Source organism: Staphylococcus haemolyticus (assembly GCF_006094395.1).
Lineage (GTDB): Bacteria > Bacillota > Bacilli > Staphylococcales > Staphylococcaceae > Staphylococcus > Staphylococcus haemolyticus.
Map to the genome: position 1 here is coordinate 461,374 of NZ_CP035291.1, position 461,373 is coordinate 922,746.

The 461,373-nt window shown below is 32.9% G+C and carries 444 protein-coding genes, 8 tRNA genes, 6 rRNA genes, 11 pseudogenes and 2 riboswitches (1 of these 471 only partly in view); of the genes and pseudogenes, 340 read left to right on the forward strand and 129 right to left on the reverse strand.

Annotated features, from left to right (window positions below; all coding sequences use genetic code 11):
- Positions 1 to 75, reverse strand: the 5' end (the start) of a protein-coding gene (locus tag EQ029_RS02065) for a CHAP domain-containing protein (RefSeq protein WP_011274837.1). Its footprint begins 360 nt before the window's first position; 75 of the gene's 435 nt are visible here — the first part of the coding sequence; the start codon lies at positions 73 to 75; its stop codon lies off the left edge, out of view.
- Between the two features lie 309 nt (positions 76 to 384).
- A complete protein-coding gene (locus EQ029_RS02070) occupies positions 385 to 600 on the reverse strand; it encodes a sterile alpha motif-like domain-containing protein (protein ID WP_011274838.1) in 216 nt (71 codons plus the stop codon).
- Between the two features lie 192 nt (positions 601 to 792).
- On the opposite strand from EQ029_RS02070, the gene cidR reads away from it, so the two are divergent.
- Positions 793 to 1,677, forward strand: coding sequence for a cidABC operon transcriptional activator CidR (gene cidR / locus EQ029_RS02075; RefSeq protein WP_033080099.1), 885 nt, complete (start codon positions 793 to 795; stop codon positions 1,675 to 1,677).
- Positions 1,678 to 1,723: 46 nt separating this feature from the next.
- Here cidR and EQ029_RS02080 read toward each other — a convergent pair.
- Positions 1,724 to 3,389, reverse strand: a pseudogene (locus EQ029_RS02080) (IS1182 family transposase); the annotation flags it as partial.
- A gap of 488 nt (positions 3,390 to 3,877) precedes the next feature.
- On the opposite strand from EQ029_RS02080, the gene EQ029_RS02085 reads away from it, so the two are divergent.
- From EQ029_RS02085 to ptsG, 5 genes are all read left to right on the forward strand, one after another.
- Entirely contained in the window at positions 3,878 to 4,264 is a 387-nt protein-coding gene (locus EQ029_RS02085; RefSeq protein ID WP_037559348.1) for a CidA/LrgA family protein, read from the forward strand.
- Between the two features lies 1 nt (position 4,265).
- Positions 4,266 to 4,952: an LrgB family protein gene (locus tag EQ029_RS02090; RefSeq protein WP_011274843.1), complete on the forward strand. Its 687-nt coding sequence runs from the start codon at positions 4,266 to 4,268 to the stop codon at positions 4,950 to 4,952.
- Positions 4,953 to 5,002: 50 nt separating this feature from the next.
- Positions 5,003 to 6,742, forward strand: a complete 1,740-nt coding sequence (locus EQ029_RS02095; protein ID WP_011274844.1) for a pyruvate oxidase — start codon at positions 5,003 to 5,005, stop codon at positions 6,740 to 6,742.
- A gap of 191 nt (positions 6,743 to 6,933) precedes the next feature.
- On the forward strand, positions 6,934 to 8,250 hold the full coding sequence (locus EQ029_RS02100; protein ID WP_062932003.1) for an ISL3 family transposase: 1,317 nt from the start codon (positions 6,934 to 6,936) through the stop codon (positions 8,248 to 8,250).
- A gap of 258 nt (positions 8,251 to 8,508) precedes the next feature.
- Complete coding sequence (gene ptsG / locus EQ029_RS02105) at positions 8,509 to 10,536, forward strand: glucose-specific PTS transporter subunit IIBC (RefSeq protein WP_011274846.1); 2,028 nt, start codon at positions 8,509 to 8,511, stop codon at positions 10,534 to 10,536.
- Positions 10,537 to 10,710: 174 nt separating this feature from the next.
- Here ptsG and EQ029_RS02110 read toward each other — a convergent pair whose 3' ends face one another.
- A complete protein-coding gene (locus EQ029_RS02110; RefSeq protein WP_011274847.1) occupies positions 10,711 to 11,763 on the reverse strand; it encodes a zinc-dependent alcohol dehydrogenase family protein in 1,053 nt (350 codons plus the stop codon).
- A gap of 202 nt (positions 11,764 to 11,965) precedes the next feature.
- On the opposite strand from EQ029_RS02110, the gene EQ029_RS02115 reads away from it, so the two are divergent.
- Both EQ029_RS02115 and EQ029_RS02120 read left to right on the forward strand, forming a co-directional pair.
- Positions 11,966 to 12,370, forward strand: coding sequence for an acyl-CoA thioesterase (locus tag EQ029_RS02115; protein ID WP_033079752.1), 405 nt, complete (start codon positions 11,966 to 11,968; stop codon positions 12,368 to 12,370).
- A 20-nt stretch (positions 12,371 to 12,390) separates the two neighbouring features.
- A complete protein-coding gene (locus EQ029_RS02120; RefSeq protein ID WP_011274849.1) occupies positions 12,391 to 12,723 on the forward strand; it encodes a thioredoxin family protein in 333 nt (110 codons plus the stop codon).
- Between the two features lie 111 nt (positions 12,724 to 12,834).
- On the opposite strand, the gene EQ029_RS02125 is transcribed toward EQ029_RS02120, so the two are convergent.
- Positions 12,835 to 13,791 carry an L-lactate dehydrogenase gene (locus EQ029_RS02125; RefSeq protein ID WP_011274850.1) on the reverse strand — a complete coding sequence of 319 codons (957 nt, stop codon included), beginning with the start codon at positions 13,789 to 13,791 and terminating at the stop codon, positions 12,835 to 12,837.
- A 163-nt stretch (positions 13,792 to 13,954) separates the two neighbouring features.
- Here EQ029_RS02125 and EQ029_RS02130 point away from each other — a divergent pair, with 163 nt between their 5' ends.
- Entirely contained in the window at positions 13,955 to 14,926 is a 972-nt protein-coding gene (locus tag EQ029_RS02130; RefSeq protein WP_011274851.1) for an alpha/beta hydrolase fold domain-containing protein, read from the forward strand.
- A 110-nt stretch (positions 14,927 to 15,036) separates the two neighbouring features.
- Here the strand turns inward: EQ029_RS02130 and EQ029_RS02135 are convergent.
- Positions 15,037 to 15,294 (reverse strand): annotated as a pseudogene (locus tag EQ029_RS02135) (EamA family transporter); the annotation flags it as partial.
- A 144-nt stretch (positions 15,295 to 15,438) separates the two neighbouring features.
- Here EQ029_RS02135 and EQ029_RS02140 point away from each other — a divergent pair.
- The 3 genes from EQ029_RS02140 (at position 15,439) to EQ029_RS12740 (ending at position 16,323) form a co-directional block, all read left to right on the forward strand.
- Positions 15,439 to 15,567: a hypothetical protein gene (locus EQ029_RS02140; protein WP_016930806.1), complete on the forward strand. Its 129-nt coding sequence runs from the start codon at positions 15,439 to 15,441 to the stop codon at positions 15,565 to 15,567.
- Between the two features lie 18 nt (positions 15,568 to 15,585).
- A complete protein-coding gene (locus EQ029_RS12735) occupies positions 15,586 to 15,966 on the forward strand; it encodes an AraC family ligand binding domain-containing protein (protein WP_227489801.1) in 381 nt (126 codons plus the stop codon).
- Positions 15,967 to 16,071: 105 nt separating this feature from the next.
- A complete protein-coding gene (locus tag EQ029_RS12740) occupies positions 16,072 to 16,323 on the forward strand; it encodes a helix-turn-helix transcriptional regulator (protein WP_227489799.1) in 252 nt (83 codons plus the stop codon).
- A gap of 18 nt (positions 16,324 to 16,341) precedes the next feature.
- On the opposite strand, the gene EQ029_RS02150 is transcribed toward EQ029_RS12740, so the two are convergent.
- Positions 16,342 to 16,662 (reverse strand): hypothetical protein, encoded by a 321-nt coding sequence (locus EQ029_RS02150; protein ID WP_053019915.1) that lies wholly within the window; start codon positions 16,660 to 16,662, stop codon positions 16,342 to 16,344.
- Between the two features lie 426 nt (positions 16,663 to 17,088).
- Here EQ029_RS02150 and pgsB point away from each other — a divergent pair, with 426 nt between their 5' ends.
- The 10 genes and pseudogenes from pgsB to EQ029_RS02195 form a co-directional block, all read left to right on the forward strand.
- Complete coding sequence (pgsB, locus tag EQ029_RS02155) at positions 17,089 to 18,246, forward strand: poly-gamma-glutamate synthase PgsB (RefSeq protein ID WP_016930803.1); 1,158 nt, start codon at positions 17,089 to 17,091, stop codon at positions 18,244 to 18,246.
- A gap of 1 nt (position 18,247) precedes the next feature.
- A complete protein-coding gene (pgsC, locus tag EQ029_RS02160; protein WP_011274857.1) occupies positions 18,248 to 18,700 on the forward strand; it encodes a poly-gamma-glutamate biosynthesis protein PgsC in 453 nt (150 codons plus the stop codon).
- Positions 18,701 to 18,723: 23 nt separating this feature from the next.
- A complete protein-coding gene (locus tag EQ029_RS02165; RefSeq protein WP_011274858.1) occupies positions 18,724 to 19,797 on the forward strand; it encodes a CapA family protein in 1,074 nt (357 codons plus the stop codon).
- Positions 19,787 to 19,948 (forward strand): hypothetical protein, encoded by a 162-nt coding sequence (locus EQ029_RS12530; RefSeq protein WP_161984724.1) that lies wholly within the window; start codon positions 19,787 to 19,789, stop codon positions 19,946 to 19,948. The genes EQ029_RS02165 and EQ029_RS12530 overlap by 11 nt, the downstream gene beginning before the upstream one ends.
- A gap of 1 nt (position 19,949) precedes the next feature.
- Positions 19,950 to 21,545 (forward strand): gamma-glutamyltransferase, encoded by a 1,596-nt coding sequence (locus EQ029_RS02170; RefSeq protein ID WP_011274860.1) that lies wholly within the window; start codon positions 19,950 to 19,952, stop codon positions 21,543 to 21,545.
- A gap of 256 nt (positions 21,546 to 21,801) precedes the next feature.
- Positions 21,802 to 23,289 carry a xylulokinase gene (gene xylB / locus EQ029_RS02175; RefSeq protein ID WP_057504830.1) on the forward strand — a complete coding sequence of 496 codons (1,488 nt, stop codon included), beginning with the start codon at positions 21,802 to 21,804 and terminating at the stop codon, positions 23,287 to 23,289.
- Positions 23,290 to 23,700: 411 nt separating this feature from the next.
- On the forward strand, positions 23,701 to 24,747 hold the full coding sequence (locus tag EQ029_RS02180; RefSeq protein WP_016930797.1) for a PTS sugar transporter subunit IIC: 1,047 nt from the start codon (positions 23,701 to 23,703) through the stop codon (positions 24,745 to 24,747).
- Between the two features lie 2 nt (positions 24,748 to 24,749).
- Positions 24,750 to 25,436, forward strand: coding sequence for a serine dehydratase beta chain (locus EQ029_RS02185; protein WP_011274863.1), 687 nt, complete (start codon positions 24,750 to 24,752; stop codon positions 25,434 to 25,436).
- A 13-nt stretch (positions 25,437 to 25,449) separates the two neighbouring features.
- The gene (gene sdaAA, locus EQ029_RS02190) at positions 25,450 to 26,346 is read left to right on the forward strand and encodes an L-serine ammonia-lyase, iron-sulfur-dependent, subunit alpha (RefSeq protein WP_011274864.1); all 897 of its coding nucleotides are present in this window, start codon (positions 25,450 to 25,452) and stop codon (positions 26,344 to 26,346) included.
- A gap of 310 nt (positions 26,347 to 26,656) precedes the next feature.
- A pseudogene (locus EQ029_RS02195) lies at positions 26,657 to 26,824 on the forward strand (hypothetical protein); the annotation flags it as partial.
- Between the two features lie 113 nt (positions 26,825 to 26,937).
- On the opposite strand, the gene EQ029_RS02200 reads toward EQ029_RS02195, so the two are convergent.
- Positions 26,938 to 27,432, reverse strand: coding sequence for a GNAT family N-acetyltransferase (locus tag EQ029_RS02200; RefSeq protein WP_049394709.1), 495 nt, complete (start codon positions 27,430 to 27,432; stop codon positions 26,938 to 26,940).
- 158 nt (positions 27,433 to 27,590) lie between these two features.
- Between EQ029_RS02200 and srtA the strand changes: the two genes are divergently transcribed.
- Positions 27,591 to 28,193, forward strand: coding sequence for a class A sortase SrtA (gene srtA / locus EQ029_RS02205; protein ID WP_011274868.1), 603 nt, complete (start codon positions 27,591 to 27,593; stop codon positions 28,191 to 28,193).
- 266 nt (positions 28,194 to 28,459) lie between these two features.
- Complete coding sequence (locus EQ029_RS02210; RefSeq protein WP_011274869.1) at positions 28,460 to 29,257, forward strand: Cof-type HAD-IIB family hydrolase; 798 nt, start codon at positions 28,460 to 28,462, stop codon at positions 29,255 to 29,257.
- A 60-nt stretch (positions 29,258 to 29,317) separates the two neighbouring features.
- On the opposite strand, the gene EQ029_RS02215 is transcribed toward EQ029_RS02210, so the two are convergent.
- A complete protein-coding gene (locus tag EQ029_RS02215; RefSeq protein ID WP_046309030.1) occupies positions 29,318 to 30,310 on the reverse strand; it encodes a D-lactate dehydrogenase in 993 nt (330 codons plus the stop codon).
- Between the two features lie 318 nt (positions 30,311 to 30,628).
- On the opposite strand from EQ029_RS02215, the gene EQ029_RS02220 reads away from it, so the two are divergent.
- The 3 genes from EQ029_RS02220 to EQ029_RS02230 all read left to right on the forward strand — a co-directional run bounded on the left by EQ029_RS02220 (position 30,629) and on the right by EQ029_RS02230 (position 34,170).
- Positions 30,629 to 31,285 (forward strand): NAD(P)H-dependent oxidoreductase, encoded by a 657-nt coding sequence (locus EQ029_RS02220; RefSeq protein WP_011274871.1) that lies wholly within the window; start codon positions 30,629 to 30,631, stop codon positions 31,283 to 31,285.
- A 241-nt stretch (positions 31,286 to 31,526) separates the two neighbouring features.
- Complete coding sequence (locus EQ029_RS02225; RefSeq protein WP_057504831.1) at positions 31,527 to 33,020, forward strand: aldehyde dehydrogenase family protein; 1,494 nt, start codon at positions 31,527 to 31,529, stop codon at positions 33,018 to 33,020.
- 241 nt (positions 33,021 to 33,261) lie between these two features.
- Positions 33,262 to 34,170, forward strand: coding sequence for a phosphate/phosphite/phosphonate ABC transporter substrate-binding protein (locus EQ029_RS02230; protein ID WP_011274873.1), 909 nt, complete (start codon positions 33,262 to 33,264; stop codon positions 34,168 to 34,170).
- Positions 34,171 to 34,522: 352 nt separating this feature from the next.
- On the opposite strand, the gene EQ029_RS02235 is transcribed toward EQ029_RS02230, so the two are convergent.
- Both EQ029_RS02235 and EQ029_RS02240 read right to left on the reverse strand, forming a co-directional pair.
- Complete coding sequence (locus tag EQ029_RS02235) at positions 34,523 to 35,329, reverse strand: VOC family protein (protein WP_011274874.1); 807 nt, start codon at positions 35,327 to 35,329, stop codon at positions 34,523 to 34,525.
- 239 nt (positions 35,330 to 35,568) lie between these two features.
- The gene (locus EQ029_RS02240; protein ID WP_011274875.1) at positions 35,569 to 35,850 is read right to left on the reverse strand and encodes a GNAT family N-acetyltransferase; all 282 of its coding nucleotides are present in this window, start codon (positions 35,848 to 35,850) and stop codon (positions 35,569 to 35,571) included.
- A gap of 182 nt (positions 35,851 to 36,032) precedes the next feature.
- Between EQ029_RS02240 and EQ029_RS02245 the strand changes: the two genes are divergently transcribed.
- Positions 36,033 to 36,986 carry a metal ABC transporter solute-binding protein, Zn/Mn family gene (locus EQ029_RS02245; protein WP_370739593.1) on the forward strand — a complete coding sequence of 318 codons (954 nt, stop codon included), beginning with the start codon at positions 36,033 to 36,035 and terminating at the stop codon, positions 36,984 to 36,986.
- A 50-nt stretch (positions 36,987 to 37,036) separates the two neighbouring features.
- Here EQ029_RS02245 and aldA read toward each other — a convergent pair whose 3' ends face one another.
- The gene (gene aldA, locus EQ029_RS02250) at positions 37,037 to 38,464 is read right to left on the reverse strand and encodes an aldehyde dehydrogenase (protein ID WP_057504832.1); all 1,428 of its coding nucleotides are present in this window, start codon (positions 38,462 to 38,464) and stop codon (positions 37,037 to 37,039) included.
- Between the two features lie 177 nt (positions 38,465 to 38,641).
- Here aldA and mhqR point away from each other — a divergent pair, with 177 nt between their 5' ends.
- From mhqR to mhqD, 4 genes are all read left to right on the forward strand, one after another.
- Complete coding sequence (mhqR, locus tag EQ029_RS02255; protein WP_053016121.1) at positions 38,642 to 39,076, forward strand: MarR family transcriptional regulator MhqR; 435 nt, start codon at positions 38,642 to 38,644, stop codon at positions 39,074 to 39,076.
- Positions 39,077 to 39,139: 63 nt separating this feature from the next.
- Positions 39,140 to 40,108, forward strand: a complete 969-nt coding sequence (mhqE, locus tag EQ029_RS02260; RefSeq protein WP_057504833.1) for a ring-cleaving dioxygenase MhqE — start codon at positions 39,140 to 39,142, stop codon at positions 40,106 to 40,108.
- 15 nt (positions 40,109 to 40,123) lie between these two features.
- Positions 40,124 to 41,029: a VOC family protein gene (locus EQ029_RS02265; protein ID WP_037538917.1), complete on the forward strand. Its 906-nt coding sequence runs from the start codon at positions 40,124 to 40,126 to the stop codon at positions 41,027 to 41,029.
- A gap of 15 nt (positions 41,030 to 41,044) precedes the next feature.
- Positions 41,045 to 41,638 (forward strand): methylhydroquinone degradation carboxylesterase MhqD, encoded by a 594-nt coding sequence (mhqD, locus tag EQ029_RS02270; RefSeq protein WP_053038635.1) that lies wholly within the window; start codon positions 41,045 to 41,047, stop codon positions 41,636 to 41,638.
- A gap of 60 nt (positions 41,639 to 41,698) precedes the next feature.
- Here the strand turns inward: mhqD and EQ029_RS02275 are convergent, their stop codons facing one another.
- Positions 41,699 to 42,736: a YkvI family membrane protein gene (locus EQ029_RS02275; RefSeq protein WP_370444501.1), complete on the reverse strand. Its 1,038-nt coding sequence runs from the start codon at positions 42,734 to 42,736 to the stop codon at positions 41,699 to 41,701.
- Positions 42,737 to 42,989: 253 nt separating this feature from the next.
- Here EQ029_RS02275 and EQ029_RS02280 point away from each other — a divergent pair, with 253 nt between their 5' ends.
- The gene (locus EQ029_RS02280; protein WP_053021785.1) at positions 42,990 to 44,771 is read left to right on the forward strand and encodes a cation:proton antiporter; all 1,782 of its coding nucleotides are present in this window, start codon (positions 42,990 to 42,992) and stop codon (positions 44,769 to 44,771) included.
- A 325-nt stretch (positions 44,772 to 45,096) separates the two neighbouring features.
- Here EQ029_RS02280 and EQ029_RS02285 read toward each other — a convergent pair whose 3' ends face one another.
- The 7 genes from EQ029_RS02285 to EQ029_RS02315 all read right to left on the reverse strand — a co-directional run bounded on the left by EQ029_RS02285 (position 45,097) and on the right by EQ029_RS02315 (position 51,625).
- Positions 45,097 to 47,061, reverse strand: coding sequence for a fructose-bisphosphatase class III (locus tag EQ029_RS02285; RefSeq protein WP_016930791.1), 1,965 nt, complete (start codon positions 47,059 to 47,061; stop codon positions 45,097 to 45,099).
- 186 nt (positions 47,062 to 47,247) lie between these two features.
- Positions 47,248 to 47,862: an undecaprenyl phosphate transporter UptA gene (uptA, locus tag EQ029_RS02290; RefSeq protein ID WP_046309041.1), complete on the reverse strand. Its 615-nt coding sequence runs from the start codon at positions 47,860 to 47,862 to the stop codon at positions 47,248 to 47,250.
- A gap of 113 nt (positions 47,863 to 47,975) precedes the next feature.
- The gene (locus tag EQ029_RS02295) at positions 47,976 to 48,974 is read right to left on the reverse strand and encodes a ThiF family adenylyltransferase (protein WP_053021516.1); all 999 of its coding nucleotides are present in this window, start codon (positions 48,972 to 48,974) and stop codon (positions 47,976 to 47,978) included.
- Entirely contained in the window at positions 48,974 to 49,741 is a 768-nt protein-coding gene (locus EQ029_RS02300) for a thiazole synthase (protein WP_053038633.1), read from the reverse strand. Before EQ029_RS02300 ends, EQ029_RS02295 begins: the two co-directional genes overlap by 1 nt.
- 1 nt (position 49,742) lies before the next feature.
- Positions 49,743 to 49,943, reverse strand: coding sequence for a sulfur carrier protein ThiS (gene thiS / locus EQ029_RS02305; protein ID WP_053021511.1), 201 nt, complete (start codon positions 49,941 to 49,943; stop codon positions 49,743 to 49,745).
- Positions 49,927 to 51,042: a glycine oxidase ThiO gene (gene thiO / locus EQ029_RS02310; RefSeq protein WP_053038632.1), complete on the reverse strand. Its 1,116-nt coding sequence runs from the start codon at positions 51,040 to 51,042 to the stop codon at positions 49,927 to 49,929. Before thiO ends, thiS begins: the two co-directional genes overlap by 17 nt.
- The gene (locus tag EQ029_RS02315) at positions 51,035 to 51,625 is read right to left on the reverse strand and encodes a thiamine phosphate synthase (RefSeq protein ID WP_029376626.1); all 591 of its coding nucleotides are present in this window, start codon (positions 51,623 to 51,625) and stop codon (positions 51,035 to 51,037) included. Before EQ029_RS02315 ends, thiO begins: the two co-directional genes overlap by 8 nt.
- A 63-nt stretch (positions 51,626 to 51,688) precedes the next feature.
- A riboswitch (TPP riboswitch) is annotated at positions 51,689 to 51,798 on the reverse strand.
- 339 nt (positions 51,799 to 52,137) lie between these two features.
- Here EQ029_RS02315 and EQ029_RS02320 point away from each other — a divergent pair.
- From EQ029_RS02320 to EQ029_RS02400, 17 genes are all read left to right on the forward strand, one after another.
- Positions 52,138 to 53,418 carry a pyruvate MFS transporter gene (locus EQ029_RS02320; protein ID WP_033079741.1) on the forward strand — a complete coding sequence of 427 codons (1,281 nt, stop codon included), beginning with the start codon at positions 52,138 to 52,140 and terminating at the stop codon, positions 53,416 to 53,418.
- A gap of 241 nt (positions 53,419 to 53,659) precedes the next feature.
- Positions 53,660 to 53,944, forward strand: coding sequence for a putative quinol monooxygenase (locus EQ029_RS02325; RefSeq protein ID WP_053038631.1), 285 nt, complete (start codon positions 53,660 to 53,662; stop codon positions 53,942 to 53,944).
- A 167-nt stretch (positions 53,945 to 54,111) separates the two neighbouring features.
- Positions 54,112 to 56,049: an FUSC family protein gene (locus EQ029_RS02330; protein WP_053038630.1), complete on the forward strand. Its 1,938-nt coding sequence runs from the start codon at positions 54,112 to 54,114 to the stop codon at positions 56,047 to 56,049.
- Between the two features lie 71 nt (positions 56,050 to 56,120).
- Positions 56,121 to 56,540 (forward strand): DUF2188 domain-containing protein, encoded by a 420-nt coding sequence (locus EQ029_RS02335; protein ID WP_011274894.1) that lies wholly within the window; start codon positions 56,121 to 56,123, stop codon positions 56,538 to 56,540.
- A 164-nt stretch (positions 56,541 to 56,704) separates the two neighbouring features.
- Positions 56,705 to 57,403: a GTP pyrophosphokinase gene (locus EQ029_RS02340; protein WP_037538902.1), complete on the forward strand. Its 699-nt coding sequence runs from the start codon at positions 56,705 to 56,707 to the stop codon at positions 57,401 to 57,403.
- Between the two features lie 141 nt (positions 57,404 to 57,544).
- Positions 57,545 to 58,420: an alpha/beta fold hydrolase gene (locus tag EQ029_RS02345; protein ID WP_053021507.1), complete on the forward strand. Its 876-nt coding sequence runs from the start codon at positions 57,545 to 57,547 to the stop codon at positions 58,418 to 58,420.
- 92 nt (positions 58,421 to 58,512) lie between these two features.
- Complete coding sequence (locus tag EQ029_RS02350) at positions 58,513 to 59,235, forward strand: MerR family transcriptional regulator (protein WP_057504835.1); 723 nt, start codon at positions 58,513 to 58,515, stop codon at positions 59,233 to 59,235.
- Positions 59,236 to 59,372: 137 nt separating this feature from the next.
- A complete protein-coding gene (locus tag EQ029_RS02355) occupies positions 59,373 to 60,053 on the forward strand; it encodes a GntR family transcriptional regulator (protein ID WP_011274899.1) in 681 nt (226 codons plus the stop codon).
- Between the two features lie 21 nt (positions 60,054 to 60,074).
- A complete protein-coding gene (gntK, locus tag EQ029_RS02360) occupies positions 60,075 to 61,613 on the forward strand; it encodes a gluconokinase (RefSeq protein WP_048667792.1) in 1,539 nt (512 codons plus the stop codon).
- 40 nt (positions 61,614 to 61,653) lie between these two features.
- Entirely contained in the window at positions 61,654 to 63,012 is a 1,359-nt protein-coding gene (locus EQ029_RS02365) for a gluconate:H+ symporter (protein ID WP_048667790.1), read from the forward strand.
- 136 nt (positions 63,013 to 63,148) lie between these two features.
- Positions 63,149 to 63,940, forward strand: coding sequence for a hypothetical protein (locus EQ029_RS02370; protein WP_053019282.1), 792 nt, complete (start codon positions 63,149 to 63,151; stop codon positions 63,938 to 63,940).
- Complete coding sequence (locus tag EQ029_RS02375) at positions 63,933 to 64,421, forward strand: hypothetical protein (RefSeq protein WP_053019283.1); 489 nt, start codon at positions 63,933 to 63,935, stop codon at positions 64,419 to 64,421. The genes EQ029_RS02370 and EQ029_RS02375 overlap by 8 nt, the downstream gene beginning before the upstream one ends.
- Positions 64,422 to 64,543: 122 nt before the next feature.
- Positions 64,544 to 65,410, forward strand: coding sequence for a UTP--glucose-1-phosphate uridylyltransferase GalU (galU, locus tag EQ029_RS02380; RefSeq protein WP_011274904.1), 867 nt, complete (start codon positions 64,544 to 64,546; stop codon positions 65,408 to 65,410).
- Between the two features lie 866 nt (positions 65,411 to 66,276).
- Positions 66,277 to 66,672 (forward strand): (deoxy)nucleoside triphosphate pyrophosphohydrolase, encoded by a 396-nt coding sequence (locus EQ029_RS02385; RefSeq protein ID WP_016930782.1) that lies wholly within the window; start codon positions 66,277 to 66,279, stop codon positions 66,670 to 66,672.
- On the forward strand, positions 66,672 to 69,536 hold the full coding sequence (locus EQ029_RS02390; protein WP_057504836.1) for a DEAD/DEAH box helicase: 2,865 nt from the start codon (positions 66,672 to 66,674) through the stop codon (positions 69,534 to 69,536). The genes EQ029_RS02385 and EQ029_RS02390 overlap by 1 nt, the downstream gene beginning before the upstream one ends.
- 115 nt (positions 69,537 to 69,651) lie before the next feature.
- A complete protein-coding gene (locus tag EQ029_RS02395; protein ID WP_057504837.1) occupies positions 69,652 to 70,920 on the forward strand; it encodes an MrcB family domain-containing protein in 1,269 nt (422 codons plus the stop codon).
- A 405-nt stretch (positions 70,921 to 71,325) separates the two neighbouring features.
- Positions 71,326 to 71,517, forward strand: coding sequence for a hypothetical protein (locus tag EQ029_RS02400; RefSeq protein WP_011274908.1), 192 nt, complete (start codon positions 71,326 to 71,328; stop codon positions 71,515 to 71,517).
- A 151-nt stretch (positions 71,518 to 71,668) separates the two neighbouring features.
- Here the strand turns inward: EQ029_RS02400 and EQ029_RS02405 are convergent, their stop codons facing one another.
- Positions 71,669 to 71,935 (reverse strand): DUF1413 domain-containing protein, encoded by a 267-nt coding sequence (locus tag EQ029_RS02405; RefSeq protein ID WP_037570701.1) that lies wholly within the window; start codon positions 71,933 to 71,935, stop codon positions 71,669 to 71,671.
- Positions 71,936 to 72,124: 189 nt separating this feature from the next.
- On the opposite strand from EQ029_RS02405, the gene EQ029_RS02410 reads away from it, so the two are divergent.
- Together EQ029_RS02410 and EQ029_RS02415 are read left to right on the forward strand one after the other, a co-directional pair.
- Entirely contained in the window at positions 72,125 to 72,820 is a 696-nt protein-coding gene (locus EQ029_RS02410) for an SDR family oxidoreductase (protein WP_057504838.1), read from the forward strand.
- 117 nt (positions 72,821 to 72,937) lie between these two features.
- The gene (locus tag EQ029_RS02415) at positions 72,938 to 74,170 is read left to right on the forward strand and encodes an acetylornithine deacetylase (RefSeq protein WP_033079737.1); all 1,233 of its coding nucleotides are present in this window, start codon (positions 72,938 to 72,940) and stop codon (positions 74,168 to 74,170) included.
- A gap of 56 nt (positions 74,171 to 74,226) precedes the next feature.
- On the opposite strand, the gene EQ029_RS02420 is transcribed toward EQ029_RS02415, so the two are convergent.
- From EQ029_RS02420 to EQ029_RS02430, 3 genes are all read right to left on the reverse strand, one after another.
- Positions 74,227 to 76,392 (reverse strand): RNA degradosome polyphosphate kinase, encoded by a 2,166-nt coding sequence (locus tag EQ029_RS02420; protein WP_057504839.1) that lies wholly within the window; start codon positions 76,390 to 76,392, stop codon positions 74,227 to 74,229.
- 96 nt (positions 76,393 to 76,488) lie between these two features.
- Positions 76,489 to 78,030: an exopolyphosphatase gene (ppx, locus tag EQ029_RS02425; RefSeq protein ID WP_048667778.1), complete on the reverse strand. Its 1,542-nt coding sequence runs from the start codon at positions 78,028 to 78,030 to the stop codon at positions 76,489 to 76,491.
- 212 nt (positions 78,031 to 78,242) lie between these two features.
- Positions 78,243 to 79,787, reverse strand: a complete 1,545-nt coding sequence (locus tag EQ029_RS02430) for an AbgT family transporter (RefSeq protein WP_037570689.1) — start codon at positions 79,785 to 79,787, stop codon at positions 78,243 to 78,245.
- 268 nt (positions 79,788 to 80,055) lie between these two features.
- Between EQ029_RS02430 and EQ029_RS02435 the strand changes: the two genes are divergently transcribed.
- Positions 80,056 to 80,874, forward strand: coding sequence for an SDR family oxidoreductase (locus tag EQ029_RS02435; protein ID WP_016930773.1), 819 nt, complete (start codon positions 80,056 to 80,058; stop codon positions 80,872 to 80,874).
- 192 nt (positions 80,875 to 81,066) lie between these two features.
- Here EQ029_RS02435 and EQ029_RS02440 read toward each other — a convergent pair whose 3' ends face one another.
- Positions 81,067 to 82,143 carry a M42 family metallopeptidase gene (locus tag EQ029_RS02440; RefSeq protein WP_049426135.1) on the reverse strand — a complete coding sequence of 359 codons (1,077 nt, stop codon included), beginning with the start codon at positions 82,141 to 82,143 and terminating at the stop codon, positions 81,067 to 81,069.
- Positions 82,144 to 82,310: 167 nt separating this feature from the next.
- Between EQ029_RS02440 and EQ029_RS02445 the strand changes: the two genes are divergently transcribed.
- Positions 82,311 to 82,772 carry a YehR family lipoprotein gene (locus EQ029_RS02445; RefSeq protein WP_033079732.1) on the forward strand — a complete coding sequence of 154 codons (462 nt, stop codon included), beginning with the start codon at positions 82,311 to 82,313 and terminating at the stop codon, positions 82,770 to 82,772.
- A gap of 60 nt (positions 82,773 to 82,832) precedes the next feature.
- Here the strand turns inward: EQ029_RS02445 and EQ029_RS02450 are convergent, their stop codons facing one another.
- The gene (locus EQ029_RS02450; protein ID WP_053019513.1) at positions 82,833 to 84,119 is read right to left on the reverse strand and encodes an O-acetylhomoserine aminocarboxypropyltransferase/cysteine synthase family protein; all 1,287 of its coding nucleotides are present in this window, start codon (positions 84,117 to 84,119) and stop codon (positions 82,833 to 82,835) included.
- A gap of 273 nt (positions 84,120 to 84,392) precedes the next feature.
- Entirely contained in the window at positions 84,393 to 85,970 is a 1,578-nt protein-coding gene (locus EQ029_RS02455; RefSeq protein WP_029376624.1) for an FMN-binding glutamate synthase family protein, read from the reverse strand.
- 188 nt (positions 85,971 to 86,158) lie between these two features.
- Here EQ029_RS02455 and lnsB point away from each other — a divergent pair, with 188 nt between their 5' ends.
- The 4 genes from lnsB to EQ029_RS02475 all read left to right on the forward strand — a co-directional run bounded on the left by lnsB (position 86,159) and on the right by EQ029_RS02475 (position 89,423).
- Positions 86,159 to 86,941, forward strand: coding sequence for a CPBP family lipoprotein N-acylation protein LnsB (gene lnsB / locus EQ029_RS02460; RefSeq protein ID WP_016930768.1), 783 nt, complete (start codon positions 86,159 to 86,161; stop codon positions 86,939 to 86,941).
- A 55-nt stretch (positions 86,942 to 86,996) separates the two neighbouring features.
- A complete protein-coding gene (locus EQ029_RS02465; RefSeq protein ID WP_016930767.1) occupies positions 86,997 to 87,797 on the forward strand; it encodes a CPBP family intramembrane glutamic endopeptidase in 801 nt (266 codons plus the stop codon).
- 176 nt (positions 87,798 to 87,973) lie between these two features.
- The gene (locus tag EQ029_RS02470) at positions 87,974 to 88,636 is read left to right on the forward strand and encodes an ABC transporter ATP-binding protein (protein WP_011274922.1); all 663 of its coding nucleotides are present in this window, start codon (positions 87,974 to 87,976) and stop codon (positions 88,634 to 88,636) included.
- On the forward strand, positions 88,629 to 89,423 hold the full coding sequence (locus EQ029_RS02475; RefSeq protein WP_011274923.1) for an ABC transporter permease: 795 nt from the start codon (positions 88,629 to 88,631) through the stop codon (positions 89,421 to 89,423). Before EQ029_RS02470 ends, EQ029_RS02475 begins: the two co-directional genes overlap by 8 nt.
- Positions 89,424 to 89,477: 54 nt before the next feature.
- Here EQ029_RS02475 and EQ029_RS02480 read toward each other — a convergent pair whose 3' ends face one another.
- Positions 89,478 to 90,944, reverse strand: a complete 1,467-nt coding sequence (locus tag EQ029_RS02480) for a sensor histidine kinase (protein WP_011274924.1) — start codon at positions 90,942 to 90,944, stop codon at positions 89,478 to 89,480.
- The gene (locus tag EQ029_RS02485) at positions 90,934 to 91,614 is read right to left on the reverse strand and encodes a response regulator transcription factor (RefSeq protein ID WP_011274925.1); all 681 of its coding nucleotides are present in this window, start codon (positions 91,612 to 91,614) and stop codon (positions 90,934 to 90,936) included. Before EQ029_RS02485 ends, EQ029_RS02480 begins: the two co-directional genes overlap by 11 nt.
- A gap of 151 nt (positions 91,615 to 91,765) precedes the next feature.
- On the opposite strand from EQ029_RS02485, the gene EQ029_RS02490 reads away from it, so the two are divergent.
- Positions 91,766 to 91,996, forward strand: a complete 231-nt coding sequence (locus tag EQ029_RS02490; RefSeq protein WP_049781270.1) for a hypothetical protein — start codon at positions 91,766 to 91,768, stop codon at positions 91,994 to 91,996.
- A 118-nt stretch (positions 91,997 to 92,114) separates the two neighbouring features.
- Positions 92,115 to 93,290 (forward strand): MFS transporter, encoded by a 1,176-nt coding sequence (locus EQ029_RS02495; RefSeq protein WP_016930764.1) that lies wholly within the window; start codon positions 92,115 to 92,117, stop codon positions 93,288 to 93,290.
- A gap of 175 nt (positions 93,291 to 93,465) precedes the next feature.
- On the opposite strand, the gene EQ029_RS02500 is transcribed toward EQ029_RS02495, so the two are convergent.
- The gene (locus EQ029_RS02500) at positions 93,466 to 94,815 is read right to left on the reverse strand and encodes a carboxylesterase family protein (protein ID WP_033079727.1); all 1,350 of its coding nucleotides are present in this window, start codon (positions 94,813 to 94,815) and stop codon (positions 93,466 to 93,468) included.
- Between the two features lie 128 nt (positions 94,816 to 94,943).
- Positions 94,944 to 96,608, reverse strand: coding sequence for an APC family permease (locus tag EQ029_RS02505; RefSeq protein WP_011274928.1), 1,665 nt, complete (start codon positions 96,606 to 96,608; stop codon positions 94,944 to 94,946).
- Positions 96,609 to 96,793: 185 nt separating this feature from the next.
- Here EQ029_RS02505 and EQ029_RS02510 point away from each other — a divergent pair, with 185 nt between their 5' ends.
- On the forward strand, positions 96,794 to 97,393 hold the full coding sequence (locus EQ029_RS02510) for a YdeI/OmpD-associated family protein (RefSeq protein ID WP_011274929.1): 600 nt from the start codon (positions 96,794 to 96,796) through the stop codon (positions 97,391 to 97,393).
- 95 nt (positions 97,394 to 97,488) lie between these two features.
- Here EQ029_RS02510 and EQ029_RS02515 read toward each other — a convergent pair whose 3' ends face one another.
- Positions 97,489 to 98,532, reverse strand: a complete 1,044-nt coding sequence (locus EQ029_RS02515; RefSeq protein WP_057504840.1) for a 2,3-butanediol dehydrogenase — start codon at positions 98,530 to 98,532, stop codon at positions 97,489 to 97,491.
- A gap of 431 nt (positions 98,533 to 98,963) precedes the next feature.
- Here EQ029_RS02515 and EQ029_RS02520 point away from each other — a divergent pair, with 431 nt between their 5' ends.
- The 4 genes from EQ029_RS02520 to EQ029_RS02535 are packed head-to-tail and all read left to right on the forward strand — an operon-like array spanning position 98,964 to position 102,564.
- Positions 98,964 to 100,271, forward strand: a complete 1,308-nt coding sequence (locus EQ029_RS02520; protein WP_016930761.1) for a betaine/proline/choline family ABC transporter ATP-binding protein — start codon at positions 98,964 to 98,966, stop codon at positions 100,269 to 100,271.
- Positions 100,271 to 100,906 carry an ABC transporter permease gene (locus tag EQ029_RS02525; protein WP_011274932.1) on the forward strand — a complete coding sequence of 212 codons (636 nt, stop codon included), beginning with the start codon at positions 100,271 to 100,273 and terminating at the stop codon, positions 100,904 to 100,906. Before EQ029_RS02520 ends, EQ029_RS02525 begins: the two co-directional genes overlap by 1 nt.
- A gap of 24 nt (positions 100,907 to 100,930) precedes the next feature.
- Positions 100,931 to 101,878, forward strand: coding sequence for an osmoprotectant ABC transporter substrate-binding protein (locus tag EQ029_RS02530; RefSeq protein WP_011274933.1), 948 nt, complete (start codon positions 100,931 to 100,933; stop codon positions 101,876 to 101,878).
- Entirely contained in the window at positions 101,878 to 102,564 is a 687-nt protein-coding gene (locus tag EQ029_RS02535; protein ID WP_011274934.1) for an ABC transporter permease, read from the forward strand. The genes EQ029_RS02530 and EQ029_RS02535 overlap by 1 nt, the downstream gene beginning before the upstream one ends.
- 59 nt (positions 102,565 to 102,623) lie before the next feature.
- On the opposite strand, the gene lrgB is transcribed toward EQ029_RS02535, so the two are convergent.
- Entirely contained in the window at positions 102,624 to 103,325 is a 702-nt protein-coding gene (gene lrgB, locus EQ029_RS02540; protein WP_011274935.1) for an antiholin-like protein LrgB, read from the reverse strand.
- Positions 103,325 to 103,780 (reverse strand): antiholin-like murein hydrolase modulator LrgA, encoded by a 456-nt coding sequence (gene lrgA / locus EQ029_RS02545; RefSeq protein ID WP_011274936.1) that lies wholly within the window; start codon positions 103,778 to 103,780, stop codon positions 103,325 to 103,327. Before lrgA ends, lrgB begins: the two co-directional genes overlap by 1 nt.
- Before the next feature lie 42 nt (positions 103,781 to 103,822).
- Between lrgA and EQ029_RS12535 the strand changes: the two genes are divergently transcribed.
- Entirely contained in the window at positions 103,823 to 104,017 is a 195-nt protein-coding gene (locus EQ029_RS12535; protein ID WP_136720968.1) for a hypothetical protein, read from the forward strand.
- A 35-nt stretch (positions 104,018 to 104,052) separates the two neighbouring features.
- On the opposite strand, the gene EQ029_RS02550 is transcribed toward EQ029_RS12535, so the two are convergent.
- Together EQ029_RS02550 and EQ029_RS02555 are read right to left on the reverse strand one after the other, a co-directional pair.
- Positions 104,053 to 104,823: a response regulator transcription factor LytR gene (locus EQ029_RS02550; RefSeq protein WP_011274937.1), complete on the reverse strand. Its 771-nt coding sequence runs from the start codon at positions 104,821 to 104,823 to the stop codon at positions 104,053 to 104,055.
- Positions 104,824 to 106,578 carry a sensor histidine kinase gene (locus EQ029_RS02555; RefSeq protein WP_046464668.1) on the reverse strand — a complete coding sequence of 585 codons (1,755 nt, stop codon included), beginning with the start codon at positions 106,576 to 106,578 and terminating at the stop codon, positions 104,824 to 104,826.
- A gap of 434 nt (positions 106,579 to 107,012) precedes the next feature.
- On the opposite strand from EQ029_RS02555, the gene EQ029_RS02560 reads away from it, so the two are divergent.
- The 4 genes from EQ029_RS02560 (at position 107,013) to EQ029_RS02575 (ending at position 111,188) form a co-directional block, all read left to right on the forward strand.
- Positions 107,013 to 108,407 (forward strand): MFS transporter, encoded by a 1,395-nt coding sequence (locus EQ029_RS02560; protein WP_011274939.1) that lies wholly within the window; start codon positions 107,013 to 107,015, stop codon positions 108,405 to 108,407.
- A gap of 183 nt (positions 108,408 to 108,590) precedes the next feature.
- A complete protein-coding gene (locus tag EQ029_RS02565) occupies positions 108,591 to 109,523 on the forward strand; it encodes a 2-dehydropantoate 2-reductase (RefSeq protein WP_016930758.1) in 933 nt (310 codons plus the stop codon).
- Positions 109,524 to 109,807: 284 nt separating this feature from the next.
- On the forward strand, positions 109,808 to 110,281 hold the full coding sequence (locus tag EQ029_RS02570; protein WP_016930757.1) for a DUF1440 domain-containing protein: 474 nt from the start codon (positions 109,808 to 109,810) through the stop codon (positions 110,279 to 110,281).
- 55 nt (positions 110,282 to 110,336) lie between these two features.
- Positions 110,337 to 111,188, forward strand: a complete 852-nt coding sequence (locus tag EQ029_RS02575; RefSeq protein WP_033079725.1) for an NAD-dependent epimerase/dehydratase family protein — start codon at positions 110,337 to 110,339, stop codon at positions 111,186 to 111,188.
- A gap of 86 nt (positions 111,189 to 111,274) precedes the next feature.
- On the opposite strand, the gene yidC (EQ029_RS02580) is transcribed toward EQ029_RS02575, so the two are convergent.
- Positions 111,275 to 112,108, reverse strand: a complete 834-nt coding sequence (gene yidC / locus EQ029_RS02580) for a membrane protein insertase YidC (RefSeq protein WP_011274944.1) — start codon at positions 112,106 to 112,108, stop codon at positions 111,275 to 111,277.
- A gap of 107 nt (positions 112,109 to 112,215) precedes the next feature.
- A complete protein-coding gene (locus tag EQ029_RS02585; RefSeq protein ID WP_011274945.1) occupies positions 112,216 to 113,700 on the reverse strand; it encodes a serine hydrolase domain-containing protein in 1,485 nt (494 codons plus the stop codon).
- A 278-nt stretch (positions 113,701 to 113,978) separates the two neighbouring features.
- On the opposite strand from EQ029_RS02585, the gene EQ029_RS02590 reads away from it, so the two are divergent.
- A complete protein-coding gene (locus EQ029_RS02590) occupies positions 113,979 to 115,805 on the forward strand; it encodes an APC family permease (protein ID WP_011274946.1) in 1,827 nt (608 codons plus the stop codon).
- 60 nt (positions 115,806 to 115,865) lie between these two features.
- Here the strand turns inward: EQ029_RS02590 and EQ029_RS02595 are convergent, their stop codons facing one another.
- Positions 115,866 to 118,073 carry a cation:proton antiporter domain-containing protein gene (locus tag EQ029_RS02595; RefSeq protein ID WP_103262001.1) on the reverse strand — a complete coding sequence of 736 codons (2,208 nt, stop codon included), beginning with the start codon at positions 118,071 to 118,073 and terminating at the stop codon, positions 115,866 to 115,868.
- A 341-nt stretch (positions 118,074 to 118,414) separates the two neighbouring features.
- Positions 118,415 to 119,815 (reverse strand): amino acid permease, encoded by a 1,401-nt coding sequence (locus EQ029_RS02600; protein WP_011274948.1) that lies wholly within the window; start codon positions 119,813 to 119,815, stop codon positions 118,415 to 118,417.
- Positions 119,816 to 120,126: 311 nt separating this feature from the next.
- Here EQ029_RS02600 and EQ029_RS02605 point away from each other — a divergent pair, with 311 nt between their 5' ends.
- Positions 120,127 to 120,945: a metallophosphoesterase gene (locus EQ029_RS02605; protein WP_037570669.1), complete on the forward strand. Its 819-nt coding sequence runs from the start codon at positions 120,127 to 120,129 to the stop codon at positions 120,943 to 120,945.
- A 57-nt stretch (positions 120,946 to 121,002) separates the two neighbouring features.
- Here the strand turns inward: EQ029_RS02605 and EQ029_RS02610 are convergent, their stop codons facing one another.
- Positions 121,003 to 121,626, reverse strand: coding sequence for a C39 family peptidase (locus tag EQ029_RS02610; protein ID WP_011274950.1), 624 nt, complete (start codon positions 121,624 to 121,626; stop codon positions 121,003 to 121,005).
- A 140-nt stretch (positions 121,627 to 121,766) separates the two neighbouring features.
- On the opposite strand from EQ029_RS02610, the gene EQ029_RS02615 reads away from it, so the two are divergent.
- Entirely contained in the window at positions 121,767 to 122,249 is a 483-nt protein-coding gene (locus EQ029_RS02615) for a GyrI-like domain-containing protein (protein WP_011274951.1), read from the forward strand.
- 111 nt (positions 122,250 to 122,360) lie between these two features.
- Here the strand turns inward: EQ029_RS02615 and EQ029_RS02620 are convergent, their stop codons facing one another.
- From EQ029_RS02620 to EQ029_RS02640, 5 genes are all read right to left on the reverse strand, one after another.
- Complete coding sequence (locus EQ029_RS02620; protein ID WP_029376621.1) at positions 122,361 to 123,116, reverse strand: class I SAM-dependent methyltransferase; 756 nt, start codon at positions 123,114 to 123,116, stop codon at positions 122,361 to 122,363.
- Between the two features lie 20 nt (positions 123,117 to 123,136).
- On the reverse strand, positions 123,137 to 123,805 hold the full coding sequence (gene scdA / locus EQ029_RS02625; protein ID WP_011274953.1) for an iron-sulfur cluster repair di-iron protein ScdA: 669 nt from the start codon (positions 123,803 to 123,805) through the stop codon (positions 123,137 to 123,139).
- Positions 123,806 to 124,079: 274 nt separating this feature from the next.
- Complete coding sequence (tcaB, locus tag EQ029_RS02630) at positions 124,080 to 125,279, reverse strand: putative multidrug effflux MFS transporter TcaB (protein WP_011274954.1); 1,200 nt, start codon at positions 125,277 to 125,279, stop codon at positions 124,080 to 124,082.
- Positions 125,280 to 125,439: 160 nt separating this feature from the next.
- Positions 125,440 to 126,240 carry a hypothetical protein gene (locus EQ029_RS02635; RefSeq protein WP_016930751.1) on the reverse strand — a complete coding sequence of 267 codons (801 nt, stop codon included), beginning with the start codon at positions 126,238 to 126,240 and terminating at the stop codon, positions 125,440 to 125,442.
- A gap of 17 nt (positions 126,241 to 126,257) precedes the next feature.
- Positions 126,258 to 127,403 carry a glycerate kinase gene (locus EQ029_RS02640; protein WP_103262002.1) on the reverse strand — a complete coding sequence of 382 codons (1,146 nt, stop codon included), beginning with the start codon at positions 127,401 to 127,403 and terminating at the stop codon, positions 126,258 to 126,260.
- Between the two features lie 146 nt (positions 127,404 to 127,549).
- Here EQ029_RS02640 and EQ029_RS02645 point away from each other — a divergent pair, with 146 nt between their 5' ends.
- The 3 genes and pseudogenes from EQ029_RS02645 to EQ029_RS02655 all read left to right on the forward strand — a co-directional run bounded on the left by EQ029_RS02645 (position 127,550) and on the right by EQ029_RS02655 (position 130,515).
- Positions 127,550 to 129,022 carry a hypothetical protein gene (locus tag EQ029_RS02645; RefSeq protein WP_011274957.1) on the forward strand — a complete coding sequence of 491 codons (1,473 nt, stop codon included), beginning with the start codon at positions 127,550 to 127,552 and terminating at the stop codon, positions 129,020 to 129,022.
- Between the two features lie 30 nt (positions 129,023 to 129,052).
- Positions 129,053 to 129,432, forward strand: a pseudogene (locus EQ029_RS02650) (GtrA family protein).
- Between the two features lie 216 nt (positions 129,433 to 129,648).
- A complete protein-coding gene (locus EQ029_RS02655) occupies positions 129,649 to 130,515 on the forward strand; it encodes a cation diffusion facilitator family transporter (RefSeq protein ID WP_011274959.1) in 867 nt (288 codons plus the stop codon).
- A 623-nt stretch (positions 130,516 to 131,138) separates the two neighbouring features.
- Here the strand turns inward: EQ029_RS02655 and EQ029_RS02660 are convergent.
- A complete protein-coding gene (locus EQ029_RS02660) occupies positions 131,139 to 131,717 on the reverse strand; it encodes an aggregation-promoting factor C-terminal-like domain-containing protein (protein ID WP_011274960.1) in 579 nt (192 codons plus the stop codon).
- A gap of 430 nt (positions 131,718 to 132,147) precedes the next feature.
- On the opposite strand from EQ029_RS02660, the gene EQ029_RS02665 reads away from it, so the two are divergent.
- The gene (locus EQ029_RS02665) at positions 132,148 to 132,834 is read left to right on the forward strand and encodes a 2,3-diphosphoglycerate-dependent phosphoglycerate mutase (protein WP_011274961.1); all 687 of its coding nucleotides are present in this window, start codon (positions 132,148 to 132,150) and stop codon (positions 132,832 to 132,834) included.
- A gap of 210 nt (positions 132,835 to 133,044) precedes the next feature.
- Here EQ029_RS02665 and EQ029_RS02670 read toward each other — a convergent pair whose 3' ends face one another.
- Positions 133,045 to 133,158: a putative metal homeostasis protein gene (locus EQ029_RS02670; protein WP_011274962.1), complete on the reverse strand. Its 114-nt coding sequence runs from the start codon at positions 133,156 to 133,158 to the stop codon at positions 133,045 to 133,047.
- Between the two features lie 167 nt (positions 133,159 to 133,325).
- Here EQ029_RS02670 and EQ029_RS02675 point away from each other — a divergent pair, with 167 nt between their 5' ends.
- From EQ029_RS02675 to EQ029_RS02690, 4 genes are all read left to right on the forward strand, one after another.
- Entirely contained in the window at positions 133,326 to 134,777 is a 1,452-nt protein-coding gene (locus EQ029_RS02675) for an MDR family MFS transporter (protein ID WP_033079722.1), read from the forward strand.
- Between the two features lie 252 nt (positions 134,778 to 135,029).
- The gene (locus tag EQ029_RS02680; RefSeq protein WP_011274964.1) at positions 135,030 to 135,830 is read left to right on the forward strand and encodes a transporter substrate-binding domain-containing protein; all 801 of its coding nucleotides are present in this window, start codon (positions 135,030 to 135,032) and stop codon (positions 135,828 to 135,830) included.
- Positions 135,811 to 136,530 (forward strand): amino acid ABC transporter permease, encoded by a 720-nt coding sequence (locus tag EQ029_RS02685; protein WP_029376620.1) that lies wholly within the window; start codon positions 135,811 to 135,813, stop codon positions 136,528 to 136,530. Before EQ029_RS02680 ends, EQ029_RS02685 begins: the two co-directional genes overlap by 20 nt.
- Entirely contained in the window at positions 136,527 to 137,258 is a 732-nt protein-coding gene (locus tag EQ029_RS02690) for an amino acid ABC transporter ATP-binding protein (protein ID WP_011274966.1), read from the forward strand. The genes EQ029_RS02685 and EQ029_RS02690 overlap by 4 nt, the downstream gene beginning before the upstream one ends.
- A gap of 65 nt (positions 137,259 to 137,323) precedes the next feature.
- On the opposite strand, the gene EQ029_RS02695 is transcribed toward EQ029_RS02690, so the two are convergent.
- Positions 137,324 to 138,568: an aminoacyltransferase gene (locus EQ029_RS02695; protein WP_011274967.1), complete on the reverse strand. Its 1,245-nt coding sequence runs from the start codon at positions 138,566 to 138,568 to the stop codon at positions 137,324 to 137,326.
- Positions 138,569 to 138,822: 254 nt separating this feature from the next.
- On the opposite strand from EQ029_RS02695, the gene EQ029_RS02700 reads away from it, so the two are divergent.
- The 19 genes from EQ029_RS02700 (at position 138,823) to EQ029_RS02790 (ending at position 159,204) form a co-directional block, all read left to right on the forward strand.
- Positions 138,823 to 139,182 (forward strand): DUF4467 domain-containing protein, encoded by a 360-nt coding sequence (locus EQ029_RS02700; RefSeq protein WP_057504777.1) that lies wholly within the window; start codon positions 138,823 to 138,825, stop codon positions 139,180 to 139,182.
- A 23-nt stretch (positions 139,183 to 139,205) separates the two neighbouring features.
- Positions 139,206 to 139,802 carry a thioredoxin domain-containing protein gene (locus tag EQ029_RS02705; protein WP_011274969.1) on the forward strand — a complete coding sequence of 199 codons (597 nt, stop codon included), beginning with the start codon at positions 139,206 to 139,208 and terminating at the stop codon, positions 139,800 to 139,802.
- Between the two features lie 302 nt (positions 139,803 to 140,104).
- Entirely contained in the window at positions 140,105 to 141,655 is a 1,551-nt protein-coding gene (gene adcA / locus EQ029_RS02710) for a zinc ABC transporter substrate-binding lipoprotein AdcA (RefSeq protein ID WP_053021463.1), read from the forward strand.
- A 137-nt stretch (positions 141,656 to 141,792) separates the two neighbouring features.
- Positions 141,793 to 142,308 carry a YceI family protein gene (locus EQ029_RS02715; RefSeq protein ID WP_011274971.1) on the forward strand — a complete coding sequence of 172 codons (516 nt, stop codon included), beginning with the start codon at positions 141,793 to 141,795 and terminating at the stop codon, positions 142,306 to 142,308.
- Positions 142,309 to 142,457: 149 nt separating this feature from the next.
- A complete protein-coding gene (locus EQ029_RS02720; RefSeq protein WP_011274972.1) occupies positions 142,458 to 142,937 on the forward strand; it encodes an SRPBCC family protein in 480 nt (159 codons plus the stop codon).
- Between the two features lie 60 nt (positions 142,938 to 142,997).
- Entirely contained in the window at positions 142,998 to 143,180 is a 183-nt protein-coding gene (locus EQ029_RS02725; RefSeq protein ID WP_011274973.1) for a hypothetical protein, read from the forward strand.
- A 141-nt stretch (positions 143,181 to 143,321) separates the two neighbouring features.
- Complete coding sequence (locus EQ029_RS02730) at positions 143,322 to 144,143, forward strand: formate/nitrite transporter family protein (protein ID WP_011274974.1); 822 nt, start codon at positions 143,322 to 143,324, stop codon at positions 144,141 to 144,143.
- A gap of 191 nt (positions 144,144 to 144,334) precedes the next feature.
- Complete coding sequence (locus EQ029_RS02735) at positions 144,335 to 145,051, forward strand: sirohydrochlorin chelatase (protein ID WP_029376619.1); 717 nt, start codon at positions 144,335 to 144,337, stop codon at positions 145,049 to 145,051.
- A 234-nt stretch (positions 145,052 to 145,285) separates the two neighbouring features.
- Positions 145,286 to 147,697, forward strand: coding sequence for a nitrite reductase large subunit NirB (gene nirB / locus EQ029_RS02740; RefSeq protein ID WP_053020462.1), 2,412 nt, complete (start codon positions 145,286 to 145,288; stop codon positions 147,695 to 147,697).
- Positions 147,698 to 147,700: 3 nt separating this feature from the next.
- Positions 147,701 to 148,015 carry a nitrite reductase small subunit NirD gene (gene nirD, locus EQ029_RS02745; RefSeq protein WP_011274977.1) on the forward strand — a complete coding sequence of 105 codons (315 nt, stop codon included), beginning with the start codon at positions 147,701 to 147,703 and terminating at the stop codon, positions 148,013 to 148,015.
- Positions 148,006 to 148,950 (forward strand): uroporphyrinogen-III C-methyltransferase, encoded by a 945-nt coding sequence (gene cobA, locus EQ029_RS02750; RefSeq protein WP_037558471.1) that lies wholly within the window; start codon positions 148,006 to 148,008, stop codon positions 148,948 to 148,950. The genes nirD and cobA overlap by 10 nt, the downstream gene beginning before the upstream one ends.
- 207 nt (positions 148,951 to 149,157) lie before the next feature.
- Positions 149,158 to 152,841, forward strand: coding sequence for a nitrate reductase subunit alpha (locus EQ029_RS02755; protein WP_011274979.1), 3,684 nt, complete (start codon positions 149,158 to 149,160; stop codon positions 152,839 to 152,841).
- On the forward strand, positions 152,831 to 154,384 hold the full coding sequence (narH, locus tag EQ029_RS02760) for a nitrate reductase subunit beta (protein ID WP_011274980.1): 1,554 nt from the start codon (positions 152,831 to 152,833) through the stop codon (positions 154,382 to 154,384). The genes EQ029_RS02755 and narH overlap by 11 nt, the downstream gene beginning before the upstream one ends.
- Positions 154,377 to 154,952, forward strand: a complete 576-nt coding sequence (gene narJ, locus EQ029_RS02765; protein ID WP_011274981.1) for a nitrate reductase molybdenum cofactor assembly chaperone — start codon at positions 154,377 to 154,379, stop codon at positions 154,950 to 154,952. Before narH ends, narJ begins: the two co-directional genes overlap by 8 nt.
- Entirely contained in the window at positions 154,945 to 155,628 is a 684-nt protein-coding gene (narI, locus tag EQ029_RS02770) for a respiratory nitrate reductase subunit gamma (RefSeq protein ID WP_011274982.1), read from the forward strand. Before narJ ends, narI begins: the two co-directional genes overlap by 8 nt.
- A gap of 20 nt (positions 155,629 to 155,648) precedes the next feature.
- Entirely contained in the window at positions 155,649 to 156,098 is a 450-nt protein-coding gene (gene nreA, locus EQ029_RS02775) for a nitrate respiration regulation accessory nitrate sensor NreA (RefSeq protein WP_011274983.1), read from the forward strand.
- 9 nt (positions 156,099 to 156,107) lie between these two features.
- Positions 156,108 to 157,142, forward strand: coding sequence for a nitrate respiration regulation sensor histidine kinase NreB (gene nreB, locus EQ029_RS02780; protein WP_011274984.1), 1,035 nt, complete (start codon positions 156,108 to 156,110; stop codon positions 157,140 to 157,142).
- Between the two features lie 21 nt (positions 157,143 to 157,163).
- Complete coding sequence (nreC, locus tag EQ029_RS02785; RefSeq protein WP_011274985.1) at positions 157,164 to 157,817, forward strand: nitrate respiration regulation response regulator NreC; 654 nt, start codon at positions 157,164 to 157,166, stop codon at positions 157,815 to 157,817.
- 229 nt (positions 157,818 to 158,046) lie between these two features.
- Positions 158,047 to 159,204, forward strand: a complete 1,158-nt coding sequence (locus tag EQ029_RS02790) for a nitrate/nitrite transporter (protein ID WP_011274986.1) — start codon at positions 158,047 to 158,049, stop codon at positions 159,202 to 159,204.
- Positions 159,205 to 159,282: 78 nt separating this feature from the next.
- On the opposite strand, the gene EQ029_RS02795 is transcribed toward EQ029_RS02790, so the two are convergent.
- Both EQ029_RS02795 and EQ029_RS02800 read right to left on the reverse strand, forming a co-directional pair.
- The gene (locus tag EQ029_RS02795; RefSeq protein WP_011274987.1) at positions 159,283 to 159,699 is read right to left on the reverse strand and encodes an Hsp20/alpha crystallin family protein; all 417 of its coding nucleotides are present in this window, start codon (positions 159,697 to 159,699) and stop codon (positions 159,283 to 159,285) included.
- A 220-nt stretch (positions 159,700 to 159,919) separates the two neighbouring features.
- The gene (locus EQ029_RS02800; RefSeq protein WP_011274988.1) at positions 159,920 to 160,363 is read right to left on the reverse strand and encodes a MarR family winged helix-turn-helix transcriptional regulator; all 444 of its coding nucleotides are present in this window, start codon (positions 160,361 to 160,363) and stop codon (positions 159,920 to 159,922) included.
- Between the two features lie 281 nt (positions 160,364 to 160,644).
- On the opposite strand from EQ029_RS02800, the gene EQ029_RS02805 reads away from it, so the two are divergent.
- On the forward strand, positions 160,645 to 161,004 hold the full coding sequence (locus EQ029_RS02805; RefSeq protein ID WP_011274989.1) for a DUF3139 domain-containing protein: 360 nt from the start codon (positions 160,645 to 160,647) through the stop codon (positions 161,002 to 161,004).
- Between the two features lie 207 nt (positions 161,005 to 161,211).
- On the forward strand, positions 161,212 to 162,489 hold the full coding sequence (locus EQ029_RS02810) for a cation:dicarboxylate symporter family transporter (protein WP_053026343.1): 1,278 nt from the start codon (positions 161,212 to 161,214) through the stop codon (positions 162,487 to 162,489).
- Between the two features lie 107 nt (positions 162,490 to 162,596).
- Here the strand turns inward: EQ029_RS02810 and EQ029_RS02815 are convergent, their stop codons facing one another.
- From EQ029_RS02815 to EQ029_RS02835, 5 genes are all read right to left on the reverse strand, one after another.
- Positions 162,597 to 163,913: an ISL3 family transposase gene (locus EQ029_RS02815; RefSeq protein ID WP_011275929.1), complete on the reverse strand. Its 1,317-nt coding sequence runs from the start codon at positions 163,911 to 163,913 to the stop codon at positions 162,597 to 162,599.
- Between the two features lie 220 nt (positions 163,914 to 164,133).
- Positions 164,134 to 164,487, reverse strand: coding sequence for a DUF4889 domain-containing protein (locus tag EQ029_RS02820; RefSeq protein WP_057504791.1), 354 nt, complete (start codon positions 164,485 to 164,487; stop codon positions 164,134 to 164,136).
- A 202-nt stretch (positions 164,488 to 164,689) separates the two neighbouring features.
- Complete coding sequence (locus EQ029_RS02825) at positions 164,690 to 165,112, reverse strand: pyridoxamine 5'-phosphate oxidase family protein (protein WP_011274993.1); 423 nt, start codon at positions 165,110 to 165,112, stop codon at positions 164,690 to 164,692.
- Positions 165,113 to 165,178: 66 nt separating this feature from the next.
- Positions 165,179 to 167,284, reverse strand: a complete 2,106-nt coding sequence (rsp, locus tag EQ029_RS02830; RefSeq protein WP_057504790.1) for an AraC family transcriptional regulator Rsp — start codon at positions 167,282 to 167,284, stop codon at positions 165,179 to 165,181.
- Positions 167,285 to 168,294: 1,010 nt separating this feature from the next.
- Positions 168,295 to 168,669 carry a YbgA family protein gene (locus EQ029_RS02835; RefSeq protein WP_011274995.1) on the reverse strand — a complete coding sequence of 125 codons (375 nt, stop codon included), beginning with the start codon at positions 168,667 to 168,669 and terminating at the stop codon, positions 168,295 to 168,297.
- A gap of 178 nt (positions 168,670 to 168,847) precedes the next feature.
- On the opposite strand from EQ029_RS02835, the gene EQ029_RS02840 reads away from it, so the two are divergent.
- A complete protein-coding gene (locus tag EQ029_RS02840; RefSeq protein ID WP_053036984.1) occupies positions 168,848 to 170,290 on the forward strand; it encodes a sucrose-specific PTS transporter subunit IIBC in 1,443 nt (480 codons plus the stop codon).
- Positions 170,291 to 170,349: 59 nt separating this feature from the next.
- On the opposite strand, the gene EQ029_RS02845 is transcribed toward EQ029_RS02840, so the two are convergent.
- Together EQ029_RS02845 and EQ029_RS02850 are read right to left on the reverse strand one after the other, a co-directional pair.
- Positions 170,350 to 171,291 (reverse strand): magnesium transporter CorA family protein, encoded by a 942-nt coding sequence (locus EQ029_RS02845; protein WP_011274997.1) that lies wholly within the window; start codon positions 171,289 to 171,291, stop codon positions 170,350 to 170,352.
- A 31-nt stretch (positions 171,292 to 171,322) separates the two neighbouring features.
- On the reverse strand, positions 171,323 to 171,937 hold the full coding sequence (locus EQ029_RS02850) for a TetR/AcrR family transcriptional regulator (RefSeq protein WP_011274998.1): 615 nt from the start codon (positions 171,935 to 171,937) through the stop codon (positions 171,323 to 171,325).
- Positions 171,938 to 172,102: 165 nt separating this feature from the next.
- On the opposite strand from EQ029_RS02850, the pseudogene EQ029_RS02855 reads away from it, so the two are divergent.
- The 8 genes and pseudogenes from EQ029_RS02855 to EQ029_RS02890 all read left to right on the forward strand — a co-directional run bounded on the left by EQ029_RS02855 (position 172,103) and on the right by EQ029_RS02890 (position 179,832).
- Positions 172,103 to 173,379 (forward strand): annotated as a pseudogene (locus EQ029_RS02855) (YhgE/Pip domain-containing protein).
- Between the two features lie 158 nt (positions 173,380 to 173,537).
- Complete coding sequence (locus tag EQ029_RS02860) at positions 173,538 to 173,966, forward strand: MarR family winged helix-turn-helix transcriptional regulator (protein WP_011275000.1); 429 nt, start codon at positions 173,538 to 173,540, stop codon at positions 173,964 to 173,966.
- 113 nt (positions 173,967 to 174,079) lie between these two features.
- Positions 174,080 to 175,438, forward strand: a pseudogene (locus EQ029_RS02865) (MATE family efflux transporter).
- A 245-nt stretch (positions 175,439 to 175,683) separates the two neighbouring features.
- The gene (locus EQ029_RS02870; protein ID WP_011275003.1) at positions 175,684 to 176,931 is read left to right on the forward strand and encodes a copper resistance CopC/CopD family protein; all 1,248 of its coding nucleotides are present in this window, start codon (positions 175,684 to 175,686) and stop codon (positions 176,929 to 176,931) included.
- 13 nt (positions 176,932 to 176,944) lie between these two features.
- Positions 176,945 to 177,553 (forward strand): YcnI family protein, encoded by a 609-nt coding sequence (locus EQ029_RS02875; RefSeq protein ID WP_011275004.1) that lies wholly within the window; start codon positions 176,945 to 176,947, stop codon positions 177,551 to 177,553.
- Between the two features lie 209 nt (positions 177,554 to 177,762).
- Positions 177,763 to 178,179: a DUF2871 domain-containing protein gene (locus EQ029_RS02880; protein ID WP_011275005.1), complete on the forward strand. Its 417-nt coding sequence runs from the start codon at positions 177,763 to 177,765 to the stop codon at positions 178,177 to 178,179.
- 194 nt (positions 178,180 to 178,373) lie between these two features.
- Positions 178,374 to 179,405: an NAD(P)/FAD-dependent oxidoreductase gene (locus EQ029_RS02885; RefSeq protein ID WP_011275006.1), complete on the forward strand. Its 1,032-nt coding sequence runs from the start codon at positions 178,374 to 178,376 to the stop codon at positions 179,403 to 179,405.
- A gap of 25 nt (positions 179,406 to 179,430) precedes the next feature.
- Positions 179,431 to 179,832: a GNAT family N-acetyltransferase gene (locus tag EQ029_RS02890; RefSeq protein ID WP_011275007.1), complete on the forward strand. Its 402-nt coding sequence runs from the start codon at positions 179,431 to 179,433 to the stop codon at positions 179,830 to 179,832.
- A gap of 106 nt (positions 179,833 to 179,938) precedes the next feature.
- On the opposite strand, the gene EQ029_RS02895 is transcribed toward EQ029_RS02890, so the two are convergent.
- Positions 179,939 to 180,934 (reverse strand): acrylyl-CoA reductase family protein, encoded by a 996-nt coding sequence (locus tag EQ029_RS02895; protein WP_011275008.1) that lies wholly within the window; start codon positions 180,932 to 180,934, stop codon positions 179,939 to 179,941.
- A 346-nt stretch (positions 180,935 to 181,280) separates the two neighbouring features.
- Here EQ029_RS02895 and efeO point away from each other — a divergent pair, with 346 nt between their 5' ends.
- Genes efeO through EQ029_RS02910 form a run of 3 tightly spaced genes read left to right on the forward strand, consistent with a single transcriptional unit; the run spans position 181,281 to position 185,093 of the window.
- Entirely contained in the window at positions 181,281 to 182,144 is an 864-nt protein-coding gene (gene efeO, locus EQ029_RS02900; RefSeq protein WP_011275009.1) for an iron uptake system protein EfeO, read from the forward strand.
- Complete coding sequence (gene efeB / locus EQ029_RS02905) at positions 182,141 to 183,367, forward strand: iron uptake transporter deferrochelatase/peroxidase subunit (protein ID WP_016930743.1); 1,227 nt, start codon at positions 182,141 to 182,143, stop codon at positions 183,365 to 183,367. The genes efeO and efeB overlap by 4 nt, the downstream gene beginning before the upstream one ends.
- The gene (locus EQ029_RS02910) at positions 183,348 to 185,093 is read left to right on the forward strand and encodes an FTR1 family protein (RefSeq protein ID WP_016930742.1); all 1,746 of its coding nucleotides are present in this window, start codon (positions 183,348 to 183,350) and stop codon (positions 185,091 to 185,093) included. Before efeB ends, EQ029_RS02910 begins: the two co-directional genes overlap by 20 nt.
- A 68-nt stretch (positions 185,094 to 185,161) precedes the next feature.
- On the opposite strand, the gene tatC is transcribed toward EQ029_RS02910, so the two are convergent.
- Both tatC and EQ029_RS02920 read right to left on the reverse strand, forming a co-directional pair.
- On the reverse strand, positions 185,162 to 185,908 hold the full coding sequence (tatC, locus tag EQ029_RS02915; protein ID WP_041615095.1) for a twin-arginine translocase subunit TatC: 747 nt from the start codon (positions 185,906 to 185,908) through the stop codon (positions 185,162 to 185,164).
- The gene (locus EQ029_RS02920; RefSeq protein WP_370444502.1) at positions 185,859 to 186,089 is read right to left on the reverse strand and encodes a twin-arginine translocase TatA/TatE family subunit; all 231 of its coding nucleotides are present in this window, start codon (positions 186,087 to 186,089) and stop codon (positions 185,859 to 185,861) included. Before EQ029_RS02920 ends, tatC begins: the two co-directional genes overlap by 50 nt.
- Before the next feature lie 167 nt (positions 186,090 to 186,256).
- Here EQ029_RS02920 and EQ029_RS02925 point away from each other — a divergent pair, with 167 nt between their 5' ends.
- A complete protein-coding gene (locus EQ029_RS02925; protein WP_011275014.1) occupies positions 186,257 to 186,772 on the forward strand; it encodes a GNAT family N-acetyltransferase in 516 nt (171 codons plus the stop codon).
- A 187-nt stretch (positions 186,773 to 186,959) separates the two neighbouring features.
- On the opposite strand, the gene EQ029_RS02930 is transcribed toward EQ029_RS02925, so the two are convergent.
- Positions 186,960 to 188,648 (reverse strand): CDP-glycerol glycerophosphotransferase family protein, encoded by a 1,689-nt coding sequence (locus tag EQ029_RS02930; RefSeq protein ID WP_053023657.1) that lies wholly within the window; start codon positions 188,646 to 188,648, stop codon positions 186,960 to 186,962.
- 376 nt (positions 188,649 to 189,024) lie between these two features.
- On the opposite strand from EQ029_RS02930, the gene EQ029_RS02935 reads away from it, so the two are divergent.
- Positions 189,025 to 190,626, forward strand: coding sequence for an L-lactate permease (locus EQ029_RS02935; protein WP_011275016.1), 1,602 nt, complete (start codon positions 189,025 to 189,027; stop codon positions 190,624 to 190,626).
- Positions 190,627 to 190,755: 129 nt separating this feature from the next.
- On the opposite strand, the gene EQ029_RS02940 is transcribed toward EQ029_RS02935, so the two are convergent.
- Entirely contained in the window at positions 190,756 to 191,907 is a 1,152-nt protein-coding gene (locus EQ029_RS02940) for a glycosyltransferase family 4 protein (RefSeq protein ID WP_011275017.1), read from the reverse strand.
- 309 nt (positions 191,908 to 192,216) lie between these two features.
- Between EQ029_RS02940 and mqo the strand changes: the two genes are divergently transcribed.
- On the forward strand, positions 192,217 to 193,695 hold the full coding sequence (gene mqo, locus EQ029_RS02945) for a malate dehydrogenase (quinone) (protein WP_011275018.1): 1,479 nt from the start codon (positions 192,217 to 192,219) through the stop codon (positions 193,693 to 193,695).
- 87 nt (positions 193,696 to 193,782) lie between these two features.
- Here mqo and EQ029_RS02950 read toward each other — a convergent pair whose 3' ends face one another.
- The 4 genes from EQ029_RS02950 to EQ029_RS02965 all read right to left on the reverse strand — a co-directional run bounded on the left by EQ029_RS02950 (position 193,783) and on the right by EQ029_RS02965 (position 196,833).
- Positions 193,783 to 194,235 carry a DUF3021 domain-containing protein gene (locus EQ029_RS02950; protein ID WP_011275019.1) on the reverse strand — a complete coding sequence of 151 codons (453 nt, stop codon included), beginning with the start codon at positions 194,233 to 194,235 and terminating at the stop codon, positions 193,783 to 193,785.
- Positions 194,232 to 194,672, reverse strand: a complete 441-nt coding sequence (locus tag EQ029_RS02955) for a LytTR family DNA-binding domain-containing protein (protein WP_011275020.1) — start codon at positions 194,670 to 194,672, stop codon at positions 194,232 to 194,234. Before EQ029_RS02955 ends, EQ029_RS02950 begins: the two co-directional genes overlap by 4 nt.
- 123 nt (positions 194,673 to 194,795) lie before the next feature.
- Entirely contained in the window at positions 194,796 to 196,166 is a 1,371-nt protein-coding gene (locus tag EQ029_RS02960; protein ID WP_011275021.1) for a sensor histidine kinase, read from the reverse strand.
- A complete protein-coding gene (locus tag EQ029_RS02965) occupies positions 196,159 to 196,833 on the reverse strand; it encodes a response regulator transcription factor (RefSeq protein ID WP_011275022.1) in 675 nt (224 codons plus the stop codon). Before EQ029_RS02965 ends, EQ029_RS02960 begins: the two co-directional genes overlap by 8 nt.
- Positions 196,834 to 196,968: 135 nt before the next feature.
- Between EQ029_RS02965 and EQ029_RS02970 the strand changes: the two genes are divergently transcribed.
- Both EQ029_RS02970 and EQ029_RS02975 read left to right on the forward strand, forming a co-directional pair.
- Complete coding sequence (locus tag EQ029_RS02970) at positions 196,969 to 198,024, forward strand: ABC transporter permease (RefSeq protein ID WP_011275023.1); 1,056 nt, start codon at positions 196,969 to 196,971, stop codon at positions 198,022 to 198,024.
- A complete protein-coding gene (locus EQ029_RS02975; protein WP_011275024.1) occupies positions 198,024 to 198,689 on the forward strand; it encodes an ABC transporter ATP-binding protein in 666 nt (221 codons plus the stop codon). The genes EQ029_RS02970 and EQ029_RS02975 overlap by 1 nt, the downstream gene beginning before the upstream one ends.
- A gap of 121 nt (positions 198,690 to 198,810) precedes the next feature.
- Here the strand turns inward: EQ029_RS02975 and EQ029_RS02980 are convergent, their stop codons facing one another.
- Complete coding sequence (locus EQ029_RS02980; RefSeq protein ID WP_227529234.1) at positions 198,811 to 199,455, reverse strand: YdcF family protein; 645 nt, start codon at positions 199,453 to 199,455, stop codon at positions 198,811 to 198,813.
- A 474-nt stretch (positions 199,456 to 199,929) separates the two neighbouring features.
- Here EQ029_RS02980 and tcaR point away from each other — a divergent pair, with 474 nt between their 5' ends.
- From tcaR to tcaB (EQ029_RS02995), 3 genes are all read left to right on the forward strand, one after another.
- Positions 199,930 to 200,388: a MarR family transcriptional regulator TcaR gene (gene tcaR / locus EQ029_RS02985; RefSeq protein WP_037558677.1), complete on the forward strand. Its 459-nt coding sequence runs from the start codon at positions 199,930 to 199,932 to the stop codon at positions 200,386 to 200,388.
- A gap of 110 nt (positions 200,389 to 200,498) precedes the next feature.
- On the forward strand, positions 200,499 to 201,863 hold the full coding sequence (tcaA, locus tag EQ029_RS02990; RefSeq protein ID WP_053020135.1) for a membrane-associated protein TcaA: 1,365 nt from the start codon (positions 200,499 to 200,501) through the stop codon (positions 201,861 to 201,863).
- 259 nt (positions 201,864 to 202,122) lie between these two features.
- Positions 202,123 to 203,331 (forward strand): putative multidrug effflux MFS transporter TcaB, encoded by a 1,209-nt coding sequence (gene tcaB / locus EQ029_RS02995; RefSeq protein ID WP_057504789.1) that lies wholly within the window; start codon positions 202,123 to 202,125, stop codon positions 203,329 to 203,331.
- A gap of 113 nt (positions 203,332 to 203,444) precedes the next feature.
- Here tcaB (EQ029_RS02995) and EQ029_RS03000 read toward each other — a convergent pair whose 3' ends face one another.
- Positions 203,445 to 203,996, reverse strand: coding sequence for a TetR/AcrR family transcriptional regulator (locus EQ029_RS03000; protein WP_037558672.1), 552 nt, complete (start codon positions 203,994 to 203,996; stop codon positions 203,445 to 203,447).
- 128 nt (positions 203,997 to 204,124) lie between these two features.
- Here EQ029_RS03000 and EQ029_RS03005 point away from each other — a divergent pair, with 128 nt between their 5' ends.
- Entirely contained in the window at positions 204,125 to 204,772 is a 648-nt protein-coding gene (locus EQ029_RS03005; protein ID WP_057504788.1) for an HlyD family secretion protein, read from the forward strand.
- 12 nt (positions 204,773 to 204,784) lie between these two features.
- Complete coding sequence (locus tag EQ029_RS03010) at positions 204,785 to 206,839, forward strand: DHA2 family efflux MFS transporter permease subunit (protein WP_053020177.1); 2,055 nt, start codon at positions 204,785 to 204,787, stop codon at positions 206,837 to 206,839.
- 124 nt (positions 206,840 to 206,963) lie between these two features.
- Here EQ029_RS03010 and EQ029_RS03015 read toward each other — a convergent pair whose 3' ends face one another.
- Positions 206,964 to 207,611, reverse strand: coding sequence for a hypothetical protein (locus EQ029_RS03015; protein WP_053020176.1), 648 nt, complete (start codon positions 207,609 to 207,611; stop codon positions 206,964 to 206,966).
- A 195-nt stretch (positions 207,612 to 207,806) separates the two neighbouring features.
- On the opposite strand from EQ029_RS03015, the gene EQ029_RS03020 reads away from it, so the two are divergent.
- Positions 207,807 to 208,706 carry an alpha/beta hydrolase fold domain-containing protein gene (locus tag EQ029_RS03020; protein WP_011275033.1) on the forward strand — a complete coding sequence of 300 codons (900 nt, stop codon included), beginning with the start codon at positions 207,807 to 207,809 and terminating at the stop codon, positions 208,704 to 208,706.
- A 185-nt stretch (positions 208,707 to 208,891) separates the two neighbouring features.
- Here EQ029_RS03020 and EQ029_RS03025 read toward each other — a convergent pair whose 3' ends face one another.
- Both EQ029_RS03025 and EQ029_RS03030 read right to left on the reverse strand, forming a co-directional pair.
- Positions 208,892 to 209,287, reverse strand: a complete 396-nt coding sequence (locus tag EQ029_RS03025) for a hypothetical protein (protein ID WP_011275034.1) — start codon at positions 209,285 to 209,287, stop codon at positions 208,892 to 208,894.
- 2 nt (positions 209,288 to 209,289) lie between these two features.
- A complete protein-coding gene (locus EQ029_RS03030; protein WP_011275035.1) occupies positions 209,290 to 209,766 on the reverse strand; it encodes a thioesterase family protein in 477 nt (158 codons plus the stop codon).
- A 120-nt stretch (positions 209,767 to 209,886) separates the two neighbouring features.
- Here EQ029_RS03030 and corA point away from each other — a divergent pair, with 120 nt between their 5' ends.
- Together corA and fni are read left to right on the forward strand one after the other, a co-directional pair.
- The gene (corA, locus tag EQ029_RS03035; RefSeq protein WP_011275036.1) at positions 209,887 to 210,834 is read left to right on the forward strand and encodes a magnesium/cobalt transporter CorA; all 948 of its coding nucleotides are present in this window, start codon (positions 209,887 to 209,889) and stop codon (positions 210,832 to 210,834) included.
- Positions 210,835 to 210,878: 44 nt separating this feature from the next.
- The gene (gene fni / locus EQ029_RS03040; RefSeq protein WP_016931136.1) at positions 210,879 to 211,928 is read left to right on the forward strand and encodes a type 2 isopentenyl-diphosphate Delta-isomerase; all 1,050 of its coding nucleotides are present in this window, start codon (positions 210,879 to 210,881) and stop codon (positions 211,926 to 211,928) included.
- Positions 211,929 to 212,036: 108 nt separating this feature from the next.
- Here fni and gltS read toward each other — a convergent pair whose 3' ends face one another.
- The gene (gene gltS / locus EQ029_RS03045) at positions 212,037 to 213,248 is read right to left on the reverse strand and encodes a sodium/glutamate symporter (protein WP_053030515.1); all 1,212 of its coding nucleotides are present in this window, start codon (positions 213,246 to 213,248) and stop codon (positions 212,037 to 212,039) included.
- A gap of 286 nt (positions 213,249 to 213,534) precedes the next feature.
- Positions 213,535 to 214,143 (reverse strand): DNA-3-methyladenine glycosylase, encoded by a 609-nt coding sequence (locus EQ029_RS03050; RefSeq protein WP_037558657.1) that lies wholly within the window; start codon positions 214,141 to 214,143, stop codon positions 213,535 to 213,537.
- A 213-nt stretch (positions 214,144 to 214,356) separates the two neighbouring features.
- Between EQ029_RS03050 and EQ029_RS03055 the strand changes: the two genes are divergently transcribed.
- The 4 genes from EQ029_RS03055 to EQ029_RS03070 all read left to right on the forward strand — a co-directional run bounded on the left by EQ029_RS03055 (position 214,357) and on the right by EQ029_RS03070 (position 216,866).
- Positions 214,357 to 214,554 (forward strand): helix-turn-helix transcriptional regulator, encoded by a 198-nt coding sequence (locus EQ029_RS03055; RefSeq protein ID WP_037558655.1) that lies wholly within the window; start codon positions 214,357 to 214,359, stop codon positions 214,552 to 214,554.
- On the forward strand, positions 214,547 to 215,296 hold the full coding sequence (locus tag EQ029_RS03060; protein WP_037558652.1) for a hypothetical protein: 750 nt from the start codon (positions 214,547 to 214,549) through the stop codon (positions 215,294 to 215,296). Before EQ029_RS03055 ends, EQ029_RS03060 begins: the two co-directional genes overlap by 8 nt.
- A 202-nt stretch (positions 215,297 to 215,498) precedes the next feature.
- On the forward strand, positions 215,499 to 215,825 hold the full coding sequence (locus EQ029_RS03065) for a YnfA family protein (protein WP_011275042.1): 327 nt from the start codon (positions 215,499 to 215,501) through the stop codon (positions 215,823 to 215,825).
- A gap of 30 nt (positions 215,826 to 215,855) precedes the next feature.
- The gene (locus EQ029_RS03070; RefSeq protein ID WP_037558647.1) at positions 215,856 to 216,866 is read left to right on the forward strand and encodes an aldose epimerase family protein; all 1,011 of its coding nucleotides are present in this window, start codon (positions 215,856 to 215,858) and stop codon (positions 216,864 to 216,866) included.
- Positions 216,867 to 216,934: 68 nt separating this feature from the next.
- Here the strand turns inward: EQ029_RS03070 and EQ029_RS03075 are convergent.
- A pseudogene (locus EQ029_RS03075) lies at positions 216,935 to 217,588 on the reverse strand (MOSC domain-containing protein).
- 163 nt (positions 217,589 to 217,751) lie between these two features.
- On the opposite strand from EQ029_RS03075, the gene EQ029_RS03080 reads away from it, so the two are divergent.
- A complete protein-coding gene (locus EQ029_RS03080; protein WP_037558646.1) occupies positions 217,752 to 218,444 on the forward strand; it encodes a ribose 5-phosphate isomerase A in 693 nt (230 codons plus the stop codon).
- A gap of 97 nt (positions 218,445 to 218,541) precedes the next feature.
- Here the strand turns inward: EQ029_RS03080 and sdpC are convergent, their stop codons facing one another.
- Complete coding sequence (gene sdpC / locus EQ029_RS03085; RefSeq protein ID WP_057504787.1) at positions 218,542 to 219,633, reverse strand: peptidoglycan release complex CPBP-like subunit SdpC; 1,092 nt, start codon at positions 219,631 to 219,633, stop codon at positions 218,542 to 218,544.
- 255 nt (positions 219,634 to 219,888) lie between these two features.
- Here sdpC and hutG point away from each other — a divergent pair, with 255 nt between their 5' ends.
- The 7 genes from hutG to EQ029_RS03120 all read left to right on the forward strand — a co-directional run bounded on the left by hutG (position 219,889) and on the right by EQ029_RS03120 (position 227,096).
- On the forward strand, positions 219,889 to 220,824 hold the full coding sequence (gene hutG, locus EQ029_RS03090; RefSeq protein WP_011275047.1) for a formimidoylglutamase: 936 nt from the start codon (positions 219,889 to 219,891) through the stop codon (positions 220,822 to 220,824).
- Between the two features lie 189 nt (positions 220,825 to 221,013).
- Complete coding sequence (locus EQ029_RS03095; protein WP_172458782.1) at positions 221,014 to 222,195, forward strand: SulP family inorganic anion transporter; 1,182 nt, start codon at positions 221,014 to 221,016, stop codon at positions 222,193 to 222,195.
- Entirely contained in the window at positions 222,192 to 223,325 is a 1,134-nt protein-coding gene (locus EQ029_RS03100) for an amidohydrolase (RefSeq protein ID WP_037558641.1), read from the forward strand. The genes EQ029_RS03095 and EQ029_RS03100 overlap by 4 nt, the downstream gene beginning before the upstream one ends.
- A gap of 122 nt (positions 223,326 to 223,447) precedes the next feature.
- Entirely contained in the window at positions 223,448 to 224,329 is an 882-nt protein-coding gene (locus EQ029_RS03105; RefSeq protein ID WP_016931129.1) for an SDR family oxidoreductase, read from the forward strand.
- Positions 224,330 to 224,406: 77 nt separating this feature from the next.
- Positions 224,407 to 225,018 carry a flavin reductase family protein gene (locus EQ029_RS03110; RefSeq protein WP_057504786.1) on the forward strand — a complete coding sequence of 204 codons (612 nt, stop codon included), beginning with the start codon at positions 224,407 to 224,409 and terminating at the stop codon, positions 225,016 to 225,018.
- A gap of 119 nt (positions 225,019 to 225,137) precedes the next feature.
- A complete protein-coding gene (locus EQ029_RS03115) occupies positions 225,138 to 226,433 on the forward strand; it encodes a Na+/H+ antiporter NhaC family protein (RefSeq protein WP_057504785.1) in 1,296 nt (431 codons plus the stop codon).
- Positions 226,434 to 226,577: 144 nt separating this feature from the next.
- Positions 226,578 to 227,096, forward strand: a complete 519-nt coding sequence (locus EQ029_RS03120) for an SRPBCC family protein (protein WP_011275054.1) — start codon at positions 226,578 to 226,580, stop codon at positions 227,094 to 227,096.
- Between the two features lie 190 nt (positions 227,097 to 227,286).
- Here EQ029_RS03120 and EQ029_RS03125 read toward each other — a convergent pair whose 3' ends face one another.
- The gene (locus EQ029_RS03125) at positions 227,287 to 228,048 is read right to left on the reverse strand and encodes a MurR/RpiR family transcriptional regulator (protein WP_011275055.1); all 762 of its coding nucleotides are present in this window, start codon (positions 228,046 to 228,048) and stop codon (positions 227,287 to 227,289) included.
- Between the two features lie 190 nt (positions 228,049 to 228,238).
- On the opposite strand from EQ029_RS03125, the gene EQ029_RS03130 reads away from it, so the two are divergent.
- Entirely contained in the window at positions 228,239 to 229,840 is a 1,602-nt protein-coding gene (locus EQ029_RS03130; RefSeq protein ID WP_016931125.1) for an alpha-glucoside-specific PTS transporter subunit IIBC, read from the forward strand.
- 314 nt (positions 229,841 to 230,154) lie between these two features.
- Here EQ029_RS03130 and EQ029_RS03135 read toward each other — a convergent pair whose 3' ends face one another.
- Complete coding sequence (locus EQ029_RS03135; RefSeq protein WP_057504784.1) at positions 230,155 to 230,685, reverse strand: hypothetical protein; 531 nt, start codon at positions 230,683 to 230,685, stop codon at positions 230,155 to 230,157.
- A gap of 311 nt (positions 230,686 to 230,996) precedes the next feature.
- On the opposite strand from EQ029_RS03135, the gene EQ029_RS03140 reads away from it, so the two are divergent.
- Both EQ029_RS03140 and EQ029_RS03145 read left to right on the forward strand, forming a co-directional pair.
- Positions 230,997 to 231,641, forward strand: a complete 645-nt coding sequence (locus EQ029_RS03140) for an HAD family hydrolase (RefSeq protein ID WP_011275058.1) — start codon at positions 230,997 to 230,999, stop codon at positions 231,639 to 231,641.
- A 4-nt stretch (positions 231,642 to 231,645) separates the two neighbouring features.
- Complete coding sequence (locus EQ029_RS03145; RefSeq protein ID WP_011275059.1) at positions 231,646 to 231,837, forward strand: hypothetical protein; 192 nt, start codon at positions 231,646 to 231,648, stop codon at positions 231,835 to 231,837.
- Positions 231,838 to 231,941: 104 nt separating this feature from the next.
- Here the strand turns inward: EQ029_RS03145 and EQ029_RS03150 are convergent, their stop codons facing one another.
- Both EQ029_RS03150 and EQ029_RS03155 read right to left on the reverse strand, forming a co-directional pair.
- Entirely contained in the window at positions 231,942 to 232,133 is a 192-nt protein-coding gene (locus tag EQ029_RS03150) for a hypothetical protein (RefSeq protein WP_011275061.1), read from the reverse strand.
- Entirely contained in the window at positions 232,133 to 232,483 is a 351-nt protein-coding gene (locus EQ029_RS03155) for a hypothetical protein (protein ID WP_011275062.1), read from the reverse strand. The genes EQ029_RS03150 and EQ029_RS03155 overlap by 1 nt, the downstream gene beginning before the upstream one ends.
- Positions 232,484 to 232,904: 421 nt before the next feature.
- Here EQ029_RS03155 and EQ029_RS03160 point away from each other — a divergent pair, with 421 nt between their 5' ends.
- Positions 232,905 to 234,293, forward strand: a complete 1,389-nt coding sequence (locus EQ029_RS03160) for an amino acid permease (RefSeq protein ID WP_016931124.1) — start codon at positions 232,905 to 232,907, stop codon at positions 234,291 to 234,293.
- Positions 234,294 to 234,528: 235 nt separating this feature from the next.
- Here EQ029_RS03160 and EQ029_RS03165 read toward each other — a convergent pair whose 3' ends face one another.
- The 6 genes from EQ029_RS03165 to EQ029_RS03190 all read right to left on the reverse strand — a co-directional run bounded on the left by EQ029_RS03165 (position 234,529) and on the right by EQ029_RS03190 (position 240,117).
- Positions 234,529 to 235,401: a MurR/RpiR family transcriptional regulator gene (locus EQ029_RS03165; protein ID WP_011275064.1), complete on the reverse strand. Its 873-nt coding sequence runs from the start codon at positions 235,399 to 235,401 to the stop codon at positions 234,529 to 234,531.
- Positions 235,402 to 236,835, reverse strand: a complete 1,434-nt coding sequence (locus EQ029_RS03170; protein WP_057504783.1) for a PTS transporter subunit EIIC — start codon at positions 236,833 to 236,835, stop codon at positions 235,402 to 235,404. It abuts the gene before it with no gap.
- Between the two features lie 12 nt (positions 236,836 to 236,847).
- Entirely contained in the window at positions 236,848 to 237,735 is an 888-nt protein-coding gene (gene murQ, locus EQ029_RS03175) for an N-acetylmuramic acid 6-phosphate etherase (RefSeq protein WP_057504782.1), read from the reverse strand.
- The gene (locus EQ029_RS03180; RefSeq protein ID WP_011275067.1) at positions 237,735 to 238,787 is read right to left on the reverse strand and encodes a MupG family TIM beta-alpha barrel fold protein; all 1,053 of its coding nucleotides are present in this window, start codon (positions 238,785 to 238,787) and stop codon (positions 237,735 to 237,737) included. Before EQ029_RS03180 ends, murQ begins: the two co-directional genes overlap by 1 nt.
- A gap of 211 nt (positions 238,788 to 238,998) precedes the next feature.
- Positions 238,999 to 239,349, reverse strand: coding sequence for a hypothetical protein (locus EQ029_RS03185; protein ID WP_011275068.1), 351 nt, complete (start codon positions 239,347 to 239,349; stop codon positions 238,999 to 239,001).
- Positions 239,350 to 239,418: 69 nt separating this feature from the next.
- On the reverse strand, positions 239,419 to 240,117 hold the full coding sequence (locus EQ029_RS03190; protein ID WP_029376664.1) for a helix-turn-helix transcriptional regulator: 699 nt from the start codon (positions 240,115 to 240,117) through the stop codon (positions 239,419 to 239,421).
- Between the two features lie 388 nt (positions 240,118 to 240,505).
- Here EQ029_RS03190 and EQ029_RS03195 point away from each other — a divergent pair, with 388 nt between their 5' ends.
- The 7 genes from EQ029_RS03195 to EQ029_RS03225 all read left to right on the forward strand — a co-directional run bounded on the left by EQ029_RS03195 (position 240,506) and on the right by EQ029_RS03225 (position 248,630).
- Positions 240,506 to 241,297, forward strand: coding sequence for an inositol monophosphatase family protein (locus EQ029_RS03195; protein WP_370444503.1), 792 nt, complete (start codon positions 240,506 to 240,508; stop codon positions 241,295 to 241,297).
- Positions 241,298 to 241,407: 110 nt separating this feature from the next.
- Complete coding sequence (locus EQ029_RS03200) at positions 241,408 to 242,355, forward strand: LCP family glycopolymer transferase (RefSeq protein ID WP_011275071.1); 948 nt, start codon at positions 241,408 to 241,410, stop codon at positions 242,353 to 242,355.
- A gap of 323 nt (positions 242,356 to 242,678) precedes the next feature.
- Positions 242,679 to 245,633: a formate dehydrogenase subunit alpha gene (gene fdhF / locus EQ029_RS03205; RefSeq protein ID WP_011275072.1), complete on the forward strand. Its 2,955-nt coding sequence runs from the start codon at positions 242,679 to 242,681 to the stop codon at positions 245,631 to 245,633.
- Positions 245,633 to 246,106: a helical membrane plugin domain-containing protein gene (locus EQ029_RS03210; protein ID WP_011275073.1), complete on the forward strand. Its 474-nt coding sequence runs from the start codon at positions 245,633 to 245,635 to the stop codon at positions 246,104 to 246,106. The genes fdhF and EQ029_RS03210 overlap by 1 nt, the downstream gene beginning before the upstream one ends.
- Positions 246,107 to 246,386: 280 nt before the next feature.
- Positions 246,387 to 246,605 (forward strand): hypothetical protein, encoded by a 219-nt coding sequence (locus EQ029_RS03215; protein WP_029376663.1) that lies wholly within the window; start codon positions 246,387 to 246,389, stop codon positions 246,603 to 246,605.
- Between the two features lie 25 nt (positions 246,606 to 246,630).
- Positions 246,631 to 247,410, forward strand: coding sequence for an N-acetylglucosaminidase (locus EQ029_RS03220; RefSeq protein WP_037558620.1), 780 nt, complete (start codon positions 246,631 to 246,633; stop codon positions 247,408 to 247,410).
- A gap of 95 nt (positions 247,411 to 247,505) precedes the next feature.
- Positions 247,506 to 248,630, forward strand: coding sequence for an FAD-dependent monooxygenase (locus EQ029_RS03225; RefSeq protein ID WP_057504781.1), 1,125 nt, complete (start codon positions 247,506 to 247,508; stop codon positions 248,628 to 248,630).
- 94 nt (positions 248,631 to 248,724) lie between these two features.
- Here EQ029_RS03225 and EQ029_RS03230 read toward each other — a convergent pair whose 3' ends face one another.
- From EQ029_RS03230 to EQ029_RS03250, 5 genes are all read right to left on the reverse strand, one after another.
- On the reverse strand, positions 248,725 to 249,681 hold the full coding sequence (locus tag EQ029_RS03230) for a 2-hydroxyacid dehydrogenase family protein (protein ID WP_011275076.1): 957 nt from the start codon (positions 249,679 to 249,681) through the stop codon (positions 248,725 to 248,727).
- 81 nt (positions 249,682 to 249,762) lie between these two features.
- Entirely contained in the window at positions 249,763 to 250,074 is a 312-nt protein-coding gene (locus tag EQ029_RS03235; protein ID WP_011275077.1) for a DMT family transporter, read from the reverse strand.
- A 1-nt stretch (position 250,075) separates the two neighbouring features.
- Complete coding sequence (locus tag EQ029_RS03240) at positions 250,076 to 250,405, reverse strand: DMT family transporter (RefSeq protein WP_011275078.1); 330 nt, start codon at positions 250,403 to 250,405, stop codon at positions 250,076 to 250,078.
- Positions 250,406 to 250,671: 266 nt separating this feature from the next.
- A complete protein-coding gene (locus EQ029_RS03245; protein WP_011275079.1) occupies positions 250,672 to 251,319 on the reverse strand; it encodes a CHAP domain-containing protein in 648 nt (215 codons plus the stop codon).
- A gap of 317 nt (positions 251,320 to 251,636) precedes the next feature.
- Positions 251,637 to 252,065 (reverse strand): DUF4870 domain-containing protein, encoded by a 429-nt coding sequence (locus EQ029_RS03250; protein WP_011275080.1) that lies wholly within the window; start codon positions 252,063 to 252,065, stop codon positions 251,637 to 251,639.
- Positions 252,066 to 252,476: 411 nt separating this feature from the next.
- On the opposite strand from EQ029_RS03250, the gene EQ029_RS03255 reads away from it, so the two are divergent.
- Together EQ029_RS03255 and nhaC are read left to right on the forward strand one after the other, a co-directional pair.
- The gene (locus EQ029_RS03255; RefSeq protein WP_011275081.1) at positions 252,477 to 253,547 is read left to right on the forward strand and encodes an NAD/NADP-dependent octopine/nopaline dehydrogenase family protein; all 1,071 of its coding nucleotides are present in this window, start codon (positions 252,477 to 252,479) and stop codon (positions 253,545 to 253,547) included.
- 112 nt (positions 253,548 to 253,659) lie between these two features.
- Complete coding sequence (gene nhaC / locus EQ029_RS03260; RefSeq protein WP_011275082.1) at positions 253,660 to 255,066, forward strand: Na+/H+ antiporter NhaC; 1,407 nt, start codon at positions 253,660 to 253,662, stop codon at positions 255,064 to 255,066.
- Positions 255,067 to 255,386: 320 nt separating this feature from the next.
- On the opposite strand, the gene EQ029_RS03265 is transcribed toward nhaC, so the two are convergent.
- A complete protein-coding gene (locus tag EQ029_RS03265) occupies positions 255,387 to 256,703 on the reverse strand; it encodes an ISL3-like element ISSha1 family transposase (RefSeq protein WP_138927303.1) in 1,317 nt (438 codons plus the stop codon).
- A gap of 303 nt (positions 256,704 to 257,006) precedes the next feature.
- A complete protein-coding gene (locus EQ029_RS03270) occupies positions 257,007 to 257,756 on the reverse strand; it encodes a CHAP domain-containing protein (protein WP_011275085.1) in 750 nt (249 codons plus the stop codon).
- Between the two features lie 801 nt (positions 257,757 to 258,557).
- On the opposite strand from EQ029_RS03270, the gene EQ029_RS03275 reads away from it, so the two are divergent.
- The 9 genes from EQ029_RS03275 (at position 258,558) to EQ029_RS03315 (ending at position 266,312) form a co-directional block, all read left to right on the forward strand.
- Positions 258,558 to 259,289, forward strand: a complete 732-nt coding sequence (locus EQ029_RS03275; protein WP_224743155.1) for a helix-turn-helix transcriptional regulator — start codon at positions 258,558 to 258,560, stop codon at positions 259,287 to 259,289.
- A gap of 261 nt (positions 259,290 to 259,550) precedes the next feature.
- On the forward strand, positions 259,551 to 260,279 hold the full coding sequence (locus EQ029_RS03280; RefSeq protein WP_011275087.1) for a transcriptional regulator, SarA/Rot family: 729 nt from the start codon (positions 259,551 to 259,553) through the stop codon (positions 260,277 to 260,279).
- A gap of 34 nt (positions 260,280 to 260,313) precedes the next feature.
- On the forward strand, positions 260,314 to 260,637 hold the full coding sequence (locus EQ029_RS03285) for a PH domain-containing protein (RefSeq protein WP_011275088.1): 324 nt from the start codon (positions 260,314 to 260,316) through the stop codon (positions 260,635 to 260,637).
- A gap of 486 nt (positions 260,638 to 261,123) precedes the next feature.
- Complete coding sequence (locus EQ029_RS03290) at positions 261,124 to 261,468, forward strand: transcriptional regulator, SarA/Rot family (protein WP_011275089.1); 345 nt, start codon at positions 261,124 to 261,126, stop codon at positions 261,466 to 261,468.
- Positions 261,469 to 261,628: 160 nt separating this feature from the next.
- Positions 261,629 to 262,771, forward strand: coding sequence for an acyl-CoA dehydrogenase family protein (locus EQ029_RS03295; protein WP_029376666.1), 1,143 nt, complete (start codon positions 261,629 to 261,631; stop codon positions 262,769 to 262,771).
- Positions 262,772 to 262,923: 152 nt separating this feature from the next.
- Positions 262,924 to 263,841, forward strand: a complete 918-nt coding sequence (locus EQ029_RS03300; RefSeq protein ID WP_011275091.1) for an ABC transporter substrate-binding protein — start codon at positions 262,924 to 262,926, stop codon at positions 263,839 to 263,841.
- A gap of 107 nt (positions 263,842 to 263,948) precedes the next feature.
- A complete protein-coding gene (locus EQ029_RS03305) occupies positions 263,949 to 264,896 on the forward strand; it encodes a nucleoside hydrolase (protein ID WP_011275092.1) in 948 nt (315 codons plus the stop codon).
- A 68-nt stretch (positions 264,897 to 264,964) separates the two neighbouring features.
- Positions 264,965 to 265,513: a biotin transporter BioY gene (locus EQ029_RS03310; protein WP_011275093.1), complete on the forward strand. Its 549-nt coding sequence runs from the start codon at positions 264,965 to 264,967 to the stop codon at positions 265,511 to 265,513.
- A 34-nt stretch (positions 265,514 to 265,547) separates the two neighbouring features.
- A complete protein-coding gene (locus tag EQ029_RS03315; RefSeq protein WP_011275094.1) occupies positions 265,548 to 266,312 on the forward strand; it encodes a GNAT family N-acetyltransferase in 765 nt (254 codons plus the stop codon).
- A gap of 35 nt (positions 266,313 to 266,347) precedes the next feature.
- Here EQ029_RS03315 and fdhD read toward each other — a convergent pair whose 3' ends face one another.
- Positions 266,348 to 267,142 (reverse strand): formate dehydrogenase accessory sulfurtransferase FdhD, encoded by a 795-nt coding sequence (fdhD, locus tag EQ029_RS03320; RefSeq protein WP_011275095.1) that lies wholly within the window; start codon positions 267,140 to 267,142, stop codon positions 266,348 to 266,350.
- Between the two features lie 200 nt (positions 267,143 to 267,342).
- Between fdhD and modA the strand changes: the two genes are divergently transcribed.
- From modA to EQ029_RS03345, 5 genes are all read left to right on the forward strand, one after another.
- Complete coding sequence (gene modA, locus EQ029_RS03325; RefSeq protein ID WP_016931152.1) at positions 267,343 to 268,137, forward strand: molybdate ABC transporter substrate-binding protein; 795 nt, start codon at positions 267,343 to 267,345, stop codon at positions 268,135 to 268,137.
- Between the two features lie 12 nt (positions 268,138 to 268,149).
- Positions 268,150 to 268,821 carry a molybdate ABC transporter permease subunit gene (gene modB, locus EQ029_RS03330; RefSeq protein WP_011275097.1) on the forward strand — a complete coding sequence of 224 codons (672 nt, stop codon included), beginning with the start codon at positions 268,150 to 268,152 and terminating at the stop codon, positions 268,819 to 268,821.
- Positions 268,822 to 269,427, forward strand: coding sequence for an ATP-binding cassette domain-containing protein (locus tag EQ029_RS03335; RefSeq protein ID WP_011275098.1), 606 nt, complete (start codon positions 268,822 to 268,824; stop codon positions 269,425 to 269,427).
- 210 nt (positions 269,428 to 269,637) lie between these two features.
- A complete protein-coding gene (locus EQ029_RS03340; protein ID WP_011275099.1) occupies positions 269,638 to 270,642 on the forward strand; it encodes a ThiF family adenylyltransferase in 1,005 nt (334 codons plus the stop codon).
- An 11-nt stretch (positions 270,643 to 270,653) separates the two neighbouring features.
- Complete coding sequence (locus EQ029_RS03345; protein WP_011275100.1) at positions 270,654 to 271,160, forward strand: MogA/MoaB family molybdenum cofactor biosynthesis protein; 507 nt, start codon at positions 270,654 to 270,656, stop codon at positions 271,158 to 271,160.
- A gap of 107 nt (positions 271,161 to 271,267) precedes the next feature.
- On the opposite strand, the gene moaC is transcribed toward EQ029_RS03345, so the two are convergent.
- On the reverse strand, positions 271,268 to 271,750 hold the full coding sequence (moaC, locus tag EQ029_RS03350) for a cyclic pyranopterin monophosphate synthase MoaC (RefSeq protein ID WP_011275101.1): 483 nt from the start codon (positions 271,748 to 271,750) through the stop codon (positions 271,268 to 271,270).
- Between the two features lie 62 nt (positions 271,751 to 271,812).
- Between moaC and EQ029_RS03355 the strand changes: the two genes are divergently transcribed.
- The 7 genes from EQ029_RS03355 to EQ029_RS03385 all read left to right on the forward strand — a co-directional run bounded on the left by EQ029_RS03355 (position 271,813) and on the right by EQ029_RS03385 (position 276,533).
- Positions 271,813 to 273,072 carry a molybdopterin molybdotransferase MoeA gene (locus EQ029_RS03355; RefSeq protein WP_011275102.1) on the forward strand — a complete coding sequence of 420 codons (1,260 nt, stop codon included), beginning with the start codon at positions 271,813 to 271,815 and terminating at the stop codon, positions 273,070 to 273,072.
- Positions 273,069 to 273,539, forward strand: a complete 471-nt coding sequence (mobB, locus tag EQ029_RS03360; RefSeq protein ID WP_037558600.1) for a molybdopterin-guanine dinucleotide biosynthesis protein B — start codon at positions 273,069 to 273,071, stop codon at positions 273,537 to 273,539. The genes EQ029_RS03355 and mobB overlap by 4 nt, the downstream gene beginning before the upstream one ends.
- Before the next feature lie 7 nt (positions 273,540 to 273,546).
- Entirely contained in the window at positions 273,547 to 273,996 is a 450-nt protein-coding gene (locus tag EQ029_RS03365) for a molybdenum cofactor biosynthesis protein MoaE (protein ID WP_011275104.1), read from the forward strand.
- Position 273,997: 1 nt separating this feature from the next.
- Positions 273,998 to 274,231, forward strand: coding sequence for a molybdopterin converting factor subunit 1 (gene moaD, locus EQ029_RS03370; protein ID WP_011275105.1), 234 nt, complete (start codon positions 273,998 to 274,000; stop codon positions 274,229 to 274,231).
- Positions 274,232 to 274,237: 6 nt separating this feature from the next.
- Positions 274,238 to 274,843, forward strand: coding sequence for a molybdenum cofactor guanylyltransferase MobA (gene mobA, locus EQ029_RS03375; protein ID WP_016931151.1), 606 nt, complete (start codon positions 274,238 to 274,240; stop codon positions 274,841 to 274,843).
- 13 nt (positions 274,844 to 274,856) lie between these two features.
- The gene (gene moaA / locus EQ029_RS03380) at positions 274,857 to 275,879 is read left to right on the forward strand and encodes a GTP 3',8-cyclase MoaA (RefSeq protein WP_011275107.1); all 1,023 of its coding nucleotides are present in this window, start codon (positions 274,857 to 274,859) and stop codon (positions 275,877 to 275,879) included.
- Between the two features lie 300 nt (positions 275,880 to 276,179).
- Positions 276,180 to 276,533 carry a SarA family transcriptional regulator gene (locus tag EQ029_RS03385; protein WP_011275108.1) on the forward strand — a complete coding sequence of 118 codons (354 nt, stop codon included), beginning with the start codon at positions 276,180 to 276,182 and terminating at the stop codon, positions 276,531 to 276,533.
- 186 nt (positions 276,534 to 276,719) lie between these two features.
- Here the strand turns inward: EQ029_RS03385 and EQ029_RS03390 are convergent, their stop codons facing one another.
- Complete coding sequence (locus tag EQ029_RS03390) at positions 276,720 to 277,925, reverse strand: MFS transporter (protein ID WP_011275109.1); 1,206 nt, start codon at positions 277,923 to 277,925, stop codon at positions 276,720 to 276,722.
- Positions 277,922 to 278,359, reverse strand: a complete 438-nt coding sequence (locus EQ029_RS03395) for a MarR family winged helix-turn-helix transcriptional regulator (RefSeq protein WP_011275110.1) — start codon at positions 278,357 to 278,359, stop codon at positions 277,922 to 277,924. Before EQ029_RS03395 ends, EQ029_RS03390 begins: the two co-directional genes overlap by 4 nt.
- 178 nt (positions 278,360 to 278,537) lie before the next feature.
- Here EQ029_RS03395 and EQ029_RS03400 point away from each other — a divergent pair, with 178 nt between their 5' ends.
- The 3 genes from EQ029_RS03400 (at position 278,538) to EQ029_RS03415 (ending at position 284,291) form a co-directional block, all read left to right on the forward strand.
- The gene (locus EQ029_RS03400) at positions 278,538 to 279,299 is read left to right on the forward strand and encodes a VOC family protein (RefSeq protein ID WP_016931150.1); all 762 of its coding nucleotides are present in this window, start codon (positions 278,538 to 278,540) and stop codon (positions 279,297 to 279,299) included.
- A gap of 411 nt (positions 279,300 to 279,710) precedes the next feature.
- Positions 279,711 to 280,970: a lipid II:glycine glycyltransferase FemX gene (locus EQ029_RS03410; RefSeq protein WP_016931149.1), complete on the forward strand. Its 1,260-nt coding sequence runs from the start codon at positions 279,711 to 279,713 to the stop codon at positions 280,968 to 280,970.
- Between the two features lie 138 nt (positions 280,971 to 281,108).
- Positions 281,109 to 284,291, forward strand: a complete 3,183-nt coding sequence (locus EQ029_RS03415) for an efflux RND transporter permease subunit (RefSeq protein WP_057504943.1) — start codon at positions 281,109 to 281,111, stop codon at positions 284,289 to 284,291.
- A 139-nt stretch (positions 284,292 to 284,430) separates the two neighbouring features.
- Here EQ029_RS03415 and mspA read toward each other — a convergent pair whose 3' ends face one another.
- Positions 284,431 to 284,748 (reverse strand): membrane stabilizing protein MspA, encoded by a 318-nt coding sequence (gene mspA, locus EQ029_RS03420; RefSeq protein WP_011275115.1) that lies wholly within the window; start codon positions 284,746 to 284,748, stop codon positions 284,431 to 284,433.
- Positions 284,749 to 284,893: 145 nt separating this feature from the next.
- Positions 284,894 to 285,061 carry an SE1832 family protein gene (locus EQ029_RS12540; RefSeq protein WP_011275116.1) on the reverse strand — a complete coding sequence of 56 codons (168 nt, stop codon included), beginning with the start codon at positions 285,059 to 285,061 and terminating at the stop codon, positions 284,894 to 284,896.
- 139 nt (positions 285,062 to 285,200) lie between these two features.
- Between EQ029_RS12540 and EQ029_RS03425 the strand changes: the two genes are divergently transcribed.
- Positions 285,201 to 286,109 (forward strand): AEC family transporter, encoded by a 909-nt coding sequence (locus tag EQ029_RS03425; RefSeq protein ID WP_011275117.1) that lies wholly within the window; start codon positions 285,201 to 285,203, stop codon positions 286,107 to 286,109.
- A gap of 69 nt (positions 286,110 to 286,178) precedes the next feature.
- On the opposite strand, the gene EQ029_RS03430 is transcribed toward EQ029_RS03425, so the two are convergent.
- From EQ029_RS03430 to EQ029_RS03440, 3 genes are all read right to left on the reverse strand, one after another.
- Positions 286,179 to 286,970 carry a glucose 1-dehydrogenase gene (locus EQ029_RS03430; protein ID WP_016931147.1) on the reverse strand — a complete coding sequence of 264 codons (792 nt, stop codon included), beginning with the start codon at positions 286,968 to 286,970 and terminating at the stop codon, positions 286,179 to 286,181.
- 26 nt (positions 286,971 to 286,996) lie between these two features.
- Complete coding sequence (locus EQ029_RS03435; protein WP_011275119.1) at positions 286,997 to 287,860, reverse strand: GRP family sugar transporter; 864 nt, start codon at positions 287,858 to 287,860, stop codon at positions 286,997 to 286,999.
- 173 nt (positions 287,861 to 288,033) lie between these two features.
- Complete coding sequence (locus tag EQ029_RS03440) at positions 288,034 to 288,906, reverse strand: GNAT family N-acetyltransferase (protein WP_011275120.1); 873 nt, start codon at positions 288,904 to 288,906, stop codon at positions 288,034 to 288,036.
- A gap of 148 nt (positions 288,907 to 289,054) precedes the next feature.
- On the opposite strand from EQ029_RS03440, the gene EQ029_RS03445 reads away from it, so the two are divergent.
- Both EQ029_RS03445 and EQ029_RS03450 read left to right on the forward strand, forming a co-directional pair.
- On the forward strand, positions 289,055 to 291,190 hold the full coding sequence (locus EQ029_RS03445) for a DNA topoisomerase III (protein WP_057504942.1): 2,136 nt from the start codon (positions 289,055 to 289,057) through the stop codon (positions 291,188 to 291,190).
- Positions 291,191 to 291,303: 113 nt separating this feature from the next.
- The gene (locus EQ029_RS03450) at positions 291,304 to 292,638 is read left to right on the forward strand and encodes an NCS2 family permease (RefSeq protein WP_016931146.1); all 1,335 of its coding nucleotides are present in this window, start codon (positions 291,304 to 291,306) and stop codon (positions 292,636 to 292,638) included.
- Here the strand turns inward: EQ029_RS03450 and EQ029_RS03455 are convergent.
- Together EQ029_RS03455 and EQ029_RS03460 are read right to left on the reverse strand one after the other, a co-directional pair.
- Positions 292,607 to 294,314 (reverse strand): annotated as a pseudogene (locus EQ029_RS03455) (IS1182 family transposase). The gene EQ029_RS03450 and the pseudogene EQ029_RS03455 sit on opposite strands and share 32 nt — an antisense overlap.
- Positions 294,315 to 294,589: 275 nt before the next feature.
- Complete coding sequence (locus tag EQ029_RS03460; protein ID WP_011275123.1) at positions 294,590 to 294,985, reverse strand: hypothetical protein; 396 nt, start codon at positions 294,983 to 294,985, stop codon at positions 294,590 to 294,592.
- Positions 294,986 to 295,363: 378 nt separating this feature from the next.
- Between EQ029_RS03460 and rpsJ the strand changes: the two genes are divergently transcribed.
- The 35 genes from rpsJ (at position 295,364) to rpsI (ending at position 314,143) form a co-directional block, all read left to right on the forward strand.
- Entirely contained in the window at positions 295,364 to 295,672 is a 309-nt protein-coding gene (gene rpsJ / locus EQ029_RS03465) for a 30S ribosomal protein S10 (RefSeq protein ID WP_015900978.1), read from the forward strand.
- A 27-nt stretch (positions 295,673 to 295,699) separates the two neighbouring features.
- A complete protein-coding gene (gene rplC / locus EQ029_RS03470; protein WP_011275125.1) occupies positions 295,700 to 296,362 on the forward strand; it encodes a 50S ribosomal protein L3 in 663 nt (220 codons plus the stop codon).
- Between the two features lie 26 nt (positions 296,363 to 296,388).
- Entirely contained in the window at positions 296,389 to 297,012 is a 624-nt protein-coding gene (gene rplD / locus EQ029_RS03475) for a 50S ribosomal protein L4 (RefSeq protein WP_011275126.1), read from the forward strand.
- Positions 297,012 to 297,287 (forward strand): 50S ribosomal protein L23, encoded by a 276-nt coding sequence (gene rplW, locus EQ029_RS03480; protein ID WP_011275127.1) that lies wholly within the window; start codon positions 297,012 to 297,014, stop codon positions 297,285 to 297,287. The genes rplD and rplW overlap by 1 nt, the downstream gene beginning before the upstream one ends.
- Positions 297,288 to 297,326: 39 nt before the next feature.
- Positions 297,327 to 298,160: a 50S ribosomal protein L2 gene (rplB, locus tag EQ029_RS03485; RefSeq protein WP_011275128.1), complete on the forward strand. Its 834-nt coding sequence runs from the start codon at positions 297,327 to 297,329 to the stop codon at positions 298,158 to 298,160.
- Between the two features lie 64 nt (positions 298,161 to 298,224).
- The gene (gene rpsS, locus EQ029_RS03490) at positions 298,225 to 298,503 is read left to right on the forward strand and encodes a 30S ribosomal protein S19 (protein WP_001829710.1); all 279 of its coding nucleotides are present in this window, start codon (positions 298,225 to 298,227) and stop codon (positions 298,501 to 298,503) included.
- Positions 298,504 to 298,530: 27 nt separating this feature from the next.
- Positions 298,531 to 298,884 carry a 50S ribosomal protein L22 gene (rplV, locus tag EQ029_RS03495; protein ID WP_001829734.1) on the forward strand — a complete coding sequence of 118 codons (354 nt, stop codon included), beginning with the start codon at positions 298,531 to 298,533 and terminating at the stop codon, positions 298,882 to 298,884.
- Positions 298,885 to 298,907: 23 nt separating this feature from the next.
- Positions 298,908 to 299,561, forward strand: a complete 654-nt coding sequence (rpsC, locus tag EQ029_RS03500; RefSeq protein ID WP_011275129.1) for a 30S ribosomal protein S3 — start codon at positions 298,908 to 298,910, stop codon at positions 299,559 to 299,561.
- Between the two features lie 2 nt (positions 299,562 to 299,563).
- Positions 299,564 to 299,998: a 50S ribosomal protein L16 gene (gene rplP, locus EQ029_RS03505; protein WP_002432945.1), complete on the forward strand. Its 435-nt coding sequence runs from the start codon at positions 299,564 to 299,566 to the stop codon at positions 299,996 to 299,998.
- On the forward strand, positions 299,988 to 300,197 hold the full coding sequence (gene rpmC / locus EQ029_RS03510; RefSeq protein ID WP_011275130.1) for a 50S ribosomal protein L29: 210 nt from the start codon (positions 299,988 to 299,990) through the stop codon (positions 300,195 to 300,197). Before rplP ends, rpmC begins: the two co-directional genes overlap by 11 nt.
- 26 nt (positions 300,198 to 300,223) lie before the next feature.
- On the forward strand, positions 300,224 to 300,487 hold the full coding sequence (rpsQ, locus tag EQ029_RS03515) for a 30S ribosomal protein S17 (RefSeq protein ID WP_011275131.1): 264 nt from the start codon (positions 300,224 to 300,226) through the stop codon (positions 300,485 to 300,487).
- A 31-nt stretch (positions 300,488 to 300,518) separates the two neighbouring features.
- The gene (gene rplN, locus EQ029_RS03520; RefSeq protein WP_002466492.1) at positions 300,519 to 300,887 is read left to right on the forward strand and encodes a 50S ribosomal protein L14; all 369 of its coding nucleotides are present in this window, start codon (positions 300,519 to 300,521) and stop codon (positions 300,885 to 300,887) included.
- Positions 300,888 to 300,922: 35 nt separating this feature from the next.
- A complete protein-coding gene (rplX, locus tag EQ029_RS03525; protein WP_016931144.1) occupies positions 300,923 to 301,240 on the forward strand; it encodes a 50S ribosomal protein L24 in 318 nt (105 codons plus the stop codon).
- A 25-nt stretch (positions 301,241 to 301,265) separates the two neighbouring features.
- Positions 301,266 to 301,805, forward strand: coding sequence for a 50S ribosomal protein L5 (gene rplE, locus EQ029_RS03530; protein WP_011275133.1), 540 nt, complete (start codon positions 301,266 to 301,268; stop codon positions 301,803 to 301,805).
- 22 nt (positions 301,806 to 301,827) lie between these two features.
- Complete coding sequence (locus tag EQ029_RS03535; protein WP_001140799.1) at positions 301,828 to 302,013, forward strand: type Z 30S ribosomal protein S14; 186 nt, start codon at positions 301,828 to 301,830, stop codon at positions 302,011 to 302,013.
- A gap of 31 nt (positions 302,014 to 302,044) precedes the next feature.
- Complete coding sequence (gene rpsH / locus EQ029_RS03540) at positions 302,045 to 302,443, forward strand: 30S ribosomal protein S8 (RefSeq protein ID WP_011275134.1); 399 nt, start codon at positions 302,045 to 302,047, stop codon at positions 302,441 to 302,443.
- 24 nt (positions 302,444 to 302,467) lie between these two features.
- Positions 302,468 to 303,004, forward strand: a complete 537-nt coding sequence (rplF, locus tag EQ029_RS03545) for a 50S ribosomal protein L6 (RefSeq protein WP_011275135.1) — start codon at positions 302,468 to 302,470, stop codon at positions 303,002 to 303,004.
- 31 nt (positions 303,005 to 303,035) lie between these two features.
- Positions 303,036 to 303,398 carry a 50S ribosomal protein L18 gene (gene rplR, locus EQ029_RS03550; RefSeq protein WP_016931143.1) on the forward strand — a complete coding sequence of 121 codons (363 nt, stop codon included), beginning with the start codon at positions 303,036 to 303,038 and terminating at the stop codon, positions 303,396 to 303,398.
- 20 nt (positions 303,399 to 303,418) lie between these two features.
- A complete protein-coding gene (gene rpsE, locus EQ029_RS03555; protein WP_011275137.1) occupies positions 303,419 to 303,919 on the forward strand; it encodes a 30S ribosomal protein S5 in 501 nt (166 codons plus the stop codon).
- 16 nt (positions 303,920 to 303,935) lie between these two features.
- Positions 303,936 to 304,115 carry a 50S ribosomal protein L30 gene (gene rpmD, locus EQ029_RS03560; RefSeq protein WP_011275138.1) on the forward strand — a complete coding sequence of 60 codons (180 nt, stop codon included), beginning with the start codon at positions 303,936 to 303,938 and terminating at the stop codon, positions 304,113 to 304,115.
- Positions 304,116 to 304,134: 19 nt separating this feature from the next.
- Complete coding sequence (rplO, locus tag EQ029_RS03565) at positions 304,135 to 304,575, forward strand: 50S ribosomal protein L15 (protein ID WP_011275139.1); 441 nt, start codon at positions 304,135 to 304,137, stop codon at positions 304,573 to 304,575.
- A complete protein-coding gene (gene secY, locus EQ029_RS03570) occupies positions 304,575 to 305,867 on the forward strand; it encodes a preprotein translocase subunit SecY (RefSeq protein WP_037558583.1) in 1,293 nt (430 codons plus the stop codon). The genes rplO and secY overlap by 1 nt, the downstream gene beginning before the upstream one ends.
- A gap of 18 nt (positions 305,868 to 305,885) precedes the next feature.
- On the forward strand, positions 305,886 to 306,536 hold the full coding sequence (locus EQ029_RS03575) for an adenylate kinase (RefSeq protein ID WP_011275141.1): 651 nt from the start codon (positions 305,886 to 305,888) through the stop codon (positions 306,534 to 306,536).
- Between the two features lie 198 nt (positions 306,537 to 306,734).
- Positions 306,735 to 306,953, forward strand: a complete 219-nt coding sequence (gene infA / locus EQ029_RS03580; protein WP_001829792.1) for a translation initiation factor IF-1 — start codon at positions 306,735 to 306,737, stop codon at positions 306,951 to 306,953.
- 31 nt (positions 306,954 to 306,984) lie between these two features.
- Entirely contained in the window at positions 306,985 to 307,098 is a 114-nt protein-coding gene (gene rpmJ, locus EQ029_RS03585) for a 50S ribosomal protein L36 (protein ID WP_001829709.1), read from the forward strand.
- Positions 307,099 to 307,120: 22 nt separating this feature from the next.
- Positions 307,121 to 307,486 carry a 30S ribosomal protein S13 gene (gene rpsM / locus EQ029_RS03590; RefSeq protein ID WP_011275142.1) on the forward strand — a complete coding sequence of 122 codons (366 nt, stop codon included), beginning with the start codon at positions 307,121 to 307,123 and terminating at the stop codon, positions 307,484 to 307,486.
- 22 nt (positions 307,487 to 307,508) lie between these two features.
- The gene (gene rpsK, locus EQ029_RS03595) at positions 307,509 to 307,898 is read left to right on the forward strand and encodes a 30S ribosomal protein S11 (protein WP_000101625.1); all 390 of its coding nucleotides are present in this window, start codon (positions 307,509 to 307,511) and stop codon (positions 307,896 to 307,898) included.
- A gap of 83 nt (positions 307,899 to 307,981) precedes the next feature.
- Positions 307,982 to 308,926: a DNA-directed RNA polymerase subunit alpha gene (locus EQ029_RS03600; RefSeq protein WP_016931142.1), complete on the forward strand. Its 945-nt coding sequence runs from the start codon at positions 307,982 to 307,984 to the stop codon at positions 308,924 to 308,926.
- Positions 308,927 to 308,947: 21 nt separating this feature from the next.
- On the forward strand, positions 308,948 to 309,319 hold the full coding sequence (rplQ, locus tag EQ029_RS03605; RefSeq protein ID WP_011275144.1) for a 50S ribosomal protein L17: 372 nt from the start codon (positions 308,948 to 308,950) through the stop codon (positions 309,317 to 309,319).
- 445 nt (positions 309,320 to 309,764) lie between these two features.
- The gene (locus tag EQ029_RS03610; protein WP_011275145.1) at positions 309,765 to 310,577 is read left to right on the forward strand and encodes an energy-coupling factor transporter ATPase; all 813 of its coding nucleotides are present in this window, start codon (positions 309,765 to 309,767) and stop codon (positions 310,575 to 310,577) included.
- Positions 310,574 to 311,437, forward strand: coding sequence for an energy-coupling factor transporter ATPase (locus tag EQ029_RS03615; RefSeq protein WP_037558581.1), 864 nt, complete (start codon positions 310,574 to 310,576; stop codon positions 311,435 to 311,437). Before EQ029_RS03610 ends, EQ029_RS03615 begins: the two co-directional genes overlap by 4 nt.
- Positions 311,427 to 312,233, forward strand: coding sequence for an energy-coupling factor transporter transmembrane component T family protein (locus EQ029_RS03620; protein ID WP_037558580.1), 807 nt, complete (start codon positions 311,427 to 311,429; stop codon positions 312,231 to 312,233). The genes EQ029_RS03615 and EQ029_RS03620 overlap by 11 nt, the downstream gene beginning before the upstream one ends.
- A gap of 4 nt (positions 312,234 to 312,237) precedes the next feature.
- Positions 312,238 to 313,041 carry a tRNA pseudouridine(38-40) synthase TruA gene (gene truA, locus EQ029_RS03625; protein WP_037558577.1) on the forward strand — a complete coding sequence of 268 codons (804 nt, stop codon included), beginning with the start codon at positions 312,238 to 312,240 and terminating at the stop codon, positions 313,039 to 313,041.
- Between the two features lie 252 nt (positions 313,042 to 313,293).
- The gene (gene rplM / locus EQ029_RS03630) at positions 313,294 to 313,731 is read left to right on the forward strand and encodes a 50S ribosomal protein L13 (protein WP_011275149.1); all 438 of its coding nucleotides are present in this window, start codon (positions 313,294 to 313,296) and stop codon (positions 313,729 to 313,731) included.
- 19 nt (positions 313,732 to 313,750) lie between these two features.
- Positions 313,751 to 314,143 carry a 30S ribosomal protein S9 gene (gene rpsI / locus EQ029_RS03635; protein ID WP_011275150.1) on the forward strand — a complete coding sequence of 131 codons (393 nt, stop codon included), beginning with the start codon at positions 313,751 to 313,753 and terminating at the stop codon, positions 314,141 to 314,143.
- A 133-nt stretch (positions 314,144 to 314,276) separates the two neighbouring features.
- Here the strand turns inward: rpsI and EQ029_RS03640 are convergent, their stop codons facing one another.
- Positions 314,277 to 315,008, reverse strand: coding sequence for an NAD-dependent protein deacylase (locus tag EQ029_RS03640; RefSeq protein WP_049394552.1), 732 nt, complete (start codon positions 315,006 to 315,008; stop codon positions 314,277 to 314,279).
- 269 nt (positions 315,009 to 315,277) lie between these two features.
- Between EQ029_RS03640 and EQ029_RS03645 the strand changes: the two genes are divergently transcribed.
- The 9 genes and pseudogenes from EQ029_RS03645 (at position 315,278) to EQ029_RS03685 (ending at position 323,772) form a co-directional block, all read left to right on the forward strand.
- Entirely contained in the window at positions 315,278 to 316,033 is a 756-nt protein-coding gene (locus tag EQ029_RS03645) for a DeoR/GlpR family DNA-binding transcription regulator (protein ID WP_037536036.1), read from the forward strand.
- Positions 316,034 to 316,282: 249 nt separating this feature from the next.
- On the forward strand, positions 316,283 to 316,711 hold the full coding sequence (gene lacA / locus EQ029_RS03650; RefSeq protein WP_037558573.1) for a galactose-6-phosphate isomerase subunit LacA: 429 nt from the start codon (positions 316,283 to 316,285) through the stop codon (positions 316,709 to 316,711).
- 16 nt (positions 316,712 to 316,727) lie between these two features.
- Positions 316,728 to 317,243, forward strand: a complete 516-nt coding sequence (gene lacB / locus EQ029_RS03655) for a galactose-6-phosphate isomerase subunit LacB (protein ID WP_037536041.1) — start codon at positions 316,728 to 316,730, stop codon at positions 317,241 to 317,243.
- A gap of 12 nt (positions 317,244 to 317,255) precedes the next feature.
- Complete coding sequence (locus EQ029_RS03660; RefSeq protein WP_037558572.1) at positions 317,256 to 318,188, forward strand: tagatose-6-phosphate kinase; 933 nt, start codon at positions 317,256 to 317,258, stop codon at positions 318,186 to 318,188.
- Positions 318,189 to 318,191: 3 nt separating this feature from the next.
- On the forward strand, positions 318,192 to 319,169 hold the full coding sequence (gene lacD, locus EQ029_RS03665; RefSeq protein ID WP_037558571.1) for a tagatose-bisphosphate aldolase: 978 nt from the start codon (positions 318,192 to 318,194) through the stop codon (positions 319,167 to 319,169).
- Positions 319,170 to 319,188: 19 nt separating this feature from the next.
- Positions 319,189 to 319,503, forward strand: coding sequence for a PTS lactose/cellobiose transporter subunit IIA (locus EQ029_RS03670; RefSeq protein ID WP_037558570.1), 315 nt, complete (start codon positions 319,189 to 319,191; stop codon positions 319,501 to 319,503).
- A gap of 5 nt (positions 319,504 to 319,508) precedes the next feature.
- Positions 319,509 to 321,248: a lactose-specific PTS transporter subunit EIIC gene (locus EQ029_RS03675; protein ID WP_057504708.1), complete on the forward strand. Its 1,740-nt coding sequence runs from the start codon at positions 319,509 to 319,511 to the stop codon at positions 321,246 to 321,248.
- A gap of 15 nt (positions 321,249 to 321,263) precedes the next feature.
- On the forward strand, positions 321,264 to 322,676 hold the full coding sequence (gene lacG, locus EQ029_RS03680; RefSeq protein WP_103261997.1) for a 6-phospho-beta-galactosidase: 1,413 nt from the start codon (positions 321,264 to 321,266) through the stop codon (positions 322,674 to 322,676).
- A gap of 245 nt (positions 322,677 to 322,921) precedes the next feature.
- A pseudogene (locus tag EQ029_RS03685) lies at positions 322,922 to 323,772 on the forward strand (alpha/beta hydrolase).
- A gap of 39 nt (positions 323,773 to 323,811) precedes the next feature.
- Here the strand turns inward: EQ029_RS03685 and EQ029_RS03690 are convergent.
- The gene (locus EQ029_RS03690; RefSeq protein WP_011275163.1) at positions 323,812 to 324,813 is read right to left on the reverse strand and encodes an LLM class flavin-dependent oxidoreductase; all 1,002 of its coding nucleotides are present in this window, start codon (positions 324,811 to 324,813) and stop codon (positions 323,812 to 323,814) included.
- Between the two features lie 143 nt (positions 324,814 to 324,956).
- Here EQ029_RS03690 and EQ029_RS03695 point away from each other — a divergent pair, with 143 nt between their 5' ends.
- The 5 genes from EQ029_RS03695 (at position 324,957) to EQ029_RS03715 (ending at position 329,201) form a co-directional block, all read left to right on the forward strand.
- Entirely contained in the window at positions 324,957 to 325,967 is a 1,011-nt protein-coding gene (locus tag EQ029_RS03695) for a zinc-binding alcohol dehydrogenase family protein (protein WP_011275164.1), read from the forward strand.
- Between the two features lie 119 nt (positions 325,968 to 326,086).
- Positions 326,087 to 327,637, forward strand: a complete 1,551-nt coding sequence (locus EQ029_RS03700; protein ID WP_011275165.1) for a BCCT family transporter — start codon at positions 326,087 to 326,089, stop codon at positions 327,635 to 327,637.
- A 176-nt stretch (positions 327,638 to 327,813) separates the two neighbouring features.
- Positions 327,814 to 328,350, forward strand: coding sequence for an alkaline shock response membrane anchor protein AmaP (amaP, locus tag EQ029_RS03705; RefSeq protein WP_011275166.1), 537 nt, complete (start codon positions 327,814 to 327,816; stop codon positions 328,348 to 328,350).
- Between the two features lie 12 nt (positions 328,351 to 328,362).
- Positions 328,363 to 328,602: a DUF2273 domain-containing protein gene (locus EQ029_RS03710; protein ID WP_011275167.1), complete on the forward strand. Its 240-nt coding sequence runs from the start codon at positions 328,363 to 328,365 to the stop codon at positions 328,600 to 328,602.
- Positions 328,603 to 328,667: 65 nt separating this feature from the next.
- The gene (locus EQ029_RS03715; RefSeq protein ID WP_057504705.1) at positions 328,668 to 329,201 is read left to right on the forward strand and encodes an Asp23/Gls24 family envelope stress response protein; all 534 of its coding nucleotides are present in this window, start codon (positions 328,668 to 328,670) and stop codon (positions 329,199 to 329,201) included.
- 79 nt (positions 329,202 to 329,280) lie between these two features.
- On the opposite strand, the gene EQ029_RS03720 is transcribed toward EQ029_RS03715, so the two are convergent.
- Positions 329,281 to 331,230, reverse strand: coding sequence for an IucA/IucC family protein (locus tag EQ029_RS03720; protein WP_037558567.1), 1,950 nt, complete (start codon positions 331,228 to 331,230; stop codon positions 329,281 to 329,283).
- A gap of 114 nt (positions 331,231 to 331,344) precedes the next feature.
- Here EQ029_RS03720 and EQ029_RS03725 point away from each other — a divergent pair, with 114 nt between their 5' ends.
- The 7 genes from EQ029_RS03725 (at position 331,345) to EQ029_RS03755 (ending at position 340,177) form a co-directional block, all read left to right on the forward strand.
- Positions 331,345 to 332,514, forward strand: a complete 1,170-nt coding sequence (locus EQ029_RS03725) for an MFS transporter (protein ID WP_011275172.1) — start codon at positions 331,345 to 331,347, stop codon at positions 332,512 to 332,514.
- 3 nt (positions 332,515 to 332,517) lie between these two features.
- Positions 332,518 to 334,278, forward strand: a complete 1,761-nt coding sequence (locus EQ029_RS03730) for an IucA/IucC family protein (RefSeq protein ID WP_011275173.1) — start codon at positions 332,518 to 332,520, stop codon at positions 334,276 to 334,278.
- On the forward strand, positions 334,279 to 335,346 hold the full coding sequence (locus tag EQ029_RS03735) for an alanine/ornithine racemase family PLP-dependent enzyme (RefSeq protein ID WP_011275174.1): 1,068 nt from the start codon (positions 334,279 to 334,281) through the stop codon (positions 335,344 to 335,346).
- A gap of 240 nt (positions 335,347 to 335,586) precedes the next feature.
- Positions 335,587 to 336,585, forward strand: a complete 999-nt coding sequence (locus tag EQ029_RS03740) for an ABC transporter substrate-binding protein (protein WP_011275175.1) — start codon at positions 335,587 to 335,589, stop codon at positions 336,583 to 336,585.
- Positions 336,586 to 336,597: 12 nt separating this feature from the next.
- On the forward strand, positions 336,598 to 337,629 hold the full coding sequence (locus tag EQ029_RS03745) for a FecCD family ABC transporter permease (RefSeq protein WP_011275176.1): 1,032 nt from the start codon (positions 336,598 to 336,600) through the stop codon (positions 337,627 to 337,629).
- On the forward strand, positions 337,626 to 338,591 hold the full coding sequence (locus EQ029_RS03750) for a FecCD family ABC transporter permease (protein ID WP_011275177.1): 966 nt from the start codon (positions 337,626 to 337,628) through the stop codon (positions 338,589 to 338,591). Before EQ029_RS03745 ends, EQ029_RS03750 begins: the two co-directional genes overlap by 4 nt.
- A 269-nt stretch (positions 338,592 to 338,860) precedes the next feature.
- Positions 338,861 to 340,177 carry a YjiH family protein gene (locus EQ029_RS03755; RefSeq protein ID WP_222125915.1) on the forward strand — a complete coding sequence of 439 codons (1,317 nt, stop codon included), beginning with the start codon at positions 338,861 to 338,863 and terminating at the stop codon, positions 340,175 to 340,177.
- 76 nt (positions 340,178 to 340,253) lie between these two features.
- On the opposite strand, the gene EQ029_RS03760 is transcribed toward EQ029_RS03755, so the two are convergent.
- Both EQ029_RS03760 and EQ029_RS03765 read right to left on the reverse strand, forming a co-directional pair.
- Positions 340,254 to 340,568 carry a heme oxygenase gene (locus EQ029_RS03760; protein ID WP_011275179.1) on the reverse strand — a complete coding sequence of 105 codons (315 nt, stop codon included), beginning with the start codon at positions 340,566 to 340,568 and terminating at the stop codon, positions 340,254 to 340,256.
- Positions 340,569 to 340,723: 155 nt separating this feature from the next.
- Positions 340,724 to 340,984, reverse strand: coding sequence for a SunI/YnzG family protein (locus tag EQ029_RS03765; RefSeq protein ID WP_011275180.1), 261 nt, complete (start codon positions 340,982 to 340,984; stop codon positions 340,724 to 340,726).
- A 176-nt stretch (positions 340,985 to 341,160) separates the two neighbouring features.
- On the opposite strand from EQ029_RS03765, the gene EQ029_RS03770 reads away from it, so the two are divergent.
- From EQ029_RS03770 to EQ029_RS03880, 23 genes are all read left to right on the forward strand, one after another.
- Positions 341,161 to 341,679, forward strand: coding sequence for a metal-dependent hydrolase (locus tag EQ029_RS03770; protein ID WP_011275181.1), 519 nt, complete (start codon positions 341,161 to 341,163; stop codon positions 341,677 to 341,679).
- A 55-nt stretch (positions 341,680 to 341,734) separates the two neighbouring features.
- The gene (locus tag EQ029_RS03775; protein ID WP_016931349.1) at positions 341,735 to 342,922 is read left to right on the forward strand and encodes a UTP--glucose-1-phosphate uridylyltransferase; all 1,188 of its coding nucleotides are present in this window, start codon (positions 341,735 to 341,737) and stop codon (positions 342,920 to 342,922) included.
- Positions 342,923 to 342,938: 16 nt separating this feature from the next.
- Positions 342,939 to 343,622: a PAQR family membrane homeostasis protein TrhA gene (gene trhA / locus EQ029_RS03780; RefSeq protein ID WP_011275183.1), complete on the forward strand. Its 684-nt coding sequence runs from the start codon at positions 342,939 to 342,941 to the stop codon at positions 343,620 to 343,622.
- A 139-nt stretch (positions 343,623 to 343,761) separates the two neighbouring features.
- A complete protein-coding gene (sdrM, locus tag EQ029_RS03785) occupies positions 343,762 to 345,090 on the forward strand; it encodes a multidrug efflux MFS transporter SdrM (protein ID WP_011275184.1) in 1,329 nt (442 codons plus the stop codon).
- A 124-nt stretch (positions 345,091 to 345,214) separates the two neighbouring features.
- Positions 345,215 to 345,682, forward strand: a complete 468-nt coding sequence (locus tag EQ029_RS03790; protein ID WP_016931351.1) for a SepA family multidrug efflux transporter — start codon at positions 345,215 to 345,217, stop codon at positions 345,680 to 345,682.
- Positions 345,683 to 345,756: 74 nt separating this feature from the next.
- Positions 345,757 to 347,208, forward strand: coding sequence for an MDR family MFS transporter (locus EQ029_RS03795; protein ID WP_057504706.1), 1,452 nt, complete (start codon positions 345,757 to 345,759; stop codon positions 347,206 to 347,208).
- 144 nt (positions 347,209 to 347,352) lie between these two features.
- Positions 347,353 to 348,420, forward strand: coding sequence for a P-loop NTPase (locus EQ029_RS03800; protein WP_057504707.1), 1,068 nt, complete (start codon positions 347,353 to 347,355; stop codon positions 348,418 to 348,420).
- A gap of 154 nt (positions 348,421 to 348,574) precedes the next feature.
- Complete coding sequence (locus EQ029_RS03805; RefSeq protein WP_011275929.1) at positions 348,575 to 349,891, forward strand: ISL3 family transposase; 1,317 nt, start codon at positions 348,575 to 348,577, stop codon at positions 349,889 to 349,891.
- Positions 349,892 to 350,372: 481 nt separating this feature from the next.
- Positions 350,373 to 351,923 (forward strand): 16S ribosomal RNA (locus EQ029_RS03810).
- Between the two features lie 440 nt (positions 351,924 to 352,363).
- Positions 352,364 to 355,285 (forward strand): 23S ribosomal RNA (locus tag EQ029_RS03815).
- A gap of 71 nt (positions 355,286 to 355,356) precedes the next feature.
- Positions 355,357 to 355,471, forward strand: a 5S ribosomal RNA gene (rrf, locus tag EQ029_RS03820).
- Together the 16S, 23S and 5S rRNA genes with 6 tRNA genes alongside form the textbook arrangement of a ribosomal RNA operon.
- A 12-nt stretch (positions 355,472 to 355,483) precedes the next feature.
- Positions 355,484 to 355,558, forward strand: a tRNA-Asn gene (locus EQ029_RS03825).
- Between the two features lies 1 nt (position 355,559).
- Positions 355,560 to 355,634, forward strand: a tRNA-Glu gene (locus tag EQ029_RS03830).
- A gap of 5 nt (positions 355,635 to 355,639) precedes the next feature.
- A tRNA-Val gene (locus EQ029_RS03835) sits at positions 355,640 to 355,715 on the forward strand.
- Between the two features lie 10 nt (positions 355,716 to 355,725).
- Positions 355,726 to 355,809, forward strand: a tRNA-Tyr gene (locus EQ029_RS03840).
- A 6-nt stretch (positions 355,810 to 355,815) separates the two neighbouring features.
- Positions 355,816 to 355,890 (forward strand) — tRNA-Gln (locus EQ029_RS03845).
- A gap of 3 nt (positions 355,891 to 355,893) precedes the next feature.
- Positions 355,894 to 355,966: transfer RNA gene (locus tag EQ029_RS03850), tRNA-Lys, on the forward strand.
- A gap of 222 nt (positions 355,967 to 356,188) precedes the next feature.
- The gene (gene cdaA / locus EQ029_RS03855) at positions 356,189 to 356,995 is read left to right on the forward strand and encodes a diadenylate cyclase CdaA (protein ID WP_011275189.1); all 807 of its coding nucleotides are present in this window, start codon (positions 356,189 to 356,191) and stop codon (positions 356,993 to 356,995) included.
- A gap of 1 nt (position 356,996) precedes the next feature.
- The gene (locus EQ029_RS03860) at positions 356,997 to 357,929 is read left to right on the forward strand and encodes a CdaR family protein (protein WP_011275190.1); all 933 of its coding nucleotides are present in this window, start codon (positions 356,997 to 356,999) and stop codon (positions 357,927 to 357,929) included.
- A 24-nt stretch (positions 357,930 to 357,953) separates the two neighbouring features.
- Positions 357,954 to 359,306 carry a phosphoglucosamine mutase gene (glmM, locus tag EQ029_RS03865; RefSeq protein ID WP_016931395.1) on the forward strand — a complete coding sequence of 451 codons (1,353 nt, stop codon included), beginning with the start codon at positions 357,954 to 357,956 and terminating at the stop codon, positions 359,304 to 359,306.
- Between the two features lie 666 nt (positions 359,307 to 359,972).
- Positions 359,973 to 361,778 carry a glutamine--fructose-6-phosphate transaminase (isomerizing) gene (gene glmS / locus EQ029_RS03870; protein WP_011275192.1) on the forward strand — a complete coding sequence of 602 codons (1,806 nt, stop codon included), beginning with the start codon at positions 359,973 to 359,975 and terminating at the stop codon, positions 361,776 to 361,778.
- Between the two features lie 258 nt (positions 361,779 to 362,036).
- The gene (locus EQ029_RS03875; protein WP_037559610.1) at positions 362,037 to 362,819 is read left to right on the forward strand and encodes an ABC transporter ATP-binding protein; all 783 of its coding nucleotides are present in this window, start codon (positions 362,037 to 362,039) and stop codon (positions 362,817 to 362,819) included.
- A 71-nt stretch (positions 362,820 to 362,890) separates the two neighbouring features.
- Positions 362,891 to 363,745 carry an HAD family hydrolase gene (locus EQ029_RS03880; protein ID WP_230197428.1) on the forward strand — a complete coding sequence of 285 codons (855 nt, stop codon included), beginning with the start codon at positions 362,891 to 362,893 and terminating at the stop codon, positions 363,743 to 363,745.
- Between the two features lie 56 nt (positions 363,746 to 363,801).
- Here EQ029_RS03880 and EQ029_RS03885 read toward each other — a convergent pair whose 3' ends face one another.
- A complete protein-coding gene (locus tag EQ029_RS03885) occupies positions 363,802 to 364,920 on the reverse strand; it encodes an EscU/YscU/HrcU family type III secretion system export apparatus switch protein (protein ID WP_053021755.1) in 1,119 nt (372 codons plus the stop codon).
- 131 nt (positions 364,921 to 365,051) lie between these two features.
- Here EQ029_RS03885 and EQ029_RS03890 point away from each other — a divergent pair, with 131 nt between their 5' ends.
- Positions 365,052 to 365,783 carry a metallophosphoesterase family protein gene (locus tag EQ029_RS03890; RefSeq protein ID WP_057504768.1) on the forward strand — a complete coding sequence of 244 codons (732 nt, stop codon included), beginning with the start codon at positions 365,052 to 365,054 and terminating at the stop codon, positions 365,781 to 365,783.
- A gap of 77 nt (positions 365,784 to 365,860) precedes the next feature.
- Here the strand turns inward: EQ029_RS03890 and czrB are convergent, their stop codons facing one another.
- Together czrB and EQ029_RS03900 are read right to left on the reverse strand one after the other, a co-directional pair.
- Positions 365,861 to 366,811, reverse strand: a complete 951-nt coding sequence (czrB, locus tag EQ029_RS03895; RefSeq protein WP_011275199.1) for a CDF family zinc efflux transporter CzrB — start codon at positions 366,809 to 366,811, stop codon at positions 365,861 to 365,863.
- A complete protein-coding gene (locus EQ029_RS03900) occupies positions 366,804 to 367,133 on the reverse strand; it encodes an ArsR/SmtB family transcription factor (protein WP_011275200.1) in 330 nt (109 codons plus the stop codon). The genes czrB and EQ029_RS03900 overlap by 8 nt, the downstream gene beginning before the upstream one ends.
- Before the next feature lie 143 nt (positions 367,134 to 367,276).
- On the opposite strand from EQ029_RS03900, the gene EQ029_RS03905 reads away from it, so the two are divergent.
- The 6 genes from EQ029_RS03905 (at position 367,277) to EQ029_RS03930 (ending at position 372,354) form a co-directional block, all read left to right on the forward strand.
- Complete coding sequence (locus EQ029_RS03905; protein WP_011275201.1) at positions 367,277 to 367,933, forward strand: SDR family oxidoreductase; 657 nt, start codon at positions 367,277 to 367,279, stop codon at positions 367,931 to 367,933.
- A gap of 333 nt (positions 367,934 to 368,266) precedes the next feature.
- The gene (locus EQ029_RS03910) at positions 368,267 to 369,199 is read left to right on the forward strand and encodes a type I phosphomannose isomerase catalytic subunit (RefSeq protein WP_011275202.1); all 933 of its coding nucleotides are present in this window, start codon (positions 368,267 to 368,269) and stop codon (positions 369,197 to 369,199) included.
- Between the two features lie 53 nt (positions 369,200 to 369,252).
- Positions 369,253 to 369,483, forward strand: coding sequence for a hypothetical protein (locus EQ029_RS03915; protein ID WP_011275203.1), 231 nt, complete (start codon positions 369,253 to 369,255; stop codon positions 369,481 to 369,483).
- A 226-nt stretch (positions 369,484 to 369,709) separates the two neighbouring features.
- Positions 369,710 to 371,083, forward strand: a complete 1,374-nt coding sequence (locus EQ029_RS03920; RefSeq protein ID WP_011275204.1) for an EVE domain-containing protein — start codon at positions 369,710 to 369,712, stop codon at positions 371,081 to 371,083.
- 190 nt (positions 371,084 to 371,273) lie between these two features.
- Complete coding sequence (locus EQ029_RS03925; protein ID WP_016931224.1) at positions 371,274 to 371,669, forward strand: thiol-disulfide oxidoreductase DCC family protein; 396 nt, start codon at positions 371,274 to 371,276, stop codon at positions 371,667 to 371,669.
- A gap of 241 nt (positions 371,670 to 371,910) precedes the next feature.
- Positions 371,911 to 372,354, forward strand: coding sequence for a Dps family protein (locus EQ029_RS03930; RefSeq protein WP_029376676.1), 444 nt, complete (start codon positions 371,911 to 371,913; stop codon positions 372,352 to 372,354).
- Between the two features lie 72 nt (positions 372,355 to 372,426).
- Here the strand turns inward: EQ029_RS03930 and deoD are convergent, their stop codons facing one another.
- Positions 372,427 to 373,137: a purine-nucleoside phosphorylase gene (gene deoD, locus EQ029_RS03935; RefSeq protein WP_033079614.1), complete on the reverse strand. Its 711-nt coding sequence runs from the start codon at positions 373,135 to 373,137 to the stop codon at positions 372,427 to 372,429.
- A 166-nt stretch (positions 373,138 to 373,303) separates the two neighbouring features.
- Between deoD and deoC the strand changes: the two genes are divergently transcribed.
- From deoC to EQ029_RS03955, 4 genes are all read left to right on the forward strand, one after another.
- A complete protein-coding gene (deoC, locus tag EQ029_RS03940) occupies positions 373,304 to 373,966 on the forward strand; it encodes a deoxyribose-phosphate aldolase (RefSeq protein WP_016931222.1) in 663 nt (220 codons plus the stop codon).
- Positions 373,967 to 374,027: 61 nt separating this feature from the next.
- Positions 374,028 to 375,329 (forward strand): pyrimidine-nucleoside phosphorylase, encoded by a 1,302-nt coding sequence (locus EQ029_RS03945; protein WP_037559634.1) that lies wholly within the window; start codon positions 374,028 to 374,030, stop codon positions 375,327 to 375,329.
- A gap of 11 nt (positions 375,330 to 375,340) precedes the next feature.
- Complete coding sequence (gene deoB, locus EQ029_RS03950) at positions 375,341 to 376,528, forward strand: phosphopentomutase (RefSeq protein WP_011275210.1); 1,188 nt, start codon at positions 375,341 to 375,343, stop codon at positions 376,526 to 376,528.
- Complete coding sequence (locus EQ029_RS03955; RefSeq protein WP_011275211.1) at positions 376,528 to 376,878, forward strand: DoxX family protein; 351 nt, start codon at positions 376,528 to 376,530, stop codon at positions 376,876 to 376,878. The genes deoB and EQ029_RS03955 overlap by 1 nt, the downstream gene beginning before the upstream one ends.
- 70 nt (positions 376,879 to 376,948) lie before the next feature.
- Here the strand turns inward: EQ029_RS03955 and EQ029_RS03960 are convergent, their stop codons facing one another.
- The gene (locus EQ029_RS03960; RefSeq protein WP_053020170.1) at positions 376,949 to 377,419 is read right to left on the reverse strand and encodes an S-ribosylhomocysteine lyase; all 471 of its coding nucleotides are present in this window, start codon (positions 377,417 to 377,419) and stop codon (positions 376,949 to 376,951) included.
- Positions 377,420 to 377,674: 255 nt separating this feature from the next.
- Between EQ029_RS03960 and EQ029_RS03965 the strand changes: the two genes are divergently transcribed.
- The 3 genes from EQ029_RS03965 to EQ029_RS03975 all read left to right on the forward strand — a co-directional run bounded on the left by EQ029_RS03965 (position 377,675) and on the right by EQ029_RS03975 (position 380,970).
- Positions 377,675 to 378,859 (forward strand): M20 family metallopeptidase, encoded by a 1,185-nt coding sequence (locus EQ029_RS03965; RefSeq protein ID WP_011275213.1) that lies wholly within the window; start codon positions 377,675 to 377,677, stop codon positions 378,857 to 378,859.
- Positions 378,856 to 380,049: an L-aspartate--L-methionine ligase LdmS gene (gene ldmS, locus EQ029_RS03970; RefSeq protein WP_037559102.1), complete on the forward strand. Its 1,194-nt coding sequence runs from the start codon at positions 378,856 to 378,858 to the stop codon at positions 380,047 to 380,049. The genes EQ029_RS03965 and ldmS overlap by 4 nt, the downstream gene beginning before the upstream one ends.
- A gap of 255 nt (positions 380,050 to 380,304) precedes the next feature.
- The gene (locus EQ029_RS03975; protein ID WP_011275215.1) at positions 380,305 to 380,970 is read left to right on the forward strand and encodes a DUF2750 domain-containing protein; all 666 of its coding nucleotides are present in this window, start codon (positions 380,305 to 380,307) and stop codon (positions 380,968 to 380,970) included.
- A gap of 157 nt (positions 380,971 to 381,127) precedes the next feature.
- Here the strand turns inward: EQ029_RS03975 and coaW are convergent, their stop codons facing one another.
- Positions 381,128 to 381,928 carry a type II pantothenate kinase gene (gene coaW / locus EQ029_RS03980; protein WP_011275216.1) on the reverse strand — a complete coding sequence of 267 codons (801 nt, stop codon included), beginning with the start codon at positions 381,926 to 381,928 and terminating at the stop codon, positions 381,128 to 381,130.
- A 190-nt stretch (positions 381,929 to 382,118) separates the two neighbouring features.
- On the opposite strand from coaW, the gene EQ029_RS03985 reads away from it, so the two are divergent.
- The 3 genes from EQ029_RS03985 to pyrG all read left to right on the forward strand — a co-directional run bounded on the left by EQ029_RS03985 (position 382,119) and on the right by pyrG (position 385,435).
- Positions 382,119 to 382,979: a GNAT family N-acetyltransferase gene (locus EQ029_RS03985; RefSeq protein WP_011275217.1), complete on the forward strand. Its 861-nt coding sequence runs from the start codon at positions 382,119 to 382,121 to the stop codon at positions 382,977 to 382,979.
- Positions 382,980 to 383,093: 114 nt separating this feature from the next.
- Positions 383,094 to 383,612 carry a DNA-directed RNA polymerase subunit delta gene (gene rpoE, locus EQ029_RS03990; RefSeq protein ID WP_011275218.1) on the forward strand — a complete coding sequence of 173 codons (519 nt, stop codon included), beginning with the start codon at positions 383,094 to 383,096 and terminating at the stop codon, positions 383,610 to 383,612.
- A 215-nt stretch (positions 383,613 to 383,827) separates the two neighbouring features.
- Entirely contained in the window at positions 383,828 to 385,435 is a 1,608-nt protein-coding gene (gene pyrG, locus EQ029_RS03995; RefSeq protein WP_011275219.1) for a CTP synthase, read from the forward strand.
- A 74-nt stretch (positions 385,436 to 385,509) separates the two neighbouring features.
- Here pyrG and EQ029_RS04000 read toward each other — a convergent pair whose 3' ends face one another.
- Entirely contained in the window at positions 385,510 to 386,031 is a 522-nt protein-coding gene (locus EQ029_RS04000) for a DUF2529 family protein (protein ID WP_057504769.1), read from the reverse strand.
- A gap of 200 nt (positions 386,032 to 386,231) precedes the next feature.
- On the opposite strand from EQ029_RS04000, the gene fdaB reads away from it, so the two are divergent.
- The 27 genes from fdaB to fabZ all read left to right on the forward strand — a co-directional run bounded on the left by fdaB (position 386,232) and on the right by fabZ (position 409,767).
- Entirely contained in the window at positions 386,232 to 387,089 is an 858-nt protein-coding gene (gene fdaB / locus EQ029_RS04005; protein ID WP_011275221.1) for a class IIb fructose-bisphosphate aldolase FdaB, read from the forward strand.
- Between the two features lie 282 nt (positions 387,090 to 387,371).
- Positions 387,372 to 388,643 carry a UDP-N-acetylglucosamine 1-carboxyvinyltransferase gene (gene murA / locus EQ029_RS04010; protein WP_011275222.1) on the forward strand — a complete coding sequence of 424 codons (1,272 nt, stop codon included), beginning with the start codon at positions 387,372 to 387,374 and terminating at the stop codon, positions 388,641 to 388,643.
- Between the two features lie 186 nt (positions 388,644 to 388,829).
- Positions 388,830 to 389,165, forward strand: coding sequence for a winged helix-turn-helix transcriptional regulator (locus tag EQ029_RS04015; protein WP_011275223.1), 336 nt, complete (start codon positions 388,830 to 388,832; stop codon positions 389,163 to 389,165).
- A gap of 168 nt (positions 389,166 to 389,333) precedes the next feature.
- The gene (locus EQ029_RS04020; protein WP_053023254.1) at positions 389,334 to 390,761 is read left to right on the forward strand and encodes an aldehyde dehydrogenase family protein; all 1,428 of its coding nucleotides are present in this window, start codon (positions 389,334 to 389,336) and stop codon (positions 390,759 to 390,761) included.
- A 266-nt stretch (positions 390,762 to 391,027) separates the two neighbouring features.
- On the forward strand, positions 391,028 to 392,344 hold the full coding sequence (rho, locus tag EQ029_RS04025) for a transcription termination factor Rho (protein ID WP_011275225.1): 1,317 nt from the start codon (positions 391,028 to 391,030) through the stop codon (positions 392,342 to 392,344).
- Between the two features lie 119 nt (positions 392,345 to 392,463).
- A complete protein-coding gene (locus EQ029_RS04030) occupies positions 392,464 to 392,721 on the forward strand; it encodes a type B 50S ribosomal protein L31 (RefSeq protein ID WP_011275226.1) in 258 nt (85 codons plus the stop codon).
- 150 nt (positions 392,722 to 392,871) lie between these two features.
- On the forward strand, positions 392,872 to 393,471 hold the full coding sequence (locus EQ029_RS04035) for a thymidine kinase (protein ID WP_011275227.1): 600 nt from the start codon (positions 392,872 to 392,874) through the stop codon (positions 393,469 to 393,471).
- A complete protein-coding gene (gene prfA, locus EQ029_RS04040; RefSeq protein WP_011275228.1) occupies positions 393,471 to 394,547 on the forward strand; it encodes a peptide chain release factor 1 in 1,077 nt (358 codons plus the stop codon). The genes EQ029_RS04035 and prfA overlap by 1 nt, the downstream gene beginning before the upstream one ends.
- Positions 394,534 to 395,370 (forward strand): peptide chain release factor N(5)-glutamine methyltransferase, encoded by an 837-nt coding sequence (gene prmC, locus EQ029_RS04045; RefSeq protein WP_016931219.1) that lies wholly within the window; start codon positions 394,534 to 394,536, stop codon positions 395,368 to 395,370. Before prfA ends, prmC begins: the two co-directional genes overlap by 14 nt.
- An 83-nt stretch (positions 395,371 to 395,453) precedes the next feature.
- A complete protein-coding gene (locus EQ029_RS04050) occupies positions 395,454 to 396,497 on the forward strand; it encodes an L-threonylcarbamoyladenylate synthase (protein ID WP_011275230.1) in 1,044 nt (347 codons plus the stop codon).
- The gene (locus tag EQ029_RS04055) at positions 396,494 to 396,910 is read left to right on the forward strand and encodes a low molecular weight protein arginine phosphatase (RefSeq protein ID WP_057504770.1); all 417 of its coding nucleotides are present in this window, start codon (positions 396,494 to 396,496) and stop codon (positions 396,908 to 396,910) included. The genes EQ029_RS04050 and EQ029_RS04055 overlap by 4 nt, the downstream gene beginning before the upstream one ends.
- Before the next feature lie 110 nt (positions 396,911 to 397,020).
- On the forward strand, positions 397,021 to 397,545 hold the full coding sequence (locus EQ029_RS04060; RefSeq protein ID WP_011275232.1) for a TIGR01440 family protein: 525 nt from the start codon (positions 397,021 to 397,023) through the stop codon (positions 397,543 to 397,545).
- Between the two features lie 26 nt (positions 397,546 to 397,571).
- Positions 397,572 to 398,810 carry a serine hydroxymethyltransferase gene (glyA, locus tag EQ029_RS04065; protein WP_016931218.1) on the forward strand — a complete coding sequence of 413 codons (1,239 nt, stop codon included), beginning with the start codon at positions 397,572 to 397,574 and terminating at the stop codon, positions 398,808 to 398,810.
- 26 nt (positions 398,811 to 398,836) lie between these two features.
- Entirely contained in the window at positions 398,837 to 399,466 is a 630-nt protein-coding gene (gene upp, locus EQ029_RS04070; RefSeq protein WP_011275234.1) for a uracil phosphoribosyltransferase, read from the forward strand.
- 18 nt (positions 399,467 to 399,484) lie between these two features.
- The gene (gene wecB, locus EQ029_RS04075; protein ID WP_033079611.1) at positions 399,485 to 400,618 is read left to right on the forward strand and encodes a non-hydrolyzing UDP-N-acetylglucosamine 2-epimerase; all 1,134 of its coding nucleotides are present in this window, start codon (positions 399,485 to 399,487) and stop codon (positions 400,616 to 400,618) included.
- A 154-nt stretch (positions 400,619 to 400,772) separates the two neighbouring features.
- Positions 400,773 to 401,123: an ATP synthase subunit I gene (locus EQ029_RS04080; RefSeq protein WP_011275236.1), complete on the forward strand. Its 351-nt coding sequence runs from the start codon at positions 400,773 to 400,775 to the stop codon at positions 401,121 to 401,123.
- Positions 401,124 to 401,150: 27 nt separating this feature from the next.
- Positions 401,151 to 401,876 carry a F0F1 ATP synthase subunit A gene (gene atpB, locus EQ029_RS04085; RefSeq protein WP_011275237.1) on the forward strand — a complete coding sequence of 242 codons (726 nt, stop codon included), beginning with the start codon at positions 401,151 to 401,153 and terminating at the stop codon, positions 401,874 to 401,876.
- Positions 401,877 to 401,908: 32 nt separating this feature from the next.
- Complete coding sequence (gene atpE, locus EQ029_RS04090; RefSeq protein ID WP_011275238.1) at positions 401,909 to 402,121, forward strand: F0F1 ATP synthase subunit C; 213 nt, start codon at positions 401,909 to 401,911, stop codon at positions 402,119 to 402,121.
- 85 nt (positions 402,122 to 402,206) lie between these two features.
- A complete protein-coding gene (locus tag EQ029_RS04095; RefSeq protein WP_016931216.1) occupies positions 402,207 to 402,737 on the forward strand; it encodes a F0F1 ATP synthase subunit B in 531 nt (176 codons plus the stop codon).
- Positions 402,737 to 403,276 (forward strand): F0F1 ATP synthase subunit delta, encoded by a 540-nt coding sequence (locus tag EQ029_RS04100; protein WP_057504771.1) that lies wholly within the window; start codon positions 402,737 to 402,739, stop codon positions 403,274 to 403,276. The genes EQ029_RS04095 and EQ029_RS04100 overlap by 1 nt, the downstream gene beginning before the upstream one ends.
- Positions 403,277 to 403,296: 20 nt before the next feature.
- Positions 403,297 to 404,805 carry a F0F1 ATP synthase subunit alpha gene (gene atpA, locus EQ029_RS04105; RefSeq protein ID WP_011275241.1) on the forward strand — a complete coding sequence of 503 codons (1,509 nt, stop codon included), beginning with the start codon at positions 403,297 to 403,299 and terminating at the stop codon, positions 404,803 to 404,805.
- A gap of 31 nt (positions 404,806 to 404,836) precedes the next feature.
- Positions 404,837 to 405,703 carry an ATP synthase F1 subunit gamma gene (gene atpG, locus EQ029_RS04110; RefSeq protein ID WP_011275242.1) on the forward strand — a complete coding sequence of 289 codons (867 nt, stop codon included), beginning with the start codon at positions 404,837 to 404,839 and terminating at the stop codon, positions 405,701 to 405,703.
- A gap of 21 nt (positions 405,704 to 405,724) precedes the next feature.
- On the forward strand, positions 405,725 to 407,137 hold the full coding sequence (atpD, locus tag EQ029_RS04115; RefSeq protein WP_057504772.1) for a F0F1 ATP synthase subunit beta: 1,413 nt from the start codon (positions 405,725 to 405,727) through the stop codon (positions 407,135 to 407,137).
- A 20-nt stretch (positions 407,138 to 407,157) separates the two neighbouring features.
- Entirely contained in the window at positions 407,158 to 407,559 is a 402-nt protein-coding gene (locus EQ029_RS04120) for a F0F1 ATP synthase subunit epsilon (RefSeq protein ID WP_011275244.1), read from the forward strand.
- 127 nt (positions 407,560 to 407,686) lie between these two features.
- Positions 407,687 to 407,920: a DUF1146 family protein gene (locus EQ029_RS04125; protein WP_011275245.1), complete on the forward strand. Its 234-nt coding sequence runs from the start codon at positions 407,687 to 407,689 to the stop codon at positions 407,918 to 407,920.
- Positions 407,921 to 408,024: 104 nt separating this feature from the next.
- The gene (gene murA, locus EQ029_RS04130; protein WP_033079610.1) at positions 408,025 to 409,290 is read left to right on the forward strand and encodes a UDP-N-acetylglucosamine 1-carboxyvinyltransferase; all 1,266 of its coding nucleotides are present in this window, start codon (positions 408,025 to 408,027) and stop codon (positions 409,288 to 409,290) included.
- A 39-nt stretch (positions 409,291 to 409,329) separates the two neighbouring features.
- Entirely contained in the window at positions 409,330 to 409,767 is a 438-nt protein-coding gene (fabZ, locus tag EQ029_RS04135) for a 3-hydroxyacyl-ACP dehydratase FabZ (RefSeq protein WP_011275247.1), read from the forward strand.
- Positions 409,768 to 409,946: 179 nt separating this feature from the next.
- Here the strand turns inward: fabZ and EQ029_RS04140 are convergent, their stop codons facing one another.
- Positions 409,947 to 410,390 carry a YwpF-like family protein gene (locus EQ029_RS04140; RefSeq protein WP_011275248.1) on the reverse strand — a complete coding sequence of 148 codons (444 nt, stop codon included), beginning with the start codon at positions 410,388 to 410,390 and terminating at the stop codon, positions 409,947 to 409,949.
- A gap of 187 nt (positions 410,391 to 410,577) precedes the next feature.
- On the opposite strand from EQ029_RS04140, the gene EQ029_RS04145 reads away from it, so the two are divergent.
- The 8 genes from EQ029_RS04145 to EQ029_RS04180 all read left to right on the forward strand — a co-directional run bounded on the left by EQ029_RS04145 (position 410,578) and on the right by EQ029_RS04180 (position 417,713).
- Positions 410,578 to 410,976 carry a single-stranded DNA-binding protein gene (locus EQ029_RS04145; RefSeq protein WP_011275249.1) on the forward strand — a complete coding sequence of 133 codons (399 nt, stop codon included), beginning with the start codon at positions 410,578 to 410,580 and terminating at the stop codon, positions 410,974 to 410,976.
- 338 nt (positions 410,977 to 411,314) lie between these two features.
- Positions 411,315 to 412,022 carry a transglycosylase family protein gene (locus tag EQ029_RS04150; RefSeq protein WP_011275250.1) on the forward strand — a complete coding sequence of 236 codons (708 nt, stop codon included), beginning with the start codon at positions 411,315 to 411,317 and terminating at the stop codon, positions 412,020 to 412,022.
- A gap of 110 nt (positions 412,023 to 412,132) precedes the next feature.
- Positions 412,133 to 412,235: riboswitch (TPP riboswitch) on the forward strand.
- Between the two features lie 75 nt (positions 412,236 to 412,310).
- Entirely contained in the window at positions 412,311 to 413,000 is a 690-nt protein-coding gene (tenA, locus tag EQ029_RS04155; RefSeq protein ID WP_011275251.1) for a thiaminase II, read from the forward strand.
- Entirely contained in the window at positions 412,993 to 413,814 is an 822-nt protein-coding gene (gene thiD / locus EQ029_RS04160; RefSeq protein ID WP_016931211.1) for a bifunctional hydroxymethylpyrimidine kinase/phosphomethylpyrimidine kinase, read from the forward strand. Before tenA ends, thiD begins: the two co-directional genes overlap by 8 nt.
- Entirely contained in the window at positions 413,807 to 414,598 is a 792-nt protein-coding gene (gene thiM / locus EQ029_RS04165) for a hydroxyethylthiazole kinase (protein ID WP_011275253.1), read from the forward strand. The genes thiD and thiM overlap by 8 nt, the downstream gene beginning before the upstream one ends.
- 1 nt (position 414,599) lies before the next feature.
- On the forward strand, positions 414,600 to 415,238 hold the full coding sequence (thiE, locus tag EQ029_RS04170; protein ID WP_011275254.1) for a thiamine phosphate synthase: 639 nt from the start codon (positions 414,600 to 414,602) through the stop codon (positions 415,236 to 415,238).
- A gap of 88 nt (positions 415,239 to 415,326) precedes the next feature.
- On the forward strand, positions 415,327 to 416,202 hold the full coding sequence (yidC, locus tag EQ029_RS04175) for a membrane protein insertase YidC (protein ID WP_011275255.1): 876 nt from the start codon (positions 415,327 to 415,329) through the stop codon (positions 416,200 to 416,202).
- 194 nt (positions 416,203 to 416,396) lie between these two features.
- Positions 416,397 to 417,713, forward strand: coding sequence for an ISL3-like element ISSha1 family transposase (locus EQ029_RS04180; protein WP_058646542.1), 1,317 nt, complete (start codon positions 416,397 to 416,399; stop codon positions 417,711 to 417,713).
- Positions 417,714 to 417,761: 48 nt separating this feature from the next.
- Here the strand turns inward: EQ029_RS04180 and EQ029_RS04185 are convergent, their stop codons facing one another.
- Together EQ029_RS04185 and cls are read right to left on the reverse strand one after the other, a co-directional pair.
- Positions 417,762 to 418,403: an HD domain-containing protein gene (locus EQ029_RS04185; protein WP_016931420.1), complete on the reverse strand. Its 642-nt coding sequence runs from the start codon at positions 418,401 to 418,403 to the stop codon at positions 417,762 to 417,764.
- A gap of 99 nt (positions 418,404 to 418,502) precedes the next feature.
- Positions 418,503 to 419,987, reverse strand: a complete 1,485-nt coding sequence (gene cls, locus EQ029_RS04190) for a cardiolipin synthase (protein ID WP_011275257.1) — start codon at positions 419,985 to 419,987, stop codon at positions 418,503 to 418,505.
- A gap of 156 nt (positions 419,988 to 420,143) precedes the next feature.
- On the opposite strand from cls, the gene csoR reads away from it, so the two are divergent.
- The 4 genes and pseudogenes from csoR (at position 420,144) to EQ029_RS04210 (ending at position 422,904) form a co-directional block, all read left to right on the forward strand.
- A complete protein-coding gene (csoR, locus tag EQ029_RS04195; protein WP_046309851.1) occupies positions 420,144 to 420,467 on the forward strand; it encodes a copper-sensing transcriptional repressor CsoR in 324 nt (107 codons plus the stop codon).
- Positions 420,468 to 420,478: 11 nt separating this feature from the next.
- On the forward strand, positions 420,479 to 420,685 hold the full coding sequence (gene csoZ, locus EQ029_RS04200) for a putative copper chaperone CsoZ (protein WP_011275259.1): 207 nt from the start codon (positions 420,479 to 420,481) through the stop codon (positions 420,683 to 420,685).
- Positions 420,686 to 420,792: 107 nt separating this feature from the next.
- Positions 420,793 to 420,930, forward strand: coding sequence for an Lmo0850 family protein (locus tag EQ029_RS04205; RefSeq protein ID WP_103261999.1), 138 nt, complete (start codon positions 420,793 to 420,795; stop codon positions 420,928 to 420,930).
- Between the two features lie 296 nt (positions 420,931 to 421,226).
- Positions 421,227 to 422,904 (forward strand): annotated as a pseudogene (locus tag EQ029_RS04210) (IS1182 family transposase).
- Here the strand turns inward: EQ029_RS04210 and EQ029_RS04215 are convergent.
- The gene (locus EQ029_RS04215; protein WP_011275262.1) at positions 422,879 to 424,078 is read right to left on the reverse strand and encodes an FtsW/RodA/SpoVE family cell cycle protein; all 1,200 of its coding nucleotides are present in this window, start codon (positions 424,076 to 424,078) and stop codon (positions 422,879 to 422,881) included. The pseudogene EQ029_RS04210 and the gene EQ029_RS04215 overlap by 26 nt on opposite strands.
- Before the next feature lie 417 nt (positions 424,079 to 424,495).
- On the opposite strand from EQ029_RS04215, the gene EQ029_RS04220 reads away from it, so the two are divergent.
- The 22 genes and pseudogenes from EQ029_RS04220 (at position 424,496) to EQ029_RS04325 (ending at position 447,527) form a co-directional block, all read left to right on the forward strand.
- The gene (locus tag EQ029_RS04220) at positions 424,496 to 425,566 is read left to right on the forward strand and encodes a D-alanine--D-alanine ligase (protein ID WP_057504952.1); all 1,071 of its coding nucleotides are present in this window, start codon (positions 424,496 to 424,498) and stop codon (positions 425,564 to 425,566) included.
- Positions 425,567 to 425,581: 15 nt separating this feature from the next.
- Entirely contained in the window at positions 425,582 to 426,937 is a 1,356-nt protein-coding gene (locus EQ029_RS04225) for a UDP-N-acetylmuramoyl-tripeptide--D-alanyl-D-alanine ligase (RefSeq protein ID WP_011275264.1), read from the forward strand.
- 270 nt (positions 426,938 to 427,207) lie between these two features.
- Positions 427,208 to 428,719, forward strand: a complete 1,512-nt coding sequence (gene cshA, locus EQ029_RS04230) for a degradosome RNA helicase CshA (protein ID WP_016931362.1) — start codon at positions 427,208 to 427,210, stop codon at positions 428,717 to 428,719.
- Between the two features lie 165 nt (positions 428,720 to 428,884).
- Entirely contained in the window at positions 428,885 to 429,364 is a 480-nt protein-coding gene (locus EQ029_RS04235; protein ID WP_011275266.1) for a PH domain-containing protein, read from the forward strand.
- Positions 429,357 to 430,880 (forward strand): PH domain-containing protein, encoded by a 1,524-nt coding sequence (locus EQ029_RS04240; RefSeq protein ID WP_016931363.1) that lies wholly within the window; start codon positions 429,357 to 429,359, stop codon positions 430,878 to 430,880. Before EQ029_RS04235 ends, EQ029_RS04240 begins: the two co-directional genes overlap by 8 nt.
- Positions 430,873 to 431,400, forward strand: coding sequence for a PH domain-containing protein (locus EQ029_RS04245; RefSeq protein ID WP_016931364.1), 528 nt, complete (start codon positions 430,873 to 430,875; stop codon positions 431,398 to 431,400). Before EQ029_RS04240 ends, EQ029_RS04245 begins: the two co-directional genes overlap by 8 nt.
- A gap of 9 nt (positions 431,401 to 431,409) precedes the next feature.
- Positions 431,410 to 431,769 carry a holo-ACP synthase gene (gene acpS / locus EQ029_RS04250; protein ID WP_037559766.1) on the forward strand — a complete coding sequence of 120 codons (360 nt, stop codon included), beginning with the start codon at positions 431,410 to 431,412 and terminating at the stop codon, positions 431,767 to 431,769.
- 95 nt (positions 431,770 to 431,864) lie between these two features.
- Positions 431,865 to 433,013: an alanine racemase gene (gene alr, locus EQ029_RS04255; protein ID WP_057504951.1), complete on the forward strand. Its 1,149-nt coding sequence runs from the start codon at positions 431,865 to 431,867 to the stop codon at positions 433,011 to 433,013.
- A gap of 85 nt (positions 433,014 to 433,098) precedes the next feature.
- Positions 433,099 to 433,269: a type II toxin-antitoxin system antitoxin MazE gene (gene mazE, locus EQ029_RS04260; RefSeq protein WP_011275271.1), complete on the forward strand. Its 171-nt coding sequence runs from the start codon at positions 433,099 to 433,101 to the stop codon at positions 433,267 to 433,269.
- Entirely contained in the window at positions 433,266 to 433,631 is a 366-nt protein-coding gene (locus EQ029_RS04265; protein ID WP_011275272.1) for a type II toxin-antitoxin system PemK/MazF family toxin, read from the forward strand. Before mazE ends, EQ029_RS04265 begins: the two co-directional genes overlap by 4 nt.
- A 307-nt stretch (positions 433,632 to 433,938) precedes the next feature.
- Positions 433,939 to 434,940: a SpoIIE family protein phosphatase gene (locus tag EQ029_RS04270; RefSeq protein ID WP_037559762.1), complete on the forward strand. Its 1,002-nt coding sequence runs from the start codon at positions 433,939 to 433,941 to the stop codon at positions 434,938 to 434,940.
- A 98-nt stretch (positions 434,941 to 435,038) separates the two neighbouring features.
- On the forward strand, positions 435,039 to 435,365 hold the full coding sequence (locus tag EQ029_RS04275; RefSeq protein WP_011275274.1) for an anti-sigma factor antagonist: 327 nt from the start codon (positions 435,039 to 435,041) through the stop codon (positions 435,363 to 435,365).
- A gap of 28 nt (positions 435,366 to 435,393) precedes the next feature.
- Entirely contained in the window at positions 435,394 to 435,846 is a 453-nt protein-coding gene (rsbW, locus tag EQ029_RS04280) for an anti-sigma B factor RsbW (RefSeq protein ID WP_046309853.1), read from the forward strand.
- Positions 435,821 to 436,591 carry an RNA polymerase sigma factor SigB gene (gene sigB / locus EQ029_RS04285; RefSeq protein WP_011275276.1) on the forward strand — a complete coding sequence of 257 codons (771 nt, stop codon included), beginning with the start codon at positions 435,821 to 435,823 and terminating at the stop codon, positions 436,589 to 436,591. Before rsbW ends, sigB begins: the two co-directional genes overlap by 26 nt.
- Positions 436,592 to 436,840: 249 nt before the next feature.
- On the forward strand, positions 436,841 to 438,988 hold the full coding sequence (locus EQ029_RS04290; RefSeq protein WP_016931366.1) for a Tex family protein: 2,148 nt from the start codon (positions 436,841 to 436,843) through the stop codon (positions 438,986 to 438,988).
- Complete coding sequence (locus EQ029_RS04295) at positions 438,981 to 439,436, forward strand: SprT family protein (protein WP_016931367.1); 456 nt, start codon at positions 438,981 to 438,983, stop codon at positions 439,434 to 439,436. Before EQ029_RS04290 ends, EQ029_RS04295 begins: the two co-directional genes overlap by 8 nt.
- A gap of 254 nt (positions 439,437 to 439,690) precedes the next feature.
- Positions 439,691 to 439,776, forward strand: a tRNA-Leu gene (locus EQ029_RS04300).
- A gap of 21 nt (positions 439,777 to 439,797) precedes the next feature.
- Positions 439,798 to 439,871 (forward strand) — tRNA-Gly (locus EQ029_RS04305).
- Positions 439,872 to 439,985: 114 nt separating this feature from the next.
- Positions 439,986 to 441,536: ribosomal RNA gene (locus tag EQ029_RS04310) — 16S ribosomal RNA — on the forward strand.
- A gap of 440 nt (positions 441,537 to 441,976) precedes the next feature.
- Positions 441,977 to 444,898, forward strand: a 23S ribosomal RNA gene (locus EQ029_RS04315).
- Between the two features lie 71 nt (positions 444,899 to 444,969).
- Positions 444,970 to 445,084 (forward strand): 5S ribosomal RNA (gene rrf, locus EQ029_RS04320).
- A gap of 726 nt (positions 445,085 to 445,810) precedes the next feature.
- A pseudogene (locus EQ029_RS04325) lies at positions 445,811 to 447,527 on the forward strand (IS1182 family transposase).
- Here the strand turns inward: EQ029_RS04325 and ilvA are convergent.
- The 9 genes from ilvA to ilvD all read right to left on the reverse strand — a co-directional run bounded on the left by ilvA (position 447,485) and on the right by ilvD (position 458,179).
- Positions 447,485 to 448,753, reverse strand: a complete 1,269-nt coding sequence (gene ilvA / locus EQ029_RS04330; RefSeq protein WP_011275280.1) for a threonine ammonia-lyase IlvA — start codon at positions 448,751 to 448,753, stop codon at positions 447,485 to 447,487. The pseudogene EQ029_RS04325 and the gene ilvA sit on opposite strands and share 43 nt — an antisense overlap.
- A gap of 6 nt (positions 448,754 to 448,759) precedes the next feature.
- Complete coding sequence (leuD, locus tag EQ029_RS04335) at positions 448,760 to 449,335, reverse strand: 3-isopropylmalate dehydratase small subunit (RefSeq protein WP_011275281.1); 576 nt, start codon at positions 449,333 to 449,335, stop codon at positions 448,760 to 448,762.
- A gap of 2 nt (positions 449,336 to 449,337) precedes the next feature.
- On the reverse strand, positions 449,338 to 450,708 hold the full coding sequence (leuC, locus tag EQ029_RS04340; protein ID WP_011275282.1) for a 3-isopropylmalate dehydratase large subunit: 1,371 nt from the start codon (positions 450,706 to 450,708) through the stop codon (positions 449,338 to 449,340).
- Between the two features lie 17 nt (positions 450,709 to 450,725).
- Positions 450,726 to 451,766 (reverse strand): 3-isopropylmalate dehydrogenase, encoded by a 1,041-nt coding sequence (gene leuB / locus EQ029_RS04345; protein ID WP_011275283.1) that lies wholly within the window; start codon positions 451,764 to 451,766, stop codon positions 450,726 to 450,728.
- The gene (locus EQ029_RS04350) at positions 451,766 to 453,298 is read right to left on the reverse strand and encodes a 2-isopropylmalate synthase (RefSeq protein ID WP_053020477.1); all 1,533 of its coding nucleotides are present in this window, start codon (positions 453,296 to 453,298) and stop codon (positions 451,766 to 451,768) included. The genes leuB and EQ029_RS04350 overlap by 1 nt, the downstream gene beginning before the upstream one ends.
- Before the next feature lie 20 nt (positions 453,299 to 453,318).
- A complete protein-coding gene (ilvC, locus tag EQ029_RS04355; RefSeq protein ID WP_037559038.1) occupies positions 453,319 to 454,323 on the reverse strand; it encodes a ketol-acid reductoisomerase in 1,005 nt (334 codons plus the stop codon).
- 134 nt (positions 454,324 to 454,457) lie between these two features.
- A complete protein-coding gene (locus EQ029_RS04360) occupies positions 454,458 to 454,700 on the reverse strand; it encodes an ACT domain-containing protein (protein WP_011275286.1) in 243 nt (80 codons plus the stop codon).
- Positions 454,697 to 456,430, reverse strand: coding sequence for a biosynthetic-type acetolactate synthase large subunit (gene ilvB, locus EQ029_RS04365; protein ID WP_227490081.1), 1,734 nt, complete (start codon positions 456,428 to 456,430; stop codon positions 454,697 to 454,699). The genes EQ029_RS04360 and ilvB overlap by 4 nt, the downstream gene beginning before the upstream one ends.
- A gap of 60 nt (positions 456,431 to 456,490) precedes the next feature.
- Entirely contained in the window at positions 456,491 to 458,179 is a 1,689-nt protein-coding gene (gene ilvD, locus EQ029_RS04370; RefSeq protein WP_037559039.1) for a dihydroxy-acid dehydratase, read from the reverse strand.
- Between the two features lie 496 nt (positions 458,180 to 458,675).
- On the opposite strand from ilvD, the gene tsaE reads away from it, so the two are divergent.
- Genes tsaE through tsaD form a run of 4 tightly spaced genes read left to right on the forward strand, consistent with a single transcriptional unit; the run spans position 458,676 to position 461,241 of the window.
- Positions 458,676 to 459,137: a tRNA (adenosine(37)-N6)-threonylcarbamoyltransferase complex ATPase subunit type 1 TsaE gene (tsaE, locus tag EQ029_RS04375; RefSeq protein WP_011275289.1), complete on the forward strand. Its 462-nt coding sequence runs from the start codon at positions 458,676 to 458,678 to the stop codon at positions 459,135 to 459,137.
- Positions 459,118 to 459,783, forward strand: coding sequence for a tRNA (adenosine(37)-N6)-threonylcarbamoyltransferase complex dimerization subunit type 1 TsaB (gene tsaB, locus EQ029_RS04380; protein ID WP_011275290.1), 666 nt, complete (start codon positions 459,118 to 459,120; stop codon positions 459,781 to 459,783). The genes tsaE and tsaB overlap by 20 nt, the downstream gene beginning before the upstream one ends.
- 11 nt (positions 459,784 to 459,794) lie before the next feature.
- A complete protein-coding gene (gene rimI, locus EQ029_RS04385; RefSeq protein ID WP_486559387.1) occupies positions 459,795 to 460,220 on the forward strand; it encodes a ribosomal protein S18-alanine N-acetyltransferase in 426 nt (141 codons plus the stop codon).
- Complete coding sequence (gene tsaD / locus EQ029_RS04390) at positions 460,213 to 461,241, forward strand: tRNA (adenosine(37)-N6)-threonylcarbamoyltransferase complex transferase subunit TsaD (protein WP_037559040.1); 1,029 nt, start codon at positions 460,213 to 460,215, stop codon at positions 461,239 to 461,241. Before rimI ends, tsaD begins: the two co-directional genes overlap by 8 nt.
- The last annotated feature ends 132 nt before the right edge of the window (positions 461,242 to 461,373 follow it).

Genomic DNA, 461,373 nt, shown 5'->3' on the forward strand with positions numbered 1-461,373 from the left:
TTGATATGTAAAAGTTCCTGCGAACATGATTCCAGTAGCGAGTAAAAGACGTGAAAATAATTTTTTAAATTTCATTTTGTTCTCCTCAAAATATAAAAGAATTGAAAACTGTATTAATCATATTCGTTAAAAAGGTGTAATACAATATAAGAAACGAATTATACAAGTAACTGTAATATATATGAAATATAACTGCGTAATTTGTAACTTATTTTACATTAAAGTAATTTTGCACAATTTAAGATAGTAGCATGGTATTGTCTTAAAGTTCGTAGCATCATTTAATTTTAAATGTGAAATTTTTTAAGTTTACCCTATAATAAAAGCGCCATAAAGGCGCTTGGTGAGATGATACGTCCATGATGTATAATAACAAATTAGAAATCATACATTTGTGAATTGGTTAAAAACAGCCAATGCTCTTTTAACGATAGTCACGGGTATGTTTTCTGGACATGGATTATTTCGAAAATATGACAATACTTCTACTTGGCTCTTCACGTCTCTAGGGAAATTGCTATCTTGATTAATCCAATTTACCAATTCACCTAATGGTGTGTCATCACCAACAAAATTTTGCATAAATTCGTAAAAGCTCAATGCCTCACCTCTTCAATCAATTTGAGCCTATGTGATTATAACATTTTTTTATAATGAAACATATAGGGTCTGACATTGAATTTGAATTAGACTTGTTTTCGGAAACATTTAGTTTAACTTTACATATTTTTATTTTCTCAAAAATATTTCGTGTATAATGAAATTATAATAATGAACAAAGTGGGTGAGCATTTGGACATCAAACATATGAAATATTTTATGGAAGTAGTTAATCAAGGTGGTATGACAAATGCTTCGAAATCTCTATACATAGCGCAGCCGACGATTAGTAAAGCAATTAAAGATATAGAAAATGAATTGAAAATGACGTTATTTGATCGTCAAAAGCGTTACCTCGTACTCACTGATGCGGGTAAAATATTCTATAAAAAGTGTGAGGAAATCATAGCGTTATATGATAATATTCCTTTCGAAATTAATGGGCTATTAGGATTAGAAACAGGTCATATCAATATAGGTATGTCTGCAGTAATGGACATGCAACAATTTATCTACATACTAGGGGAGTTTCACAAGCTCTATCCAAACGTGACGTATAATTTAAATGAAAGTGGCGGTAAATCTATAGAGACGCGACTTATTAATGATCAAATTGATATTGGAATTACAACCATTCCTATAGATGAGAACGTCTTTGACTATTTACCATTATATAGCGAAGATTTAAGATTAGTTGTAAGTAAAGAACATGACCTTGCATCACGTGATTCTGTTACAATGGCAGAACTTAAGAATGAAGATTTTATATTATTTAACGAAGACTTTTACCTTAATGATAAAATTATTGCCGCAGCTAAAAATGCAGGATTTCTCCCAAATACGGTTTCAAATGTCTCGCAATGGAATTTTATTGAGTATCTGTTGCTGGCACGTTTAGGTGTAAGTATCTTACCAGAGCACATCGCTAACATGCTTAAAGATAATATCAGAAGTATTAAGATTGAAGATACTGGAATGAGTTGGGAATTAGGTGCCATTTGGAAAAAGGATAAACTATTAAGTCATGCTACCTCTAAATGGATAGAATTTATGAGCAAGAGATTAAAATATGACTAAATGATATTTTATAACAACAAGCACAATAAATAGATAAACAAAAATGAGTCCGGGACATAAAGTTCTTGGATAAGTGAAAAAAAGACAATTTCTATTGAAATAATATAGAAATTGTCTTTTTTATAAATTTTTTGATTATTTTCAGCTCGTTGAGCTACTACTTTTCTTATATTAAGTGCCATTAATACAAAACCAAGTTCTCTTTTGACTTTATTGAGTCCTCGGACAGACATCCGAGTGAAACCCAAAATAGCCTTCATAAATCCAAAAACAGGTTCCACATCAATTTTTCTTTGACTGTAGATATTTTTTGTTTCTGGTTCTGAAAGCTTTTTGTTAATTTGGGATTTAAAATATTCCCAGTTATAATTCTTCATTATTTTTTTGTTTGTTTTTGAATTGAAGTTCATACATTGATTTTTCAGAGGACATTCTGAACAATCATCACATTCATATAATTTGAAGTCTCGCTTATAACCATACTTATCATGACGATAGGCATATCTTTTAAAACCTAGCCGTTTATTATTCGGACAAATGAATTCGTCATTAATTTCGTCATAGTTCCAATTTTGAGTATTAAAGATGTCACTTTTATATTTTTTAGTTTTATCTTTTATAAACATTCCATATGTTATGAGTGGCGTTCGATTAAAGTCATCTATAATTGCCTTATAATTTGATTCACTACCATAACCTGCATCAGCTACAATATATTCAGGTAAATGACCGTAGGTCTCTTGAATTGAATTTAAAAATGGAATCATCGTTCTAGTATCCGTTGGATTTTGATACACATTATAAGATAAAACAAATTGGGAATTTGTCGCTATTTGTAAATTATACCCTGGCTTAAGTTGTCCATTTTTCATGTGATCTTCTTTCATTCTCATAAATGTCGCATCATGATCTGTCTTAGAATAACTATTTCTATCCTTTAAAATAGATTTTTGAAATTCGTATCGATACTTTCGCTCAAAATAATCATTGATTTGCTTTTTGTATTTTTTGATTTTAGTTCTTTTGAGACGTATTTGTTTTCTTGTTTTAGTACATTTTTCATTGTTGATATGTTGGTTTAAATCTTCGATTTCTTTATCTAAGTGACTACCAATCAAATCTATTTCTTCTTTTGTTAATTCATTATCATGATCTTCTTTAATTTCCGGTATGATTTTATTGGTTACCAATTCATGGTAGAGGGCTTTAGAATCCTCATTCATCTTTGATTCATGGTTTTGAATACTCTTTTTCCATACAAATGTATATCGATTGGCATTTGCTTCAATTTTTGTACCATCAATAAAAATAGCTTTATCATCTATAAGATTTTGTTTTACACACTGACTGTAAAATTGAATAAATAAAGATTCTAATAAAGCATCTACTTTTGGATTTACTCTAAATCGATTAATTGTTTTATAAGAAGGTTTTTGATTTTGTGATAGCCACATCATTCGGATGCTATCATTAAGCATTTTTTCTATTTTACGACCTGAGAATACAGATTGTGTGTAGGCATATAGAATCACTTTTAACATCATTTTAGGATGGTACGAAGTTGCACCACGGTGATGTCTGAATTCGTCGAATTCATTGTCAGGAATTGTTTCAACAATATCATTTACATGTCGTGAAATATCATTTGTGGGGATAAGAACTGAAGTTTCCATTGGTAGAGTAAGTTGAGTCATGTTATAATTTTTATACATAAGGCACCTCGTTAATTTAGTTTAGTGATGTTTATTAAATTATACGAAAGTGCTTTATTTTTTTAAAGTATTACAATGTAAAATTACATATAAATACAAAGTATTTTGGCGAGACTCTTGAGGGAACAGGACAAGCTGAAGACTACAGGCTGAAGCTGTCCCCTAAGAAAGCGAGCCAACAATACGGAGTATTGTAAATAAAGAAGCCAGTAAATGAATTTGTTAAAACTCATTTACTGGCTATTTCTCTAGGGTTTATGTCCCAGACTCATTTTTTTATCGTAAAGCCATTATGGACGCAATATTATTGTCATCAACATTTAACTACATCAACAACTATAGATATTAAAGCGATTACATAGAAAAAAGCTATAGGTGGTATTTAAAATGAATATTTTTCTATTTCCATGGGTTGAATTAGAATGATGAATATAGGTTTAAATTTTACTGTAACAATTTCGACATATTTTGGTGGGAGGTCAGTCATCTTGAAAAAAGTATTATATATTTCAAAAGTTATCATACAAATTGCCATTATCATAGTCATTAGTTACTTAGGTAGTTTATTGCAAACATTATTGCATATACCACTAGCTGGAAGTATCGTAGGCATGATATTGTTGTACCTTTTACTTGAACTGAAAGTGATACGTATGAATTGGATATCTGACGGCGCAGAATTTCTGTTGGCAACTATGGTGTTCTTCTTTATACCTTCTGTAGTAGGTATAATGGATATTGTATCTGATATTACGAAGAGTTATATCATTTTCTTCTTATTAATAATCGTAGGTACAAGTTGCGTTGCGTTAGCATCTGGTTACATCGCTGAAAAGATGGTTAAACAACCTAACGTTAAGAGAGGCCATCAATAATATGACATTGATTCAAGCTATCTTAATGATATTGTTGACCGTCGTTATGTATTTTGCTGCAAAAAAGCTACAACAAAAATATGATAATCCCTTTTTGAACCCAGCGCTAGTTGGTTCGGTCGGTGTCATTATTGTATTATTGTTAACACATCAAAACTATCATGATTATATGACAGGTGGTAAATGGATTAACCACTTATTAAATGCCACTGTTGTATGTTTAGCTTACCCACTTTATAAGAATCGACATAAAATCATTGAGAATTTAAGTATTATTTTTTCAAGCGTGATGGTTGGCGTAATACTTAATTTTGTGTTAGTGTTTACCTCGTTAAACTTATTGGGTTACGACGAGGAGACGATTGTAACAATATTACCTCGTTCGATAACAGCTGCAGTAGGTATCGAAGTATCGCAAGAATTGGGTGGTACAGATACGATTACAGTATTATTCATTATAACTACAGGTTTAATAGGTAGTATGATGGGATCAATGTTATTGAAAGTAGGTAATTTTAAGACCTCTATTGCCAGAGGGTTAACATATGGGAATGCATCACACGCTTTCGGTACCGCAAAAGCATTAGAACACGATAACGAATCTGGTGCATTCAGTTCAATTGGAATGATATTAACTGCTGTAATTAGTTCAATACTTATTCCAATTATGATTATTTTGTTCTACTAAAGGGAATATATATTGTACTCGTTTAAAAAGAGAAAGGAGCTATTGTAATAATGGCGAAGATAAAAGCAAACGAAGCATTAGTTAAAGCGTTAGAAGCATGGGATATTGATCACTTATATGGTATTCCGGGGGATTCAATTGACGCAGTAGTAGATAGTTTACGTACTGTTAGAGACTCATTTAAATTCTATCATGTACGTCATGAAGAAGTAGCAAGTTTAGCTGCAGCTTCATACACTAAGATGACAGGTAAAATTGGGGTAGCATTAAGTATCGGTGGTCCTGGTATCGTTCACTTATTAAATGGTATGTATGATGCAAAAATGGATCGCGTACCTCAATTAATTTTAGCTGGTCAAACAAATAGTACTTTATTAGGTACAAAAGCTTTCCAAGAAACAAACATTACTGATATGGTGTCAGATGTTTCTGTATATAATCACCAAATTCAAAAAGGTGATAACGTATTTGAAATTGTTAACGAAGCTATTCGTACAGCATACGAAAAACGCGGTGTAGCAGTAGTTGTATGTCCTAATGACTTATTAACTCAAAAAATTAAAGATACAACTCATCGTGCTATAGACACTACTAAACCAAAAGCACCAACTCCAACATTACGTAGCATTAAAAAAGCAGCAAAATTAATCGATAAAAGTAAAAAACCAGTAATGATTATTGGTGTAGGTGCACAAAATGCTAAAGATGAATTACGTGAATTTGTAGAAGCGGCTAAAATTCCAGTAATTCATACGTTACCAGCTAAAACAATCATTCCTGATGATCACCCATATAGCATCGGTAACTTAGGTAAAATCGGAACAAAAACATCTTACCAAACAATTCAAGATGCCGATTTATTAATCATGGCAGGTACTAACTATCCTTACGTTGACTACCTACCTAAGAAAAATATTAAAGCAATTCAAATTGATACAAACCCAGATGTAATTGGACATCGTTTCAGTGTCAATGTTGGTATCGTTGGTGACGCGAAACTTGCTTTCCATCAATTAACTGATGCTATCAAACACGTACCACAACGCCCATTCTTAGAAAAAACATTAGAACGTAAAGCAGTTTGGGATAAATGGATGGAACAAGATATGAATCAAGAAAGCACACCAATCCGCCCAGAACGTTTAATGAAATCAATTAGTAAATATAGTGACGATGATGCTGTATTCTCAATCGATGTAGGTACATCTACAGTTTGGTCAACACGTTACCTAAACTTATCGGTAAATAATAAATTTATTATTTCTTCTTGGTTAGGTACAATGGGTTGCGGACTTCCAGGAGCAATTGCTTCTAAAATCGCTTTCCCTAAACGTCAAGCTATCTCAATTAGCGGTGACGGTGCATTCCAAATGGTAATGCAAGACTTTGCAACTGCTGTTCAATATGATTTACCAATGACAATTTTTGTTATGAATAACAAACAATTATCATTTATTAAATATGAACAACAAGCTGCAGGTGAATTAGAATATGCCATTGATTTTTCTGATATGGACCATGCTAAATTCGCTGAAGCTGCAGGCGGTAAAGGTTATGTATTAAAAGATCCTAGCCGTATCGATGAAGTAGTAGAAGCAGCGTTAAATGAAAATGTACCAACAATCGTTGATGTACATGTTGATCCAAATGCTGCACCATTACCAGGTAAAATTGTTAATGAAGAAGCAATCAACTATGGTAAATGGGCTTACAGATCAATCACTGAAGATAAAAAATTAGACTTCGACGAAATTCCACCAATTTCTGTCGCTGCTAAACGTTTCTTATAAGAAATAGATTCGACACACTGACAAAAGCAATGCTTTTGTCAGTGTTTTTTTATGAATATTTGGCTCTATAATAAATTGGACTGATGACTAAAAATCATCAGTCCAATTTTTATGTTTGAATACAAAAATAGCGCAATTACCTCTATAATTATTAGCTACCAAACAAAATAAAAAAGAAAGGTAATGCGCCTATGTGTAAGTCTATATTAAATACATTAAGAATTAAAGATAAAAATCTAAATTTTTCAGATGAAGTGACTGAGAAAAAACATAAAGGACGAATGAGCTTGTTTTACTATGCCGAGCTCACTTATCAACCTACACATTGTGAAAATTGTTCAACTAAAAATGAAAATTTCTCTATAGTAAAAAATGGTAAGAAAACCTCAACGATTACTTTACTTAAAATTATGGAAATGCCCGCTTATTTAGAACTTCAAAAACAAAGATTTTATTGTAAATCATGTGACAGTCATTTTACTGCTAAATCTAATATTGTCGACGCTCATTGTTTTATTTCTAATAAAACAAAACTTGCAGTTTTAGATAAAGTACAAGAATACCGCTCTCAAAAATCTATCGCTAAGTCATGCTTAGTATCATCAATGACTGTGTCTAGAGTGATTAATCAAGCGGCAAGCGACGTAGGTCAGTCTTCTTTTGAAGCTCTACCTGAACACTTAATGATGGACGAATTTAAAAGTGTTAAAAATGTTATAGGAAAAATGAGCTTTATTTATGCAGATGCTGTATCGAACCGCATCGTAGATGTGGTAGCGGATCGTAAGTTAAAATCGCTTAAAGATCATTTTTATCGCTATTCTTTAAAACTCAGACAAAAAGTCAAAATAGTAACGATTGATATGTATGAATCATATATGTCACTAATCAAACAAATATTTCCTAACGCAAAGATTATTATTGATCGTTTTCATATTGTTCAATCTTTAAATCGAGCGTTAAATATGTCTAGAGTTCATGTAATGAATTGTTATAGAACCTCTAATAGACCGCTTTATAATAAATATAAAAGTTATTGGAAACTATTTCTTAAACCTTTTGAAACGCTAGAAGCATTTAATTATCATAAAGTCCATTTATTTAAAGAGTGGAAAAGCGAAAAAGTCATTATAAATTACTTATTAGGTGTAGATATAGAATTATTTAATACATATCACTACGTTCATGAGCTAAGAAGATTATTAAAAGAAAATCAAATAGAGAAATTTAATCATAAACTCTTTTCTATTCATCTTTCAGATGTGTGTCCTAAATTACGCCCAGTCATTAGAACTTTAAGACGATTAGCAGCTTTCATTGAAAATACTATGACATATTCTAACCTGACCAACGGTCCGTTAGAAGGAATTAATAATAAAATCAAACTCATTAAAAGGTTATCTTTTGGTTATAGAAATTATGATAATTTGCGTAATCGAATTATTATAACTTCGCGACTATTTGCCTCAACAACAAAAAAAGAGATTAAACAACCTAAGGTTGCTTAATCTCAATATTTGGACTCATCAGTCCGATTTGACCTAGAGCCGAATATTTAAATTATAAAAAATGTAAGATATTAGCAAAAAAAGATATTGAAAACGCTTTATATTATAGGTATAATTAAATTGTTAAAAAAGAACTGCGTGTTACTATTCGATTAGGCATGAGCAGATAAGCTATCATTATTTTTGTCATAAATGATGAGCTTATTTGGTCATGCTTTTTTAATGCGTAAAAAGATACATTGAAAGGATTGAATCAAAATGTTTAAAAAGCTATTTGGACAATTGCAACGAATTGGTAAAGCATTAATGTTACCTGTGGCAATCTTGCCTGCAGCTGGATTATTACTAGCAATTGGAACAGCTTTTCAAGGTGAAGCATTACAGCAATATCTTCCATTTATTAAAAATGGAGTAATTCAAAATATTGCTAACATGATGACAGGTGCTGGTGGTATTATTTTTGATAACTTACCTATCATTTTTGCACTCGGTGTAGCAATAGGACTAGCAGGTGGAGATGGTGTAGCAGCCATTGCAGCTTTTGTCGGATTTATTATTATGAATAAAACAATGGGAGCATTCTTAAATGTTACGCCAGCACAATTGGAAGACCCATCTAAAGGATTCGCAAATGTTTTAGGCATACCTACACTTCAAACTGGAGTGTTTGGTGGGATTATTATAGGGGCTCTAGCAGCTTGGTGTTATAACAAGTTTTATAATATTTCCTTACCATCGTATTTAGGATTCTTTGCGGGTAAACGTTTTGTGCCGATTATGATGGCAACGACATCGTTTATTTTAGCTTTCCCAATGGCTTGGATTTGGCCATTCATTCAAAATGGATTAAATGCATTTAGTACAGGTTTATTAGATTCTAATACTGGATTGGCAGTATTCTTATTTGGATTTATTAAACGATTACTTATTCCATTTGGTTTACATCATATTTTCCATGCGCCATTTTGGTTTGAATTTGGTTCTTGGAAAAATGCAGCTGGAGAAATTATTCGAGGAGATCAACGTATTTTTATTGAGCAAATACGTGAAGGTGTTCATTTAACTTCAGGTAAATTCATGCAAGGTGAATTTCCTGTTATGATGTTTGGATTACCAGCAGCAGCATTAGCAATTTATCAAACAGCTAAACCTGAGAATAAAAAGGTAGTTGGAGGTTTGATGTTATCAGCAGCTTTAACATCATTCTTAACTGGTATTACTGAACCATTAGAATTTTCATTCTTATTCGTAGCACCATTATTATTCTTTATTCATGCAGTACTTGATGGATTATCATTTTTAACGCTTTATCTACTAAATTTACATCTAGGATATACATTCTCTGGAGGATTCATAGATTTTGTTTTATTAGGTATTCTTCCAAATAAAACACCATGGTGGTTAGTGATTCCGGTAGGATTAGTTTACGCTGTCATTTATTATGTAGTATTTAGATTCTTAATTGTTAAATTCAACTTCAAAACGCCAGGTCGTGAAGATAAACAAGCCTCTGTAGCTAATACATCTGCAAGTAAATTACCATTTGATGTGTTAGATGCAATGGGCGGTAAAGAAAATATCAAGCATTTAGATGCTTGTATTACGCGTTTACGTGTTGAAGTCAATGATAAATCTAAAGTAGACGTTGAAGGACTAAAAGCGCTTGGTGCTTCAGGGGTGCTTGAAGTAGGAAATAATATGCAAGCGATTTTTGGACCTAAATCAGATCAAATTAAACATGATATGGCACGTATTATGAATGGAGACATCACAAAACCTAGTGAAACCACTGTGACTGAAGATACATCAGATGAGCCAGTACAGTTGGAAGAGGTAAAAGAAACTGATATCTATGCACCAGGTACGGGTCATATTATTCCATTATCTGAAGTGCCAGATAAAGTATTCTCAGAAAAAATGATGGGTGACGGTATTGGATTTGTTCCTGAAAAAGGCGGAATTGTAGCACCATTTGATGGTACAGTTAAAACGATTTTCCCAACGAAACATGCCATCGGTTTAGAATCTGATACAGGAATTGAAGTATTAATTCATATTGGTATCGATACAGTGAAATTGAATGGTGAAGGCTTCGAAAGTTTAGTCGATGTCAATGAACCTGTCACACAAGGTCAACCATTAATGAAAATTAATTTAGCATACTTAAAAGAACATGCGCCAAGTGTTGTCACACCAGTGATTATTACAAATCAAGGTGATAAAACATTAACATTCGATGATGTTGATTCAGTAGATCCTGGTAAACGCATTATGACAATTAAATAATAAAACAAGCCTGGGACAACATATGTGTCTCAGGCTTGTTTTATGTGTTGGCAGTCGATGACTGAATTGAAAAGGTGTTGTCTCAAGGTTTTCAATTCTAATCCTCTTTGCCATGGCGGGGCGACGAATTCAGAAAGAATACTGTCCCCCTTATTTTTTATTTAATAAACAACATTATTCAGTTATATCATTCTCAATTAATAATTTGATAGCTTTGTGATCTGTTGCATTTCTGAATAAATCATAAGCATGTTCAATATCACTTAATTTGCTATAATGTGTAACCAATTGTTCAGGTTGAATAATTTTACTTTTCAAAGCTTCTAACAATTCTTCAGTCGTATTGGCTGAAACTAAACCTGTTGTCACATTGATATTCTTAATCCATAATTTATCGATATCAAATTGTACTGGTAATCCGTGAACGCCAACATTAGCGATTGTGCCGTCAACACCAATTAACTTTTGACATAAATCAAAGGTTTTTGGAATACCAACAGCTTCAATGGCTACGTCCACACCACGATGGTTCAATGATTTTACTTGAGCAACAGCATCTTCAACATTCGTTGAATTAATTGTATGTGTAGCACCTAATTCCTTGGCAGTTGCTAAACGATTATCATCCAAATCGAGCATAATAATTTTAGAAGGTGAATAAAATTGTGCTGTTAATAATGCAGCTAATCCAACTGGACCTGCACCCACTATCGAAACCGTACTACCTGGTTTAACTTTACCTTTTAAAACACCAATTTCATAACCCGTTGGTAAAATGTCGGAGAGCATAACGAGTGCTTCGTCTGGTAAAGATTCTGGTGCATGGTATAAAGAGTTGTCTGCGAAAGGTACTTTAACATATTCTGCTTGTGTACCATCGATGAGGTGACCTAATATCCAACCGCCATCTTTTTCACAATGTGCATAAATACCTTTTTTACAGTAGTAACATTTACCACACGGCGAGATACAAGAAACAATGACTTTGTCTCCAACTTTAAAGTTGTTTACACTTGAACCAACTGATTCAACGATACCAATACCTTCATGACCAAGTGTTGTGTTTGATGGTACTTCCGGTGTATCGCCTTTGATAATATGTAGGTCTGTACCACAAATCGTTGTTTTGACCATTCTAATAATTGCATCTGTACTTTCCGTAATGACTGGCTTCTCTTTATCAATCAGTTTTGCAACGCCCGGCTTTTCATAAACATAAGCTTTCATATTAATCATCCTCCTAAAATATGTGAATATTTTCACAATAATTATACCATGTAAGTTTGGTTATGTATTTAATAAAAATAATATATAATAAAATAGACATATATAAAGTTAGCCCATTAAATGTGTTTAGTTAAAGTAAATGAAAAATGCATTTAAACGTCGTAAAATATAATTGAATGATGACTTAAAGGAGATTATATTTATGGAACATGAAGGCTTGTTAGTCGCCGAAAGAGAAATCGAAGTTAACAATTACGATATTGATGCAATGGGAATTGTAAGTAATATCGTCTATATACGTTGGTTTGAAGATTTACGTACAATATTTATTAATGAATATATGACATTTTCAGAAATGATGAAGGAACATATATCGCCAATATTAATGAAGACAGAAATAGAGTATAAAGTACCAATTACGATACATGATAAACCCGTTGGGCGTTGCTGGTTTGTTAAAGCTGGAAGAATGAAATGGGTATTTAAATTCGAAATTACGTCTGGAGACAAAGTGCATTGTATTGGACAGCAAACAGGTGGTTTCTTAGATTTAGAACGTCAAAGAATAACTAAGATGCCAGAGGTATTTCAAAACTTATTAAAATAAGTGAAAGTATAGGTGAGGATATGGCAAAGCATTTGAGTAATATGGAAGCATTCCATCAAATTATTAATAATAATCAGTTAGTAGTAGTCCACGTAATGCGGGATCATTGTTCAGTGTGCCATGCAGTGTTGCCTCAAATTGAAGATATTGTGGCATCCTATCCTAATGTTAAACTCGCTGTTATAAATCAATCAGATGTCGAAGTCATTGCAGGTGAATTATCGATATTTACTGTACCCGTTGATTTAATCTTTATGAATGGTAAAGAAATGCATCGTCAAGCACGATTTATAGATATGCAACGCTTCGAACATCAATTGAAACTAATGTATGATAGTTGCTTTGAAACATAAAGTGAGAGTGGGGGCCCAGCAAAGAGAAATTCAAAAAGAAATTCTACAAACAAAGCAAGCTGGGGTTACGAATTAATTTCTGTCCCGCCCCTTGCTCACTTACTTTTGGTATCAGCACATTTGATCAATGATAGCATCGGCTTGTCGCTGATAGTCTAAGATGATATCAGCAGAATGATGTAGCTGTGATAATTCTTCTTTTGAAAGAGCTAATTCAATAATTCGGTCGGCACCATTTCTGTTAATAACGGTAGGTACACCGATATATACATCACTCAACCCATATTCACCTTCAACGTAACTTGAAACATTCATAATGATATTTTTATTAAATAAGATGGCTTCTACGATTCTAACTAGACTTAGTGATATTCCGAAATTGGTTGTGCCTTTTCGAACATAAATATCGTAACCAATTTGAGTTGTACGGTTGGAAATGGAAGTCTTAAATGCTTCTAAATTCGTATTAGAAGGTAATAAATCTAACACCGGTTCACCTGCAATTTGTGCGTGTGACCATACTGCGACTTGTGAATCACCATGTTCACCAATAATAGGTGCATAGACTTGATTCGGTGCTACATCGAATTCTCGACTTAAAAAGAATTGGAAACGCGCAGTATCTAAAGAAGTGCCTGAACCAATGATTTTATTTTTAGGAAAATTCGACACTCGTTTAACGACATAACTCATAATGTCAACGGGATTGGAAGGTAACACAAAGTAGCCATCGAAACCACTATCGACAATGCGTTGAATCATTGGTACAAAAATGTCTACATTATCTTCTAGTAGCTTAAGACGTGTTTCACCTTTAGCAAGTTTAGCACTTGCACAAATCACTACAATATCAGCGTCTTTAAAGTCTTCATACTGTCCGACATGCACATTTACGAAGTTATCGCCAAATGGAGTCGCATGATTTAAATCCCACACATCTGCTTTAGCCTTATCCTCATCAATATCTATAATTGCCATCTCATCCACTAAACCTTTAGCTACGATTGCATGTGCAAACGCAGATCCTACATAACCACTTCCAATAAGTACAATTTTATGACGTGCCATAAATCGTTGCCTCCTTTTATAATTTGAAAATTCAGATAATTTATATAAGGATAGCATGTTTGCCTTAAAATGAAAATATTGTTTAACGATAACAGTGTTAATTACTAAATGAATTGTCATTTAAGGTTTATAATATAGACATGTATAGGAGGTCGTTTAAGTTATGAAAAAAAGTATGATAACCGTAGCAACATCTGCGATATTAGGAACATTAGCATTTATTAAAGTTAAAGAGAAACGCAGTTACAAAAGTTTTATAACTGAAAAATATATACGTATGTCTGGCATGAAAAAAACGTTTGAAAATGAAGCGGACGCGAAAAAAGCATTGGAAGAAACGAAAGAAATTACAGCTGGAAAGTATGGCGGCACTAGTTATGAATTTAAACATGACGTTCGAACAAAAAGTTGGAATGGGTGTGTCACATATATTGTGAATGACCAACGTAATCATCAACAAAAAGTTGTTTTATATATTCATGGTGGTGCATGGTTCCAAGATCCACTAGATAATCATTTTAATTTTATAGATGAACTCGCAGGACAACTTGATGCGAAGGTCATTATGCCAATTTATCCTAAAGTACCTCATCGTGATTATCGTACGACATTCGAATTATTAAAACTTATTTATGATAAACAAGCTGCCAAAGTTGAAAGTAGTGAACAGCTTATTGTGATGGGAGATTCTGCAGGGGGACAAATTGCATTGTCATTTGCCGAATATTTAAAAGCAGAAACTACACTTCCACAACCGGGACATATTGTAATGCTATCTCCAGTGTTAGATGGTACGTTAAGCAATCCAGATGCTAAAACGTATGAACGCATTGATCCAATGTTAGGTATAGAAGGTAGTAAATACTTTATAAAATTATGGGCTGGCCAACTACCTATTGAGGACTATAGAATATCGCCGATTAACGGTGACTTAGAAGGATTAGGTCGATTATCCATTTTTATTGGTACTAAGGAAACGTTATACCCTGACGCTTTAAAATTATCCCAAATGCTTAATGATAAAGGTATTGAACATGATTTTATGCCAGGATATAATTTATTCCACATTTATCCTATCTTCCCATTACCAGAAAGACAGAAATTCTTTACACAACTAAAATCAATTATTCTATAAAAATTAAGCGCCGAGGACGAGATAATTACCAGAGTGACACGATGAATTCATGAAGAATTCTGTGCCATTCAGGCTAGTTATCGTTCAATTCCTTGGCGCTACTTTATTGATTACATTTCTTCAGGTTGTTTCTTAAGTGACAACATTAAAATTAAAATAAGAATTAATACGATTCCAATTACTTGGACTGATTGGAAAGTAACACCCAGCCATAATGCACTTGTAACAACTGCTATGACTGGTTCAATCGTACCTAATAACGTTGTCTCCTTAGGTGATAAGTATTTGAGACTATCTATAAATAGATAAAATGCGAAAGCAGTCCCACCTAATCCCCATAAAGTAGCACCTATAATTGCAAATAATACTCCTTTTAATCTGTGTTGTGTGTGATTCATTGAATGCACCTCCATCTGTATTTTGTTTTATTATAAATCTCATAATATAATGTATATAAATTTGGTAATACTCAAATAATGAGTAAAAGTATCAAGATATTGAGGTGATACGATATGGTTTCTGAAATTATTATTAATGAAGACTTAGAAGAAAAGATTAATTATCCTGATCGACGTTGGCCACATGTAATTCTACATACATCATTGAGTGAGACATTACTCGGATATATACCTTTACATTAGCATTATGCCTTGCAATTTATGTATGTCACAAACGGTGTGATTAAGGTAAAGTTAGCAGAAAATACATTGGAGATACATGAAGGGGAAGGATTATTTATTAATTCAAACGTTGTACATGAAATTCGTGACGCGAATGAAGGCGCGCGTCTCTATTGCTGGAACATTGGGTTGCCCAATGTCACGGAATATATCAATTTTACTTATGTTAGTCGAATTGTTGATCAAGCACAGTCCATTCCATTTATTAAATTAATACCAAAAGGTGAAGAAAATGTAAGTTTGTTACGGCGTATTGAGAGAGTAGGACATATTTACTTATCGCAAAGAGATTATTATCAACTGCAAATTCTTAGCGAATTTTATCAATGTCTAAATCATCTTTTAAATATTTTTGATTAATATGAACAAATCAATCAATATTTCTTTGATCCAAGAGTTAAACAATGTATTCAATACTTACAAAGTCATTATCATAAAAAAGTAAAACTAAGTGAGTTAAGTCATATGGTTCATATGAGCGAAGCGGAGACGATTAAGTTGTTTAAACGATTTGCAGGGGACACGCCATTCAATTTCTTACAAAATTATCGACTAGAGCAAAGTGCTAAGCAACTCATGTATCATCATAAAAATGTGACTGAAGTGGCAATGGATTGTGGATTCTCAACTACAAGTTACTTTATACAAAATTTTAAGCAGAAATATTCACTTACTCCTAAGCAATTTCAAATAAAATATGCAAAGTATTTAAAATAAAGTAGGTGCATAGTGTCATCAATCAGATGAACTTGCACCTACTTTTTCAGTATCTGTATTTGAAATTGTATCATTTGTATTTGAAATGGTTTCTTCTTTGGCAACATCATCACTTGTTGCTGAAGCCTTATTTAACTTTGTATCATTTATGCCTTCGTTAGAATCTTTAGTAACACTATTAATGTGTTGATGGTCTGTGTCTAAAACTGAGCTACTCATATCATTGCCTTGTAAGCTACCCACAAGAATCAATACCAAATAGCTTGAACAAACTAATAATACCATTGCTAAATATATGCTAATTGCTATCTTAACAGGTTTAGTCAAAGGTTTACCCATCAGTATCCTCCTAAAGTTGTATCTTTAATACCTTTAAATTAACATCAGAATTTTAATCTAATGTAAATGCGACGTAAATATTTGATGATTTCTCAAATAACTAGAACTAAATTTAAATTTTAGAAAAATATTTTTAAATTTATTCCTTATTTGTAAAAGTAAAATATTGAATATTTCTAAAAAAATTAATCCTTGTTAATATAATTTTACATTAGATTTACAATGTTAAAACTGACTAAATACGCACATGATAGCATACCCTTATTAGAAGTAATAATTTATTTATTATGTTCATATGAAGTAAGAGCGTTTAGATTTATTAGTCACTTCTATAGAAAATGTTTAAAGACATTTTTGATATACATAGCAATGAAATACGTATTTAGACAACTTAATATTAAAACAATTAAAGAGAGGTACTACACTGTGATTCTCATTATAATTTGTATCGCATTGATTTTATGGCTTGGTATTAAAGAGAAGAATCGCCATACTAATCGACTCAATAAGATTCCAATTAGAATCAACATTAATGGTATTCGTGGTAAATCAACGATTACGAGAATGATTTATAGCGTTTTAAGAGAAGACCATTACCATGTTATTGGTAAAACCACAGGAACAGATGCTCGAATGTTGTATTGGTTTACTGACAAGGAATACCCCGTTATTAGAAAACCACAAGGCGCGAATATTGGTGAACAACGTGACATTGTGCGCAAAGTTGTTAAACAAAAAGCTGACTCTTTAGTTAATGAATGTATGGCAGTTAATCCAGACTATCAAATTACTTTTCAAAAAGATTTAGTTAAAGCCAATATAGGCGTTATCGTCAATGTCATGGAAGACCATATGGACGTGCTTGGACCTACACTTCAAGATGTTGCTCAAGCGTTTACTGCAACAATTCCTTACAAAGGGACTTTAGTTGTTATGAAAGACGACTATACGAAATTCTTCGCAAAAGAAGCTAAGAAACGTAAAACAAAGTTAATTGTCGTAGATAAAGATGAAGTTCCAGAATCATATTTAAGAAAGTTTCCATATCTTGTCTTCCCAGATAATGTTGCTATTGCATTAGGCGTTGCAGAAGCTGTTGGCGTTGATAAGGAAACTGCATTGAGAGGTATGGTAAATGCACCACCTGATCCTGGTGCGGTTGAAATCAAATATTTTAATGCAAATCGCACACGAAATGTATTTGTTAATGCATTTGCTGCTAATGAACCTCAATCGACAAAAGCTATTTTAAATAAAGTTGAATCTTATAACTATCCATATACGAAAAAAGTAGTGATTTTAAATTGTCGTTCAGATAGGGTAGATAGAACGCGTCAATTTGTTGAAAACTTTATTGATGATGTAGACTTTGACACACTCATTTGTACAGGTAAAAGTACACAAATGGTGACAGACTTAATGCAACACTTACCTGATAAAAAATATCTTAATTTTGAAAACCGTGAGTTCCCAGAAATTGAGAAAGCCATTTTGCAAGAATCACAAAACGCACTCATATTCTGTGTAGGAAATATTCATGGTCCAGGTGGTAGAATAGCAGAATTTATAGAAGGGATAGAATAAAATGATAGGTTCAGAATTATACTTCTCCCTATTTGTCGGTATTGTATTAAGTTTAATATTTGCCGAGAAATTTGGGATTAATCCAGCAGGACTCGTTGTACCGGGTTATTTAGCACTTATATTCGATCAACCCATCATGTTGTTATCTGTGTTAGTCATTAGTTGTTTAACATTTTTCATAGTTACATATGGTATTAGTAGATGGGTTATTTTGTACGGAAGAAGAAAATTTGCGGCGATGATTTTAACTGGGATGGTACTTAAATTCCTGTTTGACTTGATTTATCCATTGACGCCATTTGAAATGGTTGAAGTGTCTGGTATTGGTGTCGTTATTCCTGGAATCATTGCGAATACAATTCAAAAGCAAGGTGTCGTGATTACGTTATCAACAACGATGTTACTTACATGTATCACTTATGTCATCTTATTCTTATATAGCTTTATTAATTAATCGCGAGCAAGGAGCGCAGAGTAATGAAAAAGAAAAAACGGTTATCAGCGAGCGAATGGTTACTTAAGCAATCGAAACGTCACAAACGTTTCAATTTTAGCTATACACTTATCGTATTAATTGTGGCACTTGTACTTCTAGTATTCGCTATTAGAGCTGTAAAAGTTGAGCCAGTCGAGGCAATGCCAAGCTCAGGTAATGATTATATTCGTAGTACATATTTAGGTAATATCACGTTAAATAAACATTTTCGACAAATGGATCTTAACGACGTGTTTAAAGGGTTAAAGCAACCACTTCAACAAAGTGACTTTTCAACTGCTTCACTTCTAGTGAGCCATTTCTCAAACGATCCAAAAACGAACATTAAGAAGAATATTGAGAATATTATGTTCTTGAAAAAAGAAAATGTTAAAAGTGTCAATTTAATTAATAATACGATTGATAACGTGCAAGCCCAAGATTTAAGTAAACAAGTGGAAGCACAAACGGATTATAACTTTATGACTGGTAATGGTTCTAACCCAATTAATAGTAAGACGGTGCAACAAACGGTTAAAGGTAAAAAAATAGCTAACGTGTCATTCACTGACGTAGGTTCAAACTATGAAGATCCACTTAAAAATACAACATCTATTAGTTTAGACCCAAAAATATTTGTTCCATTAATCAAAAACTTAAAAGAAAATAACGATTTAGTTGTCGTAAACGTGGATTGGGGTATTACCAATGAACGTAGTGTGACGGATCGTCAAAAAGAATACGCACATGCGCTAGTGAAATCCGGTGCAGATGTAATCATTGGTCATAACTCAGTTGTCCAAAAAGTTGAAAAATATAAAAATGCAAGTATCTTCTATAGTTTAGGTATTTTAACATCAGATTCATTCTTATCTAAAAACCAAAAAGGTATGGTAGTTCAGCACGATTGGAATGGGCAGCATAATAAATTTAGCATTACACCTGTACGTGGTGCAGATGGCAAAATAACGAAAGACAACATGAATAAGATGGAGGCACAACGTTATTACAATAATATAAATGATAAATCAATTCACCTTAAAGAGGAGAATGGAGGATATACCTTTGAATATTAAAAAACATTGGTTAGGTATTGTAACAACGCTCATTATAATTGCAATTCTATTGATGGTGACGTTTGCCAAAGCGAACGAAGGCCTTGATAACTATGAGAAAAATGAATTAAAAGATGCGACGGAGCAATATTTATCTAAAGGGGCCAGTTAGTATGAATATTTATAATAAAGTGACATTATCAGTCATTTTAGTTATCACCATTTTAATATCATTCGTCTTTTACTACTTTAATAAAGAAGACAGACCTGATAAAGATACATTATTCGAAAATAAAATTGCAGATCATAAATCATCTGGCAGTAATAAAAAATATGGCGTAGCATCTAATAATGCGATTGCAACGCGTGTCGGTAATAAAATTATTGAAGATGGTGGTAATGCAGTAGACGCAGCTATGGGTGTTTCTTATGCATTAGCGGTAACAGAGCCACATTCTTCAGGTTTAGGTGGCGGTGGTGCCACGCTTACATATAATGGTAACGAAGGCGAAGAACCAAAGGTGTACGAATATAAAACGCTATCTTCTTATAATTATAAGAAAGGCGATGAAATTGGTACACCTGGATTTGTGCAAGGTATACATGATATGCATCAACGAGAAGGTAAAATGGATGAGAAGAAAATTTTTAGTTACATCGTACCATTAGCCGAAGATGGCTTCGAAGTTGATTCAGAATTAGAACGTAGTTTGAAAATCTACGGTTCTGATATCGATCGAAATTCACCTTTCTTCAAAGGAAAACGTACAGTACGTGAAGGCGATGTAGTTAAACAGCCCGCTTTAGCTAAAACACTTAAAGGTATTAGAGATAAGGGGCCTAAATATTTCTATAAGGATATTGCTAAAAGTGTATCTAAGCAAGTTGATAGTGAATTAATTGAGAAGGACTTTTCAACATTTAAAACTGAAGAAAAGAAACCAGTATCAACTAAATATTTAAATAATACAATATACTCTGCATCAAATCCTTTAGGTGGGGTTTTAATGTTACAAGGTTTAAAAATTGATGAAAGTGCCAATTCAAATAATGATAGAACAGATTATATCAATGGCATTATTAAATCTCGTGATGTAATGTACCGAAATAGAGATATTGTTAATGGTCAGGAAGCGAATAACGACTCTCACTTATCGGAAAATTATTTATTAGACAATTTAAATAACGTAAATAGTGGCGGAAATGAAATGAATAGTGATTTTGATACGTCATTAGATACGACGAGTACAACTCATTTTGTTGTCATTGATAAGAATGGTAAGCTTGCTAGTACTACAAATACACTATCTAGTTTCTTTGGTTCAGGTAAATTTGTTAAACAAGGTTTCTATATGAACAACTCTTTAACAAACTTCTCAAGTGATCCTAATAGTCCAAACTATGGTGGAAAACATAAAGCACCACGTTCTTATACATCACCATCCATTGTTGTTGGTCCGGATTTCTATATGGGTATTGGTACACCAGGTGGAAACAAAATTCCTACCATCTTAAATGAAGTGTTGATTGACTATTTAAGAGGTGACGGTACTTTACAAGAATCTATTGATAAACCACGTTTTTATAACGATGGTGGTACAGTTTATTATGAGAATGCGACAAGTGATGAAGATATCAATACATTCAAGAGTATGGGATATGGTGTTAAAGAAAAACGTAATGACGCAAACTTTGGTAGTGTTCAAGGTGCAATATATAATAAAAATGATCAAACTGTTGAAATTGGACAAGATGTTGGTAATAGATAATGGTTTGGTAATATTAAGAAGGTTTAATTATGAGGTTGGGACAAAAATAAATTGTCTCAACCTTTTTCTATATATGCACATTTATATAAGGTTTAAAATAATAGTTTTCTATTGAAATTATCAACAAAATCGATATGATGAATATATAAGTTATAGAATTTAATATTAAAATTATATAAAATAAATATATATTGAATTGTTTACTTGATATGTAAGATGAGCGCCTCTTATAATGATGGACAAAGGTGGAATGGTTATGGAAGATGTAGTATTAGGAATAGACTTAGGTACGAGTGCAGTTAAAATTATAGCTGTTAATCGACAAGGAGAAGTAATTGCATCAACGAGTGAACCTTTAACGTTGATACAAGATCGTGCCGGTTATAGTGAGCAAGATCCTGAAGAATGGTTTGAAGCGGTTAAGAAAGGTATTAAATATATTAATGAAGTGCCTGAAATGGCGAATTATACTGTCAAAGGGATATCGTTCTCAGGACAAATGCACGGTTTAGTGCCATTGAATAGCGAACACAAACCTATACGACATGCCATTCTATGGAATGATACCCGTAACTCTGAACAATGTGCGCAAATCAAAGAAGTATATGGTGAAAGATTGAATGGCAATCCTATTCTTGAAGGATTCACACTTCCAAAAATGCTTTGGATGAAACAAAATGAGCCATCACTTTGGGAACAAGTAAGTGTCTTCGTATTGCCTAAGGATTACGTACGCTATTGTTTAACAGGTCATATTTACATGGAATATTCTGATGCAGCCAGTACATTACTATTAAGTCCAAAAACACATGATTGGACTAGAGATGTAGGTGAACGATTAGGCATCGGAGATATTTATCCACCTTTAGTACGTTCAACAGAGGAAGTTGGAGTAGTACGTTCAGAATTAGAACAAGAGCTTGGTTTCAAAGCTCCTGTGAAGGTTTATGCTGGTGGTGGAGATAACGCATGTGGTGCTATTGGTGCAGGAATCATTAATGGTAACGATACGCTTTGTAGTATCGGGACATCAGGTGTTGTACTCAATGTTGAAAGCGAAGGCTACCATGAATACAAGAACAACATACATTTCTTTGATCATAGCGTTCCACAAACATTCTATGCTATGGGAGTAACCTTAGCAGCAGGTTACAGTTTAAATTGGCTTAAACAAACGTTCTTTGAACATGAGAGCTTTGAGGATATCGTTCAACAAGCAAGTACCTCAACAATTGGTTCTAATCACTTATTATTCGCACCTTATTTAGCAGGCGAACGGACGCCACATGGAGATGCATTTATAAGAGGAAGCTTTATTGGTATTAGTGGTAGCCATAATAAGGCGGATTTTGCTAGAGCAGTATTAGAGGGTATTACCTTCTCGTTATATGACTCTATACAATTAATGCGAGAAGCTGGTAAAGAGATTACGCATATTACTTCTATTGGTGGCGGTGCGAAAAGTTCATTTTGGTTGCAGATGCAAGCAGATATCTTTAATGCTACAATAAGAAAGTTAAAACACGAAGAAGGGCCTAGTATGGGCGCTGCGATGATTGCAGCATATGGACTGAAATGGTTCGAAAGTTTCGATGAATGTGTAGATAAGTTTATAGATATTGCTCAAACATTTGAACCAGACGCTAAAAGACACACACAATATGAAGCATATTATAAAGTATATAAAGATATTTACCGTCAAACACATCAATTAACTGAAGCATTACTAAAAATTGAAGATTAATTCAATCATAATAAACTGGAGCAGCAATGGTTGTTCCAGCTTTATTATGTTTAAAACTAAATCGTTTTAATTTTACAACAATTTCAAATGTGAGCAATTTTTTATGTAATGATTAGTTGACACGTTAAAGTGAAAATATCATCAAAGAAATGTATACAATTTACCCGAAATTTCAAATAATAAATACGCTGTTGAAAAGGTTTACAAAGCAGTTTGTATTAGTGTAAAATAACACATATTATTTATTTCTTTTCAAAAAATTTAAAACTAAAAATATTTTAACCTCAAAAAGTCTCTAAATGCGATTTATTTCACAATTTTATTTTTTGTAACTGAATATGTCTTGAAATCGTTTTCTCCAGGGTGTAGTATGACTATGGTTGTTAAATAAATAGAAAGAGGTTTTGGGGAATGAATATCATTTTAGGAGTAGGAACACTCGTATTAGTGCTTATCGTTATGACGCTATTCTTAAACTTTGCGCCATATGGTAAACAAGGACTACAAGCTTTATCAGGAGCTGCTTGTGCAACTTTCTTACCACAAGCATTTCTAAGTTACGCTATTGGTGGCGTATTCCATATCGAGTTTTTACAAACAATAGGAGATTTGGCAGGAAGCCTTGCAGGTGTTGCAGTAGGTATCTTAACTGGCTTGAAAATGGGCATCTCACCTGTTTTTGCAGTAATTATAGGACTAGTATTACATGACTTTAAATTATTACCAGCATTTATAGCAGCGTATATTATTTCATTCGGTATTAAATTTATCGAGAAAAAAGTTCCAGAAGGGTTGGACTTAATTGCTGTGATTTTAATTGCTCCAGCACTTGTATTTGGCTTAGCTACAGTTATTAGCCCAGGGGTTATGGCTGTATTAACTCAAATCGGTGGTGCAGTTACATCAGTAGGAGACAGCAATCCATACGCATTAGCAATTATTTTAGGATTAGTAATTCCAGTAACGGGTATGACACCACTAAGTTCAATGGTATTAACTAGCTTATTAGGACTAACTGGTATACCAATGGCTATCGGTGCTTTAACATGTACTGGTTCATCATTTGTTAACTATGTATTATTTAGCAGACTTAATATTGGCGGAAGTAAATCAAAAGCATTCGCAGTATTTGTTGAACCATTAACACAAATCGATTTAATCGCAAAATACCCTCTACAATTATATGGTACGAACGCAATTATCGGTGTTGTAAACGCTTGTATCGTTACATTTAGTGGACTCGTAATCGGTGTTAAAGGTATGGCAACACCAATTGCAGGTGCAATCGTCTTATTCGGATTTAACGATGCTACAAAATCAATTATTACAATCATCGTCGTTGCAGTAGTAAGTGTGGTATTAGCATTTATCTTCAGTACGTTAATTAAAAAATTCAACCTAATGAATATGAGTATAAAATTGCCTAGTAAACAGAAACAACCTAAGGAGAGTGTTTAATTATGGCTACTAAAAAAAGCTACGATTATCAAAGTGCATTTGATATTATTGGCCCTGTTATGATGGGACCTTCAAGTTCTCATACAGCAGGTGCAGTTAAAATTGGTAACGCTGCTTATGCAGTATTAGGTGGTATGCAGCCAGATAAATTAACAATTCATTATTACGAATCCTTTGCTCAAACACATCAAGGACACGGTACAGATTTAGCTATCGTTGGTGGTGCAATGGGCTATAGCACATTCGATAGTCGTATTAAGAGTTCATTAGCAATCGCTAAAGATCAAAACATCGAAGTAAATATTATCGAAGAAGAAGGCGACAGTATCGGTGAGCATCCTAACTGTGCGTATCTTGTTGCAGAAGGAAATGGTCGTCACATCGAAGTAATTGGTAACTCAATTGGTGGCGGTACAATCAAATTAAAACGTATCAGTGTAGAAGGACTAGACATTGATTTTAACTATGGTTTACCTATCCTAGAAATGGATGGAGCGGCAAATAAATCAGAAGTTAATCACTTTATCAATGATGTGAATGAACTTGGTGCAGACATTAAAGAGGAAATGACACAAACGGGCGATAATTTTAGTTTAGCAGTATTACCACTAAACAAAGCATTATCTGAATCAACGTTAGATCAAATTAAAGAAAAATATAGTCACTTAAATATATCCTATATTAAATAGAGGGGGATTAAAGATGTTTGATTCAATTAGAGAAACTATAGACTACGCAGTCGAAAATAAAATGTCTTTTGCAGATATAATGATTCAAGAAGAGATGGAACTTTCAGGTAAGACGCGTGACGAAGTTAGAGAAACAATGAAACAAAATTTAGATGTCATGAGAGATGCCGTAATTAAAGGATCAACTGGCGAAGGTGTAAAAAGTGTAACAGGTTATACTGGCCAAGATGCCATTAAACTTGCTAAATATAACGAGAATAATCATGCCTTGTCAGGACATGAAATGGTTGAAGCAGTTAAAGGTGCGGTTGCTACTAATGAAGTAAACGCAGCTATGGGTATCATTTGTGCAACTCCAACAGCTGGATCCTCCGGAACGATTCCGGGCGTATTATTTAAATTAGAAAAAACACATGACCTAACAGAAGAACAAATGATTGATTTCTTATTCGTTTCATCATTATTTGGTCGCGTTGTTGCTAACAATGCAAGTGTTGCAGGTGCTACAGGAGGTTGCCAAGCAGAAGTAGGTTCAGCTTCAGCAATGGCAGCAGCTGCTGCAGTATCAATCTTTGGTGGCGAACCGGAAGCATCTGGTCACGCTATGGCATTAGCGATTAGTAATTTACTTGGTCTAGTTTGTGACCCAGTAGCAGGTTTAGTAGAGATTCCATGTGTAATGCGTAATGCAATTGGTTCTGGTAACGCATTAATTTCTGCAGACTTAGCATTAGCTGGTGTTGAAAGTAGAATTCCAGTAGATGAAGTTATCGAAGCTATGGATAAAGTAGGACGTGGATTACCAGCTGAATTAAGAGAAACAGGACTTGGTGGTTTAGCAGGTACACCAACAGGTGAAGCAATCAAACGTAAAATCTTTGGTGAAGCTGAAGTAAATAGCTTTTCATAATATAACTTAAATTAGAAGCCATTCTTAAATGTCAATATGACAATTGAGAATGGCTTTTTTAATTTTTTGACAGTTTTATTATTTGGCAGTAGCTGACTGGTTTGAAAATGCACTTAAATTATGTATATTCAAATCTAGTCGAGGCCCCAGCAAAGAGAAATTCTACAAGCTAAGCAAGCTGGGGTTAAAACGAATTCAGTTTTGAGAATATATTAGATATGTTCTACTTCCATATATTTATCAGAAAATTGAAAAAGTTATTGCAAAATTTCACTAATACGTTTAAAATAGCCGAAAAGGGGATGATGATATGCTAAGGTTATGTATCATCTTTTTTATATTCGTGACTAACACAACCATTACACAATTATGGACTGTTGAGGGAACATGGGAGAATCTCTTATTACAATCAATGTCACTAAGTATGATTATTGTATTCCTGTTTTATTATGTGGGTTTTGTAATTGCGGAGAAAAAGAGGAAACAAATAGAAACTTTATTTAAGAAAGAATTCTTTCATGAGAAGGAAGACTTTTTTGAAAAAGACGATAAAAGAAAAGTAAGTGAGTAAAAGGGACTCACTTACTTTTTTTATTTGTCATGCAAATTATATTGGTAAAAGGCAAGATCTAACCAGCGATCAAATTTGTAGCCAACATTTTGAATGGTACCTGCATGTTTGAAGTTAAACTTTTCATGTAATTTGATGCTGCTGTCATTGGAAGCATCGATACCAGCTACAATAGTACGATAATTTCTAGATCTGGCATCTTCAATAAGATGTTGTAATAATTGAGAAGCAATACCTTTGCCTCGATTTGATTTATCTACGTAAATAGAATGTTCAATAGAATATAAATAAGCCGGCCAGTTTCTAAATTGACCGTAAGTCGCAAAACCAACAGCCTTGCCAGCTTGTTCAAATACAAATATAGGTTCATTTGCTTTATTCTTCATGTCAAACCAAGCTTTACGTTCATCTAAAGTTTGAACATCGTATGTGTAAACAGCTGTAGTATGCAATATTGCATCATTATAGATTGATAGTATTGCCGGTAAATCTTCAATTTTTGCTTCTCTAATCATTATGGCACCTACTTTTCTAAGTTTGTATCAGTTTAAAACGAGATTTCAATTGTTGCAACTTTATGTAATTAAATATGACACGATAAATTAAATTAAACTTACGAAATAAACATGATATACTATGACCTAAGAAAGTCACGTTAAAGGAGTAACACATAATGAAGAATTGGATTAATCGATTGATGACGATACTTGGTGTCATACTCATCTTAGTAGCAGTGTATCTATTTGCTAAACCGCATATCGATAATTATTTACATGAAAAAGATAACGACAACAAAATAGAACAATATGATAAACAGGATAAGTCTAGCAATAAACAAACACCAACCATCCCTAAGGATAAAACTAAAATGGCAGGGTATATATCAGTGCCAGATGCAGAGATTAAAGAACCAGTGTATCCTGGACCAGCTACACCAGAACAGTTAAATCGTGGTGTAAGTTTCGCTGAGAAAGATGAATCGCTAAGTGATCAAAATATATCAATCGCAGGTCATACATTTACCGATAGACCACATTACCAATTCACAAACTTAAAAGCAGCTAAAAAAGGTAGCAAAGTGTACTTCAAGATAGGAAATGAAACACGCGAATATAAAATGACTAGTATACGTGATGTTAATCCAGACGAAGTTGAAGTATTAGATGAACACAAAGGTGAAAAGAATCAATTAACATTAATCACATGTGATGATTACAATGAACAAACCGGTGTTTGGGAAAAACGTAAAATCTTTGTGGCGAAACAAGTTAATTAAATGTATTTTCAAAATTTGAAATACATCTAATTAACCCAAAACGTTCCATAAAATATTAAAATTAAGTCATCAGGAGTGATACTAGATATCTAATATATATCTTGTATCACTTTTTTTAATTTAACATTATAATTAGTCAGGTTATTTTTATCATTTGTATTTAATTTCAAAATGTGAATATAGTTTCATCATGTTAGTGTGAACTTCAACCCTAATTAGATGGCATATATAATAAATGTGAATACAACGGACTAGGGGGATTGCACATGGTTAAAGCTATTGCAGTAGATATGGACGGTACATTCTTAGATTCTAAGAAGAATTATGATAAAGACCGTTTTGAGAAGATATTTAAAGCATTGAAAGAACGCAATATAGAATTCATTGCTGCAAGTGGAAATCAATTTGCTAAGTTACAATCTATATTTGGAGAAAGGGATATGTTCTTTATTTCTGAAAATGGTGCAGTTATTTACAGAGGTAAAGATTTATATAATTATCGTAGCTTCAATCAAGTTGAGTATAAAGAAGTTGTAGATTATTTAAATATCGATAGAAACATTAAAGAGTTTATTGTTTGCGGATTGAAGAGTGCCTACATATTGAAAGATACAAGTGAAGCATTTAAGAAGGATGCACATTTTTACTATCATCAGTTAGAGGAAATTGATTCTTTTCAACCTTTACCAGAAGATGAATATGTCAAGATTGCATTAAATATTAATCGAGATACGCATTCAACACTTGATACTGATTTAGAAGAAAAGTTTAGCAATATTATTAAACTCGTATCGAGTGGACATGATAGTATTGATATTATTATGCCTAATATGACAAAAGGACAAGCGCTTCAACGTTTATTGGAAGAGTGGCATATGGCTACTTCTGATTTGATGGCGTTTGGTGATGCTAACAATGATAAGGACATGCTTGAATTAGCCGAGCACAGTTATGTAATGGCTAATAGTCATGATAAATCACTATTTGAAGTTGCAAAGGCAGTTGCTCCAAGTAATGATGAGCAAGGGGTATTACAGATTATAGAGCAAGAAGTATTAAAATAGCTTAAAAAAGGAGAATTCTCAATTTTGAGAATTCTCCTGTTTATTTATTAAACACATATCTTAGTTTAATTGAGTTTCACATTTACCAGTATTAATAACTGATAATGCTGCGTTTAATCCGCCTTCAACTAAATTTCTCACAGCTTCATCAGAGAAGAATGCGATATGTGGAGTGACCAAAATGTTTTCATGTTTAATTAATTCTAATAAAGTTTCATCTTCGATCTCTTTACCTGTCCAATCATAAGTAAAGTATGGCGCTTCATTTTCATAAGTATCAATAGCAGCACCATATAATGTACCGTCATTAACAGCTTTAATTAATTCAGGTGTATCAATTACAGCACCACGAGCTGCATTAACTAATACTGCACCTTTTTTCACTTTAGAGAACATATCTGCATCGAATAAGTGGAAACTTTCTTTGTTCGCTGGAACATGTAATGAAATGATATCAGCATCAGCAATTGCTTCTTCAACTGTATCTTTATATTCTATGAAGTCTAATGAATTGTTAGGGTATGCATCATAACCTACAACTTTAGCTCCGAAACCAGCATAAATTTTACCAGTTGCAGCACCGATACGTCCTGTACCGATAATAGCTACTGTCATATTTTTAACAGGGGTAGACATAATAGGTGCAGCCCATTTGAAATTATGTTCTTGAACACGTTTTTCAATCGCAGGGAAGCGACGAACTAATTGTAAAGCGATAGAAACTGAATATTCAGCAATAGTTTCTGGTGAATAACTAGGTACATTTGAAATGATAATGCCATGTTTTTTAGCTAAATCTAAATCGTACATGTCGAAACCAGCAGTACGTTGAGCAATTTGTTTAATACCATATTCTTCAAGTTTAGGGTAAACAGAGTCTGCTAATTTACCAAATTGCATTGTAGTAACACCATCGAAACCTTTAGCTAAATCAACTGTATCTTCACTTAAAATTTCTTCAGTTGTAACAACTTCAACATTGTTCGCTTTACCCCAGTTTAAAGCGTCATTTTTCTCGTAATCACGAGTTCCATAAAACATAATTTTTGTCATTTTAATAACCTCACTTCATTTTATATGAATTTATAATTAATAAATAAGTTTTCTTAAGTTGTCTATAGAAATGTGAATTACTAATAGTAATAATGATTTAAAACATCTCTATTACTTAACTTACAAATATATTATATTGTGAATTTATTCACAAATCAATAGGCAATATGAAATTTATTTTTCGATTGTTAAAAAATTCACATAAAAATAGTAAATTTTCATTTATTTTTTAATGATAACTTTTGTAAGCGTATAACTTTAGACTAAAGGAAACGTACTTTATAATCAAATTAGTACTATCTAAGGAGGATATATTTCATGAGTTCAATGCAAGAGACAATAATCAACGCATTTAATTTTAGACATGCAACAAAGGAATTTGATCCTGAAAAGAAAGTTAGTGAGTCAGACTTCCACACAATATTAGAAACAGGTCGCTTATCACCTAGTTCACTAGGATTAGAACCTTGGCGTTTTGTTGTTATTGAGAATGAAGATTTAAAAGAAAAATTAAAACCTTACAGTTGGGGAGCACAAAAGCAATTAAATACAGCAAGTCGTTTCGTTATTATTCTTGCACGTAAAAATGTCACTGCAGATTCAGAATACGTACAACATATAATTCGAGGTATTAAAAAATACGAAGAAAGTACGATTCCAGCAGTTGAAGATAAATTTAATAATTTCCAAACGAATTTCCATATTAACGATAATGAGCGAACGTTATTAGACTGGGCAAGTAAACAAACTTACATTGCATTAGCTAACATGATGACCTCTGCAGCATTATTAGGAATTGATTCATGTCCTATGGAAGGATTTGATTTAGATAAAGTTACTGAAATTTTAGCTGAAGAAAATGTTGTCGATACGGAACATTTCGCACCATCAGTTATGGTTGCATTTGGTTATCGAAAAGAAGAACCAAAAGATAAAGTTCGTCAACCTGCCGAAGACGTTATTGAATGGATTTAATATAGGACTAAAAAAGAGAGTGAAGACTCTCTTTTTTTATTATCTATAAGTGATAGATTCTATAACTAGAATTAATGATGTTTAAAGAACTTAATACACGGAAAAATATTACAAGCAAGTTAGTGTATTTAAAAATGTAAATAAGGTAAAATAATAGTAGTTTTAAGTAAACGCTTACATTTTGATGTAAACACAACGCACATAAGGTTTTTCATAAATTTATATAAAGGGATGATGAAAAATGGCAAAAGTAAACGTTAGAGATTTCATAGAGGAACAATACGGTTTATTTATCAACGGTGAATTTCAAGCAAGCGAAAGTGGAGACACATTAACTGTAACTAACCCTGCGAATGGTGAAGATTTAGCTAAAGTAGCTAAAGCAAGTAAATCTGATGTTGATAAAGCAGTACAAGCTGCACAAGATGCTTTTGACAGTTGGAGTAAGACATCTAAAGAAGAACGTGCGGACTATTTATTAGAAATTAGTCGTCGAATTCATGAAAAAGTGGAACACTTCGCGACAATTGAATCGTTACAAAATGGTAAGCCTTATCGAGAAACGTCAACAATTGATGTGCCATTAACAGCAAATCAATTTAAATATTTTGCGAGTGTATTAACAACAGACGAAGGTTCAGTCAATGAAATTGATGAGAATACAATGAGTTTAGTAGTCAATGAACCAGTAGGTGTTGTTGGTGCAGTAGTTGCATGGAACTTCCCAATTTTATTAGCGTCATGGAAATTAGCACCAGCATTAGCTGCGGGTAATACAATTGTGATTCAACCATCTTCTTCTACACCATTATCATTAATTGAACTTGCGAAGATCTTCCAAGAAGTATTACCTAAAGGTGTCGTAAACGTATTAACTGGTAAAGGTTCAGAATCAGGCGATGCAATCTTCAATCATGAAGGTGTAAACAAATTATCATTTACAGGATCAACAGACGTTGGTTACGGCGTTGCGAAAGCAGGTGCTGAACGTATCGTTCCAACTACATTAGAACTTGGTGGTAAAAGTGCTAATATCATCTTTGACGATGCAAATTTAGATCAAGTTGTTGAAGGTGCTCAATTAGGTATTTTATTCAACCAAGGTGAAGTATGTAGTGCTGGTTCACGTTTATTAGTACAATCTTCAATTTATGATAAAGTAATGCCTAAATTAAAAGAAGCTTTCGAAAATATCAAAGTGGGAGATCCATTTGATGAAGACGTTAAAATGAGTGCTCAAACTGGCCCAGAACAACTTGAAAAAATTGAAAGCTACGTAAAAATTGCAGAAGAAGATTCAAATGCAAATATCTTAACAGGTGGTCATCGCTTAACAGATAATGGACGTGACAAAGGATACTTCTTCGAGCCTACAATCATCGAAATTAAAGATAATAGTCATCAATTAGCACAAGAAGAAATTTTCGGACCAGTTGTAGTAGTAGAAAAATTTGAAGATGAAGCTGAAGCGATTAAAATTGCGAATGATTCAGAATACGGTTTAGCGGGTGGTATCTTTACTACTAATATTAACCGTGCATTAAATGTTGCTAAAGCGATGAGAACTGGTCGTATTTGGATTAACACTTATAACCAATTCCCAGCTGGTGCGCCATTCGGTGGATATAAAAAATCTGGTATCGGTCGTGAAATTTATAAAGACGCTATTAAAAACTATCAACAAGTTAAAAATATCTTCATTGATACTAGCAATCAAACAAAAAGATTATACTAAGATAGTTAGTTTATAAATAAAAAATGAATATCATTTAAATTGAATGAGAGCTATCTGCAAAGCTGAGACTTTGCAGGTAGCTCTTTTTATGAGTTTAAAAGATAAGCGTATATGATTTAGTTACAAATTGCACATTGTAAAAGTTTTATTTAGAAATTGATAGATTGAGACTTTTTTTAAATTAAATAAGTTATAATACAATTTAAGTCTTTAAAATCTATATTTTGCAAAAGGGAATATAATGAAAAAATTACAAGTATTATTAATTAGTTTTATAGCATTAGTACTCATCCTTAGTGGTTGTTCTAAACATGATAAGAAACATTCGAGAGACCATGAACCAAAAGAATTAAAAGTAGAATTTGTACCGTCCCAAAATTCAAAAACGTTGAACGCTAAAGTGAAACCGTTACAGCAACAGTTGTCAAAAGAATTAGGCATTCCAGTTAAAGTACATGTGGCAACTAATTATAATGCAATGGTAGAAGCTTTAAGATCAAAGAAAGTGGATGTTGCATTTATTTCACCAGTGTCCTATACAATCGCTCACGATAAAGGTGCTGCAGATGTACTGTTGAAGTCCAAAGGTTATTTAGTAGATGATAAAGGTAATCCAACTAATAAATTAGTCGATTATTATCGCTCACAAATCGTAGTTCGTAAAGACAGTCATTTACATAAGTTAAAGGATTTAAAAGGGACCAAAGTAGGCTTGCAAGACCCAGAATCTACTTCAGGATATATTTATCCAATGGCAAGCTTAAAAAAAGTTAATGTTAATCAGAATGATATCAAAATTGCTCAAATTAAAGGTCATGATCAAGCATTGATAGCCTTGTTAAACGGTGATGTGGATGCTGTAGCTACATATCAAGATGCACGTGCTGATTTAAAGCAAGATTATCCAAAAATATATAAAGACACTAAAGTGATTTATCGCACCGATAAGATACCAAATGATACGATTTCTGTGCGTGGTGATATGAGTAAACAGTGGAAAACGAAAATCAGTAATGCCTTTTTAGATATTAGTAAATCTGAAAAAGGTAAGAAAATACTTACAGATATTTATGGGCATCAAGGCTATGAAAAAGCAAAAGATAGTGACTTTGATACAGTAAGAAAGTATAGAAAACTTGTCGAGGAATAAAAATTTAAGATTAAGGGAGTGGGACAGAATTCTTTTAAAATTCGTCGTCCCACCCCCGCAAGGATGACTAGAACTGAGAAAAGCTTGATTTAAGCGCCTTCTCAGTTCAGTCAGCTACTGCGAATTTGCTAAATAGCATTATTATATTATTTATGTCCCAGACTGTATAAATATATATTGGCAGTAGTTGACTCAATTAAAATACACTTGTAGCAAGCTTCTATTTAATTCAAGTCAAACTTGTTGTCGGGGCAGGACCACGAAATAAATTTTGGAAAATATTATTTCGTAGTCCCGCCCCCAATCTATTTAAAATGACATGTTTTATAAACGATGCCAAATACTAACCATATTATCCTGGAACGACACTTGTATCACTGTGAACTGTAATATCAAAGCCTTCAGGAGATGTAATATGTTCTTCTTTAGCATTTGGTTTATATATATCGAAATGAACTAAGCCATAAGTAGTCTCGTTATCTGTTCTAGCTTGGTTGGATTGCCATACATTAGTAGCGATATGATGATGATATTTTTGAGTAGACATGAACAAAGCTTGTGGGAAATTAGAAATATGTTCTAAACCTATTTGTTCCACATAAAAGTCACGTGCTTGCCCGATATCGTGTGTTTTAAGATGTAAATGTCCAATTTTGCCATCAGCAGGCCAACCGTTCCAACCTTCTTCAGTACGTTGTGCAATTAAATCATCTGCATCTACTGCAAGTGTATCCATTTTTACAAAATTACCATCCCATTGCCAACTTTCATATGGACGATCTTGATATACTTCAATGCCGTTACCTTCTGGATCATTAAAGTATAACGCTTCACTTACAAGATGATCTCCACCACCTACAGGCACATTTAAACGACTAGCGTGGAATAAAAAGTTTGCTAAATCTGTGCGTGTAGGAAGTAAATAAGCGACATGAAATAAACCGGCTTCTCTAAACCCAGGACGGCGACCATCTTCTAAATATTGTAGTGTTAATGTATGACCATTAGCACCAACATTAAAGATGACATGATTGTCGTCTTGTTCTTTAATTGAAAATCCTAGTATATTTTTATAAAAGTTTGACATTTTATTTAAGTCTTCAACGTTTAATGTAATATTAGTAACTTGTGTTGCTTCAGTAGTGTGAAATGCATTCATAATGTAGTGCCTCCTAAGATGAATAAGTCATCCTTATTTATTATTTATATTAAGTATAATAAATATACTACTAATCATTAAATTAATCAAGGCAGTTGCTTTAAAACTTTAAAAGCATACAAAAAAGCTTTTAGACTAATGTAATAAAGGTGTACTATAAACCTCATTCAAGTCTAAAAGCTAATTCTGTAAAACATTTCAGTTAACTTCAAATTGTAAGCCAACAAATATGAAATAGATTATCCTAAATAAACATCTTGATAATCATCATTTTTCTCTAGAACGTCTTTCGCAAATGGGCAAGATGCGATGATTTTTAAGTTGTTTTCACGTGCATAATTAACGACAGCTTCAACTAATTGTTTTCCTAGACCTTGTCCACCTAATTCATCAGCGACACCAGTATGGTCAATATCGATTTCATTATTATCTACTTGTTTAAACGTAATGACAGCTTGAGCATTTTGTTCATCTTCGCCAACATAAAATTGTTGATTACCTTTTTTGATTTCTTGTGCCATAAAACGTCACTCCTTTAATAATGTCATATTAATATCTATCACTTTTGAAGAAATCTAAAACATTTTAAAATTAAATATTAAACCTCAAATATAATAATAAACATAGATATTGCATTATTACATTATTAAAGATATAGTTAAAAACGAATTTATTACGTTTTGGAGGGTTCTGTGTGAAGAGGATTGGCTATCTCATTATCGTCCTGTGTATTAGTATTGCTTTATCAGCTTGTAGCACAGGGCAATATTCGGATGCGAAAAAGAAAGATGTTTCAACCAATAATAAAATAAATATCTATACTACAGTATTTGCATTTGAAAGTTTCACCAAACAAATAGGTGGCAAATATGTCAATGTGGATACGATTTATCCTCCAGGTGCAGACACCCATTCATATGAACCAACTCAGAGAGATATGATTAATATTGCTAAAAGTGATCTGTTTATATATTCAAGTGACGACTTAGATCCAGTGGCTAAGACGATTACGCAATCAATGACCAACGATGATATGAAATTAGCAGTTGCAGCTGATTTAAATCATCATACATTGCTTGAAGAAGACCATGATCATGAAGATCACGACCAGCATCATAGTCATGAAGAGGAAAGTCACGACCCACATGTTTGGCTCGACCCAGTCCTAGACAAGCATTTTGCAGAAAAAATAAAGAATGATTTAGTTAAAAGAGATCCTCAACACAAAGCATATTATGAACAAAATTTTAAGAAATTGAATCAGGATTTAACAGATTTAGACAATAATTTGAAAACAATTACTAAAAATCCTAAAAGAGAAAAAGTAACTATCTCTCACGATTCATTAGGTTATTTAGCAGAGCGTTATCACTTTCAACAAGAGGGTGTCAGTGGTATGAATAACGAAGAGCCTAGTCAAAAGGATATTCTTGCGCTTATTAAACAAATCAATCAATCGAAGCAACCTTATATCCTTTACGAACAGAATATCACTTCAAAGATAACTGATGTTATTCGTGATGAAACCAATGCAGAACCAGTAAGTTTTAATAATTTGTCTGTGCTATCTAAAGAACAAGCTAACGACAAAGATTTAACTTTCCAATCAATCATGAAAAAGAATATTAAAGCGTTGGATAAAGCATTGAATAAATAAAAAATATCCCCAATCCTTTTATTAGGAGATGGGGATATTTTTATACCAATTTATTCATATCTAATATAGCTCACCGTTGTATTGTAGTATTCTTCGAAACCATGAATACCATCTGCTCCACCTAAACCTGATTCTCTCCAACCAGCATGGTAACCATTAACAACTTCTTCTGCTTCGCAATTAGCGTAAACTTCACCGAATTTTAAACGTTCTGTAGCTTCCATCACTTCTTTTAAATTCTCTGAAAAGATATAAGAAGATAAACCTGCATTTGTATCGTTTGCGGCATCAATTGCTTCATCGAAATCATTATAAGTTGTAATTGCTAGAACAGGGCCAAAAATTTCCTCTTTAAAGGCACTGTCATCTTTTTTTACATTATCAAGAATTGTAGGTTCATAGAAGAAACCAGCGCGATCTAATTTATGACCGCCTAAGACTAAGTCTGCACCATTTTTAATGGCTTCTTGCACTTTGTTATCAATACTGTCCAATTGAGTTTGATTGATAATAGCACCATAGTCGGTATTGTCGTCTAATGGGTCCCCGACTTGTAAGTCGCTCATACGTTGTTTAGCCTTGCTCACAAAGTCATCATGAACATCTTCGTGAACAAAGATACGTTCTGGACAAGTACATACCTGACCAGCATTATTTATTCGTGCTGTGACAATGTAGTCCACTGCTTTGTCTAGGTTTGCATGAGGTGTAACCAAGACAGGCGCGTTACCACCTAATTCAAGGTTCACTTTTTTTACTGCATCTGCTGCATTTTTATAAACGGCTTTACCAGCACGCATACTTCCTGTTAAAGAAATGAGTTGTACATCTTTATGTGTGGCAAGCTGTGTACCCACAGCTTCACCAGTGCCTGGTACAATTTGAATTAAACCGGCTGGAATCGTTGAAGCACGGAATAGCTCAGCCAATCTTAACGTTAATAATGTTGTTTCTTCACTTGGTTTAATGACGATTGAGCATCCCGTTACTAGTGCTGGAATCACTTTACGCATCAAGACCATAATTGGTGCATTCCATGGGACGATACCTGCAGTTACACCAATTGGCTTTTTAATTAATTGAATCATTTCATGAGATACACTATTTTGTAGTACTTCGCCTTTATTACGCATACTTAAACTTGTCATATAATCAATAAATTGCACAGCTTTATCGATTTCACCTTCAGCTTGTGCTAATGTTTTACCTTGTTCTTTAACATACAATTTGGCAAGTTCATCTTTGTTTTGCTCTAATAAAGGAATTAATAATTTAACATGCTCTGCACGTGTTGGTGCTGGTACTTTTTCCCATTCAAGTTGTGCATGTTTAGATTTTTCGATTGCCTCGTTAACTTCTTCCTCAGTTGCGAAAGTAATGGTATCAAATGCTTCTCCTGTAGCAGGATTGATGACTTCCATCGTGTCATTAGATTTACTCTCTACAAATTCATTGTTTATAAATAATTGATTGGTCATTTGAGACACCTCCATTGTTTGTATTCCCTGTAACAACCGTTTCCATGCTTATTTCATTTTGAAAAAAGATAGAAATAAATAGATATTGAAATTATAATAGAGCTAACATATTGACGATTAATAGAAACGCGTGTACAATTTATCTCGAAATCGAAATAAATTAAAGGTGGTGAGTAAATGGATCGCACAGAACATTCATTAAAAGCATTTATTGGTCTAAATAGAGCATTAGATACATTAGAAAAAATCGTGCAACAAGATGTGAAGAATTACGGACTCAATGTGACGGAATTTGCGGTGTTAGAGTTACTCTATAGTAAAGGTCCACAACCTATTCAACGTATTAGAGATAGGGTGCTCATCGCGAGTAGTAGTATTTCATACGTTGTGAGCCAATTAGAAGACAAAGGTTGGATTACACGTGATAAAGATCCATCAGATAAGCGTGTATATAACGCAACACTTACTGACAAAGGTCAACAATTTATGGCAGATATATTTCCACAACATGCCTCAACGTTGGAACAAGCCTTCTCAGTTCTATCAGAAGAAGAATTGATAACGATTCAACAAGCATTCAAAAAATTAAGTGCACAATCTACTGAAGTGTAAATCGGTGCACTTTTATTTATAACGAAAATTATCTCGAAATCGAAATAAATGGAGGTTTTTAATATGGCTAAACATGATTTATTAGGTATTCATCATGTAACTGCAATTACAGATGATGCTGAACGTAACTATAAATTTTTTACCGAAGTACTAGGTATGAGACTAGTTAAAAAAACAGTAAACCAAGATGATATTCAAACGTATCATACATTTTTTGCAGATGATGAGGGGACAGCTGGTACAGATATGACATTCTTTGATTTTCCTGGCATTCCTCAAGGACGTAAAGGTACCAATTCGATTACTAAACCATCGTTTCGTGTTCCAAGTGGTGAAGCATTAACATACTATATGAAGCGGTTTGAAGCGTTTGGTATAAAACATGATGGTATTCAAAACGTGTTAGGTAAGAAGGTATTGCCTTTTCAAGAGGAGGATGGACAAGACTATCAATTAGTATCCGATGAAGGCAACAGCGGTGTCTCACCAGGTAAACCATGGAAGAATGGGCCGGTTCCAGAGGATAAGGCAATTTATGGCTTAGGACCAATTGAAATCACGGTCAGTTACTTCGAGGATTTCAAACAATTATTGAAAAATGTTTATGGGATGCGAACAATTATGAATGAAGAAGATGTAGCATTACTTGAAGTCGGTGAAGGTGGTAATGGTGGTCAAGTTATTTTAAGAAAGGATTCAGAGGGACCAGTTGCCGTACAAGGATATGGCGAAGTTCATCATGTATCATTTAGAGTGAAAGATCATGAGGCCATTAAACACTGGATACAGAAATATCAAGAACTAGGCATACCAAACTCCGGTTTAGTCGATCGTTTTTATTTTGAAGCATTGTATGCACGAATCGGTCATATTTTGTTAGAAATTTCAACTGATGGACCTGGTTTTATGGGTGATGAACCCTATGAAACGCTAGGCGAGAAATTATCACTTCCACCATTTTTAGAGGAACAAAGAGAAGCGATTGAAGCGCAAGTTCGTCCGTTTGATACAACTGGAAAAAGTTATAAATAGGGAGGTATTGAATTTATGGAACCAATTACACACATTCATCATATTTCAGCGATTGTAGGAGATGCTCAAGAAACGTATGATTTCTATACAAATGTATTAAATTTATCTTTGATTAAACAAACAGTAAATTATGATGATACAAAAACATATCACTTATATTTCTCAAATGACAGAGCGCAACATGATATGGTACTTACTTTCTTTAATTGGCCAAATCAATATAGAGGTCGTATCGGTTCAGGTCAGGTTGGACGTTTAGCGTTTAGAATACCGAAAGATAGCATGTCACATTGGGAAATGAAATTAAATGCGAATGGGATTCAAACACGTCAAACTGATTCATTCAATCAAACAACGTTAGAATTTGAGGACATTCACGGATTAACACTAGCGATGGTTGAAAGTGATGAAGAACGTGTTAACAATGACATCATAGGATTTCATGGCGTAACAATGCTATCAGGTAATCCTCAAGCTACGGAAGCATTGTTGCAAAATGATTTAGGGTTAGAATATATTCAAGAAACAGATGACAATGTGCACTATCAAACGAGTGGTAGCGTGCATCATCAAATTATTGTGAAAAAGTTTGTAAACCCACAACCTGTACGTTGGGGTGGTGGCATCTTCCATCATATTGCATGGTCAGTACCAAATGACGAGGTACATGTACAATGGCGTGATTATCTTCATAATAAAGGTTTGCATGTAACAGATGTGAAAGAACGATTCTATTTTCATGCGGTTTACATGAAAGAACCTGGCAATTTAATATTTGAATTTGCAACTGCAGGACCTGGATTCACGATTGATGAAAGCGTCGATGATTTAGGTAGACAACTACAGTTACCGCCATTTTACGAGGAAAGAAGATATGAAATAGAAGGTCATTTAATGCCAATAAAATTAAATGAGTACTAAGGAGAGGTGAGACAAATGGAACATATTTATAGACCAGGTAAGGATAACGCACCTACGTTAATTTTGTTACATGGAACTGGTGGGGATGAAACAGATCTTATTCCACTTGGAACAGCTTTAAATCCTAACTATAACTTGTTAAGTATTCGTGGAGAAGTCAATGAAAATGGTATGAATCGTTATTTCAAACGTCTTGCAGAAGACGTATACGATGAGGAAGATTTAGAATATCGAGGTCAACGGTTGCTTGGTTTTATTTATGAAGCGGCTGAACAGTATCAATTTGATTTGAAACGAACGGCTTTAGTTGGTTTCTCTAATGGATCAAATATTGCGATTAACTTAATGTTACGTGACAAAGCACCGTTTAAAAAAGCATTACTATTTGCCCCACTTTATCCAATAGACGCTTCAACAAGCAAAGATATGAGTGATGTAGACGTTCTATTATCAATGGGAAAAAATGATCCAATCGTATCTATTGATCAAAGTGAACATGTCATTAACTTATTTAAACATCAGGGTGCACAGGTTACAGAAGTATGGGTCAATAGTCATGAAATTACACAAGCTGGATTACAGAAAGGTCAAGAAATACTGAATTCATAATGGAAAAGGACTCAAAGATGTATGGTTCGCATCTTTGGGTCCATTTTAATGTATCCTAATTTATTTAGAGAATACTAAGTGTTTAAACCCTTGGTATAAAATTGGGATAAGTAGTATGAAGCCAAATAATCCCATGATTGGGAAGACTTTTCCAATTAAAGAAATGAAACCGATAAATGTACATATAAACGTGATGATAGCCATTATAATGATGAGTACAAAGTACCCTTTGGAAAATGGCTCTGTAAATCTGGAAGCAAATGCATACATAAGACCTACAATCGTATTATAGATAACAAGAACCATTATAATCGACATCACTGTACCTAATAATGGTGAAATGTGACTTGCGAGTAATAGGGTCGGCAATGCGACAGATTGAATATGTTCAAATTCTGTAACAAGGCACAAATTAATCATTAATAACAGTAATGTGATAATGATGCCACCAAGTAGGCCACCCCATAAGCCAGACTGACGATGCTGCATGCGACCGCCCATAACACTTAAAAAACTAAATGCGGCTGCGATTTGTAGGCTTGCATAATTTAACCCATCAAACCACCAACCAAGTGATAGAGATTGATGCTGTTTGTTGAAACGATTGGCCGCACTAAAATTTAAATCTCCTGTTATAAAATAATAGATAGCGATAATAGAAACAACAATGACTAAGAACGGTGTAACCATACCTAATACCGTAATCAGACGTTCAAATTTAAGAAATAGCGTCATAAGAATGACTAACACTAGAATTAATGAACTCAACCAATAAGGTAATCCGAAACTTTCATGTATAGTTGACGCACCACCCGCAGTCATAATCATCGCTAAGGAGAATAAGAATAGAGTTAAGATAATATCAAAGATACGTGCAATGATTGGATGTAAATAATATCGAATAGACTCAGAATGGTTATGAGATTGAATGACAAAGCCAGTGTTTAATACGAAAACGCCTGCTAGCGTTATAATCAAACCGGTAACAATAATGCCAGAGATGCTATAGATACCGTTACTTGTGAAGAACTGAAATATTTCTTGACCAGTAGCAAAACCAGCACCAACGACAACACCAACAAGTGCGAAAGCTACCATGATAGTCTCTTTAAAAAGTTGCACAATTAAAATTTCCTTTCAAATCATTTCTAAATTCATATATTTAAACGCAATTACCTATTTTAGATGAAAATATACTAGAAATAAATAGGAAAGTTTACTCGAAGTGAACATTGTATGTCCGAAAAAGGCATTAACAGGTTGTTTATAAAATAATAATGCAGGCTTAATCAAAGTTTGATAGTATTACACAGTATTAAAAAAGTTGAATCTTATTGAGGAAGGTGTAGGTATGTCATTAGATTTACCTGTCATGTTAATCATTGTCTTATTTTTAGCATTAGGCATATTTAGTCAATGGTTAGCGACACAGATTAAATGGCCATCAATTGTAGTCATGTCGATTGTGGGCTTATTGATTGGACCGATATTGGGACTAGTTAACCCTCAAGAAACATTGGGAGCCGAAGTGTTTAGTCCGATTGTATCTTTAGCTGTAGCTGTCATTTTATTCGAAGGAAGTAGTAATTTAGACTTTCGTGAATTAAGTGGCATTTCTAAAGCGGTCATTCGAATTATTACTGTTGGCGCAGCTATATCATGGGTGCTCGGTGCGATTGCATTACATAAAATTTTAGATTTTCCAATCTCTGTTGCGGTTGTGATGGGCGGATTATTCTTGATTACAGGCCCAACCGTCATTCAGCCACTTCTTAAGCAAGCAAAGGTGCGTAAGAGTGTTGACTCTATTTTAAGATGGGAAAGTATCATATTAGATCCAATAGGACCGATACTCGCATTAACTGCGTTTTATGTTTATCAAATATTTGAACAAGGCTTTGGCGTTCAAATTATTTTAATCTTTATTTTGAAAATGATTATAACAGCCGTAATTGGATTCGGGGCATCATTCATTTTCAATTGGTTAATCCAACGTGATTTTATTCCGCAAAATTTGATGCCATCGATTCAGTTAGTCTTTATTTTATTAGTCTTTAGTATTTGTGACCAAATATTACAAGAATCAGGATTATTAGCCGTTACAATTTTCGGCTTAATGATGGCACGTTATAAGAGACATGATTTAATTTACAAGGAGTCAGATCATTTCATTGAAAATGCATCATCTATTCTTGTATCCACCGTCTTTATTTTAATCACTTCGTCATTAACGTCATCTGTATTGATGGATGTCTTGTCATGGCAATTAGTGATTTTTGCGATTGCAATGATTGTATTGGTACGTCCAATCTCTGTTTTATTATCAACAATAGGTACAGAAATCACGAAAAGAGAACGCGCTATTGTTGCAATGATGGCACCTCGAGGAATTGTCGTTTTAACTGTGGCACAATTCTTTGGAGGATTATTCATGGATGATAATGTGAAAATGGCAAGTTATATCACGCCAGTGACGTTTGGACTAGTGTTTATTACGGTTGTCATTTACGGCTTTAGCTTTACGCCATTGAGTAAGTTGCTAGGTCTTGCTAGTACGGAACCACCAGGTGTCATTATAGTAGGAGAGAGTGAATTTTCATTCCATCTTGGTACGAAACTACATGAACATGATATTCCTATAATGGTATTTAATTTGTTTGAGAATACGTCGGAGAAGGCAGAAGAACTTGGCTTTGAAGTGTTTAAGGGAAATTTATTATCAAGTAGTGATCGAATATATGCGGATTTAATTCGTTATAATAAATGTCTATTAATGACTAAGTCGTTTATTTTTAATAGTTTAGCGTTTAATGAATTGGTACCAGAGTTTGGATTGAATAATGTAAGTATGATGCCAGTGTCATTTACTGATGAACAGGCACGTAATAACTTAAATGGTCCATTACGTAATCATATTTTATTTGATGAGTCACACAGTCCAAGATGGTTTGATAATACGATAATTAATAAGAATATTGTGGAGGTACTTGCAGAGGAATACGACACAATTACTGATCACGATATGATTATCTATCATGTTGATGATAATAGTGTTGTTTCATTTAATAAAAGTACTAAACCTATACCACAATATGATCAAGGCACATACGGCATATTAAGAGATGTGTATTGAAAATAGTTTAAGTTATGTTTAATTAGAGGATTGTAAAGTAGTTCTTAAAAGTAATTCTTAAATGTTTTACATTTTAGAATTACTTACCTATTTATGTGCATTACCATCTGTTATTAAGAATAAATAAAATTTAAAAAGGGCTGGGACAAAAAAATGTCTCAGCCTACTTTATCATTTTGTCAGTAGCTGACTGATTTGAAAATGCGCTTGAATCAAGCTTTTTTCAAACCTAGTCATCCTTGACGGGGTAGGACAACGAAATAAATTTTGAGAAAATATTATTTCTGTCCTACTCCCTTTTTTTAGGGTGTCGTAAATATTTGTATTAATTTAAGTATCTATCATGCATTAATAATTTTAAGATGCGGATTTGTTCTTGGAGTACTTTACCGTCATTGGTATCTCTAATTTTTTTACGTTGTAATTCTTCGTCTACAACACGACGTACTGATAATTCATCTGCACCATCTGATAGTACTTTATCTCTTGAATCAAAATGTTGATGTGCGACTAATTGCATGCCAAATGAATTGTAAAGTAATGTATAACCCGCAATACCTGTCGTTTTTTGATATGCTTTTGAGAATCCACCATCGATAACTAACATTTTACCATCTGCTTTAATAGGGTCTTCGCCATCTATTTCTTTAACAGGTGTATGTCCATTAATAATTCTTCCTTCATCTGGATTGAGACCGAAGTCTTTTAACATTTTGCGAATCATATCAACATCTTCTCGTAGATAATAATATGGATTCTTAGGTTCTTTATGAGATGCTTTATCTTCAATAAAGTAACGTTCAAATGTTGTCATCGCTCTTTTTCCAAAAAGTGAACTATATTTACCAGTCCATAAATACCACACTAAATCTGTTGATAGATCATCAGTGATTTCTTTGTAGTCATATGCATAACGTACATGTCTTTCAAATACGTCTAATAGGTCACGTCCTTTATGTTGTTCACCTTCAATTTCGAATGATTCCATTTCTCCATTCTCATCAACAGGGATACAACCATGAATAAGAAGGTTGCCATTATATGGAAGGTAAAGTTTCCCTTTCTTCATCAAGAACGACATGTGACGTTTCAATTTCTCAGATTGTTGGAAAGAAAGTAGGAGTTTATTCATAACTTCTTCTTCCTCAGGTAGTAATTTACCAGGATCTTGTGGGTCCACAGTACTGAAACATGTATCTTTTAAAGGATATGTTTTACCGTAAATCGTGATTTCATTCGTATCATAGTTGACCTTTTCCAAGACTAAACGGTCTTCCATTTCAAAGGTAGAACGACGCTTGATAATTGGCATTTCTAGTTTGAATTGAATCATCGCAATGGCTTGATGAATCTTAGTGATTTGACTTTCTTCAAGTTTAGATAGTCCAACTGGTTTATCAGGACGTTTCTTAGGTTTGAATGCAGGGTTCTCGCCATTATAATGTTCTTCGGCAAGTGTTAATAACGGGCGTAAATTAATTCCGTAAGCATCTTCGATGATGTCTAAATTATCGTATCGTGCACATATGCGAAGTAGGTTAGCTAAACAAGCTTTAGAACCTGCATATGCACCTATCCATAAGACATCGTGGTTTCCCCACTGAATATCCACAGAGTGATAATTGATTAACGTATCCATAATCTTATCTGGTTGAGGACCACGGTCGTATATATCACCAACTACATGAAGATGATCAACAACTAGACGTTGGATACTATAAGATAAACCAATAATTAAGTCGTCAGATTGTTCTAACTCGATAATTTGATTTACTAGTGTTTCATAGTATGATTTTTTATTGTTGAATTCGTTATTTTTATAAAGTAACTCTTCAACGATATATGTATATTCTTTAGGTAACGCTTTACGTAATTTTGAGCGTGTATATTTTGATGAACAATAAGTAATTAAATCAATTAATTGTTCAATTGTAGTAATATACCAAACATTTAATTTTCCCTTCGAATCGAAGTTATTTTTCACAAGTTTTAATTTTTCTTCAGGGTAATAAACGAGGGCAGCTAAGTCATCGATTTCTTTTTGGGATAATGTCTTTGCATAAAGGTCGTTTATTTTTGAACGAACATTACCAGACCCATTACGTAATACATGTTGGAACGATTCATATTCACCATGAAGGTCACTGACAAAGTGTTCAGTACCTTTTGGTAATTCTAGAATAGACTCTAAATTGACAATTTCTGTTGCTAACTTCTCAGGACTATCAAATTGTTGTGATAATAAATCTAAATATTTCTCTCGTAATTCACTTTCAGTCGTTTGTGTCATCTAATTTCACTCCTGTTTGGAATTGATATTCATATGGGAAGATATGTCATAAAACCGCTTACATTAATTATCTTTAAAAAACACTACTTTTTCAATGGTGATGCTTAAAATGTCAGAATTAATTCTAAAATACTACTATTTAATAAAAAAGCCTCAGTCACCAATGAATTCTGAGGCTTTCACGTATTACTTGACGCGGTTTCTATTTTTAAAGAATATTCTATAAAGCACGTAAAGAACTGCAAGAATAATAATCACGTACATAATGTATGAGTATGTGTGTAAACCAGCCATTAGGGCATCGAAACTACCACTTAGCATACGGCCTAATAAGATTAGGGCGAAGTTCCAAATTGTAGTGCCTAATAATGATAATACTGCGAACGTAACGACATTCATTTTATTGATACCAGCAGGAATTGTGATTAATACACGTAATACTGGAATGAAGCGACATAATAATACTGCCCATGCTCCATAACGTTTAAACCAGTCATTTGCGCGCCTTACATCTTTACCTTTAAGTTTAAACCATTTACCATGTTTATCTACAAAACGATAAATACTTTCTTCGTTAATTAAACGGCATAAATAATATAGGATTAATAATCCAATAAATGATGCGATTGTTGATATAAGGAATAAAATTGGTATTGATAAACCCGACTTAACTGACATTAAACCAGCAAAGGTAAGAATGATTTCAGATGGGACAACAGGTAAAACATTCTCTAATAAGATGAGAATAAAGATTGCTGTATAACCCCACTTACTTATAAAATCAGTGATTAATTGTTCCATTTATATTCAAGAACTCCTTTTATTAAAAGCATTATTTGTGAAATTAAAAATTCATAGTAAATTTATTATAATAAAATTTACTATGAATTGCTTGTATAAACCTATGTGTATTTTTATTTTAGAGCTTTTAAATAAGAATGATACAACTTAAATGCTTCTTCATCATCTTCGATGCCATAAACATTCATACGTCCATCTTTAAATAAGGTAATTTCATAATCGTCATCTTTAATTAATTTTGCGAAAGAAGTGGACTTTACAATTTCACCGGGAAGGTGATGTGCATGTTCAAATATGCTTGACTGATATCTAAAGAGATACGTACGTCCACATAAGCTTTCAATATGCTGTTGGTGTTTCGTTTCTAAGAGTGAGTAGTTTTGATTCGTACATACCTCACAGGCGTGATCTTTCAATATATCGACGTTCATCGCTTTATAATCGATATGCCACGTATCAATAGTGATTAATTTTTTTGAAAAGCCTTCCCCAGATAGGTAACGAAGTACTTCTGCAACTTCATAACTTGCTACTTGCGTAATAATAGTCGGTAGTACGCCATTAATCGCACAACTTTCGCCACTTGATGGCATTTGTTTTAATAGACATTTTAGACATGGCCCTTTGAAATCAATGCCATAAACCGTTCCTTTATTGCCGACAGCAGCACCATATACCCAAGGGATTTGATACTTGTGACACACTTCATTGATGAGATAACGAATTTTAAAATGATCCATCCCATCGATAACGATATCTGGTTTAACTTCATCTAATATATCTTCAATATTGTTTGAAGTTATTTCTTGATAATATGTTTGTACGTCTACATGATGATTGATACGTGCAATATGTTCTTTTATTGCGTGGACTTTTGGTACCATATTTAGTGCGTCATCTTCAGTATAAAGCGCTTGTCGATGTAGATTAGACGTTTCAACAATATCCATATCAACAATTGTGATTTGATGTGCCCCCATACGAGCAAGTAGCTCGGCAACATGACTACCTAATGCACCGGCTCCTAAGATAAGCAACTTTGCATTAGAGAGGGCATGCTGTCCTTGTTCACCAAAAGGAGAAAATCTCATTTGACGATTGTAACGTTGCATTATAAGAATCCTAAACCTTCAGTTGGGCTTGATGCTTGCGCAGTATATTTAACTGGGATTCGTCCTGCTTCATAAGACAAGCGACCAGCATGAATACCTAATTTCATTGCTTCTGCCATCTTCACAGGATCTTTCGCACCTGATACAGCTGTATTGAGTAGAATACCGTCAGCCCCTAATTCCATCGCATGACATGCATCTTTCGGAGAACCAATACCAGCATCAACGATAACTGGCACATTTGAGTTTTTAATAATGTAACTTAAATTAAGTTGGTTGTTTATGCCGCGACCTGTACCGATTGGTGAAGCTAATGGCATAACAGCATGTACACCTAAATCTTCTAAACGTTTAGCTAACACAACGTCGTTAGAAATATATGGACAAACAATGTAGCCACGTTCTAGCAATACTTTGCAAGCTTCATATGTTTCAAACGGATCAGGTAATAATGTTTCATCATCTCCGATAACTTCAACTTTAATCATGTCACAAACACCGGCATGTTTAGCGATTTCTGCGATGCGAATGGCTTCTTCAGCAGTTTTTGCGCCAGCAGTATTTGGAAAAGTGATAAAGTCTTTTAGATTAATATTTGCGAGTGGATTAGGTAAATTCTTGTCATACAAATTCATACGTCTTACTGCGAAAGTAAGTACATTTGTTTCTGAAGCTTTAATCGCTTCTGTTTGTACGTCTTCATTTTCAAACTTTCCTGTACCTAGTAATAAACGAGAATGTAATTCTAAATTTCCAATTTTAAACATTTTATCCGCCTCCAACAAATTCTAATAATTCTAATTGATCATCTTCACGTACTGTGTGTTGATGATAATCTTCTTGTTTAATTAATGTTTTATTATGTTCAACAATGACACGTTCTGGGTCTAATTCTAAAGAGACAAGCACTTGATGAATGGATTGCTCAGTATTGAACGTGAATGCATCGCCATTAATAATGCATTTCATGATTTAACCTCCTTGAGACATTGAAAGATTCATAGCGAGTTGGTTTGACTCCAGTTAATAGCCAGTTTGCGATGTCACGACCAATAACAGGGGACAATAAAATACCGTTCCGATAATGGCCGGTAATGACATATAAACCATCGTCAACCCGGTCCATAATTGGTAATTCGCCGTCCGTATATGGACGTACGCCAGACCACTGTTTAATGATATGTGCGTTTGCAAGTTCAGGTATACGTTCTGTCGCATAGTGTTTTAACCATGAGACGCCTTGTTCCGTATTACCCACAGAATAATTATCAAATTCGCTAGTAGCACCAATTAAGTAACGATTAGGCGCTTTCGGAACTATATAGCATCCATTAGTCATGAATACTGTTTGTTTTAAATTTAAATGGTCATGTTCCATGAGAAGAACTTCGCCCTTAACGCCGACAACCACACGAGGCAATTGATATTGTTTTAATAATTGAGATGACCATGCACCACTTGCCACTATGACTTTCTTCGCATATAAATCACCTTGAGATGAAACGATTTGATAGTAACCATTCTGCCGAATAATATCTGTTACATTTGTATTGAAGTAGCGCGAAATACGACGCTGTTGTAAGGATTTAAATAACGCTTTCGTATAATGATTTGCATTGATTTGTCCATCATTTGGAATGTAGATTGCCATTTCAGATGCAGTGACATTTCCTTCAGTTAAATCTGCTAGTTCATCCTCTGAAAGTTCAACCACATCGTTATCGAGTGCATGTAAAAATTGAAATTGTGAACGTAAATGCGCCACATCATCAATTTGATTTGCGATTTTAATCAATCCTGATGCTTGATATTGAATATCTATTCCAGTTTCATCTTGGAGTGTTTCGCATAATTCAGGAAAACATTCACGTGACTCTAGAGCGAGACGAAATAAGTCGCTGTCTTCTGTAAATTCATTTTGTGCACCTAACATGCCTCCAGCTTTATATGAAGCATGTTTACCAGGTATATCACGGTCGACAATTGCAATGTCGAGTTGCGTATGACTGAGGTGTCTCGCAATGGACATTCCGATAATACCAGAACCAACAATAAGTACGTCATGCATCTTTCAACCACTCCTTTCGTAAATGTTGAATTTGTTGTAAAGATGCGCTCATAAAATAAGAAATTGCACAAATTCCTGCAAAGCCATTTGGAAGCCGTTGTATCGTATCTTCAGTAATACCTCCTATGGCATAGACTGGAATCGGAACTTGTAACACGGCTTTGATTTCAGACATTGATCTAGGTTGCTGATTTGGCTTAGAAGCCGTGGTAAATATATGACCATAAAAGACATAATCTAATTGATGTTGATAAGCTTGTTTCACCGAGTTAATAGTATGTGTCGACATGCTTACTTCAACATCAGGATGTTGCGCTTTATAATCAAACGCTAGTGTGTCCATTTCTCGACAGTGCAAGCGTTTAAGTGTCAAGGATTCTAATAAGTCAACATCGCTATGGATAATAATTTTGTCTTTAGGGAAACCAGCAGCGATTAATTTTTCTAAAAAGGAAAATAAATCATCACTAGACATAGGCGTACGAAATAGTAAACCATCGATGCCTTTACTAATTTCAATGAAGTGTTGTAAGTCTGCTTCTGTTAAATGTTTATAAGTTGTTATCGCAATAAAGATGTCTATCACCCCTAATAAATGAAAAAACGCTATCTCCTTCGTAGGAAATAGCGTTAGTCTCTATGTAACGATATGTGTAAGCCACTTTCCTACGCCAGTACAAACTGGATCAGGTTCCAGGAATTATAAAGTTCTTTCTTTACTCTCAGCCTTAAACAAAGGCACTTCCAGTGGATAAATTATCTATTTAATTTTAAATAATAATAAGTCGCGTTTCATTTCAAGTTCATTCTACAATTTTTTTAAATGGAGTTCAAATTTTAATGAATATTGAGATTGCAAAGCGTAAATACGAATTTAGTGAATAAAGTAACCAACGATGTACAATTTAATAAAAGAACTTTTAAATAAGATATTGAAAACGATTTCAAAAACTGGTAATATTATTAAAAATAAATGCTGAAACCTTATGATGGTAAGGGTTTTAAGGGAGTTATTTTTACAAATAGGGAGTCTCGTGATTATATTAGACAATATATTTAGAATCAACAAATTAAAGGAAGTAGGAAAAAGAGGATATGGTACAAAGACAAAAGAAAAGTAGTATTCGTTGGTTTTTCGCATTAGCATTTTTTATCATAGGTGTTATTGCCTACATGGATAGATCTAACATCTCATATATTGCCCCACAAATGATGGAAGATTTACATATGACAAAGCAACAATTTGGTCTGTTAGCTTCATTCTTCTCATTAGGTTACGCGTTAATGCAAGTACCTTCTGGTATGCTAGCTGAGAAATTTGGACCTCGTAAGATGATTACAATCGCTTTAGTATGGTGGAGTGCTTTCACTATCTTTACAGGTATGATTAAACATCACGGTTTATTATATTTAGTACGTTTCTTATTCGGTATTGGTGAAGCGCCAATGTATCCATCAAACGCTGTGTTTAATGCAAACTGGTTCTCTAAAGATGAGAAAGGTAGAGCATCTAGTATGTTACTCGCTGGTTCTTATTTTGGACCTGTATTAGCGCCTGTGATTACTATTGCTATTGTAAATGCATTTAATTGGCAAGCTGTATTTTACATTTTCGGTGCTGTAGGTATTTTAATTGCAATATTATGGGGAATCATTGCGAAAGACTTACCAGAGCAACACCGTATGGTTAATGACGCTGAGAAACATTTCATTATGGAGAATCGTGACCTTGTTCAAACAAGTAAATCACTACCACCTTGGAATCAATTCTTCCGTCGTGTAAGTTTCTATGCGATTGCAGGTCAATACTTTGTAGTACAATTCGTTATTTCATTATTCTTAATTTGGTTACCAACTTATTTAACTGAGCAATATCATGTTGAATTTAAAGACATGACAATTAGTTCATTACCTTGGTTTATCATGTTTATTTTAATTTTATCTGCTGGTGCGATTTCAGATAAAATTTTACGTAGCGGACAATCAAGATTCGTTTCAAGAGGTTTAATTGCCATTGTTGGTTTCATCGTGTTCGCAGTTTCAATTTTCTTTGCAGTACATACTGAGAATTTATACGTAACGATTTTCTGGTTATCACTTGGTTTAGGTGGTATGGGTGTATCAATGGGTATGAGCTGGGCAGCAGCGAATGACATTGGTAGAAACTTTGCCGGTACAGTATCTGGTTGGATGAACTTATGGGGTAACATTGGTGCATTATTAAGTCCGTTCTTAGCTGGTGCGTTGGTTGCATCACTTGGTTGGACAATGACTTTCCAATTATTAATTATTCCAGCAGTCATCGCAGCAATTTTATGGTTGTTTGTATCACCAGACAAACCATTGATTAAAGATGAAAGTCGTGAATTAAAATAATTTCATAGAAGCTAGGACATCATTCCTAGAATCTAGCCAGTAAGTGGGTTTTAATTAATTCATTTACTGGCTTATTTAATTACATTACTTGCTAAGTGCTTTGGAACTTAGATTCACTAAATGTCTATTTGGACGAATTATAATAAAATGTGTTTAAACCTTAAAGTCACATTAGTGTTTTATGTATGAGTGAAAATGGTAAAATAATATTAAATTAATCACAAAATTGAGGGTGAAATGTATGATTATTATTAATGCCAAACTTAAAGTAAGCGAAGAACATCGTGAAGCATATTTAGATTTAATGACGAACTTAGTTAAACATGCACGTGTAGAAGAGGGTAATACATTTTATAGTCACTATGAAGATGTGACTGAACGTAATACGTTCGTAGTTGTAGAGAATTATAAAGATCAAGATGCTGTTGGAGCACACAATCATTCAGATCATTTCAAAGTTTTTAGTGAAAATATCGGCAAATATATTACAGAAAAACCAGTCATCGATGTAGCGGAAGCCAAATAATTAAACAACGTTCAAAATAATATACACTACTAAGGTAGGATTTGAAATCTATGTCACAGATATGATTTCAATCCTACCTTTTTTGTAAATTAGACAATGGTCATCATATAACTTAATAAAAAGTGTTATCATTGAATATGTATGTTTTATAGAAAGGAAAGATAACATTGGGAAATGTTTTAAAATCACTTATCACATTTGATACAAGTAAAGTTGACCCGATGAAAGGTGTCAGACAAGGCTTGTTATTAATAATCCCAGCACTCTTAGGTTATTTCCTAGGCAATTTCGCATTAGGATTGCTCGTATCAACAGGGACATTGGCGCATATCTATGTGTTCAAAAGTTCTCCGCGTTCAATGATTAGAACAGTTATTTTATGTTCGATATCATTCGCGATATGTATGATACTGGGAACGCTAACGGTGACTGAACCGATATTATATGGCGTAACATTATTATTAGTTACAGTTATCCCTTATTACATCTTCAGTGCATTGAAGATTGCAGGACCATCTTCAACATTCTTTCTTGTAACGTTTTGTTTACCAAGTAACTTGCCAATAGCACCAAATGAAGCGTTATACCGTGGTTTAGCAATTCTTGTTGGTGGTGCGATTGCTACATTAGTAGTCATCTTGACAATACTTTTCCAAAAACAAAAAATCGAAAATAGAGCGATTAATTCGGACTTTAACATGATTAAAGAATTAATGCACAATTATAATGATGTTGATAAATTTAAAGAAAGTGCAAAAACAGCGGTAACGCAGTTTAAAAATTCAGATGAATTGTTAATCACTGCAACGGCTGGAGTGAACCAGAAATTGAGTCCGCGCTTCCAAAGACTGTTATTACTCCACACATCAGCACAGGGGTTATATTCAGAGTTATTGGAACTACATGAAAAAGGTATACGCCCTATACCAAACGAACTAGTTGAAATGATGGATGTTGCGATACGAAATGCATATCGAACAACAGCCTCTCGTGAAAAGTGGATAAAAGAAGTTCATGTAGATGAAGCGTTTGATGATTTATTACAATATATCTTGAAAATCGATGAAATTACGAACTTAGATTCAAGTCAAATTGAACATGAAGCAAGTGTTCGTAAACCGTTATATAGTCAACGAATCATTCATAATTTAACGTTAGATTCGATAGTATTTCGAAATACATTAATTTATGCCGTCATTATGGCAGTAGCAATATTTATTTCGTTAGCCTTTAATATCCAAAAATCTTACTGGATACCATTAACAGCACATACAGTCTTATTAGGTATGACAACTCGACGTATGTTAAACCGTTCTGTTGCTCGTGGACTAGGTACAATCTTAGGAACACTTGTCTTATCAACTATATTGTATTTCAATCCACACTTAATCATTGCCGTTATCATAATGGGTATTGCAGCGATGGTCACTGAAACATTTGTAGGTTCAAACTATGCGTTCGCAGTTATATTTATCACGATCCAAGTTATATTATTAAATGGTTTAGCATCAGATAATCTTTCAATTTCAATTGCCTATACACGTATCTTTGATGTGTTGATCGGTATAGTAATTGCAGTTATCGGAATTTTACTTATTAATCGTCAAACGGCGTCTGCCATGTTACCACGAACGATTGCAGAAGTGGTTCGTAAGGAAGCGGTCATCTTCCAATACTTATTCTCAGAGAATCACTATCAAGACGATTTACGTGAAAGAGATGAAAGCCTAGCTTTATCAGTGAAAATGAGTAACATGACTCAAATCAACAATTCAGCAAGTGGTGAATTGTTCTCTAATCAAGAAGTGATTCGTTATTATTATCCAAGTATAATTGCCTTGGAAGAGATTAACTTTATGTTAATGCGTGCGATGCAAAATCATCAACGTCAACGTATTTCAGATCAACAAATGGGAGAATACCTAGTTACTTTTGAAAATTTAGCGAAACATTTCGAACTTCAAAGCCGACTTGAAATTAATGAACTTTCCGATTTACCTCAATATAATTACATTAAATCGGCATTAATGAGACTACAAAATAATTGTGTGCATACGCGTAAAGATATAGATGATGTTGAAAATGGTGTGGCGATTAAAGCATAGTCCAATAAGTAAGTTTCACTCTGAACGATAGTGGTAAAGCAAACTATCAACTTAAAAAGGAGTTTGATAGGATGCCTTGGACAATGAATGATTATCCGAATACTTGGAAGAACTTCGATGAATTAGAACGTAAGAAAGCAATTGATATTGGTAATGCTATGTTAAAAGATGGCTATAAAGAAGGCGATGTTATACCGATTGCTACACAGCAAGCTAAAGATTGGTATAAAGATGCGACGAAAGATGAGCTAGATGAATTGAAACACAAACACATTACCCAACACCAAAAAGATCAATCCGCAAACCCAAAACTAAATGACGAAAATGTACATGTCTATTTCGAAGATGATGAATGGAAAGTGAAAACAGAAGGTGCGAAACAAGCGTCTGATACGTTTGAGAAGAAAGCAGACGCCACTAAACGCGCACAAGACATCGCTGATAATCGTGGTACTAAAGTCATCGAACATAATAAAAATGAAACATCATAATTAATAGTTGCAAACCTTTATGTCTGGACGCATTGTTCAATATAAAGGTTTGCATTTTTAATTATAAATTTAATTGTTAAAAATAATGTGAAATCAAAGAGTATTATTTTTAGTTCATTTTGCATTTCGCTATAATATACAGTGATGATTAAGGAGGAAATACTATGTATGTAGAAAGAAAACCATCATTGTATATAGAAGAATTACGAAGTGAATTTAAAGATAACTTACATCATTTTAAAGATGGAGACGAAGCCTTTGATAGACTTATTGGCTTCGTAGAACTGGACCACTTATACTCCTCAGCCTTAAAAGAAATCAGTACAAAATTAGATATTCTAGATGACAACTTTAATCACGTTTATAAACACAACCCTATTCACCATATGGAACGCCGTGTGAAAGAAATGAACAGCTTAATTAAAAAGTTGCACCGCAAACAACTAGATATTAGTGCAGAAAGTGCTCGTGAACATATATTAGATATTGCAGGTATTCGCGTTGTTTGTAACTATTTAGAGGATATTTATGTCATTGAAAAGATGCTATTAAAACAAGAGGATGTCAAACTTCTAAAACGTAAAGACTATATTAAAAATCCAAAAGACAACGGCTATCGAAGCTTACATATTGTTGTGTCTATCCCAGTATTCTTATCAAATAAAGTTGAAAAGCTTCCAGTGGAGATTCAAATTAGAACCATTGGTATGGATATGTGGGCAAGTCTAGAGCATAAAATTCGCTATAAAAATAATGCGAGTACGGATGATTATAGTGATATGTTAAAAGACTGTGCACTTGAAATTGCAGATGTAGAATCTAAAATGCAATCGATTCATTCTGCTATTTCAGATAATAACTAAAACGATTAGTTTAAAGTATAACTTGATGAATTGTACGTAACTTGCAACAATTCTATAAGTTATACTTTTTAATTTGCCTCTGTTTTGATAATTTTGTGATAAAATAATAATTTAGTAATATAGCAATTTTTGAGGTTGATTATGAACAGAAAACATTTCAAAACACAAATTTATCAATTGAAAAATTATCATAACGAACAAGTCGAAGTGGCATTTGCCGGGAATCAAACTTCAAATAGGGCAATTGTCTTCTTACATGGGGCAATCATGACCTACCGCATTATGACGATGTTTGAACCGTACTTTAGAGAATATAAGATGATCTATATTAACTGTCCAAGCCGTGGTAAAAGCTCAAGTATCGATCGCAATAATCACACATTAGATGATTACTCTGAACGAATTGAAGACGTTTTGGAACAAATTGTTTCGTCACAACATCTTGAAAAGGTCATGGTCATTGGTTACTCGATGGGTGGAATGATTGGCACACGTTTGTTGAAATTTAATACATTGCCTATATCGCACCTTGTTTATTTAAGCAGCGCAGCTAAAATTACACCAAACACAAGTATGCTAGCACGTTTGTTCTCTACAGATAGTAAACGTGATCACTTTAAATATGAAATTACTGCAATTAAAAATTTGCCACAATATATTTTAAAAAAGACGGTCTACGCACGAAAAGAAAACGGACTAGATATCTTATCATTCGTCGCCCCAATTAAAACAATCATTACAGACTTAATATATACAATTAAAGCTGATTATCTTCCAGATATTGAAGAAATTGAACAATTTCCTAAGTTATTATTTATCTCTGGCAAAGATGATGAAATCATTCCGTATACTGATTCACAAGCGACAATGGAGCAGTATAAACGCTATGGAGGAGAAACGAAAGAAATCGTCTATCCAGGTATCGGCCATATGGACTTTCCTTCTGTCCTTGAACAATTACCAAATGGTACGGTAGGCATTGTCGATCATATTAAAGATTGGATAGAAGACAAATAAGACATCCTTCAGACTTACTTTAAGCTATGTGTAAAAATGTCTTGCTCGTGACGTAGCGTCATGAGGTAGATTCAATGTAGGAGGTGGACACTATGTCACATTATAAAGTTGGAGAGCTAGCCAATCATTTAGGAGTTACAGTTCGAACACTACAATATTATGATTGTAAAGGCTTATTGACAGCTGAACGTGCATCAGAATCAAATCGTAGATATTACAATGACGATCATATACAACAATTACAGTTAATATTCTTATTGAAACAATTCGGTTGTACATTGGACGAAATTAAAACGCTATTATACGAAGATAGCGATATGCAGACGCTTAAAGCATTGTTGCAACTGCATAAGAAAAAATTAGAGACAAGCATTCACGATCAAACAAAAGCACTAAAACATTTGAACAACGTTGACCAATATATTTCAAGTCACTCAAGCGCTCCAATAAATCATTTATCTGACGTAGATAAAGCAGTGAAACAATCGACTACATTGAAATCGTTTAAAAGTAAAGTATGGATTAGCGCAGGTATCATTGGCATTATTCAATACACAGGGTTAATCACAAGTTTAATAAGAAGTTCGAGTAAACCATTTATTGCGATAGTGCCTATCTTAGTAACCTATGCCGTTGGATTAACAACATATTATTATAAAAATATTTCATATCTGTGTCCCAATTGCCAACATACGTTTAAGCCATCATTGAAACAGTTCATCTTGGCACGACATACTATGCAAACACGTAAATTAGAATGCCCTAAGTGTCACGAAACACATTACTGCATCGAAGTTTCAGATGAGAAGAAATAGAATTTCAATCATGGTTTTCCAGGTCCATCTGTGGCCGGGTTTTTTAAATTTATAAAAAGAAAGCGTTTGCAAAAACGTAACTTATATATTAATATACTTGTATACAAGTTGTAATTAACTCAATAGGAGTGAAAGATGTGAAAGAAGGTTATCCAGAACAATGGCTTGGTGGCATGTCTAAAGGAGAAGGTGTCGCAGCAGAAATACGATTGCAAATTGTGAGTGGGGAAATCGAAGTAGATACGCTACTTACTGAGAATCAAGTCGCAAAACAATTTGATGTTAGTCGTTCCCCTGTTAGAGATGCATTCAAATTATTACAAACGGATCAACTTATTCAATTAGAACGCATGGGAGCTAAAGTTTTACAGTTTGGTGATCAAGAGAAGAAAGAACTCTATGATTTACGTTTAATGTTAGAGTCATTTGCCTTCTCTAAGATCAAACACATTGATAGAGCACCTATAACTAAAGAGATGCGTAAGCACCTTGAAATGATGAAAGTAGCAGTTAAATTCGAAGATGCTGAAGCATTTACACAACATGACATTCAATTTCATGAAGCAATGATTAACGCATCAAACCATCAATATTTACAAACATTCTGGAATCATTTGAAACCCGTAATCGAAACACTCGTATTACTATCTATGAGACATCGCATGGAACAGGATAAAGCAGATTTTGAACGTATTCATAGCAACCATGAGGTGTTTATTGAAGCGGTAGAACAATATGACTCTACAAAATTAAGAGAAGCCTTCCATTTAAATTTCGATGATGTTGGGGAAGATATTGAAAGTTTCTGGCTAAGATAAATAGAAGAAAGAAGGAATAATATGAAGTACATGATTGGTGTTGACATAGGAACAACGAGTACGAAATCAGTATTATACGATGAAAATGGACAATTCATCATGAAACACAACATTGGTTACCCCTTACATACTCCCAATGTAGACGTTTCTGAAGAGAACCCTGACGAATTATTCGATGCAGTACTAATGACTGTGAAATATGTTGTTAGAGAAGCAAATATAAAAAAAGAAGACATCAAACTTATTTCATTTAGTGCACAAATGCATAGTCTGATTGCACTTGATGCAGAACATCATCGTTTGACTGAGAGCATTACTTGGGCAGACAATCGCGCGAGTAAATACGCAGAATTAATTAATAAAGAACATCAAGGTTCAGACATCTATCAACGCACAGGAACACCAATTCATCCGATGTCACCATTATCTAAGATATTCTGGATGAAGCATGAACAATCAGATATTTATAAACAAACTGCCATGTTCGCAGATATAAAAACTTACATATTCTATCAACTATTTGAAAAATATGTCATCGATTACTCAATGGCATCAGCTACGGGCATGTTCAATCTTGAAAAACTTGACTGGGATAAAGAGGCACTTGAATTGATGGGTATCACTGAAGCACAACTACCACAACTGGTACCTACGACACATATTCTTAAAGGTATGAAGAAACGCTATGCAACTTTAATGGGCATTGATGAGAATACACCTATTATTGTAGGTGCAAGTGATGGTGTTCTCTCTAACTTAGGAGTGAATAGTTATAAAAAAGGCGAAGTCGCTGTCACAATCGGTACATCTGGCGCGATTCGAACAGTCATTAATAAACCTCGCACCGATTATAAAGGACGTATCTTCTGTTACGTACTAGACGAAGATCATTATGTCATTGGTGGACCAGTGAATAATGGTGGAGTTGTCTTGAGATGGTTACGAGACGAACTCCTTGCAAGTGAAGTTGAAACTGCAAAACGTTTAGGTGTTGATCCATATGATGTACTGACTAAAATCGCAAGTCGGGTTAAGCCAGGTGCAGAAGGTCTCATCTTCCATCCATACCTTGCAGGTGAACGTGCACCATTGTGGAACGCCGATGCTCGTGGTTCATTCTTCGGTCTTACACTCTCGCATCAAAAAGAACATATGATTCGTGCTGCTTTAGAAGGTGTACTCTATAATCTTTATACAGTTTATCTTGCGCTTATAGAAGTAATGAACGAAACACCAAGCACAATCAAAGCAACAGGAGGATTTGCTAAGAGTGAAGTGTGGCGTCAAATGATGGCAGATATCTTCGACACAGATCTTATCGTGCCTGAAAGCTTTGAAAGTTCTTGTTTAGGCGCTTGTGTATTAGGTTTGAAAGCATTAGGGGAAATTGATGACTTCTCAATTATTGAAGAAATGGTCGGGACAACGAATGCACATCAACCTGATTCAGAAACCGTTCAAGTGTATCAACAGTTAGTTTCAATCTTCATTAATTTAAGTCGCTCATTAGAAGAACGTTATGCAGAAATTGCAGATTTTCAACGTAAGCACATGGAATAAATCAATTAATTAAAAAAAGAAAACATTGGGAGGATTTACTATGTTTGGAGATATTTGGCCACTTATCAGTGTTGTTATCGGGATTTTATTACTATTATCATTAATTATATTCTTGAAATTGAACACATTTATTTCATTAATCATCACTTCTGTCGTGACTGCTATACTATTAGGCATGCCATTAAATAAAATAATGGAGACAATTGAAGCGGGAATGGGAAGTACGCTTGGCCACATTGCTTTAATTTTTGGATTAGGGGCAATGCTTGGTAAATTACTTGCAGATGGTGGCGGTGCGAATCGAATTGCCGACACATTGATTGCTAAGTTTGGACCTAAACACGTGCAATGGGCAATGTTAGTTGCAGCATTTATTGTAGGTATCGCATTATTCTTCGAAGTAGGTTTAGTGTTATTAATTCCGTTAGTGTTTACAATTGCTAAACGTGCAAAGGTATCACCGCTTAAATTAGGTTTACCAATGGTGACAGCTTTATCAGTAACGCACGGTTTCTTACCACCACACCCTGGACCAGTCGTTATCGCTAAAGAACTAAAAGCGAATGTGGGAGAAGTATTACTATTTGGAATCATCATTGCAATTCCAGTAACGATTATTGCTGGACCTGTATTTAATAAAATTGCACAAAAAATTATCCCTTCAGCTTACACGCGTGAAGGTGATATCTCAGCATTGGGTTCTCAAAAAGAATTTAAAGAATCTGAAATGCCAGGTTTCGGGTTAAGTTTATTTACAGCAATATTGCCAGTGATCTTAATGTTAATTTCAACTATTGTTCAATTAATGACTGGCCATGAAGAAGCTAAAAATTTATTTGAACAAATTGTTTACTTCATAGGTACGGCTGGTACTGCAATGTTAATTTCAGTTATCTTCGCGATCTTCTCAATGGGCTTGAACCGTGGCAGAAAGATGGACGACATTATGAAGTCAGTTACAAATGCCATCTATCCAATTGGTATGATGATCTTAATCATTGGTGGTGGTGGCACATTCAAGCAAGTATTAATTGATGGTGGCGTGGGTGATACAATCGCCAAAATGTTCGAAGGTTCTACAATGTCACCTATCTTACTTGCTTGGATAGTAGCAGCGGTATTACGTATTGCATTAGGTTCAGCTACTGTAGCTGCAATCTCTACAACAGGTATCGTTTTACCATTATTGCAACACTCAGACGTTAACGTTGCACTCGTTGTACTTGCAATAGGAGCAGGAAGCGTAATTCTTTCTCACGTAAACGACGCAGGATTCTGGATGTTTAAAGAATACTTCGGTTTAACCGTAAAAGAAACATTCCTAACTTGGTCATTACTTGAGACAATCATATCAGTATCAGGTATCATCTTTATTTTATTCATTAGCTTGTTTGTATAAGAAATGAATTATGATCTAGTAAAAGTTGAGACATAATGTCTCAACTTTTTAATATATCTGAATTAATTAGATTAAGATATAAAATTTATCTTTATGACTACATCTACTTTAAAATAATAATACTCTGGAGGAAAAAATGAATTATATAATAGTTATTTTATTAGCGCTTTGTTTCATCTTATTTTTTAGTGTGCAAAAATTAGTACTTCCAAATTCGTATTTTACATATTCAGATCCATTTATCAGAAATGAAAGTATTAGTTTGAAAAAATATTTTTATAGAATTGTAGTAGTAATATTCTTTAATGTTTTCTTTTATTTATTATTGAATTTATTCTATACATCTGGAGAAATTACAACTATGTTATTATCAAGTAATTTCTTAGGTGTATTTTTAATTTTATGGCCATTAATTTTTAAACCTAGTCAAAATTTGGAAAGAAATTTATCTAAAAAATCTATTGCTTTATTATATAGTATGTATTTTACTTTTTTAATTTCAACAATAGTGATATCTATACTTACAATTAACATATTGAAATTATATCTAAATGATATGAATATTATCACAGTGTTTACTTCTAATAAAGAAGGGATTCTATTTGAAATTCTAACTATACCTTTCATCTCTGTGATAGATGCATTAGTAACAAAAAAATATACAGATTTTGAAAATGAAGACTATAATAATATTAATCGAGTTCAGTTTAATAGTAACGGTGTTCATGAATATGAAAATGTAGATGAAAATATGGAATCTGATATAGAGGATATTGAAGAAGAGAGAGAGTCTAGTACAAATTTTAATATTTATCAATATAAAAATTCTGAATACAGAATTTTGTTTATTTCAATTATGAATTTAGCGCTGGCTTTATTTGATGTTATTGAGAGAAAAAAGGATAAAGATAATTTTAAAAATGAATAGAATAGAATATAATTTAACAAAAAAAGAAGAAACTATATTAACAGAGAAGTTTGAGTCAGTAATGTTATTAAGGCAAAGACAAGTTAATGAAATTTTACAGAAGAAAAACAAAAATAAATATCTTATATTATATATCTATATTATTGAATACATGAATCGAGGTGGTATTTCAACCTACATTTTTGAAAAATGCTTATGTATTTTAATGCCTAAATTAATCGAGTATTTTGATTTTTCTATTGGGCCATTTCAAATGAAATATAGTTTTGTGAAGTTGTATGCACCATATAGTAGTTTAAATGAAATTTTTAACATAGATTATTGTATTGCAATTTTAGATAATTTTTTTGAAGAAAACAATGATTTAAACGTTTATCAAAAACTCTCATTATATCATTCAGGAGAAATTGATAATGAGTATAGGTCTACAAAGATATATATAAACTTATATGAATGGTATAAAAAAACATATATGTTTTAAATTAGGCTTATCTTAATTTTATGAATTATTTGTACAACAAGCTATCACTAGGAAAGAAATCAAAAGAGTGATAAACTAACAAATGATATAAAAGACAGAATGTGCAAAGGAGTTACTTGAGTTTGAAACAGATAAAAAAAGCAATCATACCTGCTGCTGGTTTAGGGACGCGATTCTTACCAGCCACTAAAGCGATGCCTAAAGAAATGCTTCCTATTCTAGATAAACCTACAATTCAATACATAGTGGAAGAGGCTTCTCGTGCAGGAATTGAAGATATTATCATCGTAACTGGTAAACATAAACGCGCAATTGAAGATCATTTTGATAATCAAAAAGAATTAGAAATGGTTCTTGAAGAAAAAGGAAAAGATGACCTACTTGAGAAAGTACAATATTCTACGGACTTAGCAAACATCTTCTACGTTCGACAAAAAGAACAGAAGGGATTAGGACATGCGATTCACACAGCACGTCAATTTATTGGAAATGAGCCATTTGCAGTCTTATTAGGTGATGACATTGTTGAATCAGAGACACCAGCCATTAAACAATTGATGAACGTTTACGAAGAAACAGGCCATTCAGTCATTGGCGTTCAAGAAGTACCAGAGAGCGTTACTCATAGATATGGTATTATTGATCCATTAGAAAAAGAAGGCCGTCGTTACGAGGTAAAACAATTTGTTGAGAAACCGAAACAAGGTACAGCACCTTCAAATCTAGCCATCATGGGACGTTACATCTTAACACCTGAGATATTTGACTACCTTGAAACACAAAAAGAGGGCGCTGGAAATGAAATTCAGCTCACTGATGCGATTGAACGTATGAATAGTGATATTCCAGTTTATGCATACGACTTTGATGGTGATCGTTACGATGTTGGAGAAAAATTAGGTTTCGTTAAAACAACGATTGAATATGCACTTAAAGATCCAAAGATGAAAGATGAACTCATTAAGTTTATAAAAGAATTAGGATTTTAATATAATGATACAAAAGAAGACCCCATAAGCACTTAAGTGATCAGCTTAAATGTTTATGGGGTTCATCTTTGATGTGAAAAACATCGCACCTATACTTCTTTAGAGACATTTCGACTTAATTAATACTTAGTTAAAGCATCAGAGAGTAAGTATTAATTAAAAATTTTGTAATAGCTTTTTTCCTAAAAATATAGTTCATAATACACCTGACATATGGTAAAGAATTATGGGTACTTCTTTGGATTACGTAATCTTGGCTGTTTGATTCATGTTGCGTTGACTGACTTGTCACGAGCATTATGAACATATATTTCAAGAAGTATAAATTCCACTCATCTCAGTTTCCGCTAAGATGAGCTTTTTTGGGAAATATAATATGTAATGGTTATACTTCCCAACCTCCTCTAAAACTCTATGTATTAGATGTATATCTAATACACTTAAATTGTACAATATATTATTCAGATAGAATACCTGTCGTAATATCAAACCTTTAGCTAAAAATATCAATCTTTTTACTTCATTTAAAATTTAGTGAAAAAGAAAGAGACCCACCTTACTCTCCAGTTAAGATGCGTCTCTAACGAATTTTATCAGTTGAGAGCTTATTATACCCCTCATACATCAGATCGATCTAATGTGAGTTAATTATAAAGCAAACATAATGGCACCCGTTATCAAAAAATGGACAGAAAGTATCAATAATTGGTTGATTTCTTAAAATGCAAATTTGCTTTAAAATTCTAACTAAATATATTCAATTTAAGTTATAAAAACTTATACATACTTTTGAATTAGAGGATTGATGAAAATGTAAGTTTTGATAAAATTATAATTAATAAAATAAAAAGGTGTGGGTCTTTTCTATGAAAAAGGTTATAAATGTTGTTGGCGCTATAATTTATTCAGAAGGGAAAATCTTATGTGCACAACGTAGTGAAAACATGTCATTACCATTAATGTGGGAATTTCCAGGTGGCAAAATTGAGCCTGAAGAATCTGAAAAAGAAGCTTTAATCAGAGAAATACAGGAAGAGATGAAATGTGATTTAGTTGTCGGTGACAAAGTGACTACAACTGAACACGAATACGAATTTGGCATTGTAAGATTAACTACTTTTAAGTGTACATTAAATAATCAAATGCCTACGCTAACGGAACACAAAGAAATCAAGTGGTTACATGCTGGTGAGTTAAAAACACTTCAATGGGCACCAGCAGATATTCCAGCAGTAGAAATGATTTCAACTGGTGAAGAATAATGCCTAATAATATAGTAGATAGTTTAAAGCAGTCATTGAATAAAGGTTTTATAGATAAAAACGTTGTTCACGAAGGTAATTTGAATCCCAAAATATTAATAAATAATAAAAATCAAAACGTATTAACAACTATTTTAAATGAGTTAAACAAATGTAATACATTTTATATATCAGTAGCGTTTATTACTGAAAGTGGGTTAGCAAGTATTAAATCAGCACTCTATGATTTAAATAAAAAAGGAATTTCAGGAAAGTTAATTACTTCTAATTATTTAGGATTTAATACCCCTAAAATGTATAAAGAATTATTGAAACTAAACAATGTTGAAGTACGCTTAACAGACATTGAGGGCTTTCATGCGAAAGGATATATATTTGACCATGATAATTATTCTTCTATGATCATTGGGAGCTCTAACCTGACATCAACTGCAATGAAAGTAAATTATGAACATAATGTTTTGTTGTCAACTCATAAAAATGGCGATTTAATACATAACGTAAGGTATCAATTTGAAGAATTATGGGATAACAGTATACCTTTAGATGAGAAATGGATTGAAGACTATGAATTATCATTTAGTCCGAAACTCTATAAAAATTTATTTGAAATCAATAGTGAGCAAAACACATTATTAAACAAATTTAATAAAACCAATGAAATAAAACCAAACATCATGCAAGAAGAAGCTTTGATGTCTCTAAGACAATTAAGAGCATCAGGTGAACATAAAGGGTTAGTTATATCGGCTACTGGAACTGGTAAAACTATTTTATGTGCATTGGATGTAAGGAATTATAAGCCTACTAAATTTTTATTTATTGTTCATAATGAGAGTATTTTAAAGAAAGCTCGCCAAGAATTTATAAAAGTATTTCCTCATGAAAGTCCACAAGAGTTTGGTTTATATACAGGTACTCAAAAAGAACAAAAAGCAAAATATGTTTTTGCAACTATTCAATCTTTAAGTAGAAATGATAATTACAAAAACTTTAAAAAAGACGCATTCGATTATATAGTTTTTGATGAAGCGCATCGAACTGATGCTAAAACATATCAAATTATTTTTAATTATTTTAATCCTGATTTTATGTTAGGTATGACAGCAACTCCAGAGAGAACAGATGATGGAAATATATTCAAATTATTTGATAATAATATTGCATATGAAATTCGATTACCTAAAGCCTTGGAAAGCAAAATACTTTGCCCATTTCATTATTATGGAGTTACCGATTATGTACATAATGGCATAGAAAGTGATGATTTTACTGATTTAAAAGATTTAACTTCTGAAGAAAGGGTTAGTCACATAGTTGAAAAAGCAAACTATTACGGTTTTTCAGGTGATACATTAAGAGGGTTGATATTCGTTAGTAGAAAAGAAGAGGCTATTGAAATAGCAGAGATGTTGACAGCTAGAAATATTCCAAGCAAGTCATTGATTGGTAGTGACACCCCGAATAAAAGGATGAAAGTAACAAATGAATTAATTAATGGGGAAATTAAATATATCGTCACAGTCAACTTATTCAATGAAGGTATAGACATTCCAGAAGTGAATCAAATTTTAATGTTAAGAGGTACACAATCTAGTATTATATTTATTCAACAGTTAGGTAGAGGATTGAGAAAAAGTTCTGAAAAAGAATATGTTACAATCATAGATTTTATAGGTAACTATAAAAATAACTATCTTATTCCAATAGCTTTGTCAGACAATCAATCTCAAAATAAAAATGCATATCGTGAGTTTTTAAGTAACCCTAATAAAATAGAAGGTATATCTACGATTAATTTTGAAGAAATCGCTAAGAAAAAAATCTATGATTCTATAGATAATGCTAAATTAAATAGTGTAAAAATTATTATTGATGCATATAAAACTGTTGAAGAACGAATAGGTCATATACCAATGCTTATGGACTATATTGAACAAAATTCGATTGACCCTCAGGTTATTTTATCTAAATTTAGCAGTTATCATGAATTTTTAAAGAAATATAAATATACGCAAATGGAACTCTCAGATGATGCAACAAAAAATTTATGTTTCTTAACAAGAGAAATATCACCTGGATTAAAAAATTCGGATTATTTAGTACTTGAATATATAATCAATAAAGGTCAAATAGGTGAAGAAATATATGATGAATTGAATCATCTTAATAATGAGGATATTAAAACTTCTTTAAAAATATTAACATTAGAATATTTTGGTCAAGCAGAACATGCGAGATATGGTAGTCCAATTATAACTAAGAATGGAAATAAATATATTTTGAGTGCTTCATTTAAAAAACATTTGGCAGATATGCAATATCAATTATATGTAGACGATTTAATTAGTTTAGCTAAATATTATAATGAGAAGTTTCAAAATTCAGGGAATGACTTAATCCTTTATAGTCAATATTCGAGATTAGATTTTCTAAAATTAGTAAACTGGAGAAATGATGAAAAAAATATGAGTAATAACATTTATGGTTATAGAGTGTTAGATGATCATATTCCAGTATTTATTACATATAAAAAATCTGAAGATATAGAAGATAATATTAAATATGAAGATCATTTTATAAGTCAAGATGAATTAGCTTGGGTTTCAAGAGCAAATGCATCATTAAAAAGTAATGAAATACAAGATATTATTAACCATAAAGAGCAAAATAAAAAAGTTTATATTTTTGTAAAGAAAAGTGATGCTGAAGGAAGACTTCATTATTATTTAGGAGAAGCAGAATACATCCAAGGAACAGCTAAAGAAGAAATTCGAGATATTGGTGATAGAGTAGTAACAATGAATTTTACTATGAAGACATCAATTAGAGATGATATATATAGATATATTGTAGAAGAATAAAATTAACGATCACCATAGTGTAATTAGTCAGATTTTAAATTGCACTATGGTGTCTTTTATTATTTTGAATATATAATAATATATGTAATATACATAATGATTAGAGGGATTCAAGATGATAAAAGATATAAAAAATGTTTTGAATTTGATAAAAATGAAAAATAGTGAGGATGTCAGAACGAATAAAGATTGGGACCTAAGTGACAAGTATTCATCAATTATTGAAGAATTATTGCCCAAACAGCTAGAAAATTTATCTTATAATAAAGACCTTTCAACTACTGGAAGTGTTGGAAAGGGAAATTATAGTATGGTTCCATGGGTTACTACCTTTAACACTAATATAACTAAAAGCACTCAAAAAGGTTACTACATTGTTTATTTATTTCACCCCGAAGGCAAAGAGGTATATCTCTCTTTAAATCAAGGTTGGAGCGAAATTAAAGAAAAAACTTTGGGTGTGAAAAAAGCTAAAGAAAAAGCACTTGCCCTTTCCAAGTATTTAGCGTCATATCTGGATGATAATAACTTTGAAGTAGGTAGATTTTATTATTCAAATAATAAGGATAGTAAATATGATAAATCGGATTTGCCAAGTGGATATGCTCACGGTTCAATTATTTATAAGTATTATGATTTTGAGACTGAAGTGTATACCGAGGATATGATGATTTCAGACTACAAAGAAATGATTAAATTACTTAACGGATTAGTAAATAAAATTAATATAAATGAATATAACGCTTTATTATTAAATATTAATGAAATAGTAACAATAATAGAGACTAAAGAACTTAATGAAAGTATTAATGAAAATAAAAATATTCAAATGTCTCAAATAGATAAGCCCAAAGCTTCCACATATGCAAAAAAATATAAGACCTCTACTAAAAAACAAACTGATGACGACATTGAAAAAGCCCATAAAGAAAACAAAATAACGGGACAAATTGGAGAAAAATTAGCTTATCAATATTTTATGAATTTAATTGAAAAAAATATATCTGATAAAAATTTACAAGAACAATTTATTAATACAATTGATACATCTATGGGTGAACTGCACGGATATGGATATGACATGACTGCTTTTGATCCTCAAAATTTAGATAGTCCAGTTGAAAAATATATTGAAATTAAAGCCACTAAATCTAAAAAAGAGGATGAACCTTTTTACTTATCATTAAATGAAATATATGCCATGTATGAGAACCCTCAAAAATATTTGATATTCAGAATTATAGGATTAAATAGTAAAACACCTAAGTTTTATATTATTGATCCATATGAAAACCATGATGAATTTGAAAGTGTAGAGGATTTAATAGAGAAAGTCTTTAATGCCGAGTGTATTCAATTTAAAATATTTAATGTTAAACCATAGAATATACATCATAGTTAAGAGGGATAACATAAAAGTATAATTACCTGAACCTAAGCGCTTTAACGCATTGTGAGTAGTTCTTAGATAGATAACGTAGCGAAGTTATAAGAATCCTAGCGGAAAAGAAAGTGTCTCAAGACTACAGGCTTGAGCCTTTGCCGCAGGAAAGCGAAATAACTTAAGTAAGTGAATATCTATCTAAGAACTACTTTATAGCCCCCTAGGCAAGTATATCGACTTAAGTGAAATATAAATCCTTTTATATTCCACATACATAAATTCCTTCAATAGCTTTCATTTTCAAAAAAGTGAACTATTTGTGAAAAGTATCACAAAAGACTTTAAAAATTTTTAAAAGGGTGTATGATAAGAATTGTAAGGAATAAGTAATGGGAAGTGATACTGATGAGAAAAGTAATTGAAGAAGTTGTTTTTTCTGATGAAGGCAGTTACGACATTTATTTGAAAACTGGTGTTAATCAAGGAATGATCGGTGATATTAAAGATGGCTACTTGACTATCGATTCAATTCCATATATTGATGCAGAACGACTATATTACTATGGACTCGAACGTAAAACACTCGTTACAAATTAATACAAATTGAATGGCCTCCTATTAACATTCAAGAACCTTATATGCCTTCGTTGGTGAGCAGTCGAAGGCATACCATAAATATACCCCTAATCATTCTGGAATAATGTGTTGAAAGCCCGTATCTTACCATAGAGATACGGGCTTCAGTGTATTACAAATCTTTGAAATTCTTCTTAACTTCATTATATTGATATTCTTGATTATATAACTTAAACTTGTAGCCTTCTTGACTAGAGAATGGCATTCTTACACGTGGAATTTGGTCCAATTGTGCGATAAATTCTCTCTCTTGGCGTGTACGTTGATTCACACTCATCTCCATCCATTCTTCTTCACTATATAAATCGATGAAATGAAATGAGAAACTTGTTCTACTCTTTTCAGCGCGTAACGCTTGAATACGTTCTTCAAATGTCATTGTGTATCCTCCTATCTTTCTATATGCCCAATGATTTAATTACATATATTAACTTTAATACGTTTTCATAAAGATTACAATTCATCTTAGTATTTTCATAATAATATTTCCTGGGAATTGTCTTAAAGGTTTAATGCATTTTAAATAAGGTAATGTATTTTATGAATCTAAAGTAAAGGATGAAGTGAAATGACAGAATTAAACGGACGAGTAGCAATTATTACCGGTGCAAGTAGTGGTATCGGAGCAGCAACAGCAAAAGCACTTGAGAAGCAAGGTGTTAAAGTCGTATTAGCAGGACGTAGTCATGATAAATTGAATACGGTAGCAAAAGATATGAATGAAGACAATATACACATTGTACCTACAGATGTGACAAACCAAGTAGAAGTAGATGCATTAGTAGCAAAAGCCATCGATGTATTTGGACACGTGGATATCTTCGTAAATTGTGCAGGTGTCATGCGTTCATCAAAAATCACAGACTATCAAGTTGAGTCATGGGATTCAATGGTTGATACGAATATTAAAGGACTTCTATACAGTCTCAATGCGATATTACCTAAGTTTGAAGCACAGGGGTCAGGACATGTAGTCAATTTAGCATCTATATCTGCGAATGAAGTATCTAAAGAAAGTGCATTATATAGTGCTACAAAATCTGCTGTACTGATGATTTTTAATGGCTTAGAAAAAGAATTAGCAAAAACAGGGATTAAAACAACAAGCATATTACCAGGAATGGTAGATACACCAATGACAGAACGCAGTAACTTTGGTGGTCGTAAGAAACTAGATCCTGAAAATATTGCAGATGCGATTGTTTACGCATTAACACAACCTGCACATGTTAATGTGAACGAAGTGACAGTACGACCAGTGTAGTAGCTTATAGAGAGGCTAGGACATTAAGTACTTGGATAGTGTAAAATTATTTTAAAATGGTACACTCATATTGAAGGACGATAGTGGGGATAACTAAGATTTAGAGGAGTGACAAAGATGGAGAAACGTCTTTATAACTTATTAGAATTATTAGTTAGCTATAATACGGAGAGTCCACCTGGACGTAATACAGACCCTTTGCAAGATGAGATTGAAGAATTATTAAAAGCACTTGGATTTAGTATTCAACGGGAACAACTTTATATGAATGATAGTGTCATTGTCGCGACTTTGAAGGGGAGTAACCCTTCCGCACCTAAACTTATATTAAATGGCCATGTAGATGTGGCATCAGTAGATGATGATTCAAACTGGACGTATCCGCCATTTGAATTAACCCAATTGGATGACTGGCTTTATGGTCGTGGAGTAAGTGATATGAAAGGTGGTATGGCGTCATTATTTTATGTTCTTGAAAAGTTACATCAAGAAGGACGCCAACCTAAAGGTGATATTATTGTGCAATCGGTTGTAGGAGAAGAAGTAGGTGAAGCAGGTACGAAACTTGCTTGTGAAATTGGACCTAAAGCTGATCTAGCACTCGTGTTAGACACAAGTGAGAATATGGCGCTTGGTCAAGGTGGTGTGATTACCGGCTGGATTACCGTGAAAAGTAAAAATACCATTCATGACGGTGCGCGGAGTCAAACTATCCATGCTGGTGGTGGGCTATTTGGTGCGAGTGCCATTGAAAAAATGACAAAAATTATTCACGCACTAAACGAATTAGAACAGCACTGGGCTGTAATGAAACATAGTCCAGGTATGCCGCCAGGTGCAAATACCATTAACCCGGCAGTGATTGAAGGTGGACGCCATCCAGCATTCATTGCAGATGAATGTCGTTTATGGATAACGGTTCATTATTTGCCAAACGAGCGATATGAAGATGTAGTTGCAGAAATAGAAGATTACTTGAATCGTGTGGCTGAGGCTGATATTTGGCTTCGAGAGAATCCATTGAAGTTTGAATGGGGCGGTGAATCAATGATTGAAGATAAAGGTGAAATCTTCCCTAGCTTCACCATACCTACTGAACATCCTGGATTTAAACAATTACAGTCAGCACATCAAACTGTTCATGGAACGGATTTAAAGCATGGTATGAGTACGACTGTAACTGATGGTGGTTGGACAGCACACTTTGGTATACCAACTATTTTATACGGGCCTGGTAGTTTAGAAGAAGCACATAGCGTCGATGAGAAGATAGAAGCATCAGAACTACAAACCTATAGTGATGTTCTCTACCAATTCTTAAATCATTGGTACGATCACCCTGAAAAATAAAATTGTTTACAAAAATAAAGGCAATGGTCATGAGCGACCAATGCCTATTTTATATGTTATTTCTTTAATGAACGACGAATACGATTCATCCAATTCGCACGACGTTTAGATACAACTGGCATACCTGATGGTTGAGCTGAACGTTTTTTAAGTTCTTGTCCATATTTAATTGCTTCTTGCATTAAATAGACTTGTGAATTTAACGGTGATAAGTTATTTTCCACATAGTGATAATGACCATGTTCATCTTGGTAGCGTCCTTTTTGATTATCAGATAATTGTAAGTCCATGAAGTCGACTAGGCGTTTTCCAATTTCTTTATCTTCAACTGGGAATAAGATTTCTACACGTTTAATCATGTTACGTGTCATTACATCAGCTGATGATAAATAGATGCGTTCATCTCCATTGTTATGGAAGTAATAAATACGAGAGTGCTCTAGTAAACGACCTACGATACTTACCACTTCAATATTCTCACTTATACCAGGAATACCTGGTTTTAAGCAACAGATACCACGAATAATGAGTTGAATCTTCACACCGGCTTGTGATGCTTCGAATAACTTTTCAATGATGGCTTTATCAGTAAGTGAGTTCATCTTCATCATAATCTTACCGTTGCCATGTTGAAGGTGACTGCTAATCTCTTTATCTATGCGATCGATAAAGACATCACGAATATCAAATGGTGCTACGATTAATTTATTATATTCTGGTTTTACTGAGTACCCACTTAAATAATTGAAGAAGTTAATGGCATCTTCTGCAATTTGTTCATTTGTAGTGATAATACCCATATCTGTATAGAGTTTCGCAGTCTTGTCGTTATAGTTACCTGTTCCTAAGTGAATGAATGATGTTAATTCGCCACCAATACGTTTAACGACTAAAGCGATTTTACTGTGTGTCTTAAGATGTGTCATACCATATATAACGTGACAACCTGCATCTTCTAACATGCGTGCCCAGTGTACGTTGTTTTCTTCATCGAAGCGTGCTTTCAATTCTACAAGTACGGTTACTTGTTTACCTTTTTCAGCAGCTTCTTTCAAACTCTTAATAATAGGTGAGTCTTTACTAACGCGATACAATGTCTGTTTAATCGCTATTGTATTAGGATCGTCTGCAGCTTCGCGAATAAAGTCAACAATCGGTTCGAAAGATTCGTATGGGTGATGGAAGAAGATATCACGTTTTAATGCAAGTTCATATAAATTATTATTGCCTAAAGAACGTGGAATCTGTGGTGAATATTTTTCATAAGTTAAATAGTTTAATTTATGAGATAGGTGATCGACTAAGCCGAAAATAAATGTTAAGTCTAATGGTCCATTTAAGAAATAAACATCTTGCTTATCAACTTCCAATGTTTCGATAAGCCAGTCTAAATCATCTGGGTTTGCAGTACGACCATCAACTTCTAGACGTACAGCTGAACCACTCTTACGTTCTTTAAGGAAACGTTCGATTTCGATAAGTAAGTCTTCAGCGCCATCCTCATGTATCGTTAAATCGGCATTTCTTGTGATTCTGAATGTGAAGGTATTTAATACTTCATAACCTGTAAATAAATAATTGATAAAATATGTGATGACGTCTTCAACCATGACGACATATTGTTTAGCACCTTCATTATAAGTTAAGAATCTTGGAATGAGTGACGGGATTTGAACGATTGCTGAGTTGATTGCATCTTCAGTATCAATATCTACGAAGATATTTAAACTTTTATTGTTAAGTTTAGGGAAAGGATGATACGCATCAATGCCAAGTGGTGTCAACGTTGGTAAAATTGTTAACTTGAAATCTCTTTCCAATTTGCTTAACAAAGGTTCAGATAATTCGTGTGGTTCACACATCACTATTTCATAATCTTGAAGTTCAGTCATTAATTCGTTATAACGTTCATATTGTGTATCAACATATTTTTTAGCTTTTTCTTGGATGGCATCAACTTGTTCCTGTGGTGTCATTTGTGCTTTGTTTTCTGGTTTATCGTAGCCCATCTTAACTTGGTCTTTTAACCCTGCAACACGAACCATGAAGAACTCATCTAAGTTAGAACTAAAAATAGATATAAAGTTTAATTTTTCTAGTAGCGGATTATTTTTATCATATGCTTCTTGAAGTACGCGATAGTTGAAATCAAGCCAACTTAGTTCGCGGTTGTTGTAGTATTGCGGTAAGCTAATATCATTTTCTCCCAATTGAGTTTGCATTCCAAATACACCTCGTCATTTCCTCAAATATGCGTTATTCTTTTCAATTAGTAAGTAAAAGGCATAATATCCTAACTTTAAGATAGCACACTTGTTTTAAGATTTTGTAAAGATAATGGAAACATTTCCTTTAAGTATCTTTTCAATATGTTTTTTCTGTCTGTTTGCTTGATATTCTTCTGCAATAGGCTCGCCTTCAGTATAATAAACAGTTAATTGATAGTCCTCGTCACCTTTTTTCTTTTTCTTCAATTCAACATCGACCACGAAGCTTGTTTGTGAAATATTTAATGCGTTGATAAATTTAATGATGCCGCCGAGTGCTTGAATTGTATCTACTTCTTTATTGCTAAACCAATCTGTTTCTTTGCAATAGAATTTCAATAGTGATTTATTTTTGAAACTAGCGAGTAACGCTAATTTAACACGGTCTTTATGTGTATAACCGTTAATCATAGAGTTAGCAATGATGTAGTACGTGTGTGGAGAACTTGAATCTGAATCGATAAAGCTACCTAGGTAGTAAATATAAGCGCCTTCTTCAAATAGACGTTGATCGTTATCACTAATGTCTAAATCAGCGATATCAATTAATTGTGATAATAAGGATTTAGCTAATTTAAGACGTGCTTGTGAACTAACATCTTCAATCTTATATTCGCGTGCTAAGAAATGAATGGATTCTTTACGTACATTATTTTTATCGAAGACATCAGGGTAGCGTTCACGTACTTGCTTCATGACATATCCTTCACGTAAACCGTTTCTAGAGAATGTGAACTGTTTAGCGTCTACAATTTTATACAACGTTTTAAACACTGAAACAGCTGGTAAGATGATGTCTACACGGTCACGACTTAGTCCGTCAAGGTTGGTTAAATCATCGCGATCACTTTTACGAATGATATCAAAGACTTCATCAATATCCTTATTCGTCATTGTATAATTGTGTACACCGCCAATAGGGTATGAATGTTCGGCTTGATGGATACGGGCTACATTTCGTGCTGAACCACCGACACCTACAAGTGCAACCTCTTGATCTTTCAACCACTCTAAAGATTCAAATTGTTGAGATAGGAATTTCTCCATATCTTTAATGGCACCTTTGTCGTTATGATCTTTGTCGTTGAAGAACTTTCTTTTAAGTGTTACGACACCAAAAGGGAAACTATGTGATTCAAATAATTCTTTATCTTTAAATAACGTTACTTCAGTTGAACCGCCACCGATGTCGACGGATACTCCGTTTTCAATTTCAGTAGTGTGAGTAATTGCGTAGTAACCATAGTAAGCTTCGTCTTCTTCGGGTACGATTTTAATATCAATACCAACTTCATTTTTAACTTCATTGACAATTTCATCATTGTTTTTAGATTGACGGATTGCGGCAGTAGCAATCGGATGTAATTCAGTTACATTGAATTTATCAGACACAGATTTAAAGCTGTGTAATGCATCAATGAGTACTTTTATGCCTTCTTTACTCATTTTATTATCTTTAGTGAGATATTGGCTTAGTCGAGCAGGCGTCTTAATGTTGAGCAATTCATTAATTCCTGATTCTTTATTAAAGTTAAAAATAACTAATCTGATAGTATTTGATCCAATATCTACTAAACCTATTCGTTCTTCCATCGTGTCCTCCTAAATGACTAGAATAATGTTGATTAAAATACACTTCTATACCTTTATTTTACCGTAATATAACACTTTGAAAAAGGGAGACTGCTATAAATATTTAGTAATAAGTAAAAATTTTGTAAGGGATTACATAAAAATAAACCTCCTCGAAGATAGAGGAGGTTTATGTACATATCTAGTATAAAATATTGTGAATAATGGTGATATTATTTCGGAATTTTAACAGGTCCACCTGGTCCTAATGGAATACCTAGTAAGTACCAAGCGATAACGAATAATGTCCATACGACACCTAACGCAAAGGTGTATGGCATTAAACTTGAAAGTAGGGAACCTAGTTTCATATTTTTATCATACTTTTGCGCGTAAGATAGAACGAGTGGCATATAAGGCATCATCGGAGTGATTGGGTTTGTAATTGAATCACCAACACGATAAATCATTTGAGTAAATGCAGGATGATAACCTAGTAAAATCATCATCGGTACAAAGATTGGAGCCAAAATACCCCATTTTGCTGATGCACTACCAATGATTAAATTAATCAAACCACTAAGAATAATGATGCCTATGATAAGTACGATACCATTTTGATGTTGAAGTAATTTGGCGCCATAGACTGATACAATAATACCAAGATTACTCCATTGTAAGAACGCTAATAATTGAGCTGCAAAGAATACGATTAATATGAAAGACCCCATTGAACCAAGAGAGTCACTAATCATACTACCTAAATCTTTCGAGTTCTTGATTTGTTTACTCAAAATGCCATAGACCATACCAGGAATTAAGAAAATAACAAGAATTACTAAACCAACCCCATTAATTAAAGGGGAGTCGTCAATAAGACTGCCTGTTTTCGCGTTTCTTAACCAACTTCCTTCTGGAATACAACAAATGATTAGGGCAACAATCAGTAAAAGAAATGACATGTTCGCCCAGAACAATGCTTTCTTTTCAGTTGGCGTAATATGAGATGACGTTTCCTCTTCTTCATCATAATTTGCTTGACTCGCATCATATTCACCTAAACGTGGTATAACAACCTTTGTTGTAGTGAAATAGATAACAGGAAGTACTAAGATGACACTTGCGGCAATAAAGTACCAGTTCATAGCCACATTAATCTTGACGCTATCTGAAACAATCTTCGTCGCTGGTTCAGTAAAGGCATAGACTAATGCATCTTGCATACCAATTAAAAAGTTTGCACCAAAACCACCTAATGAAGAAGCATAGGCCATTGCAAGACCGGCGATTGGGTGATAGCCAATCTTAATAAAGATCATTGCAGCAAGTGGGGGTAAGATGACTGTTGCTGCATCCCCAGCTAGACTTCCTAATATCCCAATTAAAATGATAGTCGGTACAATGATTTGATTTGAAGCTCGGTTAACAACTGAAATCATTAACTTATCAAAATATCCTGATTTCTCAGCAGCACCGACACCAATCATCACTGCTAATACAAGTCCTAGTGCAGGAAATTCAGAAAAGTTCTTAACGGCATCATTCATAATCATAGCGATACCTTCAGTACTAAGAATACTCTTTATATGTATGGTTTCTCCATTCCCTGGATGTTTCACTGATACGTCAAAAAGAGACACAATCCAAGTGATAACGGCTAAGCCAACACACATTAAGAAGAAAAGCATTGCAGGGTCTGGTAATTTATTACCAGCTTTTTCAACACCATTTAGAAATTTATTAACTAAAGATGTTCTTTCTTTTGTATTAGTGGTCATAAAATGCCCCCCTTTGTTAGTTAACTCAAAGTATAACAAACTGATTTTTAAAATATAGCAATTTTCAGAAATTTAAGTATAAGAATTGGTTATTAATGTGATAAGTACAATAATAATTACTTATTAAATAAGATTGGAATTAAATTGTGTGATGAAGCGCTATCATTATGAGCATAAGGTTTGAGGGTGTTTGAAGTGTGGAAGATAAATATTGTATAGATGAGTTAAATTTCATTAAAGAAATTTGAAAATAGGAGTGAAAGCCGTTATGAAACGTTTAGAAAATAAAATTGCAGTCATCACTGGTGCAAGTACAGGTATCGGTCAAGCATCAGCAAAAGCCTTGGCTAATGAAGGTGCACATGTACTAGCCCTTGATATTTCGGATGAATTAGAAAAAACGGTTGAAGAAATAAATCATAATGGAGGTAAAGCTACTGCGTATAAAGTAGACATCTCAGATGATAAACAAGTCCAAGACTTTGCGGATAAAGCTAGAGATGAGTATGGGCGTGTAGATGTTATCTTTAATAATGCGGGTGTAGATAATAGCGCAGGCCGAATCCACGAGTATCCTGTTGAAGTATTCGATAAAATTATGGCAGTGGATATGAGAGGTACATTCTTAGTAACCAAATTCTTATTACCGTTAATGATGGAACAAGGCGGTTCTATTATTAATACGGCATCATTCTCAGGACAAGCGGCCGACTTATATCGTTCTGGATATAACGCTGCCAAAGGTGCAGTCATTAACTTTACGAAATCTATCGCTATTGAATATGGTCGTGAGAATATTCGTGCGAATGCTATTGCACCAGGAACAATTGAAACACCATTAGTAGACAATTTAGCTGGTACTTCAGAAGATGAAGCGGGTAAAACGTTCCGCGATAATCAAAAATGGGTCACTCCATTAGGTCGATTAGGTAAACCTGAAGAGGTAGGTAAACTTGTTGCATTTCTAGCATCTGACGATAGTTCATTTATTACTGGTGAAACGGTTCGAATTGATGGTGGTGTTATGGCTTATACTTGGCCAGGAGAAATGTTAAGTGATGATAGATGGAAGAATTCAGTAGAATAGCAATTAATTGTAATAGTTAAATTAAAATGAAGGTTAATATTATAACCCCAGTCTATGGCAGTAGACTAGGGTTTAGTGACGTCAAATGACGTTAATCTTCATTATATTAAGCACACCACACACTAGTGTGAGAATGCGATATTTTGATGATATGACTTAAACTATCAAATTCATAATATTTTAACTAGTAACTTACCATTTTATTCTCTCATAAGCATCATCATTTAGTGAACGAACGATTTCAGTTACAAGGCGTACTGAATTTTCATAATCATCTGTGTGGAGTACTGACACATTTGAATGCATATAACGTAAGGCAACGCCAATAGAAATTGTAGGTATACCTTCATTTGCAACATGGATACTTCCTGCATCTGTACCACCGCCAGCTGTTGTATCCCATTGCACAGTAATGTAATGTCTTCTTGCAACTTCTTTAATATGTTGACGTAAGCCTTGATGTGCAACATTAGATGCATCCATTAAGATTACTACAGGACCATTTCCTAAAGTCGTCTCACTTCCAAGGTTGTTCATTCCTGGTGTATCGTATGCGACTGCAACATCCACTGCAATAGCGAGGTCAGGTTTGATTTTATTAGCAGCAACTTTAGCACCACGCAATCCAACTTCTTCTTGCACAGTTGCCCCTGCATATAAATCTACACCGATTTGTTCGTCTTTAAGTCTTTTTAAAACATCGATTGCAAGTGCACAACCGTAGCGATTATCGAATGCCTTAGCAGTTAAATATTTGCCATTCGCTAATTCTTCAAATTCACTATAAGGTGTAATCATATTGCCAACTTCGATACCGTGATTTTCAGCATCTTCTTTACTTCGAACACCGATATCAATGAACATATCTTTAATTTGGACAGGCTTCTTACGTTCTTCTGGATCAAGTACGTGTGGTGGTTTTGAACCGATAAGACCACGGATTTCAGTACCATCATCTGTTGTGATAGTTACTTTTTGAGATAACATGACTTGATTCCACCAACCACCAATAGGTTGGAATTTGATAAATCCATTATTATCGATTTTAGTCACGATAAAGCCAATTTCATCTAAGTGGCCAGCGACCATAAGTGATTTTGTTCCATTGTCACTTGCTTTTTTACCGAAGATACCACCCAAACCATCTTCTATAATTTCATCACTTACAGGCTCTAAATATTCTTTCATCTTTGCCTTTACATTGCGTTCATAACCAGCAATGCCATTTACATCAGTCAATGATTTCAATAATTCAATTGATTCTTTCATAAGCACACACTTCCTAACGTCATTATTTACTATCATTGTAGCATGTAGATTTTTGATTTTCTGAAAAAATTGTTTCTAATAAAAATTATCTGGTAATGATATACGTAATAAGATAAAGTAAATGCTATAATTTAATTGAAAAATGACACAGTGGGAAGTAGATGAGTATGATGAAAAAGTTCTTTGTATTGACGATATTAATGGTGTTAAGTGTAAGTATATTAGGAGCGTGTAGTAAGGAACGCTCTAAGACATATGAAGGTGACATGGAAGGGAAGCATGTATTAACGACATTGTCTTATAAAAAGAATAAAGTAGTAAAACAATCAACGGTAACAACATTAAAATATAATGATTTCGGTATGTCTAAGAAAGAAGCTAAGAAGACGTTCCATGATCATCATCAATTGAAAGACCTTAAAGGTGTATCTTATAGCTTAGAAAATAATCATGAAAAATGGGTTGAAACAATCGATATAAACTATAAAAAAGCAAACATCAAAGAAGTCGAGAAGCACTTCTCTTTAATGGCAACATCTAAAAAAGGCAAAAAGGTCAATATGGAAGGGACCGTTAGAGAATTAAAGAAATTAGGCTTTAAACAAAAAAGTAATATGACAGATGAATAATGAATCATAAAAGCTGTAACAACGAGTAATGCTCAAGTCGTTACAGCTTGTTTTTTATGATTAAATAATGCTAAGTGCATCGTTTAAGTCGTTAATAATATCTTCAGCATTTTCAGTACCTATAGATAGACGAACCATTTCAGGAAGTACACCAGATTGACGCTGTTCTGCTTCAGTCAATTGTTGATGTGTTGTACTTGCAGGGTGGATGACAAGTGATTTAGAGTCTCCTACATTTGCAAGTAATGAGAATAGTTGTAATTTATCTACGAAGCGGGCGATATCTTCCACTGAACCATCCACGCCAAATGTAAGAATAGCACCTTGTCCTTTAGATAGATACTTTTTAGCCAAGCTATGATATTTATTGTTTTCAAGGCCTGGATAATTTACCCAAGTGACTTTAGGATGTTGATCTAAAAATTGAGCAATTTTTAAGGCATTTTCAGAGTGACGTTCCATACGTAGATGTAATGTTTCTAAACCAATTAAAAATTCATGAACATTATAAGGCGATACAGCTGAACCTAAATCACGTAATAATTGAACACGTGCTTTAGTGATGTATGCAGCTTCACCTACATCATTCGTATATGAAATGCCATGATAACTTGGATCAGGTTCGACTAATCCAGGGAACTTACCGTTATCCCAATTAAACTTACCGCTATCAACTATAATGCCGCCTATTGATGTACCATGGCCCCCTATAAATTTAGTAGCTGAATGGATAGCAATATCAGCACCATGTTCAAATGGACGACATAAATAAGGAGAAGCAAAAGTATTATCAATGACAAGTGGTAAACCATTATCGTGAGCAATTTGTGCTACCGCTTCAATATCTAATACATCTATAGCTGGATTACCGATTGTTTCAGCATAAATCGCTCTTGTTTTATCATTAATCGCTGCTTTAAAGTTGTTAGGATCACTAGGGTCAACAAAGTGAACTTTAATACCTAGTTTTGCAAAGGTGATGTTTAATAAGTTATAAGAACCGCCATATAGGTTAGACGATGCTACAATTTCTGAACCAGTTTCCACAATATTAAGTAATGCCAATGTAATAGCAGCTTGACCTGAAGAGGTAGCTAATGCACCAACACCACCTTCTAATTGTGTGATACGAGCTTCAAAGACATTCTGAGTTGGGTTCATAATTCGTGTGTAAATATTACCTGGTTTAGCCAAAGAGAATAGGTCTTGGGCATGTTGCGTATCATCAAAGACATAACTTGATGTTTGGTAAATAGGCACAGCACGTGATTTTGAGAATTCATCGATAACTTGTCCGGCATGAATTGTTTGTGTTTCAAATTTCCAATTTGGATGATTGTCTGTCATAAATATTACCTCCAATCAATAGAATATTCTGATAATTTATTTTTAATTATTATACAGCACTTTAAAATGAAATCAAACTGAATTAGTAGGAATTGAAAGGTAGGGGATAGAATTTCTGAACGATATATATAGGGTGTTCAATAAAATCAAGAAATACTAAGCAAGAGAAGGCACTTGATATAAGCACCTTCTCTTTTTAGTCAGCTATTACGAGTATACGAAATAGCTATAAAATATTATTTTGTCCGAACCTAACCTAAATTTGTCATCGAGTTAACGTATTAATTTCAATTTATAGTCAATGATATTTTCTATTGAACCATCAATGCGTTTAATTACAATATGGTCACTTGTAATTTCATTCGGACTTTTGACACCAACTGCGGCTGCAATGTTAAATAGTCCTTCATGTAAACTTGTAATATAGTTCGTTACTCGATATTGCTTTTCATCGACAATGAGTGCTTTTTCTTTCTTAGGATCTGTCGTCGCAACACCCACAGGACATGTATTTAAGTGACATTGTTGACTCATAATACAACCTACACTAATCATCATGCCACGAGCAATATTAACTAAATCGGCACCTAATCCTAAAGCAATTGCTACTTTATCTGGCGTGATTAATTTACCTGAGGCAAAGATTTTCATTTTATCTCTAATTTGATGTTGCTCTAACATACCAGATACGATAGGCAGCGCCGTAAATAGTGGTAAACCGACACCATCTTGTAATTCTTGGAATGTCGCACCTGTACCACCTTCGCCGCCATCAATTGTGATGAAATCCGGGTAAATATTCATATCAACCATCGATTGAACTAGCGCTTCAATTTCTTCAACTTTACTCACTACGATTTTAAAGCCGACAGGTTTTTGACCTAGTTGACGTAGTTTATCTACAAATTGTAATAAGTCTTCAGGTGAGTCTATAAAATCAAATCGGTTAGGTGAATTCACGGTTTTATAGGGTTCGATGTTTCTGATTTTGGCTATTTCTTCTGTAACTTTATTGCCCTCCATATGTCCACCGCGGGTTTTAGCACCTTGTGCGAGTTTAATTTCAAATGCTTTTACCTCTTTATGATTGGCTGTCTTCAGAAATTGCTCGTCGCTAAAGTTGCCATCTTTATCACGGACACCGAAAAGACCTGGTCCGATTTGGAAGATAATGTCGCCACCACCTTTAAGGTGATATTCTGACAATCCACCTTCACCTGTATTCATCCATGTGCCTGCACGAGCTAACCCTTGAGATAATGCAGTGATTGCTCGACCACCAAGTGCACCGTAGCTCATTCCTGATTGACCGACTAGACGTTTGATTTTATATGGATGTCTTAGATTGTTTCCGAGAATAATAGCGTTATCGTCTGTTAAGTAATACGGATCAATATCTGTTTGATCTCTATGTTCATCACGTTGAAATAAACGCTCGTTGTCTACTTTATAGATAAATGTTGAAATCATAGTTTGATTATCAATTTGTAATTCATTACGTTGTAAAGGAAACATTGTATTTCGTATGTAAAATCCATCCTTATACTCTCGTTGTGTTCCAAAACTAGACATTCGAGAGTTGTATTTACCTGCTAGCACAATATTTGTGTACTGGTTTCTTGAAAATGGTTTCCCCTCTGTATCATTAGCAAATAAGTATTGACGTAATTCTGGTCCAATCTTTTCTGCAAAGTAACGTACACGTCCTAGAACAGGATAATTACGTAAGACACTGTGTTGATTCTGCCCTTTATCTTTAAATAGCAACACAAGTACTAAGCCGATTATTGAAAGAATCACAATAAATATCATGATGTTAACAATAAACTGCATAACTGTAAGTATAGAAATCAATTTTATTTCTCCCCCTTTGAACTTTCTACAATTAAAATCATACACCAATGTAAATCTTTTACAATTTAAATTAGGAAGAAATTTTCAATTTCTTAATATTAATAATCTGATAGAATAACAAATGATATATGACATACATGTATTTCGATGATAAAGTATGATGTACAAGATGTAAGAGGTGACCTATGGAAAAAAAGGGAAAGTCATTGAAACAAGAGGGTTTAAGAAATCAATGGGGAAGTCCTGAAGTAGTAAAAAAAGATTTCTTATTAATACCCATTTACATCGTTTTTCAAAATTTAATGCCAATTATTATTGTTTTCGGTGTTCTAGGTGTTCATGCGATGATAACGCAAGACCCGCCACCACTCTATTTATATAATTTGATGTTGAGCGTCAGTTTCGTTATAGCGCAATTTATTGTTATCGTATCATTTTTTGCATTACATAAACTCTATATTGCTGATGTGTCATTTAGACAATTTCGCATTGCTAAACGTAATTACTTACCATTAATAGTTAGTGTGAGTATCAGTGCATTATTGCTATATTATGCTTTTAATTTTGTAGCGCAGAAACTACCTAAACCTTTAAGTTATGATGTAACTCAAGCGCAACTTCGTCTTGAAGGTCTATTCAATCATCCAATTGCAATTGTGTTTACTTTTATTACAGTGGTTGCATTACAACCTTTAATTCAAGAATTAATTTATCGACATTTAATCATTCATGAACTCGGAAAAAAGCTGAATTTGATGGTAGTTATTGTATTGAGTATAGTGATAGAAGTAAGTGTACAGGTATATGACTTGATATCCATCATGGAAGTGATACCGTATTTAATATTATCAATTGGCTCTATCATTATTTACATAAGAAGTGGAAAGAGTTTAGCAGCATCATATCTTTATCATAGCTCTGTACATTTGGTGATATTTATTACTACAATGGTAGAGAAGTTCTTTTAATTTTTGATAATAGTTGAAATTTACATATTCAAAAAGAATAGATAGGGAGAGACTTATGACAAATGAATATGAACATTCGCAAGAAACATCTAAGCATTCACAACTAAACAATGAATTTGCATCAAAACGAATTGTTAAACGTGATTTCTGGCTTATACCAGGCTACTTAATTATTAATATTGTTTTGCCATTGATATTAACAATAGTTGTAATGATTACGATTGTAGCTATTACGGGTCAAACCTCACAAGATCCTTTCATAAAACAATTAATGGGGATTAATCAAATTTTTGTCTTATTAGGACAGTGTCTGTTATTACTATTATTTTATTTAATGCATCGCAAATCGCTTATTCCATTAGCAATTCAACGCTTTAAAGATTTGAAAAAACATATCATACTGATTATTGTTGTTCTCATTGCGATGTATTTGGCACAATTTTTATACGGAAACTTAATAGAATTGCTACCTGAAAAATATCAGTTTAATAATACTGAAAATAATAAACAAATTGAGGAACTCTTTAAGACGAGATGGATTTGGCCAATATTATTTTTAGATATAGTAATCGTTACGCCAATCGTTGAGGAATTACTCTTTAGACATCTCATTATTCATGAACTCGGTAAGAAATTAACATATGGTGCAATGTACGTTGTATCAGTATTAATCTTTGCTGGATTACACGTACTAAGCGCATCATCTCCATTTGAAGTTGGACCATATTTAATTATGGCTATTGGATTTGTTGTTGCGTATCACTATAGTGGTCGTAACTTAGCAATCACCATTACGTTGCATATGATAAATAACTTAATTTCATATTTCTCTATTATTATTTCGATTATTTGGTAATCGATTTACTCCGATTGAAGTGAGATACAGTGAATCAAGAAATGTTAACTTGAATTTGCTTATTTTACTTCTTTTTTTGTTATTATAGATATAAATGATGCTAGAACAGATTAAATAAAAAAGTATTTTAATTTATTTTCCAATAAAAGTAATAGTTAAGAGGAGGTTAGTAACAGATGTTATTAAACATCAAAAATTTATCATATAAAGCGGATAGACGTATGATACTCAAAAATATCAACTTTCAATTAAATGAAGGTGAGGCAGTAGCAATCATAGGTCCATCCGGTAGTGGGAAGAGTACATTTTTAAAGCAGATTAATAATCTAATTAGCCCGACAGATGGGGAACTTTATTTCAAAGATAAGCCATTCAATGACTATCCTCCTGAAGAATTGCGTATGAAGATAAGTTATCTCATGCAACAGAGTCAACTTTTTGGTGAGACGATTGGGGATAACATGTCATTTCCAGCGTTAGCTCGTGATGCGCACTTTGATAAGGAAAAGGCACTCGATTTATTGAAGAAAGTAAACTTAGGTCAGTATGATTTAAACTCTAAGATTGAACATCTATCCGGAGGTGAACGTCAAAGGATTACGATTGCACGTCAACTTATGTATCGTCCGGATATATTATTGCTAGATGAATCTACAAGTGCACTCGACACGCAAAATAAGCACATTATTGAACAAATGATTTTTGACATGGTTAAAGAAGGTGTCGCAGTCTTATGGATTACGCACAGTGATGACCAGAGTATGAGACATTTTCATAGAAGAATAACAATTAGTGATGGTGAGATAACGAAAGAGGAGGCGTTAAATCAGAATGAGTAATACAGCCCTTTGTTTAACTGCATTATTATTATTAATTCCAATCTTTATTTCGTATAAAGAAGGGTTACATATTATTAAAGATTTAGTAGTAGCTTCCGTACGTGCAGTTGTACAGTTAATCATCTTAGGTTTTATATTGCACTATATTTTCAAAATAGATCAAGCATGGATATTAATGTTAGCAGTGCTAATCATTATTATAAACGCATCGTGGAACACAATTAACCGTGCTTCTCCTGTTATGCATCATGTCTTTTGGATTTCATTTATTGCTATATTTATTGGAACTGCCTTACCGCTAACTGCTACTGTATTAGCTGGAGCGATTGATTTCAAAGCAAATGAAGTTATTCCGATAGGTGGTATGTTAGCTAATAATGGCCTTATCGCGATTAATTTAGCTTACCAGAATTTAGACCGAGCATTTGTTAAAGATATTACTGATATTGAATCTAAGCTTACATTAGCGGCCACACCTAAATTGGCTTCTAAAGCATCAATTAGAGAGAGTATACGACTTGCTATCGTACCTACGATAGACTCGGTAAAAACATACGGTCTAGTTTCTATTCCTGGTATGATGACAGGCTTGATTATTGGTGGCGTACCACCATTACAAGCGATTAAATTCCAATTGTTAGTTGTGTTTATTCATACAACGGCTACAATTATGTCAGCGTTAATCGCGACATATTTAAGCTATAATCAATTCTTTAACGTCCGTCATCAATTAGTGGCGCGTAATAGTGCACTTAACGCACCCGATGAAGAAGATGAAGATAAATAAATTAAAAAGTCAGTTTTCACTTGAATCACCAAATGAAAACTGACTTTTAATCTACTATGCTTTGTCCACTAATATGATATGGAAATGTACACCTTGCTTAGATGGTAATAGTGTAATTGAACCATGATGATAATTAACAGCGTCTTTTATGATAGATAAACCGATACCATGTTGAGCTTTATTTGCTTTCGACGTATACGACTGTTTAAATAATGCATCAATATTATCGTGAGGTAAACCTCGACCATCATCCATATAATCAATCATCAAGTTATTTTCAATTTTAGAAAAAGTAATCTTTATGCTAGGGTTGATCTCATTATGATCAATACTATTATTAATTAAATTGATCAGCAGTCTCTCGAAATACAATTTATTACCATAAAATGTTGACCCATCTTCAAAATGAAAGTCGCAAGTTAGGGATTGGTAACCAATAATCTGAGCAATTCGATTAACTGTTGATTGAATAGGGAAGTTCTCTTTATCATGCTTCATCTGATTGGTTTCCATATCAAAGGTTTGATTCAAGCTATCAATCAAATCACTCATAAACGTTGCTTTCTCCGAAATAAGTTGAACATAAGATTGTGACTGTTCATCTGCTTGTATTAGTTTAGAGTAACCATAAATTGTTGTAAGTGGCGATTTTAAATCATGTGAAATTTGACTAATCCATTTCGATTTATAATACGACATTTGATTATGGTAAAACTTATCAGACAGCATTTGTTCATTCAATTTCGACAAAGATGCGTCCAGTTCCGGATATGTTCGACGATTCTTAAATCGTTTACGCTTCGACGTCGGCTGGTGTAGTTTGCCTAGCGACAAATTACCTATCCAGTCAATGTAAAAGGATAACGGTCTTGTAAGACGTTTTGAAATTAACATGGCCGTTAAAGCAACTAAAATGACGTTAGCCATAATAAACGTGATGAAAAGTAAAATATATGTATTCTTACTATCATTGAAAGCTTCTCCAAAGTTATCATTCCACAATATCGTTCTTTGACCTGGATTCTTCACAAATTGAAGTTCATTGTTTGAAATTGAATAGTTGTAATGATTGAAATCTAAAGATGATAAACTATCAAGTAGTTGTGATGTTTTGATTTCATCGCTATTTGTTATTTTAGGTTGTTTCATTTTATTTCTATAGATATAAACAAGATACGTGCCTTCTTTTGATACAACAGAATTCGCATTATTTATGTTATTTAATAGCGTTGGTTTTATATTTGAATTACGTTTCGATTTTGGGTAGAGAATGTCTCCATTTTTACGGACGAAGTATAAATCGACGTTACTCTTTTTGGCTAAAGATTTAAGATTAGCATTGGGTTCTTGAGTAATGCCATAAGTCTCTAAGTAAGTAGGCTCAATCTCATTAATATCCCAATAAATATTTGGTAATACTTTAAAAAACAGTATGATAATTAATGTACATGTGATAGTGAAATTTAGAAGTACAAATATAGTCATATATTTAAGAAATTTTAATGTAAATTTATTGATCATTGCCATCTTCCTTGAACATGTATCCTTTGCTGCGTACAGTTTTAATCATCTTAGGTGAATTAGGAGCCGCTTCAATCTTCTTACGCAAAGTTCTAATATGTACCATCAAAGTGTTATCGTCGACACCTGTATCATATCCCCAAACTTTAGCGTATAGCTGATCTTTCGTAAGTACTTGGTTCTTGTTTTTAACAAGATACGTTAATAAATTATATTCGCGATTCGTAAGGTTGATTGGTTTCTCATTTACACACACTTCCATACTATTAAAGTTAATAGTTAAATCATTATAACGATACATCGACTGACCTTTATCGTTTAAATGTAATGAAACTCTATAGTATAACTCCATAGGGTCAAAGGGTTTCTTAATATAATCAACTGCACCTTGTTCAAAGCCTTTATAGACATCTAAATGTGTTGTTTTAGCAGTCACTACTATGACAGCTGTGTCATTTAAATCAATATATTTCAGTAACTGATAACCATCTTCAGACTTTAAATTTAAATCTAATAATATAACTTGAAAATTGAAGTTCAGTAATTCATATTTTGCATCCTCAATATTATCAACAGATTTAATATGTTGTATCCCTTTTGTACTTAAAGATAATTTCATCAACTCATTAATATCTTTATCATCTTCAATAATGAGCACTTCACCGTTCATTAAAACCACCTCAATATCTATCTTATACAACTTTTTAACATTTAACTATTCCGGTAATTATGATTTAAGGAAAAATTAAGATTAAACTAAGTAGTATTTAATTTAAAAATTTTACTATATAACTAAATCATTTAACGAAGGAGCAAATTAAATGAAAGTTATATCCCAGCTGCTTGGAATTATGATTACATTACTTGCACTATTTAATATACTTAGATTATTAATAAGTCTAATAGAAAGTTATTTTAGTATGAATTTCGGTATTGATTTTTTGTTGCATAATAATTATGTGACTTACGGCGCAATTGCATTACTTGTTGTTTCAGCATTTCTACAAGAACTTATCGAACATCAATACAACAATAATGAAAGTCTCTTTTAAAACATTGGGGAAGAAAAATATAAGTGAATATTATATAATGGAACAGTTACGAAACTTGAAGAACAGTGCGTAGCTGTTTTTTTTTATGTAAAAAGATTAAATGAAAGGAGTATGAATGATGTCTGTTATGCGGATAGCGACATTTATCATCAGTGTATTTATAGTAGGTATGGTTGAAATGATGGTCGCTGGTATCATGAATTTAATGAGTGATGACTTAGGTGTTTCAGAAGCAATAATTGGACAACTTGTCACACTTTATGCATTAACCTTTGCGATATGTGGACCTATACTTGTTAAATTAACAAATCGATATCCTGCACGTCCTGTATTATTATGGACTTTAGTCATCTTTGTAGTAGGTAATGGAATCATCGCTGTGGCGCCTAACTTTACGATTCTAGTCATTGGACGTATATTATCTTCAGCTGCAGCTTCATTAATCATTGTTAAAGTCTTAGCGCTCACAGCAATGCTAACGATACCTAAGAACAGAGGTAAGATGATTGGCGTTGTCTATACTGGATTCAGTGGGGCAAATGTCTTTGGTGTGCCCATTGGTACGATGATTGGTGATTGGATTGGTTGGCGTTTCACATTCGTATTTATTATTGTTATTAGTCTTATTGCCGGCTTATTAATGTTGAAATATCTTCCAACTACTACGGAACTCAATCAAGCCAATAGAATGTATAATAACGTTTCCGATGATAATCAAGTCACATCTCATATTGTTCGACCAGTTGAGATCATTAAGTTTTTAGCAATTACATTGCTTATTCTAATCGCTAATTCAGTGACGTTTGTATTTATCAATCCACTTATTTTAGAAAATGGTCACTCCATGGGCTATGTATCATTAGCACTACTCGTTAATGGCGTTGCCGGTGTTGTTGGTACATCAATGGGTGGTGTACTAGCTGATAAATTGACTAGTAAGCGATGGTTAATTATTGCTTTCTCAGTATTTATTGTCGTGATGCTAGCCATCAATTTAATTTTATCTACAACAGTACTATTATTAGTTGGACTCTTTATTTGGAATATCGTGCAATGGAGTACGAACCCTGCGATACAAAGTGGTATTATCGAACATGTTGAAGGTGACACAAGTCAAGTTATGAGTTGGAATATGTCTTGTCTTAATGCAGGTATTGGTTTAGGTGGTATTATCGGTGGCCTTGTTGTTTCAAATATGAATGTTGAAGCGGTCACGTTTGTAAGTGCCTTTATAGGTTTATTAGGACTGATTATTGTACTTACATTAAAGAACGTACATTATGCTAAAAATTAATATCATATAACCATTTTAAGAGCCTGGGACATAAATAATATGATGATGCTATTTTGCAAATTCGCAGTAGCTGACTGAACTGAAAATGCGCTTAAATCAAGCTTTTTTCAGTTCTAGTCATCCTTGCGGGGGTGGGACGACGAATTTAAAAAGAATTCTGTCCCACTCCCTTTCTTTATTTATTTACATGTGGTTCTAAGTTGTTTATCGAGTAAGGTTCATAGGGCATGGTGCCTGTTCTAGCGTAATGAACTAAGTCACTTATCATACGTTTGCTTAATTCGAACTCATTGTTTGAAAGTTTAATAGAGTGACCCTGTAGTATATCCATCTTACCGAACCAGAAGACTAAATCTAAAATATGATAAGCACTTGCAAAATGAACATGTTCAGGTCGAGCCCAATCAAAGCGTAACAACCAACGATAAGAATTATTACTCATTTGTTGAAGTAACGTGAATGTTGGCTGTTTAAAATATAATTCCGTCACGACATGTGCTTGTTGTTTTCCAGTTTGAACACGACTGAAATCGACGTGAATATGATTTAATTTCATGACATCAACGAAACGTTGAGGGCTCAGTTTTCGTGATTCATTTCGGATATAACAATCGCCTTCATCTTTCGTATAGCTTAATACAATGGGTTTGTTGAATTCAGTTAGAGGCCTACACATCTTGCTATCTTTAATCGGTTGATATATCAATTCTAAGCCTTTAGATTTGCCACGTGCTTCCGCGTCATATGCCATTAATTGTAGAATTGCTTGATCATCTAAATCGTTTATACTTTTTCCGGAAAAGTGTTGTTGCATTAAATCATCAAAATGTTGTGCTTTCATCATGCCAGTTTTTGCTGAATCTAACTGCAATATGCCACTTAATAACATCACTTGATGATAATAGTGGTCAAGTTGTGGTTGCTGCATCAATGCTTGAATACTCATACTGCCTGCTGATTGACCCCATAATGTAACATTGTCAGGATCTCCACCAAAATACTTAATAAAATGTGCAACCCACTTTAATACCGCAATTTGATCAGACAGACCGTTATTTTTATCGTAGTGCGCGTTAAAGTAAGACCAATCTAGAAATCCCAATGCACCTAATCGATAGTTGAACGTAATCACAATGACATCATATTGCTCAACAATATGTTCTGGAGTATATAATTCTGCTGAACCATGACCATTTATAAAGCCACCACCATAAAAGTAAATGATTACAGGTTTCTTTGCTTTGCCAGTAGATTGACGCCAAATGTTTAAATGTAGGCAATCTTCATTAGGTTGAAATTTCTGTTTCGTAGTTGAAAAGAAAGTTTCTAATTTATTGAATGGTTGTGGAGGGATTGCTCTGAATTGTGTAGCATCAACCAATGTATCATAACTATAGATAGGACTAGCGTGTTTAAAACGACGATGTCCAATAGGGGGATATGCATAAGGAATGCCTAGAAATAAATCTAAATTCTTATGTGTCAAACCTTCGAAAGAACCATATTTCGTATTAATTATTACCATCAGATTATCACCCAACATTTATCAATTACTTTAACTATAGCATTATTTTATAAGTTGAAAGATATTGAATACTGTTCTATTCTAAAAAAAACCTAAGTATGAACGTAGTCACACTTAGGTTTACAATATTAATCATTATGTTGTTGGATTGCTTCTTTTCTTTCAGGTTCCTGTTGTTCTGCTTCCAATGTATCTTCTTTCATTTGTTTATTAATCTTCTTAGCGCGTTTGTAATATACACTCTTGAAGTGGCTTGTAATACCAATTCTATAAAAGACAAGTGCTAAAACAATTATAACTAGGAAATCGTAAGGGTAGTGTATTAGGTTAATACCTTTAAACTCTTTACTACCGATAAATGACATACAAGCTAATAAGATTAAGTAGACAATAATCCACATACTTCCACCGATTTGTTTTTTAGTGTTTTTCCAATTCATTTTATATTCATAGAAGAAATAAATTGGTAATCCTAAAATAATAATCAATATAACTTCAGCTGTGGTTGGCCACATCGCCCAATAAATTGCTAATGAAGCAAGTACAAAAGATAATGGCGCCATTACTTTTAACATCGTGCCTCGGAATGGTCTGTGTAATTTAGGTCCCATTTCACGTAACGACATTACCGTAGTTGGTCCTGTTAAGTATGCGACTAATGTTGCTGTTGAAATAACAGCGGCTAATACACCCCAATCACGGAATAAGGTCACCATAACCATACTGATGATCGCATTAAATACGATGGCTACACGTGGAATATTATAAGTTGTATTAATTTTACCTAAGAACTTAGGAATATGACCATTACGTTCCATTGCATTTAATACACGACCAGTAATCGCAACAAATGATACGCCTGTACCAAATGGTGAAACAACCGCTTCGATGTATAGCAAAATAGCTAACCAGTTGATACCTAATAAGATTGCCATGTCTGCGAATGGTGAATTGAAGTTGATACCACTCCATCCATGCTCATGAATCATTGATTGTGGCATAGATGTAATAAATGTACTTTGTAGTATGATGTACAGAATTGCGCTCAACGTTAATGAAATTGCAATTCCACGTGCAATATTCTTTTCAGGATTTTTAATTTCAGATCCCATATTAATGATTGTTTGGAATGCATTAAATGAGAAGATGATTCCTGATGTTGTTGTTGCTGCAAAGATTGGTGCGCTACCGTACGGCATAAATTCGCCAATAGATGAACCGTAGTTACTAGTGTCGAAACCTGAAAGCATTAACATGATGATTGTTAGTAACGGTACACCTAATTTAAAGAACGAAATTAAACTAGTGAAAGACGTTAATAATTTAACTGACCAATAGTTTAATAAAGAAAAAATAATGATAATGACATAGACAGCGAATAATCCTGTCGTACTGATTGAACCATTATGCATTAATGCAGAAGTTGGTTTTGCCCAATCCCATGGCCATGAACTGATGTATTGTACAGCAGATACTGCTTCAATTGGAATGATAGTAACTAATGATACCCAGTTTGCCCATGCGGCAATAAATCCTAACAATGAACCGTGTGAGTATTGAGCATAGTTACTCATACCACCAGATTGCGGAAACATTGTTCCTATTTCGATATAGTTATAAGAAATCGTTCCTATAACTATAAACCCGATAATCCAAGATAAAATGGCTGCAGGACCAGCTGCAGAAGAAGCTTCCCATGCACCAAATAACCAACCTGAACCAATTAAACTTCCTAGTCCTAATAATACAAGTTGGACCAGATTGATCTTACCTTCGTTATTATTTTGTCCCATAAATACTCCTTTATGTTGTTTTAATAATCATCAAAAATGATACGTTATAATTATACGCTTATCATTTCATTAGTCAATTCATGATTTTGTAAATTTACAAATGATTGTGTAATTAATAGTTATTTATTGACTTAAATAATATAATGATTGTATTGTTATCAAACTAATGATATGAGGTGACTAAGGTGCCAGAGAAACAATCCGATAAACAGGTATTAGCTTTTTTAGAAAAAGAAAGTCAATGGAAGGAATCTTATCAATATTTAAGAAATTTAATATTTGATGAGTCAGAATTAGAAGAAGCATATAAATGGATGCATCCAACATATACCATTAATGATAAAAATGTTATAACGATTCATGGTTTTAAACATTATGTAGCGTTACTATTTCATAAAGGTGCAATTATAGAAGATAAATATGAAACGCTAATTCAACAAACAGAGCGAGTTCAAGCAGCAAGACAGATACGCTTTAAAACACTGGAAGAAATTAAAGAACGTCGAGATGAAATTTTATATTATATTAATGAAGCCATTGAAGTTGAAAAGGATGGCAAGAAAGTTGAAATGAAGAAGACAGAGGACTATGAAATACCTGAAGAATTACAGCAAGCATTCAATGATAATCCTAATTTAGAAGAGGCATTTTACAAATTAACGCCTGGTAGACAGCATCAATACATATATCACATTTCACAAGCTAAGCGTAGTCAAACAAGACAAAGCAGAGTTGAAAAATATATTGATCATATTCTTGATGGTAAAGGGATGCACGATAAATAGATTTAGAATGAAAGAAGCATTTAATCAACATCGCTAAAGATGAAGATTAAATGCTTTTTAAATGATGTTAACAATAGTTCAAATTAGATAGTCAATTAACCATTTAATTTAACTAAAATTTTAGCTTGAGATTTATCGTTTACTAATTGTTCGAATCCAGATTCAACAATGTTTTCTAATTCGATTTCATCTGTTACTACGCTCTTAACATCTAAACTACCGTTCGCAATTAAATCAATTGTTTGTTGGAATGTAGTAGGAGAGTATGCAATTGTAGAAGTTAATTGAACACCTGAGTTAGTTAATAACATTGGATCGAAATCTACTGCATGAGCAAAGATTGATACGATGACAACTGTACCTCTTGGACGCGTAACTTGTACAGATTGAGATAATGTTACACCAACACCAGCAACTTCAAATGTAACATCTACACCATTTTCTGTATGTTCGTTAATAAAGTCTACAGGATTTGTATTACCAGAGTTAACTACATGCGTAGCGCCGACTTCTTTAGCTTTAGCTAAACGTTCTTCAGATAAATCAAATACGAAGATTTTACTTGCACCAGCTGCTTTAGCTGCAACAATTGTTAATAAACCAATTGGGCCAGCACCAAATACTGCTACTGTATCACCAAATAATAATTTACCTTCTTTAACTGCTTGAACCGCAACTGCAGTAGGTTCTACTAAAGCACCTTCTTTATCAGATACACTTTCAGGTAATGCATATACATTTTCTTCTGGCGCATTTGTAAATTCGGCAAAGCCACCATCAGAGCCTAAACCGATAAATGAATAGCCATCATATAAATCAACGCTTTCATCTTTCTCGTGTTTAGATACAGTTGGGTTAACAACTACGCGGTCACCTTTTTTATATTTAGTAACGTCTTTACCAACTTCTTCAACAACACCAGCAAACTCATGTCCTAAAGTAACAGGTGCTTTTTGTTCAAGTAGTGGATCAGGTTTATCTGTAGAGATGAAGACTGGTCCTTCTAAGTATTCATGTAAATCAGTTCCGCAAATACCTGCCCATGAAACTTTTACTTTAACTTCATTGTCTTTTAATTGCTTAGGTTCACGATCTTCCACGCGAACATCTTTTTGACCATACCATACTGCTGCTTTCATTTTTACAACATCCCTTCAATAAATACTTATTACACCTATAGACTAATACTATTAATTTTGGAATGCAATTTTGAATTCAGCTTCAAATTATTTACTTAGAAAAGTTTGACAATTTGATGAATTTTATTGTGAGCAACTTTATTTTCGACAGTTTTTTAACTTGATCATGCTTGAAACAACTTTAAAAAAATGTAATTGTGAATTTTTTTAATCTTTTCATATAAGAAATGTTTCAAAAAATTATATAGGGTATATAGATATAAAAGATGGAAAAAGCTTGAATTATATTGAAATTGAATTAATTAAAATTTTATGAAGCAAAGGCCATGAGGCTCTTGTTTAACTTATTACGTATTTGTTTAACAATGGGACTACTGGCCTTTTTGTTTTATGAGCTTTTTTATCTGGCAACAATAGGAAGGAGCAATATAATGACGCTAAGTATTAAGAACTTAACAAAAATTTACTCTGGCAATAAAAAAGCAGTAGATAATATTTCATTAGATATTGAATCTGGTGAATTTATTGCCTTTATTGGGACAAGCGGTAGCGGTAAAACGACAGCTTTACGAATGATTAACCGAATGATTGAAGCCACTGACGGCACAATTGAAATGAATGGGAAGAATGTTCGAAATATGAATCCAGTTGAATTACGTAGAAGTATTGGCTATGTTATTCAACAAATTGGATTGATGCCTCATATGACCATTAGAGAAAATATTGTCTTGGTACCAAAGTTGCTTAAATGGTCTAAAGAGAAGAAGGATGCTAAAGCAAAAGAATTAATCAAGTTAGTAGACTTACCTGAAGACTATTTAGATCGTTATCCATCTGAATTATCAGGTGGTCAACAACAACGTATTGGTGTCGTACGTGCATTAGCTGCAGAGCAAGATATCATCTTAATGGATGAACCTTTTGGTGCATTGGATCCAATTACGAGAGATACTTTACAGGATTTAGTTAAAGATCTTCAAAAGAAATTAGGGAAAACATTTATTTTCGTGACACATGATATGGACGAAGCGATAAAGCTCGCAGACCGTATTTGTATCATGTCTAAAGGGAAAGTTGTTCAATACGATACACCGGATAATATTCTTAGAAATCCTGCCAATGATTTTGTTAGAGAATTTATTGGACAGAATAGATTGATTCAAGATCGTCCGAATATGAGAACGGTTGAAGATGCGATGATTAAGCCTGTTACGGTAAATGCCAACGACACTCTTAATGATGCAGTCAATGTTATGCGACAAAGACGTGTTGACACAATATTTGTAGTCAACAATCATCATCATTTACTTGGATTCCTAGATATTGAAGATATTAACCAAGGGTTACGTCAACGTAAGGAATTAATTGATACAATGCAACGAGATGTTTACAAAGTCCATATTGATTCTAAATTACAAGACTCCGTACGTACGATATTAAAGAGAAATGTTAGAAACGTACCAGTCGTTGATAATGACAATGCACTTATAGGTCTAATTACACGTTCTAATCTTGTTGACATTGTCTATGACTCTATTTGGGGTGAAGAAGATGATGAGATGACATTGTCTGATTCGCACATGAATGATGTCGAACGTGAAAATGAGTTAGGTAACATTGAAAAAAATGAACATGCCGAAGACCGTCATAATGACGCTACATCGAAACAAAAAGATGTTACAGATAGATTAGACACACATGATGTGAAGGATTCTGACCATTCGGGAGTTGATCGTTAATGCGCCAATTTTTCCAAGAATATGGAAGCCAACTCGTATCGAAAACGATAGAACACTTTTACATATCAATTATCGCGTTATTAATTGCGATTGTAGTTGCGGTTCCGTTAGGCATTTTATTATCTAAGACGAAACGTATTGCAAATGTAGTGTTAACGATAGCGGGTGTGCTTCAAACAATTCCGACGTTAGCAGTATTAGCCATTATGATTCCAATCTTTGGTGTAGGTAAGACGCCAGCAATTGTCGCATTGTTCATTTATGTATTGTTACCAATTTTAAACAATACAGTTCTGGGAGTACAAAATATTGATAAGAATATCATCCAAGCTGGAACAAGTATGGGTATGACTAAGATGCAGTTAATGAAAGATGTCGAATTGCCATTAGCCTTACCACTTATAATTAGTGGTATACGTTTATCAAGTGTATACGTAATCAGCTGGGCTACATTAGCTAGTTACGTTGGCGCTGGTGGACTCGGTGATTTAGTCTTTAACGGATTAAATTTATATCAGCCACCAATGATTATTAGTGCTGCAATTCTTGTAACGTGTCTGGCTTTACTTGTCGATTTCATACTTTCTTTAATTGAAAAGTGGGCCGTGCCTAAAGGGCTTAAAGTATCTAGATAAATACAAAGGGAGGATTTTAAAATTATGAAAAAGTTAAAACTTACTTTCATACTTCTTGCAATGTCTCTCATCGTATTATCTGGATGTAGTTTACCAGGTTTAGGCGATGGTGACGGTAAAGATAGTGTGAAGATTACTGCCACAGAAACTAGTGAAACAAAAATTATGGCAAATATTGAAAAACTAATGATAGAACATTATACAAATGGCAAAATAAAACCTACTATTGTTGGTAATTTAGGTTCCAGTATTATTCAACATAATGCATTACAACGTGGAGATGTGAATATGTCAGCAGTAAGATATACTGGAACAGAATTGACGAGTGTACTTGATGCACCACCAACAAAAGATACTAAAAAAGCAATGTCAGAGTCACAAAGATTATTTAAAGAAAAATATAATCAGAAATATTATGACTCATTTGGGTTTGAAAATACGTATGCATTCATGGTTACTAAAGAAGTAGCTGAGAAATATCATTTAGAAAAAGTTTCCGACTTAAAAAAATATAAAGATGAATTACGTTTAGGCATGGATACACAATGGATGAACCGTGCTGGTGATGGATATCCAGCTTTCCAAAAAGAATATGGGTTTAAATTTGCGAGTGCACGCCCAATGCAAATTGGTTTGGTGTACGATGCTTTAAAAAATAAAAAATTAGATGTTGCTGTTGGTTATTCAACCGATGGACGTATTGCTGCTTACGATTTGAAAATCTTAAAAGATGATCGTAAATTCTTCCCACCATATGATGGAAGTCCATTAGCAACTGAAAAACTAATCAAAGATCACCCTGAAATTGACAAAGCATTGAAAAAATTACAGGGACAAATTAGTACTAAAGAAATGCAGAAATTAAATTATGAAGCGGATGGAAAAGGTAAAGAACCTGCCGTTATTGCAGAGGAATATTTGAAGAAACATAATTATTTTGAAGATGACAGTAAGAAAGGTGGTCAAAAATAATGAAAGGTAACTTGTTAAGCTCACTTTATGAATACTATACCTTGAACTTTGGCTATCTGATGGAACTCTTTTTCAAACATTTATTAATGTCTATTTATGGCGTGTTATTCGCTTGTATTATTGGCATTCCGATAGGGATTTTAATTTCAAGATATACAAAGTTATCATGGCCTATTATTACTATCGCGAATATTATCCAGACAGTTCCAGCAATCGCGATGTTAGCAATACTTATGCTAGCACTTGGGTTAGGGCCTAATACTGTAGTGTTTGCAGTATTCTTATATGCGTTACTTCCAATTATTAAGAATACGTACACTGGCATTACAGAAGTAGACTACAATATTAAAGATGCAGGCAAGGGTATGGGAATGACTAAGAATCAAGTCATGCGTATGATTGAATTGCCATTGTCATTATCAGTGATTATTGGTGGTATTCGTATTGCTCTAGTTGTAGCGATTGGTATCGTGGCAATTGGCTCATTTATTGGAGCTTCTACACTAGGAGATATTATTATACGAGGTACAAACTCTACTGATGGTACGGTTTATATACTTGCTGGTGCCATTCCAATTGCGTTAATTGCGATTATTATAGATTTAGGATTACGTTTATTAGAAAAGAAACTCGATCCAACGAATAATAGTAAGAAACGAGACAATAAAGTTCAAAGTATTAATTAATGGTTACAAATGAAAAAGAACCTGAGCACAACATTGTGTTCAGGTTCTTTTTAAAATGTTTAGAATAAAATTGAAGCTAATGGTGGAACAATGGCAACGATAATTACGCCAACGATAACAACGGCGATACTACCCATTGACTCTTCAGTTTCACCAAGTTCTTTGGCTGCAGCTACGCCAAGTGTGTGTCCACTTGTACCAAGGGCTAAACCACGAGCGATTGGATTTGAAATTTTAAACCACTTAACAATTTTAGTACCTAATGCAGAAATAACAACGGCATTTAGAATAACGGCTAATGACGTTAACTCTTTGACGCCACCAATACCTTGTGATACTGGAAGGGCGATCGCAGTTGTAGCAGCTTGTGGTAGCATTGAAGCACCAATTTGATCGCCTAATTGGAATACAATAGCTACTAAGTAAATTAAGATAAGTGCGATTAACGTTCCAATTGCGATACCCCCAAAAATTTGTAGCCAATATTTTTTAAGTACATCACGTTTTTTATATAAAGGGATGGCGAAACTAATTGTTGCTGGCTCTAAGAAGAAGTTAATAATGTCTCCACCTATTTTGTAATTTTCATAACTAATACCTGTTACTTTTAAAAATACGATCCCCGCAACCATTGCTACGAAAAGTGGTGCTAGTAAGAAGAAACCGTTCGTTTTTTTATAGAAATATTGTGCAATGACAAATGGTATTAATGAGACTAATATACCAAAATACGGTGTTGTAATTCCTAAATGATCTACCATTAGTTACCCTCCCCAAGTTTAGTTTGTTCATTTTGCTCTTTAGATGGGAATAATGTTTTTGTTACGAATAATTGTGAAACAAATCCTACACAGATAAGTAGTAATAACGTTGAAATAATAATTAATAGCAATATTAAAATAGGATGTTGGCTTAATATTGGTAAAGAATTGATAACCGAAATTCCGGCCGGTACGAATAAGAAACTAATATTATTCGTTAATGCTGTGCCGACACCTTCAACTTGACCTAATTTGACCACACCAGTGCATAATAGGATGAATAGTAATACGAGTCCTATTACTGACGCTGGCATAGGAAATGGTATGAAACTTTCAATAATTTTAGATATAAATAGTACGATAGCAATCGTTAATGCTTGCTGAAAGAAATTATACGTTTTTGCTAACTTATGATTTCCTTTATGAGCATTACTTTGTGATTGTTCATTTGCCATATTTTAACGCTCCCTTTCTCTTTCCCTTACAGATAGAATATTATGAAAACGTTTACTATTGTGAGTTTTGGCAGTGACTTACAAAAATTAGGACGTGAGTTGCAATATATTCAAGTTGAAAATCAAATAGTCAAAATAATAACAAATGATAAGACATTTATTTATAAAATAAAAAAGTATTTAACCTTATTTGGCGTATCAAATATTGATGTTTGCCATAGATTAAATACTTATTAAGATGATTAATATGTTTACGTTGTATGTTTGACTGGTTAAGCAAGGCCAATTTCATGTTTAAATGCCTTCATAAATGATCGACTAACTTGAAATTTATCTCCCGATGTCATGGTTACTTGATAGGTATAATTGAACCAATGTTCAACGCTATCGATATGCGTTTTATTAATGATAGTCGCACGATGAATTTTAATAAATGTGTTATTCGATAATTTCTTTTCATAGTAGTTAAGTGGTTCATTAGTTTGATATGTGCGATGAGTGGTATTTATCGTTGTTATCCCATTGTTGACTGAAACTGCTGTGATGTCATCTTTTCGGATCACATAGATACGTTCATTCATTTCAATTGGTAGTACGGTTTGGTCTTCATTTTCTTGGCGATCATCTTGTTGCATTGATAGCGTAGATGGTTCACTTGTTATATGATCTATCTCATTGCTATTAGATATTTGATGCTTAACTTTATTGACTGCTTGCTCTATACGTTCAAGTTCAAAAGGCTTGAGTATATAATCAATTGCATCAAGTTCAAAGGCTTTAACTGCAAATGTATCGTGTGCCGTTGCAAAAATAATGTGTGGTGGTTGTTTCATTTTCTTTATTTTTTGTGCTAAATCTATACCACTTTCATCCATAAGATTGATATCTAAAAAGACTAAATCATATGTTTCTGATAAAAGTTTTTCTAACGTTTCTTCTATGTTTTCAGCTTCATCAATCACGTTAAATCCAGATATCTCATTTAATAAGTAATGAAGCTCATTTCGAGCTAATGGTTCATCATCAACGATTAACGTCTTCACTTAAATATCCTCCTTTATTGTGTGTGATGGTATATGGCAACTTACCGTCGTTCCTATTTCTGTTGATTCAAAATGTAAGGCGGCCTTTGTGCCGTAAAGTCCAATTAACCGTCTGTTTAAATTTTCTAAGGCACTACCAGTTCCTGTCTCTGAATCGACACTCATTTGTCCAATCAATGGTAACTTATCATCATCAATGCCACTTCCATTATCACGAACAGTTAATGTTAATTCTTCATTGTCATGGTGTGCAACTACATCAATAATATTATCTTTGCGACGGTGTTTAAAGGCGTGTTTGATAGCATTCTCAACTAGAATTTGAATGACGAAAGGTGGGATAAGCACATGCTTACATGATGAATCAATATGATATTGAATTGTGAATCGATCAGGGAAGCGTGCTTGTTCTAATGCCAAATAGGCCTCTACTTGTTGCAATTCTTTTTCCAAAGTAATGGTGTTATTTCGAGCTCCTTGCAAATTTGATCTAAAGAATTGGCTTAACTGCAATAATAACTTTCTTGCCTTTTCACTATCAATACGTACGAGGGCTGAAATGGTATTAATCGCATTAAAGAAGAAGTGCGGATTAACCTGTGCCTGTAACGATTTGATTTCAGCATCTTTTAAAAGTTTACTCTGCATTTCGGCCTGACCCAATTCTAATTGACTTGAGAAGATATCTGCTAGGCCACGTGCGAGTTGTTTCGTCGATGTTGTGTTTTCATATTCATTTGTAAAATAAAATTTTAATGTGCCGGCTACTTCTTGATTAATCATTAAAGGGATGACGATAGCAGATGTTAAAGAACAATTTGGATTGTTGCATCCGATTTCTTCTTTAGAGTGTGCTTCTTTTAAATGACCCGTTTTTATGACTTCTTTTGATAAATCGGTAATGATTGCTTTTTTAGCAACATGGTGGTCACTTGCAGCGCCCACATGTGTTAAAATATCTGTTCTATTTGTGATAGCAACCGCCGATACGTTCATCAATTTCAGAATGATTTCAGCAACGGAACGTGCAGACTGTTCAGTTAAACCAGACCTAAAATACGGCAACGTTTTATTCGCTATTTCGAAGACATCATGCGTTTGAATAGCACGGGTTTGCTCTTCTTGTTTTAATGTTGAAAGTATTATAGATAAGAAGATAGCTGTCCCAATACTATTGATTAAAATCATAGGTAAGGCGATAAATTGAACAAGCGACCATGCAGAAGCTGTATCGTTGGCAAAGATGAGTATGCATGCCATTTGAATTGCTTCATTAATTGCACCAATAATGGCACCCATTAAAACGGTTGGGTAAGTATAGCGACGCATTGTACGATAACCATAAAACCCTGATATAAGTGCGATGAAAATAGATGAAATGAGATAGGTGTATGCATTTGCACCGCCAATATAAAGGCGTGACAACCCTGATACAATGCCTACTATAATTGCGACGAAAGGTCCGCCAATTAAACCAGACATCCCTATTGTTAATACACGTGTATTTGCCATAGATGCATCGTCATTTAGGTGGTAATAAATATTACTAGATACAATATGTCCATTTTCAATTTCAATTCCAGTGAAATTTGAAGTTATAGCAAATAGAGCGAACAAAATTGTTAATTGCCATTGAGAACGCAATTTTTCGCGTTCGCCCATCATCGTTTTAAAGTGATTAATATTCATTAACATATAGGCGATAATAATGATTAACCCTACACGTTCAAGCAATAATATAAATAAATTAAACATAGTAAGCACCTATTCATTGTAGTTTCAGTTAAAATACTTATCCTTTCTATAATTATAATATGGATAATTTTAACTTAATAGTTTAAAATTAAAACTTATAATTTGTAGGTATCTAATTATTGATTTATTGCACTTTTGAGTATGTTGTTAAAAATATTTATTGAAAAAGTTAGAGTATTTTATTAAGTCATTTCTTCTTAATTATGATAAGGTTTTCAATGTAAACTAATTTCTTAAGTGAGTGTTGTATCTAACATAATCTAACGTCAAATAATGAAAGTCATGATGCACATGTTAATAAATTATAGAAATAGGGAACTTATTAATTAACGCTATAGACATAAAATTGATGACACTCATTATAGTTGCTTTATTAGGACTTAAATCAACTTGAGTAGATTAGTTTTAGGGTAATTTAGGAGGAATTTTTCGAGATGGAGTCTTCAAAACAATTTAGGGGAGATAATAAATTACTAATTGGTATTATAATCGGGGTACTCACATTCTGGTTATTTGCACAATCATTAGTTAACGTTGTTCCAACGTTACAATCTTCATTTAACACAGACATGGGTACGATTAACATTGCCATTAGTTTAACTGCATTGTTCTCTGGACTATTTATTGTAGGGGCAGGAGATATTGCAGACAAATTAGGTCGAGTAAAAATGACATACATCGGCTTAGCATTAAATATTATTGGTTCATTATGTTTAATCATCGCACCTGTCGCATGGTTGCTATTAGTAGGACGTGCGTTACAAGGTTTATCAGGTGCATTAATTATGCCGTCAACACTTGCAATAATAAATGAATATTACATAGGAAAAGAAAGACAACGCGCTGTTAGTTACTGGTCTATCGGTTCTTGGGGCGGTAGTGGTATTTGTTCATTATTTGGTGGTTTCATGGCCTCAACGATTGGATGGCAGTGGATTTTTATTGTTTCAATTGCACTTTCAATTTTAGCCTTTTTCTTAATTAAACATACACCCGAGACTAAAGTTGAACCTAGTGTAGATGAAACTAAAACAAAATTTGATGTGACTGGTTTAATACTATTGGTTATTACACTATTAAGTGTTAACGTGATGGTTACGCAAGCTGCAGATCGAGGACTGTTCTCGCCAATGATCTTATCACTTGGTGCTGTATTCTTAGTTGCAGGAATCTTATTTATTATTAGAGAATTAAAAACAGAGAACCCGTTAGTTGATTTTCATATTTTCAAAAATAAGGGTTATAGTGGTGCGACATTATCCAACTTTATGTTAAATGGTGTTGCCGGTGGTACACTTATTGTTGTTAATACGTATTATCAAAGTCAATTAGGTTTTAGCTCATTACAAGCAGGTTTAATTTCAATTACGTACCTTGTAGCTGTACTAATCATGATTCGTGTTGGTGAAAAATTATTACAAAAACTTGGTGCTAAAAAACCATTATTAGTAGGTAGTGGTTTTGCATTCTTAGGATTACTACTATTATCTTTAACATTCTTACCAAATGTTGCTTATATCATTTCAAGTATTATAGGTTACTTATTATTTGGTATCGGTTTAGGTACATATGCTACTCCTTCTACTGATACAGCGGTTGCAGAAGCACCTGATGATAAAGTAGGTGTAGCATCTGGATTGTATAAAATGGCGTCATCTTTAGGTAATGCTTTTGGTGTTGCTATGTCTAGTACCATTTATGGTTTTGGTGCATCATTCATGAATTTACAACTCGGCGGCGCTGCTGGCGTATTATTCAATGCCGGAATTGCTTTAACTGCATTTATAGTAATTTTAATTTTAGTTCCTAAGAAATTAAGAACAAATTAATATAAATATTAGTTTTTAATAGTGAGATATCGAATTCGATTAGAGTTCGATATCTTTTTTAATAAATTAAAGAACAATTTATATTAATTATCTTAAAATTGTGAATATTCCGTTTACAATATTGACGTTATAAATTTAAAGTAGTATTTTAAAATCATCATTAGGAAAAAGGGGTCGTGACATATGAAAATAGCAATTGCAGGTTCTGGCGCGTTAGGAAGCGGATTTGGTGCGATGTTATACCGTCAAGGGTATGATGTAACGTTAATTGATGGATGGGAGCCACAAGCGAAAGCAGTTATACAAGAAGGTTTACATATAGACATCAATGGTAAAAATCATCATCTTAACATGACGATGTATCAACATAACGATATTCCACAAGATGCTCAATTTGATGTTATCTTTTTATTCACTAAAGCGATGCAGTTACAAGATATGCTGGAACATATTAAAGCACACATTCATGACAATACAATTATGGTTTGTACGATGAATGGTTTGAAGCACGAACGTTTAATTCAACATTATGTTGACGAATCACGAATTGTGCGCGGTGTTACTACATGGACTGCAGGATTAGAATCTCCTGGACATACACATTTAATGGGGGCAGGTCCGGTTGAAATTGGTGCACTTGTACCTAAAGGTCAAGCTAATGTTGATGTCGTGTATGAACTGTTAGATCAATCTGGTCTTAATCCACATAAAAGTGAGCAGCTGCAACAATCAATTTGGAAGAAAATTTGTGTGAATGGTACTGCTAATGCACTTTGTACGATATTAGAATGTCGTTTATCAAATTTAAATGAGAGTGATTATGCGAAACAACTTATTTACAAGATTACACAGGAAATTGTACAAGTTGCAACGGTAGATGGCGTACATTTAAATGGAGATGAAGTTTACAATTATCTCATCGATTTAAATGAAAAGGTAGGCCCACATTATCCATCAATGTATCAAGATTTGATTAACAATAATCGTCTTACAGAAATTGATTATATTAATGGAGCAGTTGCTCAATTAGGTAAAGAACATCATATTGATGCGCCAGTTAACCAATTTGTAGCGAATATGGTACATGCGAAAGAGCAACAACGACATGCAAAATAATGTCCAATTAGAAGACATGAAGGGTATGTCATCAACTCGTATCTGAATAAAAGTAATTGATTCTATGATTTAAGATTGAATTGTGGAATCACCTTAATGGTAAGGTGGATTGGAGTGAGATGTTGGATTCAAATTGGATTCAGTCTTGCTCCTTTTTTAAATCGAATAATTATATCTTTATCACAAAAAGTGATACGCTTAATCCTTATTGAAATATGAATGATTATAAAATAGTCCTAAACGGGTAGAAGAAGGTTAAGTGAATTTAAGGAGCTGTTATTAGAATGAATCGTTCAACGAAACGTGTCGTTATTACAAGTATTGTAGGTGGATTGCTAAGTGGTGCGGTTAAGATTGGCTGGGAAGCTATCGTTCCGCCTAGAACACCGGAACGTGAGAAAGAAACCCCTCCAATGACATTATTGAATCAGGTGGGATTACCAGATTCAATAAAAAAAGCAACCTATCACTATAATGGTAATGATATTCCAATAACGGTTATGGGGATTCATTATGGCTTCTCTGTAGCAAATGCTCTTGCATATGGCTTATTAGCTGAAAGATTTCCACGAATCACTGCCTTAAAAGGATCATTATTTGGCGTTGCTATTCATATTGCGTTTCATGAATATTTATTGCCAAAGTTGAAATTGACACCTCAGGTTAAAGACTTACCTTATGAAGAACGACTTTCAGAGTTGTTTGGTCATATCGTTTGGATGAATACTATTGATATGATTAGAGATTCTAGTAAGTAGGTTAGATTGAGATATTCATTTTCAGAAAAAGAGAAATAGAAAGGTGAGTACAATAATGACTAAAATATTTATTACAGGCGCAACAGGATTAATCGGAACACGATTAACAAAACGTTTGGTTGAAGAAGGACATGAAGTTGCCGGATTCACTACATCTGAGAGAGGTAAAGAGAAATTAGAAAGACTCAATGCTAAAGCATATATTGGTGATATTTTAAAAGCTGATACTATTGATGCAGCAATTGGTGACTTTCGTCCTGAAATTATCATTAATCAAATTACAGATTTAAAAAATGTTGATATGGCTGCAAACACAAAAGTGCGTATAGAGGGCGGTAAAAACCTAACTGATGCGGCACTTAAATTTGATGTTAAAAAAGTAGTAGCTCAAAGTATTGGTTTCATGTATGAACCAGGAGAAGGACTTGCTACTGAAGAAACACCATTAGATAATCATTCAGATGGTGACAGAAAAATTACGGTAGATGGCGTGGTTGGACTTGAAAAAGAAACCGCTCGTATGGACCAATATGTTGTGTTACGTTTCGGTTGGTTATATGGACCAGGTACTTGGTATGGTAAAGACGGTATGATTTATAATCAATTTAAAGATGGCGAAGTAACATTATCAGATGGTGTCACATCATTCATTCATTTAGATGATGCTGTTGAAGTATCTATTCAAGCGATGAACTTTGATACTGGTATTTATAATGTTGCAGATGACGAGCCAGTAAAAGGATCAGACTTTGCAGCATGGTATTCAAAAGAAGTTGGTGTGGATCCTAAAGTCACTATCCAACCCGCACAACCATTTGAACGTGGCATTACAAATGACAAGTTTAAAGAACAAGGTGGTACACTAATCTATAATACATGGAAAGATGGCATGCACCCATTAAAATAAATTATTAGTAAAAGAAGCACTGTTACAAGCTAATTGCAATTAGCTTGTAACAGTGCTTGTTGTATTGATGGAATGTCTTTATTACTTTAAGCCTTATCATCGTTAGTCTTATTTTGACGTTGTTGCTCAATTTGTCGTTTGAGTTGTTCACCTGCTGCTTTACCCACTTTTGCATAATGGCTATGTGCAAAATGCATTTGAATAATTAAAAACGTTGCACTTATCGCCCAGTATAAACTTAAGGCTGAAGCAGATTGTAGTGATGCATAAATAATAAATAATGGCGATAATACCATCATGACATAGTATGTGCGTCTTTCTTCTTTTGGATAATGCATTGCATTGACCAAAGGTTGAATGAAGTAAAGTAAAGCTGCTATAAATGTCATGATTAAATCCGTATGCATTAAATTGAACCATAAAAAGTGAGGGTGCTCGATAATACCACCACTCGTTGGATATTTAATACAAGCGTATAAACCTAATAAAATAGGAATTTGGATTAATATCGGCAAAGTTCCAACTAGGCTTTTGAATGGATTAATACCATAGTCGTTGTACTTTTTCATTAATAATTTATTAGCTGCAGTACGTTCTTCTTGTGTATCAGCATTCTTTAGTTTATCTTGCAGTTTCTCAATTTCCGGTTTAACTACCTGAGTTTTACCTCTCATAATGTGAATGTTTTTCACTTGGATAAACATTAGTGGCATTAGTACAAGACGTATGATAAGTACAATGACAATAATAGCTAATCCATAATTCTCATGGAATGTACGACCTAAGAAGTGAAGTAACATATCCATTGGCTTAACAAATATAGTATAAAAGAACCCATGTTGATCTTCTTTATGAGAATAGTCACATCCACCCAATAATATGACAATACTCATTAAGAATAAGGACCATTTTTTTCTCATTTATAATCTCCTATGTGCTTGAGGTCTTTAATAATCTTAGTCTTTAATATGTTTAGCTTAACATATTCGTATGTTTAGCGTAGCAGTTAATCTCAATTTTATGACTTTTATTTGTTTGTATTTGTAATTATTTTTAAAAGAACTAAACCAAAAAGACTCGTTAATAAAGTGATGAAACCTAGTATAGTGACTTTAGCTGGTGCTGGTAGCCATGTCATAATAAATTGCCAATCAGAGCCATTTAGTAACAATGAAGGCAATAGATGTAGAAGGCCTAAAATTAAAATAAAGCCGATTGAAAGAATGAGTATTCGATATTTCGTGTTTTTACGTTGAAAGCTTAATAGGATCGATTGATGACTGGTCATATGACGATATAAGTAAATCAAAGTTATAGCAACCATGATCCAAATCACGATTGTAACTACAATAATCATAGTTTGGTATTGATTGATGTAGTATTGTACCGTGTCAATATGCTGTCCTTGACTTAATTGTGTATTTAAATGTTTGGCAAGCGTTGGCGTATGACTAGAATAAGCATTTCCGAGAACAACAATGCCATAGTCTTTCTTAGGATTCAAAATAATATAAGATGAATAGTTCTCAAGCGTACCCGGATGATAGATAAGTGTTTCTTGATTATCTTTAGTGACAAACCAGCCTGTTGCATATTGAGAATCATCATCGTCATTTGTTTTAACTTTAGGTTTGTGTGTAGTTTCAACTAAAGATTTTAAATGTTTTGGGGGATGAAGTTGAAATTTTATCCAAGGTTCTAAGTCATGTGTGCTAGCCATTAAATAGGCTGCTGGGTTATCACCGATATTAAACTTTGGATTATCTGAGTATGCTTTATTATGTTGAATATCATACCCCTGAGCATCATCTCCGCCTTTTTTATTACTTTCTTTAGTAGAAATATGTTTCATATTTAAAGGTTTGAAAATATGTTCACTCATATAAGATGAATAGGGAGAATGAGATATATTCTGAACAATTAAACCTAAAATATCGTAATTCATATTAGCATATTCGAACTGTTCTCCTGGTCGATGGTTCAGTGAACGACCATTAATACTGTTAACAATTCCATCTAGACTATCCGTCTTTTTTGTAATTTTATCATTGTCAGTGATATCTCCTGGAATACCACTAGTTTGAGTTATTAATTGATTAATAGTAATTTCTACTTTTTTCCCTTTATATTTCATATGAAAGTTAGGTATGTATTTACTTATAGGGTCATTTAATTTGATTTTCCTTTCATTGACTAGTTGCATAATGGCATATCCCGTCATTGCTTTGGAATTAGAAGCAATTTCAAAGCGTGTATTGGAAGTTACTTTTTGTTTATTTTTAATGTTTGCATACCCATAACCTTTATTGAGTAACATTTTATTATCTTTAATAATTAATACAGAGACGCCAGGAATGTGACCATCATTCATTTCGTTTTTGACAATGCTGTCCAAATAATTTTGAGAAGTAGGGCTAATCATTGAATAGTTGGGTTGCCATTTAATCATGATTGAACAAATAAATAAGATAATAACTAATACGACTCCACTGAAAAGAAATGTCTTTTTCATTTTTAATCCTCTGATCATAAGATTTAAGTAGCGAACAATTTACACTGTTAACGACAATAGTATAGCAAGTTTTTTCATAAATTGCTCTTGTACTTCTTTTGAGTTGCTATCTATTGATTTAAATAATTAATAATAGAAATTTTACAAATAAATATAACTGTAAAATGTAACTTTAATGGTAATAAATTACATTAAAATAGTGGGGGCATCTATACTTTTTATCAAAATGGGAGTATATTTTATCCATTGAATTTGAATATAAAGAGGTAAAGAGTATTATGTTCACTCAATTTAAAAGACTTTTAATTGGTAAACCTAAAAGAAATCGTGATTTAAAAAATGAAAGAATCAGTAATTTCAAGGCTTTAGCAATACTTTCTTCGGATGCATTGTCATCAGTAGCCTATGGTCCGGAGCAAATTTTGATTACACTCGCAGTCGTTGGTGCTATAGCGTCATGGTACACGTTACCAATTGCATGTGCAGTATTAGTACTATTAGCAGCTTTAATCTTATCATACCGCCAAGTCATTTATGCCTATCCTAAGGGCGGCGGTGCTTATATGGTTTCTAAGACTAACTTAGGAGAAAAATGGGGACTAGTAGCTGGTGGTTCATTACTTGTTGATTATATTTTAACTGTAGCGGTAAGTATCGCTTCTGGTGCAGATGCGTTTGTAGCTGCATTTCCGTCACTGTATCATCACAAAGTATTAATTGCATGTTTACTAGTACTATTTATTTTAATAATGAATTTACGTGGATTGACAGAATCTGCTACAGTATTGTCTTATCCAGTCTATTTATTCATTATCGGGTTAATTATTATGATTGTTGTAGGTGTATGGAAAGTTGCAACTGGCCAAGCTGAACCACATATGCACGCAACAGTGGGAACAGCTGTGCCTGGTGTTACGCTATTCTTACTATTAAAAGCATTCTCATCTGGGGCATCATCTTTAACAGGCGTAGAAGCTATATCTAATGCGGTAACAAATTTTAAAGATCCTGGTCCTAAGAATGCTGTTAAAACATTAGTTACAATGGGTGGCATCCTTGCATTTCTATTAGTAGGCATTGTAGGTTTAGCCTATTGGTACGGCGTAATGCCTGAGACTGAGACGACCGTATTGTCTCAATTAGCAATGAACATTCTAGGACACAATGCTGGTTATTATTTTGTTCAGGCTACAACAGTAATGATTTTAGTTTTAGCAGCGAATACAGGTTTTACAGCATTTCCAATGCTTGCCGCTAGCATGGCGAAAGATAAATATATGCCGCGTATGTTTAGTGTTCGAGGAGATCGCTTAGGTTATTCGAACTCTATCATCACTTTAGGTGTTGGGGCTATCTTGCTTATTATCATTTTTGATGGTAAAACTGAGAACTTGATTCCACTCTATGCTGTAGGTGTATTTATTCCATTCACATTAGCACAATATGGCATGGTACTTAAATGGATTAGAGGCAGAGAAAAAGGGTGGTCTCGCAAATTAATTGCCAACGCGATAGGTGGAACAATTACATTTATCGTATTTATGATTTTCTTGATCACTAAATTTAGCCATGTATGGCCAATATTGATATTTTTACCTTTAATTGTGATTGTATTCCTACGTATCAAAGGTCATTATAAAGATATTGCTAAACAGTTGAAATCGACTGCAATGGTACAAGATATGCCAATTGTTGATAAAAATTTAGCAATTGTTCCTGTAAGTACCATTACGTCAGCCATTGATAAATCAGTATATTATGCTCAAATGATTGCTGATGATGTCATAGCAGTTCATGTTTCATTTGGAGATGAAGCGGATAAATGCTTTGCTGAAAAATGGCAACGTCATTATCCGGATGTGCGTTTAGTCATCTTACATTCTGAATATCGTAGTGTCATTAGACCAATTTCAAGATTTATTGATAAGATCAATAAAAAAGCGAATGATAAAAATTATGTCATTACAGTTGTTGTGCCTCAGTTTATTACAAAAAAATCATGGCATAACTTCTTACACAATCAAACGAGTATTAGATTAAAAATGCACTTATTCTATCAAAAGAATGTTATTTTAGCAACTGTACCATTTAAATTACACAAATAAACTTATAGAAAAGCCCATAGATAATGCAAGGTTACATTATCTATGGGCTTTAATTGATTTTTAGTGAGCGTTGCTTACTTCATGTGCTAGAACGATTTCATTGTAATTGATGTTTTCTCGTAATTGGGTTGCAACTTCATTAGTTACTTTATTTCGTGAAATTAATTCATCTAAAATGGTACGTTGGATGTATAATGCTTCCAATTTTACATCTTGTTGTTGCTGTGTAGTAAGTTCATATACTTCTTTGTTTTGATTTTTTTGTTGCTTTCTATTCTTATTGTGACGAATCGTACGAGATAAGTTGTGATATTGGTTAATAATTAAACTCACTTCTAAGACATTTGAACTATTTTGTTCTTGACGCATTTTCATAATAATATTGTGATTAACAACACGCATTAATTGTTGCACTTTGTTAAAGCTATTTGCACATTCTTCTCTTTGTGCCTTTTTCTCGTCTTTTACTTTTTGACGTTCAGCTTTATATTCTTCACGCTTAGCTTTAATATCCATTTTATTTTGTTCTGGTGTAGCATGATGTTCTTCTTTTAATAATCCTCGGTTTTCTTTATGGATGCGATGTGTCTCTTTTCGTGATTCTTTACGAGCTTTAAATCGTAAGCCGATTAATTTAAAGAAACGACTTATTTTTCTTATAATAGACATTTCACGATAAGATTGACTGAATTCCGTAATATTGCGATAGTCTGTTAAATCCTTCTTAGTAATTCTTTCTTTTTCGATTAATCGCTCTAGTGTTCTTGTTTCTTCTTCTTCAGCTATTTCTTGAAGGCGACGTAATTCTTTCGTATTTTTATTGTCCGGTTCCATATTGATTAAGAATGATAACTCATTAAAATATTGATTTAATATTGGTCGATAATCCATACTTTTTTCTTCAGAGTTTTTCTTTTTAAATGCATCGAGTACTTGTTGAACCATGAATATTTTAGCTGATTGATAGGACATACCTTTAAATTCTGAGATCTTTTCAGATGGTGTGATAAACGGTAGAACAACTTGAGCGAGAATTAAGCTAGTTAATACCATAAATGAAGCGATGAATAACAGATCATTACGATATATAAACTCTTGGTTACCATCCATCATATATGGAAGTGTTAGTGCCATTGATAAGGAAATGGTACCGTGTATCCCACACATTGTCATAATAAAGGCATAGTGATTACGCTTCGGTGGTCCAGCATCTTCTTCATCATCTAAATAAGATTGAACGTTGTTTGGATAATAAAAATCTTTAAATAATAAGTACACCCAAACAAATCTAAATACATAAATCGCTAGCGCAATTAATAGCGCGGTTGTAATTAAAAATACAATGTTTTGTGGTTCGTCATGAATAATTTCCATAACTACTTCGGGAACGATATATCCTAATACAACAAATACAAAGCCATTTAACGCATAACTTAGCGTATTCCATATTTGGTTATAGTTCATTTGTAATTCCGTTTGGGCACGAATTAAACGGTCGCGTTCTAAACCATGGATTAAACCAGCGACAACTACGGCTATAATTCCTGATGCGTGAAGCTCTTCGCCAATAAAATAAACGGCGAAAGGAGTAAGTAATTGAATGAATGTTAACGTATTACTATCTTTCATGCCTTTATTGGCAGTTAAATAAACTCTTAAAGTTACGACTAGTGCGCTAACAATGATACCAATTAACACACCTAAAATAGTTGAAATAATAAATTGGCCAATTGCATCAAATGCTGAAAAACTACCAGTTACAAGTGCAGTAACTGCAATTTTAAATGAAATGATACCTGCGGCGTCATTAAGTAATGATTCACCTTCAAGAATTGACATTGACCCTTTAGGTAATATCTTACCTTTAGTAATTGCGGAAACTGCGACTGCATCAGTAGGGCAAAGAATTGCAGCAATTGCAAAGGCAGCTGGCATTGGTAAATCCGCCCAAATCCAATGAATAAAGAAACCAACACCAATAACAGTAGCAAAGACGAGTGCCATTGCCATAAGTACTATGGGTTTACGGTACTCAAGTAACTTTGTTCGAGAAATATGCGTACCTTCCACAAATAAAAGTGGGGCGATAACCGCCATCATAAAGACTTCCGATTCAAATTCAAAGTGCATTGGAATAGGTAGCACAAATAAGCAGACACCCAATGCGATTTGAATAAAAGCAGTAGGAATTTTAGGGAACCTATTATAAATAATAGAACTGATAATAACTGCGAATATAAATAATAAAAATGCTTCTAATAGCTCCATGAATAACTCCTTTATAAAAATGAATACTAATAGTTTACCATGTGAAGTGATAAGCTACCAAAAAATGGTAACCTATTTAATAAATTGTTTTATGATTATTATTTTGTCTATTTACCATATTTAAGTGTCTATAAACAGATATATGAATTAAAGTGGTTATCAATATAGAGTTGCTTGAGATGTCTAAAAGTGGGAGTAGTTGAATAAAGTTATATGATAGTGAGAACAGAATTAAGATCATACAAATATAAAAACTGAGAAAAGCTTGATATAAGCGTCTTCTCAGTTTTATTTGTTTTTATAAATTGAAAATTTCGTTTATCAATTAATTAATCTGATGATTAATAATTAATTGAATTACGTCCTTGACTACGAGTTCGTTCCGCTAAGTCTTCTGCATTAGACTTGTATTTTCTATAAAAGATGAACAAGAAGATAAACCAAATTGGTGAAATGAAAATGGCCGCTCTTGTATCTTCGCTAAAGAATAGTAGTACAAACACAAACGCGAAAAATGCGAGTACGACATATGCTGTCTTAAGTCCACCAAAGAGTTTAAATTTATTCTTATGGTGTTCTTCTGGATTCTTTTTAACGAAAACAATATAAGAAATGATAATCATTGCCCATACTACTAAAAATAGAACAGTTGATAGTGTTGTAACATAAATAAATAATTTAATGGCATCTGGGAAAATAAAATTAAGCAATGCTGCTGCCAATAAGGTACCAGATGAAACTAACATAGATAAGTATGGAACACTGCTACCATTAGTTTTGCTTAAAACTTTAGGTCCTAAACCTTGTTTAGCAAGTCCGAATAAAATACGACTATTAGAATAAATACCACTGTTTGTTGCTGATGCAGCGGCAGTTAATACTACAAAGTTTACTAGTCCGGCAGCGAATGGTAAGCCGATTAAACTAAACATCGTTACGAATGGACTACTATTTGAGTCTATTTTATTCCAAGGAATAACCGACATGATGACTAATAAACCACCTACGTAAAATAATAAGATACGTATAGGCACGTTATTAATTGCTTTAGGAATTACATTTCTAGGGTCCTTCGTCTCACCAGCAGTTACCCCGATAAGTTCAATACCAATAAATGAATAAACGGCAATTTGGAATGCCATTAAGAATCCAAATGGTCCATTAGGGAAGATACCGCCGTGATTAGTTAAGTTACTAAACGATGCATGACCATAAGATGTTTTAAATGAGAAGAATATCATGACAAGTCCAACGATGATCATCGCAATAATAGTAACAATTTTGATAATTGAGAACCAAAATTCCAATTCACCGAATAATCTTGCACCTAACATGTTAAAAGAGATTAACATTAATACTATGAACAAGACGGTAATCCAATGTGGAACTTGTGGGAACCAAAAACTAAAATATTGTCCCATTGCTGTTAAATCTGACATACTTGAAGCAATCCAAGCGAGCCAATATGTCCACCCAATGACAAATCCGGCAAAGGGACCTATGTATTCGTTCGCGATATCTACAAATGAATTAAAGCGTGTATTACTTAATAACAATTCTCCAAGTGCTCGCATGAATGCAAACATGACCATACCAATAATCATGTAAGTTAGTAAAAGGGAAGGTCCTGTTAAAGCTATTGTTTGTCCTGAACCTAGGAATAATCCTGTACCAATTGCGCCCCCAATCGCAATTAATTGAATATGCCTGTTGTTTAGTTCTCTTTCCAACTGTCTAGCCATATACTTCCTCCTTAGAAAGCAATGATGCGATTTTTAATTTTTTAGTTGTAAACGCTTTCTTTTTTATGTAAAAATTTTTCTTTTAACAAAGTATAGCGTTTATTCAATAGTTGTTAAATTTTAGATAAAAAGCGATTTTGATATTAATTGTTCACAAATTATGTAACTTTGCTAAAAGGTAATTTTATTATACTCTTTATTGTATAAAATATAAACAAATTTCTGAAAATTTAATAAACAGATTTATTTATTATTAATAATAACTATGACATAATGATTTCAATTCAAAACAAGTAAGAGGGAAGACATTAATGAAGATAGGTACAATTTCAGATTTACATATTGATCGACATCCTAAACTGGAACCACAAGCATATCTTGATGCACTCGTATATATTGTGGAACAAAGAAATATTGAATTATTATTAATTGCAGGAGATATGTCTAATGATTATCTGCAAAGTTACCAATTTATTCAAGACTTAAAAGAAAAATGTCGTATACCAATCTTATTCGTCCCTGGTAATCATGACTATTGGACTTCAGAAGCATCACTCAGTTCAAAGCAAATTTATGAATTTTATGCTAGCAAGCCAGACTGTCTAATTGGCAAACCGTATGTCGTTAATGACCATTGGGCAATAGTAGGACATACTGCATGGTATGACTATAGCTATGCTGATGACAAATTTGATTTGGATCGAATTAAAAGAGGGAAATATTACGGTGCCACATGGCAAGATAAAGTGAAAATTGATTGGGATATTGATGATAGAGTGTTATCTAAAGAGGCGGCTAAACAAATACAAGAAGACTTAGATCAGGTTAAAGATAAACATATTATCTTAATGACTCACATTGTCACGCATCCTAAATTTATAGTACCTATGCCGCATCGCATTTTTGACTTCTTTAATGCTTATATAGGTACTAAGGACTTTGATGAATTTTATTCAACCTATTCCATCCGTTATAGCATTATGGGGCATGTGCATTTTCGAAAGATGATTAATGAAAATGGCATCACATATATTTGTCCCTGCTTAGGGTATCAACGACAATGGAGAACGAGTGATATTAATCAAGAAATCAATAACGCTTTAGTATCATTTGATATTAGTGATGAATAATATATATGTGAGATTGGGAAGTGTTTTAAATTATCTCAATCTCACTAGCAGTTACTACTAATCATTGGTGTTTACTTTAAGATATATACATGTACGACCAGGGGCATTAAAGCTACGCTCTAATTTGGACTTTGCAATTTTAATAACTTGAAAGCGATTAGGGACTATCGCAGGAAAGATAACAAATTTAAATAAGTGACTCCATAAGGGATCTATATAATAGTAATATTTATCATCATATCCAATTAATAGCGTAACATGAATGTTAGAAACGAGTTCTTTTTTACGATCATCAAATGTGAAATGTTTCCGGAATGGTTTACGCCCTAAACTCGTATGATACATGATGACCGGTTGGCCTGAATCAATAACGGCCTCTAAAGACGTTAGCTCAGTACCTGTGCCATCAACAATTCGTGAATCAATCGTTTGTAAGTACGGAACATAAGCATTCGGAAAGATGGTTTGGTGATGACCCAACTTGACGAGTAAGTGATGACCTACATAACCTTTATAGGGATTATTAGGATGTTTGGGCCAATGTTTCATAATTTCTGTTGCTTTTATATTATAATCATTATATTGAAGTAACATTGCTGCTGAAACACCTTCACAGCCCATGACCATTGGAATTGGAAATAATTGGCTAATTGGTTTGATTGATAATATCGTTCTTTTCATCTTTATTCTCCTCAAAGACGCTTTTATAGTTTACATCACTTAATTTAAGTAAATTTATTATATACCTTAGTGGTCATCTCGTATATTAATATGGATTTTGACTTTATTGATATAGAATAAATGAAAAAGGGGACATTTGAATGGCAATACAATATAAATTGGAACAGTTAAATCATGTTCGACTCATCGGTGTCTTAAGAAAGTATGAGAGTGGCGATGAGATGCAAAAAGATATACCATCATTTTGGCAAAAAGTAAATAATGATGGGGTTGTAGATGATTTAATAGAACTTAGTAATCAAACATTATCAGGATTGTTAGGCGTCATTTTACAGAAAGAAGATAATCATTTCGAATATTTCATTGGTGTACCTTGTGATAATTCGAATAATAATGATTCGCACTTTAATACACTCGAATTGTCAGCTCATAAGTATGTTGTTATAGATGCGAAAGGAAAAGTTCCCGAAGCAATTAAATCGATAACGCCTAAAATCTATCAAGAGTTATTACCTCAAGCTAAATTTAAGACGATTAGAGCACCTATGTTTGAACATTACTTACCAGGAAATACCCAAAGTAGTGATTATATTACAGAAATTTGGATTCCTATAGAAGATTAGACAAGAGATTGATATAAAGTAGATATTTTAAAACTATAAAATACAGTAATTAAAAGAACTGAGAAGGCGCTCTTTTTAAGCGTTTCTCAGTTCTTGTTATACTTTCACAATTTATTTTTTAACTGCATGAACGATATAATTCATATTCTTTTTATGTTTACGCATTGTTTTAAACATTTTGATAAACATTTTGCGATTAGTTGGTTTTAGAGCGTTTTTTATAATTTTTAACGTACCAAGGAGGCCTTCATCTCGAATCATACCTATTGGAGTCATTAAAGATAGTGGACCTACTTTAGACTCAATATTTGAAAAACCAGCTTCTTGATAGAGTTGATACCAATCTTCAGGTGATAAAGGTGTAACTTTCATATTGATGGCGTTACTTAATTCATCAATGACCGTTGGCGCCTCTTGTCTATTAATAATTGCAATATCATGTGTAAGTATAATGCCATTCGGTTTTAATACTCGATAATATTCATTTAGCACTTTTTCCTTAATCTGATAAGGCAACATGGTTAGCATCGCTTCATTTAAAATAATATCAAAGCTCTGATCTTCAAAAGGTAATTTCATAGCATTGGCTTGCGTTAAATGAATAAGCTTATCTAAATTGCGTTTCGAAACATTTTGTTTACCTTTTTCTAAAGCGGTTTTATTTAAGTCTACGCCCTCAATGTGGCAATTATATTTTTGAGCTAATTCAATAGACGTTGTACACATATTACAAGCTACTTCTAAAACACGTTTATCGCTGGAGAAGTGTCCTTTATTTATAAGCCAATTTGTTGCTAACACACCCCCTGGACGTAAGCGTTTCTTTCCTAATTGTGCTAAAAATGTATGGCCGGCTATTTTAGTCACCATAGTCAACACTTCCTGTTCTAACTGAATTTGTTAAAGAGTACGTGATTTTCTAAATGTACATGTTCATGAGTTTCACGTTCTAAATTCATTAGACGATGATATACTAATCTCCAAGTTTGGCAAGCTTCACTAGGAGGTTGATATTGGCTAGTTAATTCACGCATATCTTCAAGTAATTGTCCTGTTTGAGTGTGGTCGTCAACTAAGCTTTGAATGATATCAGATGAATGATCTACTTGTTCACCACGAGAAAGTTTAATTAACGCTGGGAAATCATGTTCATCTTCTTGAGCCATATGCTCAAGCATACCATCTCGATATTGGCGATATAAATCTTGTAACTGAATTAGAAATGGATGGTTTGGTCCATGAACTTTAGCCACTTTTGTAACATAAGGGGATAGATTCTTAAATTCTTCACGCATTGTTTCGTGATAGCGAGATTGTATATATTGAATTAATGACGGCGCATCTAGATATTTCACATTAATGTTTCCTTGATCATGGTTTGGAAGTTCATTAATTTCATCTATTAAAGTTTCTGCATCAACTTTTTTATTTTTAACTGCCTCATTTATAGATATATTGCCACCACAACAAAAGTCGATGCCATATTTTCTGAAAATATCAGCACTTAGTGGGATATCAGTAACAATTTCTGCAACGATAGATTCATTTGTAATCATTAAAACTCCTCCTTTATTTACTTTCATTATAATCGTTAATAATGATTATCAATTAGAAAAAATATAGCTGTCACCTATTTGTTGGAAAGTTATTAAAATATTGTGAACGAGTAACTTTGATTTAAGATTAATTCACTTATTTTAAAATGAAATGCAAAAAAACTGAGAAAAGCTCGATATGAGCATCTTCTCAGTTTAGTCGACTACTGCATGATTTTATGTAGTCTTTTAATCCTTTGTCTTAATCTTCTAGTCATATTGAATAAAAGATTTATTATGCTGGTTTACGATGATTTCTAAAATAAATAACTTGTAGTGTTATTAAAATGACTGCTGTAATCATAATAACGAAAATATATGGGGTTGCGTCATATTGTCCTTTGAGTCCTACAATAGGAGAGATAATACCACCAAGTATAAATTGGAATAGTCCTAATAAACTAGACGCATTACCACTACCACCAGTACGTTCTTCCATTGCCATTGAAAAACCAAGTGGCCCAATAGACGTAACAGGACATACATTTAAGAAAAATGCGATAAGTAAAATCCATAAGGGACCATGAACTGCAAGTGTAATCACAATTAAAATGACACCTACAACTTGTATTAAGGTTAAATAAATCATAAGTTTGAAACGATTAATATAAGCTACAAGAAGTGCGACGATCTGACTCACGATAATTAAACCGACACCATTAACAGCGACCATGATACTGAATTGTTGAGGTGTCATATTATAAATTTTTTGCGTAATAAATGGAGAAGCGGATGAAAAGCTAAATAACATTACATACGTTAACCCCTGTAGCAACATCGGAATAATGAATCGTGGTTTTTTCATTAGACTACCGAAATCTAATAAAATGTCTTTAAAGTTAAGTGATTTGTGTTCCGATTTATGTGTCTTTGGCATCATTGTAGCGACGCCTAATAGTACAAATAGACTTATAAATGTTAGGATAATGAATACAATTCTCGATGATCCAAGTGTTAATGATAGTCCACCGAGTAATGGCATGATGATAGTAACAATACCATTCACGACCATTAGTGATGCTAGAAATTTTGCTAATAAATCGCCCTCGTATCTATCTCCAGCGAAAGCTTTGGCTATAACGATAATACCACCGGCTGTAAACCCTTGGATAAAACGAATACATAAAAATAAAATTAGGTTACTAGCGAATACGCCACTAAGTGTGGCTAAGAAAAATATACATAATATGATAAGACCCATTCTTTTACGACCAAATGCATCAGATAATGGGCCAAATAGGAATTGTCCAAGTGCTAAACCTATCATTGCAAATGATAATGTAAGTTGTATTTCAGATGTTGATGACCTAAATTGATGTTGTGCTTCAGGTAATGCGGGTAAATACATATCAATAATCATAGGTCCAAATGCAGTCATTACCCCTAATACTATTAGAAGTAATAGGGGTAATTTTGTATGAGTTGAAGGTTGCATAATGTTTCTCCTTAAAAAGTTTGCAAACTACATTATAAAGGTTTTTTGTATATTTGTAATTTACAAAATAAAAAAAGCGACACAGAATTCATTGTGTCGCCTAATATAGGTTGATTAACGTTCGAAAAGTTTTGAATATATGCTTTCTCAAACAGGCCAATTATTGTGAATTTGTATCACTTGAATTTCCAAGTATACTATTTAATTTCTCTTTAATTTCATCGAATTTTGTATTTACATCGTTGAGTAAATCATTAACTTTACTTTGGCTTTCGTTATTTTGTTGAGCATTATTAGCTTCTTTTAATTTATTTACTTGTTCTTGATAAAATTTAGTTAACTTAGAATCTTCACCAGTTTGTTCGCTATTTTTTAAGTTATTAACATCCTCTTGAATTTGTTTAATTCTTGAGTCAGTATCGACTTTATCCTTAATGTCATTTTTAGCATCTTCTACTTGTTGTTTGATATTATCACTTTGGTTTTGAACTTCATTTTTATAATCTTTAGAAACATTGTTGTCATTAGAAGCATTATTCGTTTGTTGGTTATCACTACTATTGTTATTAAGTATTGCTCTTGTGGCAAATACCGCTACGATAATCAACAGTATTGCAATAATAGCAATTAGCCATTTTTTAGATTTCTTATTTTTTTCGTTCTCTTCTTCTAACTGTTGCTCGCGTCTAAAGTCACGATCGTTATAGTATCTATTACCATCTTCATCGTATTCATCATTACGTCGGCGATAATCCTCACGATAATCATAATCATCCTGATATCTACGGTCGTCATTACGATATCTCGGATCATCATCACGATAACGTGAATTGCTACGATTGTATGCTTCTTGACTTTCGCGTCGCTCATGACGCGAAAGTCCATCTGCGCTTTGTCTGTTACGTTTGCGATATTGTTCATCATATTTGTAAGAATCTTTATATTTGTCTGTTCGTTTCATGATAGTCACCTCATATTTTAAATAGTTAGTTTTAATAGTCTTGCAATATTTTCAGCAGTATGTGTCATGTTTCGTTTAGCGTTATTTAATAATGAAGGCAATGATTCTGGTTGCTCAATTAAACTAAATGCACTGTCAATGCCATGCTTATAAACATCTTGGTATCCTTCGCCAAGACTACCACAAATAGCTATAACAGGAGCGTGATGTTCTTTTGCTGCTTTAGCTACTCCGATAGGTGTTTTACCAAAGACTGTTTGAGCATCCATCTTTCCTTCACCTGTTACGACAAGATCTGCATCCTGCACTCTTCTCGAAAAGTCAGTTTCTTTTAATACAATATCAATGCCGTTAGAAAGTGACGCATTGAAGAATGCGAGGATACCTGCACCTAATCCTCCGGCAGCACCAGCACTTGGGATATCTTTGACACTTACATTTAGTTCTCGTTCTATCATATCATGATAGGTTGTAAGTGCGGAATCCAACTTTGGTATCATCTTAGCGTCAGCACCTTTTTGAGGACCATAGATTTCAGTTGCGCCATTAGCACCTAATAACGGGTTTGTCACATCACAAGCAACTTCAAATGTGACGTGCTTAAGTCTTTGATCTAAGTTTGAAATGTCAATTTTTGCTAGCTCAGATAAGTAGCCGCCACCGAGTTTTAAAGGTTGATTTTTAGAATCAAGAAATTGAGCGCCTAATGCACATAACATGCCACTACCGCCATCATTGGTAGCACTTCCTCCAATGCCTAAAATGATTTTAGTAACATGATGATCAAGCGCATCTAATATTATTTCTCCAACACCATAAGTAGATGTAATAAGTGGATTACGTTCTTCATCTGTCAATAAATCTAGTCCTGATGATGCAGCCATTTCAATGATAGCTACTTGATTATCTTGAGAACGTGCATATGAAGCTTCAATGTTTCTATGCAATGGGTCATGTACTGGAATGGTGTACGTCTTAGCGTTATGCGCTTCCTTTAGAGCATCTGTTGTGCCTTCACCACCATCTGCCATTGGGATAATGTCATAGTGAATATCTTCATGAAATATTTTCTTGAAACCATCTTGTATTGCTAAACTAGCTTCTTTAGCAGACATGCTCTCTTTAAATGAATCAGTGGCAATGACTATTTTTCTAAGATTCATCTTAATAGACCTCCAATAGTTTATATATTTAAAATTAGTATAAAATAATGTTTGAATGTATAATTAATAAAAAAAGAATATAATATAATTAGTTGAGCCAACACGAGTGCAAATTTAATTAACCTTAAGACATAAAGGAGTTCGACATGTATAGACTTAAACATCATGAATTTTACATCTGGATGATTGGATTGATCCTATATTATGGCTATTTAGGCTACATTATCCCTTTACATAGTACAGATTGGTTTTGGGGTAGTGACCACGGTATGCAAGTGGTTAGTAATGCTTTTAATAATTTTAATGGAAGATACATTAGCAATTTATTAGAATTTGCAAGTGTCCATTCTATATTACTTCGTACATTATCATTTGCGTTTATATCAATCTTTATCTTAGTACTTTTATTAAGATTATTGAATCAGTTTGGTGACACCAACTATTTAATATTAAGCACTGTTTTATTATTTATTATACCCAATTCTTTGTTTGCACAAAGCTATGGTAATTTTGAATTTTTTTATACATATGTTTTTGGCACATGTTTTTCTTTATATATCTTAAGTTTTATAATAAGAGTATTACTTAATAAAGATGAATTTAGTCGTATTGAGGTTTTTATATTTTGGTTAATATGTATATTGGGACAGTGGTTTGCTGAACCATTAGCTTTTTATAATGCCACAATAATACTGGTTGGCATGATTTATTATGCTATACGTAATCATAAGCTTCACTATAGTTTGGTACTTGGTTGGTTGCTTTCATTATGTGGCGCGATGATAATGCTATTAAATGATAAATATATTTATATCTTTTCAAGTGTTGAGGCATTAAGAGGACACTTAGACATGCTTGGGTTAAACCATAAGTTTGAAATATCACTTCTAAAAGATATTCCAAGATATCTCTTTTTTAATAATATTATTATTTTATCCTTAATAGTGATTATTCTAATGATATTGCTATTAAAAAGTAGCGCGTTCTTAACTTTACCTACAATAAAGCGAATCATTTTACAAACAGGTATTTGTATTTTGCCTATATATAAAATCTTTATATATGAACCTTTTAATTTGAAACAATTGTCAGAGACATTTACGTTTGAAGTCATTAATACTCTATTGTGTCTTATAATGATAGTTAGTATTGCTATTTCGTGTAAGTTAGTCATTCAATTACCATATAATCGATTGTTGGTTTTTATGTCACTTGTTTCTATTCCAATTAGCGTGTTACCAGTTATTTTAATTACTGAAGTTTCAGTTCGACAATTTTATTTAGCATATTTACTTTGTATTATTGTACTTATTAGTTTAATTTCAGAATTAGGCATTTTGACGTTGAACCATTATAATCTTTTAAAAAGTTGTATACTTATCTTTGCGATTATAAATATACTTATTTTCACTGATGTACATATGCGTAGTGAACAACGACTAGAGGATGTACAATCACAAATTGATAGCAATAAACGTCACATCACATTATCACATTTACCTTATGAAACTTATCTATTTGAAATCACACCTGCAGATGAAGCGGATTTAACGAGTTTCAAAGAGTTTCATCATATTTCAGAAAAATATCCATTTAAAATATTGCCGTTTGAAAATTAAAAAAGAGAATGACGACAAAGGAGAAGAACGATGAAATTGAATCAAACCCACTTTGAGATTATAAAATTTATAATTGTGGGGGGATTAACACCCTTAATTATTATATTGTGTATTTATTATTATTAAAATTATTTCACGTGAATTATATGATTAGTCATATTGCTGGTTTCTTAGTAAGTTTTGTAATTTCTTACTATTTAAATTGTTATTTCGTTTATAAAGTAAGACCAACACTTAAGAAATTTTTAAGTTTTCCATTAACTCAAGTTATAAATATGGGTATGCAAACATTATTATTATATGTATTTGTTAAGTGGTTTCAATTTCCATCTGAAATCGCACCATTTGCAGGTTTAATTATTACTATTCCAATTACATTTATTGTTTCAAAGTGGATTTTAAAGGATTAAATGACGTTCAACTTTAGGCGATTTATTTTTATAATACGAAACTTCAAATGACTTTAAAGAGTGACAATTTTATAGCTTTAGCTAAAGTGAAATTTAGGTTTTGCTAAAAATTTAATTAGATTAATTATACGGATTTTATAGAAATCAAAAAACGTTGTCATTCATATTTTGATAGTACATACTATTGATATTAAAGCATTTAAGGTGGTTAACAAAATGTCTCAAAGTGAAAATCTTAAATTGGCACAAAGAGGGGCTTATTTAAGTTTAGTAGTATACATTATTTTATCTGTTTCTAAATATATTACTGGATTTGTTTTTGATTCAGCAGCTGTTAGAGCAGATGCTTTGAATAATATGACAGATATTATTGTATCTATAGCTGTTATTGTTGGGTTGAAAATTTCAATAAAACCAGCAGATAAAAATCATCCTTATGGTCATTTGAAATCTGAAAATATATCAACGTTGTTGGTTTCATTTATTATCATGTTCGTGGGTATTCAAGTTGTGATTGAAAATGCACCTAGAATATTTACAAATGAGCACAATACACCAAATGTAGTCACAATATTTGTGAGTTTAATAAGTGGGTTAATTATGATAGGTGTGTTTGCAATAAATCAGAGATTAGCTCAGAAAACGAAAAGTAGTTCGTTAAAGTCCGCAGCAAAAGATAACTTATCAGATGGATTAGTTAGTATGGGTACGGCAATTGGTCTAGTATTTACTCAATTTGGTTTACCTATTGTCGATGTCATTTTAGCAACGATTCTAGGATTTTTAATTATTTATACAGGGTTTGGTATTTTTAGAGAGTCAATTTTTGCACTTAGCGATGGATTCAATGAACAGGATCTTGAAGAATATCGTAATGTTGTATTGGAAGTGGATGACGTCAAAGATGTGAACAATCTTAAGGGACGCTACCATGGAAGTAGCATATTTTTAGATGTTACGATTGTTGTTGATGCACATTTGTCTCTTCAACAAGCACATGATATTTGTGATCGAGTGGAGAATCACTTGCATAGTAAAGGTATATCATCAGTATATGTACATCCAGAACCGGATACTTTGTAAAAGTAAGATGAATAGATTCTGAACAAAAGCATTGTTAATTTTAATGATTTTTTTCTGAAAATAGTGATTACGAATAAAGAAGCCAGTAAATGACTCTTAAAAACTTCATTTACTAGCTTCTTTATTTATAATACTTCGTATTATTGGCTCAATTGCCTAGGGGACTGGGTTGTAAAGAAATTCTTAGATGAATTTTTACTCATTATAGTTGCGACACTTTCTTGCAGGAAAGGCTCGTGCCTGTAGTCCTCTAAAGGCGTTCTTAGATAGATGATTACTCACATAAGCTACTTCGCGTTCCTGGGATGCCGTCTCAGCCTGTAGTCTTCGACTGGCACTGCTCTACCCTAGGAGTCTTCGCAACTATGTTTTGTATTCTATCTTAGAACGCCTTATACAAGTGCAACAGCACTTGTGTTCAATAATTAAAACGCCAAGAGTCGCACCAAAATACTTTGAATTCATATGGAATTCTACATTAAAATAAAAAAGACAATTCCTATATTATTTCAATAGAAATTGTCTGTTATACTTATCCAGAAAATTTATGTCCCGGACGCTTTTCGAGTTATTTAAACATAAATTCTAAGCGTTCTGCCTCAGAACTTAAGCTCTGTTAAATTTTACCACCAACCGTTAGATTCACGGAAACTAATTGCAACTTCAATTGAACCATAACGTTCTTTAGCATATGAAATCATGCCTTTTGTTTGCGTTTCGACAGAGCCATAGCCCCAAGATTGATTTGTCTGTCCTAAACCATGATATTGTCCATTAGACGCATTAGGGTCTCCACCTGATTCAGGTAAGACAATTTTCTCCCATAATTCTTCTGTTCCGCCAGCTGCGATAAATTGTTTGTATACTGAAGATGTACTTTCACTAGATGAGCTTTCATTAGATGAACTGTCATCGCTAGAAGTGTTACTAGATGAGCTATTATCGGCTGTACATTCGGTATTACTAGATGATGTATTAGTAGTAACATTAGTTGTATTAGCTTGTGTAGTTGAAGCAGATGCTACATTAGTATGTTGACTCTGATGAGATGGTTGATTGTGTTGTAATTGCGTATGTTGATTATATTGACAAGATTGATTTTGTTGACCATGTGTCATTTCACTAGCATGTGCTTGACCTGATTCTAATCCTGCGGCACCTAAAGATACCATTGTCATTAATGCAAAAATTGATTTTTTCATAATAAATAATCTCCTTTAGAAATTGGTTTTTTGTAAGTAATCTAAAATTGCTATTAAATTAAGTAAAGTCATAATTACTTATCTTTTAATATCCTTATAGATTATGCATCCCAATATGTCTTGCTGTTGATTACGGTAGATTCACTATAACACCTCATTTAATGACATAGGTTACTACAATATCAAAAGATAGTATCAAAAATGAACTGAAGATAACGAACATGACAAATTTACGTCATTTATGCCAAAAATAGCGTAAATTTAAGATATTATGAAATTTAACGAAATAGTTTTATAATAAATGTAATAGAAAAAGAGAAGGTTACTTGTTGCAAAGCATAGGGAAGTAAATTTCGAGTTAGTGCTTGGTTTTAAGGCATTTTAAATGAAACCATATAATCAAAACTAACATATAGGAAGGTGTTTTAATATGCCAAAATTAATATTATGTCGTCATGGTCAAAGTGAATGGAATGCTAAAAATTTATTTACAGGATGGGAAGATGTTCAACTATCTGAACAAGGACGAAATGAAGCAATTACTTCTGGACGTAAACTAAAAGAAAATGGCATTGAAATTGATGTGGCGTTTACTTCATTGTTAACGAGAGCATTAGAGACAACTCAATTTTTATTAGCTGAATCAGATCAAGAGTGGATTCCAGTGCATAAAAGTTGGCGTTTAAATGAGCGTCATTATGGTAAATTACAAGGTCTTAATAAAGATGAAGCACGAAAAGAATTTGGTGAAGAACAAGTGCATCAATGGCGACGTTCATATGACGTTAAGCCACCAGCACAAACTGAAGAACAACGTGAATCATATTTAAAAGATCGTCGTTATAGACATTTAGATCATCGTATGATGCCTTATTCTGAAAGTTTAAAAACAACGTTAGAACGTGTGGTACCTATATGGACAGATAAGATTTCTCAACATCTATTAGATGGAGAAACAGTTCTAGTAGCTGCACACGGTAATTCAATCCGCGCATTAATTAAATATTTAGATAATGTATCTGATGAAGATATCATTGGCTATGAAATTAAAACTGGTGCACCACTTATTTATGAATTAGATGACAATTTAAATGTCATTGATCATTATTATTTATAATTATTAAATTAAAGGAGTGGGAGCGGGACAGAAATTAAAATAAATTCGTGGTCCCATCCCGGCAAGGATGACTAGGTTTGAAAAAAGCATGATTTAAGCGCATTTTCAAATTAATCAACTACTGCCAATATGATAAAAGAAGGCTGAGACATTTTATTTAGTCCCAGCCTTCTTCTTTTTAGGAGTTATTTATGGAAGAAATAGATAACATTAAGCTGATTTACGGTTGCGTTTATGTTGTTTAATTATTTTTAATGCACGTTTTCGAGTTTTGATATTAGGACTATTCAAATTTCGACGTGCTGTCTGTAAATCTTGTTTCATATTTGATTCCTCCTTTTTAAAAAGCATAAAGGAAAGTAAGGTAAAAGTAAATAGTAATTATTACGATTTACAAAATAACATAAACAATTTATATGAAATTTAAAAATATATATGTATAATAGGCAAATGTATCTATTGAAAGCTTAGGTAGATAAGAGGGGAATAATATGTCACATAGACAAAAATTAGCAATGATATTTACGATGTTGTTAGGTGGCTTTTTCGGGTTGTTGAATGAAACGCTACTTACTACAGCATTGCCAAGAATAATGAAAGATTTTAATATTGAATATTCACAAGTACAATGGCTAACAACTGCATTCTTACTAACTAATGGTGTAGTCATTCCATTATCTGCATTTATTATACAGCGATATTCAACAAGACAAGTGTTCTTAACTGGGATTCTGATATTCTTTATTGGGACGATGTTAGGCGGTTTTAGTCCAAACTTCACAATTCTTTTAATCGCACGTATTATACAAGCTTTAGGCTCAGGTATAATGATGCCACTGATGATGACAACCATTCTAGATGTCTTTCAACCGCATGAGCGCGGTAAATATATGGGAATGTTTGGATTAGTTATAGGTCTTGCTCCAGCAATTGGACCTACATTATCTGGTTATTTAGTTGAATTCTTTGACTGGAGATCACTTTTCCATGTCGTTGCACCAATTGCAGCAATTACATTTCTTATAGCTTTAAAAATTATTAAAAACGTCGGAACAACTGTTAAAACACCAATTGATATTTTTTCTATAATATTATCAATTTTAGGATTTGGTGGATTATTATACGGTGTCAGTTCTATTTCAAGTGATGGATGGGATGATCCACTAGTATTAATAACGATTATAGGCGGCATACTATTAGTTGGACTATTTATCTGGCGTCAAGAGAGACTTGACACGCCACTACTAAGTTTCAAAGTGTTTAAGAATAAAGAGTTTGCGGTTGGGTTAGCGATTATGGCTGCAACAATGATTTCCATGATTGGTTCTGAAACAGTATTGCCTATGTTTGTACAAAATCTATTAGGCAGAACACCTATAGATTCAGGACTTATCTTACTACCTGGTGCAATTGTTATGGCTATCATGTCTGTTATTTCAGGTTGGTTATACGAAACATTTGGTGCTAAAGTGTTAGCTATAATTGGTATGTCTATTGTTCTTATAACGACTTCTTACTTTGTAGTCATGGACGAACATACATCTACTGTAATGTTAGCTACTGTTTATGCTATTCGTATGATTGGAATTGCAATGGGCTTGATGCCAATAATGACGCATACAATGAATCAGCTAACACCAGAGCTTAATGCTCATGGTTCATCAATGACAAATACCATTCAGCAAATTGCTGGTTCAATTGGAACAGCAGGTTTAATTACAATATTAAGTACAGCAAGTAAGAATTTCCAACCGACGATGAGTGATTATCAAGGTATGGATAAAAAAGAAATGGCAGGACAAATACAAATCGATGCTATGCTTCATGGTTATCATTCAGGGTTTTTATTTGCCGTTATTATTACATTCATCAGTTTATTGCTTACATTTTTAATTAAAAGTAAGAAAAAGGTTAAGGCAGAAGCTAAATTACAAAATGATTAAATTAACTTTATATAGTTAAAATAAGAGATCAAGACGAACGCTGGAAATGTTTAAGCATTTTTTCAAAGAAGGGATACCATAGAGGACTCCCTCTAACAAAAATGTTCTATGTCTAGGTCTCTTTTTTATATTATTAATATCCAAACATTCTGAACACTTAAGCAAATGTAAAATAATGTTGACTATTCCTACCCATGAGATTAGAATTAATTTATTCTGACTAATCTAATAGGAATATGGAGGACAAGGTAGATGAAAAGACTTTTATTTGTTGCTTTAGCACTTATCTTTGTGTTAGCTGCTTGTGGTAATGGAGGATCATCTGATAAAAATAGTGATTCTAAATCAAGTAGTAGTAACAGCGATAGTAAAACACTGAAAGTGGGTACTGAAGGTACATATGCACCATTCACGTTCCACAATAAACAAGACAAATTAACTGGTTACGATATTGACGTAATCAAAGCAGTTGCAAAAGAAAAAGGTTACAAACTTAAATTTAATGAAACATCATGGGATTCAATGTTTGCTGGTTTAGATGCGAAACGTTTTGACGTTATTGCTAACCAAGTTGGTGTAAACAAAGATAGAGAGAAAAAATATAAATTCTCTACACCTTACACTTATTCAAGCGCAGTTTTAGTAGTACGTGAAAATGAAAAGAACATTAAATCATTCAATGACGTTAAAGGTAAAAAAATGGCTCAAACATTCACGTCAAACTATGGTCAATTAGCTAAAGACAAAGGTGCAGATATTACTAAAGTTGATGGCTTTAACCAAGCGATGGACTTATTATTATCTAATCGTGTTGATGGTACATTTAACGATAGCTTATCTTACTTAGATTATAAAAAACAAAAACCAAACGCTAAAATTAAAGCAATCAAAGGAAATGCAGAACAAAGTAAATCAGCATTCACATTTAACAAAGATGTTGATGATAAAGTTGTATCTGATTTCAATGATGGACTTAAAACATTAAAAGAAAATGGTAAATTAGCGGAAATTGGTAAGAAATGGTTCGGTGAAAATGTTTCTGAGCCTAAATAGTCAACAACAACATGCATTAGATGCGGCAGGGCAAGCATTTGGACCAATGTTGGAAGGTTTATTAAAATATTCTATTCCAATAACAATAGTTACATTTATCTTAGGTTTGATTATTGCTTTATTTACAGCGTTAATGCGTATTTCAACGAGTAAAGTTTTAAAAGGTATCGCAAGAGTTTACGTTTCAATTATTCGTGGTACACCGATGATCGTACAGTTATTCATAATCTTTTATGGTATTCCTGAATTAGGACGACTAGTAACTGGTAATGCTGATGAACAATGGACATTATCATCAGTTATTTCAGCTATCATCGGTTTATCACTTAATGTTGGTGCGTATGCTTCAGAAATTATCCGTGGTGGTATTATTTCTATACCTAAAGGTCAAACAGAAGCGGCTTATTCTATAGGAATGAACTATAGACAAACGATTCAAAGAATTATTTTACCTCAAGCGATTCGTGTTTCAATACCAGCTTTAGGTAATACATTCTTAAGTTTAATTAAAGATACATCATTACTTGGCTTCATCTTGGTTGCAGAAATGTTCCGTAAAGCTCAAGAGGTAGCGTCTACAACATATGAATATTTCACTATTTATATTCTTGTAGCAGTAATGTATTGGGTAATTTGCTTCATTATCTCAGTTATCCAAAGCTTCTATGAATCATATATTGAAAGAGGGTATAACTCATGATTGAATTAAGTGGTATCCATAAATCATTCAATGATAAAGAAGTCATTAAAGGCATTGAATTAAATGTAGATAAAGGGGAAGTCGTGACACTTATTGGACGATCTGGTTCAGGTAAAACGACATTACTACGTATGATTAATGCTTTAGAAATTCCGACTGAAGGTAATGTAAGTGTTAATGGTGAAAGTTACACCGCAAATAATAAAAAGTCTCAAATAAGCGTACGCAAGCAATCGGGTATGGTATTTCAAAGTTATAATCTATTTCCTCATAAATCTGCATTGGAAAATGTAATGGAAGGGTTAGTAACTGTTAAGAAAATGAGTAAAGCAGATGCGAAAGAAAGAGCTATGGGATTACTTGAAAAAGTTGGTTTGACAAGTGTTAAAGATCAACGACCTCATGCACTTTCGGGTGGTCAACAACAACGTGTAGCGATCGCTAGAGCGTTAGCTATGAATCCGCAAGTTATGTTGTTTGATGAACCTACTTCTGCATTAGATCCAGAATTAGTTAATGACGTATTAAGAGTAATTAAAGAATTAGCTGATGAAGGTATGACAATGGTAATTGTCACGCATGAAATGCGATTTGCACGCCAAGTCTCAAATAAAATCGTCTTTATACATGAAGGACGTATCGGTGAACAAGGTACACCAGACGAAGTATTCGAACATCCTAAGACAGAAGAATTACGTCGTTTCTTAAATGTAATTAATGAAGATTAATAATAAAAAACACTTTTCTAAAGTTCATAAAGTTGAACCTAGAAAAGTGTTTTTTTGATTTATAACTATTTACGTTCTAATAGTTGTTTAACTTTGTATGCAAGTGGGTGTATAGGTTTGATGAAATCTCCAATGTATTCGTAAACATTAGCATTGAAGCCTTTTTTAAATTGTTGCACACCATAATCTTCAGCATCTTCACTAAAGTCACCTGTAATACCGTAGAAATTATAACGATCTACATTGTGCTCTTTTGCGAATTTAATCATATCCCATTGTAAACGATATGCGCCCATATACGCATTATATTTAGGATTTGAACCACTGGATAAATAATAAACTTCATGCTCATTATATAAGTATAAAGCGGCAGCTAGATTGAGTGTTTCGCCTTCTTCAGCAATTTTATTTTTCGTTTCATTTAATTTACGTTCATTACTATCAACTTGTTGCTGTATTTGTGTGCGCTTGTTTTTATTTTTCTTAGAGTTAGGGTTTTCCTCTAATACAGCATCGACTTCGGCTAATTGTTCTATTAATGAATCGTGTTTTTGTTGAAGAGTAGATAAGTAATCCTTTAAATCAATATAAGCAAGTTTAAGCATTGCATGGTCTTTATACGTTTTTTGCATTTCATAAAAGTATGGTTTGTCTCTAAATTTGAAACCATGTTTTTCTTCGGCCATTTGGAATAATTCAAAGAACGTATCCGTTTCATCCATAGGTAGCGTTCTTACTTTTACGCCCATTTCATACGTTTTTTTAATGTTACGACGTGTTTGATAGTCCATTTCTTTTAATAATTGATCTTCTGACTTGTCTTTTAAATCTAAGACAGATAACCAACGTATTTGACTCATTGTGCTATAACCTACTGTCCATCCTTGATGTTTGTAACCTAAATCTTCCAACGTTTTGATGACTGCTCGGTTATCGTAACTTTCTAAAATTTCTCCATCAGCATTACGTAGGTTCTCCAAAATATAAGGATCAACTAATACATATAAGCAATTATGTTTTTTTAAATAACTTGTTAGTGATTTAAAGAAAAAGTGAACCAATTCAATATTGCTGTAGTCCATGACAGGTCCACGATGTGTATAAAAATATTTGAACACTTTTAAAGCACGTGCCTCAGTCATTAAAGTTGCAGCGATGACATTGTCGCTGTCATCTTTGACACCTACAACATGCACATCACCTTTTAATTCGTTTCTGTTTTCAAAGTGAATTCGGGATTGTGTGTAATGAGAGAAATGACTGGATGTAAATTTCTCAAATTCCTCCGGTGATAAAGTTACGAATTTCATATTCATCTACTCCTCTGCGTTTTTAAGAATTATCATTTATTTTAACAAATAACTACAACTATTACACAAGATAAGTTATTAAATCACATCGTACTTTAGTTGTAGGTTAAAATATATATTTAATTTATAATAATAAATATTTTTAGAAAACTAAATTTTTATGAACTAGCGCATATTTTAAAAGCATTGTATGATAGTATTTGCAAAAGAAGTATAATGATAGATAAAGAGAACTGGGCAATAGGAGTGAATATATGAAACGTATATTAGTTATGTTAAGTATCGGTATATTAATGCTAGCTGCATGTGGTAATGATAAATATGTCGATAAAATAGATAAAGCTGTTAAAATGCAAGATCAAAAGCAAGAACAAATGGCTAAAAATGATACAGGCGATAAGGTTAAACACTTTGATAAAAAAGATGCAAATATTTACGTATACGAAAATGGTAAGTATGTTGTCTTAGCGTACAAACCATTAAGTAATAATGAGGAAGTTCATTACTACACTTATCAATTTGATGGTAAAAAAGCGAAACGCATTGATAACTTTGACACAAAACAATATATCGAATCACATGATGCTGATTATAAGGAAGAAAATATGAATTAATATATAATTACAAAGGAGCATCTATGAAAAAGATAATTTTGATAATAAGCATGTTGATGGTGTTAACCATTATCATGAGTGCTTGTTCTAATAACAACAATGAAAAGCAGCCACCTAAAACTAAGAATGGCAAAATTTTGATCGTTGAATATGGAGATTTTAAATGTCCATATTGCAAAAAAGTTGAAAAGAATGTAATGCCAACCATTAAAAAAGACTATATTGATACGAATAAAGTAGAGTATCAATTTATTAATGCTGGTTTTCTTGGTAAAGATTCTATCGTCGGCTCTAGAGCTGGAAATGCAGTGCAAAAAGTTGCACCTAATGAATACTTAACTTTTCAACGTAATGTATTATCGAATCAAAAAGACGAGGATAAAAAGTGGTTAACAGAACAATTTTTAGATAATGAAATTGATAAGTTAGATATTACGACGCAACAAAAATCTGACATAAAAAAGCAATATAAAACTAAGAACAGTGACGCTTGGAAAAAAGCAGAAGAACAGAAGAAAATGACAGAAGATAATAACATTGACACCGTTCCGACAGTATTTATAAATGGCAAAAAAGTGAAAGATCCATATGAAGTTGAAGAGTGGAAGAAATACTTATAGTTATGAATTGAAAGTATTGTAGTTAGTAACGTTGCCAATCATTTTAGTGCAATATCGTAATCTCTTAGAGAGAAGTAAAATAATTTTAATAAAGATTAATTTAAAGAAGAATTGTAGTGTACATCGCTAGGATTCTTCTTTTTTTAAAATTAGGAAAGGTAGTAACTTAATCAATGATAGATTTTTTAATAAAAGATGATTTTTATTAAATTGAAAATAAAAAACATTAAAAACCTATTGTAATTTTATACAAATAAAGTTATACTTTTAAATCGTAATTATTACTATTTATGAGGAGTTATATGAAGCGATTTTTAAGTCTTACCATTTTATTATCTATAATGTTATGTGTTTTAGTAGCTTGCGGAAAAGAAGATAGTTCTAATAAGGGGTCAAAGGATGGCGATAAAATCAATGTGTCTACAACCGTTTATCCTTTACAATCGTTTATAAAACAAATAGGTGGTAATCATGTGAATGTATCATCCATTTATCCTGCTGGCTCAGACTTACATGATTATGAACCAACTCAGAAAGACATGTTAAAGGTTAATAAATCTGATTTATTCGTGTATACAGGTGACGATTTAGATCCAGTCGCTAAAAAAGTTGCAGCAACAATTAAAGACGATAAAAAGAAAGTATCATTACAAGATAAATTAGACCGTTCAACATTACTAACAGATCAACACGAACACGGTGATGAAGAACATGCAGATTCACATGAACATCATCACCATCATCATGGTGGATACGATCCACACGTATGGTTAGATCCTGAGAAAAATAAAGTGTTTGCTAAAGAAATTAAAGACCAGTTAGTAGCCAAAGATCCAAAACATAAAAATGAATACGAGAAAAATTTCAAAAAATTAGAACATGCACTTGATGACATTGACAATCAATTAAAAGAAATTACTAAAGATAAACAAGGTAATGCTGTATTTATTTCTCATGAATCTTTAGGTTATCTCGCAGATCGCTATGGCTTTGTTCAAAAAGGAATTCAAAATATGAATGCTGAAGACCCATCTCAAAAAGCACTTACACAATTAGTTAAAGAGATTAATGAGAAAAATGTTAAATACATATTATATGAAGATAATGTTGCCAATAAAGTAACCGAGACAATCAGAAAAGAAACAAACGCAAAACCTTTAAAATTTTATAATATGGAGTCACTAAATAAAGAACAATCTAAAGATGAATCAATGGATTATCAAACGTTGATGAACAAAAATATTGAAGCATTAGATAAAGCATTGGACTCCAATATAAAAGTAGAAGACGAAAAAGCTGAACATAAACATGACAAAGCTATTTCAGATGGCTATTTTAAAGATAATCAAGTTAAAGATCGTGCGTTATCAGATTATGAAGGTAAATGGCAATCAGTTTATCCCTATTTAAAAAATGGTGATTTAGATGATGTAATGAAACATAAATCAGAAGAAGATAGCGCTATGACAGAAAAAGAGTATAAAGCATACTATGAGAAAGGTTATAAAACTGACATTTCTAGCATAAATATTAAAGGTGACAACATTACTTTTGAAAAAAATGGGAAGAAGGTTACTGGAACGTATAAATATGTTGGTAAAAAAATCCTAGATTATAAGAAAGGTAATCGTGGAGTTAGATTTATTTTTAAATTGACAAACGATGATACACAGCAATTACCGAAGTACGTTCAGTTTAGTGATCACAATATCGCACCTAAGAAAGCTGAACATTTCCATATCTTTATGGGTGATAACAATGATTCATTACTTAAAGAAATGGATCATTGGCCAACTTATTATCCTGCCTCACTAGATAAGGATGATATTAAAGAAGAAATGTTAGCACATTAAAAAATTTTAAATTTGAATCTTTTTACTTGTAATTCCATTTGAGTCTATTTATTATACTAAGTATAATAAATATACAAACTATAGTACTGATTTTCAGCTACGTAGTTTCATAATTTAAATAATGGAGGTATGTACACATGGCTAACTTAAATTTAGACCCAGCACATTCAGGAGTTAACTTTTCTATTCAACACTTAGTTGTATCAAATGTTAAAGGACGTTTTAACGAATTTGACGCTAACATTTCAGGTGATTTCAATGATTTAAGTTCATTACAAGGTACTTTTACTGTTAAAGCAAATTCAATTGATACTAAAGTAGCAGATCGTGATAATCATCTTAAAAGCGCAGATTTCTTAGACGCTGAAAACTACCCAGAAATTAAATTTGAAATTACTAACGTAGATGATAAATCAGTTACTGGTAACTTAACTATGAAAGATCAAACACATGAAGAAACTTTTGATTTAGATTATAAAGGTACTAGTTTAAATCCATTAAACGGTAAAAACACTGCTGGTTTAGTAATTACTGGTAGCCTTAACCGTGAAAAATATGGTATTACGTTTAACCAACAACTTGAAACTGGTGGTTTCTTATTAGGAAAAGACTTAAATGTTGAATTTGATTTAGAATTTCCACTTGAAGACTAATCACTAGTTATTAAAAATACTTATATGGCTTCCTACAAAGTAGACATTAATGAATGTAAGCTTTGTAGGGAGCTTTTATATTTTTGTAATTAAAATCAATAACTGGTAAATTCAGAGAGAGCATTTAAAAAATAGATAGGGGGATTTAAATGTCAATTCAATTAAAAGATAATAAAATTATATTTAATAGAACGTTTGAGGCGCCAATAAATGAAGTATTCGAGGCATACACTACGGAGACGTTATTCGAACAATGGTTCCATCCTCAAGGAGGTAAAACAAAGGTTTATCGTTTTAATCCAGAAGCCGGTGGTGATGCCTTCTTTGCGATAGAAATGCCAGAACAAACAAGTTACACATTGACTGAATATAAAAAGGTGGATAAACCTAATCATATTGAATACTTAGATTTCTTTGCTACGTCTCAAGGTGAGAAAGATACATCATTACCTGGGATGCAAATTTTGATTGATTTCACTTCAGAATCAGCGCAACGCACGCTTGTAACGTCAACTTCTATCTTTCCAACAAAAAATGCGGCGCAACAAGCACTTGATATGGGTGTAGAAGCGGGAATGAATTCTACATTAGACCAACTTGATTCATTATTGAAACAAAAAAAGTCATAAGTATGTCAAAAAAATTCAACTAAATTTAAGTTATAATGTAGTTGAAATGAGGTTGATGATATGAAAGAAAGATATTTAAAAGTACTAGCTTTATTTTCAGTTAGTACATTAATACCTACAGTACTACTCAATTCAAAGGCAATTGATAATAGTGCAATTAAATATGTTTTAAGAACAGCGCTAGGCTATGGCATTTTTGCTACAGGTTTACGCTATTTATCAAGACTTAAAGCACATAAATAGTAAATTACTAAGTGAGATAGAATCGTGTCTACATGATACGATTTTATCTCACTTTTTTTACCTAAAAAATTTAAGCTATTCATGTTTTCTTAAAAAATATATAATTGAAACATAACTTGAAAGGATGTAGGGGGCATACATATGTTGAAGAACAATAAAACGGTTGAAGACACCCATGCAACGCGTGATATTGTAGAAGCTGCTGTCGGGCAGGTACAGACGAAAGAAATTATGGCTACAAAAACGCCTGGTAGATATGCATTGAAAGCAATCATGTCAGGATTTTTATTAGCAATCGTAACGGTATTTATGTTGGCAATTAAAACACAATTTGCAGGCACTAATGAAGGTTTAGTTAATTTGTTAGGTGCGATTGCATTTAGTTTAGCTTTAGTATTAATTGTGTTGACGAATTCAGAATTACTAACTAGTAATTTCATGTATTTAACGGTAGGCTGGTATTATAAAGCCATTACTATTAATAAGATGTTGTTCATTTTCTTATTCTGTTTTATTGGGAATATTATAGGTGGATTCATATTATTCTTCTTAATGAAAGGGACGCATATTATGACGCCAGAAATGATTGCCAGCTTAAGTAAGACAGTACATATGAAAACGGTAGAATCAACTTGGTTAAATATTTTAGTTAAAGCAATCTTCTGTAATTTCTTTATTAATATTGGTATATACGTGTCTATGTTATTTAAAGAAGGACTGGCAAGAGCATTCTTTATTGCTGCAGGGGTTGTCGTGTTTGTATTCATGGGTTATGAACACGTTGTCTTCAATGCTGGTTTATACGCAGGTATGGTGTTCTATAATTTAGATGCACTATCATGGTTAGGTGTTATTAAAAATATTGTGTTTGCTTTAATTGGTAACTATATCGGTGGTGGTATATTTATTGGTTTAGTATATGCGTATTTAAATGGTTCACGTGATAGTATGAAAGCTAAGTAATCAATAATAGGGTTGTGTTATCACTAAGTTAAATGAGTAGATAGCACAACCTTTTTTATTGAATTAATTTAACCACATTATTGAAAAAGTTGACTAAATGATGATTAAAACATATCATTTTAATCAACATTAAAGCATTTAATGACCAAATTTTAAAAGTAATAAAGTCTAATATAAAGGGGATGAAGCCATTGGTTGCGAATATATTAGTGGCACATGGCATGAGAAAAGGTGATCAAAATAAAGCGTTGGGAGAATTCTTAGATCGTTTATTAAGTGATGAATCGTATGAATATGAATTAGCGTTTATTGAAAGTGAAGAAAAGAGTATTGAAAAAACGATTGGTCGCTTAATAAAGCAAGGTGAAACTCAATTTAAAGTTGTACCTCTTTTGATCTTTTCGGCAATGCATTATATCGTCGATGTTCCTGAAATTTTATCAAATATCAAAAAAGATCATCCTGAAATAAGTTACGAAATTAGTGAACCGCTTGGTACGCATGACTATATGGTGGATTTAGTTGAAAAACGTATTCAAGATGTTGAAATTTCTACCTCCTCTAATTATGCGATTGTATTAATCGCACATGGTAGCTTCTCATATACGAAAGCACATGATGAGTTAAAGGAATTTAGTGAAAAAATGAATCAACCTGTACCTATCTATTGTCGTACGCTATATGGTGACATTACTTTTAGAAATGACTTGGATCAACTTTCGAATGAATATGATGAACTTATTGTAGTGCCAATGTTTTTATATGATGGGCGACTAGTAAATAAAGTAAAACGACTCATTTCAGAAATGGATATACAGGGTACGCTTCACATTACACCATCTATTAATTTCGATAACATATTAAAGAGAATTATTAGTGAACGTTTAAAGCAATTAACATTTAATTAGGATTTATAAGCTGAGGCACAATGTGTCTCAGTTTTTTATTGTATTTGGACAAGTTATTGAACGTATTAGGGAATTCCCCGATTTTTAATTAATTTGTGAAAATCATCACATTTGAAGTGGAATCTGTTATAGAATAGCAGTGAAGAAACAAATGTTGAATATCAAACATTTTAAAAAACAAAAAATTGCAAATGGAAAATAAGTAAATTTAAAGTGATAAAAGGGGCATATTTTATGACTAAACAAAAATTAGTGATGATTGGAAACGGCATGGCGGGATTAAGAACGATAGAAGAAATTCTAGAGCGTTCAGATTCACAATTTGACATTACAATTATTGGGAAAGAACCTTATCCAAACTATAACAGAATAATGTTATCAAATATATTACAGAAGAAAATGACTGTAGAAGAAACAATAATGAATCCATATGAATGGTATGAAGAGAACAACATTCAGCTCATCGTCAACGACCCAGTAGAGACGGTTGATCGTTCAGCACAAACAGTAACAACATCAAAAGGTGTTGAAGTGAATTATGACATTTGTATATTTGCAACAGGCTCTAGTGCATTCGTATTACCGATACCTGGATCAGATTTACCAAGTGTTATAGGTTGGAGAACAATCGAAGATACTGAACGCATGATTGAAATCGCTAAAACGAAAAAGAAAGCTGTCGTTATTGGTGGCGGATTATTAGGACTTGAATGTGCACGTGGTTTAATGGATCAAGGTATGGAAGTAACTGTATTACACTTAGCAGAATGGCTTATGGAAATGCAGTTAGACCGTAAAGCTGGAGGCATGCTTAAAGCAGATTTAGAACGTCAAGGTATGAATATCGAGTTACAAGCGAACTCTAAAGAAATTATTGGTAAAGATGATGTAGAAGCGATTAAATTGGCAGATGGAAGAATAATCGAAACAGACTTAGTTGTCATGGCAGTCGGTATCCGTCCATTTACTCAAGTAGCACGTGATGCAGGTCTAGAAGTAAATAGAGGTATCGTTGTAAATGATTATTTACAAACATCAGACCCTAATATTTATGCGGTTGGCGAATGTTCAGAGCATGACGGCAAAGTATATGGCTTAGTCGCACCGCTCTATGAACAAGGTAAAGTGTTAGCTGACTACCTAACTGGAAAAGAAACAGAAGGGTACAAAGGTTCTACAACTTTCACTTCATTAAAAGTGTCTGGTTGTGATTTATATAGTGCGGGACAAATTGTTGAAAATGAAAATGTCCATGGTATTGAAATTTTCAACAGTGTCGATAATATTTATAAAAAAGTCTATTTGAGTGATGGTCAAGTTGTCGGAGCAGTATTATATGGTGATACAGATGATGGCTCAAGATTCTATAATATGATGAAAAAACATGAATCATTAGAAGACTATACATTAGTATCATTATTGTACAAAGGTGGAGAAGAAGCGGTAACTTCTATCGCTGATATGCCAGATGATGAAACGATTTGTGGTTGTAACGGTGTAGATAAAGGTACGATTGTTAATGCGATTACGACTAAAGGATTAACTTCAGTGGAAGAAGTAACGAAAGCAACTAAAGCGGGTAATTCATGTGGTAAATGTAAAGGACAAATTGGCGAGTTATTACAATGCACATTAGGTGATGACTTTGTAGCAGCGAAACCTACCGGAATTTGTGCTTGTACTGATTTAACACGTGATCAAATTGTTACGCAAATAAGAGCTAAAGGACTAAAAACATCAAAAGAAGTACGTCACGTACTAGACTTTAAAGATAAAAATGGCTGTCCAAAATGTCGTCCAGCAATAAACTACTATTTAAATATGGTATATCCACATGACCATCAAGATGAAAAAGAATCACGCTTCGCAAATGAACGTTATCATGCAAACATTCAAAATGATGGTACATTCTCTGTTATTCCACAAATGCGTGGAGGCGTAACAGATGCTGACCAATTAATAAGATTAGGTGAAGTTGCAAAAAAATACAATGTACCATTAGTTAAAGTAACAGGCTCTCAACGTGTAGGTTTATATGGATTGAAGAAAGAAGAATTACCTAAAGTATGGGAAGATTTAGGTATGCGTTCAGCTTCAGCATATGGTAAGAAAACACGTTCAGTTAAAAGTTGTGTAGGTAAAGAATTCTGTCGATTCGGTACTCAATACACTACACGCTTAGGTATTCGCTTAGAAAAAACATTCGAATACATTGACACACCACATAAATTTAAAATGGGTGTATCTGGTTGTCCACGTAGTTGCGTTGAATCAGGAGTTAAAGATTTCGGTGTTATCTCAGTAGAAAACGGTTATCAAATTTACATCGGTGGTAATGGAGGTACAGATGTTACAGTTGGTAAATTATTAACTACCGTTGAAACTGAAGATGAAGTTATTCAATTATGTGGTGCGTTAATGCAGTATTATCGTGAAACAGGCATTTATGCAGAAAGAACTGCACCATGGTTAAATCGTTTAGGCTTTGAAAATGTTAAAGAAGTACTACTGGATCCTGAACGTCAAAAAGAATTATTCGATAGAATTATGGATGCTAAAAAAGCGATTGATGGACATGGCGAACCTTGGGAAGCAATCGTTGAAGATAAAGAAGCTCGAAAAATCTTTGAAGTTGAGAGGGTGTAACATATGAAATCTATGGAAAAAGTTAAAGTAACGACATTAGAAGAATTAACACCATTGATTGGAAAAAAAGTGATTGTTGATGGTAAAGAAATTGGCATTTTCTTAACTGAAAGTGGAGACATTCATGCAATTAATAATATTTGTCCTCACAAACAAGGGCCATTATCAGAAGGAACAGTAAGTGGCGATTACGTTTATTGCCCTCTACATGATCAAAAGGTTGATTTGAGAAGTGGCGAGGTACAAGAACCTGATACTGGATGTGTTGAAACATATCAAGTTGAAGTCATCGATGGAGACGTTTATGTATGTCTGTAGATGAAAAATCAAAGGTTTACTTGATAGGTGCTGGACCTGGTAATCCTAATCTTTTAACGAAAAAAGCAGAACGATGTATTAAGAAAGCTGAAGTTATTCTATATGATCGTTTAGTAAACCCACTCATACTTCAATATGCACCCGCTGATGCGGAATTCATTGATGTAGGTAAAAAGCCTTACGCTAAACATATACAACAAGACGAAATTAATTTAAAAATCGTTGAAGCGGCTAAAAAGTACCAAACAGTCATTCGTCTCAAAGGTGGCGATCCAGCAATATTTGGTCGTGTTACTGAAGAAGTCAATACTTTAAAAGACTATGGTATTGAATATGAAATTGTTCCTGGTGTAACTTCAGCAAGTGCAGCTGTTGCAACAATGGATTTAGGGTTAACAATGAGATCAGTAGCGCCTAGTGTGACTTTCTCAACAGGCCATTTCAAAGATTCAATCAATCAAGAAACAGATATACGTAATTTGATTAATGGTGGGACATTAGCCATCTATATGGGGATAAAACGATTGGGCCGTATCATTGATCAAATCACAGCTTATACTTCAGAGGACTATTCGATAGCAATTGTGTTTAATGCTACGTGTCATAACCAACGCGTCATCATTGGTAAATTAAGCACCATTGAGCATCAATTACAGCAACACGAACTTGAAGGCGAACCAGGCATTTGCATTTTAGGTGCGATTGTTGACTATATTGATAAAGATAAAGTGTTGAAACAAGAGCATGAAAGAAATTTAGATGATTCATTATATGTTATAAAAGGTTCGAAAGAAGATGCTTTATTGAAAGCTGAAGAATTATCTGAAACAGGATATCGTTGTATAGTACACGTTGATGAAAGTTACCATCCATCACAACAACAATTATACACACAAATAATCAATAACAATAAAATTAAATATATTAATTTATAAGTCATCCTTGCAGGAGTGGTATAACGAATTCTTAGAACGTTATGTACCACTACCTGCTTTTTTGTTTTTTTAGGGATTCCCCCATGCGAATTAGGACATTCCCTAATACCTAATGAATGTGAAAAATTGTACAATCATTATAAATTCAAAAGTAAAACGGCAAATCGGAATAAGTTAATACCTTTAACGGTAGGAGGATTCATATAGATGGGAAAATTTGGATTAAACTTTTTCAAACCAACTGAGACATTTAATGGTAACTGGTCAGTTCTTGAGAGCAAAAGTAGAGAATGGGAAAAAATGTACCGTGAAAGATGGAGTCACGATAAAGTAGTTAGAACAACACATGGTGTTAACTGTACAGGGTCATGTTCATGGAAAGTATTTGTTAAAAACGGCGTAATCACTTGGGAAAATCAACAAATTGATTATCCAAGTTGTGGGCCTGATATGCCTGAATTTGAACCTCGTGGATGTCCGCGTGGTGCGTCGTTCTCTTGGTATGAATATAGTCCACTTCGTGTGAAATATCCATACATTAGAGGGAAATTATTAGATTTATGGAATACAGCGTTAGAAGAAAATAATGGAAATCGTATTGCAGCGTGGGCATCTATTGTTGAAGACGAAGAGAAAGCAAAAGCATATAAACAAGCACGTGGTAAAGGTGGACATGTTCGAGCTAACTGGAAAGATGTAACAGATATTATTGCTGCACAAATTCTTTATACAATTAAAAAGGATGGTCCAGATAGAATCGCAGGATTTACACCAATTCCTGCCATGTCAATGATAAGTTATGCTGCAGGGGCAAGATTTATCAACTTACTCGGTGGAGAAATGTTAAGTTTTTATGATTGGTATGCTGATTTACCGCCTGCGTCACCACAAATTTGGGGTGAACAAACTGACGTACCTGAATCAAGTGATTGGTACAATGCTTCATATATTATTATGTGGGGTTCAAACGTACCACTTACACGTACACCTGATGCTCATTTTATGACTGAAGTGAGATATAAAGGGACTAAAGTTGTTTCAGTAGCACCTGACTATGCAGAAAACGTTAAATTCGCGGATAACTGGTTAGCACCTAATCCTGGTACTGATGCAGCAGTAGCACAAGCAATGACACATGTTATTTTACAAGAATACTATCAAGATAATCCTAGTGAAATGTTCATTAACTATTCAAAACAATATTCAGATATGCCTTTTGTGATTATGTTAGATGAAGATGACAATGGCTATAAAGCAGGACGATTCTTACGTGCAAGTGATTTAGGTATGGAAAGTGAAAATAGCGAATGGAAACCAGTCATTCACGATATGAATAGTCATCAGTTTGTAGTACCTAATGGCACAATGGGTCAACGCTGGGAAGAAGGCAAGAAGTGGAACTTAAAATTAGAAAATGAAGATGGTTCTAAGATTGATCCAGCGATGTCAATGGCAGACGACACATACGAACTAAAAACAATTCAATTCCCTTACTTTGATAGTCAAGGTGACGGTATTTTTGAAAGACCAATAGCAGCTAGAAAAGTAACATTAGCTGATGGAAAAGAAGTGTATGTAGCGACAGTATATGACTTAATGACAAGTCAATATGGCATTAAACGATTTAATCATGAATTAGAAGCAACTTCATACGACGATGCTGAATCAAAATATACACCTGCATGGCAACAACGTGTAACTGGTATTAAACCAGAATTAGTAACACAAGTAGCTAGAGAATTTGCGCAAAATGCAATCGATACAAAAGGACGCTCAATGATAATCATGGGTGCTGGTATTAACCACTGGTTCAATTCAGATACGATTTATCGAGCAATTTTAAATCTTGTTCTTTTATGTGGCTGTCAAGGTGTTAACGGTGGTGGATGGGCTCACTACGTTGGACAAGAAAAATGTAGACCAATAGAAGGTTGGAATACGGTAGCCTTTGCCAAAGACTGGCAAGGACCACCACGTCTGCAAAATGGTACAAGTTGGTTCTATTTTGCGACTGATCAATGGAAATATGAGGAATCTAATGTTGATAAATTAAAATCTCCATTAGCTAATAATATTAAACATCAACACCCAGCTGACTATAACGTTACAGCTGCTAGATTAGGTTGGTTGCCGTCATACCCTCAATTCAATAAGAATAGTTTATTATTCGGAGAAGAGGCAAAAGATGCCGGTGATGACTCTAATGAAGCGATATTAAATAGAGCAATCGAATCAGTCAAAAATAGAGAAACTCAATTTGCGATAGAAGATCCAGATTTAAGAAAGAACCATCCGAAAACATTATTCGTATGGCGTTCAAATTTAATTTCAAGTTCTGCCAAAGGACAAGAGTACTTTATGAAACATTTATTAGGTACACGTTCAGGACTAATGGCTGAACCTAACGAAGAAGACAAACCAGAAGAAATTCAATGGCGTGAAGATACAGAAGGTAAATTAGACTTATTAGTGTCACTAGATTTCAGAATGACTGCGACACCATTGTACTCAGATATCGTATTACCAGCTGCAACATGGTATGAAAAACACGATTTGTCATCAACAGATATGCATCCATTCATTCATCCATTTAATCCAGCGATTGATCCATTATGGGAATCACGTTCAGACTGGGATATTTATAAAACCTTAAGTAAAGCTGTTTCTGAAATGGCGAAAGATTACTTACCAGGAACATTTAAAGATGTTGTAACGACACCACTTGGCCATGATTCCAAACAGGAATTAGGTTCAGAATACGGTATTGTTAAAGATTGGTCTAAAGGAGAAGTTGAAGCCATTCCAGGTAAAACAATGCCAAACTTCGCAGTCGTAGATAGAGATTACACTAAAATCTACGATAAATATGTGACTTTAGGTCCATTACTTGAAAAAGGAAAAGTTGGTGCACATGGCGTAAGCTTCAGCGTGAAAGATGAATATGAAGAACTTAAAAGTATGATAGGTACTTGGAATGATGAGGACCCTGAATCAGTCAGAAATAATCGTCCACGTATCGATACTGCTAGAAAAGTAGCAGATGCAATCTTAAATGTATCATCAGCTACTAACGGCAAATTATCACAAAAATCATACGAAGATTTAGAAAATCAAACAGGAATGGAATTAAAAGACATTTCAAAAGAACGTGCATCTGAAAAGATTTCATTCTTAAACATTACATCACAACCACGGGAAGTTATACCAACAGCTGTGTTCCCTGGTTCAAACAAAAATGGACGTAGATATTCTCCATTTACAACTAATATAGAACGACTCGTACCATTTAGAACATTAACAGGTAGACAAAGTTATTACATCGATCACGAAGTATTCCAACAATTCGGCGAAAGTTTACCAGTATACAAACCAACATTACCGCCAATGGTATTTGGTACTAGAGATAAACAAGTTAAAGGTGGACAAGATGCATTAGTATTACGTTATTTAACACCTCATGGTAAATGGAATATACACTCAACATATCAAGATAACGAACGTATGTTGACATTATTTAGAGGTGGTCCAGTCGTTTGGTTATCTAATGAGGATGCTGATGAGCATGGCATCAATGACAACGATTGGTTAGAAGTTTATAACAGAAATGGTGTTGTAACTGCAAGAGCAGTCACATCACACCGTATGCCAAGAGGAACAATGTTTATGTATCATGCACAAGATAAACACATTGAAACACCAGGATCAGAAATTACAGATACTCGTGGCGGTTCACACAATGCACCAACAAGAATTCATTTGAAACCTACACAACTTGTAGGTGGTTACGCACAAATTAGTTATCACTTTAACTATTATGGACCAATAGGAAATCAACGTGACGTATATGTAGCAGTGAGAAAGATGAAGGAGGTAAATTGGCTTGAAGATTAAAGCGCAAATTGCAATGGTGTTAAATTTAGATAAATGCATAGGTTGCCACACTTGCAGCGTAACATGTAAGAACACTTGGACTAACCGTCCAGGTGCAGAATACATGTGGTTCAACAACGTAGAAACTAAACCAGGTGTAGGATATCCGAAACGATGGGAAGACCAAGAACATTATAAAGGTGGATGGGTCTTAAATAAAAAAGGAAAATTAGAACTTAAATCTGGTAGTCGTTGGACAAAAATGGCGTTAGGTAAAATCTTTTACAACCCAGATATGCCTCTTATTAAAGATTATTATGAACCATGGACATACAATTACGAACATTTAACTACTGCTAAAGAAGGTAAGCATTCTCCTGTTGCTAAAGCGCACTCACTTATCTCAGGTGAGAAACTTAATCTTGAGTGGGGGCCTAACTGGGAAGATGACTTAGCCGGTGCACATATTACTGGTCCAGAAGATCCTAATATTCAAAAAATTGAAGAAGACATTAAATTCCAATTTGATGAAACATTTATGATGTATTTACCTCGTCTTTGTGAGCATTGTTTAAACCCTAGTTGTGTAGCTTCATGTCCATCTGGTGCAATGTATAAACGTGATGAAGATGGTATTGTTTTAGTTGACCAAGATGCATGTCGTGGGTGGCGCTACTGTATGACTGGTTGCCCTTATAAAAAAGTTTACTTCAACTGGAAAACAAACAAAGCTGAGAAATGTACATTCTGTTTCCCAAGAATTGAAGCTGGATTACCAACAGTTTGTTCTGAAACATGTACAGGTAGAATGAGATATTTAGGTGTATTATTATATGATGCCGATAGAGTTCATGAAGCAGCTTCAGCTGAAAATGAAAAAGATTTATATGAAAAGCAATTAGATATTTTCTTAAATCCATTTGATGAAGAAGTGATTGAACAAGCTGAAAAAGATGGCATTAGCTATGAATGGATTGAAGCAGCTCAAAATTCACCAGTGTATAAACTGGCAATTGAATATAAATTAGCATTTCCTTTACATCCAGAATTTAGAACAATGCCTATGGTTTGGTATTGCCCACCATTAAGTCCTATCATGAGTTATTTTGAAGGTAAAAATGCAGGACAAAACCCAGATATGATTTTCCCAGCTATTGAAGAAATGCGTTTACCAATAGAATACTTAGCTAATTTATTTACTGCCGGAGATGTCCAACCTGTTAAGGAATCTTTACAAAAAATGGCTATGATGAGAAGTTACATGCGCTCACAAGTTACAGGTAAAGAGTTTGATACTTCTAAATTAGAAAGACTTGGATTATCAGAAATTCAAACTAAAGATATGTATCGTTTATTAGGTTTAGCAAAATATGAAGATCGCTTTGTTGTACCAACATCTCATAAAGAAACATATTTAGATACGTACCATGCGCAAGGTAGCCAAGGGTATGGTGGCGAATACTTCGGAGACAATTGTGAAGGCTGTGGTGTTCCAGTAGGTTCAGGAAAAACAGGACAAGAAATTTATAATGAGAATTTCTATGGAGGGATTTTCCGTGATTAATTTACAACAATTTCATTATTATCAAGAAAGTTTTGGTTATATAGCTCAGCAACTTAATTTCCCAGAGAAATTAACGTTTCATCCAAAAACATTTGAAGAAACGATTGAACCCTCTCATCCTGGTTATGATGATTTAGTAAAATACAGAGAGATTATGCATCAATTCACATTATCAGAAATTAAAGCAATATATACAGATACCTTTGATTTTAATAAGAAATCACCGCTTTATATGACTTACAACAAATTTGATACTCAAAAAGAAAGAGGCCAAATGTTGGCTAAACTTAAAGTGTTATATGAAATGTTTGGGTTGAAAATGGTAGATAACGAGTTATCAGATTATCTACCATTGATGCTCCAATTCTTACACGTAGCATCATGGCAAAATGATCCACGAGCAGAAGGCAATATTGAACTAGTTATTATGATTATTGAAGACGGTACGTATGAAATGGCAAATCATTTAGCTCAAGATAACAATCCTTATGCTTATGTGATCCGTGCTTTAAGAAATACATTAAAAGCTTGTCTAGAAATTCCAAATGAGGTGACATCTCATGCTTAATCAATTTTTATGGATTATATTTCCATATTTATGTGTAGCCATTTTCATTGTTGGACACATCGCTCGTTATAAATACGATCAATTCTCATGGACTGCTAAATCGAGTGAATTTTTAGAGAAAAAACAATTAAAATGGGGTAGCTTATTATTCCATTTGGGCATCATACCGGTGTTTTTTGGTCACGTCGTAGGTCTCGCTATACCAGCTAAATGGATTGATGGATTAGGTGTAAGCGAGGAAATGTATCATTTTGGTGCTGTATACATCGGTAGTATCTTTGGTATAATGACGTTTATTGGTATGTTACTATTAACAGCACGACGAATTACTATTAAAAATGTTAGAAAGCTAAGTTCAGCTTCTGATATATTTGTAAATTTCTTATTAATATTAATTATTTTCATGGGATGTTATTCAACATTAGTTACGAATGCGATGGTAAGTGATTTTGATTATCGTCAAACGATATCTATATGGTTTAGACACTTATTTACATTTTCACCAGACGCGAGTCTGATGACGAGTGTACCTTTATCTTTTAAAATTCACATCTTACTTGGATTTACAATTTTAGCTTGTTGGCCATTCACTCGCTTAGTGCATGTTTGGAGTGTACCGCTTTCGTATACTAATCGTAGATATATTGTTTATCGTAAACATAAAACACGTTCATGAGTATGAGAGGAGATTCAAATGTGATTACGAATCCAGTATTTGAAAAACAGGATTTCCAACAACAATTGAATAATCTAAGGGTCAGTGAAGGCTATGATTTTGCAGGTGTTGCACTTTATGAGCATCATATGACTTCAGCACCGATTAAATGGCATTATGTCTCAGGTAACCTGAATGATCGCTATAAAATGATTATCTTGCGTAAAGGGCGAGGTCTAGCCGGTATGGTTATGAAGACTGGAAAACGCATGATCATTGCCGACGTAGTGGCAAGCTTATCACCAGAAGATAAGATTAAATATCCAATCTTAATTGCCGAAAATCTAACTGCAATGGTAGCTATCCCATTGTGTTACAATAATCAGGTGTATGGTGTATTACTCTTAGGTCAAAGAGATGGCAAGTCTCTTCCTGATTATGAAACTTTGGATATTAGTGGCAAGCTTTGGACATTTTCAGAAGAAATGTAGGTGTTTAAAATGTTGGATGTTGATAATCTTGATTTAGAGAACTTACTAAAAAAATATTACGAAAAGACGAATGAAAAAATCGTATTTGTAAATAAAGATGGTAAGGTTATCGCGATGAATGATGCTGCAGAAGAGATTATTTCAAAGGATAATAATTATAGTGCAATGACCAATGCGATATGTAATCGTTGTGAAGGTTACTCTAACGAATTTGCATTACAAAGTTGCATTAACTGTTATCTTGATACGACAAAGCCTAATGATATGAATTTCCAAGTATTCATGAAAACGGTAGATAATAAAATTCAACCATTTACTGCTTCGTATCAATGTATTGATGATGAGGCACAAATCTACGCTTTTACATTACAAGATATATCTCCACAAATAGAGCGACAAGAAAAGATGTATCAACGTCAGATGTTACGTAAAACGATTGCTGCACAAGAAAATGAAAGAAAACGTATATCTAGAGAATTACATGATAGTGTTGTTCAAGAGATGCTAAATGTAGATGTTGAATTGAGATTATTAAAATATCAACAAGATATGGCTCAACTCATTGAAAAATCCGAACATATTGAATTGCTAATGTCTAATTTAATTAATGATATTCGTGATTTATCAGTAGAATTGAGGCCTTCATCACTTGATGATTTAGGATTAGAAGCGGCTTTTAAATCTTATTTCAAACAATTAGAGTATAATTATGGATTAAATGTTGTTTATCAATCAAATATTCAAACAATACGTTTCGATAGTGAAATTGAAACCGTTGTTTATCGCGTTGTTCAAGAAGCGATATTTAATGCATTAAAATATGCAGGTGTTTATGAAGTGGAAGTAACGATTCAACAAACTGAAGAAGGTCTTATCGCTGAGATTATTGACAGGGGTAAAGGCTTTGATCCCAACTTAAAACCTCAGGGTACTGGATTAGGGCTATATGGAATGAATGAGAGAGCAGAACTTGTTAAAGGTACAGTGAATATAGAAACACATATTGGTAAAGGTACAATTATTACGTTAGAAGTACCAGTTTAAAATATGTTAGGGGAATATAAAGTGAAGATTGTTATTGCAGATGATCATGCAGTTGTTAGAACAGGATTTTCGATGATTTTAAACTTTCAAGAGGATATGGAAGTAGTTGCAACCGCTGCTGATGGGGGAGAAGCATATCAAAAGGTGATGGAGCATAAGCCAGATGTATTAATTATGGACTTAAGTATGCCACCTGGTGAATCAGGATTAATTGCAACAAGTAAAATATCAGAAAGTTTTCCTGAAACTAAAATATTAATATTAACAATGTATGATGATGAAGAATATTTGTTCCACGTTCTTCGTAATGGTGCTAAAGGCTATATATTAAAGAATGCACCTGATGAACAATTATTACTAGCCGTGCGAACAGTTTATAAGGGCGAAACATATGTAGATATGAAATTAACAACGTCATTAGTGAATGAATTTGTAAATCATAAACATTCAGATGATGTATCTACTAACGATCCATTTAAAATATTATCTAAGCGCGAACTAGAAATATTACCTTTAATTGCAAAAGGGTATGGTAATAAAGATATTGCTGAAAAATTATTCGTGTCGGTCAAAACGGTCGAAGCGCATAAAACACATATAATGACTAAACTCGATTTAAAATCTAAACCTGAGTTAGTAGAATATGCATTGAAAAAGAAATTATTAGATTTTTAAATGATGAAAATGAAACTGAGACAGATTAGTAATGTCTCAGTTTTTTGCGTACATATATAGAAAAAATATAGGGGGATTCCCAGTCAGTATAAGGGAATATCCTTATGTTCATTTTTTCACAATTCTACTAAAATTTAATTGTAATCAGTAATGTGATTGAATTATAAATTTTTGACCTCTTTTATATAACAATTACTGATAAAGAAAATTAAATGATGAAGGTGAAAAAATGTATAAGACAAAAGGTGGCTTTCAACTTACCTTACAAACGTTAAGTCTTGTAGTGGGTTTCATGGCATGGAGTATTATATCTCCGTTAATGCCATATATCTCTCAAGATGTTAAAGTTAATCCTGGACAGTTATCTATTATATTGGCAATTCCAGTAATATTAGGTTCAATTTTACGTGTGCCATTCGGTTATTTAACTAATATTATTGGTGCGAAATGGGTATTCTTTTGTAGTTTTGTTATATTATTATTTCCTATCTTCTTTTTAGGGCAAGCACAAACACCAGGAATGTTAATGTTATCTGGATTCTTTTTAGGTGTTGGAGGTGCGATATTCTCTGTAGGTGTGACATCTGTACCTAAATATTTTTCAAAAGATAAAGTAGGGCTTGCTAATGGAATTTATGGTATGGGTAACATCGGTACGGCAGTATCTTCATTTTTAGCACCACCTATTGCAGGTATTATAGGTTGGCAAACGACGGTAAGAAGTTATTTAATTATCATTGCTATTTTCGCAATTTTAATGTTCATTTTTGGTGATAAAAATGAACCAAAAGTGAAAGTACCTTTAGCATCTCAGTTTAAAAAATTATCATCAAATTATAAGTTATATTACTTAAGTCTTTGGTATTTTATTACGTTTGGTGCTTTTGTAGCATTTGGATTATTCTTACCTAACTACTTAGTAAATAACTTTGGCATTGATAAAGTTGATGCAGGTATTCGGTCAGGTGTATTCATTGCTTTAGCAACTTTCTTAAGACCAATTGGCGGTATACTTGGAGATAAATTTAATGCTGTGAAAGTACTAATGATCGATTTTATTATTATGATTGTAGGTGCTGTTATTTTAGGAATTTCAAGTCATATTGCTTTATTTACTATCGGTTGTTTAACTATCAGTATCTGTGCTGGTTTAGGTAATGGTTTAATATTTAAACTTGTACCTTCTTACTTCGCAAAAGAATCTGGTGCAGCTAATGGTATTGTTTCTATGATGGGTGGTTTAGGAGGATTCTTCCCACCTTTAGTTATTACTTATGTAACAGGTCTAACTGGTTCAAGTCATTTAGCATTTATTCTTTTAGCAATATTTGGTGTCTTAGCATTTATTACCATGGGACACTTATATAAAAAAGAATATGCAAAATAAATTTATACATTAAAAAGAGCAATACAAAGCTAAACATAGTTTTGTATTGCTCTTTAACATTTTATTCTGTATATCTATTTATTCTACTGTAATTGTTGTTGATTGATCTTGTGCACTAACTTCTTTAGGTAAAATAACAACTAAAATCCCGTCTTCGTAGCTTGCTTTAATTTGTGACTTATCAATATCATTAAATTCAAAATGTCTAACTAATTCACCACTTGCACGTTCACTTAATTGAACGCTACCTGTTTGTTCAGATACATGCTTTTGAACTTTAATTGTTAATGCCGCATGTTCAAATTTAAGTTCAATTTCAGACTTATTGACACCAGGTAGTTCAGCTTCTAATACGTATTGATTTGTTTGATTATAAATATTTGTCGGGAAACTTTTTGATGAAAATTGATTAAAAACTTGTTCACCTAAATCACGAAATACGTCTTTTGGATTATTCTTGAAAATGGATTGTTCAAAAAACTCTCTATTATTCATACTAATGTCTCTCCTTTATTTAAGCGTGCATACCATAGTTGTAAAATGATACTTTTCAAGTACATTATAGTAATAGAGAGGGTTAACGTAAAGCGAAAGGAATTATAAAAGAATAAGGCAAAGATTAAGTGCGGAATAGTAAATCCATGGCAAAAGTCTCAATATGTATAAAGCCTAGTAATTGTGAAATAAAGTGTTTCGCTTTTGCCAGGATTAAATATTAGTGAGTAGTATAATCGAAGTTATTTGAAATAACATGTTTTAAGCTATTAACAAGATTATCTTTTTCATCTTGTGAAATATCAAAGTCCTCAAAAACTTGGTCAGAGATAGCTTTCAACGTAGGTTTAATATTAATACCGCTTTCAGTCAGTGTAATTTGAAGATTTCTTTCATCTTCTTTTTCACGCATACGTTGTACGTAGCCTTTTTTCTCTAATTTCTTTAAGAGAGGTGTTAGTGTTCCAGAATCTAAAAATACGCGACGACCAAGTGATTTAATATTTATCTTTTCTTCATTTTCGATGGCCATGATGACCATAAAGCTTGTATATGTTAAATCATGCTTTTTTAAATAGTAAGTATATTTTTTTATAACTTCTTTAGAAGTAACATATAATAAAAAACATAATTGATTACTTAAATAACTATCTTTAATATACATACATTTCCCCCCTTAACTTATTTAAAGATATTATGAACTAAAAGTAATGTCAAGACTGTTGCCATAGTATTTCATGGACTTTTATAGCCTTTTGAACTATATTTGAAAGTACGTCTACACGTTTGCTGTAAGTGTCGATTTATTTTGAATTAGAGATAAATTGTTAGGACATTTTGTTACAGAAATACTGAAATACTTTAAAATTTTCTATCTATCATTCATAATAATTTAGATAGTAACTAGAGATGGTGAGACTAGGTTGTGTACAAAGGAGTTTCAAAATGAGTAAAAAACAAAAATGGATTAGAATTTGTATTATTTTGGCGATTTCATTAGTAGTGGCAATTGCTTTCTTTTTCGCAATGAAAACGTATCAAGGTCATAGAAATATTAAAATGGTAGATAGTTATATAGAGCAGAAACATTTAAGTGATGATATTAAATCTGAAAAAACACAATATAGTGCAAAAAAAGGGGTTTATTACAAAGAAGTTGTCTTTAAAGATGAACCTCATATGACATATGTCATTCAACCTATAGGAACACGTAAAGGTATCTTTGCTGAAGGCTTTGATACTGAAACTAAAAAAAGTATTAAAGATGCAAAACATAATTATTTTAACCAAAATTTCAAACCTTAATTTCGCATTAAATGAGGATTAATATTTTACAAGTAATGAAAAATAAGGAGAACAGAATTCATAATGATTTCTGATCTCCTTTTTATAGTATTTTTAATTATTTTAGCTTGATTGAATAGTATATATATAGTTAGCTTTAAAAATTTTATATCCCATTTCATAATTATCTGATATAATTAAGCGATGTCAGATGAAGGGGGTTTCAACATGGCTCTGTTCAAGAGAAAAATTAGTTTACCGATGCAGGTTATCATCGCATTGGTGCTAGGTGTAGTTGTAGGTTTATTATTATTTGGACAAGATAACGTAGCAAATTATATAAAACCGTTCGGTGATGTTTTCTTAAATTTAATTAAAATGATCATCATACCGATTGTATTCTGTGCATTAGCATTATCTATATCTAACTTAGGGGACTCAAAGAAGATAGGTAGCTATGGATGGAAAGCAATTCTTTACTTTGAAATTATAACAACAATCGCCATTGGTTTAGGACTAATCATTGGTAACTTATTCAAACCAGGTGCTGGTTTAGATCCAGACAAATTACCTAAAGGCGATATTTCTAAATATCAATCATCTGCATCCGCAGCAGAACAATCTACATATGGCAATCACTTTATTGATACCATTGTAAATATTGTACCAACAAACATATTTGAAGCATTAACTAAAGGTGAATTATTACCAATCATCTTCTTCGCAGTATTCTTCGGTTTAGGATTAGCTGCAATAGGAGAAAAATCAGATCCTGTGAAAGGCTTTTTAAATGGTACGCTTGAAGCAGTATTCTGGATGATTAATAAAATTTTAAAATTAGCACCAATAGGTGTATTTGCATTTATTTGTACAACAGTAATGACTTTTGGAGCATCTGCTTTAATTCCATTATTAAAATTAGTATTAGTAGTAGTGTTCGCGATGGTGTTCTTTATTATCGTTGTTCTAGGAATTGTAGCAAGAATTTGTGGTATTAGTATCTTCTCAATCATTAAAATTTTGAAAGATGAATTATTATTAGCATTCTCTACTTCAAGTTCAGAAGCAGTATTACCAGTAATGATGAAGAAAATGGAAAAATTCGGAGCGCCAAGAGATGTCACATCCTTTGTTATTCCAATAGGTTACTCATTTAACCTTGATGGATCAGCACTATACCAATCAATTGCAGCATTATTTGTTGCACAAATGTATGGCATTCATTTATCTATATCAGAACAAATTATCTTAATGGTAACATTAATGGTTGCCTCTAAAGGTATGGCTGGAGTACCTGGCGTTTCAATCGTAGTATTATTAACAACATTAGGAGCTATGGGCTTACCAGCACAAGGGCTCGCGTTAATTATCGGTGTAGACCGTTTATTAGACATGGTTCGTACATGTGTTAACGTAATAGGTAATGCACTATCAGCTGTTGTTATCTCTAAATGGGAAAAGGTTTATGACAAAGAACAAGGTAAAAAATACTTAGAATCAATTTAAAAAAGAAATCTGACATTTTTAGTATCGAGCACATAGGCTCGATACTTTTTTATTGCTTAAAATTATGGCTCTATGTCAAATCGGACTGATGAGTCCTAATATTGAGATTAAGCAACCTTAGGTTGTTTAATCTCTTTTTTTGTTGTTGAGGCAAATAGTCGCGAAGTTATAATAATTCTATTACGTAAATTATCATAATTTCTATAACCAAAAGATACCCTTTTAATGAGTTTGATTTTATTATTAATTCCTTCTAACGGACCGTTGGTCAGGTTAGAATATGTCATAGTATTTTCAATGAAAGTTGCTAATCGTCTTAAAGTTCTAATGACTGGGCGTAATTTAGGACACACATCTGAAAGATGAATAGAAAAGAGTTTATGATTAAATTTCTCTATTTGGTTTTCTTTTAAAAATCGTCTTAGCTCATGAACGTAGTGATATGTATTATATAATTCTTCATCTACATCTAATAAGTAATTTACAATGCCTTTTTCAGTTTTCCACTCTTTAAATAAATGGACTTTACGATAATTAAATGCCTCTAGCGTTTCAAAAGGTTTAAGAAATAATTTCCAATAACTTTTATATTTATTATAAAGCGGTCTATTTGAGGCCCTATAACAATTCATTACATGAACTCTAGACATATTTAACGCTCGATTTAAGGATTGAACAATATGAAAACGATCAATAATAATCTTCGCGTTAGGAAATAATTGCTTGATTAGCGACATATATGGTTCATACATATCAATCGTTACTGTTTTGACTTTTTGTCTTAGTTTCAAAGAATAGCGATAAAAATGATCTTTTAACGATTTTAACTTACGATCCGCTACCACATCTACGATGCGGTGCGATACAGCATCTGCATAAATAAAGCTCATTTTCCCAGTTACATTTTTAACACTTTTAAATTCGTCCATCATTAAGTGTTCAGGTAAAGCATCAAAAGAAGACTGACCTACGTCGCTTGCCGCTTGATTAATCACTCTAGACACAGTCATTGATGATATTAAGCATGACTTAGCGATAGATTTTTGAGAGCGGCATTCTTGTGCTTTATTTAAAACTGCAAGTTTTGTTTTATTTGAAATAAAGCAATGAGCGTCGACAATATTAGATTTAGCAGTAAAATGACTATCGCATGTTTTACAATAAAATCTTTGTTTTTGAAGATTTAAATAAGCGGGCATTTCCATAATTTTAAGCAAAGTAATCGTTGAGGTTTTCTTACCATTTTTTACTATAGAGAAATTATCATTTTTAGCTAAACAATTTTCACAATATGTAGGTTGATAAGTGAGCTCGGCATAATAAAACAGGCTCATTCGTCCTTTATATTTTTTCTCAATCACTTCGTCTGAAAAATTGATATTTTTATCTTTAATTCTTAATGTTTTTAATATAGACTTACACATAGGCGCATTACCTTTCTTTTTTATTTTGTTTGGTAGCTAATAATTATAGAGGTAATTGCGCCTTTTTTCTATTCAAAAACATAAAAATTGGACTGATGAATTTTGTCATCAGTCCAATTTATTATAGAACCAAAATTATAAAGATTTGTGTATAAATACGTTATGATATTAAAAAACTGCCAACAAAGATTTCTCTTCATTGACAGTGATTTATTGTAATTTACATACCTTTCATATCATGCATTTCATGAATTTTCATCATTAAACCATGTGGTACGTCATCGTGATCTACTTTAGATACTCTTGAGAATTTATCTGATCCTTTTTCTTTAACTAAAAATACGAAGTCGCCTTTCTTAACATTAGCTTTGCTATCAGAAGGCAATTCAACATTTTTTTCAATTTTTTCAGTCTGTTCATTTACCATCTTATCAATTGTATGGTCGTTTTTCATATAGCCATAATACGTTTCTTTTTGACCACCTGTCATCATCATGACAACAAGAACGATACATACGATCAACATGATAGCAATAAGTGCAATACCCATACCTAAACCCTTTTTATTTTTCATTTTATAGACTCCTTTAAAAAGTTCTATCTCTTTTATACATAAAATACTATTAAATTGCAATAAAATAATAATCTATATTAAATTGAATCATAATTTAATGACATAAACGACATCATAGGCGTTAACCAATTAATCAAAAAAAAGAGTTCAGAACCTGATTATCTTAGTACTGAACTCTTTAATATAAACAGTTATTTAAATTCTATACAGTAATCGTTACAGGTGTATCGATATCATCATCATTCATTAACTTGATGGTTTTAGGTACGACTTTAAGCACACATAGATTTGGATCCTCTTTTGAATCAAAGAACGTTTTATCTTGCGTTTCCCATAACCAGTCAATTACTTTTTGATCTTCAACAATTTCTATATTTGCTTCAATTTCAACAAAGCTATTATTTGTTGTTTCATTGTAACCTAATAAAATATATGCATAAGGATTATTTTTAATTTCTTCAACTTTAGTACTCTCATTACTTGTCTTCGTATATAAAGTTAATTCATCATTATAAAATACCATATAACGACTATTTGGTTGATTATTATATGCTGTTGATAAGACGCCGACTTTTGAAGTATCTAAGACTTTTTCAATTGATTGAATCACTTGTTGTTTATCCAAAGTTATCATCTCCTTATACTATTTATAGCCTAAATGATGTTCTTTTAAACTTACATCCAAGGTATACTAAGAAGGTTTAATACAAATATATTTCACTTCATCATGTTTTAGCGTTATTTGAAATGCGGCATAATCATTTTCTTGAATCAATAGTTCAGTCTTTGGATGATTACATCTATCTAATTGTTGAATAATATCTTTTTCAATGTAAACATCACGCTTATCTTGTGGAATTAAATGTTGTATTGAGCCATGTTCATTATTTAATGTATTTACAATAAATAGGGTGTTTTCTTTAAAGTCATTTTCAAAGATATAGTGTTGTTGGCTATCAGATAAATAACGGTCATTGATTTTATTAAAAAGTATCACATGATAATTCCCATCTTTATAACACATTAAATAATTATTTGATATTTGAAATGACTCATTACTAAATGTAGAAACAAATCGATATAAATGCATGATAGGTAATAAACTACCATGATTATTAAAGAGTGAGATATACATTGGATCTGTTTCTATTAATTTATAGCACACGCCACCACCGTGTCTCATTAACTGATATAAATGACATACGAGATCTGACAATTGAAGTGATTGTGTACCATTATTAGTGTATTTGAAACATTTTAATGATAGGTTACTATAAATAAACTGAGTTGAAGGTATATTAGACCCCTCTATAAAACGCAAATAATTTTCAAAGTGCGTCGATGAGTGAGTAAAGCCACGTTGTATATCAATTAGCACATTTTTGGTATCAATGTTTTCAATATCAACAAAGTAAAAATCAAAGTTCATACGATGCATAATATCATATGTTTCTTGTAATGAACCCAGTTGTCTTAACAAACCATCAACCATTAAACTAAATTTGATAGCACGGTTTTTATTCTTGAGTTTAAGGTGTGCAAGGTGGATATCATGAATAGACATTGTTTCAGTATCAAATACAAGCATGAATTTCACTAATTTTTTATTCCATTTATAATCTCTATTATTTTGTAAGAATATCATAATCAATTGGTATATCATTTTAAATTCTTGATTATTTTTAATAGTGACAGCTAATCTAATATTTTTTTCAAATAATTTCTCAAAACAACGATTTAGTAAATTTAAATTTGTTTGACGACCTACCATGTCACTCACGTCATTAATTAAAATCGCTGGTCTAGGTAAATAGGATAAATCAATATCAAAATAATCATTAAACACAAATTGAAATAATTCATTTATGTTTTGAAAATCTATAAAAGCCGTTGAAAATTGCGTCTGATCTTTAGGATCGTAATTAGCAATATTAATTTGTGTGGTTTCCGTGGTCAAATGATTCGTAAACTCAAATTGTGAAATTAAATTTAAAAAAGATTGACTAACTGAACTTCTTATTAAAATAGAGGGCAGGGGTTCTAATTGATTTAGCATCGTACGAAATTGCTTAGGGCTCGCTTCCAAATGTTTTTTAAATTGATTAGTAAAATTGGTGTGACTACTAAAACCTGATAATTCGGAAATCGTTGTTATAGAATGATTCGTTGTCATTAGTAATTGTACAGAGTGATTAACTTTTAGACTGGTATAATAATCTTTAAAATTTACATTTAATATGCGAGCAAACAAATTAGAACAATATGATTCTGAAATAAGTGCATGTTTTGCAATATCTAACAAAGATAGATTAGATGTAATGTTATTGTTAATAAACATGACAATATTAGACAGTAACTGATTATCGATAGACATAGTAGGTGCATATAATGTTGTGTTTCTAACTACGGCTTCTTTATATAACGTTCTTATAATTTTAGATACTGTTTCACTATCTTGTTCTTCATTATTTGAAAAGTTTGAAATACATTGCAAAATTTGAGATTTAATAAAATGATTCGACTGCAATAAATGACGGTCAAAGAAACAATTAAAGAAATCATTATCTTCTATATAGAAGTAAGCTATAGGGATTTTTAACTCAATTAAATCTTTAGCATGATCGATATTAAATAAATCACCTTGATTGACTATAGCAATATGGTTATGAATATCATTCTTTTCACCATTAATAGTAATCGTTAATTCATTAGTCAAAGAGAAATATATAATAATAAAATTTATATTACGCGAAGGGGCAGTTGTTAAATGTTCATGTAATAGAAGGGAATTACTCATGTATGTTGTTCTCCTAGCTTTTATATTTATTGGCTAAACATTTCTGTTCAATTGAATTGTGAATAATAAAAGCTATTATAAAATAAAAGTAAGAAAAAATTAATAACTAAAAATAAAAAAAATTTTGAGATTATTTTGTGAAAACGATAAAAATTTTCTCAAAGAAGCAACTTAAATGAAAAATTGAAAATATAGTGTGACTGATTTGGAAAATTTTAATAGCGTGGGACAACATAATTTGATGCATAATAAATATAGATTTCGAAACAGAATTGATTAAACATCATTTACAATAATTTAATTAATGGTTACGAAATCTTACATTCATTAGTTCTGTATCAACATCATGAAATAGCAACATAAAGTATTTCCACAACAAGAAAAGCTATAATTAAATCGTTGAGTTTAAATTCTGCCAACATGTTAAAGTTAATGATACAAGTACCAACAACTTATTAAAATTATTAAATTCTATATCAATAATTAGACTCAACAACAAGAATTTTCCATCTTACACAAGTAAAGTAAATTATTTTGTGCGTGATATAGAAATTCAACTCATCTTCATCATGAATTAAACAACTAGAGAGTGAAAATTAATAAATTAAATAATAGTCAGACATCACACCTAAGATTTGCCATTCAACTTAGAATAAGAATATGTATGCGTATTATTAACAATGGTATTAGCAGTAGCATGCTAATGTATATTATTAAGGAACCTAACTCCCCCAATTACTAAATCACTGATGCATAAGTAACAGTTTTAATATCTACCATTCTTTAATATACTGATTTTATTATAGGCGAAACATCAAGAGTAATATTTTACAGAAAAACAGAATTAATTTTAAAAAAGTTGGGACAACATATGCGTTGTCTCAACTTTTTTGTTTTTCATAAATTTAGCGAACAGCAGAAGAATTTCTAGTATTGTATAAGTACTTAATTAAGGCTTAGGTAGTACTAATTATTTCCATTCTAATAAATTTTTCATAACTTAAGTATTCTCATTGGAAATTAAGCAGGGTACTTTTTTGAAGGTAAGAAACTTCATATTTGTCGGCTAAGTATTTTATAAAAATCAGCAATTCTTTACTTTGAACATTATCTTGTTTGAAGTCAGCTTTTAATTGAGCTGATTTGTTTTTTTCTATTTCATTAGCTTTGTGTTTAAAGTAACCCCACATATGATCGTATGCATTGATTATTGAACCATTGGATGGAGTCGTTTGGAGTGCTTCATTAATAGTGAGTTGAACTTCATTTAAAGTTGGAGATTGCTTAAGTAATTCACGAATATAATTATAATGCTGTTGACTATGGTACAAGACATTATATTTTTCTTCTCTCCATAACTTTTCAATATAGCCACGTTCTTTCATCAAATACGCCTCGCTCACTTATTTTGTAAGTTTTAATATATTTTCCCAGAAACTTAGATTACAAATCTAAAATATGAATAATTGGTGAAGATAAAAAAGGTTATTGCGTTATTTTTTGGAACCGGTTACAATGAAATTGATAAATAGAACCGGTTCCATTGAATAGGAGGGAAATTTAATGAACTATAAAAAGTCGGCTGAAGAAATTCTTGAAGCTATAGGTGGAGAAGATAATTTAGATGCGATGGCCCATTGCGCCACAAGATTGAGACTCGTACTTAATGATGAAAGTAAAGTAGATGAAGAAACTTTATCGAAAATGGATGTGGTTAAAGGCACATTCTCAACTGGAGGCCAATATCAAATCATCATTGGTTCAGGTACAGTAAATAAAGTATTTAATGAACTTGAAAAAATAACAGGGAAAGAAGCATCTACAACAGCGGATGTTAAAGATAAATCTGCTCGAAACATGAATCCATTACAACGATTCGTTAAAATGCTTTCAGATATATTTGTTCCTATTATTCCAGCCATTGTTGCTGGTGGGTTATTAATGGGGATTAATAATATTTTAACTGCACCAGATCTCTTTTATGATAATAAATCTTTAATAGATGTTCATAGTCAGTTTGCTGGATTAGCAGATATGATTAACATCTTTGCAAATGCACCGTTTACGCTATTACCAATATTAATTGGATTTAGTGCAGCGAAACGATTTGGAGGTAATCCATTCTTAGGGGCGGCGCTTGGCATGATTTTAGTACATCCATCATTAATGAGCGCATACGATTTTCCTAAGGCTGTAGAAGCGGGTAAAGCAATTCCACATTGGGACTTATTTGGCTTACATATTAATCAAGTAGGTTATCAAGGACAAGTGTTACCAATGTTAGTGGCAGCATATATTTTAGCAACAATTGAAAAGTGGCTACGTAAAGTTATTCCTACAGTATTAGATAATTTGTTAACACCATTATTATCTATTTTAGTTACGGCATTTTTAACATTTTTATTTGTAGGACCATTAACAAGACAACTTGGTTATTGGTTATCAGACGGATTAACATGGCTATATGAATTTGGCGGGGCTATAGGTGGATTTATCTTTGGCTTATTCTATGCGCCAATTGTTATAACAGGTATGCACCACAGCTTTATCGCTGTTGAAACAACATTAATCGCTGATCAAGCAAAAACGGGAGGTTCATTTATCTTCCCAATTGCAACAATGTCTAACGTAGCACAAGGCGGTGCAGCATTAGCAGCATTTATCATTATAAAAAATAACAAAAAATTAAAAGGTGTTGCATCAGCAGCTGGTGTGTCAGCGCTTTTAGGTATTACAGAACCAGCAATGTTTGGTGTGAATCTTAAATTAAGATATCCATTTATTGGCGCAATCATTGGTTCAGCAATTGGTTCAGCTTACAACTCGTTCTTTAAAGTAAAGGCTATTGCTTTAGGTACAGCAGGTTTGCCAGGATTTATTTCTATTAATCCAGCACATGCAGGTTGGTTGCACTACTTTATAGGCATGCTCGTTGCCTTTATCGTTTCTGTAGCTATTACTTTAATTTTATCTCGACGCAAAGCTTATCAAGCTTCAGCTGAATAAACGAAATAAAGTCGACATTCTGATTTATGCAGAATGTCGACTTTTTGTATAATTAGCAGTTATAATTTTTGTTTTCGCCATAAGAAGATACTTACTATTGTAACGAGTACAAGTGAGATACCTACGATAAAGAGCCACGATGAATAACTTTTTTCATCGAGTGGAAGCGGTACGTTCATACCGAAGAAACTAAATACAAGTGTAGGTAATGTGAGTAACACTGTGAATAGCGTCAGTGTCTTCATAATATTATTCATTTCATTAGACAATAATGAAGAATAAGAAGTCGTAATACTCTCTAAAATGCCAGTATATAATTCTGTCGTTTCAATCGCTTGGTTGTTTTCAATCACTAAATCTTCCAATAAATCTTCATCTTCTTCAAAGCGTTTTATAGCAGGTAAACGGAATAATTTTTTAATTATTGTATCGTTACCTTTTAATGCTGCTAAAAAGTATACCAAACTTTTTTCAACTTCCATTAATTTGTAAAGCTGTTTATTAGTAATATTATTTTTTAGTTCACGTTCAATACGGATTCGTGATTTATTTAAAAGTCTTAAATTTCTGTTGTAGTGGTTAGAAATAGTTAATAAAATATCTAGCGCAAAACGACTATGAAAATTTAAATTAACATCATCTTGTCGTGCATAATTCTCTAAGAATTCATTCTCAGCATCGCAAATAGTTAAAATAAGTCCTTTTCCGATAACAATACCTAATGGGATTGTAACGAATGATAAGACACGACGGTGCGTAGAGCTTACAATTGGTAAGTCGATAATGATAAGGGAATAGCCTGTGTCATCATCATACTCAATACGTGCGCTCTCATCAGCGTCTAATGGATCTCGAATAAAATCTTCAGGTAAATTATACGTTTCTATCAATTGTTCAATTTCTTCTCTATCTGGTTCTACAACATTAATCCATGATGCAGAGTGATCTAAAGTTGTTTCAACGATGTCATTGTTAGTTGAATGTTTATATGCAGTAAGCATGGTTAATGATTCCTTTCATATTCATTTAGTCTCAGTTGGGTTGGGTACGTTTATAATGATTTTGAATCATAATACGTAATGGGCCATTATAAATAATATTAAAAATATGTTTTGTTAAATCATTTACGGAAATACGACTATCGTCTTGTACCCAATATTTGATGATTGAAATAGTAGCACCTGTAACATAACTATGAAAATACATTTCAGGTATACCATCTATCTCATGGTCAATACTAATATATTTTTGCATATTTTCTTTCATTAAGGAATGAATTTTTTCTTCAAGTCTACTTTTACGTTCTAATTGAAGAATCGTATGGTAAAAGTCCATATTATCGGAGATATGTTGTAATACTTTGGTCAAAATATTATTAATAAAATCATCAGCTGTATTTTCTGGTGTACTAGTGTCGAGTTGATTAAATTGAGTTGATGACCAAATTTGTGAAATGCATTCATCTTCCATATCAGTTAATAACATGTATTTATCTTTATAATGTAAATAAAATGTACCACGATTAATATCTGCTTGATTTGAAATATCTTGAACAGTGATTTTGTCGAGGTCTTTCTTTTTTAAAAGATCTGTAAATGCACGTTTAATAGCTGATTTTGTTTTTCTTATTCTCCTATCTTCTTTCATCGACTATCGACCTCCTAATAATAAATAGACAAAAATGTACAATCTGTTCAATAACGTACGGTATTTGAATAATTGATTATTGTTTATTTTTGACTATCTCATTATAATTCACAAGGTATTAAATATTCAACACATTGTTCAATAAATTTTAGGAGGTTAGATTTTATGAATATTTTTAAAAGCAAACTATTATGGCTTGCACCTATTGCAGTGATATTATTATTAGTTATATTCTCTTTGGCTTTTTATCCAGCGTTTAATCCAAAACCAAAACAATTGCCAATAGCCGTTGTAAACAATGATAAAGGTGTAGACATTCAAGGTAATAAAGTAAATATCGGGAAAAAATTGAAGATAAATTAATGGATAGTGATTCTGATACTGTTAAGTGGGTTAAAGTTGATAAAGAATCAGATATTAAAAAAGGTCTTAAAGATGAAAAATACTATGGGGTAGCTATTTTTAACAAAGACTTTTCAAAAAATGCAATGAGTAAAACACAAAAAGTAGTAATGGATAGTAAAAAAGCAGAAATGAAAGAAAAAGTTGAATCAGGCGAAATTCCAGCCGCAGCTGTTCAACAAATGCAGAAAAAAATGGGCAATCAAAAAGTTGATGTAAAACAAGCGACATTTAAAACTATTGTAAATAAAGGTGCAAGTATGCAAGCAGCTACCATTACTGGTAACGTACTTGATGGAATGGGTGATAATTTAAATAAACAAATTACTTCTCAAAGTCTTAGCACATTAGAAAAGCAAGACGTTAAAGTGAGTGCGTCAGATATTAAAGGCATTACAAATCCTGTTAAAGTTGATAATCAAGAAATTCATAAAGTGAAAGACCACCAAGGAGGCGGTAACGCACCGTTCTTAATGTTTATGCCAGTATGGATGGGATCACTTGTGGCATCAGTATTATTATTCTTTGCTTTCAGAACAAGTAATAACTTTAAAATTCAACATAGAATTATTGCGTCATTTGGACAAATGTTATTAGCTGTTATTACAGCATTTGCCGGAAGTTTCGCTTATGTATACTTCATGCATGGCGTGTTAGGATTTGATTTCAATAACACTAATAGAGTAGCATTATTCTTAGCTATTTCTATACTTGGATTCATTGGATTAATTCTAGGTATTATGGTGTGGTTAGGAATGAAAGCAATTCCTATCTTTGTTATTTTAATGTTCTTTAGTATGCAATTGGTAACATTACCAAAACAAATGCTTCCTAAAGGCTATCAAGGTTGGGTTTATGACTTTGATCCATTTACACACTATACAAATACGCTTAGAGAAATTATCTACATGGGTAGTCATATTGAAATGAATGCCACTATATGGATGATGATTGGCTTTATTATATTTGGCGCAATTTCAAGTTTAACTGCAGCTATTGTGAGAAAACATAGTAATAAACGTACTGAAATTCCATCATAAGAGTTTAAATCTAGCCCTCGATTTAGCAGATTGCTATTAAATCGGGGGTTTTATTTCAATATAATTAATCTGAATATTTAAACTTTAATATATCGTTTGACTATTGTTAAAATCGGAGTATTATATTCGTTAGACATCTAACGAAATGGAGTGAGATCATGGATGCAACGTATCAATATTTAGTCAGAATGTTAGCGCATGAGATGAAACATTATGCTGACCGTAAACTAGATGAGTACAACGTTACACAAGAACAAAGTCATACGTTAGGTTACATGTACAGGCACAAAGATCGAGGCATTACACAAAATGAATTATTGAAGACATTTAAAAGAAAGGGATCAACAGTAAGTTCAACATTGAAGGGTTTAGAAAATAAAGGACTTATTTATAGAATGGTTGATCCTGACGACTCCAGACGTAAAAATTTAAAACTAACTCAAGAAGGTATGAAACTTGTTGAATCTTTTGTATGTATCTTCGATGATATAGAAGCTATTCTTGTTAAAGATTTTAATGAGAGTGAGAAGCAACAACTTAAGGACTTATTTGAACGAATGTTGAATAATATTAAGACAGAAAAGTAATAATTATGGCTAGCTATAATTTAAACTAAGTTGTGAAATTCAGCTAGCAAAATTTTTAAACGAATAGTTAGATATCTAATTATTAGACATCTAACATAAAGGAGATTATGGAAATGAAAGACGAACAATTATTTTACTTTGAGGAATCATCAATATTTAAAGCGATGATGCATTTCTCATTACCGATGATGATAGGATCACTACTCAGTGTTATTTACGGAATCTTAAATATATATTTTATTGGTTTCCTAGATAATAGTCATATGATTTCAGCAATTTCTTTAACATTACCTATATTTGCAGTATTGATGGCGTTTGGTAATTTATTCGGTGTTGGTGGTGGAACTTATATTTCTAGATTGCTAGGTGCGAAGGACTACATTAAAAGTCATTATGTAAGTAGTTTTTCAATATAAAGTAGTTTAGTATTGGGACTTATTATTGCTGTTATAACTTTACCTTTTACAGATCAAATAGCTAGTATTCTAGGTGCAAGTGGTGAAACGTTAAACTATACGAGTGATTATTTGAAAATTGAATTCTTAAGTACACCGTTCGTTATTCTATTTTTCGTTTTAGAGCAGTTTGCTAGAGCCATTGGGAAGCCAATTATTTCTATGATAGGAATGCTTTCAAGTGTTGGTATCAACATCATTTTGGATCCTATTTTAATTTTTGGTTTGCACTTAGATGTTGTAGGTGCAGCATTAGGTACTGCAATTTCAAATGCTATTGCGGCGTTATTTTTCATTATTTACTTTTCAAGAAAAAATGAAACCTTATCATTTAATGTTAAACATGCCAAACCAACTAAAGCGATGATGCAAGAAATTTTCAAAATCGGAATTCCTGCTTTCTTAATGGTAGTTCTAATGGGAGTAACTGGTTTAGTCGTTAATTTATTCTTAGCAACATATGGTAACTACGCTATAGCAAGTTACGGCATCTCATTTAGACTTGTTCAATTCCCTGAACTTATTATAATGGGACTTTCTGAAGGTGTTGTACCATTAATTGCGTATAATTTCGTATCTAATAAAACAAGAATGAAAGATACCATTAAAGTGGTCATCGTGTCTATTGCTGTTATATTTGCAGTTTGCATGACTGTCGTTCTTGTAGCCGGACATTCAATTGTTCAATTATTTAGTACTGATCCTCAAATTGTTGTTCTAGCTACATTTATTTTAAAAGTGACTATGACATCATTACTTCTAAATGGTATTGGATTTTTATTTACTGGCATGTTGCAAGCTACAGGACAGGGTCGTGGGGCTACAATTATGGCAATTGCACAAGGAACAGTTATTATTCCTGTTCTATTTGTCTTAAATAGCTTATTTGGCTTAACTGGTGTTATTTGGTCATTATTAATAGCTGAAACAGTTTGTGCCTTTTTAGCTATGTTTATTGTGTATTCATTAAGAAATCGATTAACAGTTGATAAAGCATCTTTAATTGAAGTGGAATAACATAGTATAGTGATTTTAGCCCAAAAAAAATACTGGCTAAATGAATTGAAATCGTCAGTAGTATTAATAATAAGTTGTTTATAATCTATAATTTTATAATTTGTGTGAGCGAGGCAATGAAATAATTTCGATTTCAGTCTCGCTTTTATTATTGGATAAAAAGTGACAAATTAGAATAATTATTGTTAAATAGCACGCATTATTTTATCATAAGTAAATGAGCAAAATTTTATGGGAGGACGTCAATGGTGAATTTACAGCGAAGTTCTAAAGTAGCTTTGGCACTGATAATGATGTTTTTATTATTATTAATTCCAATACTTCACAATATCGCATCTGCGCATGCAACTTTGGAAAAAACTACACCACCACAAAATGGGGTTATATCGAAAGCACCTGATACGTTAGAGTTAACATTTAATGAACCCGTTAACGCTGAATACTCAGGTATTACAATATATAATGATAAAGGGGATAAAGTAGGGGATATTAATCCTACAACAACCGGACATTCTAAGACACTTACATTTCCTACTGATAAAGTTCAACAAGGGACACAGCAATTAGAATGGCATACAGTTTCTGCTGACGGTCATGAGATTAGTGATCGTTTTGAGTTTTCAGTAGGTAAGAAGACAGCTAACGGTGTTGATACATCTCCAGCATTTTACGAAACACCTAATTTCTGGTTTGGGTTATTTAGATACATAGCTGAAGGTGCAACTATAATTCTTGTAGGTCTATATTGGTTAAATGGTATTGCACGACGTAATAACCTATCTACATTCGATGTATTTCCTAGACATATTGTAGTGTCCTTAATAATGATGATGGCATACTTGATGTCACTTGTACTTTATTTAATGACATTGTCTTCGGATGTATTAGATGCAATACTATCCCTTGAGCCTAGTTCAATAACACAATTCCCTTACATATTAAGTGCCATTGCTTTAATTGTTTTAAGTGGTTTATTCGTGTTAAGAAACATGGAGAAATCATGGTACTGGATTGTATCTATTGCAATGATTATAGCAATGAGTATGTCAGGGCATGCATGGTCACAAAGCGTACCATTATGGTCTATCATACTAAGAACACTACATTTAATAGGTATTAGTTTATGGTTAGGTGCATTAAGCTATTTATTGATTTCAGTATTTACACGTAAAAAAGATGCCGTAGATTTACTGCGAGAAATATTATTTAAAGTTAATGCTGCAGCGGTAGCAATAATCATTATTTCAGGTGTATTAATGTCTATTGATCAAACGAAGATTTTGTCAATTTGGACAAATATGCAAACTTGGACGGTATTCTTATTAATTAAAGTTTTTGGTACTTTAATAATGATGTTATTGGGATTATTGCAAACAACACGTGCACTCAATAAACGTAATAGAGTAAATAAATCTTCATTAATTATAGAAGTTTTAATTGGTATATTACTTATTTTAGTCGGAGTAATTATGAGCCAAATCAGTATTCCATAAAAGGAGAAAAAAGATGATAAAAAAATTATTAGCGACAAGTTTCATACTCTTTTTTACATTAGGTTTCTTTAAAGTAGCAGATGCGCATGTTACTTTAAACCCAAAAGCAGTTGACCCAGAATCTTATGAAAAAGTAGATGTTAGAGTTCCTGTAGAACAAAAAGATCATACTAAAAAAGTAGAATTAGAAGTTCCAAAAGAAGTTCAAGTTGTTAATATACAACCAGTAGAGGGCTATAAGTATAAATTAGATAAAGATAAAAAAGGTAACATTACTAAAATTATTTGGACTGCTAGAGGTAAAGGCATTGGACCAGATGAATTTATGGATTTTCCAATTGTTGTAGCCAGCCCTAAAGATGAAGGTAAGTATGCATTTAAAGCAATTCAAACCTATGATAATGATGATAAAGTTAAATGGACTGGAAAAGAAAATAGCGAACACCCAGCGCCAACGTTAGAAGTTAAAAAGAATGCAAATGCAGCAGATGTAAAAGATGAAAAATCAAAAGATACTGCTAGTGAACAAACATCTTCAGGTGGCTCAATTGCTTTGTGGATAGTTTCAATTATCGCAATCATATTATCATTAGTAGCATTATTTAAACATTCAAGAAAATAAATAATCTAACGAGAGAGTCGAGGACTAAGTCTCTTTGTAAATAAGCTAAAACTTATTGAACTGAGTAGAATTGTATATTAAGTTTGACTCAGTTAAAGTCCCACACTCCCTCAATTCCATTTATAAACAAGTAACGCAATATTACAAATATTGTCACTGTAAAGTTGATGATAATAAATTATAATATTAGTGTGAGGGAGGCATTGTTCATGCGACGATTACTATATGCATTTTTAGTCTATATGATCTTGGGACTTTTTAGCGGATTCTACTATAGAGAATTGACAAAAGCACATCATTTTACGGGTGATACACAATTATCTATTGTACATACGCATACACTTATTTTAGGTATGTTTATGTTTTTAATACTGATACCATTAGAAAAGGTATTTAAATTAAGCAGTTACTATTTATTTAACTGGTTCTTCATCGTTTATAACATTAGTGTTATAGCAACCATTGGTATGATGGTAACGAAAGGAACGTTCCAAGTATTAGGAAAAAGTTTTTCTCCAGAAGCATTTGCTGGATTTGCAGGTATTGGTCATACAGGAATGCTAGCAGGATTATTATTATTATTTTTCTTAATTCGACAAGCAGCACTCAAAGAACCAAGAGATTAATTGGATTGAAGTGAGACTTTTCATTTTAATAGCACAATCGTGTTATTAATGAAAAGTCTTTTTTTAGCTAATAAAGTAGTATTACAATTAAAATATGATTTTCTTCAATAATATATGCACATATAGTATAATTAAGGCAAAATAATGATAATAATTATCATTCGAAACGGGACTTAATCTTGGGAGGATTTACAATGCAAGATGTAACTATTATTGGTGGCGGACCTGCTGGATTATTTGCGAGTTTCTATGCTGGCTTACGAGGTATGTCTGTGCGAATTATTGATGTACAAGATAAATTAGGTGGAAAAATGCAAATCTATCCAGAAAAGATTATTTGGGATATTGGTGGTGTAGCGCCTAAACCATGCAATGAAATCATTAAAGATATGATTAACCAAGGCTTACATTTTAACCCTAAAGTTAATTTAAACGAACGAGTAACAGATATTCGAAAAATAGCAGAAAGACACTTTGAAGTTGAAACAGATAGCGGACAAATTTATGAGTCAAAAGCAGTAATATTTGCTGTCGGAGGAGGGATTATTAATCCTAAGCCTCTTCAAATTAAAGATGCAGAGCGTTATCGGTTAACAAATTTACATTATGTTGTGCAATCTTTCTCAAAATTTAAGGGAAAAGATATTCTAATTTCTGGTGGGGGTAACACTGCTTTAGATTGGGCTAGAGATTTAGCCAATATTGCAAATTCGATTACACTTGTTTATAGAAAGTCAGACATTAAAGGCTATGAAGCAATGATAAGTGTACTTAAAGCGTTAAATGTGAACCTGTTGCCTAAAACACAAATTAAAGAGTTAATAGGTGACAATAAATGTGAATGTATTAAAGAAGTAAAACTTGAAAATATTGAGACTGGAGAAGTTACGACACAAGCGTTTGATGATGTTATTGTTAGTCATGGTTTTGATCATGAGAATCCACTACTTAAAGACTGTACATCTAAACTTGATTTATACGATGAATATCGCGTTAAAGGCTTTGGCAACACGACAACAAATATTCCTGGCATCTTTGCTTGTGGGGATATTGTACATCATGATGCTAAAGTACACCTCATTGCTAGCGCGTTTAGTGATGCTGGAAATGCAGCAAACTTAGCTAAAACTTACATTAATCCTGATGCATACAAAGAAGGATATGTTTCAAGTCACAATGATGTATTCAAAGAATCAAATAAAAAAGTTATTAATCAGTATATATAAGATTATAGTAAGGGGATAGAAAATAATGATTAGATATTCTAATGAGCCACCAGAGGTTCAAGCGTATTGTGACTTAAGAGTTAAAGCAGGAATGAGTCCTAAATCAGTAGCTGCAGCTCGAAACGGTTTACCAAATGGCTGTTTCAATATTACGATTTATGAAGATCAACAATTGATTGGAATGGGCAGAGTTATAGGTGATGGTGGAACGACATTTCAAATTGTAGATATAGCCGTTGATCCAGATTATCAAGGACAAGGTTATGGTAGGGTTATTTTGGAAAAAATAATGGAATATATTAATTCCATAGCTGAAAAGGGAACTTATGTTAGTTTGATAGCAGACTATCCAGCTGACAAACTATACGAAAAATTTGGATTCAAGACTACCGAGCCAAAATCAGGTGGCATGTATATCGTGTTTTAATTATAAAAACCACTAGGACAAATCGAAATCATAGAAAATCATGTATTTATATTGTTTCATTCTATGATATTGAGATTGGATTGTCCTAGTGGTTTTATCGATTTAACTATGCATCAAAATCAATAATAATACGACCGAAATTATCGTGATTTAAAACAGTTGAGATCGCATCTGGTAATTCTGAAAATGAAATGACTTTTTTAATATCATGAAGTTTGTCGGATTTTAAGTCAGTTGCTAAACGTCTCCAAACACGCTCACGTAATTTCATTGGTGTGAATACAGAATCTATACCAACTAGACTTACGCCTCTTAAAATAAATGGATAGACAGTTGTATCAAAAGAAACACCACCTGTTAAGCCAATTAGCGCGACACCACCATTATTATCTATACGATTAGTGACATAAGGTGTTCCATTTCCTCCAATAGGGTCAATGGCAGCTTGCCAAGTTCTTGAACCTAATGGCTTTTCATCATTATCTGTAATACGATCAATAATTTCATTAGCCCCTAAAGCTTCTAATTTGTCACCGGCATGTTTGTTTCCTGTACTAGCAACTACTTTATATCCTAAATTAGAAAGCATAAGCACTGCTAATGCGCCTACGCCACCAGATGCGCCACGTACAAGTACTTTGCCACCCTCCAGTGTCATAAAACCAGCTTTTTCCAATTTTTCAATAGCTAAACCGGCTGTATAGCCTGCTGTACCATAAATCATAGCTTCTTCTAAAGTCATATTATCAGGCAATTTGACTACCCAATCTGAATTTACACGTGCATATTCACTAAATCCTCCATAATGACTTACGCCCATATCATAACTTGTTACTATGACTTCTTCACCTTCATTAATTGTTGGATCTTCTGATTCAACAACGGTACCAGCTAAATCTATACCAGGAACCATAGGATAAGATTTAAGGATTTGATTATTATCCGTTGTAGCTAATGCGTCTTTATAATTAATTCCTGAATAATGAACTTTGATTAAGACTTCACCTTTAGGTAAATCATCAGTTGTTAACTGAGTAAAGTCACTATTAACGCTTCCATCGTTGTTTTTATCCACTAAAAAAGCTTTAAATTGATTACTCATATTATGTGACTCCTTTGTATAATGTATTAGTGCTTATTTTATACCCTTAATAAACCAGTTGTATGCTTCAAAGCCTTATAAATAAAAGGTAAATTAAAAGTCTCTGAGCTTCAAAAAATAAAAAAATTTTTATTTAAAAATGTATTTGAATTGTTATTGACACTTTATTGGGCTAAATCTATAATAAATTTGATAATGATTATCAATTGAAAAAATAAAAGTGTTTATATGAATATAAAAGACGACATAACAACGATATTAAGTTGGTGTTAAATATAATGTATACATAATTACACGATTCATCTTCAAATGATAATCTTCTAAACTATATTGAGGTGAATACATAATGAAAAAATTACCAACTATTTTATTAGCATCTTCTTTACTTTTAGCGGCTTGTGGCAACAATAGTCATAGTGACGATAATAGTAATAAAGATAAGCAATCGCAGAGTAGTAAAGGGGAAAACAAAGCATCATTACAAAAAGCAACTAAAGAATATGAAAAGTATACAGATGGTCAACTTGATAAATTCTTAGATGGAACTGAAAAATTTGTTGCAGCTATAAAAGCAGATGATATGGATAAAGCGAAAGAATTATATCCTAAAGTACGTATGTATTATGAAAGATCAGAACCTGTTGCGGAAGCTTTTGGTGATTTAGATCCTAAGATTGATGCTCGTTTAGCAGATATGAAAGAAGAGAAAAAAGAAGATCAATGGACAGGTTATCATAAGATTGAGAAATCACTTTATCAAGATAATAAAATAGATGAAACAACAAAAAAAGATGCTGATCAATTATTAAAAGATGCTAAAGAATTAGATGCGAAAGCAGATACTTTAGATATCACTCCTAAATTAATGTTACAAGGATCAGTTGATTTATTAAATGAAGTTTCAACTTCTAAAATTACAGGTGAAGAAGAGATTTATTCACATACAGACTTATACGATTTTAAAGCTAATATCGAAGGTGCACAAAAAATCTACGAATTGTTTAAACCTGAGTTAAATAAAAAAGATAAAAAATTAAGTGCTGATATTCAAAAGAACTTTGACAAAGTTAACCAACTACTAGATAAGTATAAAGACGGTGATGGCTTCAAAGATTATAGTGCAGTTACTAAAGAAGATAGAAAAGCTTTATCAGATGCTGTGAATTCTCTTGGTGAACCATTAAGTAAAATGGCTGTGGTTACAGAATGAGCAAAGTAGATAATAATCAAAACGACCAAGTATCTCGTCGTTCATTTCTAAAAATGCTAGGGATAGGTGGCGCTGGTGTGGTTATCGGTGCTAGCGGGGCAGGCAGTATTTTTTCATTTAAATCGATGTTCGATACACCAGAGAATGAAGATAAAGATGCATTTGAGTTTTATGGTCGTGTACAAGCAGGTATTACAACACCGACACAAAAAAATTGTAACTTCGTTGCATTAGAGTTAAAGACCAAAGATAAACAAGCAATCAAAGACATGTTTAAGAAATGGACGCAAATGTCAGTAAATATGACTGATGGTGCACCTGCTGAAAAAGATAGTCAAAATGCGTTGTTACCACCTGTGGACACTGGTGAATCAATTGGATTAGGTGCTAGTAAATTAACACTGACATACGGTATTAGTAAATCTTTTTTGAAAAAGATTGGTATGTCATCAAAAATCCCATCTGGATTTAAAGATTTACCACATTTTCCTAATGACCAATTAGATGATGAATACAGTGATGGGGATATCATGATTCAAGCGTGTTCAAATGATCCACAAGTAACATTCCATGCGATTCACAACTTAATTCGACCATTTAGAGATGTTGTTAAAATGAAATGGTCTCAAAATGGTTTTGTCTCTGGCAAACTAGAAGAAACGCCTAGAAATTTAATGGCATTTAAAGATGGTACAGTTAATCCTCGTAAAAATGACGAGCTTAAAAAGTATGTCTTCATTGACGATGGTTGGGCTAAAAATGGAACGTATTGTATTATTCGACGCATTCAAATCCATATAGAAACATGGGACCGTACATCATTAGAAGAGCAAGAAGCTACTTTCGGACGTAAACGAGCATCCGGTGCACCATTAACCGGTAAAAAAGAATTCGACAATATAGATTTAGACGCTAAAGATAGCAGTGGTCAATATGTTATCGATCCAAACGCGCATGCGCGACTAGCACGTGAAGTGAAAACATCAATCAAGCGACGTGCATATAATTATAATGATGGAACAAATGCCAAAACGGGTGCGTTGGAAACAGGATTAATGTTTATTTGTTTCCAAAAATCAACTCAACAATTTATTGATATTCAAAACAATTTAGGACACAGTGATAAGTTAAATGAATATATTACGCATCGAGGTTCTGCATCCTTCCTTGTGTTACCAGGTGTAAAAAAGGGAGGCTATATAGGTGAAACCTTATTTAACTAAATTAGTCGTTGTGCTAGTCCTTATTCTCACGGTTATTAGAATTGTCCCAGCACATCAAGTAAATGCTGCAGATGATAGCAAAATAAGTGATGTGTATGTAGCGATAACTGATGCAAAATCAACTATAGAAGATAAAAATAAAAGTAATAAAGAAAAACAAAGTGCACTTGCTGACATTAAAGAGAAAGTTAAATCTTTAAATATAAAAGATAATAAAGAAGGTAAAGATGTTAAGTCAAAACTTGAAGCGGTGGATAAAGCTTCTTCAATGAATGCTAAAGCTGATAAATTATCACAATTAACTAAGTCATTAATCGCTTATGAAGATGCAGTTTCTACAAAAGATATCAGTGGTGAAATTAAAACATTGAAGCAACAAGTTGATGCGAAAGATGACTCTATAAAAAAAGCAATAAAAAGTAAAAACGAGTCAGAATTACAATCTATAAATAATAGTTTAAATCAAATTTGGACGACTCATGAAACTGCTATAAGAAATTATGACGAAGGTAAATACGGACAAATTGAAGTTAACTTAATGCAACTACGTGTTGCTATCCAAAAAGAACCATTAGATACTAAGAAAGTTGACAATGCGTGGACGACGTTTAAATCAAGTATTGATACGGTCGATCAAAAACAATCCAGCTCAGATAATGGAAAATATAAAGTAACTCAATTAAATGACGAGTTAGATAAGGCGATTAAAGGAATAGAAGATAATAATTTAGATCAAACTGATGCGGCGTTATCTAAATTTGTTCAAATTTGGCCTTATGTTGAAGGGAAAATTCAAACAAAAAACGGTTCATTATATACTACAATTGAAGATAAAATACCGTATTATCAAAGTATTTTAGACCAAAGTAACAAAGATCGCGTTAAAGACGGATTAAATGACATCAATAATGATATCAAAGACACTGTAGGTCAAGATGGTTATACATTTGTAGATGTTATGATTATCTTTTTACGTGAAGGTTTAGAGGTATTGTTAGTCATTATGACATTAACTACAATGACACGTAAGGTTAAAGATAATAAAGGTACAGCTAGTGTTATCGGTGGTTCAATATTAGGTTTAATACTAAGTATTACATTAGCAGTTGGATTCATACAAACGCTAGGCAATAATGGATTACTACGAGAAGGAATGGAAGCAACACTAGGAATAATTGCAGTGGTTCTAATGTATATCGTTGGTATTTGGATGCATAGACGATCAAGTGCTAAGCGTTGGAATGATATGATTCAAAATATGTATCAAAATGCGATTAGTAATGGCAATCTAGTATTGTTAGGTACAATTGGATTAATTTCTGTTTTACGTGAAGGTGTAGAAGTGATTATTTTCTACATGGGTATGATAGGTAGTATTACATCAATGGATTTCGTTATTGGTATTGCTTTAGCGATTGTAATTTTAATTATCTTCGCATTATTATTTAGATTCATAGTGAAACTTATTCCAATTTATTACATCTTTAGAGTACTTTCTATTCTAATATTTATTATGGCTTTCAAAATGCTTGGTGTAAGTATTCAAAAACTTCAATTGTTAGGCACTCTTCCACAGCATGGTATTGAAGGTTTACCTACAATTGGCTTTATTGGATTTTATCCTAATATTGAATCAATAGTAGCTCAATTAATATATATAGTGTTTATTGTGTTCTTCATTTTAAAAAATCGCCAAAACAAACAAAAGAATACTAATCTAAAATAATTATTATGGATAGTAAAATGAAACCTCGAGACTTGTGGGAATAACAAGTACTCGAGGTTTATTAGTTATTATGATCGTTGTGAAATTCTTGCGATAAACATACTGAATTCAAATAAAATAATCAAAGGCAATGTCAATAATAAATTCAAAGTAATATCTGGTGGGGCAATAATACTCGCCACTACAAAACAACCAAAATAAATATACTTACGATAGTGTTTAAGTTCATTAACATCGATTAAGTCAAATTTAGCTAGCCCCATAAATAATGTTGGGAGTTGAAATAAAACACCAAAAATTAGCAACCATCGTATTAACTCATGCAAATAGGCTTTAAAACCAATAACAGGCTCAATACTTAAAACTTCAGATAATGTTAAAGAGAAATTTATAATTAATGGAAATCCTATAAAAAACGCAAATGCTACTCCAATTATAAATAACAGTGCACACCATAAGCTATATTTAATAATAAATCCCCGTTCATTAACATGGAGGCCAGGTGCAATAAAAGCCCATAATTGGTAAAACACAATAGGTATAATTAAACACAACGCTACAAAGAAGATAATCATAATGTAAATCTGAATCATTTCAGTAAATGAAAATGCATGTAGTGTTACATGTGCACGTTTAATATAGTGTATAAATGGTTTCATCCACCAATGTGATGATACATATACGATTATCGTTGCAACAATAAAAGCGATGAACACTTTGACGAGACGCGATCGTAGTTCAACAAAGTGTCCTAGAAGTGTATTTCTATTTAATGTGTTCTCGTTGTTGTTTTGATTCTTTACTGGGAGTATCATGACTTTCATCTGTATCTATATTTTCTGCTGCGGATTTAAATTCTTTCAAAGTACTACCAATTGCTCGGCCAAATTGTGGTAATTTTTTAGGTCCAAAAATAATTAATGCAATTATGCTAATAACGACTAAACTTGTCGGTCCTGTAATTCCTAATACAAACATATTGATAACCTCACTCATTATTGTTAATAATATCATCTATACTTTATACTTATTGATAAATATTATCAATAGAAATTTGCTCTGTTCACAAATAAAACGAATTTAATGCATAGTGGCATGTTAATAGGGAATAAGTTACAAAATAAAAAAATGGATAATGAGCGGTATTATAGGAGGTAAGAATGATGAGTGAATATATAACAATGATTGAAAATATGGATGTGAGTGACTTACGACAAATTTCTGAGACAACGTTTTATGACACGTTTGAAGGAGAATATTCAGATGATGATTTTAATCAATTTTTCAAAGAAAGCTATAATGAAAAAGTACTGTTAAATGAATTAAATAATCCTAATTCATTTCATTATTTTTACAAGGTGAATGATCAAATTGCAGGGTATTTAAAACTTAATGTCGGTAATGCTCAAACTGAACCTAAAGGTGAAGATTATTTGGAGATTCAAAGAATTTATTTCTACAAGACTTATCAAGGTGGGGGAAGAGGACAAAAGTTTATTCAATTGGCTCTTGATAAAGCGAAAGAACTAAATAAAAATAAAGTTTGGTTAGGTGTATGGGAACATAATCAACAGGCATTATCATTCTATAAGAAGCACGGCTTTGAAGTCACAGGACAACATGAATTTATTACAGGTGAAGTAGTCGATATAGATTTAATAATGGAAAGAGAAATTTAGCTATAGAACGAATAAAGTTTGGTGCTAATAAAATAGGGGAGTTGGGGTTCGGGGCCCCATCCCCTGGTAAGGTTGACTAGAATTAAAAAATTTTTACAAGTGCGTTTTTTAATTCAGTCAACTACTGCCAATATATATATATGTATGTAGCCTGAGGTATTGAATTGTGTCCCAGGCTATATATTAATTATTTATTATTGATAATATCTCGCATAAGTTGAGTTAGTCTTTTTAACGAGGTGTTATTACGGTTCACGAGTTGATGCTTTGAAATATCAGTTAATGTATGATGGATTAAGTTATTGTGTAATAAATCTTCATCTGTATACCAAACTTTAGATAAACTTTCCATAACATCATCATAAACACCACGCTCTTGCTGATATGATGAATGATTTGGTGTATAGAGACATACTTTTTTGCCAATAGTTAAAGCATCAAAGATAATTGAAGAATAATCGGTAATTACGACATCAGATATTAATAATAAATCTTGCGTTTCAATATGATTTGGCGCTTCAATTGCACCTTCTGGAAGTGTCATGTCATCCTCTATGTGACCTTTAAAAATGACGTGATATTCTTCTATTAATTCTGGTGAAATCGACATCAATTCAGTTGAATCTTTTGTCGCATGCCATGTTGGTGCATACAATAATATTGGCTTTGTTCGATCAACATTTAATGCATCTTTAATTTTCTTCTGATGATTTTTATCATTCTGATAATGTAGTAAATAGCTAATTCTTGGATAACCATAAGGTATCATTTGAGTATGTTGATTAGGAAAAGCTGTTTCAAATAACCCCTCAGCAGATTCGGAATCTGTTAAAAGATAATCTTGTTTAAGCCATTTATTATACTTCCGCGCTTTGTAATTATAAATATTTTTATTTTGATCTGGTTCTTTACTATCTAAGAATAATTTTTTAATTGGGGTTCCATGCCACAATTGGATAACTGTACCATTTGGTTTAAAATCATCAGGAATATAACTTTCAATGACTACAATTTTTGCTGTTTCAATAAGTTCTTTATTATTTTCAGCATCAGTAGGTAAAAAGTATGGTCCACGTCTATCGTTAGTAATGAAATAAGCTTCAGTGGTAGGATTTCTCTTCACAAAATAATTAAATAAATACTTAGAATTGCCTCTATAACCATAATCAAAACCTAAAAAGACAACATGGTTTTTTACTTTTGAAGAATCCTTATCGTATACATAGCTTAGATTACGATGTTTGTTTAATGCACGATTTTGCATTTTGTTATATAGCCATTTTGGTAATTTAAACTTAGTTGTAACAAGCCAACTATCCACAAATCGCATTTCTTCTTCTTTGCCAGGATATTTGAATTTACTGTAAGGTATAGAGTGACCATGAATGTATGCCAATTTGTTCAAATCAAAATGATTTATTTTTTTAATATCAAAAGTATCTAATGATGCCCAGAAAGCATGGCTAGTGCGACATTCATTGATGAAATCAAAAACGACGTGATTGTCTATATCAATTTCGTCTTTTAAAACAGAAATGACGGCTAAATCCATAATAGATTGAATATCATACTTAGATAAATGTAATAAAGCACGGTCAATATTGAAAATAATATTAGGATAGTGGTTAATATTTTTCATCCATGATAAAAATGTTAATGTATCCTCACCAAAATAACGACAGTCATTTAAATATAAACCATTTAAAGTATAATCTACTGCTATTGAATTATGTGTTAAGTTTATAGCTTCCAACATATCATGATTGATTTTAATATCATTTGAATAAGGAATGAAATGTGAAAAACCAGTTGATTTGGCTTTGTTTAATTGTAATGCAAGATGGCGCATGTTAGAAATATTTATTTGTTTAATCATCATACATTGTCCTTTAACTCTTAAATTTCTTAAATATATTTTACCATGTGACTAAAAAAATTCATATTTACAAAAATTACATCATTATATAATTGAAATGTTTGGAAATTTTCGTTGAAAAATAGTGGGATTTTATTTTGTTGAAAATTTAACAAAAATTTTATAAAAAGTACTATATAGTATTGTCATTTAAGTAGAAAGATGGTATATTTTTATTGTGAAAAAGTTCACAAGATTTAAATTTGTGAAATCTAGCATTATTAACTTGTCGACAAACTAATAAACAATATAACAATTAGAAGTACGCTCAAACTTCAATTGTCAATATCGCTAGAGTGATCATTAATACAAACTAAAGGAAAGAAGAGTCAGAATTATGTTAGTTCAAACATTTAATCCATTTGATAATTTGGTATTATCTAGTTTAATAGCCGCAGTACCTATTATTCTATTCTTATTATGCTTAACCGTTTTTAAAATGAAAGGTATCTATGCAGCTATCACAACGTTAGTTGTTACATTACTTATTGCTATCCCGTTCTTCAAATTACCACTTGGCATTGCAACAGGTGGTGTTGTAGAAGGATTCTATCAAGGTATTATTCCGATTGGTTATATTGTCATGATGGCAGTATTACTTTATAAAATCACTCAAGAATCTGGTCAATTTAATACGATTCAAGACAGTATTACAAGTATTTCACAAGACCAACGTATACAATTATTACTTATTGGTTTCTCATTTAATGCATTTTTAGAAGGTGCTGCTGGTTTTGGTGTACCGATTGCAATTTGTGCGTTATTACTTGCTCAATTAGGTTTTAGACCTTTACAAGCTGCAATGTTATGTTTAGTAGCAAATGCTGCTTCAGGTGCTTTTGGTGCTATAGGAATTCCAGTAGGTGTTGTAGATACACTACACTTACCAGGTGGCGTTCACGCAATGGGCGTATCTCAAACATCTACGTTAACATTAGCAATTATTAACTTCTTTATACCATTTTTACTTATCTTTATCATTGATGGTTTAAAAGGTGTAAAAGAAACATTACCTGCTATCTTAGTTGTATCTGTTACTTATACAGTATTACAAGGTTTACTAACAGTATTTAACGGACCTGAATTAGCTGATATTATCCCACCATTAGTAACTATGGGAGCGTTAGCTTTATTCTCTAGAAAATTCCAACCAAAACATATTTTCAGAGTACAGAAAGATGTGGAACCTGAACCGGCAAAACATCACAATGCAAAAGAAATTATCTATGCATGGAGTCCATTTGTTATATTAACAGTTGTAGTTATGATTTGGAGCGCACCATTCTTTAAAAACTTATTCTTACCAAATGGTAAATTATCTTCATTAGTGCTTAACTTTAATTTACCAGGTACTTTCAGTGAAGTCGCTCATAAACCAATTATGTTAAGTTTCAATTTCATTGGTCAAACTGGTACAGCGATTTTAATTACAATTATTATTACAGTATTAATGGCTAAGAAAGTAAGTTTCGGAGATGCAGGACGTTTATTCGGTGTAACTTTTAAAGAACTATGGTTACCAGTTTTAACAATTTGTTTCATCTTAGCAATCTCTAAAATCACTACATATGGTGGTTTAAGTGCAGCAATGGGTCAAGGTATTGCTAAAGCTGGAAACGTGTTCCCAGTGTTATCACCAATCTTAGGTTGGATTGGCGTATTTATGACAGGATCAGTTGTTAATAACAACTCATTATTTGCACCAATTCAAGCTTCAGTTGCACAACAAATTGGAACAAGTGGTTCATTACTAGTAGCTTCAAACACAGTTGGTGGTGTAGCAGCGAAATTAATTTCACCTCAATCAATAGCAATTGCGACTGCTGCTGTTAAAGAAGTAGGTAAAGAATCAGAATTACTTAAAATGACATTACGTTACAGTGTTGGATTACTAATCTTCATCTGTATTTGGACATTTATCTTATCTCTAATTCTGTAATTAATATACAATATTATTCTAAGATATAATTATTTCAAAAATAGCCCGTAAATGAATTGTAAAAATTCGTTTACGGGCTTTTTGAATATTCATAGCAGTCCCCACAAACAAACATAATTATAAGTAGAATTAAACGTTATTAATTGCGGTCATAAATTTTTCATAAACCGTATTAGGCGTATATTGTTTCAAAGTAACATGTCCTTCATTGATCATCTGACTAGCTTCATCGACGTGGTTCATAGCGATGTCTATATATTTTGCTAAAGAACCAGCATCACCATAATTGGCTAAATAGCCATTGGAATTATGATTAATAATGCTAGCAGGTCCAAGTGTATCTTTAAAGCTGATAACAATATTATCTTGAGCCATAGCTTCTAATAAAACCATACCAAAACCTTCATTTCTCGACGGTACCACAGTAATTTTACTGTTAGATAATTTGGTATTAAGTTGTTGAGTTGCAGGATAGATAGTAATTAAATCATTTAATTGATGCTGATCAATCAATTGTTGCAAATGTCCACGCTCTTGACCATCACCGTATATTTCTACTTTAAAATTCAATTGCTTAAGGTCATTTTGAATACGGCGAACACTTTCTATTAAAATATCAAACCCTTTTTCAAATTCTAATCTACCTGCACTAATAATGATATTTTCTTTCTTAGTAGCATGTTTTACTGGATTGATGATATTTGGAATTGTATAAACAGGTGTGTCGATTTGTTGCTCGTAATTCAGTTGATCTTGTTGAGTTAGCGTTGTGACTAAATCTATGTTGCGATAGGCAGTGAGTATATCTTGTTGATAATTTTCCGGATGAGCATGTAGGTTCATATGTTCCATTCCCACAGTTATGACATCGTTTGAATGATACTTTGAAATTAAAATATTAAAGCTCGCTCTAGTACCAACGAGTACATCTGTATCTACTTTTTTAATTGCTTTAATCATTTTATGTTCTACATATTTAGAAAATTGATTCAACCCCGGCTCAAACTGATTTATTTCTTTTGGTTTCAATAGTGAAGTATATTTATTTAAACGATTCATCATTATTGCTTTAGTGTTCTGAGGTTTTAAACGATAGTCTACTAATGTTTTAATTTTTATATTGTCATTTATTTTAAAATATGGCTCGTCTTGAGCTCGAAAAACAGAAATAATTTCTATGTGATGCCCTTTGTCGGCAAGTGTATTAGCTAATTCAGAAACTGCTTTAACTGTTCCACCTAATGCATAAATATTATGCATGAAAAATGTGAATGATTTCATAGTTACACCTCAAATAATTCATAATAAAAAATTATAGCATTTCTTAGAAGTGTCTAATAGTAATAGCAAATGCTAGCTAAGATATTATATGTCTATCCTTTATTCCTGATAAAAGATGAAAACTTTATGTAAACACTTTTTTCATAGAACGATTATGTATATAATTAAACTAGTTATTAAAAAAGTCGATTTACGTTCTGCGTAAAGTTAATATTAAAAATTTTAATAAATAAAGAAAGCGTTTTAATTTATTAAGCCAAGATAATTTCCTATCGACTAAAGATGTGAAAAAAGGGGGACTGTATTGTTATGAGTTCAGAACATAGCAAAACAGATGTCATCTTAATAGGTGGCGGTATAATGAGCGCAACACTCGGTACATTATTAAAAGAATTATCTCCAGACAAAGAAATTAAAATATTTGAAAAATTAGAACAATCTGGTGAAGAAAGTTCAAATGTTTGGAATAATGCTGGCACAGGGCATTCTGCACTTTGTGAATTGAATTACACTAAAGAAGGCAAAGAGGGCTCTGTTGATATTACAAAAGCAATTAAAATCAATGAACAATTCCAAGTATCTAAGCAATTTTGGGCACATTTAGTAAGAACTGGACAATTAGAAAATCCATCTAACTTCATTCAATCAGTGCCACATATGAGTTTCGTAAAAGGTATCTTCAATGTAAAATTCCTTAAAAACAGAGTAGCAGCTTTAAAAGAAAATATACTATTTGAAAAAATGGGTATTACTGAAGATCGTGAAAAAATTAAAGAATGGGTACCTTTAATGGTTGAAGGAAGAACATCACATGTTCCAATTGCATTATCTCGTGATGAAAGTGGGACAGATGTAAACTTTGGTGCATTAACAAAAAAACTCATCTCTAATTTAAAAGAAAGAAATGTAGAAGTCTCTTATAAACAAGAAGTTGAAAATATTGAGAAACTGGATAATGGTAACTGGAAAGTGACTGTTAAAGATCTTAATTCTGGACAAAGTCATACGTATGAATCTGAATTTGTATTTATTGGGGCCGGCGGTGCAAGTTTACCGTTACTTCAAAAAACAGGTATCAAGCAATCAAAACATATCGGTGGTTTCCCAGTAAGTGGTTTGTTCTTACGTTGTACTAATAAAGACGTTATCGAAAAACATCATGCTAAAGTTTACGGTAAGGCAAGTGTAGGTGCACCACCAATGTCGGTACCTCATTTAGATACACGATTTGTAAATGGTGAACGTGCTTTATTATTCGGCCCATTTGCAGGCTTTTCACCTAAATTCTTAAAAACAGGTTCAAATTTAGACTTAATACGTTCAGTTAAACCTAATAATTTATTAACAATGTTATCAGCAGGTGTTAAAGAAATAGATTTAACTAAATATCTCGTATCACAACTTATGTTAAAACATGAAGATCGTATGAATGATTTACGTGTATTTGTACCTAATGCAAAAGACGAAGATTGGGAAGTTATTGTTGCAGGTCAACGTGTACAAGTGATTAAGGATACTGAAGATAGTAAAGGTAACTTACAGTTTGGTACTGAGGTAATTACATCTGATGATGGTTCTCTTGCAGCATTATTAGGTGCTTCACCTGGTGCATCAACTGCAGTAGATATTATGTTAGATTTATTACAACGTTGTTATGGTAATGAATTTAAAAATTGGATTCCGAAAATTAAAGAAATGGTACCTTCTTTCGGACTTAAATTAACAGAGCATGAGGACGTCTATCGAGCTGTTAATAAAGAAATTCAAAAATATTTAAATGTAAAATAAGTATCATTTCAATATAAAATAACATTAAGCTCCTTAAAAAGTTTGCACTTTAAGTGTTTACTTTATAAGGAGCTTTTTCATTAGTAATTATTTTTTATTTAATTGGTTATTGATTTCAGAAACATATTTTCTACTTTTTAAAAACTCTATTATCCAAATAATGATGTAGATAATGATGAAATAGAATGTAAAAATAAATATATTTGAAACACTTATCGAAAACCATCCGGATAAAATACCAATTGGTAATAATCCGATATAACTCAACATAAAATGCATTAATGTGCTACGTGTGATACTCCAATCTGTGTGCGAAAAGAAAAAGTTTGCTAAGTAAAATAATGCACCAATTAAAAGCCACAAGCAAATGGCGATGAGCATTACAATTGGTTCAGACAAGTGTGAATAATATAACTTACCTAGTGTTGTAACTGGTGAAATTGGATAATATTCACCGCCAGCATTGATATAACTAAAAATGATAGAAAGTGTTAAACCTATTACTAAAGAAATACTAACAAATTGATATAATTTTCTCATAATGAAAGTCTCTCCTTTATGGATTTTAAATATCTTCTAGAGGAGTAGGTATAATCAATATGTTGCAAATAAATTCTAATCAAACCATTAGGTTCCAATTGCAATTTTTTAATCTTATTAATATTTACAATTTCAGATTTAGAAATTCGAATAAATGAAGTAGGAAGTTTTTCTTCAAGTTCATATAATCGTTCTTTCAATTTAAATTGTTCGCCGTCTCTAATTGCAATGACTTGATTTTTATGTGTACGAAAACTAATGATGGTTTGAATTTCTATAATATGGATCATGTCATCTTGTTTGCCATAGAGTTGTTTTAAACTATTCAAATCTTCAATATTTGTAATAACTTGCTGTACTTCATCATCAAATTCAGGTGCGTGAATCGCGATATACTTCTCATCTTCTTCGGGTGATATATGTAACCGTAGTTTCATTCGACTAATGCCTCCTCAACGTCATTTAACCACAAATGTATAGAAAATTTTTAGAACAATATTAAATGGTAGATATATTGAAGTAAGTGGTTAGCTTTGTAAAATAATATCTAACTAAATTGATTAGTTAGTTTCAGGCAATGTCACTGTAAACGTCGTTCCGTCACGGTCATTACTAGTTACTGATATTTGTCCACGATGTAAATGAATGATAGATTGAGTAATTGCTAATCCTAATCCATTGCTATTGTCCTCAGCATTACGCTTATAAAAACGATCGAATAGATGAGGTTGCACTGATTCTGGAATGGTATGCCCTTCATTAGTAACGGTAAAATAAATAGTTCCTTCGTTATTAAATAAATTCACATCAATCATGCTATTGGGATTAGAATACTTAATTGCATTTTGAATGAGATTAGAACATGCTTGATGTAATAAACGATTATTTCCTCGGAAATGAACCGTATCTATATCAGACATCAACATTAATTGTTTGTTATCTATCCCATATTGCTCGTGACGAATGATGTCAGTTATTAATTCTTTAAAGTGAACATCATCTTCAAATTTTAGATGAGTAGCGTTATCTAGTTCAGATAATAATAATAATTCTTTTGTTAAATTACTTAAATGCGTAACTTCTTCATGAATTTCATGAATAATCTGATCACGCTCTCCTTGATTTACATTGCTTTGTAGCGTACTAAGTAGACGATGAATGTGCGTTAATGGCGTCTTGATTTCATGTGAAACATTTTGAACAAAGTGTTGTCGCATATCATCTACTTGTTTTAAAGATTGTCGCATCGCTTCAAATCGATATTGTAACGTACCAATTTCGTCATGACGACTTTGATAGATTGGTGAATTAAAATCACCATGCATTAAACGTTCAGTTGCTTGCTTCAATATTTTTATAGGTTTAATAATTGAATATGTAGATGCAATAACGAGCGTGATAGATATACCTAATAAGCATATTAAAAGAACAGCTAGAAAAGTGCGAAACTCACTAAATGTTTCACCTATATCAGGACGCATAAATACGGCAAGCTTTTGATTATTTTGGTTAAAAGGGATACCCACAGTATTATCCGTTTCATTATCAAAAAAGCCAGTTATAAATAGTTCGAAAGGTTTATTTTTAATACCATGGTAGGCTTTACCTTTTAGTACTTGGTTAATTGCTGAATCTGAAATAGTGTCTTTTCGGAATGGTTCACCAAAAAATGTTTTATGATATGAGTGATCTACAATCATAATTTGATAGTTCATATCTCCTAAATGTTTAAAATATGATTGAGTGTCAGATTGATTTGAAGATGTATGGAATGCTCTTGCCTCTTTTAAAGTACGCATAATTTTTGCGTCATTATGTGCTTTTAAATTGAAATGATAGTACACGTTTGCGAAAAGAAAACTGACTAAAGCACTAAAAAGAATGACTGTAATCGTGTAAATTGCAATACGAGTATAAAGCGTCTTAAACATGTGTAATCACCCTGTATCCTTGTCCACGAACTGTTTGTATCTCAATTGTGGCTTTTAATTGATTTAAACGATGACGTAGTCGCTTAATGTGAACGTCTATAGTTCTTTCATCTCCCTCATAATCGAATCCCCAAATCCGCTCAATTAGTGTGTCTCTTGTGAAAATATGTTTTGGTTGACCGCACAATAAAAATAATAATTGAAACTCTTTTGTAGGCAAATTAACATTTTTAGAGTCGACAGATAATTCCATATACTCTTGAATTAGAGTAACATTTCCTAACTTTATAATGTCTTGAGAATTAATTTGGTAACGTCTTAACACAGCCTGTATTCTAAATAACAATTCTTTTACTTCAAAAGGCTTGGTAACGTAATCGTCTGTTCCACTTACAAATGCACGTTCTTTATCACTCAGAGCATCTCTTGCCGTCAACATTATGACAGGTAGATCATAATCATTTTTAAGCAATTGACATAATTCAAATCCATCCATGCCAGTCATCATAATATCAACAACTGCAATGTCGACTTTATTATTTGCAAGGTACGCGATTGCACTTTCACCACTTGCTTGAGTGACGGTTTGAATTTGGGCTGCTTCGAGATGTTGAGATACATAATGTAATATCTTATAGTCGTCATCTACTATTAAACACTTCACCATCAGTTTTACTCCTTTATTATTCATAAAATGATTATATGAATAACTATATCAAAAAACAATTCTTCTTAAAGTTCATATTCAGTTCATAATGTGTCATTAAACTATGTATTGAAATAGCAGTGGGAGGTACTGAATATGAATTTAGCATGGAAAGAAATAAAATTTTACAGATTTCGTTATACATTAATCATGTTAATTATATTTCTATTAGGAAGCATGGTGTTATTTATTAGTGGATTAGCTCAAGGCTTAGCACGAGAAAATATATCATATTTAAATAATATGCCAGCTGAACATTACATAGTCGAAGATAATAAGGAACCGAAGTTAGAAAGTTCTCAGTTGAACCAATCACAACAAAACAAAATAGAGAAGATCATTCATGAAAATGCAACTCAAATGGGGACGCAAACACTTAAAATAAACCAACAAGATCAAGATGTTATCACATTAAATACGCCTAAACATCTTACGCCAAAACTTGTAAGTGGTAATTATCCAAAAAAACAGAATGAAATAGCTATTAGTGAGAAACTGACTGGAAATGACTTGAAAGTTGGAGATACTGTAACTTTTAAAGGACATCATCATAACTATAAAATAAGCGGCATAATGAATGAATCGATGTACTCACATAGTTCAATGATATTAATGAATAAAGAAGCGTTTAAGTCATTGAATAAACAAGTATCAACATTTTATCCGGTTGACAAAATCAACAAAGATAACAAAGAATCACTTAAACAAATTAAAGGAATAAAGGTTGTAAATGAAAAGGCATTAACTGATAACATTGCTAGTTATCAAGCAGAACAAATGCCGCTTAATTTAATGATTATTAGTCTATTTGTGATTACAGCAATTGTTTTAAGTGCGTTCTTCTATGTGATGACGATTCAAAAAATACCTCAAATAGGCATTCTTAAAGCCATAGGTATTAAAACGAAACATTTATTAACTGCACTTTTACTACAAATTATTTTAACAACAATGGTAGGTGTTATTTTAGCATTTTCCGTCATACTTATATTAAATGCCTTTATGCCTGTAACTATGCCGTTTTATCTAAGTTATAGTCAGGTGTTATTAATGATAGTCGTATTTCTAATTGTAGGGTTAATCGGTGCATTATTATCCTTTATAAAAGTTCTAAAAGTAGATCCTATAGAAGCAATTGGAGGTATGGAATAATGGCATTGCAACTCAAACACATTACTAAGACATTTGGCAATGGAGATGCACAAACAGAAGTATTAAAGAATATTAATTTTAGTGTGAATCAAGGTGAATTCATCATACTAAGTGGCGCATCTGGATCAGGTAAATCTACACTTCTTAATATTTTAGGTGGATTACTAAGTCCGTCAAGTGGAGATGTTTTGTATAAAGGCGAGAATTTATTTTCAAAGGAAGTTGATAAAACAAGTCTAAGACTAAATGATATAGGTTTTATTTTTCAATCATCTCATTTAGTTCCTTATCTAACAGTTAGAGAACAATTAATGATTGTAGCTAAAGAAGCGGGTATAAAGCGTAAAGAGGCTAAAGATAAAGCACAAAGACTATTAAATGAGATAGGTCTGAGTCATCGTTTAGATGTTTATCCTCATTTGTTATCTGGAGGAGAGAAACAACGCGTCGCTATAATGAGAGCTTTTATGAATGAACCTAAAATCATATTAGCAGATGAGCCAACTGCCAGTTTAGATGCAGATAGAGCGACATCTGTTGTGCAAATGATTAAAGCACATGTTCAAACTAAAAATATGATTGGTATTATGATTACGCATGATAAAAGATTATTTGAATATGCAGATAGAGTGATTGAAATACAAGATGGTAAAATCGAGTTATGAAAAAATAAACTTAGAAAGTTTAAATAGTTGTGTCATTTAAATCACACAATAATTAAACTTCTCTCAGCTATAATCATTTTGCGGGAGTGGAACAAAACATACTGTTCCACTCCCGCCTTTTTTAAAATAGAATGAAAAGAGAAGCAAAAAATAAAACTGCAAAGTAAATGGTCAATAGTAATTTATATTGATACATTAGTGCTAAGAAATCTCTCACTAATGCGACATCAAAGAAATGATAAGGGGTGTGACTTCCTATACCATCAACTTTCATTCGATTCGTATGCGCAAATTTCATTCCTCGTAAGATATGAAATTGGCTCGTAACACAAAGTATGTTGGGGCTATTTGAGTATAAGTTGTGTATGACTTTTTTTGAATAATAGAAGTTTTCAAACGTATTTGTCGATTGAGATTCCATAATAATACTAGATTGGGGAACCCCATGTTGTATTAAATAACGCTGCATCGCTAATGCTTCAGATATGGGTTCATCTGGCCCTTGACCACCACTAACAATTATTTTACATTTGTCAGTTTGATGTTGATATACACTAAGTGCACGATTTAATCTTTCGGCTAACATTGGTGTAACTTTTTCTGTGAAAATTCCAGCTCCTAATACCATAATTAAGTCGTACTGCTTATGAGTTGAGATGCGACCTAAAGCTGATGACCAAGACATGTAAAGCAGTAATGCATAACAAGTACTTATAGCAATCATTGTTAGCCACAAGAAACCACCATTAACTATAGGAACAGGCATAGTACTAAGATATGCAAGAATCGATGTAAAAAGCACTCCTAATATGAGATATTTCGTCATTTTATTTAAAAAAGCTTGACCTTTTTGTAAGGAGAAAAGATGGTTGTGCTTTACTAGTAAACCAACCATAGTAATAATCATGATTATTATAAGTGTAGTAGGGAGTGTCATTGTTAATAGATTCAAAACAGTAATCAACATACATAATATAATAGTTGTAATAAACAATCTTAAATTCAGAAGCCATTTCACGTTGAATAATACACCTAGTACAGTCAATAACACAATAAGAGCTAAGATAATTGCGATCATAAGGAATACCTCTAATTTCTTTATATATATAAATGTAATCGAACAACTTACCAATTAGCAACTATTAATAACGTAATTAGGTTTTCAAGAGAATTGTTTATTGATATCATTTAACAGAGTATGTAAAACGCTATTGATTACTATTTAACAAGGAGTAAAGTAATGAGCATAATTTCAAGAAACCACATCGAATTTATGAAGCAATTCATAGATGATACTAATACTTTAACTGCAAAGTTATTAAAAGATCAGCAAAGCAAGTATGGTATTTCAATGGAGCAATCCAATGTTGTAAGATTGCTAAGCCATCATCAAGTATTATCAATTACTGAAATAACTGAAAAGCAAGGTGTTAATAAAGCAGCAGTAAGTCGACGTATCAAGAAACTAATCGATAGTGGCTTCGTAGCATTACAAAAGCCAAATAACAATATTGATCAACGACTAAAATATGTTGCTCTAACGGAAAAAGGTAGAAAATATACTGAAGAAAACAATAAAATTGTTAGCGATATGGTTAGTGATATGGTAGCTGATTTATCAAGTAAAGATATTGAGAAAGCTTTAAGTGTATTATATATAATAGATGAGAGAGTAAAAAAATTTAATTCAAAAGTTTAAATTAGTATGAAGGTCTAGAATGATTATTATATAATAGAAATCATATTCTTATTTGAAATTAAAATATCAATCGATAAATATATTCTAGTAGAGGGGAAGTTGGTGACTAAATGAGTACATGTCCGAAATGTGGACAGAAAATTGATAGCAACTTAAACAAATGTCCTAATTGTGGGAATAAATTAGACAATAAAGACAATCAAATAAACTCCCCTCAAATCAACACATCTAATATTAGGATAAGAAAGTTTATTCCTTGGGCTATCGTTGCGTTTATCATTGTTTTACTAATTATTGTGTTTGTATTGGTTAGAAATTACAATTCACCTGATGCACAAACAAAGATTTTGGTTAATGCAATTGATAATAATGATTCACAAAAAGTAGCGACGCTATTAAGCTCTAAAAATTCTCATATAGATTCTGATGAGGCAAGTGTATATATAGACTATATTAGAAGTGAAGTTGGTATGAAGAAATTTGCGCGCGATATTAAATCTACAGTAGAAACACTTAATAAAAGTGATTCTAAAGAGGCAATAAATTTAAAAACGCGTGCAGGTAATAACTACTTACGTGTAAGTAAAAATGGTACACGATTATTAATATTCGATAATATGAGTTACACTGCTCCGACAAAGAAGGCAATTGTGAAACCTAAATTGGATACGAAGTATGAATTTAAAGATGGTGGAAAAAAGAAAACAGTTATTGCTGATGCGAATAAGACGACTTCACTAGGTACTTATATCCCAGGTATATATTCTGTTGATGCTAAAAAAGAAACAGAATATGGAGAGTTTAGTGGTCAACTTAAATTTGACTTTAGATATGGAAAGAGTAACACAGTTGAAGTAAACGAAAACTTCAACGAAGCGTTATTAACAGTCAAATTAAAAGGAAAAAGTGATTTAGACAAAGACTCATTAAAAGTTGAAATAAATGATAAACAAATGAAATATAGCAGTTCTAGAGAATATGGACCTTATCCTCAAACGAAAGATGTTACAGTTTCTGCGCTAGGTAAGGCAAAAGGGAAAACATTCCATGCAGAGACAAAAACAATCAAAGCAAGAGATTTAGGTAATATTAATAGTGCTACATTAGAGTTTGATGATGAAGAGATTAGTGATTATATCGAGGAAAAAGAAGCGGAAGAAAATAGTTTGAAAACAAAGCTAAGTAATTTCTTTAGTAATTATTCTTTCACTTTGAATTCAGCTATTTCACGAAGTGATTTCAATTTAGTGAGTACATTTTTAAAAGATAAATCGAGTATCTATAAGTCTATAAAAAACAATTTAAACCAATCAGTTGCCTTTATTAATCCACAAGTTATAAGTGCTAGTCAAAAAGGCAACACGATTAATACTAAAGTGCAACATTTAAATAGCAATGGGCAGTATGAAACCACTAATTATGAATTAAGAGAAGATAGTGATACGGGTAATATTCAAATAGTTGATTCAAAATAAATGAATGAGTAGCGATCAAAATTGTATCTTTAACATTCATTCTAAATAAGTATTTGTAGACTGAACTGAGAAGGTGATTAAATGAAGCTTTTCTCAGTTCTAGTCATATATAAGAGAATGAGCGAAACACAAACTTAAAATTTCAGTAAGTGGTTTAAAAATTCGAAAGCTAGAGTAATATTGAAGCATGTTTTATTCCAACTTATTAAATTTTAATCAATACATAAAAATATGAAACCTAAAAAGGTGGGATAATATAATGGATATAGAGCAAAAACAAAAGAAAAATTCACCGTTATTTATTATTATATTGGGTGCTTTAACTGCTATAGGTGCTTTATCTATAGATATGTTTTTGCCAGGGCTACCAGAATTAAAAAATGATTTTAATACGACTACTGCAAATGCACAACTAACTTTATCTTTATTTATGATAGGTTTAGGGTTAGGTAATCTGTTTGTAGGTCCAATATCCGATAGTATTGGGCGAAAGAAACCACTAGTTATATCTATGATTATATTTGCTTTAGCAAGTTTAGGAATTGTCTTCGTTGAAAATATTTGGATTATGGTATTTCTTAGATTCGTGCAAGGCTTCACTGGAGGTGCTGGAGCAGTTATATCAAGAGCGATTGCTAGTGATAGGTATCGTGGAAATGAACTAACTAAATTTTTAGCACTGCTCATGCTAGTTAATGGTGTAGCACCTGTGATTGCGCCAGCTTTAGGGGGCTTAATTTTAAGTTTTGCTGTTTGGCGAATGGTTTTTGTCATTTTAACGCTATTTGGTGTGTTAATGGTGTTAGGTTCATTGTTTAAAGTTCCTGAATCTTTATCGGTAAAAAATCGTGATAGCAGTGGAGTGAATGTGATTTTTAGTAACTTTAAAAGTTTACTCACAACACCACGATTTGTTTTACCTATGCTCATTCAAGGCGTTACATTCATCATGTTATTTAGTTACATTTCTGCATCACCATTTTTAGTTCAAAAAATATATGGTGTTTCGCCATTACACTTTAGTTGGATGTTTGCAGGAGTGGGAATCACACTTATTATTGCGAGTCAGATTGCTGGAAAATTAGTAGACTATTTTCACCCACAAGTGCTACTACGTGCATTTACAATTATCCAAATCATTGGCGTTGTGATTGTGTCATTAACATTAATAAATCATTGGCATTTTGCGTTATTAGTTATAGGTTTTATCGTTTTAGTGGCACCTGTTACAGGCGTCGCGACATTAGGATTTTCAATTGCAATGGAAGAACGTACAACCGGAAGCGGGAGCGCATCAAGTTTATTGGGATTATTACAATCTTTATTAGGTGGCCTTGTGACACCACTTGTTAATCTAAAAGGTGAATATAACAGTATGCCTTATATCATTATTATTAGTCTCACAGCAATTTTACTTATCATTTTACAATTATTAAATATTAAAGTATTTAAGCATGACAAAGTATAAAAGAAATTAAATTAATTACTATGCTATGATGAAATAATTAAATACAGTATCAAATTGAAGAAGCCATTAATCGAGTTAACTCAATTAATGGCTTCTTCATTGATTAAATGCAACTATCTTTGAACTTTTAGTGTGTTAGCTAGTAATGCACTTGCTACTTCATCCGGGTTTTCTTGACACCCTAATCTTAACCAATTTAAAATGACACCTATTTGACCACTCATTGTATAAGTTATAAAAAAAGGCACGTTTTGAATGGTCGTATTATTTTCTCCTAAAATTCTCGTGTAATACTGTTTCGTAATATCAATATATTCCATAACTAATTCTTTATTTGGATGAGAAATAAAAATAGCATGGTAAAATGCTTTTTTTCTATATATATATTTCAGAATAATATGGAAGAATTTATATACTTTTTCAGGATTTTTTTTAATATTATCAAAATTAAAAGAGAATGCTTTAAGTAAGTGTTCGTATTTATTCAAATGATAATTTTGGATTTTTGATAGCAAGTCAAATTTATCTTGAAAGTGATCATAGAAAGTTGACCGATTGACATTACTATTTGCGCAAATCATCTTTATAGATATATTTTCGAAGGGATAAATTTCTAATAAATCAATTAAACTTTTTATAATTTTATATTTAGCATTTTGCTTCATCTTGTCACCTGATTTATCTCGTACTTCATTTAGCCGACAATTTACTAATAATTGTTGGTGTTAATTTTATTTATATGTCTTTATAATATTAAAAGTGATTTTGAAAAGCAAATAGGAGGAAATGTTCAATGAAGAAAATGGTGTTAATTAATATCATCACAATCGTTGTTCTAGTTGTAGTTGGTATTGTAGGTTTCTACTTATATCATAATGCTACAAGCTTTGTAACAACTGATAATGCCAAAGTTGATGGAGAACAAATTCAAATCTCTAGCCCAACTTCAGGTCAAGTTAAATCTCTTGATGTAAAACAAGGGGACAAAGTTAAAAAAGGTGACAAAGTAGCAGAAGTTAGTGGTCAAAGCCAAAGCGGTGAGTCACAAACAATGGATATCAAAATGCCACAAAACGGAACTATCGTTAAAACAAGTGGTATAGAAGGTTCAGTTGCACAAGCAGGTTCACCAATTGCTTATGCTTACAATTTAGATGATTTATATATTACAGCAAATATTGACGAAAAAGATGTTAGCAGTGTAGAAAAAGGCGACAAAGTTGACGTAACAATCGACGGTGAAGATTCTGACGTTGACGGTAAAGTTGAAGAAGTAGGCCAAGCAACTGCAGCTAGCTTCTCATTAATGCCATCATCTAACACTGACGGTAACTACACTAAAGTATCTCAAGTAGTACCAGTTAAAATTTCTTTAGATTCTGCACCATCTAAAAATGTTGTTCCTGGAATGAACGCTGAAGTAAAAATTCATAAAGACTAAGGAGGTCATAGAATGACAACGACCTTCATTGTTGGATATATTGTTTTAGCGGTCATTTTAGTTGGTTTAGTTAACGTTCTTGTGTTGAAATCACGTAAAAAACGTAAGAACCAAGCTAAGGGACAACACGTAAATGAAGAATCTAAAAGTCAAAGTAATCCATCTAAATTTAAAATCAGTGACTTAGACCGAGATAAAGTGTCGAATCACACGCAAGATTCTCAAAGAGACGATGATAAACAGCGTCACATGAACTCTGAAGATAGACACATTGAAAATGATAAACGAAAAAATCATTTCGAGAATGAACAAGATCAGCAAGATCATGCATCAGAGCAAATACATCCTGAGCAAAAGCAAGCATCACATTCCTTACATTATTCTGATGATGCTACTGAGGATGACAAACAAGATGATGATGTAAACAATCAACATCTACCTAAGGATTCAATTTATGAACCTATTAATCCTGATTCTCAAGAAGGACGTGTAAACGAACGTATTAAGAAACAAAAAGAAGATTTTGTTTTTGGAGAAGGGATTACAAGAAATAAAATTTTAGCAGCAATGCTATTTGGTATGTTTATAGCCATCTTAAACCAAACGTTATTAAACGTTGCATTGCCTAAGATTAATACAGAATTCAATATTTCTGCGTCAACTGGACAATGGTTGATGACAGGATTCATGTTAGTAAATGGTATTTTAATTCCAATAAGTGCATTCTTATTTAATAAATACTCTTATCGTAAGTTATTTATTATTGCACTTTTATTATTTACTATTGGTTCACTAGTCTGTGCACTTTCTAATAACTTCCCTATGATGATGGGTGGACGTGTACTACAAGCCATTGGTGCTGGTGTATTAATGCCATTAGGTTCTAACGTAATCGTTACAATTTTCCCACCAGAAAAACGTGGCGTTGCAATGGGAACGATGGGTATAGCAATGATATTGGCGCCAGCTATTGGACCAACTTTATCAGGTTACATCGTTCAAAATTATCATTGGAACGTTATGTTCTATGGTATGTTCTTCCTAGGAATTGCTGCAATGATATTTGGCTATTTCTGGTTCAGATTGTATCAAAGAACAACAAATCCAAGAGCCGACTATCAAGGTATCGTCTACAGTACGATTGGATTTGGTGCACTATTATACGGATTCAGTGAAGCCGGTAATAAAGGTTGGGGTTCAGCTGAAATCGTAACGATGTTCATAATTGGTGCGATATTCATTGCTGCATTCGTCATTCGTGAATTAACAATGAGAGCGCCAATGTTAAATCTTGAAGTGTTGAAATCATCAACATTTACACTAACAACTATTATTAACATGGTTGTTATGATGAGCTTATTCGGTGGTATGATTTTATTACCTATCTACTTACAAAATTTACGTGGTTTCTCAGCACTTGATTCAGGACTGTTATTACTTCCTGGTTCATTAGTGATGGGTATATTAGGACCAATCACTGGTAAGCTACTTGATACTATTGGTTTAAAACCTTTAGCATTGTTTGGTATAGCTGTAATGGCCTACGGAACATGGGAACTTACTAAATTAAATATGGATACACCATATCTTCATATAATGAGTATTTATGTGATTCGATCATTCGGTATGGCGTTTGTAATGATGCCACTTATGACAGCTGCCATTAACGCACTGCCACCAAGACTCATTTCTCATGGTAATGCATTCCTAAACACGATGAGACAATTAGCTGGTTCAATTGGTACTGCGATTCTTGTTACTGTTATGACAACGCAGACAACAAATCATGTTGGTGCGTTTACTGATGAATTAGATAAAACAAACCCTGTGATCCAAGACCACGTCCGTCAAATGGCGGCACAATATGGTGGTCAATCTGAAGCAGTACAAGCTATCTTAAAATACGTAAATCAGCTTGCATATATCGAAGGCATTAACGATGCATTCTGGATTGCCACTGGATTAGCAGTCTTAGCATTTATTTTAAGTTTATTCTTAAAAGGTAAAAAAGGTGCTGATGCAGAACATGAAAGAATGATGCATGCAGAAAGTAATAAATTTAAATAAAATGATGTTGGGGGACATTATTTTTAAAGTATCGGTACACTTCTTTAAGTGTGATCGATACTTTTTTTATTAGAAAAAAAGCCATTGTGACTAAATTATCGCGTCTACAATGGCAAAAAATATATTATTTGATTTTAGGATGGTTCGTTTTTCGATTTCTGAAAAAGAAACTAACAATTAATAAAGCTAGACTACATACTAATAAAATAAGTGCATTATGAATAGCATCCGCTTCACTAATAATTTGATTAGCAGAAACATTTAATGAGAAACTTTGTAGTTTATCAGCAATTCGTTGACCAATTACTTGTATTGCATATCCAAAATACAGCGACATGATTAATAATATTGAAATCACAATAAAATTTAAAATCTTTAATAAAGTTCGATTGAAGATAATAGTCAAAATAGTGATAACTAAACTTACAATTGTTAAAATGAAAAATGTGTTAAAAATAAATACGAGACGATTGGCCACATCTTCAAGATTAGCTAATTGGCTTAAATTAATATTAAGTGTACCTATTTGTGTAACCGTATTCTGAAAATCTTTAATCTGACCGTAACTAATGGGTTGATTAGCAAATGCTAAATTAAAGATAGGTTGTTTGTACATACTATAACCCGTAATAGCTACTAATATGAAAATTATGATTTGGATAATTAAACTCACCCAAGATCTTCTTTTTCGGTTGTTACGATTAGAACGAAGATAGTTGTGATTATCAATAGGAGGTCTATTATCATATTGTGTTGTTCTTCTTTCTGACACTTTTCTAACTCCTTTTCTATAATTCATTTGTTTTCTAAGATTGACTAATTTATACTGAATTTAATATGCAAATAACAATATTATATTAAATATTTAATCATGATTTTTTAGAACATAGTTTTCATTATATCGCTTTTTGTGCTTAATGTAATGACGTTTAAGTAATTTATTATTAATTAAGGTAGGTAGAATTTTATGAGATCACATATGGTTAATCGAATCATCAATCGATACTTACTGCACAATCGTTCAATAATGTTTGATAATGATTCAGATTTCGATAAGTTCATGGATAAAAGAAAAGATATTAATCAAGCGAAGCATAAGCAACCTTCAAGTTTAAATGTTAAATCTAATTTAGATAAGTTGTCACACGATGATATGCAAGTATTTAGATTTAATTTTCGTCATGAAACAAAAAAGAAAATTCTCTATATTCATGGCGGTTATAATACGTTACAACCCTCACCATTTCATTGGAGATTTATGGACAAACTTGCACTTAGTACGCTTTATGAAGTTGTGTTGCCAATTTATCCTAAAGCACCAGAACACCATATTCAAGACACATTTAAAGCAATCGATGGGATATATCAATCTTTATTAGAAGAAGTGGATGCCAAACATATCGTTATTATGGGAGATGGTACTGGGGGGGCATTAGCACTAAGTTACGTTCAACAACTTGTGGCTAATAATCAACCATTACCTAATAAAGTTTATTTACTTTCACCAATGTTGGATGCAACATTGACTAATCCTGAAATTACTGAGGATTTAAGCAATAAAGACCGTTTCGTCAACAAGGATGGCTTACAACGTATATTCAATGTATGGACGCAAGGAGAAGCACTAGCTAATCCATTAATATCACCAATTTATGGACAAATACACGATTTACCACCTATCGTTATATTCGGTGGTGGCAGAGAAATTTATCATCCAGATATGAAGCGTTTTGTATATAATTTGGAGGAAAAGGGACAACCAGTTCAATTCTTTGAGTATCCGAAAATGTTCCATGATTTCCCTTTATTCCCTATACATGAGTCACACAAAGTAATTAAACAAATTACTAAGACGATTGATGCATAATTAACATACAACAAAACATAGTTTGATAAAAAAAGTACTCTAAGTCTACTTAGCAGATATCACGTAGGTAATTGAACTGAGAAGGGCATTTAATTGGTCATTCTCAGTTCTTTTTGTTGAAGATGAGTCTTCGTCTTCTGTCACTTCATATCATGAAATATGAATAACTTCTTTGTTCGAAATTTTTAAATTAAATTTTGAACTTTAGTTATAACCGTTTGTTGACCTAAGTTATGATAATAATTGTCGATGGCTTGTGACAAATCTATTTGAGATACATCTTGTTGATTTAACAAATTCACTAAATTCGAAGATAAGTTCGCAAATTGACCTGCATAGTCATTTAATAAACGTTTCAAAACTTCTTCATTTTCCTCTGATGCAACGATATTTTGTAATGCTTCAATAGCTTGTTTCTGTCCTTGATAATAACTAATATTAAATGCTCTTTTAAGCAATTCCTGACTGGGACCATTCATAAATAATTGTTTAGCACTATTGAGTTCTATTAAGTTTACTTTAAGCTCATCATTTAAATCATATAATAATTCTAAAAGTTGATTGCGAAATTGTGATACCATTTTTAGTTCTCCTTTTTAGGTATTCCTATTTGATGACCTAATTGTTTAGGCCAATCATTAGTACCTTGTTGATTATAATAATTAGCAATGTTTTGATGATAATCACTTGGAAAAGGAGCAGACTTACGTTTGTTACTATCAATTCCCATCATGATAACTTCGTTAGTTGCAGCAAGTTCATCTTCATCTGTATAAAGCATTAAAAAGAAATGTACACGCTTATAATCATAATCATAGATATAAACTTCGATTCGGTAAGTTGAATTGAGTGATAACTCTGCTAGGTACGTCGTATGTTCTTCTAAAGTGAACATTGTGTATTGAAGTACCTCACGTTCCTTTAAAGAAAGTCCATGCGTGTAGTTAAATTCATTTACAGCTTCACTAAACACTTTATTATATTCTGAGTCATGCATGTGATTGTTATGATCAATTTGATTTGCTTCTACCACTTTATTAATAATTACAGGATTACTCATTACTAAAGACCTCGCTCATATATTGATAGTTCTATTTTACTAAATAAAAATAACACATACACATGATTTAATTCATGGTAGAATGAAAGACGTATGGTTGTGTAGGAGGTAAACGTAACAATGACTATGACAATTCGATATCAAACTAAAAATCAATCGCTCACTCAAGTTGATAGTGTGAAGGAGATTCCTGAAACAGCAACAATTGTATGGTTTGATTTTGAAAATGCAACACAAGCAGAGAATGATTATTTAATAAGTCAATTTGAATTTAACTATTTAGAGTTAGAAGACGCCATTACAGGTGTGCCACGTGTAAAATATAAATCCTATGAATCATATCAATATTTAGTATTTCACAGTATGTACAAAGATGATTTTTCTCCAATTTCTTTAAATGTATTTTTAAGTGAGAAAGTACTTGTTACATATCACCACAAACATTTTGAATCGTTAAATGAAGTGGCTAAAATGAATGCACAACATCATGAACCAGACTTGGATTGTGCAGATATAGTGATACATATTTTAGATATGATGGTTGATAAATATTTTGAATTCGTTTATACAATTGAGGATAAAACATATAACTTTGAAGATGCACATGTAGATGATACTCAAAGTAAAAAAATAATGGATAATGTTTTTCAAATTAAATCTGATTTAATCAAAATTAAAAGGGTATTATTCCCTATGCAAGAATTAGTTAATACAATTAAAACTGAAGGTAATTTGATTGTAGATAGTAAGCATTCGATGTATATTCAACATATCGATGACCATCTAATAAAGCAAAATAATATCATAAGAACATCACAGGAGATGGCTAATGAAATAAGAGAAAATTTCGAATCTTATTCATCATTTCGAATGAATAGTATCATGCAAGTATTAACATTGGTTTCAGTCATATTCTCACCTTTAACATTTATTGCAGGTGTCTATGGCATGAATTTCGAATATATGCCAGAACTTAAATGGCAATATAGTTATCCAATTTGTATGATCGTCATGTTAATTATAGCTATTGCATTGATTATCTTTTTCAAAAGAAAAAAATGGTTCTAATATATTTTGAAACTTTATTAATTTAAGCAAAGGTAGGTACAAAGATGAGTGACTTTCAAAGAGAACAGAGGAAAAATGAACATGTTGAAATAGCAATGGCTCAAAGTGATGCACCTCAATCAGACTTTGATCGAGTAAGATTCGTGCATCATTCAATCCCTAACATAAATGTAGATGAAGTAGACTTAACAAGTCGAACAACAGATTTTGATATGACATATCCAATTTATATCAATGCGATGACAGGCGGCAGTGAATGGACAAAACAAATTAATGCGAAACTTGCAGTTGTCGCTAGAGAAACTGGATTAGCAATGGCTGTAGGCTCTACACATGCCGCTTTGAGAAATCCTAAAATGGCGGAATCATTCAGTATTGCACGTCAAACCAACCCAGAAGGTATAATTTTTAGTAATGTTGGTGCCGATGTTCCTGTAGATAAAGCCGTAGAAGCGGTTAGTTTATTAGATGCACAGGCTTTACAAATTCATGTGAATGCACCACAAGAACTTGTGATGCCTGAAGGAAATCGTGAATTCTCGACTTGGTTAGATAATGTAGCAGCTATTGTTCAACGTGTTGATGTTCCAGTTATTATTAAAGAAGTTGGCTTCGGCATGAGCAAAGAACTATATAAAGATTTAATTGATGTTGGTGTTACATACGTTGATGTAAGTGGTAAAGGTGGAACAAACTTTGTCACAATTGAAAATGAGCGTCGTTCAAATAAAGATATGGATTATCTTGCAAATTGGGGACAGTCAACTGTAGAGTCATTGCTTGAAAGTTCTGCTTATCAAGATTCACTTAATGTCTTTGCTAGTGGTGGTGTACGTACTCCTCTAGATGTTGTTAAGAGCCTAGCATTAGGTGCTAAAGCTGTAGGTATGTCTCGACCATTTTTAAATCAAGTTGAAAATGGGGGCATTACGACAACGATTGAGTATGTTGAGTCATTTATTGAACATACGAAATCAATTATGACAATGTTAAATGCACGAGATATTAGTGAATTAAAACAAAGTAAGTTCGTTTTCGACCATAAGTTAATGTCATGGATTGAACAACGTGGTTTAGACATTCATAGAGGGTAATATTGAATAGGTTATTCAACCATAATTCGCATTAATAAATTACACAAATAAAGCAAGTTGAGAGTTTGGACTCCCAACTTGCTTTTTTATAATGCCTAATATAAAACTTTAGTTTCCAAAAATATTCATAAAGCCCATAACGATAGGTACACCTGCTAAGTCAATTAAGAAGGCTCCAACTATAGGAACGACAAGATATGATTTTGGTGAACTACCATATTTTTTAGTAATTACATCTAAATTTGCCATCGCGTTTGGTGTAGCCCCTAAACCATGACCTATAAATCCACCAGCCATAACAGCGGCATCATAGTCTTTACCAAGCACTCTAAATAGTATAAAGAATGCAAATAATGAAATGAATACGACTTGAACTAAAACGATAGCGATAAGAGGTAATGCAAGTGAATACACTTGAGTAAGTTGAATACTCATCAGTGCTAGTGCTAAGAATAAGCCTAGAGCCACATCACCAATTTGATCATTCAGTTTCAAATCGATGAGTTGTATGTTCGCATATTCTGATACATTTCGAATTGCAACTGCTACAAACATTGAGCCTACATACATAGGTAAACTTTGACCAGTTAAATTAGAAAATTGATCGCCTATCCATGTACCTACTGACATGCACAGTGCAATGATTGTTAATTGGATAAAAAATACTTGTGTAGGTTGATATTTACGATGTAGCACTTCGTTAGATTCAACTTTACTATAATCTTTAAACGAGTCATCGCTATTTTCAGGTTTTAAGTTATAGCGTTTAATAAGTGCCTTTACTAAAGGTCCACCAACTAATCCACCAAATACTAAGCCTAAAGTTGCTGCTGCAAGTGCAGCTGTGATAGCTGAATCAATATTAAAACTTTCTTCGAGCGTTTTACCATAAGCCGCTGCATTCCCATGTCCTCCTTCCATTGACATTGAACCAGCTGTTAAACCTAACAATGGTTTAATATGTAATACTTTAGCTAATGAGATACCAATGAAATTTTGACATATTGCCAGAAATGCACAACATACAAAGTAAAGTATTAATACCTTTCCACCAATTTTAAATAATTTAAATGATGCACCTAATCCAATGGTAGTGAAGAATACCATCATGAAGAAATCTTGAATAAAGCTAGCATCTAATTTAATTTGAATAATATTTAAAGTATCTAAGACTGCAACTAGAATTGCAAATAATAATCCTCCTATAACGGGAGGTGGTATACAAATTCTTTGTAAAAATGAAACGTGCTTGACGACGAATTCACCCAGTAAAAATAAAAGACAGGCAAGACATAGTGTTGTGACCGCATCTATTTCCATTTTTATAGCCCCCTTTATAAACGAGTTAAAAATTTTAAATAGCACTTCTTGTAAGCGCTATAAATCCCCATATATAACATTATACATATAAAAATTATAGATTTCTAGGATAGGTATTATGGTTTTTATATAATACGAAATTTTAATAATTTTATAAAAAGATAAAAAATTAATTGGAATATTAATTTGTAATATCCATGAAAATAGATTTGTTGATATTAAACAATTTAGAAATAGTTATAAAGGCCAATTCTAAGTAATAAAATTTCTAGAATGTTTAATTTCTTTATTTCCAAGTTTCATCTGGATTGAGGCAGTCTGATTTACGTATATGTGACACAAATGGATTACCTTTAACCGTGTATCGTAGCGGTTTATTAGTCCAGTCGCCTTTATTCGGTATGCCAATTCTAGCACTTTCAACAATATCCCTAGGGTATTTACGATGTTTAGTATCAATGGATAAGCGACAATCATTCAATGTGGCGCCATCAATTGCTCTAGGTATATTAAATGCTTTTGTCCATTTTCCGGGTCCGTTTGTTAATTCATATCCTGACTTATTACGATTATGTTTCATCATTTCAATGCCATCTAAAGGTTCAATAGCTCGAATCAGTACTCCTTCAGGGACACCTTCGTTTTGAGTTACGAAATTCACTAATAGATGTGTGTGCATCACATGTCCGTAAATGGTGCCGCCTCTTTTATAAAGTGAAGTCACTTTTGGCGTTTGCTTACCTCTAAATCCATGAGCTGCTCGATCTGTAAAACCTAAATAAGCTTCTGTTTCAACAATATAGCCACTATACGTTTGAAATTCGTCTTCATATATGACTTTGACACCTAATAACGCTTTAGCGGTTTCAGTCGTTGGTCTTGATACAAAATCCACATGAACACCTTCTTCCTCTTGAAAATTTAATAACTGATAATTAAAGCTGATGCTTAGACTGGTATAACACGATTAAAATATATTATGATTGCAATTATAATTGAAATTAACCAAGAATTTAAAGACTTAAATATAAGTGTCATATATATTTGACTATGTTGGCATTATATCGTTATGATGAATAATATGGGATGTTGAAAGAAGTGTGGAAATATGAATAAAGTTAAAGTTTATCGTGGTGTAAAGAAGATTTCGCAATTAGAACTTGCACGATTAGTTGGAGTATCACGTCAAACCATTAACATGATAGAGAATAATAAATATAATCCGTCATTAAAATTATGTATTAATATAGCTAAGACGCTAGGTGTTACTTTGAATGATTTATTCTGGGAGGTAGAGAATGACTAAAAATGATGAAGCTTTGCAAGTAGAAAAAATTACATTGCAAGCTAAACTTGGCATTTTAAGTTTAAATTTCCTATGTGCCATCATTGCTTTTGCAATGTTCAACGACTTGCAACGGCAATTTCTTTCACCATTTTTTATCGGTAGTTTATTACTTTTAATTGTTATTGTTTGTAAATTAACAATTCATTCAGAAACAGTTGATGATATTCATATTTATGTACATGACTTTAGCGATAAATCAAAACTAAATCGTCATTCTAAATTAAAAAGAATTGTTTATCTTATTCTGTGGATAGTTTATTTGGTTCTCATCGCTAACATAGTAACACCGAACATTAATCATACAAGTAACTATGAATGGGTGTTTGAACCGAGTTGGCTTATTTTAGGAGTAGGTGTAGTTGTCGCATTATGTATGTTTGATGATAAGCGAATTAAATATACAGAAATGGATACACCTACCATAGAGAATCGTGGTGCGTTACCTAAAGGCGTATTAAATTTAATCCCAAATTATAGATATGCAGATGAACAACAGAAATTAGTCATATTAAAAGTACATGCGACTAATTTCATTTGGATAACAATCGGATTAACTATTGTGTGTATCGTTGATGTAATCATCGAATTAATCTTGCATCAAATGCCATTGGCTGCTTATATTACAATCATATTCATTGTTGTTGAATTATTGATTCTCAAACTTAAAAACAAACAAATTCGCAGCACACTTCATGAATAAATGTTTTACGCAAACGCTGTCTATTAAAAATTTTAATAGAGAGCGTTTTCATTTTTTAATTTATATAAAATCTATGGAATATTAATAAAAAAAGTGTAACAATATGTATGTGAAAAAGTCTGTGCTTAAATTTAAAATAGATAAAGGTATCATTGCATTGATACAATGAGGATAACTTTATTACAAGTTGGAGGTCATTTCAATGCTTTATTCAATCTTTATCTTTTTATTAGCAGGTCTCTGTGAAATTGGTGGTGGCTATCTAATTTGGTTGTGGTTAAGGGAAGGACAATCAAGTTGGTTGGGATTTATAGGTGGCGTCATATTAATGATGTATGGTGTCATTGCAACATTCCAGTCGTTTCCAACTTTCGGTCGTGTTTATGCTGCTTATGGTGGCGTGTTTATTGTAATGAGCTTAATTTGGGCATATATTGTCGATAAACAAGCACCTGATAAGTACGATTTAATTGGAGCATGCATATGTATTATTGGTGTATGCGTTATGATATTACCGAGCAGAACCTGATTAAGCGTGTTTAAGAGGGAGACGTAAGTAATGATAGTTGAAGTAGAAAAGCAAAGACATGGTATTGACTTAATTAAAATTGACAACGATGAAACCAATATTGTATTCACAAATTTCGGTGCGCGCATCGTATCATGGAAGTACCATGATAACAACATTGTATTAGGCAATAGAGTTGAAGCGGATGAGTTTTATCCATCAAATCCGTATCATTTCGGTGCTACTATCGGTCGCTATGCTGGACGTATTGGAAATGCCAAATTTCATTTGAACGATGAGGAATATCAATTAGAAGCTAATAATAACGTACATCACCTTCATGGTGGTAGTAATGGTTTAGATAAAAGACTTTTTAATTACGACATTCAAGATAATATCACGAATATTAAGGTTACTTTTACAGTTCAACTAAAGTCAATGGAAGATGGGTATCCAGGGGATATGACTATTAAAGTGATACATACTTATGACGTCGAACACCGTTGGACAGTAGAATATGAAGCAAAGACAAATCGAGATACATTATTTAATCCAACTAATCATGTTTATTTTAATTTGAATAGAGACAATAATGTTATAGATAATCATAAAATTAAGAGTGAGCAATTAAATATGTATCCAATTGATCGAAACAATCTTATTGAAAATACTAGTTCAATTGATTTGTTAGCTATTTTTAAAACAAACAGTATATCTTTTAGTGATATTTTTAACTCTGATAATGAACTACTTAAAGAGCAAATTGGTTCAAGAAATGGATTAGATCACCCTTTTGATGTTGGAAATCAACAATTTTTCATTGAAAATGATGAGTTTCAATTAGATGTTACGTCATCTATGCCAAACGTTGTCATCTATACATTTAATGATACGAAAGATTGGGATAGTGATTTTAATATTTATAAACCAAATTCAGGTATATCCCTAGAAACACAATTTTTACCTAATGATATTAATTTGTATGGTAATAAAGCAAACTCTATTTTAAAAGCTAACGAGCATTTTTATTCTAAAACAACTTATCATATATCAGAAAAATAAAGTAAAAAACATTAAAGCGGGTAGATCGTCAGTACGATTTATCCGCTTTATATTATGCTTAATAGAATTTAGTTCATTGCATTATCATATAACTTTTGTAATTTAGCTAAACGCATTTCAAATAAATATGGATTTTGTAGCGCATACTTCAGTCGGGATACATTTTTGCGATCATTATAGTAAATATCATTAAGCTCTTGTACAGAAAGTCGAGTTGCTTCATCTGCCAACTGAATTAATTCTAAATCATCATCTTGATCTACATATCCTTCTTGTAACACTCGAAAATAGAAGCCTGTTTTTCCACTAGTAGACATTCTTTTAACTAAGTCTTTTATACCGTACTTTGTTTGAATTTTCCAACAAGGTTCTCTTATTTCAGATACCTCTAAAATTGCTTCACCTAAACGATATTGATTTCCAAAGAACACGTCTGATTCATCTAAATTTTTCAAAGTTAAATTTTCATCAAACATTGCGTAATTAGGAATCGTATTTAAATCATTTTTATACATTTGATAATGAGATTTGCTAAAACAGCATACTGCTTTATGTGGACCACCATGGTCTTTATATGCCTGTTCATCCTCAACAAATCCAGTTCTTGATAATCACATTGTTTCAGAAATAGGAGATTTATTCAAAGCGGACAACATTTCTCTCTTTTGACCGTAATCTAATTGTTTAATTTGTCCTACTGAAATTGCACATACTGAAATCATATTAATTGCCCCCCCCTTAATTAAGGTGTTAAGAAAAATTTTACTATATTAATAATTAAAATATAAGAAAAATGATAAAATAATTTCCGATATTGAACTAGGTATTTGTTTGAACGTCATGTAAAATAATGAGTGAGTATATTTGAAAAGGGGTCACAGTTAAATGAAAGATTCTAAAGAACTTAAAATCATGACAGTAGATGATGCTGTAGCTCAAATTGAAGATAATATGGTGCTAGGAATTGGAACGGGTAGTACCATTGAATTTCTTATTCCAAAGCTCGCTGAAAGAATTCACAAAGAACAATTAAATATCACTGGCGTGTGTACTTCTAATAAAAGTGCATTTATTGCAAAAAAACTAGATATTAATGTTGTTGATATCAATGATGTTGGTTATGTTGATTTAGCAATCGATGGCGCTGATGAAGTGGATGTTAATATCAATTTAATTAAAGGCGGTGGTGGAGCACTATTTCGCGAAAAAGTAATAGATGAAATGGCTCATCGTTTTGTAGTTTTAGCAGATGAAAGCAAGCTCGTAAATTACTTAGGTGAAAGTTTTAAACTGCCAGTAGAGGTGGATAAGTTCAATTGGTTCCATATCGCTAAAAAAATTGAAGCTTATGATGATATTATCACAGAGCGTCGAATGAGTGATGATGTTCCATTTATAACGGATAATGGCAATTACATTTTAGATTGTCAGTTAAATAAACAGATTGATCCATATCAATTTCATGAGTATTTAATTCATCTAACAGGTGTCTTAGAAACTGGATATTTTTTAAATATAACAGATCAAGTTATAGTAGGTACACAAGATGGCGTTAAAATCATAAACAAATCTAACTAAAATAAATAAAAATAAGCCAGAAAATGAACTAAGAAAGATTCATTTTCTGGATATTTGTATGTGCACTTAGCCTTTAAAAGAAGGCGTAATATAAGCTTTATTTCTCAGTTTTGTGACTAGATGTATCTTTCATTTGATCTATTTCATCCTTAGCATCATCAACTACAGATGAACGTCTATCTTCTTTATAAGATGTGTTCTCTTTAAGTTTTTCATTTGAAGAATCAGTTTGATTCTCAGACTGTGATTTAAGTTCAACATGATCTTCATTAAGTTGACTCTCAGTGAAGCTGTCTTTTTTATCATTATGTTCATGATCTTCAGACTTTGTTTCATTTGAAGTAGTTGTATCGTCATCATTCATATGGTCTAAATAATTATTAGGTTCAACTTCATCAAGTGAACGATTAGTTGTTTTATAAACAATAAATCTAATAATTAAACTTAAAATGATAAAGACAATGCCCACTAACGTCGTACTTAATGCGATAACTTTCATTGAGAATAGGTCGCCAGTTTCTTCACTAAATAAGAACACTTGTGCAAATGACATTGATGCATGGAATACGAGAGCGATATATATCGTATGTCCTTTAGTTGCACGTATGAGTTCACCAATAATAATTGAGAACATGAAAGTATAAAGGAAATGGTATCCCGCATATTCCATTCCATATGTCGTATTAGCGGCCCATATAGAATAAATTAAACCGACAATGATTGAAGAGAAAAATGTATTGACTTTATTTTCTACAATATTTTGTAAATAAGAACGGAATCCAAACTCCGCAAAAAATGCCATTAAAATATGACCAATAATAATTGTAGGAACTGATACAGATAAATCAGTTGCTTGTAATAAAATAAAACTATCGGCAAATGTGTTAAAACTAAACATGCCAATCATGAAAATAACTAGCGGTAAAATCAATGCTAGTAATATACGTTCAATGACTCTAATATCAACTGAAAACTTTAATCCAGCTAATTGAGTACGTTTATCTTTAAATGCAATAATACAAACAATTGCTGCGATAAACGGTGCAAGATCAGTAATATCAAATACAAAACGTTTAATACCTACTGATGCTTGAAAATCTCGTAGGATTAATGATAGCGCCATCGTGACAACGAAGAATACGAAGATAGTTAACGCCCATTGAAATCCTGATATACGATTCGACTTCATTTATGTAACCTCCATTAGGGTAACCGTAAAAACTCTTTCTTTAATATTATACATATTACAAGGCCATAAATAAATTGTCCATTTTAAATATCATTAAAATGTAATAGTCTTGAATTATTTTTATATGATTGAAAACAATTTTTAATGTCTTAAATTAATTTGAAAAGGGTAATCATAAATATAAACAAATGGTAACGATAAATCTCATTATGATGTAAGATAATGCTATAGAGTAAATAAATAGGGGGCAACATAATGTATACACAAGGTAATCCAAAACTATGGACTGGTCGTTTGGATAGTGAAACAGATCCTAAACAGTTTAGACATTTTCAAACAGTAAAGTTCGCTAATTTGGAAAATATGGAAAACGTAAGTGATAAGACAGGTGTTGGTCTCTTAGGATATGCCGTGGATAAAGGTGTTGAAAACAATAAAGGTAGAATCGGATCAAGGAAGGGTCCAGATATCATAAAACATGAATTCGCGAAACTTCCAGATTTAAGTGAATGCGAAATGTTGATTGATTACGGTAATGTTGAACATACAAGTAATCATCTTAGAGAAACGCAACAAGAGATGGCACGATTGTCTGCTAAGGTTATTAAGCAACATAAACAGGCTTTTTTAATTGGAGGTGGCCATGATATTGCATATGCACAATATTTGGCTACTAGAGAAGTCTATTCAGATGCTTCAATTGGAATTATCAATATTGATGCTCATTTTGACACACGTCCTGATGAGCCACCTACATCTGGCACTATGTTCCGAGAAATTTTAGATAATGATGAAAATGTCGATTATCTAGTTTTAGGCTTGGCTCAAGGTGGTAATACGCGTGCTTTATATGATTATGCAAAAGACAATAATATTATTTATGTCTATGCGGACGAACTTTTACATCAAGTGTCACCGACTATTAAAGATAAAATAGAAAGATTTATTCATGACCATGATACGATTATGTTTACCATATGTATGGATGTTATTGACAGTGCGTTCGCGCCTGGTGTAAGTTCACCTAGTGTATTAGGATTATATCCTCATTCAGTATTTGAAATAAGTAAGCGTGTAATATTAAGCGATAAGGTATCATCAATTAGTATTGCAGAAACTAACCCAGACTATGATGTTGATAATCGTACGTCAAAGTTAGCGGCGAATTTAATCCATCATTTCCTAGTTTAAAAAGTAGAATTAAATTGTCGTATATGACTCTGAAAATGGAAGATGACTATAATCCCTAAAATTAAATTCAAACATGAAAGAGTAGAACGTTGAATTTGCGTTGAATTCTGTTCTACTTTTTTAATTACTTTTAATTGATAGAAAAGTTTGACAATTATGTTACGATATAAATAATTAGGGAGGTAATGGATGGTGATGAAGCGGTTAAGTTATAAGCAGCAATGGCTTGGAGAAATCTCGCAAAATATAATGGCAGGTATCTTAATGGGTTTAGCACTACTCCCTGTAGCTATAGCCTTCTCATTTATTGTTCATATCAGTCCAACGATAGGGTTAATGAGTTGTGGATTAATGATGCTATTCATTAGCTTTCTTGGAGAACGAATAAGTATGGTGTCTGGACCAAGTAGTGGTATTTCGATAGTGGGTGCACCACTAGTAGAACAATACAATATTCATTACTTAATTATGGCCACGCTTATAATGGGCATCATTCTAATTATATTTGGCATGTGTCACATAGATAAGATCCTTAATCATATTCCAGATACTGTTGTTATTGGCTTTATGAATGCATTGGGTATTCTATTACTTACAACGCAAATAAAATATATTTTTGGTATAACTACTGCGACTTATTTAGTAGCAATCGCTACATTTCTAATAATTTATTTATCTTCAATATTTATTCGATTTATGCCAGCTCCGCTTATAGCTATAATTGTGGTGACTATAGCAAGTTATTTTCTTAAACCGAATGTTCAACTAGTCCACGATTTAGCAGAAATTCGACTTACCTTTCCTAAAATTTCTGTTTATACAGAACTTTTAAACTTACATGCATTAAGTATTATTACTTTATATGCATTAACCATGTCTATTATTTCCGTAGTACAAACAAATCTTACAAATGAAATGATGGATGTAATTACACAAAGTCATTCCAATAAAGATCGAGAAGTCATTGGTCAAGGGTTAGCTAATTTGATTGTCGGGTTATTAGGTGGATATGGTTCAAGCGCCTTAGTAGGTCAATCAAAATTTAATTTTAAAATGGGTACTACTACTCGATTAGCCACATTCGTTACAGGTTTATTTCTTCTCTCATGCGTCGTTATTTTAGGTCCGATTGTAGGTTTTATTCCTATGGCAGTGTTGGCTTCGGTATTAATTACAATATCATTGAATACATTTGATAGACGCACGTTTAAACATTTAAAAGAAGCACCTATAAAGCATAGTATCGTAATGTTCATAACGATTATTTTAATATTAATGTCACACAATTTAGCTATAGGCGTCGTTATAGGCACACTTATTTATTATGTCATTCACTTTATTTTTACAAAGAAAGGAAGACCGTCGCTATGACAACTTACAATGATTATGTTAAATGGAGACGTACATTTCACCAATTTCCAGAAGTATCTCAGAAAGAATATGAAACAACTAAGCGATTAAAACGTATATTAAAAGCTTATGAAATAAAAATAATAGATTATCCTTTAGAAACAGGGCTTATAGCTGAAATAGGACATGGTGAACCTTGTATTGCTGTTCGTACAGACATAGATGCTTTACCAATTACAGAGCAAGTTGAACATGAATTTACCTCAACAAATGAAGGTGTGATGCATGCGTGTGGTCATGATATTCATATGGCAAGTATTCTAGCCATTGCCACAAATTTAAAAGAACAAGAAGATAAGATTAAAGGTCGCGTGAAATTTATATTTCAACCTGCAGAAGAAACGGGATATGGTGCCAAAGCGATTGCAGAGACAGATGTATTAGACGATGTTAAAGCGATATTAGGTTTCCATAACTATCCAACTTTAAATATTGGAGAATTTGCAATTAAATCTGGACCAATTACATCGGCAGTAGACCGTTTTGAATTTAAAATTCACGGTAAAGGTGCACATGCTGCTAAACCAGAACAAGGTAATGATCCAGTCATGGTACTTGGTCAATTAATAACAAGTTTACAAACGATTGTAAGTCGAAATATATCAGCTTTTGATAGCGCTGTAGTAACTATTGGAGAAGTATCGTCTGGAAATACATGGAATGTGATTGCTGACCAAGCATATGTCCAAGGTACAGTGCGCTCATTTAAGCCAGAGGTTCAAAATTATATAGAACAACGATTTAAAGAGATTGCTAAAGGATTAGAGCAACTGTTCAATGTCGATATAGAAGTTATATATACTAAGCTGCCAGGAACAGTTTTTAATGATGCATACTTAACTGAGCAAGCTAAGGAAGCTGCTCAAAAGGTGGGTTATCAAATCATAGAATTAGAGAATCCATATACTATTGGGGAAGATTTCTCTGGCTTATTGGCTAACCATCCAGGGGTATTTGCATTTATTGGTTCTAATAGTAAATACGATTTACATCATCCAAAGTTTGATCCAGATGAGCGTATACTTGAGAAGGTCCCTGAGTACTTTATAACGTTGATTTATCAATTGCTTGACGACACAGCATTTAATTAATAATCGATGTTCCATTTAAGAGTTTGATTTGTGTAGCTATATTACAATTTTTAAAATGTGATTTAAAAAGCATGACGAACGGGTAAACAGACACTAAACATGTTTCAGGAGATGAGTAAATAATGGGTGCACAAGATCCAAGAACAAAATTTAAAACATCTGATTATGAAAAACAAGAACAAGAACTACCTGGACTTCAATCTGAACTAACACCACAACCTGACTGTGGTGAAACATCGTATGAAGGTCATAACCGATTGTTAGATTATAAAATGCTTGTAACAGGAGGAGACTCAGCAATAGGACGTGCAGCAGCGATTGCATATGCCAAAGAAGGGGCAGACGTTGCAATTAACTATCTTCCAAGTGAAGAACAAGATGCTCAAGAAGTTAAAGCTGTCATTGAAAAGGCAGGACGTAAAGCTGTATTAATACCTGGAGATATTCGTGATGAACAATTTAACTATGATTTAGTTGAACAAGCGTATAAAGAATTAGGTGGTTTAGACAATGTAACATTAGTAGCAGGCCATCAACAGTATCACGATAAATTAGAAGAGTTCGATACACAATCTTTTAAAGAAACGTTTGAAACAAACGTATATCCAGTATTCTGGACAATTCAAAAAGCATTGGACTATTTACAACCTGGTGCATCAATCACTACAACATCATCCGTTCAAGGTTATAATCCAAATCCATTGATTCATGATTATGCAGCATCAAAAGCAGCGATTATTTCATTAACAAAAAGTTTCTCTGAGCAATTAGGGGAACAGGGTATTCGCGTTAATTGTGTTGCACCTGGTCCATTTTGGTCTCCACTTCAAATAACAGGTGGTCAACCACAATTAGCGATTCCCCAATTTGGTCAAGATACGCCATTAGGTAGAGCTGGACAACCTGTAGAGCTTTCAGGCACATATGTATTACTTGCTTCAGAGGAATCAAGTTATACGACTGGTCAAGTTTTTGGCGTCACAGGTGGCATCCAAATCAATTAAATATCTCAGAATATAAATCCAACGCAAGGGTTTCAAAAAAGACTCTTGCGTTTTTATGTTGAAAGGAGTGGATTACAGTGAAACACATTGATCCTAATCAACTATCAGATATCCAAAATTATAAACTATTAAGTGGTTCAATCATACCAAGGCCAATAGCATTTGTTACATCTTCTGATATCGAAGGAAATATAAATGCTGCGCCATTTAGTTTTTTTAATATAGTTAATAATGCGCCACCTATGATTGCTATTTCGGCACAGAGAGCAGGAGGAAAGCGTAAAGATACGGCAATTAATATAGAAAACGGCCAATCATTTGTTGTTCATGTTACAGATGAAGATAATGTTGAGGAAATTAATAAGACCGCTGCATCTATCAATCCTAAAGATAATGAACTTGATTTAACAGAACTCAACACCATCTCATCTGATCTGATTGATATTCCAGCTATAAAGGAAGCTAAAATTAGATTTGAATGTCAACTTGAACAAATGATTTTATTAGGCTCTGAAGATGATGGTGCTGATTTAATTATTGGAAAAATTGTTAAGTACCACATAAAAGATGATGTATATTTTGGTGATAGTAAAATTGATGCGAAACAATTAAAACCAGTAGCCCGTTTAGCAGGTAATGATTACGCTAAATTAGGTGAGCAATTTACAATTGAGCGTCCAAGTAATTGATAATTTAGACATTAACTATGGTTTTAATATGTAATTTTCATAAAATTTTATTGACGGTATGACAGTAATCTTGTAACTTTAATAATAAAATTATTTTTATAAAAGAAAGTAGGTTTAGTATGGAGGAACAAAGAAAAGGCAATGCATGGGCGTTACTTCCATTATTATTATTTATTGCATTGTTTTTAGGTGTAGGTACCATTACAGGTGATTTCACTAATATGCCTTTAAATGTAGCTATCACGATTACTGTTATTGTTGCTTTAATAATGAATAGGAAAGAAACATTTGCTAACAAAGTTGAAGTGTTTACAAAAGGAGCAGGTCATTCCAATATCATTTTAATGGTATTTATATTTATATTGGCTGGTGCTTTCTCAACTACCACTGAAAAAATGGGCGGTGTTGAATCAACAGTAAATCTAGGTTTATCATTGATACCTCAAAATTTAATCATCGTTGGATTATTTGTAATTTGTATGTTTGTGTCAATTTCAATGGGTACCTCTGTAGGTACAGTTGCTGCATTAGCACCTGTTGGATTTGGATTTGCGCAGGCAACTGATATTCCAGCAGCGTTAGCAATGGGTACTGTTGTAGGTGGTGCTATGTTTGGCGATAATTTATCGATGATTTCAGATACTACCATAGCTGCTGTTCGAACTCAAAAAACAAGAATGAAAGATAAATTTAAAGTGAATTTTTGGATTGTACTACCTGGAGCAATATTAACAATTATTGTCTTATTCTTCCTTACTAACGGTATCTCAATAGATCACTCTAAAAGCTATGATTATAATTTAATTAAGGTAATCCCTTATGTACTAGTATTAGTATTAGCGCTCGTAGGGGTAAATGTAATCATTGTATTAATCGGTGGTACGTTATTATCAGGTGCTATTGGCTTATTTGATGGTTTTTTTGGTTGGAAAGGATTACTAAATGCAGTATCAGAGGGTATTATAGGTATGGAAGACATTGCAATCATAGCAGTGTTAATTGGTGGTTTAGTTGGAATTATTCAACATAATGGTGGAATTGAATGGTTATTAAATTTTGTTCGTTCTAAAGTTACAACTAAACGTGGTGCTGAATTTGGTATTGCTGGTTTAGTGAGCGCAGCTGATATTGCAACAGCTAATAATACAATTTCAATTATTATGTCAGGTCCATTAGCCAAAAATATTGCAGATGAATATGATGTTGATCCACGTAAATCTGCAAGTTTATTAGATATATTTGCAGGGTGCTTTCAAGGTTTTTTACCTTATAGCCCACAAGTGATAGCTGCAGCTGGCGTTGCAAGTATATCACCATTTAGTGTAATGCCTTACTGCATTTATTCATTTTTATTAGGGATATGCGGCATTATAGCTATTATATTAAGATACCCTCGTGTTAAAGCTAAATCTTAAAGTAAAGACAAATAACAATAATAGACTTATAATTAGCATGTTTAATAAGAAAAATTAAAATAATTAAATATTTTAATAGTTCAAAGTTTGGAACTGTATTGAAATGCGTTAAAATAGATATAAGAGTGAAAGTAGGTGAAACAAGTGGCAAAGTATAATGTTGAGAATGAACATGTTGAAATTCATATCGAACGTTTATTAAAATACTCACCAGAATTAGTATACCAAGCTTGGACGGATGCTGATTTATTAAAACAGTGGTTTATGACATCTCAACGTACGAATAAGTCAATTGATGTAGATATGACTGAAAGTGGCTCATATCGCATAGTTGATTCACGTAATGGACGACAAAATATTATCCAAGGTACGTATCAAGAACTCGTTGACAATGAGTATATAAAAATGACAATTGGTATGCCTGAATTAAGTGATCAAGAGGATGTCATTGAAGTTGAATTTGAAGAGCGTGAAAACGGTGGCACACAAATGTTTTTCTTTTATCAGTCATTAGTTGAACGTGAACGACGCTTAACAACATTAGAATACAAACAAAAGAAAAAGGAATATCACGATTCTACTGTTCACGGATTAGAATTAATGTTTGATAAAATGCATCAAATACTTGAACAATATGTAGAAGACAATAATCTATTAAAATAAAAACTTAGGCCTTTGCGTGAATTCACGTTATCAGTCTAAACTGAGAAAATTTGATATCAATATTAACAAATATCTAGTTATTCTTACTAAGGTGGATACCCCAACAAGGAGAGTTTACAAAGACAATCTCCTTGTTGGGGTTTTGATGTGTTAATAATTAATCAGTACCGATATTTAGTTGCGATAAAGATTAACTGAGTTCACCGTTATCTTTACGTTCATTATATTTTCTGAGTAAAGTTTCAAAAAAGATATGATAACTAATAAAACTTGAATAGTCTGTACCATCGTATAAATAGAAAGTATTACTTGATACATAAACGTTATAGCTCGCTTTTTGGGCTAATGAATTATCTTTCATTGTTGTAACTGAGATAAAATATTTTTGGCGTAATTGAAGTAGGTTTGTAACGTCTGTGAGTTGGTGACTCTCACCAGATAGAGAAATAATAAAGAATAAATCTTCATCAATCGAACGATTCAGTACCATTTTTAACTCATGAACGTCATGTAACACGATAATATTTTTATGCATCGTTAATAATATTCGCTGAGCTTCGTCCGCAACATTTTTCTGTGCACGACCAGTACCATATAAGTAGACGGTAGACGCCTGGTTAAGTTTATCGGTAATCAAATTATAATCAATACGATCTAAATAGCTAAGTGTTGTCTCTATTTCCTGTTTAAAAGCATCCATCGAATCTTTAGGTAGTTGACTTAAATGTTCACTTTCAAATTTTAAATAGGATTTAAAGTCACTATAACCATCAAATCCTAACTTTCGTGTAAATCTATGAATGGTAGCGTTAGATGCATGAGTGTATTGTGAAAGTTCGTGTATCTTCAAAGTTTTACATTGATTTACGTGCGTGTTTACAAAGTGTGCAATTTGTAGGTCATTATCATTTAACTTGTCAAAATTGGCATTTACTTTTTCATCTAGTAGCACAAAGACACCTCTTATTCTTCCCTGAAAATATTTTCATGTATAGAAAACATAAACTTATTATACAAAATTATTTCAAAATCGGTCAACGTCATTGTATAAGTGTAAGCGTTTACTATAATAGATATTAAGAAAACGCTTTTATATGTACGATATATTTAAGTACAACATAGAAAGATTTGGGGGTTAAATTATGAACGCTATTAAACGTTTTGGGAGTGCAATGATTGTTCCCGTATTAATGTTTGCATTCTTTGGGATAGTATTAGGTTTTGCAACATTATTCAAAAATCCTACCATCATGGGTGGATTAGCAAATGATCATACATTTTGGTTTAAATTTTGGTCTGTAATTGAATCAGGTGGTTGGGTTATCTTCAATCATATGGAAATCGTATTTGTGGTTGGATTGCCTTTATCTCTAGCTAAGAAGGCCCCTGGTCATGCGGCTTTAGCTGCATTGATGGGCTATTTAATGTTTAATACCTTTATCAACGCTATTTTAACGCAATGGCCACATACATTTGGTGCTAATTTAGAAAAAGGTGTAGAAAATGTAACTGGATTAAAAGCGATTGCTGGTATTGAAACTTTAGATACTAATATTTTAGGTGGTATCATTATTTCTGCCATTGTGACATGGATACATAATCGTTTTTATAGTAAAAAATTACCAGAGATGTTAGGTGTATTCCAAGGTTTAACATTTGTTGTAACAATTTCATTCTTTGTTATGTTGCCAATAGCTGCAATTACTTGTGTCGTTTGGCCAACAATACAAAATGGTATTGAATCAATGCAACATTTCATTATCGCATCAGGCTACATCGGTGTTTGGTTGTATCATTTCTTAGAACGCGTGTTAATACCGACTGGTTTACATCACTTTATCTATGCACCAATTGAAGTAGGTCCGGTTGTTGCAAAAGACGGACTTAAAGCAGAATGGTTTAGACATTTAAATGAATTTGCTGAAAGTAGTAAACCGTTAAAAGAACAATTCCATTACGGTTTCATGTTACAAGGTAACGGTAAAGTGTTTGGTGCTATCGGTATCGCATTAGCAATGTATTCTACAACTCCTAAAGCTAATCGTAAAAAAGTTGCTGCGTTATTAGTACCAGCTACATTAACTGCGGTAGTTGTTGGTATTACTGAACCTTTAGAATTTACATTCTTATTTATCGCACCTTACTTATTTGTTATACATGCATTATTAGCAGCGACAATGGATACAATTATGTATGGTTTCGGTGTTGTTGGTAACATGGGCGGTGGATTACTTGATTTCATCGCGACGAACTGGATTCCGTTAGGACAAAATCACTGGCTAACTTATGTAGCTCAAGTTGTTATAGGATTGATTTTCTCAGGTATCTATTTCGTTGTATTCAGATATTTAATCTTGAAATTTGATATTCCATTACCTGGACGTCGAGCTGAAGAAGAAGTTAAATTATTCTCTAAAAAAGATTATAAAGAGAAAAAAGGCGATGGAAGTACTGACAATTCTGGATTCCAACCTAGCAATGAATATGAAGCGAAAGCACATTATTATTTAGAAGGATTAGGCGGAAAAGAAAATATTAAAGACGTTACTAATTGTACAACACGTTTACGCCTAACAGTTAATGATGAAACAAAAGTTGAAGATAGTGGATATTTCACTCATGAACAAATGTCGCACGGATTAGTTAAAAGCGGTAAAAATGTACAAGTCGTTGTTGGAATGACTGTGCCCCAAGTACGTGAAGCATTTGAACATTTAGTTTATGATGATAGTGATAAAAAATAATTAATCAATATAGAGTCTGTGACATTATGTTCATGGACAAGTGAAAAAGACAATTTCTAATGAAATAACATAGAAATTGTCTTTTTTTATAATTGTTTTAAAGATATGTAACTTGTTGAGATGCTATATTTCTTATAATTGATGCCAGTAATACAAATGTAAGTTTGCTTAACAAGACTTTATATTGAGAAACTACTATTTAAACAAAATAAAAAAATGAGAAAATACTATAAGTGTATCTTCTCAGATCAGTAAGTTAGAGCAAATTAGATATGTAGCTTTAAATATATTCAATTACAATCTCACGAATGTAACTAAGATATATTTGCTTTATGCATCGCACGTGTTTTATAAGATGCTGAAAGAATATCAATATTTCTACATGCAATAGTTTGTAGTAATTTACTAAACGTTTCAGGTGCACAACATACGCTTGCACAGTTGTTGTTTAAAGTATATTTAATTTCATAATTATTTGAGAAATAAGTCATAATATCAATGACTTTATCTTTTATGAATGCATCTTGGAGGCCATCAATTGCTAAGTCGAAACGTTTAGAAGCTTGATATGTTTGTTCAGTATCTAATAGCGTATTTAATCGTTTAGGAGATAAAATCTGATAAATTGAAAATTGGTAAAAACTAAAAAAACTAATGAAATATGGAAGTTGTTGCTTAGGTAAGCTAACTTCTAAAACTGGTATATCGTCGTGTTTGATTATTGAATATTGAAATGAATCGCAAAATTTAACGTCTTTACAGACTTTGATTAAATGTTTTCGAGTTGATCTAGATTTTAAACCTACAATGTTGATAATGTAAGTTTCAAATTTGTCTAACAACATGCAATGACCTCCTATATTTATTTAACGTATGTAAAAAGCATTTAGCTTTAAAGTTCCCTAATAAAGTACACCGTTCTTTTATACACACTGATTGTATCACTCTTTTTTGATATTATCACTAGGACTTTTGAATGAACTTCGATTTAATTATTTTGTAATATAAACGTAACGATAATTAACATGAAATAAATATGAAAATGTTGATTGTTTATTAGTTGAAATGTGTTTAGTAAGTTCATTAGTGAAGTGTGAAAATCAAATATTCATATGATAAAATTAGCAATAATTGTAGTTATTAAAGGAGCAAACTTATGTATAAAGCTGTAGTATTTGATTTCGACGGTACAATTATAGATACAGAAAAACACCTATACGACATTATTAATAAGCATCTTTCCTTTCATGGTGTGAAGCCTGTTTCACTGGAGTTTTATCGAAGCCATATAGGAGGACACGCTCAAGGTTTACATGACTATATTGAGCAACAGATTGGTTTAGAAAAGAAACAAAAAATATATGATGAGCATAATGATACGAGCCATGAACTCGACATTATTGATACAGTTTCTTCATTAATGAAATATTTGAAACAACGACACATACCTATGGCGATTGCAACAAGTAGTTATAGAGAAGAAATTATGCCTACAATAAATGCTTTGGGTATCGATGAGTATGTCGATGTTATTGTTGGAAGAGAAGATGTCGAAGCGGTTAAACCTGATCCAGAACTTTATCTAACGGCTGTTCAACGTCTAAATTATTCACCGGCGCATTGCTTAGCTATAGAGGATTCAGCAAATGGCGCAACAGGTGCTATGAATGCTGGATTGGATGTAATAATTAATACTAACGAGATGACAGAAGCACAAGATTTTTCTGCCATAACTTTTGTAGGTAAAGATTTAAGCTTTGAGCAAATAAAAAATCGTTTCTTTGAACCAAATAAGGAGTAAACTTATGTCGTGGCAAATTATCCTATTCTTTTTAGCAGGTCCTATTATAATAGGCATAGGAAATTTAGTTTTAGGTCCAATATTTAGCAAACATATACCATTTAAAGTTCAAATGCGTTCTTTCTTAGTTGGAACAATGATCTATTTACTTTTAGCTACTATTGGATATTACTTATTGTTGCAAGGAAGAATTTAGATTACGTAGTATAGTTTAAAAAAAGAGAGGGAAAAGGGTAGGAACATTGAATAATATTCCACTGCCATTCCATCTCTTTTTTTATGACTGAAAATCATATGAGTTTAGTTAATGAATAATTTTAGTATGATTGTAACAACTAATAATACGATGAGAATTAAATCAATACCTACCATAATTGTAAAACGGGTTGATTTCTGTCCTTGCGATTTCGCTTGTTGCATCGCTTTGTAATTAGGCACTAAACTAAGAATAAGTAAGACAATAATTAATATAATTCCTATTGTGACAGACATTAATTTGTACCTCCATTTCGTTTGTCAATCCATTCCCAAATAAAACCAGCTGCTAGGCCAATGATAAGCCCCGCAATAATTCCAATCTCAAGCGTAAAAAAGATTCCACCTATAATTAAGCAAACAATTAAAGAGATGGGTAACGTAATGCCAAATTTAAGTTTGCGTTCATCTGAATTGAAGATCGTAAATACTGCTAAATATAATAAGAAAAAAGTTAAAGTTGCGATAATCGTTCTTATTATTAACGGATTTACTGTATCATGATTGGCACTGAAATAATTTAATAGAAAGAAAACAATACCAAATATTATAGAAATTTTAACGCTCTTTTTTAATAATGACTGCATGAATTAATTCTCCTTTTACTTAACAGTAAAAATCTACCAAAAGTATATCACACTCTAAATTAATTTTTACGAAACGCTCATCAATACATTTATGGCGAATTGATTATATGCAATAGTATAAAATGATTTTTATTTTTTAAAGTGAAATATTTCAATAAAAATTATTGTAAAAAGTAACTTGTTTTTATTACTAAAAACGTTGTAAAATCGGCGTTTTTTAAATTTTGCAAAGCATAATCATAACAGTAATGGAAGCGATTTCAAAAATTTGTAAAATTTATGTTTTAATTTTGTCAAATTATAGTATAATAACTTCATTAAGGTAAAGGAACTTTTAAGGGAAAAGAAGGAAAGCAAAAGAGGGTTTTCTGAAAGACAAAAGTATTCGAACCTTAGATTTAATAGAGATGGGGTTATTTTAATGGATAACAATGAATTACATAGGGGGCTAAGTGCACGTCAGATTAGAATGATCGCACTTGGCGGTACTATCGGTGTTGGTTTATTTATGGGAGCAACTAGTACAATTAAATGGACTGGTCCATCAGTTATTTTTGCGTACTTAATTGCAGGTATCTTTTTATTCTTAATCATGAGAGCAATGGGAGAAATGATTTATTTAAATCCAACTACTGGATCTTTCGCAACATTTGCAAGTGATTACATTCACCCTGCTGCAGGTTATATGACGGCATGGAGTAATATATTCCAATGGATTGTAGTAGGTATGAGTGAAGTTATTGCAGTCGGTGAATATATGAACTATTGGTTCCCGAACTTACCTCAATGGATTCCTGGTGTGGTTGCAGTACTATTATTACTAGCAGCTAACTTGACTTCAGTAAAAGCATTCGGTGAATTTGAATTCTGGTTTGCAATGATTAAGGTTGTAACGATTGTATTAATGATCATTGCAGGTTTCGGTTTAATCTTCTTCGGTATTGGTAATGGTGGCCATGCGATTGGTATCTCTAATTTATGGTCTCATGGTGGATTTATGCCAAATGGATTCGTAGGTTTCTTCTTTGCATTATCAATTGTTATTGGTTCTTACCAAGGTGTAGAATTAATTGGTATTACTGCTGGTGAAACTAAAGATCCACAGAAAAATATCAAAAGTGCGGTAAATGGTGTTATCTGGCGTATTTTGATTTTCTACATTGGAGCGATTTTCGTAATTGTTTCTATCTATCCTTGGAATCAATTAGGTGAAATCGGAAGCCCATTCGTAGCTACATTTGCAAAAATTGGTATCACATTTGCAGCAGGATTAATTAACTTCGTTGTATTAACAGCAGCATTATCTGGATGTAACTCAGGTATCTTTAGTGCAAGTCGTATGATTTTTACATTAGCACAAAAAGGTCAAATGCCTAAAATCTTTACAAGAGTAATGAAAAATGGTGTACCATTCTACCCAGTATTAGCCATTGCTTTAGGTATTTTAGTTGGTGCATTATTAAATGTTATTCTTCCTTTATTCATTAAAGGTGCAGATAGTATTTTCGTATATGTTTATAGTGCATCTATTTTACCGGGTATGATTCCTTGGTTTATGATTTTAATTAGTCATATTCGATTCAGAAAATTACATCCTGAAAAAGTTGAAGGACATCCATTTAAGATGCCTGGCGGTACAGTTGCAAGTGCAATTACGATTTTATTCTTATTAGTCGTATTAGTAGGAATGTTATTTAACAAAGAAACTGTTGTTTCTGTAGTGATTGGTATTATTTTCTTAGCTGCGGTAACTGTATACTACTTCGTTCGCGGACATCATAAAAATGATGGATTCCGAAAAGTTAAATAGAATACTAAATAAATCATATTATAAATAATCAACACATTATTCAAACTAAACTAAGGCACAAAGTACTTAGATTCATGTTTAAAAGAGGTTGAGACATTAACGTTGTCTCAACCTCTTTTTGTGATAGTTATTACTTAATAGCAGCTTAACTGTGAATAACTTAAGTTAAAAGAAGAATAATAAACTTTGTTCATATTCATTACTTTCTATATGTCTTGAGTTTTTAATAGAAATCTTAATGTTTAAATTCCACATTAGATAGGTATTTTCGATAATTATCAAGAGCCATTTTAGATTGTGTGATGAAGTCTAATGACGATTCATAGTTTAGTGCGATATAACGATAGAAAAGAACATCAATGGTAAACATTTGCGCAAACAAAGAAGTTGTCGCACCCATACGTAATTCATTTTCATCTGAATGTCCATATGTCAGAACAATGTCAGAATGCTGAGCTACGTGATTATGCTCTGAACTTGAAATTGTAATAATAGGGATATTATAATCCGACACAACTTTCACCATTGCACGAAGTTCACTTTGATCGCCATTATTAGTTATAAATAAAACACAATCTTCTTTGTCATGTGTAGACAACATGGTTGTGAATAAATGAGTCTCTTGAACAAGTTGGACATTTAGCCCAATTCGAGATAATTTTTGATATAAATCCGTCGCACAGACATACGATGCACCATAACCAAAGATAAAGATGTTATTTGCACGTTTAAAATGTTGGCATATGTTATCAATCGTTGTGTTATCTGCAAATGTAGAACTTTTTAGAAGTGCTTCTTCTGCACGATGATAAAGTTTCTTTTTTAAAGTATCTACCGATTCATTGTTAAGCAATTCTATCTTATAAGGTGCTTGTTGTTTTGGAAATAACATCGCAAGTTGTGATCTAACTTCATGAAAACTTTGATTAATCAATTTTTGGCTATATCGATTTAACGTCGAAACACTCATTTCAAGTTCTTTAGCAATCTCTTGATTCGACATGCTAATAACTTTATGTGGTGAGTTTAATATAAATCGTGATAATTTCTTTTCATTTTTAGAAAATGAAGCATAATTTTCGTCGATTAAATATAAAATGTTTGTCATCTAATCACCTAGTTTGTTTAAGTTTCTCATTTCTTTAGTCGTACCGAAGAAGTATGTGAAAATAAAGCCAGCTAGGTACGCAGATAATAACCCTATGATGTAACCTAAATATTTTTGATGGGCAATTAACGGTAATAATGAAATACCACTAGGTCCGATAGCAGTGGCACCTATATGACCAATGCCTCCTATAACTGCACCACCGATTCCACCACCAAGACATGCTGTGATGAATGGGCGACCTAATGGCAAGGTAACACCATAAATAAGTGGTTCTCCAATTCCTAAAAATCCGACTGGTAACGCACCCTTAATTGCAGTTCTTAAAGTAGTATTATTTTTACATCTTACCCATAGTGCTAATGCAGCCCCAACCTGACCTGCACCAGCCATAGCGGCAATAGGTAACAAATATGTTGCACCTGACTGATTTATTAATTCAATGTGTATTGGGGTGAAAATATGATGCAATCCTAACATAACTAGTGGTAAGAAAAATGCACCTATAATAAATCCACTAAATATACCACCTACACCAATTACCCAATTCACTACGCCTACTAATCCATCAGAAATAAATCCAGCTATAGGCATAAAGAAGAATATAGTTAGTAACCCTATGATAAGTAATGAAATTGTTGGTGTCACAATAATATCTATAGCATTGGGAACTATTTTATGTAGTTTTTTCTCAATTATACTTAATAACCATACCGCTAAGATCACTCCTATAATGCCACCTTGACCAGCTATTAATGGTTCGCCAGTAAATACATTTTTAATTGGATTATCTTCAGTAATACCTGTTAATAAAGTCGTACCCCCAATGACACCACCTAAACCTGGTGTTGCACCAAATACTTTTGCTGCATTAAAACCAGTGAAAATAGCTAGATAGGCTAACATGCCATCTTTGATGACATTTAATACGGCCACAAGTTGTTTTACCCAATCAGCTGTAATGGTACCAGCAGTAATAAAGTTGTTCAATACAGCTGCAATACCACCAATAAGTCCAGCTCCTATAAATGCGGGTATGAGAGGTATGAAAATATTAGCAATTGACTTTAAAATTGTATTCATTTTACTTTGTTTACGCTTTTGTTGGAATTCACGTTTGTTTTGTTGTGCTTGATTTTTAATATTTGACGTGTTGCTACGATGGGGGATATCTTCACCTAATTGAACACCACTTAGCTTTACCATTTCTGCGGATACTTCATTTACCGTTCCAGGTCCGACCACAATTTGAAGTCGCTCATCTTGTATGACTCCGAGCACGCCTTCTATGTTTTTAAGTTTAGGATAATCAACTTGTGTCTCATTGTTAATTTTTAGGCGCACACGTGTCATACAATGGATAATGTTATCCACATTATCAATGCCACCAACCGCATCTAAGATGTGATGGGCCAATTGTTGATCCTTATTCATATCGTTGCCTCCTTAAGATTGAATTGCTTTTTTTACAATGTCATTATTATTTATGAGTCTTGATTGAGCATCGCTTTTAGTTGTGTTACATAAATTCATAACGATTGCAATTTTAATATCATTGTCGGCTTTTATATAGAGTTCTTGAGCTTCTTCAAAAGTTAAGCCACAAATCTCTTCGATAATATGTATGGAACGTTGTTCAAGTTTGTGATTTGTCGCTTTTAAATCAACCATCAAGTTATCATAAACTTTACCAACACCAATCATAGTCATTGTTGATATCATATTAAGCACAAGCTTTTGAGCAGTACCTGACTTTAAGCGAGTAGACCCTGCTAATACTTCTGGACCAACATTGACTTCAAGTGCATGGGAAGCGACAGTACTAATGTCACTATTCGTATTGCAAGAGAGGGCAACAGTCAGTGCACTTATTTCATTGGCATATGTCAATGCCCTTTTAACATAAGGCGTGCGACCACTTGCCGAAATACCAATAACTACATCCTTTTCATTCAAATGGATTGCTTTCAAATCAGTCATTCCCATTTCATAGTTGTCTTCAGCACCTTCAATCGCTTCAGTCATAGCTTGTTGCCCTCCAGCAATTAAGCCAATTACTTCATTAGGATGCGTATTGAAAGTTGGAACACATTCAGCTGCATCTAATACACCTAAACGTCCACTTGTACCAGCTCCTATATAAATTAGACGTCCACCATCTCGAAAACGCGTAATTGTTTGTTCGATTACTCTGTTTAACTGGGGCAAAATAGGTTCAATTGCTTTAGCTACTAGTTGATCTTCTTTATTTATTGTTTTTAAAGCTTCTAATATCGACATTTCATCTAAATGCATCGTTTGTGTGTTTCTGCTTTCAGTAGTTAAATGTTCCATTAGCGTTTCTCCTTTTCAGTAATAAATTCAAATGTGTCACCAGGTTGTATTAAATCAATAACGACTTTATCTTCATCACATATAGATGCTACATGATTAATCGCCTTATGATTAGGCAAATCTGCTTTAATCACTTGTAGCTCACCTTCGTAACGTTGATTAAGCGAATTATCAACCGTGACGTCTCCCTTATAGCGATATTGATTGAAGTTATTGGTTGGAGGAATATTTACTTTAGTTAATCTAGAATACTTGGAGCGTATTACATTCTCAGGTGCATCCAAACGAGATGTATGTTGCTTGAAAATGAGTTGTTCATATGATTTATCAAAATATGATAGCCGAAGTTTGAAATGACGGTGATAAATCATCTGCTGTAATGCAACTGCTTCTGCATAGTTGATTGCAGTATCACCAATAAGAATATAATCCAAGTTATATTTTAATAGTGAATGTGCAGATTGAAGTAATGTCATGTGTCTATGTTGTTCAATGGTAGGAAGTCCTTTATACAATGGACCTCTTAATGTAGTTCCAGGAATAAAAGCCATAATTGAGGCATGTTCATCATATTTTCTAATGAGGTTATTTCGTTGTTCAAAAAGGTTTAAAGCTAAACCTGTATCAGGTCTGGGATAATAGTTATGACAAAAATAAACTTTAGATAATGATTTTTGATTATAAAGTGTATCCAAAATTTCAGTAGTGATAGTACTGGCATTTAGACAACACTGTAAATTATGATGAAACAAATCTGCAATTAAATCATAATTAAAATGATCATCAATTCTAATAACAAAGTCACCATTAGAAAATTGATCGAAAAAACGATAAACATTCTGATTCAGTAATGATGGATTTATATCAATAATGTAGGTTACCGATTTATCTTTTAGCAATTGGCATAATTCTCCCAAATATGTCAATTTAGTTTGATCGTTTTCCTCAGGTATTTGTAGTGATGTGAAAATAATGTCGTAACCGAGATCAACCATATTTAATATGTATGATTTGTTTAATGGTTGACCTAAATAGACTGAGAAACCTAGCATATGAATCCTCCTAATTACTGTAATCACTTACATTATAGCGTTTCACGTTTTTTATTACAATTTACATATATATTATATAATTTTTATAATTAATTGTTTAAGCGACTTGGATAATTAGCTGAATTGAAGGAGATAGCTGAGGCGTTTATTATGCTATTAAAAAAATAAAGGATAAGATATTGAAATTGCACATGTGATATACGAGGTTCACTTACTTATATTCATTTAACAAATAAATTAATGTTTGATGCAATTGGTCTTGACGTTGTTGTAAATCAACTAATATCGTCCCTTGATGGAATTCGTGTAGTGGTTTTAATGATAGATCATTTAGTAATTTATAAAAGAAGTGATCTGATTGCATCGAGAATTTAGACTTGGAGTTATTAGTACTGTTTTGAAGGGTTAACGGTAAACTGTCAGTAAAATTTTTAATGGATGTATTATACGCTTCTATTTCTCTATTTAAAAATCTATTGTCCATTAAATAGTAATACCTTATTTTTTCAACGTGAGTGAGTAAAATTATGAGTTGTTGACGCATTATTGTGTATGGAAGCATATTCAATGCAACTCCTTGAAGATATTAAATTGTAGAAGAGGTATGAATGAGGGGAACCAATCGAGAAAATTATTCAGTCGTCTCGATTGGATTTAAAAATTGGGTATAATTATCAATGGATATGTCATAAGTTTTAATGGTCTTCTCAAAGGAATAAGATATGTCATAAATATCAAGCACTGGTAATTCTCTTGTTCTTCCTAAACCGATTTCATAAATAATTGATAACCACTCGCCATTACGACATAGTAAACCAATGAATATGACATTCTCTGCAATAGTGTCTTGATTATCAATAAAGTCAATCAACATAACATTTCGTTCAGAACTATAAATTAAAATGTCTGCAAATAAATGGGGTAATGTTATTTGTTCAGTATCTTCAAACTTAATTAAGTTAGTCATTTGGTTTAGTGATTTACGAACACGAGTATTAGGAATATTGATAATCTGATTAATGATAGATTGAATCTCATTAGTATATGGTAATGTTGAATAGGATTGGCTTTCTATTAAGGTAAGATAAAGAGATAATAGCTGCTGTTCAGTAAAATTTAGCTTTATTTTATCTTCAGATTTTTGAATCTGATATCCACCATTTTTGCCTTTATGAGCATATATTTGAACACCTTGATTTTCTAAATCGACAATGTCACGACTAATTGTTCGAACAGAAACATTTAAGTGTTGCGCCAATTCAGATGCATTAATTGTATGACCTTGTTGTATTAATGAAATAATTTGATTCTGGCGATCTAATTTCTTCAACATAAACACCACCTATAACCATTACATATTACATTAATTATAACATAACACTGCGTATGAAGACATTTTCAGTACTTTAGTAGATTATGCGTGTAAAATTAAACATTTTTTATTAGGAAAACGCTTACAAAATTAAATGTTTTATGCTATTATAATATTTGTAACAGGGGAGAACGAATTCAAACAAAGGGGTAGAAGCTATATAACAGATAGCTTGTTGTGAATCGTTCAAGTTACATCGAAACATCTTCAATATTTATTACTTACTTTCCTTTCTATTTGTCGGCTAGCAGATGACTAGCCGATTTTTTTGTGTCTTCATTTAAAAATTCCTATGACAAATATGAGCAGTAAGATACAATAAAGTGAAATAGATAGTTGAGGTGAAATCATGCAAAACAAACTTCATAATTTAGATGCGCATATCATGGATTGGTTAAAACATCTCGATGATGTTATTCCCAATTTGATAACAGATATGATTACTGATACTAAAATAAATCGATTTGATTTAGTTACAAATGTAGATAAACAACTTCAAAACAAGTTTGAAGCGTATTTAGCTGAACACTTTCCAAGTCACCAATTATTAGGTGAAGAAAAAGATAATAGCATGATTCGGCCATACGAAGGTCATTTATGGATTATGGATCCAATTGACGGTACAGCTAATTTAGTAAAACAGCAAGAAGACTATTGTATTATCATCGCATATTTTGTTGATGGCGAACCTAAACTTTCTTATATATATGATTATCCTCACGATAAATTATATAAAGCAATAGCGGGTGAAGGTGCATTTGTTAATGGGCAACAATTAATGCCACCTAATGAATTAAAATTGCAAGACGCTATTATCTCTTTTGGGACTCAATATATAAATGATGATACAAGCAAAGCATTATACGATGCTTCGTTCAGTGTGAGAAATATTGGTTCATGTGGTTTAGATTCAGTAAGAGTGATTAAAGGACAATTTGGTGCACATATAAATACAAACCCAAAGCCATGGGACATCGCAGCGCAATTTTTATTTGCGAAAGAATTAAATTTGAAAATGACTCAATTAAATGGAGAACCGTTAGACTTTGCTAAGAGTGGCCCATTCATTATTAGTAATCACGGATGTTACAAAGATATACTAACTATTATTAATCGAAATGGCGGGTATCATATTTAATAATATTGATAGCTGTTTTATGAAAAGTTACTTCTTAAGACGTATAGAAAGTTAATCATTTTAATATATAATAATTATATTAATTCATAAAATAGAATAGGAGTGGTAGGATGCGTAGAACGCATAGACGAATGAGCCTGCCCGTTAAAATAATTACATGGTTTATAGGAATATTAGTTGTTTTAGCAATAGTTGCGTCAATTTTTGTAGTAGCTAGTATTTTTATTACAAGTGGTAAGATTCATAACCCTTTAAACAGACAACATTCAGAATTGAGATCGAAAAATGTAAGTTTGTCAAATGGTGATCCATTTACTATTGCATTATTTGGTGTAGACTCAAATGCTCAACGTAAAAGTGAGAATGATGGTGAAAGAAGTGACACAATTATGCTTCTTTCTATTAACCCTAAGAAACAAACTACAGAAATTGTAAGTGTACCTCGTGATACACAAGCTGAAATTGTAGGTAAAGGAACGACTGAGAAGATTAATCATGCATATGCTTATGGTGGACCAACGATGGCTGTTAAATCATTAGAAAAATTAATGAATGTTCCTATTGATCATTATGCAACAGTTGATATGGATGGGTTACATGATATGATTGATGCTTTAGGTGGTGTGAATGTTACTAGTAATGATACTTTCACCACTAAAGGAACTAACTTTGTAAAAGGTCAATCAACTCATGTGGATGGAGATACTGCAATGGCCTTCATACGTAGTCGTAAAGAGGAAGGTGCTGGAGGAGATTTTGGTCGTCAAGAACGACAACAACTTATCCTTCAAGCAATGGCTAATAAAATGACAAGTACTTCTGCGCTTACGCATTTTCCATCATTAATTAATCAGATTCAGAAAAATGTTAAAACCGATTTAACATTGAATGACATGAATGATATTAGAAAAAATTATAAAAATGCGAATACAACTGTAAACCGACATCAATTAGAAGGTCAGGGTGGTATTCAAGACGATGGATTGTGGTATTTCATACCTAATGACGATTCAAAACAAAGTGCCACAGAAATATTGAATAATAATTTACAAAATTAAATTTTAATGCAATAGACGTTTTTACTTTAGCAGTTAATACTAGGAAATTTATAGAGGTAGGACAATGAGAGAGAAATCATTTCAGTCCTATCTCTATTTTTTTTAAAATTGTATCTGCATTAAAGTTAGTTTTTTTAACATTTGAAACACAGTGTATATTTAATTCTTTTAAAATTGCAAAAATTTATGAAACGCTTAACATTTAATGAAATAAGTAATACAATTAATATAATTCTATGTTCAATATATGTGGGATATTGAAATGGAATAGTTAAGTAGCCAAAGTCATTTTACGGAAAATTTATATAGATGGGGTGGAAAGTATGCAAGAACATTTAATCGTCACGCTTGATGGCACTGATTATCTTGTAGAACCTGGAACAAGTTTACTTGAGTTTATAAAATCTCGTGATACTTTCGTACCTTCAATTTGTTATAACGAATCAATGGGACCAATTCAAACATGTGATACATGTATGGTTGAAATTGATGGCAAAATTGAACGTGCGTGTAGTACAGTTGTAAATCGACCTATGACAGTTAATACTCAGAATAATGATGTTAAAGCTAGCCAAAAGGAAGCTTTAGATCGCATTTTAGAAAAACATATGCTGTATTGTACGGTATGTGATTACAATAACGGTGATTGTGAAATACATAACGCTATGGACGCATGGGGATTAGAAGAACAATCATACGAATACAAAACAAAACCATATGAAAAAGACTATGGTCCATTCTATCGATATGACCCAGACCAATGTATTCTTTGTGGTCGTTGTGTAGAAGCGTGTCAAGATATCGAAGTAAATGAAACAATTTCAATTGATTGGAATCGTGAGCATCCTAGAGTTATCTGGGATAATGATGTTCCTATTAATGAATCATCATGTGTATCGTGTGGTCAATGTGCAACTGTATGTCCTTGTAATGCCATGATGGAAGTGAATATGGAAGGTAATGCTGGTTACATGACAGATACTGAACCAGGTTCACTTGCTGCAATGATTGATTTAACTAAAAAAGCTGAACCAGGTGATGGATTACTATTTGCAGTTTCTGATTCAGAAGCGGAAATGCGTAAAGAACGCATTAAGAAAACGAAAACAGTTTGTACATATTGTGGTGTAGGTTGTTCATTTGATGTATGGACTAAAGACAGAGAAGTACTTAAAGTTCAACCATCACATGATTCTCCTGCCAATAAAATTGCTACATGTGTTAAAGGTAAATTCTCTTGGGGTCACATTAACTCAGACCAACGTTTAACGAAACCACTTGTTAGAAAAGACGGAGAATTCCATGAAGTTGAATGGGATGAAGCTTTAGATGTTATTGAAACTAACTTTAAACGAATCAAAAATGAATATGGTGGCGATCATTTAGCATTTATCGCATCTTCTAAAGGTACTAATGAAGAATCATATTTAATGCAAAAACTTTCACGACAAGTCTTCGGATCTAACAACGTTGATAACTGTTCAAGATATTGCCAAGCACCAGCAACGAAAGGACTATTCAGAACTGTAGGTCACGGTGGTGACTCTGGTTCAATTGAAGACCTTGAGAGAGCTGCTATGACTGTTCTAATCGGTACAAATACAGCTGAAGCGCATCCAGTTATTGCATCTAGAATGAAACGTGCACAGAAATTATTCGGACAAAAGATGCATGTATTCGATATTAGAAAACATGAAATGGCTGCGCGTGCAGATGCATTTTATCAACCTAAGCCAGGAACAGATTTAGTTTGGTTAGGTGCAGCTACTAAATATATCATTGACAACGATTTACACGATAAAGCTTTCTTGAATGATTGGGTCGATAATTATGAAGATTACTATAAATCATTAGAATTGTTCACTATGGATTTTGCAGAAGAAACAACAGGTATTCCTAAAGAACAAATCATTAGTTTTGCAGAAGAAGCTGCAAAAGCTGAATCAATGTCAATTTGTTGGGCAATGGGTGTTACACAACAAGATATTGGTAGTGATACAAGTACAGCTATCTCTAACTTATTGCTTGTGACAGGTAACTATAGAAAACCAGGTTCAGGTGCTTATCCATTACGTGGTCACAATAACGTACAAGGTGCAAGTGATATGGGAAGTATGCCAGATCAATTCCCAGGTTATCAAAAAGTAGCTGATGATGAAGTGAGAGCAAAATTTGAAAAAGAATATGGTGTAGAATTAAATCCAACACCTGGACGCGATAATCACCAAATGATGGAAGGTATCCATAATGGAGATATTCAGTCATTATACTTATATGGTGAAGATACAGGTATTGTTGATTCTAATATTAATTTTGTTCAATCTGCTCTAGAAAAAGTAGACTTCTTAGTTGTTCAAGATGAGTTCCTAACTTTCACAGCAACATATGCAGATGTCGTCTTACCAGCTAGTCCATCATTAGAAAAAGATGGTACATTCACGAATACAGAACGCCGAATTCAACGTATTAATAAAGCATTACAACCGCTAGGCGATTCTAAACCAGACTGGGAAATCTTCCAATTAATCGCACAACGCATGGGCGCTGATTGGAATTACAAACATCCAAGTGAAATCATGGATGAAATTGCAGGATTAACACCATCATATTCAGGTGTAAATTATGAACGATTACAAGGTTTCAATAGTCTTCAATGGCCTGTAGCACCAGATGGTACAGACCAACCAACATTATATATGGATGGCTTTAACTTTGAAAATGGTCGTGCTAAGTTATTCCCATTAACATTTGACAATTTCTTTAAAGAAGATGAAGTTTATGATCTACATGTAAATAACGGTCGTTTACTAGAGCATTTCCATGAAGGTAATATGACTTATCAAACTGAAATGATTAAGTATAAAGTGCCAAATGCGTTTGTAGAAATTTCTCCAGAGCTAGCTAAAGATCGTGATATTCATGAAGGCGCAGAATTACGATTGATTTCAGAAACGGGTGAAGCAACATTAATTGCAACAGTAACTGATCGAGTTAAAGGCAGAGAAATTTATATTCCTTTAAATAATGATGCTATGTCAAATGGTGATTTAGGCGCTATCAATAAATTAACTAATAGTGATGTAGATAAATATACAGATACACCATCTTATAAACGAACAAGCTGTCGTATGGAAGTATTGACTCGTAAAGGTAAATCACCATTAAATCCAACAAACTTCCGTGTCGATAAACAACGTAACCCGCAGTATAGTGTCCAAGTACAGAAAAAATGGGAACGTCCTGACTATGTTTTCCCAGGAAATGTGGTGGATAAATAATGGCTGAAAGAATAACTAAAATTAAACGTTTAGAGAAATCAGAAGAACAAATTAAAATCGAGAGTATCAATGAAGTAACAGATGCTATTGCAGAAAATAAAGATAGTATTTTAAAAGCAATACGTTTAGTAAAAGCATTAGATGAAGCTAAAATTCTTGATTTAATGAACGGTGGCATTAGAGGACGTCAAGTTATTATCAATAAATTTATGACAGAACTTAACAAAGATTTATATGCGGGTCTAATTACAAATTTAGCACCAATGGTCTTTATGTTAGGTGAGCTTAATGTTCAAGAGTTAAGTCAATTCTTAAATAAATTAAATAAAGGATTGCACGTTGCAAATCAAGCTAATCCTAATGCTAAAACAAGTATTCGTAGTCTAATGGGCGTACTCAAAGACGATGATATGAATCGCAGCTTAACTTATATACTTAATTTACTTAAAGGGATGTCTAGAGAAGATAAATAATACATTATTGTATAAAGAGATTGGTACAAGTTAAATAATCTAGGGCTATAAAGTAAATATGCAGTAGATGACTGAATTGAGAAGGCACTTATTCTAAACTTACTTAGTTCAAGTCATCCTAAGGGGTGGGATAATGAATTCAAATTGAATTCTGTCTCGCTCCTTTCTTTCATTATTTAATAAGATTTATACGTACTTTCTACATGAATTATGGTAAGGTGTAGTATATATTATTACTAAAAAAGGGGTGAGAACAATTCATCCAAATGCGATTAAAATTATGACAGTTATTTCTAACGTTTTTATTGTTTTAGGAATTATTTTTTTAATTATGATGCAAATGGTGTTAGCGATTTCAATGTTCGCTGTGTCATTAGCAATTAGTTTAGTTATATTTAACGTGCTTTTTCGAGATCGAACTGGCATGAAGATAGTCATCAACATATCATTTGCTATAGTCTTAATTGTTATTATAATTACTTATTTTTATTTATCTTAAATAGCTATAAAGGATTGTCATCTACATGAAGCAATTAAATCAAATGCGTTTACCATTCATACTGTTGCTTATTATTATCATTGTCTTCATAGTATTATTAATAATTAATCACTCAGAACTGTTGGACAATGATCGCAACTATAGCTTTCAAGAAGCAATTCAGAAACAAACAGATTCGAGTGTATTGAATACAGTAGACAGAGATGGTGAGTTTGTGAATGCAAATAGCCGAGAAATAGAGAGGGCAATGCGCATTACACGAGACGATAATAAGTTTAAATACATGGATATTTCACAACAAGTTCCTATGTCAAAACAAGAAGTTAAAAAGATGTTACGAGGGAATGGTATTCTTGAAAATCAAGCTGATGCTTTTATAGAGGCTCAAGATAAATATCAAGTCAATATTATTTATTTAATAAGCCATGCACGTGTGGAGACTGCTAATGGTAACTCTAAACTTGCCAGTGGTATTAAAGAAGGTAACAATCGTTATTACAACTTTTTTGGTGTCGGTGCTTTCGATGAAAATGCTATTCATACAGGTAAGAGTTACGCTAAGGAGGCATCATGGACTTCACCACGCAAAGCGATACTTGGTGGAGCTAAATTTATTAGAACGAATTATTTTGATAATGATCAAATTACGCTGTATCAAATGAGGTGGAATCCTAAAAGTCCGGGCCAACATCAGTATGCAAGCGATATTTTGTGGGCAGATAAAATTGCAAAGTATATGCAGGCATATTATGACCAATTTGGTATAAAAAAAGATGATGTACGTAAGAACTTCTATGCCTCCTAAATTGAATGGCTAATAGAGTGTATACAATCTTAATTGCAACTGCAACATACTGTTAAGATAAAATTTAGGTGAATTTAATATTGAGGTGTAAATAAATGAAAATTGCAATAATAGGTGCAGGTATAGGTGGTTTAACTGCTGGCGCACTTCTTTTAGAAAAAGGACATGACGTTTCTATATTTGAAAGACAATCAAATATAAGTGAGGTTGGTGCAGGTATAGGAATTGGTGATAATGTTATCAAGAAATTAGGTAAACATGACCTAGCTAAAGGAATTAAAAATGCTGGCCAGAACTTATCTGCAATGAATGTACTAGATGATAAAGGAAATATTTTGTCTGCAGTAAAATTAAAAGAGGCTACGTTGAATGTAACATTAGCGCGACAAACTTTGATTGAATTGATACAATCTTATGTTAATCCTCAATGCATTTATACTGACCATGATGTTATTAAGGTTGAGAACGTCGAACAACATACGATGGTTCACTTTTCTAATCATGCAAGTCAAAGTTTTGATTTATGTATAGGATCGGACGGACTTCATTCTGTTGTCAGACAAGCTATTCATCAGAATGCGAAGATACTTTATCAAGGGTATACGTGTTTTCGTGGCTTAGTGGATGATGCTGATCTACATAACATTGATATCGCTAGTGAATATTGGGGTAAACGAGGTCGAGTAGGGATAGTGCCACTTATTAACAACCAAGCTTATTGGTTTATTACAATTAATGCGTCTGAAAAGGATCCCAAATATCAAACGTTTGAAAAACCACATCTACAAGCATATTTTAATAATTATCCTGAACCAGTACGTCAAATTTTAGATAAGCAAAGTGAAACAGGTATTCAGAAGCATGATTTATATGATATGAAACCACTCAAATCATTTGTAAATCAACGTATTCTATTGTTAGGGGACGCAGCGCATGCAACGACGCCTAATATGGGTCAAGGTGCTGGACAAGCTATGGAAGATGCGATTGTACTAGTTAATTGTTTAGCAGAATATGATATAGAAAAAGGATTAAAACGTTATGATAAATTAAGAGTTAAACATACTGCAAAAGTTATCAAACGCTCAAGAAAAATTGGTAAAATAGCGCAAAAAGACAACAAATTAGTTATCTCACTACGCAATGGTGTAATGAAAAGAACACCAAACCGTTTGTTAAGCGGACAAACTAAATTCCTGTATAAAGCGAAGCATAAATAAAATAAGACGGATACTGAAGACTAATTAAGCATATAAGTTAATGATTAATATGCTTAATAGTCTGTTTCAGTTTCCGTCTTTTTTACATTATAAATTATTTATTAACTATAAATTGTGGAGTTTCACCATTTAACTTTTTAATCGTATCATTTGCGACGATTTTAGACATCATATCTCTTGCTTCATATGTTGCGTTACCAATATGAGGTGTGATAACTACATTATCTAGTGATTTCAAACCTTCTGTAATTTCAGGTTCAAATTCATATACATCTAATGCAGCACCTTCAATTTGTTTGTCTTCTAAAGCTTTTACTAAAGCTTCTTCATTAACTATTGGACCGCGACCAGCATTAATTAAATAGGCTGTAGATTTCATCAGTTTAAATTGTTCGGTATCAATCATGTGATGTAAATCAGGATTATAAGCAGCATTGATTGTGATGAAGTCAGCATTTTCAAGTAAGGTATTTAGATCTACATATTTTGCACCAATTTCACGTTCTTTTTCTTTCTTTTGGTGAGGACCAGTATATAAGATATCCATATCAAAAGCTTTAGCACGCTTAGCTACTGCACTACCAATTTCACCTAAACCGATTATGCCAATCGTTTTGCCAGACACTTCACGACCTCTAAAGAATAAAGGTGCCCATCCATCAAAACCTTGTGTTCGAGATAATTTATCTCCTTCGACTATGCGACGCGCAACTGCTAAAACGAGTCCGAAAGTTAATTCAGCAGTTGAGGCTGTTGATGCTTTAGGTGTATTTGTTACATCAATATCTTTTTCACGTGCATATTTAACATCCACATTATTAAAGCCAGCACCATAGTTTGCAATGATTTTAAGGTTACTTGCACTATCAATCACTTCCTGATCAACATTCGTAGATAGAATGCTTATAAGCGCAGAAGCATCTTTGACACCTTCCATAAGTGTTGCTTTATCAATAATGCCTTCACCTTCATACATTTCTACTTCAAAGTGTTCTTTAAGTAAATTTAATCCTACTTCTGGAATTGCACCTGCTATATAAACTTTTTCCATTAAGCTCACTCCTTATCAATAATCTCTCTTTAAGTATAATAAAAGGAGAAAACGTATACAAATGTAATTCATACAATTTTATTAGATCATTTTAAGACCGATTACAGAGAAGAGTATCAAGAAAATAAAAATGATACGGCTAAAATGTGTTGATTCTTTGTAAAATAACATACCTACAATAGCTCCTCCGGCTGTGCCAATACCAGTCCATATAGCATATGCTGTTCCCATTGGAATTGTTGTCATAGCTAATTTTAAAAAACTAAAACTAAAAATAAACGTAATTGCCATTAAAACAATATAAAATTTTTGTTTTGAGCGTGCATATTGGTTTAACCATATGACGCCAAGTACCTCTAATAATCCTGCAATGAGTAAATATAGCCATGACATATTACATTCCTCCCTTAGGTGAGTCATTCGTTGACAGTTTAAGTCCAATAATACCAACTAGTAACAGAAGCAGTAATACAACTTTCATTATTGTAAATGGTTCTCCAAAGAAAAGCATATCTGCAATAACTGTACCAGCAGCTCCTATTCCCACAAATACTGCATAAACTGTACCGACTGGAAGTTGTTTAGAGGCGGAAATCATCAAGTAGAAGCTTAGTGCAATAAAAACTAATGTAAATAACCAAGTTACAAAGTTATGGGCATTATTTAATCCGATTACCCAAATAACTTCAATTAGGCCAGCTAAGATGACTTTAAGCCATTGCATACCTTCACACTCCTTATAAAATAAAGACTAATATGCTTATTCTCTCAAAGCGTTACTTTTAATTCAATTTGTAAAACTTAAAAAAAGAGCCAGAACAGAATTCTTTTTGAATTCCATGTCTTAGCTCTTCAAGGGTGATTTGAACTGAAAAAGCTTGGTTAAAAGCGACTTCACAGCCCAGTCAGCTTATGCGAATTTACAATGTAGCTCTATAGTTTAATGTTATTCTATATTTCTGATTAGCATCATTTAAGCTTTATTTAAAATTATGACAAATGGATGTAGTTATAAGAACTAGCTTGGCTAGCTGAAATTGTACGTGTATCTTTCACATATGGTCCACCAGAATAATTCATTTCAGAAACAGTTACTGAACCATTGCTACCAACACTTTCTACATACGCAACATGTCCATAAGAACCTTCAGATGTTTGAAGAATTGAACCTTTTTCTGGAGTATTATTTACAGTGTACCCAGCTGCTGATGCTGCACTCGCCCAGTTATTAGCATTTCCCCAAGTACTACCGATTTTACCACCAACTCTGTCATATACATACCAAGTACATTGGCCGGCTGTGTATAAATTACCTGATGTAGAAGATGTAGTTTGAGTTGAAGAAGAAGTAGTTGTAGAAGAACTACTAGATGACGAACTTCCATCTGATGTTGTTGAAGTTGTAGTGCTTTGATTATAGTTAAAAGATTGTTGTTTAAATTGAGGTTGTTGATAACCTTGTCCTTGTTGATGGCTAAATTGCATATTTTGACCATGTGGACCTTGTTGTCCGAATTGATTATGTTGTGGTGCTGGATTGTGATTATATTCTGCAGCATCTGCATGGTTAGCATTTAATCCTAATGATGATACACCAATGCCTGCTGTTAAAGTTGAAATTGTAATAATTTTTTTCATAGTAAAAAGTCCTCCCAAAATTTGTATTCAACAATAGGTTAAAAATAGCGATATGTTGAATAGACTTCGAATTTGTATTTTTTGCCGCTCCCAACGACAAGTCATACTTTATCAGATTCTATTAGCACTGTGTGCAATGTTACGGTTTCGTAAATGAAATACAAAAACCTTGAACAACTCCGTAATAAAGAGTAGTTCAAGGTTACGTACTGTAATATAGCTTGAATTATGCATGAATACTACATTAATCTTATATTTAGTTAGTGTTAACAAATGATTATTATTACAACCCTTTGTAATATTAGATGCTGTACAACTTATTTGAAGAAACGAATTGATAAAGGCACTACATATTCTTTTCCACCAAAATATTTAACGCATGCAACGATATGAAAAACTACATATAGGATAGAAAGTACAATTAATAGTAATGAAAGAACAAATAGTAATATTGTAGCGATAATGATCGCTGCTTCATTATTAACTACATATATGAAAAATACAGGTACCATACATATACCAACAACAAAGTTCCAAATTAAATAAGAAATAAGCATGTTGAAGTAGTTCTTTCCAGCTTTATCAACTAATCGTGATTCATTGCGCTTGATAGCCCAAATAATAATTGGACCTATTACAGAAGTGAAGAACCCCAATAGGAAGATCAACATAGACATTAATCGGGCATCATCTTCATTATCTCTCTTTACCGTAGAGTCTTGTGATTGCTCATAATAATCCGACATAATAATACTCCTCTCAATTAAAAAAGTTATGTTTCATAATTAATATAACAAAGTTACTTAAAAAAGATTAGTTAATTTTAAAATTAATATAAATAATTGAGTTGTGTTTAATTTTTGTAAAATAGGATATAGTTTAGCGTTGTATAAAAATTGACTATTAATGATACTAGTATAAGTCATTATTAGGATATGGCATTAGCTGACTGAATAGAAATAATGTTGATTTAAGATTTATATTTATTCTAGCCAACTTTGCCCGGGAGCGGGATTTAAATATGATTATTTTAATAAATGGTTGTATTTAAGGATATTAAGAAATCTATTTACATTTATTAGATTTCTAACCTGCTCCCTTTATTTTTAAATGAAAAAGCAGAGACGCTTATTTGATTAAGAAAGGAAGTTATAACTATGAAAATAGCGGTAGTAGGATCAGGTAATGGTGCAGTTACAGCGGCAGTAGATATGGTAAATCAAGGACATGATGTGAAATTGTATTGTCGAAATTCATCCATTAAAAAATTTAATAACGCATTAGAAAAGGGTGGATTTGATTTTAATAATGAAGGTGCAGAATCATTTGTACCATTTACAGAAATAAGTGATGACATTGAATATGTATTGAAAGATGCTGAGATAATTCAAGTTATCATTCCATCATCATATATTGAATACTATGCGGAAATTATGGCTGAGCATGTAACAAGTGATCAACTTATTTTCTTCAATATTGCAGCTGCCATGGCATCAATTCGATTTATTAACGTACTTGAAGATAAACATATTGAGGTAGAGCCGAAGTTTGCTGAAGCTAATACACTTACTTACGGTACGCGCGTTGACTTTGAAAATGCACGCGTAGATTTATCATTGAATGTACGTAAAGTATTCTTTTCTACATATAATAAGAAGGAACTTAGTGACAGTTTTGAAAAGGTAAGTCAAATATATCCGTATCTTGTTAAAGAAGAAAATCTATGGAAGACAAATTTAGAAAACGGAAACCCAGAGGTTCATCCTGGTCCAACGTTATTAAATGTAGGAAGAATTGATTATGCTGATTCATTTGCCCTCTATAAAGAAGGTATTACGAAGCACACAGTAAGATTATTACATGCAATTGAGTTGGAACGTTTAACATTAGGCCGTAAATTAGGATTTGAACTTTTAACAGCCAAAGAAGCACGTATTCAAAGAGGTTATTTAGAACGTAAAGACGAAGATGAACCATTAAATCGTTTATTTAATACAAGTCCTGTGTTTTCTCAAATACCAGGGCCTAATTCAGTACAAAATCGTTATTTAACTGAAGATATAGCATATGGACTTGTACTATGGTCAAGTTTAGGGCGTGCAATTGATGTTGAAACGCCTAATATAGATGCAGTTATCATGATTGCATCAACAATTTTAGAACGTGACTTTTTCGATGAAGGTCTAAAAGTAGAAGAACTTGGTTTAGAAAAACTCGGTTTAGAATAATTAACAAATTTAAAATACTATAAATAAATCTTTAATAAACATTCTATTTATGATTAAACGTACATCTAACTATGAAAAGAGGTAATTAATTAAAAGGAAAAGAGGAATGTGTATGAAAAGACAGCCATCATTTTTGGAAGCAATATCTACAATTATCGTAATGGTTATTGTCGTGACACTAGGCTTTATAAAATTTAATATTCCAATTCAGGTACTGTTACTCATATCATCTGCATATGCAGCTTTGATAGCTTGGCGAGTAGGCTTAAAATGGAAAGATTTAGAAGAGGGGATCACTCGAAGATTAACGACAGCTATGCCTGCAATATTTATTATACTAGCTGTAGGTATAATAGTTGGGAGTTGGATGTATTCTGGAACTGTTCCAGCTTTAATATACTACGGTCTAAAGTTTTTAAATCCACATTACTTTTTAGTTTCTGCCTTTTTAATATCGGCTATTAGTAGTTTAGCAACTGGGACAGCCTGGGGATCAGCTTCAACAGCTGGTATTGCGTTGATATCAATTGCGCATCAGTTGAATATCGATATGGGTATGGCAGCAGGTGCTATTATCGCAGGTGCGGTCTTTGGTGATAAAATGTCACCATTATCAGATACAACTAACTTAGCTGCTTTAGTAACTAAGGTAAACATTTTTTCTCATATCAGATCAATGATGTGGACAACGATACCTGCTTCAATTATTGGACTAATAGTTTGGTTCTTTGCAGGTTTAACTTCAAAAGGTTCAGTGAATACGAAACAAATTAATAAGTTACTGAATGAACTTGATGGTATCTATAATATAAATATTTGGGTGTGGGTGCCGTTATTAGTCATAATCATATGTTTAGTTTGTAACGTATCTACTGTACCATCTATGTTAGCATCAAGTTTAAGTGCAGTTATTATTGGAACATTAAATAATCATTTTAATATAGTTGATGGTTTTAAAGCTATGTTTAACGGATTTACACCTGCGATGACTGGACAATCCAATCTTTCTACCAATGCAACATCGCTATTAGAACAAGGTGGAATGATGAGTATGACAGAGATACTAGTGACAATATTTTGTGGGTATGCATTTGCAGGTATTGTTGAAGTATCGGGATGTTTAGATGTCATGTTAAAAACGGTTTCTAAAGGTATACATTCAGTTGGAACACTTATTTTAATAACAGTCATTTGCTGTTTAATGTTAGTATTTGCAGCTGGAGTAGCATCTATAGTAATTATTATGGTGGGTGTCTTAATGAAAGACATGTTTGTTAGTAGGAATTTAGATAAATCAAATTTATCAAGAACTTTAGAAGATTCAAGTACGATGGTGTTGCCGTTAATACCATGGGGAACTTCAGGCATATACTACACGCAACAACTGGGAGTATCAGTAGATCAATTCTTTATTTGGACAGTTCCATGCTACTTGTGTGCAGTATTAGCAATTATTTACGGCTTTACCGGAATTGGTATTCGTAAATTAGACAACAAAAGTTATGTAAAAAATTCGTAAAAATATGTTTAATTAATTGTGAAAAGGATATATTTAAGTATGTTAAAACATTACCTAGATATTTTTGTAGCGATGATATTTGATGCTATAAAGTTTTAACTGTAAAATATCCTCAAAATATTTAACAGTAGTGGGTTCAATTTTTGTAGCGAGAATTGGATCCATGAACGATGGACAAACGAATTTATTATCAACAATTATGTAGTAATAGATATAACAAATCAAGAAAGAATGAATTTGTTCGAAATAGATTAAGATTGGAAAGTATTGATTATTACTGGCTCTACGTCAAATCGGACTGATGAGTCCAAATATTGAGATTAAGCAACTTTAAGTTGTTTAATCTCTTTTTTTGTTGTTGAGGCAAATAGTCGCGAAGTTATAATAATTCGATTACGTAAATTATCATAATTTCTATAACCAAAAGATACCCTTTTAATGAGTTTGATTTTATTATTAATTCCTTCTAACGGACCGTTGGTCAAGTTAGAATATGTCATAGTATTTTCAATGAAAGCAGCTAATCGTCTTAAAGTTCTAATGACTGGGCGTAATTTAGGACACACATCTGAAAGATGAATAGAAAAGAGTTTATGATTAAATTTCTCTATTTGATTTTCTTTTAATAATCTTCTTAGTTCATGAACGTAACGATATGTATTAAATAATTCTACATCAACACCTAATAAGTAATTTATAATGCCTTTTTCGGTTTTCCACTCTTTAAATAAATGGACTTTATGATAATTAAAAGCTTCTAGCGTTTCAAAAGGTTTAAGAAATAGTTTCCAATAACTTTTATATTTATTATAGAGGGGTCTATTAGAGGTTCTATAACAATTCATTACTTGAACTCTAGACATATTTAACGCTCGATTTAAAGATTGAACAATATGAAAACGATCAATAATAATCTTCGCGTTAGGAAATAATTGTTTGATTAGTGACATATATGGTTCATACATATCAATCGTGACTGTTTTGACTTTTTGTCTGAGTTTCAAAGAATAGCGATAAAAATGATCTTTTAGCGATTTTAACTTACGATCCGCTACCACATCTACGATGCGGTGCGATACAGCATCTGCATAAATAAAACTCATTTTTCCGATTACATTTTTAACACTTTTAAATTCGTCCATCATTAAGTGTTCAGGTAAAGCATCAAAAGAAGACTGACCTACGTCGCTTGCCGCTTGATTAATCACTCTAGACACAGTCATTGATGATACTAAGCATGACTTAGCGATAGATTTTTGAGAGCGGTATTCTTGTGCTTTATCTAAAACTGCAAGTTTTGTTTTATTAGAAATAAAGCAATGAGCGTCGACAATATTAGATTTAGCAGTAAAATGACTGTCACATGATTTACAATAAAATCTTTGTTTTTGAAGTTCTAAATAAGCGGGCATTTCCATAATTTTAAGTAAAGTAATCGTTGAGGTTTTCTTACCATTTTTTACTATTGAGAAATTTTCATTTTTAGTTGAACAATTTTCACAATGTGTAGGTTGATAAGTGAGCTCGGCATAGTAAAACAAGCTCATTCGTCCTTTATGTTTTTTCTCAATCACTTCATCTGAAAAATTTAGATTTTTATCTTTAATTCTTAATGTATTTAATATAGACTTACACATAGGCGCATTACCTTTCTTTTTTATTTTGTTTGGTAGCTAATAATTATAGAGGTAATTGCGCCATTTTTGTATTCAAACATAAAAATTGGACTGATGATTTTTAGTCATCAGTCCAATTTATTATAGAGCCTTATTACTTTCCAATCTTTTTTTAATTATACGGCAGGACGCTATTTATATTTCATAATAAGATTTTCAAACTAGTGTAGTGCATATTGTTTAATGTATATATCTTTGAGTCTGAAAGTAAACGCAAAAAAGCGATCCATTTTTTTTGGATCGCTTTTAAACTTACTAATAGAATTAGTGAATGTAGTTATATGAAGCAGCTTGGCTAGCTGAAATAGTACGTGAAGTAACAACACCAGCACCGTGACCATAATTCATTTCTGATACTGTAACTGAACCGTCACTACCAACACTTTCAACATATGCTACGTGACCATATGCACCTTGTGAAGTTTGTAAAATAGCACCGGCTGATGGTGAATTATTTACTGTGTAACCTGAAGCAGCTGCAGCGCTTGCCCAGTTGTTAGCATTTCCCCAAGTTGAACCGATTTTACCGCCAACTCTATCAAATACATAATATGTACATTGACCAGCAGTATATAAGTTACTACCTGAACTTGAAGTTCTTGAAATTGAAACGCCAGTTGATTGTGATGATGGAGCAGTAGTTGTAGTTACTTTAATGTTACGATCTGAAGTTGAGTAACTAGCACCTAAACCACCAGTTTGTTGAGTATTTGCACTATATGATTGAGTGTTATTGCTATAGTTGTTGTAGTTATTATAGTTATTGTAATTATATGAATAGTTGTTGTATGAATAATTAGATTGACTAGAGTGATTTACTTGATTTGGGCTCCAGTTACCTTTCCAAGTGTAATGATAGTTACCTTGTTGGTCGATAGTGTAAGAGTAGCTGTATGAAGTTGGATCATTTGGATTATATCCTTGTTCTGCTGCATGTGCCTCATGACCATGTCCAGCGATAGCGATTGTTGCAACTCCTGCAGTAGCGATTGTAGCTGTAGCGATTTTTTTCATTGTAAAATTTCCTCCTGAGAATTAAATTAATATTTTATATTTAATAGTCATTTGATGACCCTTGAGTCCAGTTTTTAATAAGTTTCTTAACGACAAGACATACTTTATCAGAAAAAAATCATTTTGTGTGCGTTGTTATCATTTTGTAATTTTTTGCTAATAAATAGTGTTGAGTTAAATACAATAAGTAATTTTTTGTAATATTAAAAAACGTTGTCATAACAACGTTTAAAAAATTATATGAAAAAGATACTCATTTTCTTGTAACATTTTTGTAAAGTAACAGTAAAAATAAATTTGATATAAAATTAATAGAATTCATTATTTTTGTATTGTTTTAAAATTATATATACAAAAGATCTATTAATTAAATTGTATTATTACTCTGAAATGCTATATAAGAAGCTATTATTGGGGGATTATTCATAGAAACATTATAAAAAATATACAAAAACATTTATATAAGATAATATAATGATATAATTGGTTAAAAGTTTGCTACTGCTAATACCGAAATAAAACATACAATTATATATGAAGATAGGCATTCAAAAAAGCGTTCAATTTGAAAATCGTTATTAATGCAGCAATAGTTATTAGCGTTATGGGGGATAATTTATTATTTCTGTTTATGTCATATCTTTATATATTATAAAGTGAAAGGACGTTCGTATGATTGATAACTTTTCGGTAAAGCTTTTAAAAAATATAAAGATAAGTAGTCAAAAGGAATCAAATATTAAATTAATCTATTGGCTAAAGGGGTCAGGGAGAGTAATTTTAAATTTAAAGAAATTTCAAATGAAAGAAAGAGATTTATTATTTGTAATGTTAAATGATATTTACTCGATTGAGAATGAGGATGGAGCAATTATCGCTAGTATTGAAATAGCATTCAAAGATTATTTGAAATATGCTGATGATTATATTAAGTCTAATGGATATAAATTTCCTTCTATTGAAAGAAAACAATTAGAACCCTTTATTTTAAATTTACTTGATTTTGAAAGTAGTAAGTCAGATAAATTACAAATAAAAGATAAGCTAGTAAAACACTTATGTGTAGAATTAGGATACTTGCAAAGAAATCAACGCATTCATTACAAACTAGATAATGCCTTAGTTGACAAAGTACATGAGTATATTATTAACCATCACAGTAATAAGATAAGTCGCCAAGATATGGCTAATGCACTCAATATGTCAGCCAAGGAACTTAGTAAAGTCATCAAGTATCACACACCTTATCATAATATTACACAATATATTAATGATGTTAGATTAAAATTATGTTTGATAGACATTTTAAAAAGTAATCATTTAATACAAGATATTGCATATAAGCATGGATTCAACCATTTTCCACATTTCATTGCTTTATTTAATAAAAAATATGGCATCACACCTGGTCAAATCAGAACTAAGAATCAATCACATCAATATCAATCATTTAATCAATCAGAAATACCATTAGATGAAGAAACACAATTATTAATTGCTGAGGCAAAAGATAATTACAGTTTAACCGAATAATAGTAGATATAAGTCAAACATGATGATTGTGTACAAGTAAACACGACATTTCAATTGATAAATTATAAAGATAATGTTGTTTATTTAAGAATTCAAGTCAATGTCTATCTTTAATAGATTGGGTAAATATAGAGTTTTATATTCAATAGTTTCAAATGCAGTTATAAAATATGGGGCTATGATTAGACAATTTGTTATCAAATTAGCATGGAAACTCTTAACCGCCCAATCCTGAAATAGTGTTATGAGGTGATAGATATGATGGATAAAAATAAGCTAGAAACATTATTATTTTATCTTGTTTTTATGAAAGCGGTAGGTGAGGTGCTAAAGTATAGTTACCAATTAAAATTCGAGCAATTAAAAACATTGAATGAAATCATTAAATATTTTCATGTACATCATCAAGGAGTTTATATAGATGAGTTAATCACTTATCAAACCATTTCAAAAAGACAATTACGACATCATTTAGAACATTTATATCATTTAGGATGGATCACTAAATTGCGTGATGATAATGATCAAAGACGTTTATTATTTCTCCCATCCAATAGCTGTCAAGATAAACTGAACATTATGTTTATGGAAGTTAGTGAAATGGTAAAAGGGAAGAATTTTGACTATTTAATAGAAACAACAGCCCACTATAATCAATTAGGGCATGTTATAACCATTTTTGACGCACTTTACAAAGTTCGAAACATAGCAAAGGAGTCTAATTTGAGTTTGGATGAATTGTTATTATTAGGTAAGTTACTATCTAGTCGACAAGTTATTTCATTAAAAGAAATTCAGGCAATGTCATATCGATATTTAATATGTATGAACGTGGTTATTAATGATCTTTATCAAAAAGGGTATTTAGAAAAGTATCGTAATTCAATAGATGAACGTATTGTAAATGTAAAATTTATTGAATCACGAGCATATGAAACAAATCAATTATTTATTAGATGTTACAATAAGTTCCAAGAGGAAATGAAGTAAGTAAAATATCATAATATGTAAGGAGAATGAATTCATGATTCTAGATAATGTGAATCCCAACGATTTGTTTCCAACAGAGTCAAAAGGCCCTTCAGTATTAGGTGTCATTGAGTATAATGTTCAAGGCCAAAGTGAATTTGAAGGAGCATTTATTGCTACTTCCGAAAGATTAATTATGAATGTAGATATGAATGGTCAATTCTATTATAGAAATATCCCATATAATGAAATAGAAGAAATTCATTTTGATGGCACAGATATTGTGTTTACTTTTAATATTGGGAAAGTGCCAATGAAACAAATCAAAACAAAAGACGTTAAAGCATTCGTTGATTATGTGGAGTCTAAAATTAAATAATCAAAAAGTTGAATAAAATCTAAAACACGCTACTATGATTCTAAAGGAAGCGACGCTTGTCATAGTTATATTATTAATACAATTTGCTTAGGCTAAAAAACCATGTGAGTCTGGAACGTAAATAATATAATGATGCTACTTAGCAGATTCGCAGTAGCTGACTGAACTGAGAAGACACTTAAATCAAGTTTTCCTCAGTTCTGGTCATTCTTGTAGGGGTGGGACGACGAATTTAAAAAGAATTCTGTCCCAATCCTTTTTTATGTCTTTGAATGAATTCCTATAGTGACTAATTGATTATATATAATTTAATTGATGTAACTTGTTATTGATAATTAATATCATTTTAATTTCATAAAAATATTGAAATATTATACATAAATGTTATAAAATAAATTTTATAGCATAAGAAATGTTTGGTAAGTAATAAATAGTAGACATGAACCTTGTAGCAACAAGACGTACATCAGAGGAGTGGTTTAGAATATGGGACAAATTAAAGACATCAATGATTTAGTTAACGCAACATTTCAAGTTAAAAAGTTCTTCAAAGATACTAAAAAGAAATATAATTTAAATTATGAAGAGGTTTATATTTTAAATTATATTGCGAGAAGTAAAACGAATGAAATAACTTCAAAGGAAATTGCAACGTATTCAGAGTTTAAACCTTATTACTTAACTAAAGCATTACAGAAGTTAAAAGATTTACAGTTACTTTCAAAAAAACGTAGCGTACAAGATGAAAGAATAGTTATTGTTTATGTAACAGATGAACAACGAGACAAAATTAATAAATTGATTGCTGAATTAGAGAAGTACATTAAGTAATCTGCGTTTATTCATAAAAGACTTAAGCTTTGAGAGATTCAATCTCATTGACTTAAGTCTTTTTGTGTTTATAATCCCTTAAGTGGTTAACTTTCAATTTGTAATGTCGAGTGATAAACTAGGTTTAAATAATAATGACAATGAACAGGTGATATAATTGATCGATTCAGTTCTGATTAATACAGATATTCAAAAGAAATGGATAAAAAAATTTCAATCAATAGAAGAGACGTTTAAAGCAAGAGCAACAGAGAATGATAAACAGTCTAGGTTCCCTTATGAGAATATTGAATGGCTAGTTAAAGAAGGTTATAGCTTACTAACGCTACCGGTAGAATATGGTGGAGAAGGTGCCACTATTGAAGATATGGTTGTTTTGCAAACATATTTAGGTGCTAATGACGGAGCAACAGCATTATCTATTGGTTGGCATTTAAGTGTTGTAGGACAAATATATGAACAAACGATGTGGAATCAAGATATGCTAAATCGCTTTGCAAAAGATATTGAAAGTGGAGCTCTTGTTAATCGAGCAGTAAGTGAAGCGGATACAGGAAGTCCAACTCGCGGAGGCAGACCTGCGACACATGCAGTAAAACAAGATGACGGTTACTTATTAAATGGTGTTAAAACGTTCACATCAATGAGTAAAGCATTGACACATTATATTGTCGCTGCATATGTAGCTGATTTACAGGAAGTAGGTTTCTTCTTAGTACCAAGAGAATTTGATGGTGTAGAAATTGCAGAAAATTGGAATATGGTAGGTATGAGAGCTACAGAAAGTCACGATTTAGTATTGAATGATGTATGGGTACCTAAAGACTTTTTCGTAGAGTCAAAAAGAAAGCCACAACCGAATGGCTGGATATTGCATATTCCAAGTACATATTTAGGAATTGCACAGGCGGCAAGAAATTATGCTATAGACTTTGCCACAAGTTATGGTCCGAATAGTATAGAAGGAACTATTAGTCATTTACCAACTGTACAACAAAACATTGGAAAAATGGAGTCTTTACTTTTATCAGCGCGTCACTTTTTATGGAGTACCGCAAAAGGATATAATTATTCAGAAAATCAACCACACTTATGGAATGAAACATCTGCTAGTAAAGTGTTAGTGATGAACCAAGGGTTAGAAGTTGTTGATTTAGCGATGAGAATTGTTGGTGCAAAAAGTCTGGAAATGGATCGTCCGTTACAACGCTATTACCGAGATATGAGAGCTGGATTACACAATCCACCAATGGAAGATGCAGCATACACTAATATAGCGAAATCTTTATGTAATTTATTTTAAGAGTCTAATAACTATAGTTTTTAAGTCTTGATCAATAATTATTGATTAAGGCTTTTTTATTTCACAAATTATTAAAATTTTTATTGTAAATAATGAGGTATTAGGATATAATTTTTGGTGAAATTGATAATCGTTTTCAACAGGAGGATGTTATGAAAAAGTTAATTTTACCTTTACTTGTTCTAATCATCGTTTTAGCTGCATGTGGTAATAATGGTGGTTCAGGTAAATCCGATTCAAAAGAAGAAACAAAATCATATAAATTAGATAGTGGTAAAACTATAAAAATCCCTAAAGATCCTAAACGTATTGCGGTAGTTGCACCTACGTTTGCGGGTGGTTTACATAAATTAGGCGCAAATATTGTTGCTGTAAATAATCAAGTTGATCAAAGTCCAATTTTAAAAGAAAAATTTAAAGACACGACTAAAATTGGTGAAGCTGACGTTGAGAAAGTTGCTAAGAAAAAACCTGATTTAATTATTGTTTATTCTACTGATAAAAACATTAAAAAATATCAAAAAATTGCCCCAACAATTGTAGTTGATTATGGCAAACATAAATATCTTGAACAACAAGAAATGCTAGGTAAGATTATGGGTAAAGAAGACGAAGTTAAAAAATGGGAAGACAAATGGAAGAAACAAACTGAAAAAGATGGCAAAGAAATCAAAGATGCAATTGGTAAAGATTCAACAGTTTCTATCTTAGATGAATTTGACAAGAAAGTTTACACTTACGGCGACAACTGGGGTCGTGGTGGAGAAGTATTATATCAAGCATTTGGTTTGAATATGCCTAAAGGACAACAAGATTTAGTTAAAAAAGAAGGTTGGGCTGAAGTAAGCCAAGAAAAAATTGAAGACGTAGCTGGTGATTATATCGTATCAACTGGTGAAGGTAAATCTAAACCAAGTTATGAAACAACTAATATATGGAAAAATCTACCTGCAGTGAAAAATAATAACGTTATTGAAGTTAAAGCTGAAACATACTGGTATAATGACCCATATACGCTTGACTTTATGAGAAAAGATTTAAAAGACAAGTTACTTAAAGCTAGTAAATAATAAAATGTAAAAACGATAATCAATTATTTATGATATTTAAGCTATGATTACATATAATGTAGTCATAGCTTTTTTAAATTTACAAATGTATGTAAGGAGGAAACATCTTGAGTAAAGTATATTTTAATCACGATGGTGGAGTAGATGATTTAATATCTTTGTTTTTATTATTACAAATGGATGATATCGAATTAGTAGGTGTTAGTACTATAGGAGCAGATTGTTATTTAGAACCTTCAGTCAGCGCTTCATGTAAAATTATAAATCGATTTTCTAATAAATCTTTACAGGTTGCGCCGTCCTATGAACGTGGGGCTAATCCTTTTCCAAAAGAATGGAGAATGCATGCATTCTTTATGGATGCGTTACCCATATTAAATGAATCAACTACCAATGAAAAGTCTACCATCAGTGATGTAGAAGCTTATGAGGACATTATCAGAGTGTTGAATCAATCAAATGAACCTGTAACTTTACTATTTACTGGACCACTAACAGATTTGGCTAAAGCACTTAAAATTGAACCTAGCATTCAAAATAATATTGAAAAATTAGTTTGGATGGGTGGAACGTTTCTCGAAAAAGGTAACGTAGAAGAGCCTGAACATGATGGTACAGCTGAGTGGAATGCGTTTTGGGATCCGGAGGCGGTCAAGACAGTATTTGATAGTGAGGTAGCGATAGATATGGTAGCTTTAGAAAGTACCAATCAAGTTCCATTAACATTAGACATACGACAAATGTGGGCCGATCAACGTCAATATCCAGGTGTAGATTTTTTAGGTGTTAGCTATGCTACAGTACCACCTTTGACACATTTTATTACAAATTCTACATACTTCTTATGGGATGTTTTGACCACTGCTTATATAGGGAAACCTGATTTAGTTCAATATAAATCATTAAATGTAGATGTAAAATTTAAAGGGCCTAGTCAAGGGCGTACATTTATTAAAGAAAGTGGGCGTCCTATCAAAGTTGTCACCGATGTAAAGCATGATGACTTCTTTAATTATATTACTAATTTAGCTAAAAAAGTAGATTCTCCTTCTTGAATGTAAACTTTTTATTTTATAAAGTTTACATTAGTGGTATAATCATTCTCGTAGAAGGAGGATACAACATGAATACAAGAAATTTAGTTTACACAGCTTTAATGACAGCAATTATTTGTGTTTTAGGATTGGTACCAGGAATCCCGCTTCCAATTATGCCAGTACCTATCGTATTACAAAATATTGGTATATTTTTAGCGGGTATTATATTAGGTAAAAAATATGGGGCACTCAGTGTCATAGTCTTTTTACTATTAGCTGCTGCAGGTTTACCAGTTCTTTCAGGTGGACGTGGAGGAATCGGCGTATTTGCAGGACCATCAGCAGGATTCTTATTCTTATATCCGGTTGTTGCGTTTGGCATTGGTTTTGTAAGAGATCAATATTTTAATAAAATCAATTTTGCCGTATTATTTGTTACTACATTAGTGATTGGTGTTTTATTTTTAGATATCGTCGGTACAATTATTATGGGCTTCATTATACATATTCCAGTAAGTAAAGCCTTCTTATTGTCATTTACTTTTATGCCAGGAGATATTATTAAAGCCATCATTGCAAGTTTAATTGGCGTAACACTTTTAAATCATTCACGTTTCAAAAGTTTGATACAATAAATTTATCAAGCTAATAAGGTGGGTGAATATAGCAATGTCAAATATATCAATACATAATATTGCTCAAGATGGGCATTTATATCATGAAGATAAGCAGAAAATTATTTATTTAACACCTTCAGAACCGCTTAAGTATGATACGAATAAGTGGTTTTATAAAGAAATGCCCGCATTAGAACAGTGGTTCAAGGATATGACCTCTCAATATGAACTGCATCAAAAACAGGATTCAAATCACTTAGCGTTTACTTTTCCAGAGAATGAAAGATTAAGCCAGGAGTGGATAAATGCAATTAAAGATAGAGGTTTTCAATTAGGCATACTTGAATTCTATATTATAGAAGGAACTGAATTAGCACAGTTAACTAGTAGAAAAGATATAGACATTAAAGAAGTTGATGAAAGCAATATAGAAGATTATTTGAATATCTATTATTCATTTGCCTTGCCCTACGGTAAACCATTTGCAATTGAAAGTGTCAATAATGCAAGACAAACCATCCTACAAAAAAAAGACAGTAAAAAACGATTAGTCGCTTATGTTGATAATGAACCAGTAGGGACTGTTGATGTTATTATTACTGATGAAACTATTGAAATTGATAGTTTTGGTGTAATTGAGCAATTTCAAAGACAAGGTATTGGATCAACAATACAAGCATACATAGGTAACTTAGCAAATGAACGACCAGTTATACTTGTAGCTGATGGAGAAGACACAGCAAAAGATATGTACACGAAACAAGGTTATATGTATCAAAGTTTTGTTTACCACATAGTTAAAGAAGAAGTTAATTAAATAAGCCACAGAGTAGTTTGAACTAATTATTCCAACTACTCTGTGGCTTTAATACGTTCAGGATGACTATAAATATTAAAACTTCCATCTCTAATAAACCCAATAGCAGTAATATTTAAATCGTTAGCTAATGTAATAGCTAAAGTCGTAGGTGCGGATTTAGATAATATAACCCCTACACCTATTTTAGCCGCCTTTAATAATATTTCGGATGAAATACGTCCACTAAATATAAGCACCTTATTTCTTACAGGAATACGTCTTTCAAGACAAAACCCATATAGCTTATCGAGTGCATTATGACGGCCTATATCTTGTCTATGTTCGAAAAATTCATCACCATCGCTAATGGCGGCATTGTGCAACCCACCAGTTTGTTTAAATAATGTACTTGCAGTTTGTAATCCGGTCATCATATTGAGTACTTGTTTAGGAGTTAAGGTTATTTTTGACATTGAGGTTTTAGCTATTGCCGCATCATTGTGAAAGTAAAATTCTCTACTTTTTCCGCAACAAGATGCAATCATGCGTTTAGTAGAGTATTCAAAGCGATCGCCTAAATCTTTAGTTAACTCTACATGTGCAAAGCCTTTGCTATCATCTATTTGTAAGGATTTTATTTCTTCTTTTTTATATATAGCTCCCTCTGAGGCTAAAAATCCAACTACAAGTTCTTCCATATGTGTAGGGCTACAAATAACCGTTGCGAATTCCGTACCGTTTACATTGATTGTCAATGGAAATTCTGTAACATAACTATCTGTTGTTTGAATGAGTTGACCTTCTTCATAGCGGATAATAGATTGCCCCTGTAACACATCTTTGTTCATTTTTATTTCTCCTTTGGGATATGTAATTATATATTAAAACTTTTAGTCACAATTTGAAAAGATTTAAATTACATATAAATAATTAATAGTATATTAAATACATTTAATAATATGGAGATTAGGTGAATTTTTATAATTTATACCTTTTAAAAGATTAAGACTAGCGTATAATATAATGTGTAAAAGGAGGGGGTTATGAAATGAATATTAAACATTTCATGGCAGTAATCGTCACATTAGTTATTATTTTAGCAGGATGTTCAAATTCTGGTAGCAATGATAGTGGCAATAAATCATCTGATTCAAATAAAAAAGATAATGACAAAAAGCAAGAATTACAAATTTCGGCTGCAGCGAGCTTAGGTGATGTTAGTAAAGCATTAGAAAAAGAATTTAAAAAAGATCACAAAAATGTTGATGTAAGCTTTAACTATGGTGGTTCAGGCGCATTAAGACAACAGATTGAAAAAGGTGCTCCAGCTGACGTATTCATGTCTGCAAATACTAAAGATGTTGACATGTTAAAAGACAAAGATAAAGCACATGATACATATAAATACGCTCATAACAAACTTGTCTTAGTCGGAGATAAAAATAGTGATAAATCATCAGTTAAAGATTTAAAAGATAATGAAAAATTAGCGATTGGTGAAGTTAAAACAGTTCCAGCAGGTAAATATGCGAAACAATACTTAGAAGATCAAGGTTTATACGGCGAAGTTAAAGATAATTTAGTTTACGCTAAAGACGTTAAACAAGTATTAAATTATGTTGAAAAAGGCAACGCTGAAATGGGCTTTGTTTATGAAACTGATTTATATACTGATAAAAAGAAAACAGATAAAGTAAACGAAATTAAAGAAGCTAAGCTTAAAAAACCAATCACTTACGAAGCAGGTGCTACTTCAGATAAGAAACTTGCAAAAGAGTGGATGGATTTCTTAAAATCTAAAAAAGCAAAAGATATCTTGAAAGAATATCATTTTGAAATTTAGGAGGTAATAAGTATGCCTGACATTACACCTTTTTGGATTTCGATTCAAGTGGCTGTCATAAGTACCATTATTGTATCAGTACTAGGTATCTTTGTTTGCCGGTTGCTTTATAAAGGAAAAGGGCATCTTACTAAACTCCTTGAAAGTTTTATATTATTACCCATTGTTCTACCTCCCACGGTGCTAGGGTTTATTTTACTTATAATATTTTCTCCTAGAAGTGTTGTAGGACAATTTTTTGAAAACATACTACATCTTCCAGTAGTATTCACAATGACAGGTGCAGTAATTGCATCTGTCATTGTTAGTTTTCCGTTAATGTATCAACACACTATTCAAGGATTTAGAAGTATTAACCCGAAAATGCTAAATACTGCTCGCACCATGGGGGCAAGTGAGAATAAAATATTCTATCGTCTAATTTTACCGCTATCTAAACGTTCAATTATAGCGGGTATAATGATGAGTTTTGCACGTGCAATAGGTGAATTCGGTGCAACATTAATGGTTGCAGGCTATATACCCAATAAAACTAACACGTTACCACTTGAAATTTATTTCTTAGTTGAACAAGGTAGAGAGAATCAAGCTTGGTTATGGGTGCTTGTGTTAGTTGCATTTTCAATTACGGTAATTGGTGTATTGAATTTTGCGAATAAAGATAAATATAGGGAGGTAGAGTAGATGTTAGAGTTAAAGCTTCAATATCAATTAAAAAAGACATTCATTGATATTAACATTAACGATACAGTCCCTAAAATTTACGCAATACGAGGGCCTTCTGGAATAGGTAAAACCACAGTGCTAAATATGATAGCAGGCTTAAGAACGCCAGATAAAGCCTATATCAAAATCAATGACAGACTGATTACTGATACTGAGCATAAAGTCAATCTGAAAATACAAAATCGCAAAATTGGCTATTTATTCCAAGATTACCAATTGTTTCCTAATATGACAGTTTACAAAAATATAACTTTTATGTCTAAACCATCTGTCCATATAGATGATTTAATGGATCGACTAAATATTCATCATCTAAAAGAGCAATATCCATCGACACTTTCTGGAGGAGAATCTCAACGTGTTGCTTTAGCTCGAACACTAAGTACGAAACCTGATTTGATTTTATTAGATGAGCCATTTTCAAGTCTAGATGATGCAACGAGAGGTGAAGGAATAAAGTTAATTAAACGTACTTTTAAAGAATGGAAAATACCAATCATCTTTGTCACACATTCTAATTTTGAGGCTGAAGTATTGGCTGATAAAATTATTAAGATAGGTTAATTAAAGCTAGATTGGGATGAAAATAATAAAAATTTAGCGTTATAGCAGATTTATGATTATTATCTAAGTTAATAAGGCACTTATAATAGACTTTTTAAATCTAGTCAACATTGCGGGGGTGGGCCGAAGAATTCATATTGCATTCTGTACCACTCCCGCTTTGTTCGATATAATGATAGAAATGGATATTAACTAGAGAGGGCAATGAATATGACGAGTGAACGTTATTCTAGACAAACTTTGTTTAAAGGAATAGGATACGAAGGACAACAGAAAATTAGTCAAAAACATGTACTCATTGTTGGTATGGGAGCGTTAGGAACTCATGTTGCTGAGGGTCTCGTTCGTGCGGGAATCAAAACACTTTCAATTGTAGATAGAGATTATATTGAATTTAGCAATTTACAACGACAAACATTATTTACTGAAGAAGATGCTAATACTATGTTGCCTAAAGTTGTAGCAGCGGAACGCCATTTAAAAGCATTGCGCCATGACTTGAAACTAAATACTTTTATCACACATGTCGATTATTATTTTTTAGATAAGTATGCTAAACATGTAGATCTTATTATTGATGCGACAGATAATTTTGAAACAAGACAATTAATTAATGACTTTGCTTTTAAAGAGAAAGTACCTTGGATATATGGTGGTGTCGTGCAGAGTACTTATATAGAAGCAGCATTTATTCCAGGAGAGACACCTTGTTTTAACTGTTTAATGCCTCAACTACCAGCAATTAATTTAACTTGTGACACTGTAGGTGTTATACAACCTGCTGTTACGATGACTACAAGTTTTCAATTGCGAGATGCCTTTAAATTATTAACTGAGCAATCAGTGCCTACTAAATTAACTTATGGAGATATATGGGATGGTCAACATTTTACATTTGGTTTTAGCCGTATGTTTAGAAAAGAGTGTCCAACATGTGGTTCAAATCCATCCTTTCCTTATTTAAATAAACAGCATACATTATATGCAACGTTATGTGGTAGAGATACAGTACAATATGATAATGATAAAATTTCCCAGGAAATGGTACGTGAATTTCTTAAGCAACATCACCTTAATTATCGAGAAAACAAATATATGATAATGTTTGAATATAAAGGACATCGAATTGTTAGTTTTGAGGGTGGACGAATGCTTATACATGGTACAACGAAGACGTTAGATGCCATTCATTTAATCAATCAATTATTCGGATAGGAGTGGAATTAATGCATCAACATGATCATGCGAAAGTAGATAGAATGATTCAATGTGCAGTTTTGACTGTATCTGATACTAGGGATAAAGAGACGGATAAAGGTGGTCAACTTGTCCAAACTTTAATACAAGATATCAATGTCGAAGTATTAAATTCAAACTATGCTATTGTCAAAGATGATAAAGTAGCTATTCAATCTCAAATTGAACAATGGTTGGCATCTGATATTGATGTCATAATTACAACTGGTGGAACTGGCATTGCACAAAGAGATGTTACGATAGAAGCGGTTAAGCCACTTTTGGATAAAGAAATCGAAGGTTTTGGAGAATTATTTAGATATTTAAGTTACACAGAGGATGTCGGAACTAAAGCATTGTTATCTAGAGCAGTCGCTGGTTCAGTGAAGAACAAATTAATTTATACTCTACCAGGATCTACTGGAGCTGTGAAATTGGCAATTGAAAAGTTAATCAAGCCAGAATTAAACCATATGTTGCATGAATTGAATAAATAAAAAAATAGTCATGGATTTAAACTTAAATGATAGGTTTCCCTAATTGAAGTTTTGCATCCATGACTTTATTATTTAAATTGAAACATTATATGAGCGCACGAAATAACTTAACGACGATAGTCACCAGATTTACCACCTGATTTTGATTCAAGGTAAGTCTCACCGATAATCATACCTTTATCGACTGCCTTGGTCATATCGTAAACAGTTAAAGCAGTTGCAGAAGCGGCTGTTAATGCCTCCATCTCAACGCCTGTTTTTCCAGTAGTGGAGACAATAGCCGTGATATTTAATGTGTATGTAGTATTATCATTAATTTGCCAGTTAAATTGAACATCTATACCTGTTAAAGGTAGAGGATGACACATAGGTATAATCGTCGATGTGTTTTTAGCTGCCATAATACCAGCAATTTGTGCAGTGTTAAGTACATTGCCTTTTTTATTAGTATTATCTATAATTTGTTGATAAATTGTTTCATTAACAGTAATGCTAGAATGAGCTTGAGCAGTACGTTTAGTAATATTTTTATTTGATACATCTACCATTTTAGCATTACCTTGTTCATTGATATGAGTGAATTTTGACATAATAACCCTCCTGATAGGGTTAGTATATCATGATTTTAAATTATAATTTGGAGATGATAAGTATGTCAGTTGAAAAAAGAAACCCAATACCAGTTAAAGAAGCGATAAATCGTGTTGTTCAACAGGATATATATTTGAATACTGCAGAAGTGAAGTTAGAAGATAGCTTAGGATATGTACTTGCGGAGGATATTGTTGCAACTTATGATATTCCTCGTTTTAATAAATCACCTTATGACGGGTTTGCTATTCGAAGTAAAGATTCTGCTGGTGCATACTCAGAAAATCGTAAACAATTTAAAGTGATTGATCATATAGGCGCAGGTTCAGTTTCAGAGAAAATACTAGGTCAAAATGAAGCAGTACGTATTATGACAGGAGCCCAAATTCCAGAAGGTGCAGATGCAGTAGTCATGTTTGAACAAACAGTTGAGGATGGAGATACGTTTACAATACGTAAGTCATTTGAAGCAAATGAAAATGTATCTCTTAAGGGTGAAGAAACAACAACAGGTGATATTGTCTTGAAAAAAGGTCAAGTCATTAATCCAGGTGCAATAGCCGTTCTTGCAACATATGGTTACTCTAAAGTTCCTGTGACACAACGCCCAAGTATTGCAGTCATTGCAACTGGTAGTGAGCTATTAGATGTGGATGATGAATTACAACCAGGTAAAATACGCAATTCAAATGGTCCAATGATCAAAGCACTATCTGAAAAAGCTGGATTAAACGTTGAAGCATATAAAATTCAACAAGATGATTTGCAAAGTAGTATTTCAGTTGTCAAAGATGCCATGTCAAAACATGACATCGTAATTACTACGGGTGGCGTTTCTGTTGGAGATTTTGACTATCTACCTGAAATTTACAAAGCTGTAAATGCAGAGGTATTATTTAATAAAGTTGCAATGAGACCAGGTAGTGTAACAACCGTAGCTGTTGCAAATGGGCAATATTTATTTGGTTTATCAGGTAATCCATCAGCTTGTTTCACTGGATTTGAATTATTTGTCAAACCTGCGATTCAACATATGATGGGGGCAACTGCCTATTACCCTCAAGTTGTAAAAGCTACCTTAATGGAAGATTTTACTAAGGCGAATCCCTTTACTCGTTTTATTCGAGCATCTGCTACATTTTCACAGAGTGGTGCGACAGTAGTGCCATCTGGATTTAATAAATCTGGTGCAGTAGTAGCAATTGCACATAGCAATTCAATGATTATGTTGCCAGGGGGTACTAGAGGATTTAAAGCAGGTCATACAGTTAATGTTATTTTAACAGAATCGAATGTCTATGAAACGGAAATGACACTATGATTTTGCAAATAGTAGGTTTTAAAAATTCAGGAAAAACAACCTTGATGCAACACACGATACAATTTTTAAAATCTTATGGTTACACAATAGCGACAATCAAGCACCATGGCCACATTGGTGAGGATATAACACTTCAAGAAGACCATGTAGATCATATGAAACATTTTAATGCTGGAGCAGATCAAAGTATTGTGCAAGGTGAACATTATCAACAAACTGTCACGCGTGCATATAAACAAAATCTTACTCAAATGATTGACCAATCTGTTACAATTGATTGTAATATCATTTTGGTTGAAGGTTTTAAAGATGAACATTTTGATAAAGTGGTCGTCTATCAGACTACTGAAGAATTAGAGCGGTTAAAGCAATTAACCGGTGTTAAATATTGTTATGATGTTCATGATAAACATGCGTTATCACACTATGATAATTGGTTATTACAATGGATAGAGCAAAGGGATTGACATTTAAATGAAACAATTTGAAATCGTTACTGAACCCATCCAAACAGAACAGTATCGAGAATTTACTATAAATGAACACCAAGGTGCTGTAGTTGTATTTACAGGACATGTAAGAGAATGGACTAAAGGTATTAAAACAGAATATTTAGAATACGAAGCATATATACCTATGGCGGAGAAAAAATTAGCACAAATAGGTGATGAAATTGAAGCGCGTTGGCCAGGAACGATTACAACCATTGTTCATCGCATTGGGCCACTTCAAATTTCAGATATAGCGGTGTTAATTGCAGTTTCATCACCCCATCGTAAAGATGCATATAGAGCTAACGAATATGCTATTGAACGTATCAAAGAAGTCGTTCCAATTTGGAAAAAGGAAATTTGGGAAGACGGTGCAGAGTGGCAAGGACATCAAAGAGGTAGCCACGATCTAGCTACTAAAGGAGAGGACTAACGTGAAGGTATTATACTTCGCTGAAATAAAAGAAATTTTGCAAACTGATAGTGAAACAATTGATATTAATGAATCAATTAACGTTGATGCTTTTAAACAAAATCTGTTTGAGAGACATCCTTCAATTAAATCTAAAAAGTTTCAGGTTGCAGTAAATGAAGAATTTGTACAGGATGAGGATATCATACAACCAACAGACACTGTTGCATTGATTCCTCCAGTAAGTGGAGGTTAACGGGAAATGAAAGCAATTATTTTAGCAGGTGGTCATTCAGAACGTTTTGGTAAGGCAAAGGCATTTGCCGAAATAGATGGACAATTATTTTACCAACGAATTGTTCAAACCTTACAAGAGACTAATATGTTTAATGATATTATTATAAGCACTAATGATCAATTAGCTAATCAATTTAAACATGACAATGTTATTATAGATGACGCTAACAATAAAGATAAAGGGCCACTTGCCGGTATTCATACTGTAATGAAACAATACAACGATGAAGAACTGTTTTTTGTAATATCAGTTGATACCCCTATGGTAACAGGTAAGGCTATTAGTGCTTTATACCAATTTTTAGTATCAAGACTCATAGAAGATCAAATTGATATAGCTGCTTATTCTGAACATAATCGAGTTATACCAACTATAGCCTTTTATCATCCAAATTGTATAAACGTTATGGATGAAGCTTTAGCTTCGAATGACTATAGTTTACGACATGTTTATAATAATGTGACGACAGAATGTTTAGATGTTACTAACATACAATCACCTGAATATTGGTATAAGAATATCAACTATCAAGAAGATTTAGATGACTTGAAACAACAGATAAATCATTAAGGAGGGTCCATTTATGGTTGCACAAATCAAAGATAAATTAGGTCGACCCATTCGCGATTTGCGTATCTCAGTAACAGACCGTTGCAATTTTAGATGTGACTATTGCATGCCTAAAGAAATCTTCGGTGATGACTATGTGTTCCTACCTAAAGATGAGTTATTAACGTTTGAAGAAATGGTTAGAATCGCGAAAGTTTATGCAGAACTTGGCGTGAAAAAGTTACGTATAACTGGTGGCGAACCACTACTTAGACGAAATTTATATCAACTTATAGCTGAGTTAAATCAAATTGATGGTATTGAAGATATCGGTATGACCACTAATGGTCTATTATTAAAAAAACATGGACAAAAATTATACGATGCCGGTTTGCGTCGCATTAATGTTAGTTTAGATGCCATTGATAACGAAGTGTTCCAAGCGATAAATAATCGCAATATCAAAGCAACTACCATTCTAGATCAAATTGATTATGCCGTTTCTATTGGTTTCCATGTTAAAGTAAACGTTGTCATTCAAAAAGGTATTAATGATGATCAAATTATTCCAATGGTAGATTACTTTAAAGATAAGAATATTGAAATCAGATTTATCGAGTTCATGGATGTAGGTAATGATAATGGTTGGGATTTTAGTAAAGTTGTAACTAAAAATGAGATGCTAGATATGATTGAGTCTCATTTTGATATTGAACCAGTCCCCCCAAAATATTTCGGAGAAGTAGCGAAGTACTATAAGCACAAAGATAATGGCGCTCAATTTGGTTTAATTACAAGTGTGTCAGCATCATTTTGTTCTACTTGCACGAGAGCACGATTATCATCTGATGGAAAATTTTATGGGTGTTTATTCAGCACTGTTGAGGGCTTTAATATTAAATCATTTATACGATCAGGCGTAACCGATGATGAATTAAGAGAACAACTTATAACCTTGTGGAATGTTCGAGATGATCGTTATTCAGATGAACGTACAGAGCAAACGGTTAAAAATCGACAACGCAAGAAAATTAATATGAACTACATCGGTGGTTAGATAACATCTCTAGTAATGGTTTATGACTATTGCTAGAGTTTTTTATTTTTGGAAAATATATTCAATTAATAGTTTAAATTTAAAGTAAATCATTATTGAATGTAATACCTATGATTAAAGAATATGATTATCATAATAGCATTGAGTATATGAATAACTGAATTTGTATTAAACATTAATCAGAAAATAAATAAAATTTGTAATAGATTAAATTGTGTATATGTTATATAATTTTATTAAGGAAATTCAATTTATAAAGCTATAACTACATCTTAGAATCTACATTGGAGGGCTTTAATTATGACAACAGAAAAAGTTCAACGTTTTATTGCAGCAGAAAGAGAATTAAGCCAGTTGAAACATTGGTTAAAATCATCGTACAAAATCTCAATAGAGGAATTTGTAGTGTTATTTAAAGTTTATGAAGGTAAGAAAATTAGTGGTAAGGAGTTACGAGATACATTACATTTCGAGATGTTGTGGGATACAAGTAAAATTGATGTAATTATACGTAAAATTTATAAGAAAGAACTCATTTCTAAATTACGATCTGAAACTGATGAACGACAAGTATTTTATTTCTTTAATGCAACGCAACAGAAATTACTTGATAAAATGAAATCTGAAATTGAAGCAATTAGTATTGCTAATTAATAAATTATAAAAAGGGAGTGGGACAGAAATAATATTTTCTCAAAATTTATTTCGTTGTCATACCCCGGCAAGGGTGACTAGGTTTGAAAAAAGCTTGATTCAAGCGCATTTTCAAATCAGTCAGCTACTGACAAAATGATAAAATAGGCTGAGACATTTTATTTTGTCCCAGCCTCTTTCTACATATTAATTTAATTGTGTTTTAACTTTTCGTCCATGAACAATAAAGTAAAGAACGGTACAAAGTGCTGCTACGATAGCCATAATGATATAAACTTCAGTGTAACTAATGAAACCTGTGAATAAGCCTAATAAAGATGGACCAAATCCTATACCTATATCTAAACCAATAAAGTAAGTTGATGTTGCAATACCATATTTATTAGTAGGTGACACTTTAATGGCAATAGCCTGCATAGATGATGATAAATTGCCATAACCAATACCTAAGAAGATACCAGCCAGTAACAACATCCATCCACTATAACTGAACACTAGTATAATAAATGTAATGATAAGTGCAATAAATGCTGGATAAACGACAACATTTTCTGTACGTGCATCAATCATTCGACCTGCAATTGGACGTGTAACTAGAGAAGCGATGGCGTAACAAATAAAGAAGTAACTAGAAGCTTCTAATAAATGTCGTTGTTCTGCAAAAAATTTCAAGAAAGTCAGTATTGAAGCATAGTTTAGTGCAATAACCATCATAACTATTGATACTGGTACTGCTTCTTTTGCAATGAAGTTGTGTATATTGAAGCCTGATGCTTTAGCAATTTTTGCATCTGTATTATTATGAACAGCATCAAAATCAATTTTAATAAATAGTGAAATTATTAAACTGATCACACCTAAAACTACACATATAGCAAATAGTAAATTGATAGAGAATGATTTTAATAATAAGATACCGAAGAATGGGCCTATAGCTGTACCAAGTACTAAACTAAGTGAAAATAGACTAATACCTTCGCTCTTACGCTCAACAGGTGTGACATGTGCTGCAATAGTACCAGTTGCAGTAGTAGCTATAGCAGTCGCAATCCCGTTAATTAGACGTACGAACATTAAGAATGTGATTGATCCAGGAATGAAGTAAAGTAATTGTGTAATCACAAGCAATAATAATCCAGTAATTAATATTTTTTTTGGACCAAATTTATTTACATATTTACCAGTTCCAAATCTACCTATTAAAGAACCGATAATAAATAACCCCACTACTAATCCAGCTAAACTATCTGAGGCATGATAAGTAGACTTACTATAATCTGCAATAATTACTAATAAAAGATACATACATAAATAAACGAAAAAATTGATTGAGAAATTAACTGTAAAGCTTTTCGTGAAAATAGGCTGTTTTATATCCGTGTTTTGAGTCATTCTGATTCCTCCTCTAAAAATGCATGATGAAGTTTGTTCATTACTGAAATAACATTTTCAAGTTCCACGTCAGATAATCTAGCATTTTTAATAAGCTCACGCTGAACTGGTAGTATCTTACGATAAACGTCTACATATAATGTTTGACCTTTATCAGAGAGACTTAATAACTTCTCACGCTTATCTTCCTTACTTGGTTCTACAATTAATAACTCTCTATCAGATAAAACTTTAATAATTTTACGTGTAGTGGGTTTCTCAATAAAGCGACGTTTAGAGATGTGAACTAAAGTCGTTGGAGATGTACTCGCAATATCTCTTAATATCAACCATTGTCCAGGGTGTAAATCAAACTGGTCGAGTATCGATTGCGTTCGTTTCATATATGGACGGTATAAACCAATGAAACTGTTAAAAAATTCATTTGTTAACATAATATACTCCTTCCAAACAAGTTAGCTTTGCTAACTATTTTTTGAACAAAAATAATTATATGCCGTATTTTAAAAAAATGCAATACTAAATAGATAAATTACACGATTAAAAGAAGTAATCTTAAAAGAAGTTTGATAAGATAGATGCAAGTCGAATAATTAAAGGGGAATACGATCAATGGAACTTAGATTTGACCATATTATTCATTATGTAGATAACCTTAAAAACTTTAAATATCCGGGAGAAATTCTAAAAATTAATTCTGGTGGTAAACATCACAAATTTGGAACATACAATCGTTTATCATATATTAATGAAAATTACATAGAATTGATAGATGTAGAAGATAAAGAAAAATTAAATAAAGAGTCCAAAACAGAAGAGGGTCGAGTTGCTTTTGCGACTAAAATCGTTCAAGACCATTACAAACAAGGGTTTAAAACAATTGCATTAAGAACATCAAATATTGAATTAATAAAAAAATCTTTAGAAGAACGTAACATTGATACGATTGGACCAGTAGAAATGCATAGAGAGAATAAAAAAGGTGATAAATTAAATTGGAAATTACTTTACATTGCAGACCCTGATTACATGGTAAAGCCACCATTTTTCATAGAATGGGAGGAAAGGGAAGAAGTGCACAATCAGAAATTAGAGCCTCTTTTCCAAAAACAATTTAAAATCCATAAAATAATTATTGATAGTGAAAAACGCTCTAAAACACTATCTAAATGGAAAAAATGGTTCGATGTGACTATCCTTGAAGAAGGAGATAATTATACAGATGTGCAATTAACGGTAGACCATATTATTTACCGTATTCAAGATGGTAAAACGTCAGGCTATAATACGATTATATTTAAAGATACAGAAACGACTGCACCTTACTCAATTATTACGAAAGGTGCGAAATATCGATTCGAGCCTGAAGGTTAGTATAGATAAATATAAGTACTATGGGCGATAAGTGTCATATGAACGATTGAAAGTATTAGAGATAATATGCTGAGATATGTAGTTACTTTAGACTTCCTTAAAAGCAAGAAAAAGATAGTTAAGACGAACGACAGTCCAACGAACATTACTCTTAAACTAAAATATGAAACTGTTAAAGGTTGAGTCATAGTGACACCAATAGCTATCGTGTTAAACAAAATAAATAATATTAATAATAAATATCGCATGTTAAACCTCTTTTTCAAGACTAATTTAAAATTTTAAGTTTATATAGTATATCAAAAATTTAAAACTAGAAATAATATTTTAATCGCACGGCGAGTTTGTCGACACTCTAAACATGACATTGTATAATTATAATTAATGTAAAGAAAAAGGAGTTTTTATAGCATGGAAAAGATGAATATCACTAACCAAGAGCATGATGCGTTTGTGAAAGCTCATCCTAATGGTGATTTATTACAGTTAACAAAATGGGCAGAAACTAAACGCCTAACAGGATGGTATTCAAAGCGTGTGGCAGTGGGTGAAGATGGTGAGATTAAAGGTGTAGGTCAATTATTATTTAAAAAGATACCTAAACTACCATTCACGCTATGTTACGTTTCTCGTGGTTTCGTAACGGATTATAGTGATAAAGCTGCATTGGAACAGTTATTAGAAGAAACTAAAAAAGTAGCTAAAGCAGAAAAAGCCTATGCTATTAAAATTGATCCAGATGTAGAAGTAGATAAAGGTATAGATGCACTTAAAAATTTAAATGCGCTAGGTTTTAAACATAAAGGTTTCAAAGAAGGGCTGTCTAAAGACTATATTCAACCACGTATGACAATGATTACGCCAATAGATAAATCAGATGAGGAAATATTCCAAAGTTTTGAGCGCCGTAATCGTTCTAAAGTAAGACTATCATTGAAACGTGGTACTAAAGTTGAACGTTCAAATCGAGAAGGGCTTAAAAATTTCGCTGAATTAATGAAAATAACAGGAGAACGTGACGGCTTTTTAACACGTGATTTAAGCTATTTTCAAAATATTTATGACTCACTTCATGAAGATGGCGATGCTGAATTATTCCTTGTGAAATTAGAACCTAAACCTGTCTTAGATGATATTGATAATGAACTTAAGGAACTTGAAAGCGAAAAAACGCAACTTCAAAATAAATACGAGAGAAAGCAAGATAAAAAGACTAAAAATAAATTAAACGATGTCGAAGCTAAAATTCAAAAAACCATTGAAAGAAAAGACGACATGACTGACTTATTAGCAAAACATCCTAATGGAATTTATTTATCTGGTGCATTGTTAATGTTTGCAGGATCTAAATCATATTACTTATATGGTGCTTCATCGAATGATTACCGTGACTTCTTGCCTAACCATCATATGCAATATGAGATGATGAAGTTTGCGCGTGAACATGGCGCTAAAACATACGATTTTGGTGGAACTGATAATAATCCAGATAAAGACTCTGAACACTACGGTTTATGGGCGTTTAAACGTGTCTGGGGCACTTATTTAAGTGAAAAGATAGGGGAATTTGACTATGTATTAAATCAACCCCTTTATCAATTAATTGAACAGGTTAAACCGCGATTAACAAAAGCTAAAATTAAAATTTCTCGTAAATTAAAAGGCAAATAGTCATTAACGATTAAATTTAAATCTGAACGATTCCACAATAATCATTGTGACGTTCAGATTTTTTTAGGATAATAGGAATGATTAAAAAATAAAAAAATTATAGCTTTTTAAAAGAAAAAGAATGGGGGAAGTAAATAAGTGATAAAGAGGATGTTAACGTTCTCGTTGGGAAATAAATTCGCAATTTTCTTAATGGTTGTTTTAGTAATATTAGGAGGCGTATATTCTAGTGCTAAATTAAAATTAGAATTACTTCCAGATGTTGAAAATCCAGTTATATCTGTACAAACAACAATGCCAGGTGCTACACCTCAAACAACCCAAGATGAGATTAGTTCTAAAATTGATAACCAAGTACGATCTTTAGCATATGTTAAAAGTGTAGAGACACAGTCGATACAAAATGCATCAATTGTAACTGTTGAATATAATAATGGTACAGACATGGATAAAGCTGAAGAAGTATTAAAGAAAGAAATAGATAAATTAGACTTTAAAGATGGGGTTAGTGAGCCAGAATTAACACGAAATTCCATGGATGCATTCCCAATCGTAGCCTATTCATTTACTAATAAAAATGATGACTTAAAAACCACAACAAAAGAAATTAATGACCAACTTATTCCTAAATTACAAACAATTGATGGCGTTCAGAATGCTCAACTTAATGGTCAAACAACGAGACAAGTTACATTGAAATTTAAACAAAACAAATTAGATGAAGCGGGACTAACAGCTGATGACGTAGAAAATTACATAAAAACAGCAACTCGAGAAACACCTCTTGGATTATTTCAATTTGGAAAAAATGAAAAATCTTTAGTAGTTGATGGTCAATTTAAATCTGTTAAAGCACTCAAAGACTTAGAAATCCCATTAACAATAAGTGGTCAGAGTCAATCAGGTAGTAGTGATGATCAATCAGGTAGTGAGATGAGTAGTACTGGAGATAATGCATCATCTTCAAGTTCTCAATCTCAAATGAGTAATCAATCTCAAGCTTCAAATGGAGAAATGCCAAGCGTACCATTAAGTGAATTAGCAACAATAACTGTAGGAGATGAACGTGAGTCAATTTCTAAGACGAACGGAAAAGATGCAGTTAATGTACAAATTATGAAAGCACAAGATGCTAACACAGTTCAAGTTGCTAAAGAAGCTCAAAATAAAATTGATGAATTTGTAAAAAATAATGATGACATAAAAGCTACAAAAACCATGGATACTGCTAAACCAATTGAAGATTCATTATATACAATGGTTGAAAAAGCAGCTTTAGGAACGATTGTCGCAATTATAGTTATCTTATTATTCTTGAGAAATATTAGAACCACGGCTATCTCAATTGTTTCCATTCCGCTTTCGATTTTAATAGCACTTATCGCATTAAAATTAAGTGATGTATCGCTAAACATTTTGACATTAGGTGCATTAACAATTGCTATCAGTCGTGTGATAGATGACTCAATTGTTGTTGTAGAGAATATTTATCGAAGATTATCAGATCCTAAAGAAGAATTGTCTGGCAACAATTTAGTCATTAGTGCAACAAGAGAAGTAGTTAAACCGATTCTATCTTCTACAATTGTTACTATAATCGTGTTCTTACCACTAGCATTTGTGTCAGGGTCAGTTGGTGAAATGTTTAGACCTTTCGCACTAGCAATTGCATTTAGTTTATTAGCATCTTTACTTGTATCCATTACTGTGGTGCCAGCATTGGCTTCTACATTTTTTAAAAAAGGTATTAAGTTAAAACGCAATTCACAACATCAGAATGATAGAGGACTAGGTGTTGTAAGCAAGAGTTATCGTAAAATTTTAAATTGGTCATTAAATCATAAATGGATAGTCTTAATTATTAGTGTCGTTATTCTAGTAGGAAGCATTGCGTTAGGTGGCGCAAAATTAGGTACAAGCTATATTTCAACAGGTGATGACAAATTCTTAGCCGTAACCTATACACCTAAACCCGGTGAAACTGAAAAAGCTGTTTTAGGTCATGCAAAGCAAGCACAGAAATATTTACAATCCAAGGATAAAGTAAAAACAGTTCAATATTCAGTGGGAGGTCCATCACCAGCAGACCCAACTGGTAGTACAAATAGTATGGCTATTATGGTTGAATATGACAAAGATACACCTAACTTTGAAGAAGAGCCTGATAAAGTTATCTCTCATTTATCAAAAATGAATCAACCAGGTGAATGGAAAAATCAAGACATGGGTAATGGTTCTGGTAATGATTCAGTTGAAGTTACAGTCAAAGGGCCATCTACGAATGCAATTAAAGATACAGTTGCTAAAGTAGAGCAAAAGATGAAATCAGTAAACGGAATCACCAATGTAAAATCAGATTTATCGCAAACCTATGATCAATATGAAATTAAAGTAGATCAAAATAAAGCAACAGAGAAAGGTATTTCTGCAGGACAATTAGCATTAAATTTAAATGAGAATTTGCCTGAAAAGACGATTACTACAGTTAAAGAAAATGACAATAAAGTCGATGTTAAAGTAAAACAAAACAAGCAGACGGATTGGTCTCGAAATAAATTAAATAATATGGAATTAAAATCACCAACAGGTGAAACGGTAAAACTTAAAGATATAGCCGAACTAGAACGTACAACTACGCCAAGTAAATTAGTTCAAGAAGATGGTGACTACGCAACAACTGTTTCCGGTAAAATTACTGATTCAGATGTAGGTGGTGTATCTAGTAAGGTAATGAATAAAATCAATAATATAGATAAACCAGACAACGTTAAAGTTAATGTGGGTGGTGCTACAGATGATATTAATCAAGCAATGACGCAATTGGCATTCGCCATGTTAGTAGCTATCGTTATCGTATATTTAGTATTAGTCATCACATTTAAAGGTGGCTTAGCACCTTTCACAATACTATTCTCACTACCATTTACTATTATTGGTGTCGTATTAGCATTATTAATTACAGGTGAAACAATATCTGTTCCAAGTTTAATTGGAATGTTAATGTTAATCGGTATCGTAGTAACCAATGCTATAGTGTTAATTGATCGTGTGATAACAAATGAACATGAAGGTATGTCAATGAAGGAAGCGTTGTTAGAAGCGGGTGGCACTCGTATAAGACCTATTCTTATGACTGCCATTGCAACAATTGGTGCATTATTGCCTTTATTATTTGGACAAGATAGTTCAATATTGATTTCAAAAGGTATGGCAGCAACTGTAATCGGAGGATTGATTTCGTCTACACTTCTTACATTAATTGTTGTTCCCGTAATTTACGAAATTCTTTTTACACTTAAAGGTAAGTTAACAAGAAAATAAAAAACAAAAGCCTGGGACATTATGATATGCTCCCTTCAAAGTTTTCATTTTTTCAATGTTTACTTTGAAGGGGCATATCATTAATCAATGACTCAGGCTATAACTTTATATTGGCTGTAGTTGACTGAATTATACTAATTTAATACATGATAAAAGTTAAAATAACATAAATGATAAATAATATAACTGATAAAATATTTAAAATTGAAACAGCTTTAGTATCATGTTTCAATTCTTTGAATGCGGTTACTTCAACATTACCAACAAGTAATGCTAAAACAATAAATACCCACCAGTTTTCAGCAGGGAATTGTAAAGTTGTAACTGCTAGTACAAACAGTAATAATACACCCATAATAATGCGTAAAATGCGAGTAATAATCGAATGCATTTTAAAAATGCTTATGTAACTAACGATGAGATATAAAATAGGCAATAATAATAAGTAAAGTTTCACCTGTTGTCTTCCTTTCTATAATGAACCTTAGACAAAATATAATTTTGACACTATATAACAAATTCGAAGTTGCTGATTGAATTACTGAATAGAAATCATACTAGATTTACACAACTTTAATCATCTCATAAGATAGAAAAATTATTTATTTCTGACGTAACTTTGAACGTATCTCAGAGATTTGTAATTCAATATCTTCAAGTTGCTTAACGAGAGGGTCTATATTTTGATTTAAAGATTCCCGTTTCTCGAGGTCATTTTGTAAACGAACATAATCATACTTCAATTCATCTAATTGTGATTCTAAATTCATTAATCTTAAACCCCTTTAATTTCAAAATTTAACAATCACATTGAATTATATCATGAAACAATCCTCTTCTAAAAATGAAGTAAATTATGTTAAAGTAATTAACTGTAATAATAATGTTAAAAAGAAGGAAGGAACTATCGTGACAGAGCAGTTTATAATGATTATTCTTTTAATCGCATTAGGTTATTTATTGAAACGTATAAACTTTTTAAAAGCGGCAGATAGTCAGGTATTATCAACATTAGTACTCAATGTCACACTACCTTCTTTAGTCATTGTCAATCTCAATAGTGCAGAATTAGATTTTTCATTTTCGATATTACCTATAATGATGATTGTGTATGGCGTCCTTGCTAAATTCACTGTATTGTGGCTGTTTAATAAGCATAACAATCATATAAAAGGTACAGTTGGAATGATGACTGCATCACTTAATATAGGTTTATTTGCATATCCACTCGTTGATACGATTTGGCCAAAAAATGGAATGATTTATTTTGGAATGGCTGATATAGGTGGGGCGATTATTATGTTTGGAGTAACTTATTTTGTAGGAAGCTATTTCAGTCAAGGTGGAGATCAGTTTGATTTTAAATTTTTAGGCAAAAAATTAATTACTTCTGTGCCCCTTGTCACATATATCGTCATGTTTACTCTAAATATGTTAAATATTCATTTGCCTAAAGTATCAATTGATTTTTTCACTATAATATCTAAAGCGAATATGCCACTATCAATGATTCTTTTAGGTGTTATGCTTAATTTTAAAATTGAACGTCATTTCCTACCAATCGCAGTTAAATATTTATTAGCCCATTATGGTTTAGGTTTATTAGCTGGTTTACTCGTTCATTTCTTCTTACCTGTTTCAGATAATATGATTAAAACGACATTACTCATTGCTTGGTTATTACCAGTAGGAGTAGCGATTATTCCGTATTCTATTCAATTTAAATACAAGACATTGCCTTTAGTAGGTATGGTTACTAACATTTCGATTATATTGAGTATAATCATTTTATATGTTTACCAAGCGATATTTATTTGAATAAATATGAAAAAAGCAAGCAATTCTACTTTAAGGATTGCTTGCTTTTTACTGCATAGTGCTTGAAATTTAACCTTTACCACCCATAAAGGCAGGGTAGTTAGTCATACCACCATCAACGTAAATTGTAGTACCGTGAATATAGTTCGCTAAATCTGAAGCTAAGAATAATGCCACATTAGCTACATCTTGAGCTTCACCAATTTCTTTAGCTGGAATCATTTCCAATGTCTCAGCACGAGTTTCTGGATCAGAGAATTTCTCCTTAGTATGCTCAGTGACTATCGCACCTGGAGAAATGTTGTTTATGCGTATACCATATTGTGCGTATTCCATAGACATTGTTTCCATCATTAACTTTAAGCCACCCTTACTAGCAGCATAATTGACATAATTAGGCCATGGAATCGTATCATGTACACTTGATGTATTGATGATTATTCCTTTTTTATCTTCTTTTAAAAATTGATTAACTGCTTCTCTAGAACCTACGAATGCACCAGTTAAATTAATATCTATCACTTTTTGCCATTCATCAACTGACATTTTATGGGTTGGGATAGGTTTTTCAAATCCTGCATTATTTATCATAATATCTAGCGTGCCAAATTCTTTAACAGCAGATTGAACTAATCGTTTTACATCTTCCTCGACAGCCACATCAGCTTGTACGGCAATTGCTTCACCACCAGCATTACTAATCATATGCTTAATTTCTTCAATTTCATCTAAATGACGGTCAGAGCGATAATTTAAAACTACTTTTGCTTTTGATTTACCAAAGTTTTCTGCAAAGGATTTACCAATACCACTCCCAGCACCAGTTATAATTACGACTTTACCTTCTAAATCTGAAAACATTTTGGTTCCTCCTTTGTAATGTTAATTTATTTAAGATTTCCGAGTATAAATGCGGCGATAACGATTAAGATTATACCAGACCAAATTCCAATCATTTGGCGTTTGTCTTTTTTCTCACCTAGTAAGAAAATACCACCTAATGTAGAAACGATTACGAGTAATTGTGATAATGAGAAACTTGTTGCAACACCAACTTTAGGTTGTGAATAGAACATAAATAAGTTACCAATCGCCCATACAACACCTGGTATTAAGTTAAGGGCTGTAGATTTAATATTAGTTTCATGTTTCATTGATAACAAGAAGCCACCTATAGCCATACCAATTGATTGGAAGAATAATGCATCAGTACCACTGACACCAAAGATATCGGCTATTACTACATATCCGACATAACCAATTGTTGAAATTACTAATATTAACATTGCTTTCTTAAATTCTGGATCATTCGATTTTCCTTCATTTTTACCGCGTAAAGAGGTTAACGCGATACCTGTAACTAATAGAACCATGGCAATAATTCCCATTGTTACTTGAATACCAGTACTCCATTCTCCAAGAAAAATAGCACTAAATAATGTAGTACCAACTAATTGCATACCTGTAGAAATAGGCATTGTTTTAGAAACACCAATTAAACTAATTGAACGTAATTGGTTACCTTGTCCAAAGGCCCACAAAGCACCTGAAATTAAACCAACAATGATCACTGTTAAATTATCAAATTGTGCTTTACCAATTAAGAGCAATACAATACCAACTATAAGTGCACCTAATGTTGTACCTCTTATTTGGTTGTAAGGTCCGCCCCCAACAAAAACATTAATTAAAACGACACTCCCCCAAAATAGGGCAGGTAATAATGCGATAAGTATATCTATAAATTGCATTATGTAAACACTCTCCTTATTTATTTACTTCAAGTGTTTCCTTCCTATAACACTCGAGAACATTTTATCTAAAAAAAATAACTTTTAAAATGTAAACGCTCATACGTTGAAGTAAATAAAAAAAGCATATTAAGATTTAATGTGTAATTATCTTAATATGCTTTAATGGTATGCTAGTAATTCAATTGACTTGGATCAATTTTATATTTAGTATATTCACTTTCAATTTCGAATCCCAGTTCATTAAATCGTTCAACTAAAGTGGCGTTTTTACTACGTATTTTAAAATAAACTTTATCAATAGAATAATGCTCAAATGCATAATGAATTGCATATGAAAGTAAGTCAAATGCTATCCCTTTGAGACGATAATCAGTATGTGAACTAAAATATCGTATTTCAGCTAGTGATGATAGCGTGTCTATTTGTAAATAAAGGTATCCTTTTAACAAGCCTTCACTAACAAATAAAAATAATCGGTTATGTTCATCTAAAGTATTGACTATTTCTTTAGGAGTTAATGCGTTGTGTCTAAATGTCTGTTCGTGTAACTTACTGAAAGCTCTTTGGAACCCTGGTTGATATTCAATGATATTGAAATCTGACTCGGGTTCATTTAATGATTTATAAACATTTAAATAGTAATCTGTGAAGTTATAATTAGCATGAATTAGCTTCATTAAAGGTTTTGAATCTTGTGCACAATCATTATAAGAGAAGTTAAAAGTAGCATGATCAGATTGTGATTCCATTAATGTCGAAAATAATGAGATAAAATGATTATCTGTAAGAGTAAAATCTTTACTAACAAATGGTCCAATAACTTTGTATTTATCTTCTTCATATAAAATTCCAGTGATTAATGCGACAATTGAATCATCTTCTATTAAACAGAAAACACCAGTAGTATGGATAGATTCATTTAGTAACTGTTCTACATCACCTTTAGACGTATGAAGTTTATATATATAAGACGCAAGGGTGTCTGATGATGTATTAATAAAAGATATGATTTGGTTCAGGTTGCTTACTTTGACTATGTCCATAGCGTACCTCCATTTCAATATCATTTTGTTAAATTAATTATAAGTTTATTTATTAGTAATTGAAAGTTTAGACTATTGTCTATCATGTTACAATTGTATTTAAATCAAATACATGTACTAAGAGATCTTTTATTGAAAGGAAAGTTCTATGAAATCATTAATTTTGGCAGAGAAACCATCCGTAGCTAGAGATATAGCTGAGGCGATGAACATAAAGGGAAAACGTAATGGATATATTGAAAACGAAAAGTATGTTGTCACATGGGCATTGGGTCATTTAGTCACTAATGCACAACCGGAACACTATGATAAAGCGTACAAGGAATGGAAACTTGAAGATTTACCTATTATTCCGAAGCGCATGCAAACAGTAGTTATTGGTAAAACAAGTAAACAATTTAAAACTGTTAAGTCACTGATTTTAGATAAAAAAGTGAAAGAAGTTATTATAGCAACTGATGCTGGAAGAGAAGGGGAACTAGTTGCACGGTTAATATTGGATAAAGTTCATAATAAAAAGCCAATTAAGCGCTTGTGGATTAGCTCCGTAACTAAAAAAGCAATTCAAGAGGGATTTAAAAAGCTTAAAGATGGACGTGAATTTCAGCATCTTTATGAAGCAGCATTAGCTAGAAGTGAAGCGGATTGGATTGTGGGTATCAATGCAACACGTGCATTAACGACGAAATATGACGCTCAATTATCATTGGGTCGAGTTCAAACACCAACAATCCAATTAGTTAATGCTAGGCAACAAGAAATCAATCATTTTAAAGCGAAGAAATATTATACACTATCTACTGAAATAGGTGGATTAACTTTCCAATTAAGTACAAATAAACAGCACATGACTAAGGAAGACGCAACGCAAATTGCTAATGAAATAAAACATGTAGAAGGTAATGTTGATAGTGTTGAAAAGAAAGTTAAAAAAAGTCATCCTAAGCCTCTGTATAACTTAACTGATTTGCAACAAGAGGCATACCAACGATACAAAATGGGGCCTAAGGAAACACTTAATACCATTCAAAATTTATATGAACGCCATAAAGTTCTTACCTACCCACGTACAGATTCTAATTATTTAACAGATGATATGGTGGATACTATTAAAGAACGACTTTATGCTTTATTAGCAACTGACTATAAATCACAAGTCAAATCATTGTTGGGGCAATCTTATTCAAGTAAAATGCGAATCTTTAATAATCATAAAGTATCAGATCATCACGCAATTATTCCAACAGAAGTACGTCCAGATATGCAAAGTTTGAGTAACAGAGAAAGTAAGATATATATGATGGTAGCTGAAAGGTTCCTAGAATCATTAATGGCACCTCATGAATATGAAGCGGTTAGAGTTAATGTTACTGTTGGCCAACATATCTTCGCTTTTAATGAAAAAGTCACACGTCAACTAGGTTATAAAGCACTTAAAATGAACAATGATAATGTGGTAAAGAAAGTTGCTTTTCAAAAAGGAGAAAAGTATCACCTTCAAAGTTTAAAAGTAAATGAACATGAAACGACACCACCTGATTACTTTAACGAAGGCTCATTGCTAAAAGCCATGGAGAACCCTCAAAATTATATACAACTTAAAGAAAAGAAACATGCTAACACACTGAGACAAACTGGAGGGATTGGCACAGTTGCTACAAGAGCGGATATAATTGAGAAACTATTTAATCTTAATGCAATCGAATCTAGAGATGGCAAAATCAAAGTAACATCTAAAGGAAAGCAAATTCTGGATTTAGCGCCTCAAGAATTAACATCTCCATTATTAACTGCCGAGTGGGAAGAGAAACTATTATTAATAGAAAAAGGAAGATATAATTCTCGACACTTTATTGACGAAATGAAGGCATTTACTCAATCGATTGTAAATACTATTAAAAATAGCGAGCAAAAGTATAAGCATGATAATTTAACTACTACTGAATGTCCGACATGCGGAAAATTCATGATTAAAGTTAAAACTAAAAATGGACAAATGTTAGTATGTCAAGATCCCACATGTAAAACTAAAAAGAATGTCCAACGTAAGACAAATGCACGTTGTCCAAATTGTAAGAAGAAAATGACATTATTCGGACGTGGAAAAGATGCAGTTTATCGATGTGTCTGTGGTCATACTGAAACACAAGAACAGATGGATAAACGATTCAAAAATAAATCCAGTGGTAAAGTATCTAAAAAAGAAATGAAAAAGTATATGAATAATGAGGACTCACTTGAGAATAATCCGTTTAAAGATGCATTAAAAAACTTGAAATTATAGTTAAAAATCGAACTTAATCATATTTGTTGGTAAAAAAGTTCGTTTTTAGTATTGTGTTTTTCGAAAAGTAATATTAAAATATTAAAGTATTTTAATAAAAGGAGTTTAAAACCGTGAAAAAATACTTTCAATTCGACGAGTATGATACTAATTATAAGAAAGAGATAATCGGTGGTATCACAACTTTCTTATCAATGGCATACATTTTAGCTGTAAATCCTCAAGTATTAAGTTTAGCAGGTGTTAAAGGTGTATCAGGTGACATGAAGATGGATCAAGGAGCTATTTTCGTGGCAACTGCTTTAGCAGCGTTTGTTGGTTCTTTATTTATGGGACTTATTGCAAAATATCCAATAGCACTTGCGCCAGGAATGGGACTTAACGCGTTCTTTGCTTTTACAGTAGTTTTAACGATGGGAATTCCTTGGCAAATAGGTTTAACTGGCGTGCTTTGCTCAGGTATATTCTTTGCTATACTTACAGCAACCGGTCTTCGAGAGATAATAATCAATGCTATTCCATATCAAATGAAAATGGCTGTATCTGCTGGTATAGGATTATTTATTACCTTTGTTGGTTTACAAAGTGCTGGCATCATTGTGAAAAATGACTCAACATTAGTTACATTAGGTCATTTAACAAAAGGTCCAGTTTTATTAGCAATCTTTGGTATTGCGATTACAATTATTTTATATGCTAGAAAAGTACCAGGTTCAATTTTTATAGGTATGATTATAACTGCTATAGTTGGAATGATAACTGGATTAATACATACACCTTCTGGCGTAGTTGGTAAAATCCCTAGTATAACACCAACATTCGGTGCAGCATTTGAAGCCTTTAAGGATCCAAGTCAATTATTTACGATTCAATTTTTAATTGTAATTTTAACTTTCTTCTTTATAGATTTCTTTGATACTGCTGGAACATTAGTGGCGGTAGCTACTCAAGCAGGTATTATGAAAGATAATAAGCTTCCTAGAGCAGGTAGAGCTTTATTTGCTGACTCTTTAGCTACTATTGTTGGTGCCATTTTTGGTACAACAACAACTACATCTTATATTGAATCTACTTCTGGTGTAGCTGTGGGTGCGAGAACAGGTTTTGCTAGTATCGTGACAGGAATTTGTTTCCTATTAGCATTATTCTTTAGTCCGTTAATTGAAATTGTTACAAGTGCAGTAACTACACCTGCATTAGTAGTAGTTGGGATTTTAATGGCAGCTAACTTTGCAGAAATAAATTGGAAGAAATTTGAAGTTGCAGTTCCAGCATTTATAACAATTATTATGATGCCACTATCATATTCAATTGCGACTGGTATCGCTTGCGGATTTATATTTTATCCAATAACTATGCTTATCACAAAAAAACACAAAGAAGTACATCCAATTATGTATTTCTTAATGGTACTATTTATTTTATATTTCGTATTTGTACACGGTTAATAAGGAAAAGAGTCCGGGACATAAAGTTCTTGGATAAGTGAAAAAAAGACAATTTCTATTGAAATAATATAGAAATTGTCTTTTTTATAAATTTTTTGATTATTTTCAGCTCGTTGAGCTACTACTTTTCTTATATTAAGTGCCATTAATACAAAACCAAGTTCTCTTTTGACTTTATTGAGTCCTCGGACAGACATCCGAGTGAAACCCAAAATAGCCTTCATAAATCCAAAAACAGGTTCCACATCAATTTTTCTTTGACTGTAGATATTTTTTGTTTCTGGTTCTGAAAGCTTTTTGTTAATTTGGGATTTAAAATATTCCCAGTTATAATTCTTCATTATTTTTTTGTTTGTTTTTGAATTGAAGTTCATACATTGATTTTTCAGAGGACATTCTGAACAATCATCACATTCATATAATTTGAAGTCTCGCTTATAACCATACTTATCATGACGATAGGCATATCTTTTAAAACCTAGCCGTTTATTATTCGGACAAATGAATTCGTCATTAATTTCGTCATAGTTCCAATTTTGAGTATTAAAGATGTCACTTTTATATTTTTTAGTTTTATCTTTTATAAACATTCCATATGTTATGAGTGGCGTTCGATTAAAGTCATCTATAATTGCCTTATAATTTGATTCACTACCATAACCTGCATCAGCTACAATATATTCAGGTAAATGACCGTAGGTCTCTTGAATTGAATTTAAAAATGGAATCATCGTTCTAGTATCCGTTGGATTTTGATACACATTATAAGATAAAACAAATTGGGAATTTGTCGCTATTTGTAAATTATACCCTGGCTTAAGTTGTCCATTTTTCATGTGATCTTCTTTCATTCTCATAAATGTCGCATCATGATCTGTCTTAGAATAACTATTTCTATCCTTTAAAATAGATTTTTGAAATTCGTATCGATACTTTCGCTCAAAATAATCATTGATTTGCTTTTTGTATTTTTTGATTTTAGTTCTTTTGAGACGTATTTGTTTTCTTGTTTTAGTACATTTTTCATTGTTGATATGTTGGTTTAAATCTTCGATTTCTTTATCTAAGTGACTACCAATCAAATCTATTTCTTCTTTTGTTAATTCATTATCATGATCTTCTTTAATTTCCGGTATGATTTTATTGGTTACCAATTCATGGTAGAGGGCTTTAGAATCCTCATTCATCTTTGATTCATGGTTTTGAATACTCTTTTTCCATACAAATGTATATCGATTGGCATTTGCTTCAATTTTTGTACCATCAATAAAAATAGCTTTATCATCTATAAGATTTTGTTTTACACACTGACTGTAAAATTGAATAAATAAAGATTCTAATAAAGCATCTACTTTTGGATTTACTCTAAATCGATTAATTGTTTTATAAGAAGGTTTTTGATTTTGTGATAGCCACATCATTCGGATGCTATCATTAAGCATTTTTTCTATTTTACGACCTGAGAATACAGATTGTGTGTAGGCATATAGAATCACTTTTAACATCATTTTAGGATGGTACGAAGTTGCACCACGGTGATGTCTGAATTCGTCGAATTCATTGTCAGGAATTGTTTCAACAATATCATTTACATGTCGTGAAATATCATTTGTGGGGATAAGAACTGAAGTTTCCATTGGTAGAGTAAGTTGAGTCATGTTATAATTTTTATACATAAGGCACCTCGTTAATTTAGTTTAGTGATGTTTATTAAATTATACGAAAGTGCTTTATTTTTTTAAAGTATTACAATGTAAAATTACATATAAATACAAAGTATTTTGGCGAGACTCTTGAGGGAACAGGACAAGCTGAAGACTACAGGCTGAAGCTGTCCCCTAAGAAAGCGAGCCAACAATACGGAGTATTGTAAATAAAGAAGCCAGTAAATGAATTTGTTAAAACTCATTTACTGGCTATTTCTCTAGGGTTTATGTCCCAGACTCTTTTTTTACCATTTATTTGAATGATCATCTTTGTACTGAGTATAAATGACTTTTGCATCTTTATTACGAATATAGGTAGGTGCGCTCAATACTATAAAAATAAAGAAGACCAGTAAGAAAAATAACACCCAATGAACAAACATTCCTACAATTGGAATAAATGCAATGAAAGATCCCACAAAACCAATTACTGGAATAATTGACATAGGCTTTATTGCATTTTGATTATCAACTAAAAGAATAATTGCTAGTATGAGATATAAAAAAGCATTAATTAACAATGGTTGCCAACCAAAACCTAATATAAAGCTTCCGCCTAGAAAAGGAATGCCATAGAAAAATTCACATATTAATAAGAAGAAACTTATTAGGGCAAGAGCTACTTTAGTATTTCTTTTCAATATAACTACGCCTCCAACTATTTATTAAAAACAAATTTTAAATTCCTACTATTATAATAGTAGGAGCTTAATTTAAGACTTAACTTATATACATTATAAAGTAAAAATAAAAAAAGGGAAAAAATTTACTTAAAATGGTTGATGTACAAAACTATTTAAAGTACAATACTTAGGTATGTGTTAGACAAAGTACAAAAAGTTACAGAAAAACCTTGATTTATCACCGTTTTTCCTGTAACATATCTAATGTTGGACTTGATGAAAGCGATGAAGCGAAAGGTTACTGACACACCCGGCCGCTTTGCCATGGCGTTGTGTGAGATAGTTTTCGTGGAGAAGTCTATCACTTTTAAAGTAGACGAATAAGGAGGGAAAATTATGGCAAAACAAAAAATCAGAATCAGATTAAAAGCTTACGATCACCGTGTGATTGATCAATCAGCAGAGAAAATTGTTGAAACTGCAAAACGTTCTGGTGCAGAAGTTTCTGGACCAATTCCGTTACCAACTGAAAAATCAGTTTATACAATTATCCGTGCGGTGCATAAGTACAAAGATTCACGTGAACAATTCGAACAACGTACTCATAAACGTTTAATCGATATTGTTAACCCAACACCAAAAACAGTTGATGCCCTAATGGGATTAAACTTACCATCTGGTGTAGACATCGAAATTAAATTATAATAGAAAATTTTAGGAGGTGGACTTTCGATGACCAAAGGAATCTTAGGAAGAAAAATTGGGATGACTCAAGTATTCGGAGAAAACGGTGAATTAATCCCAGTTACAGTAGTAGAAGCAAGTCAAAACGTAGTATTACAAAAGAAAACTGAAGAAGTAGATGGTTATAACGCTATCCAAGTAGGTTTTGAAGACAAAAAAGCATACAAAAAAGATGCCAAATCTAATAAATATGCTAATAAACCAGCTGAAGGTCACGCTAAGAAAGCGGGCGCAGCACCTAAGCGCTTCATTCGTGAATTCAGAAACGTTAATGTTGATGAATACGAAGTAGGTCAAGAAGTCACAGTTGATACTTTTGAAGCTGGAGACATTATTGATGTAACAGGAACTTCAAAAGGTAAAGGTTTCCAAGGTGCTATTAAACGTCATGGCCAAGCTCGTGGACCAATGGCTCACGGCTCTCATTTCCATAGAGCGCCAGGTTCAGTAGGTATGGCTTCAGATGCTTCAAGAGTATTCAAAGGCCAAAAAATGCCTGGACGTATGGGTGGAAATACAGTTACTGTTCAAAACTTAGAAGTAGTTCAAGTTGATACAGAAAACAATGTAATTTTAGTAAAAGGTAACGTACCTGGACCTAAAAAAGGTTTCGTAGAAATCCAAACTTCAATTAAAAAAGGTAATAAATAATAAGTAGCGAAAGGAGGAAAAGCATAATGGCAAATTATGATGTATTAAAAGTAGACGGATCTAAATCAGGTTCTGTTGAATTAAGCGATTCAGTATTCGCTATTGAACCAAACAACAGTGTTCTTTTCGAAGCAATTAACTTACAACGTGCTTCATTACGTCAAGGAACTCACGCAGTTAAAAATCGTTCAGCTGTACGTGGTGGCGGACGTAAACCATGGAGACAAAAAGGTACAGGACGTGCGCGTCAAGGTACAATTCGTGCTCCACAATGGCGTGGTGGTGGTATCGTATTCGGACCAACACCAAGAAGCTATGCATACAAAATGCCTAAGAAAATGCGTCGTTTAGCATTACGTTCTGCATTATCTTTCAAAGTTAAAGAAAACAACTTCACTATCGTTGATAATTTTGGTTTTGAAGCTCCAAAAACAAAAGAATTCAAAAATGTATTAACTACACTCGAACAACCTAAAAAAGTGTTAGTAGTTACTGATAGCGAAGACGTAAACGTTGAATTATCTGCACGTAACATTCCTGGCGTACAAGTTAGTACAGCTCAAGGATTAAACGTTTTAGATATTACTAGCGCTGACAGTGTTATTATTACTGAATCAGCTGCGAAAAAAGTTGAGGAGGTGCTCGGATAATGGAAGCAAGAGATGTTCTTAAGCGCCCCGTAATCACTGAAAAATCTTCTGAAGCAATGGCTGAAGATAAATATACTTTTGACGTAGATACTCGTGCTAATAAAACACAAGTTAAAATTGCAGTTGAAGAAATTTTCGACGTTAAAGTTGCAAATGTAAACATCATCAACTACAAACCTAAGAAAAAACGTATGGGCCGTTACCAAGGCTATACAAACAAAAGAAGAAAAGCAATTGTTACTTTAAAAGAAGGTTCAATTGACTTATTCAACTAAACAATAAAATAAAAGTTACCATTAAGGAGGTAAGCGACAATGGCTCTTAAAAAATATAAGCCAATAACAAATGGTCGTCGTAATATGACTAGTTTAGATTTCGCAGAAATCACGAAATCTACTCCTGAAAAGTCATTATTACAACCGCTACCGAAAAAAGCGGGTCGTAACAACCAAGGTAAATTGACAGTTCGTCATCATGGTGGAGGACATAAACGTCAATACCGCGTTATCGATTTCAAACGTAATAAAGATGGAATCACTGCAAAAGTTGATTCAATCCAATATGATCCAAACCGTTCAGCTAACATTGCTTTATTAGTATATGCTGATGGTGAAAAACGATATATTATTGCTCCAAAAGGATTACAAGTAGGCCAAGTAGTTGAGAGTGGTGCAGATGCTGACATTAAAGTTGGTAACGCATTACCATTACAAAACATTCCAGTTGGTACTGTAATTCATAATATCGAATTAAAACCTGGTAAAGGTGGACAATTAGCTCGTTCAGCGGGTGCAAGTTCACAAGTACTTGGTAAAGAAGGTAAATACGTACTAATCAGATTACGTTCTGGTGAAGTTCGTATGATCTTATCAACTTGCCGTGCTACAATTGGTCAAGTTGGTAACTTACAACATGAATTAGTTAATGTTGGTAAAGCAGGACGTTCTAGATGGAAAGGCATCCGTCCTACAGTTCGTGGTTCAGTAATGAACCCTAACGATCACCCACACGGTGGTGGTGAAGGTCGTGCACCTATCGGTAGACCATCTCCAATGTCACCATGGGGTAAACCAACGCTTGGTAAGAAAACTCGTCGTGGTAAAAAATCATCAGACAAACTTATCGTTCGTGGACGTAAGAAAAAATAATAACAACTTATTTGGGTGTGCGGCTTAATTGCTGCACGCACACAATAAGAAGGGAGGCGCCCAAATGGCTCGTAGTATTAAAAAAGGACCTTTCGTCGATGATCATTTAATGAAAAAAGTAGAAGCTCAAGACGGAAGTGAAAAGAAACAAGTAATCAAAACATGGTCTCGTCGTTCTACAATTTTCCCAAATTTCATCGGTCATACTTTTGCAGTATACGATGGTCGTAAACATGTACCTGTTTATGTAACTGAAGATATGGTAGGTCACAAATTAGGTGAATTTGCTCCAACTCGTACATTTAAAGGACATGCTGCAGACGATAAAAAAACTAGAAGATAATAAATAGAAGTAGAGGAGGAAATCCTAATGGAAGCAAAAGCGGTTGCTAGAACAATCAGAATCGCACCTCGTAAAGTAAGATTAGTTCTTGACTTAATTAGAGGTAAAAATGCTGGAGAAGCTATTGCTATTTTAAAATTAACTAACAAAGCTTCATCACCAGTAATTGAAAAAGTATTAATGTCCGCTTTAGCAAATGCTGAACATAACTATGACATGAACACTGATGAATTAGTTGTTAAAGAAGCATATGCAAATGAAGGACCAACTTTAAAACGTTTCCGTCCACGTGCACAAGGTCGTGCAAGTGCTATCAATAAACGTACAAGCCACATTACAATCGTCGTAAGTGACGGTAAAGAAGAAGCTAAAGAAGCTTAATAACTATTTAAGGAGGGAACACTGTGGGTCAAAAAATTAATCCTATCGGACTTCGTGTCGGAATCATCCGTGACTGGGAAGCTAAATGGTATGCTGAAAAAGATTTCGCTTCACTTTTACACGAAGATTTAAGAATCCGTAAATTCATTGATAACGAATTAAAAGAAGCATCAGTTTCTCACGTTGAAATCGAACGTGCTGCTAACCGTATTAACATTGCTATTCACACTGGTAAACCAGGTATGGTAATTGGTAAAGGCGGATCAGAAATTGAAAAACTTCGTAATAAATTAAACAACTTAACTGATAAAAAAGTACACATCAACGTTATCGAAATCAAAAAAATTGATATCGATGCTCGTTTAGTTGCTGAGAATATTGCACGTCAATTAGAAAACCGTGCTTCATTCCGTCGTGTACAAAAACAAGCTATTTCAAGAGCTATGAAACTTGGTGCTAAAGGTATCAAAACTCAAGTATCAGGTCGTTTAGGCGGAGCTGACATTGCTCGTGCTGAACAATATTCAGAAGGAACTGTTCCACTTCATACTTTACGTGCTGACATCGATTATGCACATGCTGAAGCAGACACTACTTACGGTAAATTAGGTGTTAAAGTATGGATTTATCGTGGTGAAGTTCTTCCTACTAAGAATACTAGTGAAGGAGGAAAATAATAATGTTACTACCAAAACGTGTTAAATATCGTCGTCAACATCGTCCTAAAACAACTGGTCGTTCAAAAGGCGGTAATTATGTAACATTTGGTGAGTATGGATTACAAGCTACTACAACATCTTGGATCACATCTCGTCAAATCGAATCTGCTCGTATTGCTATGACACGTTACATGAAACGTGGCGGGAAAGTTTGGATTAAAATCTTCCCTCATACACCATATACTAAAAAACCTTTAGAAGTACGTATGGGTGCTGGTAAAGGTGCCGTTGAAGGCTGGATCGCTGTTGTAAAACCAGGTAGAATTTTATTCGAGGTTGCAGGCGTATCAGAAGAAGTTGCTCGTGAAGCATTACGTTTAGCAAGTCACAAACTTCCAGTGAAAACTAAGTTTGTAAAACGTGAAGAATTGGGTGGTGAAACAAATGAAAGCTAAGGAAATTAGAGACTTAACCACTTCAGAAATCGAAGAACAAATCAAATCTTCAAAAGAAGAGCTTTTTAACCTACGCTTTCAGTTAGCTACAGGTCAATTAGAGGAAACTGCACGTATTCGTACAGTTAGAAAAACAATTGCACGTCTAAAAACTGTTGCTCGTGAAAGAGAAATCGAAGAAAGCAAAGCTAATCAATAATATATTCGAAAGAGGAGGTTACAAAAGTGAGTGAAAGAAACGATCGTAAAGTTTATGTAGGTAAAGTTGTTTCAGACAAAATGGACAAAACTATCACTGTATTAGTTGAAACTTACAAAACACACAAATTATACGGTAAACGTGTAAAATACTCTAAAAAATACAAAACTCATGATGAAAACAATTCAGCTAAATTAGGAGACATTGTTAAAATTCAAGAAACTCGTCCTTTATCAGCATCAAAACGTTTTCGTTTAGTAGAAATTGTTGAAGAGTCAGTAATTATTTAATACAAGATTAGAGATAAGGGAGGTTTAACTAATGATCCAACAAGAAACTCGTTTAAAAGTAGCAGACAACTCTGGTGCTCGTGAAGTTCTTACAATTAAAGTATTAGGTGGATCTGGTCGCAAAACAGCGAACATCGGCGATGTTATCGTATGTACTGTTAAAAATGCAACACCAGGTGGCGTTGTTAAAAAAGGTGACGTAGTCAAAGCTGTTGTCGTTAGAACTAAATCAGGCGTTCGTCGTAATGATGGTTCTTATATCAAGTTTGATGAAAATGCATGTGTCATTATTCGTGATGACAAAGGCCCACGTGGTACTCGTATCTTTGGTCCTGTTGCTCGTGAATTACGTGAAGGTAACTTCATGAAAATCGTTTCATTAGCACCAGAAGTACTTTAATTTATAAAAACCAAATCATTTAAGGAGGTGCCCACATGCATATCAAAAAAGGTGACAACGTAAAAGTTATCGCAGGTAAAGACAAAGGTAAAGAAGGTAAAGTAATCGCTACTGAACCTAAAAAAGACCGTGTCGTTGTGGAAAGTGTTAATGTTATTAAAAAACACCAAAAACCAACTCAATTAAATCCTGAAGGTGGAATCTTAGAAACAGAGGCAGCAATCCATGTTTCTAACGTACAATTATTAGATCCTAAAACAAACGAACCTACTCGTGTTGGTTACAAATTTGTTGATGGTAAAAAAGTTCGTATCGCTAAAAAATCTGGCGAAGAAATCAAAACTAATAATTAATAACTAGTTGAAAGGAGGATCCACTTTGAACCGTTTAAAAGAAAGATACAATACTGAAGTTACTGAAAACTTAGTAAAAAAATTCAACTATAGTTCTGTAATGGAAGTACCAAAAATCGAAAAGATCGTTGTAAATATGGGTGTAGGTGATGCAGTTCAAAACTCTAAAGTGTTAGATAACGCTGTAGAAGAATTAGAATTAATCACTGGTCAAAAACCATTAGTAACAAAAGCAAAAAAATCAGTTGCAACATTCCGTTTACGTGAAGGTATGCCAATCGGTGCGAAAGTTACACTTCGCGGAGAAAGAATGTATGAATTCTTAGATAAATTAATCGCAGTTTCATTACCTCGTGTACGTGACTTCCAAGGTGTTTCTAAAACAGCATTCGATGGTCGTGGTAACTACACTTTAGGAATTAAAGAACAATTAATTTTCCCAGAAATCGACTATGATAAAGTAAGTAAAGTAAGAGGAATGGATATTGTTATCGTAACAACTGCTAACACTGACGAGGAAGCTCGTGAATTGTTAACAAACTTCGGTATGCCATTTCGTAAATAATCTCTAAAAGGAGGCTAATTAAGTGGCTAAAACTTCTATGGTTGCTAAGCAACAGAAAAAACAAAAATATGCAGTACGTGAATATACTCGTTGTGAACGTTGTGGTCGTCCACATTCTGTATATCGTAAATTTAAATTATGCCGTATTTGTTTCCGTGAATTAGCTTACAAAGGGCAAATCCCTGGCGTACGTAAAGCTAGCTGGTAATATATAAGAGTCTGAAAGGAGGCAACAATCAATGACAATGACAGATCCAATCGCAGATATGCTTACTCGTGTAAGAAACGCAAACATGGTGCGTCACGAGAAATTAGAATTACCTGCGTCTAACATTAAAAAACAAATTGCTGAAATCTTAAAAAGTGAAGGTTTCATTAAAAACGTAGAATACGTTGAAGATGATAAACAAGGTGTTATTCGTTTATTCTTAAAATATGGTCAAAACAATGAACGTGTTATCACAGGATTAAAACGTATCTCTAAACCAGGTTTACGTGTATATGCTAAAGCAAACGAAGTACCTAAAGTATTAAATGGTTTAGGTATTGCATTAGTTTCAACTTCTGAAGGTGTTATCACTGATAAAGAAGCTAGAAAACGTAACGTTGGCGGAGAAATTATCGCATACGTTTGGTAATAATAAATAAGGAGGTGCCATAACATGAGTCGTGTTGGTAAGAAAATTATTGACATCCCTAGCGACGTTACAGTAACTTTTGATGGTCATACTGCTACTGTAAAAGGTCCTAAAGGTGAATTAACTAGAACATTTAACGAAAGAATGACTTTCAAACAAGAAGAAAACACTATCGAAGTTGTAAGACCTACTGAGTCTAAAGAAGATAGAACAGTTCATGGTACAACTCGTGCTTTATTAAATAATATGGTACAAGGTGTTTCTCAAGGTTTCGAAAAAACACTTGAGCTTGTTGGTGTAGGTTACCGTGCTCAAATGCAAGGTAGTGACTTAGTATTAAACGTTGGTTACTCTCACCCTGTTGAAATTAAAGCTGAAGATGGCATTACTTTCGCAGTAGAGAAAAACACAACTGTTAGAGTATCTGGTGTATCTAAAGAACAAGTTGGAGCAATTGCTTCTAACATCCGTTCAGTAAGACCTCCAGAACCTTACAAAGGAAAAGGTATCCGTTACCAAGGTGAATATGTTCGCCGTAAAGAAGGTAAAACAGGTAAATAATAGATAACTCTCTTAAGAAAGGAGTAATACAATGATCAGTAAAATTGATAAAAACAAAGTGCGTTTGAAAAGACATGCTCGTGTGCGTACTAAATTATCAGGTACAGCTGAAAAACCACGTTTAAATGTATATCGTTCAAACAAACACATTTATGCACAAATTATCGATGATGTTAAAGGCGAAACTTTAGTTCAAGCTTCATCAAAAGATAAAGATATCGCAAGTGATTCAACTTCTAAAGTAGATTTAGCTACTAAAGTAGGCGAAGCAATTGCTAAAAAAGCATCAGACAAAGGTATTAAAGAAATCGTATTTGATCGTGGCGGTTACTTATACCATGGTCGTGTAAAAGCTTTAGCAGAAGCTGCTAGAGAAAGCGGATTAGAATTTTAATTTAAAGGAGGGACAAATACATGGCTCGTAGAGAAGAAGAAACGAAAGAATTTGAAGAACGCGTTGTAACAATCAACCGTGTTGCTAAAGTTGTTAAAGGTGGTCGTCGTTTCCGTTTCACTGCATTAGTAGTAGTTGGAGACAAAAATGGTCGTGTAGGTTTCGGTACTGGTAAAGCTCAAGAGGTACCTGAAGCTATCAAAAAAGCTGTTGAAGCAGCTAAAAAAGATTTAGTAGTTGTTCCACGTGTTGAAGGAACTACTCCTCACACTATCACTGGCCGTTATGGTTCAGGCAGCGTATTCATGAAACCAGCTGCACCTGGTACAGGAGTTATCGCTGGTGGTCCAGTTCGTGCCGTATTAGAATTAGCAGGTATCACTGATATCTTAAGTAAATCATTAGGATCTAACACACCAATTAATATGGTTCGTGCTACAATCAATGGTTTACAAAACCTTAAAAATGCTGAAGATGTTGCTAAATTACGCGGCAAATCAGTAGAAGAATTATATAATTAAGGAGGGAAAATAGATAATGGCTAAATTACAAATTACCCTCACTCGTAGTGTTATTGGTCGTCCTGAAACACAACGTAAAACTGTTGAAGCTTTAGGTCTTAAAAAGACTAATAGTTCAGTAGTAGTTGAAGATAACCCTGCTATCCGTGGGCAAATCAACAAAGTTAGACACTTATTGACAGTAGAAGAAAAATAATTAAGGAGGTGCCTATATAATGAAATTACATGAGTTAAAAGCAGCTGAAGGTTCACGTCGTGTACGTAACCGCGTTGGCCGTGGTGCTGGTTCTGGTAACGGTAAAACTAGTGGTCGCGGACAAAAAGGTCAAAAAGCACGTTCAGGTGGTGGCGTAAGACCTGGATTTGAAGGTGGACAATTACCTTTATTCCGTCGTTTACCAAAACGTGGTTTCACTAACATTAATCGTAAAGAATATGCTATTGTTAACTTAGACCAACTTAATAAATTTGAAGATGGTACTGAAGTAACTCCAGCTTTATTAGTTGAAACTGGTGTAGTTAAGAATGAAAAATCTGGTATCAAAGTACTAGGTAATGGCTCACTTGATAAAAAATTGACAGTGAAAGCTCATAAATTCTCAGCTTCAGCAGTAGAAGCAATTGATGCAAAAGGTGGAGCACACGAGGTGATCTAATGTTTCAAACGCTTGTGAGCTTCTTTAAAACTAAAGAAGTTCGAAACAAGATTTTCTTTACCTTAGCAATGTTAGTTATATTCAAAATAGGAACTTACATTCCGGCTCCAGGAGTTAACCCTGAGCCTTTTGAACGACAAGGTTCTGATCAAGGAGTCGCCGCTCTTCTTAATACGTTTGGTGGCGGAGCCTTAAAGAACTTTTCAATATTTGCTATGGGCATCATGCCCTACATCACCGCATCTATCGTAATGCAATTACTACAAATGGATATTGTTCCGAAATTCTCTGAATGGGCGAAACAAGGTGAAGTAGGTAAAAGAAAGCTTAGCAATGTAACACGTTATTTCGCTATCATTTTGGCTTTTATACAGTCAATTGGTATGGCATTCCAATTTAATAACTATTTAGGTGGTAAATTAATTATTCACCAATCTATTATGAGTTATTTATTGATTGCCGTTGTTTTAACAGCAGGAACTGCATTTCTAATTTGGCTTGGTGATCAAATCACTCAATTCGGAGTTGGTAATGGTATTTCTATCATTATCTTTGCAGGTATTTTATCAACTTTGCCTTCATCAATTATTCAATTCGTGCAACAAGCATTCGTTGGTAATGATGATACTACGTTGGCATGGTTAAAAGTTATTGGTTTAATTGTAGGATTAGTTTTACTTACAATTGGTGCTATTTATGTACTAGAAGCGAAACGTAAAATTCCTATCCAATATGCTAAAAAACAGTCTGCACAAAGATTAGGATCACAAGCAACTTATCTACCTTTAAAAGTTAACTCTGCAGGGGTAATTCCAGTAATCTTTGCGATGGCATTTTTCCTATTGCCAAGAACATTAACATTGTTCTTCCCTAAAGCTGATTGGGCGCAAACTATATCTGAATATGCTAACCCTTCAAACACTTACGGCATGATTGTTTATGTAGTATTAATTATTGCATTTACGTATTTCTATGCCTTTGTTCAAGTTAATCCTGAAAAAATGGCTGATAACTTGAAGAAACAAGGTAGTTACGTTCCAGGTATAAGACCTGGTGAACAAACTAAAAAATATATTACTAAAGTACTTTATCGCTTAACTTTTGTCGGCTCTATTTTCTTAGCAGTCATTGCGATATTACCAATATTAGCGACTAAGTTCATGAGTTTACCTCAATCAATACAAATTGGTGGTACAAGTTTATTAATCGTAATTGGTGTTGCAATTGAAACTATGAAATCACTTGAAGCTCAAGTGAGTCAAAAAGAATATAAAGGCTTTGGTGGTAGATAATTTGTAGGAGGGCAATTTATGAATATCATTTTAATGGGTTTACCTGGCGCAGGTAAAGGAACTCAAGCGAGTGAAATTGTTAAGAAATTCCCAATACCACATATATCTACTGGTGACATGTTCAGAAAAGCGATTAAAGATGAAACAGATTTAGGAAAAGAAGCTAAATCTTACATGGATCGTGGAGAATTAGTCCCTGATGAAGTTACTGTAGGTATCGTTAAAGAAAGAATATCTGAAGACGATGCAAAAAAAGGATTCTTATTAGATGGCTTCCCAAGAACAATCGATCAAGCTGAGGCGTTAAATGATATTATGTCTGAGCTTGGTAGAAACATCGATGCTGTCATTAACATCGAAGTTCCTGAGGAAGAATTGATGAATCGTCTTACAGGTCGTCGTATCTGTGAAAAATGTGGTACGACTTATCATCTTGTATTTAATCCTCCAAAGGTTGATGGTATTTGTGATATCGATGGTGGAAAGCTTTATCAACGCGAGGATGATAATCCTGAAACAGTATCTAATCGCTTAAACGTTAATGTTAAACAGTCAAAACCTATTTTAGAGTACTATAATGAAAAAGGTGTGCTAAAAAACATTGATGGTGCGAAAGATATTGACGATGTAACCAAAGATGTCATTGATATCTTAGATCAATTAAAATAGATCAACTTAATACGGTCTAGATTTATGTGAATTTGATTAGGTTTCTCTGGCAAGAATTAATTTTCTGAGTGTCGAATGACGATAATAATTCCCGCATTTTGTTAAACTTATTTTAACTAGTCACTATATTAGATTCGTATCGTTGAAGTTGTCTATTGACGATTACCTTACTATTGTAAAAAGGGAGGAAGTTAATCAATGGCGAAACAAGATGTAATTGAATTAGAAGGTACAGTATTAGATACTTTACCAAATGCTATGTTTAAAGTAGAATTAGAAAATGGTCATGAGATTTTAGCTCACGTAAGTGGTAAAATTAGAATGAATTATATTCGTATTCTACCTGGCGACAAAGTAACTGTAGAAATGTCTCCGTATGATTTATCACGCGGTAGAATTACTTATCGTTATAAATAATCGTCACTCCATAATATAGGGAGGTATAAAAATGAAAGTAAGACCATCAGTTAAACCAATTTGCGAAAAATGTAAAGTCATTAAACGTAAAGGTAAAGTAATGGTAATTTGTGACAATCCTAAGCACAAACAAAGACAAGGTTAATAAAAGAGAGGTGTAAATATATATGGCACGTATTGCAGGAGTAGATATCCCACGTGAAAAACGCATTGTTATCTCATTAACATATGTATATGGTATTGGTACTTCAACAGCTAAAAAAATCGTTGAAGAAGCTAACGTATCAGCAGACACACGTGTAAAAGATTTAACAGATGACGAATTAGGTCGTATTCGTGAAGTTGTTGACAGTTATAAAGTTGAAGGTGACTTACGTCGTGAACAAAACTTAAACATTAAACGTTTAATGGAAATTTCTTCATACCGTGGTATCCGTCACCGTCGTGGTTTACCAGTTCGCGGTCAAAAAACAAAAAACAACGCTCGTACTCGTAAAGGCCCAGTTAAAACTGTAGCTAACAAGAAAAAATAATAGGTAAAGGAGGCAAATATAAATGGCACGTAAACAAGTATCTCGTAAACGTAGAGTTAAAAAGAATATTGAAAATGGTGTGGCTCACATCCGTTCAACATTCAACAATACAATCGTAACTATCACTGATGAATTTGGTAATGCTTTATCTTGGTCATCAGCTGGTGCATTAGGTTTCAAAGGATCTAAAAAATCAACACCATTCGCAGCTCAAATGGCTTCTGAAACTGCTTCAAAATCTGCAATGGAACATGGTTTAAAAACTGTTGAAGTAACAGTAAAAGGACCTGGACCAGGTCGTGAATCAGCTATCCGTGCATTACAATCAGCTGGTTTAGAAGTAACTGCAATCAGAGACGTTACTCCAGTACCTCATAACGGTTGTCGTCCACCAAAACGTCGTCGCGTCTAATTTATAATAGATTGTTATTGTTACAGGTCACTGAGCGAAACAGTTTAAAATTAAGTCGACGTAATTAAGGAGGATTTTTGTAAATGATAGAAATTGAAAAACCTAGAATTGAGACAATTGAAATTAGTGAAGATGCTAAATTCGGTAAGTTCGTTGTTGAACCACTAGAACGTGGCTACGGTACTACACTAGGAAACTCCTTACGTCGTATCCTACTATCTTCATTACCAGGTGCAGCCGTTAAGTACATTGAAATCGAAGGTGTTTTACACGAATTCTCAGCTATAGATAATGTTGTTGAAGATGTTTCTACAATTATTATGAACATCAAAAAATTAGCACTTAAAATCTATTCTGAAGAAGATAAAACATTAGAAATCGATGTTCGAGATGAAGGCGAAGTTACTGCAAGTGACATTACTCACGATAGTGATGTAGAAGTTCTAAATCCAGAACTTAAAATCGCAACAGTGTCTAAAGGTGGACATTTAAAAATTCGTCTAGTTGCTAACAAGGGTAGAGGTTACGCATTAGCAGATCAAAATAATACTAGTGATTTACCAATCGGTGTAATTCCTGTTGATTCACTATACTCACCAGTTGAACGTGTTAACTATACAGTTGAAAACACACGTGTCGGTCAAAGTAGTGATTTTGATAAATTAACTTTAGATGTTTGGACTAATGGTTCAATCACTCCACAAGAGTCAGTATCATTAGCTGCTAAGATTTTGACTGAACATTTAAATATTTTTGTAGGTCTTACAGATGAAGCTCAAAATGCTGAAATCATGATTGAAAAAGAAGAAGATCAAAAAGAAAAAGTACTTGAAATGTCTATTGAAGAATTAGACTTATCAGTACGTTCATACAACTGTTTAAAACGTGCAGGAATCAATTCAGTTCAAGAGTTAGCTGATAAATCTGAAGCTGATATGATGAAAGTTCGTAATTTAGGTCGTAAATCTCTAGAAGAAGTTAAATATAAATTAGAAGATTTAGGATTAGGATTAAGAAAAGAAGATTAATAAGTTAAAGGAGGTCAACTCATGGGTTACAGAAAATTAGGTCGTACTTCTGATCAACGTAAAGCTATGTTACGTGACTTAGCTACTTCACTTATCGTTAGTGAGCGCATTGAAACTACAGAAGCTCGTGCAAAAGAAGTTCGTAGTGTTGTTGAGAAATTAATCACTTTAGGTAAAAAAGGAGATTTAGCTTCTCGTCGTAATGCTGCAAAAACATTACGTAATGTTGAAATCTTAAATGAAGATGAAACTACACAAACTGCACTTCAAAAATTATTCGGTGAAATTGCTGAACGTTACACAGAACGTCAAGGTGGTTACACTCGTATTCTTAAAGTAGGTCCTCGTCGCGGAGACGGTGCTGAATCAGTTATCATCGAATTAGTAGATTAATTCAAGATATAAATACACTAACTACTTATATGTAAAGCAAATGAGTGCAACGATAATGTTTGCCACATACAAATATTGTCTAGCTCAGAGTGCCCCATCAATTAAATATATTTCAAAGCGTGAACTCAACTAAAATATGATGGGGTGCGCGCTTTTTTATTTTCAAAGAAGCAATTAGCTTCTATTCAACCAATAAATTATCATATATAATACTAAGAACTCAAATGGTCATAGTTTATATTGAAAAATCGCATTAGTTGACCTAAATGAAAGCTTTTATTTAGTTTTTCAGTTTTAGTCATCCTTAATAGGGGGCAGGACAATGGATTCGAAATGAATTCTGTCCGGTCCCTTTTTATTTTGAAAAAATGAAATAAAACAATAATATACATGCAATTCATATTCATGTAAACTATACTAGTACAAAGTTTTAGGAGGGATTCTAGTGGAGGCGAATAACACTAATATTATTGAACTTAAGCAAGTTGACTTTCAATATCAAGGCGATGCAGCCTTCACATTAAATAATGTATCCTTTAAGATTCCTAAAAATCAATGGACTTCAATTGTTGGACATAATGGGTCAGGAAAATCAACAATAGCTAAATTAATAGTTGGTATTGAAATTGCGACCAATGGTACGATTATTTTCAATCAATCACCTATCTCTAATAATGATTTCAAAGATATACGAGAACACGTTGGAATTGTCTTCCAAAATCCAGAAAATCAATTTGTGGGTTCGATTGTCAAATACGATGTTGCGTTTGGTTTAGAGAACCACGCTGTTCCAACTGAAAAAATGAAAGAAATAGTAGCACAATCTATTAGTGACGTTGGAATGACCGATTATGCAGATAGTGAACCACATTCATTATCAGGAGGACAAAAGCAACGAGTAGCTATTGCAGGTGTATTAGCATTAAGTCCTTCAGTCATTATATTAGATGAAGCGACATCTATGTTAGACCCTCAAGCCAAGAAATCATTGATGAGTTTAATACAAGAAGTTAAAGCAACTAAAGATGTAACAATTATTTCGATTACTCATGACTTAACTGAGGCGCTTGAAGGCGATCATGTCATAGTAATGAACCAAGGGACAGTTTATAAAGAAGGAAATCCACAAACAATATTTAAAGATATAAAAATGTTACAAGAAATTGGATTAGATTTACCTTTCTCAATGAAAATCAATCAACTTTTAGGATTTGATGATCACTTTATTACTTACGAAGGGTTGGTCGAAAAGCTATGAAAATTAAGTTTAATGATGTTACCTACACCTATCAACAGGGTACACCATATGAGTATAAAGCGTTAGACCACATTAATTTAACTATTGAGCAGGGTAAATACTATGCAATTGTTGGACAAACTGGAAGTGGAAAATCAACTTTAATTCAGCATTTCAATGGGTTATTAAAACCTACTAATGGCAATATTGAGCATGATGAACTTACGATTCATTCTAAAACTAAAGATAAATTTATTAGACCAATCAGACAAAAAGTTGGACTAGTATTTCAATTTCCTGAATCACAATTATTTGAAGATAATATTGAAAGAGAAATTGAGTTTGGACCTAAGAATTTTGGAATGAATGTTGAAGAAGTGAAAGAAAGAGCTTTTGATTTATTGTTAGAGTTAGGTTTTCCAAGAAATGTTATGTCTTTGTCACCATTCCAAATGTCTGGCGGCCAAATGCGTAAAATTGCAATTGTTTCAATCTTAGCTATGAACCCGGATGTCATTGTTTTAGATGAACCTACTGCTGGATTAGACCCAAAGAGCCGTCAACAAGTAATGGAGCTATTTAAAGAAATACAACTAAAACAAAATAAAACAATCATACTTGTATCTCATGATATGAATGAAGTTGCGAAATATGCTGAAGAAATTATCGTGATGAATGATGGAAATATTATCGAGCAAGACACACCAAAAGAGTTGTTTAGACAAGGTAGTAAACTTGAAGAGTGGCATATAGACTTACCAGATATTGTTCAGTTACAACGTGATATTGAAATTAAACATGGTATCAAATTTAAGACAATCGCACTTACTGAGAAGGAATTTGTAAGTATGTACCAGGAGTGGCAACATCATGAAGAATAAATTAATTATAGGTAGATATTTACCTAATAACTCTGTAATTCATCAGCTAGATCCACGAGCTAAAGTTTTATTTGTATTTATGTTTATTATTTTAATATTTTTTGCTCATTCTTTTGCAACGTTTGGGTGGATTATTTTATTAATTTTAATGTTTATGTTTTTAGCGAAGATTAAATTATGGTTTTTAATTAAAGGATTAACACCAATATTTATTTTTACTATATTCACATTCTTCATGCATATCTTCTTCACACACGGTGGTACAAGATTAGTTGATTTTGGAATTATTAAAATTGATAGTGCTGGTATTTTAGAAGGTATCTTTATTTCATTACGTCTCATCACAATTGTTATGGTTGCAACAATAATGACGCTATCAACGAGCCCAATCGATTTAACAGATGCTTTTGAAAAATTGCTAACGCCATTAAAATGGTTTAAATTGCCTGTGCATCAATTAAGCATGATTATGTCAATCGCTTTAAGATTCATTCCAACTTTAATGGATGAATTAGATAAAATCATACTAGCTCAAAAATCACGAGGTTCTGAGTTAAGTTCGGGTGGCTTAATGACACGTATAAAAGCATTTCTTCCTTTAATGATTCCATTATTTATCTCAGCTTTTCAAAGAGCAGAGGAATTAGCAATTGCTATGGAAGTACGTGGTTATGATGCTAATGTAGAACGAACAAGTTATAGAAAGCTACAATGGCATATTGGGGACACGATGTGCTTAATAAGTATCATCCCAATAGCCATAGTATTATTAGTATTAAAATATATTGGAGTGTAATACAGTGCGTATACTTGTTAATATTTCTTATCAAGGAAGTCAATTTCTAGGGTTTCAAATTCAACAGCAAGGAAGAACTGTGCAACAACAATTTGAAAAGATATTGAAGCGTATGCATCGGAGACATGTTCGCATTCATCCTTCTAGTCGTACAGACAGAGGTGTACATGCGTATGAACAATTTTTTCATTTTGATACAGACTTAAATATTGAACCAAAGCAATGGAAGTATGCGATGAATAGTGCTTTACCTGATGATATTTACGTCAAAGAAGTTCAACAAGTCGATGATCATTTTCATTGTCGTTATGACTGTCTAGGTAAGCGATATCGTTATAAAGTATATCAAGCAACGCATCGTAATCCTTTTGAAAGTGGCTTAAAGACATTTATTAAGGAAAATTTAGATTATTCTAAGATGAATGAAGCTGCAAAACATTTCATTGGAACACATGATTTTACAGGATTCTGCTCTCAAAAGACTGAAGTCGAAAGCAGAGTACGTACGGTATATCAAAGTGAAATCATTCAAACAAATGAAGGGTTTGACTATGTTGTAACAGGGTCAGGGTTTTTATATAATATGGTTCGTGTGTTAGTAGCGTTTCTAATTGAAGTAGGAAAAGGTAAACGTCATCCAAGTGAAGTGCCAACGCTATTAAATGAAAAGAATAGAGATAATGTACCATTTACAGCACCTGCAGAAGGTCTCTATTTAGAGAAGATATATTTAGCAGAAAACGACTTAATAACAGACTTTGGAAACAATATTAAAATTCATCGTAAAAAATCATTACAAAATGACTAAATTGCATTGACAAACGGAGCTATAAAATATAACATAGTTAACGGTATTGTTTTATATCCACCCCATGATAAGCCCCGGAAACTTATTGTGTTACAAGATATATAAGCAAATTATACAGGAATAAAATAAATGAACATTTACGCTTTGAAAATCGTAACAGAATGAATAGATTGCAGGCCTCGTTCGTAGGTTCGACTGCGATACGTACCTGTAATCTAAAACGAAGCATTTATTTTTAGGAGGACAATTATTATGCGTCAAACATTTATGGCAAATGAATCAAACATTGAGCGCAAATGGTATGTTATTGATGCTGAAGGCCAAACATTAGGTCGTTTATCATCTGAAGTAGCATCTATCTTACGCGGTAAAAATAAAGTAACTTATACACCACACGTTGACACTGGTGATTATGTAATCATCATTAACGCTGCTAAAATCGAATTAACTGGTAAAAAAGAATCAGATAAAATTTATTATCGTCACTCAAACCACCCAGGCGGTATCAAATCAGTTACAGCTGGTGAGTTAAAACGTAACAATCCAGAACGTTTACTTGAAACTTCAATCAAAGGTATGTTACCAAGTTCACGTTTAGGTGAAAAACAAGGTAAAAAATTATTTGTATATGGTGGCGCTGAACATCCACACGCTGCACAACAACCAGAAAACTACGAGTTACGTGGTTAATTAGAAGGAGGAAATTACATTGGCACAAGTTGAATATAGAGGCACAGGCCGTCGTAAAAACTCAGTAGCACGTGTACGTTTAGTACCAGGTGAAGGTAATATCACAGTTAACGAACGTGACGTACGTGAGTACTTACCATTCGAATCATTAATCTTAGACTTAAACCAACCATTTGATGTTACAGAAACTAAAGGTAACTATGATGTATTAGTTAACGTACACGGTGGTGGTTTCACTGGACAAGCACAAGCTATCCGTCACGGAATCGCACGTGCATTATTAGAAGCAGATCCTGAATACAGAGGTTCTTTAAAACGCGCAGGTCTATTAACTCGTGACCCACGTATGAAAGAACGTAAAAAACCAGGTCTTAAAAAAGCACGTCGTTCTCCACAATTCTCAAAACGTTAATTGCCAAAGCTGTTGCGAATTTATTCGCTTACAGATTTGGAACGTTCAAAGCACTTCTCAACTTTGAGAAGTGTTTTTTTGTATGCAATAAAAGCTAGAGATTCATAAAACCTCTAGCTTTTGAACTTTATATTTATTTTTTAAATACTTCTTCTACAACTTCTGTCATATCATTATGAATGACTAAATCTGCTTTTCTATCATATGGTGTTTTATCTCGATTAATAATGACTAAATTATCTCCTGTGAAGTTTGATATGAAACCCGCAGCGGGTTGAACCACAAGCGATGAACCTAATACAATCACAGTATCTGCCTTTTGAATTTTATCAAGCGCACGGAAAACAGTTGGTTGATCCAACATTTCACCATATAAGACAATGTCAGGTCGAATAACTTCACCACATGATTCACAATATCTTAATTCATGTTCCATTACATATGATTTTGTATATTCTTTACCACACTTAATGCAATAGAACCGATTTAGTGTACCATGAATTTCATCGATATTCTGACTTCCAGCATCTTCATGTAAGCCATCGATATTTTGTGTGATGACACCTAAAGATTTACCTTCTCTCTCTAACTCAGCGATCCATTCATGAACAATATTTGGTTTTTTATCAGCTACAAGTAAACGTTTATGATAAAAATCAATAAAGCTTTCTTTATTATCATTAAGATGGTCAACACTCAATAAATATTCAGGAGAATAGCCATCTTTAGATATTTCATCAAATAGTCCACCCATTGATCGGAAATCAGGAATACCACTTGCGACAGAAACACCTGCACCTGTAAAGAATACAATGTTATTTGATTTATCTACAATTTCTTTTAATTTTTCTATCTTATTGCTCATTGAAAACACTCCATATACAGAATTTAATGCTTACTTTTGGTAAAATAATTTTAATATTACTTATATATCTATTACAACATACAATCAAATACACTTTCTAGAAATAATGTCTTAATTTATAAATGCAGAAAGTTAGATTATTGACGAAAAGTATTAGAGTTCACTAGATTAATAGTATAAAATTAATATGCGCAAATAAACTTTATAAATTCAAGTATTCATTTATTATAATAATACTTGAAAATGTGATGTGGGAAGTGAAGAATTGAATGAATAAATACGATCGTTTAGATGAAATTACTAAACTCGTAAATCAAAAGGGTACCGTCAGAACAAATGAAATTGTAGAAGAATTAAATGTATCAGATATGACGGTACGACGTGATTTAGCAGAACTCGAAGAAAAAGGTTTGCTCACTAAAATTCATGGTGGCGCAAGAAGTAATTCCATCTTTCAATTTAAAGAGAAATCACATCAAGAGAAACACACACACAATATAGAAGAAAAACGTAGTGTTGCACGTAAAGCAATTCAAATAATTGAAGAAAATGATACGATTTTTCTGGGACCAGGTACTACTATTGAGTGCTTAGCAGAAATAATGGAGTTGAAATCATTAACAGTTATTACCAATTGTTTTCCTGTATTTAAAATATTATTCGAAAAAAGATCGATTAATTTCAAAGTTTATTTACTAGGTGGCGAAATGAGAGATTTAACTGAATCCTTTGTAGGAGAAATGGCTAATACACTACTGAAAACAATGCGATTTAGTAAAATGTTTTTTAGTTGTAATGGCATAAAAGATATCGATGTACTCACTTCGACTATTGATGAAGCATATACTCAACAATTGGCTTTGGAGCGTTCTGTTGAAAAGTACTTACTAGTAGACTCATCAAAATTAGGAAAAGAAGACTTCACTCAATTATGCAAGTTAGACGATTTAACTGCCGTCATCATTGATAAGGGTGATATAGATAACATAGAGAAATTAAAATTACATACTGAAGTGATTGATTAAATCACACTATAAGCCTGATATTGTTTGAAATTGAACAATATTAGGCTTTTTTGTCTTTCTAAAAGATTAAACAAACATAAATAAAACTTATTTGTTTAAAACAACTAATTATCAAACAATATTCAAACATTTAATGTTGATTAATTGTTTATTTATGTTTATAATTTAAACATAAAGAGTTGAAAGCGCTTTTTCACAATATAAAAATAGACACATATATGTGAATCAATTTATTAAAGGAGAATGATTATGACAGTTATTATTGGTTCAGATGTAGACGGTAAACGACTCAAAGAAGTAGTAAAAGCATTTTTAAAAGAAAATAATCATGAAGTAGTAGATGTGACAGAAGGCAAGGATGTAGACTTTGTTGATTCAACATTAGCCATTGCTCAAGAAGTACAAAAGAATGACGAAAATTTAGGCATAGCAATTGATGCATTTGGCGCAGGAAGTTTCATGGTAGCTACGAAAGTTAAAGGGATGATTGCAGCAGAAGTTTCAGACGAAAGATCTGCTTACATGACACGTGGTCACAATAATGCACGTATGATTACGATGGGTTCAGAAATAGTTGGAGATACACTTGCTAAGCATGTCGCTAAAGAATTTGTAAATGGACACTATGACGGTGGTCGTCATCAAATCCGTGTAGATATGTTAAATAAAATGTGCTAAATAGGAGGACTTTAATATGAAAATAGCTATTGGTTGCGATCATATTGTAACAGACACAAAAATGGCAGTTTCAAAACATTTAAAAGAACAAGGACACGAAGTAATTGATGTAGGAACTTACGATTTCACAAGAACACACTATCCAATTTTCGGTAAGAAAGTTGGTGAAGCTGTAACAAGTGGAGAAGCGGATTTAGGCGTATGTATTTGTGGAACAGGAGTTGGAATAAGTAACTCTGCTAATAAGGTGCCTGGCGTACGTACTGCTTTAGTTCGTGATATGACTACAGCACTATATTCTAAAGAAGAATTAAACGCAAATGTCGTAAGTTTTGGTGGAAAAATTGTAGGTGAACTTTTCATCTTCGATATTGTAGATGCTTTCATAAAAGCTGAATATAAGCCGACAGAAGAAAATAAAAAATTAATAGCTAAAATTGAACATTTAGAAGCACATAACGAAAAACAAGCTGATCCTCATTTCTTCGATGAATTTTTAGAAAAATGGGACAAAGGTGAATATCACGATTAAGGGTGACAATCTATGATTCTAACATTAACACTAAATCCTTCGATTGATATTTCATATTCTTTAGATCAAATTAATCTAGATACAGTGAATCGCGTTAATAAAACGATTAAAACTGCAGGAGGAAAGGGATTAAATGTAACTCGAGTTCTATCAGAATATGGGGAAGATGTTGAAGCAAGTGGATTCTTAGGTGGTAAGTTGGGAGAATTCATTGAGCAACAGTTAAACAACGCTCAAATTAAGCATAACTTTTTTAAGATTAAAGAAGAAACGCGTAATTGTATTGCTATTCTCCATGAAGGACAACAAACGGAGATCCTTGAGCAGGGTCCTTCAATTACCAAGGATGAAGCTACGGAATTTAAAACACATCTAACACATCTATTAAAAAGAGCTAAAGTCATTGCTATTTCTGGTAGTTTACCAAAGGGCTTAAAGTCGGATTACTATGCCGATTTAATTCAGTTAGCTGAACAACATCAAATATCGACTGTGCTCGATAGTTCGGGTCAATCTTTACTAGATGTCCTACTTAGTGAATATAAACCAACGGTAATTAAACCAAATATCGATGAGTTAGCACAATTGTTACAAACTAAAGTAACCACTGAAGTTGAATGTCTCAAAGATGCAGTGAATCAACCAATTTTTGACGGTATAGAGTGGATTATTGTTTCGCTAGGAAGCCAAGGTGCTTTCGCTAAACATCGCAATAAGTATTATAAAGTGAATATTCCTCACATAGAAGTGGTGAATCCTGTTGGATCTGGTGATTCAACTGTTGCAGGCATTGCTTCGGGATTAATCCATCATGATGAGGATGAAAGTTTATTGAAAAAAGCTAATGCATTTGGAATGTTAAATGCAATGGAAAGCCAAACAGGACATATTAATGTAAATAAATTTGACGAAATATTCCAACAAATTGAAGTTATAGAGGTGTAACTAATGACAAAATCACAACAAAAATTAGCATCAATAGAACAATTAAGTACTAAAGATGGGGTTATCTCAGCTTTAGCATTTGACCAACGTGGTGCTTTGAAAAGAATGATGGCAGAACATCAAACAGAAGAACCAACTGTTGAACAAATTGAACAATTAAAAGTTCTAGTTTCAGAAGAATTAACTAAATATGCGTCATCAATTTTATTAGACCCTGAATATGGACTTCCAGCATCAGATGCTCGTAATAAAGACTGTGGTTTATTATTAGCCTACGAAAAAACAGGTTATGACGTAAACGCTAAAGGTCGCTTACCTGACTGTTTAGTTGAATGGTCAGCAAAGCGCTTAAAAGAGCAAGGAGCTAATGCTGTTAAATTTTTACTTTACTACGATGTTGATGATGCTGAAGAAATTAACATTCAAAAGAAAGCATATATTGAAAGAATTGGATCTGAGTGTGTAGCAGAAGATATACCATTCTTCTTAGAAGTACTAACATACGATGATAATATTCCGGATAATAAGAGTGCTGCGTTTGCAAAAGTAAAACCACGTAAAGTAAATGAGGCAATGAAATTATTCTCTGAAGAACGATTTAATGTGGATGTTCTAAAAGTTGAAGTACCTGTAAATATGAATTATGTAGAAGGATTTGCTGAAGGTGAAGTCGTTTATACAAAAGAAGAAGCGGCTCAATATTTCCGTGATCAAGAGGCTTCTACACAATTACCTTATATCTATTTAAGTGCTGGTGTATCTGCAGAATTATTCCAAGAAACATTAAAATTTGCACACGAAGCTGGTGCTAAATTTAACGGCGTACTTTGTGGTCGTGCAACGTGGTCAGGTGCAGTGAAAGTATATATCGAACAAGGTGAAGAGGCTGCACGTGAATGGTTACGTACAACTGGTTTCAAAAATATTGATGATTTAAATAAAGTACTAGAAACAACTGCAACATCATGGAAATCAAAATAATTTAAAGGAGGCGTTAATGATGAATAGAGAAGAAGTGCAATTACTTGGGTTTGAAATTGTAGCATATGCTGGCGACGCTCGTTCTAAGTTGTTAGAAGCACTAACAGCAGCTAAAAATGGCGAGTTAGATAAAGCTGAAGAATTAACTGAAGAAGCCAATGAATGTATTGCAAATGCTCACAAAGCGCAAACAAGTTTATTAGCTAAAGAGGCACAAGGAGAAGACATTGCTTATAGTGTAACAATGATGCATGGTCAAGACCATTTAATGACAACACTACTGTTAAAAGATTTGATGAAACATCTATTAGAATTATATAGAAGAGAGAGTTGAATGCTATGAACAAATTAATTGCTTGGATTGAGAAAGGTAAACCGTTCTTTGAAAAAATATCTCGCAATATTTATTTAAGAGCAATTCGTGATGGATTTATTGCGGCAATCCCAATTATCTTATTCTCTAGTATTTTTATTTTAGTTACGTATGTTCCTAACGTGTTTGGTTTTACATGGAGTAAAACTATGGAAGGTATCTTAATGAAACCATATAACTACACGATGGGAATTGTTGGTTTTATTGTAGCAGGTACTACTGACAAATCGTTAACTGATTCATTTAACCGGAAACTAGATAAAACAAATCAAATTAACTTTATCTCTACGATGATGGCAGCAATGTGTGGGTTCTTATTCCTAGCAGCTGATTCTGCTAAAGATGGCGGATTTTTAAGTGCATTTATGGGAACTAAAGGTTTATTAACAGCCTTTCTTTCAGCATTTATTACTGTAATTGTCTATAACTTCTTTATCAAACGAAATATTACAATCAAAATGCCTAAAGAAGTTCCACCAAATATTTCACAAGTATTTAAGGATATATTCCCGCTATCAGCAGTAATTATTATTTTATATGCGCTAGATTTAATTGTTAGATCAACAGCACATACTAACGTAGCAAATGGCATATTAAAATTATTCGAACCATTATTTACAGCAGCAGATGGATGGGTCGGTGTAACAATTATCTTTGGTGCCTTTGCATTCTTCTGGTTTGTGGGTATCCATGGTCCATCAATTGTAGAACCAGCAATTGCAGCAATTACTTATGCTAACTTAGAAGCAAACTTACATTTAATTCAAGCTGGAGAACATGCTAATAACGTTATTACACCAGGTACTCAAATGTTCGTAGTTACGATGGGTGGTACTGGTGCAACTTTAGTCGTGCCATTTATGTTCATGTGGTTAACGAAATCGAAACGTAATAAAGCGATTGGTAGAGCATCTGTAGTACCTACCTTCTTTGGTGTAAATGAACCGATTTTATTCGGTGCACCTTTAGTGTTAAACCCAGTATTCTTTATTCCGTTTATCTTTGCACCAATTGCAAACGTATGGATATTTAAATTCTTCGTCGATGTATTAGGAATGAATAGTTTTAGTATCTTCTTACCTTGGACTACGCCAGGTCCTTTAGGTATCGTGATGGGTACTGGTTTTGCATTCTGGTCATTCGTATTAGCAATCGTCTTAATCGTAGTAGATGTTATCATTTACTACCCATTTGTAAAAGTTTATGATGAACAAATTTTAGAAGAAGAATTAGGAAATAAAGAAGCTAATAATGAATTACAAGACAAAGTGGCAGCAAACTTTGATACTAAAAAAGCAGATGCCATCCTAGCATCAGCTGGAGCATCTGAAGCTAGTCATTCCCAAACAGATCAAGGTAAAGAAGTAGCGCAACAAAGTAACATTACAGAACAAACAAATGTACTTGTATTATGTGCTGGTGGAGGAACTAGCGGATTATTAGCTAACGCTTTAAATAAAGCAGCAGAAGAATACAATGTTCCAGTTAAAGCTGCAGCAGGTGGTTATGGTGCTCACATGGATATTATGAAAGATTATCATTTAATCATATTAGCACCACAAGTGGCTTCAAATTATGAAGACATTAAGCAAGATACAGATCGACTAGGTATTAAATTAGCTAAAACACAAGGTGTTGAATATATTAATTTAACTCGAGATGGCAAAGCAGCATTAGACTTCGTTCAACAACAATTTGAAAAATAATTAGGAGATGAAAGTATAATGAAAAAATTACCAGAAGATTTTATATTCGGTGGTGCGACAGCAGCTTATCAAGCAGAAGGGTCGACTCAAACAGATGGAAAAGGTCGTGTAGCATGGGACACTTATCTTGAAGAAAACTATTGGTATACAGCTGAACCAGCAAGTGATTTCTATAATAAATATCCTATTGATTTAGAATTAAGTGAAAAATTTGGTGTGAATGGCATTCGTATTTCAATTGCATGGTCACGCATATTTCCTAAAGGATATGGTGAGGTTAATCCTAAAGGTGTTGAATACTATCATAATTTATTTAAAGAATGTCATAGAAGACATGTAGAACCATTTGTAACATTACATCACTTTGATACACCAGAGACACTACATAGTGATGGCGACTTCTTAAATCGTAAAACAATCGATTACTTTGTTGAGTATGCAAAATTCTGTTTCGAAGAATTTGAAGAAGTTAATTATTGGACTACATTTAATGAAATCGGGCCTATTGGTGATGGTCAATATTTAGTGGGTAAATTCCCGCCTGGAATTAAGTATGACTTTGCTAAAGTATTTCAATCACATCACAACATGATGGTAGCACATGCGAAAGCAGTTAAATTATTTAAAGACAATGGCTATAGTGGTGAAGTAGGTGTTGTACATGCTTTACCAACTAAGTATCCTTATGATCCAACGAATCCTGAAGATGTTAGAGCAGCTGAATTAGAAGATATTATTCATAATAAATTCATTTTAGATGCAACTTATCTTGGTAAATATTCTCGTGAAACTATGGAAGGCGTTCAACACATTTTATCAGTAAATGGTGGTAAATTAGATATACCAGAAGAGGATTATAAAGTATTGGAAGCGGCTAAAGATTTAAATGACTTCCTTGGTATCAATTACTATATGAGTGATTGGATGAGAGGTTACGATGGTGAATCTGAAATTACACATAATGCCACTGGTGATAAAGGTGGTTCTAAATATCAACTTAAAGGCGTAGGTCAACGTGAATTTGATGTTGATGTACCACGTACTGACTGGGATTGGATGATTTATCCAAAAGGATTGTATGATCAAATCATGCGTGTAGTTAAAGATTATCCTAATTACCATAAAATTTATATTACTGAGAACGGACTTGGATATAAAGACCAATTTGATGAGGAACGTAAAACTGTAGATGATGATGCACGAATAGATTATGTGAAAAAACATTTAGAAGTCATTTCTGATGCTATTCGTGATGGTGCGAATGTGAAAGGTTACTTCATTTGGTCACTCATGGATGTATTTTCTTGGTCAAATGGTTATGAAAAACGATACGGTCTATTTTATGTCGATTTTGAAACGCAAGAACGTTATCCTAAGAAGAGCGCATATTGGTACAAAGAACTAGCGGAAAGTAAGGAAATAAAATAATTGCTTTTAATATAACTTTGTAACAACCAGCAATGATAGATACAATTGTAAGGTAGGATTGGGAAATGCTAAAATTTAGCTTTTCTCAGTCCTATTTATTTTTTCTTGGCTTGATCACATGAAAAAATAATTCAAAAACATATATTCAACTTATTACCACATATGCTTAAAAGCACAATTTAACTTAATTTTCATTTTTGTAACTACATCATTTATACTTAAAGAAAACACATTGGAGTATTATTATGAGAACTTTTAAAAAGATAATATTTAGTTTGATTATTAGCCTAATGATTTTTACATTAGTAGGATGTCAATCAAAAAGTAACAATTCATCTAATTATCAAAGTAATGATAAAAAGCAAGTTGCAACTTTATTTATGCATGGATATGGTGGAACCAATAACTCTGAAAAATATATGGTCAATCAAGCTGTAAAAAAAGTGTTACAAAGGATGTAGTTACAGCGTATGTTTTATCTAACGGAGAAGTTCAGTTTAGTGGCAAAATTTCAAAGAAGTCTAAGAATCCAATTATAAAAATATTATTTGAAGATAATAAAAATGGTGACATAATGCAAAATGCTCAAAACATAAAAAATGTACTTACAAAAATGAAATCAAAATACAATATAGATAATTATAATTTTGTAGCGCATTCAATGGGAAACTTATCTTTTGCTTATTTTATGAAATATTATGGAAATGATAAACAATTACCTCAACTTCAAAAAGAAGTAAATATAGCTGGTACATATAACGGTGTTTTAAATTTAAATGAAAAAGTAAATGAAATTACTGTTGATAAAGATGGTAAGCCTAGTAAAATGAATGCTGATTATGAAAAATTATTAGGTCTAAAAGATGTCTATAAAAATAAAAACATAGAAGTACTAAATATTTATGGTGATTTGAAAGACGGAACACACTCTGATGGAAGGGTATCTAATAGTTCGTCTCGCTCCTTAAAATACTTGTTGGGCAATAGTCCTAAAACATATAAAGAATCTGAATATAAAGGGGAGAAAGCGCAACATAGTGCGCTACATCATAATAAAGAAGTGTCAGATGAAATCATAAATTTTTTATGGCAATAGTAAGTTATAACATAACATGAACACTGAAATAATCTAAGTTTAAAGTGAATTATTGGCGACTAACTGAATCAATTCCAATCTTGCTTGTTCCCCATATACATGAGGCATTATCATGATTTCATCCACTTGATACGTATTTAATAAATAAGTTAATTTTAGATGAATATCTTTAGGTAATCCACTTATGACACGGCTTTTATTTTGCTCAATTTTATTACGTTCACTAGTGCTATAGTTACGTTTTTGAGCAGTATTAATAGAAGGATATGACTTAGGTTGGTTGAGATAATTAATGCGTAAAAGCCATAAATGTAATGCATCTAATAAATCATCAACTTTATTAAGCGTGTTTGCAGTAACTACAAATGTTGACATAATTACATATGGCTCATTAGATTTTGAAATGTCATTCAATTGTTTGTATCGTTTTCGATAATATTCTATTAGGCTATTAATCTTGGTTTGAGATTGTCCCATAAATGCAATGACGAATGGTAGCCCTTTTTGAGCAGCTAATTCCGCACTTCTCTCACTCATACCTAGAATAAACATTTGTGGAGAAGTATCAATTTCAGGTGTTGCTTTGATAGACATGAATCGATGTGGGGCTTCATATTTGTTGCTAAAGTAGTGTAGTAAGTCCTCTATTTGATTGTCTAAATTTGGTTTTGTTGATTTAAACTCATTAAGTGCTTCATTTACTTGCTTGAAACTCGGAGAACGACCTAAACCCATATCTACTCTATTAGGATGGCGAGCTTCCATTATTCTAAATTGTTCTGCCACTTTGTAGGCACTGTAGTGCGGTAACATGACGCCTCCGCTTCCTATTTTAATAGTTTGTGTTTGCTCTAATAACATCATCATTACGATCTCAGGTGCACTTGACGCAACAGAGAATACATTATGATGTTCAGCAACCCAATATCTTGTATAACCTAATTGTTCAGCAGTTTGGGCTAATGTAATGCTATGATTAAATGCATCATAGGCGTTTCTACCTTCAAAAATTGGAACATAATCTAAAATACTTAATTTCAATTTTTATATGCTCCTTTCAATAATTTTATAGGATAAATTAGATTTAGTTGTATTTTAAATTGAAGGCTTCTATATTGCTATATATTTGTTTGAAATATTATACTTAGTGTAATATTAGCTTTGAAAAAGGTGGCGGATGAATAGTGAAAGCAATCGGATTTGAACAACCGTTTAAATTATCAGATGGAAATTTATTTAAAACTTTTAATTTAGATATACCAGAACCAAAAGTACATGAAATATTAGTTAAAATTCAGTCTATTAGTGTCAATCCCGTTGATACAAAACAGCGATTAATGGATGTATCAAAAGCACCTCGAGTACTAGGATTTGATGCGATTGGTGTGGTTGAATCTGTTGGAAATGAAGTTACTATGTTTAATCAGGGTGACATTGTATATTACTCTGGTTCACCTGATCAAAACGGATCAAATGCAGAATACCAATTGATTAATGAGAGATTAGTAGCTAAGGCACCTAAAAATATTAGCGCTGAGCAGGCAGTAAGCTTACCATTAACCGGTATAACAGCATATGAAACATTGTTTGATGTGTTTGGTATTTCACGCAACCGTAATGAAAATGAAGGTAAAACGTTGTTAATTATAAATGGCGCAGGTGGCGTAGGAAGTATTGCTACTCAAATTGCTAAGGCCTATGGTTTAAGGGTTATTACTACAGCATCGCGTAATGAAACGATTGAGTGGACTAAAAAAATGGGTGCTGATATTGTACTCAATCATAAAGAGAGTTTACTAAATCAATTTAAGACACAAGGTATTGAACTGGTTGATTACGTATTCTGTACATTTAATACGGATATGTACTATGACGACATGATTCAATTAGTGAAACCTAGAGGTCATATTGCTACTATTGTAGCTTTTGAAAATGACCAAGATTTAAATGCTTTGAAACCAAAAAGCTTAAGTTTCTCACATGAATTTATGTTTGCTAGACCATTAAATCAAACTGATGATATGATAAAACATCATGAATATTTAGAAGACATAACAAATAAGGTTGAACAGAATATTTATCAACCTACAACAACTAAAGTTATAGAAGGATTAACTACTGAAAACATCTATCAAGCACACCAAATATTAGAATCCAATACAATGATTGGCAAATTGGTCATTAATTTAAATTAACAAGCTATTATATTTCTTTATAAATGGCGTTTATTCCTATAAAAAAAGGCAATAGGATAAACGTCATTTTATTTTGACTTAAATGTTTAATTAACCATTTTATTGAAAGGATTATTATGATGCGAAAAAAATCAATTAGTTTTGTGTTTTGGATAGCATTAGCTATTTGTACACTATTTGTTTTATACGGCGCTTTTATGCCCAAACAATTGGAAACAGGAACCCAAAACATTACTTCATTTATAGCAAAGAATTTTTCTTGGTATTACTTGTTACTAGTTTTACTCATATTCTTTGTCTGTGTGTATTTATTGTTTTCAAGATATGCATCGATAACGCTTGGCGAAGAAGGTGAAGATCCTGAATTCTCTCTACCATCTTGGTTTGCGATGTTATTTAGTGCTGGTATGGGGATTGGACTAGTATTTTGGACTACTGCAGAACCAATAAGTCACGCATTTACGTTAACCCCTATACATAAAGCAGGTACTCAATCTGCAATCAATGATGCATTTCAATTTTCGTTCTTTCATTGGGGATTACATGCATGGGCAGTATATGGAATTGTAGCATTAGTCTTTGCATATTTTAGTTTCCATAAAGGTTACCCTGGATTAGTAAGTGCAACCCTAGTTCCTATATTTGGTGAAAAATCAATGAAAGGCCCTATAGGTGGTGCAATTGATGTATTAGCTGTTATCGCCACTGTTACAGGAGTCGCAGCAACTCTCGGATTTGGTGCACTTCAAATAAATGAAGGCCTAAATTTCCTATTTAATGTTCCAAACAATTTTGGTACACAGGTAATATTAATTATTATTGCGACTATATTGTTTACATGGTCTGCTTGGTCAGGTATTGATAAAGGGATTAAAACGCTTAGTAACGTCAATATGTTTTTAGCCTTTATTGTACTAATTGGCTTATTTATTGTTGGCCCAACACTTTATATCCTAAATACATTTACAAATGGTTTAGGTAATTATATCTTTAATTTCTTTAGTATGAGTTTACGTATTCCAATGAATGGAGGAGAAAAATTCCAATGGCTCCAAAACTGGACAATATTCTATTGGGCTTGGTGGGTATCATGGGCACCATTCGTGGGTATCTTTATTGCTAGGGTATCTAGAGGTCGTACAATTAAAGAATTTATACTTGGTGTTCTATTTGTACCTGCACTTGTATGTTTCTTCTTCTTTGCTGTATTTGGAGCATCTGCCGTTTATTTACAAGATAAAGGCATTGCTAACATTGCAAAAGAAGCTACTGAAACTGCAACATTTGCTACGTTGGAACATTATCCACTAGGATTTATTCTTAGCATAATCACTCTCGTAGTTATTATGATCTTCTTCGTGACTTCAGCCGATTCAGCAACATACGTATTAGGTATGCTTAGTTCGAAAGGTGACATCAATCCTGCATCATTTGTGAAAGTAAGTTGGGGTATTATTCTAGCATTATTTGCAATGATTATGATTTATACAGGTGGTACACAAGCGATTCAAAACTTATTAATCATTGCCGCTTTACCATTTTCGATAGTTATTATTTTAATGATTTGGTCATTGTTTAAATCATTAAGTATCGATCATCCAAGAACTTCTAATAAGTTTCCAAACATATTACAGTATAAAAGTTCAAAGCAAAAAGAATTGAAAAAATAATAATAAAATATATGTTTTTATTGTGCTAAATTTGGGAATATTCTATCTAGAAAGTAAAACTTTAATAAATATTTATATAATTAAATTAATAGTTTTTCATTAATGTTTTGAAAAATATTTAAAGGGTATTATTTTCTATATAATAATTCAACAATAATTTAGGAGGTGCATACGAGGTGAAAAGGTTAAAAAACTTTATCCTCGGCCTATTAATAGTTGCTATTGTTGGATTCCTATTGTTTATGTACATAAAAGATAGTCGTATATCTAAGTATCAAGACTTCTTCTTACAATTCAATTGGTTCCAACCACTATTAATTGGTTTAGCTGCTCTACTTATATTGATAGGTTTAATATTAGTATTCAGCATCTTTAAACCAACATATAGAAAACCAGGATTATACAAAGATTATGATGACGGTCATATTTATGTATCTCGTAAAGCAGTTGAAAAATCAGCTTACGATACACTTACTAAATACGACCAAGTAAGACAACCTAATGTTGTAGCGAAGCTTTATAATAAGAAAAGCAAATCTTACATTGATATCAAGGCTGACTTCTTAGTACCAAACGATGTACAAGTTAAGTCACTAACTGAAAGTATTCGTTCAGACATTAAGCATAATGTAGAATATTTTACTGAATTACCAGTGAGAAAACTTGAAGTAAATGTCAGAGATCAAAAAACTGCTGGACAACGCGTTCTGTAAGGGAGGGATAACATGGCTGATAATAATAATCAAAATGGACAAGATGCAAGTCAACAAATCATTGACTTCATTAAATCATATAAATGGCGTATCATTGGTTTCTTTGCATTTTTAATTATAGCAATCTTATTCCTAACTTTAGGATTTTGGAAAACAATTTTGGTTATCGTATTATGTTTAATAGGAATTGGTGTTGGGTATATTAAAGACCGTACACAGGATTTCATGAATTTCTTAAATAGATGGAGTTAAACAATTTATTTAAGAACTAAATAATAAAAGACAAAAAATAATTCATTTATAAAGGAGAATGTAATATGTCAGTAGATAACAATAACAAAGCTAAACAAGCTTACAATAATCAAACTGGAGTTAATGAAAAAGAAAGAGAAGAACAACAAAAACAAGCTGAACAATACAGAGAACAAAATGAACAACAACAATTTGAAAACAAATTAACTTTCTCAGATGAAGTAGTAGAAAAAATTGCTGGAATCGCAGCTCGTGAAGTTAAAGGTATCTTAGATATGAAAGGCGGTTTCGCTGATAACTTTACTAATGCATTCTCTAGTGGAAACAATGTAACTACTGGTGTTTCTGTAGAAGTTGGCGAAAAACAAGCAGCAATCGACTTAAAAGTAATCTTAGAATATGGTGAATCAGCACCAAAAATCTTCCGTAAAGTTACTGAATTAGTAAAAGAACAAGTTAAATACATCACTGGATTACAAGTTGTAGAAGTTAACATGCAAGTTGATGATGTTATGACTAAAAAAGAATGGCAACAAAAAAACGAAAAAAACAACAATAATAAAAACAACAACAATTCTGAAAGATCAGGATTACAATAATAATAGATTTAACCCTTTAGGTTTATATAGCCTAAAGGGTTTTTTTATTTTAGAATTAAGTTTTGATTTCTAATATCGTTTAACCATGTAGTGGATTACTTACTTTAATATAAGTATAGTGATGTGCTTCATCTTCTAAACGCATCGTTGTCACGCATTTATAATCAATGTCTCTATCAAACATAATTTGTTTAATTTCTGAAATGCGGCTTGTGTTAATATCCGTTAAGCTATTTAAAATGTTATGAATAATTTCGCTTACGCTATCCCACAGTTTAGATTCAAATTCCTCATCTTCAATGAATTTTGAAACAGTTAATATAAGTTCACCTATATGATTTTGAACTGTCGAGTAAAAGACTTTATTAAATACTGTTGTTTTAGAGTCGGTCAAGATTCTAGATTTTTCGTGAAAATGTTTTGTCGTATATCCAGCTTCATTTAAAAGTTGTTCATCAATACGTAAGCCTTCAAAATCACGAATATAAATAGTGTTTAATCGTCCATCAGCGTTAAACGTTGAAATTGAATTTTGTAAATGTGCTTCAAGTGCAATGCCATATTTAGCATATAAAGGAATCACTATGCCTAACAATTGAGAAATGTAATCTGACAACCATTCTTGAGCTGCGATATCAAGATTAGATTTGTCGTAGTGATGTTTATAACGTTGAATTAAACTAATGATTGGTGGTTCTTCATTATATTTATAGGTAACCACTAAACTTGATGGAATCATAGGAATACTATCTTTTTCAGTTAGATTGTACACATTGTCCCTAAAAAGCGTTCCTAATTGTTCACTTAGATCTGTTTGAATAGCTTCTTCGTCATTTGAATTATAAAAGTGAATACCAGCAAATTCATTTAAAATACCAACTCTATAATGAGTGAAATTTTTATCTTGCTTTAAAATGTCATTTAAGATTTGAGTAACTAAAGGACCATTGTGAGTTGTTTGTTCAGATAAAGTTCTAATTTCGCCAGTAATATGTACATTGGTAGATAACTTAATATGTGGCAACGTGCTTGGGAATTTCGGCATTAAAGTTCTAAAAGATAAACCAGCGTAATAAGGTATTTCTATCTTTAGTGGAATCATTAAATTATTATTTATTTCCTCTTCGTATTGACTTAATAATACATTATCTAACTGCCAAGGATGAACGATCATTAAATGATATTCACTCAGATTACTCAAGTTATCACATTCAGTTTTAATTTGACTATATAGTTCTGGAAATTGCGCTTCTAATTCAGCATCATAAGTAAAAGATAAAGATTGTGTTCTAGCGATACTTTGGTGAATAAGCACACACTTTAAATGGATTTCTTTATTATATTCTGAACTATATTTAATATTCTCATTAGCATTAAGGCCTTTGCGCAATTTAGCTCCAGGATGAAGCGGATGTCCCTCTATAACTGCCTGCTCTGAACGCAAATAACTATCTTGTTCATTAATAATTATTTCCAATAAAGGTTCCTTTGAATGTTGCATCTCATATGCTTGATATGAAAGTGCTAACGCCATATTTGCAACACTGTTTTCCATATCGTCTTTGAATTGTGAACTTGCCTCATTATCAAGCTCTGGATTTTCCTTTAAGATATCAGCTAATACTTCATTAGGATGAAGTATACGAACACATTGTCTACCATCACTATCACAATAGTAAAATGGACCTTCAACATCTACACGACCAAATGCATGAGTACTGGAAACTTTTGCGAATAAATATTTATCGCTTTCGGGAAAATGCACGCGCATAATTTGGTGTTCTCCATTTATTGGAAAGTTTTTAATATCACATGACGAGACAAAGGTACTATTTGATTTAGCGTTGACTAAATTTTCTCTGTAAAGGGATGTAATTAAGCGTTGAGAAATTTTATCTCGTGCAACGAGCAATTCATTTTTAAAGTAGTTTACTAAATGGGGCATTTCTTGTTTTAAAAACGATAAAGCTCCTAATTCTTCATCAGTTAAATGTAAATCTATATTGTCTATTGAAATTAAATTATCCATATGGCACCTCAAATTCATTTTACAAAAATCTAAAACATTTGTATAATCCATAATATCGATAATGATATTCATTATCAATTATAAATATTATTATAAATAAGTAGGTGGAATACTGTGGCGAAATTTTTCTTCTCTAGTTCCTTTTTATTATTTCTAGGGAATTGGATAGGACAAATTGGCTTGAATTGGTATGTACTTACTAGTTATCATAACGCAGTCTATTTAGGATTGGTTAATTTTTGCCGACTCGTACCAATTTTGTTACTAAGTGTCTGGGCTGGCGCTATAGCTGATAAATTTGATAGAGGAAAATTATTGAAAATGACCATTTCATCTTCATTTTTAGTGACAAGCACATTATGTGTTTGTACCTTTTTATTAGAACAAGTGCCGATTATTTTCATCCTCATTTATGCCACACTTAGAGGTATGATTAATGCGACGGAAACACCAATAAGACAAGCTGTATTGCCAGATTTATCTGTACATTTAAATACAAGCCAAGCCGTTTCATATCATTCTTTTATCATAAATATATGTCGCTCAATAGGTCCAGCAATTGCAGGATTGATACTCTCAATTTACCATGCACCGTTTACTTTCCTAGCGCAATCAATGTGTTACTTCATTGCTGTTCTATTGTGTATACCATTAACCTTCAAGACAGTTGGTGAGGCAAATAAAGCTAACAAAGGGTTTTCATTTACGGTTGTGTGGGAATACTTTAAGAATAATATGCAGGCCTCAAGAATATTTATTACGTCATTGATTATCATGGCTACTGGGTTTTCGTATACTACACTAGTACCAGTATTAGTACATGATCTCTTTCCCGGTCGCTCGGAAATCTTTGGTGTGTCAATGACATTTTGTGCTGTAGGTGGTATGATTGCAACACTTTTACTACCCATAATTTTGAAAAAGTTCACCATTGTACAAATGTATTATTTAAGTTCTTGTCTATTTGGATTAGCGCTTGTAGGTGTCATTATACATAACATTATATTCATGTTTATCTGCATGTCACTTGTAGGTTTATTTAGTCAATTAGCTAGAACATCAAATCGAATATATTTTCAAGAGGATATAGCATCAGAGCATCGAGGAAAAATATTAAGCATCGTCATGATGGATAGAGGGATGATTCCTTTAGGTAGTTTAATATTAACAACATTATCAGAAATAATGGGACCCATTAATACATTTATCACCATGGGAATATTTACTTTTGTAATTGCATTTATTGCATATATAATTCAAAGACCAATTAAATTGGAGGAGTAGAGTATGACTCAAAACGCATGGCAAAATGCGGATACCAATATACAATATCGTATTTTAAATGCTTTAATAAAAGAAAACATTTGGCAAGAACAAACTATTATTACAACTAAAGATGATCAATTAGATATACAATATCATGGATGTATACTTTCTACTCATTTTAATCATAACAGTGTAATGTCAAGGTATGAATTTGTAGGACCAATTACATTTCGATGTGGCACAAACATAATGGAAGTATCAACAGTAGAAGCTTTATTAGATATGTTAAGTAATCATTTTGATATTAATATACATCAGCAATTAATAGATGAAATAATACATAGTAGAGATAGCTTTGTTGAAATTTATAAACAATTTTATCAACGTCAACATAATGTGCAATCTAGTATGCAATTTTCTGGTATGCCAACAACTTTAAATTTTTTTGCATGGTTACAACATTTGAATGACGCGAATGAAATCAATGATTTGTTATATTCAGAAAGCTTAGTATTAGAAGGTCATCCTACACATCCACTTACTAAAACGAAACTGCCATTAACTATGGATGAAGTTAAAATGTATTCACCTGAGTTTGAAAAAGTTATACCGTTAAAAATTATGTTAATCCATAAAGACTGTGCACAAGCTACGTGTATAGATAATGATGAAGATTTCATATTGAAGAAAGTAATACCTGAATATCAAACAAGAATTAGAAAATATGCACAGTCTATTCATATTTCGTTAGAAGACTATTTTGTGATATTAGTACATCCATGGCAATACAACCATACTATCTACGATAAGTTTGCGAATTGGATTGCTAATAAGTTTTTATTAACAACACCATTTGATGTCGATTCGAAAGCAACACTATCATTTAGGACGATGGCGCTCATCAATAAGCCATATCATATAAAATTACCTGTCAATGTACAAGCAACTAGTGCTGTCAGAACAGTTTCAAGTGTTACAACGGTAGATGGACCTATATTGAGTAGCGCTTTACAAAATGTATTAAATCAATATCCACAACTAAATGTTGCATTAGAACCTTATGGTTTATGTGCGAAAACAAATGACGAGGATGCTAGACAGTTAGCATGTATTGTCAGAGAAACACCTTATATTGCAAACAATGGGGTGACTATTGTTACTGGTGCATTGGTTAATCCTAATCCAATTGATCGACATATTACAGTTGATAGTTATATCGAATGGGTTAATGGTGAGTTAAATAATAGAGGTATATTAACCTTTATTCAAAATTATAGTCGACAACTTATTACGCCTTTAATCAATTTAATTCAAGAGTATGGCATAGCTTTAGAAGCGCATATGCAAAATACTATAGTTAATTTAGGACCTAATTATCAAATGAATTTTATTGTGCGTGATTTAGGTGGGTCTCGTATCGATTTAAATACACTTACGCATAAACTGAAAAATATCAACGTGTCCAATCAAAGTTTATTGGCAAATTCAATTGAAGAAGTTATTGCGAAATTTCAGCATGCTGTTATTCAGAATCAGTTAGCTGAATTAATTCATCACTTTTCAAAAACGGAATTTGTAACTGAAGAAGAATTGTTCACTCTAGTTCAAGATGAAGTTAAATTAGCAATAAATGATAATAAACCACATGCTCAAGCTTTAAAAGATGTACTCTTTGGTTCAAAGATTACTGTTAAGGCATTATTACGCATGCGTATGAGCAATAGAGTGAAAAAATATTTAAATATCGAACTTGATAATCCAATTAGAGATGAGGTGAGATAATTGGCTCAAATCAATATAAACTTATCTAAAATTGAATATAATGCAGATGCACTAAGAACGTTATTAGAAAATAATGATATACATTTAACCCCAGTAATTAAATGTATAGCTGGTGATAGTCGAATTATCGAAACATTAATTCAATCAGGGTTCACCCATTTTGCAGAATCAAGACTTGAGAATATAAATGAAGATTTCAAAGGACAATGCAATTATCTTTTACTAAGACCAACATCTAAAAACCGTTATACTCAACTGATTAAATCAGTGAAAATGAGTATGCAAACTGAAATTGAGTCAATTAGAGAGATAAATGACATTGCTAAACAGTTAAATCAAAAACATCAAATTATGTTAATGATTGATTGGAAGGATAGACGTGAAGGGGTTATAACTTATGATGTACTAAATTATATTGAAGAAATCATCAAAATGACTCATATTCAATTAATAGGTATTGCATTTAACTTTATGTGTTTCAAGTCTTCGGCTCCGACTGAAGAAGATATATTAAAGATAAATCAATTCGTTGATGCTATTGAATATAATTTAGGATTTAGACTAAAAGTTGTATCAGGAGGAAACTCAAGTATGATACCCCAATTAATGTACAATGATTTGGGTAGGATTAATGAGTTACGAATAGGTGAGGCATTATTTAGAGGGATAGATACTACAACAAATCAATCTATACCCATGCTATTTCAGAATGCAATTACAGTAGAAGCGGAAATTTTAGAGATTAAACCACGTCTATCTGACAATAATCAATGCTATTTACAAGCAATTGTAGATATTGGCTATGTTGACACAGACGTAAATAAAATTAAACCTATTAAGAATGATGTTAGCATTGTTGGTGCATCAAGTGATCATCTAATGATTAATTTAAATAATCAAGATTACTATAAAGTTGGTGATATTATAGAATTTGCTATGGAGTATGAGGCGCTTTCTCAAGTAATGTATCATAACCATATGACAAAGCACTATTTTAAGGATAATTATATTCAATCTTTGAATAGTATGATGGTCGATTCTCCATTATTGATTAATAAAAAATGTTAACCAATTCTTTGTAGGTATTAATTATCATATAAACTTTAATAAATTAATTAGCCTTTAATTTTGAATTCATTCTGATTAATGGCTTTTTATTTTATCATTTAAAGGTAAAATCCATTAATAATTAAAATTCTAATTTACTTTTATAAAAAAATTAAAAAATACACCAAATTATATTGACATTGATAATCGTTATCAATAAACTATGTATTGTAAACCTATACATATTGAGGAGTGGAATTCATGAAAGGCTTTAAGTTTGCAGGTATAGTCGCATTATTATTTGCATTAGTTTTAGTTACTGCTTGTGGTAATGTTAGCAATAATGGATCAGGTGATTCAGGTAATAAATCGTCATCGAAAGATTCTATTAAAATTAAACACGAATTAGGCACAACTAAAGTTCCTAAAGATGCTAAACGTGTCGTAGCGTTGGAATTTTCATTTGTAGATGCTTTAGCGGCACTAAATGTTAAACCTGTTGGGGTTGCTGATGACAACAAACCAAATCGTATTATTAAACCATTAAAAGAAAAAATTGGAGATTATAAATCTGTTGGTGCTCGTAAACAACCCAACTTAGAAGAAATCAGTAAATTAAAACCAGATTTAATTATTGCAGATAGTAACAGACACAAAGGTATTTACAAAGAATTAAGTAAAATTGCTCCAACAATTGAATTAAAAAGTTTTGATGGAGATTATAATGATAATATAGATGCTTTTAAAACAATTGCCAAAGCTTTAAATAAAGAAGATGAAGGTAAGAAACGTTTAGACGAGCATAAAGAGAAGATTGCAAAATATAAAGATGAAATTCAATTTGATAAAAATGAAAAGGTATTACCAGCTGTAGCGTCTAAATCTGGCTTATTAGCACATCCAAGTGAATCTTATGTAGGTCAATTCTTAAGTCAACTTGGCTTTAAAGAAGCATTAAATAAAGATGTCACTAAAGGGTTAAGCAAATATTTACAAGGACCTTATTTACAACTTAATGCAGAAACATTAAAAGACGTAAATCCTGAACGTATGTTTATAATGACTGATGGCGCAAGTCCTAAAGAACCATCATATCAAGAAATGAAAAAAGACCCGGTTTGGGACACATTAGATGCGGTTAAACATAATCGTGTAAGTATCGTTAGTCGTGATACTTGGGCAAGAGCTCGAGGTTTAATATCTTCTGAAGAAATGGCTAAAGAACTTGTAGAAATTTCTAAAAAAGATAAAGAAAAGTAAGGTGGCAATAAAATGACTATTAGATCTACTGATAGTCAATCTGCTTTAGACAAAGCAAATAAGAGGCGCACTACACTCACATTTATTGTGAGTGGGTGCTTTCTTTTTATTTTTGCATATTTTAATTTAGCGATTGGCTCGTCTGAAATTCATGCTAAACATATTTTTGAATACTTTTTTACATCTATAAATAATAAACAAACATTTCTTATTCATAATGTAAGAATGCCAAGAATGATTGGTGGGTTATTGATTGGCGGTGCGCTAGCCTTAGCTGGCCTCTTAATGCAAGCGATTACTAGGAATCCATTAGCATCTCCACAAATATTTGGTGTTAATTCAGGTGCATCATTTGTAATAGTATTAGTGACGATATTAATACCTTCACTAGGTAACTATGCAACATATCTGGCATTTTTAGGGGCATTTATTGGAGGATTAACTGTCTATGTATTATCCGGATCTACGAAAAAAATAACACCAATTAAATTGGCCCTTGCAGGAATGGCAATTCATTTATTTTTCAGTAGTTTAACGCAAGGTATCATCATTTTAAATGAAGATTCTAATACTACCGTTATGTTCTGGTTAGTAGGTTCATTAAATGGATTGAAATGGACTGCAGTCTTGTCAGTTATGCCTTTGCTCATATTAGCGCTTATCATAACGATGTTATTAGGCCGTCAATTAACCATAATGGAATTAGGAGACGATATAGCGAAAGGATTAGGCCAGAAGACTCAGCTTATCAGAATTATAGTTGGCCTACTTGTCATCGTACTAGCAGGTGCATCTGTTTCAATAGTTGGACCGATTGGATTCATTGGTTTAATCGTCCCTCATATAGTTAAACGTTATATAAGTAAAGATTACTTCTTAATGGTGCCTTTAACTTTTTTGATAGGTGCCGATTTATTATTACTATCAGATATGTTAAGTAGACTTATTACATTTCCTTACGAATCTCCAGTTGGTATTGTCACTTCATTTGTTGGGGCAATTTACTTCCTATTAATAACTTTAAAAGGGGTGAAACGAATATGACAAAACGACAATTATCTATTCGTTACACTGTTGTAATCATCTGCTTAATTGTAAGCATATTTATAAGTTTATGTGTTGGTTCAACAATGTACAGTCCTTTGAAAGCAATTCACGGAATTCTAAAATTTGATGATTTCATATTAAACGAGTACCGAATTCCGAGAACGTTACTAGGTTTAGTTGTGGGAAGTAGTTTGGCCATTTCTGGCGCGGTGATTCAAGGGGTAGTTAGAAATCCACTAGCATCTCCAGATGTTATAGGTATAACTAAAGGCGCTAGTTTGGCAGCTATTATAGTAATTATGCTATTTCCTTCAGCGCCGCTATTAGTACTACCCATTGGTTCGTTCATAGGTGCATTATTTATTAGTTTGATTTTGTCATTTTTAATTTCTAAATATAATATTAAAGGCTCAACTTTAGCTTTAATTGGGTTAGCTATCGGTGCTATATGTACCGCTGTAGTTCAATTTTTACTTATTAGAAACCCTATGGATGCAAATAATGCGTTAGTTTGGTTAACAGGGAGTTTATATGGTCATACTATTGAAAATTTCTATTCAGTCATACCCTGGTTTGTTATAACCTTACCACTCGTATTATGTTTAAGTTATCAATTAGATATTTTAAATTTAGGAGAACATATTGCTACGGCGCTTGGTGCAAGAGTACAAAGACTCAAAATGATCTTACTTATTTTGTCGGTTATGCTGGCTGGTGCCTCCATTTCAGTAGTAGGCGGTATAAGTTTTCTAGGCCTAATTGCACCACATATCGCTAGATCTATTGTAGGTCTACGTTACTTCCATGTTGTAATTATGTCTGGTTGTATAGGTTCAATTTTAATCTTGTTCAGTGATGGGTTAGCGAGAGGAATTCATCCACCATTAGATATACCTGTGGGTGTAATAATTGCTATCATTGGGGTACCATATTTCTTATTTTTATTAAGACGAATTTAATGAAATTCAAGAGCTAATTATTCTCATATTTATGATGAAAATTAGCTCTTTTTATATTGCATATCAATTAAAAATGATATATAGTATTTAACATGATATTTATAAAAATGCATATATTCTTATATTTATATAAAAGTTCGCAGTTTTACTTAATATATTTACATAATCAATGAATATAAAAGCATCAATAATGAGAAAGAAAGAGGTTATTAGTGGTGGAAGGTTACTCAAAGCAACAGATTGCCAAAGGTAGAGCGAAATTCATAACTATGTCTATTATTGGAATTATACTTTTCTTAATTCCAGTACCAGTTACACAAGATGGTGAGAAACAAACTACATTACCTGTAGCCTTTTTAGCAAATTGGCTAAAAGGTCTACTAGGTGATGCAATGCCAATTATTATAATTTTTATTATTACATTGTCTGCAATATTAACAGTACTTTATTCGACAATTTTTAAAAGTAAAGTTAAACCAGGCGGATTATTAGATAGTGCATTTAAAGTTGGTCCAGTATGGATGACATTAAGAATATTAGCCGTCGTCTTTGTATGGATGACCTATTTTAAACTTGGTTCAAAGGTTATTTATTCAGAGGATACTGGTGGTTTAGTGTTTTATGATCTTTTACCTACATTGGTTGCAGTATTTTTATTTGCTGCACTATTCTTACCTTTTTTAATGGAATATGGTTTATTAGAATTTTTAGGCCCCTTATTTAGACCAATTATGAGACCATTATTCACATTGCCAGGACGCTCTACAGTAGATAATTTAGCTTCGTTTATTGGTGATGGAACTGTAGGTGTCCTAATAACAAGTCGTCAGTATGAAAGAGGCATATACTCTAGAAGGGAATCCATAGTGATTTCTACTACGTTTAGTGTCGTTTCTATTACTTTTGCTATAGTTATTGCAGAAACTGTTGGATTACAACATAAATTTTTTGCATTTTATTTAACTGTAATTATTTCATGTTTTGTTGCTGCAATGATCATGCCACGTATTTGGCCATTAAACAAAATACCTGATGAATTTACTAAAGAAGTTTCTGAGAATACTAGATTAGAAAAACTACCTGAAGGTAAAACGGCACTAGGATATGGTTTTGAAGAGGCAACTATTGTTGGATTGAAAGCACCAGGGTTTAAAGAGTTTTGGAAATCCGGCTTAAAAACTGTAATAGATATGTGGTTTGTTATCCTTCCAGTCGTTATGAGCATCGGAACGCTTGCGACTATGATAGCTAATTATACGCCAGTATTTTCAATTATTGGTCAACCTTTTATTCCAATTCTTGAACTATTGCAAATACCAGAAGCGGCTAAAGCCTCTGAAACATTATTGATTGGTTTTGCAGATATGTTCTTACCATCTATATTAATTGCTGATGCGCACAGTGAGATTACAAGATTTGTAATTGGTGCATTAAGTATTTCTCAATTAATATATTTATCAGAAGTTGGTGGTGTAATATTAGGTTCTAAAATACCAGTAAGTTTAGGTAAATTATTTATGATTTTCCTAATTAGAACTGCAATCACTTTACCAATTATAGCGTTAATGGCTCATTTATTATTATAAAATAGTAAAGGCAATGAAGTCAGAGGTTAGAAATGTTGAAATAAACAATTCCTATCTATACTTCATTGCCGTTTTTTTAATTTAATGTAGATAACACCGTAGCTTTAACAATTTCACTGCTAATCACCGGTGAAGATTCAGACGATGTTTTGTCTCTGTTTTGATGTGCTTCTTTAAATGCATCGCTTTTAGTCCAAGCTTCAAAGTCTTTTTCAGTCTCCCACCATGTATTTACGTACATGTCTTCATTTTCATGATCTCGTGTCACTTTCCAAACTTCAATTTTATGAAAACCTTGCAATGCTTCAATTTTTCCACCTTTAGTGAATCTTGGCGCCATTTTTTCTGCAAAACCTTTTTTTACGGTAATTCTATTTGTAACAACAAACATAATTTTAACCTCCTTATCTAAGTGTAGTTTAATTAATATTGAGAAAAATACAAAGTAATACAGTATTTATTAATTTAGATTAAAAAACTGTCAACTACATAGCGGAAGTTGACAGTTTTTTATATAACTTTGCGAATGAAAAATGTATATTGGTATTACTTAGTTAATTCATTATAAACCTTTTGGTCGTTGTGCGTATAAATAATGTATTCATGATCATCTGTATCAATAATCACTCTATTAGTTTTACCAAAAGTAGAACCAATACGTGAAATATTTTTAGAATCTAAATCTGGAACGGCATGAATTTCTTGGTCTTGTGAAATATTTTTAATTTCACTAGTAGGGATTTTGATATCAGCTACTCTCCATTGAATTCTAACTTCATTATTATCTTTCTTAACAGTCATTGCCATTAAAGAACACATCCTTTATGTTATTTATGTCTATATCATATATCAGTGTGTAATCGTTTTCAAGTATTAATGATATACTTTTTAAATTTTGTGATACACTATTTAACTAACACCGAAAATATGTTCGTATTTCAGTGTGGTTTATGTTAAAATGTTCTCTATAAAGGAGAAGGTTTATGACAGGCAAAACTCACGTATCTGCTGGATTACTAGTAGGTGCATTAACAACCGAACACTTTCAAACAGATTTGTTCTCAACTGTTACAGTAATATGTTTATCTGTAGTTTCAAGTTTATTACCAGACATTTGTCACACTGGAAGTAAAATTGGTAGAAAATTAAAATTGCTTAGTTTAATTATTAGACTGTTATTCGGTCATAGGACATTTACTCACTCATTATTATTTATAGGTATCATTGTATTTCTCCTTAATTTGATTCAAACTCCTACTTACTATTTGGTTTCTATTATCGGTGGTATGGCCTCTCATGTTATACTAGATATGTTAACGCCAAGGGGAGTAAAGTTACTTTATCCGATTCCTCTTACTATTAAGTTCCCGTTTACCTTTAAAACTGGTGGCTTAGTCGATGTATCACTGGCTACTGCATTAAGTATTGGCGCATTATACATATTATTTCAAACTTCTATTAGTCATTTATTAAAATATATAAGTCAGTCCATTTTAGGGTAACTACCAAATAATGAGTGTATGAATACATATTGAATTAATCACAAGGAGAGTTAAAATGTTAGATCAAAATCAATTAAAGAAATATAATCAAGAACATTTGAGTGAATATGAAAAGTTAATGAGCAGTAATGAAAAAGAAAAATTAGAATCGAAAGTGAATGAATTAGATTTAGAAAGTATTCAACAATTATTTCAAGATTTATATGTTAATCGTCAATCAATTTCTGATGTGTCATCTGTTTCAGAAGTAAAATATCAACGCAAGACTGAATTGACTGATCAAGAAGGTGCAAAATATGAACAAAAAGGCATAGAAGCAATACGAAACGGTGAATTTGCAGTTTTATTAATGGCTGGTGGTCAAGGGACGCGTTTAGGTTATAAAGGGCCAAAAGGTTCATTTGAAATTAAAGGAGTTAGTTTGTTTGAATTACAAGCACGACAATTACTTAAACTTAAAAAGGAAACTGGTCATTTAATCAATTGGTATATCATGACTAGTGATATCAATCATGAAGAAACGTTATCGTACTTTGAACAACATGATTATTTTGGTTATAACCCTGATAATGTACATTTCTTTAAACAAGAAAACATGGTCGCATTATGTGAAACTGGGCAATTGGTACTTAATGAACAAGGTTATATAATGGAGACGCCAAATGGAAATGGTGGTGTATTTAAATCATTAGAAAAAAATGGTTACTTAGATAAAATGGCATCTGATGGTGTGAAATTTATTTTCTTAAATAACATTGATAACGTATTAGTTAAAGTATTAGATCCATTATTTGCTGGGTTTACAGTGGTAAATGATTGCGACGTAACTTCTAAATCAATTCAACCTAAAGATGGTGAAAGTGTCGGACGATTAGTAAATCAAAATAGTAAGGACACAGTTCTTGAGTATTCTGAATTGGATGAAGCGGTCGCTAATACGTTTGATAATGCAAATATTGGAATTCATGCCTTTAAAATTGCATTTATTAAACAAGCAGTAAATAATGATTTACCATATCACTTAGCAGTGAAAAAATTAAAGCAATTAGATGAAGATTTTGGAGTTGTTGAAAAACCAACATTAAAATTTGAATTGTTTTACTTTGATATTTTTAGATATGCAACAAGTTTTGTAACGTTGCAAGTTAATAGAGAAGATGAATTTTCTCCACTTAAAAATAAAGAAGGTAAAGATAGTGTTGAAACTGCTACATCAGATTTAGAACGTTTGAATTTAATTTAAAAGGTGGTGGGGCCAGATGTCTAACTCAACTAAGAATGCAAAAGGTACTGTTGTCGAATCATTTAAAGACATCATTCCTCTATCTTTCGGTGAAGAAATTGGTAACTCAGTTTCACATGGTGTAGCTGCTTTACTTACACTTTTTTTACTACCATATGCTGCAGTTCATAGTTATATAGCACATGGAACGTTAAGCTCAGTTAGTATTTCTATATTTGTAATTAGTATTTTTATGATGTTTATCTCTTCAACTATATATCATGCAATGAAAAATAATACTGCTCACAAATATATTTTAAGAATTATTGATCATAGTATGATTTATGTTGCTATTTCAGGAACTTATACGCCAGTTTTATTAACTGTCGTAGGAGGATGGATTGGTTGGTTTGTATTCATATTACTTTGGGGTACTACAATTTGGGGAATTTTGTATAAGTCCATTTCTGTTAATGTGAATCCTAAATTAAGTTTGATTGTCTATTTGGTAATGGGATGGGTTGGTATTATTTTTCTACCTATTATCATTATGCGTACATCTTGGTTATTTATCTTATTCATTGTACTAGGAGGCTTATCTTACACTATTGGTGCTTGGTTTTATGCCCAAAAAAACCGTCCATACTTTCATATGATTTGGCATATTTTTATCGTAATCGCTTCAATGTTTCATTTAATAGCAATACTTTATTTTATTTAGAGAATTTAAAATAGGGTTGATGATTTTATCGGTCATCAGTCTTATTTTTTTATTTAAGGTAATCATTCTATTGCATATAAAATAAAATGTTGATTATCCTATTAAAGAATCTGAAATTTATTTAGGAGGAATAATGTTCATGAACTTTAAATCAATAGGTATCGTCGTAACTTTAGTTTTAACTATGTTTATGGCTGCAATAGAAAGCTCAATTATCTCATTAGCGATGCCCACTATAAGAACTGACTTAAACGCTGGTGCATCTATATCATTAGTATTTACTGTTTATTTCATAGCGCTAGTAGTTGCGAATCCTATTGTTGGTGAATTATTAACAAGATTTAAAATATTATATATTGCAATGATAGGCGTGTTTTTATTTGGTATTGGCAGTTTAATGTCAGGAATGAGTGACACATTTATAATGCTTATTATCTCTAGAATTGTTCAAGGATTGGGAGCAGGAGTTATGATGTCGCTGACTCAAATTGTTCCAAAATTAGCATTTGAAATACCATTTAGATACAAAATTATGGGAATTGTAGGAAGTGTCTGGGGAATTTCAAGTATTATTGGACCATTATTAGGTGGGGCAATTTTAGAGTTTGCAACATGGCATTGGTTATTTTTTATAAATATTCCAATAGCAGTTATTGCAATTATACTTGCATTTATTACATTTCATTTTTCAGAAGAATCAGAAGTTAAATCTTCAAGCTTAGATGTTAAGGGGCTTTCTTTCTTTTACATATTTATAGGATTGTTTATGTTTGGTTTATTGAGTAAGTCTTCAATAGTATTAAATATTATTGCATTGATGCTAGCTTTCATTTTTATCTTTATTTTATTTAAATTTGAGAGCAAAATAAAGAATCCATTTATCCCAATTTCAGAGTTTAATCGTTCAGTTTCACTAGTATTTGTAACAGATTTATTAATAGCTATGTCTTTAATGGGATACAATTTATACATTCCAATCTACTTACAAGATCACTTACATCTTTCACCACTTCAAAGTGGTTTGGTAATATTCCCACTGTCAGTAGCTTGGTTAGTTTTAAATTTTAACTTAGCAAAGGTAGAAGAGAACTTAACTCGAAAAGCATTATATATTAGTGCTTTTACATTATTATTGATTAGCAGTATCATACTCATGTTTGGTCTTAAAGTACCATTATTAATAGCAGCAACAGTAATTCTTGCTGGGGTAAGTTTTGGATTTGTTTATACAAAGGACAGTGTCATCGTTCAAGAAGAAACAGATCCTAGACATATGAAGAAAATGATGTCTTTCTATGCATTAACTAAAAATTTAGGTTCTTCAATAGGTTCAACTGTAATGGGATATTTCTATGCTATGTCAGTTGGAATCATGGATGGGCATTTTTACAATATATTATTTGCAGTTTCATTAGTCGCTATTCTTCTGATTATTATGTGGTCAACACTTTATAGACCTGAGGTATAGAATGTGTAATCATTCAAACGAAATAAAGTTGAAGAATAATAAAGTTTTAGACTAATGTACTTTAAATTTTATATCGTGAATTATTAATGATAAAATGAGCGTGTATATAAAGGAGGACAGAAAGATGAAGTTTTTTAAAAATAATTATAAAAATATTTTATCAACTTTACTTGTCCTCACTATCTTTATCATTTCAGGTGCTATTTTTTTAATGTTTTTAGGATTTGGTTTATTTGGATTAAGTCGAATCCTAATTTTTTTTAAGCTAGGTTATTTTACCTACAATAAAAATTTAGTAGATAATTTAGTTTATTATGGTAGCTATATTGTTTTTGGTTACTTCATTTTATTTGCCATTGAACATTTAATGGACTATTTTAGAAAACAATTGCCCAATAATCCATATTTTAATGGCAGTTTGTACCACTTGATTTCATACGTTGTTACTACGATACTCTTCTATTTTATTATTCACATACATTATGTTTATATTGAGATTGATTTTTGGGTTATTTCAGTCATCATAGGATTGTTATATATATTTAAAATTATATTTTATCCAGATAGTGAGAACCTTAATAATAAGAAATAGCAAGCATTTAGTTTGCTTGGCATACTAAATTTGGTTGAATAAAAAAATATGTATGAAATAAAAGGAGTTTTTATATGGCGAATATAGAAGTATCCACAAAAAAACGGAACCTCATCGTAGCGGTAATGCTATTAAGTGCATTTATCGCTATTTTAAATCAAACTTTACTAAATACGGCTTTGCCACACATTATGAAAGAATTAAATACATCTGAAAATACTGCTCAATGGTTAGTAACAGGCTTTATGCTTGTTAATGGGACGATGATCCCTTTAACTGCTTATCTGATGGATCGAATTAAAACAAAACCATTATATTTAGTTTCAATGGGAATTTTCTTAGTTGGTTCAATTGTAGCTGCCATTGCACCTAGCTTTGGTGTCCTAATGTTTGCCAGAGTGATTCAAGCTATTGGTGCTGGAATTATTATGCCGCTCATGCAGTTCACATTGTTTACTTTATTTTCAAAAGAGAAACGTGGATTTGCAATGGGATTGGCTGGTTTGGTCATACAATTTGCTCCAGCAATAGGTCCTACGTTTTCTGGGTTAATTATTGATAATACAAGTTGGAGAGTGCCTTTCATTATAGTTGTAGGCATTGCGCTCGTAGGATATATATTTGGTGCTATCACGCTATCTAGTTATAACGAAATTAAAAAGACAGCGTTAGATAAAAGATCAGTTGTTTATTCAACGTTAGGATTCGGATTAATGCTTTATGCGTTCAGTAGTGCAGGTAATTTGGGGTTCACTAATCCAATTGTTGTAATCTCGGCCATTATTGGTATTCTAATAGTTATCACATTTATTAGAAGACAGTTAAGTATCACTAATCCTTTGTTAAACCTCAAAGTTTTTAAAAGCAAAATATTCACTTTCAGTACTATAACTTCAATGATTGTAATGATGTCAATGGTAGGTCCAGCCCTCTTAATTCCTTTATTTGTTCAAAATGGACTTGGGTTGAGTGCATTTATGTCTGGATTGGTCATTATGCCCGGAGCCATTTTAAACGGTATAATGTCTGTTTATACAGGTGAAATATATGATAAGTATGGGCCTAGACTTTTAATTTTAATTGGTTTCATTATTCTTATCGTAACAACGGCATCTTTAAGTTTCTTGAAATATGATTCATCATACACTATGTTAGTTGTTGTTTATGCTATAAGAATGTTTGCAGTTTCATTATTAATGATGCCTATCAATACTGCAGGTATAAATGCACTTAGAAATGAAGATATATCACATGGTACTGCCATCATGAACTTCGGTCGTGTTATGGCTGGCTCTCTAGGAACAGCTTTAATGGTAACTTTCATGAGTATTGGTGCAAAAATACTCAGCACTGGTTCTTCAGCAAGTTCGAACCATGAAATATTACAAAGACAGAGTGTTGCAGCTGGTGTAGATTTATCGTTTGCAATAGTTACTGGTCTTGTAATTATAGGCTTTATTTTCTCTTTATTTATCAAAGAGGAAAGACACTATAATAAAAATTCAACAAATACACGGGATATGTAAATCTGATATTGATAGAAGTTAGCCAACAAATAGTGAGCTAACTTCTTTTTTTATATATTTAAAAAATATATACTAATTTAGAAAGTCAATACATATTAATATTTGATATTATAAAGGTATAAAGAATACTAAGGGGGATTTTCATTGTTAACGGTAGATCAAGTGAAAGAAATAGTTGGAGCATTAAAAGATCCAATTATAGATGCACCACTTAAAGAGACAGACGGTATTGTAGAAGTAACTATTAAAGAAGAAATAGAGCATGTTAGTGTCAAAGTGGCAATGGCACAATTAGGCGGACAACCGCAATTAGATTTACAAATGGCAATAGTTAAAGCGCTTAAAGATAATGGTGCTAATACTGTTGGAATAAGATTTGAAGAATTACCTGCCGAAACGGTTGAGCAATATACTGGTAAGAAAGAAGAACAACCTAAGACCATTGAGGGACTTTTATCTAAAGACAATCCTGTAGAATTTATAGCGATTGCTTCAGGAAAAGGCGGTGTAGGTAAATCTACAGTAGCAGTAAATTTAGCAGTAGCCTTAGCCCGCGAAGGTAAACGTGTTGGTTTAGTTGATGCGGATATTTATGGTTTTAGTGTTCCAGATATGATGGGTATTGATGAGAAACCAGGAGTTCAAGGAAAAGAGATTATTCCAGTAGAACGTCATGGAGTGAAAGTTATATCAATGGCCTTTTTCGTAGAAGAGAATGCACCAGTAATATGGCGTGGACCTATGTTAGGGAAAATGTTAACCAATTTCTTTGTAGAAGTGAAATGGGGGGGACTTGATTACTTACTATTAGACTTACCTCCAGGAACAGGGGATGTAGCTTTAGATGTACATTCAATGCTACCAAGTAGTAAAGAGATAATTGTAACGACACCGCATCCTACTGCAGCATTTGTTGCTGCTAGAGCAGGGGCAATGGCAAAACATACCGAGCACTCTATTCTCGGTGTTATCGAAAATATGAGTTATTTTGAAAGTAAAGAAACAGGTAATAAAGAATATGTCTTTGGTAAAGGCGGAGGACGTAAACTAGCAGATGAATTAAATACTCAGTTATTAGGAGAACTACCATTAGAACAACCTACTTGGAATCCTAAAGATTTCTCTCCCTCTATTTATCAAGCAGATGATCGTTTAGGAGAAATCTACACATCTATCGCCCAAAAAGTGATAGCATCTACAATTAAAAAATAAAGATAGATTTAGTGTAAAATTGAGGTTCTATAATAAATTGGACTGATGACAAAATTCATCAGTCCAATTTTTATGTTTTTGAATAGAAAAAAGGCGCAATTACCTCTATAATTATTAGCTACCAAACAAAATAAAAAAGAAAGGTAATGCGCCTATGTGTAAGTCTATATTAAAAACATTAAGAATTAAAGATAAAAATATCAATTTTTCAGACGAAGTGATTGAGAAAAAATATAAAGGACGAATGAGCCTGTTTTATTATGCCGAGCTCACTTATCAACCTACATATTGTGAAAATTGTTTAGCTAAAAATGATAATTTCTCTATAGTAAAAAATGGTAAGAAAACCTCAACGATTACTTTGCTTAAAATTATGGAAATGCCCGCTTATTTAAATCTTCAAAAACAAAGATTTTATTGTAAAACATGCGATAGTCATTTTACTGCTAAATCTAATATTGTCGACGCTCATTGCTTTATTTCAAATAAAACAAAACTTGCAGTTTTAAATAAAGCACAAGAATGCCGCTCTCAAAAATCTATCGCTAAGTCATGCTTAATATCATCAATGACTGTGTCTAGAGTGATTAATCAAGCGGCAAGCGACGTAGGTCAGTCTTCTTTTGATGCTTTACCTGAACACTTAATGATGGACGAATTTAAAAGTGTTAAAAATGTAACTGGGAAAATGAGCTTTATTTATGCAGATGCTGTATCGCACCGCATCGTAGATGTGGTAGCGGATCGTAAGTTAAAATCGTTAAAAGATCATTTTTATCGCTATTCTTTGAAACTAAGACAAAAAGTCAAAACAGTAACGATTGATATGTATGAACCATATATGTCGCTAATCAAGCAATTATTTCCTAACGCGAAGATTATTATTGATCGTTTTCATATTGTTCAATCCTTAAATCGAGCGTTAAATATGTCTAGAGTTCATGTAATGAATTGTTATAGGGCCTCAAATAGACCGCTTTATAATAAATATAAAAGTTATTGGAAATTATTTCTTAAACCTTTTGAAACGCTAGAGGCATTTAATTATCGTAAAGTCCATTTATTTAAAGAGTGGAAAACTGAAAAAGGCATTGTAAATTACTTATTAGATGTAGATGAAGAATTATATAATACATATCACTACGTTCATGAGCTAAGACGATTTTTAAAAGAAAACCAAATAGAGAAATTTAATCATAAACTCTTTTCTATTCATCTTTCAGATGTGTGTCCTAAATTACGCCCAGTCATTAGAACTTTAAGACGATTAGCAACTTTCATTGAAAATACTATGACATATTCTAACCTGACCAACGGTCCGTTAGAAGGAATTAATAATAAAATCAAACTCATTAAAAGGGTATCTTTTGGTTATAGAAATTATGATAATTTACGTAATAGAATTATTATAACTTCGCGACTATTTGCCTCAACAACAAAAAAAGAGATTAAACAACCTAAGGTTGCTTAATCTCAATATTAGGACTCATCAGTCCGATTTGACATAGAGCCAAAATTGACGCATGGAATTTTGAATTTCATGCGTTTTTTCTATTGCAAAATATCTTGAATCTGATAGAATGTTTTCTTGTGAGTAACGCATCCATTTGAATAATAAATAATTTATAATTTAGTTCAAAAAAAGTGTTGACGTAATACTTATATCTTGATATTATATAAAAGTCGTCGAAAACGGAATGTTAATTCTTTATAAAGTTTGTTTCGATGGTGTAAAAGTTACCATTGCAAAACTAATTAAGATGACTTAAAATGATTAAAGTAATCAACAAAAGTTATTGACTTTGTTAAACAGAAGTTATATAATTAAGAAGTTAGTTTGAAAAATGAACATTGAAAACTGAATGACAATATGTCAACGTTAATTCCAAAAACAGTAACTTAATTGTTACAAACACTATTTAGTATTATGAGCTAATCAAACATCATAAATTTTTATGGAGAGTTTGATCCTGGCTCAGGATGAACGCTGGCGGCGTGCCTAATACATGCAAGTCGAGCGAACAGACAAGGAGCTTGCTCCTTTGACGTTAGCGGCGGACGGGTGAGTAACACGTGGGTAACCTACCTATAAGACTGGGATAACTTCGGGAAACCGGAGCTAATACCGGATAATATTTCGAACCGCATGGTTCGATAGTGAAAGATGGTTTTGCTATCACTTATAGATGGACCCGCGCCGTATTAGCTAGTTGGTAAGGTAACGGCTTACCAAGGCGACGATACGTAGCCGACCTGAGAGGGTGATCGGCCACACTGGAACTGAGACACGGTCCAGACTCCTACGGGAGGCAGCAGTAGGGAATCTTCCGCAATGGGCGAAAGCCTGACGGAGCAACGCCGCGTGAGTGATGAAGGTCTTCGGATCGTAAAACTCTGTTATTAGGGAAGAACATACGTGTAAGTAACTATGCACGTCTTGACGGTACCTAATCAGAAAGCCACGGCTAACTACGTGCCAGCAGCCGCGGTAATACGTAGGTGGCAAGCGTTATCCGGAATTATTGGGCGTAAAGCGCGCGTAGGCGGTTTTTTAAGTCTGATGTGAAAGCCCACGGCTCAACCGTGGAGGGTCATTGGAAACTGGAAAACTTGAGTGCAGAAGAGGAAAGTGGAATTCCATGTGTAGCGGTGAAATGCGCAGAGATATGGAGGAACACCAGTGGCGAAGGCGACTTTCTGGTCTGTAACTGACGCTGATGTGCGAAAGCGTGGGGATCAAACAGGATTAGATACCCTGGTAGTCCACGCCGTAAACGATGAGTGCTAAGTGTTAGGGGGTTTCCGCCCCTTAGTGCTGCAGCTAACGCATTAAGCACTCCGCCTGGGGAGTACGACCGCAAGGTTGAAACTCAAAGGAATTGACGGGGACCCGCACAAGCGGTGGAGCATGTGGTTTAATTCGAAGCAACGCGAAGAACCTTACCAAATCTTGACATCCTTTGACAACTCTAGAGATAGAGCCTTCCCCTTCGGGGGACAAAGTGACAGGTGGTGCATGGTTGTCGTCAGCTCGTGTCGTGAGATGTTGGGTTAAGTCCCGCAACGAGCGCAACCCTTAAGCTTAGTTGCCATCATTAAGTTGGGCACTCTAAGTTGACTGCCGGTGACAAACCGGAGGAAGGTGGGGATGACGTCAAATCATCATGCCCCTTATGATTTGGGCTACACACGTGCTACAATGGACAATACAAAGGGCAGCGAAACCGCGAGGTCAAGCAAATCCCATAAAGTTGTTCTCAGTTCGGATTGTAGTCTGCAACTCGACTACATGAAGCTGGAATCGCTAGTAATCGTAGATCAGCATGCTACGGTGAATACGTTCCCGGGTCTTGTACACACCGCCCGTCACACCACGAGAGTTTGTAACACCCGAAGCCGGTGGAGTAACCATTTGGAGCTAGCCGTCGAAGGTGGGACAAATGATTGGGGTGAAGTCGTAACAAGGTAGCCGTATCGGAAGGTGCGGCTGGATCACCTCCTTTCTAAGGATATATTCGGAACATCTCGTAGAGATGAGGAATAACGTGACATATTGTATTCAGTTTTGAATGTTTATTTTAAACATTCAACAACTAAATGAAAATTGCATTCAAAATTATATTTTGATATACTATTTTGATGTGATTGTTTGTTTGTTGATTGTACATTGAAAACTAGATAAGTAAGTAAAATAGATTTTACCAAGCAAAACCGAGTGAATAAGAGTTTTAAAAAAGCTTGAATTCATAAAATATAATCGCTAGTGTTCGAAAGAACACTCACAAGATTAATAACAGGTTTTCGACTTGAACTTTTAAAGAAATCGTTTTTAGATAATGAGTTGAGTTTATTTAAAGCGCAGTTTACTTTTGTAAATGAGCATTTAAATGAATGAAAACGAAGCAATATGAGAACGATTGACTAAAAGTTTGGTGGAAACATAGATTAAGTTATTAAGGGCGCACGGTGGATGCCTTGGCACTAGAAGCCGACGAAGGACGTTACTAACGACGATATGCTTTGGGTAGCTGTAAGTAAGCGTTGATCCAGAGATTTCCGAATGGGGGAACCCAGCACGAGTTATGTCGTGTTATCGACAAGTGAATTCATAGCTTGTCAGAAGGCAGACCCGGAGAACTGAAACATCTTAGTACCCGGAGGAAGAGAAAGAAAAATCGATTCCCTGAGTAGCGGCGAGCGAAACGGGAAGAGCCCAAACCAATAAGCTTGCTTATTGGGGTTGTAGGACACTCTATACGGAGTTACAAAGGAATATATTAGACGAATCATCTGGAAAGTTGAATCAAAGAAGGTAATAATCCTGTAGTTGAAAATATATTCTCTCTTGAGTGGATCCTGAGTACGACGGAGCACGTGAAATTCCGTCGGAATCTGGGAGGACCATCTCCTAAGGCTAAATACTCTCTAGTGACCGATAGTGAACCAGTACCGTGAGGGAAAGGTGAAAAGTACCCCGGAAGGGGAGTGAAAGAGAACTTGAAACCGTGTGCTTACAAGTAGTCAGAGCCCGTTAATGGGTGATGGCGTGCCTTTTGTAGAATGAACCGGCGAGTTACGATCTGATGCAAGGTTAAGCAGGAAATGTGGAGCCGTAGCGAAAGCGAGTCTGAATAGGGCGTTGAGTATTTGGTCGTAGACCCGAAACCAGGTGATCTACCCATGGTCAGGTTGAAGTTCAGGTAACACTGAATGGAGGACCGAACCGACTTACGTTGAAAAGTGAGCGGATGAACTGTGGGTAGCGGAGAAATTCCAATCGAACTTGGAGATAGCTGGTTCTCTCCGAAATAGCTTTAGGGCTAGCCTCAAGTGATGATTATTGGAGGTAGAGCACTGTTTGGACGAGGGGCCCCTCTCGGGTTACCGAATTCAGACAAACTCCGAATGCCAATTAATTTAACTTGGGAGTCAGAACATGGGTGATAAGGTCCGTGTTCGAAAGGGAAACAGCCCAGACCACCAGCTAAGGTCCCAAAATATATGTTAAGTGGAAAAGGATGTGGCGTTGCCCAGACAACTAGGATGTTGGCTTAGAAGCAGCCATCATTTAAAGAGTGCGTAATAGCTCACTAGTCGAGTGACACTGCGCCGAAAATGTACCGGGGCTAAACATATTACCGAAGCTGTGGATTGTCCGTAGGACAATGGTAGGAGAGCGTTCTAAGGGCGTTGAAGCATGATCGCAAGGACATGTGGAGCGCTTAGAAGTGAGAATGCCGGTGTGAGTAGCGAAAGACGGGTGAGAATCCCGTCCACCGATTGACTAAGGTTTCCAGAGGAAGGCTCGTCCGCTCTGGGTTAGTCGGGTCCTAAGCTGAGGCCGACAGGCGTAGGCGATGGATAACAGGTTGATATTCCTGTACCACCTAGCATCGTTTTAATCGATGGGGGGACGCAGTAGGATAGGCGAAGCGTACGATTGGATTGTACGTCTAAGCAGTGAGATTGAGTGTTAGGCAAATCCGGCACTCTTAAGATTGAGCTGTGATGGGGAGAGGAAATTGTTTCCTCGAGTCGTTGATTTCACACTGCCGAGAAAAGCCTCTAGATAGATAATAGGTGCCCGTACCGCAAACCGACACAGGTAGTCAAGATGAGAATTCTAAGGTGAGCGAGCGAACTCTCGTTAAGGAACTCGGCAAAATGACCCCGTAACTTCGGGAGAAGGGGTGCTCTTTAGGGTGCAAGCCCAGAAGAGCCGCAGTGAATAGGCCCAAGCGACTGTTTATCAAAAACACAGGTCTCTGCTAAACCGTAAGGTGATGTATAGGGGCTGACGCCTGCCCGGTGCTGGAAGGTTAAGAGGAGTGGTTAGCTTCTGCGAAGCTACGAATCGAAGCCCCAGTAAACGGCGGCCGTAACTATAACGGTCCTAAGGTAGCGAAATTCCTTGTCGGGTAAGTTCCGACCCGCACGAAAGGCGTAACGATTTGGGCACTGTCTCAACGAGAGACTCGGTGAAATCATAGTACCTGTGAAGATGCAGGTTACCCGCGACAGGACGGAAAGACCCCGTGGAGCTTTACTGTAGCCTGATATTGAAATTCGGCACAGCTTGTACAGGATAGGTAGGAGCCTTTGAAACGTGAGCGCTAGCTTACGTGGAGGCGCTGGTGGGATACTACCCTAGCTGTGTTGGCTTTCTAACCCGCACCACTTATCGTGGTGGGAGACAGTGTCAGGCGGGCAGTTTGACTGGGGCGGTCGCCTCCTAAAAGGTAACGGAGGCGCTCAAAGGTTCCCTCAGAATGGTTGGAAATCATTCATAGAGTGTAAAGGCATAAGGGAGCTTGACTGCGAGACCTACAAGTCGAGCAGGGTCGAAAGACGGACTTAGTGATCCGGTGGTTCCGCATGGAAGGGCCATCGCTCAACGGATAAAAGCTACCCCGGGGATAACAGGCTTATCTCCCCCAAGAGTTCACATCGACGGGGAGGTTTGGCACCTCGATGTCGGCTCATCGCATCCTGGGGCTGTAGTCGGTCCCAAGGGTTGGGCTGTTCGCCCATTAAAGCGGTACGCGAGCTGGGTTCAGAACGTCGTGAGACAGTTCGGTCCCTATCCGTCGTGGGCGTAGGAAATTTGAGAGGAGCTGTCCTTAGTACGAGAGGACCGGGATGGACATACCTCTGGTGTACCAGTTGTCGTGCCAACGGCATAGCTGGGTAGCTATGTATGGACGGGATAAGTGCTGAAAGCATCTAAGCATGAAGCCCCCCTCAAGATGAGATTTCCCAACTTCGGTTATAAGATCCCTCAAAGATGATGAGGTTAATAGGTTCGAGGTGGAAGCGTGGTGACACGTGGAGCTGACGAATACTAATCGATCGAAGACTTAATCAATTTATTTCAATGTTTTGCGAAGCAAAATCATTTACTTACTATTTAGTTTTGAATGTATAATCATTCTCTTGTCTGGTGACAATGGCAAGGAGGTCACACCTGTTCCCATGCCGAACACAGAAGTTAAGCTCCTTAGCGCCGATGGTAGTTGGATTTACGTTCCGCTAGAGTAGGACGTTGCCAGGCAAATTAAATTATTCCGCAGTAGCTCAGTGGTAGAGCTATCGGCTGTTAACCGATCGGTCGTAGGTTCGAATCCTACCTGCGGAGCCATGGCTCCTTGGTCAAGCGGTTAAGACACCGCCCTTTCACGGCGGTAACACGGGTTCGAGTCCCGTAGGAGTCACCATTATTGGAGAATTAGCTCAGCTGGGAGAGCATCTGCCTTACAAGCAGAGGGTCGGCGGTTCGAACCCGTCATTCTCCACCATTTGTATGTCGGAGGGGTAGCGAAGTGGCTAAACGCGGCGGACTGTAAATCCGCTCCTTCGGGTTCGGCAGTTCGAATCTGCCCCCCTCCACCATTCTAATGGGCTATAGCCAAGCGGTAAGGCAACGGACTTTGACTCCGTCACGCGCTGGTTCGAATCCAGCTAGCCCAGCCATTAGAGCCATTAGCTCAGTTGGTAGAGCATCTGACTTTTAATCAGAGGGTCAGAGGTTCGAATCCTCTATGGCTCACTTATTAGCACTCCTGTATAGGAGTGCTTTTTTTTATAAAATTAAATAAAAGTATTATAGAGTTTATCTATTTAAAGATTGATTATATTGGAAATAAACCATTAATCAATTGCTGATTAATTGATTAATCTACTTTTTTTATACAATTTATTTGTTCATATGACAGTTGTAATTATCATTGGTATAATTATTACTATGGAAAATATATTCGGAGGAGATGCTATGGATTTTTCCAACTTTTTTGATAATCTTAGTACATTAAAAATTGTAACGAGTGTGCTGGATTTACTTATAGTATGGTATGTCCTTTATCTTCTCATAACTGTATTTAAAGGAACCAAAGCAATTCAATTACTTAAAGGTATTCTTTTTATTGTAATTGGTCAACAAGTGAGTAAAATTCTAAATTTAACTGCTACATCTAAACTTTTTGATATTGTAATTCAATGGGGTGTTCTTGCGCTTATTGTTATTTTCCAACCCGAAATAAGAAGAGCATTGGAGCAGTTAGGTCGTGGAAGCTTATTTAAACGTTATACTAATACATACAGTCATGATGAAGAAAAGTTAATTGAAGCAGTATCAAAAGCTGTTCAATATATGGCTAAAAGACGTATTGGTGCTTTGATCGTTTTTGAAAAGGAAACGGGATTACAAGATTATATTGAAACGGGTATAGCGATGAATTCTGAAATATCTCAAGAATTATTAATTAATGTATTTATACCAAATACGCCACTACATGATGGTGCAATGATTGTTCAAAATTCTAAGATTGCTAGTGCAGCTAGTTACTTGCCCTTATCAGATAGTGCTAAAATTTCTAAAAGTCTAGGAACTAGACATAGAGCTGCAGTGGGTATCTCTGAAGTTTCAGATGCATTTACAATTGTTGTTTCAGAGGAAACAGGTTCAATATCTGTAACTTTTGATGGTAAATTACGTAGAGATATCTCAACTGAGGTATTTGAAGAATTATTAGCCGAACATTGGTTTGGCACACGCTTTCAAAAGAAAGGTGTGAAATAAGATGCTAGAGAGTAAATGGGGTCTCAGATTTATTGCTTTACTATTGGCAATCTTTTTCTATTTATCAGTTAATAATGTATTTGGAAATATTTTTAGTAATGATAATTTATCACAAAATTCATCTAAAACAATTGAAGATGTACCTGTTGAGATAATTTATAATTCCAAAGATTTACATGTAACTAAAGCTCCTGAGACTGTTAATGTAACTGTTTCAGGTCCACAATCTAAATTATTAAAAATCGAAAACACCGATGATATCAAAGTTGCAGTGGATTTATCCAACGCTAAAGCCGGAAAATACAAAGAAGACTATATCGTTAAAGGCTTAAGTAATGATATCAATTACAATGTTAAACCTAAGCAAGCTTATGTTACTTTGGAAAATAAAGAAACTAAAACGATGCATGTTCAAGCAGATATAGGGAAAGATGATATAGACCCAAACTATAAAGTGAAAGACAGTTCTGTTGAGCCTAATTCAGTCAAAGTAACTGGAGGACGAGAACAACTTAAGAAAATCGCATATTTAAAAGCTACTTATAAAGAAGCTAACAAATTAAGTCAAGATACTTCTGATGTAGCAGATGTCACTGCTTTTGATAAATCATTAAATAAATTAGATGTTAATATACAGCCTAATCAAGTCAAATTAAATGTTAAACTTCAAGAATATAGCAAGAAGGTTAAAGTTAAAATTAATAAAAAAGGCCGTTTACCTGATGGTGCTAGCTTGGATGATATAACACTAGATGAGAATGAGATAGAGATTTATGGTAACAGAGATGATTTACAAGATATTAATGAGATAGAGGCAAATGTTGATTTGAATAATATAACTGAATCTACAGATCAGAATGTTCAATTAAAATTACCAGACAAAGTAAAAAAGTCTGATCCAGATGAAATAACAGCACATATTAGCTTAAAATAACAAAATTAAAAAGGAGTATTAATGATGGGAAAATATTTTGGTACTGATGGATTAAGAGGAATAGCCAATAAAGAGTTAACACCTGAATTAGCATTTAAGTTAGGGCGTTATGGCGGTTATGTATTAGCACATAATGAAGGTGCTGACAGACCAAAAGTTTTAGTTGGTAGAGATACACGTGTGTCAGGTGAAATGCTTGAATCTGCTTTGATTGCAGGATTAGCTTCAATTGGAGCTGAAGTTATGAGATTGGGTGTAATATCTACACCTGGAGTAGCTTACCTTACTAGAGAAATGGGAGCTGAATTAGGAGTAATGATTTCAGCTTCGCACAATCCAGTGGCTGATAATGGAATTAAGTTCTTCGGTGCAGATGGTTTTAAATTATCTGATGCTCAAGAGGAGGAAATTGAAACATTATTAGATCAAGATAATCCTGATTTACCAAGACCGGTAGGAACAGATATTGTACATTTTTCTGATTACTTCGAAGGTGCTCAGAAATATTTAAGCTACTTAAAATCAACTATTGATGTTAATTTAGAAGGATTAAAAATCACACTTGATGGTGCGAATGGTTCTACATCAGCACTAGCACCTTTCTTATTTGGAGATTTAGAAGCTGATACTGAAACAATTGGCTGCAGCCCAGATGGTTATAATATTAATGATAATTGTGGGTCAACTCATCCTGAATTATTAGCTGAAAAGGTTCTTGAAACTGAAAGCGACTTTGGTTTAGCATTTGATGGCGATGGTGACCGATTAATTGCTGTTGATGAAAAAGGTAATATTATTGATGGTGACCAAATCATGTTTGTTATTGGTCAAGAAATGCATAAAAACCAAGAATTAAACAACGATATGATTGTTTCTACTGTTATGAGTAATTTAGGCTTCTATAAAGCTTTAGAAAACGAAGGTATCAAATCTAATAAAACAAAAGTTGGAGATAGATACGTAGTAGAAGAAATGAGAAAAGGTAACTACAACCTTGGTGGTGAGCAATCTGGACATATTGTTATGATGGATTACAATACTACAGGAGATGGCTTATTAACTGGTGTTCAATTAGCTGCTGTTATTAAAATGAGTGGTAAACCTTTAAGTGAGTTAGCTGCTCAAATGAAAAAATATCCGCAATCTCTAATTAACGTTAAAGTTACAGATAAGCATCATGTAGAAGATAATGAAGATGTTAAAAAAGTGATGGATGAAGTAGAGACTGAAATGAATGGTGAAGGCAGAATTTTAGTTAGACCTTCAGGTACAGAACCATTAGTTCGTGTAATGGTCGAGGCTTCAACTGATGAAGATGCGCAACGTTTTGCACAGCGAATTGCTGATGAAGTTCAATCTAAAATGGGCTTAGAGTAACCAATTTAATAAAACAATTTTCGTTTTCCTTCAAAGTTTACATTTAATGTGTAGCTTTGGAGTTTTTTTAATATTAATTAGCGGCTTTCATTAAAGCGCTTTCATTTAATTGGTTGCAATATTGTTTGGTAATAATTTAATAATTAGAAACAATTATTATGTATTTTAGAAGATTACAAAAGATATTTATTTTAAATTTTTACTAAAAAGGTCGGAAATTGTTTGCATTCATTTATCTGAAAAGTGTAAAATAAATAATATTGGAAGGAGGATAGTTCTAAATAAATTATAAAGCGCCAGGGCAAAATATAAGTGTACCTATAATCAAAAGTTAAATATGAGAGCTTTTGTAGGGCAATTTATTTCTTTGCAGACGAGGAGAATAGTCATCGAAAATATCGGCGGATGCTATTCCGGATGAGGCTCATTCGTTAGCTTATTATTTAAAACATTTAGGTAACTAAATGCACAAAAATAATAAGAATGCCTAAAATTTATAAAATCTTAGAAATATAATATGGCTTTAATGGGTAAATATAATAAAGATAAAACATTAATAATTAATAGGATTGTTAATAAAATTACTAATGTTTAAAAACACTTTACCTTTTTAAATTTTATATAACAGATAAAATTTTCAAGCTATATTTAACGGAGGAAAAATTTATGTGCGGAATTGTAGGATATATTGGATATGATAATGCAAAAGAATTGTTATTATCAGGATTAGAAAAATTAGAATATAGAGGATATGACTCAGCTGGTATTGCAGTTGCAAACGATAATGGTACAACTGTTTTTAAAGAAAAAGGTCGTATTGCAGAATTAAGAAAAGTTGCTGACAACAATGACACTGATGGTCACGTTGGTATCGGTCACACACGTTGGGCTACACACGGTGTACCAAGTACAGTGAATTCACATCCTCATCAATCTAATAATGAACGTTTTACATTAGTTCATAATGGTGTAATTGAAAATTATGAAGAATTAAAAAGTGAATATTTATCAGATGTAACATTCCAATCTGAGACAGATACAGAAGTTATTGTTCAATTAGTTGAACATTTCTCGAACAAAGGTTTAGAAACTGAAGAAGCTTTCTCTAAAGTTGTTTCTTTATTACACGGTTCATATGCATTAGGCTTACTTGATAATCAAGATAGCGACACAATCTATGTAGCTAAAAACAAATCACCTTTATTAGTTGGAGTTGGAGAAGGGTTCAATGTCATTGCGTCTGACGCATTAGCTATGATTAAAGTAACAAACGAATATAAAGAAATTCATGATCATGAAATTGTTATTGTTAAAAAAGACAGTGTAACTATTAAAGACCTTGATGGCAATGTACAAGATCGAGACACTTATACTGCTCAAATTGATGCTTCAGATGCTGAAAAAGGTATCTATGATCACTACATGCTTAAAGAAATTAATGAACAACCAGCAGTTATGCGTCGTATTATTCAAGAGTATGAAGATGAAAAAGGCGACCTAAAAATTGATCCTGAAATTGTTAAAGATGTTGCAGCTGCAGATCGTATATATATCATCGCAGCAGGAACAAGTTATCATGCAGGTTTAGTTGGTAAAGAATACTTAGAAAAATGGGCTGGTGTACCTACTGAAGTACATGTAGCTTCTGAATTTGTTTATAACATGCCACTATTATCTGAAAAGCCATTATTCATCTATATTTCTCAATCAGGTGAAACTGCTGATAGCCGTGCAGTGTTAGTTGAAACTAACAAATTAGGTTACAAATCATTAACAGTTACAAATGTGGCTGGTTCAACATTATCACGTGAAGCAGATCATACATTGTTATTACATGCTGGTCCTGAAATTGCAGTTGCTTCAACAAAAGCATATACAGCTCAAATTGCTGTTTTATCAATCTTATCTCAAGTTGTAGCTAAAGCACACGGTCGAGATAATGATATTGATTTATTGAGAGAATTAGCTAAAGTAACAACTGCAATTGAAACAATTGTAGATGATACTCCAGTAATGGAACAAATTGCTAAGGATTTCTTAGAAACAACGCGTAATGCATTCTTCATTGGTCGTACAATGGACTATAATGTAAGTCTTGAAGGTTCATTAAAATTAAAAGAAATTTCATATATTCAAGCTGAAGGATTCGCTGGTGGAGAACTTAAACACGGTACAATTGCATTAATTGAAGACGGCACACCTGTAATCGCATTATCTACACAAGAAAAGGTTAACTTATCTATTCGTGGTAATGTCAAAGAGGTAGTAGCACGTGGAGCAAAACCATGTATTATCTCTATGGAAGGTTTAGAAAAAGAGGGAGATACTTATGTAATTCCACATGTACATGAGTTATTAACTCCGCTTGTATCTGTAGTTACATTACAATTAATTGCTTACTATGCAGCGCTACACAGAGGATTAGACGTAGATAAACCTCGTAACTTAGCTAAATCAGTTACAGTTGAATAGTTTGTCTAAATTTTTAGACGGGGTAAAATTTAATAAGGTTAGATAACATTGAAATTGAAGTGGCTAACTTAAATGTGAAAGCGTTAATAACAAGCTTTTCTCTAATATAGTTACCCTAGTGGGAGCAAGATATTAAATTCATTAAGAATTTGATCTTGCTCCTTTTTTATTTGTAATACTAACTTATAAAATATACAATCTGTTATTTTGAAAATTTATCTGAATTATCTTACAATTATTGTATTGTGAGGTGATACTATGCTAATTTCAATGAATAAAGTACATCGATATAGAAGAGGTAAGCATATATTAAATGGTATTGATTGGAATATTAAAAAAGGGGATAAATGGGTATTATATGGTTTAAATGGTGCTGGAAAAACAACTTTATTAAATATTCTGAACGCTTATGATTCAATTACAAGTGGCAACATAGTCCTTTTTGGTATGACACCTGGAATGGTTGGATATTCAGCAGATAATGTGAGACAACATATAGGTTTCATTTCAAACAAGCTCACTAATCAATTTCAAGATGGCGAGCATGTAATAGGTGTAGTATTAAGTGGCTATTTTAAATCTATTGGCCTATACAAAACATTCAATCATCAACAATTGATAGAGGCGCAGAAGCTATTAAAATTAGTTGGTATGGCAGAATTTGAGAATGAATACCTCGGTTATTTATCAACTGGACAACAACAAAGGGTTATGATTGCACGTGCGCTTATAAGTAATCCAGAATTATTGATTTTAGATGAGCCAGCTTCGGGCTTAGATTTTTTAGCGCGTGAAACACTATTGGAAGTATTAGAAACTTTATCACATGAGCGACCTGAAATTACTATCATTTATGTGACACACCTCATTGAAGAAATCATACCAATATTTGATAAAATTTTTATTTTAAGTAAAGGCGTGAATTTCGCACAAGGAAATATTGATGATGTTTTAACTAATAAGACGATGTCATCTCTTTTCAATAGAAATGTAGAAGTTATGAATTATAAAAATCGATTTTCTTTACACCTGATAGGGTAATCTCGTTGCACAATTCATCAAATAATGCCACAATTTTAAGAAAGACACGTAAAGGAGAAGGCTACATGACATTGAATAATATCAAAGCGATTTTTCTAGATATGGATGGAACAATTTTACATGAGGATAATAAAGCTTCAATTAAAACAAAATCAGTTATTGATGAATTACGAGAAAAGAGATATAAGATATTTTTAGCAACTGGTCGCTCATATACAGAGATTGATCAACTTGTACCTCCTCAATTTGAAGTTGATGGAATCATCAGTTCTAATGGTACGAGTGGAGAAGTAAACGATGATAATCTTTTCATGCATAGTTTATCGAGTGAAAGTGTTAAACGAATCGTATCTTTAGCACAACAGCAAGAAATATATTATGAAGTTTTCCCATTTAATGGATCAAGAATTGCGCTAAATGAAGATAAAGCATGGATGCAAGAGATGATTAAAGGTGATACGCCTCCAAATCGTGTAAGCGAAAGTGAATGGAAATCAAGATTAGATGCAATGTCTGGTAAGATTGATTGGAAAGAGGACATACCTGAAGATGACTATGCTAAAATATATTTATTTACGCCAAACTTAGAAAAAATAACAACTTTTAGAGATGAACTTATTCAAAATCAAGTGCTTTTAAACATTAGTGTTTCTAATTCATCAAGATTTAACGCTGAAACTATGGCATATCATACCGATAAAGGAACGGGTATTAAAGAAATGATAGAACACTTTAATATTAAACAAGAAGACACGCTTGTAATAGGGGATAGTGATAATGATAGAGCTATGTTTGCATTTGGTGGTTATAGCGTCGCAATGAAAAATGCACGACAAGAAATACAGGAAATTACTAATGAAGTGACACAATTCACTAATGAAGAAGATGGTGCTGCATTATTCTTAGAAAGCAAATTCCTAAAATAAAATTGTTGAACATAAAAGGTGGAACCCTTATTTAATTGGGTTCCACCTTATTTGTGTTATTTATCTTTATTGAAATTATGACTTACTTCATCTTTGGCATTCTCAGATTTTTGTTTAACATTGTTTGTAACATTATTTGAATGTCCTTCAACATTGTTTTTAGAAGGTTGATGAGAATTGTCAATTTTTTGTTGATTACTCAATGTTTCATTTTTATTAGTTACGCTTTTATCTTTATTTTTGTGCTTTTTCTTCTTCTCTTTAGTAGTTTTATTTAATTTTTCACCACGTTTTAAGAAGTACTGAACTGCACCCATTATAAGAACAAAATAAAGGATTAAACGTAATACAACAATAATTACTTGTGCTACATACAGAATGACTGTAGCAACTTTTTGAGACATGTTTCCAGTTGTTACAGAAAGAATTGTACCAAGTGGTTGAGTAATGATAATAATAATTAAATTGATTAAAAGAACAGCTATAAAGAATTTAAACCAAGTTTTATGGCCATTTCTAATACCTCTAAAGCCATCTTTAAAGTGAGACATGGCACTATAGTTAGATTCTCTTACTAATGAAACAGTATAATTAATCATTAAAATGAAAAAAAACCATGATACGATTGATGTAATTAATCCAATAATAATTAAAATAATGATTTGAATTGTTAGTAAAATGGCAATTGCATTATCAGATGAACTTACAGCTGACTGTAATGATGTAAATAAAGGTGTTAATGCTAAATTAAATAAATAATTTAATGCCATTATGATTAAGTACATCACTATAAATAAGCCAATTGAGATTAATGATAAAATTAAACTCTTACCATATTTACCTTTTTTGAATGCAACAAATAAGTCATTGAAATGAACATCTTCTCTTGAAATTGCTTTTGCAATAACATTAATTGCACCTGCTAGTAATTGATAACCTGCAAATATAAAGAATAATAATCCCAATAATAAAGCCAGGATCATAATAATTAAATACGGACCCGATGATTGTTGTAATTGCGCTGCTAGCTGCATTTGCATGAAATATTGCATAAAGAAAGTTCTAGCAACAGCAAAAACCGCAAATACTACAATGAAACTAACGATACTAAACAAAATCGTCTTAAGAATTTGCGGTTTAGCATTTTTTAATGCCAAACTATGATATTTGAACAAATATAAGCACTCCTTTACTTTAATATAAATACAATATCAAAATTTATACTTTTTTTAAAATAATATCTAACATATTTGAAGATTAAGTGTTAAAATATGCTAATGATTAAATTTTGAAAGGAGATATCATCATGAAATTCGCGATTATTACAGATGTGCATGGTAATTTCGATGCATTACAAACTGTCTTAGATGATATTGATAATAGAGAAGACATCGATAAAATTTACAATCTCGGGGACAATATCGGAATTGGTCATGAAACAAATAAAGTACTCGATACAATATTTGATCGTGATGATATGGAAATTATAGCTGGTAATCATGATGAAGCGGTTATGTCATTAGTAAATAGCACGCCTTATCCTGAAGATTTGAAGGATAAATTTTATGAGCATCATCAATGGATAGAGAGTCATATGGATGAAGATTACTATGACCAGCTTAATTTATTACCTAGATATATCGAAAAAACTATTTGTGGAAAAAAATTACTATTCATTCATTATGAAATTGAGAATCAAAAATTGGAGACTGGTATTGAAGGACAGCCGTTTAGTCCAATTACTGAAAATAGTAAAGAAAATATTATTGAATTATTTAAAGATAAAGATGCTGATTTGATTGCATTTGGCCATAATCATCAAATGCATTTATATGATGATAATAAAACAATTTATTTTAATCCTGGCGCAGTAGGTTTAAACAATGGAGCCAATGCCGTGTACGGTATTGTAACGATTAATGATAACGAGTTTTCAATCGAAAGAATTAAGCTACCTTATGATAATGAAGAATATTTACAAGGGTTCGATGAAAAACAAGTGCCAGCGAAGCAACTCATTTTTGAACATTTTTTATAAGTTGTAAAAAATAGGGGTTAGACAGAATTCAATTCGAATTCAACGTCTAACCCCTGATTAATTTTTAATAGGTTATACTAATGTGAGTGTTGATGCATAAATCCAGAACATAAAATTGATTCGTCATGTTGATGTTTTGGTGTTTCTAATTGAATCGTCATATGTTGTATATTAAGATGTGCTAATTCATGTTCTATTTGTTTAAGTAATTGCTCACAAGCCTCTATCGTAAGTGATTTATCTACAACTGCATGACAACTTAATGCATTCATATCATTAGAAATAGTCCAAACATGATAATCATGAACATTTTGTATTTCCTCATGACCCATTATTGTATAGATGACTTGTTCTAAATCTATGTCAGAGGGCGTTCCTTCCATTAAAATATTAATAGATGATTTCGTAATTCCGTATGCACTTTTCAAAATTAGCAGTGAAACCACTATACTCGCAATTGGATCTGCAATTGTAAAATTAAATGTCCATATGAGTATTGAGGCAATAATTGCACCAACAGATCCTAATAAATCTCCTAGTACGTGTATAAACGCACCACGCATATTTAAATTGTGATTGGTATCTCCGCCTTTAAACATAATAAGTGCTACTACGATATTAACTATTAAGCCTATTAAACTAATAATAAACATTTCTGTTGATTGAACTTCGGGTGGTGCAAAAAATCTTTTAATTGCTTCAACGATAATAACTATACTAATAACAAATAAAGTGACGCCATTAAACAATGCAGCTAAAACTTCGAAACGTTTATAACCAAATGTTTTACTAGATGTGGCATTCTTTTCAGCATAAATAAATGCAACAAGGGCAACACCTAGAGAAACTGTGTCGCTGAACATATGTAGTCCATCAGATAATAATGCTAAACTATTAGCAATAAAGCCACCTACAATTTCTATCACCATGAAAAGCCCAATAATAATAAAGGAAATGGCTAAAATTTTTTTATTATTAGTGTGTACATGTGAATGGTTGTGTGAATGTGTATGAGAATGATTAGTCATTTGAAACTTCACCTCTTAGATGTTTCGTATGATGAATGGCTTGTTTCAATAGGGTTGAAACATGTTGATCATCAATCGAATAGATTTTTGATTGACCTTGTCTTAAGGATTTAACAAGTCTAGCTTGTTTAAGAATTTTAAGTTGATGAGAAACATTAGACTGGCTCAAGTTTAGCGTATGTGTAATATGACCAACGCTAGATTCCTCTTGCTCTAACAATAATAGAATTCTTAATCTATTTGTATCACTTAGTGCTTTAAAAATTTCAGTAGTCTGTAATAAGGTAGCATCTTCGTTCCAATTGCTTAAAGATACATTCAAATAAATCACCTCTTAAATATATGAATATATGTTCATATATTAATTTAATATACATGATTGACTATGTCAAAAATGACTTACGTTTTAATTTTTATTTAAGTGGTAAATTGATGGAAGTAGTAATATTAAGGAGGACGATTTGAATGAGTTTATTAGTTATAGGTGCTAACGGTGGAGTAGGTTCTAAATTAGTAAAGCAACTTAAAGAAGATCAGGTAGATTTTACAGCTGGTGTACGTAAAAACGAACAAATTGAAACATTAAAGCAAGATAATATTGAAGCAACTTTAGTTGATGTAGAAAAAGATAGTATTGAAGACTTAACTGAAACATTTAACGGTTATGATAAAGTTTTATTTACTGTGGGTTCTGGTGGCAGTACAGGTGCTGACAAAACGATTATTGTAGATTTAGATGGTGCCATTAAGACAATTGAAGCTAGTAAACAAGCCAATGTTAAACATTATATTATGGTGTCAACGTATGATGCTCGTCGTGAAGCATTTGATCCAAGCGGTGATTTAAAACCATATACAATTGCTAAGCACTATGCTGATGAACACTTAAAAAATTCTGGATTAAATTATACGATTGTTCATCCAGGTGCGTTAGAAGATAAAGAAGGAACTTCTAAAATAGAGACTGATTTATACTTTGATGGAAAAGGTTCTATACCTAGAGAAGATGTGGCATCTGTGTTAAAAGAGGTTGCTTTATCTGAGAATAAATTCATTAATAAAGAATTCCAAGTTATTACAGGTAATCAAACAATAAGCGAAGCATTGTCTTCATTTGAATAAATGAGTTGTTTAAAGATAATCATTGAGTTAAAAAATGCTTTCATTAAACTTTAACTAATAGTAATTATTTCAGTTGTGGTGGGATAATGAATTCTAATTGAATTCTATCCCACTTCTTTATGTGTTTTATCATTTAAATAATTTCTATTAAAATAGAGATAAAGTTGATATAATAAAGATACGAATGGTAACACATGTGATGTTGAATAATTATTTTGAATATAATTACACTTTTACATAATTAACGTTTAAGTTTTATACATATAAATCAGATATTATCATTTACTTTAGAAATAGAGAATATAGCCTTAAATGGTTTTAGGGGGTGCAACTATGCCATTATTTTTAAAGCCTATTTTTTTCGAGAAAATTTGGGGCGGTAATAAATTAACTCAATTCAATTATGATATACCTAGTGAATCCACAGGAGAATGTTGGGGGATTTCTGCACACCCAAATGGAAAGAGTATGATCCTTAACGGGCCTTATGCTGGACAAACATTAGACCAAGTTTGGACGCAACATAGAGAATTGTTCGGTGATTTTCCAAGCAAAGATTTTCCGTTATTGTGCAAAATAGTTGATGCGAATGAGCCGCTATCGATTCATGTTCACCCAGATGATTCTTATGCTTATGAATTTGAAAATGGGCAATATGGCAAATCAGAATGTTGGTATATTATTGATGCAGAAGAAGATGCTGAAGTTTTAATTGGTACTACGGTTAACTCTAAAGAAGAACTGGAAAATCAGATTAACCAAGATAATTTATTGGAATCTTTAAAAAGAGTTAAAGTACAACCTGGGGAATTTTATTTTATTCCTGCTGGTACTATACATTCAATCGGTTCAGGTATAACTGTATATGAAACAATGCAATCTTCAGATATTACATATAGATTATATGATTATAATAGACAACGTGAAAATAGTTCTTCATTAGATGTTGATAAAGCATTAGATGTTATTCAATATTCTCAAGAACTACCTAGTATCGTTCCTGAAAATGAAATTATTGAAAATCATAAATGTAGTCACATTGTGTCTAATGATTTCTTTACAATGGTTAAATGGGAAGTTAGTGGGACATTAAATTATATGAAACCTAGAGAATTTTGTCTTGTTTCAGTTTTAAATGGTGATGGACAAATTATTATTGATGGAGAAATCTTCAAGATTCAAAAAGGTTCCAATTTTGTGCTGACTTCAGAAGACTTAGATAGTGTCTTTGAAGGAGACTTTACACTAATCATTAGTTATATTTGATTTTTATTGTTCGTGTTATAAATGATTCATTGTATTAAAGAGGAGTGTGAATATTGAAACAGTTTTTATATATCTCTTTAGTATGTGGTGTGATAGCTGGGGCAGGTGTCTTTTTCAATATGCCACAATATCCTTCACTTGTTATTCCTAGAGTTGTTGCTATATTAGGTATTATAAGTGCAATTATTACCATTAAAGATAAAGATTTAAGTGGATTACTAAAACTTGGTGGCATCATGATCAATCTAATGCCATTATTAGGTAGTTTACTAGCACCTCATTAAATTAATGCATAGGGGAATATTTAGAATTATTAATAATGGATTCTGAATGTTCCCCTTTTTAGCAACTTATTAAATTGAGATAAAATACTAAAAAAATTAAACATAAATAACGACGATATGTTAAGATTTATAGCATAACTTACTAAACATAGCATTTAATTAAAATACAATGAAATCAATTAAAATACATAATAACTTTCGAGAATTAATTTAAAGGAGACCCACAATGGAAGAAGAAGTAAATTACTTTTGGCTTAACTGTGGCTATACTAGATGGAATCACAATGAACCGTTAGTAGGTCAAACAACATTATTTGAATCTGGAGCTCAATTCAACCCTACTCAAGGTTTTAGAGCCTTCAAAAAGGCTAAGACAGGGGATCAAGTTATATTTTATCAAGTCCAAACAGATACTGGATTACTTGGTATTGGAGAAATTATTAGTGTTCAAACAGGTGCTCAAAATAAAATTAGAGTTGAATTTAAATTTAATGAACTATTAAAACCACTTACTACTGATTATTTAAAACGTAGTGAAACGCTTGATTTTCGCATGAATAATATGCGTGAAACATTAATTAATCAATTAACTAAAGAAGAGTATGATTTAATTGTTTCTCTAGGTAAAGGTGAAGAGAAACTTCCACGTTATTTCTTCCTTTCTGAAACTGAGTCATTTGAATCAGGAGAATATTATACTATTTATACTCATACGTATAACGGCATTAAACGTAATGGATATCATTTTTACAATCAGTTAGAAATAGGAGATAATCTTATCTTCTATAATAAATATGAAGATCAGTCAGTGGTAGGTATTGGAGAAGTTTCTCGACATATTCATGAGAAACCACCTATTCCTGGGAGAACAAATAGTACTGCCATTGAAATATATTATGATAAGCATATTACTCCAGTGACATTAGGTGCATTAAATAAACATCCTAAATTAAAAAATCTTTATTTTTTACAAGAAAATGCGAAACAGGCCATCGCAAGCATGAGTCAAACTCAATACGATGCTATTATTGAAATGAGTAATAATGATGGTGTGAAAACACCTTTTGAAACAATTAAAAAAACTGAAATTGATTCAGCAAGTCATGATGATTCAATAAAACCTTTTATATTGTTGGTTGTAGAACAACGAGAAGAAGGATTGAAAGCGGCAAATAATTTATTACAAAAGACAAATGCAAATCCTGTAATAACTAGTGGACATCCGGATTTTACAGAGGACATGTTATATGGTAAATATTTACCAAATGAAACTGGTGCCTTATACTATCGCGAAGGTTTTATCACTCAATTAATGCCTAAAAATGATAAAAGTTATTTAGTCATTGATAATTTTAATAGAATTGATCCTGACATTTTCCAAACATACATCAATGTGTTAGAAGGATATGAAGTAACTTTACCTAGATATAATAAAGAGGGACAAATGGTAAAATGGTCAAGAGAAAAAGATTCATTCTATCATTTTAATCCGAACTGGCATATTATTGGTGTAACTTACGACCGTCTAGAAGATATAAAACGCAAATATTCAAATCAATTTCTTAAATATACAAGAATTGTAAAAGTAAATCATGAATAACTTTAGATAACTAAACCTGAGACGTTTTACTATGTCTCAGGTTTTTAATTTTATTATTATGGCTTTAATATTTTATATCAAATTTAAAACATTCATAGTTAAAGGCATGCTATGCTATGGACATTTTTAGTGTTTAATGTAAGGCATAGCATGGAATATTAATAATAAGACTTAGAGGAAGGTGAAAGAAATGCCTATTATTTATTACGATGGTAATTGTGTTTATTGTTATAACTATTGCATTTGGTTAATACAGAATGGACTTCCTAAGAGTTATGAATTCGCAACTTTAAAAGGGGAAGCAGGGCAACACTTATTTGAACAACATCCAGAAGCATTAAATAAAAACAGCGTGATTTTACAACGTGGTCAACATTTAGAGTTTAAATCCAATGCGATTGCTAGTCTTATCATGACTACAACGAAATACAAGTGGTTAGGATTGTTAATTAAAGTTATTCCACGTCAAATAAGAGATCTAGCGTATAATTTATTTGCAAATAATCGAAATAGGATGTGGAAGACGCATTGGCATAATCCAAATGAATATGAAAAATCCTTTTTCATAGATGATAAACGCATCTAATTGATAAAATGTTATCATAATTGATAATGAGTGGTTTGTTAGTAAATATATATATTATTTTAGTTGCTGATGCAAATTACTTTTCAAATACTGTTATATAAGTTTTAATAGTTAATAAGAAAAGGTAGTTATAAAAATTAGTGATAAAAAAGTTAAACATAACTATTTACAGATTATAATCATTATAATATAATAATAATTGTAATAAAGAGAAAACAATTTAGAAGTACAAGGAGAGAATATAATGAGTCAACAAGATGTAGTAAAAGAATTAAATCAACAAGTTGCAAACTGGACAGTAGCATATACTAAATTGCACAATTTCCATTGGTATGTTAAAGGACCTAATTTCTTCTCATTACATGAGAAGTTCGAAGAGTTATACAATGAAGCTAGTCAATATGTAGATGACTTAGCAGAACGTATTTTAGCAATTGGTGGAAATCCAGTAGGTACATTGAAAGAAAGTCTTGAAATTTCTATCGTTGATGAAGCGGGTAAAAATTACTCAGCTGAACAAATGGTTGAAGCCTTCTCTAATGATTTAACTCATATCTCAGAGCAATTAGTTAAATCTATAGAAGTAGCTGGAGAAGCTGGCGATGATGTTTCAGAAGATATGTTCATCGGTATGAAAAATTCTGTTGATAAACACAATTGGATGTTCAAATCATATTTAGTTTAATTAATATATAAAAAGGTGCTTGAGATTTCATTATCGTCTCAAGCACCTTTTATTATCTATTAGAATTTGATATTACTCGGCGATTTCCAATGCTATTTCCATCATTTGAGTAAATGAATTTTGTCTTTCTTCAGCTGTAGTTGCTTCGTCTCTTAGAATATGGTCACTAACTGTAAAAATACCTAACGCTTTTTTACCAGCATTAATTGCATTCAAGTATAAACCTGCTGATTCCATTTCTATACCCAATATACCCATTTTTTGCCAATTATCATTGAATGTTTTATCAGCATTGTAGAATGTATCTGAAGATAAAACATTACCTACATGGCTTACTGCTCCTATTTCATCTGCTACATTTTTAGCTTTAGTGATGAGTTCATAGTCAGCTATTGGAGCAAAGTGACCAGGTATATTAAATTGATCAACATAATTAGAATTTGTAGATGCTGCTTGAGCAATAATGACATCATATAAATTTACATTCTCTTGTAATGCGCCACATGAACCTACGCGAATAATAGTATCAACATCAAAGAAATTATATAACTCATAAGAATAAATACCGATACTTGGTATTCCCATCCCTGATCCCATTACAGAAACTTCTTTTCCTTTATATGTACCTGTGTAACCAAACATATTTCTAACTTCATTAAATTGTTCAACATTTTCTAAAAAGTTATCAGCAATATATTTTGCACGTAATGGATCGCCAGGCATTAAAACAGTCTTTGCGATTTTTGTTCCGTTAGGTTGAATATGAGGTGTGCCATTTGTCATTAATATCTTCTCCTTATCATGATTGTTAAGATTAAGATAACATTTGTTTAACTTTTTTGCGAATTTTTGTACTATAGAAATGAGAGGACTATATTAATTTAAATAGTTAATATTCCAATTAGATGGAATATCATTTAAATTTAACAACATATTGGAGGAAACTACTATGAATTATGCTAAATTTATTGATCACACATTATTGAAACCTGAATCTACACGTCAACAAATCGATCAAATTATTGATGAAGCCAAAGAGTATAACTTTAAATCTATTTGTGTAAATCCTACACATGTAAAATATGCAGCAGAACGATTAAATGATTCTGATGTATTGGTTTGTACCGTTATAGGTTTCCCACTTGGTGCTACTACAACTGCTACTAAAATCTTTGAAACTGAAGATGCCATAAAAAATGGCGCAACTGAACTTGATATGGTTATCAATATCGGCGCACTTAAAGATGGAAGATTTGAAGATGTTCAAAAAGACATTGAGGGCGTAGTTGGAGCAGCAAATGGAAAAACAGTAAAAGTGATTATTGAAACTGTGCTTTTATCAGATGAAGAAAAAGTTAAAGCAAGTGAATTAGCGAAAGCAGCTGGTGCTGATTTCGTTAAAACATCAACTGGTTTTGCTGGGGGAGGCGCTACACCTGAAGATGTGAAATTAATGAAAGATACAGTGGGAGACGAATTAGAGGTTAAAGCATCAGGTGGCGTTCGCAGTTTGGAAGATTTCAACAAAATGATTGATGCAGGTGCTACGCGTATAGGTGCGAGTGCAGGTGTTCAAATTATTCAAGGCTTAGAGTCAGATTCTGATTATTAATAATGCAATTAACGTAACAGCACACAGATACAACAGCTTATTTTGAGAGGGGTTCAGAATTATGAGAATGGTAGATATTATTGAAAAAAAACGCGATGGTAAATCATTATCAAAAGAAGAAATTGAATTCTTTATCAAAGGTTACACGAATGGGGATATTCCAGATTATCAGGCATCGAGTTTAGCTATGGCTATCTTTTTCCAAGATATGAATGACGAAGAGCGTGCAGCATTAACTATGGCAATGGTTAATTCAGGTGATGTGATTGACTTATCAAAAATCAATGGTATTAAAGTTGATAAGCATTCAACAGGAGGCGTTGGTGATACCACTACATTAGTATTAGCGCCTCTAGTGGCAGCAGTGGGTGTCCCAGTAGCCAAAATGAGTGGTCGTGGCTTAGGACATACGGGTGGAACAATTGATAAATTAGAATCAATCAAAGGATTTCACGTTGAAATCTCTGAAGAGGATTTCATTAAACTTGTTAATGAAAATCAAGTTGCTGTTATTGGACAGTCAGGTAATTTAACTCCAGCTGATAAGAAACTTTATGCATTGAGAGATGTAACAGGGACAGTTAACTCAATTCCTTTAATTGCATCATCTATTATGAGTAAAAAAATTGCTGCGGGTGCTGATGCTATCGTCTTAGATGTTAAAACTGGTAACGGTGCTTTCATGAAAACATTAGAGGACGCTGAAGCGTTAGCACATGCTATGGTTAGTATAGGGAATAATGTAGGTAGAAATACAATGGCTATTATTTCTGACATGAGCCAACCACTTGGTCGAGCAATTGGTAATGCTTTAGAATTGAAAGAAGCTATTGATACATTAAATGGTAAAGGACCAGAAGATTTAACTGAACTTGTATTAACACTCGGTTCTCAAATGGTAGTTCTAGCTAATAGAGCAAATACACTTGAGGAAGCACGTCAATTATTAAATGAAGCAATTGAAAATGGTTCAGCTTTAGAAAAATTCAAAACATTTTTAGAGAATCAAGGTGGCGATGCCTCAGTAGTTGATGCGCCTGAATTATTACCAACAGCAACATATCAAATCGAGTATAAAGCTCAATCAAGTGGCGTAGTTTCAGAACTTATTGCTAATGAAATTGGTGTTGCTTCAATGATGTTAGGTGCAGGGAGACAAACTAAAGAGGATGAAATAGATTTAAGTGTTGGGATTGTATTAAACAAGAAAGTAGGAGACGTTGTTAAAGAGGGAGAATCTTTATTAACCATTCACAGTAATCGTGAAAATTTTGACGACGTTATTAAGAAACTTGATGAAAGTATTGAAATTCAAGCACAAGCAACAACACCAACATTAATTCATAAAATAATTACAGAGTAGGAGTGTTAAATATGACTACACCATTCAAAAGAGTACATTTAATTGTTATGGATTCAGTAGGTATCGGTGAAGCACCTGATGCTGCAGCTTTCAATGATGAAGGATCTCATACATTAAAGCATACATTAGAAGGATTTAACCAAACGCTACCTAATTTGGAAAAATTAGGATTGGGTAATATTGAAGAATTACCTGTGGTCAATAAAGTTGAACAACCAGGTGCTTTCTATACTAAACTTAGTGAAGCTTCCGTGGGTAAAGATACCATGACAGGACATTGGGAAATCATGGGTTTAAATATCATGCAACCATTTAAAGTATATCCAAACGGATTTCCTGATGAGTTAATACAAGAGATTGAAGAAATGACAGGTCGTAAAGTTGTAGCAAATAAGCCCGCTTCAGGGACAGCCATTATTGATGAATTAGGTGAGCATCAAATGAAAACTGGGGACTTAATCGTCTATACTAGCGCTGACCCAGTACTTCAAATTGCTGCACATGAAGATATTATCCCTCTTGAAGAATTATATGATATTTGTGAAAAGGTTCGAGAATTAACTAAAGATCCTAAATACTTAATTGGTCGCGTAATTGCACGTCCGTATGTAGGTGAACCTGGAAACTTTACACGTACTTCTAATCGACATGATTACGCGCTAAAACCATTTGGCAAAACTGTTATGAATACATTAAAAGATAATAACTATGATGTTATTGCTATTGGAAAAATTAATGATATTTATGATGGTGAAGGTGTAACTGAAGCAATAAGAACAAAAAATAATATGGATGGTATGGATCAATTAATAAATGTCGTAAAAAAAGATTTTAATGGCATTAGTTTTTTAAATTTAGTTGATTTCGATGCATTATACGGCCATCGTAGAGACAAAGAAGGTTATGCACAAGCTATTAAAGATTTCGACGAGCGATTACCTGAATTAATCGACAATCTTCAAGAAGATGATTTAGTTATTATCACGGCTGATCACGGAAATGACCCTATTGCCGATGGTACTGATCATACTAGAGAGTATATCCCAGTACTTATGTTTAGCCCTAAAATTGATAAATACCATGAATTATCAGGAGACAGTACGTTTAGTTCAATCGGTGCGACCATTGCAGATAATTTCAATGTGGAATTACCTGAATTTGGTAAGAGTTATTTGAATGAAATGGGAGTTGAACATTAATGAAAGTATTGCGTTATTTATTAGGTTTAGCTTTTGGAACAGCTGGCGTTCTACATTTTACAAATGAACGCTCATTTAGAAATATTGTTCCAGAATACTTACCATTACGTAAAACAGCTGTTTTGGTAACAGGTGTATTTGAAATTTTCTTTGGCATTATGTTGTTATTAAAACGTCCTGCTAATTGGTTAAAAACAGGTATAAATCTTTTCTTACTAGCTGTATTACCGGCAAATATATATATGGCACGAAAAGAATTACCTTTAGGTGATAAACAAGTACCTAAATGGGCATTATACTCAAGACTACCAATGCAATTTGTTTTAATTGCACTAGTAAAAAAATTATAAAAGAGAAAAGTAAAACCACCAATACTTAAATATACTTAAGTATTGGTGGTTTTTATTTTAAATATGAAATTTATTTACCTTCACCAAAAATATCTGACCATTGATTGCGTTTATCTAAAAATGCTTGCGCAATTTCTTTTGCACCTTCAAGTGAATGACTTGCTGCCCAACCGCATTGTACTTCATTGCAAGCGGGTATCTCAGTAGCTTCTAAAACATCATTTAGTGTTTTTTCAATTATATTTAACACATCTTCATAGTCGTCATGATTAATAAATGAAACATAAAAACCAGTTTGACAACCCATTGGACTTAAATCAACAACTTTATCAGTATGATTTCTAATGTTTTCAGCCATTAAATGCTCTAGTGAGTGTAACCCAGGCATTTCCATGTGCTCTTTGTTAGGTTGTTTAAAGCGAATGTCATACTTTTTAATAACATCACCATTTAAGCCTTCCATTGTACCAGCTAAACGGACGAAAGGTGCAACAACTTTAGTGTGATCAAGATTAAAACTTTCAACGTTCATTTTAGTCATGATAAATCCTCCTATATTAAATAAGCTTAATTATTAAGTTAACGATTTGATTGTATCAATAGTTAAGGGTATTTACAATTTTCAAAATTATAGTTAAACAAAGTGAACTGTGAGAAAATTTCGTAAATATAAGGTTAATTAATGACAACAATCTTTAAATCCGATAAAATAAGTAATAATTAATTGAGAAACGATATGGTTACAATATCCAAAATATTTTTAAAGATTTTTACAATAATAAGGGAGTTATGATTTATGAGTAATAAACAAGGAATTTTAGATTATATAGAGAATAATAAATATGATTATGTTGAAATTAGTCATAGAATACATGAACGCCCTGAATTAGGCAATGAAGAAATTTTCGCGTCTAGAACGCTTATAGATAAATTGAAAGAGAATGATTTCGATATAGAAACGGATATTGCTGGACACGCTACTGGATTTATAGCTACATATGATTCTGGACAAGAAGGCCCAGTTATTGGCTATTTAGCTGAATATGATGCATTGCCAGGCCTAGGTCATGCGTGTGGTCATAATATTATTGGAACTGCTAGTGTACTTGCGGGTTCAGCATTGAAACAAGTTATAGACCGCATCGGTGGTAAAGTTGTCGTGCTCGGTTGTCCTGCAGAAGAAGGTGGCGAAAATGGTAGTGCAAAAGCTTCATATGTTAAGGCTGGTATTATCGATGATATCGATATAGCATTAATGATTCATCCAGGTAATGCAACTTATCCAACCATTGATACACTAGCGGTGGATGTATTAGATATAAAATTTTATGGCAAAAGTGCACATGCTTCTGAAAATGCTGACGAAGCTTTAAACGCATTAGATGCAATGATTTCATATTTTAACGGTGTAGCACAATTAAGACAGCACATTAAAAAAAGTCAACGCGTACATGGTGTTATCTTAGACGGAGGAAAAGCTGCAAATATTATACCCGATTTTACACATGCTCGATTCTATACACGTGCAACCACTCGAAAAGAACTAGATATTTTAACAGAAAAAGTTAATCAAATTGCTAGGGGTGCTGCAATTCAAACAGGTTGCGATTATGAATTTGGCCCTATACAAAATGGTGTGAACGAATTTATTAAGACACCTAAATTAGATGAATTGTTTGAGAAGTACGCGCTCGAAGTTGGTGAAGATGTAAGTCATGATGATTTTGGTTTTGGATCAACAGATACGGGTAATGTCAGTCATATAGTACCTACGATTCATCCTCATGTGAAGATAGGATCTAGAAACTTAGTTGGTCATACACATAGATTTAGAGAGGCTGCGGCAAGTGTACATGGTGATCAAGCGTTAATTCATGGTGCGAAAATCATAGCATTAATGGGGTTAGAACTAATTGAAAATAAGGGAATGTTTGATGAAATTGTTCAACAGCACTCTCATATAAAGGGGCAGTCAAAATGACGATAAATGAAAAAGGTCTAAAATTAACTTTAAGTGACTTATATAATGAAAATATTGTGTATAACTCGAGACCATCTTATGTTTCAAATCCATGGTTAAAGCCTGAGGAACATCAATCTAATTTCTTAACTGGTCGTGAAATGCTTATTGCAGATTCAATGCCAATGATTGTACATGAAGCAAGTATTACTGAAAAATTAGATCAATTATTTAATCTTGTTGGAAAAAAAGTTCCCACAAATACGTATCAATTTAAAAACCATGAAACATATGAAGCACTATTAAATCGAATTGTTAAAGAAGAAGGTAAAGATATATATTTTCAATATATTCATAGTGAAGATGTTGTTTCAGATAAATGCTACGCTGTAGATAAAGAGACCTTTGTAGCTTTAAACAATAAAGCACGAATACCAGAATGGACGAATCATAAATATTTGCCAGAGCGAGAAATTGTATCGATAAATGATTTTAAAGCGCGCATAAAAGAATGGGATTTCCCTTTTGTAATTAAACCAGGTGATGACTTACCAACAGCTGGTGGATACGGTGTAATGATTTGCTATGATGAAGAGGACTTAGCTAAAGCAACCCAACGTATTTTAGAAGCAAGTGATGCAACGGATAATTTAATAATTGAACAAAAAATTGAAGCGGTAAAGAATTATTGTGTTCAGTATGCTTATTCTGAAGAAATAGGTGTGACTTATTTAGGCACTGCATATCAAATCACTGATAAATATGGATTTTATGCTGGAAATGAAAATGTACATGATGTCCCTCAACAAGTCATTGATGCAGGAAGAGAAATTATGGAAAATGGTGTAAAGCTGGGTTTCTTTGGTGTAGCTGGTTTTGATTTACTATTAGATAAAAACGATGATGTTTTTGCCATCGATTTAAACTTTAGACAAAATGGCTCTACAAGCATGTTATTATTACAAGAAGAATTAAATTCATCATATCAGAAATTTTATAGCTACTTCTCTAATGGTGATAATGAACATTTCTTTAATACAATTTTAAAATTTGTCAAAAAGGGCGTATTATATCCATTATCTTATTATGATGGTGATTGGTTTGGAAAGAATGCAGTTAACTCTCGTTTTGGTTGTATATGGACTGGAGATTCAAAAGAAGCCATAGAGAAAATTGAAAAATCCTTTTTAGCTGAATTAGATAAAAATTAATTTACCCTAATCAATATCCATGGATAGGTATATAGCAATAATTTTAAAAAGTATAATTTCAATTCTTATCATTTAAATGAATCAAAAGATATTAATTCAATATAGTTATAGCTCAATGCGTCAATTTGGGAGCAAGACATGGCATTCATCAAGAATACAGTCTTGGTCCCTTATTTTTTAGTATAGAAATTTGACGACATAAGTATTGTCATTTAGTATTTTAATAGTTGCAAATTAGAAATGGAGGGTTATGCATTGTCTTATAAGAATGAGGCGTACTTTAAAGATGTACTGATTAATGAAGTGTTTTATGTTGCTAACAAAAATAAAAAGCTAGTCAGACTAAATAGTAATAACCAAGATTATGTTGGCGTTTGGACTCAAGAAGGACAAGCGGAAGACTATTTAAAACATGCGTCAATCGATTATGACCGTGTGCTAAAAATTGATATTGATACATTCGTTACATATGAATTGGATGACTTATTTGATGAGGATGATCAAGTTATCATTAATCAAACATCACAAGAAACTGGTCAAATTGTAAAAGTCGTAAAAATGACTGATGAATTAATGTCAGAGTTGGATAAAATTCGTATTAAAGAGTTTGTAAAAGATGTTGCCAAAGAAGACCAAGTATTTGGTTTATCAAAACATGATGAAAATCATTTTATATTGATTAGTGATGATAGTGAAGAAAAACCTCAAATCATGCCGGTTTGGAGCTTGAAAAATAGAGCACTCAAAGTTCGTGATGAAGATTTTGAGGAATGTGAATTAATTGAAATTGAAGGTAGTGTATTTAGCGAATGGTTAGATAAGTTACGTGATAATGACCAAGTTGTCGCAATTGATTTGAAACCTGGTGTGGTAGGAACAGTCATTTCTGCACAAAAATTATCAAATGAATTAACTTTTTAATTTGAAGCACGTAACATTTAGTGAAATTTTGTCTTTATATATACATTATTAAATAGTCGATGTTAAATCTGTCGATGCAGTTGAGATTTAGATGAATTGTTAAACCCTTAATCACATCTTTTGGTGATTAAGGGTTTTTTATAAATATTAAAAGTATTTAATTTAAATAAATTGCGCCAAGTGCTCCTGAAAAAGCACCATTCTCAATGTAATATGGTTTGAAACCACGTAATACCGTATAATCTTCAATTACTTCACGTAAAAGTGGATTATTGTTGAAAGAAGACCCGATATATACAACATTCTCAGTTTTATTTTCACGAGCAACGGTTATGGCCATAGTAGTTATTACTTCACCAACGACTCCAACCACTGATGCTAATTTATTAGCTGGTGAAAAATCTACGTCTAAATTATGTAAGACGTTTCCAAAGTTAGCAGCTGTTAATTCACCTGGAATAGGTGGTTCGGTATCTTTGTAAATATGCTTAACTTTAAGATCAATCGTATCTCTATCTCCAGATTGAGCTAGATTTGTAAGTGCTTCATAATCTGTAATTTGTGATAATAAGTATCCCAGTCCTTGAATCATACCTCCACCAGTACCCACACCGCCTACACGACGTTGTTGTTTGCCATCGAAATAATGTAACGAAGTGCCTGTACCGACATTAGCGAATATATATTCGTCAATATGATGACCTTGCTCTTTAAGAAGCATACCCAAACCTTTAGATGATGCATCGAATTCAACAAATATAGTTGCATCCACATTTAAATTTTCAGCAATAACACCTGCATTTCCGCCAGTAAGACTGATTGATTCAAAAGTGTTTGCGTTTAACCATGCAATTACCTCTGAAATGTTTGTAGTAAGTTTTGTTTCATACGAACGTCCTTGTTGAGATTCTTGGACGATTTTTATTAGCGTACCACCGGCATCTATACCGACTTTCATTCTAGTTCACCTCGTGATTTTATATGTCATATTTATAGTAAAGCAAATTAGCTAAATTTCAATAGATTATTTTTAAATTGTAAAAATTTAAAACAATTGTAGCTAATTAAAGTAGATTTTATTTTGATAAGTGTAAAAAAACAATTATAATAAAATTGATTAATTAAAAGAGGCATAGGGGTTAGTGGTTATGACTATAAAAAAGCAATTTGAAAATATAACGATTCAAGAATTTGAAGAAAAGTATAGACAGGATGTAGTTAACTTTGAATTAAGTGAGAGACAACAAATATACTCATCCTTGCCGAAATCAGTATTAGACGATGCACTTACAGATGAGAATAGAGTGGCTAACATTGCTATTAATGAGTATGGTGATGTTGTTGGTTTCTTTGTATTACATCAATATTATCAACATGAAGGGTATGATACACCTGAAAATGTCGTATATGTAAGATCATTATCAATAAATGAGAAGTTTCAAGGAAATGGGTATGGAACTACGATGATGATGTATTTACCTCAATATGTACAAGATTTATTCCCTGATTTCAATCACTTGTATCTGGTTGTCGATGCTGAAAATAAAGGTGCTTGGAATGTGTATGAACGTGCTGGTTTTATGCACACTGCTACTAAAGAAGAAGGTCCTATTGGTAAAGAACGCTTATATTATTTGGACTTAGATTCAAAACATGTGTCTTCACTACGATTAACGGAAAATGAAGCATCAAGTATTTCATCTTATAGTGTTGTTGATTTACTTAAAGATAACCAAAAAGTAGGTTTTATAGCACTTGAAAAAACGGATAATCGAATTAATATTGTTGCTATTGAAGTGTATAAAGAACAACGAAAAGAAGGTATCGCTGAAAGTGCATTAAGACAAATTCCTACATATGTACGAAAGCATTTCAAGCAAGCTAAAACGATTATGATTACGTTATTTGGTGAAAACAATGAATTAAAATCATTATGTGTAAATAGTGGTTTTGTAGAAATTGACCAGTCAGATGATTTAATTATTTTCGAGAAATATGTAAATTACTAAGATAATCGTAATTGCGAAATCGTGTATTGTCATTTATAATTTATTTTTGTTACTATTAATTAATGAAATCCAACGATATAATTAAAAAATTCTTCGAAAGGAAGATTAGCTATAATGAAAATCCAAGATTATACTAAAGAAATGGTTGATGAAAAGTCATTTATCGATATGGCTTATACGTTATTAAATGATAAAGGTGCAACGATGAATTTATACGATATCATCGATGAATTCAAAGATTTAGGTGGTTATGAATTTGAAGAGATTGAAAATCGTGTAGTTCAGTTCTATACAGACTTAAATACAGATGGACGTTTTTTAAACGTTGGTGAAAATCAATGGGGATTACGTGATTGGTATTCTGTAGACGATATTGAAGAAAAAATCGCACCTACAATTCAAAAATTCGATATTCTTGATGATGAAGATGAAGAAGATAAAAATCTTAAATTATTGGGTGATGACGAAATGGATGATGACGATGACATTCCAGCCCAAACGGATGATCAAGAAACTTTAGACGACCCTGAAGATGAACAAGTAGAAGACGAGATTAGTGAATCAGATTTAGTAATTGAAGATGACGAAGATGATGAACTCGATGAAGAAGACGAGGACGAATTCGAAGACTAAGAAGATTTTAAAACTAAATTTTAGTTTTAATTGACTTTTACTTAAAAAATGATAGAATTTTATTCGGGCTCCTTTAAATAGGACACGTGTATAAATCATATACGCTCCCCTTACAGATATGTGAGAGGGAGCGATTTTTTTATTTTTCAAAAGTGATTATTTAAAATTAATAAATAGGTAAGGAAGCATCCCTTTATAAATTAGGAGGTCAGGAAATGACAAAATTTATTTTTGTAACGGGCGGAGTAGTATCATCATTAGGAAAAGGTATCACAGCCGCTTCTCTAGGTAGATTGTTAAAAGATAGAGGCTTAAAAGTAACAATTCAAAAATTTGATCCATATTTAAATGTTGACCCAGGAACTATGAGTCCGTATCAACATGGAGAAGTATTTGTTACAGATGATGGTGCTGAAACTGACTTAGATTTAGGACACTATGAGCGTTTTATTGATATTAATTTAAATAAATATTCAAATGTTACAGCTGGGAAAGTTTATTCACATGTACTCAAGAAAGAACGTCGTGGTGATTATTTAGGTGGAACAGTTCAAGTTATTCCACATATTACTAATGAAATTAAAGAACGTTTATTACTTGCTGGTGAGAGTACAAACGCAGATGTAGTTATTACTGAAATCGGTGGTACAACTGGTGACATTGAATCACTTCCATTTATCGAAGCAATTAGACAGATTAGAAGTGATTTAGGTCGTGAAAACGTAATGTATGTACATTGTACATTGCTTCCATACATTAAAGCTGCTGGTGAAATGAAAACAAAACCAACACAACACAGTGTTAAGGAACTACGTGGTTTAGGTATTCAGCCAGATTTAATTGTAGTGCGTACAGAATATGAAATGACACAAGATTTAAAAGATAAAATTGCATTATTCTGTGATATTAATAAAGAGAGCGTTATAGAATGTAGAGACGCATCATCTTTATATGAAATTCCATTACAATTAAGTGCACAGGATATGGATGATATTGTTATCAAGCGATTAGATTTAGATGCTAAATATGAAACTCAATTAGATGAATGGCAATATTTACTAGATACTGTTAATTCACTTGATGGTACAATCACGATTGGATTAGTAGGTAAATATGTTAGCTTACAAGATGCATACTTATCTGTTGTAGAGTCATTGAAACATGCTGGCTACCCATTGAAGAAAGACGTTGTAGTTAAGTGGATTGATTCTGGCGAAGTTAATGATAATAATGTTGAAGACTATTTAAAAGATGTAGATGGCATTCTCGTGCCAGGTGGTTTTGGATTTAGAGCAAGCGAGGGTAAAATTGCTGCAATTAAATACGCTCGTGAAAATAATGTTCCATACTTTGGTATTTGCTTAGGTATGCAATTAGCGACTGTTGAGTTTGCACGCAATGTACTAGGTTTAGAGGGAGCACACTCAGCAGAACTTAATCCTAGCACACCTTATCCAATTATTGATTTATTGCCTGAGCAAAAGGATATTGAAGATTTAGGTGGCACGTTACGTTTAGGATTATATCCATGTAAAATCAAAGAAAACACATTAGCACATCAAATTTATGACGCAGTTAATATTGAGGAAAGACACCGTCATAGATATGAATTTAATAATGAATTTAGAGAACAATTAGAAGCTAATGGTATGGTGTTTTCTGGTACTAGTCCAGATGGACGATTAGTAGAAATGGTAGAAATTCCAGAGAATGACTTCTATATCGCATGTCAGTTCCATCCTGAATTCTTATCAAGACCTAATAGACCTCAGCCTATTTTTAAATCGTTTGTAGAAGCGGCCTATAAACATCAAAATAAATAATATAATAAATCAACCCTTACGTACTGAAATGGTGACGTAAGGGTTGATTTTATAATGAATATTGATATATGACATTACAACTCTAAATCTCGTGTCATTTCAATCATTTGAGTGTAAATTTCATAGTATATGTAATTAAAAGATATCGTATGAGGTTGAACCACTTTATCATAATCTTCAGTGTAAACGATTGGTCTAGGGGTAGCTAGATTGATGAAATGTATAAAGTGTTTTGGTATTTCTGAATCTTTGGGTCGATTACAAATTAAGACAACATCAATATCATTATCTACTAATGTTTGTACATCTTTAGCTACTTCTTCAGTGTAATATGGTGAAAAGAGTAACACGCGATCTGTTGAATCTATATCATCAAATGTTGTGAGCGTGGATAATAATTTACTAGATTTAAGGTGCTCTTCACTTTCTATAACAAAAGGCTCGAAAAATTTCAAATCGCCATAGCCTTTAATGTATACATAACCTTCGCCACCGATTGCTTGTATTAGACATTGAGCAGCCATTTGAATATCTAAAGCTTGATCTTCTAACCGATTAAATATACCCGTTAATTGAGTTTGTAATATTTTAGACATGTTGTTCCTCCGTTTCATATGTATTGTAAATAAACTCAAACTTATGTGCAATGAAACCGTTCATATATTGAAATATTAATAATTTAGTATTTAATAGTAAAAGTTTATTTTAAATCAAGCATGCATTCACATGCAATTCAAAAAAATATCTGATATAATGATTTTAAAAATTGTGCAGTTGCACACAAGGAGGAACTTTCATGCCATTAGTTTCAATGAAAGAAATGTTAATCGATGCGAAAGAAAATGGTTATGCGGTTGGTCAATACAACTTAAATAACTTAGAATTTACTCAAGCTATTTTAGAAGCTTCACAAGAAGAGAACGCGCCAGTTATCTTAGGTGTTTCAGAAGGTGCTGCACGTTATATGAGTGGTTTCTATACAGTAGTTAAAATGGTTGAAGGTTTAATTCATGACTTAAACATTACTGTACCTGTAGCTATTCACTTAGACCATGGTTCAAGCTTTGAAAAATGTAAAGAAGCGATTGATGCTGGATTCACTTCAGTAATGATTGATGCTTCTCATAGTCCTTTTGAAGAAAATATCGAAATCACTTCAAAAGTTGTAGAGTATGCTCATCAACATGGTGTATCAGTAGAAGCTGAATTAGGAACAGTTGGCGGACAAGAAGATGATGTTGTAGGTGGCATTATTTATGCTGACCCTAAAGAATGCCAAGAATTAGTTGAAAGAACTGGCATTGATACTTTAGCTCCAGCATTAGGTTCAGTTCACGGGCCATATAAAGGTGAACCTAAATTAGGATTTAAAGAAATGGAAGAAATTGGTGCATCAACTGGTTTACCATTAGTTTTACATGGTGGTACTGGTATCCCAACTAAAGACATTCAAAAAGCAATCCCTTATGGTACTGCTAAAATTAATGTTAATACTGAAAACCAAATTGCTTCAGCTAAAGCAGTAAGAGAAGTATTAAATAATGATCAAGATGTATATGATCCACGTAAATATTTAGGACCTGCTCGTGAAGCGATTAAAGAAACAGTTAAAGGTAAAATTAGAGAATTTGGTACATCTAATCGTGCTAAATAAATAATGTAATTGAAGATGTTTTGAACTAGGAGTGAAACGTTAAGTCGTTTCACTCTTTTTCTTTATAATTTGAGTATTCATATTTAAATATTTTTCAAAAATGATTTATAATATTTGTATATATAATTCTCGAATTAGTTTTATAAAGTTTGAATCGATAATTTTAATAATTGCAATTATCATTAATTCGTAATAATTTATGTTTTACAAATAAAGAATATGTATTTTATAATGCTACTAATGTATTATTTTAAATAAATGAGAAACAAAGGAGATAAACTTATGACTCAAGAGGTAATAAAAATTCGCGGTGGTCAAACACTAAAGGGAGACGTTACGATAAGTGGTGCCAAAAATAGTGCGGTAGCAATTATCCCAGCAACATTATTAGCTCAAGGCCAAGTTAAATTAGATGGCTTACCACAAATTTCCGATGTAGAGACGCTAGTTAGTTTATTGGAAGATTTAAATATTAAAGCCCATTTAAATGGAAAAACTTTAGAAGTAGATACTTCAGAAATTGAAAATGCACCACTGCCTAACAACAAAGTTGAATCTCTTAGAGCATCTTATTACATGATGGGAGCAATGTTAGGGCGTTTTAAAAAATGTGTAATAGGTTTACCTGGTGGTTGTCCATTAGGGCCACGTCCAATTGATCAACATATTAAAGGTTTTAAAGCATTAGGAGCAGAAATAGATGAATCAAATGATACATCTATGAAAATTGAAGCTAAAGAACTACATGGTGCTAATATCTTCTTAGATATGGTTAGTGTAGGCGCAACAATCAACATTATGTTGGCAGCTGTTCATGCAACTGGTCAAACAGTCATTGAAAATGCAGCTAAAGAACCTGAAGTTGTAGATGTTGCTAATTTCTTGAACAGTCTTGGCGCAGATATTAAAGGGGCAGGGACAAGTACGTTAAAAATTAATGGTGTTGATAGCTTACATGGTTCTGAATATCAAATTATCCCTGATCGTATTGAAGCAGGGACATACATGTGTATAGCGGCAGCAGTTGGAGAAGAAATTACTATTAATAATATTGTTCCAAAACATGTTGAAGCACTTACTGTTAAATTAAAAGAACTTGGTGTAGACATTCAAGTAGATGGTGATGCTGAAAAAGCAATCATCAAACGCAAATCATCTTATAAAAATGTAGATATTAAAACATTAGTATACCCTGGGTTTGCAACAGATTTACAACAACCAATCACGCCTTTATTGTTTATGGCAGATGGCCCTTCATTTGTAACAGAAACAATATATCCTGCGCGATTTAGACATGTCGATGAGTTAAAAAATATGGGTGCTAATATTGAAGCCGATATGGAAACTGGAACTGCTACAATTAAACCATCATCACTTAATGGTGCTGAAGTATATGCAAGTGATTTGCGTGCAGGTGCATGTTTAATTATTGCAGGTCTTTTAGCTGAAGGCGTTACTACAATTTATAACGTTAGACATATTTATAGAGGCTATACTGACATTGTTAAGCATTTAAAAGAATTAGGTGCAAATATTTGGACTGAAGAAGTCTAAAGGTATTGATAAGTTAATATTGGCAGTTTCAACTCTCGACATATTAGCTTTTTCTGGTATAATAATTATATTAGATACTAATAAGATTTTGGCTTATAGATATCATTAAAGCCTATACAATGTTTATATTTATAAGCGATTTTTAGTACCTACAATCTAAAGAAGTTTTGAATAGAGGTGAAGACAATGGAAATCTGTCCATATCTTGAAGAAACCTTTAAAATTGTTGGTAGAAGTTGGAACGGTTTAATCATTAATTATCTATCACGATGCACTGATTATACTGCGCACTTTTCCGATATGAAAAGGGATTTAAAGACCATTACACCACGTGCATTAAGTATTAAATTAACTGATTTAGGTGAATGGGGATTAGTTGAAAAGAAAGTAGTCTCAACTAGTCCAGTTTCAATCATTTATGAATTGACTGATAAAGGTAAAGCTTTAGCAGAAGCTTTAAAACCCATTGAAAAATGGGCTCAAGAACATGTAACACTTGAAGAAGAAGTTAAATCTAAATAATATAATAAAGAGTTTTGTGCCTTATATTGAATGAATAATGACTTTTATAATTGTTCATCATTGCCAGGTGCAAAACTCTTTTGCTATTTCATACTAAGATGGTATGTTTAATTTTCAATGAAAAAAGGTACACAAATTATATAACGATTCTTAAGGAGTGAAGAATTGATGAGAAATTATACTCAACAATATATAAATGGCGAATGGATTGATAGCGATAGTAATGAAACGATTGAAGTAATCAATCCAGCAACTGAAGAAGTTATTGGTAAAGTAGCTAAAGGCAATTCTAATGATGTGGAAAAAGCAGTAGAAGCTGCAAATAACGTTTATTTAGAATTTCGTCATAGCTCAGTGAAAGAAAGAAAAGAACTATTAGATAAAATTGTAGAAGAATATAAAAATAGAAAACAAGATATTATAGAAGCCATAACGGATGAATTAGGTGCACCTTTAACATTATCTGAGAATGTCCACTACCAAATGGGACTAAATCATTTTGAAGAGGCAAGTAGAGCACTAGATTCTTTCGAATTTGAAGAAAGACGTGGAGATGCATTAGTTACTAAAGAGGCAATTGGTGTTTCAGGATTAGTAACACCTTGGAATTTCCCAACTAATCAAACTTCATTGAAATTGGCAGCCGCATTTGCAGCAGGTAGTCCTGTAGTTCTAAAACCTTCAGAAGAAACACCATTTGCTGCAGTTATTTTAGCTGAAATATTTGATAAAGTAGGCGTACCAAAAGGTGTATTTAATCTTGTTAATGGTGACGGCGAAGGTGTAGGTAATCCACTAAGTGAACATCCAAAAGTTAGAATGATGTCATTTACTGGTTCAGGACGCACGGGTTCAAAAATAATGGAAAAAGCTTCTAAAGATTTCAAAAAAGTATCACTTGAATTAGGTGGTAAATCACCTTATATCGTATTAGATGATGTTGATGTTAAAGAAGCAGCGAAAGCAACTACTGGCAAAGTAGTTAATAACACAGGTCAAGTATGTACTGCAGGTACTCGTATTTTAATTCCTGAAAGCAAAAAAGAAGACTTCTTAACTGCACTTAAAGAAGAATTTAGTAAAGTTAAAGTTGGAGATCCACGAGAAGAAGGTACTCAAGTTGGACCGATTATTAGTAAGAAACAATTTGATACAGTCCAATCATATATTGATAAAGGTATTGAAGAAGGTGCAGAGTTATTTTACGGTGGTCCTGGTAAACCTGAAGGATTAAATACTGGTTATTTCGCGGGACCAACTATTTTTATCAATGTAGACAATGACATGACAATTGCTCAAGAAGAAATCTTTGGACCAGTTGCTTCTGTAATCACATATAATAATTTAGATGAAGCAATCAAAATTGCTAATGATACTAAATATGGATTAGCAGGATATGTAATAGGTAAAGATAAAGAAACACTTCAAAAAGTAGCTCGTTCAATTGAAGCAGGTAGAATTGAAATCAATGAAGCTGGCAACCAACCAGATTTACCATTTGGTGGATATAAACAATCTGGAATTGGTCGTGAGTGGGGCGATTATGGTATAGAAGAATTCTTAGAAGTGAAATCAATTGCTGGTTATTTCAGTTAATTTAAAAAATTAATTTATATATTATTTATAACAGTTCATGGAATATTTTTAGTTCCATGAGCTGTTTTATTTTTGGAAATTTAATAAAATCGTTTTGTATTTAAATTGAAAATTTGCTATATTAATTCTAGTATTCAAGACTTTTAATATTATTTTATGAGATATCTCAAATAGATTTAGTGAGTTCTTGAAATGAAACTATTTAAAATATCTCTTTTCTAATCAAATTGAAGTCTTTATAAATATATAAGAAATGGGTGCAATTTATGCCTGAAAAAGTACGTACATCTCCACAGTATGAGTCGTTTCATGAATTGTATAAAAATTACACAACGAAAGAATTAACACAAAAAGCAAAAACATTAAAACTTACTAATTATAGTAAATTGAATAAGAGTGAATTAGTTTTAGCTATCATGGAAGCCCAAATGGAAAAAGATGGTAACTATTACATGGAGGGTGTCTTAGATGATATCCAGCCTGATGGTTATGGGTTCCTAAGAACAGTCAACTATTCAAAAGGTGAAAAAGATATTTATATATCTGCAAGTCAAATACGACGTTTCGAAATTAAACGTGGTGATAAAGTAACCGGAAAAGTTCGTAAACCTAAAGATAATGAAAAATATTATGGTTTATTGCAAGTTGACTTTGTTAATGATGAGAATGCTGAAGTTGTAAAAAAACGCCCTCACTTTCAAGCTTTAACGCCTCTCTATCCTGAGGAAAGAATCGTTTTAGAAACAGATCCCCAAAATTATTCAACACGTATAATGGATTTAGTTACGCCTATTGGTCTAGGTCAACGTGGACTTATTGTTGCACCTCCTAAAGCGGGTAAAACGTCTTTATTAAAAGAAATTGCAAATGCGATTAGTAAAAATAAACCTGATGCAAAATTATTTATTTTATTAGTTGGGGAACGTCCGGAAGAAGTAACTGATATTGAAAGATCTGTTGAATCTGCTGAAGTAGTGCACTCGACTTTTGATGAGCCACCAGAACACCATGTTAAAGTAGCTGAATTATTATTAGAACGTGCTAAACGATTAGTTGAGATTGGTCAAGATGTTATTATTCTGATGGACTCAATTACTCGATTGGCAAGAGCGTATAACTTAGTTATACCGCCAAGTGGAAGAACATTATCAGGTGGTCTTGATCCTGCTTCATTACACAAACCTAAAGCATTCTTTGGTGCTGCACGTAACATTGAAGCAGGAGGAAGTTTAACGATATTAGCCACTGCATTAGTTGAAACTGGATCACGCATGGACGATATGATTTATGAAGAATTCAAAGGAACGGGAAATATGGAACTTCATCTTGATCGTAAATTATCTGAACGTCGAATTTTCCCTGCGATTGATATTGGAAGAAGTTCTACGCGTAAAGAAGAATTACTAATTAGTAAATCTGAACTTGATTCACTATGGCAGTTAAGAAACATGTTCACAGACTCTACAGATTTCACAGAAAGATTTATTAGAAAATTAAAACGCTCTAAAAGTAATAAAGAATTTTTCCAACAGTTGCAAAAGGCTGCTGAAGAAAGTACAAAAACAGGAAAACCGATTATTTAACGAATGTCAGTTTGAGGGTTGCGTTTTAATCTAATAACTATTATAATTACCAAGTATTGGGTAAAAAACTCACAAATAACTCTGTTCCAGATGGTTCAGGGCAAAGGAGCTGAAAATTAATGAGACAAGGAATCCATCCTGATTATCACAAAGTTATCTTTTTAGATACAACTACTAACTTTAAATTTTTAAGTGGTTCAACTAAAACATCTTCAGAAACAATGGAATGGGAAGATGGTAATGAATACCCAGTTATTCGTTTAGATGTATCTTCTGATTCACACCCATTCTACACAGGACGTCAAAAATTCGCTGCTGCGGATGGTCGTGTGGAACGTTTCAACAAAAAGTTTGGTCTCAAATCAAACAACAACTAATTATAAGTTTAAACTGTCTGCCTAATCTATTTTATATAGAAATGCGTAGACAGTTTTTTTAAATTTAAGTAGTATTTAAAGAGATATTTATAATACATAGAAATATGATATAATTAAGCGATTATGTTTTTGTAAAAGGTGGAACTTATAATGTATGAAACTTACCATTCCGGTTGGATTGAATGCATTACTGGAAGTATGTTTAGCGGTAAGTCAGAAGAACTAATTCGTAGACTAAGAAGAGGGATATACGCTAAACAAAAAGTAGTAGTGTTTAAACCAGCGATTGATGATCGTTATCATAAAGAAAAAGTTGTTTCTCATGACGGTAATGAATTAGAAGCAATTAATATTTCTACTTCAAGAGATATATTATTACAGGATTTGTCTCATGTTGATGTCATTGGTATTGATGAGATTCAATTTTTCGATAAAGAAATTGTAAATATAGTGGAGAAGCTTGCTGAAAATGGCCATCGAGTAGTGGTTGCAGGCTTAGATATGGATTTCAGAGGGGAACCATTCGAACCCATGCCACAAATCATGGCGGTAAGTGAACAAGTTACTAAATTACAGGCTGTATGTGCAGTATGTGGTTCATCATCAAGTAGAACACAACGCTTAATCGATGGACAGCCAGCTAAAGTAGATGATCCTATCATTTTAGTTGGGGCGAATGAAAGTTATGAACCGAGATGTCGTGCACATCATATCGTAGCACCAAGTACAAGTGACGAGGAGGAAATGTAGTGTTTGATCAATTAGATATCGTTGAAGAAAGATATGAACAACTCAATGAAATGTTAAGTGACCCTGAGATTGTTAATGATTCAGATAAGTTACGTAAATATTCAAAAGAACAAGCTGATTTACAAAAAACAGTTGATGTATATAGAGATTATAAAAGTAAAAAAGAAGAAATTGCTGAAATTGATGAAATGTTAAATGAAACAGAAGATAAAGAAGAAATTGAAATGTTGAAAGAGGAAAGTGCTAGTTTGAAAAGTGCGATTCCTGAGTTGGAAGAACAACTTAAATTTTTATTAATTCCAAAAGACCCTAATGATGAGAAAGACGTTATCGTTGAAATCAGAGCAGCAGCAGGTGGAGATGAAGCGGCAATCTTCGCTGGCGATTTACTAAGAATGTATAGTAAGTATGCAGAATCTCAAAACTTTAAAACTGAAATTGTTGAAGCGGCTGAAAGTGACCATGGTGGTTATAAAGAAATTAGTTTCTCAGTTTCAGGTAGCGGTGCTTATAGTAAATTAAAATTTGAAAATGGTGCACACCGAGTTCAACGTGTACCTGAAACAGAATCAGGTGGACGAATTCATACTTCAACAGCGACAGTTGCTGTTCTTCCTGAAGTTGAAGATGTTGAGATTGAAATCCGTAATGAAGATTTGAAAATAGACACATATCGCTCAAGTGGTGCTGGTGGTCAGCACGTTAATACAACTGACTCAGCTGTTCGTATCACTCACTTACCTACTGGTGTTATTGCAACTTCTTCTGAAAAATCTCAAATTCAAAACCGTGAAAAAGCGTTGAAAGTTTTAAAAGCACGTTTATATGATATGAAATTACAGGAAGAACAACAAAAATATGCAGCACAACGTAAATCAGCAGTGGGTACAGGAGATAGATCTGAAAGAGTTAGAACATATAACTATCCTCAAAGCCGTGTAACTGACCATAGAATAGGATTAACTTTACAAAAGTTAGATCAAATTATGGAAGGTAAATTAGATGAAATTATTGATGCATTAACTTTATCTGAACAAACTGAGAAGTTGAAAGAACTAAACAATGGTGAACTTTAAAGAACAATTAGATTATGCGATTAAACAAGCTGTAGATAAGGGTTATGAACAATCGAGAGCAGAATGGTTGATGCTTGATTTATTTGGGTGGTCAAGAACTGATTATTTAATTCACATGTATGATGACATGTCAAAAGCAGAAGAAATCAAGTTTTCACTCGCGACTGAACGGATGCTTTTAGGTGAACCTATACAATATATTGTTGGTTTTCAATCTTTCTATGGCTATCAATTTCAAGTTAATGAACATTGTTTAATTCCACGTCCTGAAACGGAGGAAGTGATGTTGCATTTTCTTGAAAATTGTAAATCAAGTGCTACAATCGCTGATATTGGAACTGGCAGTGGTGTTTTAGCTATTACTTTAAAAAAGTTGAATAAAGATTTCACTGTTTATGCAACAGACATTGTTCAAGAGACCTTAGAAGTTGCATCAGATAATGCACATTATCATGAGGTAGCTGTAACTTTTTTAAAAGGCAATGCATTGAAACCTTTCATACAAAATAATATAAAATTGGATGGTATTGTTTCTAATCCACCATATATCGATGTCGATGAGATGGAAATGATGGAGAACACAGTTGTTAAGTATGAACCTCATAAAGCATTGTTTGCAGAGAATAAGGGTTTCGCTATTTATGAATTAATCCTTAATGATTTGCCTAAAGTTTTAAATAAAGATGCTTATGTCACCTTCGAAATTGGTTATAACCAAGGTGAAAGGTTAAAAAATATTATTTTAGAAAAGTATCCAAAACTTGATGTTAAAGTTATTAAAGATATAAACGGTAATGAAAGAATAGTGTCATTTAAATGGTAAAACTCAAAGTTACTTATCTGATAAAATTTAGATGAGTAACTTTTCATATATATGAATAAAACAATAATGAAGGAGTGAGCTTGATGAAAACTGAGATATGGGATATGCGTGATTATCAAAAATCGCCATTAGATTATCCAGAATTGGAAAATATAAAACAGGTATATAATGATGGTGGGTTAATTGCAATTCCAACAGAGACTGTTTACGGATTGGGTGCAGATGCTCGAAACCAATATGCAGTTTCAAACATATATCAAGCTAAAGGACGTCCTTCTGACAATCCATTAATTGTACATATACATGATAAATCTCAGCTTGATCAAATTGTTTCTCATTTGCCTGAAGAAGCCAAATGTTTGATGGATGAGTTTTGGCCTGGACCTATTTCATTTATTTTACCTTTAAGACAGGGTTATCTTTGTGAGAAAGTAACAGGTGGCTTACAATCAATTGCGGTAAGAATGCCAAGTCATCCAATAGGAAGAGCTATACTTCAATACATTGATATACCTATCGCTGCCCCTAGTGCTAATGTAAGTGGGCGACCTTCTCCTACAACCTTTCAACACGTTTTTAATGATTTAAATGGCAAAATTGACGGTATAGTCAATGGTGATCAAAGTGAAGAAGGATTAGAAAGCACTGTCCTAGATTGTACACAGTTTCCTTTCAGAATAGCAAGACCAGGATCAATAACACAAGCAATGCTTAATGATGTTTTTCCAGGAAGCGTTGAGGAATATCATTATGACGTCAATAGCCAACCAATAGCACCTGGAATGAAGTATAAGCACTATGCCCCTGATACACCAGTAACGATGCTAATGCATCTTAGTAAACCTATTAAAACAATTAAAGAATGGAGTAAAACAGCTTTTATTTTACCGGAAACTTTGAAGCAGTATGCTCCAAGTGATGCACTATTCATTAAACTTTGTAAAGATGAAAAAGATATAAGACAAGCTAATCATAACTTGTATCAAATACTTCATAGTATTGATGAAAATCCATCAATAGATCAAGCATATATTTATGCTTTTGATAAAACAGATGAATCTGAAGCAATAATGAATCGGATTATTAAAGCTACAGGTAATCACATTGTTCGAGGTGATAACTTATGAGAATAACATTTGTATGTACTGGAAACACTTGCCGAAGTCCAATAGCCGAAAGTATCGCGAAGAAAATGCTTGTAGATGACACAATTAATTCTAGAGGAATGTTCGCGATTGATGGTCAATCCGTATCACCAGAGTCATTAGAAGTCATTATGGAGCATAATTTGCCTGAACCTACTGTAGCTAAGCAATTTAGTGAGAAAGATTTGAATAGTGACTTAATTTTAACGATGACAGATATGCATAAACAACAACTGGTTTCTCATTATGGTGACAATGGTCGCATTTATCAACTCAGTGAATATGTTGGAGAAATAGGTGACATTGTTGATCCTTTTGGTGGTAGCATAGATACTTACCGTCAAACGTTTGAACAACTTCTGTATTTGATAGGTAAGTTACGTACAAATTCATAAGCCAAATATTATACAATTAGTATATGTTAAGCTTTAAATAAGTTATAATGAAGAAGTATAGCTAGTTTGCTATGCTTCTTTTTAATTATGTATTTAAGGTGGAGATTTTAATGCAAGAACTTAAAACTTTGCTTGATGAACTTAAATCGCAATCATTTTTCAATGAAAATGAAATTTGTGTGATAGGATGTTCGACTTCTGAAGTTATAGGACAGAAGATTGGTTCTGTAGGGTCAATGGAAGTTGCTGAAGCGATCTTTAATGCATTAGAAGAAGTGAAACAAGATACTGGTGTTTCTTTTGCATTCCAAGGTTGTGAACACATTAATAGAGCAGTCACAATTGAACGTGAAGATTTCAACCCTCTAACTATGGAAGAAGTCACTGTTGTTCCCGATGTTCACGCAGGAGGTAGTCTTGCTACATATGCTTATAAGCATATGAATGACCCAATCGTAGTTGAACATATTTCTGTACCTAAAGGTATTGATATAGGTCAAACATTAATTGGAATGCATATTAAACACATTTGTGTACCGGTTAGGACAAGTGTCAAACAGGTTGGTGAAGCAATTGTAACGATAGCAACCTCAAGACCTAAGAAAATCGGTGGTGAACGAGCTAAATACGAATAAGCTTGAAAGCGTAGGAGGGGATTTTTATGTCTTATATCCAAAATCAAGATAAAGCTGTCTATGAAGCGATTCAAAATGAATACAATAGACAAAATAACAACATTGAATTAATAGCATCTGAAAATTTTGTATCTGAAGCGGTAATGGAAGCACAAGGTTCTGTAATGACTAATAAATATGCTGAAGGCTATCCTGGTCGTCGTTATTATGGTGGTTGTGATTATGTAGACGTTACTGAAACAATTGCTATCGAACGAGCTAAAGCATTATTTGGTGCTGAACATGTAAATGTGCAACCACATTCAGGTTCTCAAGCAAACATGGCAGTTTATCTTGTCGCTCTAGAGATGGGTGATACTGTTTTAGGAATGAATTTAAGTCATGGTGGTCACTTAACACACGGGTCACCAGTTAATTTTAGTGGTAAATTCTATAACTTTGTTGACTATGGTGTAGATAAGGAAACTGAAAAAATTGACTATGAAGTGGTGCGTCAATTAGCACATGAACATAAACCGAAATTAATAGTTGCAGGTACATCAGCATATTCTAGACAACTGGATTTTAAAAAGTTTAAAGAAATCGCTGATGAAGTTGGTGCTAAATTAATGGTTGATATGGCCCATATCGCTGGTTTAGTAGCAGCAGGTTTACATCCAAATCCTGTTGAACATGCAGACTTTGTCACTACAACTACTCATAAAACATTACGTGGCCCACGTGGAGGCTTAATTCTTTGTAAAGAAGAGTATAAGAAAGATATAGATAAAACAATATTCCCTGGAATTCAAGGTGGCCCTTTAGAGCATGTCATTGCAGCTAAAGCAGTTGCGTTTGGTGAAGCGCTTGAGCAAGATTTTAAAGTTTATCAAGAACAAGTAATTAAAAACGCTAAAGTACTTTCACAAACATTGCAAGAAGAAGGCTTTAGAATTGTTTCAGGAGGGACTGATAATCATTTACTTTCTGTAGATGTTAAAAATTCAGTTAATGTTACTGGTAAAGAAGCTGAAGCGACTTTAGATTCTATTGGAATAACATGTAATAAAAATACAATCCCATTTGATCAAGAAAAAGCTTTCGTAACAAGTGGTATACGTTTAGGTACACCTGCAGCGACTACGAGAGGCTTTGATGAGGAAGCGTTTAAAGAAGTAGGTCGTATTATTAGCTTAGCACTAAAAAATCCTAATAATGATACTAAATTAAAAGAGGCAAGAGAAAGAGTAAGTCGTTTAACTGCTAAATATCCGCTATATGAATAATTTATAAAATTTTGGAGGAAATATAAATGAGTAAAGTACATGTATTTGATCACCCACTAATTCAACACAAATTAAGTTACATCCGTGATATGAATACGGGAACTAAAGAATTTAGAGAACTTGTTGATGAAGTAGGCATGTTAATGGCGTATGAAGTTACTAGAGATTTAGAACTACAAGATGTAGAAATTAAAACGCCAGTAACAACAATGACTGCAAAAAGATTAGCTGGTAAAAAATTAGCTATCGTTCCAATTCTTAGAGCTGGTTTAGGTATGACAGATGGTGTGTTAAGTCTAGTACCAGCAGCTAGAGTAGGTCATATTGGTCTATATCGTGATCCTAACACATTAAAAGCAGTAGAATACTTTGCTAAACTTCCACAAGATATTGATGAGAGACAAATCATTGTTGTAGATCCAATGCTAGCAACTGGAGCATCAGCAATTGAAGCCATCAATTCATTAAAGAAACGCGGTGCAAAAAATATTAGATTTATGTGTTTAATTGCAGCACCAGAAGGTGTAGAAAAGATGCAAGAGGCGCATGATGATGTAGATATTTATATTGCAGCATTAGATGAAAAATTAAATGACAAAGCATACATTACGCCTGGTTTAGGTGATGCTGGGGACAGATTATTTGGTACAAAATAGTATTTAGGAGCTTAAAGTATGAAAAAAATTATGACAGTCTTTGGTACTAGACCAGAAGCAATTAAGATGGCACCTTTAGTAAAGGCACTCGAATATGATGCTGAGTTAGAACCAATGATTGTTGTAACTGCTCAGCATCGTGAGATGTTAGATTCAGTATTACATACTTTTAACATTAAGCCACATTATGATTTAAATATTATGGAGGAAGGTCAAACACTTTCCGACATTACCTCAAGAGCTATGACGAAACTTGAAGATGTTATAAAAAAAGAGAGACCAGATATGGTATTAGTTCATGGCGACACAACTACAACATTTTCTGGTGCTCTTGCTGCTTTTTATAATAAAGTTGCTATTGGTCATGTTGAAGCAGGTTTAAGAACGCGACATAAATATGCGCCATTTCCAGAAGAAGTGAATAGGCAAATGGTTAGCAATTTAGCCGATTTACATTTTGCACCTACTAAAGGGGCGGCTAATAATCTACTTCAAGAAAACAAGAGTCCTGATTCAATAATTATTACTGGAAATACTGCTATCGACACACTCGAACTAACAATACAAAAAGAATATACTTCAGATATTATAAGAAAACATCAAGGTAAACGTATTATATTATTAACTGTCCATAGACGAGAAAATGTCGGACAGCCAATGATTAATATTTACAAAGCGATGCGCAAAATTGTGGATGAATATGAAGATATCGTTATTGTGTCTCCATTGCATTTAAATCCTAAAGTAAGAGAACTAGCTTACGAGTATTTAGGAGAACATGAACGTATAGAATTAATTGAACCACTCGATGTTGTAGATTTTCATAACTTTGCAAATAAAGCATATTTAATTTTGACTGATTCAGGAGGGATTCAAGAAGAAGCCCCTTCATTAAATAAACCTGTTCTTGTTCTAAGAGATGTAACTGAAAGACCAGAAGGTGTAACAGCAGGTACTTTAAAGGTTGTAGGTACTGATTTTGATAATGTTTTTAAATCAACAACAGAAATCTTAGAAAATCAAATGATTTATGATCAAATGGCGCTAACTCAAAATCCTTATGGTGATGGCAATGCATCTTTGAGAATATGTGAGAGTATAAAATATTATTTCGGCTTAACTTCAAAAATGCCAAAGTCTTTCAATTCATAAAATAATCATAATTGTGAACATTTTGTGACAATTAAAGAGTTAATTTTTACAACAATTTGAATAGAATTGACACAGTATTTACCCTATATTATTATTAAATTTGTATGAGTGGAACGGTTTACATGGTTGTCATAAGTTAATTTGGAGGAAAAAAATGAGGCGTTTCAGCATCATATTTAAACAATTCATTCAATATTATATTTATTTTCTAATTTTATTGGGTGTTTTGTCTATCATTATTCCAAAACCTTTTATTCTTGGATTGATAATCGGCACAGTTGGATCTTTAATAAATACTTATATTTTCGAATTATATTTATCTCGGGCAAAGCAACCAGATAACATACATATTTCTACGGGCAATACTTGGAGGTACTTAGTCGCTATCATTGCGTGCGTAATATGGTTTTTATTAAAAGATTATGTCAATATTATTGGAGTAATGATAGGACTTATGTTTTCTTATGTTTTAATCATACTACGCTCTCTACTGCTAAAGAGTTAAAATTTTAAGAACGAAAGAGGTGAGTACATGGATCACAAAAACCCGCTCGTGAGTTGGAATGTGTTTGGTTTTGATCTCGTTTTCAATTTAGCAAGCATCATGATGTTAGTTATTACAGCAATCATTGTTTTTCTTATAGCTATTATTTGTACACGTAATTTAAAGAAAAGACCATCAGGTAAACAGAATTTTATCGAATGGATCTTTGACTTTGTGAGAAGCATCATTGAGAGTAATATGGCTTGGAAAAAAGGTGGTCAGTTTCACTTCTTAGCTGTAACATTGATATTATTTATCTTTGTTGCAAACATGTTAGGGTTACCATTTGCTATAGTGACTAAAGATCATTATCTATGGTGGAAATCTCCAACAGCAGATGCAACAGTCACATTGACATTGTCAACTATGATGATATTACTTACACACTATTATGGTGTGAAAATGCGTGGTACTAAGGCATACATAGGTAATTACTTCAAACCATTCTGGCCTTTAGCAATTATCAATGTTTTTGAAGAATTCTCTTCAACACTAACACTTGGACTACGTTTATATGGTAATATTTTTGCCGGTGAATTATTACTTTCATTATTAGCCGGTTTAGTTGTAAGTAGTGCTTGGGGTTGGATTATAGGTATTCCAGGTTTAATCGTATGGCAAGGATTCTCAATCTTTGTTGGCTCAATCCAGGCATATATATTTATCATGCTTTCAATGGTTTACATGTCCCACAAAGTAGCGGACACACATTAACTTAAACAAACATTTTAGGAGGAATTATTAATATGGGTTTAATCGCAGCAGCAATTGCAATTGGTTTATCAGCACTAGGCGCAGGTATCGGTAACGGTCTTATCGTTTCAAGAACAGTAGAAGGTGTAGCTCGTCAACCAGAAGCACGTGGACAATTAATGAGTATCATGTTCATCGGTATTGGTTTAGTTGAGGCATTACCTATCATCGGTGTTGTAATCGCATTCATGACTCTTTTCCAATAAGAAAATTTCATGGCGAAGTCACTTGGATCTTCGCCGTTCGTTTTATTTAATGGCAAGTGGTGATTAATTATGAAAGGAGTGTCAAATGCCAGTGAATGCATTAACTAATTCATTCGTTCTAGGTGCAGCAGGTGGTGGTGTTGAATGGGGTACTGTCATTGTAACAGTTATCACATTTGCTATATTACTAGCACTACTTAAGAAATTTGCTTGGGGTCCATTAAAAGAAGTAATGGATAAACGTGAACGTGACATCAACAGAGACATTGATGAAGCCGAAGAAGCAAAATTAAATGCACAAAAACTTGAAGAAGAAAATAAAAAGACACTAAAACAAACTCAAGATGAAGTTCAACGTATTTTAGAAGATGCTAGAGTTCAAGCACGTAAACAACATGAAGAAATCATTCATGAAGCAAATATTCGTGCAAACGGTATGATTGAAACTGCTCAAAGTGAAATCAATAGCGAGAAAGAACGTGCATTAGCGGATATTAACAATCAAGTGTCTGAATTATCAGTATTGATTGCTTCTAAAGTACTTCAAAAAGAAATTTCAGAACAAGATCAAAAAGAACTTGTTGATAAGTATTTAAAAGAGGCAGGCGATAAATAATGGCAAATGTAGCAAATAAATACGCTAAAGCATTATTTGACGTCGTTATTGATAAAGACAGATTAGATTTAATGTATGATGAATTGAGTGAAGTTAGTGAAGCTACAAAAAACTATGGTGAAGATTTAAGAGCAATTGACTCAAATCCAAACCAACCAGCTTCTGAAAGACGCAAATTTGTTGGTATCGTTTTTGGAGATGCTAATTATTACTTAAAAAATATGCTAATGATATTAGCTAATAATCGTCATTTAGTACTTATCAATTCAATTTTTAAAGAATTTAAAAGTTTATATAATGAATATCATAATGAAGATTCAGCAATTGTTGAATCAGTTTATCAATTAAGTGATGAAGAACTTGATCGCATTAAAGACTTAATTTTAAAACAAACTAATTTATCACAAGTACATATTACTACGAAAATAAATCCAGAATTAATTGGAGGATTTAGAGTTAAAGTTGGTACTACTGTGCTAGATGGCAGTGTTAAAAAAGATTTAGAACAAATCGAACGCAAATTTAGAAGAGTAAACTAAAATAAAGAGGAGTGACATAGATGGCCATAAAAGCTGAAGAAATCAGTGCATTACTTCGCTCACAAATTGAAAATTATGAGTCTGAAATGTCTGTAACTGATGTTGGTACGGTACTCCAAATTGGTGACGGTATCGCATTAATTCACGGATTAAATGACTGTATGGCTGGTGAGCTAGTAGAGTTCTCAAATGGTGTTCTTGGTTTAGCTCAAAACCTTGAAGAATCAAATGTGGGTGTAGTTATTTTAGGACCATATACTGAAATTACTGAAGGCGACGAAGTTAGACGTACTGGACGTATTATGGAAGTTCCAGTTGGGGAAGAACTTATTGGTCGTGTTGTTAACCCACTAGGTCAACCTATTGATGGACAAGGTCCTATTAATACAACTAAAACACGTCCTGTTGAACAAAAAGCTACAGGTGTAATGGCTCGTAAATCTGTTGACGAACCACTTCAAACTGGTATTAAAGCGATTGACGCACTAGTTCCAATTGGACGTGGTCAACGTGAGTTAATTATTGGAGATAGACAAACAGGTAAAACAACAATCGGTATTGATACAATCTTAAACCAAAAAGGTTTAGATACAATTTGTATTTACGTAGCAATTGGTCAAAAAGATTCAACTGTACGTGCAAATGTAGAAAAATTGCGTCAAGCTGGTGCATTAGATTACACAATTGTTGTTTCAGCTTCAGCATCTGAACCTTCACCATTACTTTACATTGCACCTTACTCAGGTGTAACTATGGGTGAAGAGTTTATGTTCAATGGTAAACATGTATTAATCGTTTACGATGATTTAACTAAACAAGCTGCTGCTTACCGTGAGTTATCATTATTATTACGTAGACCACCAGGTCGTGAAGCGTATCCAGGTGACGTATTCTACCTACATAGTAGATTATTAGAAAGAGCAGCTAAACTAAATGATGATTTAGGTGGCGGTTCAATTACTGCGTTACCAATCATTGAAACACAAGCAGGGGATATTTCTGCGTACGTACCAACTAACGTAATTTCAATTACAGATGGACAAATTTTCTTACAATCTGATTTATTCTTCTCAGGTGTAAGACCAGCGATTAACGCAGGACAATCAGTTTCACGTGTAGGTGGATCTGCTCAAATTAAAGCAATGAAGAAAGTAGCAGGTACGCTACGTTTAGACTTAGCTTCGTATAGAGAATTAGAATCATTTGCACAATTCGGTTCTGATTTAGATGAATTTACAGCTAGAAAACTTGAAAGAGGTAAACGTACGGTTGAAGTCTTGAAACAAGATCAAAACAAACCACTTCCTGTTGAAAATCAAGTTTTAATTATCTATGCATTAACAAAAGGTTACCTAGATGATATTCCTGTAGAAGACATCACACGTTTTGAAGATGAATTGAATAGTTGGACTAAATCAAATGGTTCAGACTTATTAAATGAAATTAGAGAAACTGGTGGCTTACCATCTGATGATAAATTTGAAGCAACTATTAATGAATTCAAGAAAAGCTTTAGCAAATCTGAATAATTAAACTTTAAATTGAAAGGGTGGTGAGATAATGGCTTCATTAAAAGAGATAGATGGTCGTATTAAATCGACGAAAAAAATGAAACAAATTACCAAAGCGATGAACATGGTATCAAGTTCAAAATTACGTCGAGCTGAAAAAAACACTAAACAATTTGAACCTTATATGGAGAAAATGCAAGATGCTATTACTGCAATTGCAGGTGCTAGTAAAAATTCTAGTCATCCTATGCTTAGACCTAGACAAGTTCAACGTAGTGGCTACTTAGTTATTACAAGTGATAAAGGCTTAGCAGGTGCTTATAGTTCAAATGTACTAAAACGACTTATTAATGACATTAAAGAAAAGCATACTAGCAGTGACGAATATAGCATTATTGTATTGGGTCAATCTGGTGTTGATTTCCTTAAAAATAGAGGTTATGAAATTGAGAATTCGCTTGTTGATGTTCCTGATCAACCTTCATTTAAATCAATACAAGCAATTGCTAAACATGCGATTGACTTATTCAGTGAAGAACATATTGACGAATTAAAAATTTATTATAGTCACTATGTTAGTGTTCTTGAGAATAAACCAACAACTAAACAAGTTTTACCATTATCTCGTGAAGATTCTAGCCAAGGTCAAGGTCAAATGTCTTCTTATGAATTTGAGCCTGATAAAGAGTCTATCCTAAGTGTTATTCTTCCTCAATATGTTGAAAGTTTAATTTATGGAACGATTTTAGATGCTAAGGCTAGTGAACATGCAGCGAGAATGACTGCAATGAAAAATGCTTCTGATAATGCAACTGAACTTATTGATGACTTATCATTACAATATAATAGAGCTAGACAAGCTGAAATCACTCAACAAATCACTGAAATTGTTGGTGGTTCCGCAGCACTTGAATAATAATTTAAAGGAGGAAACAACATGAGTAATGGCCGTGTAACTCAGGTTATGGGTCCTGTTGTTGACGTTCGTTTTGAACATAATGAAGTACCTGAAATTAATAACGCCTTAATCATCGAAGTTCCCAAAGAAGATGGTACTTTTGAATTAACGCTTGAAGTTGCATTACAACTAGGTGATGACGTTGTTCGTACAATTGCTATGGATTCAACAGATGGTGTTCAACGTGGTATGGAAGTTCAGAACACTGGAAAAGACATTTCAGTACCAGTTGGCGAAGTAACTTTAGGACGTGTATTTAACGTATTAGGTGACACAATTGATTTAGAAGATAAATTAGATGGTTCAGTAAGACGTGATCCAATTCATAGACAATCACCTAACTTTGACGAATTATCTACTGAAGTAGAAATTCTTGAAACTGGAATCAAAGTTGTAGACTTATTAGCACCATACATCAAAGGTGGTAAAATCGGTCTATTTGGTGGTGCCGGTGTTGGTAAAACCGTTTTAATCCAAGAATTGATTAATAATATCGCACAAGAACATGGTGGTATCTCAGTATTTGCTGGTGTAGGTGAACGTACACGTGAAGGTAACGACCTATATTATGAAATGAGAGATAGTGGTGTTATTAAGAAAACAGCAATGGTATTTGGTCAAATGAACGAGCCACCTGGTGCACGTATGCGTGTGGCACTTTCTGCATTGACAATGGCTGAGTATTTCCGTGATGAACAAGGACAAGACGTTCTGTTATTCATCGATAACATTTTCAGATTTACTCAAGCAGGTTCAGAAGTATCAGCATTATTGGGACGTATGCCTTCAGCTGTAGGTTATCAACCTACTTTAGCTACAGAAATGGGTCAATTACAAGAACGTATTACATCAACGAATAAAGGTTCAGTAACCTCAATTCAAGCAGTATTCGTACCAGCCGATGACTATACTGACCCAGCGCCAGCAACTGCATTCGCTCACTTAGATGCTACAACTAACTTAGAACGTAAATTAACTGAGATGGGTATCTACCCTGCCGTGGATCCTTTAGCATCTACATCAAGAGCATTAGAACCAGCAATTGTTGGTCAAGAGCATTATGAAGTGGCACGAGATGTCCAATCAACACTTCAAAAATATAGAGAATTACAAGATATCATTGCTATTTTAGGTATGGATGAGTTATCAGAAGAAGATAAATTGACTGTAGAACGTGCACGTCGAATTCAATTCTTCTTGTCACAAAACTTCCATGTAGCAGAACAATTCACTGGTCAAAAAGGTTCATACGTTCCTGTTAAAACTACTGTAGCTGATTTTAAAGACATTTTAGATGGTAAATATGACCATATTCCTGAAGATGCTTTCCGTTTAGTTGGAAGTATGGAAGATGTAATTGCCAAAGCAAAAGATATGGGTGTTGAAGTCTAAACAATTAGGAGGTATAGATAATGAGTACAGTTAATCTTGATATTGTCACTCCTAATGGTTCAGTCTACGAAAAAGATGACGTTGAATTAGTTGTTTTTCAAACTACAGCTGGTGAAATGGGTGTCATGAGTGGGCATATTCCGACAGTTGCCGCATTAAAAACAGGCCATGTAAAAGTGAATTTTAGAAATGGTACTGAATATATAGCTGTTAGTGGTGGCTTTGTTGAAATTAGACAACATAAAGTATCTGTCATTGTTCAAACAGCTGAAACTGCAAGTGAAATTGATGTAGAACGAGCTAAATTAGCTCGTCAAAGAGCACAATCTCATTTAGAAGATCAGGATAACAGTGATATAAACAGAGCTAAAAGAGCGTTGGCAAGAGCTGAAAACCGCTTACGCGTAGCAGAATTAAAATAATTAAAAAGGTTTGGAAACTAACTTTAGTTTTCAAACCTTTTTTATGTTGTATCATAGTCACGATTAGTATCATTCTGTGCTTATTTAATGTACAATATAGTACAGAAATCTAAAAGGAGAGAATGTCATGGATTATATAGGACAATTTGCAATAGTACACTTAATTTTACATGTTCTGTGTATTTGTATAGCTTATTGGGCATTAAACTCTCTTAAATTAGATCAATTTTTTAAAAAAGGCTATGCTACTCAAGTACAAGTTTGTCTAATGTTTTTAGCGGTATTATTGGGTACAGCTGTTAGTAATTTTTTAATTGATTTATTACAATTCTCAACACAAGTGAAATTTTTATTTCAATAATGAGGTTATTGTAAATTCTTTTTAAAAATGGATATAATAAATAAATAATTGATTGAAAATCGGGAAATGATGATAGTAATAGGAGTTTAAAGTGGAGGATTATTATGGATAAAATAGTTATAAAAGGTGGCAATCGCCTAACTGGAGAAGTTAAAGTTGAAGGAGCTAAAAATGCAGTTTTACCAGTACTAACTGCATCACTGTTAGCATCAGAAGGTCAAAGTAAACTTGTTAACGTTCCAGATCTAAGTGATGTTGTAACAATAAATAATGTGTTATCAACATTAAACGCTAATGTGGAGTATAACAAAGAAGAAGGTGCTGTATTAGTTGATGCATCTACAACATTAAAAGAAGAGGCACCTTATGAATATGTTAGTAAGATGCGTGCGAGCATATTGGTTATGGGTCCTTTACTAGCTCGATTAGGACATGCCATTGTCGCATTACCAGGTGGTTGTGCAATTGGTGCACGACCAATAGAGCAACATATTAAAGGTTTTGAAGCTCTAGGTGCTGAAATTCACCTTGAAAATGGAAATATTTATGCTAGTACAAAAGATGGTTTAAAAGGTACAGATATTCATTTGGATTTCCCTAGTGTAGGTGCAACTCAAAACATTATTATGGCTGCTTCACTTGCAAAGGGTAAAACAGTAATTGAAAATGTTGCTAAAGAACCTGAAATTGTTGATTTAGCAAACTATATCAATGAAATGGGTGGTAAAGTTACCGGAGCTGGTACTGATACTATTACAATTCATGGTGTCGAAAAATTAAGAGGTGTTGAACATTCAATTATTCCAGATAGAATTGAAGCAGGTACCCTTATCATAGCTGCTGCAATTACACGTGGTGATGTATTTGTTAGAGACGCTGTGAAGGAACACATGACTAGTTTAATTTATAAACTAGAAGAAATGGGTGTTAATTTAGATTTCCAAGAAGATGGTGTAAGAGTCACTGCTGAGGATGAACTTAAACCAGTTGACGTTAAAACATTGCCACATCCTGGATTCCCAACAGATATGCAATCACAAATGATGGCGTTATTATTAACAGCTGAAGGTCATAAAGTGATAACTGAAACAGTCTTCGAAAATAGATTTATGCACGTTGCCGAATTCAGACGTATGAATGCAAATATTACTGTAGAAGGCAGAAGCGCTAAAATACAAGGTAAGAGTCAATTACAAGGTGCTCAAGTTAAAGCAACGGATTTACGTGCAGCTGCAGCATTAATATTAGCTGGTTTAGTAGCTGAAGGTACAACTCAGGTTACTGAATTGAAACATTTAGACCGTGGTTACGTTAATTTCCATGAGAAATTAAAATCATTGGGCGCTAACATTGAAAGAGTAAATTATTAATAAGATAATTATCGTATAAACTTCTGGAGGACTTACATTATGGAAACAATTTTCGATTATAATCAAATTAAACAAATTATTCCACATAGACAACCATTTTTACTAATTGACCGTGTAGTTGAATATGAAGAAGGCAAAAGATGTGTGGGCTTAAAACAAGTATCTGGTAATGAGCCATTTTTCCAAGGACACTTTCCAGATTATGCTGTAATGCCTGGCGTACTAATTACTGAAGCTTTAGCTCAAACAGGAGCTGTTGCTATGCTAAACAGTGAAGAGAATAAAGGTAAAATTGCTTTATTTGCTGGTATTGATAAATGTAGATTTAAAAAGCAAGTAACTCCTGGTGATACTTTAATGTTAGAAGTAGAAATTACTAAAATTAAAGGTCCGATTGGAAAAGGTACAGCTAAAGCAACTGTTGATGGACAATTAGCTTGCAGTTGTGAACTAACTTTCGCAATTCAAAATGCTTAGATAATCATAGATGGGAGTAGGACAGAAATAATATTTTCTCAAAATTTATTTCGTTGGCCTACCCCGGAAAGGATGACTAGGTTTGAAAAAAGCTTGATTCAAGCGCATTTTCAAATCAGTCAGCAACTGACAAAATGATAAAGTAGGCTGAGACATTTAATTTTGTCTCAGCCTCATTTTTATTCTCTCTCAAATTTTTCTTCTTTAAGTTTTGGTTTTGATTGCATCATTCGATTGAATGTTATTTTTAACTCTTCACCAGAAAGACCTTCATCTATCAACTGTTCTAATAAACTCTCTGCATATACTTGACGTAAAGTATAAATATGGCAGTCAAATACTATTGACATTGTTGTTTCGAATTCAGAAATGCTTTTAATTGTGGCATCAAATAAAGCGGGATCATTTGAAGGACGCGTTATCACGACTCTAATGTCCAATAAAGTTTGATCATCATAATATTTTTTCATTGTCTCATAATGTGCATTTGAAATGACAACCTCTAAGAGCCAACCTGTGCCACTATTTTCTTTATTAATGATTACACCATCTTCTAACTCGAATTCAGTTATTCCACCATTTTCGTTTACGATTTGAAAACGTACAGCTTTAAATGTCTTCACTTCATCACATCCCCAAAAAAATTTAAATTATGCAAAAAATGAAATTATTAATAATCTAATATGAGTTTTACAATTATTTTCTTTAAATATATCAAACTTTGTGTATTAAGAGGAATAAAAATATTAAAAATAGAATTTTGACGCTTAAATTATAAATGAATAATATAGTTATAGAAGGAGGTGACACATGCTAAATAAAATTGTGATAGTAGGTCGATTGACCAAAAAGGCACAAATATTTGAAAACGAGGAGGTGAAAATAGCTACGTTCTGTGTTGCAACTGAACGTAATTATAAAGATGAAAATAATGAAATAGCTTGTGATTATATTTTTTGTAAGGCATTTGGTAAAACAGCAACAAATATAGAATCATATACAGACCAAGGCACTTTAGTTGGTATTACAGGACAAATGAGATCTCGTAAGTACGATAAAGATGGCCAAACGCACTTTGTGACTGAATTATATGTTGAAACAATTAAATTTATGTCCCCTAAATCTAAAAATGATAATATTCTTCCTAACACCTCATATGATGAAGACGCTTATTCCTTTGATCACCTTGAAGTGATTGATGTTAACTAATGTTCTAATAACTCCATCCCTTTTTACTATAAAAACTTCTTTTAATTATACTCATGGCCTCTCTTATATAAAGAATTTTATAAGGGAGGCTATTAAATTATCCATTTAATTATCTGAAAGATTTCATAAATATTACAAAGAAAAGATGTTTATTTACCTATTCAAAACTGTCATGATAGTTTGCAATTGAAATAATTATGGTTTTACTAATGTAATTTCTATGTAAAAAAGTCCTGTCTTTTTTTATTTCACTGTAACCTACTATGATTTTATGGATGTTAAAGTGTTACTTGTAAAATTAATTAAGACACAAACATTCTTAGGAGGATATATATATTATGAAAAAGACAATTATTGCTTCATCATTAGCAGTAGGTTTAGGAGTAGTTGCTGGCAACGCTGGACACGCAGATGCGAGCGAAGCTCAAGTAAATAAAGCAGAATTAGCTCAATTAGCTCAATCAAACGATCAATCATTAAATGATAGCCCTATCCAAGAAGGTGCTTACAATGTAACTTTTGATTATGAAGGTTTCACTTACCATTTTGAATCAGATGGTACTAATTGGAGCTGGAACTATGCACAATCAGGTCAAGCTTCTCAACAACAAGATGTAAGTGCACAAGCTTCAACTGTTTCTAATCAAACTTCAGCTGAACAAGTTGGTTCACAACAACAATCTAGTCAAGCTCAACCAACTCAAACTCAACAAGCACCTCAAACTGAACAAACACAACAACCACAAACTGAAGCTACAACTTCTAACTCAAGTTCTTCAAATAACAATGCTTCAAGTGGTTCTTCTGTAAATGTTAACAGTCATTTACAACAAATTGCACAACGTGAATCTGGTGGCGACATTACTGCTATCAACCCAAGTTCAGGTGCAGCAGGTAAATATCAATTCTTACAATCTACTTGGGATTCAGTAGCTCCTGATGAATATAAAGGTGTTTCACCAGCACAAGCTCCTGAAGACGTACAAGATGCTGCAGCAGTTAAATTATATAACACTGCAGGCGCTTCACAATGGGTAACTGCATAATATAGTAATTTAATTATTTTAAAGTAAGAGTGGAACAGTGAATTTTGTTCCACTCTTTTTTGTTTTGTTTGATAAAACGCAGTCATTTTGATATTGTTAAATTAATAAATTAATGCTACTAGGGGAGCCATAGTAAATGGCTGAGATGATTAATTCAGACCCTTATAACCTGATTTGGTTAGTACCAACGTAGGAAAGTAGTTATGTAAATGTTACGTTCTCTTTATTGAATGATAGCTACATTTCTACGTTGAAATGTAGCATTTTTTAATTTTAAGGAGGATTAATATGACATTTTCAACTGAGATTAAAGAGGCTGCGCAACCTATTATTGAAGAAATTTATAATGATGGTTTTATACAAGACCTATTAAAAGGGGATTTAGATGCTCAAGCAGTACGTCAATATTTAAGAGCAGATGCATCATATTTGAAAGAATTTACAAATTTATATGCACTTCTTATCCCAAAAGCGCCATCAATGAAGGATGTTAAATTTTTAGTTGAACAAATTGAATTTATGCTTGATGGTGAGGTTGAGGCACATGAAATCCTAGCAGATTATATCAACGAACCTTATGAAGAAATTGTTAAAGAAAAAGTATGGCCACCTAGTGGAGATCATTATATTAAACATATGTATTATCACGCATATGCACATGAAAATGCTGCGTATACTATAGCTGCAATGGCACCTTGTCCTTATGTATATGAAGTAGTAGCTAAAATGGCATTAGATGATCAAAATCTAAATAGAGATTCAGTAACATCGAAATGGTTTGATTTCTATAGCACAGAAATGCGACCATTAATCGAAGTATTTGACAATTTATTAGATGAATTAACAGCAAATTGTACAGAACAAGAGAAAAAAGATATTAAAGAAAGTTTCTTACAAAGTACTATACATGAACGTAATTTCTTTAATATGGCTTATATTAATGAACAGTGGAACTTCGGAGGCGACAAAAATGCATAAACCCAAAATTGCTTTAACAATTGCAGGAACTGATCCATCAGGTGGCGCTGGTGTAATGGCCGATTTAAAATCATTTCATGCCTGTGGCGTCTACGGTATGGCAGCGATTACAAGTATTGTTGCGCAAAACACGAAAGGCGTTCAACACATCCATAATCTTGAGATAAGTTGGGTACAAGAACAATTAGACAGTGTCTTTAATGATGAATTACCACATGCTATTAAGACAGGCATGATTGCAACTCATGAAACAATGGAGTTAATCCAACATTATTTGAAACAGCATTCAGATATTCCATACGTTATTGATCCAGTTATGCTTGCTAAAAGTGGTGATTCACTTATGGATGATGATACTAAGAAACATTTACAGAATACATTACTACCTTTAGCAGATGTCGTCACGCCTAATATTCCTGAAGCAGAGGAAATTACTGGTATCAAAATAGACACTGAAGAAAATATACGAAAAGCTGGTAACATATTTATTAACGAGATAGGTAGTAAAGGCGTCGTAATAAAAGGTGGGCATTCTGCTGATTTAAACAATGCCAAAGATTTCTTGTTTACTAAGGATGATGTATATACTTTTGAAGATCAACGCTTTGATACAAAACATACTCACGGCACCGGATGTACATTTTCAGCGGTAATTACTGCAGAACTTGCAAAAGGTAAATCAATCTATGAAGCGGTAAAAAAAGCTAAGAAATTTATTTCATTAAGTATTCAATATACGCCAGAGATTGGTCAAGGTAGAGGGCCGGTGAACCATTTTGCTTATATGAAGAAAGTAGGTTTAGATGATGAATAACTTAGAACGTTTGAGACAAGAGAACCCTCTAGTTGTATGTTATACAAATGATGTCGTGAAGAATTTTACAGCCAATGGTTTACTCAGTATCGGCGCGAGCCCAGCAATGAGTGAAGCACCTGAAGAAGCGAAGGAATTTTATAAAGTCGCTGGTGCATTACTTATTAATATTGGCACGATGACTAAAGCAAATGAACAAGACATATTGGAAATTGGTAAAATTGCGAATCAACAAGGAACACCGATTGTATTTGATCCAGTGGCAGTTGGTGCATCTTCATATCGTAAAGCATTTTGCCAAAAATTCTTATCAGAAGTGAAAGTATCAGTAATTAAAGGAAATGCCTCAGAAATTTTAACGTTAGTAGATGCGACTACAACGATGAAAGGTACAGATGGTAAAACTGACTTAGATGTTGTTGAAATAGCTAAGAGAGCCCATGAGGAATTGAATACAGCCATCGTGTTAACAGGTAAAGATGATGTTGTTGTCCAAGGTGGCAAAGTTGTCAAGTTATCTAATGGGTCACCTTTATTAGCTAAAATTACTGGTGCTGGATGTTTACTCGGTGGTATTGTAGCGAGTTTCTTATTTAGAGAAGAAAATCCAACACTACAAGTGTTAGAAGAAGCAGTGAGCATTTATAATATTGCTGCTGAAATTGCTGAAAAGGATCAACAAGTGAATGGACCAGGTACATTTTTACCCAAACTGTTAGATCAAATGTATAACATTGATTTTAATACTTACCAACAACAAGTCAAAAGACAAGAGGTTGAATAATATGTTTAATTCATCATCATTAAACGTTTATTTTATTTGCGGTACGCAAGATGTTCCAGAAGGAAAAGATATTAGAGAAATACTAAAACAAGCTTTAGAAGCTGGAATTACCCTTTTTCAATTCCGTGAAAAGGGGCCAACATCATTAGATGGTGTTGAGAAAGAACATTTAGCAATTGATTTATTAAAACTATGTCATGACTATCAAGTACCATTTATTGTAAATGACGACGTTGATTTAGCTGAGAAAATAAATGCAGACGGTATTCATGTAGGGCAAGATGATGAAAATGTGAAGTCTTTTGCTGAACGCTTCAAAGATAAAATCATTGGGCTTAGCATTGGAAATGAGAAAGAATATTATCATTCGGATTTGGAACATGTTGATTATATTGGAGTTGGACCTATGTTTGCAACAATCTCTAAAAATGATGCTAACGCACCAGTAGGTCCATCAATGATTGCTACATTAAAGAACATCAATCCTTCGTTACCAATGGTAGCAATTGGAGGCATAACAGAAGACAATATTGAACCTATTGCTCAAAATGGTGCAGATGGTGTTTCAGTTATTTCAGCGATTGCACGTAGTCATAATATTGACAAGACTGTTACTAAAATGAAAAGTTATTTCAAATAAATAATAAAATTTTTCTTTTTTTGTTTTCTAGTACACGGTTACTATGATAAAATAATCCCTATGTGAATATATCAATAGAGGTGTAAAAATGAAGAAGAAAGCGTTACTACCTTTGTTATTAGGGGTAATGGTCTTTTTAGCCGGATGTGACTATTCTAAGTCTAGTAATAGAGATGGATTTTTCTATAATACATTCGTAGAACCAATGTCTAAAGTATTACATTGGTTAGGCCATTCAGTATTTAACGATGACTACGGTATTGCAATTATCGTATTAGTTTTAGTAATACGTATTATCTTGTTACCATTCATGCTATCAAACTATAAAAATAGTCATTTGATGCGTGAAAAAATGAAAGTTGCCAAACCAGAAGTTGATGGTGTGCAAGAGAAAGTTAAACGTGCACGTACTCAAGAAGAGAAAATGGCAGCAAACCAAGAAATGATGGAAGTTTATAAGAAATACGATATTAATCCAATGAAGAGTGCATTAGGATGTTTACCTGTATTAATTCAAATGCCAGTTGTCATGGGATTATACTTTGTATTACGTTACCGTATTGGTGGCGGTATTGCAGAACATCCTCACTTCTTATGGTTTAATTTAATACATCCTGATATTTGGATTACTATCATTGCCGGTGTGCTTTACTTTATCCAAGCTTGGGTATCAAGTAAGCAAATGCCTCAAGAACAACGTCAAATGACATATATGATGATGATTGTATCACCAATCATGATTATTTGGATTTCATTAAGTTCGGCTTCAGCTTTAGGTTTATATTGGTCAGTCAGTGCGGCATTCTTGGTTGTTCAAACATACTTCGCCAATATGTACTATGAAAAAGTTGCTCAAAGAGAAGTTGCACCAATGATTGAAAAATTTAAGGAAAATAATAGTAACTCAAATAAAAAAGGTAAAAACACTCAAGTCGTTTCTAAGAATAATAAAAAGAAAAAATAAATTAGTTTAATTGAAACTAGTAAGTAAAAAGGTCGATATCCTTACGTAGGGTATCGACCTTTTTTGGCTCTATAATAAATTGGACTGATGACTAAAAATCATCAGTCCAATTTTTATGTTTGAATACAAAAATGGCGCAATTACCTCTATAATTATTAGCTACCAAACAAAATAAAAAGAAAGGTAATGCGCCTATGTGTAAGTCTATATTAAATACATTAAGAATTAAAGATAAAAATCTAAATTTTTCAGATGAAGTGATTGAGAAAAAACATAAAGGACGAATGAGCTTGTTTTACTATGCCGAGCTCACTTATCAACCTACACATTGTGAAAATTGTTCAACTAAAAATGAAAATTTCTCAATAGTAAAAAATGGTAAGAAAACCTCAACGATTACTTTACTTAAAATTATGGAAATGCCCGCTTATTTAGAACTTCAAAAACAAAGATTTTATTGTAAATCATGTGACAGTCATTTTACTGCTAAATCTAATATTGTCGACGCTCATTGCTTTATTTCTAATAAAACAAAACTTGCAGTTTTAGATAAAGCACAAGAATACCGCTCTCAAAAATCTATCGCTAAGTCATGCTTAGTATCATCAATGACTGTGTCTAGAGTGATTAATCAAGCGGCAAGCGACGTAGGTCAGTCTTCTTTTGATGCTTTACCTGAACACTTAATGATGGACGAATTTAAAAGTGTTAAAAATGTTATCGGAAAAATGAGTTTTATTTATGCAGATGCTGTATCGCACCGCATCGTAGATGTGGTAGCGGATCGTAAGTTAAAATCGCTAAAAGATCATTTTTATCGCTATTCTTTGAAACTCAGACAAAAAGTCAAAACAGTCACGATTGATATGTATGAACCATATATGTCACTAATCAAACAATTATTTCCTAACGCGAAGATTATTATTGATCGTTTTCATATTGTTCAATCTTTAAATCGAGCGTTAAATATGTCTAGAGTTCATGTAATGAATTGTTATAGAACCTCTAATAGACCGCTTTATAATAAATATAAAAGTTATTGGAAACTATTTCTTAAACCTTTTGAAACGCTAGAAGCATTTAATTATCATAAAGTCCATTTATTTAAAGAGTGGAAAACCGAAAAAGGCATTATAAATTACTTATTAGGTGTAGATGTAGAACTATTTAATACATATCACTACGTTCATGAGCTAAGAAGATTATTAAAAGAAAATCAAATAGAGAAATTTAATCATAAACTCTTTTCTATTCATCTTTCAGATGTGTGTCCTAAATTACGCCCAGTCATTAGAACTTTAAGACGATTAGCTACTTTCATTGAAAATACTATGACATATTCTAACCTGACCAACGGTCCGTTAGAAGGAATTAATAATAAAATCAAACTCATTAAAAGGGTATCTTTTGGTTATAGAAATTATGATAATTTACGTAATCGAATTATTATAACTTCGCGACTATTTGTCTCAACAACAAAAAAAGAGATTAAACAACTTAAAGTTGCTTAATCTCAATATTTGGACTCATCAGTCCGATTTGACGTAGAGCCCCTTTTTTTATATATGCCATTCTTTATAAAATTGATTTAAAAACTGTTCCATAAACGCATGTCTTTCTCTAGCTAATTTTCGACCAGTTTCAGTATGCATTAAATCTTTTAATTTTAATAATTTATCATAAAAGTGACGTATAGCGGAAGGTTCTAAATTAGTAATCGTTTCAATATTAGGTATGTCACTATGTGGTGATTCTGTCCACATTGGCTCATTAAAATGGCCTGAAAATTGAAATGCTCTAGCAATACCAATAGCACCAATCGCATCTAGTCGATCTGCATCTCTAACAATTTGTCCTTCAATTGGAAGGTCTACATGATTATTTTGTCCATTTCTATAACTTAAATGTTGAATGATGTAAATAATCTTTTGTTGTTGATCAGAAGATACGCGAATGTTCTTTAAAAATGTTTTTAAACAATCTAAAGCATTGGCTTTATTTGTTAACTTATCATCAATGACATCATGAAGTAATGCAGATAATGTGATAATTAAATATTCTCCTTGTTGCTCGCATTTAGAGATTGTTTGAGCTAGTGACGTTACACGTTCTACATGTGCAACATCATGACCAGAATAATCACTTTTATGAAAATCTTTCATATATCTATGCGCTAATTCTATTTGTCGTGTTACATCCATTTTAATCTCCTTATTGTTCAGATGAGTTCGGGACTAAAGTATTATTTTAAGACTATAATATTTTCATTGTGATTTTTTAAGCCACTATATCTAAATTATCTATAGAATAGGTGAAAGTAATTGAGATATACCTTCTTTAAATTTAATCCACAGGCTTCGTTTATTATATAAGTCTTCAGTGAGTCGGTAAGATACTTTCATATCTTGAATAAATGCTTCTTTTAGTTGCGCTGCAATTGCTTCATCATAGATGAATGCGTTTACTTCAAAGTTCAATGTAAAACTACGATTATCCATGTTGGCAGTACCTACTGAAGCAATTTCATCATCAATAATTAATGTTTTGGAGTGTAAGAAACCATTATCATAATGATAGATTTTCACGCCAGCTGATAATAGAGAAGCTGCGTTTTTTAAGGTAGCCCAATAAACAAAAGGATGATCAGGTTTATTAGGAATCATGATATTGACCTCTACACCACCTAAAGCTGCTATTTTAATTGCATCAATGAAGGCTTGATCAGGAATAAAATAGGGTGATTGAATATAAATAGATTGTTTAGCTGAAGAAATCATTTTCAAATAACCATATTTGATTTGCTCCCAATCTTCATCAGGACCACTTGAGGCAATTTGTACACCTATTGTTCCACCAGAGTCTACATCAGGAAAATAGCGATCTTCATATTCGATTGAATCACGGTTTGATTGTGAGTTCCAATCTAATATAAATCTCAGTTCAAGTGCGTTTACAGAATCTCCTTCTAATCGCAAATGAGTGTCTCGCCAATATCCAAATTTTTTATCTTTACCTAAATATTCGTCGCCTACATTAAAACCACCAACATAACCAATTTTACCGTCAATAATAACTATTTTTCTATGGTTTCGGTTATTCATACGTAGGTTTATAAGTGGGAGTTTAGAAGGAAAGAAAGATTCAACATGTCCACCTTTTTGACGAAAGTGTTTTAAATCTTTTTTTCTTAGAGTTCTTGATCCCATATCATCGTATAACATTTTAACTTCTAAGCCCTCATCAAGTTTATCCTCAAGTGCTGAGAGAATTCGATGACCTAATTCATCACTTTTGAAAATATAGTATTGAATATGTATATAATCTTTTGCATTTTTAATATCACTTAATAATGCATCAAATTTTGCATGGCCATCAGTATAAATCTTGGTTTGATTATCAGTAGTAAGGAATGCAGCATTGTTAAAAAGTAACATGCGTACCATTTCTTTAAACTTAACAATTTGATGATTACCTTTTGAGAAATCGTCGCTTTCTAATGCTTCAATTTGTTCATCGACAATCATAGCAAGGCCTTTACGGTCTTCTTTTTTCAATTTAAAAATACGATTGCGTTGAATTTGGCGTCCTAATAGTAAATATAAAATAAACCCTATAATTGGTAAAAATACTAAAACAAGTAGCCAAGCCCATATTGAACCAGCACTACGGCGCTCCATAAAGATAATAACAAACGCAAAAATTAAGTTTAATATAAAGGCAGCAATTAAAATGATATTAATAATCAATGAGGAATGCGTGAAAGACATTGAGTATATTTCTACCATAGTACGCCTCCTGTTTATTTTTTAATTCTTGCAAGAATAAGATAAGTCTAGTACTTTCTTAAACTTAATTGTATCATGGCATTAACTAAATAGCATGACCCTTTTTCATGAAAATAAGTTACAGTGTTTGACGAATATGAAGGTAAATTATACGATATGATAGTACTATTAGAAAGGGTGACGACCTTGAATAATCATGAAAATGCACATCATTCCGATCAAATTAAAATGAATTTAAAATCAAGACTTAATCGTATTGAAGGGCAAGTTAGAGCGATTAATCGCATGATTGAAGAAGATGTATACTGTGATGACGTGCTAACTCAAATTAGAGCTACAAGATCAGCTTTAAATAGTGTGGCCACTAAGTTGCTAGATCATCATATGAAAAGCTGTATCATGGATAAAGTGAATAACGGCGCTCAAGAAGAAGCGATGGAAGAATTGTTAGTGACTTTTCAAAAATTAATGAAAGATTAGGGGTTAATTAAATGAACTTTAGTGAAATTAGAATTAGTGAATTAAATACTGAAGAGCAAGCTAATTCACTCCAACATAGACTTGAGAAGATGATAGGTGTAGATGAAGTAATTGTAGAACTAAATGACCAATTAGTTAAAATTTCTTATGAAACACCTACGAATTTAAATAGTATTGAAAAAGAAATTTATGATGATGGTTATAAGGTATTAGGTTGATAATTTAAAATAATTTTATTAAATATCAATTTTATGCTGAATTAATGTAGTAAAACAACGATAATTGGGGTAGTATAACTTTGAAGTCATAAAACGAGGTGAAAGCCATGAGTAATTCGGATAAATTGCAAAATGTTGTTAAATTATTATCGTCATTAGGTGTGAATATTAATAAAACTAAATCTCGTTTAGACATTATTAATACATTGCCAGCTACAACACCTGTGCGCCAAGAACTTAAATAGTCTGCTAGCAATTGATAAAGGTAGAAGAGTCTGGGACATAAACCCTAGAGAAATAGCCAGTAAATGAGTTTTAACAAATTCATTTACTGGCTTCTTTATTTACAATACTCCGTATTGTTGGCTCGCTTTCTTAGGGGACAGCTTCAGCCTGTAGTCTTCAGCTTGTCCTGTTCCCTCAAGAGTCTCGCCAAAATACTTTGTATTTATATGTAATTTTACATTGTAATACTTTAAAAAAATAAAGCACTTTCGTATAATTTAATAAACATCACTAAACTAAATTAACGAGGTGCCTTATGTATAAAAATTATAACATGACTCAACTTACTCTACCAATGGAAACTTCAGTTCTTATCCCCACAAATGATATTTCACGACATGTAAATGATATTGTTGAAACAATTCCTGACAATGAATTCGACGAATTCAGACATCACCGTGGTGCAACTTCGTACCATCCTAAAATGATGTTAAAAGTGATTCTATATGCCTACACACAATCTGTATTCTCAGGTCGTAAAATAGAAAAAATGCTTAATGATAGCATCCGAATGATGTGGCTATCACAAAATCAAAAACCTTCTTATAAAACAATTAATCGATTTAGAGTAAATCCAAAAGTAGATGCTTTATTAGAATCTTTATTTATTCAATTTTACAGTCAGTGTGTAAAACAAAATCTTATAGATGATAAAGCTATTTTTATTGATGGTACAAAAATTGAAGCAAATGCCAATCGATATACATTTGTATGGAAAAAGAGTATTCAAAACCATGAATCAAAGATGAATGAGGATTCTAAAGCCCTCTACCATGAATTGGTAACCAATAAAATCATACCGGAAATTAAAGAAGATCATGATAATGAATTAACAAAAGAAGAAATAGATTTGATTGGTAGTCACTTAGATAAAGAAATCGAAGATTTAAACCAACATATCAACAATGAAAAATGTACTAAAACAAGAAAACAAATACGTCTCAAAAGAACTAAAATCAAAAAATACAAAAAGCAAATCAATGATTATTTTGAGCGAAAGTATCGATACGAATTTCAAAAATCTATTTTAAAGGATAGAAATAGTTATTCTAAGACAGATCATGATGCGACATTTATGAGAATGAAAGAAGATCACATGAAAAATGGACAACTTAAGCCAGGGTATAATTTACAAATAGCGACAAATTCCCAATTTGTTTTATCTTATAATGTGTATCAAAATCCAACGGATACTAGAACGATGATTCCATTTTTAAATTCAATTCAAGAGACCTACGGTCATTTACCTGAATATATTGTAGCTGATGCAGGTTATGGTAGTGAATCAAATTATAAGGCAATTATAGATGACTTTAATCGAACGCCACTCATAACATATGGAATGTTTATAAAAGATAAAACTAAAAAATATAAAAGTGACATCTTTAATACTCAAAATTGGAACTATGACGAAATTAATGACGAATTCATTTGTCCGAATAATAAACGGCTAGGTTTTAAAAGATATGCCTATCGTCATGATAAGTATGGTTATAAGCGAGACTTCAAATTATATGAATGTGATGATTGTTCAGAATGTCCTCTGAAAAATCAATGTATGAACTTCAATTCAAAAACAAACAAAAAAATAATGAAGAATTATAACTGGGAATATTTTAAATCCCAAATTAACAAAAAGCTTTCAGAACCAGAAACAAAAAATATCTACAGTCAAAGAAAAATTGATGTGGAACCTGTTTTTGGATTTATGAAGGCTATTTTGGGTTTCACTCGGATGTCTGTCCGAGGACTCAATAAAGTCAAAAGAGAACTTGGTTTTGTATTAATGGCACTTAATATAAGAAAAGTAGTAGCTCAACGAGCTGAAAATAATCAAAAAATTTATAAAAAAGACAATTTCTATATTATTTCAATAGAAATTGTCTTTTTTTCACTTATCCAAGAACTTTATGTCCCGGACTCTTCTTTATTAGGCATTGTTTGTCTTTGATGGAAATGTATAGATAAGACGACACCTATACCAACCATTAAACTCCATAGTGAACTACCGCCATAACTAATAAATGGTAGTGGAATTCCGGTAATAGGTAGTAATTGGATTGTCATACCTATATTTTGTAATATATGGAAAACAAGTAGTGATACATAGCCTATGATAAATATTTTGCTGAATGGAGATTCAACTTTCGTAGCAAGTCGAATTAAATGAAAAATCAATGCTAAAAAGATGAGTAGTAAAACTACAGCGCCTATAAATCCCATTTCTTCTCCAACTACTGAGAATATAAAATCTGTATGATTTTCAGGAATGTAAACCTCACCATGATTAAATCCTTTACCGAATAATTGACCAGACCCAATCGCTTTTAAAGATTCTGTTAAGTGATAACCGTCTCCAGCACTATATGAATATGGATCCAACCAAGAATTAATTCGTCCCATTTGATACATTTTCACACCTAGAAGGCTCTCAATTAACGTTGGTTTATAAATGATAGCTAATATAATAGTTCCTCCAAAAACAAAAGCGACTATAAATAATGGTGCTAAAATTCTCCATGTAATACCGCTAACTAACATTATACCGATAATAATAGCGCAAATCACAAGCGTTGTACCTAAGTCATTTTGTAATAAGATTAAAGCCATTGGAACTATTGAAATTCCTATGATTTTAAAGAACAAGACTAAATCAGTTTGAAAAGATTTATTAAAAGTAAAACGATTATGGTTAGAAACGCTCTTTGCTAATGCTAGAATTAAGATGACCTTCATAAATTCTGAGGGTTGAATACTTACTGGTCCAAATGAATACCAACTTTTAGCACCATTAATGATTGGTGTAATAGATGTTTCAGGTAATATGAGTAAACCGATAAGTAGTACACAAAAGATAAAATAAAGAATATATGTATTATTTCTAATCTTTTTAGGTGAAATAAGCATAATAACTAATGCGATAATAGCACCTAATATGTAATATATGATTTGGCGAATACTAAAGTTTGCACTATATTGTCCTCCACCCATAGCTGAACTAATCGTAGTAACACTTATAATGGCAAGTATGGTTAATAATGCTACAAGTATCCAGTCTATCTTACGTAGCCAATGTTTTGAAGGCTGTTGACGGGATGAATATTTCATGAGAAAACTCCTTAAATTCTTATAATCGAACGATTAATATTATATACAAATTTTACATGACTTTATATTAATTTGCTAGAAAATAACAGGCTGAATATAGAAAACTAAAAATTCTATCTAAAATTGTGTTTGAATTATGATTGGTAAATTAATCTAATATAAACCAAAAAAATTATTTAAACATAATTAGATTTAAGTTGATAAATGCAAAATCACTTTAGACTGTGATAATATTGTTTTTTAGAAAGCATAGTTTAAACTAAATAAAATTTATAAAATATTGATAGTTAACTAAAAAGAAAAAGTAAAAATGAATTGAAAGAGATATAGACATTTGTAAGAAGTTTAAATAACGTAATAGTTTAATACTTCTCATAAATGATTGAGTTATGATCTTTCTTAATGGAGGAACTACTTATGGTAAAAGAAAACATTTGTATCGTATATGGTGGTAAAAGTGCTGAACATGATGTTTCTAAATTGACTGCGCAAAATGTTCTTAATGCAATTGATAAAGAAAGATATTTAGTGGATATCATTTATATTACGAATGATGGCTTATGGAAGAAAAAAGAAAATATCACTGAGGAAATTAAAGAAATTGAATCCCTAAATATGACAGATATAGAAGCGGGCGAAATCACTATTTTGCTTAAAGAAAGTAGAAATGGTAAACCTTATGATGCAATATTCCCATTACTTCATGGCCCTAATGGTGAAGATGGTACAATTCAAGGGTTATTTGAAGTTCTTGATTTACCATATGTTGGAAACGGTGTACTAGCTGCATCAAGTTCAATGGATAAACTTGTCATGAAACAATTATTTGAACATAGAGGATTGCCTCAATTACCTTACATTAGTTTCTTAAGAAGTGAATATGAAAAATATGAGGGGAATATTATTAAACTCGTTAAAGATAAACTTACATATCCAGTATTCGTAAAACCTGCAAATCTTGGCTCAAGTGTAGGTATTAGTAAATGTAATAATGAGGATGAACTAAAATCAGGTATTGAGGAAGCTTTCCAATTTGACCGTAAACTCGTTATTGAGCAAGGTATTAATGCTCGCGAAGTTGAAGTAGCTGTATTGGGCAATGACTATCCTGAAACAACATGGCCAGGAGAAGTTATCAAAGATGTTGCATTCTATGATTACAAATCAAAATACAAAGACGGTAAAATCAGTTTACAAATTCCTGCAGAATTAGATGAAGAAGTGCAAATGACATTAAGAAACATGGCATTGGAAGCATTTAAAGCTACAGATTGTTCGGGATTAGTACGTGCGGATTTCTTTGTTACTGAAGACAATCAAATTTTTATTAATGAAACAAATGCAATGCCTGGATTTACAGCATTTAGTATGTATCCAAGTTTATGGGAGAATATGGGGTTATCTTATTCTGACCTAATCACAAAATTAATTGACCTAGCTAAAGAACGTCACGAGGATAAAAAGAAAAACAAATACACAATTGACTAAGAGAGGGATTCATAAATGATAGAAGTTACTTTACAGCAAATTCAGGAATGGATACCTTGTGATATTGATTCACAATATTTACGACAAACCATCAAAGGTGTGACGATCGATTCACGTGCAATCAAAACTAATATGTTATTTATACCATTTAAAGGTGAGAACGTAGATGGTCATTGCTTTGTTTCACAGGCGTTAAAAGATGGCGCTGGGGCTTCTTTCTATGAAAAGGGCCATGACATTGATGATAACGTGAAGGGACCTATTATATGGGTAGACGATACATTAATTGCGTTACAACAATTAGCTAAAGCATATCTTAAACATGTGAACCCTAAAGTAATAGGTGTTACTGGTTCAAACGGTAAAACAACTACAAAAGATATGATTGAGAGTGTATTACACACTGAATTTAAAGTAAAAAAAACGCAAGGTAATTACAATAATGAAATAGGCTTACCGTTAACTATTTTAGAGCTTGATTTAGATACAGAGATTTCAATATTAGAAATGGGTATGTCTGGATTCCATGAAATAGAATTACTTTCTAATATAGCAGAACCAGATATTGCTGTTATTACTAATATTGGTGAATCACATATGCAAGATTTAGGTTCTCGTGAAGGCATTGCTAAAGCTAAATCTGAAATAACAATTGGACTTAAAAAAGAAGGAACATTCATCTATGATGGTGATGAACCATTGCTTGAACCACATGTTAAAAAAATCAAACACGCTAAATGTTTAAGTGTAGGTTTGAAACAAGATAATGCTTTAGTATGCGAAGTAGAACATAGTGAAAATGATGGCATTGCTTTCTCTATTAACGGTAATGAACATTATAAATTACCTATTCTAGGAATCCATAATATGAAAAATGCAGCTATCGCTATTGCTATTGGTCATGAACTAGGACTTAAATATGAGACTATTCAACATAACATTAATCATGTTCAACTTACTGGTATGCGAATGGAACGCCATATTACTGATGATGATATTACTATCATAAATGATGCTTATAATGCCAGTCCTACAAGTATGAAAGCCGCAATTGATACTTTGAGTCAAATGGAAGGTAGAAAAATTATTGTACTTGCTGACTCACTTGAATTAGGGGAAAATAGTCGTTCAATGCACGAAGAGGTAGGCGCATATTTAGAAGGTAAAAACATCCATACATTATTAACATATGGCAAAGATGCAAAGTATATTAGTGATATTGGAGGACAATTTGTTGACCACGTTGAATATTTTATTGATAAACAACAATTAACTCAATATTTAATAAATAACTTAGTTGCTAACGACAAAGTTCTTGTAAAAGGTTCAAGAGGAAATAAACTTGAAGAAGTTGTAAATAAATTGATTTAATTATTTTCAAAATTACTATCAATCTAAGCAAGTCACTAATTAGGAATCTAAATCCTTTAGTGGCTTGTTTTTTTACTTTAAAAATTTAATTAACAAGTGAAAAATGTAAACGCTATTATATGAAAATAGGTTTGAAAACGAGTTCATCTATAAAATTGCTTTATTGCGATATGTAATTTTAGGTGGTACTATATAGAAGTTGACGTAATAAGAGGACCTTATATACACAAACGTATATTGATAAATAAGAAAGTTAAAAGGAGAATTATATTGCAAAATTTTAAAGAACTAGGGATTTCGGATAAAACAGTTGAGACCCTTGAAGCAATGGGCTTTAAGGAACCCACACCTATCCAAAAAGATAGTATCCCTTATACATTAGAAGGAAAAGACATCCTTGGACAAGCTCAAACTGGTACAGGTAAAACGGGAGCGTTCGGGATTCCTTTAATAGAAAAAGTTGTGGGTCAATCAGGTGTACAAGCGTTAATATTAGCACCTACAAGAGAATTGGCTATGCAAGTAGCTGAACAATTAAGAGAATTTAGCCGTGGTCAAAATGTACAAGTTGTAACGGTATTTGGTGGTATGCCAATCGATCGACAAATTAAAGCTTTAAAAAGAGGACCACAAATCGTTGTAGGTACACCAGGACGTGTCATTGACCACTTAAATAGACGTACATTAAAAACAAATGGTATTCATACATTGATTTTGGATGAAGCGGATGAAATGATGAACATGGGATTCATCGATGATATGAGATTCATTATGGATAAAATTCCAGCTGAACAAAGACAAACAATGTTATTCTCAGCAACAATGCCTAAAGCAATCCAAACTTTAGTACAACAATTCATGAAATCTCCTCAAATCGTTAAGACAATGAACAACGAAATGTCAGACCCTCAAATTGATGAATATTATACAATAGTGAAAGAGCTTGAAAAGTTCGATACATTTACTAATTTCTTAGATGTACACCAACCTGAATTAGCCATTGTCTTCGGTAGAACAAAACGTCGTGTGGATGAATTAACAAGTGCTTTATTATCTAAAGGATACAAAGCAGAAGGCTTACATGGTGATATCACACAAGCTAAACGTTTAGAAGTATTGAAGAAATTTAAAAATGATCAAATCGATATATTAGTTGCTACAGACGTTGCGGCACGTGGTTTAGATATTTCAGGTGTAAGTCATGTATATAACTTTGACATTCCTCAAGATACTGAAAGCTATACACATAGAATCGGACGTACAGGAAGAGCTGGTAAAGAAGGCATCGCTGTTACATTTGTAAATCCAATTGAAATGGATTACATCCGTCAAATTGAAGATTCAAATGGAAGACGCATGAACGCTTTAAGACCACCTCACCGAAAAGAAGTATTAAAAGCGCGTGAAGATGATATTAAAGATAAAGTGAAAAATTGGATGTCACGAGAAAGTGAAGCACGTTTGAAACGTATCTCAAGCGAGTTATTAGAAGAATATGATAGTACTGAATTAGTTGCATCATTACTACAAGAATTAGTAGAAGCAAATGATGAAGTGGAAGTACAATTAACATTTGAAAAACCATTAGCACGTAAAAATCGCCAAGGTAAAGGTAATGGATCACGTCGTGGTGGAAAACGTAATAACAAGTTCGATAATAAAAACAAACGTTCAAAAGGTAACTTTAATAAGAAAAAAGGTAAAAAACCTGACCGTCGTGAAAGACAAGACAAAGGTAGATCTACGATGAAAGGTCGAACATTCGCAGATTTACAAAAATAAAATAATTCAATATTGAATTTTATAATCAAACCATCTCATGCTTTTGAGGTGGTTTTAAATTTGATTAAATAGTAGAAGTAATTTAACAATTTCGCATATTCAGCAAGGTCAGTAAGCCTCACACTAAATATGATATAATAAAATAAAATTGCAAAGGAGTATATTATGAAGGTAGAAAGTTCATTTCATAAGAGTCCTAAAAATGCACTGAAATACCACTGGCTTAATAGTGGTATCTTATTTTTAATAGAACTGATTATCATTGTTGCACTATTTTCAATGTGGCGATATTTTAATTGGTACCACCTTATTGTCTACATACTTATCTTCTTAGTCTTCATTTCGGTTATTCGTTTACTATTACAGCCCATTATTAATTATAAATATCGTTTTTATAGGGTTAATGATAGAAATGTCGAAGTTAAAAAGACTTTTATCTTTAAAAAACACCAAATAACTAAAATTGAACGGCTACAATTTTTAGAAATTAAAAGTAATCCTATTTTAAAGCTATTAAATTTAAATATTTTAATTTTTGTAACAGCGGGACATGAACTAAAATTACCAATTGTCTCAGAAGAAGAAATGAATCAATTATCAGAAGATATTTTTATAGCATTGCGAGGTGCTGATTCAGATGTTTAATCCACAAAAATTGCATCCAATTTCATACATAACAGGGATAATAGACGTAATTAAACAAAATATTTTTACATTTATCATATTAGTTGGTTTTAATATATGGAATTTTGATTTTACAGAAATTCGTCATTATATTGGCCCATCAATCTTTTTATTTATCTTTATTTTGACGTTTATACATCGATTTTTAGAAATTAAAGTTACAAGATATTGGATTGAAAACGATCAATTTATTGTTACATCTGGTTGGTTAAATAAAAAAAGAAAAGAACTAAATCTAAGTAGAATTCAGTCATTAGATACAACACAAGGTTTGATTAACCAAATCGTGGGTGGTGTTAGTTTACAAATTAAAACGCCAAGTGATGGTATTGAATTGGCAACAATAACGAAGAAACAGAGTGAGTTCATTGAACAAACCATACGTATGAGACAAAAAGAATTAAATAATGATACTCAAGAATATTCAATCAATGATGAAGCGGATGAAAATGAACTAAAAACTGAGCAATACAATGCGTCGACAAGTGTAACAGAAAGTAATTCAGAACATGTGTTCAATATGTCCTTAACTTCACTAATTCTAATGGCTATGACGAGTGGGGCAATAGGTGTGGCCTTTGCTGCCGTTTCGCCAATAGTAGGTGCATTTCAAGATATTATCCCTTGGGATAAATGGACGTCTAATCTATGGCATTGGGTAAATTCTGTACTTATTATTGTGTTGTTTGTTGTTGTATCGATTTTAATCATTAGTTATGTTTTAGGAACTATAATTACGATTATTCGTTATTATAACTACAAAGTTGTACAACAGGGGAATCATCTTAAAATTAGTTATGGTCTTTTTAATGTGAAAAATCTAACAGTTCCAACTGATCGACTACAAGCAGTGTTAGAGAAACAATCTTTCTTAAGAAAAATATTTGGATATACCTCTATACACTTTATAATCACGAGTGATATGGACATAGAGTCTAAAGATGATGCAAGTGACAATGGTAAAATTATGATATTACCATTTATAAGACAAAAAGAAGCGTATGAAATTATTGGAAAGCTTGTACCAGAAATGAAGTTTAATAAGGTCGAAAACATTATGCCGTGGAATGGATTTCATCGTCACTTTTTTATACCAAGTATTATCGTTTTAATTTTAGCTAGTATTGGAACTTATTTTTGGAGTGCATGGAGCTTTTTTATCGCTTTGATGATAATTATTGTGATGATGTCTCATGCATATATCTACGTTAAAAATGCTGGCTTAGTGATAGAGAATGATGAAATTACTTTGAAACGCGTAAGCACTTTTGGTTTTCAAACATATTACTTCAAAACGGATAAAATTATAGGTATGGAAACGAGCCAACATCCTTTTCTCGAAAGAAGTCATTTAGCAAATTTATATTTCCTTATTGCTAAGGGATCAATATTTGAGTTTATGGAATTAAAGTTCATAAAAGAAGATACATCGCAACGCTACGTTGATGCGTATTTAAGAGGTGAGTACGATGTCTAATTATAATTACATGAATAAAAACGGCCTTAAAGTGATGAGGATTGCTTCAATGATTACTAGCATTATTTTTACAATTATAGTGATAATAGCAAGCATTTTATGTGATTTATACATTGAGGAAATGAGTCGCGCATTACTTGTAAGTCTTGCGATAGTACTAATCATTTTATGTTGTGTTGTTTTTATAGTTATAACACCATTTTTAAAATATAAAAACTTTCGTTATAGTCATTCAAATGATGAAATTTATATAAGAAGAGGCATTATTTTTATCAATACTAAAATTATTCCATTTTATAGAATTCAAAATATCGATATTAAAGAAGGTTTTTTAATGAGAAAATATGAGTTAGCATCATTGCATTTGTCGACTGCAGGTGGTGTTTCTCAAATAGACTTGATTGCAAAGACAGACGCAATTAATCTTAAACAAATGATACAAAATAAGAAAAAAATTCAGCAAAATGATATTAGTGAAATGAATAAGAAAATAGATCATTCAAATTTACCTAGTGAGTGAGGGATTAGCATGATACATGGAATAGGTATTGATTTAATAGAAATTGATAGAATTAAAAAAGCTTTTGAGAAACAAAAAGACAAGTTAGTAAAGAGAATTTTAACACAAGAAGAGGAACAACAATTTCATTCATTTAAAAGTGAAAAGAGAAAATTTGAATTTTTATCTGGTCGTTTCGCAACCAAAGAAGCTTTCAGTAAAGCATTAGGTACAGGCTTAGGAAAAACAGTGGCATTCAAAGACATTAATTGTTACAACGATATAAAAGGTAAACCATGTATAGATTACAATGGTTTTATCGTACATGTTTCAATAACTCATACAGAACATTATGCGATGAGTCAGGTTTTGTTAGAAAAGAGAGATTAACAGTATTATAATAAAAATAATTTCTACCTCGTATTTTGAACGAGTTAAATCAATAATAAACAAGATTTTTTTACTAAATAAGAGGAGGATTACGTATGTCAGATAAATTCTATAGATCAACTTATTTAAACGTAGATTTATCAGCGATTTTAAATAACTATAATACTGTTAGAACGTTGCATAGCGATAAAACAGTTATACCAGTAGTAAAAGCTAATAGTTATGGGCTAGGTAGCGTTAAAATCGCACAACATTTAATGAAAAACGGTGCTGACTTTTTTGCAGTAGCAACTCTTGATGAAGCTATTGAACTACGTATGCATGGAATCAATGCTCAAATACTTATCTTAGGCGTCATTCCTCTTGAAGATATAAATAAAGCTATTCAACACAGAGTTGCTTTGACTGTACCATCATTACAATTGCTACAACATGCAATAGAATTAATTAGTGATGATAATGAAAAGAATTTATGGCTACATGTGAAACTCGACACAGGTATGGGCAGACTTGGAATTAAATCACTGGAAGAATATAAAGAAGTCATTGACTTAATTCAAAGTCATCCTCATTTGGTATTCGAAGGTGTATATACGCACTTTGCTAATGCTGATGAACCTGGCGACTCAATGGATCATCAATATGAACAATTTGAAACCTTAGTAACTCAAGCTGAAAAACCTAAATTCATACATTCTCAAAATTCAGCTGGTTCCTTATTGAGAAACTTTGAATTATGTAACGCAGTTAGACTTGGTATTTCACTTTATGGTTATTATCCGTCAGCGTATGTAAAAGAAAAAGTTGAAACTGAATTACAACCAAGTGCGCAATTATTAACACAAGTTGTCCAAACTAAATATTTAAAAGTTGGCGAATCGGTAAGTTATGGCAGTACATTTACAGCAACTGAAGATATAAAAATCGCAATTTTGCCAATTGGATATGCAGATGGTTACTTACGCTCAATGCAAGGGGCATTTGTTAATGTCAAAGGCCATCAATGTGAAGTCATAGGTCGAGTATGTATGGATCAAATGATAATTAAAGTGCCAGATGATGTAAAAGAGGGAGACTCTGTGACACTTCTAGATAATGCTTATGATTCACCTCAATCAGCTGAAACTCTAGCTCAAAAACAAGACACGATTAGCTATGAAGTTTTATGTAATTTAGGTAGACGTTTACCTAGAATCTATCAAGTTGATGACGAGATGCATGTAACTAATGAATTATTAAAATAGTATAGTCACTTGAAATAAAATTTGTTATTATAAAATTAATTAAAGTTTATAATGTCTTATTTGGTATCAACTGGAGGTTCATATTATGCTTACTTTCAATCAAAATAGAAGTCACAGTCTTGAACAATCTTTAAAAGAAGGCTATGCACAAATGGCCGAATTAAATCTCTCCCTAGCGACAGAAGCTTTTCCTCTAGAATGCGAAGCTTGTGATTGCAACGAAACGTACCTTATTTCTAATTATAAAAGTGAATGATTAGAAGAGGCGATGTATATTTAGCTGATTTGTCACCAGTACAGGGCTCAGAACAAGGGGGAGTCAGACCTGTAGTTATCATTCAAAACGATACTGGTAACAAATATAGTCCTACCGTAATCGTTGCTGCGATTACGGGAAGGATTAATAAAGCGAAAATACCCACACATGTTGAAATCGAGAAAAAGAAATACAGACTTGATAAAGATTCAGTTATTCTACTCGAGCAAATTAGAACATTAGATAAAAAACGACTAAAAGAAAAATTAACATATCTATCTGATGAGAAAATGCAAGAAGTGGATGAAGCGTTAGACATTAGTCTAGGATTGCATGATGAAGTTAAAACGCAAAACACATAACTTAATTCATGTATAATTCAAAAGTATTTCATTTTAACTATTAAAGACAATATTTTAAATTCAGTTATTCGAATTTTCGTAATTTAATTTCTATGCACTTAATACATATTAGTCTTATTTGAAGGTAAGTACTAGATTAATTAATAGTCTTTAGTTGTTGACTTTAGGTAATACCTAAAGTCTTTTTTAAATATAAAGCATATTATTTAATATTATGGTTTTAACAATAATGAATTTTATTAATAAATATCAAATGCATATAAATAAGTTCTAAGTAATAGATATATTGAAGCAAGGAGGCAGATTTTTGGAAGAATTTAAGCAGCATTATAAGCAACTTATTGATGAAAGTTTAGTTACGCAAAATAAACAACAATTTCTAAAAAAGTGTAATGATTTTACAGATGAAGTAATTAAAAAAGATATTCTACCTGAAGATATTGTGAATATACACAAATCATATGTAACCTCCTTAAATTTAGATAAAGAACAAATTTTTGATACATTAGATGTGTTACAAGAGGTTGTAAAAGGGTTTGGATATAGTTATCGAGACTACCAAAAGTTAGTTGATAAAATGCAATTCCACGATAAAGAAATTGATTTAGCTTCTAGGCTTCAACAGACAATGTTAAAAACAGATATCCCTCAATTTGATAGTATACAGATTGGTGTGATTTCTGTTGCTGCTCAAAAAGTGAGTGGCGACTATTTTAATTTAATTGATCATAGGGATGGAACGATGAGTTTCGCTATTGCTGATGTTATAGGTAAGGGAATTCCAGCTGCATTAGCTATGAGTATGATTAAATTCGGAATGGACTCCTATGGGCATTCCCAATTACCTAGTGATGGATTGAAACGTCTTAACCGTGTTGTGGAGAAAAACGTAAATCAAAACATGTTTGTGACCATGTTTTACGGATTATATGAAGAAATGAACCATCTACTTTATTGTAGTTCTGCAGGTCATGAACCTGGATATATATATAGAGCGGAAACTGAAACATTTGAAGAAATTGAAGTTAGAGGAAGAGTCTTAGGTGTAAGTCAGCACACTCGTTATACTCAACAAGAAATTCCCATTCATTTAGATGATTTAGTTATCATATTTACTGATGGTGTTACAGAAGCAAGATACACAGATGGCGAATTCATAGCTAAAAACACATTGTTGAACCTCATACGTAAGTATAAGCATATGCATCCACAAGATATAGTACAAATATTATATGAAGCTATATTAAAAATACAAAACCCTAACAAACGTGACGATATGACTATTATGATTATAAAACGTGTAAATTAAATATTAAATTTTTAGATTATATAAATCTAACTATGGGTATACTTACTAAAGTATACATATTATTAGTAACAAAAGACTAAACTAGGAGTGTAAGAACTATGAACCTTAACATTGAGACGGTAACACATGATGAATATTATGAAGTCATTGTGGCTGGGGAATTAGATGTTTATACAGTACCTGAATTAGAAGAAGTTTTGATGCCAATGCGTCAAGAAGGTACTCATGATATTCACGTAAATGTGACAAACGTTAGTTATATGGATTCTACAGGATTAGGTTTATTTGTAGGAACATTAAAAGCTTTGAATCAAAATGATAAAGAATTATATATTTTAGGTGTATCAGATAGAATCGGAAGATTATTTGATATTACTGGCCTTAAGGACTTAATGCATGTCAATGAAGGAACGGAGGTAGAGTAACTTGCCTATTAAAAATGATTATATCGAGATGAAATTGCCTGCCTCTGCTGAGTATGTGAGTTTAATTCGTTTAACTCTATCAGGTGTCTTCTCAAGAGCAGGCGCATCTTACGACGATATAGAAGATTCTAAAATTGCAGTAAGTGAAGCCGTTACTAACGCAGTTAAGCATGCTTATAAAAATGATGAAACAAATGGTATGATTAATTTATGTTTTGAGTTATTTGATGATAAAATAAAAATAGTTATCTCAGATCAAGGTGAAAGTTTTGATTATGAAACGACTAAGTCACAGCTAGGACCATACGATGAGAATGAAAATATCGATTTCTTACGTGAAGGCGGACTTGGTCTTTTCTTAATTGAATCCTTGATGGATGAAGTGAAAGTCTTTAAAGAATCTGGTGTAACAATCAGCATGATTAAGTATATAAAAAAAGAGCAGGTGCCAAATAATGACGAAAGAGTCGAAATCAGTTAATGATGTATCACCTGAGCAAATTAACCAATGGATTAAAGAACATCAAGATAACGCTAATACAGAAGCTCAAGATAGATTAGTTAATCATTATCGAAAATTAATTGAATCTTTAGCTTATAAGTATTCTAAAGGACAATCACATCATGAAGATTTAGTTCAAGTTGGTATGGTTGGTTTAATAGGTGCTATTAACAGATTTGATTTGTCTTTTGATCGCAAATTTGAAGCATTCTTAGTACCGACCGTTATTGGTGAGATTAAGAGATATTTAAGGGATAAAACTTGGAGTGTTCATGTTCCTAGAAGAATAAAAGAAATAGGCCCACGTATCAAAAAAGTAAGCGATGAACTAACAAATGAGTTGGAAAGATCTCCATCAATTGCAGAAATTGCTGACCGTTTAGAAGTTTCAGAAGAAGAAGTGTTAGAAGCTATGGAAATGGGACAAAGCTATAATGCGCTTAGTGTTGATCATTCAATTGAGGCAGATAAAGATGGTTCAACAGTAACTCTACTAGATATCATGGGGCAAAAAGATGACAATTATGACTTAACTGAAAAACGTATGATTCTTGAACGTATTTTGCCTATTCTCTCAGATAGAGAAAGAGAAATTATTCAATGCACGTTCATAGAAGGATTAAGCCAGAAAGAAACTGGGGAACGTATTGGATTAAGTCAAATGCATGTATCACGCTTACAAAGAACTGCAATTAAGAAATTGCAACAAGCTGCTAAACAATAAAATATTACATTTAGAGTCTAGAACATTAATCATATAAAACTATAGTGGACAGTCGCAATTGTTGCATGTATTGATAAGAAGTTCAACTAGTAGTTTTTCAGGTCTAGTCATCTTTGTGGGGGTGGGACAATGAATTCACTATGAATTCTATCCGACTCCTTTTTTTCTTTTGAATTAAAAAAGCAATGCTTAAAATTAAATATTGTATACTTAGAGAAATAAGAATTTTTGAAAAGTGTGGTTATATAAATGGATAAAATGTTAATGAATGAAATAGTGTCTAAATATCAATTTTCTGAAAAACAAGTAAAATCCGTATTAGAATTGCTAGAAGAAAATAATACTGTTCCTTTTATAGCAAGATATCGTAAAGAAGCAACGGGTGGTTTGGATGAAGTTCAAATCAAACAAATTTCTGACGAATATCAATATGTTGCAAATTTACAGAAAAGAAAAGATGAAGTTATACATAATATTGAACAACAGGGATTATTAACAAATGAACTAAAAGAAGCTATTCTTAAACAAACCAAATTGCAACGTGTCGAGGATCTTTATAGACCTTTTAAACAAAAAAAGAAAACAAGAGCAACTGAAGCTAAGCGAAAAGGACTTGAAAGTTTAGCCCAATGGATTAGTGATGGTCAACAGGGTGAATTGAGCAAAAAAGCTGAGGCGTATATTAATGATGAAGTAGCTACTGTTGACGAGGCAATTCAAGGAGCGTTAGATATCATTGCTGAACACGTTTCAGATAATCCTAAGTATCGTAGTCGTATATTGAAAGATATTTATAGGCAAGGAAATATTGTAACGGCTAAGAAGAAAAAAGCGGATGATGAAAAAGAAACATTTGCAATGTACTATGACTATGTGGAACCTATTAAGAACGTTGCTAATCATAGAGTGCTAGCTATGAATCGTGGTGAAAAAGAAAAAGTACTTTCAGTCAAGGTAGAATTTGATACTCAACAAATAGCAAGTGCTATTGAAAAAAATGAGGTTAAAAGTAATAATCCACATGGAGATTATATTAAATTAGCAATTGAGGACAGTTTAAAAAGGTTGATAATGCCTTCAATTGAAAGAGAAATACGCGCTGATTTAACTGAGAAAGCCGAACAACATGCTATTGAGGTCTTTAGTGAAAATTTAAAACACTTATTGTTGCAACCGCCTATGAAAGGCAAGCAAATATTAGGGGTTGACCCAGCATTTAGAACAGGATGTAAACTAGCAGTCATTAATCCTTATGGGACTTTTATTGATAAAAGTGTAATTTATCCGCATCCACCTAAATCTAAAGTAGAAGCATCTGAAAAAGAAATTGTCCGAATGATTAAAGAAAATAATATAGAGCTTATTGCTATTGGTAATGGTACAGCCAGTCGTGAAACTGAACAATTTGTTGCTGATGTTATCAAAAAATATAATTTAGATATTAAATTTATTATTGTCAATGAAGCGGGGGCCTCAGTGTATTCTGCTTCTGAAATTGCTAGATCTGAGTTTCCTAATTTTCAAGTTGAAGAACGAAGTGCTGTTTCAATAGGAAGACGAGTTCAAGACCCATTAAGTGAATTAGTTAAAATAGATCCTAAATCTATTGGTGTGGGTCAATATCAACATGATGTAAATCAGAAAGAACTTGAAAGTGCATTAACATTTGTTGTTGAAACAGCCGTAAACCAAGTTGGTGTAGATGTAAATACAGCATCAAAATCTCTATTACAGTATGTTTCTGGTCTATCTAGCGCAATAGCTCAAAACATTATTGATTACCGTGAAGAAAATGGAGCAATCAAGCACAATAAAGAAATAAGTAAAGTGAAACGATTAGGTGCCAAAACATTTGAACAAAGTATAGGATTTTTGCGTATTGTAGATGGCTCTGAACCACTTGATAATACGTCAATTCACCCTGAGAGTTATGATGTGACATATGAATTATTGACTGTTTTAAATTTTGATATCAATGATTTAGGAACTGACAAGTTAAAAACTGAATTATCCAACATAAACACAAATCAAATAGCTGAACAATTAAATGTTGGAGTACCAACTTTAGAGGATATTATAAAATCTCTAATGGCACCTAATCGAGATCCGCGTGATGAGTTTGAAACGCCTATCCTTAAATCTGATGTACTATCTATTGAAGATTTAAAAGAAGGTATGAAATTAAGTGGAACAGTAAGAAATGTTGTTGATTTCGGAGCATTTGTAGATATAGGTGTGAAACAAGACGGATTAGTGCACGTATCTAAATTATCAAAAAAATTCGTCAAAAATCCTATGGATGTAGTTAGTGTTGGAGATATAGTAGAAGTTTGGATTCTTGATATCGATAAAAATAAAGGAAAAGTTTCTCTAACAATGATTGATCCACATGAATAATAATGAACTTCAAAATATGGTTGAAAGCATTTCAAATCGATATTTTAATGAACCTTTTCGTCATAATGCTTTGTTTAATAATAAGCTACGTACTACAGGTGGACGTTATATGTTAGATTCACATAACATTGAAATTAATCCTAAACAATATCAGTATTATGGTAAAAATGCATTAATCGATATAATTAAACATGAGTTATGTCACTATCATCTGCATTTAGGTGGAAAAGGTTATAAGCATAAAGATTCAGAATTTAAAATATTGAGTAAGCAAGTTGGTGCTCCGAGATTTTGTGCACCAATTCAATCATATGAAGCGCGTGCTAATTATTTATATAAATGCCAATCATGTGGTTACAAGTATTTAAGGATAAGGAAAGTAGATGTTCGGAAGATGAGGTGCGGTATTTGTAATGGAAAGTTATCACTAATAGAACATTTAACTTAGCTACTAAGTAACTAAAATTGAAATTCAGGTCTACTTTTACAAAAATTGTAGATCTGAATATTTTTGTTTATTAAATGTTGACATTAATTATAAAAACATGTATAGTTATTATCATTGCTTTAATAAAAGAGTTAAACATTAATTGTTTGTAAAACATCTTTAAAAATATGTTAAAAAGTTATTGACATTTCATTACAAAACATTTACAATTGTTTATGTTCTCGATAGTTAATAGTAACTATTGCGTTTTGCCAGCGGTCGTGGCGGAATGGCAGACGCGCTAGGTTGAGGGCCTAGTGGGAGAAATCCCGTGGAGGTTCAAGTCCTCTCGGCCGCACCAAATAAACTTTTAATTTAATATGCGGGTGTAGTTTAATGGCAAAACCTCAGCCTTCCAAGCTGATGTTGTGGGTTCGATTCCCATCACCCGCTCCATTATTAATGAACATTGAAAACTGAATGACAATATGTCAACGTTAATTCCAAGAACAGTAACTTAAATGTTACAAAAACTATTTAGTATTATGAGCTAATCAAACATCATAAATTTTTATGGAGAGTTTGATCCTGGCTCAGGATGAACGCTGGCGGCGTGCCTAATACATGCAAGTCGAGCGAACAGACAAGGAGCTTGCTCCTTTGACGTTAGCGGCGGACGGGTGAGTAACACGTGGGTAACCTACCTATAAGACTGGGATAACTTCGGGAAACCGGAGCTAATACCGGATAATATTTCGAACCGCATGGTTCGATAGTGAAAGATGGTTTTGCTATCACTTATAGATGGACCCGCGCCGTATTAGCTAGTTGGTAAGGTAACGGCTTACCAAGGCGACGATACGTAGCCGACCTGAGAGGGTGATCGGCCACACTGGAACTGAGACACGGTCCAGACTCCTACGGGAGGCAGCAGTAGGGAATCTTCCGCAATGGGCGAAAGCCTGACGGAGCAACGCCGCGTGAGTGATGAAGGTCTTCGGATCGTAAAACTCTGTTATTAGGGAAGAACATACGTGTAAGTAACTATGCACGTCTTGACGGTACCTAATCAGAAAGCCACGGCTAACTACGTGCCAGCAGCCGCGGTAATACGTAGGTGGCAAGCGTTATCCGGAATTATTGGGCGTAAAGCGCGCGTAGGCGGTTTTTTAAGTCTGATGTGAAAGCCCACGGCTCAACCGTGGAGGGTCATTGGAAACTGGAAAACTTGAGTGCAGAAGAGGAAAGTGGAATTCCATGTGTAGCGGTGAAATGCGCAGAGATATGGAGGAACACCAGTGGCGAAGGCGACTTTCTGGTCTGTAACTGACGCTGATGTGCGAAAGCGTGGGGATCAAACAGGATTAGATACCCTGGTAGTCCACGCCGTAAACGATGAGTGCTAAGTGTTAGGGGGTTTCCGCCCCTTAGTGCTGCAGCTAACGCATTAAGCACTCCGCCTGGGGAGTACGACCGCAAGGTTGAAACTCAAAGGAATTGACGGGGACCCGCACAAGCGGTGGAGCATGTGGTTTAATTCGAAGCAACGCGAAGAACCTTACCAAATCTTGACATCCTTTGACAACTCTAGAGATAGAGCCTTCCCCTTCGGGGGACAAAGTGACAGGTGGTGCATGGTTGTCGTCAGCTCGTGTCGTGAGATGTTGGGTTAAGTCCCGCAACGAGCGCAACCCTTAAGCTTAGTTGCCATCATTAAGTTGGGCACTCTAAGTTGACTGCCGGTGACAAACCGGAGGAAGGTGGGGATGACGTCAAATCATCATGCCCCTTATGATTTGGGCTACACACGTGCTACAATGGACAATACAAAGGGCAGCGAAACCGCGAGGTCAAGCAAATCCCATAAAGTTGTTCTCAGTTCGGATTGTAGTCTGCAACTCGACTACATGAAGCTGGAATCGCTAGTAATCGTAGATCAGCATGCTACGGTGAATACGTTCCCGGGTCTTGTACACACCGCCCGTCACACCACGAGAGTTTGTAACACCCGAAGCCGGTGGAGTAACCATTTGGAGCTAGCCGTCGAAGGTGGGACAAATGATTGGGGTGAAGTCGTAACAAGGTAGCCGTATCGGAAGGTGCGGCTGGATCACCTCCTTTCTAAGGATATATTCGGAACATCTCGTAGAGATGAGGAGTAACGTGACATATTGTATTCAGTTTTGAATGTTTATTTTAAACATTCAACAACTAAATGAAAATTGCATTCAAAATTATATTTTGATATACTATTTTGATGTAATTGTTTGTTTATTGATTGTACATTGAAAACTAGATAAGTAAGTAAAATAGATTTTACCAAGCAAAACCGAGTGAATAAGAGTTTTAAAAAAGCTTGAATTCATAAAATATAATCGCTAGTGTTCGAAAGAACACTCACAAGATTAATAACAGGTTTTCGACTTGAACTTTTAAAGAAATCGTTTTTAGATAATGAGTTGAGTTTATTTAAAGCGCAGTTTACTTTTGTAAATGAGCATTTAAATGAATGAAAACGAAGCAATATGAGAACGATTGACTAAAAGTTTGGTGGAAACATAGATTAAGTTATTAAGGGCGCACGGTGGATGCCTTGGCACTAGAAGCCGACGAAGGACGTTACTAACGACGATATGCTTTGGGTAGCTGTAAGTAAGCGTTGATCCAGAGATTTCCGAATGGGGGAACCCAGCACGAGTTATGTCGTGTTATCGACAAGTGAATTCATAGCTTGTCAGAAGGCAGACCCGGAGAACTGAAACATCTTAGTACCCGGAGGAAGAGAAAGAAAAATCGATTCCCTGAGTAGCGGCGAGCGAAACGGGAAGAGCCCAAACCAATAAGCTTGCTTATTGGGGTTGTAGGACACTCTATACGGAGTTACAAAGGAATATATTAGACGAATCATCTGGAAAGTTGAATCAAAGAAGGTAATAATCCTGTAGTTGAAAATATATTCTCTCTTGAGTGGATCCTGAGTACGACGGAGCACGTGAAATTCCGTCGGAATCTGGGAGGACCATCTCCTAAGGCTAAATACTCTCTAGTGACCGATAGTGAACCAGTACCGTGAGGGAAAGGTGAAAAGTACCCCGGAAGGGGAGTGAAAGAGAACTTGAAACCGTGTGCTTACAAGTAGTCAGAGCCCGTTAATGGGTGATGGCGTGCCTTTTGTAGAATGAACCGGCGAGTTACGATCTGATGCAAGGTTAAGCAGGAAATGTGGAGCCGTAGCGAAAGCGAGTCTGAATAGGGCGTTGAGTATTTGGTCGTAGACCCGAAACCAGGTGATCTACCCATGGTCAGGTTGAAGTTCAGGTAACACTGAATGGAGGACCGAACCGACTTACGTTGAAAAGTGAGCGGATGAACTGTGGGTAGCGGAGAAATTCCAATCGAACTTGGAGATAGCTGGTTCTCTCCGAAATAGCTTTAGGGCTAGCCTCAAGTGATGATTATTGGAGGTAGAGCACTGTTTGGACGAGGGGCCCCTCTCGGGTTACCGAATTCAGACAAACTCCGAATGCCAATTAATTTAACTTGGGAGTCAGAACATGGGTGATAAGGTCCGTGTTCGAAAGGGAAACAGCCCAGACCACCAGCTAAGGTCCCAAAATATATGTTAAGTGGAAAAGGATGTGGCGTTGCCCAGACAACTAGGATGTTGGCTTAGAAGCAGCCATCATTTAAAGAGTGCGTAATAGCTCACTAGTCGAGTGACACTGCGCCGAAAATGTACCGGGGCTAAACATATTACCGAAGCTGTGGATTGTCCGTAGGACAATGGTAGGAGAGCGTTCTAAGGGCGTTGAAGCATGATCGCAAGGACATGTGGAGCGCTTAGAAGTGAGAATGCCGGTGTGAGTAGCGAAAGACGGGTGAGAATCCCGTCCACCGATTGACTAAGGTTTCCAGAGGAAGGCTCGTCCGCTCTGGGTTAGTCGGGTCCTAAGCTGAGGCCGACAGGCGTAGGCGATGGATAACAGGTTGATATTCCTGTACCACCTAGCATCGTTTTAATCGATGGGGGGACGCAGTAGGATAGGCGAAGCGTACGATTGGATTGTACGTCTAAGCAGTGAGATTGAGTGTTAGGCAAATCCGGCACTCTTAAGATTGAGCTGTGATGGGGAGAGGAAATTGTTTCCTCGAGTCGTTGATTTCACACTGCCGAGAAAAGCCTCTAGATAGATAATAGGTGCCCGTACCGCAAACCGACACAGGTAGTCAAGATGAGAATTCTAAGGTGAGCGAGCGAACTCTCGTTAAGGAACTCGGCAAAATGACCCCGTAACTTCGGGAGAAGGGGTGCTCTTTAGGGTGCAAGCCCAGAAGAGCCGCAGTGAATAGGCCCAAGCGACTGTTTATCAAAAACACAGGTCTCTGCTAAACCGTAAGGTGATGTATAGGGGCTGACGCCTGCCCGGTGCTGGAAGGTTAAGAGGAGTGGTTAGCTTCTGCGAAGCTACGAATCGAAGCCCCAGTAAACGGCGGCCGTAACTATAACGGTCCTAAGGTAGCGAAATTCCTTGTCGGGTAAGTTCCGACCCGCACGAAAGGCGTAACGATTTGGGCACTGTCTCAACGAGAGACTCGGTGAAATCATAGTACCTGTGAAGATGCAGGTTACCCGCGACAGGACGGAAAGACCCCGTGGAGCTTTACTGTAGCCTGATATTGAAATTCGGCACAGCTTGTACAGGATAGGTAGGAGCCTTTGAAACGTGAGCGCTAGCTTACGTGGAGGCGCTGGTGGGATACTACCCTAGCTGTGTTGGCTTTCTAACCCGCACCACTTATCGTGGTGGGAGACAGTGTCAGGCGGGCAGTTTGACTGGGGCGGTCGCCTCCTAAAAGGTAACGGAGGCGCTCAAAGGTTCCCTCAGAATGGTTGGAAATCATTCATAGAGTGTAAAGGCATAAGGGAGCTTGACTGCGAGACCTACAAGTCGAGCAGGGTCGAAAGACGGACTTAGTGATCCGGTGGTTCCGCATGGAAGGGCCATCGCTCAACGGATAAAAGCTACCCCGGGGATAACAGGCTTATCTCCCCCAAGAGTTCACATCGACGGGGAGGTTTGGCACCTCGATGTCGGCTCATCGCATCCTGGGGCTGTAGTCGGTCCCAAGGGTTGGGCTGTTCGCCCATTAAAGCGGTACGCGAGCTGGGTTCAGAACGTCGTGAGACAGTTCGGTCCCTATCCGTCGTGGGCGTAGGAAATTTGAGAGGAGCTGTCCTTAGTACGAGAGGACCGGGATGGACATACCTCTGGTGTACCAGTTGTCGTGCCAACGGCATAGCTGGGTAGCTATGTATGGACGGGATAAGTGCTGAAAGCATCTAAGCATGAAGCCCCCCTCAAGATGAGATTTCCCAACTTCGGTTATAAGATCCCTCAAAGATGATGAGGTTAATAGGTTCGAGGTGGAAGCGTGGTGACACGTGGAGCTGACGAATACTAATCGATCGAAGACTTAATCAATTTATTTCAATGTTTTGCGAAGCAAAATCATTTACTTACTATCTAGTTTTGAATGTATAATCATTCTCTTGTCTGGTGACAATGGCAAGGAGGTCACACCTGTTCCCATGCCGAACACAGAAGTTAAGCTCCTTAGCACCGATGGTAGTTGGATTTACGTTCCGCTAGAGTAGGACGTTGCCAGGCAAATTATTGAGACCGAAAGGTCTCTTTTTTTATGCACAAAAACAAAACCGAAGGTTTAATAAGATATCGACAAATCAAAGTGTATAGTTTTACAAAGAGAAAGCGTTTGAAGCCAATGAATTGAGAAAATTGAGAAGCGAGTTTAGTTGAGCTAAAAGAGCAAGCAATTTTAGAAAATGAAGAAGGATGCGAGCGCTTGTCTCGAAGTAAAGTAAGCTCCTTAGTGCCGGTGGTAGCAGATTTACGTTCCGCTAGAGTAGGACGTTGCCAGGCAAATTATTGAGACCGAAAGGTCTCTTTTTTTATGCACAAAAACAAAACCGAAGGTTTAATAAGATATCGACAAATCAAAGTGTATAGTTTTACAAGGAGAAAGCGTTTGAAGCCGATGAATTGAGAAAATTGAGAAGCGAGTTTAGTTGAGCTAAAAGAGCAAGCAATTTTAGAAAATGAAAAGAGTCTGGGACATAAACCCTAGAGAAATAGCCAGTAAATGAGTTTTAACAAATTCATTTACTGGCTTCTTTATTTACAATACTCCGTATTGTTGGCTCGCTTTCTTAGGGGACAGCTTCAGCCTGTAGTCTTCAGCTTGTCCTGTTCCCTCAAGAGTCTCGCCAAAATACTTTGTATTTATATGTAATTTTACATTGTAATACTTTAAAAAAATAAAGCACTTTCGTATAATTTAATAAACATCACTAAACTAAATTAACGAGGTGCCTTATGTATAAAAATTATAACATGACTCAACTTACTCTACCAATGGAAACTTCAGTTCTTATCCCCACAAATGATATTTCACGACATGTAAATGATATTGTTGAAACAATTCCTGACAATGAATTCGACGAATTCAGACATCACCGTGGTGCAACTTCGTACCATCCTAAAATGATGTTAAAAGTGATTCTATATGCCTACACACAATCTGTATTCTCAGGTCGTAAAATAGAAAAAATGCTTAATGATAGCATCCGAATGATGTGGCTATCACAAAATCAAAAACCTTCTTATAAAACAATTAATCGATTTAGAGTAAATCCAAAAGTAGATGCTTTATTAGAATCTTTATTTATTCAATTTTACAGTCAGTGTGTAAAACAAAATCTTATAGATGATAAAGCTATTTTTATTGATGGTACAAAAATTGAAGCAAATGCCAATCGATATACATTTGTATGGAAAAAGAGTATTCAAAACCATGAATCAAAGATGAATGAGGATTCTAAAGCCCTCTACCATGAATTGGTAACCAATAAAATCATACCGGAAATTAAAGAAGATCATGATAATGAATTAACAAAAGAAGAAATAGATTTGATTGGTAGTCACTTAGATAAAGAAATCGAAGATTTAAACCAACATATCAACAATGAAAAATGTACTAAAACAAGAAAACAAATACGTCTCAAAAGAACTAAAATCAAAAAATACAAAAAGCAAATCAATGATTATTTTGAGCGAAAGTATCGATACGAATTTCAAAAATCTATTTTAAAGGATAGAAATAGTTATTCTAAGACAGATCATGATGCGACATTTATGAGAATGAAAGAAGATCACATGAAAAATGGACAACTTAAGCCAGGGTATAATTTACAAATAGCGACAAATTCCCAATTTGTTTTATCTTATAATGTGTATCAAAATCCAACGGATACTAGAACGATGATTCCATTTTTAAATTCAATTCAAGAGACCTACGGTCATTTACCTGAATATATTGTAGCTGATGCAGGTTATGGTAGTGAATCAAATTATAAGGCAATTATAGATGACTTTAATCGAACGCCACTCATAACATATGGAATGTTTATAAAAGATAAAACTAAAAAATATAAAAGTGACATCTTTAATACTCAAAATTGGAACTATGACGAAATTAATGACGAATTCATTTGTCCGAATAATAAACGGCTAGGTTTTAAAAGATATGCCTATCGTCATGATAAGTATGGTTATAAGCGAGACTTCAAATTATATGAATGTGATGATTGTTCAGAATGTCCTCTGAAAAATCAATGTATGAACTTCAATTCAAAAACAAACAAAAAAATAATGAAGAATTATAACTGGGAATATTTTAAATCCCAAATTAACAAAAAGCTTTCAGAACCAGAAACAAAAAATATCTACAGTCAAAGAAAAATTGATGTGGAACCTGTTTTTGGATTTATGAAGGCTATTTTGGGTTTCACTCGGATGTCTGTCCGAGGACTCAATAAAGTCAAAAGAGAACTTGGTTTTGTATTAATGGCACTTAATATAAGAAAAGTAGTAGCTCAACGAGCTGAAAATAATCAAAAAATTTATAAAAAAGACAATTTCTATATTATTTCAATAGAAATTGTCTTTTTTTCACTTATCCAAGAACTTTATGTCCCGGACTCTTAATATTCAAATTAAAAGTGAGTATAACATTTTATTCTCATTAATATAAATATTTGATGGATCAAAATCATGAACATTAATTTTTAGTTGGTTAAGATCATCATGATTCTTAAGTTGAATACCGATAATGACAGTACCAGTGTTTTGAGAAGTTTTCTTTAAATATTCAAACTTAGTTATATCATCCTGAGGTCCTAATACATCGTTAACAAATTCCTTTAATGCACCAGGACGTTGAGGAAAGTTAAGAATAAAGTAATGTTTCATCTCCTCGTAAAGTAATGAACGTTCTTCAATTTCTTTCATTCGATTAATATCGTTATTACCACCACTAACTACACATACTACTGTCTTACCTTTAATTTTTTCTTTATATTGCTCTAATGCTGAAACACTTAATGCACCTGCTGGTTCAGCAACAATGGCTTGTTTAGAGTACATATCTAAAATAGTTGAACAAACAGCACCTTCATCTACTTGAATATAATCGTCTACAAATTTCTTAGCTATATCATAAGTGATATCACCAACTCGTGCCACAGAAGCACCATCTACAAATTTGTCAATATGATCAAGTGTCACTATTTTGTTTTGGACAACAACTGATTCGTACATGCTACTAGCGCCAGAGGGTTCGACACCAATAATTTTAGTTTGTGGACTATATTGATTCATATAAGTGCTAATTCCTGAAATCAAACCTCCACCACCAATAGCAGCAAATAGATAATCGAACGTAATTGAATCATTACTTGATTGATTCAAAATTTCTTTTGCTAATGTTCCTTGTCCAGCTATTGTATCTACATTATTAAAAGGGTCGATAAAAGTCATGTGATTTTGTTCAGTATAAATTAAAGCTTCTTTTAGGCAATCATCAAAAGTATCTCCAGTTAATATGATTTTAACGTTTTTAGAACCAAAAAATTTAACTTGATTAACCTTTTGAAGAGGTGTGGTAACAGGCATGAAAATCACAGCTTTTAAATTTAATGCTTTAGCAGTATAAGCAACACCTTGAGCATGATTTCCAGCACTTGCGCATGTAATACCTTTTTCTTTAGCTTCACTTGTTAGAACAGAAATTGCATTATATGCACCTCTAAGTTTGAAAGAGCGAACCCATTGTAAGTCTTCTCTTTTTAAATACACATTACAGTCATATTTTTGAGAAAGATAGAGATCGAATTGTAAAGGTGTCTCTTTAACAACATCTTTTATTCTTAAGTATGCATTATCTACATCTTTAGCATTTAAAGTTGTCTTCACAGTCATTTTATCTCAACCTTTATTCTTATTTTCATATTGTTCAATTAAATCTTCATATTCTAATGTTATGGCTATATCATCTAAACCATTAACTAATTTATGTTTCCATGTTTCATCAATTTGAAAGTTAAATGATTTATCATTAGCTGAAACAGTTTGATTTGGTAAATCAATGGTAATTTCTTTTTGAGAAGCTAAATATTTTCTTTCGTTTTCACCTAAAGTAATAGGTAACATGCCATTTTTTGTACAATTCATAAAGAATATGTCACTAAAGCTACCAGCTATAATAATATTGAATCCATAATCTTTTAAAGCCCACGCAGCATGTTCACGACTTGAACCACAACCAAAATTGTCACCAGTAATCAAAATAGTAGCACCAGAGAATTCAGGTTTATTAGGATTAAAATCTGGATTATTTGTACCATCAGGAAGGTATCTCCATTCGTCAAATGCAAATGGACCGAAACCACTTTTAGTTATTCGTTTAAGATGTACTTTGGGAATAATTTGGTCAGTATCAATATTGTCATTAAACAATGGTACAACTTTTCCTGTATAGGTTGTAATAGGTTGGATATCCATTACTAAACAACCACCTTTCTAACATCTACGAATCTTCCTTCAATAGCCGCTGCAGCAGCCATAGCAGGGGACACTAGATGCGTTCTAGCGCCTTTACCTTGTCTTCCTTCAAAGTTACGATTGCTCGTAGAGGCACAGTGTATGCCTTCGGGTACTTGATCAGGATTCATACCTAAACACATTGAACAACCTGGTTCTCTCCATTGAAATCCTGCATCTTTAAATATTTTGTCCAAACCCAATGCTTCAGCTTCTTTTTTAACTGAGCGAGAGCCAGGTACAACGATTGCAGTGATTTTTGGATGGACTTGTTTACCCTTAACGATTCGACTAGCTTCTACTAAGTCTGATAATCTTGCATTGGTACAAGAACCTAAGAACACATAACCTAAATCGATATCTTCAGCTTTTTGGCCTGGTTTTAAGCCCATATATTGATAAGCGCGTTCATCATTAATATTTTTAATTTTTGGAAAAGGTGTATTAAAACTAACACCCATTTCAGGATTTGTTCCCCATGTAACTTGAGGTTCTAAATTTGTAACATCAAGTTTGATAACTTTATCAAATTTAGCATCGGCATCAGTATATAATTGACGCCAATCATTGATAGAACGGTCAAAATTTCGAGCATATTTTCTGTCTTTGACATAAGCAAATGTCATTTCATCTGGTTGCATCAATCCATATTTAGCACCAGCTTCAATGGCCATGTTGCAGATAGTCATTCTAGCTTCCATAGACAGAGATCTAATCGTTTCACCTGTAAATTCAATAGCGTAACCAGTACCAAAATCAACACCATATTGACTAATAAGATACAAGATAATATCTTTCGCATAGACGCCTTTTGGTAACTGACCTGTAACGTCTATCTTTAAATTTTTAGGTTTAGTTTGCCAAAGTGTTTGAGTAGCAAATACATGTTCAACTTCACTTGTCCCTATACCAAATGCGATTGCACCAAAGGCCCCATGCGTGGCAGTATGTGAATCACCACAAACGATTGTTTTTCCAGGTTGAGTGAGACCTGTTTCTGGACCTACCATGTGAACAATACCTTGTTCAACAGAACCCATATCAAATAATTGAACACCAAATTCCTTTGCATTCTTTTGAAGTGTAGTAATTTGTTTGTTCGCAATTTCATCTTTAATATTAAAAATATCTATTGTAGGAACATTATGATCTAAAGTTGCAAATGTTAAATCAGGGCGTCTCAATTTACGATTTTGAAGTCTTAAACCTTCGAAAGCTTGTGGAGAAGTCACTTCATGAATTAAGTGTAAATCAATATATAATAATTGAGGTTCACCTTCATTCCCGGTTAAAACATGTTTATTCCAAACTTTATCGAATAACGTTTGTCCCATAAAAGCATTCCCCCTTATTAATAATTCTTTTTTAATTCATTGAATATATCTGATGTAGTATAGTGCCCATTTAAATCTTTAGTTGTTTTACCATCTTTAATAAGTTGATATACAGCCTGTTCTAGTTCAGACGCCGCATCTTCAAAGTTAAAACTTTCACGTAAGCACATGGCTAACGAGAGTATCATACCAAATGGGTTAGCTAGATTTTGATTTGCAATGTCGGGTGCTGAACCATGAATAGGTTCATAAAGTCTTGGTCCTTCTAAACTAAAACTTGCAGAAGGTGATAAACCTAATGAACCTGGAATGGTAGAAGCTTCATCACTTAATATATCTCCAAATAGATTTTCAGTAACAATGACATCAAAATTAGTAGGTTGGGAAATTAACTGCATGCTACAAGCATCAACTAATAAATGATTCACTTTAACATCAGGAAACTCATGACTAATCTCATTAATAGTTTTACGCCAAAGTTTACTTGTAGCTAACACATTTTCTTTATCAACTGACGTTAATTTTTTCTTTCTTTGAGATGCTAATTCAAAAGCTACCATTGCAATACGTTCAATTTCCTTTTTAGTATAAGTTAGTGAGTCTAGTGCACTTTGATTATCAATATGCCGTGGTTCACCAAAATATAAGCCACTAGTTAATTCTCTCACTATGATAAAATCCGTTCCTTTGACACGTGATTCTTTAATTGGAGAAAAATGACTTGTACCCTCAGTAACTTTAGTAGGTCGTATATTGGCGAACAAACCTAGAGATTTACGTAATGCTAATAATCCTTGCTCAGGTCTATTATTAGGATCAGTCCATTGAGGACCACCTACAGCACCCAACAAAATTGCGTCAGCATTTTTACAAGCATTTAAAGTATCATCAGGAAGGGGAACACCATGCGAATCTATGGCTGCACCTCCAAAATCATAAGACGTTAATTGATAATCAAATTTATATTTTTTACTGATTAGTTCTAATAATTCTAACGTACCACTTAAGATTTCTGGTCCTATTCCATCACCAGGCAAAGCTACAATATTATAAGTCATTAGTGATTACCTTCCTTTTTGTTAATTTCACTAGCGTATTTAGCATGTGCTTCTACATATGCTTTGCAAGAGGCATATAACACATCATGATCAATACCAATACCATTAACAGGTTGACCTTCAATAGTTAATGAAACATGTACTTCTGCTTGAGCGTCGGTACCTTCAGTGACAGATTCAATACGGTAATCAATGAGTTCACTTTTATGTTTAAAAATGCGATCAACTGCATTATATATAGCCACAATTGACCCAGTTCCTATACTTGAATCTTGATAAATATTACCATTTTTATCTTTTATAACGACAACAGCACTTTGTAAACCATTGGAAACAAACTGCAATTGAAGTGTATCAACTTGATAAATTGCATTTTGCTCATGTTCAGTACCTTGGATAATCGCATGTATATCTCGATCAGTTACACTTTTCTTTTTATCAGCAATGGCTTTGAATTGTTTAAATAATTCAGCTTGATTTTGTGGTTCAATATCGTATCCTAAAGATTTTAATTTTTCAGCAAAAGCGTGTTTACCTGATAGTTTACCAAGAGGTAAATCATTTTTACTAATACCAACAAGTTGTGGCGTCATGATTTCATAAGTTTCTGGATTTTTTAAAACACCATCTTGGTGAATGCCAGACTCATGACTAAAAGCATTTTGACCAACAATGGCTTTATTTCTAGGAACGCGTATACCAGCATAGCGAGATATAATATCAGAAGTATTTTTTGTTTCTGATAGTTTCAATCGTGTTTCATTACCATAGTGATCTTTACGGACATATAGTGCTAAAGCTAATTCTTCTATGGCAGTATTGCCCGCTCGTTCACCGATGCCATTTACTGTTCCTTCGATTCGTTTGGCACCATTTTCAATAGCAGCCAGACTATTAGCAACTGCCATTCCTAAATCATCATGACAATGTGCACTATAAGTAATGTCTTGTTTAGAGTTAATGTTCTCAATCAAGGTTTTAAAAATTCGACCATATTCATTTGGATAACTATAACCGACTGTATCTGGGATGTTAATGATTGTAGCACCACAGTCTACTGCCATCTGTACACATTTTATTAAGAAATCTGTATCAGTTCTTGTGGCATCCTCAGGTGAAAATTGAACGACATCAAAGTATTGTTTGGCATAACTGACGTGCTCTTTAATTGATTCCAAGACCTGTTGTTGAGTCATTTTGAGTTTATGAGTTAAGTGAATGGGTGAAGTTGCTATAAAAACGTGAATAACTGGTTTTACAGCATCTTTTGTAGCTTCATAAACAGCATCGATATCTGATTTTTTACAGCGTGCTAACCCACATACAGCTGTTTTAGTTAAAGTATTTGATATAGCTTGAACAGACTTAAAGCTACCTGCACTTGAAGCGGGAAAACCTGCTTCAAGTATATCTACACCCCATGTTTCTAACTGTTTGGCAATCTTTAATCGCTCGTCAAAAGAAAAGTTAACTCCAGGTGTTTGTTCACCGTCTCTTAATGTTGTATCAAAAATTTGAATATGGCTTTCCATCTTTAACAACCCCTTAGCATTTATTTTTGAATACTTTTAGATTTAATGAATGGCATCATTTTTCTTAATTCGCGACCAACTGCTTCGATTTCATGACCGTGTTGTTGTTCACGTAATTTATAGAATTCTTTAAAGCCATTTTCATTGTCTTTAACAAAGCTATTTGCAAAATTACCATTTTGAATATCTTTTAATACTGATTTCATATTGTCTTTAACATCAGGAGTGATGACTCTAGGTCCTGAAACATAGTCACCATACTCTGCAGTGTTAGAAATTGAGTAACGAACGTTCTCCATACCGCCTTCATACATTAAATCAACAATTAACTTCATTTCATGTAATACTTCGAAGTATGCTAATTCTTTTTGATAGCCTGCTTCAACTAAAGTTTCAAAGCCACTTTGGATTAATTTATGAATACCACCACAAAGTACTGCTTGCTCACCGAATAAATCTGTTTCAGTTTCTTCTTTAAATGTTGTTTCAATTACACCTGCACGCGTAGCTCCGATACCTTTCGCATAACTTAATGAAATATCGCGTGCTTGACCAGTAGCATCTTGTTGTACACCAAATAGTGCTGGTACGGCAGTTCCTTCAACAAAGGTACGTCTTACTAAATGACCAGGTCCTTTAGGAGCTACTAAGAAGACATCCACATCTTTAGGTGGTTTGATAACTTCAAAGTGGATATTAAAACCATGCGCAAATGCTAGGGCATTTCCAGCTTCTAAGTTAGGTTCAATTTCATTTTTATAGACATTTCCTTGGATTTCATCTGGCAATAACACCATGATGATATCTGCTTGTTTAACAGCTTCTGCAACTGGATAAACATCGAAGCCATCTTCTTTAGCTTTATCAAAAGAATGACCAGGGCGAATACCAACAATAACGTCATAACCGTTGTCTTTAAGGTTTTGTGCATGCGCGTGTCCTTGTGAACCGTAACCGATAATTGCAATTTTTTTACCTTGTAATGCATCTTTCTCAACTGATTGATCGTAATAAACTTTAGTCATAATACATTCCTCCAAAAATTTAAATAACTTAATATTTAGAATATTCTTAAAATTTAGATAAAGAAATTATCTAAATTATGTGATGTTAGTGGTTATTTATTTAATTATACTAGCGCATCAATATACAGCTTATCTCAGTTCTGACTAATATCTTGAACTTCGAGTACACTGACTTGTTTTTTTAACTTCGCAATTAAAATTTTAAATATAGCTTCATCTTCAATATCTGCAGTAATTTGCATATCAGAGATACCTTTTTCTTGAGATGGTTTAACTGTTAATTCATTAATATTATATTGTAGTCTAACGAATGCACTTGTAATTCTGTTTAATGTGCTCACTTGATCGGTTACTTTTAAATGTAAAATTCGTTTCATTCTAACCCCTCCATTTCATGGTTCGCTTTGCCACTTGGGATCATAGGATTAACTGGTTCAGTAGGTGAGATTCTAACTTCGATTAGCGCAGGTCCACTATAATTAAATGCTGAATCAAGTGTTTTAGTTAGTTTATTTGGATGATCAATTAAGAAACCTTTAACACCATATGCTTCTGCCATCTTCATGAAGTCAGGTTGATCATTAAATACTGAATGAGAGAATCGGTGGTTAAAGAATTTGTCTTGCCACTGTTTAACCATACCTAATGTGCCATTATTGATTAGAACGATTTTTACGTTGAGTCCGTATTCAGGCAGTAACGCTATTTCCTGATTTGTCATTTGAAAACCACCATCACCAACAAAGCAAATAACTGTTTTATCAGGTTCAGCTAATTGAGCACCGATAGCTGATGGAATACCAAATCCCATAGTACCTAAACCACCGCTAGTAACCCATTGACCATGATGTTTGAATGGATAAAATTGAGCTGCCCACATTTGATGTTGACCAACATCAGTAGTAACTATAGCTTCACCGTTTGTAATTTTTCCGATATATTCAATAGCTTCTTGAGGTTTGCAAAATGTGTCATCAGTTTTTTTATATTTAAAAGGATGTTTGTGCTTATTTTCAATACAATGGTTAACCCAGTGTTCATGGGAAGTTTTATTTGTAAATCTTTGAGATAAAGCTTCGAGTACTTTTTTACAGTCAGCAACTATCCCTAAGTCAGTCGAAATCACCTTGTTAATTTCTGATTCATCAATATCCACATGAACTACGGTTGCATGAGGAGCAAATTCATTAGGATTACTTGCTAATCTATCATCAAACCGACTACCTAAATTAATTAATAAATCACATTCGGTTAAAGCCATATTACTTGCATAGGAGCCATGCATACCTCCCATACCTAGAAATAGTGGATTGTCATAAGGAATAGCTCCCAGACCTAAAAGTGTAGTAGCTACTGGAATTTGATGTTTAGTTACAAATTGAGTTAATAATTCATTAGATTGTGAATGATTAATGCCAGCGCCTGCTAAGATAAGTGGTTGCTTTGCATTATCTAAATATTGAATTAATTGACTAATATCTTTATCTTTAGGATTTACAGTGACATCATATGCCGGTAAGTCCACTTCATTTACAAGTGGTGCAGATGTTTTAAGTACACCCATATCTTTAGGAAAATCTATAACTACAGGGCCTTTGCGTCCAGAATTTGCTAAGTAAAATGCTTCATGAACGATTCTTGGAATATCATTTACATTTTTAACTTGGAAATTAGCTTTTGTAATTGGTGTAGTCATAGAAAGTAAATCTGCTTCTTGAAAAGTGTCTTTACCAATTCCTGGTGTTGCTACTTGTCCAGTGAATACTACTAAGGGGAGGGAATCACAGTACGCATCTGTTATACCGGTAATCGCATTTGTAGCGCCAGGACCACTTGTTACAACCACTACACCAGTTTTGCCAGATACTCTTGCATAACCTTCTGCAGCGTGAGTAGCACCTTGTTCATGTCTTGCTAAGATGTGTTTAATTTTCCCATCATAGAAAGTGTCATATAATGGTAAAACTGCGCCACCAGGATAACCGAATATGAAATCAACATCTTCATGTAATAATGCCTCTACTAAAAGTTCTGAACCGGATCTGAAATTATTATTTGCGTCTAAATCACTATCTTCTTTTAGACTAGTCTGTTTTGAATAGTCCATAGCATCAGGACTTACTACGCTACTTTCCTTTTTACTTGTCATGTTGAACAACTCCTCTAGTTATATTAGATTTTCGGGAACTTGCATAATACCACCAGTATTCGCACTAGTGACCAAAGCAGTATATCTTGCCAGATAACCTGATTTCACTTTTGCCTTAAAAGGTTGTAATGCTTCTTTACGATGATTAAGTTCTTCTTTAGTTTGATTAACATTTAAAGTTCGATTGATTAAATCAATAGTAACTTCATCGCCGTCTTTAATGAGTCCAATAGGTCCATCTGAAGCTGCTTCTGGTGAAATGTGGCCGACAGCGATACCTCTCGTTGCACCAGAGAATCTACCATCAGTTATTAATGCGACATCTTTACCTAAACCTCTACCTACAATTGAAGAAGTAGGGGCTAACATTTCAGGCATTCCTGGTCCACCTTTAGGACCTTCATATCGAATAACAACGACATGACCTTCGCGTACGATTTTATTATCAATTGCTTCAACAGCTTCATCGTGTGAATTGAAACAAATTGCTTTACCAGTAAATGTCTTAATAGAAGGATCAACGCCACCAACTTTAATAACAGCCCCTTTAGGCGCTATATTTCCAAATAATATTGAGAGACCACCTTGCTTATCATAAGAATCATCTAGTGAATGAATGACATCAAAATTCTTAATTTCTTTACCTTCATTATTTTCACGAAGTGTTTTTCCAGTAACTGTGAGTCTATCTGGATGTAATGTTCCTTCTTTTTTCATCAATTCATTGATGATAGCTGGACAACCACCTGCTTCGTGGACATCATGCATAGAATATGAAGAACTTGGCGCAATCTTAGATAAATAAGGCGTCTTTTTAGCGATTTCATTGATGCGTTCCAAATCGTAATCAATTCCAGCTTCGTTTGCAATGGCAAGCGTATGTAATACTGTGTTAGTTGAACCACCCATCGCCATATCAAGTGCAAATGCATCATCGATAGCTTCTCGAGTTACGATATCAAGTGGTTTGATATCTTTTTTGATATTATCTACTAATTTAAATGCAGCTTCACGAATCATTTCTCTTCTTTGTTCGCTTACTGCTAAAGCTGTACCGTTATATGGTAGTGCTAAGCCTAAGACTTCCATTAAACAATTCATTGAGTTTGCAGTAAACATTCCCGCGCAAGAACCACAAGTAGGGCAGGCGTTTTGTTCCATATCTAAAAATGCTTCTTTGGAGAGTTTACCTTCTTTAAATGCGCCAACCGCTTCAAACATTGATGATAATGTCAAAGCTTTACCTTGCGCTGATAAACCAGCTTTCATAGGCCCACCAGAACAGAATATAGCTGGTACATTGGTTCTAACGGCAGCTAATAACATACCGGGTGTTATTTTGTCGCAATTAGGAATGTAAAATACGCCATCGAACCAGTGCGCATTAATGACGGTCTCTGCAGCATCAGCAATGATTTCTCGAGAGGGTAGTGAGTAACGCATTCCAATGTGTCCCATAGCTATACCATCATCAACGCCAATAGTATTAAACTCGAAAGGTATAGCGCCTGCCTCACGAATAGCTTCTTTAGCAATGTCAGCCAATTCTCTTAAATGCACATGTCCAGGTACAATATCGATATAAGAGTTACAAATTGCTACAAAAGGTTTGTTCATATCTGTAGGATTTTTAAGTGCGCCCGTGGCGTGTAAAAGACTTCGAGCAGGTGCTTGATGATCACCTTTTTTTATCATGTCACTTCTCATAAATAATTCCCCCATAAAACACAATAAGTTTAAAACATAAAAAGACGCCCCAATTTATGATTGGGACGTCTATAAGTCCCATTCAATGAGAAATAGGACTTAAACATTTAGTAACAGATAATTACTAAAGTTCCAGCCCTTGCGAGTATAATAAAATAATTAAATTGTCAGTTGGGTTATATGTTTGATTTGTCATTTTAATATACTCCTTCCTTGAATGGTTATATTAGAATAGTTAGAATTGTTTAAAAATTCGATAAACTTAATTTACTATATCATTTTTATTAAGTCAATAGCCTTTTTAAGAATTTTCTAACAACTTCATCTCATCATTCTTTTGTTGAGTATAGGGAAATTGTTTAAGGAATTTGTTATAATTAGTAAGTTAAAATTTTTATGACTTAATTTAGTTTGAGAGAATAAAATAAGTTACCATAAGTTCTGAAATGGTCATGAATAATCATTTGATTTAAAAAAATTTGAAAGAGTGGGACTAATGATAAGTATTAATAATTTGGATGAATTAAATCATTTTGCAAACGTGTTAGTTCGACACTTAGAGCCTAGTGATTTAATCCTTTTAAATGGCGACCTAGGGGCAGGTAAAACTACACTAACACAATTTATAGGTAAACATTTAGGAGTTAAGCGTAATATTAATTCTCCTACCTTTAATATTATAAAATCATATAAAGGGAGTAATTTAAAATTACATCATATGGACTGTTATCGTTTGGAAGATTCAGATGAAGATCTAGGATTTGATGAATATTTTCAAGATGAGGGCATTACCATTATTGAATGGAGTCAATTTATTCAAGATTTATTACCTAAGGAACATTTAATAATCAATATAGAAACTTTAAGTGAAACAAAAAGAACTATAAAATTAGAAGCCCAAGGAACCCATTATTTAAAAGTAAAGGAGGAAGTTGAAAGTGAATTTATTAATGATTGATACATCTAATCAACCGATGTCAATCGCAATCATGCAAGATGATACCGTCTTGGCAGAAACTACGTCGGAAGATAAAAGAGATCATTCGAGTCAACTTATGCCTGGTATTCAGCACTTATTTGAAGAAGCAAAAATTGAAAAAAATGATATTGATGGGATTGTAGTTGCTAAGGGTCCAGGTTCCTATACTGGAGTTAGAATTGGCGTAACCACCGCTAAAACGTTGGCCTATGCATTAAATACTAAATTATATGGTGTATCATCTTTAGCAGCATTAGCTGCAACAGTGAAGAATGATAAACAAAAATTATTAGTTCCAATCATTGATGCGCGTCGTGAAGCGGTATACACTGGTGTTTATCAAAACGTTGATGGAAATATAACAACTATTATAAAAGATCAATATTTACCTATTGAAGAATTAAAAAAGCAATTAACTGAAATGAACCAACCATTTCTTTATGTTGGTAGAGATGCTGATAAGTTATCCGAACACCTAGGTGGAGAAATAAAAAATAATTTACCTCATGCTCCAACTATGAAACAACTCATAACTAAAAGTGAACCGATTCATACATTTGTTCCTAATTATATTAAACTATCAGAGGCTGAAAGAAATTGGCTAAACCAACAGAAGCAGAATTAACAATTAGAGCAATGCAAGTAGATGATGTCCCCAGTGTATTCGATATAGAACGAGATAGTTTCAATGATAGTTCGTGGACAATTGATGCATTTTATCATGAATTGAATGAAAATAACTTTGCTAAATATTTTGTAATTGTTTTTGAAAATGAAATTATCGGATATCTAGGACTATGGATGGTTATTGATCAAGCTCAAATTACAACGATAGCAATTCGTAAAGACTCTAGAGGTTATGGACTGGGACAATTATTATTAAAGTATGTAATGGATTATGCAAGCCATTCATGTGAAGTGATGAGTTTGGAAGTTAGGATAGATAATGTAATTGCGCAACATGTTTATACTAATTTGGGTTTTCAATTTGGAGGTAAACGTAAAAATTATTATGGAGAAGGCGAGGATGCAATGGTAATGTGGGTGAACTTAAATGAATAAAGAAACATTAATATTAGCAATAGAAACGAGTTGTGATGAAACAAGTGTAAGTGTCATTAAAAATGGAAATTCAATTTTATCTAATATTGTATTAAGTCAAATTGAGAGTCATAAGCGTTTCGGTGGTGTTGTACCTGAAGTTGCAAGTCGACATCACGTTGAAGGGATTACGACAACGATTGAAGAAGCATTAACAACTGCAAATATATCAATGAATGATATTGATGCAATAGCAGTGACTCAAGGACCAGGATTAATTGGCGCATTACTTATCGGTATTAATGCAGCGAAAGCACTAGCTTTTGCTTATGACAAACCACTTATTCCTGTGCACCATATTGCAGGTCACATTTATGCCAATCATTTAGAAGAACCATTAACATTTCCATTAATTGCGCTAATTGTGTCAGGGGGGCATACTGAATTAGTATATATGAAATCTCATATGCATTTCGAAGTTATTGGTGAGACAAGAGATGATGCAGTGGGAGAGGCGTATGATAAAGTCGCTCGAACAATTGATTTACCATACCCAGGAGGGCCACAAATTGATAAATTAGCTCAATATGGTAAAGATACTTATGATTTTCCAAGAGTGTGGTTAGAAAAGGAAAGTTATGATTTTAGTTTTAGTGGATTGAAAAGTTCTGTTATAAATAAACTGCATAATTTGCGACAAAAGAATGAAGAAGTTGTAAAAGAAGATGTAGCAACTAGTTTTCAAAATAGTGTTGTAGACGTGTTAAGTACTAAAGCGATTAATGCATGTAAAGCCTATAAAGTTAACAGACTTATTGTTGCTGGAGGTGTTGCAAGTAATAAAGGATTGCGATACCGATTACAACAATTATGTGAAGATAATAATATTCATTTATCCATTCCAAGTCCTAAATTATGTACTGATAATGCAGCAATGATTGGTGCTGCAGCATATTACTATTATCAGTCAGGAATTACAGCTAAGTTAGATTTGAATGGTGAAAATAATATGGATATAGAAGAAGCTACTATAGAAGTTTAAATTTATATTATTTATTTAATCGAATTAATTATTTCAATAATCAAAAGGAACCTCTTTTAACGTAAGGATTAAGATCCACTGTTAACAAGAGGTTTTTTATTGAGATTAAAATAATTCAAAAGGTCAATAGGG

Coding starts and splice junctions, on each gene's coding strand:
- EQ029_RS02090 (WP_011274843.1), top strand. CDS start 4,266: ATGACATTGATTCAAGCTATCTTAATGATATTGTTGACCGTCGTTATG.
- EQ029_RS02095 (WP_011274844.1), top strand. CDS start 5,003: ATGGCGAAGATAAAAGCAAACGAAGCATTAGTTAAAGCGTTAGAAGCA.
- EQ029_RS02100 (WP_062932003.1), top strand. CDS start 6,934: ATGTGTAAGTCTATATTAAATACATTAAGAATTAAAGATAAAAATCTA.
- ptsG (WP_011274846.1), top strand. CDS start 8,509: ATGTTTAAAAAGCTATTTGGACAATTGCAACGAATTGGTAAAGCATTA.
- EQ029_RS02110 (WP_011274847.1), bottom strand. CDS start 11,763: ATGAAAGCTTATGTTTATGAAAAGCCGGGCGTTGCAAAACTGATTGAT.
- EQ029_RS02115 (WP_033079752.1), top strand. CDS start 11,966: ATGGAACATGAAGGCTTGTTAGTCGCCGAAAGAGAAATCGAAGTTAAC.
- EQ029_RS02120 (WP_011274849.1), top strand. CDS start 12,391: ATGGCAAAGCATTTGAGTAATATGGAAGCATTCCATCAAATTATTAAT.
- EQ029_RS02125 (WP_011274850.1), bottom strand. CDS start 13,791: ATGGCACGTCATAAAATTGTACTTATTGGAAGTGGTTATGTAGGATCT.
- EQ029_RS02130 (WP_011274851.1), top strand. CDS start 13,955: ATGAAAAAAAGTATGATAACCGTAGCAACATCTGCGATATTAGGAACA.
- EQ029_RS02140 (WP_016930806.1), top strand. CDS start 15,439: ATGGTTTCTGAAATTATTATTAATGAAGACTTAGAAGAAAAGATTAAT.
- EQ029_RS12735 (WP_227489801.1), top strand. CDS start 15,586: ATGTATGTCACAAACGGTGTGATTAAGGTAAAGTTAGCAGAAAATACA.
- EQ029_RS12740 (WP_227489799.1), top strand. CDS start 16,072: ATGGTTCATATGAGCGAAGCGGAGACGATTAAGTTGTTTAAACGATTT.
- EQ029_RS02150 (WP_053019915.1), bottom strand. CDS start 16,662: ATGGGTAAACCTTTGACTAAACCTGTTAAGATAGCAATTAGCATATAT.
- pgsC (WP_011274857.1), top strand. CDS start 18,248: ATGATAGGTTCAGAATTATACTTCTCCCTATTTGTCGGTATTGTATTA.
- EQ029_RS02165 (WP_011274858.1), top strand. CDS start 18,724: ATGAAAAAGAAAAAACGGTTATCAGCGAGCGAATGGTTACTTAAGCAA.
- EQ029_RS02170 (WP_011274860.1), top strand. CDS start 19,950: ATGAATATTTATAATAAAGTGACATTATCAGTCATTTTAGTTATCACC.
- xylB (WP_057504830.1), top strand. CDS start 21,802: ATGGAAGATGTAGTATTAGGAATAGACTTAGGTACGAGTGCAGTTAAA.
- EQ029_RS02180 (WP_016930797.1), top strand. CDS start 23,701: ATGAATATCATTTTAGGAGTAGGAACACTCGTATTAGTGCTTATCGTT.
- EQ029_RS02185 (WP_011274863.1), top strand. CDS start 24,750: ATGGCTACTAAAAAAAGCTACGATTATCAAAGTGCATTTGATATTATT.
- sdaAA (WP_011274864.1), top strand. CDS start 25,450: ATGTTTGATTCAATTAGAGAAACTATAGACTACGCAGTCGAAAATAAA.
- EQ029_RS02200 (WP_049394709.1), bottom strand. CDS start 27,432: ATGATTAGAGAAGCAAAAATTGAAGATTTACCGGCAATACTATCAATC.
- srtA (WP_011274868.1), top strand. CDS start 27,591: ATGAAGAATTGGATTAATCGATTGATGACGATACTTGGTGTCATACTC.
- EQ029_RS02210 (WP_011274869.1), top strand. CDS start 28,460: ATGGTTAAAGCTATTGCAGTAGATATGGACGGTACATTCTTAGATTCT.
- EQ029_RS02215 (WP_046309030.1), bottom strand. CDS start 30,310: ATGACAAAAATTATGTTTTATGGAACTCGTGATTACGAGAAAAATGAC.
- EQ029_RS02220 (WP_011274871.1), top strand. CDS start 30,629: ATGAGTTCAATGCAAGAGACAATAATCAACGCATTTAATTTTAGACAT.
- EQ029_RS02225 (WP_057504831.1), top strand. CDS start 31,527: ATGGCAAAAGTAAACGTTAGAGATTTCATAGAGGAACAATACGGTTTA.
- EQ029_RS02230 (WP_011274873.1), top strand. CDS start 33,262: ATGAAAAAATTACAAGTATTATTAATTAGTTTTATAGCATTAGTACTC.
- EQ029_RS02235 (WP_011274874.1), bottom strand. CDS start 35,329: ATGAATGCATTTCACACTACTGAAGCAACACAAGTTACTAATATTACA.
- EQ029_RS02240 (WP_011274875.1), bottom strand. CDS start 35,850: ATGGCACAAGAAATCAAAAAAGGTAATCAACAATTTTATGTTGGCGAA.
- aldA (WP_057504832.1), bottom strand. CDS start 38,464: ATGACCAATCAATTATTTATAAACAATGAATTTGTAGAGAGTAAATCT.
- mhqR (WP_053016121.1), top strand. CDS start 38,642: ATGGATCGCACAGAACATTCATTAAAAGCATTTATTGGTCTAAATAGA.
- mhqE (WP_057504833.1), top strand. CDS start 39,140: ATGGCTAAACATGATTTATTAGGTATTCATCATGTAACTGCAATTACA.
- EQ029_RS02265 (WP_037538917.1), top strand. CDS start 40,124: ATGGAACCAATTACACACATTCATCATATTTCAGCGATTGTAGGAGAT.
- mhqD (WP_053038635.1), top strand. CDS start 41,045: ATGGAACATATTTATAGACCAGGTAAGGATAACGCACCTACGTTAATT.
- EQ029_RS02275 (WP_370444501.1), bottom strand. CDS start 42,736: ATGGTAGCTTTCGCACTTGTTGGTGTTGTCGTTGGTGCTGGTTTTGCT.
- EQ029_RS02280 (WP_053021785.1), top strand. CDS start 42,990: ATGTCATTAGATTTACCTGTCATGTTAATCATTGTCTTATTTTTAGCA.
- EQ029_RS02285 (WP_016930791.1), bottom strand. CDS start 47,061: ATGACACAAACGACTGAAAGTGAATTACGAGAGAAATATTTAGATTTA.
- uptA (WP_046309041.1), bottom strand. CDS start 47,862: ATGGAACAATTAATCACTGATTTTATAAGTAAGTGGGGTTATACAGCA.
- EQ029_RS02295 (WP_053021516.1), bottom strand. CDS start 48,974: ATGCAACGTTACAATCGTCAAATGAGATTTTCTCCTTTTGGTGAACAA.
- EQ029_RS02300 (WP_053038633.1), bottom strand. CDS start 49,741: ATGTTTAAAATTGGAAATTTAGAATTACATTCTCGTTTATTACTAGGT.
- thiS (WP_053021511.1), bottom strand. CDS start 49,943: ATGAAATGCATTATTAATGGCGATGCATTCACGTTCAATACTGAGCAA.
- thiO (WP_053038632.1), bottom strand. CDS start 51,042: ATGCATGACGTACTTATTGTTGGTTCTGGTATTATCGGAATGTCCATT.
- EQ029_RS02320 (WP_033079741.1), top strand. CDS start 52,138: ATGGTACAAAGACAAAAGAAAAGTAGTATTCGTTGGTTTTTCGCATTA.
- EQ029_RS02325 (WP_053038631.1), top strand. CDS start 53,660: ATGATTATTATTAATGCCAAACTTAAAGTAAGCGAAGAACATCGTGAA.
- EQ029_RS02335 (WP_011274894.1), top strand. CDS start 56,121: ATGCCTTGGACAATGAATGATTATCCGAATACTTGGAAGAACTTCGAT.
- EQ029_RS02340 (WP_037538902.1), top strand. CDS start 56,705: ATGTATGTAGAAAGAAAACCATCATTGTATATAGAAGAATTACGAAGT.
- EQ029_RS02345 (WP_053021507.1), top strand. CDS start 57,545: ATGAACAGAAAACATTTCAAAACACAAATTTATCAATTGAAAAATTAT.
- EQ029_RS02350 (WP_057504835.1), top strand. CDS start 58,513: ATGTCACATTATAAAGTTGGAGAGCTAGCCAATCATTTAGGAGTTACA.
- gntK (WP_048667792.1), top strand. CDS start 60,075: ATGAAGTACATGATTGGTGTTGACATAGGAACAACGAGTACGAAATCA.
- EQ029_RS02365 (WP_048667790.1), top strand. CDS start 61,654: ATGTTTGGAGATATTTGGCCACTTATCAGTGTTGTTATCGGGATTTTA.
- EQ029_RS02370 (WP_053019282.1), top strand. CDS start 63,149: ATGAATTATATAATAGTTATTTTATTAGCGCTTTGTTTCATCTTATTT.
- EQ029_RS02375 (WP_053019283.1), top strand. CDS start 63,933: ATGAATAGAATAGAATATAATTTAACAAAAAAAGAAGAAACTATATTA.
- EQ029_RS02385 (WP_016930782.1), top strand. CDS start 66,277: ATGAAAAAGGTTATAAATGTTGTTGGCGCTATAATTTATTCAGAAGGG.
- EQ029_RS02390 (WP_057504836.1), top strand. CDS start 66,672: ATGCCTAATAATATAGTAGATAGTTTAAAGCAGTCATTGAATAAAGGT.
- EQ029_RS02395 (WP_057504837.1), top strand. CDS start 69,652: ATGATAAAAGATATAAAAAATGTTTTGAATTTGATAAAAATGAAAAAT.
- EQ029_RS02400 (WP_011274908.1), top strand. CDS start 71,326: ATGAGAAAAGTAATTGAAGAAGTTGTTTTTTCTGATGAAGGCAGTTAC.
- EQ029_RS02405 (WP_037570701.1), bottom strand. CDS start 71,935: ATGACATTTGAAGAACGTATTCAAGCGTTACGCGCTGAAAAGAGTAGA.
- EQ029_RS02410 (WP_057504838.1), top strand. CDS start 72,125: ATGACAGAATTAAACGGACGAGTAGCAATTATTACCGGTGCAAGTAGT.
- EQ029_RS02415 (WP_033079737.1), top strand. CDS start 72,938: ATGGAGAAACGTCTTTATAACTTATTAGAATTATTAGTTAGCTATAAT.
- EQ029_RS02420 (WP_057504839.1), bottom strand. CDS start 76,392: ATGCAAACTCAATTGGGAGAAAATGATATTAGCTTACCGCAATACTAC.
- ppx (WP_048667778.1), bottom strand. CDS start 78,030: ATGGAAGAACGAATAGGTTTAGTAGATATTGGATCAAATACTATCAGA.
- EQ029_RS02430 (WP_037570689.1), bottom strand. CDS start 79,787: ATGACCACTAATACAAAAGAAAGAACATCTTTAGTTAATAAATTTCTA.
- EQ029_RS02435 (WP_016930773.1), top strand. CDS start 80,056: ATGAAACGTTTAGAAAATAAAATTGCAGTCATCACTGGTGCAAGTACA.
- EQ029_RS02440 (WP_049426135.1), bottom strand. CDS start 82,143: ATGAAAGAATCAATTGAATTATTGAAATCATTGACTGATGTAAATGGC.
- EQ029_RS02445 (WP_033079732.1), top strand. CDS start 82,311: ATGATGAAAAAGTTCTTTGTATTGACGATATTAATGGTGTTAAGTGTA.
- EQ029_RS02450 (WP_053019513.1), bottom strand. CDS start 84,119: ATGACAGACAATCATCCAAATTGGAAATTTGAAACACAAACAATTCAT.
- lnsB (WP_016930768.1), top strand. CDS start 86,159: ATGGAAAAAAAGGGAAAGTCATTGAAACAAGAGGGTTTAAGAAATCAA.
- EQ029_RS02465 (WP_016930767.1), top strand. CDS start 86,997: ATGACAAATGAATATGAACATTCGCAAGAAACATCTAAGCATTCACAA.
- EQ029_RS02470 (WP_011274922.1), top strand. CDS start 87,974: ATGTTATTAAACATCAAAAATTTATCATATAAAGCGGATAGACGTATG.
- EQ029_RS02475 (WP_011274923.1), top strand. CDS start 88,629: ATGAGTAATACAGCCCTTTGTTTAACTGCATTATTATTATTAATTCCA.
- EQ029_RS02480 (WP_011274924.1), bottom strand. CDS start 90,944: ATGATCAATAAATTTACATTAAAATTTCTTAAATATATGACTATATTT.
- EQ029_RS02485 (WP_011274925.1), bottom strand. CDS start 91,614: ATGAACGGTGAAGTGCTCATTATTGAAGATGATAAAGATATTAATGAG.
- EQ029_RS02490 (WP_049781270.1), top strand. CDS start 91,766: ATGAAAGTTATATCCCAGCTGCTTGGAATTATGATTACATTACTTGCA.
- EQ029_RS02495 (WP_016930764.1), top strand. CDS start 92,115: ATGTCTGTTATGCGGATAGCGACATTTATCATCAGTGTATTTATAGTA.
- EQ029_RS02500 (WP_033079727.1), bottom strand. CDS start 94,815: ATGGTAATAATTAATACGAAATATGGTTCTTTCGAAGGTTTGACACAT.
- EQ029_RS02505 (WP_011274928.1), bottom strand. CDS start 96,608: ATGGGACAAAATAATAACGAAGGTAAGATCAATCTGGTCCAACTTGTA.
- EQ029_RS02515 (WP_057504840.1), bottom strand. CDS start 98,532: ATGAAAGCAGCAGTATGGTATGGTCAAAAAGATGTTCGCGTGGAAGAT.
- EQ029_RS02520 (WP_016930761.1), top strand. CDS start 98,964: ATGACGCTAAGTATTAAGAACTTAACAAAAATTTACTCTGGCAATAAA.
- EQ029_RS02525 (WP_011274932.1), top strand. CDS start 100,271: ATGCGCCAATTTTTCCAAGAATATGGAAGCCAACTCGTATCGAAAACG.
- EQ029_RS02530 (WP_011274933.1), top strand. CDS start 100,931: ATGAAAAAGTTAAAACTTACTTTCATACTTCTTGCAATGTCTCTCATC.
- EQ029_RS02535 (WP_011274934.1), top strand. CDS start 101,878: ATGAAAGGTAACTTGTTAAGCTCACTTTATGAATACTATACCTTGAAC.
- lrgB (WP_011274935.1), bottom strand. CDS start 103,325: ATGGTAGATCATTTAGGAATTACAACACCGTATTTTGGTATATTAGTC.
- lrgA (WP_011274936.1), bottom strand. CDS start 103,780: ATGGCAAATGAACAATCACAAAGTAATGCTCATAAAGGAAATCATAAG.
- EQ029_RS12535 (WP_136720968.1), top strand. CDS start 103,823: ATGAAAACGTTTACTATTGTGAGTTTTGGCAGTGACTTACAAAAATTA.
- EQ029_RS02555 (WP_046464668.1), bottom strand. CDS start 106,578: ATGTTTAATTTATTTATATTATTGCTTGAACGTGTAGGGTTAATCATT.
- EQ029_RS02560 (WP_011274939.1), top strand. CDS start 107,013: ATGGAGTCTTCAAAACAATTTAGGGGAGATAATAAATTACTAATTGGT.
- EQ029_RS02565 (WP_016930758.1), top strand. CDS start 108,591: ATGAAAATAGCAATTGCAGGTTCTGGCGCGTTAGGAAGCGGATTTGGT.
- EQ029_RS02570 (WP_016930757.1), top strand. CDS start 109,808: ATGAATCGTTCAACGAAACGTGTCGTTATTACAAGTATTGTAGGTGGA.
- EQ029_RS02575 (WP_033079725.1), top strand. CDS start 110,337: ATGACTAAAATATTTATTACAGGCGCAACAGGATTAATCGGAACACGA.
- yidC (WP_011274944.1), bottom strand. CDS start 112,108: ATGAGAAAAAAATGGTCCTTATTCTTAATGAGTATTGTCATATTATTG.
- EQ029_RS02585 (WP_011274945.1), bottom strand. CDS start 113,700: ATGAAAAAGACATTTCTTTTCAGTGGAGTCGTATTAGTTATTATCTTA.
- EQ029_RS02590 (WP_011274946.1), top strand. CDS start 113,979: ATGTTCACTCAATTTAAAAGACTTTTAATTGGTAAACCTAAAAGAAAT.
- EQ029_RS02595 (WP_103262001.1), bottom strand. CDS start 118,073: ATGGAGCTATTAGAAGCATTTTTATTATTTATATTCGCAGTTATTATC.
- EQ029_RS02600 (WP_011274948.1), bottom strand. CDS start 119,815: ATGGCTAGACAGTTGGAAAGAGAACTAAACAACAGGCATATTCAATTA.
- EQ029_RS02605 (WP_037570669.1), top strand. CDS start 120,127: ATGAAGATAGGTACAATTTCAGATTTACATATTGATCGACATCCTAAA.
- EQ029_RS02610 (WP_011274950.1), bottom strand. CDS start 121,626: ATGAAAAGAACGATATTATCAATCAAACCAATTAGCCAATTATTTCCA.
- EQ029_RS02615 (WP_011274951.1), top strand. CDS start 121,767: ATGGCAATACAATATAAATTGGAACAGTTAAATCATGTTCGACTCATC.
- scdA (WP_011274953.1), bottom strand. CDS start 123,805: ATGATTACAAATGAATCTATCGTTGCAGAAATTGTTACTGATATCCCA.
- tcaB (WP_011274954.1), bottom strand. CDS start 125,279: ATGCAACCTTCAACTCATACAAAATTACCCCTATTACTTCTAATAGTA.
- EQ029_RS02635 (WP_016930751.1), bottom strand. CDS start 126,240: ATGAAACGAACAGACAAATATAAAGATTCTTACAAATATGATGAACAA.
- EQ029_RS02640 (WP_103262002.1), bottom strand. CDS start 127,403: ATGAATCTTAGAAAAATAGTCATTGCCACTGATTCATTTAAAGAGAGC.
- EQ029_RS02645 (WP_011274957.1), top strand. CDS start 127,550: ATGTATAGACTTAAACATCATGAATTTTACATCTGGATGATTGGATTG.
- EQ029_RS02655 (WP_011274959.1), top strand. CDS start 129,649: ATGTCTCAAAGTGAAAATCTTAAATTGGCACAAAGAGGGGCTTATTTA.
- EQ029_RS02660 (WP_011274960.1), bottom strand. CDS start 131,717: ATGAAAAAATCAATTTTTGCATTAATGACAATGGTATCTTTAGGTGCC.
- EQ029_RS02665 (WP_011274961.1), top strand. CDS start 132,148: ATGCCAAAATTAATATTATGTCGTCATGGTCAAAGTGAATGGAATGCT.
- EQ029_RS02670 (WP_011274962.1), bottom strand. CDS start 133,158: ATGAAACAAGATTTACAGACAGCACGTCGAAATTTGAATAGTCCTAAT.
- EQ029_RS02675 (WP_033079722.1), top strand. CDS start 133,326: ATGTCACATAGACAAAAATTAGCAATGATATTTACGATGTTGTTAGGT.
- EQ029_RS02680 (WP_011274964.1), top strand. CDS start 135,030: ATGAAAAGACTTTTATTTGTTGCTTTAGCACTTATCTTTGTGTTAGCT.
- EQ029_RS02685 (WP_029376620.1), top strand. CDS start 135,811: ATGTTTCTGAGCCTAAATAGTCAACAACAACATGCATTAGATGCGGCA.
- EQ029_RS02690 (WP_011274966.1), top strand. CDS start 136,527: ATGATTGAATTAAGTGGTATCCATAAATCATTCAATGATAAAGAAGTC.
- EQ029_RS02695 (WP_011274967.1), bottom strand. CDS start 138,568: ATGAAATTCGTAACTTTATCACCGGAGGAATTTGAGAAATTTACATCC.
- EQ029_RS02700 (WP_057504777.1), top strand. CDS start 138,823: ATGAAACGTATATTAGTTATGTTAAGTATCGGTATATTAATGCTAGCT.
- EQ029_RS02705 (WP_011274969.1), top strand. CDS start 139,206: ATGAAAAAGATAATTTTGATAATAAGCATGTTGATGGTGTTAACCATT.
- adcA (WP_053021463.1), top strand. CDS start 140,105: ATGAAGCGATTTTTAAGTCTTACCATTTTATTATCTATAATGTTATGT.
- EQ029_RS02715 (WP_011274971.1), top strand. CDS start 141,793: ATGGCTAACTTAAATTTAGACCCAGCACATTCAGGAGTTAACTTTTCT.
- EQ029_RS02720 (WP_011274972.1), top strand. CDS start 142,458: ATGTCAATTCAATTAAAAGATAATAAAATTATATTTAATAGAACGTTT.
- EQ029_RS02725 (WP_011274973.1), top strand. CDS start 142,998: ATGAAAGAAAGATATTTAAAAGTACTAGCTTTATTTTCAGTTAGTACA.
- EQ029_RS02730 (WP_011274974.1), top strand. CDS start 143,322: ATGTTGAAGAACAATAAAACGGTTGAAGACACCCATGCAACGCGTGAT.
- nirB (WP_053020462.1), top strand. CDS start 145,286: ATGACTAAACAAAAATTAGTGATGATTGGAAACGGCATGGCGGGATTA.
- nirD (WP_011274977.1), top strand. CDS start 147,701: ATGAAATCTATGGAAAAAGTTAAAGTAACGACATTAGAAGAATTAACA.
- cobA (WP_037558471.1), top strand. CDS start 148,006: ATGTCTGTAGATGAAAAATCAAAGGTTTACTTGATAGGTGCTGGACCT.
- EQ029_RS02755 (WP_011274979.1), top strand. CDS start 149,158: ATGGGAAAATTTGGATTAAACTTTTTCAAACCAACTGAGACATTTAAT.
- narI (WP_011274982.1), top strand. CDS start 154,945: ATGCTTAATCAATTTTTATGGATTATATTTCCATATTTATGTGTAGCC.
- nreB (WP_011274984.1), top strand. CDS start 156,108: ATGTTGGATGTTGATAATCTTGATTTAGAGAACTTACTAAAAAAATAT.
- EQ029_RS02790 (WP_011274986.1), top strand. CDS start 158,047: ATGTATAAGACAAAAGGTGGCTTTCAACTTACCTTACAAACGTTAAGT.
- EQ029_RS02795 (WP_011274987.1), bottom strand. CDS start 159,699: ATGAATAATAGAGAGTTTTTTGAACAATCCATTTTCAAGAATAATCCA.
- EQ029_RS02800 (WP_011274988.1), bottom strand. CDS start 160,363: ATGTATATTAAAGATAGTTATTTAAGTAATCAATTATGTTTTTTATTA.
- EQ029_RS02805 (WP_011274989.1), top strand. CDS start 160,645: ATGAGTAAAAAACAAAAATGGATTAGAATTTGTATTATTTTGGCGATT.
- EQ029_RS02810 (WP_053026343.1), top strand. CDS start 161,212: ATGGCTCTGTTCAAGAGAAAAATTAGTTTACCGATGCAGGTTATCATC.
- EQ029_RS02815 (WP_011275929.1), bottom strand. CDS start 163,913: ATGTGTAAGTCTATATTAAAAACATTAAGAATTAAAGATAAAAATATC.
- EQ029_RS02820 (WP_057504791.1), bottom strand. CDS start 164,487: ATGAAAAATAAAAAGGGTTTAGGTATGGGTATTGCACTTATTGCTATC.
- rsp (WP_057504790.1), bottom strand. CDS start 167,284: ATGAGTAATTCCCTTCTATTACATGAACATTTAACAACTGCCCCTTCG.
- EQ029_RS02835 (WP_011274995.1), bottom strand. CDS start 168,669: ATGAAAGAACGTGGCTATATTGAAAAGTTATGGAGAGAAGAAAAATAT.
- EQ029_RS02840 (WP_053036984.1), top strand. CDS start 168,848: ATGAACTATAAAAAGTCGGCTGAAGAAATTCTTGAAGCTATAGGTGGA.
- EQ029_RS02845 (WP_011274997.1), bottom strand. CDS start 171,291: ATGCTTACTGCATATAAACATTCAACTAACAATGACATCGTTGAAACA.
- EQ029_RS02850 (WP_011274998.1), bottom strand. CDS start 171,937: ATGAAAGAAGATAGGAGAATAAGAAAAACAAAATCAGCTATTAAACGT.
- EQ029_RS02860 (WP_011275000.1), top strand. CDS start 173,538: ATGGATGCAACGTATCAATATTTAGTCAGAATGTTAGCGCATGAGATG.
- EQ029_RS02870 (WP_011275003.1), top strand. CDS start 175,684: ATGGTGAATTTACAGCGAAGTTCTAAAGTAGCTTTGGCACTGATAATG.
- EQ029_RS02875 (WP_011275004.1), top strand. CDS start 176,945: ATGATAAAAAAATTATTAGCGACAAGTTTCATACTCTTTTTTACATTA.
- EQ029_RS02880 (WP_011275005.1), top strand. CDS start 177,763: ATGCGACGATTACTATATGCATTTTTAGTCTATATGATCTTGGGACTT.
- EQ029_RS02885 (WP_011275006.1), top strand. CDS start 178,374: ATGCAAGATGTAACTATTATTGGTGGCGGACCTGCTGGATTATTTGCG.
- EQ029_RS02890 (WP_011275007.1), top strand. CDS start 179,431: ATGATTAGATATTCTAATGAGCCACCAGAGGTTCAAGCGTATTGTGAC.
- EQ029_RS02895 (WP_011275008.1), bottom strand. CDS start 180,934: ATGAGTAATCAATTTAAAGCTTTTTTAGTGGATAAAAACAACGATGGA.
- efeO (WP_011275009.1), top strand. CDS start 181,281: ATGAAAAAATTACCAACTATTTTATTAGCATCTTCTTTACTTTTAGCG.
- efeB (WP_016930743.1), top strand. CDS start 182,141: ATGAGCAAAGTAGATAATAATCAAAACGACCAAGTATCTCGTCGTTCA.
- tatC (WP_041615095.1), bottom strand. CDS start 185,908: ATGATACTCCCAGTAAAGAATCAAAACAACAACGAGAACACATTAAAT.
- EQ029_RS02920 (WP_370444502.1), bottom strand. CDS start 186,089: ATGAGTGAGGTTATCAATATGTTTGTATTAGGAATTACAGGACCGACA.
- EQ029_RS02925 (WP_011275014.1), top strand. CDS start 186,257: ATGAGTGAATATATAACAATGATTGAAAATATGGATGTGAGTGACTTA.
- EQ029_RS02930 (WP_053023657.1), bottom strand. CDS start 188,648: ATGATTAAACAAATAAATATTTCTAACATGCGCCATCTTGCATTACAA.
- EQ029_RS02935 (WP_011275016.1), top strand. CDS start 189,025: ATGTTAGTTCAAACATTTAATCCATTTGATAATTTGGTATTATCTAGT.
- EQ029_RS02940 (WP_011275017.1), bottom strand. CDS start 191,907: ATGAAATCATTCACATTTTTCATGCATAATATTTATGCATTAGGTGGA.
- mqo (WP_011275018.1), top strand. CDS start 192,217: ATGAGTTCAGAACATAGCAAAACAGATGTCATCTTAATAGGTGGCGGT.
- EQ029_RS02950 (WP_011275019.1), bottom strand. CDS start 194,235: ATGAGAAAATTATATCAATTTGTTAGTATTTCTTTAGTAATAGGTTTA.
- EQ029_RS02955 (WP_011275020.1), bottom strand. CDS start 194,672: ATGAAACTACGGTTACATATATCACCCGAAGAAGATGAGAAGTATATC.
- EQ029_RS02960 (WP_011275021.1), bottom strand. CDS start 196,166: ATGTTTAAGACGCTTTATACTCGTATTGCAATTTACACGATTACAGTC.
- EQ029_RS02965 (WP_011275022.1), bottom strand. CDS start 196,833: ATGGTGAAGTGTTTAATAGTAGATGACGACTATAAGATATTACATTAT.
- EQ029_RS02970 (WP_011275023.1), top strand. CDS start 196,969: ATGAATTTAGCATGGAAAGAAATAAAATTTTACAGATTTCGTTATACA.
- EQ029_RS02975 (WP_011275024.1), top strand. CDS start 198,024: ATGGCATTGCAACTCAAACACATTACTAAGACATTTGGCAATGGAGAT.
- EQ029_RS02980 (WP_227529234.1), bottom strand. CDS start 199,455: ATGCCTGTTCCTATAGTTAATGGTGGTTTCTTGTGGCTAACAATGATT.
- tcaR (WP_037558677.1), top strand. CDS start 199,930: ATGAGCATAATTTCAAGAAACCACATCGAATTTATGAAGCAATTCATA.
- tcaA (WP_053020135.1), top strand. CDS start 200,499: ATGAGTACATGTCCGAAATGTGGACAGAAAATTGATAGCAACTTAAAC.
- tcaB (WP_057504789.1), top strand. CDS start 202,123: ATGGATATAGAGCAAAAACAAAAGAAAAATTCACCGTTATTTATTATT.
- EQ029_RS03000 (WP_037558672.1), bottom strand. CDS start 203,996: ATGAAGCAAAATGCTAAATATAAAATTATAAAAAGTTTAATTGATTTA.
- EQ029_RS03005 (WP_057504788.1), top strand. CDS start 204,125: ATGAAGAAAATGGTGTTAATTAATATCATCACAATCGTTGTTCTAGTT.
- EQ029_RS03010 (WP_053020177.1), top strand. CDS start 204,785: ATGACAACGACCTTCATTGTTGGATATATTGTTTTAGCGGTCATTTTA.
- EQ029_RS03020 (WP_011275033.1), top strand. CDS start 207,807: ATGAGATCACATATGGTTAATCGAATCATCAATCGATACTTACTGCAC.
- EQ029_RS03025 (WP_011275034.1), bottom strand. CDS start 209,287: ATGGTATCACAATTTCGCAATCAACTTTTAGAATTATTATATGATTTA.
- EQ029_RS03030 (WP_011275035.1), bottom strand. CDS start 209,766: ATGAGTAATCCTGTAATTATTAATAAAGTGGTAGAAGCAAATCAAATT.
- corA (WP_011275036.1), top strand. CDS start 209,887: ATGACTATGACAATTCGATATCAAACTAAAAATCAATCGCTCACTCAA.
- fni (WP_016931136.1), top strand. CDS start 210,879: ATGAGTGACTTTCAAAGAGAACAGAGGAAAAATGAACATGTTGAAATA.
- gltS (WP_053030515.1), bottom strand. CDS start 213,248: ATGGAAATAGATGCGGTCACAACACTATGTCTTGCCTGTCTTTTATTT.
- EQ029_RS03055 (WP_037558655.1), top strand. CDS start 214,357: ATGAATAAAGTTAAAGTTTATCGTGGTGTAAAGAAGATTTCGCAATTA.
- EQ029_RS03060 (WP_037558652.1), top strand. CDS start 214,547: ATGACTAAAAATGATGAAGCTTTGCAAGTAGAAAAAATTACATTGCAA.
- EQ029_RS03065 (WP_011275042.1), top strand. CDS start 215,499: ATGCTTTATTCAATCTTTATCTTTTTATTAGCAGGTCTCTGTGAAATT.
- EQ029_RS03070 (WP_037558647.1), top strand. CDS start 215,856: ATGATAGTTGAAGTAGAAAAGCAAAGACATGGTATTGACTTAATTAAA.
- EQ029_RS03080 (WP_037558646.1), top strand. CDS start 217,752: ATGAAAGATTCTAAAGAACTTAAAATCATGACAGTAGATGATGCTGTA.
- sdpC (WP_057504787.1), bottom strand. CDS start 219,633: ATGAAGTCGAATCGTATATCAGGATTTCAATGGGCGTTAACTATCTTC.
- hutG (WP_011275047.1), top strand. CDS start 219,889: ATGTATACACAAGGTAATCCAAAACTATGGACTGGTCGTTTGGATAGT.
- EQ029_RS03095 (WP_172458782.1), top strand. CDS start 221,014: ATGGTGATGAAGCGGTTAAGTTATAAGCAGCAATGGCTTGGAGAAATC.
- EQ029_RS03100 (WP_037558641.1), top strand. CDS start 222,192: ATGACAACTTACAATGATTATGTTAAATGGAGACGTACATTTCACCAA.
- EQ029_RS03105 (WP_016931129.1), top strand. CDS start 223,448: ATGGGTGCACAAGATCCAAGAACAAAATTTAAAACATCTGATTATGAA.
- EQ029_RS03115 (WP_057504785.1), top strand. CDS start 225,138: ATGGAGGAACAAAGAAAAGGCAATGCATGGGCGTTACTTCCATTATTA.
- EQ029_RS03130 (WP_016931125.1), top strand. CDS start 228,239: ATGAACGCTATTAAACGTTTTGGGAGTGCAATGATTGTTCCCGTATTA.
- EQ029_RS03135 (WP_057504784.1), bottom strand. CDS start 230,685: ATGTTGTTAGACAAATTTGAAACTTACATTATCAACATTGTAGGTTTA.
- EQ029_RS03140 (WP_011275058.1), top strand. CDS start 230,997: ATGTATAAAGCTGTAGTATTTGATTTCGACGGTACAATTATAGATACA.
- EQ029_RS03145 (WP_011275059.1), top strand. CDS start 231,646: ATGTCGTGGCAAATTATCCTATTCTTTTTAGCAGGTCCTATTATAATA.
- EQ029_RS03150 (WP_011275061.1), bottom strand. CDS start 232,133: ATGTCTGTCACAATAGGAATTATATTAATTATTGTCTTACTTATTCTT.
- EQ029_RS03155 (WP_011275062.1), bottom strand. CDS start 232,483: ATGCAGTCATTATTAAAAAAGAGCGTTAAAATTTCTATAATATTTGGT.
- EQ029_RS03160 (WP_016931124.1), top strand. CDS start 232,905: ATGGATAACAATGAATTACATAGGGGGCTAAGTGCACGTCAGATTAGA.
- EQ029_RS03165 (WP_011275064.1), bottom strand. CDS start 235,401: ATGACAAACATTTTATATTTAATCGACGAAAATTATGCTTCATTTTCT.
- EQ029_RS03170 (WP_057504783.1), bottom strand. CDS start 236,835: ATGAATAAGGATCAACAATTGGCCCATCACATCTTAGATGCGGTTGGT.
- murQ (WP_057504782.1), bottom strand. CDS start 237,735: ATGGAACATTTAACTACTGAAAGCAGAAACACACAAACGATGCATTTA.
- EQ029_RS03180 (WP_011275067.1), bottom strand. CDS start 238,787: ATGCTAGGTTTCTCAGTCTATTTAGGTCAACCATTAAACAAATCATAC.
- EQ029_RS03185 (WP_011275068.1), bottom strand. CDS start 239,349: ATGCTTCCATACACAATAATGCGTCAACAACTCATAATTTTACTCACT.
- EQ029_RS03200 (WP_011275071.1), top strand. CDS start 241,408: ATGCGTAGAACGCATAGACGAATGAGCCTGCCCGTTAAAATAATTACA.
- fdhF (WP_011275072.1), top strand. CDS start 242,679: ATGCAAGAACATTTAATCGTCACGCTTGATGGCACTGATTATCTTGTA.
- EQ029_RS03210 (WP_011275073.1), top strand. CDS start 245,633: ATGGCTGAAAGAATAACTAAAATTAAACGTTTAGAGAAATCAGAAGAA.
- EQ029_RS03215 (WP_029376663.1), top strand. CDS start 246,387: ATGACAGTTATTTCTAACGTTTTTATTGTTTTAGGAATTATTTTTTTA.
- EQ029_RS03220 (WP_037558620.1), top strand. CDS start 246,631: ATGAAGCAATTAAATCAAATGCGTTTACCATTCATACTGTTGCTTATT.
- EQ029_RS03225 (WP_057504781.1), top strand. CDS start 247,506: ATGAAAATTGCAATAATAGGTGCAGGTATAGGTGGTTTAACTGCTGGC.
- EQ029_RS03230 (WP_011275076.1), bottom strand. CDS start 249,681: ATGGAAAAAGTTTATATAGCAGGTGCAATTCCAGAAGTAGGATTAAAT.
- EQ029_RS03235 (WP_011275077.1), bottom strand. CDS start 250,074: ATGTCATGGCTATATTTACTCATTGCAGGATTATTAGAGGTACTTGGC.
- EQ029_RS03240 (WP_011275078.1), bottom strand. CDS start 250,405: ATGCAATGGCTTAAAGTCATCTTAGCTGGCCTAATTGAAGTTATTTGG.
- EQ029_RS03245 (WP_011275079.1), bottom strand. CDS start 251,319: ATGAAAAAAATTATTACAATTTCAACTTTAACAGCAGGCATTGGTGTA.
- EQ029_RS03250 (WP_011275080.1), bottom strand. CDS start 252,065: ATGTCGGATTATTATGAGCAATCACAAGACTCTACGGTAAAGAGAGAT.
- EQ029_RS03255 (WP_011275081.1), top strand. CDS start 252,477: ATGAAAATAGCGGTAGTAGGATCAGGTAATGGTGCAGTTACAGCGGCA.
- nhaC (WP_011275082.1), top strand. CDS start 253,660: ATGAAAAGACAGCCATCATTTTTGGAAGCAATATCTACAATTATCGTA.
- EQ029_RS03265 (WP_138927303.1), bottom strand. CDS start 256,703: ATGTGTAAGTCTATATTAAATACATTAAGAATTAAAGATAAAAATCTA.
- EQ029_RS03270 (WP_011275085.1), bottom strand. CDS start 257,756: ATGAAAAAAATCGCTACAGCTACAATCGCTACTGCAGGAGTTGCAACA.
- EQ029_RS03275 (WP_224743155.1), top strand. CDS start 258,558: ATGAAAGAAAGAGATTTATTATTTGTAATGTTAAATGATATTTACTCG.
- EQ029_RS03280 (WP_011275087.1), top strand. CDS start 259,551: ATGGATAAAAATAAGCTAGAAACATTATTATTTTATCTTGTTTTTATG.
- EQ029_RS03285 (WP_011275088.1), top strand. CDS start 260,314: ATGATTCTAGATAATGTGAATCCCAACGATTTGTTTCCAACAGAGTCA.
- EQ029_RS03290 (WP_011275089.1), top strand. CDS start 261,124: ATGGGACAAATTAAAGACATCAATGATTTAGTTAACGCAACATTTCAA.
- EQ029_RS03300 (WP_011275091.1), top strand. CDS start 262,924: ATGAAAAAGTTAATTTTACCTTTACTTGTTCTAATCATCGTTTTAGCT.
- EQ029_RS03310 (WP_011275093.1), top strand. CDS start 264,965: ATGAATACAAGAAATTTAGTTTACACAGCTTTAATGACAGCAATTATT.
- EQ029_RS03315 (WP_011275094.1), top strand. CDS start 265,548: ATGTCAAATATATCAATACATAATATTGCTCAAGATGGGCATTTATAT.
- fdhD (WP_011275095.1), bottom strand. CDS start 267,142: ATGAACAAAGATGTGTTACAGGGGCAATCTATTATCCGCTATGAAGAA.
- modA (WP_016931152.1), top strand. CDS start 267,343: ATGAATATTAAACATTTCATGGCAGTAATCGTCACATTAGTTATTATT.
- modB (WP_011275097.1), top strand. CDS start 268,150: ATGCCTGACATTACACCTTTTTGGATTTCGATTCAAGTGGCTGTCATA.
- EQ029_RS03335 (WP_011275098.1), top strand. CDS start 268,822: ATGTTAGAGTTAAAGCTTCAATATCAATTAAAAAAGACATTCATTGAT.
- EQ029_RS03340 (WP_011275099.1), top strand. CDS start 269,638: ATGACGAGTGAACGTTATTCTAGACAAACTTTGTTTAAAGGAATAGGA.
- EQ029_RS03345 (WP_011275100.1), top strand. CDS start 270,654: ATGCATCAACATGATCATGCGAAAGTAGATAGAATGATTCAATGTGCA.
- moaC (WP_011275101.1), bottom strand. CDS start 271,750: ATGTCAAAATTCACTCATATCAATGAACAAGGTAATGCTAAAATGGTA.
- EQ029_RS03355 (WP_011275102.1), top strand. CDS start 271,813: ATGTCAGTTGAAAAAAGAAACCCAATACCAGTTAAAGAAGCGATAAAT.
- mobB (WP_037558600.1), top strand. CDS start 273,069: ATGATTTTGCAAATAGTAGGTTTTAAAAATTCAGGAAAAACAACCTTG.
- EQ029_RS03365 (WP_011275104.1), top strand. CDS start 273,547: ATGAAACAATTTGAAATCGTTACTGAACCCATCCAAACAGAACAGTAT.
- mobA (WP_016931151.1), top strand. CDS start 274,238: ATGAAAGCAATTATTTTAGCAGGTGGTCATTCAGAACGTTTTGGTAAG.
- moaA (WP_011275107.1), top strand. CDS start 274,857: ATGGTTGCACAAATCAAAGATAAATTAGGTCGACCCATTCGCGATTTG.
- EQ029_RS03385 (WP_011275108.1), top strand. CDS start 276,180: ATGACAACAGAAAAAGTTCAACGTTTTATTGCAGCAGAAAGAGAATTA.
- EQ029_RS03390 (WP_011275109.1), bottom strand. CDS start 277,925: ATGACTCAAAACACGGATATAAAACAGCCTATTTTCACGAAAAGCTTT.
- EQ029_RS03395 (WP_011275110.1), bottom strand. CDS start 278,359: ATGTTAACAAATGAATTTTTTAACAGTTTCATTGGTTTATACCGTCCA.
- EQ029_RS03400 (WP_016931150.1), top strand. CDS start 278,538: ATGGAACTTAGATTTGACCATATTATTCATTATGTAGATAACCTTAAA.
- EQ029_RS03410 (WP_016931149.1), top strand. CDS start 279,711: ATGGAAAAGATGAATATCACTAACCAAGAGCATGATGCGTTTGTGAAA.
- EQ029_RS12540 (WP_011275116.1), bottom strand. CDS start 285,061: ATGAATTTAGAATCACAATTAGATGAATTGAAGTATGATTATGTTCGT.
- EQ029_RS03430 (WP_016931147.1), bottom strand. CDS start 286,970: ATGTTTTCAGATTTAGAAGGTAAAGTCGTAATTATAACTGGTGCTGGG.
- EQ029_RS03435 (WP_011275119.1), bottom strand. CDS start 287,860: ATGCAATTTATAGATATACTTATCGCATTATTACCTGCCCTATTTTGG.
- EQ029_RS03440 (WP_011275120.1), bottom strand. CDS start 288,906: ATGGACATAGTCAAAGTAAGCAACCTGAACCAAATCATATCTTTTATT.
- EQ029_RS03445 (WP_057504942.1), top strand. CDS start 289,055: ATGAAATCATTAATTTTGGCAGAGAAACCATCCGTAGCTAGAGATATA.
- rpsJ (WP_015900978.1), top strand. CDS start 295,364: ATGGCAAAACAAAAAATCAGAATCAGATTAAAAGCTTACGATCACCGT.
- rplC (WP_011275125.1), top strand. CDS start 295,700: ATGACCAAAGGAATCTTAGGAAGAAAAATTGGGATGACTCAAGTATTC.
- rplD (WP_011275126.1), top strand. CDS start 296,389: ATGGCAAATTATGATGTATTAAAAGTAGACGGATCTAAATCAGGTTCT.
- rplW (WP_011275127.1), top strand. CDS start 297,012: ATGGAAGCAAGAGATGTTCTTAAGCGCCCCGTAATCACTGAAAAATCT.
- rplB (WP_011275128.1), top strand. CDS start 297,327: ATGGCTCTTAAAAAATATAAGCCAATAACAAATGGTCGTCGTAATATG.
- rpsS (WP_001829710.1), top strand. CDS start 298,225: ATGGCTCGTAGTATTAAAAAAGGACCTTTCGTCGATGATCATTTAATG.
- rplV (WP_001829734.1), top strand. CDS start 298,531: ATGGAAGCAAAAGCGGTTGCTAGAACAATCAGAATCGCACCTCGTAAA.
- rplP (WP_002432945.1), top strand. CDS start 299,564: ATGTTACTACCAAAACGTGTTAAATATCGTCGTCAACATCGTCCTAAA.
- rpmC (WP_011275130.1), top strand. CDS start 299,988: ATGAAAGCTAAGGAAATTAGAGACTTAACCACTTCAGAAATCGAAGAA.
- rplN (WP_002466492.1), top strand. CDS start 300,519: ATGATCCAACAAGAAACTCGTTTAAAAGTAGCAGACAACTCTGGTGCT.
- rplX (WP_016931144.1), top strand. CDS start 300,923: ATGCATATCAAAAAAGGTGACAACGTAAAAGTTATCGCAGGTAAAGAC.
- rpsH (WP_011275134.1), top strand. CDS start 302,045: ATGACAATGACAGATCCAATCGCAGATATGCTTACTCGTGTAAGAAAC.
- rplF (WP_011275135.1), top strand. CDS start 302,468: ATGAGTCGTGTTGGTAAGAAAATTATTGACATCCCTAGCGACGTTACA.
- rplR (WP_016931143.1), top strand. CDS start 303,036: ATGATCAGTAAAATTGATAAAAACAAAGTGCGTTTGAAAAGACATGCT.
- rpsE (WP_011275137.1), top strand. CDS start 303,419: ATGGCTCGTAGAGAAGAAGAAACGAAAGAATTTGAAGAACGCGTTGTA.
- rpmD (WP_011275138.1), top strand. CDS start 303,936: ATGGCTAAATTACAAATTACCCTCACTCGTAGTGTTATTGGTCGTCCT.
- rplO (WP_011275139.1), top strand. CDS start 304,135: ATGAAATTACATGAGTTAAAAGCAGCTGAAGGTTCACGTCGTGTACGT.
- secY (WP_037558583.1), top strand. CDS start 304,575: ATGTTTCAAACGCTTGTGAGCTTCTTTAAAACTAAAGAAGTTCGAAAC.
- EQ029_RS03575 (WP_011275141.1), top strand. CDS start 305,886: ATGAATATCATTTTAATGGGTTTACCTGGCGCAGGTAAAGGAACTCAA.
- infA (WP_001829792.1), top strand. CDS start 306,735: ATGGCGAAACAAGATGTAATTGAATTAGAAGGTACAGTATTAGATACT.
- rpmJ (WP_001829709.1), top strand. CDS start 306,985: ATGAAAGTAAGACCATCAGTTAAACCAATTTGCGAAAAATGTAAAGTC.
- rpsM (WP_011275142.1), top strand. CDS start 307,121: ATGGCACGTATTGCAGGAGTAGATATCCCACGTGAAAAACGCATTGTT.
- rpsK (WP_000101625.1), top strand. CDS start 307,509: ATGGCACGTAAACAAGTATCTCGTAAACGTAGAGTTAAAAAGAATATT.
- EQ029_RS03600 (WP_016931142.1), top strand. CDS start 307,982: ATGATAGAAATTGAAAAACCTAGAATTGAGACAATTGAAATTAGTGAA.
- rplQ (WP_011275144.1), top strand. CDS start 308,948: ATGGGTTACAGAAAATTAGGTCGTACTTCTGATCAACGTAAAGCTATG.
- EQ029_RS03615 (WP_037558581.1), top strand. CDS start 310,574: ATGAAAATTAAGTTTAATGATGTTACCTACACCTATCAACAGGGTACA.
- EQ029_RS03620 (WP_037558580.1), top strand. CDS start 311,427: ATGAAGAATAAATTAATTATAGGTAGATATTTACCTAATAACTCTGTA.
- rplM (WP_011275149.1), top strand. CDS start 313,294: ATGCGTCAAACATTTATGGCAAATGAATCAAACATTGAGCGCAAATGG.
- EQ029_RS03640 (WP_049394552.1), bottom strand. CDS start 315,008: ATGAGCAATAAGATAGAAAAATTAAAAGAAATTGTAGATAAATCAAAT.
- EQ029_RS03645 (WP_037536036.1), top strand. CDS start 315,278: ATGAATAAATACGATCGTTTAGATGAAATTACTAAACTCGTAAATCAA.
- lacA (WP_037558573.1), top strand. CDS start 316,283: ATGACAGTTATTATTGGTTCAGATGTAGACGGTAAACGACTCAAAGAA.
- lacB (WP_037536041.1), top strand. CDS start 316,728: ATGAAAATAGCTATTGGTTGCGATCATATTGTAACAGACACAAAAATG.
- EQ029_RS03660 (WP_037558572.1), top strand. CDS start 317,256: ATGATTCTAACATTAACACTAAATCCTTCGATTGATATTTCATATTCT.
- lacD (WP_037558571.1), top strand. CDS start 318,192: ATGACAAAATCACAACAAAAATTAGCATCAATAGAACAATTAAGTACT.
- EQ029_RS03670 (WP_037558570.1), top strand. CDS start 319,189: ATGAATAGAGAAGAAGTGCAATTACTTGGGTTTGAAATTGTAGCATAT.
- EQ029_RS03675 (WP_057504708.1), top strand. CDS start 319,509: ATGAACAAATTAATTGCTTGGATTGAGAAAGGTAAACCGTTCTTTGAA.
- EQ029_RS03700 (WP_011275165.1), top strand. CDS start 326,087: ATGCGAAAAAAATCAATTAGTTTTGTGTTTTGGATAGCATTAGCTATT.
- EQ029_RS03710 (WP_011275167.1), top strand. CDS start 328,363: ATGGCTGATAATAATAATCAAAATGGACAAGATGCAAGTCAACAAATC.
- EQ029_RS03715 (WP_057504705.1), top strand. CDS start 328,668: ATGTCAGTAGATAACAATAACAAAGCTAAACAAGCTTACAATAATCAA.
- EQ029_RS03720 (WP_037558567.1), bottom strand. CDS start 331,230: ATGGATAATTTAATTTCAATAGACAATATAGATTTACATTTAACTGAT.
- EQ029_RS03730 (WP_011275173.1), top strand. CDS start 332,518: ATGACTCAAAACGCATGGCAAAATGCGGATACCAATATACAATATCGT.
- EQ029_RS03740 (WP_011275175.1), top strand. CDS start 335,587: ATGAAAGGCTTTAAGTTTGCAGGTATAGTCGCATTATTATTTGCATTA.
- EQ029_RS03745 (WP_011275176.1), top strand. CDS start 336,598: ATGACTATTAGATCTACTGATAGTCAATCTGCTTTAGACAAAGCAAAT.
- EQ029_RS03750 (WP_011275177.1), top strand. CDS start 337,626: ATGACAAAACGACAATTATCTATTCGTTACACTGTTGTAATCATCTGC.
- EQ029_RS03755 (WP_222125915.1), top strand. CDS start 338,861: ATGTCTATTATTGGAATTATACTTTTCTTAATTCCAGTACCAGTTACA.
- EQ029_RS03760 (WP_011275179.1), bottom strand. CDS start 340,568: ATGTTTGTTGTTACAAATAGAATTACCGTAAAAAAAGGTTTTGCAGAA.
- EQ029_RS03765 (WP_011275180.1), bottom strand. CDS start 340,984: ATGGCAATGACTGTTAAGAAAGATAATAATGAAGTTAGAATTCAATGG.
- EQ029_RS03770 (WP_011275181.1), top strand. CDS start 341,161: ATGACAGGCAAAACTCACGTATCTGCTGGATTACTAGTAGGTGCATTA.
- EQ029_RS03775 (WP_016931349.1), top strand. CDS start 341,735: ATGTTAGATCAAAATCAATTAAAGAAATATAATCAAGAACATTTGAGT.
- trhA (WP_011275183.1), top strand. CDS start 342,939: ATGTCTAACTCAACTAAGAATGCAAAAGGTACTGTTGTCGAATCATTT.
- sdrM (WP_011275184.1), top strand. CDS start 343,762: ATGAACTTTAAATCAATAGGTATCGTCGTAACTTTAGTTTTAACTATG.
- EQ029_RS03790 (WP_016931351.1), top strand. CDS start 345,215: ATGAAGTTTTTTAAAAATAATTATAAAAATATTTTATCAACTTTACTT.
- EQ029_RS03795 (WP_057504706.1), top strand. CDS start 345,757: ATGGCGAATATAGAAGTATCCACAAAAAAACGGAACCTCATCGTAGCG.
- EQ029_RS03805 (WP_011275929.1), top strand. CDS start 348,575: ATGTGTAAGTCTATATTAAAAACATTAAGAATTAAAGATAAAAATATC.
- cdaA (WP_011275189.1), top strand. CDS start 356,189: ATGGATTTTTCCAACTTTTTTGATAATCTTAGTACATTAAAAATTGTA.
- EQ029_RS03860 (WP_011275190.1), top strand. CDS start 356,997: ATGCTAGAGAGTAAATGGGGTCTCAGATTTATTGCTTTACTATTGGCA.
- glmM (WP_016931395.1), top strand. CDS start 357,954: ATGGGAAAATATTTTGGTACTGATGGATTAAGAGGAATAGCCAATAAA.
- glmS (WP_011275192.1), top strand. CDS start 359,973: ATGTGCGGAATTGTAGGATATATTGGATATGATAATGCAAAAGAATTG.
- EQ029_RS03875 (WP_037559610.1), top strand. CDS start 362,037: ATGCTAATTTCAATGAATAAAGTACATCGATATAGAAGAGGTAAGCAT.
- EQ029_RS03890 (WP_057504768.1), top strand. CDS start 365,052: ATGAAATTCGCGATTATTACAGATGTGCATGGTAATTTCGATGCATTA.
- czrB (WP_011275199.1), bottom strand. CDS start 366,811: ATGACTAATCATTCTCATACACATTCACACAACCATTCACATGTACAC.
- EQ029_RS03905 (WP_011275201.1), top strand. CDS start 367,277: ATGAGTTTATTAGTTATAGGTGCTAACGGTGGAGTAGGTTCTAAATTA.
- EQ029_RS03910 (WP_011275202.1), top strand. CDS start 368,267: ATGCCATTATTTTTAAAGCCTATTTTTTTCGAGAAAATTTGGGGCGGT.
- EQ029_RS03920 (WP_011275204.1), top strand. CDS start 369,710: ATGGAAGAAGAAGTAAATTACTTTTGGCTTAACTGTGGCTATACTAGA.
- EQ029_RS03925 (WP_016931224.1), top strand. CDS start 371,274: ATGCCTATTATTTATTACGATGGTAATTGTGTTTATTGTTATAACTAT.
- deoD (WP_033079614.1), bottom strand. CDS start 373,137: ATGACAAATGGCACACCTCATATTCAACCTAACGGAACAAAAATCGCA.
- deoC (WP_016931222.1), top strand. CDS start 373,304: ATGAATTATGCTAAATTTATTGATCACACATTATTGAAACCTGAATCT.
- EQ029_RS03945 (WP_037559634.1), top strand. CDS start 374,028: ATGAGAATGGTAGATATTATTGAAAAAAAACGCGATGGTAAATCATTA.
- deoB (WP_011275210.1), top strand. CDS start 375,341: ATGACTACACCATTCAAAAGAGTACATTTAATTGTTATGGATTCAGTA.
- EQ029_RS03955 (WP_011275211.1), top strand. CDS start 376,528: ATGAAAGTATTGCGTTATTTATTAGGTTTAGCTTTTGGAACAGCTGGC.
- EQ029_RS03960 (WP_053020170.1), bottom strand. CDS start 377,419: ATGACTAAAATGAACGTTGAAAGTTTTAATCTTGATCACACTAAAGTT.
- EQ029_RS03965 (WP_011275213.1), top strand. CDS start 377,675: ATGAGTAATAAACAAGGAATTTTAGATTATATAGAGAATAATAAATAT.
- ldmS (WP_037559102.1), top strand. CDS start 378,856: ATGACGATAAATGAAAAAGGTCTAAAATTAACTTTAAGTGACTTATAT.
- coaW (WP_011275216.1), bottom strand. CDS start 381,928: ATGAAAGTCGGTATAGATGCCGGTGGTACGCTAATAAAAATCGTCCAA.
- EQ029_RS03985 (WP_011275217.1), top strand. CDS start 382,119: ATGACTATAAAAAAGCAATTTGAAAATATAACGATTCAAGAATTTGAA.
- rpoE (WP_011275218.1), top strand. CDS start 383,094: ATGAAAATCCAAGATTATACTAAAGAAATGGTTGATGAAAAGTCATTT.
- pyrG (WP_011275219.1), top strand. CDS start 383,828: ATGACAAAATTTATTTTTGTAACGGGCGGAGTAGTATCATCATTAGGA.
- EQ029_RS04000 (WP_057504769.1), bottom strand. CDS start 386,031: ATGTCTAAAATATTACAAACTCAATTAACGGGTATATTTAATCGGTTA.
- fdaB (WP_011275221.1), top strand. CDS start 386,232: ATGCCATTAGTTTCAATGAAAGAAATGTTAATCGATGCGAAAGAAAAT.
- murA (WP_011275222.1), top strand. CDS start 387,372: ATGACTCAAGAGGTAATAAAAATTCGCGGTGGTCAAACACTAAAGGGA.
- EQ029_RS04015 (WP_011275223.1), top strand. CDS start 388,830: ATGGAAATCTGTCCATATCTTGAAGAAACCTTTAAAATTGTTGGTAGA.
- EQ029_RS04020 (WP_053023254.1), top strand. CDS start 389,334: ATGAGAAATTATACTCAACAATATATAAATGGCGAATGGATTGATAGC.
- rho (WP_011275225.1), top strand. CDS start 391,028: ATGCCTGAAAAAGTACGTACATCTCCACAGTATGAGTCGTTTCATGAA.
- EQ029_RS04030 (WP_011275226.1), top strand. CDS start 392,464: ATGAGACAAGGAATCCATCCTGATTATCACAAAGTTATCTTTTTAGAT.
- EQ029_RS04035 (WP_011275227.1), top strand. CDS start 392,872: ATGTATGAAACTTACCATTCCGGTTGGATTGAATGCATTACTGGAAGT.
- prmC (WP_016931219.1), top strand. CDS start 394,534: ATGGTGAACTTTAAAGAACAATTAGATTATGCGATTAAACAAGCTGTA.
- EQ029_RS04050 (WP_011275230.1), top strand. CDS start 395,454: ATGAAAACTGAGATATGGGATATGCGTGATTATCAAAAATCGCCATTA.
- EQ029_RS04055 (WP_057504770.1), top strand. CDS start 396,494: ATGAGAATAACATTTGTATGTACTGGAAACACTTGCCGAAGTCCAATA.
- EQ029_RS04060 (WP_011275232.1), top strand. CDS start 397,021: ATGCAAGAACTTAAAACTTTGCTTGATGAACTTAAATCGCAATCATTT.
- glyA (WP_016931218.1), top strand. CDS start 397,572: ATGTCTTATATCCAAAATCAAGATAAAGCTGTCTATGAAGCGATTCAA.
- upp (WP_011275234.1), top strand. CDS start 398,837: ATGAGTAAAGTACATGTATTTGATCACCCACTAATTCAACACAAATTA.
- wecB (WP_033079611.1), top strand. CDS start 399,485: ATGAAAAAAATTATGACAGTCTTTGGTACTAGACCAGAAGCAATTAAG.
- EQ029_RS04080 (WP_011275236.1), top strand. CDS start 400,773: ATGAGGCGTTTCAGCATCATATTTAAACAATTCATTCAATATTATATT.
- atpB (WP_011275237.1), top strand. CDS start 401,151: ATGGATCACAAAAACCCGCTCGTGAGTTGGAATGTGTTTGGTTTTGAT.
- atpE (WP_011275238.1), top strand. CDS start 401,909: ATGGGTTTAATCGCAGCAGCAATTGCAATTGGTTTATCAGCACTAGGC.
- EQ029_RS04095 (WP_016931216.1), top strand. CDS start 402,207: ATGCCAGTGAATGCATTAACTAATTCATTCGTTCTAGGTGCAGCAGGT.
- EQ029_RS04100 (WP_057504771.1), top strand. CDS start 402,737: ATGGCAAATGTAGCAAATAAATACGCTAAAGCATTATTTGACGTCGTT.
- atpA (WP_011275241.1), top strand. CDS start 403,297: ATGGCCATAAAAGCTGAAGAAATCAGTGCATTACTTCGCTCACAAATT.
- atpG (WP_011275242.1), top strand. CDS start 404,837: ATGGCTTCATTAAAAGAGATAGATGGTCGTATTAAATCGACGAAAAAA.
- atpD (WP_057504772.1), top strand. CDS start 405,725: ATGAGTAATGGCCGTGTAACTCAGGTTATGGGTCCTGTTGTTGACGTT.
- EQ029_RS04120 (WP_011275244.1), top strand. CDS start 407,158: ATGAGTACAGTTAATCTTGATATTGTCACTCCTAATGGTTCAGTCTAC.
- EQ029_RS04125 (WP_011275245.1), top strand. CDS start 407,687: ATGGATTATATAGGACAATTTGCAATAGTACACTTAATTTTACATGTT.
- murA (WP_033079610.1), top strand. CDS start 408,025: ATGGATAAAATAGTTATAAAAGGTGGCAATCGCCTAACTGGAGAAGTT.
- fabZ (WP_011275247.1), top strand. CDS start 409,330: ATGGAAACAATTTTCGATTATAATCAAATTAAACAAATTATTCCACAT.
- EQ029_RS04145 (WP_011275249.1), top strand. CDS start 410,578: ATGCTAAATAAAATTGTGATAGTAGGTCGATTGACCAAAAAGGCACAA.
- EQ029_RS04150 (WP_011275250.1), top strand. CDS start 411,315: ATGAAAAAGACAATTATTGCTTCATCATTAGCAGTAGGTTTAGGAGTA.
- tenA (WP_011275251.1), top strand. CDS start 412,311: ATGACATTTTCAACTGAGATTAAAGAGGCTGCGCAACCTATTATTGAA.
- thiD (WP_016931211.1), top strand. CDS start 412,993: ATGCATAAACCCAAAATTGCTTTAACAATTGCAGGAACTGATCCATCA.
- thiM (WP_011275253.1), top strand. CDS start 413,807: ATGAATAACTTAGAACGTTTGAGACAAGAGAACCCTCTAGTTGTATGT.
- thiE (WP_011275254.1), top strand. CDS start 414,600: ATGTTTAATTCATCATCATTAAACGTTTATTTTATTTGCGGTACGCAA.
- yidC (WP_011275255.1), top strand. CDS start 415,327: ATGAAGAAGAAAGCGTTACTACCTTTGTTATTAGGGGTAATGGTCTTT.
- EQ029_RS04180 (WP_058646542.1), top strand. CDS start 416,397: ATGTGTAAGTCTATATTAAATACATTAAGAATTAAAGATAAAAATCTA.
- EQ029_RS04185 (WP_016931420.1), bottom strand. CDS start 418,403: ATGGATGTAACACGACAAATAGAATTAGCGCATAGATATATGAAAGAT.
- cls (WP_011275257.1), bottom strand. CDS start 419,987: ATGGTAGAAATATACTCAATGTCTTTCACGCATTCCTCATTGATTATT.
- csoR (WP_046309851.1), top strand. CDS start 420,144: ATGATAGTACTATTAGAAAGGGTGACGACCTTGAATAATCATGAAAAT.
- csoZ (WP_011275259.1), top strand. CDS start 420,479: ATGAACTTTAGTGAAATTAGAATTAGTGAATTAAATACTGAAGAGCAA.
- EQ029_RS04205 (WP_103261999.1), top strand. CDS start 420,793: ATGAGTAATTCGGATAAATTGCAAAATGTTGTTAAATTATTATCGTCA.
- EQ029_RS04215 (WP_011275262.1), bottom strand. CDS start 424,078: ATGAAATATTCATCCCGTCAACAGCCTTCAAAACATTGGCTACGTAAG.
- EQ029_RS04220 (WP_057504952.1), top strand. CDS start 424,496: ATGGTAAAAGAAAACATTTGTATCGTATATGGTGGTAAAAGTGCTGAA.
- EQ029_RS04225 (WP_011275264.1), top strand. CDS start 425,582: ATGATAGAAGTTACTTTACAGCAAATTCAGGAATGGATACCTTGTGAT.
- EQ029_RS04235 (WP_011275266.1), top strand. CDS start 428,885: ATGAAGGTAGAAAGTTCATTTCATAAGAGTCCTAAAAATGCACTGAAA.
- EQ029_RS04240 (WP_016931363.1), top strand. CDS start 429,357: ATGTTTAATCCACAAAAATTGCATCCAATTTCATACATAACAGGGATA.
- EQ029_RS04245 (WP_016931364.1), top strand. CDS start 430,873: ATGTCTAATTATAATTACATGAATAAAAACGGCCTTAAAGTGATGAGG.
- acpS (WP_037559766.1), top strand. CDS start 431,410: ATGATACATGGAATAGGTATTGATTTAATAGAAATTGATAGAATTAAA.
- alr (WP_057504951.1), top strand. CDS start 431,865: ATGTCAGATAAATTCTATAGATCAACTTATTTAAACGTAGATTTATCA.
- mazE (WP_011275271.1), top strand. CDS start 433,099: ATGCTTACTTTCAATCAAAATAGAAGTCACAGTCTTGAACAATCTTTA.
- EQ029_RS04265 (WP_011275272.1), top strand. CDS start 433,266: ATGATTAGAAGAGGCGATGTATATTTAGCTGATTTGTCACCAGTACAG.
- EQ029_RS04275 (WP_011275274.1), top strand. CDS start 435,039: ATGAACCTTAACATTGAGACGGTAACACATGATGAATATTATGAAGTC.
- rsbW (WP_046309853.1), top strand. CDS start 435,394: ATGAAATTGCCTGCCTCTGCTGAGTATGTGAGTTTAATTCGTTTAACT.
- sigB (WP_011275276.1), top strand. CDS start 435,821: ATGACGAAAGAGTCGAAATCAGTTAATGATGTATCACCTGAGCAAATT.
- EQ029_RS04290 (WP_016931366.1), top strand. CDS start 436,841: ATGGATAAAATGTTAATGAATGAAATAGTGTCTAAATATCAATTTTCT.
- EQ029_RS04295 (WP_016931367.1), top strand. CDS start 438,981: ATGAATAATAATGAACTTCAAAATATGGTTGAAAGCATTTCAAATCGA.
- ilvA (WP_011275280.1), bottom strand. CDS start 448,753: ATGACTGTGAAGACAACTTTAAATGCTAAAGATGTAGATAATGCATAC.
- leuD (WP_011275281.1), bottom strand. CDS start 449,335: ATGGATATCCAACCTATTACAACCTATACAGGAAAAGTTGTACCATTG.
- leuC (WP_011275282.1), bottom strand. CDS start 450,708: ATGGGACAAACGTTATTCGATAAAGTTTGGAATAAACATGTTTTAACC.
- leuB (WP_011275283.1), bottom strand. CDS start 451,766: ATGACTTATAATATTGTAGCTTTGCCTGGTGATGGAATAGGACCAGAA.
- EQ029_RS04350 (WP_053020477.1), bottom strand. CDS start 453,298: ATGGAAAGCCATATTCAAATTTTTGATACAACATTAAGAGACGGTGAA.
- ilvC (WP_037559038.1), bottom strand. CDS start 454,323: ATGACTAAAGTTTATTACGATCAATCAGTTGAGAAAGATGCATTACAA.
- EQ029_RS04360 (WP_011275286.1), bottom strand. CDS start 454,700: ATGAAACGAATTTTACATTTAAAAGTAACCGATCAAGTGAGCACATTA.
- ilvB (WP_227490081.1), bottom strand. CDS start 456,430: ATGGACTATTCAAAACAGACTAGTCTAAAAGAAGATAGTGATTTAGAC.
- ilvD (WP_037559039.1), bottom strand. CDS start 458,179: ATGAGAAGTGACATGATAAAAAAAGGTGATCATCAAGCACCTGCTCGA.
- tsaE (WP_011275289.1), top strand. CDS start 458,676: ATGATAAGTATTAATAATTTGGATGAATTAAATCATTTTGCAAACGTG.
- rimI (WP_486559387.1), top strand. CDS start 459,795: ATGCAAGTAGATGATGTCCCCAGTGTATTCGATATAGAACGAGATAGT.
- tsaD (WP_037559040.1), top strand. CDS start 460,213: ATGAATAAAGAAACATTAATATTAGCAATAGAAACGAGTTGTGATGAA.